Source organism: Microbacterium hatanonis (assembly GCF_008017415.1).
GTDB lineage: Bacteria > Actinomycetota > Actinomycetes > Actinomycetales > Microbacteriaceae > Microbacterium > Microbacterium hatanonis.
On record NZ_VRSV01000001.1, the window covers coordinates 1,693,419 to 2,139,879 of the forward strand.

The following is a 446,461-nucleotide window of genomic DNA, read 5'->3' on the forward strand; positions in this document are numbered from 1 at the left end:
TGCGCTTCTGCGCCGAGCTCAACAGCCACATCGCGACCGCGTTGGCGAGGAGTCCGATGACGGCGACGATGAGCATGAGCCCGCCGGTCACTTCGGCGTCGGCGGGTTTGAGGAGGCGTCGCACACCCTCGACCGCGACCCAGACCGCCAGCACGATGAGGATCACTCCGTTGACGAGGGCTCCCGCCACCTCCGCGCGCTGATAGCCGAAGGTTCGACGATCGTTGGCCGGGCGTGCCGCCACGGCGCTGGCGATCAGCGCGATGACGAGGGCCGCGGCATCCGTGAACATGTGCACGGCGTCGGCCAGCAGCGCGAGCGAGCCCGACAGGACGGCGCCGACGATCTGCACGACCATGACGATCGCGGTGATCGACAGCGACAGCGCGAGGAGTCGCCGATTGCTGGCGCCTCGGAGGCCGCCGCTCGGGCTCGCGTGATCGTGCATGCTCCCAGGCTAGGGCCGGCGCACCCCGGTCAGGCGGACTTCGGCGCTGTCGGGAACGATCCTGATTCTCAGTCCGGCACGACCGCCGCGGCGGCCTGTGCGTGGTGCTGGCCGCCCGTCTCGGGAAGGCTGATGCCCGCGTGGCCTCGGCGGGCCTGGATGCGTCGCTCGGCGTGCAGCGCCGGATACGTCCCGAGCAGCACGACCATCGGCGTGAGAAGGCGCACGTCGTGGATGCCGTGGAGACGGTAGGTGCGCTCGAATCGCTCGACGTAGAAGCGGAAATCGCGCGGGCTGTCGTCGAGACGGCGGGCCGACATGCCGGCGACCATCGCCGAGACGTACCCGACCTTGAAGCCGTTCTTCACGAGGTGCACCGAGAGGTCGAGGTCCTCGTGCATGAGGTCGTCGCGGTCGGCGCACACGTCGTCGCGAACGCCCAGCCACGCCTTCTTGGTCAACGCCATGTTGCTGCCGAAGAGGAAGACGTATTCGCCGGCGAGCTTCACCTGCAGGCGGCGGAACGCGTCGTCAGCCTGATGCCCGAACCCGCGCAGCGGCATGTCGTAGTACTCGACCGAGCCGGAGGCGGCGTCGAAGTCACCGGTGGCGAAGGCCCCCTTCACCTGCTCCACCCAGTCGGCCGCGAGGGCGGAGTCGGCGTCGATCCGTCCGATCACGTCACCGGTGGCCGCGTCGAACCCGGCATTGCGGGTGGGCGTGATCCCCTGCTCGGCGTCCTGACGGACGAGCCGGATGTTCGCCTCGGGGAACGCGACGCTCATCGCCTCCACGATGTCGGCCGTGCGGTCGGTGGAGCGGTTGTCGACGACGACGATCTCCTCGGCGGCGACCGTCTGCTCGATCGCGGCGAGCAGACAGTGCCGGATCGTCTCCTCCTCGTTGTAGGCGGGGATGACGATCGAGACGGTGGGGGTCGCAGCCATGTTCAGACCGTAGCGGAAACGCTCGGGTGCGGCACCGGCCCGCCGAGACGACAGCCACTCGCCGAGGCGACATCTCCTTCACGCCGGGATGATGTCGACTCGGCGAGAAGACGTCGATTCGACGCCGGTATCAGAGCGCAGCGAGCAGGGGCGCCAGCGCTTCGAACGCGCGGGCGCGGTGCGAGGCCGCGTTCTTCTCGGCCGCGCTCCACTCGCCCACCGTGCGCTCGGCGGCGGGGTCCTGGCCGTCGGGCACGAAGATCGGGTCGTATCCGAATCCGCCGTCTCCGGATGCTTCGGATGCCAGCCGTCCCGGCCACACGCCCTCCACCACGTGCTCGGGGCCGTTAGGCACGACGAGCGCGATCGTGGAGACGAACTGCGCGGTGCGGTGGGGATCGGCCACGTCGGAGAGCTGATCGAGCAGCAGGCGCAGGTTCGCCCCGGCGTCTTTGGCGTGCCCCGCCCAATACGCCGAGAACACGCCGGGCGAACCGCCCAGCACATCGACGCTCACCCCGGAGTCGTCTGCGAGGGCTGGAAGACCGGTGTGCGCTGCGGCCGCGCGAGCCTTGATGAGCGCGTTGGCGGCGAACGTGACCCCGTCCTCGACCGGCTCGGGGCCGTCGTAGCCCACGACCTCGAGGTCAGGTCGCACCCGCGCGACGATCCCGGCGAACTCCTCCACCTTGTGCGGGTTGTGCGTCGCGAGCACGACCCGGCGCACCTGCCCCTCAGCGCTCAAGGGACGTCTCCAAGGCGGCCGTCTGGATGTCGCGCAGGTCGCCGCATCCGTTCACTCCCAGCTCGAGCAGACGGTCGAGCTCGGCCTTGTCGAACGGAGCGCCCTCGGCCGTGCCCTGCACCTCGACGAACAGGCCACGACCGGTGACGACGACGTTCATGTCGGTCTCGGCACGCACGTCCTCGACGTAGGCGAGGTCGAGCATGGGCGTCTGGTCGACGATCCCCACCGAGATGGCCGAGACCGAGTCGAACAGCACCTCCGAGCGCTGCGCGATGAACTTCTTGCGGCGTCCCCACTCGATCGCGTCGGCCAGCGCGACGTATGCCCCCGTGATCGCGGCGGTGCGGGTGCCGCCGTCGGCCTGCAGCACGTCGCAGTCGATGACGATCGTGTTCTCGCCGAGCGCCTTGGTGTCTACGACGGCACGGAGCGCCCGACCGATCAGGCGGGAGATCTCGTGCGTGCGTCCGCCGATCTTGCCCTTGATGCTCTCGCGGTCGTTGCGCGAATTGGTCGCGCGGGGCAGCATCGCATACTCGGCCGTCACCCAGCCCTTGCCCTTGCCGGTGAGCCAGCGCGGCACGCCGTTCGTGAACGACGCGGTGCACAGCACGCGGGTGTTGCCGAAACTGATGAGCGCGGAACCCTCGGCGTGGGCCGACCAGCCGCGCTCGATCGTGACCGGACGGAGCTGGTCGAGAGCGCGCCCGTCGGCGCGGGTGGTGTCGGTCATTCGGTTCTCCTCAGGATAGGAATGTCACGCTGTCCGGCATGGTCGGTGGATGCGGCGACTCAGCGTCGCGGCAGGTCGCCGGTTGACGATGTCGACGGCGAACGGTGGTCACGGGAAGCCTTTCCGGACATGATGACCGGGATCGTTCCCGTCTGCACGAGCTGCACCTCGGTGACCTCGCGTCCCATGAGGCGATGGGCGAGATCGAGGAACTCGTCGGCGGATGCGCCGGTGGCCTCGTACACGTGGGTGGGTGTCGAATCGGGACCGGCGAGGAGATCGCGGCTCACGAGCTGCCGGTACACGTCCTTCGCCGTCTCGGTATCGCTGGAGACCAGGCTGACGTCGGGACCCATGACGTAGGAGATCGCGCCCTCGAGGAACGGGTAGTGCGTGCAGCCGAGAACGAGGGTGTCGACGCCGGCGTGGCGCAGCGGCGCCAGGTACCCCTCCGCCGTGGCGAGCACCTCGGGCGACTGGGTCACCCCCGCCTCGACGAACTCCACGAACCTCGGGCACGCCTCGGCGAAGACCGTCAGGCGTTCGTTCACCTCCAGCATGTCCTGGTACGCGCCCGACCCGATCGTGCCGGCGGTGCCGATCACTCCGATACGGCCGTTGCGGGTCGTGGACATCGCGGTGCGCACGGCCGGTCCGATGACCTCCACGACCGGCACGTCGTACCGCTCGCGGGCGTCGCGCAGCATCGCCGCCGAGGCGGTGTTGCACGCGATGACCAGCATCTTCACGCCCTGGTCGACGAGCGTGTCGAGCACCTCGAGCGAATAGCGCCTCACGTCGGCGATGGGCTTCGGCCCGTAGGGCGAACGCGCCGTGTCGCCAATGTAGCGGATCGACTCGCGCGGCAGCTGCGCCGAGATCGCCCGGGCGACGGTGAGACCGCCCACTCCGGAGTCGAAGATCCCGATCGGTGCGTCGTCCACGGGAACCCAGCCTACCCGTCGACTCCGGCGCCCCGTCGGCGCGCGGGTATGGTGGCCGGATGAGCGCTCGTACGGCCCTGCACACCGACCGCTACGAGCTCACGATGCTCGACGCCGCACTTCGCGACGGCACCGCCGATCGGCGCTGCGTCTTCGAGGTCTTCGCCCGCCGGCTCTCCGGGGGACGACGGTTCGGCGTCGTCGCCGGAACGGGGCGTCTGCTGTCGCTGCTGCGCGACTTCCGCTTCGGCGACGAGGAACTGCGCTTCCTGAGGGACGAGAGGGTCGTGGGAGCCAGCACCCTCGACTATCTCGCCGACTATCGATTTACCGGCACCATCAGCGGCTACCGGGAGGGCGAGCTCTACTTCCCAGGCTCGCCGATCCTCGAGATCGAGGGCACCTTCGCGGAGGCCGTGCTGCTGGAGACCCTCGCGCTGTCGGTGCTGAACCACGATTCCGCGGTCGCCACCGCCGCCGCGCGCATGAGCATCGCCGCCGGTGACCGCCCGCTCGCTGAGATGGGCTCCCGACGCGCGGGCGAGCAGTCGGCCCTCGCCGCGGCCCGCGCGGCGTACATCGCAGGGTTCGGCGCGACCAGCAACCTCGCGGCGGGGCTTCGGTGGGGAATCCCGACGATGGGCACGGCAGCGCATTCCTGGACCCTGCTGCACGACACCGAGGAAGAGGCGTTCCGCTCCCAGGTCGCCGCCCTCGGCCCCGGCACGACTCTGCTCGTCGACACCTACGACATCCCCACCGGCGTCGAGACCGCCGTCCGCGTGGCCGGCCCCGACCTCGGGGGCGTGCGCATCGACTCCGGAGACCTGCCCACGGTCGCCGCGCAGGTGCGGGAACTCCTCGACGACCTCGGAGCGACGAAGACCCGGATCACGGTGACCAGCGATCTCGACGAGTTCGCCATCGCCGCGCTCGCGGCCTCCCCCGTCGACGCGTACGGGGTGGGAACGTCGGTCGTGACCGGCTCGGGTACACCGACCGCCGGCATGGTCTACAAACTCGTCGCGCGGCAGGACTCCGACGGCGGGTGGGTGTCGGTGGCGAAGCGCTCGGCCGACAAGGCGAGCGCGGGTGGCCGCAAGGCCGCCTTCCGCACTCTCGACGACGGCGCTGCGACGAGCGAGCTGATCGTCGTCTCCGACGGGTTCGAGAAGATCGCGGATGCTGCGTCGCATCCCTCCGCTCGTGGACTGCACGTGCCCCTGGTGGTCGGCGGGGAGATCGACGAGGCGGCGGAGGGACCGGCCGGAGTCGCCACCGCCCGCGCACATCACCTGCGCGTGCGCGAAGAGCTACCGGTGCGCGGTCTGGCGCTCAGCCGTTCAGAGCCGGCGATCCCGACCGTCTTCGCCGAGGCCGGCTGACGCTACTTCGTCAGGTTCTCGTAGATCTCTTTGCAGGTCGGGCAGACGGGGAACTTCTCGGGATCGCGTCCCGGGGTCCACTTCTTGCCGCAGAGCGCACGCACCGGCTTACCGGTGATCGCCGACTCGAGGATCTTGTCCTTCTTGACGTAGTGCGAGAACCGCTCGTGATCGCCGGGCTCGATGCTCTCCTCGCGGATGAGCTCCTCGAGTTCACGGTCGAGGGTCGCCAGACCCCCCTGGTCAGGACTGTCGAGAGGCGTGCTCATAGAGTGCCAGTGTAGTCGGGAGGTCCCTCCCCGGGGCCTGTCACGTCGACTCCGCGAACTCCATCAGTCGACTGCCCCGTCGCTGGAACACGGCCGCTCCGACCGTCACCCCGAGAACGAGCACCACCACACCCGCACCGATGCCCGCCCACATCGACGGCACCGCGAAGGAGACGTCGCGGGTGAGCGCGAGCCAGCCCCACCACAGGGCGGGACCGGCGGCCAGGATCGAACCGAGCAGCACGAGGCCCTGCGCCATCGCCCCCGATCCGGCGCGCTGCGGCTGCTGGAACGGGCTGTCCCCTGGCCGGGACACGGCGTACGGGGCCAGGGCGGAGGTGATGCTCGACAGGCCGAGCCCCGCGAGGAAGAGCGCCGCGCACACCCCGACCATCGCGGGAAGCAGCGCCCACCGACCGTGGAGGGCGACGGCGACGGGTATCGCGATGGCGAGGATCGGAACGCCCACGAAGAGCATCGGCACGAGACGGCCGATGCGGTCGGACGATCCGCGGACCGCGCTGGCGAGATGCATCCACACGGCGGTCGAGTCGTACGCCAGGTCGTTGTGCGGGAGCCACCCGAAGAAGAGCGCCATGATCGGCACCGGAACGAGCACCGCGATCTCGAAGGGCACGCCTGCGACGACGAGCGGCACGACCGCGAGCACCGCGGCGACCGGGACGACGACGATATTGACCAGGTACCGGCGGTCGCGCAGCCAATAGACCAGGCTTCGGGCCGCGATCGCTCCTCCGGGCGTTCCCGGTGCGACGGCGAACCAGCCGAGGCCGCCGCGCTCGCGGACCGCCACGGGGCGCTCCGTGGTGGTGAGGGCGCGGGTCACCAGCGCCACCCATGCGGCGGCGAGAGCGACGAGGGTGGCCAGCATCACCACGGCGCCCCAGACGACGGCCGCCGGTTGCGACGCGGACGGCAGCGCCCACGCGGCACCCACCGGGGTGAATCCGAGAACGGCGACGGCCTCGCTCAGCTGCGGCGGTACCTGCCCGCGCCACTCGAGTGACGCCAGGAAGACACCGACCGGTACCACGACGACCAGGATGCCGACGAGGAACATGCCCGACAGCTCGCGCGACCGGCGCTCGCGAAGCACGAGCGCGGCCACGGCCATGCTCACACGCGCGGCGAGCACGCACGTCACGACGCCGGCGACGGCCGAGACGACGGCGACGAACGACGACGCTCCCTGCGCGGTCCACGCGGCCGCCGCGCACATCGACAGCGCGATGAGCACGAGACTGGGCACGCTGATGAGGCCGGCCAGGGCGAGTACCGCCGCCAGCGGGCGAGGAGCGAGACCGAGCACCGCGAACCGGCGCGGGTCGAGCGGGTCGGCCGCACCGGTCACGAGCGGCGCGACGAAGAAACCGAGGGTCACCGCGGAGCCGGCGAAGACGAGCACGGCCGCGATCGCCGTCTCGGACGCATCGGCGAGGCTGAGCACCGCCAACGCCCCCACGACCGTCGCGACGACGAGCAGGACGAGGCCGATGCTCACCCGGATGGCGTGCCGACGGTCGCCCCGGAGGGCGCCGATCATCGTGGCGATCCTCAGTCGGAGAACGTGTGCAACCACTCCAGGCCTTCCATGTCGCCCAGGCCACCAGCGAGTTCGAGGAACCGCTGCTCGAGAGTCGACTCGCCGCGGACCTCCTCGACCGTTCCCTCGGCGAGCACCTGGCCGGAGACGATGACCGCCACCCCGGAGCAGACCCGTTCGACGAGCTCCATGCCGTGGCTGGAGAGGATCACCGTGCCGCCGTGAGAGACGTAGGTGGCGAGGATGTCGAGGATGACCGCGCTCGAGACCGGGTCGACGGCCTCGAAGGGCTCGTCGAGCACCAGGAGGCGAGGCGAATGGATCATCGCGCCGGCGAGCATCACCTTCTTCGTCATACCCGCCGAGTAGTCGGAGACCGACCGACCGAGCGCACTCGTGAGGTCGAACGCCCGCGCGAGATCGGTCGTGCGCGACTCCACGACGGCCGACGGAAGGCCTCGGAGCACTCCGTAGTAGTACAGCAGCTGACGGCCGGTGAGGCGGTCGAAGGTGCGCAGCCGATCGGGAAGAACGCCCATCAGCTTCTTCGTCGCCGCACTCTTCCGAGACACGTCGATGCCGCCGATCGTGATGGTGCCGGCGTCGGGGCGCAGAAGACCGGCGATCATCGAGAGGGTCGTCGTCTTGCCGGCACCGTTCGGACCGACCAGCCCGTAGAACGAGCCCGCGGGAACCGTCAGATCGATGCCGTCGACGGCACGCGTGTCGCCGAAGACCTTGGTCACGCCGCGCAGCTGGAGTGCGGGGACCGCGGGCTCCGCGTCCGAGACGAGGGCGTCGTCGGGCTCGGTCACGATCGCGGCGGGGGCGAGAGCCGTCCCATCGTCGTCCGCGACGGCGGCCTCGTCGGCGAGATCGTCGGATGCGTCGGTGGCCGAGGGCTCGGGAGCCGCCTCGGTCTCGACGACCGAATCCTCCGGCGAGCTGGGCGCGGGAACCAGCTCGGCGATGGGCTCGACCTCGGGGCCGGCGAGTTCGGGCTCCGCGCTCGCGACACTTTCAGCCGTGTCGTCCGCGTCGACGGGCTCGGACGTGACGCCCGGCTCCGGCGCGGAATCGGCCTCGATGGGCTCGGCATCGACGACAGGCTCGGGCTCGACATCGTCGCCGACGGACTCGACCTCGACGACAGGCTCAGGCTCGGCGTCCACGACCGCCACGGGCACGGCGACGGGCTCAGGGTCGACCTCGACCTCGACAACAGGCTCAGGCTCATCGTCCACGACCGCCACGGACTCCGCGACAGGCTCAGGCTCAGGCTCGACCTCGGCCACGGGCTCTGCATCGACGACAGGCTCGGCGGGTTCCTCGGCGGACTCGGCCGGCTCCTTCTCGACCGCCGGCGCAACGCTCGGCTCGGTGTCGGTGGCGACGGCCGGCTCCGCATCGACGACCTCGGAGCGATCCGATTCGATCGTGGTCGCGAAGGTGTCGTCGACGGGTGGCGACGTCTTGGAGGACCTCGGACCCGCGGCCGCCGTCAGGTCTGCCGGCAGCGGTGGGACGGGGGGCAGCGGCGGCTTCGGCGGCACGACGATGTCGGTGGGCAGAGGCGGCGGCGGACCGGGATCGACCGGAGTCGCCGGCGGCTTCAGGGTCGCGCGCTGAGGCTTCGACGCCGGCGTGCGCCGCGGCGTCTTCGCCTTGTTCGCCGACGAGCTCCGCGCGGGTCGCGGCGACGTGGGCTTGGCCCGCGGGGCGCGCGGTTTGGGGGCCGCGACCGGTTGATCGTCGCGACCGTCGACGCTCTGGTCTCCGGCCTCTTCGGCCGGTGACTCGAACGGGTTCGGCAGCGATGCTGTCATCGGTCCAAACTACCAAGGGTCGGGGCCGCCTCCTGCCGCGAATGTCATGGGTGTCCGGTACTCATGCGCAACCCCCCAGCCTCTTTACGGGCCGCATTCGTAGGATCGTGCAGGTGAGCGACAAGGTGCATCGAATCCACTCGCTGCCCGGTGACGCGCCCTGGGACGGCGGCCTTCCCCCGGTCGGTTCCCCGGAGCATCCCCGAACCATCCGCGCGCTCGACCGTGTGCTGGCGATCCAGCGCCCCGTCGTGCTGGCGCATCTGCGCAGCATCCGTCTGCGCCACCCCGAGGCGTCGACCCTCGGGATCGTGCGCATCCTCGAGCGTCGTTATCTCGCCGCCGTCACGACGGGCGGAGCCGCGGTCGGCGCGACCGCGGTCGTGCCCGGCATCGGCACCGGCGTGACCCTCGCCCTCAGCGGCGTGGAGACGCTCGGATTCCTCGAATCGACGGCGCTCTTCGCGCAATCGATCGCCGAGGTGCACGGAGTCGCCGTCGAAGACCCCGAGCGCGCTCGCGCGCTCGTGCTCACCCTGATGCTGGGCCGCGAAGGTGTCGACCTGCTCGCCCAGTTGGCCGGACAGGCGTCCGGTCGAGGCCCCGATCGCTCGGGGTACTGGGGGCAGATGATCACGAAGACGCTCCCCCGCGCGGCCATCGGTCCACTCGTCGATCGTCTCAAGACGACGTTCGTGCACCAGTTCGCGGCCCGTGGCGGGGCATCGTTCCTCGGCAAGGCCCTCCCGTTCGGCGTGGGGGCGGTCGTCGGCGGCGCGGGCAACCACATCCTCGGACGGCGCGTGCTCGTCGGTTCACGGCGGGCGTTCGGTCCTCCCCCGGTCACCGTCCCCGCCGACATCGAGCCCAGGCCGGGCGCGAAGCGGGTCGAGCACTCGGCAGCCAGCGGCGTGGCACGGGTGGGCGGCGCCATCGCGGGGGCTGCGGGAAGCACCGCCCGCGGAATCGGATCGGTCGGTCGGCGAGCGGTCCCCCGCCGGAAGCGCAAAGAGATTGAATCGACGACCTCGGCGAAGGCCGACACCGCCGTCGACACTGCTGCATCACCGGAGAACACCGACGAAAGGTAGCCCCGCCCCATGGACAGCACCCTGCAGTCCCTGACCGACTGGATGCCCGCGCAACGGTGGTACGCCTCGAAAGGCCGCACTCCGAGCCTTCGTCTCGTCGCCGAGTGGGACGTCGCGAGCGAGCCCGATGCGCGCGTCCGCGTGCTCCTCGTCGCAGACGACGCACCCGAGACCCCCGTCCTCTACCAAGTGCCTGTCGTCGTTCGCTCGACCCGACCCGAGAAGGGGGTCGTGGGCGATCTCCCCGACGGCTCGGTGCTGGTCGACGGTGCGACCGACGCGGCGTACGCGGCCTGGCTGTACCGCTCGGTGACCGCCGGTGGTCGCGTGAGCGGCGTCGACGGCCCCCTCGACAGCCACCCCGCGGCGCGCCGACCGCACACCGATCCGACCGCCTCGGCGTCGGTGCTCGGAGCCGAGCAATCGAACACCTCGCTGATCTTCCGTCCCGACGGCGACGGGAGCGCGGTCATCTGCAAGCTGTTCCGTCAGGTGCACCCCGGCCTCAACCCCGATATCGAATTGCAGACCGCTCTCGCCGACAACGGTTCGTCGTCGGTTCCTCGGGCCATCGGGTCGCTCGAGGGCGCCTGGCGCGATCCGGGCAACCCCGAGCACGTCGTGACCGGATCGCTCGCGTTCGCGCAGGAGTTCCTCGACGACGTCGAAGACGCGTGGCGCGTCGCGCTGACCGCCGCGCAGGACGACGACGACTTCGCCGACCGCGCCACGGCGCTGGGAGCGGCCGTCGCCGATGTGCACCTGACCCTGTCGCGCATCCTCCCGACACACGAGGCCGACGCCTCCGATCGACGGCGCGTCGCGGCAGTCTGGGAAGACGGGCTCGCCACGGCGGTCGCCGAGATTCCCGCGATGGCACCGTTCGCCGCGCCCATCCGCGAGGTGTACGCAGCGGCGCAATCCGCGCCGTGGCCCCTGTTCCAGCGCGTGCACGGCGATCTGCACCTGGGGCAGGTACTCGAGGTGCAGGGTCGCGGCTGGGTGCTGCTCGACTTCGAGGGCGAGCCGCTGCGTCCGATCGCGGCTCGGCGCATGCCCGACCTCGCGGTGCGGGACGTCGCCGGGATGCTGCGGTCGTTCGACTACGTCGCCGGCTCCGTCGAACGACTCGGGGTCGACGACGCGGTGGCACGGAGGTGGGCGACGACGGCGGTCACCGCGTTCGAGCGCGGCTACGCAGCGGCGGGCGGCCCCTCGGCAGACGAGCGGCTCCTGCGCGCGTTCGAGCTCGACAAGGCCGTCTACGAAGCCGTCTACGAAGTGCGCAACCGCCCGGACTGGCTGTCGATCCCCCTCTCGGCGATCGAACGGCTCACCCGCGACGCGGCTTCCTGACCGCACGAGGAAGGCCGCCCCGCATAGAGCGGGGCGGCCTTCTTCGTGTGTTGGCTCAGGAGCCGAACGAACCGAGCGTCACGTTCGCGGTGCGGGTCTGACCGTCGCGGACGTAGGTCACGGTCGCGTCGCTGCCTGCGGCCACGGCGCGTACCTGCGCGGTGAGGTCGACGGAGTTCGTGATCGGGAGGTCGTTGAACGCGGTGACGATGTCGCCCGAGCGGAGCCCTGCGGCCGCCGCGGGGCCGCCGTCCGTGACGCTCGCCACGTAGGCGCCCTCGATCGTCGAGTTCGCCACGGTCGATGTCGATTGCACCGAGGCGCCGAGCAGACCGTGCGTCGCCGAGCCGTTCTCGATGATCTCGTTCGCGACGCGCTCAGCGACCGACGACGGGATCGAGAAGCCGACCCCGATCGAACCGGCCTGGCCGCTGCCGGTCGAGCTGCCCGCCGAGGCGATGGCTACGTTGATGCCGATGAGTCGGCCCTGGTCGTCGACGAGCGCGCCCCCGGAGTTCCCGGGGTTGATCGCCGCATCCGTCTGGATGACGGCGATCTTGATCGTCTCGGTCGACTGCGTCGAGCCCTGCCCGCCCTGACCGAAGTCGAACTGGAAGGGGCTCTCGCCGGTGCCGCCCTCGCTGGGCTGGTCGTCCTCGGGAGCTGCCGACGATGCGACCTCGATCGAACGGTTCAGAGCGCTCACGATGCCCGTCGTGACCGTGTTCGACAGTCCCAGCGGGGCGCCGACCGCGACCGTCTCGTCGCCCACGTTCAGATCGCTCGAATCGCCGAACTCGATCGGCGTGAGGCCCGAGGCATCCGTCAGTTTGATGACGGCGAGGTCGTACGTGGGGTCGGTACCGACGACCGTGGCGTCGTAGACGCGTCCATCCGACGTCGTCGCGCGGATCGTCGCGTCGCCCGTCGCCCCGTCGAGGGTGACCACGTGGGTGTTGGTGACGACGTAGCCGTCCGCGCTAAGGACGACGCCGGAACCGGTGCCGCCGCTGCTGCCGCCTGTGGCGCTGATCGTCACGACGCTCGGCACGACCTTCGCGGCGATGCCGGTCGTCTGGTTCACGTTCTCGGTGTCGTTGACCGTGACCGTCCCGGCCCCGGCGACCGGGGTCGCATCGGATCCGCCCCAGAGACTGAGGCCGGCGTAGGTGCCACCGAGGCCGGCGGCGCCGCCGACGAGTGCGGCGGCGACGATGAGGCCGGCGACCTTGCCCGCGTTCGACTTCTTGCGCGGAGCCGTCTCGGGGGCGCCGTGCAGCGGCAGGGTGGGCTGGGTCTGCTGCGGCGGGATCCCGAAGCCCTGGCCGACCGGCTGACCGGCGTAGCCCTCACGGGACGGCACGCCGTATGCCGGCTGCTGGGGAGCACCGCCATAGGGGGCCTGCGGGTGGGGCGGCTGCGGCGGGCGCTGGCCCGACCACGCCGGAGCCGCGGGCGTCGCCGATGCGGGCGCCGAAGCCGGAGTCGTCGGAACCGGCGGCACGGTGCGCGCGGGGGTGTCTGCCGGAGCGGTCGTCGCGCCGGTCTGCGGCGCAGGCGTCGCGTCGGAGGAAGTGTGCGGCGCGGGCGTCGCGGCGTTCTCGTCGGGGCGGTCGCCCTGTGTCTCACTCATGGTTGCTCCTTCTGCCAAGCGACTTTCAGCTTGGGGCGAGTTGCTGTGCGTTTCATATGGTGCGGATGGGCTCTGTCTATGCGACTAGCGTGAGCAGGATGCGAGAGATTCCCGGGGCCTGGCAGCGGACCGCAGATGGGGCCGGACTCCGTGCCGCGGACGGCACGATCGGTACCACCATCTTCGCCGAGATGAGCGGGCTTGCGGCCGGAACGGGCGCGATCAACCTCGGTCAGGGCTTTCCCGACGAGGACGGACCGGCCGTGGTGCTGGACGCGGCGATGCGGGCGATCGCCGACGGCGTGAACCAGTACGCCCCGGGGCGAGGGTTTCCTGATCTGCTCGCCGCGATCGCCGAGCACCAGCATCGCTTCTACGGTCTGCGCCTCGACCCCGAGCGCGACATCGTCGCCACCGCCGGCGCGACCGAGGCTCTGGCGGCCACCCTCCTCGCCCTCCTCGACGGACCGGACGACGAGGTCGTCGTCTTCGAGCCCTATTACGACGCCTATGCGGCAGCGGTCGCCCTCGCCGGGGCGCGCCTGGTGCCGGTGCCGCTGCGATGGCCCGACTTCCAGCCCGATCTCGACAGGCTGGCCGCCGCCGTGACCGACCGAACGCGCGTCATCCTCGTCAACGACCCCCACAACCCCACCGGGGCCGTCTTCACCCCGGACGTGCGCCGGCGCATCGTCGAGCTGGCGGAGCAGCACGACGCGATCATCGTCACCGATGAGGTGTACGAGCACCTCGTCTTCGACGCGCCGCACGTGCCCATCGCCACTCTCCCGGGCGCATGGGAGCGCACGGTCTCGATCTCCTCCGCGGGCAAGACGTTCTCCGTCACGGGATGGAAGATCGGATGGGTCTCGGGTCCGGCGCCGCTGATATCGGCCATCCTCACCGTGAAGCAGTATCTGACCTACGTCAACGGCAGCCCGTTCCAGCCGGCCGTGGCCACCGGACTCCGGCTGCCCGACGCGTTCTTCCAGGGCATCGCGACAGCACTCCGCGAGAAGCGCGACATCCTCGGCCGCGGATTGAGCGCCGCGGGCTTCGACGTCTCGACGCCCAGCGGCACGTACTTCACCGTCGCCGACGCCGCTCCCCTCGGGGCGACGGATGCGGCGGACTTCTGTCGCGCCCTCCCCGAGCGCGCGGGCGTCGTGGGCATCCCGCTCACGGCCTTCGCGAGCCCGGAGAACCGGGCCGAGTACGCCACGCTGGTGCGCTTCGCGGCGTGCAAGCGCGTCGACGTCCTCGACGAAGCATCCCGTCGGCTGTCGCTCCTCGGCGTCTGATCAGCCGGCGACGACGCGGAAGCGCCGCAGCTCGAGAGCCGGGTTCACCCGGCGCACCCGGGCGACCGCGTCGACGTCCAGGTGCGCGACAGCGACATCCGTCGTCGTCCCGACCTCGGCGATCGCCACGCCCTGCGGATCCACCACGAGGGAGTGCCCCACCCCGAGGGGCGGCGGGTGATCGGATGCTGCGACGAAGACCGTGTTCTCGATCGCGCGCGCCTGCAGCAACGTGCGCCAGTGGTGCTCCTTGAGCGGCCCCCGCACCCATTCGGCAGCCACGAGGACGACATCGACGCCCTCGTCGACGATGGTGCGGGCGACCTCCGGGAACCGGAGGTCGTAGCAGGTCATCAGACCGAAGCGCAGTCCGTCGACCTCGAAGGTCTGGGGGGTGCCGATCTCGCCGGGCTCGACCCAGTCCGACTCGCGCTGCCCGAACGCGTCGTACAGGTGAAGCTTCCGGTAGACCGCGACCGGACCGTCGGCACCCACCGCGACGACGGTGTTGCGCACACGTCTGTGGTCCGTGCTCTTCTCGAGCAGGCCCGCCACCACCACGACGCCCGAGGCGGCGGCGAGGCGGGTCAGGGCGGCCACGAACGGACCGTCGACCTCCTCGGCGTTCGCGGCGAGGGACTCGTCGAAGGGGTCGACGAAGTAGCTGGAGTATTCGGGGAACAGCACGACCCGCGCGCCGCGCGACGCGGCGCGCTCGGTCAGCTCGACGATGACCTCGAGGTTCGCGTCCACCGACGCCGCGGGCGCGAACTGCGCCACCGCGACACCGACCGATCGGTCGCTCATTCCGGGTTCCTCCCCCACCGGCGGATCGCCGTCGGCACTATGACCCACAGTACGAGGATCACCGTCCCGAGCGCGATTCCCGCGATCCACGACGCGACCTCGCCGACGATCACATCGAAGACGAACGCGACGACTCCCGTGAGGAGCAGACTCACGGCGGCGAGCGCGGCGATGAGCGAGACATGACCGAAGTAGACGACCTCCGGCTTCACGCGCCGACGGAAGACGATCCGGTGGAGCGCGACGGGTGCGAGCGCGATGACGGCGCTGAGGGCGGCGAGCGACACCAGCACGAGGTACAGCGCGCGCTGACCTGCGCCGAGGTCGGCGAACACCGGCTGGAAGGCGAGGGCGAGAAGGAAACCGGTCAGGATCTGCGTGCCCGTCTGGAGCACGCGAAGCTCTTGGAGCACCTCTATCCACCGGCGATCCGCGCGCTCTTCCACGGTCTCGTCACGACCGTCATCACCCACGGGAGGCCCGGAATCGCGGCGATCGCTCACCCGCCGATCCTTGCGCGTCATCTCTCTCGAAGCAACGCACTCGCACCTCGATGTGCACCCGGCCGAATCCCGTGCTAGGCTAACTTCTTGTGCCGCGGGGTGGAGCAGTTCGGTAGCTCGCTGGGCTCATAACCCAGAGGTCGCAGGTTCAAATCCTGTCCCCGCAACAAAGAAGAACAGATCAGAAGCCGTTTCCGGAGAAATCCGGAAGCGGCTTCTGGCATTTCGCGGTCGTGTTTCTCCGCCCGTTCGGGGCGCCCTTCTTCTTTCGGGGCGCGCAATCCCACGCCCCGATTCGAGGAACGCGCCCCGAGCCGGGGCACGTCGCAGCGGCGGTGGGCGCACCCCGCGTGGTGGCGTGGAACCTCCGCGCGCTGCTGCACGAGAAGACGCGGATGCTTCCCCGCGGGCGCATCGCCTACTTCTGATCCGCGGGCCTCAGCTGGGGTCTACGGCCTCGCCCAGCTCGGTCATGAAACTCGAGATCACCGCGAGCTCGTCGTCGGAGTACCGGGCCGTGACCCCTCTCATCGCCCCGAGATGGGCGCCGAAGTGCCGGGAGAATTCGCGGCGCGACGCCTCCGTGAGAACGACGATGCGCGCGCGGCGGTCATGCGGGTGCGGTCGTCTCTCGATGTGCCCCAGCGCAGACAGCCGATCGAGGAGCTTGGTCGTCGATGCCGTCGAGATGCGCAGGTGGCGGGCCAGATCATGAGGGCTCACCGACTGCCCGCGCTGTTCGCGGACGATCAGCATGCGCAGCGCCGCGAGGTCGCTGGCATTCATGTCCATGTCGTCCTTCATGCCCCCGTGCATACGATCGAGAGCATCGCTGAGTGCGCGCACCGCGCGGAGTGCTTCGCGCACACTCTCATCGGTCGGCGTACGCTCGGAGACCCGGTCGGTCACTGTGGACACTCTCCTCGTACCGCTTGTATGCTCGAATGAAGTCGCTAGCTAATCTAGCAAAATGGAGGCACGGTGAGCGAGACCGAATACGTCGTGCTGGTAGACGACGACGGCCAGCCGATCGGGACGGCGCCGAAGAGCACTGTCCACGGGACCGACACCGCTCTCCACCTTGCATTCTCCTGCCATGTCGTCAACGACGCAGGACAGGTACTCGTCTCCCGCCGCGCTCTCGGCAAGAAGACCTGGCCCGGCGTATGGACGAACTCGTTCTGCGGGCACCCCCAGCCGGGCGAAGCGATCGTCGACGCCGTGCATCGTCGCGCGGCGTTCGAGCTGGGCATCACCATCGACGACGTCGAGCTCGCCCTGCCCGATTTCCGGTACCGAGCCATCGACGCCTCCGGGATCGTCGAATACGAGATCTGCCCGGTCTACACCGCGTTCACCGCGGTGGAACCGCGACCCCACCCCGACGAGGTCGTCGACACCCGATGGGTCGACCCCCTCGATCTCGCCTCATCGCTCATCGCCACACCCTGGGCGTTCAGCCCCTGGCTCGTCCTCCAGGCCGAGCAGCTCCCCCTCCTCGCCCACCAGATAGATAGTCTCCGAGCCCCGTGATCACCCTGCCCCACGCCCCCCTCGCCCGAGCCGGCATAGACGCCGCCATCGACGCGAGCCTGCGACGACTGCGCGAACGAGCCGCTGCCGTCGATCCCGTCGTCGATGCCCTGGCCGCGGCGATCGAACGCGCCACCAGCGGAGGCAAGCGCTTCCGACCGGCCCTCGTCGTCGCCGCGTTCGAGACCCTCGGGGGCACTGCCGACGAGACCCCCGCCCTCTTCCCCGTCGCCGCTGCGTTCGAGCTGCTGCATACGGCGTTCGTCGTTCACGATGACGTGATCGACCACGACACCCACCGTCGCGGTGCGCTGAACATCGCCGGCGAATTCCGGGCACGCGGGACCATCCGAGGGGCGGATGCGGCGGGTGCCGCGCTCCTCGGCGACGCGGCCGGGATCCTCGCCGGCGATCTGCTGCTCCACGAGGCGATGCGCGCGGTCGCTCTCGCCGATCTCGACGCGACCGCCCGTGCCGACCTGTTCGAGCTGATGGACGAGGCCGTGCTGGTGTCCACCGCCGGCGAGCTGGCCGACGTGGAGAACTCCGTCACCCAGGGCGAGCTGCTCGACGCCGACGACATCCTCCTCGCCACGGCGAATAAGACGGCGGTGTACTCGTTCTCCGCACCGCTCGAGGCCGGCGCCGTGCTCGCCGGCGCCCCGACCGAGTCTCGAAGGGCGTTGCGACGCTTCGGCGAGAAACTCGGTCTCGGCTACCAGCTGGTCGACGACCTCATCGGGGCATTCGGCTCGGCCGCGGTCGCAGGACGTCGCGAGGGCGGTGACCTCCACGAGGCCAAGCAGACGCCGCTGATCGCACTCGCCCGTCAGAGCGAGAACTGGCCGGAGGTCGCCGACGCCCTCTCCGAGGCGCACACCGGTCCGGTGGCGATCCGTGCGGCCCAACGCGCCCTGGCGGCATCCGGCGCACGAGCGCGGATGGAATCGCTGGTCGCCGAGACCCTCGATTCGGCGCGCGCGACGGTCGACGCATCCCTCCTCCCCGACGCGACCAGGGCCATGCTGTTCGAGCTCGCCGACGCCGTGCAGGATCGCATCCCGTGAGCCATGCCCCGACCGGCCTCGCGCTGTACGACCGCACGGCCGACGACGCTGCCGCGGCCGTCATCTCCCGATATTCGACATCGTTCGCGCTCGCTTGTCGTCTGCTCGGCCCGCGCGTGCGTCCGCACGTACGCAACATCTACGCGCTCGTGCGCGTCGCGGACGAGATCGTCGACGGGCCCGCCGCAGACGCGGGTCTGAGCCGCGACGATCAGCGCAGCGTGCTCGACGCCCTCGAGCGGGACACCCTCTCTGCGATCGGATCGGGCTTCAGCGCCAACCTCGTGGTGCACGCCTTCGCGCGGTCGGCTCGCGCCGGCGAGATCACCGCCGCCCTCGTCGAGCCGTTCTTCTCATCGATGCGCACCGACCTCGACGTCGTCGAGCACGACGAGGCCTCGCATGCCGCATACGTGTTCGGGTCGGCCGAGGTGGTGGGTCTCATGTGCCTGCAGGTCTTCGTGAACGCGGATGCGGTGCCGAAGGGCCGCCCCGACGAGGAGCTCGTCGACGGCGCCCGGCGTCTGGGGCGCGCCTTCCAGGACGTGAACTTCCTCCGCGACCTCGACGACGACGCCGGCCGCCTCGGTCGCGACTACCTCAACGGGGCCGCCGACACGGTTCGACGGGTCGACGTGCTCGACGGGATCGACGCCGATCTCGCTGCCGCCGCCGCGGTCATCCCCCGTCTGCCGGCCGACGTGCGGGGAGCGGTCTGGACGGCGCATCACCTGTTCGCCGAACTGTCGCGCAGACTGCGTGCCACCTCACCCGGGGCCCCGCGCGTGCGCGTGCCCGACACCGCGAAGGCGACCATCGCCCTGCGCGCCATGATGAAAGCTCGAGAGGCCTCCCGATGACCCGCAAGACCGTGATCGTGGGCGGCGGTATCGCCGGGCTGGCGACGGCCGCGCTCCTCGCCGAGGAGGGCGACGACGTCGTACTGCTCGAGGCGCGCGCCGAACTCGGCGGTCGTGCCGGATCGTGGTCGAGCGACGGTTTCCGGTTCGACACCGGGCCCAGCTGGTACCTGATGCCTGAGGTGTTCGACCACTTCTTCCACCTGCTCGGCACATCGGCCGAGAAGGAGCTCGATCTGGTGCGCCTCGACCCGGCGTACCGCATCTACAGCGGCGACGACGCACCCGTCGACGTCGTGTCCGGGCGCGAGGCGTCGACCGCGCTGTTCGAGTCGATCGAGCCCGGTGCGGGCGGCAGACTCGACGCCTACCTCGACTCCGCTGCCGACGCGTACGAGCTCGCCGTCTCGCGCTTCCTCTACGACCCGTATACGACGACGGAGGGGCTCCGCGACCCGGCGCTCCTCAAGCGACTGCCGACGCTGCTGCCGCTGCTCGCGCGCACCCTCTCGTCGCACATCGAGAAGCGCTTCACCGACCGTCGTCTCCGCCAGATCCTCGGTTATCCCGCGGTCTTCCTCGGCGGCTCGCCCTATGCCGTGCCGAGCCTGTACCACCTCATGAGCCACCTCGACCTCGACGACGGCGTGCTCTACCCGCGCGGCGGATTCGTCGAGGTCATCGCCGCCATCGAGCGCCTCGCACGAGCCCGCGGCGTGCGGGTGGAGACCGACGCTGAGGTGTCGCGCATCGTCACGGAGGGCGGCGAGGTCACCGGCGTCGAGCTCGAAGACGGCCGCTTCATCGCGGCCGACCATGTCGTGTCCACCGCCGACCTGCACCACACCGAGACGAAGCTCCTCGCCGAGAAGGAGCGCACCTACCCCGAGAAGTGGTGGGACAAGCGCGTCCCCAGCTTCGGGGCTCTCCTCGTGCTCCTGGGCGTGCGGGGCGAACTCCCCCAGCTCGCGCACCACACCCTGGTGTTCACCGAGGACTGGCGATCGAACTTCGAGGCGATCTTCGGCAAGGACACCCGCATTCCCGACCCGGCCTCGCTCTACGTCTGCCGCCCCAGCGCGACGGACACGGGTGTGGCCCCGGAGGGGTTCGAGAATCTGTTCGTGCTCGTGCCCGTCCCCTCCGACCCCTCGCTGGGGCACGGGGGCGTCGACGGTGACGGCGACGCCCTCATCGAGGCGGCCGCCGACCAGGTCATCGCGCAGATCGCCGAGACCTGCGGCATCCCCGACCTCGCCGAGCGCATCGTGGTGCGGCGCACCATCTCGCCCGGCGACTTCGAAGCCGACCTGCACACCTGGCGCGGCAACGCTCTCGGCCTCGCGCACACGCTGAACCAGAGCGCCATGTTCCGCCCGAAGAACGCCTCCCGTCGCGTGGCGGGGCTGTCGTACGCCGGCGGATCAGCGCTGCCCGGGATCGGCCTGCCGATGTGCCTCATCTCGGCCGAACTCGTGGTCAAGCGCCTCCGTGGCGACTCCTCGCCCGGGCCGCTGCCCGAACCTGCCCGCTCGGCGGTGTGACCGCGTGCCAGGGCTGTACCTCCTCGCGATCCTGCTCTCGTTCGGCGGCATCGCCGCGATCGACGCGCGCTGGCGACTCGTGGTGCGCGATGCGCCGATCCGCACCGCGATCACCGTCGTCGTCGGCACGCTCTTCTTCGTCGTATGGGATCTCGTGGGCATCGCCACCGGCGTCTTCGTCAAGGGAGACAGCCCGCTGCTGATCGGTGTCGAGCTTGCTCCGCACCTCCCGCTCGAGGAGCCCGTCTTCCTCGCCTTCCTCTGTTACCTCGCGCTGGTCGCCTGGGCGGCGGCGGAACGGATGCTGCGCCGCCGGCGCGCGCGGACGGAGCACTCGTGACGTATCCGCTGATGATCCTGCCGTTCGTCGCACTCACGATCGTGGTCACGGGAGTAAGCGCTGTGCGTCCCGGATTCGGCCGGCGTATCGCCGCATCCGCCCTCGGCGCGGTCGTGCTCGTCGTATTGACAGCCATCTTCGACAACGTCATGATCGCCCTCGACCTGTTCACCTATCCCCCCGAGCACCTCAGCGGGCTCCGCATCGGGCTCGCCCCGCTGGAGGACTTCTCCTACCCCGTGTGCGCGGCCTTCCTGATCCCCGCCGTGTTCGCCCTCATCTCCCGCCGGAAGGACTCCGCGTGACCTCCCCCGCCCTCACCCCCGCGCGGGTGGTGCGCGAGCTGTTCGTCTCCTCGCGTCCGGTCAGCTGGATCAACACCGCCTATCCGTTCGCCGCCGCATACCTGCTGGCCGTTCGGGAGATCGATCTCACCCTCGCGATCGGCACGCTCTTCTTCCTCGTGCCGTACAACCTCGCGATGTACGGCGTGAACGACGTCTTCGACTACGAGTCGGATCTGCGCAACCCGCGCAAGGGCGGTGCCCACGGAGCGGTGCTCGATCGACGAATGCATCGCATCACGCTGTGGGCGGCGGCGCTGTCTTGCCTGCCGTTCGTCGTGTACCTCGTCGCCGTCGGATCCCCGCTGTCGTGGCTCGTGCTCGCCGCGAGCCTCTTCTTCGTCGTCTTCTACTCGGCGCCGCCTCTGCGCCTCAAGGAGCGGCCGTTCGCCGACTCGGTGACCAGCAGCATCCACTTCTTCTCCCCCGCCGTCTACGGCCTCGTCCTCGCGGGCGCGACGTGGACCTGGCAACTCGCGGCCATCATCGTCGCCTTCGCCCTGTGGGGCATCGCCTCCCATGCGTTCGGCGCCGTGCAGGACGTCGTGGCCGACCGCGCGGCCGACATCTCCTCGATCGCGACGTCTCGCGGCGCGCGGTGGACCGTGCGCTTCGCGATCGGATGCTACGCGGCCTCCGGCGTCGTGATGCTCGCCTCGGCGTGGCCCGGTCCTCTCGCGGCCCTGCTCGTCGTTCCCTACCTCGTGGTCGTCTGGCCGTTCCGCAGCGTCACCGACGACACCGCGGAAACGGCCACGCGCGGCTGGCGGCGCTTCCTCTGGGTGAACCAGCTCGCCGGCTTCGGCGCGACGCTGCTGCTCATCTGGTGGGCCCTCCTCCCGGCCTGACCCTCCGCCCGCCGCACCCGCCGCGCCCGCCGCACCCACCGCGCCCGCCGCACCCACCGCGCCCGCCGCATGCACCGCGCCCGCCGCATGCACCGCGCCCGCCGCGCCCGCCGCGCCCGCCGCGCCCGCGAGACTCCATCGTGGCTGCGAGACTGCCCGCGTCGCCCGCAGTCTAGTAGCCCGGATGAAGTCTCGCGGTCGTGAGGGGTACGGGGGCCCGGGGGTACGAACGACGAAGGCCCCGCCCCCGATCGCATCGGGGGCGGGGCCTTCTCGAGGATCAGCCCTGGTCGCCGAGCTCGATCAGGCGCTCGACGGCTGCCGTCAGCCGCTCGTCGGCCTCGCCGAACGCGGTCAGGTCACCGGCGCGCAGCGCGGTGTCGCGGTCGAGCATGGCCTGCTGGGCCTGCTGGAGGGCCGTCTGGTAATCGGACGACGGGGTCGTGGGCGTCGTCGGCTCGGGCGACGACGTCTCGCCCGGGCTCGGCGTCGGCGACGGCGTCGCTTCGCCCTCGGGCGTGGTCGGCGTCACTTCCTCGTCGCCGGTGTCGGCGCCGGAGTCGCCGCCGAAGAGTACGTCGAGCGCTTCGCTCAGCGTGTCTTCGAACGCGATCTGATCACCGAACGCCACCAGCACACGACGCAGCTGCGGCAGCTGCGTTCCCGCCGACGACTGCACGAACACGGGCTGCACGTAGAGCAGACCGCCGCCCACGGGGAGCGTCAGCAGGTTTCCGCTGAGCACCTCGGACTGTCCCTGCGACAGGATGTTGATCTGCGACGAGACCGCCGTGTCGGAGTTGAACGTGTTCTGCACCTGACCGGGTCCGGGCACCGTGGTGGCCGAATCGATCTCCAGGAGCCGCAGCTTGCCGTAGTCGTCGGACTTCACTCCCGCCTGGTTGCCGGCGTTGGCGTCGACGGCGAGATAGCCCGTCAGCACGTTGCGCGCGTTGCCCTGCGAGGCCGGGATGAAGCTCGAGAACATCGAGAACGTCGGCTCCTCCTGACCGGGCATCTGCATCGTCAGGTAGTACGGCGGCTGGAACCGGGTCTCGTTCTGCGGGTCGTCGGGCGTCGCCCAACGGTTGTCCTGCTGGTAGAACGAGCCGGCGTCGTCGACGTGGTAGATCCCGAGCTTCTCGCGCTGCACCTTGAACAGATCCGTCGGGTAGCGCACGTGGCTCATCAGGTCGGCCGACATCTCCGAGATGGGCTGCACCGTGGTGGGGTAGACCTTCTGCCATGCCTGCAGGAGCGGGTCTTCCTCGTCCCAGGCGTACAGGGTCACGGAGCCGTCGTAGGCGTCGACGGTGGCCTTGACCGAGTTGCGGATGTAATTGATGTTGTCGAGCGCGAAGCGCGGCTGCGTGTTGTTCGTGTCGGCGATGGCCTGCGACAGGCTGACGCTGCTCGAGTACGGGTAGCTCGCGCTGGTCGTGTACGCGTCGACGACCCACTTGATGCGACCGTCGACCACCGTGGGGTACGGGTCGCTGTCGAGGGTCAGGTAGGGCGCCACCTTGCTGATGCGCTCGAGCGGGCTGCGGTCGTACAGGATCTGCGAGTCGGCGTTCACCGAGTCGGAGAAGAGGATCTGCTCCGACTGGAACTTGAGGGCGTAGATGAGGCGGCTGAAGACGCTGCCGACGCTCGGGCCGCCGTCGCCGTCGAACGTCGTCCGCGTGACGTTGCCGCTCTCGGCGCCGATGGGGTAATCGAGCTCGACGGGGTCGGTGTCGGCCGGCGCGCCGACGATCGAGTACTCGGGCGACTGCTCGCCGAAGTAGACGCGGGGCTGGAAGTCCTCCTGGTCGCTGAGGAACCCGGTGGCCGGGATGCCCTGCTCGAGGAAGACGGGGTCGCCGTCGGTCGTGCGCTCGTTACCGGCGAGGGCGACCATTCCGTAGCCGTGCGTGTAGACGGTCGTCGTGTTCTGCCACGAGGCCGCCTCGCCGAGCTGAGTCATGTCGAGCTCGCGGACGCCGACGACGGTGTCCTGCATCTGACCGTCGATCTCGTACCGGTCGACGTCGAGCACACCGGGGAACTGGTAGTAGGCGCGGTACTGCTCGAGCTGACGGACGGTCGGACCGATGATCGCGGGGTCCATGATGCGGATCTGCGCGGTGGTCGCCGCATCCTCGCGCAGCTGCCCGGCCTCGGCGGTCGTCTCGGTCTGGAAGTTCTGCTTCTCGAGACCGTCGATGCCGTACGCCTGCTTGGTCATGTCGATGTTGCGCTGGTAGTACTGGCTCTCCAGCGCGAGCTGGTTGGGGCGCACCTGCACGGTGTTGATGACCCACGGCACGGCAACGCCGATGACGAGGCCCGAGACGACGAGCAGCGCGGTGGCGATGAGGGGGAACCGCCAGCGACCGATCACGGCCGTGACGAAGAACAGGACGGCCACGAGCACGGCGATGATGGCGAGGATCGTCTGCCCGGGGATGACGATCTGGCTGCCGACGTAACCCGGGCCGGTGATGCGATCGTTCGCCTCGATGAGGCTGCGGTAGCGGTCGAGCCAGAGGCTGGCCGCCTGCACGAGGAGGTAGAGGCCCGCGAGGACGGCGAGCTGGATGCGCGCGGCCTTGGAGATCCGCAGCTCGCGCTGACCCACGCGCACCGAGCCGTAGAGATAGGACACGACGGCGGTGACGAGGAGGCAGATGAGGATGACGGCCGAGGCGAAGCCGAGCGCCGCGCCGTAGAAGGGCATCGCGAAGAGGTAGAAGCCGGTGTCGAGACCGAACTGCGGGTCGGTGACGGTGGTGGCGACGCCGTTGAACCACAGCCAGGTGATCTCCCACTGGGACGACGCCGCGAAGCCCGCGAAGAAGCCGAAGAAGACCGGGATCCCCCACATGGCGAGACGACGCAGCGGCTCGACGACCTCCTGGTAGCGGTCGAGCTGCGAGCTGAGACGCGCGTACACCGGTCGCAGCCGGTACGCGAGCTGGATCGCGACCCACACCGGAACCGCCATCGCGAGGAAGCCGACGACGAACATCACGACCCGGCCGAGCCATTGCGTGGTGAGCACACCGAGGAACCCGAGCTGGTCGAACCACAGCCAATCGGCGTAGAGGTTCGCGAAGACGAAGAACCCCACCACCAGGGCGGCGATGATCGCCAGCGAGATGGCGATGATTCGGCGGGAACGATTCGGCGTGGCCTGGTTCGGCGTCGAGGTCGTGGTCACGTTCCCAGTCTAGGCGCGTGGTTCTGGGGGAATGCCGTGACCCTTCAGGTCAGACGCTCAGGATGCTGCGCACGTGGCGAGCGCGTCGAGGTCGCCGCCGTCGCGGATCGCGTCGAGCACCGCGAGGGAGTCATCGAGCGTGGCGACGGAGAACACCCGGAGACCGTCGGGCACGTGACCGACGACCTCGTTGCAGTTGGATTCCGGGGCGAGGAAGTACTGGGCCCCGGCGTCCTTGGCGCCGTACAGCTTCTGTCGGATGCCGCCGATGGCGCCCACGACGCCGTTCGCATCGATCGTGCCCGTACCGGCGACCTGCTGCCCGCCGTTGAGCTCGCCCGGGGTGAGCACGTCGATGATCCCCAGCGCGAACATCATGCCCGCGCTCGGGCCGCCGACGTTGTTCAGCTGCAGGTCGACGTCGATCGGGAAGTCGAAGTCGGTCATGAGCTGGATGCCGACGATCCAGCGCTGCTCGCCGTTGACGTCCTCCTGGCGCGGGGTGATCTCCACGGCCTGCTCCTGACCCGAGCGCTCGATCGTCATCGCGACGGGGTCACCGGCCCCGGCGGCGATGCGGTCCGACACGTCGGTCAGCTGCGAGGCCGGTTCGCCGTCGACGGTGAGGATGAGGTCGCCGTTCTCGAGCAGTCCCTCGGCCGCGGAGCCGGGCGAGACCGAATACACCGACGGGTGCGTCTCCACGTCGTAGCCGAGCTCGCTCAGCGCGGCTGCGGTGGCCTCCTTCTGCGAGTCGACCATCAGCCGCACGCTGTCCTCGTTGCGCTGTTCGGTGGTCTGGCCCGCCGGGAAGATGCTGTCGATGGGGACGACCGCGCGCGACGGATCGAACCACGCTGCGGCGAGTTCGTACCAGGAGGGCGTGCGCTCCCGGTTTCCGACCACCTGCACGGTGAGGAGGTCGAGCGAGCCCGCCGTCGGGTAGGTCTCGGCGTCGTCGACGGAGATGAGCGGCACGTCCTCCCTGTCGGCGTTCTGCGCGGTGCCGAGGGTGTTGTAGACCGGCCCCTTCTGCTGGATGACGTATGCCGTGGGCAGGAAGCTGATCACCAGCAGCACGATGAGCGCGACGCACACCGCCCACGCCCCCGCCGTCGTCCGACGACCCCACCTCTGGCGCGGGGCAGGCTCGACCGTCGTGTTCTCGTCGAACAGCGTCACAGGGACCTACCTTGCCTGGTCGTTCGCGACCGGCGTACAGGGCGATGGCCGTGCCGGGGAGTGCGATGAATCCGTGCGACTAGCGTAGATCGCACGCACATCCCCCGGCTGAAAGGCGGCTGAAGTGGCAGACGACGACCGGAACCCCGAGGAGGAGTTCCAGGAGCTCTTGCGGCGGCTGCTCTCGGGCGACACCGGAGCTATCGACCCCGAGCAGCTCTCCCGGCTCTCGGGCATGCAGATCGACCCCGCGATGATGCAGCAGATGATGCAGCAGCTGCAGGGGGCGTTCGCCGGCTCCGACGACGGCATCTCGTGGGACCTCGCCAAGCGGCAGGCCCTGCACATCGCGAATCAGAGCGACCTCGGCGTCACCACGGGCGAACGCCGCGACCTCGATCAGGCCTTCTCGCTCGCCGCGCTGTGGCTCGGCGAGGCGACGACGATCGCCGATCTGCCGAACCCGGGGCGCACGATCACGCGCGGCGCCTGGGTGGAGGCGACCTTGCCGGTGTGGCAGGAGCTCGCCGAGCCGGTGGCCACCAGCATCGCCGATGCCCTCACGGCGGCGCTCAGCGAACAGGCGCCCGACGACATGCAGAGCATGATCGCCGACGCCGGCCGTCTCATGCGTGCCGTCGGCGGCTCGCTGTTCGCGACGCAGCTCGGCCAGGTGGTCGGGCGCCTGGCGACCGAGGTCGTCAGCGGCGGCGATGTCGGCATCCCGGTCATGCCGGCCGGAGACGCGGCGATCCTGCCGCAGAACTTCGCCGATTTCGGACGGGACCTCGAGATCCCCGACGACCAGCTGGCGCTGTACCTCGCGACGCGCGAGCTCGCCCACGCTCGACTGTTCCGTCACGCGAAGTGGCTGCGCCTGCACGTCATCGCCCAGGTGCGCGACTTCGCACACGGCATCCACGTCGACACCAGCGCCCTGGAAGACCTCGCATCGCGCTTCGATCCGTCCGAGCCCGACGAGCTGCGGCGCGCGCTCGAGACCGGGGCGCTCCTCCCCGAACGCTCCGAGGCCCAGACGGCGGCTCTCGTGCGACTCGAGAATCTCCTCGCGACGATCGAGGGCTGGGTCGACGTCGTCACCGACGACGCCACTGCCCGGCTCCCCTCCGCGGGCAGGATCGCCGAGGCCGTCCGTCGCCGCCGTGCGGTCGGCGGGCCGGCCGAAGAGGCGTTGAAGTCGCTCGTCGGGCTCGAGCTGCGTCCGCGCCGCATGCGCGAGGCCGCCGCGATGTGGCGGGCGGTGACGGATGCTGCGGGCGTGGCCGGACGCGATGCGCTCTGGGACTACCCCGACCTCATGCCCACCGCCGAAGACATCGACGACCCGGCGGCGCTCGTCGCCCGCCTGCAGGCCACTGCCCGGGGCGAGCTCCCCGCCCAGGACGCGATGGACGACGCGCTCGCTCAGCTGCTCGCCGAGGAGACGGATCGCACCGACGGCACCCCCACGCCGTCGGAGGACGACGACGGCGCCGCGCCGGACGACCACCCGGAGGGCCCCCGGCCCGTCTGAGACGGTCCGTCCCGAGCTCTCCTCCCCAGCCCAGATCCACGGCGCCGACCCGCGGACGCCTGTGGAGAGCGCGGGTGCCTGCGGCGGCGGGCACGGGACAATCGGGCCATGCTCCGCATCGACCCGGCCCACCCCCCGCTCTGGCGGAGCGCGACCTGCCTGCAGTTCGGCGTCGATGACGCGGCGAGGCTCGACGAGCCGGAGCCGTGGGAGGAGCTCCTCGTCGACCAGCTCACGCGGGGCTCGTCGCCCGCGGAGGTGCACGCCTTCCTGCGCTCCCACGACGTCGACGAGCAGCGCGCCGACGCGTTCTTCTCGGAGCTGCAGCCCGTGCTGCGCGACGACCCGCCGCCGGCCCCCGTGGTCGTTGAGGCGAGCGAAGACGTGCCGTCGAACGACGTCGACCGGATCGTGGCGGCGATGCGACGGGCAGGGGCCGCCGTCGAGCGTCGGCACTGGGCAGGTGTCGCCACCCCCGGGGTGACGCGTCAGACGACCGTCGTGCTGCTCGCCACGCACCTCGTCGAGCCGCGCCGGGCCTCAGGTCTGATGCGCGACGACGTCCGCCATCTGCCGCTCGTGCTCGACGGAGCCGGCGCGCTCGTGGGCCCCGTCGTCGAACCCGGCCTCACCGCCTGTCTCGCCTGCGGCGACGCTCACGCACGAGACGCCGACGCCGCATGGCCGCTCGTCGCCTCGCAGCTGGTCGCCCGGCGCGCCCCGGTCGCCGGATCCGTGCTCGCCTCGGAGGCCGCGCGCGTCGCCGTGCACCTGATCACCGAGCCGGACTCCGGCCCCGTCCGCTCGTCGGTGCGCCTGCGCGTCGATTCCCCCCACCGGCGGTGGCGGCAGCATCCGCCGCACGCAGCGTGCGGGTGCCGATCTCTTGAAGGAATCTCGACGGAGATCGCTCGGATCGCCCCGACGACCGCGACCAGCTCACGGACAGAGTTCGCGCGGCCCGCGTGATGCCGACGTAGGCCAGCCGGCGCTCCTCGTCGACCGCCTCGAACGTGCTCGCGTACGAGATCGGCAGGAACCCCTCGCTCACGCCGACGAGGTGGACGTGGTCCCACTCGAGGCCCTTGGCCGCGTGCAGGGTGGACAGCGTGACCGTGCGTGTGGCCGGTTCGTGCTGATCCTTCGCCCGTGCGATCAGCTGGTCGGTGAAGTCGCGCAGCGTCGTCTCCGCCGGCGCCTCCTCGGCGAGGCGCAGCAGGGCGGCCCGGGCCTCCCACGCGTCTCGGAGCGCCCCTCCCGCGGGCGGCGCCTCATCGGTGAGACCCAGCGAACGCAGCACGTCGCGCACGGTGGCGACGAACCCGGTCTCGAGCGGGGCGACCGAGGCCGCACGCAGCGCCATGACGGCTTGCCGCACCTCCGACTGGTCGAAGAAGCGCTTGCCACCGAGCACGGTGGATGCCACGCCGGCCGAGGAGAGCGCGGCGATGAGGGCGGCCGACTGGGCATGGGCGCGGTAGAGGACGGCGATCGACGCCGGGTCGACACCCGAGGCGATCGCGGTCGATACCGATCGCGCGACGCCCGCCGCCTCGGCAGCGTCGTCGTCGAACGCGCGGACGACCGGCGTCGGTCCGTCGGCGTCCTGGGCGGCGTGCAGGTGCAGCGAGCCGGGCCGGTCGCGCATGAGCTCGTTCGCCACCGCCAGGATCGGCTCGGACGAGCGGTAGTTCGTCTCGAGCCTCACCACACGGGCGTCCTCATGCCGACGGGGGAAGTCGAGGAGGAACGAGGCGTCGGCGCCGGTGAAGGAGTAGATGGTCTGACTGGCGTCGCCGACCACGCAGAGATCGTGCCTCTCCCCCACCCAGAGCTCGAGGAGGTGGTGCTGGAGGGGCGAGACGTCCTGGAACTCGTCCACCGTGAAATGCCGATACTGCTCGCGGACGGCGGCCGCGACCCGCGGCTCGGCCTCGATCATCCCCGCGCAGGCGAGGAGCACGTCTTCGAAGTCCATCTGACGGCGCTCGTCCTTGAGCTTCTCGTATGCCCGTTGCAGGTCGACGACCCGCTCCAGGCTCAGCCGTCCGATACCGTCCGGACGCGCCGCGGCGTAGGCGTCGATCGAGCGCATGGTGACCTTGCGCCACTCGATCTGGCCCGCGACGTCGCGCAGGGTCGCGGTGTCGAGGTTCATCCCGATGCCGTCCGCCGCGTGAGCGAGCATCTTGACCTTGTTGTCGATGATCGACGGTGCCGAGTCGCCCGCGAGCGTCGGCCAGAAGTAGTTCACCTGCGCGAGCGCGCTCGCGTGGAACGTCCGCGCCGACACCCCCTCGACCCCGAGCGCCCGCAGGCGCCCGCGCATCTCCCCGGCCGCCTTCGCGGTGAACGTCACCGCCATGACCCGGCCCGGTGAATAGGCTCCGGTGTCGACGCCGTGCGCGATGCGATGCGTGATCACGCGCGTCTTGCCCGTGCCCGCACCCGCCAGGACGCAGAGAGGACCGCGGAGCACGGATGCTGCGTCCCGCTGCCGCTCGTCGAGACCGTCGAGAGCGCTTCCGCTCATCGTGCCTCGGCCAGCCACTCGAGAATCAGTCGGTGGGCGATCGACGCCGGCCCCGGAAGCCGCAGCTCGCTCTCCCCGGCGAGGCCGGCGGCGATCTCGGCGCGGGTGAACCATCGCACGTCGAGGATCTCCTCGCCGTCGGCCTGGGCGTCGGTGGGCACCGTGGCCGTGGCGCGGAATCCCAGCATCAGCGATCGCGGGTACGGCCACCCCTGCGAGCCGCGGTACTCCACATCGGCGACGACGACGCCGGCCTCTTCGCCGACCTCTCGGGCGACGGCGTCCTCCAGCGATTCGCCCGCCTCGGCGAACCCGGCGAAGCACGAGTATCGGTTGTCGTCCCAGAGAGCGTTCGAACCGAGGAGCAGCAGATCCGGATCGTCGACCCGCGTGACGGCGACGATGACGGCCGGGTCGGTGCGCGGGAAGTGCTGACGACCGCAGGACGGGCACTTCCTCGACCAGCCGGCGTCCCGTTCGTCGGTGCGAGCGCCGCACGCGGGGCAGAACGGCGAATCGATGAGCCATCGGGCGAGCGAGACCGCCGTCACCAGGAGCGAGGCCTCGCCCGCCGGAAGCGACCCGGCGATCGTGCGCAACGCGCCCCACGAGCCCGAGACGGGGGCCGGAGCTGATGCACCGAAGGCGGCCAGCAGCACCGCTGATCCGTCGGCGGCGCGTCCGAGGAAGGCCCACTCGGCATCGACGGGCACGGCATCGACGGCGAGCAGTTCGAGCCGTCCGTCCGCGGTCAGCGGAGCCGCGTCGCCGTGGACGACGAGCACCCGCGTGGCGGGGTCGCCGCGGAGATCGTCGAGGAGTCCGGTGACGGTTCGTTCCTCGGCTCGTCGGTCGACGACGAGGTCGCTCGGATCCGAAGCGGGTGGCGTAGCTGGCGCCGTCATCGATGACCTCTTCCAAGGGCGTGGCGCGGGGGTTCGGAGGCGAGCCCGGCCTACCCTGGGCCCATGGCTCGCTCCCCTCTCACTCTAGCCGCGTCGGTCACGGCCGCCCTTCCCGGGGCAGGAGTGGTGGGCGTCGGTCTGCTCACCGAAAACGGCGCGGGTCGCTTCGATTCGGCCGTCGCCCGGCTCGACGACGGCCGCGAAGTGGTGGTGCGCACTCCCGCCGATGACGATTCGGCGAGCGATCTCGCCGCGGAGTCGCGCGCCCTGCACGCCCTCACCCCCGGCGTCCGCGCCCTCCTGCCGTTCCGCGTTCCCGAGGTGCTCGGCGAGGCCGGCTCCGGAGCCGCCCGCGTTCTCGTCGTCGACCGCCTCCACGGGTATCGCGTCGACCCCGCGCACCTGCCCAAGGGTTCCGGGTTCGCGACCGCCATCGGCAGCGCTCTCGCCGCCGTCCACGCACTGCCGCCCTCGATCGTGCGCACCGACGGCCTCCCCGTCCGCACTCCCGACCAGGTGCGCGACGATGTCTCGCGCCTCCTCGATCGTGCGGAGGCCACGCGCAGCGTCCCCGGCGTCCTCATCGAACGCTGGCGTCGCGCCGTCGACTCCGACGACCTGTGGCGGTTCGAGTCGGCCGTCGTGCTCGGCGGGGCGACCTCCGCATCGTTCCTGCTCTCCGAGGACGACACGGCGACGGTCACCGGCCTGCTCGACTGGGGCGGTCTGAGCGTCGGCGATCCGGCGACCGATCTGCGCTGGCTCGCGTCGGCCCCGACCGCGGCCGACGACGTCTACGCGGGCTACATCGCCGATGCATCGAGGGCGCCCGACGCCCTGCTGCGCGAGAGAGCCCGCATGTACGCCGAGCTCGAGTTCGTGAAGTGGCTGGTCCATGGTCACGACAACGGGCGCCCCGAAGTCGTGGCAGATGCGGTGGCCCTGCTTGAGTCGCTCGCCGACGGCGTGCGCGGCGACGAGATCGTGCCGGAAGCGAGCCCCGACGTGGATGCTGCGCTGTCGTACGCGCATCTGATCCCCGAGTCCGCCCCGACCGCGGTCGACACGTCGATGCAGACCGACGCCTACGACCCGCAGATGATGTCGCTGTTCCTCGCAGCCGAGCACGACCGGCAGACAGCCGCGTCCGCTCCCGACTTCGGCCTCGACGGGCTCCGCGAGCCCGAGGAGCAGTCGACGGCGCCGATCGACATGGAGGGCTGGTCGTCACTGCGTGAGACCGACGCCGCCGAACGAGAGACGCAGGAGGAGTCCGCGCCCGCCGGTGCGTCCGCGCGGGTCGACGACGCCGTGAACGACGACGAGGATCTTCGGGATGAGGCGCAGCGGGCGACGCGCGCAGCGCTGCGGCGATGGGGCGCCGGGGGCGACGACGCTCGAGTCGGTCAGGGCAGCTGAGTCCGCCCGCCGGCCGTGTCACGGGCGCGGCGCCATCGCGCGACGAGTTCTGCTTCGTGCCAGACGCGGTCCGACCGGATGACGAGGTCGTCCGCGACGTAGTACAGCGCGACGTCGATGTCTTCCAGGGGCACGCCGTGCTTCTTGTGGTAGGCCAGCCGGTATAGCGCGAGCTGCAGCATCCGCTCGTCCTTCTCTGCTGCGGAGATCGGCGCGCGACCGGTCTTCCAGTCGACGATCTCGAGGCGTCCGCCTCGGTCGTCACGGCGGAACACGGCGTCGAGCTTGCAGATCATGACGTGCTGCTCGCCGTCGCCCGTCGACATCGCGAAGTCGATCTCGGTCTCCACTTCGAGCGGGGCGAGAGCGGCCCACTCCGACCTCTCGAAGACCTCCTTCAAGCGGGCGAGGTCTGCGGCGTCCGAGGCGGATGCCTCCGACGCGTCGTCGTCGTCGATCTCCCACAGCGCGTCGTCGACCGACCCGGCGGTGCCCGCACGACCCGATCGCTGTTCCACCCACGCGTGGAACAGCGTGCCCAGGCGCGTCTGGCGGAAGGGGCGCTCGGGCAGCGGGCGGGTGACCGCGGACACGGTGGCGCGGTAGTCGGTGACGTAGTCCTTGAATCGGGAGGCGGGGATGCGGGCCGGTGGGCGCACCGGCGCTCCCCTGCGCCTCGTCTCCCACTCGGCGAGAAGGCGCGCCAGGGTGTCGTCGGGCACGGGATCGTGGTCGGCCGCTGCGCGCACCGCCTCCGCCGCGGTGAGCACCGCCTCCCGCCGCGCCCCGAGCGGGTCGAGGGGCCACTGGACGATCCGACCGCCCCTGTCGAGGTAAGGGTTGTCGTCGGGCGCCGACTCCTCGATCGGCGCAGCGCCGAGGGCGTCGAGCATCTCGACGAGATAGCGGCTGGGCGTGCGGGGCTCCTTCTGACCGGCCCAGTGCGCGCCGGTGAGCAGCAGCTCCGACCGGGCTCGAGTGACCGCGACGTAGGCAAGGCGTCTCTCCTCGCGCTCCTGGTGCGCGCGATCGGCCTCACGGAGTCGCTCGATCGCGTCGGGCAGATCGGCGTCGTCGTCGTCGAACGACCAGTCCAACCGAGGGAGCGCATCGCGATCGCCCCGCAGCGGGTACGGCAGAACCCCGAAACCGAGCCAGCCGTTGACCGTGCGAGGTGCCTTGGGCAGCTCTTTGTCGACGAGGCGCACCACCGCGACGGCGTCCCACTCGAGCCCCTTCGAGCCGTGAACGGTGAGCAGCTGCACGACGCCCGGCTCGGGGGGCTCGGGGCGCGGCATGAGTTCGTCGGTCTCCTCGGCGTGATCGAGCCACGCGAGGAGACTGGCGACCGAGCCGCGATCGTCGGCGAGGAGGAAGGCGCGCACCTCGTCGAGGAAGGTGCGAAGGCGCGCGCTGGCCACGCGAGCGGGGCCTCGAGCCTCGTTGGCGGCCAGTTCGATGTCGAGACGCAGCTCGATCTCGATCAGGCGCAGGAGGTCGGGTATGGGCTGGCCGACCGCACGCCGGAGACGCTCGAACATCTCGCCCGCGTCGCGCAGGCGCCGCCGCCCCTCGGGCGTGATGTCGCGCAGGAATCCATGATCGTCGTTGGACCGACGCACGAACTCGAGCGCGTCGATGATCGACAGCTGCTCGTCGGCACCCGCCGATGCGCGCACGCGCGCCGCGAGCTCGGCCGGGAGCGGATCGAGCGCCGCGTCACGTCGCGAGAGGGTGTCGGCCAAGGCGTGGAGGGAGGCGAGATCGGCCACGCCGACGGCGAACCGCGGGCCGGCGAGCAGTCGGATCAACGACGAGCCCTGGGCGGGGTCGTGGACGACCCGCAGCGCGGAGACGACGTCGACGACCTCCGGCGTGGACAGGAGTCCGCCGAGACCGAGGATGCGATTGGGCACGCCGGCCGCGTCGAGGGCGTCGGCGAAGAGCTGCATGTGACGCTTCGTGCGGAACAGCACCGCGCCGGAGTGGGGGTGCGGGGCACCGGATGCCGCGTGGGCGGCGCGGACGCCGACGAACCACTCGGCGACCTCCCGCGCTTCCTCCTCCGCCGACGCCGCGAACACCCGCGACACGCGACCGGTCGCCGCCCCCGGACGCGGTGCGAGCTCTTCGACGTCGGCACCGACGGCCGCGGAGAGGAGCGCGTTGGCCGCGGTGAGGATCGCCCTGTCGTTGCGCCAACTGATCATGAGGCGGAACCGGTCGCACTCCCCCGTCGACGAGAAGGCGCCGGCGAACGCGACGAGGTTGTCGGCCGACGCACCACGCCATCCGTAGATCGATTGATGCGGGTCGCCGACCGCCATCACGGCCGTATCGCGGAAGATCGCGGCCAGCAGCCGCGTCTGGAGCACCGACGTGTCCTGGTACTCGTCGAGCAGCACGACACGGTACTGCGCGCGCAACGCCTCACCGACATCGGGGGCGCGCTCCACGATCGTGAGGGCGTCCGCCACCTGGTCGGCGAAGTCGAGCGTGTCGTCCGCGCGTTTGCGTCGCGCGTACTCGCGCACGAGCTCGGCGAGCACGGGAAGACCCGTCATACTGCGCCGCGCCTTGTCGACGCGGTCCTGATCGACCTTCCTGCGGCAGGTCACGGTCGACAGGCGCGCGTCCCAGGAATTCGCGAACGCGATGAGGTCGTCGAGGTCGACCCGGTTGTCGAGCACGTCGCCCGAAAGACGATGGACGGCGTCCACCACGGTGGAGAACGCCTCCTCCCTCTCGGCGAGCCGCTCGTCGTCGGAGGCGATGACCACGCGTCGAGCGAGCAGCCACGACCCCGACTGGCTGAGGAGAGCCGAATCCGGGTCGCGCCCGATCCGCGCCCCGTGCTCCCGGACGAGTGCGTCGGCGAACGCGTTGTAGGTGGCGACGCGCGGACGGAACGCGAGCTCCTCCCCGTCGACGGAGCGGACGCTGCGGCCGGGGACCAGATCGTCGGCGACCCGATCGAGGAGCGCGGCGAAGGCGGCGTCGCGCACCCGCGGTGGGGAGGCCGCATGCGTCTCCCAGAATCCCGGGAGCGTGCCGTCCGAGACGAGCTGGTCGAGATGGGGCAGGAGATCGCGACGGGCGTACTCGCGAACGACGGCCAGTCGGCGACCGATGCGCTCAGCGAGCTCGCCCGCCGCCTTGCGCGTGAAGGTGAGCCCGAGCACCTCGTCGGGGGCGACGTGACCGTTGGCCACGAGCCACACGACGCGACCGGCCATGGTCTCGGTCTTGCCGCTGCCCGCGCCGGCGACCACGAGCGCCGGGCTGGCCGGCGCCTCGATGACGGCTCGCTGATCGGCGGTCGGCGGAGGAAGCCCGAGGGCGCGGGCGATCGTCTCGGCGGAGAGGGTCAAGACGACGACACCGCCTTAACCGTGTGCAGCGCGCAGACGCCGAACCGGGAGGTGGCGCAGTGCGCGTCGATGGGGGCATCGAACCTGTCGGCCGCCATCAGCCGCGCGGTCTCGACGATGCTGCCGAGGAACTCGGCGCGCTCGGCGGCGGCCATCGGCGCCTGACGCGCCAGGCGGTAATGGGGCTCCTTGGTCGTCGTCCGCGAGAGCACGATCAACCGTGCTCCGGCGTTCGTCTGCGGATGGGCGCCCGGGACGAGCCCCTCGAGGAAGGCCAGCTGATATGCGGCGAGCTGCGGATCGTCGGCGACCTTGTCATCGCTGACCCGGGCCTCGGAGCGTCCGGTCTTCAGATCGACGATCAGCACGTTCTCGTCGACTCCGTCGCGTACTGGCACCTTCTCGCCTCGACCCGCCGGATAGACCTCGACTCGGTCGATCGATCCGGTGAGCAGGGCGAAGCGGCCCTCGGGGTGCCGTGCGTCGGGGTCGACCGCCACGACCCGCGGCACACCGTCGGCTGTCGCGTCGAGGTCGACGGCGAGACGGAAGCGCGCCTCGGCTCCGATCGTGCGACCGCCTTCGGCGTGGAATGTCCGCAGGTAGGAGTGCAGGCGATCGGCGAGGAGATGCGCCCAGGTGTGCTCCTTGCGCGACAACCAGGGCGCCTCGAAGTCGAGCTCGCCCCACCGCTCGTCGACGATCCGGCGGATCTCGTCGAGGTCGCCCGAGGGCACCTCCTCCATCGCGGCGTGGAGGATGACGCCGGCACCTGCCGACCAGGTGCGCGTCTCGCCGCCGAGCGCACGCACCGCCCAATCGACCTGGCAATCCGCGAACGTCGTCATCTTCGAGGGAGAGATCGGCACCGGAGCGCGGTCGGGGTCGCGCAGTGGCCCGTCGGATGACGGCGGCGCCACTCCGAACCACTGCTCGGGCGCGGCGCCGGCGACCCCCGCGCGCGCGAGGACGACGAGCTGGGAAGCGGCGTGCGCGCGGGCTCCGACCGACGAGGAGGCGGTCAGCGTCCGGCGGTACTGCGACACCAGGCCGCGGAGGGTGAGGGGGTGTCCGGCGTCGACCTCGTCGAGCACCGGCGGCTCGGGCTCGGGCAGCAGCTCGAACAACGGACTCGGGCCGAGGTCGTCGTCGTCGACCGCGGTGACCACGAGGTGTCGTCGGGCGCGCGACAGCGCACGGGCGAACAGCCGCAGCTCGTCGTGCAGCGCCGCCCGCCGACGATCCAGCACCGCGGGGGCGGCCGGGGAGGCGAGCCCCTGCCGCCATGCCTCGACCTCGTCGCCGAGGCGCCAGGCATCGAGGATGCCGCCGCGAAGGCGGAGGTTCGGCCACACGCCGTCCTGGACGCCGGCGACGACGACCGCGTCGAACTCCGTACCGAGCGCCGTCGCCGGCGTGAGCACGGTCACGGTCGCCGCGCGGTCGGGAGAGGCGAGGATGTCTTCGGGCACGTCGCTGTCGAGGATCCGTCGGATGAAGTCCGATGTCTTCGCGTCGGGATCGCGCTCGAGGAATCGCTTCGCGGCGTCGAACAACGCCACCAGGGCATCGAGCGCCTGCCCCGTCTCCGCGGCCAGGACACCGCCGCCCACCGCCGTGTCGTGCCAGGAGCGCGCCAACGGGCGACCCGAGCCGTCGCGGGCGCGATCCCACGCCACCCAGAGCAGCTCGTGGACGGTGGCACCCCGCTCCGCGTCGGAGGCGATGCGCCCCAGCGTCGTAGCGAGACGCTCTGCGGCGCGAGCCTCGGGCGAGTCGATCAGAGCGAGCTCGAGGGGGTGCGCCAGGGCGTCGGCGAGCAGGTGCCGGGCCGCCCGGGTTCCTCCGTCGGCGAGCTCCGCGTGGCGCAGTCGCCCGCGCAGGCGTCGCAGCCCCACGGCGTCGAGACCCCCGAACGGCGAGACGAGCACACCGGCGAGAGCATCGGGATCGCGATCGGCGGGATCGACGAGTGCGATCCGCACGAGTTCGAGCAGGTCGCGCACGACCTGCTCTCGTCCGAGCGGGCGCTGAACGCCGGCGGCCCGCGTGGGCACCTCGCGTGCCGCGAGCTCGGTCTCGAGCGTGGCCACCTGACGGGTGTCGTGCGCGATCACGGCGATCCTCGACCACGGGATCTCGTCGAGCAGGTGCCACTCGCGAACGATGCGGGCGACCGCGTCGATCTCCTCGAAGGGAGAACCCGCGACGATGGCGCGCACCGACCGGTCGTCGGGGTCGAGGTCTCCCGGGGGCCGCCGGTGGTCGATGCGTCCCGCCGCACCGATGGACTGCGTCACGACGCGTGCGAGTCGCGTCAGTGCCGGCGCGGCCCGGTGCGGCGCGTCGAGCACGAACGCCGTGCCCAGCAGCGCGCAGAGGTCGGCGAAGAGCGCAGGACTCGACCCGCGGAAGGCACCGGACGCGATGTCGGGATCGCCGAAGGCGACGACCGCGACGCCGCGTGCGCGCAGTGCAGCGACGACGTCGAGACCGCCTCGGGTGAGCTCCTGGCCGTCGTCGATGAGCACAGCCCGCAAGCGGCCGGCCGCCCCGAGCTGACGTTCGCCTTCGGCGCCCAGCGGGGTGCGGTGCAGCACAGCGGCGGCCTCGCGCAACAGGTCGGCCGCATCGCGCGCACGGGTGTGCATCTGGTCGACCGCATCCCGGTACTCCCGGAGGAAGGATGCTGCGGCCGCCCAGCCGGCGTCGGCCCGATCCGCCGCGAGTCCGGCCAGTTCGGCCGCATCGAGGTCGAGTTCGGTGCAGGCGGCGATGAACTGACGCAGCTCTCCCCGGAACTCGCGCGAGCCCCTCACCTCGGCGCCGATCGTGGCCGGCCAGGGCACGACCGCCTCGCACGTTCCCTCGTCGGCGATGTCGCCGGCCAGGAGATCGGCGAGGATGCGGTCGTGATCGCTCGCCGCGAGAAGCTGCGGCGGCTGCCCGCCGGCCCGCACCTCTGCGGCCCGCACGACCTGGTAGGCGAACGACGCCATCGAGCGGGCGAGAGCCCCCGACGACGCCCGGTCGACGACGATCGAGAGGCGATCCCGGAGCGCCGTGGCGGTCTGCCGCGACGGCGTGAGCACGAGGACGTCGTCGACCGACACCCCGGCGTCGACCAGCGCGTGCAACCGCGCCACGAGGGTCTCGGTCTTGCCCGTTCCCGGGGCGCCCAGCACGACACCGGAGGATGCCACCGGCAGCCCGACGACCGCGCGCTGCACCTCGTCGAGCGTGATGCGCGACGACGACGCATCCGCTGATCCCATGCCCACCACGCTAACCGGCACGACCGACACCGCGGCGACGGACGTCGTTCGCCGAGAGCGTTCGGGGAACGGCCGGAGGGATACGCGCCCTGTCGTAGAGTTTTGGTGCGCCCGGGGCAGACCCGGGCCGGAAAGGGCACCACCGTGGAGATCCGCATCGGCATCGCGAACACCGGCCGTGAGCTCAGCTTCGAAACCTCCGAGGCATCGGACGCCGTGAAGAAGTCCGTCGCCGACGCCCTCGACGCCAAGGCGTCGCACCTGAACTTCACCGACGTGAAGGGCAACAGCTACCTCGTGCCCACCGCGACCCTCGCCTACATCGAGTTCGGCACCGAAGAGTCGCGCCGCGTCGGCTTCGTCGCCTGAGTCCGGCGCCATGCAGATCGCGCTCGCTCTGCTGATCGCCGTGGTGATCGGCGTCGCCCTGCACTTCGCGCTCCCCCACCGTCAGAAGCGCGGGGTGGTGGTCGCCCCGGCGATCGCCGCCGTCGCGGGTGTCGTGACGTGGGCTGCCCTCACCTGGGCCGGCGTCGGCATCGACAACCCCTGGATCTGGCTGTCGGCGATCGTCGTACCGGCCGTCGTCACGGCACCCGTCGTGCTCGCACTCGGCGCCGCCCGGGTGCGCGGAGACGAGCGCGAACGCCAGCGCCTCGGTCTGGTCTGACCCGACGTCAGGCCGCGAGGCCGGTGGCGTCCATGCGCCGCGAATGAGCGGCCATCAGCTCGGTGAAGACCGGCTCGACCCTCTCCTCGTCGGCAGCGACGAGCGTCGTCGGCCGAAGTGCCGCGCGTGCCACGAGAAGAGTGTCGCCGACGAGTCGTCGGCCCCACATCGCCAGGAGGGAACGCCACTCCTCGTCGCTGTCGATCGTGGCCGCGATGATCTCGACGATGGCCTGGCGGTCGTCGTCGGCCCGGAGGATGCGTGCGACGCGACGGCCGGTGTCGCCGTAGCTCGCCGACAGGGCCAGGTAGAAGTCGTCGAGCATGCCGGCCGTGATGTGCACCGAGACCATGGTCTCCTGGGGCCGGACACCGTGCGTCGCGCGGCGGAACGCGTCGAGCGATTCGCGGAACGGCAGCATGAGGGCCGTCGGATCGTCGCCCCGCTCCCGGATGAGGGAGACGAGCGCCTCGTGCTTCGTGAGTGCCGCACCCGCGGCGCGGGAGAGCGCCTCCTTCTGCGCGAGCTCGGGCGTCGAGGCGATCAGCTCGCTCAGTGTCTCGAAGAAGCCGAGCTGCAGGTACGCCGCCTGGCCGAGGAAGGTATCGACCTCCGGCGCCAGCTCGGCGAAATCGACCCGCACGGCGTCGCCGAAATCGCCGCGCGACCTCAGAGTGAGGGTGCGACCGGCAGGGCGACCACGACGACGCAACCACTCGAACACGTACGAAAGCCTAAGCCCGCCGCCGGTCCGCCCCGCCGAGGTACGCCCCTTTCAGCTGCATCCGAGCCGCTCCGGTATCGTTGAGGGGTCCCGGCGTCGGATCGGGACCCCCGCGCCTGCGGCTGAGTGAAGGCGTGGACCGATCACTCTAGGCGGCTCTCTTCCGCCGGACAGGCTCATATCGTGACGACCTTCGCCGAGCTCGGCGTAGACCAGGACATCGTCGACGTGCTCGCGTCGAAAGGCATCGTCGATGCCTTCCCCATCCAGGAGCAGACCATCCCCCTCGGCCTTCCCGGCCAGGACATCATCGGACAGGCCAAGACCGGTACGGGCAAGACCTTCGGCTTCGGCATCCCCGTGGTGCAGCGCCTCGGCCCGAACCCCGAGCCCGGGGTGAAGGCGCTCATCGTCGTCCCCACGCGCGAACTCGCGGTGCAGGTCTACGAAGACATGGACATGCTCACGTCGGGCCGGTCCACCAGCGTCGTCGCGATCTACGGCGGCAAGGCCTACGAGGGCCAGATCGACCAGCTGAAAGCCGGCGCGCAGATCGTCGTCGGCACACCGGGTCGTCTGATCGACCTCAACAACCAGCGCCTTCTCGACCTGTCGAGCGCCGTCGAGGTCGTGCTCGACGAGGCCGACAAGATGCTCGACCTCGGCTTCCTCGCCGACATCGAGAAGATCTTCACGAAGGTCGCGCCGGTGCGCCACACGCAGCTCTTCTCCGCGACGATGCCGGGGCCGATCGTCGCCCTCGCCCGCCGGTTCATGTCGAACCCCATACACATCCGCGCCACCGACCCCGACGAGGGCCTGACGCAGGCGAACATCCAGCACCTCGTCTACCGCGCGCACTCGCTCGACAAGGACGAGGTCATCGCCCGCATCCTGCAGGCCGACGAACGCGGCAAGACCGTCATCTTCACGCGCACCAAGCGCGCCGCGCAGCGCCTCTCCGACGAGCTGGGCGACCGGGGCTTCAACACCGCCTCCGTGCACGGCGACATGAGCCAGGAGGCCCGCGAGCGATCGATGGCCGCTTTCAAGGCCGGCAAGAAGGACGTGCTGATCGCCACCGACGTCGCGGCTCGCGGCATCGACGTCGACGACGTGACCCACGTCATCAACCACACGATCCCCGACGACGAGAAGACCTACCTGCACCGCGCCGGGCGCACCGGCCGCGCCGGCAAGACGGGCATCGCCGTCACGTTCGTCGACTGGGACGACCTCCACAAGTGGGCGCTCATCAACCGTGCGCTCGACTTCGGACAGCCCGAGCCCACCGAGACCTACTCGTCGAGCCCCCACCTGTTCACCGACCTGAACATCCCCGAGGGCACCAAGGGCCGTCTCACCACGGCGCCCCGCGCCCAGGCGGCGGAGACATCGAAGCCGCGCTCCGACTCCGGCTCGGCGGAGAACGGCGGCCGTCGTCGCCGCTCGCGTCCGGAGCAGTCCGCGCGCGAACCCCAGCCGATCGCCGAGCACGGCGGCGCGACGGTCGCCGCGCCCGAGGGCGCCGGCACGCACGACGGCGGCGGATCCGAGCACCACGACGGCAACGCCGCACCGCGTCGCCGGCGTCGTCGTCGCGGCGGAGCCCGTACGGGCGGCGGCGCACCCGCAGCCTGACCCGCCGCGTCCGCCGGGCGCAGCATCCGAATCTCCCGAAGGGGCGTCCGACGACCGGACGCCCCTTCGTCGTGGGGCGGAGTCAGGGGTAGACGGGCGCCGTACCGCTCGCGAGGGCGATGATCTTCGCGACCTCGGCGTCGGTGGTCGTGTTCTCACCGGGCTGATTCGGCTTGCCGAGACCGTGGTAGTCGCTCGAGCCGGTGACGATGAGGCCGCGGTCGTCGGCGATGCGCCGGAGCGTCCGGATGCCGGGAGCGAGGTTCTCGCGGTGGCCCAGCTCGAAGCCGGCGAGGCCCGCGTCGAGCATGCGGTCGAGCAGTCGCGACGGGAGGAGCCCCGCGCGACCTGCGGGATGCGCGATGATCGGCACTCCCCCGGCCCCCACCACGAGCGAGACCGCCGTGACCGGATCCGGCGCGTACAACGCCACGTAGTAGTCGCCCGCCGGACTCAGGATGCCCGCGAACGCCTCGGCGCGGTCGTGCACGAGCCCGCGTGCGACGAGGGCGTCGGCGATGTGCGGGCGACCGACGGTGGCCCCGTCGGAGGTCTGGGCGACGATGTCGTCCCACACCAGGTCGTAGTCCCGTGAGATGCGGTCGGCCATCACCCGCGCGCGGTCGAGCCTCGATGACCGGATGCGATCGGTCATCGCGCGCAGCGACGCCTCGTCGGGATCGAAGAGGTAGGCCAGGAGGTGGACGCTTCGCCATTCGTGTCGAGCGGACAGTTCCATGCCGGGGAGGAACGTCATGCCGAGGGAGGTCGCCGCCTCGGCGGCCTCCGCCCACCCCGACGTCGTGTCGTGGTCGGTCAGCGCCGCGGTCCGCAGCCCGTGGCGGTGGGCGGCCGCCATGACGAGCGCCGGAGCCTCGGTGCCGTCGGAGCACGCGGAATGGAGGTGCAGGTCGCTCGGACCCTCGAACCTGCTCACCGACTCCACTCCCCCGAGGGTAGCCGCATCCGCCGATCTCCCAGACTGCTGTCTTAGAGTCACGGGGTGCGTCGCGTCTTGGGGGTCCTCATCGCGCTGCTCTGCACAGGCGGGGCGGCGGTGCTCACCTGGCCCCAGTTGTTCAAGCTCGAGCGCACCTTCCCGATCGCGCAGATCGTGTCGTTCCGGGGGCCTCTGGCTGCCGCGTTCGCGGCCCTCGCGATCCTCGCGCTGATCTTTGCGCTGGCGCGCCCGATCCGTGCCCTCGCGCTCACGCTGGCGGCCGTCTCGCTCGTCGCGGCGGGAGCGAACGCCGGCATCCTGGTCTCCCGCGGCATCGGCACCGACACGCTGCCCGACAAGACCGACACGAGCCTGCGTGTGATGACGTGGAACACGGCGGGCTCGGCAACGGCTCCCGAGACGATCGCGCAGATCGCCGTCGCGATGAACGCCGACATCATCACGCTCCCCGAGACGACGATCGACACCGGCGAGAAGGTGGCGGTCGACATGGGCGATCTCGGCCGGCCCATGTGGGCGCACCACGCCGAGTACGGCGAGTACGGCATCGACGGATGGGACGCCACCTCCACGACCGTGCTCATCAGCCCCGAGCTGGGCGATTACTCCGTCATCGAGTCGTCGCAGGACGGCTCGAGCAACACTTCCACCGTCCCGAGCGCCGTCGCCATGCCGACCTCCGGCGACGGTCCGATCGTGGTGGCCGCGCACGCGGTGGCACCCCGGCAGTCGTACATGCAGCAATGGCGCGACGACCTGCAGTGGCTCGCCGACCAGTGCGCCGCCGACAACGTCATCCTCGCGGGCGACTTCAACGCCACGCTCGATCACATGGCGGGGCTCGGCGTCGACGGTGGGGCTCTCGGTCGATGCCACGACGCCGCCGCCGACACCGGCAACGGCGGAGTCGGCACCTGGACGACGGAGTTCCCCGCACTCTTCGGCGCCCCGATCGACCACGTCCTCGTCTCGCCGAAATGGCGTGTCACGGGTTCCGCGGTGCTGAAGTCCCTCGACTCCTCGGGCAGCGACCATCGTCCGCTCGTCGTCCAGCTCGAGCCCGCCGAGGGATGATCCGCCCTCCCGGTGAGACACTGGGAGTATGAGCGACGCAGGCCAGAACGAGACGACGACGGCGACCGATGACGCACCGGTCGAGACCACGACGAATCGGCGGCAGCCCTTCCCGCAGGGGTTCCTCGACTCGATCGCCGAAGGCTGGGCGACGCGCCCCGACAGCGTCCCCGAGCCCCGCGAGCAGGCCGCCTGGGCGGCCCGCCGCAGGGATGCCGTGTCACGCGCGTTCCCGGGCAAGCGGCTCGTCATCCCGGCCGGCGGTCTGAAGCAGCGCAGCAACGACACCGACTACCCGTTCCGACCCCACTCCGCGTTCGCCCATCTCACGGGGTGGGAGACAGAGTCCGAGCCCGACTCCGTGCTCGTCTTCGAGCCGCGCGACGGTGGCCACGAGGTCGTGCTCTACTTCCGTGAACGCGCCGACCGCACGACCCCGGAGTTCTACGCGGACGCCGCGATCGGCGAGTTCTGGATCGGCCCCCGCCCCTCGCTCGCCGGGGTGTCCGCCGACCTCGGCCTCGCGACCGCGCACCTCGACACGCTCGAGCACGGCGACGACGACGTCATCCTCGGCGACGACGACGATCTGGCACGGGTCGTCTCCGAGCTGCGGCTCGTCAAGGACGACTGGGAGATCTCGCAGATGCGCCTCGCCGTCGACGTCACCGCGAAGGGGTTCGACGACATCGTCTCCGACCTCCCCCGCATCGTCGCGCATCCCCGCGGCGAGCGGATCATCGAGGGCGTGTTCCACCAGCGCGCGCGCAGCGACGGCAACACCGAGGGCTACGACACCATCGCCGCATCCGGACCGCACGCCTGCTACCTCCACTGGACGCGCAACGACGGCGCGGTGGTACCCGGCGACCTGCTGCTCGTCGACGCCGGCGTCGAGGTGGACAGCCTCTACACCGCCGACATCACGCGCACCATCCCCGTCGACGGCACGTTCTCGCCCGTTCAGCGGAAGATCTACGAGACGGTGCGCGAGGCCGCCGATGCGGCGTTCGCCGCCGCGAAGCCCGGCGTGAAGTTCCGCTCCGTCCACGAAGCGGCCATGAAGGTCATCGCTGCGCGCGTGGCCGAGTGGGGTCTCCTGCCGGTGACGGCCGCTGAAGCGCTCGACCCCCAGCGCGGCGGTCAGCACCGTCGCTACATGGTGCACGGCACGAGCCATCACCTCGGTATCGACGTGCACGACTGCGCCCAGGCCCGTCGCGACATGTACTACGACGGCGAGCTGGAACCCGGCATGGTGTTCACGATCGAGCCGGGACTCTACTTCCAGGTCGACGACCTCACCGTCCCCGAGGAGTACCGGGGCATCGGCGTGCGGATCGAGGACGACATCCTCATGACCGTGGACGGCCCCGAGAACCTCTCTGCGGGAATCCCCCGCACCGCCGACGAGGTCGAGGAATGGGTGGCCCGCCTCTCGACGCGCTGAGCGTCAGCCCGCTCGCATCGCCTCGACGACGATCGGGGCGAGGTCGGCGCCGACCTCGTCGGCGGGGCGCTTGCGGCCCTTGATCTCGAACGAGTGGCCGCCGCCTTCGACCCACAGCAGTCTCGCGTCCCGGCAGGAGGCCACCGCCGCCTCGAGCTAATCGTGCGGGTCGACGAACGGGTCGTTCGTGCCCTCGATGAAGACCTGCCGCTGCTCGATGTCGGGGAGATGCGCGGTCCGCGCCTTCGACGGGTCGCCGGGCGGGTGCAGCGGGTAGCCGAGATAGATGAGTCCCGCCGGGGCGATCGTTCCATCGGCCGCCGCCATGGAGGCCATCCGACCGCCGTACGACTTGCCGGCCGCCCACACGGGCCCGGGGGCAGCGGCGTCCTCCAGCCAGGCGAAGACCGCCCCCCAGGTGGCGATCGCATGGCCGGCAGGCCCCGGCATCCGGCGTCCGGCTTCGACGTAGGGGAAGTTGAAGCGGAGCGTCGCGATGCCGGCATCGACGAGCGATCGCGCGAGTCCTTCGAGGAACGGATGCCGGTGACCGGCCCCCGCGCCGTGTGCGACGGCGATAGTCGCCCACGCGCCCTCGGGCCGCTCCCAGACCGTCGAGACGGTCGCCGGGCCGGCCGGGAGGTCGACGGTCAGCGGCCGCTCGCTCACGCGGGAGGTTCGATCCGCTCCGGCGAGGGCGCACCCTGAGAGGGGGCGGCCGGCGGCAGACGCTCGCCGTAGCGGGGCGGCTCTTCAGGCTGGGGCGCCACGGGCGTCGGCGCCGGATCGCTCGCCGCCGACGTGTCGGCGGCGGGCGCCGAACCCGGCCCGACGATCTGCCGCGCGCGGTGAAGGCTCGACGCCGTCACGCACACCTCGTAGCGATCGGCGACGACCTGCATGACCGAGGCGAAATCGCGACGACGACGCACGATGGAGTAGGTGATGAGGCTCAGCAGCATGCCGATGGCCACGCCCACGAACATGACGCCCAGGAACGCGCCGATCTGCACCGTGGGCTCGCCGAGCACGAAGATGAACGAGAACAGCAGACCGAGCAGGACGCCGTTCACGGCACCCGAGCGCGCCGCCGTCGCGTAGCCGAGCCGGCCGGTCACGCGCTCGATGGAGCGAAGACCCTTGCCGACGATCGCGATGTCGCGCGCGGGGACGTCGGCGGCGATCAGCGCCGAGACCGCTTTCTGCGCTCCCTCGTACGTGGGGAAGGACGCCACCTGCTCCCCGACTTCTTCGCGACCGGAGGGGACGCGTCCGCCGAGCATGCTCATGCGTTCATTCTCTCACGCAGCGGCGCGCACCCGATCGGCTGAGGTCGCGGGCTACTCTGGAGGAGTGAGCACGCAACGAGTCTTCGTCGCTCGCCTCGCGGGCTGCACGGTATTCGATCCTGCCGGTGACCGGCTCGGCAAGGTCCGCGACGTGGTGGTGATCTACCGGTCGGCCGACCCGCCCAGGGTCGTCGGCCTCGTCGTCGAGATCCCCGGCCGACGACACGTGTTCGTCTCGATCGGGCGCGTGACCTCCATCGCCACGGGCCAGGTCATCACGACCGGACTCATCAACGTCCGTCGCTTCCAGCAGCGCGGCGGCGAGGTGCGGGTGATGGCCGAGCTCCTCGGCCGGCGCGTCTTCCTCGTCGACGGCTCGGGCGACGCGGTCATCGAAGACGTGGCGATCGAGCGCAATCGACTGGGCGACTGGGACGTCGGACAGCTCTTCCTCCGCCGCCCCAAGACGAGCGCCTCGCCGTTCGCGCGCGGCGCGACGACGTTCGCGTCGTGGTCGGAAGTGCGCGAGCAGCAGGTGCCGGGCGAGTCCCAGTCGGCGGAGCAGCTCGTTGCGACCTACGCCGACCTCAAACCCGCCGACCTCGCGAACACGCTGCTCGACCTCCCCGGCGACCGCCTCATCGAGGTCGCCGAGGAGCTCCCCGACAACCGTCTCGCCGACGCCCTCGAAGAGATGCCCGAAGAGGAGCAGGTGCACATCCTCGAGCAGCTCGGAGACGAGCGCGCCGCCGACATCCTCGACGCGATGGAGCCGGACGACGCCGCCGACCTCCTCGGCCAGCTCCCCGAGGGCCGTCTCGAGCAGCTCCTCGACCTCATGGAGCCCGAGGAGGCCGACGACGTCCGGGCCCTCCTGAAGTACAGCCCCGACACGGCCGGCGGTCTCATGACTCCCGAGCCGATCGTGCTGTCCGCCGACGCCACGATCGCGGAGGCCCTCGCGCTCATCCGCAGGCACGAGCTGCATCCCGCCCTCGCCGCATCCGTGTTCGTCACGCTCCCCCCCTACGAGACCCCCACCGGACGGCTCCTGGGCACGGTGCACTTCCAGCGGATGCTGCGCTACCCCCCGCACGAGCGACTCGGCGCGATCATCGACGACACCGTCTCGGCCGTGCCCGCGACAGCGTCGGCGGCCGAGGTCGCCCGCCTCCTCGCGAGCTACAACCTCGTGTCGCTCCCCGTGGTCGATCAGGCCCACCGGCTCGTCGGCGCGGTGAGCGTCGACGACGTGCTCGACTACCTTCTGCCCGACGATTGGCGCTCGCACGACAGCGATGATCCGAAGTCGTCGGCCCCCGTCCGGCCGCTCTCGACCACAAGTATTCCGACCGTGCCCCCGAGGAGGCGATGATGGCCCGCGAGAAGCGTCGCACCGCTCTCGATGCCCCTCGCGCCCGCGGCGGCAAGCTCGGCCGCACCCCGCAGCCGTCGCGCGACCGTTTCGGCAAGTTCTCCGAGGCGTTCGCCCGGGCGATGGGCACCTCGGGGTTCTTGATCGGAATGACGGTCTTCGTGGTCGTCTGGCTGACGTGGAACTCCACCGCTCCCGTGGAGTGGCAGTTCGACCCGGTCGCGACGAACTTCACCCTGCTCACGCTGATCCTCTCGCTCCAGGCCTCCTACGCCGCGCCCCTCATCCTGCTCGCGCAGAACCGACAGGACGACCGCGACCGGGTGCAGATCGAGCAGGACCGCCAGCGAGCCGAGCGCAACCTCGAGAACACCGAGTACCTCGCTCGCGAGGTCGTGGCGCTGCGTATGGCGGTGCGCGAATCGACCGACGAGGTCGTCACCCGCGAGGTGCTGCGCGCCGAGCTCAAGAGCCTGCTGAAGAAGCTCGATCGACGCGACGACCGCGAGTCGACCGCCACGTGACCGACGCCGCACTAACCGACGCGGTGCGTTCGGCCGTCGCCGGCGTCGTCGACCCCGAACTGCGCCGCCCCCTGGGCGAGCTCGACATGCTGCGCGAGATCCGCGTGGAGGGCGGCCTCGCTCGCGTGGGCATCGCGCTGACGATCGTGGGCTGCCCGGCCGCCGACAGGATCGAGCGCGAGGTTCGAGCCGCCGCGGCGGGAGTCGACGGCATCGGGTCGGTCGACGTCGAGCTCGGTGTGATGAGCCCGGACGAGCGTAGGGCGCTGACCGAGAAGCTCCGGAACGGCAGACCCGCACGCCAGATGCCGTTCGGCCCCGACTCGCTGACGCGTGTGATCGCCGTCACGAGCGGCAAGGGCGGTGTCGGCAAGTCGACGATGACGGCGAACCTGGCCGTGGCGCTGGCCCGCCGCGGGCTGCGCGTGGGGCTCATCGACGCCGACGTGCACGGATTCTCGATCCCCGCCCTGCTCGGACTCGTCGACGACGACGGCCTGCCCCCGGCACCGACCCGCATCGACGACCTCATGCTGCCGCCGGTGGCGTACGACGTGAAGGTCATCTCTATCGGCATGTTCCTCCGCCGTCCCGGCGAGGACGCCGCCGGCGCCGTGGCATGGCGAGGGCCCATGCTTCACCGCACGGTGCAGCAGTTCCTGACCGACGTCTTCTTCGGCGACCTCGACGTCCTCCTCCTCGACATGCCGCCCGGAACCGGCGACGTCGCGATCTCCGTCGGACAGCTCCTCCCCCACGCCGAGGTGCTCGTGGTCACCACGCCCCAGTCGGCAGCATCCGACGTCGCCGTCCGCAGCGGGCTCGTCGCCCGCCAGACCGGGCAGCGGATCATCGGCGTCGTCGAGACCATGTCGGCGATGACCCTCCCCGACGGCAGCACGCTCGACCTGTTCGGCGCCGGGGGCGGCTCGGAAGTCGCGAAAGCGCTCTCGGCGGCGGGCGACGCCGTCCCCCTGCTCGGCACGGTGCCGTTGAGCCCGGCGCTGCGAACGGGCGGCGACGCCGGAGTCCCCGTGGTCGTCGCCGACCCCGCCGACCCCGCTGCTCGCGCCATCGTCGCCGTGGCCGCGACGCTCGCCGGCCAGGGTCGAGGCCTCGCCGGTCGCAGCCTGCCGTTCACTCCCCGCTGACCGGGCGACCGGTCGGAGCCCGGTAGCCTGACGCCATCCGAGGGAAGGATGCCGCGTGGCAGATAACGACGTCGTCGACACCGTTCACGGACCGGTTCGGGGTACCTCCGACGGGTCGGTCCGGAGCTTCCGGGGTATCCGGTTCGCCGCTCCTCCCGTCGGAGACCTGCGGTGGCGTGCGCCCGAGCTCCCCGAGGCGTGGACGGAACCCGCGGATGCGACCGCGTTCGGCCCGATGCCCGTCCAGCCCGCGAACCAGATCATCGTGTTCCCCGACGGGGTCTCGCAGAGCGAGGACTGCCTCTTCCTCAACGTCTGGACCCCGGAGTCGGCGCGCCCCGGAGACGATCTCCCGGTGATGGCCTGGGTGCACGGCGGCGCGTACATGTTCGGCGGCACCGCGCAGCCGATGTTCGACGGACGATCGTTCGCCCACACCGGCGAAGTCGTCGTCGTGACCCTCGCGTACCGGGTCGGCGCGCTCGGCTTCCTCGACCTCTCGCGCCTGCTGCCCGACGCCGACCCGAACCCGGCGCTGCGCGACGTGCTCGCGGGGCTGCGATGGGTGCAGGAGAACATCCGCGCCTTCGGCGGCGACCCCGACAGGGTCACGCTGTTCGGCGAATCGGCCGGCGGCGGAATCGTCACGACACTGCTCGCGGTGCCGGAGGCGAGTGGCCTCTTCGCCCGCGCCATCGCCGAGAGCTCCCCCGCGACGTCCGTGTACGGGCAGGACCGTTCCGAGCACGTCGCCCGCACCCTGTTGCACGACCTGGGGATCGACGCATCCGACACCGGCATGCTCCGGGGCCTCGCCGCGGATCGGATCACCTCGGCGGGCATGGACATCTTCTCCCGCATCCCGCACGACGACCCGGGCACCCTCGCGTTCGCCCCCGTCGTCGACGGCCACCTGGTCCCCGAGCACCCGCCGGCCGTCTTCGCCCGCGGCGGCTCACTGCCGGTCCCGCTCATCATCGGCACCAATCGCGACGAGGCCACGTTGTTCACGCGCATGAAGTCGCCGCTGATGCCGGTCAGCACCGAAGCGCTCGCCGTCATGACGGCCGATCTCCGCGCCGAGCGTCCGGATCTGGACGTGCCCGCCGATGCCGAGATCGCCGGCGCCTACAGCGGCCTGCGGGCTCCCGCCCGCGGACCGGCGATCTCGCGCGACCTCGGATTCCGGATGCCGACCGTCTGGGTCGCCGAGGGGCACAGCCGGGTCGCGCCGACCTACCTCTACCGGTTCGACTGGACGACACCGCTCCTGCGCCTCCTCGGCATCGGTGCCTCCCACGGCACCGAGCTCCCCTACGTCTGGGGAAACCTCGCCACGTCGCGCAAGGACATCACCTTCCGACTCGGCGGACTCCGCACCGGCCGGGCCGTGTCGACCCGCATGCAGTCGAGATGGATCGGGTTCGCCGTCGACGGCGAACCCTCGGCCGACGACGACAGCGCGCCGTGGCCGCCGTACACCGTGCCCGAGCGCCGTTCGCTCGTCATCGACAGGACGGATGCCGCGGTCGCAGACCTCGATGCCGAGGGTCTGAGCGTCTGGGGCACGACCCCGTTGGCGTTCCCGTGAGAGACGGCGTCGCGCCGGAGACGCGGAGGGGCCGATCATGAGTGCCCTCGAGCGTGTGTCCACCGTGTCGGCCGCTGACGTGAGCGGGCTCCGCGACCGACTCCGGAACACGCGATGGGCACCCCGGTGGCCTGTCGACGGGTGGGCTGCCGGAACCGACGAGGCCGAGCTCCGCCGTCTGGTCGCCTACTGGGCGGACGGCTACGACTGGGAGGCGCGCGAGCGGGAGATCAACGATCTGCCGTGGGCGGAGGTCCTGCTCGACGGGGTGCCGCTGCGCTACCTGCGCTTCGACGCCGAGACGGCCGGCGCACTCCCCGTGATCCTCACGAACGGATGGCCGAGCACGGCGGTCGAACTCGTCGAGCTGGCGCGGCACCTCTCCACCCCGTCCGAGCACGGCGGTGACGCGGCGGACGCGCTCACCGTCATCGTGCCGGCCCTCCCGGGGTTCCCGTTCTCACCGCAGCGCCCTTCCCACGAGGATCAGACCCATGAGCTCTGGCATCGGCTGATGCACGACGCTCTGGGCTTCGATCGGTACGCCGCGCACGGCGGCGACCTCGGGGCAGGCATCACGTCGCGACTCGCGCACGCCCACCCCGAATCGGTCGTGGGGATACACCTCCTCGCGGTCGCGTCGCCGCTCTCCATCGCGTCGGACACCCTCTCCGCCGCCGAGCGGGCGTATGTCTCGTCCGCGGAGCGCTGGCACGACGAGGAGGGCGGCTACGAGCACGAGCAGCAGACACGACCGCTCAGCCTCGCACCGGCCCTCTCGGACTCCCCGGCGGGGCTGCTGGGGTGGATCGTGGAGAAGTACCGGGCGTGGAGCGATTGCGGTGGCGACCTGTCATCGAGGTTCAGCGACGACTTCCTCCTGACCCAGGCGTCGCTCTACTGGTTCTCGAACGCGATCTCGACCTCGTTCCGGCCGTACTGGGAGTTCGCCACCGGGCGCACGGCGCGCGTGGGGCCCGTGGTCGTCCCCACCGCCGTCGCGGTCTTCCCGTTCGACCTGACGCAGCCTCCGCGCGAGTGGGCCCAACGCACCTACGACGTGGTGCGGTACACCCGCATGCCGCGGGGCGGGCACTTCGCACCGCACGAGGAGCCCGCGCTCCTGGCCGACGACCTCCGGGAGTTCCTCAGACCGCTGCGGTGAGCATGTCGGTCAGGTGGCCTCGGAGTCGAACGGCGGTCTGACGTCGGGAGAGAAGGCTCCGCGGGTGGGTTCCGTTCCCGCCGCGGCCATCGTGGCCGCGACGCTCGCGGCCTGGACGCTCGCGACCGGCGCGTCGTCGAGCAGAGCCTCGCGGATGATGCGTCGCGGGTCGTACTGACGGGGGTCGAGCTTGCGCCAGTCGACGTCGTCGAACTCGGAGCCCATCTCGTCGCGAACCCGCGATCGGGCGCCCTGGAGCATCTCTTTCGCGCGGGTCGTCAGACGCGCGAGCCCCTCGGCGTAGCGAGGCAGTCTTTCGGGTCCGATGAGGAGCGCGGCGATCACCCCGATCAGCAGCAGCTTCTCGATGGTGAGCCCGAAGAACATGGGTCTCAGCGTACTCGTCGCGCCTACGCGTGCGCTGTGCCTCGCCCACGTAATCTGTGCGAGGAGGTCGAGATGAGCGGTAGCGAAGCGAACCAGCGATTCGTGTCGGAGGCGACGGTGGAGCCCGAGCACATCGCGAGGGCGCGCGCGCATGCCCTCGAACTCGGAGCACAGCCCGTGAGCGCGCCGGTGGGCGCTCAGATGGCGGTCATCGCCGCAGCATCCCGCGCCCGGAGCATCATCGAGGTCGGCACCGGTGGAGGCGTGTCCGGGCTCTGGCTCCTGCGCGGCGCACCCGGTGCGACCCTCACCACGATCGACAGCGAGCCCGAGCACCTCGGTGCCGCCCGCCAGGCGTTCGCCGACGCGAAGATCCCCGCCGCCCGCGCCCGCTTCATCACCGGTCGGGCCTCCGACGTCCTTCCCCGCATGAACGAGGCGTCGTACGACATCGTGCTGATCGACGCCGATCCCGAGGGCGTCATCGAGTACGTCGAGCACGGTCTCCGACTCGTGCGCGCGGGAGGCACCGTGCTGGTCCCCCGGGTGCTCGCCGGCGGCGCCGTCTCCGATCCGGTGCGCCGCGATCCTCAGACCGCGGCGTACCGCTCCCTGATCCAGGAGACGCAGGCGTCCCCCGCCGTCATCGGCGCCCTGTCGATCACGGGCGAGGGCCTGCTGCAGCTCACGACGCTCCCCGAGACCCCGTGAGAACGGCGATGGCGACCGCTCCGAAGAGCGATCGCCATCGTGAAGGACGAGACGTCAGGCGCTGACGACCCCGCTGAGCACGTCGTAGAGCTCCTTGGCTTCTGCATCGTTGACGGAGACGACCAGGCGCCCGCCGCCCTCGAGCGGAACACGCACGATGATGAGGCGCCCCTCCTTCACGGCCTCCATCGGCCCGTCCCCGGTTCTCGGCTTCATGGCTGCCATCGTGGCTCCTTTTCGTCGTTAGGTCTGCATAAGTAGTTTATCGTGAGCGAACGCAACATAACGGCGGCCTCAGGGGATCTGCCAATAGGTGTTGCCCAGGGCGTACATGTTGTATATCCACCACCACTGGCCCAGCAAGGCGACCGCGAGCACGCTCAGACGCCAGACGGGCGATTTCGGAACGGCGAGAGCGCCCCACAGTGGCGACAGCGGCACCAGCAGCCGGAAGATGCTCGACTGCGGGAAGAACACCGCGAGAAGGTACAGCAGGTAGCTGGCCGACCAGAGGCGCACCTCGACACCGAGCCTGCGCACCTGGGGCAGAAGGAGCAGCGCCGCGGCGAGTCCGACGACCAGGAGGACGAGCGCGACGTACCCGGCGATCTCGCCGAGACCCCAGGTGCGGAACCAGAAGGCCGACGCCTGCACGAAACCGTCGAACGGCACGAAATGGGGCGTCGTCTCGCCGAGCCAGTTGCGGCGCCACGCGAGCTCGGTCGCCAGGTACGCACCGGAGTCCCCCGTGACCACGGCGGCGATCAGCTGCCAGGAGAAGCCCACAGCGGTCGCCAGGGCCCCGAGCGCGACGATGTGGACGATCTCGCGAGCCGGCAGCGTCTCGCGACGGCGGCGGAACCAGCGCCACACGCCGTACAACCCGAGCAGCAGGGCGAACGCGAGGATGCCCGGGCGGGTGTATCCCATCAGCGGGATCAACAGGTACAGCCATCCGTAGCGGCGCTCCCGCAGGCACCACAGCGCCGCGAAGAGGAAGAAGAGGAACAGCGACTCCGCGTAGCCCACCTGGAACAGCGCGGCCAGCGGACCCGAGGCGAAGAACACCACGGCCCACATCGCCGCCGCGCGGTCGAGCCGCGGCCTCATCAGGGCGTACAGAGCGACGGATGCGCCGTATCCGGCCGTCACGGAGATGACGAGGGCTCCGGCACCCCACGAGCCCAGCAGCCCGCCGAGCCCCGCCGATGCGTACGCGTACAGGGGCATGAACGCCCACGAGTTCTCGGCTACCGCTCCGCCATCGGTCAGCGGCAGCTGTGCCGGATACCCGTTGACCGCCGTGAACCAGTACCACGTGGCATCCCAGCCGACGACGAAGTCGCCCAGCCCGGCGCCGTCGCCGAAACGGGAGCCCTGCACCGAGAGGTGGGCGGCGAGCAGCAGGAAGACAGTCGTCACGACGCGCGCGAGCACGTAGATGATGCCGATCCGCGCGGCGACCGGGATGCGCGTCCAACCGCGCCCGGCGCGTGTCAGGACTGCGTCAGCCACGCCCGGAGTCCGCGCTCGACATCGTCGATCTGGCGCAGCGGCACGCGCTCCTCGTCGTGGTGGGCAAGGCTCGGGTCGCCGGGCCCGAAGTTCACCGCGGGCATTCCCATCGCCGAGAACCGGGCGACGTCGGTCCAGCCGTACTTCGGGCGCGGTTCCGCACCGACCGCGCGGACGAACTCCTGGGCGAGCGCCGCGTCGAGGCCCGGGCGGGCTCCCTCGGCGAGGTCGATGACCTCGACGTCGAAACCGGCGAACACCTCTCGGACGTGCTGCGAGGCCTGCTCACCGTCGAGACTGGGAGCGAAACGGTAGTTGACCTCGACCTCGCAGGCATCGGGGATGACGTTGCCGGCGACACCGCCGGCGATGCGGACGGCGTTGAGTCCCTCGCGGTAGACGAGGCCCTCGACCTCGACGTCGCGGGGGCGGTACTCGGCGAGGCGCGCGAGGATGGGTGCCGCGCGGTGGATGGCGTTGTCGCCCACCCACGCCCGCGCGCTGTGCGCCCGCGTGCCGCTGGTGCGCACGATCGCTCGCAAGTTTCCGTTGCATCCGCCCTCTACCTGGCCGTTCGACGGCTCGCCGAGAATGGCGAAGTCACCCGCGAACAGGTCGGGGCGCGTACGGGCGAGGCGCGTGAGTCCGTTGAGGTCGGCTGCGACCTCCTCGTGGTCGTACCACATCCAGGTGATGTCGACGCGAGGATCGGTCAGCTCGACCGCGAGCTTCAGCTGCACGGCCACGCCGGCTTTCATGTCGACGGTGCCGCGCCCCCAGAGGTGCGGCTCGCCGTCGATGTCGACATCGCGGGTGGGTAGGTTCGCGTTGATCGGCACCGTGTCGATGTGCCCCGCGATCACGACGCGCTTCGCACGCCCGAGGTTCGTGCGGGCCACGATGGTGTCTCCGTCGCGGTACACCTCGAGGTGCGCGAGGTCTGCGACGGCGGCCGCGATCGCGTCGGCGAGCGCTCCCTCGTCGTCGGAGACGCTGGGGATGTCGCAGATGGTGCGGGTGAGATCGACCGCGGACGATGACAGGTCGAGAACCGGCATGGCCCGATTCTACCGACCGCGCGCACTGCCTCCCGCCCGGAGGACGGCCCGCCTCGGCGGGACCAGTACCGTGGAAGCATGAGCGACGACCGTTGGGTATGGGGATTCGGCCTTTCGACTGTGAGCGAGAGCGGCACGGTCCTCGACGCGTGGTTCCCCGAACCCGCGCTCGGGCGACTGCCGCTGGGGCTCGACCCGGCGATCCCGCCAGCGACGCTCGACCAGCTCGCCGTCGCCGACCCCCGGCGCGCCGTCTCCACCGAGGTCATCGCGATCGAGGTCGACCTGGATGCGGCGCCCACCTCGACGGCGGACGCCTACCTGCGCCTGCACGCTCTCTCCCACCGGCTCGCCATGCCCAACGAGGTCGATCTGACGGGCATCTTCGGACACCTGCCCAACGTCGCGTGGACCAATGCGGGTCCGATGCATCCCGACGACGCCACGCGTCTGCGCCCGTTCCTCCTGCGCGAGGGCATCCAGGTGCAGAGCCTCGACAAATTCCCCCGCCTGCTCGACTACGTCACGCCGGCGGGCGTCCGCATCGCCGATGCCTCGCGCGTGCGCCTGGGCGCCTACCTCTCCCCTGGCACGACCGTCATGCACGAGGGCTTCGTCAACTTCAACGCGGGCACCCTGGGCGCCTCGATGGTCGAGGGCCGCATCTCGCAGGGCGTCGTCGTCGGCGACGGCAGCGACATCGGGGGCGGGGCGTCGATCATGGGCACCCTCTCGGGCGGCGGATCGCACCGCGTGTCGATCGGCGCGCGCACGCTCCTCGGCGCGAACGCGGGCATCGGCATCTCGCTCGGCGACGACTGCATCGTCGAGGCGGGCCTCTACGTCACCGCCGGATCGAAGATCGTGCTGGCCGATCAGCCGACGAATGCCGATGGCGCGCGCCCGACCGCGAAGGGCTCCGACCTGTCCGGCCGCGATGGGCTGCTGTTCCGGCGCAACTCGCTCACCGGGTCGATCGAAGCATCCGTCCGCTCGGGCGTCGGCGTCACCCTCAACGAGGCCCTGCACGCGTAGCGGAGGCCCGCAAGAACGACGAAACCCGTTCCTCTCGGCGAGACCCCGACATTCTGCGGGGGTTTCGCTGCGAGGAACGGGTTTCGTCGTCGGACGGCCGAGCGAGCTCAGGCGCCGGGATAGTCGCGCTCGGGCGCTCCCGTGTAGAGCTGCTGCGGGCGACCGATCTTGGTCTGCGGGTCGTGCTGCATCTCGCGCCAGTGCGCCAGCCATCCGGGCAGTCGGCCGATCGCGAACAGCACGGTGAACATGCGCGTCGGGAAGCCCATCGCCTTGTAGATCACGCCGGTGTAGAAGTCGACGTTCGGGTACAGACGGCGCTCCTTGAAGTAATCGTCGTGAAGGGCGATCTCCTCGAGCTCCTTCGCGAGATCGAGGAGCGGATCGCTCACGCCGAGTGCCTGCAGCACCTCGTCGGCGGACTCCTTCACCAGCTTGGCGCGCGGGTCGTAGTTCTTGTAGACCCGGTGCCCGAAGCCCATGAGCTTCACGCCGTCTTCCTTGTTCTTCACACGCTCGACGAAGCGCTCGACGCTCTCGCCGGAGTCGCGGATGCGGCCGAGCATCGCCAGCACCGCCTCGTTGGCGCCGCCGTGCAGCGGCCCGTACAGGGCGTTGATGCCGGCCGAGATCGACGAGAACTGGTTCGCACCCGTCGATCCGACCAGGCGCACGGTCGACGTCGACGCGTTCTGCTCGTGGTCTTCGTGGAGGATCAGCAGTCGCTCGAGTGCGCGGGACATCACCGGGTTGACCTCGTAGTGCTCGGAGTGGACTCCGAAGTTCAGCTTGAGGAAGTTGTCGACGAAGCCGAGCGAGTTGTCGGGGTACAGGAATGCCTGACCGACGCTCTTCTTGTGCGCGTACGCCGCGATGACGGGCAGCTTCGCCAGCATCCGCACGGTGTTGAGTTCGACGTGCTCGGGGTTGTGCGGGTCGGACTCCCCCTCGTAGTACGTCGAGAGCGCCGCGGTGGCTGCCGAGAGCACCGACATGGGGTGCGCGGTGTGGGGAAGCGCCGAGAAGAAGCGCTTGAGGTCTTCGTGGAGAAGGGTGTGGCGACGAATGCGCTCGTCGAAGGCGGCCAGCTCGTCGGCGGTCGGCAGTTCGCCGTAGATCAGCAGCCACGCGACCTCGAGATAGGTGCTGTTCTGAGCCAGCTGGCCGATCGGGTAGCCGCGGTATCGCAGGATGCCCTGGTCGCCGTCGATGAAGGTGATCTCCGACTTCGTCGACGCCGTGTTGACGAACCCGTAGTCGAGGGTCGTGTGACCCGTCTGCCGGGTGAAGGTCGAGATGTCGACGCTCGGGGCGCCGTCGGTTCCTCGGATGACCGGGAATTCAGCAGTGGTGCCGCCGACGGTGACGGTGGCCTTGTCGTCCTGCGCTGCCGCGTCGCTCATGGCGCCTCCTCGCGAAATCAGATCGGTTCTTACAGCCTATAAGTCGTCGGCGGGTACGGCGGACACCGCCAAAGGATGGACCAGTCTGATGGAGGTCGCGTCCAAAACGGCGGCTCTACGCGGACCGCAACCGCTCGGCCGCTGTGCGGATGCGTTCGTCGGTCGCGGTGAGCGACAGACGGACGTGCTGCGGGAAATGCGACCCGTAGAAGTGGCCGGGGCCGGCCAGGATGCCGAGGTCGGCGAGTCTGCCCAGGCTCTCCCAGGCATCGCGACCCTCCGTCGCCCAGAGGTAGAGACCCGCCTCGCTGCGGTCGATGCGGAAGCCCGCGGCCTCGACCGCCGGCTTCAGCACGGCCCGGCGCGCGGCGTATCGGGCCTTCTGGGCGCGAACGTGCGCATCGTCGCCGAGGGCCGTGACCATCGCTGCTTGGACCGGCGCCGGTGGCATGAGGCCGAGATGCTTGCGACCCGTGAGGAGCCTCGCCACGATCGTCGGATCGCCGGCGAGGAAAGCCGCGCGGTATCCCGCGAGATTCGACTGCTTGCTGAGCGAGTAGACCGAGATCACGCCGGCGAGGTCGTCGCCGACGACCCGGGGATCGAGGATGCTGGGCACGGCGGCATCCGCCCACTCCCCCTCCCATCCCAGTTCGGCATAGCACTCGTCGGAGGCGAGCACCGCGCCCAGCTCGCGCGCACGCGACACAGCCCGGCGGAGGTGGTCGACCCCCAGCACGCGTCCGTCGGGATTGCCCGGCGAATTGATCCAGACGAGCTTCGTCCCGGTCGGCCACTCGGCGGGATCGTCGGCTGCGACCGGGGTCGCCCCCACGAGACGGGCGCCGACCTCATAGGTGGGGTAGGCCGCCCGCGGATGCACGACGGTGTCCCCTTCACCCAGGCCGAGCAGGAGGGGCAGCAGTGCCACCAGCTCCTTGGACCCGACCGTCGGGAGCACGTGTTCGGGCGTGAGACCCGCGACCCCGCGACGGCGTGCATACCACTGAGCGATCGCCTCCCGCAGGAGCGGTGTTCCCGCGGTCTGCGGATACGCGTGCGCGTCGGTCGCGGCTTTCAGCGCGTCGGCGACCACGTCGGGCGTGGGGTCGACCGGGGAACCGATCGAGAGATCGACGATGCCCCCCGGGTGACGACGGGCCGTCTCGGCGTACGGAGCGACGGCATCCCAGGGGTAGTCGGCGAGATCGGCGACGCCCATCCGCCTACTCGCCCTGGGGAGGGAGAACCGAGATGACCGGGTGATCCTTCGCGATCACGCCGACCTTGGCGGCTCCGCCGGGCGACCCGATGTCGTCGAAGAACTCGACGTTGGCCTTGTAGTAGTCCGACCACTCTTCGGGCAGGTCGTCTTCGTAGTAGATGGCCTCGACGGGGCAGACCGGCTCACACGCACCGCAGTCGACGCACTCGTCGGGGTGGATGTAGAGCGACCGTTCACCCTCGTAGATGCAGTCGACCGGACATTCGTCGATGCAGGCGCGGTCTTTGACATCCACGCACGGAAGAGCGATCACATACGTCACTCGTCCAGTTTACGGGGCGCGGGGAGGCGTGAGGTGTCGGGCCACGCGAACACCAGCGCGACGATGATCGGCACGACGAACGTCCACGTGAGCGGAATCCACTCCGTGTCGGGGGTCGGAGCCGCCACGATCACCGATCCGCCCGGGCCGGTGCCCGAGAACACGACCATCGCGAGGATCGCGCCGAGGCCCCCGGCCAGGGTCGTCCACCGGTCGCCGACCAGCAGGCGCAGGGCGACGAAGAGCGCGGTCGTGCCGACGGTGGCCAGCACCAGCCCCACCGGGAGCACGCCGATCGTGAAGGCCTGCGCGACGGTCGCCGCCGTGCCGTACACGACACCGATCACCGCCGCGATGAGCCAGGTCAGCAGGCGGGATACCGTGGTCGTCACCGCGTCAGTGTATCCGCGCGATCTCGGCGCCCCTCTCAGCTCGCCCAACCCCACAGACGCAGCAGCGCGGCCACCGCTGCCGCAGCGGCCACGACGACGAGGAACGGCGCGCGGACGGCGAGGAGCCCGCCGGCCACCAGCACGGCCGGGAGGCGGGCGTCGACGACGATCGCCTGCCCGACCCCGAGGGTCTGCACGGCGACCAGGGCGGCGAGCAGCGCCACCGTGAGCAGATCGGCGACCCGCGCGGGGCGCGGCGCTTCGAGCCAGTGACCCGGCACCGCGTAGCCGACGGCCTTCACGGCGACGCAGATGACCGAAGCGAGCAGCACGGCGTTCCAGAGACTCACGGCAGGCCCTTCCGTTCGGCGGTGTCGAGCGGCTCGGATGCTTCTCCCCCGCGCCGGTCGGATTCACCGAGCAGGTTGAACCACCCGACCGCCAGTGCGACGATCGCCGCGACGATCACGGGCACTCCCGGCATGAGGCCCGGCGTGAGAAGCACGGCGACAACGGCGGCTGCTGCTCCGACGGCGATCGCCTGGCGCCCTCTCAGGCGCGGCCAGAGCAGGGCGAGGAAGGCAGCGGCGGCCGCAGCATCCAGGCCGTACTGTCTCGGATCCCCCAAGACGTCGCCCAGCAGCGCTCCCACGAGGGTGGAGATGTTCCAGCCGACGTAGATCGCGATACCGGTGACCCAGAACCCGACGGCGCGCGCCCGGGTCGTCGTCTGCGCGAGCGAGACCGCGGTCGACTCGTCGATGGTGAAGGGGGTCGCCGCCGCTCGGCGCCAGAAGCCGCGTCCGACCACGGGCGACATGCGCATCGCGTAGGCGGCGTTTCGCACGCCCAGCAGCGCGGACGACGCGATCGCCGCGGGAGCCGCGGCGGGTCCTCCCGCGCCGATGACGCCGACGAAGGCGAACTGCGACCCGCCGGTGAACATGAACAGGCTCAGGACGCAGGTCTGCCAGACGTCCAGGCCGGAGGCGACGGAGAGCGCGCCGAATGAGATGCCGTAGGCGCTCGTCGCGAAGGCCACCGCGAGACCCTGACGTGCCGCCCGCCGCGACAGAGGGTCTCGCGGCCCGCCTGTTCGTCGGAATGAACGCATGACTGACAGTGTGAACGCCCGGGAACTGCTAGTCAAGCTGAACGATCGTTTGACATACTGAACGCATGACGACTCTGGGCCCCCGCATCGCTCACACCCTGCGCCGTGAACGCGAGGCCGCCGGAGTCTCGGTGTCGGAGCTGGCGCGGCGCGCCGGCGTATCCAAGGCCACCGTGTCTCAGCTGGAGGGTGGCTCGGGCAACCCGAGCGTGGAGACGCTCTGGGCCCTCGCCGACGCGCTCGGGGTGCCGTTCGCCGTGTTCGTCGATCAGGAGACGGGTACGCCGACGCTGGTGCGTGCCGCCGAGGCGCCCGGCGTGCCCTCGTCCGCCGCGCCGTACCTCGCCTCGCTGCTGTCCGCGAGTCCTCCGAACGCGCGTCGGGACATCTACCTGATCCGGGCCGAGCCGGGCGAACCACGACTGTCGAAGCCGCACCAGCGCGGAACCACCGAGCACGTGGTGCTGATCGGTGGGCAGGCACGCGTGGGTCCGTCCGATGCCGCCGTCGTGCTCGAACCCGGGGACTACGTGTCGTACACGGGAGACGCCGCTCACGTGTTCGAGGCGCTGCTGCCGGGCACCAGTGCGGTCATGGTGTCGGAACTGCGCTGACACGACGAAGGCCCCCGGACGGATCCGGGGGCCTTCGTCAGCGGTGCGGGGGTATCAGACCCCGGCGTCCTGGCGCTTGCGCTGCGAGGCGGTGCGGCCGCGCACGTTCGCATCGAGCTCGACCTTGCGGATGCGGACCGCCTCCGGGGTCACCTCGACGCATTCGTCGTCGCGGGCGAACTCGAGGCTCTCCTCCAGCGTCAGCAGTCGGGGCGGGGTCATCGACTCGAAGGTGTCGGAGCTCGCGGCACGCATGTTCGTGAGCTTCTTCTCCTTCGTGATGTTGACGTCCATGTCGTCGGCGCGCGAGTTCTCGCCGACGACCATGCCCTCGTAGACCTCCTGGGTCGGCTGCACGAAGAACGACATGCGCTCCTGCAGGGCGATCATCGCGAAGGGGGTCACCACGCCGGAGCGGTCGGCGACGATCGAACCGTTCTGACGGGTCGAGATCGCACCGGCCCACGGCTCGTAGCCGTGCGAGATCGCGTTGGCGATGCCGGTGCCGCGCGTGGTGGTGAGGAACTCGGTGCGGAAGCCGATGAGACCGCGCGAGGGGACGACGAACTCCATGCGCACCCAGCCGGTGCCGTGGTTCGTCATGCCCTCCATGCGGCCCTTGCGGCCGGCGAGCAGCTGCGTGATGGCGCCGAGGTACTCCTCGGGTGCGTCGATCGTCAGGTGCTCGAACGGCTCGTACGTCTTGCCGTCGACCTTCTTCGTGACCACCTGGGGCTTGCCGACGGTGAGCTCGAAGCCCTCACGACGCATGTTCTCGACGAGGATCGCGAGGGCGAGTTCGCCGCGACCCTGCACCTCCCAGGCATCCGGGCGTCCGATGTCGACGACCTTGATCGATACGTTGCCGATGAGCTCGCGGTCGAGGCGGTCCTTCACCATGCGGGCGGTGAGCTTGTGGCCCTTCACCTTGCCCATCAGCGGCGAGGTGTTCGTGCCGATCGTCATCGAGATGGCCGGATCGTCGACGTGGATCTGCGCCAGCGGACGCACGTCGTCGGGGTCGGCGATCGTCTCACCGATCGTGATGTCTTCGAAGCCGGCGATGGCGACGATGTCGCCGGGGCCGGCCGACTCGGCGGGGTAGCGCTCGAGAGCGCGGGTCTTCAACAGCTCGGTGATGCGCGCGTTGCTCGTCGAGCCGTCGGCGCGCACCCAGGCCACCGTCTGGCCCTTCTTGAGCGTTCCGTTGAAGACGCGCAGAAGCGCGAGGCGGCCGAGGAACGGCGAGGAGTCGAGGTTGGTGACCCACGCCTGGAGCGGCGCCTCGTCGTCGTAAGCCGGGGCGGGGACGTGCTCGAGGATGGCGCCGAAGAGCGGCTCGAGGTCGTCGTTGTCGGGCAGCGCGCCGTTGTCGGGGCGGTTGCGCGAGGCGGCGCCGGCGCGGCCGGACGCATAGACGACGGGAACGTCGAGCAGGGCGTCGACGTCGAGGTCGGGCACGTCGTCCTGCAGGTCGGAGGCGAGACCCAGCAGCAGGTCGTGGGCCTCTTCCTCCACCTCGGCGATGCGGGCGTCGGGCCGGTCGGTCTTGTTGACCAGGAGGATGACGGGGAGCTTCGCCTCGAGCGCCTTGCGCAGCACGAAGCGGGTCTGCGGGAGGGGCCCCTCCGACGCGTCGACGAGCAGCACGACACCGTCGACCATCGACAGGCCGCGCTCGACCTCGCCGCCGAAGTCGGCGTGGCCGGGGGTGTCGATCACGTTGATGGTGATGGGCTCTTCGGTGTGGGCACCGTTGTACGTGATCGTCGTGTTCTTCGCGAGGATCGTGATGCCCTTCTCGCGCTCGAGATCGTTCGAGTCCATGGCGCGTTCTTCCATGTGCTCGTGCGAGCCGAACGAGCCCGTCTGGCGCAGCATCGCATCCACGAGCGTCGTCTTGCCGTGGTCGACGTGCGCGACGATCGCGACGTTGCGCAAATCGGAACGGAGGGCGTGCGCCATGAATAATCCTTGCGGTTCGGGGAGGGCGCCCGGAATCGGGCCCCTCTAGTCTATCCGGCCCGACAGGGCAAGCGGGCACGACCGTTTCCGACCCCCGGGCGGAGGCCCGGAGGTCGCGCCTCGTCAGAGGGTCAGGATGCGTCGTTCCCGGCCTGGAGGAGCTTGTGGCGCAGAGCGCGGCGGGCCGCCTGCACCTCGGGGTCGGGCACGGGGATGGCGGCGATGAGGCGCTGCGTGTACGCCTCCTTCGGAGCACGGAGGATCTCGTCTCGGGTGCCCTGCTCGGCGATCTTGCCGTTGTGGAGCACGACGATGCGGTCCGCCATCGCGTCGACGACCGCGAGGTCGTGACTGATGAAGAGGCATGCGAACCGGTACTCGCGCTGCAGCTCGACGAGGAGTTCGAGCACGCGCGCCTGGACGGAGACGTCCAGTGCGCTGGTGGGCTCGTCGGCCACGAGCAGTCGGGGCTTGAGCGCGAGCGCGCGGGCGATGCCGACGCGCTGCTTCTGACCGCCCGACAGCTCGTGCGGGTAGCGGTTGCGGTAGCTGCGGGGCAGGCGCACCTCGTCGAGCAGCGTCTCCACGCGACGGCTGAGTTCCGCGCCCTTCGCCTCGCCGGAGAGCAGGAGCGGCTCGCCGATGCTCTCGCCGATCGGCAGGCGCGGGTTCAACGACGACGACGGGTCCTGGAACACGATGCCGACCCGGCGGCGCAGCGAACCGATGAGCTTGCGCCCACCGGCGCTGATGTCGACGCCGTCGACCACGAGCTTCCCGTCGGCGATGGGCTGCAGTCCGATGGCGGCCCGTCCGATGGTCGATTTGCCCGAGCCCGACTCGCCGACGAGGCCGAGGATCTCGCCCTCCGCGATCGCGAGCGAGACCTCGTCGACGGCGCGGAAGGCCGCGACCCTCCCCCTCTTGCCGTACTCGATGGAGACACGGTCCAGCGACAGCACGGGTTCGACGATGATCGGAGCCGCCGCAGCATCCGCCACGACCTGCGCGTCGACGCCGTGTGCCGATTCCTCGACGACCTGGGCGAGCGCTTCGACGACGTCGACGGTGTCGTCGGTGCCCGAGCCCTCTCCGAGGCGGGGAACCGCCGCGAGGAGCTCCTTGGTGTACGGGTCTCGCGGCTCGCGCAGCACCTGGGCGACGGGGCCCTGCTCGACGACCTCGCCGTCCTTCATCACGACGATCCAGTCGGCGAGGTCGGCGACCACTCCCATGTCGTGCGTGATGAGGAGGATCGCCGAGTCGAGGCGGTCGCGGAGGTCGCGCAGCAGGTCGAGGATCTCGGCCTGCACGGTGACGTCGAGGGCGGTGGTCGGCTCGTCGGCGATGAGCAGGGCCGGGTCGAGGCTGATCGCCTGGGCGATCATGGCGCGCTGGCGCTGACCGCCCGAGAGCTGATGCGGGTACGAGGCGAATGCCTTCGCCGGATCGGGGAGTCCGACGAGGCCGAGCAGCTCCATCGCGCGCTCACGCGCCTCCGACGGGCTCTTCGACGTGTGGGCGCGGATGGCCTCGATGATCTGGAAGCCCACCGTCAGCACGGGGTTGAGCGCCGTCATGGGCTCCTGGAAGATCGCGGCGACCTGCGGGCCGCGCAGCTGTCGCAGCTGACGGGAGGACAGACCGGTGATCTCCCGCCCGTTGAGAGTGATGCTGCCGCGGACGCGGCTGTTGCGCGGCAGCAGATCGAGGATCGCCATCGAGCTCGCGCTCTTGCCCGACCCCGACTCGCCGACGACGGCCACGACCTGACCGCGATCGATCCGGTAGTTCAGGTTCTTCGCAGCGGGAACCCACACGTCGTCGACCGCGAAGTCGACGCTCACGTCGGTCATCTCCAGGGCGGGGGTTTTCGGCTGGACGGGGGTGCTCATGATGAGATCCTTCCCGCCGTCGTCCGAGAGGACGCGACGATCGTGGATGGGAGAATGGCCGCATGGCCGAAACCGTGTTCCGCTCGACGTTCAACAGGGTGCTGAGCTACGTGGCGTGGGCGCTGCTGGCGGTGGCGATCGTGATCACCCTGGTGACCCCCGGCGGTCTCGCGATCGCACCGGCGGTCGCGCTCGGGTGCGCCGGTGGCGCCGCGCTGATCTGGGCCCTGCTGTGGGCTCCGTACCTCGGTGTCGACGACGGTGGCGTGACCGTGGTGAACGTCTTCACGCGGTACCGCGTTCCCTGGGAGGCGCTGATCCACCTCGACACGCAGTACGCACTGACGCTGCACACCCCGAATCGTCGCGTGCGCGCGACCGCGGCGCCCGCGCCCGGTTCGCTCTCGTCGCTCCGCGCCGCGCGCAGTCAGCGCCGAAGGGGCGGCGACACGGCGGGCGTGCGCCCCGGCGACCTTCCCGGCACCGACTCGGGAGACGCGGCCGACCTGGTGCTCACCCGTTGGCATGACCGCCGGGATCGCGGTCTCATCGAGACCGGGCTGGCCGAAGGCATCGCCGTCCGCCCGCACCCGCGCGTGAGCGCCGTCGCGGCCGTCGCGCTGGGCATTCTCGCCCTCGCCGGCGCGGCGCTGCTCGTCTGAGAGCACGGCACGCATCACGACGATGCCTTTTCCTTCGTCCGTCGCAGCGAGAACCGCTTCTGGCGCGGGTCGAACGCGTCGCGCAGACCGTCGCCGACGAAGTTGATCAGCAGGGCGAGCAGCACGATGAACGTGGCCGGCCACCAGAACAGCCAGGGGCGCGTCTGGAACGCCGACTGGTTGTCGGAGATGATCAGACCCAGCGAGACCTCGGGCGGGCGCACACCCAGACCGAGGTAGCTCAGCGCCGTCTCGAGCAGGATCGCGGATGCGGCGAGCAGGGTCGCCGCAACGATCACGACGCCGATCGCATTCGGCAGGATGTGCTTGAAGATGATGCGGAAGTCGCTTGCCCCCGCGACCCGGGCCGCCTCGACGAACTCGCGCTCACGCAATGACAGGAACTCGGCGCGCACGAGACGTGCGATGACCATCCAGGACACCATGGCGAGGAAGAAGGCCAGCGGCAGCACGCCGAGGCCGCCGGTGGTGCGTCCGACGACGGCGCCGATCACGAGCACCGGGATGACGATGAACACGTCCGTGATGCGCATCAGGATCGAGTCGAGAAGGCCCCGGTAGTACCCGGCGAGGGCGCCGATCACCGTGCCGACGACCGTTCCCACGATGCCGATCACGAACATCACCAGGATCGAGTTCTGGATGCCGCGCATCGTCATGGCGAAGTAGTCGATGCCGATGCGGTCCTGACCGAAGGGGTGCTCCCCCAGCGCGAGCCCCGCTCCGCCCAGCCACTCGGGGACGAGCGAGAGGGAGGGCGCGCCGCCGTCGATCTGGGGATTCAGAGTCGAGAAGTCGTACTTCCACCACCCGGGGATCGGGCCGAGACCCACCGCCGAGACCGAGAAGGCGGCGATCAGCACGAAAAGGATGCCGGAGACAACCGCCACGCGGTTGGCGAGGAATCGGCGGAGGATCAGCCTCCCCTGGCTGACGCCGACGGTGTCGTCGTCGGTCGTCACGACTGCGCCGGCTTCGGGCTGCGCCGGTTCGGGCATCATCTGGGTCATCGCGTGGCCTCCCCGCAGAAGCGGACGTCGGAGATCATGCCGCCACCCGCACGCGCGGGTCGAGCGCGGCGTAGGCGAGGTCGGCAAGGAAGTTGAACAGGATCGCGGTGACCGCGATGATCAGGAAGTACCCCATCACGGGGTTGACGTCGGTGCGCAGGATCGACGAGACGAACAGCTGCCCCATCCCGCTGATCGCGAAGACGCGCTCGGTGATGACGGCACCGCCGAGGAGTGCTCCGATGTCGGTCGCGATGAGCGTCACGATCGGGATCAGCATGTTGCGGAGGGCGTGACGCATCACGACCGTCCGCTCGCCGAGTCCCTTGGCCCGCGCGGTGCGGATGTAGTCCTGGTTCATGACCTCGAGGAGGCCCGAGCGTGCGTACCGCGTGTAACCGGCGAACGAGATGAGCAGCAGGGCGATCGTCGGCAGCAGCAGGTGCGTGAACGAGTCGATGCCCGACAGCCATACGTCTCCGGTGAAGCCCGGGGTGCTCGCACCGACGGTCGCGATCGGACGACCACCGATGCGCGGCGAGTTGACGTACGCCGGCCACGACTGCATGAAGCGGTCGAGCACGACGAGCGATGACGTCACGAACGCCACGATCGCGCCGATCCGAGCGGCCTGACCCCGGTCGTTGCCGCCCAGGAGGAGACCCGTCACGATGCCGACCACGAGGGCGGCGATGCCCAGGATGATCAGCGTGCCGAGCGACGAGATGTCGAAGAGTCCCTGCAGCGCGAAGTAGCTGATGTAGGCGATCGCGCCGTTGATACCGGCCACGATGAGCGCCCGACGGTTCTCGAGACCGGCGATCAGGGCCGTGGTGAGCACCACGGTGCCGGCGATGAGGATGAAGAGCCCGACGGGTCCGAAACCGGGGTTGCGGAACCAGTCGGCCAGGTCGAAGTAGATCAGGAGCGCCGCGGTCGCCGCACCCGAGATGGCGGCCACGATGAGTCGGCGCCGGACGTTGCCGCCGATCATGGCCTGCCAGACGACCGCGCTGATCACCGTGATCAGGATGATCGCGAGGGGCGGGATCGACGTAGCCGAGACGAGGAAGTCGTTGAACCCGATCGCCATGAACTCCTTCAGGAGCACCGCGATGAGGAACGACGGCAGCGAGTACAGGAAGAAGCTGACCAGCGTCACGCCGAAGTCGAAGCCGCTGTACTGACGGAGGGCGGTGACGATGCCGACCGCGACGCCGAGGACGATGGCCACGACGAAGGCGACCGTGACGAGCTGGAGGGTCGAGACCATCGCAGCGGGGAGGATCGCCGTGACGGGGGCGTTGGAGATCGTGGTCCCGAGGTCGCACGTGCCGACGAACGGGATGAGGCACTGGGCCGCGCCGCCGAGCCACAGGAAGTATCGCAGGACGGGCGGGACGTCCAGGTCGAGCTGAGCGATACGCGCGGCAATGAGCTGATCCCGGTTGGGATCGTTGCTGCCCTGCAGATCCTCCAGCGGGTTGCCGGAGTTCGCGGACAGCACGTACATGATGAACGACGCCGCCAGCAGGACGAGGATGGAGACGGCGATGCGCCTGAGGACGAATCCGACCATCGCGGGGAACTTCCTTCGGTCGAGAGAGTGCGCATCGCAAGTGCGATCACGACAGGATAACGGTTGCCTGGAACGGGCAAGGCGAGGCGCCGGAGCCTTTACGACTCCGGCGCCTCGCTGTAATGCGGTTCAGCCGGTGGTCACCGGGCGGCTATCAGCCGGCCAGCGTCCATTCCTGGGCGTTCCACACGATGCCCGTCTGGCCACCGAAGTAGTCGATGCCCGTGACGGTGCCGTTGTCGGCGAACAGACCCGGCAGCTGGAAGAGCGGCAGACCGTAGAAGTCCTCGGCGGTCTTCGCGTCGATCTGGATCTTGAGCTGCTGCAGGGCGTCGTTGTCGACCGTGACCTGGCTCTCGTCGACGAGGGTGTCGACGTCGGCGTTGGTGTAGAGGTTGTAGTTACCGCCACCGTTGGTCTTGAAGATCTGCGGGAGCGCGGCGTTGCCGGCACCCGGCGAGATCCAACCGAAGATCGACGCGTCGTAGCTGCCGGAGCCCAGGAGCGAGCTCCAGTCGGGCGATCCGGCGTCCTCGATCACGAAGCCCGCCTGCTGCGCCGACTGCTGGATGGCGCGGAAGCTGTCGACACGGTTCGGGTTGTTGGTGTTGTAGAGGATCCGCACCGTCGGCGTCGCGCCGTTGAGCAGCGCCTTGGCGCCCTCGATGTCGGGCTCGGTGAACGCGTCGTAGCCGCTCGCCGCGACGGCGTCGGTGTAGTCGGCGTCGGTCGGCAGGAAGATCTGCGAGTTGAGCACCTCGGCGTCGGGGTTGACCGGCGTGATGATCGAGTCGAGGATCTGCTGGCGCGGAACCGTCTTGAGGAAGGCCTCGCGCACGTTCGCATCGGCGAAGACGCCGCCGAAGGTCAGGTCGAGGTGGTCGTAGGCGACCTGGTTGCCCGCGTGCACGGTGGCGTTGTTCGCCTCGAGCGCGGTCAGCGTGTCGGCGGACGCCTGCGGCTGGATCGCGTTGACCTCGCCGTTCTGAAGGGCCGTGACCTGCGCGTTCGGGTCACCGATGAAGCGGATGATCAGCTGGTCGTACGCGGGCGACATGGTGCCCTTGTACTCGGGGTTCTTCTCCAGCGTGATGCTCGACTCCGGCTGGAAGTCGGTCACGATGAACGGTCCGCTACCGACGAGGAGGCTCTCGTCGCTCGGCATGGTCGTCACGTCGTAGCCGGTGTTCCAGAAGTCGGCGGCGGCCTTCAGGGTTGCATTCGGGGCAACGGGAGCGGCCGGGTCGCCCTTGGGGGTGTCGTTGAGCGTCGTGATGAGCTCCTCGAGCGACACGCCCGCCTTATCGGCGAGCACGTGAGCCGGCTTGCCGATGGGGTTGACGAGCTGGTAGTCCACGAACGGCGTTCCATACGTGATCGTCATCGACATGTTGTCGTCGCCGATCTCAGGGAAGTCCGTGGTGTCCAGGCCCGCGGTGCTGCCGGCGAGCGTGAAGTACTGCGTTCCGCCGTTGGTGACGTCGCCGGTGGCCGGGTCGATCTCGGCGTCGTTGTAGTAGCCCGAGTTGATGGCCCAGTTCACGAGCATGTCGTCGGCGGTGATGGGCTCGCCGTCCGACCAGGTCAGACCCTCGTTGAGGGTGTACTTGACCGTCAGCGGGTCTTCGGAGACCGTCTCGACGGTGCCGAAGTCGTCGTTCGACAGGATGCTGAAGTCCTTGTCGAGACGGAGGAAACCGCCGAGGCCGAGTCCGCCAGACACGCCGGTGAGGTAGCCCACCATGCCGTTGGTGTCGAGGTTGGCGTCGGGGGTGTCGCCGTTGAACGAGGTGAAGGCGTTCGTGGTGGCGACCGTGATGGTGCCGCCGCTCTCCGCCGGGGTCTCTTCCGCGGGCGCGGTGGTGCAACCGGCGAGGGCGAGCGCGGAAACCGCGACTCCCGCTCCGGCCACGAGGGCGCGCTTGCGCCACGTGTTTTCTGACACATTTCCTCCTGTGCAAGGGGTGAGCGCGTCCACGCCGAATCGGGGTGCCTCGGCGGGACACAGATAGGGAAACGATAAGTAAACGATCAGCCTTGGTCAAAACTATCGGCGCAAACGTTACATACCCTTAACTCGCGGTTCGTCTGATGTAGCAATCTGACAAAGACGCGCCGCTCTGGGGTCACTCGACCGGCTGCCAGCTCCAGAATTCGCTGGGAGCGGCCCAGAGCGAGCTCGTGTACGCGACACCGCTCACCTTCGCCGAGTGCGCCACGACACCGGATGCTTCGACCAGCGGCATGCCGTAGAGATCGTCGAAGAGCGCCCGGTCGACGTCCTGCCCGACCTCGATCACGTGCTCGGGATCAGTGCTCTGGCGCATCTCGAGGAGGGCGCGGACCGCGTCCACTCCCCCGGCCCCGCCGGTCACGCGCTGGCGGGCCGTCTCGTAGAGCGAGTCGCTGACGTCGGCGGAGACCAGCTCCGCATCCGCCTGGTCGTCGTCGCCCGCGGGGCGGACATCGATGCCCACGGCCTCGGCCATCCGGGCGATCTCCGCGAAGAGGTGTGCGGCGACCGTGTCGGTCGGTTCATAGCGGATGCGCACCTGCGGCTCGTCCCCGTCGAGCAGGGAGGTCGCCCGGTTGACGTCCGGCCCGTCGCCGGGCGAACCGTTGTCGGCGATCAGGTCGCGGTACGCCGAACCCGACGCGGCCGAGGAGATGAACGAGCGCAGGGGCGCCGCATCCGGATTCACCCCGCCGACCGAATCCTCCACGAGCTGCTTCCTGTCGAGGGAGAGCATCAGCGCCTCGCGCGTCGTGTCGTCCATGCGGTCGGCCTCGTCGACGAAGATCAGGCTGAGGGTGCGCGGGCGCGCCCCGGTCAGCACCTCGGCTCCGGCGGACTGAAGGCGTCCGATCGTCGCCTCCGAGACGTTCCCGAGGTTTGCCACGTCGACCTCGCCCGCTTGAACCGCGTCGAGCTGCGACTGCTCGTCCGGGAAGAAACGCACCGTGAGGCGATCGATGGCCGGATAGTTGGCGCCCTCGTAGACGGGGTTGCGGACGAGCTCGAGGCGGTCGCTCTGCAGCGACTCCACCATGTAAGGACCGTTGGAGACCGCACCCGACAGGTCGGGGGCGGCTGGGTCGACGTCGAAGCCCGTCGACCAGGCGCGCCCTGCGGCGAGAAGAACGGCGTTCGGCTCGGCGGGCGCCTCGGGGTCGCCCTTCGGCGCCTCGCGGATCACGCGCAGGATGTCGCCGGCGGAGACGCCCGCCTTCTCGGCGACGACGTGGAGCGGTCGATCGAGCAGCCACTGACGGTTCCAGTCGGCGAACGGGTCGTCGTAGGTGACCGTCATGGTGCGCTTGCGCGTATCGATCTCGGCGCGCTCCGTGTCGCTGTTGAGCGACTCCGTGTTCGCCGTGTCGAAGTAGCGGGTGCCGCTGACGACGTCGCCCTGCTCGTCGTAGGCGGCGTCGTCGAACCATCCGGTGTTGACGGCCCAGCCGAACAGGAGGTCCTCCATGGTGACGAGGGTGCCGTCCGACCACTTGCGCCCCTCGTGGAGCGAGTAGACCACGGTCAGCGGATCGTCGGAGATCTTCTCGACCTCGCCGAACCCGGTGTTGCCGGTGACCTGGAGGTCGTCGCCGATATAGGCGAACGACTCGTGGAGGTACTGCGAGACGGCGAGGTTCGCGTGGGTAGCTCCCTGCGACGTCTCGGGGTTGAAGCTGGTGAACTGGCCCACGACCCCGACCGTCGCCGTCGTGGGCGGCGGCGTCGGCTCCGGTTCGGTCGGCGGCGCGGCGGCGGTGCAACCGCTCAGCAGCGCCACCACGGCGACGGCGGCGACCGCTGCCCGCACGATGTTCTTCGGCTTTCGTCCCGAACCCATAAAGCTTGTCGACCTCCTGCGTGAAAAACCTTGAGAATCGTCGCACATCGCGCTGTGGCACCCTGGGAGGATGCCCACGGATGCCCCGCTCACGGGACCCACCCCGATCACCCCGGCAGCGCGGACGCGCTGGATCTGGGAGGTCTCACTGGTCCTGGCGATCAGCGTCGGGCAGTCGGCGCTGTACTCGGTGCTCTCGCTCATCCGTGCGTCGCTGCGGACGACCCCCATCGGGCAGCAGCAGACGCAGCTGAATCCTGCGCAGGACACCGAGGCGCTGTGGGACGCGTTCTACCGCCTGCTCTCCGTCGGGTTCGCCCTCGCGACGGTCGCGCTGGTCGTCTACCTCCTCTGGGAGCCGGGCACGAACGCGCTGCGGCGGATCGGACTCGACTTCACGCGCTTCGGCGGCGACCTCGGCCGCGGTGTCGCCCTCGCGGCGATCATCGGCATCCCCGGTCTCGGGCTCTACGCCCTGGCGCGAGTGACGGGCTTCAACGTCGCCGTGGTGGCGTCGCCGATCGACTCCGCCTGGTGGGCCGTGCCCCTCCTCGTGCTCTCGGCGATGCGCGCCGGCCTCACCGAGGAGGTCATCTTCATCGCCTACCTCTTCGACCGGCTGCGTCGCATCGGCTGGTCGTGGTGGACGATCATCCTCTCCACGGCCGCGCTCCGCGGCGCGTACCACGCGTATCAGGGCCTCGGAGCGGTGCTCGGCAACTTCGTCATGGGCGTCGTCTTCGGCTGGTGCTACAAGCGCTGGGGCCGCGTGATGCCCCTCGTCATCGCCCACACCCTGCTCGACGTCGTCGCCTTCGTGGGCTACCCCCTGGCGGCGTCCCTCTGGCCCGGCGTCTTCGCCCCCGCATCCTGACCGCGAGACTTCATCCCCTATACGAGACAGCAACCCTCGCGCGCAGTCTCGTATACGGGTTGAAGTCTCGGGGTCGGCGGGCGGGCGGGCGGGTGGCGGGCGCCCGCGCCTGCACAGGGCGCGAAGAGGCGGCGGCGATCCACAGCATTCGGAGATCGCCGCCGACGACCGGGCAGAGGGCGAGAGCCTTCCCTCATGAACGAGCCCGACGTCGCCCGGAGTCCCATCGCCCTCATCCCCACCGCAGAAGTCCGCGACGCGTCACGGGGCGTGCGATCGGGGGAACTGACGCGCGTGTTCCGTGGCGTGTACGCACTCACCGACGAATGGAACGCCCTCGCTCCGTGGGATCGTTACGCGGCGCGCGTGCACGCGGCCGCTCTACGGCATCCCGACAGCGTGTTCTGTCTCGAATCGGCCAGCGTGCTCCACGGCCTGCCGGTGTTCGGTGATCCCGGCACCGTCCATGTCCTTCGGGACGACTCGTCGACGTCGCGGGTGTCGGGAGGCGTGCTGGTCCACACCACGTCGGAGCACCGATCGATGGACACCGCAGGTGGGATGCTGCGTACCACCGTCCGCGACACGGTGATCGATCTCGCCCGCTCGCGGCACAACGCCGTGGCTCTCGCCGTCGGCGACGCGGCGCTGCGGCAGGACACCAGGATCGCAACGGCCTCCCTCGTCGGAGAGAACGAATCGCGCGCCTCGTCGCGCGGACGACTCCGCGCGCGGTGGGTCTTGGACCGCGTGTCACCATCGGCGGAGTCTCCGCTCGAATCCGTCGACAGAGCCGTGCTCGAATGGCTGGGTTTCCCTCGACCCGACCTCCAGGTCCGGCTCGGGGACGAAGCATCCGCGGGCGATCGTGTCGATAAGTGGTGGCCCGAGATGCGGATCGCCGGCGAGGGCGACGGCGACCTCAAGTACGACGGTCGATTCGGCGAGCACAATACCGTCATGCGCGAGCGCCATGCCCGCGACGCCCGGCTCTTCGAACGCGGTGCTCGAGCGGTCGTGCACTGGGGATGGGCGGAGGCGATCGCCGCCACACCCCTGCGCGCCATGCTCCTCTCCGCCGGTCTGCCGCTGGTCGGCCCCGAAGACACCGCCCAGCTGTTCTCGCTCCGACGCGCTCTCCAGCCCTCGCCCCGGCGGCGAGACTTCACCCCGGCGACGAAACTGCAGCGCTACGCCGCTGTCTCGTCGCCAGGTTGAAGTCTCGCGGTCACACCCTCTCTCGCGGCCTCAGGCGAAGGCCTCCGGCGGCGGGCAGGCGCAGACCAGGTTGCGATCGCCGTAGGCCTGGTCGATCCGGCGCACGGGCGGCCAGTACTTCGTGCGGACGAGCGACCGCACCGGGTACACCGCGCGTTCGCGGGAGTACGGATGCTGCCACGGGCCCGAGATCGTCGACTCGGCGGTGTGCGGGGCGTTCACGAGCGGGTTGTCGGCGGCGGGCCACTCCCCCTCGGCGACGGCGACGGCCTCGGCCTTGATCGCGATCATGGCCTCGACGAAGCGCTCGAGCTCGGCGAGGTCCTCCGACTCGGTCGGCTCGATCATCAGCGTGCCCGCGACGGGGAACGACATCGTCGGCGCGTGGAAGCCGTAGTCGATCAGACGCTTGGCGACGTCGTCGACCGTGATGCCGGTCTCCTCGCGGAGCGGCCGCAGATCGAGGATGCACTCGTGCGCGACCAGACCGTCGGCGCCGGTGTACAGCACCGGGTAGTGCCCGCGGAGCCGCGCGGCGAGGTAGTTCGCCGACAGCACGGCGGCACCCGTCGCCTCCCTCAGCCCGGCGGCACCCATCATGCGCACGTACGCCCACGAGATCGGGAGGACCCCCGCGGAGCCGTGGGCGGCCGCCGATACCGGTCCGCCCTCGACGCCGTACGTAGCGCGGCGCTGGGAGAACGGGTGCGACGGGAGGTAGGGCGCCAGGTGCGCCTTGGCCGCCACGGGTCCGACCCCCGGCCCCCCGCCGCCGTGCGGGATGGCGAACGTCTTGTGCAGATTCAGGTGCGACACGTCGCCGCCCAGGTCGCCGAACCGCGCGTATCCGAGGAGGGCGTTGAGATTCGCCCCGTCGACGTACACCTGACCCCCGGCGTCGTGCACCGCCTGCGCGATCTCGAGCACGTCGTGCTCGTACACGCCGTGGGTCGACGGGTACGTGATCATCAGCGCCGCGAGCTCGGCAGCATGGAGCGCGATCTTCGCCCGCAGGTCGTCGAGATCGACGTTGCCGGCCTCGTCGCACGCGACGACGACCACCCGCATGCCCGCCAGCACCGCCGACGCGGCGTTCGTGCCGTGCGCCGACGACGGGATGAGGCACACCGTGCGCCCCTCGTCGCCGTTCGCCCGGTGGAAGCCGCGGATCGCGAGGAGGCCCGCGAGCTCGCCCTGCGACCCGGCGTTGGGCTGCAGCGACACCGCGTCGTACCCGGTCATCTCGGCCAGCCACGTCTCGAGCTGCTCGATCATCGTGAGGTAGCCGTGCACGTCGGCCTCGGGCGCGAAGGGGTGCACGCGCGAGAACTCCGGCCACGACACCGCGGCCATCTCGCTCGCCGCATTGAGCTTCATCGTGCACGACCCGAGGGGGATCATGCCGCGGTCCAGCGCGTAATCGCGGTCGGCGAGCTGCTTGAGGTATCGCATCATGGCGGTCTCGCTGCGGTGGCTCGAGAACACCGCGTGCGTCAGGAACTCGTCGACCCGCCACAGCCCTTCGTTCAGTCCGCGCAGCGGCAGGGCGTCGTCGAGCGAGAGCTGTTCGGAACGCGGCAGTCCGAAGGCCTCCGCCACCGCCGCGAGATCGCGCGCCGTGGTGGTCTCGTCGACCGAGATGCCGACCGTGGCGTCGTCGACCCACAGCAGCTGGTAGCCGAGCGCGCGGGCGCGCTCGATCACGCGCCCGGCCGGACCGGGGGTGGTCACGCGGATCGTGTCGAAGAACGAATCGGATGCTGTCGACAGCCCGAACGCGCGCAGCTCGGCCGACAGCGCATCGGCCTTGCGTGCCACGTCCGTCGCGATCGCCCGGAGCCCGTCGGCACCGTGGTACACGGCGTACATCGCGGCCATGACCGCCAGCAGCACCTGGGCGGTGCAGATATTCGACGTCGCCTTCTCTCGGCGGATGTGCTGCTCGCGGGTCTGCAGCGACAGGCGGTAGGCGGGGTTGCCCGCGGCATCCTGCGAGACGCCCACCAGGCGCCCGGGCAGTTGACGTTCGAGACCGGCGCGAACGGCCATGTAACCCGCGTGGGGACCACCGAACCCGAGCGGCACGCCGAAGCGCTGAGTGGTGCCCACGGCGACGTCGGCTCCGAGCGATCCCGGCGAGCGCAGCAGCGTCAGCGCCAGGAGGTCGGCCGCCACGACGGCGAGCCCGCCGCGTTCCTGCACCGCACCGATGGCCGGGGTCGGATCCCAGACCCGGCCGGACGCCCCCGGGTACTGGACGAACACCCCGAAGGCGTCGGGAACGGCGCGGTCGGCCTGACCGCCCGCCGCCTCCCAGACCCGGAAGTCGACCACGACGATCTCCACACCGACGGCCGCGGCGCGGTGCTCGAGCACGGCCTTCGTCTGGGGAAGCGCGTCGATGTCGACGAGGAACACGTCGCTCTTCGACTTCGACGCACGACGAGCCAGCAGCATCCCCTCGACGGCGGCGGTGGCTTCGTCGAGCATCGAGGCGTTCGCCGTGGCGAGGCCGGTGAGGTCGCTCACCATCGTCTGGAAGTTGATCAGCGCCTCCAGCCGGCCCTGCGAGATCTCGGGCTGGTACGGCGTGTACGCGGTGTACCAGGAGGGGTTCTCCAGCACGTTCCGCGCGATCACCGACGGGGTGACGGTGTCGTAGTAACCGAGGCCGATCATCGGGCGCGCGGGCCGGTTGTCGCCCGCGAGTTCCCGCAGCTCGTCGAGGGTCTCGGCCTCGCTCGCGGCCTCGGGGATCGAGGTGGTCTCGCGGCGACGCACGTGGATCGACGCCGGGACGGCCGCCTGCACGAGGGCGTCGACCGACTCGTAGCCGAGCGTGTCGAGCATGCGGCGCTGGGCGGCGGCGTCGGTTCCGATGTGCCGGTCGACGAAGGGCGTGGTCACGCCGCGCCTCCCGTGAGTGCGACGTACGCCGCGCGGTCGAGCAGGTCGGCCGACGCCGAGGAGTCGACGCGGATCTTCAGCAGCCATCCGTCGCCGAACGGATCGCTGTTGACGAGCGACGGGTCGTCGACGACGGCGTCGTTGATCTCGACGACCTCACCGGAGAGCGGCGCGTAGAGCTCCCCGACCGACTTCGTCGACTCGATCTCGCCGCAGACCTCCGCGGCTGCGACGACTGAGCCGACGGCGGGGAGGTCGACGAAGACCACGTCGCCGAGCTTGTCGGCGGCGAAGTCGGTGATGCCGACGGTGGCGACGGCGTCGTCCGACGCGATCCACTCGTGCTCGGCGGTGTAGGACAGGGCGTCGAGATCGGTCATTTCTTCCTCCGGTAGAACGGCAGAGCGGTCACGGTTGCGGGGATGCGCGTGCCGCGCACATCGATGGCGAGTTCGGTTCCGAGGGAGCTCGACTCGGGCGAGACGAAGGCGAGGGCGATCGGATGCTGCAGGGTCGGGCTCAGCGCACCGCTGGTGACCTCGCCGACCCGGGCGTCTCCGTCGTACACGGCGTAGCCCGCGCGCCCCGCGCGCTTGCCGCCCGAGACGAGACCGACGAGCACGGGCCGATCCGCGGTATCGGCGGCGAGTCCGCCTTTGCCGACGAAGTCGTCCTTGTCGAGCGCGACGGCGCGAGCGAGTCCCGCCTGGGCGGGAACGACGGTGCGCGAGAGCTCGTGGCCGTAGAGCGGCATACCCGCCTCGAGACGCAGCGTGTCGCGCGCCGCGAGGCCGGCGGGCACGAGCCCGAACGTTTCGCCGGCTGTCAGCAGGGCGTCCCAGAGGGCGACGGCCACCCGGTTCGGCACCAGCAGCTCGAAGCCGTCCTCTCCGGTGTACCCGGTGCGCGCGACGAAGAGGGAGGCGCCCGCGAAGGTGCCGCCGGTCCAGGCGTAGTACCCCAGGTCGGCGAGCGCGGTTCCGGTGATGTCGATCCCCGCCGTCGCTTCGACGATGTCGCGGGCCCGCGGCCCCTGGACGGCCAGGAGCGCGGTCTGGTCGCTGACGTCTTCGACGCGGGGCAGCTCGCCTCCGAGCACGCTCGCGAAGTCCCCCTCGACGGGGCCGTCGAGGAAGGCGTGCACGCGCGCCCAGGCGGCGAGCGCCGCGTCCAGCGCCCCCGCGACGGCTGCACGATTGCCCGCGTTGGCGATCACGAGGAAGTACTCCTCCGCCGTGCGATACACGATGACGTCGTCGACGATGCCGCCGTCGTCGGCGAGCACGAACGAGTACTTCGCCTTGCCGACGGGCATGGCCGAGACGCGACCGGCGAGCGCGTAGTCGAGGAAGTCGGCGGCGCGGCCGTCGTGCACCCAGAACTCGGCCATGTGCGAGATGTCGAAGAGTCCGGCGGCCTCGCGAACGGCGTGGTGCTCCGCGAGGTCGGAGGCGTAGCGCACCGGCATGAGCCACCCGCCGAAGTCGGTGAAGGCGGCGCCGAGCGACTCATGTCGCTCGCGAAGCGAGGTGTAGCGGGGTTCTGACATCGAGTTCTCCCGGTGGTCGGGTGCCACCTCCCGGTGGCGGGAACTCCCCCTCTGTCATGGGCCTGAGAGTTTCAGCTCGGCATCGAAGAGCGGATGCTGCGCCTTTCACCGTCGGCGGACGCCGAGCACCGCTCGGCATCGCTTTCCAGAGTGGCCCGATCGGCGCGGTACGCGTACCTGAGAGATTGGCGGGGAGGCTTGCTCCTTCGGTGCCCGGCTGGATTCTGCCGAGGCTCTCCCGCAACGATCATGGGGCCGTATGGACTTGTCGCGATCAGCATAGCGCTCGGGGCTCGCGACACCAGGTCAGGCGGTGCAGGCCCCGGAGGCGACCGGGGTGTCGAACTCGCCCAGACGCGCGATCACGGGGTCGAGTTCGACCGGGGTCATGGCGTATCCCACGTCGTCGTCGCTGTCGGAGCGCGCGAAGACGACGCCGGCCACCTCGCCCGACGGAGTGAGGAGCGGCCCGCCCGAGTTGCCGGGACGCACGATGGCCGACAGGGCGTAGATGTCACGGGGCGCCGAGCTCGAATCGTAGATGTCGGGAACGCTCGGCGTACCGACCGAGACGACCTGCGCATTGCCCGAGGTGAACGGACCCCCGTGCGGGTAGCCCTGAACCACCGCGGCCGAACCGACCGGAAGGGTGTCGGCGATCGCGAGGGGCGTCGCATCCAGTCCGTCCACCGCGATGACGGCCAGGTCGTCCACGGGGTCGAAGTAGACGATGCGTCCGTCCTGCGCCGGTCGCCCCGGGAGTTCGACCACGGGCTGCTCGACCCCGGCGACCACGTGGGCGTTCGTCACGATGCGGTCGGGGGCCACGGCGAATCCGGTGCCGGTGGCCGTGATGCCGCACGCGTAGGCGACGCCGGTGATCTTCGCGACCGACTGGGCTGCGGCGGTGAGTGCGGGGTCGTCGAGCGATACCGCGGGGGCGGCCGGAACGAGCGCCGGTTCGAGCAGCTCGCCCAACCGGGGAAGGCCGTCGCCGAACACCGAACCGCGCAGCTGGGCGAGGGTGGCCCGCACGGGGGCCGGTGTGACGTTGTCGATGGTCCGCAGAACGGTCGACGACGCGAGCGCGCTGGAGATGACGGGGGTTCCCGTGGAGACCAGCGCTCCACCGAGGAACGAGATCGCGAGCGCGGCCCCGACGAAGCTGGCGAGTCCGCCGAGGATCCGTTCCGGCACGCGCAGCTTGATGCGGTCGACGCCTCGTCGCAGCGACCGCCCGATGGCCGAGCCAGCGGCCGCACCGAGGAGCAGCAGACCGATGCCGACCGAGATGACCGTCACGAGACGCCACGACGGGTCGGAGACCCACGACCCGGCGAGCGGCATCAGCCAGTAGGCGACCGCCGCGCCGAGCGCGATGCCCGCGAACAGCCCGACGCTGGCGAGCAGGCCGCGGCGCAGTCCGACGATCGCCGATACGACGAGCAGCACGATGAGAACGACATCGACGACGAGCACGGGTACCTCCTCCGCACAGCGTAGGGGTGGTGGCTGAGCGGGTCCTGGTTTGTGCTTCGAGTCGCTGTGACTATAAGATCGTCGCGAGGTAATGGTCACCATGACACAAAGCACGTCTCCCGAACCCGCTCGCGTCGCCGTCTCGACGGTGATCTTCAGCCTGCGGCGCACCGACGACTCCGCGCCGGCCGAGCTCATGCTGCCTCTCGTCCGCCGTACCCGCGACCCGTTCGACGGCCTGTGGGCGCTGCCCGGTGGATGGCTCGATCCCGCCGAAGAGCTGGAAGACGCAGCATCCCGCACCCTCGCCGAGACCACCGGGCTCTCGGCCAGCTATCTCGAGCAGCTCTACGCGTTCGGCGGGGTCGACCGCTCCCCCGCTCGCGTCGTCTCTATCGTCTACTGGGCACTGCTGCGCGCCGACGAGGTCGACGCCCAGGTCGCCGCGCACGCAGCCCAGGGCGACGCCCCGGAGAACGTCGAGTGGTTCGATGCCGCGTCGCTCCCCCGCCTCGCCTTCGATCACAACGAGATCGTCGAGTACGCGCTCTGGCGCCTGCGCTCCAAGGTCGGCTACAGCCGGATCGCACACGGGCTGCTGCCCCCGGAGTTCACGCTGGCGGAGCTGCGCGAGGTCTACGAGTCGATCCTCGGCCGCCGACTCGACCCCGCCAACTTCCGCCGCCAGGTCGAAGGGTCCGGCACCCTCTTCCCCACCGACCGCTTCCGCACCGGAAGCCACCGCCCCGCCCGCCTGTACCGCTACGACCCCGACGTCGAGCTCGCCGAGCGCGGTCCGTTGACCGCACGCCACTGATGGGAGCCCCCATGACCGCGACACCCCTCACCCTCGACCTTCGCCGCGGCGACGGCCCCCCGCTCGACCCGTCGGTCGACCACGAGATCCAGGCGATCGTGGCCGGCGAGTCGCTCAACTCCACGTGCACCACCGACCTCGCCGCGGGCCCGTGGAACTTCGACACCCGCCCCGGATACGGTCCCGGTTCGTCGATGGGCGACGTGATCCCGACGGGGTCGCCACGACAGGGCGAGCTGCCGCAGGAGTATCGCGACGCCTCCGACGAGGAGCTCGACGCCCGCGTGCGCGCCGCGAAAGCGACCCTCGGCGACCGTGCCGTGGTGCTGGGGCACTTCTATCAGCGTGAAGAGGTCGTGCGTCACGCCGACTACGTGGGCGATTCGTTCCAGCTCGCCAACGCGGCCAAGGCCCACCCCGAGGCGGAGGCCATCGTCTTCTGCGGCGTGCACTTCATGGCCGAGACCGCCGATCTCCTCTCCCGCCCCGAGCAGGCGGTGATCCTGCCCAACCTCGCCGCCGGATGCTCGATGGCCGACATGGCCGACATCGACCAGGTCGAAGAGTGCTGGGAGCAGCTCGAAGACGTCTTCGGCGACCTCGAGGCGGTGGACGCCGACGGGCGCGTGCCGGTGATCCCCGTCACCTACATGAACTCCTCCGCCGCCATCAAGGGCTTCGTCGGACGCCACGGCGGCATCGTCTGCACGTCGTCGAACGCCCGGACGGTGCTCGAGTGGGCGTTCGCCCGCGGGCGCCGGGTGCTCTTCTTCCCCGACCAGCACCTCGGCCGCAACACGGCCAAGGCGATGGGCGTACCGCTCGAGCAGATGCCCATGTGGAACCCCCGCCGCCCCCTCGGCGGCAACGACGACGCGACCCTCCTCGACAGCCGCGTGATCCTGTGGCACGGCTTCTGCTCGGTGCACCGGCGCTTCTCGGTCGAACAGATCGACAAGGCGCGCGCCGAGCACCCGGGTGTCCGTGTGATCGTGCACCCCGAGTGCCCGATGGACGTGGTGGATGCGGCGGACGAGGCCGGATCCACCGACTACATCCAGAAGGCCATCGCCGCCGCGACCGAGCCCACGACGTTCGCGATCGGCACCGAGGTGAACCTCGTGCAGCGTCTCGCCGCGCAGTACCCGCAGCACGAGATCTTCTGCCTCGACCCCGTCGTCTGCCCGTGCTCGACGATGTACCGCATCCACCCCGGCTACCTCGCCTGGGTGCTCGAGGCGCTCGTCGCCGGAGAGGTGCTGAACCGCATCACCGTCCCCGCGTCGGTGTCGGAGCCCGCGACCGTCGCCCTGGAACGGATGCTGGCGGCCAAGCCGTGAGCGAGCTCTCGGGCCAGGGCGTGTCCCACCCGTCGGTGGTGGTCGTCGGATCGGGCATCGCCGGGCTGACCGCGGCCCTGCATGCGCTCGAGGCGGGCTGCCGTGTCACCGTCGTCACCAAGGGCTCGTTGAGCGAATCGAACACGCGGTACGCCCAGGGCGGCATCGCCGCGGTCTGGACGCCGACCGACAGCGTCGACGACCACGCGCACGACACTCTCGTCGCCGGCGCCGGCCTGAACGACGAGACCGCGGTGCGCACGCTCGTCACCGAGGGCCCCGCTCGTGTCGAGGAACTCATCGCCCGCGGAGTGGCCTTCGACCGCGACGCCGACGGCACGGTGAGCGCCGGGCTCGAGGCCGCCCATTCCGCCGCTCGCGTGCTGCACGCCGGCGGCGACGCCACCGGCGCGGCCATCGAGGCGGCCCTCGTCGCACGGATCCGCGAGAGCGGGGCCGCGATCGTCGCGCACGCGCTCGTCGTCGACCTCGCCCTCGATCGCGGCCGTGTCGTCGGCGTCGTGGTCCTCCACGGCGGCGAGCGCCGCACGATCGCCGCCGACGCGGTCGTGCTCGCCACCGGCGGCGCCGGACAGCTGTACGCCCACACGACCAACCCGACGGTCGCCACCGGCGACGGGGTCGCCCTCGCCCTCCGCGCCGGAGCGGCCGTCGCCGACCTCGAGTTCGTCCAGTTCCACCCGACCGTCCTGCCGGGGCGCGCGGGATTCTCCGCAGACGCCGCCGCGCCGTTCCTCATCTCCGAGGCCGTGCGCGGCGAGGGCGCGGTGCTCCGCGACATGACGGGCCGCCGGTTCGCCTTCGACGCGCACCCCGACGGCGAGCTGGCCCCGCGCGACGTGGTCGCGCGGGCGATCGACCGCGCGATGGCGACCCAGGGCGGCGCGCCGGTCGTGCTCGACGCCACCGCGCTCGGGGCCGAGTTCCTCGCACGTCGCTTCCCGACCATCGACCGCACCGTCCGCGAGCGCGGCTACGACTGGTCTCGCGAACCCATCCCCGTCACCCCCGCCGCGCACTACCTGATGGGCGGCGTCGTGACCGACCTCGACGGCCGCACGACCGTTCCCGGCCTGTACGCGGCGGGCGAGGTCGCGCGCACCGGAGTGCACGGCGCCAACCGACTCGCGTCGAACTCGCTCCTCGAGGGCGCGGTGTTCGGTGCGCGGGTGGGCGACGTGGTCGCCGCCGACGCCGCATCCGGTGGCTGGCCGGTCCCCGCTGCGCTTCCCGCCTCGCTCCTCGAGCCCCCCATCACCGCTCCCGCCGAGCCGTTCTCCCGCGTCGCGCTGCAGCGGCTGCTGTGGGCGCATGCTGCGCTCACCCGCACCGCCGACGGCCTCGGCCACGCCGCATCCGTGCTCGCCGCCTGGTGCGCCGAGCCGCGTGCGGCTCGCACGGTCGCCGATCACGAGGACGCCCACCTGCTGCTCGTCGCCGCGCACGTCGTCGACGCCGCTCGCCGCCGCCCCTTGTCGGTCGGGGCCCACCACCGCGCCGACGGCACGACGCCGGACACGCTGCGCCCCGCCGCCGCGTCGCACGCTCCCCTGCAACGGGTTCTCGAAGGGACCAACGCATGATGAACCGCGCCCACATCGACCGCGTGGTCGCCGCAGCCCTCGATGAGGACGCCCCCTGGGGCGACGTCACCAGCGAGAGCCTCATTCCCGAGACGGCGACGGCGCGGGCCGAGCTCGTCGCGCGGGAGAGCGGAGTCTTCAGCGGCGGCGAGGTCTTCGCCGCCGCGTTCCGACTGACCGACGACCGTATCTCCGTCGAGCTGCTCGTCGACGACGGTGCCGCTTTCGCGCCCGGTGACGTGCTCGCCCGGGTGACAGGACCCGCCCGCGGCGTGCTGACCGCCGAACGGATCGGGCTCAACTTCACCCAGCGCATGTCGGGGATCGCGACCCTGACCGCCGCCTATGTCGCCGAGGTCGCCCACACCGGCGCGCGGATCGTCGACACCCGCAAGACGACCCCCGGGCTCCGTGCGTTCGAACGGCACGCGGTGCGCAGCGGCGGCGGTCACAACCACCGCTTCTCGCTCTCCGACGCGGTCATGGCGAAGGACAATCACCTCGCCGTCCTCACCGCGACGGGGCTCTCGGTCACCGCCGCACTGCAGGGTGCCATCGCCCGCCTCCCCCACACCACGCACGTCGAGGTCGAGGTCGACCGACTCGACCAGATCGACGCGGTGCTCGCCGCGGGGATCGGGACGATCATGCTCGACAACTTCTCGCTCGACGACCTGCGCGCCGGCGTCGAGCGGGTCGCCGGCCGTGCCACGGTCGAAGCATCCGGCGGAGTGAACCTCGAGACGGTGCGGGCGATCGCCGAGACCGGCGTCGACGTCATCTCGGTTGGCGCCCTCACCCACTCCGCGCGCGCTCTCGACCTCGGACTCGACATCGCCATCGACGCGGACTGACCCGTGCGGTATCTCGACAACGCCGCGACCACCCCGGTGCGCGCCGAGGTGCTCGAGGCGATGATGCCGTTCCTCACCCGCTGGTTCGGCAACCCGTCGAGCCACCACACGGTGGGCGAGGCCGCGGCATCCGCCCTCGACGACGCGCGTTCGCGGGTCGCTGCGGTGCTCGGCATGCGCCGAGGCGACGTCGTCTTCACCTCCGGCGGCACGGAGGCGAACAACCTCGCCGTCAAAGGGATCGCCGTCGCGGCGCAGGCGAACCGGGGCGCGCGGCGCGTCGTCACGACGCCGATCGAGCACGAGTCGATCCTGCAGTCGGCCGACTACCTCCGGCGCATCCACGGGTTCGACATCGACGTGCTCCCCGTCGACGCCACCGGCCGTGTCGACGCGGCAGATCTCGCCGCCGCGATCGGCGACGACACCGCGATTGTGTCGATCGGCTACGCGAACAACGAGATCGGCACGATCCAGGATGCGGCGGCCCTCGGCGCTGCGACGCGTGCGCGCGGGGTGCCGCTGCACCTCGACGCCGTGCAGGCGGCCGGGTGGTTGCCGTTGCGCGACCTCGGGGCCGATGCCCTCACTCTCGCCGGCCACAAGCTCGGCGCGCCGAAGGGTACGGGCGTGCTGGCCGTGCGCGGACGCATCCCGCTCGAGCCGCTCCTGCACGGCGGCGGTCAGGAGCGCGGCCGCCGGTCGGGCACCGAGGACGTGGCCGGTGCGGTCGGGATCGCCACCGCCCTCGAGCTCGCCGAGGCCGAGCACGCGGAGTCCGCGGCCCGGGTGGGCGCGCTCCGCGACGCCTTCGTCGCCCGCGTGCTCGCGACGGTGCCCCGCGCCGCCCTCACCGGCCATCCTGCGCTGCGCCTCCCGGGGACGGCGAGCTTCGTCTTCCCCGGCACCAGCGGCGAGGCGATCCTGCTCGAACTCGAGAGGCGCGGGGTCGTCTCCTCCAGCGGGTCGGCGTGCGCGGCCGGCAGCGATGATCCGTCGCACGTGCTGACCGCGCTCGGCCTCGACGCCGACGTCGCCCGCACGGCCGTGCGGTTCACGTTCCCGCACGATCTGAGCACGCCCCCCGACGACGTCGCCGACGCCCTCGCCGCATCCGTCGCCGCCGTAGGATCGGCCGGGTGAGCACTCCCGCGGTCACGATCGTCGTCCCGGGCTACGACGTGGCCGAGTACGCCGCCGACGCGCTCGACTCGCTCCGCGCACAGACCCGCCGCGACTGGACGGCCGTGCTCGTCGACGACGCGTCCACCGACGGCACCGGCGAGATCTTCGCCGATGCCGCCGCATCCGACCCGCGCTTCCGCGTGGTGACCCACGTGCACCAGCGCGGTCTCGGCGCCGCGCGCAACGCCGGGCTCGACCTCGCCGACACCCCCTATCTCGGCTTCCTCGACGCCGACGACCTGCTGACACCCGACGCGCTCGAGACGCTCCTCGGCACGCTCGACGCCTCCGGAAGCGACTTCGCCGTGGGCGCGTACGTGCGGCTCCGCCCCGACGCCGACGGGCACTACCGGCCCGGGGTCGTCCAGCCCTGGGTGGCGGCGGCGACCGACCCCGCGCGCGTCGGTACGACGCTCGAGGCGCACCCCGCAGCATCCGGCAACATCGTGGCGTGGTCGAAGGTCAGCCGCACCGACTTCTGGCATCGCACCGCACTCCGCTTCCCGGAGGGCCGCCTGTACGAAGACCAGGTCGTCGCGCAGCTGATGTACACCCGGGCCCGCGCCTTCGACGTCGTGCCCGACGTGGTCGTGCACTGGCGTCAGCGCGCCGACGGGTCGTCGATCACGCAGCGCACGGCCCGCCTCGACGTGCTGACCGACTACCTCGAGGCGCTGCGGGCCGGCATCGGCATCCTGGATGCCGCGGGGCACACCTCCGCCGTCGCGGAGCGCGTGCGCCTCGTGCGTGCGATGGACCTCCCCCCGCTGCTCGAGATCGCCCGCAGCCACCCCGACGACGCCTACCGCCGTGCGGTGGAGGAGTTCGAGCGCGACCTCGCCGCGCTCTGACAGGACTCGATCGGGGCCTTCCTGCGCGATGTAAGCCCTGGTCGCGGCACCTCGGCGATCCCCCTGCCGCCGGAGATGGCACGGCAGTCCGACCTCCACGTCAGCGTTCCCCGCGGAGCACGCGCGCCACGCGGCTCCGGCAGGATCGGCCACCGCGACAGGGACCAGTGGCGCAGAGACATCGCGCTGCGCCGTCACCTGGAGGCGCTGGGATGGACCGTGCTGCAGGTTACCCAGCGGGATCTTCAGGACCCCACCGGGTTCCTGTCCGACCTGTCCGCCGCCCTCTCGCGCTGAGGTGCCGCAACTCGGGGTCACCCTGCCGGGTAAGGCCCCGAGTTGCGGCACCTCACGCGCTCAGCCGAGCGCCGTGAGGGTCAGCGTGCCGCGGTAGGTGCCGTCGGCGATCTCGACCGGCAGCTTGAACAGCAGGTCGGCGCCCAGCCGCGCCGAACCCGCTGCGTGCCCGGCGTCGGCCGAGCCGAGCGTGGCCGAGACGCCCAGTCCGGTACCGCCGTCGAGCGCGGGCGCCACGGCCGTCCCCGCACGCGCACCGGCGCCGGACTCCACGATCTTCGGGGTCCAGCCGAGGTGCTCGGCTCCGAACGTGCCGGCGGTGCCGGCGAAGTCGGTCACCTGACCCGACAGCGACCATGCTCCAGCCGAGCGACGGGTATCGGTCACGCGGATCGGATGGATCTCACCTGTCGCCTGGAAGTACCCCGGGCCCTGCACGGCCTCGCCCAGATCGACGGGGTCGTTCGATCCGTCGATGCTCCAGACGAACTCGCCCTCCGCGATCTGCGGCACCGCGACCTGCACCTGCTGGGAGGCCTGCAGAGGGCCGGAAGCAACCGCTTCGTCCACCGCTCGGAGCACAGGGCGCCCCTTGTCGGCGTCGAACGCCCACACCTGTGAGAAGTCCCATCCGATGGCCTCGTACGTCGAGGCGGAGGCCAGCTCCTCCGCGGTGCGGTCGGCGCCGTTGCGGTTCCCCGCGGTGCCGCCGGTCACGGCAGCACCGTTGACACGGGCCGTCGCGAGCGACAGGTTGTCGCTGTAGGTGGGTACGCCGTTCTCGCGAGCGACGATGCGGGCCCGCGGAGCGTTGGCCGTAGTGACCTCTCCGCTGACGACGACGTTGCCGCGCACCTGCGTGCCCGAGTAGCCGTAGCCGCTGAGGATGCCGCCGTTCTGCACCTCGGCGCGCACGTCGGCGCCGACGACGTAGTTCTTCGTCAGCACGCCCGTGGCGGAGTTCCAGGCGACCAGGCCGCCGGTCTCCCAGTTCGACACGACCTTCGCGTCGACGGTGTAGCTCGAGCGCACCTCGCCGGTGTTCTCGGCGGCGATCGGCGCGGTACGCCACCCGCCCGTGACCTCGGCACCGCGGACGAAGACCTCGTCGATCAAGCCGGCGTTGGCGACCGCGACAACGGCGACGCGTGTCGTCTGCACGTAGGGCGCCGGCACCGTCGAGACCGGATCGACGAAGCCCAGCCGGCGGATCACGCCCGAGTTGTTGAGGATGAACGCCTTCGACGCGCTGCCCTCGACCTCGAGCCCGACGATCTTGTGCCCGTTGCCCTCGATCGTGCCGAGGAAGGACGGCACCGGGGTCCAGGGCTTCGTCAGGGTGATGTCGGCGGTGAGGGTGAAGGTGGCCATCGGATGCTGCGCGATGAGCGCGAGGTCGGCCTCGTCGTCGATCGTGTAACCGTTGGTCCCGCCCTCGCCGAGCGGGTTGTCGATCGCCTGGGTCGTGATGCGGGCGAGGAAGCCTCCGCCGTTGCGTACCGCTGCGGTGAGCGTCGAGGCGCTGTCGACCTGCGACACCGTGCGGCTCATCGCGGCGGACGCACTCTTGTCGGCGTAGACGTCGGCGTTGTACCTCGTGCCCGCGGGAAGGAAGTCGAGCGGGATCGAGATCTGGCCGGCAGCGTCCGCCCCCGCCGTCACGGCGATCCAGAACTCCCCGTCCGAGGTCTCACGCACGACCGCGGTGGTGGCACCGATCGCGCTCTGCGGCAGCATCCGGCTCTGCTTCCATGTCGTGGGCAGGTTCGCGATGACATCGCCGACCAGGTCGTGGTACTGCCCGCCGGGGGCGAGGTGGTCGGGGCGCTCGGAGAGCTGCAGGTACGGCATCGAGTAGACGACCGTCGACGCGAGCTGGTGCGCCCAGGTGACGTTGCCGCCCGATCCCGACAGCAGGAAGGGCGTGTAGTCGGCGGTACCGGCGACCAGGCGCGTGAACGGCGCCAAGGTCTGCTGGTTCGCGCTGTAGCCCGACTGGAGGCCCTTGATCGCTTCGCGTCCGAGCTCGTTCGGGTAGGTGCGGTTCAGACCGGTCGGCTCGAGCGGGTTGTGGTAGATCACCATGAGCTGGCGGGCCGCGGAGTCGCGGGCGAAGTCGCGGAAGAAGTTGACCTTGGTCTCGGTCTCCTCGTTCGTGTGGTCGACCTTGGTGCCGGCGATCCCCGTCGCGCGCACGAGGTCGAGATAGGCCTCGCGCAGGTCGGGGTTCTGCAGGCTGACCTGCGGGTAGGGGCTCGCCGAGTCGTACACGACGCCGCCGGTGAACGTGCTGTCGACGCCCGCTGCCTTGTCGTAATCGGTCCAGAGCCACACCGACACAGGGAACTCCTTCGCCCTCCCGCGCTCGACGAGGGCCGCGATGTTCGCGAAGCGCTGTGCCGTGGTCGAGCCCCACGAGGAGTGCGTGAGGTTGCCCTCGATGAGGATGCCGGGGATCCGGGCCTCGGATGCCGCGTCCAGGAGCGCCCGCATTCCGGCGACGCTCTGGTCGTTGGTCGTCAGTGTCGACCAGGCGTTCGTGCCCGGCTCGATCCAGCTCGTGTCGCCGCCCGGGAACACGGTCGTGTCGATCGGGGGGTTCACGGCGGTCACGATGTCGGAGTTGGTGAAGTCGGTCAGGTTGTCGGCGATCGTGATGACACGGAACGGCGAGTGCGGGCTCTCGGCCTTGACGGTGAACGTGCCCTGCCCGTTGTCGGTCGCCCAGTAGTAGGTCGAGATGACGCCGCCCCGGGTGGTCTTCAACGCGATCGCGGGCCAGTCGAGGATGTTCGCCTCGGTGATGTTCGCGAAGTGCCCGTCGGGGGTCTCCACCGTGGGCAGCACCGTGATGTCGCGGTCGCCCGCGGCGTCGAAGCTCGACCGGGAGAAGCTGTTCTGCAGGTCGTCGATCGTGCTCGCCGTCACCGCCTGGTAGGTCAGGGTCGACGCCGGGTCGAACGAGAACGCGGTGTCTTCGCGCGAGACGACCGTACCGACCAGCGACGGGTCGAGCACGTAGCGGACGGCCACGCCGGTGTCGAACGCGCGCACCTCGACGGAGACGAGCGACCCGTCGCCCTTCCGCAGCGGGATCACGCTGGTGTTCCGGTGGTCGCGGCCGGTGTCGTTCAGGCCCATCAACGGGTACGACTCATCGGTCGTCGAGGTGGTGGCGGTGCCCAGAGAGACCCCCTGACCCCAGTCGACACCGTCGACGACGAGGCCGAGGGCGGAGTCGCGGACGATCGTGCGACCGTCTTGCGTGACGGAGTAGGTGAGGTCTCCCGCGGCGTCGGTGCGCAGGGTCGCCACGGTCGCGCCGTCCGGGCTGGTCACGGCGGACGACGACGTCAGGTCGGTGACCGTCGGGGTCGGGGTCGAAATGGGCGTGGAAGTGGGTGTCGAGACGACGGGGGCCGCCTTCTCGGCGACTGCTCCGAGATGCGGGCGCAGCGTCGCCGCATCCATCCGCCAGATCGACCCGAAGTCCCAGCCGACCGCCTCGAACGTCGACTGCTGGGTCAGCTCGGCAGAGGTCTTCGACAGGCCCTGGCGATCGGCCGCGGTGCCCGTGACGGTGCCGCCCGCCGTGCCCGTGGTCAGACGGATCGAGTCGAGCGCGAGGTTGTCGGCATAGGTCGCGCCGCGGCTTCCGACACTGGTGTTGTTCTGACCGTTGATGCGACCGATGTTGTTCGCGGACTGACCCGACCCCTGGGTGACCGAACCGTCGAGGGCGACCGCACCGCGGATCGTGGCCGTGCTGTAGCTGTACCCGGCGATCATGCCGATGTTGCGCGTGGCGGTGGAGACCGTGCCGCTGACGTAGACGTTCATGATCTTCTCGGCGCCGGCATTGTCGTTGCGTGCGGTGATGCCGCCCGCCTCCCAGCCCGAGACGACCGACCCGCGGAAGTAGCTGTTCTGGATGATGCCGCCACCCATGTTGTCGGCGACGAGGCCGCCGGTGCGCCACCCGCCGTCCACCGAACCGAGCGCGTAGACCTGGTCGATGAGCCCGTAGTTGTGAGCGGCGACCGTCGCCTTCTTCGTGGCGGTCGTCTGCGACTCGGCCGCGCTGGTTCCCGTGATCGAGACCTGGCTGAAGCCGATCCGTTCGACCGTGCCGCGCTGCGCGTTGATGAGAGCCGCGGTCTTGTTGACGCCGTTGGACGCCTGGTAAGCCGCCGACGTCGAGTAGTCGATCGAGAGTCCGAAGACCGTGTGCCCGGCACCGTCGAGCACGCCGGCGAAGCTGTTGATCATCGGAACCGGAGCGGAGAGCGCGATGTCGGCGCCGAGCTCGTAGTGCGCGGCGGCGGCGGCTGTTCCGGCCGTGTCGGCGTTGACGTTCTGGATGAAGGTCGAGAACTCTGCCGCGTCGTCGATGACATAGGGGGCCTCGGCGGTTCCGGAGCCCTCGAGAGCGGATGCGGCGCCCCCGGCGAACGTCGCGACGAGTACGCCGGCGGCGACCACCGCAGCGGTGACACCTCCGCCGAGGAGGAGAGGAAGCCGGCGCTTCGGGGCGGCGAACAGAAGAGGCATGGTTCTCCCTGGCTGGCGGGCGTGCGCGCGCGGCGCGTCCGCGGGGACGATGGGTTCGGGTACCGTCACCGTCCCGCGGCCCGAAGAACGCGGGATGTGCACGACGGTGAACGAGACATCGCGCGCGGACGAACACTCCGCGTGCCCTCTCGCGCTGAGGTGCCGCGACTCGGGATCACCGCGCGGCGTGAGACCCCGATTCGCGGCACCTCACGCGCTCGGCTCAGCCGGCCGTCTGCTCCTCGGTCAGCACGCGGGTGGCTGCCAGCTGCTCGGCTGCGAGGCTGGCGTACAGGCCGCCCGCGGCGAGGAGCTGCGAGTGGGTGCCCGATTCCACGATCCGTCCGTCGTCGACCACGTGGATCACGTCGGCGCCGATCACCGTCGACAGGCGGTGGGCGACGGTGAGCGTCGTGCGACCACGGGCCGCCGCATCCAGCGCCTCTTGAACGATGCGCTCCGAGACGGTGTCGAGCGCGCTCGTGGCCTCGTCGAGGAGGAGCACCGGCGGATCCTTCAGCAGCACGCGCGCGATCGCGATGCGCTGCTTCTCTCCGCCCGACAGCCGGTAGCCGCGCTCCCCGACCACCGTGTCGTACCCCTTCTCGAACCCGGCGATCACGTGGTGGATGTTCGCCGACCGACAGGCGGCCTCGAGCTCGGCATCGGTCGCGTCGGGCCGGGCGTAGCGGAGGTTCTCGCGGATCGTCGAATGGAAGAGGTAGGTCTCCTGCGACACGATCCCGATCTGGTCGATCACCGACTCGGCGCGCAGGTCGCGCACGTCGGCGCCGGCGAACACCACCGCGCCCCCGGTCGCCTCGTACATGCGCGGTGCGAGGTAGAGGATCGTCGTCTTCCCCGCCCCCGACGGGCCTACGAACGCGACGTGGCGCCCGGGCTCGGCCACGAACGATACCCCGTCGAGCGTGGGACGCGCGGACTCCGCGGCGTCGGGGTAGCGGAACTGCACGTCGCGGAACTCGAGCCGCCCCAGCGGCCCCGCGGCCTGCGTCACATCGATCGCGTCGGGCTTGTCGGTGATCGCGGGAACCAGGTCGAGGTACTCGAAGATGCGCGCGAACAACGCCGCCGACGTCTGGAGGTCGAGGGCCACGCGCATGAGTCCCATCAGCGGCATGAGAAGTCGCGCCTGCACGGTGGTGAAGGCGACGATCGTTCCCGCCGTGACCGTCCCGCCGTCGCCACCCGTGACGAGGAACCCCGCCACTAGGTAGATCACGGCGGGCACGCTCGCCATCAGCACCTGCACCACGGCGAAGAATCCCTGGCCGCTCATCGCACGGCGCACCTGCAGACGCACCTGGTTGGTGTTCTCGTTGGCGAACCGCCCCGACTCGGCGCGCTGCCGGTTGAACGACTTCGACAGCAGGATGCCCGAGACGCTGAGCGTCTCCTGCGTGATGGAGGTGAGCTCCGACAGCGACTCCTGGGTCTCGCCCGCGATGCGCGCCCGCACCTGGCCGACCCGGCGCTGCACCAGCACAAGGATCGGCATCATCACCACGGCGATGAGGGTCAGCCGCCAGTCGATGAGCACCATCGCCACGAGCGAGGCGACGACGGTGACGGTGTTGCCCAGGATGCTGGTGACCGTGTTCGTGAGTACGCCGGAGACGCCGCCGACGTCGTTCTGGAGCCGTGACTGGATGACCCCGGTCTTGGTGCGGGTGAAGAAGCCGAGCTCCATCGCCTGCAGGTGGTCGAAGAGCCGCAGGCGCAGGTCTCCTGTCACCGCGTTGCCCACGGTGGCGGTGAGCCAGGTCTGACCGACGCCGAGCGCCGCCGACAGGAGGAAGAACGCGATCATCAGCACCACGAGCCGCACGAGCACCGGGATGTCCGGCGGCCCTCCGGCGACCGGGAACAGCCCGTCGTCGAAGATGCGCTGCACGAGAAGCGGCGGCACGACCGCCACGGCGGCACCGAGGACGACCAGGAGCGCGGTGATCGCGATGCGCCACCGGTAGGGACGGAAGAGCGCGACCACCCGCCTGCCGAGATTCGCCACCCGCGGGGCGTCGGCGTTGCGCTTGCGCTGCGCCTCGATGTCGACGCCGCGGAATCCGACGCCGCCTGCCATGCTCATGCCGGTCAGCCTACGTCCGCCCGTCGACACGGGGGGCGGGATGCTGCGGACGCTGGAGATTGTTCGCCATCGAGGGAATTTCGTGTCGGGGGTCCGCGTTACCGTGTTCGTGCCACCCGGTCCGGTGGCGACCAGCGCCCCGATTGCACGATGAGGAGCCACCTATGGCCGCCCCCGCCACCGACAGCATCCGACAGCCCCAGTCCGTCACGTCCGCATCGGGCGTCTCCCCCGAGCAGAGCCGGGTGATCTGGCTTCTCCTGGTCGCCGCGTTCGTGGCGATCCTCAACGAGACGACGATGGGCGTCGCGATCCCCGCGCTCATCGAAGACCTCGGCATCACGGCCGTCGCCGCGCAGTGGCTGACGACCGCGTTCATGCTGACCATGGCCGTGATCATCCCCATCAGCGGCTTCCTCCTGCGTCGGTTCAGCACGCGGCAGATGTTCATCGCCGCGATGTCCCTCTTCTCCGCGGGAACGCTCGTCGCCTTCCTCTCGGTCGGCTTCCCCATGCTGCTCGCCGCCCGTGTCATCCAGGCCTCGGGTACGGCCATCATGATGCCGTTGCTGATGACCACCCTCATGACGGTCGTGCCTCCGCACCTGCGCGGCCGCATGATGGGCCGGGTCAGCATCGTCATCTCTCTCGCGCCCGCGATCGGCCCGACCGTGTCGGGCTTCATCGTCGACACCATCGGCTGGCACTGGAACTTCGGACTCGTGCTCCCCATCGCCCTCGTCTCGCTCGCCATCGGCGCGAAGTGGATCCGCAACATCTCCGAGACCGAGCACAACCGCATCGACGTGCTCTCGGTGATCCTCTCCGCGATCGGCTTCGGCGGGGTCGTCTTCGGCCTGAGCCAGCTCGGCGGCCACGGTGAGGCGGATGCGGCGAGCGAACCCTCTTCTCCGCTGCTGCTCATCGTCGCCCTCGTCGGTGGCGCCGTCGCGCTCGTGCTCTTCGGCTGGCGGCAGCTGCGCCTCCAGCGCACCGACGACGCGCTGCTCGACCTGCGAGTGTTCCGGGTGCGCAACTTCTCGCTCGCCGTCGCCCAGCTCGGCGTCATGTCGCTCGCCTTCTTCGGCACGATCACGCTCCTCCCGCTCTACCTGCAGCAGGGGCTCGGACTCAATGCCGCCGAGAGCGGGTTGGTGCTTCTCCCGGGTGCGCTCGCGATGGGTCTCGCAGGTCCCGTCATCGGCCGCATCTACGACCGCCGCGGCACGAAGGTGCTGCTCGTTCCCGGCGCCGTCCTGGTGAGCGCGATGCTCTGGGCCTACGCCCTGCTCGCCACGACCACGACGCCGATCTGGCTGATCGTCGTCATGCAGACGCTGCTCTCGCTGGGCCTGGCTCTCTCCTTCACCCCGCTGATCACCGCCTCGCTCGGGTCGCTGCAGCCTCGTCAGTACTCGTACGGATCCGCCATCGTCAACACGCTCCAGCAGGTCGCGGGCGCGGCGGGCATCTCGATCCTCATCACGACCATGGCCTCCGTCATGGGTGCGTCGACCGAGACCGCCGCGGCCGCCGAGGCGGCGGGCGCGCGAGGCGCATTCCTCGTCGCCGCGATCATCTCGCTGCCGCTCCTCGTCGGTGCGTTCCTCGTCAAGAAGCCGGCCGACGCCCCCGCGGAACTGCCGCTCGCACACTGACGGCCCTCAGCGCCCTCGGGCTCGGTAGCCTGGCCTCGTGCAGACTACCGAGCCCGATCTCGTGCAGCAGCCCGTGCTCACCGACGCCCAATGGGAGCGGCTGACGTCCTACGGCGCGCCCGAAGACGTCGAGGTCGGCGAATACGCCTTTCGCTCCGGTGATCGCGCGTACGATCTCATCCTGGTCGACACCGCGCAGATCGATGTCGTACGTGATTCGCTGTGGTGGATCGGTGAGACGATCATTGCCTCGATGGGGGCGCGCACGTTCGTCGGCGAGCTGGGACTCCTCAACCACCAGGGAGCGTTCCTCTCCGCCCGGGTGACGCAGGCGGGCCGCATCCTGCGGGTCTCGGGCCCGTCGCTGCGGAAGCTCATGAGCGAGGACGACGAGCTCTGCGACATGTTGCTGCGCACCCTCTGGTACCGGCGCGAGTCGCTGCGCAAGGGCCCCGCCGCCCTCACGCTCAAGCTCGTCGGCGTCGAATCGTCGTCGGAGTTCCTCGCGCTCCGCCGCTTCGCCGAGCGCCTCGATCTCGTGCACTCCGCGGTCGAGGTCGACCTCGCCGACGAGACGTCGATGGCGAAGCACAAGTACTCCGAGGGCGACCTGCCCCTCGCCTACATCCAGGGCGAGCCTCTGCTGCGGGCGACGCCGGGCCTCGTCGCCGACAGGCTCGGCCTGAGCTACCAGGGCGAGGCGGACGAGATCGTCGACCTCGTCGTCATCGGCGGCGGACCCGCCGGTCTCGCGGCCGCCATCTACGGGGCCTCCGAGGGACTCAGCACCGTGCTGCTCGACTCCGTCGCGCCCGGAGGGCAGGCGGCGGCGACCTCCCGCATCGAGAACTTCCTCGGCTTCCCGTTCGGCGTGAGCGGCCGCGACCTCATCGGTCAGGCCTCGCTCCAGGCGCTGAAGTTCGGCGTCCGCGTGTACGCGCCGTGCGAGGCCGTCGACCTGCGCCCCGTCGACGAGGGCCTCGACATCACCCTCAGCGACGGGCGGATCGTGCACGCCCGCTCGGCGATCGTGACGTCGGGGGCCGCCTACCGCCGCCTCCCGCTGGATCGCTGGGACGACTTCGAGGGTGCCGGCATCTACTACGCCGCCACCCAGCTCGAGCTGCGCCACGTCACCGACGCGCCCGTCATCGTGGTCGGCGGGGCGAACTCGGCCGGCCAGGCCGCGCTCTTCCTGGCCTCGGGAGGGTGCCCGGTGCGTCTGGTGGTGCGAGGCCGAGACCTCAGGTCCCGCATGTCGACCTACCTCGTCGACCGGCTGCTCGAGGATGCACGGATCGACGTCGTGACGAGTGCGAACGTCACCGCACTCGACGGCGAGAGGCAGCTCGAGCGCGTGCGCATCGACGCCCTGGGCGAGGTCGACGCGCGAGGGCTGTTCTGCTTCATCGGCGCCGAGCCCGCCACGACGTGGCTCTCCTGTCTCGACCGCGACGGCGACGGGTTCCTGCGCACCGGCACCGACATCGCCGTGATGGACGTGGACTCGCCGTGGCGACGGCTCGGGCGGGAGCCGCTGCCGTTCGAGACGTCGATCCCGCGCGTGTTCGCCGCGGGCGACGTGCGCCGCGGGTCGATGAAGCGCGTGGCCGCGGCCGTGGGCGAGGGGTCGAGCGCCGTCGCGTCGGTGCACCGGGCGCTGGCCTCCTGACCCTCACTCCGGAAGGGGCACTCCCCCGGTCTGACAGGTCGGGCAGTACTGCGCCGCGCCTGTGGAGCCGGGCACATCATGCACGCTGCCTCCGCACACGGGGCAGGGCTCGCCGGTTCGCCCGTGCACGCGCATCGCGTCGACCTTCGCCGCTTTCTGCCGGGAGGGAACGATGCCGCGACGGGCCTCGGCCGCCTCGCGCAGCACGTCGACGACCGCACCGAAGAGCCGGTCTCGATCGTCGTCGCTCAGATCCACCGCGTGCGCGACGGGCGACAGCTTCGCGACGTGCAGGATCTCGTCGGAGTAGGCGCCCCCGATGCCGGCGATCGACTCCTGCTCCTGCAGCAGGGCGCGGATCTGTTGCGCCGCGAGCCGAGGGCCACATCGAACTGGGCGCGGGAGTAGGCGGGATCGAGGGGATCCGGACCGAGCTTGGCGATCGAGGCGACGTCGCGCACGTCGTCGACGACCGAGAGCCCGAGCGACAGGAACGACCCCGCGTCGGTGACCGTGAGGGACGATCCGCTGTCGAACTCCACACGCGCGAGGACCGGCGCATCCATCTGCTCGTCGAGGAGTGCCCACCCCGCGCGGCCGAAGCTGATCACCAGCCCGGCGCCGTCGGTGGCGATCTCCAAATGCTTGCCGAAGCGCCGCACTCCTGACACGGTCGCCCCGATCAGCTCGTCGAGCGGCCGGGCACGGGTCTTCAGCGCGCGGAACTCCTCGAGGTCGACGCCGACGATCCGCTGCGCGACGAGGTGCTGGTCGAGGAACTCGGCGAGCGCCTGCACTTCCGGTGACTCGGGCATGACAGCATCCTCCTCCTCCACCGCACCGGTGGGGCCCTTCGACAAGCCCGGGGACCGATTCCGCCGGCGCGCACGACAGAGCCCCGGTCGCCGAGCTCGTCGAAGCGACCAGGGCTGTGCCGGCACGGTCAGTGCGTGGGCGAACCGCCCGTGACCGCGATGGTCTCTCCGATGACGTAGCTCGACTCCTGCGAGGCGAGGAAGACGAACGGCGGTGCGAGCTCGACGGGCTGACCGGCACGGCCGATCGGCGTCTCCTCGCCGAACGCCTCGATCTTCTCGTTCGGCACGAAGGCGGGCTGCAGCGGCGTCCAGATCGGGCCCGGTGCGACGCCGTTCACACGGATGCCGCGCTCGATCAGCTGCTGGGCCATCGCGCGCGTCCAGTTCGCGATGCCGGCCTTCGACACGGCGTACTCGGCGAGCGACGGAGACGGGACGAAGCCCTGGATGCTGGACGTCGTGATAATCGACGCTCCGGGCTTGAGGTGCGGCGACGCCGCCTTCGTCAGCCAGAAGAGCGGGTAGATGTTGGCCTTCAGTACGTGGTCGAGGGTCTTCGTCTCGAAGTCGTCGATGCTGTCGACGGTCGGCATCGTGCCGGCGTTGATCACGAGGATGTCGAGACCGCCGAGCTCGGCGACCGTCTTCTCGACGATCTCCTTGTCGACGCTCTCGTCCTGCAGATCGCCGGGGAGCAGCACGGCCTTGCGGCCTTCCTTCTCGATGAGGGCGGCGACCTCTTCGGCCTGCTCCTGCTCCTCGGGGAGGTAGCTGAGAGCGACGTCTGCGCCCTCACGGGCGTAGGCGATGGCCACCGCTCGGCCGATGCCGGAGTCGGCGCCGGTGATCAGGGCCTTCCGGCCCGGGAGGCGGTTGTTCCCGATGTAGCTGGTCTCACCGTGGTCGGGAGCCGGATCCATCTTGCGGATGTCGCCGGGGCCGGTCTGCTGCTGCGGGGGGAACGGCGGCCGGGGGAACTGGGTATTGGGGTCTTGGGGCGTGTACATGTTGTCGGCCATGCCGTCACGCTAAAACGAGCGACCGCCGCCGCTCCCGGGGGTTGCGGCGGCGGTCGAAGCCGTCTATGCGGGCGCGGTTCAGCGCTTGCGCGGCGTGCGGTTCTCGGCGCTGACCATCCACGCGAGCTGCTCGAGGCGCTCGAGGATCGAGTGGAGGATATCGGCGCTCGTGGGGTCTTCGTCGTCGACGTCGTCGTGCACCTCGCGCACGGTCGACGTGGCCGACTCGAGTCGCTCGGTCACCAGGTCGACGACCTCGCTCGTGTCGACCTCGCCCTGCGGGAACTCCGGCAGGGTGGTGGTCTCGGCGATCGTGTCGCTGCGTCCGTCGGGAAGGGCGTGCAGAGCACGCATGCGCTCAGCGACGGTGTCGCTGAATTCGCGAGCTGCCTCGATGACCTCGTCGAGCTGGAGGTGGGTGTCGCGGAAGTTCTTGCCGACGACGTTCCAGTGTGCCTGCTTGCCCTGGATCGAGAGCTCGATCAGGTCGACGAGAACCCGCTGCAGGTTCTCGCTGAGCTTCGCCGACGCGGTGAAGCCGCTCTCGGCGTTCTCGGTCGCGGTGAGGCCCGCGCCGCTTCCGCCCTTCGCGGGGCGACGACGGTTACGGGGGGCTGTCTTCGAGTCGGTTGCCATGATGTCTCCTGACGGTCGCAACGGGTATGTGATCGACGCTAGACCCGCTCTCCGGCGACGCCACGGGGGTTGTCGATGCATCCGTTCGTTGTTAGTACGGAGCGGTTAGTCGGGGCCGAGGGTTCGCGCAAGCCCGTGCTCCCGGCATCGGGCTGTTCCTACGGTGGGAGTCGTGCCCGATACCCCTGCCTCCGCCGACCCTCTCAGCTCCTACGCACCGATCGGCGACGGGCGCACGGTGGCCCTGGTCGGGATGCGCGGACAGATCGACTGGATGCCGCTGCCGAACCTGGATTCGCATCCGGTATTCGCCCGTTTGCTCGACGCCGAGACCGGTGGCGCGATCGATCTGCACCCCTCGGGCGACTACGAGGTGAAACGCCGCTACATCCCGCGGACGAACGTGCTCGAGACGACGTTCACCACCGCGACCGGGAAGGCGCGGCTCACCGACGCGATGGTGACCGGGGTCGCCGGGCGGCTGCCGTGGGCGGAGCTCGCCCGCCGCGTCGACGGCATCGAGGGCGAGGTCCACTTCGAGTGGGTCATCCGCCCCGGCACGCAGCTGCAGACCGCATCACCGTGGATCGAAGACATCGACGGGGCGTGCGTGATGCGGGTCGGCGAGATCTCGTTCGCGATCGTGGGGAAGAACCACGGCCGGGACGATCCCGACCCCGGCTCGGCGTCGGCTCCCCGCATCCAGGGGCGCTTCACGACGACCCCCGACTCCCGGCATCTCATCGTGCTGGCCGCGACCGACGACGAGCCGTTGCACCTTCCCGACCCCGACAACGTCGACCGCGGCATAGACCGCACGATCGAGGGCTGGCGGGCGTGGTCGAAGGAGTTCTCCTACGAGGGACCCTGGGCCCGCGACGTGCAGCGCAGCGCGCTCGCGCTCAAACTGCTCGTGTATTCGCCGACCGGGTCGATGGCGGCGGCGGCGACCACGTCGCTGCCTGAGAACCCGCGCGGCGGCAAGAACTGGGACTACCGGTTCGCGTGGGTGCGCGACCTCGCCTACGCCTCTCACGCCCTCATCCTGTTCGGTCTGCGCGAAGAGACCCATGCCGCCATCTCTTGGCTGCTGCGGACGATCCGCGAGAACGGCCCCGATCTGCACGTGATGTACACCCTCCGCGGCGGCACCGGCACCGAGGTGCAGACCTTCGATGTCGAGGGGTGGCGCGGCATCGGACCGGTCGTCACGGGCAATCCGGCCCAGGGCCAGTTGCAGCTCGGCGTCTACGGCGACCTCTTCGCGATCTGCCGGACGTACGTCGATGCGGGCAACGTGCTCGACGTGGCGACCGGTCGCATGCTCGCAGACACCGCGGACCGCGTCTGCGATCTGTGGCGCAATCCCGACTCGGGGATGTGGGAGCTGCCCGAGATCCGTCACTACACCTCGTCGAAGATGGGATGCTGGCAGGCCCTGAACGACGCGGTGGCCCTCGCCGAAGCGGGGCAGATCCCGGGGAGCGCGTCACGGTGGGCGTCGGAGCGCGAACGTGTGCGGCAGTGGATCGAGGAGAACGGCTGGTCGGAGGAAGCCCAGGCCTACGTCATGTACCCCGGATCGACCGATCTCGACGCCTCCGTCCTGCTGCACGGCCCCAGCGGCTACGACCGCGGCGAGCGCATGTCGTCGACGATCGACGCGATCACCCGCGACCTCGGTGCCGGCAACCTGCTGTACCGGTACACCGGCGTCGACCAGGAGGAGCACACCTTCGTCGCCTGCGCGTTCTGGCGGGCCGCGACCCTGGCGTGCGTCGGACGCCACGACGAGGCCATCGCGGCCATGGACGACCTGGTGACGCGCGGCAACGATGTCGGCGTCTACGCCGAGATGATCGACGCGTCCGACGGCGAGTCATGGGGCAACCTGCCCCAGGCGCTCAGTCACCTGGCGCTCGTCACCGCGGCCCTGACGATCCGCGACCTGGCGCCGACGAAGAGGCTCGAGGGGCACTGACCTCGAGCCTCCCCGGCACGTGTCAGCGCAGGTCCACCCGGATGATGCGTTCGTTGCTGTTGTTCGGAACGCTGTCCTTGTCACCGGTGTTCGTCGTGGTCAGCCACAGGTCGCCGCCGGGCGCCGGCTCGACCGTGCGCAGCCGTCCGAAGGTGCCGACGAAGTACTGCTGCACGTTGACCAGGCTCGAACCGGAGATCTCGGCGCGGTAGAGCCGCTGACCGCGGCCGCACGCGACGAAGAGCGCTGAGCCGACGATGGTCAGCCCGCTGCACGAGCCGTCTGCGGTGGAATAGGTGCGCTTGGGTGCGATCAGCCCGGCTGCGCCGCATCCGGATCCCGACGTGCCCTCGCACTGCGGCCACCCGTAGTTGCCGCCCTTCACGACCAGGTTGGTCTCATCCATGACGGAGTTGCCGAACTCCTGCTGCCAGAGCCTGCCCTGACTGTCGAACGCGAGACCCTGCGGGTTGCGGTGGCCGTAGCTCCAGACATAGGAGCCGAACGGGTTGTCGCTCGGGACGTCGCCCTCGCGGGTCATCCGCAGGATCTTGCCGTTCAGTGCCCCCGTACCCGTGAGGGCCTGAGCGTAATTGCCGTTCTGCGCATCGCCGGTCGCGACGTAGAGCATGCCGTCGGGTCCGAACCGCAGCCGTCCGCCGTTGTGGTACTTGTTGCGCAGGATCCCCGACAGCAGCACATCCGTCGTCGTGGTGTCGAGCGCACCGGCGGTGTACCGGATGCGCACGACCCTGTTGTCGCTCGCCGTGGTGTGCATGATGTAGAGCCACGGGTCGGTGGAGAAATCCGACGCGATCGCGAGCCCCATCGACCCGCCCTCGCCGTCGGTGCTCGTGGCGTTCGGAACGCGGCCGACCACGGTCTTGGTGCCGGTCGCCGGATCGAACCGGACGATCTCGTGCGCGTCGCGCCGAGAATAGAGCACTGATCCGTCGGGGAGGTTGACGAGTCCCCACGGGATGTCGGGGTCGGTCGCGACGACGGTCGTGCCGCAGATCGGAGTGCTGCACGCCGCCGCCGTGGTCACCGAGGCTGCGGCGCTCGCGGCGGAGGAGTTGCCCGCCGCATCCTTCGCGACCACCGTGTAGCTGTAGGTGCGTCCGGCCTGCAGCCCGCTGTCGGTGAACGCCCGCACCGAACCCGCGACCGAGCCGACCACGGCGCCGTCGCGCCGCACGTCGTACCCCGAGACGGCGATGTTGTCGCTCGACGCGGTCCACGCCACCTGCACGGAGGTGCCGGACGCCGTGGCGGTCACCCCGGTCGGAACGCTCGGGGCGGCCGTATCGGTGGTGCAGCGCGGCGGGGTGACGACGAGCGATGCGCTCGCCTGCGAGACGTTGCCCGCGGCATCCCTGGCGTTCACGTACCATCCCCAGGCGACGCCCTCGACGACGTCGAGCGTGGTCTGGCGCACCGTTCCGGCGACCGTCTTCACGAGCTGACCGTCGTGATAGAGGTCGTAGGCCGTCACCCCGACGTTGTCGGTCGACGCACCCCAGGTGAGCGTGACGTTCTTGCACGTGAGATTCGAGCTCGCGGGGGTCCCCGGTGCGGACGGCGGCGAAGTGTCGGTCGCGGCGCCCACGCGCCACTGCTGTCGCGGCGTGCCCTGGCACGTCCGCAGCAGCACAGTCGATCCCGCGGTCGTCCCCGAGGCGTCGAGGCAGAGACCGGATGCTTCGTGCACCAGCGTTCCGCCGGCACCGGCGTTCCACTGCTGCGAGGCCGAGCCGCCGCACGAGGCGATGCTCGGCTGCCCGCCGACGCGGGCGGCCGTCCCCCTCGCGTCGAGGCAGCGTGCGTCGTCGTACGCACGCAACTCGCCGGCGCCCGTGAGGTTCCAACGTTGGTTCGACGCGTTGCCGCACGTCCAGATGACGATCGGGGTGCCGGCGGTGCGGGAGGCGCCCTTGACGTCGAGGCAGAGCCCCGACTGGACGCCCGTGACGGGCACCCCGGTGGCGGCGACCGCGGTGGGGGCCGCGACCAGCGCGGACAGGACGATCGCGGCGGCGGCTATGGCCGCGCCCCAGCGCATGCGGATCGAAGACATTCCAACTCCTCATCGGTGAAACGGGAGGGATGTGTTCGGGCGCGCAACCCCGGGGGCTCCGAAGATACAGTCCGGGCCACTCCACGACAATGCGGACGGGCAGACACCAGTAGTCGGGCATCCTCGAACCAGCACGTCTGCAGCATCCGCTCCCCCACGACCACGATCGAAGGCACCCTCGATGAACGCTGAACCGAAGCTCTTCCGCCGACTGGATTCGGTGCTCGTGGAGAGCATCTTCTGGGATGAGCGCTACGACGAGGTCTCGTGGGTCGACATCACGACCGGCACCTTCCATCGGGCGCGACTCGATGGTGCGGTCGACGGGTCGGGCGACCGCGTGGTCGAGCTCCCCGCGCCGATGAGCGCGGTGCAGCCCGCGCAGGGGGGCGGGTTCGTCGCGGCGTTGAAGAATCGCATCGTGTCGCTCGACTCGGAGGGCGCGATCACCGGCACGATCGCCGAGGTCGAGCACGCACACGCCGGCATCCGCTTCAACGAGGGCAAGGTCGACCCCTTCGGGCGGTTCATCGTCGGCGGCATGGACGTCACCTCCGGAGACCCCGATGCGGCGCTCTACGCGTTCGCCGCCGGTGAGCTCCCCGAGGTGCTGAGGGGCGGCTTCGGCGTCGCCAACGGCTTCGAGTGGACCCCCGACGGTCGGGAGATGTACGTCACCGACACGTCGACGAAGACCGTCTACCGCGCGCCGTACGGACCGGGGCGCGGAGAGCTCGGCGAGCTCGAGCCGTACCTGCGCGGCTTCGACTCCGACGGCCTCGTGCGCGACGTCGACGGATGCTTCTGGAACGCCGTCTACGGCGGGGGCGAGGTTCTGCGCTGGAGCCCGGAAGGCGAGGTGACCGCCCGTCTGGCCGTGCCCGCGCCGAACGTCACGTCGGTGGCGCTCGGAGGTCGGGAGCGGCGGACTCTCTTCATCGGTTCGGCGCGCGAGAACCTCACGGAGGACGATCTCGGTGCGGCCCCGCTCAGCGGATCGATCTTCACGGTCGACGTCGACACGGCCGGACGCGCCGTGGGCGTTTTCGGCGAGATGTCGCCCGTCGACTGACGTCTGTCGCCGTTCTCACGGGTCCACTAAGGTCGCACTCGAAGCCGCCGTTTCGGCGGACCAGACCCCTGATCAGGAGATGCGACATGGCAGATCTCATCGTTATCGCGTTCGACAAGGAGAGCGAGGCCGAGGCGGCCTACGCGAAGGTGCAGGAGCTGCAGGACGACCTGATCGTCCAGCTCGTGGGCCTCGCCCTCGTGAAGGTCGACGAAGAAGGCAAGACGAAGGTCGAATACCCGGGTTCGGGAGCGCGCATCGGTGCGGGCGCCGCCGGCGGAGCGCTCTTCGGCACCCTCATCGGCATCCTGTTCTTCGTGCCGCTCGCGGGTCTCGTCTTCGGAGGGCTCTTCGGCGGACTGTTCGCCGGGCTCGACAAGACCGGTCTCGACGCGCAGTTCCGCGATCGCGTGAAGTCCACCGTGTCGGAGGGCAAGTCGGCGATCGTGATCTACGCCACGAAGCTCACCGAGGACAAGTTCGCCGCGGCCCTCGCCCCGTTCAACGGCAAGGTCGTCCAGACGTCGCTGTCGGAGGACGTGGAGCGCGAGCTGATCCACGACCTGAACAACGGCCAGTAGGCCCCGCCGCCCGTCCTCACGGTAGGAGAAGGGCCCGGTGAAGGACGATCCGACCGCGATCGTCCTACGCCGGGCCCTTCTCCTACCTACAGCGCAGGCATCCGGGGTCAGACGTACGCGAGGAGCACGCCTCCCGCAGCTCCGACGAGCACGACGATCCACGGTACGACCCGCCACGACACGAGCAGCGCGAAGCAGACGAGGGCGAGCGCGAACGACCCGCCGTCGACGACTCCCGACACGAAGACCGGGTCGTACAGTGCAGCCGCGAGGATGCCGACGACGGCGGCGCTCGCGCCGCGCAGGAGGGCACCGGCCCACGCGCGGGCGCGCAGTGCGTTCCAGAACGGCATGACGCCGACCAGCAGCAGGAATCCGGGGAGGAAGATCGCCACCAGCGCGACCACGCCGCCGGCGACACCCCCGGGACCGACGTCCGAGAGGGCCCCGAGGTATCCCGCGAAGGTGAAGAGCGGGCCGGGCATCGCCTGGGCGAGGCCGTAGCCGGCGACGAACTGATCGGGCGCGACCCACCCGGTCGAGACCACGCCCGCGTCGAGGAGCGGCAGCACGACGTGGCCGCCGCCGAAGACGAGCGCTCCGGCACGGAAGAACGCGTCGAAGAGCGACACGGCCCCGCTTCCCGTCAGCGCCGCCACGATCGGCGACCCGATCAGCAGCGCGACGAGCGCTGCGAGGCAGACCCACCCGGCCGTCCGCGACACCGGGAACCGCAGCATCCCGGCCCCCGGCTCCGACCCCGCGCGGCAGAGCCACAGGCCGGCGAGCGCTCCGACCACGATCGCGAGCACCTGCCCGCCCGCACCGTACAGCAGCACCGCGATGACCGCGGCGACGACGGCGATCGCGGCGCGCTGCCGGTCGGGAGTCAGGGTCTTCGCCATGCCCCACACCGCCTGCGCGACGATGGCGACCGCGACGATCTTCAACCCGTCGACGAGCCCGCCTCCGAGGGTGCCGCCGAGCAGGCCCGCCCCGTAGGCGGCGGCGATCATCAGCACGGCCGAGGGAAGCGTGAAGGCGACGAAGGCGGCGAGCGCACCCGCGACCCCGGCACGCAGCATCCCGAGCGCGAACCCGACCTGGCTCGATGCCGGACCGGGGAGGAACTGGCAGAGCGCCACGAGATCGGCGTAGCGCTCGTCGTCGAGCCAGCGCCGGCGCGTCACGATCTCGTCGCGGAAGTAGCCCAGGTGGGCGATAGGCCCGCCGAACGAGGTCAGCCCGAGCTTGGCGAAGACGCCGAACACCTCGGCGACCGAGCCCGACCGCGACACGGCTCAGGCGTGCGGTGCAGCCGGCACGAGCGAGGCGATGAGCGTCTCCACGCGCGTGCGGATCTCGTCGCGGATGGGGCGAACGGCCTCGATGCCCTGACCGGCGGGGTCGTCGAGCTCCCAGTCCTCGTAACGCTTGCCGGGGAAGATCGGGCACGCGTCGCCGCAGCCCATGGTGATCACGACGTCGGATTCGCGCACGGCGTCGACGGTGAGCACCTTCGGGGCGTTGCCCGCGATGTCGATCCCCTCCTCGGCCATGGCCTCGATCGCGATCGGATTGATCTCGTCTTTCGGGGCGGAACCGGCCGAGCGCACGTCGACCCGGTCACCGGCGAGGGCCTGCAGGTAGCCCGCGGCCATCTGGGAACGGCCGGCGTTGTGCACGCACACGAAGAGCACGGTGGGGGTAGTCACCCCACCAGTATGACGGGCGGCTATCAGCCGGCGGGGCAACCGGCAATGCCGGACACCGAGAGTTCACCCGTGCTTAGGCTCACGACATGGACGATGTCGATGTGACCCTCGGCCTCGAGGGCTCATCGGATCTCGCGGCGACGATCTCGCGGTCGGCGCGCGCGGTCGACCGCTTCGGCCTCGACGTCGGCGCGACCCTCGCGTGGGTGAGGTCGGTGGGAGCCGACGTCGCGTCGGCGCCGCACGCCGCGGGCTGGGAGTCGCTGGCCGCCACGGCGGCGGTCGACGTCGCGGGAGCGCGGATGCTGGAGCCCCACGTCGATGCGCTGCAGATCCTCGAGCAGGCCGCCCGTGTCGACGCCGTGAGCGCTGAGGCGGCTGCGGGCCCGGACGCGACGTGGGGGGTCTTCGCCGCCGAGGGGAAGGACGTCTCGGTGCGAGCCCGGGAGCGCGAGGGGCGGTGGATCCTCTCGGGGACGAAACCGTGGTGCTCCCTGGCGACGCACCTGAGCCACGCCCTCGTGACGGCCTGGACGGCACCGGACGAGCGTCGGCTCTTCGCCGTCGACCTCCGCTCGCCCGGCGTGCACCCGCACGCGGGCCCCTGGGTCTCACGGGGCCTCGCGCAGGTCGTGAGCGCGCCCGTCGACTTCGACGACGCGGTCGCGACGCCGATCGGCGACGACGGCTGGTACCTCCGACGACCCGGGTTCGCCTGGGGCGGCATCGGAGTGGCCGCCGTCTGGTGGGGCGCCTCCCTCCCCGTGGTCGGCGCCCTGGCGCGCGCGGCAGCGCGCGAGGGAGCCGACCAACTCGCCGCGGCCTACGCCGGGGAGGCGGATGCCGCGTCGTGGGCGGCCCGCGCGGTGCTCGCCGACGCGGCCGGACGCGCCGCCCGCGGGATCGACGCGCCGGCGGTGCTCGCCCACCGCGTCCGCGCCACCGTCGCCGAGACCGCGGAACGCATCGCCTCCCTCGCGGAGCAGGCGCTCGGACCCGGCCCGCTCACGACCGACGAACCGTTCGCGCGCCGGATCGCCGACCTGCGCATCTACCTGCGACAGCATCACGGTCGGCGCGACCTGGCCGGACTCGGCCGGAAGGTCAGCTCATCGTGAGCGCCGGCTTCGACCATCGCGACCCCGGGACGCTCGAGCAGACATGGGCGGATGCTGCGCCCTGGCGCGCCGCTCCCCCGCTGCACCTCGACGTGGACGCTGTCGTCGTCCTCGCCGCGCACCCCGATGACGAAACGCTCGGCGCTGGCGGCCTGGTCGCACGGTGCCACGCCGTGGGTGTCCCGGTCACGGTGGTCATCGTCACCGACGGCGGCGCGTCGCATCCGCTTCTCGGAGATGATCGCGACCTCCGTCGCGAGCGCCGGCGCGAGGCGGTCGACGCCGTCGCCGATCTCGCCCCGTCGGCGGGGCTCGTGTTCCTCGGGTTCGACGACGGGCGCGTCGACGAGCAGCGGGCGGAGATCGCGGCGCGCGTGAACGCCGTGCTGGCGGGCGTGGCCGACCGCCCCGTGCTCGTAGCCGCCCCCTGGTGGGGCGACGGCCATCGCGATCACCGAGTGCTCGGCGAGATCGCCCTCGAGCTGGGTGCGCCCTCCGTCGAGGTCGTGGGCTATCCGATCTGGCTCTGGCACTGGGCGACGCCCGACGCCGTCGAGACGTCCGGCTGGCAGGTGCTGCAGCTGACGGATGCGGAACGGGCCGCGAAATCGGGGGCCATCGCCCGTCACCGCACGCAGGTCGAACCGCTGTCGCCGCTTCCCGGCGGCGAGGCGATCGTGCACGACGGTATGCGCGCGCACTTCCTCCGCGCCGAGGAGGTGTACATCGCCGCCCCGATCACGGCCGGAGCCAGCGCCGACATCGCCGCGTTCGACGACTTCTTCCGCCGGCACGACGATCCCTGGGGGTTCGAGACGCGCTGGTACGAAGCGCGTAAGCGCGCGGTGCTGCTGGCGGCGCTCCCCCGCGCATCGTTCGCGACCGCGCTCGAACTCGGGTGCGCGAACGGCGTTCTGACCGCCGAGCTCGCGGGCCGGTGCGACGACCTCCTCGCCGTCGATGCCTCGGAGCCCGCGGTGCGCGCCGCGTCGGACCGCACCCGAGACCTCGCGAATGTGCGCGTCGAGCAGCGCGTACTGCCCGGCGCGTGGCCCGCCGGCCGATTCGACCTCGTCGTGCTGTCGGAGCTCGCGTACTACCTGGGCGCCGATGACCGAGACCTTCTGGCACGAAGCATCCGCGGGTCGCTCACCGACGACGCCGTGGTCGTCGCGTGTCACTGGCGCCGTCGTATCGACGACGCGGCGACGATCGGAGACCGCGTGCACCTCGAGCTGTCGCGTTCGCTCGGCCTGCACCGTATCGCGCGCCACGAGGAGGCGGACTTCGTGCTCGAGGTCTACGCGACCGCACCGGGGTCGGTCGCCGAGCGGGAAGGACTGGCGTGACGCCCGGCCACGACATCGCCGCGATCGCCGTGATCATCCCGGCGCACGACGAGGAGGAGCTGCTCGACGCGTGCTTGCGCGCGGTCGCCGCCGCCGTCCGGTCGGTGCGCCGCCTGCCCGTCGCCGTCTTCCTCGTGCTCGACGCGTGCACCGACCTGTCGGCAGTGATCGCCGGAGGGCACGACGTCACCACCGTCGTGATCGAGGAGGGGAAGGTCGGCGCGGCCCGCGCCGCGGGTGCCGCGGCGGCGAGCGCCTTCTTCTCCGATGTCGCGCCCGAACGCGTGTGGACGGCGCACACCGACGCCGATTCCGTCGTACCGCCGCATTGGCTGTCGCACCAGCTCGACCTCGCTGCGGCCGGTGCCGACGTCGTCGTCGGAACCGTCCACCCCGACCTGCGGGATCTCGACGACCGCCAGCGTCGCGCGTGGCTCTCGACCTACGAGATCGGCGTCGCCAACGGCGCCGTGCACGGCGCCAACCTCGGCATCCGCTCGTCGACGCTTGCCGCCGCAGGCGGCTTCGCGCCCGTGCCCGAGCACGAGGACGTCATGATCGTGGATCGAGCACGCCTCCTCGGCGCGAAGATCGTCGCCTCGGCACAGGCGAACGTCATCACCAGCGGGAGATCGGAGGGACGGACGCCCGGCGGATACGCGAGATACCTCCGTGAAGACCTCGTCCCTCTCGCCGCATCCGCCGACGGCTGACGCGGATGTGTCAAGGGCGTGCGCGCCGGGGGCCCCGGGCGTAACGTTCGAGACCTCATACCCCGAGGAGGCGGCCATGACCGACCACAAGCACCCCGAAGACGCAGCCAAGCGCGAGACGACCGACGAGGGCGAATACACCGACGTCGAGACGACCGAAGGCCGCGACACGCACAAAGACGACGTGACCCCCGGCGAGTACACCGACACCGACCTCGGCGACGCGACGAGCCGCTAGAACACGGCCCGCGCCCTCAGCCGAAGATGCCCGAGACGATCTCCGACAGCAGGGCGCGGCCGTTGCGGTTGACGGTGGCGTAATAGATCCAGACGTCGTCGCGCGCGACGATCGCCTCCTCCGTGTCGCTGCCGTCTCCCGGCAGCAGGCAGTACTGCGCGCCGAAGTCCTCCGCCGCTTGGCACGTGTATCCCTCCGACGCGAGGCCGGGAAGCGCGGCGGTAACGTTCGCGGCGGGCGCGGTGCTGATGAGCAGCAGCACCCCCGCCCCTTCACCGACGATCCAGTCGCAGCCGAGAGCGAGCGTCGCCCCCTCGGGCGCGGGCCGGGTGAATCCCTCGCCGTTGCTCTGCAACGTCATATCGCCGACCGTCTCGGCGCGCGTGGACGCGGTCCCGAGCTGGGTGCAGTCGGTGGGCAGCGTCTCGGGCGCAGTCGTGGGGGTCGGCGTGGGTGTGGGAGTGGGAGTGGGCGTCGGTGTCGGTGAGGCTGACGTCGCCGACGGCGAGGTCGTGGGGCTTCCGCTCGGGTCGGCGCCGCTGGCGCACCCGGCGAGGATCAGGGCGGTCGCCGCGACGGCGACGCTGAGGGCGATGACGCGACGACGGATCATGCGGCCACTCTAGGGGTGCGACCGGGTGCGGCGTTAGCCTCGAATCCGCGACCCGGGAGCCCGCCATGACGCCGAAGATCGACCTCAAGACCGAGATCGACGCCTACCGTGCCCCGCGCGACCGTTTCCGCATCGTCGATGTGCCCGATCTGACCTACCTCATGATCGACGGGAGCGGCGACCCGAACACCTCCCCCGTGTTCGCATCCGCGGTCGCCGCGCTCTACCCGCTCGCTTACGCGCTGAAGTTCGCCAGCAAACGCGAACTCGACCGCGACTACGTCGTCATGCCGCTCGAGGGACTGTGGTGGGCCGACGACATGGATGCTTTCACCACCTCCCGCGACAAATCCCGATGGGACTGGACGCTTCTCATGGTGGTGCCGCCGTGGATCGACGACGACGCGGTGGCGCGCGCACGCGACGCGGTCGGCCGGAGATCCCCGCCGGAGCGCCTGGACGAGGTGCGGCTCGAGTCGCTCTGCGAGCGGCGCTGCGTGCAGACCCTCCACGTGGGATCCTTCGATTCCGAAGGTCCGCTGCTGCAACGGATGCACGAGGAGTTCCTTCCCGCCCACGGTCTCCGACTCGCCGGCCGGCATCACGAGATCTACCTGTCCGATGCCCGCCGGGTCGCGCCCGGGAAACGGCGGACGATCCTGCGCCAGCCCGTGAGGTGACGGCGGCGGCGCCACGTCGGCGGTCGCCCTCGATTGACGTCGTGTCATAGGCGACGGATAGATTGGAGGTGGCCGGCATACCGCCGCGTCGACTATCGACGCACGACGGAAGAGACCCCATGGAAATCGCAGGAATCGGCATTCTGGTTCTGATCGCAGTCGGGGTGGCCTTCGTCGCCCTGATCCTCATCGCCCTCCTGGTCCGCGCGTGGTACCGCGTGGCGAAGGCCGACGAGGCCCTCGTCATCGTCGGTAAGCGTCAGCGCAGCACCGACGGCGTGACGTCGTCGCGCATCACGGTCATCACCGGTGGCGGCGCGATCGTCAACCCGCTCACCCAGCGCGCCGAGATGATCTCGCTGCGCGCGCGCCAGATCAAGATGGAGCCCACCGCGCAGTCGTCGACCGGTGTCACGGTCAACGTCAGCGGCGTAGCCCTGGTGAAGATCGGCTCCGACCCGGAGTCGGTGCGCCGGGCGGCCGAGCGCTTCGCCTCCCAGGACAAGGCCATCGAGCAGTTCACCACCGAGCAGCTCGAGGGCGCGCTGCGCGGCGTGGTCGCCACGCTGACGGTCGAAGAGCTCATGCGCGATCGGCAGCGTCTGTCGGACCAGATCGCCGAGGGCATCAAGCAAGACCTGTCGTCGCAGGGTCTGATCCTCGACTCGTTCCAGATCCAGGGCATCACCGACCTCAACGGCTACATCGCGGCCCTCGGTGCGACCGAGGTCGAGCGCGTGAAGCGCGAGGCCGAGGTCGCCCGCATCAACGCCGTGCGCGAGATCCGGGCCCGCCAGATCGCGACCGACGAGGCGAACCTCATCGAGCAGACCGCGCTCGACAAGAACAACGCCGCCGCCAAGGCGGAGGTCGGCCGTGCGAACGCCGAGGCCGAGCAGGCCGAGGCCCTCGCCCGTGCCGAACGGCAGCAGGCGGTGCTCGTCCAGGAGGCGCAGAACACCCAGGCACGCCTCGAGTCCGAGGTCAGCCGCGTCGCCGACGCCGACCTCTACCAGCGCAAGCAGGAGGCCGACGCCGAGGCCTACGCCCAGGTCAAGGCGGCCGAGGCCCGCGCGCAGATCGCGGCGCAGGAGGCGACGGCCGTGCGCCTGAAGGCGGAAGCCGACGCCGACGCCCTCCGTCTGACCGGTGAGGCTCGAGCCGCGGCGATCAGCGCCGAGGCCGAGGCGCTCTCACTGAACCAGCAGGCGCTCCTCGCGCAGCGGGCGCTCGAGACGCTCGTGCCGATGATGACCGAGTTCGCCAAGGGCTACGACAAGGTCGGCTCGATCACCGTGCTCGGCGGCGAAGGCGCCAGCGGGCACCTCGCGACCGAGTCGGCGACGGGGCTCCGCGCGTCGTTCGACGCGGTCCGTGCCGCGACCGGCATCGATCTCACCGCCATCATCCAGGGCCGAGCGGTGGGCGAGGCGTTCGCCGATGCATCCGCCCGTCGTCCGGGCGAAGCGCCGCAAGCGGCGACGGCGCCGGCCGAGGCCTGAGAGCAGCGAGGCCCGGAAGTCGGGCAACCCTCACTGCCCAGGAGGGGGCGTCCTTTGAGAAGGGGCAGTGAGGGTTGTCCAACTCGGAATACTCTAGTGTCTTGTCCCCCATATGGGGGACACGGCTGGCTGTGAGATTCGTTAGCGCGACTCTCCGGCCGCCGCCCGCTCGGCGTCCAGCGCCGCCGACCAGCCCTGCGCTGCATCCGTACCGTCGAATCCACCCCTCGCGAGACGGAACCCGACGTCGTCCTGGCCGTTGCGAGGATGCCCTCCGCGTCGCGTCGAGGCCCGCACCGTCCAGGCATCGTCGGCGAACCCACCGCCTCTGAACACCCGGTACTCGCCGTAACGAGCGGGATCGAGCAGGTCCCAGCACCACTCCCACGCGTTGCCCAGCGTGTCGAAGAGCCCGTTGAGGTTCGGATGCTTCGCCCCTACGTCTTGCGGAGACGTCACACCATCCGCACTCGTCCACGCGACCTCGCGCAGCGGGCCGTACTGCGAGCCCGTCGAACCCGCGCGGCAGGCGAACTCCCATTCGGCCTCCGTCGGCAACCGGAATCCGTCGGAATCGACATGCCAGGTGACATCTTCGCCGTCGAACGAATAGGCGGGATCGAGACCCTCCCACTCGGACGCGGCATTGCAGAACCTGATCGCGCGCAACCAGCTCACCCCCGTCGCGGGCCGACGCGGGTCGGGCGAAGGGGCGCTGATGATCTCGGAGAGCTGCTCCTGGGTGACGGGATAGACGCCCATCTCGAACGGTTCGAGTTCCACCGTCCACCGTCGCTCGAGGCGGGCGCCGTACAGGACGACCGCGCCTCCCCCGATCCGCGCCATCTCGATGTCCGCCACCTCGGCAGTCTGTCACGGGGCCGGCGGGTCGGGGCGGGGCGGTCGCCAGGCTAGATTCGAGAGGTGAGCCGTCTCAAGTCCCTCGTGCGGTTCGTCGCCGCCGCAGAAGAGCTGCACTTCCCGCGTGCCGCGGAATCGCTCGGCATCTCGCTCCCCGCGCTCTACTCGGCGATCCAGAAGCTCGAGAACGAGATCGGACACCCGCTGTTCACCCGGGCGGGCGGGAAGACCACGCTCACGCCCGCCGGCGAGCTGTTCCTCGATGAAGCACGCCGCCAGATCGCGGAGACCCCCGTGTCGTCGGGCAACACGCCCGCCCCCGCGGGCGGGAAGGCGAAGGCCTCGAAGGGAACGGGGCGTGCCCCGGTGGTCAAGGGGCAGCCGAAGCCGTTCAAGAAGCGCCAGGGGCGCTGACGAGGTCAGCCCCCGATGACCCGCGGCCTCACGCCTCGGTGACCCGACCGGCGTCGACGCGCCAGTGCCGGTCCGTCTGCACCGCGTCGAGCATGCGCCTGTCGTGCGTGACCAGCAGCAGGGTTCCCTCGTACGACTCCAGTGCCTGCTCGAGCTGCTCGATCGCCGGCAGGTCGAGATGGTTCGTCGGCTCGTCGAGCACCAGCACGTTCACACCGCGAGCCTGCAGCAGCGCCAGCCCCGCTCGCGTGCGCTCGCCCGGCGACAGCTCGTCGACCGGGCGGTTCACATGGTCGGCCTTCAGCCCGAACTTCGCCAGAAGCGTGCGGACGTCGGCCGAGCCCATGTCGGGCACGAACGCCTCGAACGCCGTGGCGAGAGGCTCGGCCCCGGCGAGGAGCGACCGTGCCTGGTCGATCTCCCCGATGCGCACGTTCGCGCCGAGGCTCGCCGTTCCGTCGGTGGGCTCCTGACGTCCGAGCAGCGCCCTGAGCAGCGTCGACTTACCGGCGCCGTTGGGCCCCGTGATGCCGATCCGCTCCCCCGCGTTGACCTGCAGCGACACCGGACCGAGCGTGAACGAGCCCTGTGTGAACACGGCGGAACCCAGCGTCGACACCACCGAGCTCGAACGCGGCGCCGCACCGATCGTGAACTCGAGCTGCCATTCCTTCCGCGGCTCCTCGACCTCATCGAGGCGGGCGATGCGACTCTCCATCTGGCGCACCTTCTGCGCCTGCTTCTCGCTGGATTCCGTCGCGGCCTTCCGCCGGATCTTGTCGTTGTCGGGCGCCTTCTTCATCGCGTTGCGCACGCCCTGACTCGACCACTCGCGCTGGGTGCGCGCGCGAGCGACCAGGTCGGCCTTCTTGTCGGCGAACTCGTCGTACTTCTCGCGCGCGTGACGGCGCACCGTCGCGCGCTCCTCGAGGTAGGCGTCGTAGCCGCCTCCGAACACGCGGTTCGACCCCTGCGCGAGGTCGAGTTCGAGCACCCGTGTGACGCACCGCGCGAGGAACTCGCGGTCGTGACTCACGAGCGCCACGCCGCCCCGCAGCCCGCGCACGAACGCCTCGAGCCGCTCCAGTCCATCGAGGTCGAGATCATTCGTGGGCTCGTCGAGCAGCGCGATGTCGAAGCGCGACAGCAGCAGGGCCGCGAGTCCGACCCGGGCCGCCTGCCCGCCCGACAGCGACGTCATCTCGGTCTCGCTCGCGAGATCGAGGCCGAGGTCGGCGAGCACGGCCGGGATCCGCTCGTCCAGGTCGGCCGCGCCGCTCGCCAGCCACCGCTCCAGCGCCGCCGAGTAGACGTCGGCCGGGTCGGCACCGTCGGCGGGCGACGGATCGGCGAGCGCGGCGGCCGCAGCATCCATCTCCGCCGTCGCCCGCGTGCACCCGGTGCGGCGTCCGACGTACTGTGCGACGGTCTCGCCGGGGATGCGTTCGTGCTCCTGCGGCAGCCAACCGACGAAGGCGTCGGTCGGCGCGAGCGTGATGGTGCCGGCCTGCGGTTCGTCCACTCCGGCGAGCAGGCGCAGCAGTGTGGACTTGCCCGCGCCGTTCGCGCCGACCACTCCCACCACGTCGCCGGGCGCGATCGTGAGGTCGAGCGAGTCGAAGAGCGTGCGGTGGCCGTGGCCGCCGGCCACACCGCGAGCCACGAGTGTCGCGGTCATCTTGTGTCCTGTCGTCTGAGTCGGAGGGGCGGGTCAATCCCAGCCGAGGTAGTCCTCGATCTCGGCGCCGATCTCGCCCGGGTGCGTGATCACGGCGAGGTAGCCGCCGCCATCGATGCTCGCGAGGCTCGCCCGCGTCGGGGCCGTCGCGCGCAGCTTCTCCGCGGTCTCGGGAAGGTCGATGCGGTCGTGCGTGCCCTGGATGATGTTCACCGGGATGCGGTCGGCGAGCGGCTCCCACTCCTCGGCGGGGGTCGCCGCCCGTGCGGCCGCCTGCAGTGCGCGCGCATCGTCGTCGCGCAGGCGCGAGAAGACGTTCCACGCGAAGCCCGCGTCGACCGCGTCGCCCGCGAGAACGCGAATGGCGTCGCCCGCCTCGTTTGCCGTCGCTGCGGCGAAGGCGGAATCGAGAGCGGCGGATGCTTCGGCCGAGACGGGCCCGGATCCCTCCACGCCGAGCAGCACGAGACCCTCGACGCGGTCGGCGTGGTCGCGGGCGATGACGCGGGCGAGCGTGCTGCCGAAGCCGTGGCCGCCGATCCAGGCCTGACCGATGCCCAGGTGGTCGAGCACGTCGACGACGTCCTGGCCAAGGTCGTGGAGAGTGACCGACGCGGTGTCGGCCGGCTGCGCACGAACCCCGATGCGAAGGATGCGGAAGCCCTCCTCTTCGAGCACGTGAGCGAGCGTGCCGAGCGAGGCGATGCTGAGACCCTGACCGGGCAGGAGCACGAGCAGGTGCCCTTCGCCCTCGTCGACGAAGGGGATGGAACGGCCGTCGGGTTCGAAGGTCTGCGGGGCGCTGATCGTCATGCTTCTATTCTCCCCGACGGCCGGGGGCGGTTACGGACGCCGGGCACCGGGTCTGCTCCCCCCTTGCGACCAGAACGCAGGATGGATGCTGCGCTGCCCCGTCCGGCGCCCGAGAACATGCGGATCTTGCCACCGCGGCGCACCTTTCGTCCTGAGTTGTGGCCGGGCGGGTGAGAGCACCCGCCCGGCGGCGCCGTTCCCGGCCCGGCGGACAGTACGGTTGCGGTGTGATCACCAACGACCCGCTGCCCGACAGGCCCGCACCCGACAACCCCTCGGGCAAGCTCGTCCTCCTCCGCCACGGCGAGACCGAGTGGTCCAAGAGCGGCAAGCACACCGGGCTCACCGACATCCCCCTCACCCCTCGCGGTGAGGACCTCGCCCGCGGCGCGGGGAGGCTGGTGTCCGGGTACGACTTCTCGCTCGTCCTCACTTCGCCGCTCGAACGCGCGCGACGCACGGCCGAGCTCGCCGGCCTCCAGCCCGAGGTCGATCCGCTGCTCGTCGAGTGGGACTACGGCGGGTACGAGGGCCGCACGACCCGTGAGATCCGCGAAGAGCTCGGCTACAACTGGAGCGCCTTCACCCACGGCGTGATCCGCGGCGAGACACCGGGCGAGACCGTGGAGGAGGTCGCCGGTCGCGCGTCACGCGTGCTGACGCGGGTGCTGCCGGCGATGGTCGAGGGAGATGTCGCACTCGTCGCGCACGGCCACTTCCTCCGCATCCTGACCGCCGTTTTCCTGCGCATGGCACCGCGTTTCGGAGCGCAGATCACTCTGGATGCCGGGTCGGTGTCGGTTCTGAGCTTCTACCGCGAGCAGCCCGCCATCATGTCGTGGAACTACGGACTCGAACTGCCCCTGGAGCCCTCGGAGTCCTGACCTCCGCCCCGCCGCCCGGCCCTCACCGGTGGCGGGGAACGCCCTTGAGGATGCGATCCACGGCGTTCTTCGGCCCGTGGACGGCCACACCCACGAGGTCGAGGTCGACACCGGCGGATTCCGCGACGACCTCACGGTTCGCCGCGTCGTGGGTCGTCCCGAACATCCGCCGGTCGTAGACCGACACCCGCAGCCCACGCGCGACGGCTCTCGCCCTCACGCCCTGCAACACGTCCCCGTCCCCTTCCATAACGATCACGGGCTGCCCGAAGATCGCCAGATACTCGGTGCCATCCGCATCGAGATACGGTTCTCCGAGCAGGTCGGCATCAGCGGCCACGCCGCTCGCGAGGAACGCGGCCACGTTGACGCTCTGCCATGGCTCGAGATCGTCGCGGAGGATCAGGGCGATGCGGGTGGGAAAACGCACGGGTTCGTCGGTCATGTCTCCACGATCCGACAACGGGGTGGACCGCGTCTTGTACGTTTCTCGCATGGCGGAGCGCACACAGATGCACGCGTGGCGATCCGACGTGCCCGGGGTGAGGGAAGTCCTCCACGCCCGCATGACGACCCACGCCTATCCGTTGCACGCCCACGCGGACTGGGCGCTCATGCTGGTCGACGAGGGGGCGGTGGTCTACACCCTGGGCGGCCGATCGCATATCGCCGACAACACCGCGGCGACGCTGCTTCCCCCGGGGGTGGCTCACGACGGACAGGCTGCTCCCGGCGCGGCCGGCTTCGTCAAGCGCGTGGCGTATCTCGATGACTCGTGGGTCTCGCGGTCCGGAATCGGTGCCATCGTCGACCGACCCACTCGGGCCGATCTCCTCACCGGCACACGGCGCGCCCACCGGGCGTTGGCCACCCCGGGCGAAGGGCTCGCCGCGGAGCAGGCCCTGATCGAACTCTCGGATGCTGTGGCCTCACGCGCCGACGACACCGATCGGTCGCTTCGCGACCATCGCCTTGCCCGCAGTCTCCGCGACCTTCTCGAGTCACGACTTCCCGGCTCCGTGTCGCTCGCAGAGGCCGGCCAGCTGCTGAGCAGCCATCCGAGTCACCTCTCGAGGTCGTTCGCGGCGGCCTTCGGCCTGCCGCCCCATCGCTACGTCACCGGAAGACGTGTCGACCTCGCACGCCAACTCTTCATCAGCGGACACCGCCCCTCGAGCGCAGCGGCTGAGGCGGGATTCCACGACCAAGCACACCTCACGAGGCACTTTCTGAAAGTCCTGGGCGTCACTCCTGCCCGGTTCCGTTCGTCCCTCGCGCGCTGACCTACGGCACGGCCTGTGCTGGGGAACGCGCAGCACCGTGACCGCCGCTCGCCCCAGCGTCAGCAGGCAGACGGCGATGATCGCCCGAAGCTACATACCCGGTTGGCATCAGACCGTCCGGCTCGCGCTGCGCGGGCCTCAGGGTCGTCTCGGCGAATGCCACCACGAATGCACGCGCGACGTGAAGTCGAGCGCAGACAAGAGTGATTCCGGAGAGAGCCCATAGTCGCGTCGGAGCTTCTCCGTCAGCGACCGGCTCAGTTCTTCCGAGGTCATGCCGCTCGATAGCCAGACGCGCATCGGGTTCACCAGGTCGTCGTACTCTTCGTCGTCGTCGGGCCGGTTGTTCTCATCCTCGTACACCCCGAGTACGTCCCAGGTGTAGAAGATGTCGGCCAGCGCGAGAGACGTCGCATCGAACCGGTCGCGGAGGCGTGGGCGCATCGTTGCTCCTTCGTCGCACCGACCGCCCGGTCAGTTGTTGAAGCGGAACTCCACGACGTCGCCGTCCTGCATGACGTAGTCCTTGCCCTCGAGACGGGCCTTGCCCTTCGCGCGGGCCTCGGCGACGGAGCCGAGCTCGAGGAGGTCGGCGAACGAGATGACCTCGGCCTTGATGAAGCCCTTCTCGAAGTCGGTGTGGATGACACCGGCCGCCTGCGGGGCCTTCGAGCCCTGCGGGATCGTCCACGCGCGCGCTTCTTTCGGGCCCGCCGTCAGGTAGGTCTGCAGTCCGAGGGTGGCGAAGCCGATGCGGGCGAGCTGGTCGAGGCCCGATTCGTCCTGGCCGGTCGAGGCGAGCAGTTCGGCTGCGTCCTCGGGGTCGAGGTCGATCAGTTCCGACTCGATCTTCGCGTCGAGGAAGACGGCCTGGGCCGGAGCGACGAGGGCTGCGAGCTCGGCCTTGCGCGCAGCATCCGTCAGCACCGCCTCGTCGACGTTGAAGACGAAGATGAAGGGCTTGGCGGTCAAGAGACCCAGTTCGCGGATCGGCGCGAGATCGATCGTCGTGGCGGAGAGCACCTCACCGCGCTGAAGCGCATCGCGCGCGGCCGTGGCGGATTCGAGCACGACGGGGTCGAGCTTCTTGCCGCGAACCTCCTTCTCGTACCGGGTGATGGCCTTCTCGAGCGTCTGGAGGTCGGCGAGCTGCAGCTCGGCGTTGATCGTCTCCATGTCGTTCTGCGGGTTGACCGCTCCGTCGACGTGCACGACGTCGCCGTCGGCGAACCCGCGCACGACCTGGGCGATCGCGTCGGCCTCACGGATGTTCGCGAGGAACTGGTTGCCCAGCCCCTCCCCCTCGCTCGCACCGCGCACGATCCCGGCGATGTCGACGAACGACACGGCGGCGGGCACGGTGCGCTCGCTCGAGAAGACCTCGGCGAGCTGGTCGAGCCGCGGGTCGGGGAGGTTCACCACGCCGACGTTCGGCTCGATCGTGGCGAACGGATAGTTCGCCGCGAGAACCGTGCTCTTCGTCAGAGCGTTGAACAGGGTGGACTTGCCCACATTGGGCAGTCCGACGATCGCGATGGTAAGAGCCACGGGCACCAAGTCTAGGCGCGCGGATGCTGCACCCCTCGCCCCGTGCGTCGCGAGCGGCTCGTCAGGGCCGCCGGAAGCGGAACGCCTCCGTCGTATACGGAAGGTCGACCACCGCGTCGTCCGTCGCGCCGATGTCATCGAACAGCTCGCCGAGTTGCGCGGTCATCCGGGCGCGCGTGGCGTCGTCGACCGTCGCCGAGTAGCTGCGCGAACGCGCCATGGCGAACAGCGTCTCGCGCGTCATGGGTCGGCTCCAGGTCCATCGGCGATGCTCGTACCCGCCGAAGGGCGGGCCGACGGGCGGCGTGCCCTGAGCGAGCATCAGCTCGGCGTTGCTCGGCGTCATCACCTCGGTCATGCGGCGCACCCAGTCGACGTTCTCGTCGCGGAGGTTCCACACCAGCCCGAGCACTCCGCCCGGCCCCAGAACGCGTGCGACCTCGGTCGAGGCAGCCTCTGGGTCGACCCAGTGCCACGCCTGCGCGACGAGGACGGCGTCGAGCGAGCCATCGGGCAGCGGAAGCTCCTCGGCCGTGCCGACGTGGGTGGGCACGCCGGGCACGTGGGCGCGCAGCGTGTCGAGCATCCGGGCGTCGGGGTCGACCGCGACGACCTCCGCGCCCGCCTCCACCGCCACACGGGTGAGCTTGCCCGTGCCCGCACCGACGTCGGCCACCCGCGGCGTGTGTCCGGGCCGGCGGACGGGGTCCAGCATCCACTCGACCGCCTCGAGCGGGTAGTCGGGGCGACCGGCCTCGTAGGCGGCGGCTTCGGCCCCGAACGATCTCGACATCTCCGTGCGATCGGCCATGCATCGACCCTACGACCGACACAACCCCTGCAGAACGGACGGCCCGGGCCGCATGTCGCCCGCCGAACCACCGCTCCCGTGAAAGGCTGCGGCGTTCCGCCGGAGTTGTGTCGGCAGCGGCGCGCCTCCCCCGGGTGCCCACTCCGGCATCGGACGCTGGATGCGTGCCCCTGGACTTCACCGCGATCGACTTCGAGACGGCGAACTCCAGCAGTGCGTCCGCATGCTCCGTGGGACTCACCCGAGTGCGCGACGGAAAGGTCGTCGCGACCGCAGGGTGGCTGATCAAGCCCCCGCCGGGCCACGACGAGTTCCTCGACTTCCACATCGGCATCCACGGCATCCGTCCGGAGCACTGCGCCGATGCCCTCGGCTGGTCCGACCAGCTCACCCGGCTGGCCGCGTTCGCCGGGGCCGACGTGCTCGTCGCGCACAACGCCGGTTTCGACATGGCCGTCCTGCGCCGGGCGTGCGAGGCGACGGGCGACGAGTGCCCGCCCTACCGCTACCTCTGCAGCCTGCAGCTGGCGCGCAAGACGTACGAGCTCCCGTCGTACCGGCTGCCGTTCGTCGCCGCGGAGGCGGGCTTCAGCGAGTTCGACCATCACGATGCCGTCGCCGACTCGCTCGCCTGCGCGCACATCATCATCGATGCGGCGCGGCGTGCCGGCGTGAACGACATCGCCGATCTCGCGCAGTCCGCGGGCGTGCGCCTGGGCCGGATCGCCGTCACCGAGCCACCCGTTTCGGCGCTCGCCGCCGTGGCGTGACGCGATGTCGGAGGGCTGCGGCATCCTGACGACATGGACGCACCTGTTCTCCTCCTGACTCTGGTCGCATGCGTCGCCCTCGGCCTCGCCGCCGGGTTCGTCGTCGGCACCAGCCGGGCGAACGCGCGTTCGGTGCGCGATCAGGCGGATGCTGCGGCCCGGCTCGCCGCGGCCGAAGCGGCCAGGGTCGGCGTGCAGGCGCAGCTCGACCACCAGCAGCTGCTCTACCGCGAACTCGCGGGCCAGGCACGCGCCGACCAGGCCGCGCGCGAGGAACGCGAGCGCCGCGAGCAGACGGTGCTTCGGGCGCTCGCACCCGTGCGCGACTCTCTCGAGACGATGCAGCGCAAGGTCGAAGACCTCGAGCGCGAGCGCGGGGTGCAGTTCGGATCGCTGAGCGAGCAGCTGCGGCGCTCGCACGAATCCGACGAGGCATTGCGCTCGACCACCGAGGCGCTCGCGTCGGCCATGCGCTCGAGCAGCACCCGCGGCGTGTGGGGCGAGACCCAGCTCCGCCGCGTCGTCGAGGCGGCGGGCCTCATGCGATACGTCGACTTCGACACGCAGGCGACGATCTCGACGGTCGCCGGCACGGGGCGCCCCGACATGATCGTGCGGCTTCCCGGCGACAAGACGCTCGCGATCGATGCGAAGGTGCCGTTCGACGCCTACCTCGAAGCGAGCGCGATCCCCTTCACCGCCCAGGGAGAGGAAGCCGCGCGACGCGAGTCGTTGCTCGACCGCCACGCCCGGGCCGTGCGGGCGCACGTCGACGCCCTCGCGAAGAAGAGCTACTGGTCGGGCCTCGAGTCGAGTCCCGAGTTCGTGGTGTGCTTCATCCCGAGCGAGTCTCTCCTGTCGGCGGCGCTCGAGCACGATCCGGCGCTGCTCGACTACGCCTTCGGCAAGCGGGTCGCGCTGGCGTCGCCGGTGAACCTCTGGGCCGTACTCAAGACCGTGGCCTACACGTGGACGCAGCAGGACGTCTCACAGGAGGCACGGCAGCTGTTCGCGCTCGGCACCGAGCTGTACGAGCGCATCGGCACCCTCGCCGGGCATGCCGACGACCTCCGCCGCGCCATCGAGCGCACGGTCGACTCGTACAACAAGTTCGCGGGGTCGCTCGAGAGCCGTGTGCTCGTCAGTGCGCGCAAATTCCCCGGTATCGACGACACGCGGCTCGAAGCGGCCTCGACCCCTCCTGTGATCGACCGCAGCACGCGTCGGTGGACCGCACCGGAGCTGCTCGACGGCCTCGACGACGCGCCACCGTCGGCCATCGCCGACCTCGGCAACGTTCGCGAGCGGCTCTAGCGAGCGCTCATCGCGCGATCGATCAGCCCGCGCCGCCCGGCACGAAGCTCAGCAGCGAGATGACGGCGCCGGAGACGATCACGAACGCGCCGATCATCCACCAGACGCTGGGCTCGTGGCCCTCTTCTCGACGCACACGGAACAGCACGTCGGGGCGACGCGCGGGGTCGATCGGAGCGGCGACGGCCGCGGCTGCGGCGGCGTGCGCCACGGCGTCGGCGACGACCGCCTGGGCGCCGGTCTGCGGTGCGGACTGGCTCGACTGAGCGGACATGTCCACTCCCCTCACGTCTGTGATCACGGAAGCATCGCCGTTGACACCGAGGTCAATTTTGCCACGCATCACCTGAACGAGTCGTCACGACTCGGTCACGACGGCGGGTCCGCGCGTCACTTCCGCGCGCGGGCGGTCACCAGCGAAGGATCACAGCCACTTCGACGTGAGGTGTTCCGAGGAGATCCACCGGAGGGTTCCCGACGCTCCGCGCAGCACCACGCTCTCCGTATAGAGGAAGTCGCCCTCGCGCCGCACGCCTCCGACGAGCTGCCCGTCGGTGACACCGGTGGCCACGAAGATCGTGTTCTTCCCCCGCACGAGGTCATCGGCCTCGTACACGTAGTCGTCGAACTTCAAGCCGGCGTCGGCACCCTTCTGACGCTCGACGTCGTCGCGCGGACGCAGTCGACCTTGGATGTGCCCGCCGAGGGCTTTGATCGCGCACGCCGTCACGATGCCCTCCGGGCTCCCCCCGATCCCGACGCACATGTCGGTGCGTGCGTTGTGACGAGCCGCGTTGATGCCGCCCGCGACGTCGCCGTCGCTCATCAGCCGTGTTCCGGCTCCGGCCTCGCGGATCTCCTGGATCAGCTGCTCGTGACGCGGGCGGTTCAGCACCGACACCACCATCTCTTCGACGGGCTTGCCGAGCGCCTTCGACAGGAGTCGGATGTTCTCGCCGATCGGCAGTCGGATGTCGACGACGCCGACGCCCTCCGGACCGGTGACGAGCTTGTCCATGTAGAACACCGTCGAGGCGTCGAGCATGCTGCCGGCATCGGAGACGGCGATGACCGAGAGCGCGTTCTGGCGACCGGCGGCGGTGAGGGTCGTCCCGTCGATCGGGTCGACGGCGACGTCGCACTGCGGTCCACGGCCGCTGCCGACCTTCTCGCCGTTGTAGAGCATGGGGGCGTTGTCCTTCTCGCCCTCGCCGATCACGATCGTGCCGTCGAAATCGACGGTCGTGAAGAACGCCCGCATGGCGTCGACGGCGGCGCCGTCAGCGGCTTCCTTGTCGCCGCGACCGACGAACGGAACGGCGCGGATCGCGGCCGCCTCCGTCGCCCGAACGAGCTCGAGTGCGAGGTTGCGGTCGGGATGCAGCGGGCTCATGTCCGCGGTAAGGCTCACCATGCGGTCAGCCTACGCGGCGCGATCACGCCGATCCGCGGATTTCAGGCGAACAGAACCCGAAGGAATCGCGATTCTTAACCGCACAGCATCCGGCGTCGATCTGTTCGTCTCGAAGACCTCCCGGTGCGCTCCGGCCCGCTTCGGTAGGCTGAGCGAAGACCCCTGTCTAACCCAAGGAGCACGACTATGCCCGTCGCCACACCCGAGCAGTACGCCGACATGCTGGACCGCGCCAAGGCCGGCGGCTTCGCGTACCCGGCCATCAACGTGTCGAGCTCGCAGACCATCAACTCTGTTCTCCAGGGCCTCACCGAGGCAGGCTCCGACGGCATCCTCCAGGTGACCACCGGCGGTGCCGACTACTTCGCCGGGCAGAGCGTCAAGGCTCGCGCCACCGGAGCGCTCGCATTCGCGAAGTTCGCGACCGAGGTCGCCAAGAACTACCCCATCACGGTCGCGCTCCACACCGACCACTGCCCGAAAGACGCCCTTCCCGGCTTCGTGCTCCCCCTCATCGAGGCGTCCGAAGAAGAGGTGCGCGCGGGCCGCAACCCGATCTTCCAGTCCCACATGTGGGATGGCTCGGCCGTGCCCCTCGACGAGAACATCCAGATCGCGAAAGACCTGCTCCCGCGCCTGAAGAACATCAACGCCATCCTCGAGATCGAGGTCGGGGTCGTCGGCGGTGAAGAAGACGGCGTTCAGCACGAGGGCTCGAACGAGGCTCTGTACACGACCGTCGCCGACGTGACCAAGGCCGTCGAGGCCCTCGGTCTCGGCGACCAGGGCCGCTACATCTCGGCCCTGACCTTCGGCAACGTGCACGGCGTGTACAAGCCCGGCGGCGTGAAGCTGCGTCCTGAGCTGCTCGGCGAGATCCAGGCCGGCATCGCGGAGCGGTTCGGCACCGGCCCGAAGCCCCTCGACCTCGTCTTCCACGGCGGCAGCGGCTCGACCGACGAAGAGATCGCCCTGGCGGTGGCGAACGGTGTCATCAAGATGAACATCGACACCGACACGCAGTACGCCTTCACGCGCTCGATCGCGGGCTACATGTTCTCGAACTACGAGGGCGTGCTGAAGCTCGACGGCGAGGTCGGCAACAAGAAGCTGTACGACCCGCGCGCGTGGGGCAAGGTCGCGGAGTCGGCCATGGCCGTCCGCGTCGTCGAGGCGACCAAGCAGCTCGGCTCGCACGGCAAGTCCCTCGCCGCCTGATCCGACCCGCAGCATCCGCGAGACCCGTTCTCCGCGGCGAGACCCCGACACTCTGCGGGTTTCCGTCGCGAGGGACGGGTCTCGCGGTCGTTTCGCTCAGGCGCCGCGGTAGCCGTCGAGAAGGGCCGGTGCGCCATCCGGTGCCGCGACGACGACGATCTCGTCACCGGCACGGATGCTGCCCGCCCGCCGCACGCGGAGGTACGGCCCCAGCCGGCGCTCGGCGTCGAAGCGCTTCACCCACCCGCGCGCGGCGCTGCCGCCCACCCACCGGGCGAACGTCGCGCACGGCGTGCGCGGCATCGTCACCTCCACCTCGAGCCGGTCGCCGATGCGCCAGATCTCGCCGATGCGTGCCGCGTTGACGTCCAGACCCTCGACGCGCAGGTTCTCACCGAACCACCCGGGCGGCAGTGCCCTGCCCAGTTCGCCCTCCCAGAACTCGGCGTCCTCCTGCGCGTAGGCGTAGAGCGCCTTGTCATGACCGCCGTGGTGCTTCCGGCTCGCCTGCACGTCGCCGCGCACGCCGAACGGCCCGACCTTAACCGCACCCTCGAGCGGGCGCTTGTCGATCGCGGTCACGCCGAGCGACCCCGAATCGGGACGCAGCTGGTGCACGGCGCAGACGGCGAGGAGTCGGGGCATCGCACGATCCTACGACCCGATGAGGGTCGCCTAGTGGTCGGCCTCGTACCGCATGAGCACACGCTCCCCGGTGATCGTCCGGATCTCCACTGCGCCGATGTCGCCGACGCCCAGGTCGGTGCCGGCGCTCAGCTGCGTGGTCGATCCGGGCTCCGCCCGCCAGGTCGACAGGGTCGTCGAGGCGCCGTCCGCATCGACGACCGCGAGCGCGTACGGCCACCCGCCTTCGGGCGCGTCGAGTACTTCGCCGCTGTACCGGCAGACCAGGTCGATCTTGGTTCCCCAGGCGGCGTCCGTGAGTCGGACGGATGCTTCCAGAGGAGCGTTCGCGAGGTCTTCCAAGGCGTAGACGGTTCCTTGCTGCGATGCGTTCTCGATCGTCAAGGGAACCGCGACAGCCGCGACGACGAGCGCTGCGGCAGCGACGCTCGCGCCCACCCACCAGTCGCGCCGTCGTCGAGCGCGACGACCCGCGATCGAAACGAGCTGCGCGCGTCGCGCAGCATCCGGCTGCTCGTCGTGCTCTGTCATCGGCGGTGCGGCGACCCGCGACAGCAGACCGACGGTGGGGGCGATCTCGCCGACGGCGCGCGTGCATTCGGCGCACTCGGCCAGGTGGTCTTCGTACTCGCGTCGATCGGACGCCGAGAGAGCACCCAGCACGTAGGCGGCGTCCCATTCTGCGAAGTGCGCGTGATCGGGATTCATCGCGTCACTCCCTTCTCCTGCAGGGCGAGCTTCAGCGCTCGCAATCCATAGTGCAGCCGCGACTTGACGGTGCCCTCGGGGATCCCGAGGGCGGCCGCGCACTGGGCGACGCTGCGGCCGCCGTAGTAGGCGGTCACGATCACGGCTCGATGATCGGCGCTGAGTCCCGCGAGGGCCTCCTCGATCAGCAGCGCGTCGAAGAGGGCGTCGGTGTCGTCCGAGGTGGCGCGGTCGGGGATGTCCGCGACCGGGTTCTCATGGCGTCGCCGAGCGCTCCGCGCCTCGTCGACGACGAGGTTGCGGGCGACCGTGATCATCCACGAGCGGAGTGCTGCGGGGTCGTCGGCCATGATGCGGGGCGTCCGCCACGCGCGCAGGAGAGTCTCCTGCACGATGTCGTCGGCACCCGCACGATCGCCCGTGAGCGACACCACATACCGCCATACCGGCGCCGCGTGCGCGTCATACAGCGCCGCGAGCTGTTCCGCCTCGTCTGCACGCATCGGCCCCTCCTTCTCAGAACACGAGACGGAGGCGTCGGAGGTTCAGCTTCCCGACGTCGCGACCTGATTGAACAGTTCGCTGAAGGCGGGGTCGTTGAGGATCGGGACCGTGATGAAGATCGACACCGCGATGCTGACGACGAGCGCTCCGGCCACGGGGATCCAGAACGCGATGCGGCCGCGACGCAGCTGACGCCACGTGAGGGCGGCCGTCAGCAGCCACCCGACGATCATCGTGATCCCGGCGACGGTTCCCCAGAGCTGCCCTTGCGCGACATTCGTGAAGGCCTGGTCGACGCCGAACAGACCCAGGATCGTGTTGGCGTACTGCTCGAACGAGAACAGCTGCACCGAGGTGGCGATGACGTTGACGAGCCCGTAGGCGAGGAGACCCAACGTGACGATCCGGTCCGCGAGGCGCCACCCGGTGAGGGGGCGCGAGAGCGCGGACGTCGACGGTGCCGACGGTGTGCGCCGCGTCTGCTCAGCGAGGGTCGCCGGGGGCGCGGAGCTCACGGGCGCAGGATTCGCGGGAGCGTCGAGAGCTTGACCTGCGAGCAGCGCATCGGTGGCGTCGGGCTGGCGGATGCGCGCCCGCTGCTCCTCCGGCGAGGCGTACTCGCCGTACTGCGGACGGGGACGATCATCCGATGCCGAGGTGCTCACGCGCGGCTCCGCCCACCGAGGGCCCGGTCGTCGGACCGCAGTTCCTTCGGGAGCGAGAACAGCAGGTCTTCCTCCGCGGTCTTGACCTCTTCGACGTCGCGGTAGCCGGCACCGGCGAGTTCGGCGATGACCTCCTCGACGAGCACCTCGGGCACCGAGGCGCCGCTGGTGACGCCGACGGTCTCGACGCCGTCGAGCCATTCCTGCTTCACCTCGTCGATGTAGTCGACGCGGTAGGCGGCCTTGGCCCCGTACTCGAGCGCGACCTCGACGAGACGAACGCTGTTGGAGGAGTTCGCCGAGCCCACGACGATCACGAGGTCGGCGTCCTGCGCGACCTTCTTGATCGCGACCTGACGGTTCTGGGTGGCGTAGCAGATGTCGTCCGAGGGCGGATCCTGCAGCTGCGGGAAACGCAGGCGCAGGCGCCGCACGGTCTCCATCGCCTCGTCGACCGAGAGGGTGGTCTGCGAGAGCCACACGACCTTCGACGGGTCGCGCACCTCGACGGTGTCCGCCTCGTCGGGAGAGTTCACGATCGTCACCCGGTCGGGCGCGTGCCCCGCCGTACCCTCGACCTCCTCGTGGCCCTCGTGGCCGATCAGCAGGATCTCGAAGTCGTCACGGGCGAAGCGCACGGCCTCGCGGTGCACCTTCGTGACGAGAGGACACGTGGCATCAATCGCCTGGAGCTGACGCTCCGCGGCCGCATTGACGACCGCCGGAGAGACGCCGTGGGCGCTGAAGACGAGGTGGGAGCCCGGCGGAACCTCGTCGACCTCTTCGACGAAGATCGCGCCGCGGGCCTCGAGCTCGCGGACGACGTGGATGTTGTGCACGATCTGCTTGCGCACGTAGACGGGTGCACCGAAGCGGTCGAGCGCCTTCTCTACCGCGACGACCGCGCGGTCGACTCCGGCGCAGTACCCGCGGGGGGCCGCCAGCAGCACCTTCTTGTGTCCGGGCACCGGGATATCCTGGAGCCGTCCTCGACGCCCCGGTATGCGGGGCAGGGGCAGCTTGACGACAGGAGTGCTCACCCCTCGATTCTACGGGGGTACCCCTGGACGACGGCCGATACCCGGCCGACCCCGACAACCCGACGAACCCGGAGCACATGACGACGTTCCATCCCGAGGCCGTTCCGGGACAACCGCCTCCGCCCGACTCCGTGCCCCCGCGCGATTCCACTGCGCAGGCCCCGACCTCGGTCGCGCGGCTCAACGACACGATCCGAGGGTTCGTCGAGAAGTGGGGATCGGTCTGGGTCGAGGGCGAGATCACGTCGTGGAACCAACGCGGCGGCAACGTCTTCGGGCGCATGAAAGACCTCGCGACCGACGCCACCATCTCGTTCCGCATCTGGTCGAGCACTCTGCAGCGGCTCCCCCGCGACCTCAAGGTCGGCGACCACATCATCGCGTGCGTGAAGCCCGACTACTTCCCCCGCACGGGAGACTTCAGCTTCTCGGTCTCCGCGATGCGCCACGTCGGTCTCGGCGACCAGCTCGAGAAGCTCGAGCAGCTGCGACTCGCGCTGCGCAAAGAGGGCCTGTTCGATCCGTCGCGCAAGAAGCCGCTGCCGTTCCTCCCCCGGCACATCGGTCTCATCACCGGTGAGAACTCCGACGCCGAGAAAGACGTGCACCGCAACGCCGAGCTGCGATGGCCGCACGTGCTGATCCGCACGAAGCACGCCGCCGTGCAGGGCGACCGGTGCGTGCCCGAGACCATCGCGGCCCTCAAGGCGCTCGACGCCGACCCCGAGATCGACGTGATCATCATCGCCCGCGGCGGCGGCGACCCCCAGACGCTGCTCGGATTCAGCGACGAACGGATGCTGCGCGCGGTGGCCGCCGCATCCACCCCCGTCGTCAGCGCCATCGGTCACGAGAACGACCACCCGCTCCTCGACGACGTCGCCGACCTCCGCGCCTCGACCCCCACCGACGCGGCGAAGCGGGTCGTGCCCGACGTCTCGGAGCAGCGGGCCCTGGTGGCGCAGCTGCGCGCGCGGCTGGCCTCCCGCCTCTCGCAGCGCGTCGGCCACGACATCGCGCAGCTCGACCAGCTGCGCTCGCGTCCGGTGCTGCGCACCCCTGAGACGACGCTCACCGCGCGCGCTCAGGAGATCTGGATGCGGGCGAGCCGGGGCCGCGACCTCGTCGAACGCGACGTCTCGCTGCGCGAGCGACGGACGATGGAACTCCGCGCGTCGCTGCGCGCCCTCTCGCCCGTAGCCACCCTCGCCCGTGGCTATGCGATCGCCCACATCGGCGACGGCGTGATCGTGCGCGACGCCGCGCAGGCGCCCGCGGGCACCGCGATGACGATCACCGTCGCGCGCGGATCGGTGGCGGCGCGCTCGGACGGCGAAGTCGAGGAGTCTTCGACCGGAGCCTGAGCCGTCGGAGCCCCGCCCTAGAATGGAACCCATGACCGCGTCGCCCTCGGAACCCGCCGCCGACGTCGCGACGCTCTCCTTCGAGCAGGCCCGCGACGAGCTCGTGCGCGTCGTCGCCGAACTCGAGCAGGGCGCGCCGACGCTCGAGCACTCGCTGGCGCTCTGGGAGCGCGGCGAATCTCTGGCCGCCCGGTGCGAGGAGTGGCTGCTCGGAGCCAAGCGGCGGCTCGACGCCGCCCGCGGCGACGTCTCGACCGACGCACGCGCGGAGGCATGATGGCCCGCGTCGTCGCAGAGCTCGGCCGACCCGAGACCGCCGAAGAGACCGCGGCGCGTAAAGCCGAGTTCTCGCGCCGCTACCGGTCCAGCAAGACGTTCCCCAGCCTCTTGGCGGCCATCCTCGCCACCCTCGCGATCATGTTCGTCGTGGTGCTCGGGGTTCCCCGCGGCACGCCCGCCGAGGCTCCCCCCATCGACGTCACCGCCGAGTCGTCCGCCCTCGCCGCCGACCTCGGACGCCCGGTGATCGACCCCGCCGTGCCCGACGACTGGCGCGTCAACGCGGCGCGCATCGAGGGCGGCAGCGTCGACGCCTGGACCATCTCATACGCCCCCAAGGCCGAGCGCGGCTTCTTGAACATCGCGCAGGGATTCGGTGCGAGCGAATCATGGCCCGCCGAGATGCTGCGGGGTGCGACGACATCGGCGACCGTGACGATCGACGGCATCGAGTGGGCGGAGTACTCCATCTCCGACGCCGCAGGCGCCGGCAACATCTCCTACGCGCTCGCCACAACGGCCGGCGACGACCGTGTGCTCGTCTACGGCACGGCCGCACCCGACATCGCGAAGGCGGCCGCCTCGGCCGTCACCGCCGACATCCGAGAACTCCGAGAGGCAACCCCGTGACAACGACTCGACTCACTCCGCGCCAGGTCTGGGACGAGATGCGACTCGGCAACGAGCGCTTCGTCGCCGGCGAGCCGCAGCACCCGCGACAGGACGTCGAGCGCCGCCACGACCTCGCAGCGGGCCAGACCCCGCGTGCAGCGCTCTTCGGATGCGCCGACTCCCGGCTGGCCGCGGAGATCATCTTCGACGAGGGACTCGGCGATCTGTTCGTCGTGCGCAATGCCGGCCAGGTCATCTCCGACTCGGTCATCGGCAGTCTCGAATATGCCGTCGCCGTGCTCGACGTCAAGCTCATCGTCGTCCTGCGGCACGACGCATGCGGTGCGGTGAGCGCCGCCATCGACAGCACCGGCCTCGACGCCCCCGACCTTCCCGCCGGGATCTGGAAGCAGATCGCACCCATCGTGCCCGCGGTCCGACGTGTGCTGCGCGCGAGCGAGGGCCCCGCAGACCCCGAGCTGGTGGGTCGCGAGCACCTCCGCGACACCGTCGCCGAGCTGCTCCACTCGTCGGAGCTCATCAGCGAAGCCATCGCCGAAGGACGCGTCGCGATCGTCGGCGCCAATTACCGCCTCGATGAAGGCCAGGTCGAGCCCGACGTGATCGTGGGCGACGCCGGCGATTCGCACCCCTGAACAACCCCGCACATCGGCAACTGGAGGACGACGACGTGACCGACACCGAGTACCGCATCGAACACGACACCATGGGCGAGGTGCGCGTTCCGAAGAACGCGCTCTACGCCGCGCAGACGCAGCGCGCGGTCGAGAACTTCCCCATCTCGGGTTCGGGTCTCGAAACCACCCAGATCGCGGCCCTCGCCCGCATCAAGAAGGCCGCCGCGCTCGCGAACAAAGAGCTGGGCACGCTGGATGCGGCGGTCGCCGACGCCATCGCCGGTGCGGCCGACGACGTCATCACCGGGCAGTACGACGCGCACTTCCCCGTCGACACCTACCAGACCGGCAGCGGCACCTCGTCGAACATGAACATGAACGAGGTGCTCGCGACCCTCGCGACCCAGCGTCTCGGGTCGCCGGTGCACCCCAACGACCATGTCAACGCGTCGCAGTCGTCGAACGACGTCTTTCCGACGTCGGTGCACATCGCCGTCACCCAGGCCCTGATCGACGACCTGATCCCCGCGCTCGACCACCTCGCCGTCGCCCTCGAGGCCAAGGCAGACGAGTGGAAGTCGGTCGTGAAGTCGGGCCGCACCCACCTCATGGACGCCACTCCCGTGACCCTCGGACAGGAGTTCGGCGGCTACGCCCGCCAGATGCGCCTCGGCATCGAGCGCGTGCAGGCCGTCCTCCCCCGCGTGGGTGAGGTGCCGCTCGGCGGCACGGCGGTCGGTACGGGCATCAACACCCCGCTCGGCTTCCCGCAGAAGGTCATCGAGCTCCTCGCCGCCGAGACCGAGCTGCCGATCACCGAGGCGAAGGACCACTTCGAGGCGCAGGCCAACCGCGACGGCCTCGTCGAGGCATCCGGTGCGCTGCGCACCATCGCCGTATCGCTCACGAAGATCAACAACGACATCCGGTGGATGGGCTCCGGACCCAACACCGGCCTCGGTGAGCTGCACATCCCCGATCTGCAGCCCGGGTCGTCGATCATGCCGGGCAAGGTGAACCCGGTGGTTCCCGAGGCCGTGCTCATGGTGTCGGCGCGAGTGATCGGCAACGACGCGACGGTCGCATGGGCCGGAGCATCCGGCTCGTTCGAACTGAACGTCGCCATCCCCGTCATGGGCACCGCCCTGCTCGAGTCGATCCGACTGCTGTCGAACGCGATGCGCGTGCTCGCCGACAAGACGATCGACGGACTCCAGGCCAACGTCGACCGCGCCGCCGCCTACGCGGGCATGTCGCCCTCCATCGTGACGCCGCTGAACAAGCTCATCGGCTACGAGGCGGCCGCGAAGATCGCGAAGCACTCGGTCGCGAAGGGCATCACGGTCCGTGAGGCCGTCATCGACCTCGGCTACGTGGAGCGCGGCGAACTCACCGAGGCGCAGCTCGACGAGAAGCTCGACCTGCTCTCGATGACCCACCCCGGCTGAACCCGCACCTCCGTCTACCGCCGTCGCCCTCCGGGGCGGCGGCGGTTTCGCGTGTCCGCAGCATCCGTCCACACCGCGCCCCGAGCCGCCCGCCGCGCCAGCCCCTCAGCACGGGACTGCGCCAGTTTCCGGCGAATGACCCTACCGATCGGTGGCGTCAGTCGCAGGAATGCGCCACATTCCTGAGGAGGGTAGGAGCGATCGGCGGTGCGGAGGCGGTCACTCCCAGCGGTAGCCGGCTCCGCGCACCGTCGTGATGCGGTCGTGGCCGAACTTGCCGCGCAGGTACCGCACGTAGACGTCGACGATGTTCGAGCCGGGATCGAAGTCCATTCCCCAGACGCGACTGAGCAGCTGCTCGCGGCTGAGCACCTGGCCGGGGTGGCGGAGGAACTGCTCGGCGAGGGCGAACTCGCGCGCGCTGAGATCGACCTCGCGCCCCGAGACGGTGGCCCGGCGCGTCAGCACGTCGAGGCTCACATCGAGGTGCGACACGGCGATCGTCGCGGTCGCAACGTTCTCGCGCAAGCGCGACCGCACCCGTGCGAGCAGTTCGTCGAACTTGAAGGGCTTGGCGATGTAGTCGCTGGCTCCGGCGTCGAGTCCGTCGACCGTGTCGCTCGTGCTGGATCGCGCGGTGAGCATGATCACCGGCAACGTCGAGCCCTGTCCGCGGAGGTGGCGGAGCACCTCGAACCCGTCCATGGTGGGCAGCCCGATGTCGAGGAGCATGAGATCGACCTCGCCCGACATGGCGCGTTCGAGAGCCTCCTCGCCGTCTTCGACGACGGCGGTCTGATACCCCGCCGACTCCAGTCCGCGGGCGACGAAGGCCGAGATGCGGCTCTCGTCTTCGACGATGAGGATACGAGTCATCCGGCGGCCTCTCGCTGGAGCACGACGTCACCGGCGCGCACGGGGGCCGGGAACCCGGCGGGTGCCGTGTTCCGTCCCAGGGGAAGATGGATGGTGAAGATCGCCCCGCCGCCGGGCGTTTCGGTGACGGCGCAATGCCCGTCGTGCCCCTTCGCGATCGCGTCGACGATCGCCAGTCCGAGCCCGGAGCCGCCGACGGTGCGCTTGCCGAGAGCGCGGTCGAATCTGCGGAAGATGCGGTGACGCGTAGCCGGCGGGATCCCCGGTCCGTGGTCGCGCACCCACAGCAGCGCGCCGCGATCGTCGACGGAGCTGCCGATCTCGACCGGCGACCCTTCGGGCGTGTACTTGGAGGCGTTGTCGGCGAGCTGCAACCACGCCTGCAGGAGCCGGTCGTAGTCGCCCTCGACGCGCCCGCGCCCGCGCTGCTCGACCGACCAGGGGTGCCCGGGGATGACGGCGACGAGTTCTCCGACCCGGGCGGTGAGAGCGTCGACGTCGACGACGCCCATCGAGAACCCGCCCCCCTCGACCGCGGCGAGCAGGTCGATGTCGTCGACGAGACGGGTCATGCGGTCGAGCTCGGAGATGCCGATCTCGCGCGCGTTCGCGACGTCGTCCGGATCCGAGGCATCCATCATCTCGAGGTGGCCCCGCACGATCGTGATCGGCGTCTTGAGCTCATGCCGCACGTCGTCGAGCAGCTGCCGCTGCACATCGACCGACCCCTCGAGACGGTCGAGCATCGAGTTCATCGTGCGGCCGAGATCCGAGATCTCGTCGGTGCCGTCGGTGGCGATGCGCGCGCCGAGGTCGGAGATGGTGATGGAGTCCGCCGTCTCGCGGAGCCGGCGGATCGGCAGGAGCAGCCGACCCGTCACGAACCATCCCACGGTGCCGATGGCGAAGAGCACGACGGCGGCCGCGATCGCGTACGTGCCGACTCCCAGGAGCACGAGCTCGATGCGCGCGCCGAACGAGACCGCGCTCACGATCTCGGCGTCGCCGACCGACACGACGACGTACCGGTACATCCCGTCGTCGCCGACCGCGGTGCCGAGCCCCTCGGGCGCACCGATCACCTGATCCATGAACGCTGCATCTGCGGCCAGATCCAGACCCGACGAGGGCGATGCCGTCGCCACCACGACGCCGTCCGACAGCAGCAGTGCGCCCTCGGTCGGGCCGCCGACCGTGTCGACGACGATCTCTTCGGCCGCGTCGACACCCGAGACGTTCGTGAACGCGCTGGCGAATGCCTCCAGCTGATGGTCGATGGCTGTGACGACATGATCGCGCTGCGCCCAGAAGGTGACTCCGCCGACCACGATGAGGCCGACGCACGCGACGGCGAGGACGGCCCCGAGAATCCGCGCGCGCGCCGAGAACAATCTCGGCATGCGACTCATCCTCCGATTATCGCGCTGTTCGAAGGACCGGGACCGCACGGATCATCGCTCGCCATCGTCCCCCTGCACAGAGAGAGCCCCCGGCGCTGGGGGACGCCGGGGGCTATGGGAGAGTCGGAGATCTTTGGGGGAAAATCCGATCACGTCAGTCGCGTTACCCGAATCGCGATGACTCCTTCTCCGTGGCGGACCCGATGGGCCCGTACCTCTATGGGGGAATCCGCCGGTGGGCGGTAGAGAGGTTTCCCTCGCTGTTGTCCATCCTGATCTCGACGCGTGAGAACCCGAGGAACCCGAGGTGAGAGTCCTCTCATGTTCGACAGGTGTCGCCATGAATCAGGAGGGGCGGGATGCTGCAGCACCCCGCCCCTCTCACGACGCGCTTCAGCGCGGGAAACTCCTCAGGAGAGCTCCCCCGCTTCGAGGAGCTCGGTGACGAGAGCCGCGATCGCCGAGCGCTCGGAGCGCGTCAGCGTGACGTGGCCGAAGAGTGCGTGCCCCTTGAGGGTCTCGATGACCGAGGCGACACCGTCGTGACGGCCCACGCGCAGGTTGTCGCGCTGACCCACGTCGTGGGTGAGGACGACGCGCGAGTTCTGTCCGATGCGGCTGAGCACGGTCAGCAGCACGTTGCGCTCCAGCGACTGCGCCTCGTCGACGATCACGAACGCGTCGTGGAGCGAGCGCCCGCGGATGTGCGTGAGGGGAAGCACCTCGAGAAGGCCCCGGGCGACGACCTCCTCCACCACGTTGGGCGAGACGACCGAGCCCAGCGTGTCGAAGATGGCCTGACCCCAGGGGTTCATCTTCTCCTGAGCGTCGCCCGGGAGGTAGCCCAGCTCCTGGCCGCCGACGGCGAAGAGCGGCCGGAAGACGATGATCTTCCGCTGCTCCTGCCGCTCGAGCACCGCCTCGAGCGCGGCGCAGAGGGCGAGAGCCGACTTACCGGTACCCGCCCGCCCGCCGAGCGAGACGATGCCGACCTCGGGGTCGGTCAGCAGGTCGATCGCGATCCGCTGCTCGGCCGACCGGCCGTGCAGTCCGAACACGTCGCGGTCGCCGCGGACGAGCTTGTAGCTCCCGTCTCCGGTCACCCGCCCCAGGGCCGAACCCCGCTCGGAGTGGATGATCAGACCCGTGTTGACCGGGAGACCGACGACGTCGTCGCTGACGGCGACCTCGCTCTCGTAGAGGTCGCTGATGTCGTCGCCGGAGACATCGATCGTCGCGATGCCCGTCCAGCCCGAGTCGACGGCCTGCTCGGCGAGGTACTCCTCCGCCGAGAGACCGAGCGAGGCGGCCTTGACCCGCATCGGGAGATCCTTCGACACGACGGTGACCTCGCTGCCGTCCTGCGCGAGATGCATCGCCACGGCGAGGATGCGGCTGTCGTTGTCGCCGAGGCGCATACCCGAGGGCAGCACCGAGGGATCGGTGTTGTTCAGCTCGACGCGGAAGGTTCCCCCCGTGCCGACCTGAACCGGGAAGTCGAGGCGTCCGTGCTCGATCCGCAGCTCGTCGAGGTGACGAAGAGCCTGGCGGGCGAAGTATCCGATCTCCGGGTCGTGGCGCTTTCCCTCGAGCTCGGTCACGACCACCACCGGGATCACGACGGAATGCTCGGCGAAGCGGAAGATGGCGCGCGGATCGCTGAGGAGAACGGAGGTATCGAGCACGTACGTGCGGAGGTCCTGCTCCGTCGTCGTGTCTTCCGCGATGTTCTCCCGACGCTGCTTCTGAGGTGCTCGTGCGCTCACAACCCACTCCCGACCCGGGACACTTTCCCGGAAAGCGAAGAGTCGACCAGGGGTCACGAGTCGCGATCCAGAAGGCCGACTCGACCGGGCGCCTTGCCCGATGCGATCAAGCTACGACGGAACGCACCCAGCGCGAAGCGACACGCCCCTCCGTTCGCGTTACGAGTAGGTGAACTTCCTCACCACACGCGCGACGCCGCGAAAGCGGCCATGGCGTCATCGAGCTGGCGCACCGTGTCAGGACTGGTCCCGGCGTGCACGGCGATCCGGATTCCGCCCGAGCGGACGGTGACGGCCAGACCGTGGTTCGACAGCGCGGCGGCCAACGGTGCGGCATCCCGGGCGTCGGGGGCGAGCGAGATGATGCCCGCACGGTGCGCGGGATCGCGGGGAGTGGTCACGGGAACGCCGTACTGCTCGGCCAGGGCGAAGACCTCGGCGGCGCGCTCGGCGACACGCGCGCCGATCGCAGCGACGCCGACGTCGCGGATGTCGGTCACCGCCGTCTCGAGGCGACCCGCGGCCAGCGAATCGAACGCGCTGACCGTGAAGGCGCGGGCCTGGTGAACCGGCGGCGGCACCTCGTCGAGCGGGAGTCCCTCCGCCTCGGTTCCCGTGAACCCCGAGAGCACGGGATCGAGCCGGTCGAGCGCGCGCTCTCCGAACCAGGAGTAGCCCGTCCCCCGACCCGCACGCAGCCACTTGTAGCCGTTCCCGCACACGACATCGGCGGCAGCGAAGTCGGCCTCGACCACGCCGAACCCCTGGATGGCATCGACGATGAGCAGCCGGTCCCCGATCACGTCGCGGATGGCCCCGAGGTCGGCGAGGTAACCGGTGCGGAAGTCCACGAGACTCACCGCCACCGCCGTCACGTCGTCGGTGAGCGCGTCGCGCACGACCTCCGGAGTCACGAATCCGGCGGGCGGCAGCATCCACGACACCTGCGCACCCCCGAGGGCCGCCGAACGCGCCGCGGCGACCGTGAGACTCGGGAACTCGGCCGACGAGAGCAGCAGTGTGCCGCGGAGGGCGTAGACCGCCTGCATGAGGCCGTGGGCGGTCGACGGCTGGAGCACGACCTGGTCGGCCGGTGCGCCCAGCAGCTCGGCGACGGCGGCGGCGGCCTCGGCGACGTGATCGACCACGAGGTCGATGCTCGACCGCCGACCCGACGCGAGCAGCTCGGCGTCGGCGTTCGTCTCCGCCACCACGGACGGGGCCAGCGGGCCGAAGGACGCCCAGTCGAGATACCCCGTCTCGTCGCCGAAGGAGTGCGCGTAGGTATCGAGGTCGGTCACAACCGGCTATTCTCCCACTCCGCTCGCCGTTCCGCTCGCCAGCGACCGCGAGACCCGCTCCGCACGCCGACACCGTGACATCGTGCGCGGGTCTGGACGTGCCGCTGCGGTCTCGCGGGTGATCAGCCGCCGTAGCGGCGGTCGCGCTTGGCGAAGTCTCGGACGGCCCGCAGGAAGTCGACCTCGCGCAGGTCGGGGCCGAGCGCCTCGACGAAGTAGAACTCGCTGTGGGCGCTCTGCCAGAGCAGGAAGTCGCTGAGCCGCTGCTCCCCCGACGTGCGGATGACGAGGTCGGGGTCGGGGAGCCCGCCGGTGTACAGGTGCTCGCCGATCTGCTCGGGCGTGAGGCTCGCCGCCAGTTGCTCGAGCGACCCGCCCTCGCTGTCGTGCTGGGCGATGATGCTGCGCACGGCGTCGACGATCTCGCTGCGTCCGCCGTAGCCGACCGCCAGATTCACATGGAGACCGGTGTGGGCACGGGTGCGGTTCTCCGACTCGGCGAGCACCCGCGCGAGCTCCGGCGGCAGGTTAGCGGCGCGGCCCACGTGCTGCACACGCCAATTCGGTTCGCGGGAGACCTCGTCGGCGAGCTCGGCGATGATCTCCAGGAGATCGGCGAGCTCACGCGAGTCGCGCTTGACGAGGTTGTCGTTCGAGAGCAGGTACAGCGAGACGACACCGACCCCGAGGTCGTCGCACCAGCGCAGGAACTCGCGCATCTTCGCGGCGCCCGCACGGTGGCCGTGGGCGGCCGAATCGAACCCGAGCTGCCGAGCCCATCGGCGGTTGCCGTCGATCATCATCGCGACGTGGTGGGGCACCACATCCGGCGTCAATCGACGGCGGAGTCGGTTGATGTAGAGGCGGTACAGAGGGCCCCTGCCCCCGTTGATCCCGTTCTCCGTCACGCCCCTACGCTACCCCCGACCTGTGCAGTGCATGCGGAACCGCACAGCGTGCGCCCGGCGGCATACACCCGGACGTAGGCTCGTTGCGTGACCCGCCCCGCCTCCTCCCGTGCGGCCGAAGACGACGGCCCCGACATGCCGCAGCTGCCCCTCATCGAGGCGGCGGCGGTCGGTGCGCAGGACGAGATGAAGCCCACGTGGCGCGGATGGATCCACGCCGGAACGTTCCCCGTCGCGATCGCCGCCGGCATCGTGCTCATCGCCGTGGCGCAGGGGGCTCCCGCGAAGTGGGCGTCGGTCGTCTTCATGGCCACCTCGCTGCTGCTGTTCGGCAACTCGGCGCTCTACCACCGCTTCCACTGGAAGCCCAGGACCCGCGCGATCCTCAAGCGGATCGACCACGCGAACATCCTGCTGCTGATCGCGGGCACCTACACGCCGTTGTCGGTGCTCGCCCTCCCCACCGACAAGGCGATCATCCTGCTGTCGATCGTCTGGGGCGGCGCGATCCTGGGCATCTTCTTCCGCGTGTTCTGGCTGAACGCCCCGAGGTGGCTCTACGTCGCCCTGTACCTCGCCCTCGGCTGGGCGGCAGTGATGTACATGGGCGATCTGTTCGCCGCGAACGTCGCCATGATGGTGCTGGTCGTCGTGGGCGGCGTGCTCTACTCGGGCGGTGCGGTGATCTACGCGCTCAAGCGTCCGAACCCGTGGCCCGGCCACTTCGGCTTCCACGAGATCTTCCACGTCTGCACGGTCCTGGCGTTCCTCTGCCACTGGACCGCGTCCCTGCTGATCGTGCTGCACCCCGCGTTCCACGCGGGATGATCTTCAGCGCCGGAAACGATCGTCGCGCGGATCGATGTCCTGGTCGTCGACGTCGGATGCTTCCTCCGCCGCCCTCGCCTGCGCCTCCGCAGCATCCAGGTCTTCGTTGACCTCGGCGCGATACCGTCCGCGACGGATGCGGCGCAGCATGTCCCAGACGAGCAGGAACACCGCGACGGCGATGAATGCGATGGCAGCGAACCCCCAGGGGCCGGGGGTGACGAGCTCGGCCGGGGGCGCGCTGGGCTCGGGGGTCACTGCGGCGAGAAGAATCGCGGCGTACATCACACATCCTCGTTCTGCGCGGTAGCGCTTAACCTGGAGTTCCAGCCTAGTTCCGACCCGAGGTAGCGATGACCCAGCAGATGCTCGACGAACGATACGGCCGGCGACGCTCCACCGGACGTCGCGTGATCGGCTGGACCATCATCGGAGCCGTCGCGGTCGGGCTCATCGGCTGGGTCGGGTGGGGCACCGTGGCGCGGTCGATCGACGAGATCGACGATGACCTCACCGCCTTCGAGGTCGTCGACGCCCACACCGTCTCTGTGACGTTCCAGATCACCTCTCCCCCGGGTCGCGGGGTCACCTGCGTGCTGGAGGCGCAGGACGAGGAGCACGGGATCGTGGGCTGGCGGGTCGTCGAATACCCCGCGGTCGATACGCACGCACGGGCCTTTTCGGAGGAGATCCCGACGGTCGCCCTGGCGACCAATGGTTTGGTCAACAGCTGCTGGGTCACGTAAACTCAGGACCCACATTCGATCGACGCCCTGGCCGATGCCGGGGCGTTTCGAATTGAGGGCGTCGATGTCGGCGCTCCACGACGACCAAGGAGACCGACCGTGTCCAGCGACGCCCCGGTGACGTTCCTCACCCAGGATGCCTACGACCGCCTCGCCAACGAGCTCGAATACCTGTCGACGACCGGCCGCGAGGAGATCGCGAAGCGCATCGAGTCGGCTCGCGAAGAGGGCGACCTCAAGGAGAACGGCGGTTACCACGCCGCGAAGGACGAGCAGGGCAAGCAGGAAGCACGCATCCGCACTCTGAAGGCGCTGCTGAAGGACGCCACCGTCGGCGAAGCTCCCCAGAGCCACGGCGTGGTCGAGTCGGGAACGATCGTCACCGCCATCGTCGCGGGAGGCGAAGAGCGATTCCTCCTGGGCAACCGCGAGATCGCCGTCGATTCCGAACTCGACGTGTACAGCGAGGCCTCTCCGCTCGGAGCGGCGATCCTCGGCCAGAGCGAGGGCGCCAAGGTGTCGTACACCGCGCCCAACGGCCGGGAGATCCCGGTCGAGGTCGTCAAGGTCGAGACCTACTCCGGCGAGTAGCCTTCGGGGTCAGTCGCGCGAGACCGTGGCGGTGAATCCCGCCTCTTCGAGCGTGCTGATCACGAGACCGCGGTGGTCTTCGCCCCGGGTCTCGACGCTCAGCTGCAGCACCACCTCGCTGATCTGCATGCCCTGACCGTGACGGGTGTGCATCACCTCGACCACGTTCGCTCCGACCTGGGCGAGCAGCTCCGACACCCTCGCGAGCTGACCCGGGCGGTCGGGCAACGGAATGCGCAGGGTCATGTAGCGACCGGATGCTGCGAGCCCGTGCGCGACGACCCGCTGAAGCAGCAGCGGATCGATGTTGCCGCCCGACAGGATCGACACGGTCGGACCGGAGGCGGCGACCTTGCCCGCCAGGATCGCGGCGACCCCGACCGCGCCGGCCGGCTCGACCACCTGCTTCGCGCGCTCTAACAGCACGAGCAGCGCACGGGCGATGTCGTCCTCGGTCACCGTGACCACGTCGTCGAGATGCCTGCTGATGAGAGCGAACGGCAGGTCGCCGGGGCGGGCGACCGCGATGCCGTCGGCGATCGTCGGGCGGGTCTCCACCTGGAGCGGGCGCCCGGCGGCGAGCGACGACGGGTAGGCCGCGGAGTTCTCTGCCTGCACACCGATGACCCGCACGGTGCGGCCTTCGGCGGCGGCGCGCGCCTTGACAGCGGCAGCGACTCCGGCTGCGAGTCCTCCCCCGCCGATGCCGACGATGACGGTCTCGAGATCGGGGAGGTCTTCCATCAGTTCGAGCCCGAGCGTTCCCTGGCCGACGACGATGTCGCGGTGGTCGAAGGGGTGGATGAGCACCGCACCGGTCGCCTCGGCGAACTCGGCCGCGAGGCGCAGCGGCGTCTCGACCGTGTCTCCCTCGAGGATCACCTCGGCGCCGTACCCGCGCGTGGCGAGCAGCTTGGGCAACGGCACGCCGAGCGGCATGAAGATCGTGGCCGGGATGCCCAGCTGCTGTGCGGCGAGGGCGACGCCCTGAGCGTGGTTGCCCGCCGAGGCGGCGACGACGCCGCGCGCACGCTCTTCCGCCGTGAGACGCGAGAGCCGGTAGGTGGCCCCGCGGATCTTGAACGAACCGGTGCGCTGCAGGTTCTCGAGCTTGAGGTGCACCGGCACCTCCAGGAGGTCGCTGAGGTGCTGCGACTGGTCGAGCGGAGTGCGTGTGATGATGCCGCGAAGGGAGGCGGCCGCGTCTTCGAACTCGGCCAGGGTGGGATCGGTCATGCCTTTTTTCTCTCTTTGCGGGGCACGGTGCTCCAGATCAGATCTCCCGTGAGGGGCTGCTCACCGACGGTGGTCCACGCCCGCGACGACAGGTAGACCGCGACGACGTTGACGAACGCCGCGAGGGGAACCGCGAACAGCGCCCCCGGGATGCCGCCGACCATCGCTCCGCCCGCGACGACCAGCACGACGGCGAGCGGGTGCACCTTCACCGCCGAGCCCATCAGGATCGGCTGCAGGATGTGGCTCTCGATCTGCTGGACGAGCAGCACGAAGATGAGCATCCACAGCGCGATCCACGGCCCGTTGTAGACGAGGGCGATGAACACGGCCACGGCACCCGTGAGGACGGCGCCGACGAACGGGATGAAGGCGCCAAGGAATACGAGCACACCGATGGGGATGGCCAGCGGCACGCCGAGGAAGAAGGCGCTGATGCCGATGCCGACCGCGTCGATCGTGGCGACGAGCAGCTGGGTGCGGGCGTAGGTGACGACGGTGCGCCAGCCCGCGCGTCCGGCGCCGTCGACGGCGGGTCGGGCGTCCTTCGGGAACAGGCGCGTCGTCCACTGCCAGATGCGGCCGCCGTCGGCGAGGATGCACAGGAGGATGAAGATCGTCAGGAGGAGTCCGGTGACCACGTGCCCGACGGTGCTGCCCACGGCGAGCGCCCCGGTCCAGAGCACCTGAGCCTGCTGCTGGGCGAAATCGATCGCCTGCGCGAGCCCGTCGTCGATCTGGGCCGCCGTCAAGTGCAGCGGTCCGTCGATGAGGAACTGCCGGAACTGCTCGGCCGACGCGACGGTGCGCTCCTGGACGGAGCGGAAGTCGCGGGTGATCTGCCACACGGCGACCCAGAACAGTCCGCCCACGATCGCGATCGTGCCGATGACCGTCACGACGATGGCGAGCCACCGGGGCCACCGGTGCCTCAACATGAACGTGAAAGCGGGCCAGGTCAGGGCCGTGATGAGGATCGCGATCAGCAGCGGGATGACGAGGAGCTTCAGCTGGATGACCAGCCAGATGACGACGCCGATCGCGGCGGCGAGCACCAGCAGTCGCCATGCGTAGGAGGTCGCGATGCGCAGCGCGTTCGGCACGGCGCTCGGTGCGTCGATCGTGACCGTGCGCCGACGCAGCGCGTCGAGGAACGAACCGCGGGATTCGGGGGCGGGATCGCTCATCCACTCAGTCTAGGCTCGGGGCATTCCGCGGCGGGCATGGCCGCAGCGGTGTCGGTGGCCGTCGTTAGGCTGGCGCGGTGAGAGAGACCCTCGGCCGAGCCGAAGCACGTCGCATCGCCCTCGCCGCCCAGGGCTTCGCGAGGCCCCGTCCCGCGACGGTCGGTACGCGACAGCTCAACGGCGCCCTCGCACGCATGGCGACCCTGCAGATCGATTCGGTCAACGTCTTCGCCCGTTCGCACTACATGCCGCTGTTCTCCCGGCTGGGCGCATACGACACCGCTCTGCTCGATCGTCTGCTGTTCTCGCGCAGACCTCCCTACGTGGAGTTCTGGGCGCACGTCGCGGCATTCATCCCCGCCGAGGACTGGGCCCTGTTCCGCTTCCGGATGGACGACCACCGCGCCAAGTACGCCGAGAAGGCCGACGCGTGGATGGCGACGCATTCCGAGATCGTCGAGTGGGTGCGGACCGAGCTCGCCTCCCGCGGTCCCCTGCGCCCGGCCCAGATCGAACACGATGCGGCGGGCGGCCAGCGCGGTCCGTGGTGGGGCTGGAACGACGTCAAGCTCGCTCTCGAGTACCTCTGGCTGATCGGCGACGTCGCCATTGCGGGGCGACGTGGATTCGAGCGCCGCTACGCCCTCGCCGACCAGGTGATCCCCGCCCCCGTTCTCGCGTCGCCCGTGGCGCGCCCCGACGCCATCCGGGAGTTGGTGCGACGCGCGGCGCGCGCGTACGGCGTGGCGACAGCATCCGACCTCGCGGACTACTGGCGTATCCGAGACCGCAGAGCCGTTCTCACCGCGCTCGACGAACTCACCGAGCAGGGCGAGCTGCGCCGTGTCTCGGTCGAGGGGTGGGAGGTCGGCGGGCGCCCCGCGAAGGCCTGGCTGCACCGCGACGCGGTGCTGCCCCGCCGCCTGACCGGAGCGGCGATCCTCACCCCGTTCGACCCGCTCGTGTGGTTCCGCGATCGCGCTGAGCGCCTCTTCGACTTCGAGTACCGCATCGAGATCTACACGCCGTCCCCCCAGCGCCGGTTCGGCTACTACTCCCTGCCCGTGCTCGTCGGCGACGACATCGTCGGCCGCGTCGACCTCAAGGCCGATCGCGCCTCGGGCACTCTTCTCGTGCAGTCAGCCTGGTGGGAGCACCGGCGACCGGCCGATGCCGCCGACCGTATCGCCGCCGAGATCCGTCTGGCCGCCGCCTGGCAGGGGCTCGAACGGGTGTCGGTCTCGCGGTGGGGCGACGCCGTCGACGACCTCGCTGGCGCCCTTCCCGGTGCGGCACGACACGACCGCCCGACGACCCCCGAGGCCGTCGCGCTCGCCCCGGAAGAACCGGTGCTCTGACGCGTCAGAACTGGACGCGCGGCGGCTCGGAGATCGCAGCGCCGTCGACGACCTCGAAGAACTCGCGCTCGGAGAACCCGAGGCGGCGGGCGAAGAGGTTGTTCGGGAAGACCTTGACCTTGGTGTTCAGTTCGCGAACGCCGCCGTTGTAGAACCGGCGCGAGGCCTGGATCTTGTCCTCCGTGTCGACGATCGACTGCTGGAGGTGCAGGAAGTTCTGGCTCGCCTGCAACTGGGGATACGCCTCGGCGACGGCGAAGATCGACTTGAGGGCCTGCTGCATGTGCCCCTCCGCGACACCGGCCTCGGCCGGTCCGGTCGCGGACAGGGTCTCGGCGCGCGCCCGCGTCACGTTCTCGAACACGGCCTTCTCATGGGCCGCGTAACCCTTCACCGCCTCGATGAGGTTCGGCAGCAGATCGGCTCGACGCTTGAGCTGCACGGTGATGTCGCTCCACGCCTCATCGACGCGGACGTTGAGCTGGACCAGCGAGTTGTAGGTCGCCCAGAGGTAGATTCCGCCGATGGCCACGAGGGCGACGACGGCTAAGACGGGGATGAGCCATTCCCACATTGCCGGGTTCTCCGTTCGACGATTTTCCTCATACTAGCCGCGGCGGTCGGCGCAGAAGACTCGCGGCCGAGCCTCTCAGGGGTTACTCACCGAGCACGCGTGCCAGATAGGGATTGACGAAGAGCCGATCCGGATCGAACCGATCCCGCACCGAGAGGAAGTCGTCGAATCGCGGGTAGAGCGCTCGGAGTTCGTCGGCGCGCAGCGAGTGCTCCTTGCCCCAGTGCGGTCGTCCCGCGAAACCGCGCATGATCCCTTCGACCGCCTCGAAGTACTCGGTCGGGTCCTCTCGCCAGTACCGGTGCACGGCGATGTAGCCGCTCTCCCTGCCCGACGCCGTCGACAGCCACAGGTCGTCGGCGGCCGCGACGCGCACCTCCACGGGGAAGGAGATGCGCCACCCGCGCTCGGTCACGAGATCGCGCACCGCAGCGAACGCCGCCGGCAGGTCGGCCAGGGCGACCGCGTACTCCATCTCGCGGAACCGCACGGTCCGCGACTGCGTGAAGACGCGGTGCGAACGATCCGCGTAGGTGCGATTGCCCATCAGCGCGCTGGCGACGCGCGCGACCGGGGGCACCGTCGCGGGCACCACCGTGCCCACCGCGCACGTCGCCCGGTACACCCCGTTCGCGAGGAGCGACTCGTCCACCCATCGCCGCACCGGCGGGATCGGACGGGTGGGACTCCCCTCCGGCAGCCGCAGGTTCTCTTTCGTCACGGCGTCGTCGGTATGGGGGAACCAGTAGAACTCGAAGTGATCGGCCGCGCCGACGCGGTCGTCGAGAGCGCCCGTGACGGCGGTGAGCGACTCGAGGCGTTCGGTGGCGTCGAGCACGAAGGCGGGCACGCACTGGAGAGTCACGTCGACGAGGATGCCGAGTGCACCCAACCCCACCGCCACAGCCGGGAGCAGCTCGGAGTTGCTCTCCTCATCGACACGGAGCAGCTCGCCGTCGGCGGTGACGAGGGTCGCACCGACCACCTGTGTCGAGATGCCGCCGAAGCGCAGACCCGTGCCGTGGGTGCCGGTCGAGATCGCGCCGGCGACCGTCTGCCGATCGATGTCGCCGAGGTTCGGCATCGCCAGTCCGTACGGCGCCAGAATGGCGGGGATCTCCCACAGGCGCGTCCCCGCACGGAGGCGGACGCGTCCGCGATCGCGGTCGACGTCGATGAGGCCTCGCAGGTCGCGCAGGTCGAGCATAATGCCCGCCGCGACGGCGATGCCCGAGAAGCTGTGCCCCGCGCCGACGGCCTTCACCGTGAGGGAACGGGCGGATGCAGCGGCTACGGCACGGCGGACCGCACCCTCGTCGACGGGGAACTCGATGCGATGGGGCCGAACCTTCTGCGAGCGCCCCCAGTTGCGCCAGACACCACCCGGACGGGTCATAGGAATGTCTTCCCCTCGCCGCGGTAGGTGAGCGCCTCGCCCTCGATGCGGTCGTCCTCCACGAGCAGGTAGCGGTCGACCCGCTCGGCGAGCTCGCCGCTCTTCGCGTGGCGGAACCAGACGCGATCTCCGATCCGCAGGCCGCGTGCGGCGACACCGCGCAGAGGGGTCTGCACCTCCCCCGCCCCTTCGCGCGAGAACATGGCCAGCCCAGCGGGCCACACCGGCAGGGGCTGTCGCGACGCCAACGGCGGCCCCGATGCGATCCACCCGCCTCCCAGGACCGTCACGATGTCGGGGCGGGGCTTGCGCACGACCTCGAGCGCGAACGCCGCAGCCGCCGCCGGCTGGAATGCGCGGTATCCGTCGAAGAGGTGGCCTCCGAGCAGACCGCTTCCGGCGGTGAGCTCGGTGACCGACGAGTCGGCGGCCGTCCCCTCCAGCGATCCCGTTCCCCCGCCGTTGACGAACTCGAGCGGCACGACGTCGCGGACACCCGCGACGATCGCTCCGCGGCGTTCGAGCAGCTCGGCAGACGAGCGACGCTGCATCCAGCGGATCACAGGGTCGCCGATCCCCGTGTCGTCTCCCTGCCCGGCGATCTGCGCCTCGTACATCATCAGTCCGACGAGATCGAAGCCGGGCCGGTCGACGATGCGGCGGGCGAGGGCGACGACCTCCGCCGGCTCGTGCACGGGCGATCGGTGGACGCCGATGTGTCCGAGAACGGCCGACCGCCAGGAAGCGTCCGCGTCGATCGCGATTCTGATGCGTGCCCGCGCGCCCGGTGCGGCGACGGCGTCGACGAGATCCAGCTGAGCCGGATCGTCGATCATCAGCGTGATGCGCGCCGCAGCCTCGTCATCGGCTGCCAGCCGGGACAGGGCCTCCCTGTCGACCGTCGGGTAGCCGAGGACGATGTCGTCGTGATCGGCCGCGAGCCACAGCGCCTCCGGCAGCGTGTAGGCGAGGATGCCGCGGTACCCCGGTAGCGAGAGCACCGCGTCGAGCACCGAACGCACCCTGACCGACTTGCTCGCGACGCGCACCGGCACGCCGCTCGCGCGCACGAGCAGGTCCGCCGCGTTGTACCGGAGCCCGGGCAGGTGGATGGTCGCCAGCGGGCCGCTCACCGCGGAGACGGCCCTGCCGAGTTCCGGCCAGAGGTCCGAGTCCGGCGGACGCGCCGCCGGGCGGGAGATCAGATCGATCGACACCGTATACGGCTCCTTCCGCGTGAGAGCTCAACCGAGAACCATCGACCGCGAGCCGCGGCGGTCACGACGCCGCCGGGAGCGAGAAGGTGAACGCAGCGCCGATCCCCTTCTCCCCGCGGGCGGAGACCGCTCCGCCGTGGAGCGCGACGATCCTCGCAACCGATGCGAGCCCGAGCCCGGTGCCGGGGAACTCCTCGGCGCTGTGGAGGCGTGTGAGGGGCCGGAAGACGCTGTCGGGCTCGGGGGCGTCGAATCCGACGCCGTTGTCGCTCACCTCCAGCGTGTGGAACGCTCCGTCCGATCCGAGGGAGCGCAGTCGGATCGCTGCCTCGTCGCTCGTGGAGGTGTACTTCACCGCGTTGTCGAAGAGGTTGCTCAGCAGCAGGTGCACCAGAGCGGGATCCGCGGCGACCCGGATGGCCGGTTCGATCTCGATGGTGGCGTTCCGGGCACGGCCCTGCACTCGGAGGTCCGCCGCGATCCCTTCCGCGACCGCGCTCAGATCGAGCGGCTCGATGTGCAGCGGTTCGGTCGAGAGACGGTAGATCGACAGCATCCGGTCGATCTGATCCGACATGCGCTGGCCGGCGCCGAGCGCGGAGTGGGCGTAGGCCGCGGCGCTGGTGACGTCGGTCGCCGTGCCGTCGGCGACGAGCTCGGAGAAGCCCATCATCGCGCCGAGGGGTCCGCGCAGGTCATGCACCAGCGAGTGCATGGCGGCATCGAGCTCGTCGGCCCGCGCGGCCTCCTGATCGCGTTCGGCGCTGCGTCGGGCGATGGCCCCGCGCAGCTCGAGGTTCTCGAGAGCCACCGCAGTGCTGTTCGCGAGCACCTCCAGGTGGCGCACCACCTCGGGCTCGGGAACGTGGGATTCGGCCCAGTACGCGCCGAGGGCCCCGATCGGATCGGACGAGCGGATGGGCGCCATGCACAGGCTGGAGACGAAGGTCGGGCGGTAGGCATCGTGGGGAACACGGTCGTCGTCGTAGATGTCGGCGATGACGACCGTCTGCCGGTGCAGCATCGACCAACCGCTGACGCAGGCGGTCAGCGGGAACCTGCTGCCCTTCCACAGCGGCGTGATCGCGTTCTCGTCGGCGTAGAAGCACTGGTCGTCCTCGCGGAGGACGAACGTCGCTCCGTCGGCACCGGTGAGGGCGCGCACGGCCGCGGCGACGATCTCGGTCACCTGCGCGGGACTCGTCGCGGTCGACAATCGGTCGACCGTCTCGGTGAGAACGAGCGTTCTCGCACTGGTCGTCGGTTCTGTCACGGTCATGGTTGCCCCCAAAGCAACTCTGATGCGCCTGAATGCACAGACTAGCGGACGGGGCCCGTCGCCAGACGGTCGCCCGCACGTCTCTCCCCGCCGGAGCCGTCCGCGCCGTACCCTGGTGCGGGGCGCGCATGCATCGCGCCGACGGACCGAAAGGACCCTCATGGCCGTTTTCTCCCGAGGCTTCGGGGCTCGCAGGCGCGAGTCCGACCCGAAGCTCCCTCCCGGCCAGTATCTGACCGAGGACTTCCCCGTGCTCTCCGCCGGGCCGACGCCGCGGATCGACACCGCGGACTGGAGCTTCAGCATCCAGACCGAGAAGAACACGACGACCACCTGGTCATGGGACCAGCTGCACGATCTGCCGATCGAAGAGGTCGCCACCGACATCCACTGCGTGACCCGCTGGTCCAAGCTCGGCACCTCCTGGCGAGGCGTCTCGCTCGACACGCTCTTCGCGGGAGTCGACACCGACTTCGCCTACGCGATGGCGCACTCCTACGGCGGGTACACCACGAACATCGCCATGGCCGACCTGCTCGGCGGCAAGGCGTGGGTGGCTTTCGAGTTCGGCGGGGAACCGCTCGACCCCGAGCACGGTGGGCCGGCGCGGCTGCTCGTGCCGCACCTCTACTTCTGGAAGAGCGCGAAGTGGGTACGTGGTCTGACCATGCAGAAGCACGACGATCCGGGCTTCTGGGAGCAGAACGGGTACAACCTGCACGGCGACCCCTGGACCGAGGAACGCTATTGGTGACCGTCGGCGGCTGGTTGCCGGCCACTCTTGCCGCGATCGAGCCCTCGACCCCGAGCGCGCGCGTGCTGCGACTCGACGTTCCGGGATGGGCGGGGAACCTGCCCGGGCAGCACCTGGATCTGCGATTGACGGCGGAGGACGGCTACCAGGCCGTCCGGTCGTACTCGATCGCCTCCTTCGGCCCCGGTGAGCAGGTCGAGCTGGGCGTCGACGAGGTCCCCGACGGCGAGGTGTCGCCCTACCTCGTGCTCGATGCGCGCCCCGGCGACGCCGTCGAGGTGAAGGGGCCCCTCGGCGCGTACTTCGTCTGGCGCGATGACGATCCCTCCCCCGTGCAGCTCATCGCCGGCGGATCGGGGATCGTTCCGCTGATCGCGATGGCGCGCGCACGCGCCCTGTCCGACTCCGCAGCGCCGTTCCGCCTGATGTACTCGGTGCGCCGCCCCGACGATGCCATGTATCGCGACGAGATCGACGCGCTCGGCGACGATGTCGACGTCACGTGGGCGTACACGCGCGAGGCACCGGCCGGGTGGGCGCGGCCCGCGGGTCGCGTGAGCCAAGACCTGTTGCGGGATGCGGCGTGGTCGCCCGCGCAGTCGCCGGCGGTGTTCGTGTGCGGCCCGACCGGCTTCGTCGAGACGGTCGCGACGGCGCTGGTCGCCCTCGGCCACGACCCTGCGCGCGTGCGCACCGAGCGATTCGGAGGATAGCGATGGTCAAGGTGAAACCGGGCGACACGGTCGAGAGCGTGATCGTCGACGGCAATGCGGTCGCGGGCCTGCTGTCGGACGCCCTCCAGTCCGATGCGACGCTGCTGCGACTCACGTGCGGAACGTGCGGGGATCAGAGCGTGCTCGCCGAAGCGCTCGTCGAACTCGACGAGGCGGGCGCGATCGTGCGGTGCCGTTCGTGCACTCACACGATGCTGACGCTGCTGCGTCGCCCGGAGGGCGTCACGCTGCGCATCGGGACGTTCGAGATCGCGTTCCCCGGCGCGGCCGGGTGACCGCGCAGCTCACCGCTCGGACGTGCCCCCGCTGGGACTCGAACCCAGACTGAAGCGATTTTAAGTCGCCTGCCTCTGCCATTGGGCTACGGGGGCCGGTGTCGACACCGCGACGTCGCCGACACCACCACCGTAGTGCCGGCACAGAACGAGCCGGGCACCCTGCGGGTGCACCGGCTCGCTCGACGACGCGGGTGGGTCAGCCGGCGGCGGCGACCTTCTCGGGCTCGGCCTTCTCGGCGGCCGGCTTCGACTCCTCCACCGCCGCGGGCTGCGGGGGCTTCGGACGAGCGGCGAACTCCTCGAACACGGCGCGCGGAGTCTGGACGGCCTCGAGGCTGACGATGTCGCGACCGAGGAAGAAGTTGTTGACCCATCCCCAGACCACGCGGATCTTGCGCTCCCACGAGGGCATCGCCAGGCCGTGGTAGCCGCGGTGGGCGAACCACGCGAGAAGACCCTTGAGCGCGATGTTGCCCGACTGGAAGACGCCGTTGTAGAGACCGAGGCCGGCGACGGCTCCCATGTTCTTGTGGAAGTAGTTCTTCGGCTCTTCGCCGCGGATGACCGCGAGCACGTTCTTCGCGAGGAGCTTGCCCTGGCGGACGGCGTGCTGGGCGTTCGGCACGCAGAAGCCGCCGACACCGCCGCCGGAGAGGTCGGGGACGGCCGAGACGTCGCCGGCTGCCCAGGCACCCTCGACGATCTCGTCATCGGTGCCGACGCGCAGGTCGGGGCGGGTGCGGATGCGGCCGCGCTCCTCGACGGGCAGGTCGCCGCCGCGGACGACGGTCGGGTTGGCCATGACGCCGGCGGTCCACACGATGAGGTCGGTGGGGATCGTCTCACCCGTCGAGAGCTGCACGATGCCGTCGACAGCGCTCTGCAGCTGCGTGTCGAGGTGCACGAACGCGCCGCGCTTGGCGAGGTCTTTCAGCACCCACTCGCTCGTCTTGAGAGACACCTCGGGCATGATGCGCCCCATCGCCTCGATGAGGTGGAAATGGGTCTCGTCGAACGACAGCTGCGGGTAGTCCTTGAGCAGCGCGGAGGCCAGCGAGCGCAGCTCGGCGAACACCTCGATGCCGGCGAAACCTCCGCCGACCACGACGACGGTCAGCAGCCGCTCGCGCTCGGGCCCGGCGGGGAGCACCGAGGCACGGTCGAAGTTCGACATGAGGCGGTCGCGGACGGCGACGGCTTCTTCGATGGTCTTGAGCCCGATCGCGTTGTCGGCGATGCCCGGGATCGGGAAAGTGCGCGAGACGGCTCCGGCCGTCACGACGATCTGGTCGTACTCCTGCAGCCACGGCTCGCCCTCGGCGGGCGTGATCGTGGCCACCTTGTTCGCGTGGTCGATCTTGGTGACCTTGGCGGTGACGACCGTCGTGCGCTTCAGGTGACGACGCAGGGCGACGACGGCGTGGCGCGGTTCGATGGCGCCGGCCGCGACCTCGGGGAGGAACGGCTGGTACGTCATGTACGGCAGCGGGTCGACGATCGTGACATCGGCTTCGCCGCGGCGGGACCGCTTCTCGAAGTGCCACGCGGTGTAGAACCCTGCGTATCCGCCACCGACGATGAGGATCCTGGGAACGGTGTTGGTCACGGTGGAAGAACTCCTAGATGATGGTGCGGCTTGGCCCGCGAGATGCGCGCGCCGATCTGATGCGCCGGACAGCAGCGGTGAAGCCGAGCGAGATCATTATAGCCGCGAGCGTGCCGGCCACGAGCGGTACCGTCCCGTACAGCAGGGTGTCGCCGGTCGGGACGAACGGCGAAGCCTCCGCGGTCCGCTCCTCGGCATCGGGGAGCGGGGGCACCTCCACCGGGGCCGGCGTGATCTCGGGCGCGGGCGCGGCGTCGGCCCGGCGGTAGAGACGGATCCACTCCTCCAGCGTCAGACCGAGCGGGCTCTCGTCGACGGTCGCGACCTGCGCGTTGACCGCCGCGGACGCGTTCACGAGGCCGTACCCGTAGAGGGGATCGGGCAGCTCGGCGATCCCGGGCACGGGGCTGGCGGTCTTGATGAGTCGGTTGATGACGTTGTCGGCGTCGAGCTCGGGGTGCGCCGAGCGGATGAGGGCGGCGATGCCCGCGACGAGGGGCGCGGCCCCGCTGGTGCCGTCCCACCACACGAGCTGGCCGCTCGGCGAGACACCGAGGAGACGCTCGCTGGGAGCCGAGACCCCGATGGTGATGCCCTGAGTGGATGCTTCCTGACTCGCAACACCCGACGGATCGACGCCCCCGACGGTCAGCACACCGGGGATCGTGGCGGGTGCGCCGACGCGGTTGGTTCCGCTCCCCCTGTTGCCCGCCGCCACGATGACGACCACGTCGTTCTCGAACGCGTACTGGAACGCCTCGTCCCAGGTCTCATCCCAGTCGAGGGTGTTCGTGGTGAAAGAGAGGTTGATCACGTCGGCGCCGTTGTCGACCGACCAGTGGATGGCGTCCGCGATCTGCTGGATGAACGACACCGAGGAGGTGCCGCCGAACCCGACGGAGACCGACAGGAGTTCGGCCTCGGGTGCGACGCCGATCATCCCCCGCCCGTCACCGGTGCCGCGCGCGCCCGCGAGGGAGGCCACCCAGCTGCCGTGCGCCCGGTCGGTGCCGCCCACGGGGGTGCGCCCGTCGGGCGTGCCCACACCGGAGACGTCGGTGCCTCCGGCGACGGCGCCGGCGAACTCCACCGGGCCCGACGCGATGCCCGTGTCGATGATCGCGATACGCGTACCGGCGCCGCGGGTGGTGTTCCACGCCTCGCGGATGCCGTACTGGTCGAGCCAGTACTCCGCCGCCCTCACGCCGTCGGCGGGATCGTCGGCGACGGGCGGAGCAGGCGTCGCCGCCCCGACCAGCGTGCCCGCCACGACCACCGCGAGGGCAGCCGCGGCGAAGCGCTTCATGCCGCCGCTCCCGGGCTCACGCAGACGCACTGCTCGGGCGACCAGGTGGAGCGTTCGAGGGCGCGGTCGCCGATGGGATTCACCCCCGGGCCGGCGGCGAGCGCGTGGCCCGCCAGGGCGTGGAGGCATTTGACCCGCGTCGGCATCCCGCCGGCGGACACACCGGCGATCTCCTCGGGCTCGCCGTACTGCGCACGGTCGTGGAGGTACGCCTCGTGCGCACGGACGTAGGCATCGCGCTCGAGGTCGTCCTCGGCGAGCTCGTCGGTGAACTCGCGCATCACGTGATCCGCCTCGAGCGTCGACATGGCCGCCGTCGCGGCCGGGTGCGTGAGGTAGTAGAACGTCGGGAACGGGGATCCGTCGTCGAGACGCGGGAGGGTCGCGACGACGGTCGGGTTGCCGCAGACGCAACGGGCGGCGATGCCGACCACGCCGCGCGCGGGGCGCCCGAGCTGCTCGCGGAGCACGTCGAGCTCAGCGTCGGTGACCGGCGGGTAGGGCGGCGTACTCATCGCCCCCAGGGTACCGTGCGGCGCGCCCCTCACGCGGATCGGTGACGCCGACCGGCGATGTCAGGGAGCGGGAACGGCCGTCTGCGCGAGACCCGCCGTCGTGACCGAGCGCACGAGCTGCGCCATCCAGTCGGTGCGCGTCTGCTCGACGTCCTCGCTCACCGGCGCCTCGTCCTGCGGGAGGGCGGACGAGGGAAGGTCGTCATCGACGAGATAGACGACCTCGCCCGGCTTGACGTAGTACAGCCGCTCACGGGCCTGCGTCGTGATGTAGGCGGGATCGGTCCACCGCTCGCGCTGCGCTTCGAGGTCGTCCACTTCGGACTGGCTGAGCGAGACAGCATCCTGGAGCCCCGCGATCTGCTGGCGCTGATCGACATAGGTTCCGACCGTCGGGACGAGGGTGAACACCGCGAGTACCACCAGCCCGAGCATGATGACCATGAAGCCGGAGAAGCGGATGCCGCCGAGCCACGCGCGCACGTCGACGCGGGGGTCGCCCTGGCCGGACGTGCGAGAGGGAGGAACCCGATCGCTCATGGTTCCTCCCTCTCGTCGTGCGTGTTGCTGCGTGTCAGCCCTTGAAGCGCGGGAAGGCGCCGCGGCCGGCGAACACACCGGCGTCGCCCAGCTCCTCCTCGATGCGCAGAAGCTGATTGTATTTCGCGACGCGCTCGCTGCGGGCGGGCGCGCCGGTCTTGATCTGACCCGCGTTCACCGCGACGGCGAGGTCGGCGATGGTGGTGTCCTCGGTCTCGCCCGAGCGGTGCGAGAGCATCGAACGGTAGCCGTTCTGCGTCGCCAGCGAGATCGCGTCGAGCGTCTCGGAGAGCGTGCCGATCTGGTTGACCTTCACCAGGAGGGCGTTCGCGACGCCCAGGTCGATGCCGCGCTGGAGGCGCTCCGGGTTCGTGACGAAGAGGTCGTCGCCGACGAGCTGCACCTGGGTGCCCAGCTTGTCGGTGAGGAGCTTCCACGCGTCCCAGTCGTCCTCGGCCAGCGCGTCTTCGATCGTGACGATCGGGTAGTTCGCGGCGAGGTCGGCGAAGTAGTCGGTCAGCTTCTCGGCCGACCACGACTTGCCCTCGACGGTGTAGACACCGTCGGCGAAGAACTCGGTCGCGGCGACGTCGAGGCCCACGGCGATGTCGGTGCCGGGGGTGAACCCGGCCTTCTCGATCGCGCCCATGAGGAAGTCGAGGCCCTCGCGGTTGCTGGGCAGGTCGGGGGCGAAGCCGCCCTCGTCGCCGAGGCCCGTGGCGAACCCGGCGGCCTTCAGCTGGCCCTTGAGCACGTGGTAGACCTCGGTGCCCCAGCGCAGCGACTCGGAGAAGGACTCCGCGCCGATCGGAGCGAGGAAGTACTCCTGGAAGTCGATGCCGTTGTCGGCGTGCGAGCCGCCGTTGATGACGTTGAACAGCGGCACGGGGAGGACGTGCGCGTTGGGTCCGCCGAGGTAGCGGAACAGCGGCAGATCGGCGCTGTCGGCGGCGGCCTTCGCGACGGCGAGGCTGACGCCGAGGATGGCGTTGGCGCCGCAGCGCGACTTGTTCTCGGTTCCATCGGTCTCGATGAGGATCTCGTCGACGATGCGCTGCTCGCTGGCTTCGACGCCCTCGAGCGCGGGGCCGAGCTCGTCGACGACCGCGGCGACGGCCTTGAGAACGCCCTTGCCGCCGTAGCGGCTCTTGTCTCCGTCGCGGAGTTCGTACGCCTCGAAGGCGCCGGTGGATGCGCCGGACGGAACGGCCGCGCGCTGGACGATGCCGTCGTCGAGCAACACCTCCACCTCGACGGTCGGGTTTCCGCGCGAATCCAGAATCTCGCGCGCGTTGACAGCCTCGATAAGTGCCACGGAGGACTCCCTGTGTGATCTCGGGGTGTGAGGTGGTGCGGAGCGTCGTCGGTCCTCGTCGAGTCTAGTGATGCGAGCGGCTCTCCACGGGGCGGGTCAGGATGCGGCGTCCGTCACGAGAGCGATGGCGACGCCGTCCCAGCCCTTGCGGTCGAGGGTCTGCAGTGCGGTGGCGTCGAATCGCGGATCGTCGCCCAGCATCGCCAAGCCCGCACGGGTGCCGACGACCCGCGGGTCGATCGTGTCGGGATCGGCGACGTCGCCGCTCCGGCCGATGTTGTCGACGACCACGACCGTTCCGGGGCGCCCGAGTCGGGCCGCCCAATCGAGGTAGATCGTGTTCGACTCCTTGTCGGCGTCGATGAAGACGAGATCGAAAGGCTCGCCGCCCGCGAGGGTAGGGAGAACGTCGGCCGCGCGACCCTCGATCACCTCGACCCTGCCGCGCTCCCCCGCCCGTTCGAGATTCGCGCGGGCCACGGCGGCGTTCGCCGGCTCCGCCTCGATCGTGACGACACGCCCGTCGGGTGGAAGGCCGCGCGCGAGCCAGATCGTCGAATACGCACCGAGGGTGCCGATCTCCAGCACCCGCCGCGCACCGCTCATGCGTGCGAGCAGGTGGAGCAGCTTGCCGTTGACCGGCGCCACCTCGATCGAGGGCAGGCCCGCGGCATCCTGGTCGGCCACCGCCGCCTCGAGGGCGGGGTCGTGTCCGACCAGGGTCTCGGAGAGATAGGCGTCGACCGCGCGATACGCGTCGCTGGTGGGCTCGACCATGCCGACAGCCTCTCCTGCCGCCTGGGGCCGGTCAAGCCACCGGTTGCGCGACGGATGGAGCGGGCGGATGCTGCGAGGTCAGGCGCGATGCGCCAGAGCCTGGAGCGCGACGGGGAGGAGCGCCTCAGCCGTGCGCCGGTATCCCAGGGCGCTCGGGTGGAAGCGGTCGAGGCTGAACATCTCGTCGGGCTCCGACAGGAACATGGGTCCGACCGTCCGGCGGAGGGAGAACACCTCCGCGCCCGCGGCGGTCGCCGCCTCCGCCTGCTCGTCGGCGAGTTGGCGCGAGAGCCGGGAGGCGAGACTCCGCAGCGGCTGGGGCACGGCCCGCAACGACCGCAGGTCGGGACAGGTCGCGACGACCACCGCCGCGCCGCGCTCCCGCAGCCGACCGACCGCGTCGGTGAGGTGCCCGGTCGCCACGGAGACGGGGACGCGGTGGGTGACGTCGTTGCCGCCGACAACGATGACCGCGAGATCGGCGACGTAGTCGGGGGGCAGTGCGTCGAGCTGCCCCGCCAACGCGGACGACTCGGAACCGACGACCGCCGCCGTCCTCAACCGCACCGGGCGGTGCGAGCGGCGCGCGAGCCCCTTCGCGAGACGCGCTCCGAGGGTGTCCTTCCGCCGTTCGGCCCCGAGGCCTGCCGCGATCGAGTCGCCGAGCAGCAGGAGCTCGACCGGTGCGCCCTCGAGCGAGCGCCGCCACACCCGGTCGGAGTCGGGCGCCAGCTCGCCGAGCGGCTTGCCGATGCGTCTGCGCGCCACGGCCGCCTGGCGTCGCAGCACCTCGCGGACCACGACCGCCGTCACCCCCACGCCGGCGACGGACGACGTCACGGTGACGGCCAGGCGAGTGGATCGACCCATGCGTCGATTGGACACCCGGCGGGTGAACGGCGTCTGACGTCCGCGTATCCGGCGGCTACCGCCCGCTGGACGCGCCCTGCCCGATCACGGGGTGCTCGTCTCCCACCGGGATACCGGTGTCTCGCACCAGATAGATCCACGGGAAGGCCCGGCACCCGATCTGCCATCCGTCCTCGGTCTCGGACGCGACCGACGCGCGCCAGAGGATGCGCCGGTGCTCCCACTGCGTATCGGTGCGGACCACGCGGTGAGCGAGCATGCCGGCCTCGACGGTGTGCCACCCCGCTCGTCCCGCGAGCGCGAGCTCGGCCATCTCGTCGAAGGCCGTCACGGGGCTGATCCACCGCTCGTCGTCGTCGGCGGCGGACGGCTTGTCGAGCGCCCCGAACCGCTGCTGGGCAGCCTGCCGGGTCATGCCGAGCTCGCTGCCGATGAGAGCCCAGCTCGCCCCTCCCGCCCGCGCGGCCGCGACGGATCGCTGGAGCAGCGCGCGGATCTCGCCCTCGGCGCGCGCGCTGGCGGCGATGAGCGCGAGGTGATCGTGCACGCCCAGTTCCTCGCGGGCGTCGATCTCGGCGGCGGCGACGATGGCGCGCGCCACGACGTCCGAAAGGTCGGTCATTCGCCCTCGCCCGAGCTGGGGATCCAGACGGCGGCCGACCCCGCACGCCGCAGCCCGTTCGCATATCCCCACAAGTACGCGCCGACCACCGCGAGAGCGACGCCGGCGCCCTGTCCGGCACCGCCCCAGAACCCGCTCCAGTCCAGCACCGTGCCGGCCAGGAGGAGCAGCGCTCCGAGCACGACGAGCGATGCGGAGAAGGCGGTCAGGAAGGCGTTGCGGCTTCGAACGGTCGAGGTGGTCATGATGTCAATCTAACGTTGACAGCAGGCAGCGTCAACGCTTTCTTGACATCAGGCCAGCGGCTTCACCTCGATGTCGGCCGGAGCCGAGCCCGCCGCGACGAACGCGAAACCGGTGTAGCCGTCGGCGACAGCGCGTTCGAGCAGCGGCTTGAGGTTCTTCGGGCGCTGCTCGAGCCGCACGCGGGCGCCGCCCGCGACCAGGTCGGCCTTCACCGCGACCAGCTCGGCGACCGTGACGTCGCGGTCATGCACGAGCACGATCGCGCGGTCCACAGCATCCGCCTCGCCCTCGAGCAGGTCGACGATGCGCTCGAAGCCGATCGAGAAGCCGACGGCCGGCACATCCTGGCCGAGGAAGCGCCCGATCATCCCGTCGTACCGACCGCCGCCGCCGAGCGAGTAGCCGACGCTCGGGTGGGCGAGCTCGAAGATCGTGCCGGTGTAGTAGCCCATGCCGCGCACGAGGAACGGATCGAAGACGACGGGGATGCCGGACTCCCCCGGCCGCGCGGCGGCGACCGCGTCGCCGATCCCCGTCAAGTGCGCGACGATCTCATCGGGCACGCCGTCGGGGAGCGCGCCGCGGATCTGCTGCTCGCCGAACGGCACGTCCGCACTCGAGGGTCTGCGGAGGAACGCGCCGAACGCCTCGACCGCCTCGGTCGCGGCCCCGCGGTCGGCCAGTTCGCGCACCACGCCGTCGGCCCCGATCTTGTCGAGCTTGTCGATCGTGATGAGCACGCGGGGGCGTTCGTCTTCGGCGAACCCGAAGCTCGACAGCATCCAATCGAGAACCCGGCGGTCGTTCACCCGGACGACGCCGCCCTCGAGGCCGAGAGCGTCGAGGGTGTCGAGCGTCGCAGCGATGAGTTCCGACTCAGCGCGCGCGGTGGCGTCGCCGATGATGTCGATGTCGCACTGCACGAACTGGCGGTAGCGCCCCTTCTGCGGCCGTTCGGCGCGCCAGACGGGGGCGATCTGGATCGCGCGGAACACGCCGGGCAGTTCGCCCCGGTGGCTCGCGTAGAAACGCGCGAGCGGCACGGTGAGGTCGTAGCGGAGCCCGAGGTCGGTGAGGGCGGCCGGGTCGTCCGCGGCGGCACGGATGGCGTCGGCGTCGAGGCCGCGGGCCAGCACGTTGAAGGCGAGCTTCTCGTTGTCGCCGCCGATGCCCGCGTGCAGGCGCGAGTACTCCTCCATGACCGGTGTCTCGATCTCGTCGAAGCCGTGCGCGCGGTAGCGGGCACGGATGACGGCGAGCACGCGCTCGCGACGGGCCTTCTCGGCGGGGAGGAAGTCGCGCATGCCGCGCGGCGGGTTCACGGTTGCCACCGCGCCATTCTTCCAGGTCGCCGCGCGGCATCCCGCCGCGGTCGATCACCGAGAGTCCACAACACCCGGAGGCAGTGCCGGGCGCGTCCGGGTGTCGTGGACTCTCGGGGCGTCACGCGGGAGGCTCGGCCGCGCGGACGTCGGCCCGCAGCATCCGCAGACGCTCCCGGAGCGCCCGCTCGGCGTCCCACCCGTGGCCGCGCGCCTCCGCGACCAGCGCGAGGAGCGCGTCGCCGAGCCCGGCCTCCGTCCGCGCCGGCGCAACGGCGGGTGGCGCCTCGACGCCGACCTGCGCGGCGCGGCCGAGCATCTTCTGCGCGAGCGCGAGCGACGGCATGTGCTCCGACACGCCGTCGAGCACGCTCGTGCGGGTGCGCTTCTCCGCGGCCTTGGCCGCGTTCCAGTGCACGAGCACCTCCTCGGGCGTCGTCGCGACCTCGCCGGCGAACACGTGCGGGTGACGGCGCACCATCTTCTCGGTCAGCACCCGTGCGACGTCGTCGATGTCGAACGGGTCGTCCTCGTCGCGAGAGGCGATCTCGGCGTGGAACAGCACCTGCCAGAGCAGGTCTCCGAGCTCCTCGCGGAGGTCGTCGCGGCTGCCCGCCTCGACCGCGTCGATCACCTCGGCGCTCTCCTCGACGAGGTACGGCACGAGAGCGCGGTGGTCGATCTGCTGCGACCACACGCACCGGTCGCGGACGGCGCGCATCGTGTCGGCGGCCGCGCGAAGCGGATCCGTCGACGGCACGGGGAGCTGGTCGGGTGCGCTCATGAGGTCTCCTGCAGACGACGGATGCTGCGGTGCGCACGCGCGCGCCACGACACGAGTATCGCCGCAGCGACGAGCGATACGGCCGATCCGGCGAGAACCCCGAGGGTCGCCTGGTCGCGCAGCAGCGGCGCCGCCGAGAAGGCGAGCTCCGACAGCAGCAGCGAGACGGTGAACCCGATGCCTCCGAGCGCGCCGGCGGCGAGGAGGTCACCGATCGCGAGCGGCGGCGTCTCGCCGCGCGCCACGCGCTGCGCGATCCACCCGAACAGCGTGATCCCGATGATCTTCCCCACCGGGAGGGCCACGAGGACGCCCCAGAACCCCGGCGAGAGCTCGGTCGGCGAGACCGACGGGATCACGACGAGCGCTGCCGCGAACGCGAACAGGGGCAGCACGACCGCGTTGACCCACGGTTCGATCACGTGCCGGACGACGAGCGCCGGCTTCTGCACCATCGCGAGTCCGAGCGCGACACCGGCGATCGTCGCGTGCACGCCCGACAGGTAGACCGCGACCCAGGCGGCGATCGCGACGACCACGAGGGCGATGAAGACGGGGACGCGAGCTTTCGTGCCCAGGAATCGGCTGAGCACGGCGAAGACCACGACGAGCAGGGCGCCGGCGATGAGCAGACCGATGTTGACGTCGGTCGTGAACAGCACGGCGATGAAGACGATCCCCACGACGTCGTCGAGGATCGCGAGGGCCAGGAGGAAGATCCGCACCCCCGACGGGAGTCCGCGGCCGAACACGGCCAGCACGCCGAGTGCGAAGGCGATGTCGGTGGCCGTCGGGATGGGCCAGCCCCGCGCCGCATCGGAGCCACCGGCGATCACCGCGAAGATGACGATCGGCACGATGACCCCGCCCGCGGCGGCGATCGCCGGCTGGATCGCCTTGCGGGGAGTGTCGAGCTGCCCCGCGGTGAGTTCGTACTTCAGCTCGACCGCGACGACGAAGAAGAATATGGCGAGCAGCCCGTCGGCGATCCAGTGCTGGATCGACAGCTCGAACACCCCGGGGATGCCGAGGTAGGTGCCCATGAGCGCCTGCGTCGCCGTGCCGAGGGGCGAATTGGCGATGACGAGGCCGAGAGCGGCAGCGCACAGCAGCACGACGGCGGGAAATCGGGCGGAGCGGAGAAGGTTCACGAGGGGTCCGTTCGACGAACGTGTTCCACCGCGGCACTCCCGCGGTGAGCCGACCAGACTTCCCGGCACTCCATCGTCCAGCCTATCGAGCGCCGCCGTGTCACATCGCCGTCATCCGGCGGCGCTAGCGTGGAGGGATGCGCGAATTGACCCACACGGAGGCCATCGACCTGGTCGGCCGCTTCGAAGCCGCCGAGGAGCTGCCCGAGCAGATGCGTTCCGACGTGCGACTGCTCGGCTCACTGCTCGGGCGCGTGCTGCGCGAGAGCGGCTCCCCCGGTCTCTACGAAGACGTCGAACGCCTCCGCACCGCGACGATCCACGCCTACACCGATGAGACCCCCGAGGCCTTCGCGCGTGCGGCGGCCATCGCCGACGGGTTCACCGTCGAGCGCGCCGACGAGGTCGCCCGCGCGTTCACGGCCTACTTCCATCTCGTGAACCTCGCGGAGGAGCACCAGCGCGTGCGCGCGCTCCGCGAGCGAGACGGGCGACCGGGGCGCTCCGCGACCGACTCGATCGCCGGCGCGTACGCGCAGCTGTCATCCGAGGTCGGCGAAGAGGCGGCGCTGACCCGTCTGCAGTCGCTGCGGTTCCACCCGGTCTTCACCGCGCACCCGACCGAAGCGCGTCGCCGCGCGGTGTCGAGCAGCATCCGCCGCCTCGCGGAGTTCATCGACGAGCGCGACGCGGCGATCCGCGATGGTGCCGACTCGGCACGCATCGAGCCGAAGATGATCGAGGAGATCGACACCCTGTGGCGCACTGCGCCGCTGCGCGCCGAGAAGCCGTCGCCCACCGACGAGGTCCGCGCCGTCATGGCGATCTTCGACGAGACCCTCTACACGGCCGTGCCCGACGTCTACCGGCGCATCGACGAGGCGATCCAGGGAGCGGATGCGGGATCCCGCCCGCCGATCGTGCGCCCCTTCGTCCGCGTGGGATCGTGGGTCGGCGGCGACCGCGACGGCAACCCCTTCGTGACCGCGAAGGTCACGCGCAAGGCGGCGGGCATCGCGAGCGAACACGTCCTCCTCGGACTCGAGCGCACGGCGCAGCGCATCGGCCGCGGTCTGACGCTCGACGCGACGACGACCCCGCCGAGCGACGCACTGCTGGCACTGTGGCGACGCCTCCGAGCCGCCGACGAGGACGCCGCCACCGAGATCGCCAAGCGCTCGCCCAACGAGCCGCACCGCCGCATCCTGCTCGTCGTCGCCCGCAAGATCGCCGCGACCCGCACCCGTGATGCCGACCTGGCCTATCGCGACCCGGAGCACCTCCTCGCCGACCTCCGCACCGTGCAGGAGTCGCTCGTGGCGGCCGGTGCACCGCGCCAGGCGTACGGGCAGTTGCAGCACATGATCTGGCAGGTGGAGACCTACGGCTTCCACCTCGCCGAGCTCGAGGTGCGCCAGCACTCGGCCGTGCATCGCGCCGTGCTCGCCGAACTCGAGGGCGGCGGTTCGCGCAGCGAGCAGACCGAGGAGGTGCTCGAGGTCTTCCGCGCCATCGCGTTCGTGCAGGAGCGCTTCGGTCCGCGCGCCGCGGGACGTTACATCGTGTCGTTCACGCAATCGGCCGCAGACCTCGCGAACGTGCACAAGCTGGCCCGTCACGCCATGGGCGACGGCGCGACCCTCCCCGTCCTCGACGTCATCCCGCTGTTCGAGACCTTCGCCGACTTGCAGGCCGCCCCCGCCATCCTCGCCGAGGTCGTCCATCACCCCGAGTTCGAGGCGCGGCTGGATGCGACCGACCGCCGCCTCGAGGTCATGCTCGGCTACTCCGACTCGTCGAAGGACGTCGGCCCGGTGGCGGCGAATCTCGCCCTCTACGAGGCGCAGGCGAAGATCGCGGCCTGGGCCGACGAGAGCCGCATCGAGCTGACGCTGTTCCACGGCCGCGGCGGAGCGCTCGGCCGCGGCGGAGGGCCCGCGAACTCGGCCATCCTCGCCCAGCCGCCGCACTCGGTCGACGGCCGCTTCAAGCTCACCGAGCAGGGCGAGGTCATCTTCGCGCGCTACGGCGACCCCGCCATCGCCATGCGGCACATCGACCAGGTCGCCGCCGCCGTGCTCATGGCCTCGGCACCGTCCAACGAGGACCGCAACCGCGACGCGGCCGAGCGCTACGCCGACGTCGCCGCGGCCATGGACGAAGCGTCCCGCGCCCGCTTCTTCGAGCTGGTCAAGGCGCCCGGCTTCGCGCCCTGGTTCGCGACCGTCACCCCGATGGAGGAGCTCGGCAACCTCGCTCTCGGCTCGCGCCCCGCGCGCCGAGGGCTCTCGGTCGAGTCACTCGAAGACCTGCGGGCCATCCCGTGGGTGTTCGCGTGGACGCAGGCACGCATCAACCTCGCCGGCTGGTTCGGGCTGGGTACGGCGCTCGAGGCCGTCGGCGACGAGCACCGGCTGCGGCAGGCGTACGCCGACTGGCCCCTGTTCCGCACCCTCGTCGACAACGTGGCGATGAGCCTCGCGAAGGCCGACGCGCGCATCGCCCGCCGCTACCTCGACCTCGGCGATCGCGACGACCTCGCCGAGCTCGTCATGGGCGAGATGCTGCTGACGCGTTCGTGGGTGATCCGGGTCACGGCCGGCAAGGAGCTGCTCGACAACAAGCCCGTGCTCCAGCGCGCGGTGAAGATGCGCAGCCCCTACGTCGACGCCCTCTCCCTCCTGCAGCTGCGGGCGCTGCGCTCGCTGCGCTCGGGCGACGAGGCGACGCCCAGCGATCCGGAGCAGGAGCGCCTGCTGCTCCTCTCGGTCAGCGGCGTCGCGGCCGGCCTCCAGAACACCGGCTGAGCGCGCAGCATCCGCTCGAGGGTGCCCGTTTCCGCCGACCGTGCCCGATTCTTCGCGCACTTTCGGCGGAAACGGGCACTTTCGGCGTGGGGGTGCGTCAGGCGGGGGCGTCGTCGGCGTGACGCGCGAGCGACCGGCCGTAACGCTCGGTCAGCTGCACCATGAGGTCGGGCGTCTCGCGATCGAGCCCGAAGACGTACCCCGGGAAGTCGAGCTCGCGCTGCGCCGCCCAGATCTCCTCGTGCCGATCGGGCGGCAGGATCTGCACCGGGTCGCCGACCGCCACCCACGAGATCGGCACCACCGTCTCGGGCGGCAGCTCGGTGCGCAGGTGCACGATCGCGTTGATCCGCACCTCGCTGCGGGTGCCGATGCGCGCCCCGTTGAACACGCGGGTACCGGTGGCGAGGAACACCTCGTCTTCGACGGTCGCGCCCGACAACGACGCCATCGGCCCGATCAGCACGTGATCGCCGATGTGCACCGGATTCGTCGCGGTCGCGCGGATCACCGCGTTCTCCATGACGATCACGTGGGCGCCGAGGGTGATCGGGCCTCCCTCGGCGGTGATCACGGCGCCGTGCAGCACCTGGCAGAGCGGGCCGATCTCGACATCGCCGCTGAGCACGGCGCTCGGCGCGACCACGGCCGAGGGATGGATGCGGGGCGTTCGCCCCAGGTGCACGTACTCCATGGTGTCCTCCGCCCGTTATGAGGCCGAGGCTACACGGCGGGCCGCGCGCCGCATCTGCCCCACGGTGCCCGTTCCGCCGAACGTGCCCGGGATCTCGGGCACTCCTGGTGCGAACGGGCACGTTCGGCGTGGGACAGGTTCAGGCCGGTGCGGGTTGCGGCTCGGCGGGCGTGGTGACGGGCTCGGGGAAGAGCGCGTCGAGCAGCTGGGCGACCCAGGCGATGAGCGCCGCGTCGTGCGTGTCGGTCGGGAGCGGCACGACCATCGCGTCACCGCCGGAGACGAGCTTCGCCTTCGGGTAGAGCCGCTGCAGACGCACTTTCTTCGAGTCCTCGAGGTGCGCGGGCGCGATGCGCAGGTTCGGACCCATCGCGACGACGTCCTCGAGCCCGACGCGCGCGGCACGGCGGCGCAGACGCGCGACGGCGATCAGCCCGTCGACCTCGGCCGGGGGCTCGCCGTAGCGGTCGCGCATCTCGTCGATGACGAGGTCGATCGCGTCGTCCTTGGCGGTGGCGGATGCTGCGGCCGAGAGCTTCTGGTATGCCTCGAGCCGCAGGCGCTCGCTGTCGATGTACGACTCGGGAAGGCGGGCGTCGACCGGCAGCTCCAGCCGCAGCTCGGCCGGCCCCTCGGTGTCTTCACCGCGGAAGGTCGCCACGGCCTCGCCGACCATGCGCAGGTACAGGTCGAAGCCGACACCGGCGATGTGCCCCGCCTGCTCGCCGCCGAGGAGGTTTCCGGCACCACGGAGTTCGAGGTCCTTGAGCGCGACCTGCATGCCGCTGCCGAGGTCGTTGTTGACCGCGATCGTCTCGAGACGGTCGGCGGCGGTCTCCGACAGCGGTTTCTGGTCGTCATAGAGGAAATAGGCGTACGCGCGCTCGCGGGCGCGGCCGACGCGGCCGCGCAGCTGGTGCAGCTGGGAGAGGCCGTACTTGTCGGCGCGATCGATGATGATCGTGTTCGCGTTGGCGATGTCGAGACCGGTCTCGATGATCGTCGTCGATACGAGCACGTCGGCGCGACGCTCCCAGAAGTCGTCGACGACCTGCTCGAGGGCGTGCTCGCCCATCTGGCCGTGGGCGACGGCGATGCGCGCCTCGGGAACGAGCTCGGCGAGCTCTGCGGCGACCTTGTTGATCGACTGCACCCGGTTGTGCACGTAGAACACCTGCCCCTCGCGGAGGAGCTCCCGGCGGATGGCGGCGGCGATCTGCTTCGGGTTGCGGGCGCCGACGTACGACAGGATCGGGTGCCTGTCTTCCGGCGGGGTCTGCAGCGTCGACATCTCGCGGATGCCGGTGACCGCCATCTCGAGCGTGCGAGGGATGGGTGTCGCGCTCATGGCGAGGATGTCGACGTTCGTCTTCATCTTCTTCAGCGCGTCCTTGTGCTCGACGCCGAACCGCTGCTCCTCGTCGATGATCATCAGCCCGAGGTCTTTGAACTGCACCTTCTCGGTGAGGATGCGGTGCGTTCCGATGACCATGTCGATCGTGCCGTCGGTGATGCCCGCGAGTACCTCGCGGGCCTCCTTGTCGGTCTGGAACCGTGAGAGAGCGCGCACCTTCACCGGGAACCCGGCGAACCGTTCGGCGAACGTCTCGGTGTGCTGCTTGACCAAGAGGGTCGTAGGAACGAGCATCGCGACCTGCTTGCCGTCCTGGATGGCCTTGAACGCCGCGCGCACGGCGACCTCCGTCTTGCCGAAGCCGACGTCGCCCGAGAGGAGGCGATCCATCGGGATCGGCTTCTCCATGTCGGCCTTGATCTCGTCGATCGTCTGCAGCTGATCAGGGGTCTCGGCGAACGGGAACGCCTCTTCGAGCTCGCGCTGCCACGGGGTGTCGGGCCCGAAGGCGTGCCCCTTGGCTGCCATCCGCGCCGAATAGAGCTTCACCAGCTCCACGGCGATGTCGCGCACCGCCTTGCGCGCGCGTCCCTTCGCCTGCGCCCAGTCGCTACCGCCCATCTTCGACAGGGTCGGCGCCTCTCCCCCGACGTAGCGGGAGAGCAGGTCGAGCTGGTCGGTCGGCACGTAGAGCTTGTCGCCGGGGTAGCCGCGCTTGGACGGCGCGTACTCGAGCACGAGGTAGTCGCGGATGCTCTTGACGGCATTCCGGCCGCCGCTGGAGACCTCGCGCTGCTGGAGCTCGACGAACTTGCCGATGCCGTGCGTGGAGTGCACCACGAAGTCGCCGGTCTTCAGCTGCAGCGGATCGACGACGTTGCGCCGCTTGGAGGCGAGCTTCTTGACCGTGCGCGAGTCGTTGGCGACGGCGCGCCCGTAGAACTCCGCCTCGGTGAGCACCGCGAACCGCGACACGGGCATCTCGAATCCGCGCTCGAGCTCGGCGCAGAGCAGGAGAGCCACGCCCGGGGCGGGCGCCTGGATCAGTGCCTCGTCGCGCCGGGCGGCGATGCCGCGTTCGGCCAGCACGTCACGGGCTCGGTCGACCAGACCGGGGCCGGAGGCCACGACGACCACCCGCCAGCCGTCCGTCAACAACTGCCCGACGTGCTCGGTCGCGCCGTCGATGTTGCCCTGGAAGGAGGGCACGCCCTGCCCCCGCACGCGCAGCGAGCCGTCTGCCGCGAGACCGTCGTACTCCGTGCCTTCGAAGTCGGACGTCGCGTCCGAGGCCCCCGAGTCGAACGACGAGAGCGACCACCACACGCCCTCGCGCTCGCGGGCCGCGTCGCGCAGGGTGCCGAGGGAGAGGAAGTCCCCCGCCCCCAGGCTGATCGGCGTCTCCGCGCCGGCGGTCGCGGCCGACCACGCGGCGTCGAGGAACTCGCGGTTCGTGTCGGCGAGGGTGGTGGCCCGGGCAAACGATCGCTCGGGATCGACGAGGGCCACGGCCGCACCCATCGGCAGGTACTCGACGAGGGGCACGACGCGGTCGAGCAGCGCCGGTGTGAGGGATTCCATCCCCTCCACGGGAATGCCCTCGGCCATCTTCTCGAGGATCGACCGGAGGGCGGGCAGCTCGTCGCGCAGCTCGGCGGCGCGCGCCCGCACCTCGGCGGTGAGCAGCAGCTCACGGCTCGGAACGAGGGAGACGGAGGGGACGTCGCCGGGCAGCGACCGCTGGTCGGCCACCGAGAACGCGCGGATCTGGTCGACCTCGTCGCCGAAGAACTCGACCCGCAAGGGGTGGTCGGCGATGGGCGGGAAGACATCGAGGATGCCGCCGCGGACGGCGAACTCGCCACGGCGCGACACCATGTCGACACGGAGGTAGGCGCGCTCGACGAGCTGGCGCGTGACCGACTCGAGGTCGTAGTCGCGCCCGCCGACGGTGAGGTCGATCGGTGCGACGTCGGCGAGTCCCGACGCGAGGGGCTGCAGGGCGCTGCGGATGGACGCCGTGACGATCAGGGGGGTCTCGCCGTCCCACGACGCGATGCGCCGCAGCGCATCGAGACGACGACCGACGGTCTCGGGGCTCGGGCTCAACCGCTCGTGGGGCAGCGTCTCCCATGCCGGGAAGTGCAACACCTGGGCACCCGGGATGAGCGCCTCGAGGGCGGGGCCGAGCGAGTCGGCACGGCGCCCGGTGGGAGCGACGACCAGCAGTGCCGGGGGCTTCCCGGCCGCGCGTCGCCGCTCGAGGAGCCCGGCGAGGGCCGGGGCGTGCAGCCCCTCCACCAACGAGAGGTCGGCATCGACCACCGCAGCGGCCATCGCCTCCCGGAACGATTCATCCTGCTCAAGGGCGCGCACGATCCCGGGAACTGTCACCGGAGAAGCATACGCGCCCCCACCCCCACCGGGCTTCGCCGCCGCATCCGTCGGCTGATGGGGCGGGATCCTACCGGCGAGACCGTCTGTGACGCGAGACGTCGCCTCGCCCTGGCCCGTCGCCGCCCATGACCCTAGACTGACGGGTTCCACAGCCCCCGCGGCTGGACCCCGCTCGCCAACGCCAGGAGTAGCCATGAGCAGCATCCCTCCCGCCCCCGAGCCCCAGGGCTCGCAGCCCGCGTACCAGCCCCCGACGCCGGGCGACTCCGCGCCGCCGCCCGCTGCGCCGCAGTATCCGGCGGGCTCCTACCCCGCTCCGCCGGTGGAGCAGCCCACCGCCAAGACGAAGGGCCCGGGCACACTCGGTGTGGTCGCCTTCCTCGTCTCGCTCGTCGCCATCATCGCGGGCTCGATCCTGGGGTACGTCGCCGGGTCGACCCTCGGCGCCCTCGCCCAGTACGGCACGGTGTCCAGCGACGGCACCTACGTGCTCGACTCGCTGCCCGCCGCCGCCGAGTCCGTGGCCGCCACCGGTGGCGTCCTCACCTTCGTCACCTTCGCGGTCTTCGGCGTCCTCGCCCTGTGGGGCTTCGTGCAGGGCATCGTCGCCGCGGTGAAGAACCGCGGGCGCGGCTGGGCGATCGCAGCCATCATCCTCGCCGTGATCGGCGGCATCTTCGTCTTCATCGCCTTCACGGTCGGTGCCGGCGTGGGCGCGGCTCCCTACGTCGCCTGACGCACACCGCACGACGAAGGCCCCGTCTCCTCCGGGAGGCGGGGCCTTCGTCGTGCGGTGCGGGTGAGCCCGTGGGCTCAGGCGCGCGGGGCGTGGAACCGCTGCTGAGCCGCGACGAGCCCCTCGGCGACGAGCTGCTCGACCGCGTCGGCCGCATCGCCCACCAGGATCGGCAGGGTCTTGCGCTCGGTCGAGCCGAACGGATCCAGCACCCAATCCGCCGCATCCTGCCGCCCCGGCGGCCTGCCGATGCCGACGCGCACGCGCGGGAACTCGGGAGTGTCGAGCGCCTTCGCGACGTCGCGGACGCCGTTGTGCCCGCCGTGCCCTCCGCCGGTCTTCAGCTTGATCGTGTCGAACGGGATGTCGAGCTCGTCGTGCACGACGATGACGTGCTCCGGCTCGACACCGTAGAACTTCGCCAGCGACGAGACGGGTCCGCCGGAGACGTTCATGAAGCTGTCGGGCTTGGCGAGCACGAGCTTCGCGCCTCCGGGGCGCAGCCAGGTCTCGACGACCCGCGCGTGCGACTTGTGTGCGCGGAACGTCTCGCTGCGCCGGGCCGCGAGCTCATCGACGACGAGCTGCCCGATGTTGTGCCGGGTCGTCTCGTACCGGGGTCCGGGGTTGCCGAGTCCGACCACCAGCCACGTGTCTGCCATGCCCTCATCCTCCAACGAACGGGTGCCTGGAAACGAAACGAGGGGGCGCACCGGGCGCCCCCTCGTCTCTGCGATCCGCCTCGCCCCGTCGTCACGCTCCGCGACGGGGACGGGTGAGGATTGCTCTTACTCGGATGCTTCTTCGTCGGCCGACTCGAGCGCCTGTGCGGCGGAGACGGCGGCGTCGATCTCGGCGATCTCCTCTTCGGCGGCGAGAGTCGCGGCCGGAACGGAGACGGCGATGATGAGCGCCTCGGGGTCGCCGGCGAGGACGGCGCCGCGGGGAAGCTTCAGGTCGGCCGCGGTGATGTGCGTGCCGTCCTCGAGGCCCTCGACGCTGACCTCGAGGTTCTGCGGGATGTGGGTGGCCTCGACCTCGAGCGACACGGTGTTGCCCTCGAGGTTCGCGATGGTGCCGGGGGCCGGCTCGCCGACGACGCTGATCGGGACGTCGACCGAGACCTTCTCGCCCTTCTTGACCACGAGCAGGTCGATGTGCTCGATGATCTGACGCACGGGGTCCTTCTGCACGTCCTTGACCAGCGCGAGCTCGGGCGTGCCGGCGATGTCGAGCTCGAGCAGCGCGTTGGCGCGGCGGATGAGCAGCGAGACCTGGTGGCCCGGCAGCGAGACGTGCTTGGGGTCGGTGCCGTGACCGTAGATGACGGCGGGGATCTTGCCCTCGGCGCGCAGGCGACGGGCGAAGCCCTTGCCGAAGTTCTCGCGCAGCTCGGCGCTGACCTTGTTGTCTTCCGACATGGTTGTTCTCCTCGTGGGCGTGCGGCCCGCAGTTCACGGGTACTGCCCAGTGCTTGTGGTCTGGGGTTGGATTCGACTCGAACGCGAGCGCGTGAGGAAAGCCGTGAGCCTGCTTCACTGCGTCGATCACGGATGCTGCGATCACCCTCACGGGCGACGTGGGCATCCCTCGCCGAAGTTCAAGGACAGAGTCTACCAGCGGCGCCGGTACGATGAAGACGCACCCGATCCCCTCCGGAGGACCCCTTGGACCTGGACGCTCACTTCTTCTCCCACGTCATGCTGTGGATCGTCGGCGGCATCGCCGCGGTCGGCGGAGCGGGCCTCATCGCGGCGCTGTTCTCGATGGGACGACAGGGCTACCGCAAGCCCTGACCGATCAGGGTCGCTCGCGCAGCTCGACGGGCAGCGACGGCGCGAGCCGCCGCAGGCTCGCGAACGTGGGAACGAGCTGGTCGTAGAGCGCGCCGAACACCGGCTGCAGCTGTCGGTAGACGGATGCTGCGGTCGGATCGGGACGCACGTGGTCGACGACCGGGATGAGGTCGGCGGCGACGTCGATGGAGTCGATCAGTCCGAGCGCCTCCATCCCCAACAGGGCCGCTCCGAAGCTCGAGCCCTCCTGCCCCTCCGCGAAGTCCACGCGGATGTCGAGCGCCGCGGCGAGCACGTCGCGCCAGAGGTCGCTCTTCATCACTCCCCCGGTGGCGCGCACCTGGGTGATCTCGAGCCCGGCGGCCCGCATCGACTGCAGGACGAGCGCGAGCTGCAGGCAGACCCCTTCGAGGGCCGCGCGGATGAGGTGCTCGCGGGTGTGCGCCCGCGACAGCCCGATGTAGGCGCCCTTGGGCAGCGCACTCCAGTGCGGGGCGCGCTCGCTGAGCAGGTAGGGCAGCATGATGAGCCCTCCCGAACCGGGCTGGGCACGGGCGGCGAGCTCCAGCAGCTCCGCCTCCTCGCCCGATGCGATCTCGGGAGCGAGGAGGGTACGCACCCAGTCGAGGGTCGCGCCGCCGTTGTTGATCGCCCCGCCGACCACCCAGCGGTCCTCGGTGAGCGCGTAGCAGAACACGCCGCCCTGAGGATCGACCGCGGGCTTGTCGACCCCGACGCGGAGGGCTCCGCTCGTACCGATCGAGCAGGCCGCGACTCCCGGGCCGACCGCCCCGACGCCCAGGTTGGCCAGGGGTCCGTCGCCGGCGCCGACGACCACCGCGGTGTCGGCGGGGAGGCGCATCGCCTCGCTCGCCTCCTCGGTGAGGCCCCGCAGCACATGACGGGTGGGGACGAGCTCGGGGAGCTGCTCGACCGAGATACCGGCGATAGACAGGGCCTCGTCGTCCCACGCGAGCGTGTGGATGTTCATGAGGCCGCTGGCGGAGGCGAGCGAATGGTCGACGACGAGCGCACCGCACATGCGCACGAGCAGCCAGTCCTTGATGCCCACCCAGAAGGCCGCCTCCTCGTGGAGCTTCGGCTCGACCTCGCGGAACCAGACCAGCTTGGGCAGCGGCGACATGGGGTGCAGCGGAGTACCCGTCCGCCGGTGCAGGGCGAGACCGCCCGGCTGGGCCCGCAGACGCTCGGCGTGCACCCCGGCGCGCGTGTCGCCCCAGGTGACGACGGGCGTCAGCGGCCGATACGCCGCGTCGAGGGCGAGGAGGCTGTGCATCGCCGAGGAGAACGAGATGCCCGCGATCCGGTGGGCGCCCGTCACCGCGACGACGTCGCGCACGGCGGCGTAGGCGGCCTCGAGGATGGCCTCCGGGTCCTGCACCGCGTACCCGGGGTGAGGGGTGTCGAGGGCGTACCCGTGCGACGCGGTCGCCACTTGTGTGCCGTCGACCGCGAAGGCCACGGCCTTGGTGCTCGTCGTTCCGAGGTCGAGCCCGATGACCAGGTCCGCAGCATCCGTCATGGTCAGATCCTTCCAGGTCAGCGGACGGCGGCGAGCTCGACGACGACCTTGCCGCTCGCCGTGGAGTCCTTGGCGATCTCGAACGCCCGCACGGCCTCGTCGACCGGGAGCACGTGGGTGATGACCGCCTCGATCTCCGGATGCTGCGTCAGCAGTCGCACGGCGTCATCGATCTCGTCGTGGAACCGGAAGACCCCGACGAGCGACACCTCCTTCGAGATGAGGGGTGCGATGTTCAGCGGCTTGGCCTCGTTCGGCACCATCCCCACCTGCACCACCGTGCCGCGTCGCCGGACGGCGGCGAGCGCGGCCGAGATCGCCGGGGCGGCGCCCGAGCACTCGAAGACGACATCGAAGGCCTCGTCGGGGAGCGACTGCTCGCCGATGCGCACCACGGCGTCCGCTCCGAGGCCGGTGGCCCGCAGGAGCGGCTCGACGAGGACGTCGGACACCGTGACGTGCTCGGCGCCGCGCGCGCGGGCAGCGGCGGCGGTGAGCAGTCCGATCGGTCCGGCGCCCGACACCAGCACCCGGGCGCCCGTGATGTCGCCGACACGCGTGATCGCGTGCAGGGCGACGGCGAGCGGCTCCGCGAGCACGGCGCGGCGCACCGGGAGATCGGCGGGGAGCACGCGCACCATGTCCGCCTCGACGACGAGCAGCTCGCTCATCGCGCCCTGCGTGTGCGGACGCGTCGACGCGCTGCCGAGATAGGAGCCCCCCGGCCAGAGATGGGGCTCGTCCTCGGTCCCCCGCGTCGGCGTCCCGAACCGCGCCGGATGCACCGTGACGGGGGTTCCCGGAGCCAGCTCGCCGCGGGGATCGAGATCGACGCGGCCCGACAGCTCGTGGCCGGGGACGAGCGGCTCCTCCACGACGAACGCGCCGTTGGCGCCCTCGAAGTAGTAGTGCAGGTCGGAGCCGCAGATCCCGACGAAGTCGACCCGGATGCGCACCTGGCCCACTGCCGGCTCCGGCTCGGGAACGTCGGTGACGTCGAGGTCGAGCTTGCCGTTGATGACGACCGATCTCATGGTCGATCCTTTCGTGACGGGAACGAGGGGTGATCAGACGACGGAGGTCATGCCGCCGTCGACGAAGATGTTCTGCCCGCTGACGAAGTCGCTCGCCGACGATGCGAGATAGAGGAGTGTGCCCGCCAGCTCTTCGGGGCGCCCCCAGCGCTGAGCCGGGGTGCGCTGCTCGACCCACGCCGAGAACTCCGCGTCGGCGACGAGCGCGGAGTTCATCTCCGTCGCGAAGTACCCCGGTGAGAGCGTGTTGACCTGGATGTTGTGCCGTGCGAGGTCGGCCGCCATTCCCCGGCTGAGCTGCGCGACCCCGCCCTTGCTCGCCGAGTAGGGCGCGATCGTCTGACGGGCCAGCATCGACTGCACCGACGCGATGTTGACGATCTTGCCCGACCCCCGCTCGATCATGGCCGGCGCGACGAAGCGCGACACGTAGAAGACGCTCGAGAGGTTCGACGCGATCACGGCGTCCCAGTCCGCGACGGGGAACTCCGCGAACGGCGCGCGCCGCTGGACGCCCGCGTTGTTGACGAGGATGTCGGGGACGCCGTGCGCGGCGATGAGATCGCCCATCGCCCGCTCGACCTCCGCAGCATCCGTCACGTCGAACGTCACCGTCACCGGTCGTCGACCGCTCCGCGCCGCGAGCAGGTCGGCGGACTCCGCGAGCGCCGACGCGTCGCGCCCGTGGAGCACGAGGTCGGCGCCCGCATCCGCCAGCGCGAGCGCGAGGGATCGCCCGAGGCCCCGGGACGAGCCCGTGACGAGGGCCGATCTGCCGGTGAGGTCGAACATCGCGTTCATCTCTCGGGGTGCCTTTCGGTCAGAACAGCTGGGCGACGAGGTAGACGACGAGCACGAGGACGAAGCCGATGATCGACTCCAGCCCCTGCTGGACCGTCCAGGTCTTGAGCGTGGTCTTCACGTCCATGCCCATGAGGCGGCCAACGAGCCAGAAGCCGGAGTCGTTGACGTGTCCGGCGAAGACCGAGCCCGCCGCGGCGGCGAGAGTGATCGCCGCGACCTCGAGGGGGTTGAAGCCGCCGCTGATCACCGCGGGGGCGACGAGGCCGGCGGAGGTGACCAGAGCGACGGTCGCAGAACCCTGCGCGAGGCGGAGCACCACCGCGATGATGTACGCGGCGAAGATGACGGGAAGGCCGAGGTCGGAGAGCGTCCCCGACAGCGCATCGCCGATGCCCGACGCGCGCAGGACGCCGCCGAACATTCCGCCCGCACCGGTGATGAGGATGACCGAGCAGATCGGGCCGAGCGAACGCTCGACGATCTTCTCCAGCGCGCTTCCGCCGACGCCGCGGGCGCGGCCCAGGACGACGAGGGCCACGAGCACCGAGATCAGCAGGGCGACGGGGCTGGTTCCGATGAGCGTCAGGAACTGCACCCAGAGCGCGGTCGGATCGACGACGCCGATCGAGCCGAGGGCGTCGAGCCCGGTGTTCAGGAAGATGAGCAGCATGGGGACGGCGATGATGCCGATCACCGTGCCCGCCTTCGGCGGGTTGACCGCCTGCACGTCGTCTTCCGGACGGCCGAACAGGGCCAGGACGGGCATCGGGATGCGCTTGTTCACGCGCTTGGCCCAGAGGTATCCGGAGATGTACCAGGTCGGGAACGCGACGAGCATGCCGACGAGCAGAACGACGCCGAGGTTGGCTTCGAAGTACTCCGTCGCCGTGACCGGGCCCGGGTGCGGAGGCAGGAAGACGTGCATGACCGAGAACGCCGCCGCGGAGGAGATCCCGTACAGCAGCAGGTTGTTGCCGCCGACGCGGCGTGCGACGGCGAAGACCACCGGGAGCATCACGATCAGGCCGGCGTCGAAGAACATCGGGAACCCGATGATCAGCGAAGCGATGCCGAGGGCGAAGGCTGCGCGCTTCTCTCCGAAGACGTCGACCATCTTCTCCGCGAGCACCCGGGCGCCGCCGCTGGATTCGACGAGACTGCCGAGCATTGCGCCGAGCCCCACGAGCAGGGCCACCGACCCGAGCGTGCCTCCGAACCCGCTGACCAGCACTCCCGAGATCTCACCGGTGGGGATGCCGGTGGCGAGCGCGGTCAGGAGCGACACCAGCACCAGCACGAGGAACGCGTGCAGCTTGACGACGATGACCAGGAACAGGATGACCGCGATCGCCGCTGCGGCTATGCCGAGCAGCGGGAGCGCTCCGAGTGTCTGAGTCCACTCTTCCATGGGGATTCTCCGTTGAATTCGAGGGTGACCGGCCCATGGCTGACGCCGCGCGACCGGGGCTGACTAGGGTGGGGACCGCCTCGACGGAGCGCTTCCCCGAAGCCACCGTCAGGTTGCCACAAAGATAGTACTTTTACAAACGGAGGCCTGATGAGCGGGATGCGCGAAGGCTCGCACAGCCGCGTCGTGCAAGAACTCGGGCGCCGGATCGCCGGTCTCACGCTGCCCGCGGGCACGGTGCTGACCCTCGCCGGCCTCGAGGAGGAGTTCGGCACGTCGCGCACCGTGGTGCGCGAGGCGATCCGCGTGCTGGAGACGCACGGACTGGTCCGCTCCCGTCGGCGCGTGGGAATCACCGTGCAGCCGCGCACCGAGTGGGACAGCCTCAACGCCTCGGTCATCCAGTGGACGCTCGACGGCCCCCGCCGCAGGGACCAGCTGATCGAGCTCATGGATCTGCGCGAAGCCGTCGAACCGGTCGCGGCGAGGCTCGCCGCTCAGCGCGCCACCGCCGAGCAGCGGGCCGAGCTCCTGCGTTCGGCGACCGCCCTCAGCGACCTCGGGGCCGCGGGCCTGGGCGATTCGGACGAGTACCTCGCGGCCGACATCGCGTACCACTCGCTCCTGCTCACGGCCAGCGGCAACGCTCTCCTGGCCCAGATGGCCGGTCCGGTGACCGAGATCCTCCGGGGCCGCACCTCCTACGGGCTCACGCCCTCCGACCCGCGACCCGGCACGCTCGAAGCCCATGTCGCGACCGCCGCGGCCGTCGTGGCCGGCGACGTCGACGTGGCGGAGCGGGAGGCCCGACACCATCTGGCGCTCGTCGCCGACGAGGTCAGCGCGCTGCAGCAGCCCCCGACAGCGGCCCCCGGTTCGATCCCGATAGCCTGAGGGGGTTCCGAGACTTCAAGGAGTTCGCGTGTCCTCTGACCCCACGTCCGCACAGAAGCACCTCTCACCGGATCAGGCCGACGGCCCCGATTCGGCGCCCGACCACGAATCGGCCCCCGGTTCGGAGAACGTCGAGCGTCCCGTCGGCGAGGCCGGCGTCGATGCCCCCGCCACCGGCGGACAGGCCAACATCGGTGTCGTCGGACTCGCGGTGATGGGCTCGAACCTCGCGCGCAACCTCGCCAGCCGCGAGGGCAACACGGTCGCGGTGTACAACCGCAGCTCCGACAAGACCGAGCACCTCGTGCAGGCGCACCCCGAGGCCGGTTTCGCGCCCGCCTTCTCGTACGAGGAGTTCGCCGCGAACCTGCAGAAGCCCCGCGCCGCGATCATCATGGTCAAGGCCGGCCGTCCCACCGACGCCGTCATCGACGAGCTGGTGCGCGTCTTCGAGCCGGGCGACATCATCGTCGACGGCGGCAACGCGCTGTTCACCGACACCATCCGCCGCGAGAAGGCCGTCCGCGAGACGGGGATCAACTTCGTCGGCATGGGCGTCTCCGGCGGTGAGGAGGGTGCTCTCCTCGGACCCTCGATCATGCCCGGCGGCTCGGACGAGTCGTGGGTCACCCTGGGCCCGATCCTGAAGTCGATCGCCGCGATCGCCGAGGGCGAGCCCTGCGTCACCCACGTCGGCCACGACGGCGCCGGCCACTTCGTGAAGATGGTGCACAACGGCATCGAGTACGCCGACATGCAGCTGATCGCCGAGGCGTACGACCTCATCCGTCGCGGCACCGGCAAGTCGCCCGCCGAGATCGCCGACATCTTCGCCGAATGGAACCGCGGCGAGCTCGAGTCGTACCTCATCGAGATCACCGCCGAGGTGCTCCGCCAGACGGATGCGGCGACCGGACGCCCGCTCGTGGACGTGATCGTCGACCAGGCCGGCGCGAAGGGCACGGGAGCGTGGACGGTGCAGACCGCCCTGTCGCTCGGCGTGCCCGTCTCGGGCATCGCCGAGGCGACCTTCGCCCGCTCGCTGTCGTCGCACGCCGAGCAGCGCGAGATCTCGGGCGGTCTGCCCGGCCCGTCGGCCGAGGGCGACTTCGCGGTCGACGACGCCGACGAGTTCATCGAGAAGATCCGTCTCGCTCTGTGGGCGTCGAAGATCGTCGCCTACTCCCAGGGGTTCGACGAGATCCGTGCGGGCGCCGCCGAGTACGGCTGGAAGATCGATCTCGGAGCCATCGCCGGCATCTGGCGGGGCGGCTGCATCATCCGCGCCCAGTTCCTCAACCGCATCACCGAGGCCTACGCCGAGACGCCCGACCTCGCGGTGCTGCTGACGGCGCCGTACTTCGTCGAAGCGCTCGAGCGCAGCCAGTCCGCCTGGCGCGACGTCGTCGCGACGTCGGCCCGCGTCGGCATTCCGGCTCCCGCGTTCTCGTCGTCGCTGGCGTACTACGACGGCCTCCGCGCCGAGCGTCTTCCCGCCGCTCTCATCCAGGGTCAGCGTGACTTCTTCGGTGCGCACACGTACAAGCGCATCGACAAGCCGGGCACCTTCCACACGCTGTGGTCGGGCGACCGCAGCGAGATCGAGGCCGAGGACACGCACTGACGTCGGGCCGCCCCGCGCGAACGCCCGAACCGCGAGACGTCACCCCGTATACGAGACTGCGGCCGTACGCCGCTGTCTCGTGCCGGGGATGACGTCTCGCGGTCTCTGCGTCACCGGCGCGTGATGTCGGTGACCTTCCCGCGATCGAGGCGCAGGCGTCGACGGGCGCGCGCGGCCACCGCGGAGTCGTGGGTCACGACGATGAGCGTGAGCCCGGCCGCGTTGAGCCCCTCGAGCACCGCGAGGATCTCGTCGCGCATCCGCTCGTCGAGGTTGCCCGTCGGCTCGTCGGCCAGCAGCACGCGCGGCCGCTTGGCAACGGCGCGCGCGATCGCGACGCGCTGCTGCTGGCCTCCCGACAGCTCGCCCGGCCGGTGGTCGGCCCGATCGGCGAGACCGACCTGTTCGAGAGCCTCCGCAACGCGGGTCGCGCGCTCGTCTCGGCCGAGGCCGAGCGGCTCGAGGCCCATGTCGACGTTCTCCGCGGCCGTGAGTGTCGGGATGAGGTTGAACCCCTGGAAGACGAAGCCGATCTCGGCGGCACGCAGGCGCCCGATCTCGGCGTTCGATGCGGCGGCGACGTCGACCTGGCCGAGCCGCACCGATCCGGCCGTGGGACGGTCGAGCGCGCCGAGCAGCTGGAGCAGCGTCGACTTCCCGCCGCCCGTCGGGCCCTGGATGGTGACGAAGTCTCCCTGTTCGATCTCGAGATCGACTCCCGCGAGCGCGTTGACGACCCGCTCGCGCTGCCGGTAGGTGCGGGTGACCCCCGCGAGGCGGTAGATCGGCGAGCGCTCGTCGATGCCGGACGGGGTGGTCGAGGTGTCTGCGATGGTCATGCTCTCTTCTCCGATTGAGGTGTCGAACGGACGGTCGGGTCTCACGCGACCGACCGCAGTGCTTCTGCGGGGCTGAGGCGCGCGGCGCGCCAGCCGCCGAACGCCCCGGCGACGAGCCCGCCTCCGACCGCGAGGCCGACCGCGGCCACGATGATCCACGGGGTCAGCGGAGCGTTGAGCACGACGTCGGCGACCTGCGCCGTGGCCTGCCCGAAGGGTCCGCCGCCGCCCGCGCCCATCCCGCCCGGGCCGCCGCCGGGGGCGCCCGTCGTCGTCTCGGGGGCGGACGAGATGGTCGGCGAGATGACGTTGATCACGGCGATGCCCGCCAGACCGATGACGAGTCCCGCCACGCCGCCGATGAGTCCCTGCACGAGCGACTCCCCCGCGACCTGTCCGACCACGCGTCCGTTCGACCAGCCGATCGCCTTGAGGGTGCCGAACTCGCGAGTGCGACGCGAGACGCCCGAGATCGTGAAGAGCACGGCGAGCACGAGGGCGACGAGGAGGACCAGCACCGACAGCCAGGTGCCGAGGCTCGACACGAGCGAGGAGGCGCTGGAGAGAGATCCCGACACCGTCGAGGCGAGCTCGGACTGCGAGCTGACCGTCGCATCGGGGAGCGCGGACTGGATCTCGGTCTGGACCGTGCCGATGCCGTCGGCGGATGCCGCCTGCACGTAGACGGTCGAGACGACGTCGTCCACCCCGGCGAGCGTCTGCGCCACATCGAGCGGCAGGTAGACGTTCGCCGCCGTGTCGGCGTCGGACGACGTCGACGAGACCAGCCCGACGATCTCCATCGCGGTGCCGCCGACGTCGATCGTGTCGCCGACGGCGAGCTCGTTCGTCGCGGCGTAGCTGCTGTCGACCACGGCGACGTTCGCGCCGGCGTCCGAAGCATCCAGGCCTCGTCCGTCGGTGACGGTCACCGACGACAGCGGGCCGACCCCGGATGCGGCGGGGTCGATGCCGAGCACCGTGAACGACTGGATGTCGAAGGCGCTTCCCCCGGCGCCGTCCGCGCCGCCCGCGGGCGGCTGACCGGGCGTTGCGCCCTCGCCCATCTGCGACATGTCGGGCATCTCGCCCGAGAAGGTGGTGTTGGTGAGCGACAGGGCGCCGGATGCGGCGGCCACGCCGTCGAGCGAGGCCACCGTGTCGACGGCGGAGGCGTCGAGCGTGCCGCGCATCATGTCGGTCATCAGGCGCGACTGGCTGAGGCTCGTGGTGCCGTCTTCGGTCTGGCCTTCGCCCTGACCGAAGTCGAAGCGCGAGCCCCCGCCCTGTCCGGGCTCCACCGAGGCCCCCGTGACGGTGAGGTCGGTGCCGACGCCGTAGACCGAGGCGAGCGCCTGGGTCTGCGCATCGCGCACACCGGCAGAGAGCGAATTGACGACGATGACGAGGGCGATCGCGATCGCGAGCCCCGCGGCGACGATGATCGTGTGCTTCTTGCGCCCGGCGAGTTCGCGGCGCAGGTACGTCCAGTACATGTGTCTCCTTCCGGCGCCCGGATGCCGCCGTCGTCCCGACCGTAGGGAGCGCGCTCATGCGTCGCGTGTGGCGGACTTCAGAGAAGCCGATGAAACGGAATTCACAGCGCAGCCATAACATTCGCCATAGGAAGCACATAGGTGGGCGAGCACAATGAGTGCATGACCGCGACCGTCGCCTCCCCCGCCCTCACCCGCCCTGACGGCTCTGCTCTCCGCGTGCTCGTCGTCGACGACGAGCAGATGCTCACCGACCTCCTGTCGATGGCTCTGCGGATGGAGGGCTGGGACGTGCAGACAGCGGCCTCCGGCCTCCAGGCGCTGCAGGCCGCACGCGACTTCGTACCCGACGCCATGGTGCTCGACGTGATGATGCCCGACCTCGACGGCATGGCCGTGCTGCAGCGCCTGCGCCACTCGGGCAACGACGTGCCGGTGCTCTTCCTCACCGCGAAGGACGCCGTCTCCGACCGCGTGGCGGGTCTGACCGCCGGCGGTGACGACTACGTCACGAAGCCGTTCAGCCTCGAGGAGGTCGTCGCGCGCCTGCGCGGACTGATGCGACGAGCGGGCACGGCGTTCGCCGGGGGCGGCGAGCCGATCCTCCATGTGGGCGACCTCTCGCTGAACGAGGACAGCCACGAGGTCTCTCGTGCGGGGACGTCGATCGAACTGACCGCGACCGAGTTCGAGCTGCTGCGCTACCTCATGCGCAATCAGCGTCGCGTCGTGTCGAAGGCGCAGATCCTCGACCGCGTGTGGAACTACGACTTCGGCGGCCGTTCGAGCGTCGTGGAGCTCTACATCTCCTACCTCCGCAAGAAGATCGACTCGGGTCGCGAGCCGCTGATCCACACCGTGCGCGGAGTCGGCTACATGATCAAAGCACCGCAGTGACGGCCGACACCGCCCAACAGATCTCGACGACCAAACGCGGGCACGTCTACAGCCTGCAGGCGCGTCTCATGGCAGCGATCATCGGCATGGTCGCGATCATCCTGGCGATCATCGCTCTGGGCACGAGCGCGATCCTCAGCAACGTGCTGCAGGAGAACCTGCAGACGAAGGTGCAGTCGCAGGTGCAGGAGCTGCGGTTCGGCCCTCAGAACACGGCCAGCGCGGTGCTCACCGCCGGGTTCTTCGAGCCCGGCACGGTGCTGGTCGTATCGAACTTCGCGGGGGTCACCGGCGCGTACGTCGACGGCGACGCCGTTCGCGAGCTCGACTCCGACCAGATCAACGATGTCGTCAACGCGCTCATGGGTGCGCCGGCGTCGGAGGTCATCGACCTGCCCGGGCTCGGCGAGTACCGGGTGGCCGGCACGGGATCGGCCGTGCTCGGACTGCCGCTGACCGACGTGACCTCGACGATCGCCCAGATCCTCACCACGATCGCCCTCGTCACCGCCGGCGGTCTCGTGCTCCTCGGGTCGATCATCGCGATCGTCATCCGGGCGGGTCTGAAGCCGCTCCGTGCGGTCGCCGAGACCGCGCAGCGCGTCGCGGCGGTGCGCATGGACCAGGGCGAGGTGTCGATCACCGCCCGCGTGCCCGACGAGCAGGCCGACGAGCGCACCGAGATCGGGCAGGTGGGATCGGCGCTGAACACGCTGCTCGACCACGTGGACGCGTCACTCTCGGCCCGTCAGCAGAACGAAGAGCTCATGCGACGTTTCGTCGCCGATGCCAGCCACGAGCTGCGCACCCCGCTCGCGTCGATCCGCGGCTACTCCGAACTGTCGCTGCGCGACCGCACGCTGAGCGACACGTCGCACGAGGCGCTCTCACGTATCCAGGCGCAGTCGCTGCGTATGACCACTCTCGTCGAAGACCTGCTGCTCCTCGCCCGCCTCGACGAGGGGCAGGAGCTCGTCTACGGAACCGTCGACCTCACCCAGCTCGCCCTCGAAGCGGTCGGCGACGCCCGGCCCGCCGGTCCCGGCCACAGGTGGGAGATCGACGTGCCCGACGAGCCCGTCCATCTCGCCGGCGACACGTCGCGCCTGCACCAGGTGGTCGCCAACCTCCTCGCCAACGCCCGCACCCACACGTCCGAAGGCACGACCGTCACCGTCTCGGTCCGCCGCGACGGCGGCGAGGCGGTGCTGCGCGTGCACGACGACGGACCCGGCGTCGACCCTGCGGTCGCCGACGAGCTGTTCGAGCGGTTCTCCCGCGCCGACCGTTCGCGGGCCCGCAAGACCGGCGGCACCGGACTCGGGCTGTCGATCGCCCGTGCCATCGTCGAGGCTCACGCGGGCACGATCTCGGTCAGCAGCGATCCCGGCGACACCACCTTCGAGGTGCGCCTGCCCGCGAAGCCGTCCGACCCGGCCTGACGCGCAGCATCCGCCCCGCGAGCACACGATCTACGCCCGAGCACACGCTCTACGCCCGGCACCACCCCGTGCTCACGAACCCAACCCGTGTGCTCGCGCACGAACGCGGCGCCGTGGGGGCGGATGCTGCGGGGTCAGTAGCCCGCGAAGGCGTCGGTGGTCAGCGACCGAGCGCGGCCCAACGCCGGCGCGAGGTCGGCGATCAGCGCGGGCGGACCCGAGATGTACGCGTGACGGCCCTCGATGTCGGGAACGGCGCGGATGAGACCGTCGGCGTCGAGGCGCGTGCTGCGGCCGGCCCACGTCCAGCGCGGGGGCAGATCGGTCGGCTCGTCGCGCGTGAAGACCACCACGGGGATGCCCGCGGCGACGATGTCGTCGCGGAACGCCAGTTCATCGGCCGACGACGCGACGTACACGAGCAGGATGTCGCGGTCCTGATCGGTGGCGACGAGGTGCCGCAGCTGCGACACGAAGGGCGTCACGCCGATTCCCGCGGCGACCAGCAGCACCGGCGAGGAGGACTTGACGGGAAGCAGGAAGTCGCCCCACACGCCCGTGACGGCCAGCGGCGAGCCGGGCTCCACCTCTGCGAGGGCACGCTTGAAGCTGCTCTTCGATCCCTCCTTGAACGCGATCCTCACCATCGGCAGATCCTCGGGAGCCGAGGCGATCGAGAACTCGCGCCGCGTTCCACGCGCATCGGGATGCGTGTGGGGGACGTCGAGCTCGAGATACTGGCCGGGGCGGAAAGCGAACGGGCGCTTCGCCTGGAACGTGAGCTCGCGAACCGTGGGCGTCAGCTCGCGGCGGCGCTCGAGCGTCAGACGCACCGCCGCGCGGAGTGCGAAGAAGAACGCCAGCAGGTTGCCGATGAGGAGCGCGCGCTCCTGGCCCAACGTGACGGTGCCGATACCGAGGTCGAGCGGGATGGGCCACCCGGCGAACACGCCGACCACGACCGCGACGGTGTACTGCTGCCACCGGCGCGGCGGCATGGTCAGCGGCTCCGACAGCATGAACGCGCCGAGGAAGAGGAACGGCGACGAGAAGGCGACCTGCGTCAGCAGCACACCCGGGTCGATCGTCTCGCCGATCGCCTGGTACTGCGACGACGTGCGCAGGAAGGCGACCGCCGTCGCCACGATCCAGAATCCGACCACCATGCGCAGCTTCTCAGTCCGCCAGAGGATCGCGATCCCCAGGACGACGACGGGCGCGGCGAGCACGGGGGTGCCCACCCACCATGACGATGCGCCCAGGTCGGGGGCGAACACGCTGACGAACGTCAGCACCGTGGCGCCGACGGCCGCGGGATTGAAGATGTGACGACCTCGCCAGACGAGCACGTACTTCGAGAGGGATGCGGCGACCGCGGCGAGCACGATGCCCAGGATCGCGATCGGTTCGAGCGTCGGGCGCAGGACGAACAGCAGGATCGCCGCGGTGATGAACGACGATTCGAATCGCCGCGGAAGGCGCAGCACGCTCTGGGCGGCGAGGTCGGTGCCCGCGCACGCGAGGGCGAGCACGACCGCCGTGACGAGGATCTCGAACGGCCCGGGGCCGACGAGGTCGAAGAACGACAGCACGAACGACAGCGCTGCCAGCACGGCGAGCGACATCATCACGAGTCGGTACATCGAGACGCGTCCGAGGACGGCGAGCACGCGGGAGGAACCCGCGACGAAGGTGGCGATCACGTGAACAACTCTGCCTCACTGCCCGGCGACCACTCCACGCGGCCGTCCGTGCGCATTCGAACCCAGTGGGCTCCCCAGGAAGCGGCGAGCTCGGGCCCGCCGTCGAAGAACAACGCCGTCGCCAGCGCGTCGGCGTGCATGGCGTCGGGGGCTATCGCCCACGTCGCCGCATAGGTCCGCACGGGGGCACCCGTCCGCGCGTCGAGCACGTGGTGCAGCCCCTCGCCCCAGGCGCGGCGGGTGACGGCCGAGGCGCAGAGCGCCGCATCCGCCACCGTCACCACGCCGATGACACGGCGCGGATCGTACGGATGCTCCAGCCCGATCCGCTGCGGGGTCCCGCGTACGGCGAGATCGCCGCCGCCGTCGACGACGAAACCGCCGTCGACGCCGCGCGAGACGACACCGGTCACGAGGTCGACGAGCCGCCCTTTGCCCAGCGCACCGACGTCGATCGTCGCGGGTGCGGTCACGGCGAGGGTGCGTGCATCCCACCGCACGATGTCGCGCCACTTCTCGGGTGCCGCGATCGGATCGCCCTGCGCGACGAGCGAGTAGCGCGCGTCGTAGCCCAGGCGGGCGAGCGAGTCGCCCAGGAGCGGGTTCACCGCTCCTCGCGTGGCCGTGTCGAGCTCGGCGTAGACATCGAGCATCGCGGCGGCATCGGGAGGAACGGGAGCCGAGCCTCCCCCGCCGGCCAGCCGAGCGACGACCGAGTCGTCGCGGAAGCGCGACCAGTCGCGGTCGAACGCGTCGATCACGGTCTCGACGTCACGGCGGATACCGTGGCCGAGGGGCGCGTCGGTCTCGATCGACCAGACCGTGCCGATCGCCTCGAACGACCACACCGCTCGGGTGGGAGTCGTGGTGCTCATGGCGCCGGTCAGGCGGCGGCTTCCGACTTGATCGTCTGCAGGGCCTTGTTGAATCCGCCGCTGGTCAGCGACGAGCCTGCGACACGACTGACCGAGACGTCGTCGACCAGCTGACCCACGACCTCGTCCGAGATGCCGCCGATGAACTGGGACTGGTACCGCTGCGACTCGGCGGCCTGCGGGTCGCCGGTCACCTCGACGGCGGTGACGACGTCGCTCTCGAGCGTGATCGTCACCTCGATGGTCTCGACGGACTCCGGGGTCGAGTACGAGCCCTCGGCCGTGTAGGTCCCGTCGGTGTAAGCGCTCCCTACGACCGAACCGGTGTCGGTGCCGCTGTCGGTCGTCGCCGAGGACGACGGGGCCGTCGTCGCGGGCGTCGTCTCTCCGGCGTCAGCGGCGGGCGTCGTGGTGCCGGCGCAGCCGGCGAGGGCGACCATGCCGAGTACGCCGACGAGGGCGGCTCCGGCGCGGACGGGGCGGGGTACGGCGGTGGTGCGGATCATGGGGGGTCCTCCTTCTGCAGTGCCTCGCGATCCTGCTGCTCTGTCGAGCAGGATCGCCACTCAGGTGACACGAGACCATCAGCGTGGCGGTTCACCCTGTGTGCGCACTATGGAAGGGCTACGCCTCGCCGCCGAACATGCTGGTGACCGAGCCGTCTTCGAACACCTCGCGCACGGCGCGCGCCAGCAGAGGGGCGATGGGCAGCACGATGAGCGAGGGGAACCGCTTCTCCTCGGGGATCGGCACGGTGTCGGTGACGACGACCTGGTCGATGGCCGGATGCTGCAGCCGCTCCCGAGCCGGGTCGCTGAAGATCGCGTGGGTCGCCGCCACGATGACCTTGCGGGCACCGGCATCCTTGAGCGCCTGCGCCGCCTTCGCGATCGTGCCGCCGGTGTCGATCATGTCGTCGACGAGGAGGCAGGTGCGGCCGTCGACCTCGCCGACGATCTCGCGCACGGTGACCTGGTTGGCGACCTTCGGGTCGCGGCGCTTGTGGATGATCGCGAGCGGAGCGTTGAGGCTGTCCGACCAGGTGTCGGCGACGCGCACGCGGCCCATGTCGGGAGACACGACGGTCAGCGTCTCGCGGTCTTCGGGGCTCAGGTTCGCCTGGAAGTGCTCCAGGAGCACGGGCTTGGCGAAGAGGTGGTCGACCGGGCCGTCGAAGAACCCTTGGATCTGGGCGGCGTGGAGGTCGACGCTCATCACTCGGTCGGCGCCGGCCGTCTTCAGCAGGTCGGCGACGAGGCGGGCACTGATCGGCTCGCGGCCGCGGCCCTTCTTGTCCTGACGCGAGTACGGGAAGTACGGGGCGACGACCGTGATGCGCTTGGCCGACGCGCGCTTGAGCGCGTCGAGCATGATCAGCAGCTCCATCAGCCACTCGTTGACCGGGGGGCCGAACGACTGGATCACGAACACGTCGCACCCGCGGATCGAGACCTCGAAACGGGTGTAGATCTCACCCGAGGCGAACGTGCGGTGCTCGGTCGGCGCGAGCTCGGTGCCGAGATGGTGGGCGACCTGGTGCGCGAGATCGGGGTGCGAACGACCCGTCGCGACCACGAGCCGCTTCTTGGTCTTGGCGACCAGGCCCGGGGCGATGTCGTTCTCGCGGTCGAGGTCTACGGTCTTCTTCTTACGAGCCATCGCCGGCTTCCTGTGCAGACCGGGCGCGTGCCGCGGCGGCTGCCGCTCCGGTGCCCGATCGGTTCTTGTCGACCCACCCCTCGATGTTGCGCTGGGGGGCCACGCTGAGTGCCAGGGCGCCGGGAGGAACGTCCTTGCGGACGACGGCTCCCGCGCCGGTCTTCGCGCCGTCTCCGATCCTAACGGGCGCGACGAAGACGTTGTGCGAGCCGGTGTGCACCTCGTCGCCGATCTCGGTGCGGTGCTTGGTGACGTCGTCGTAGTTCGCGGTGATCGCCCCGGCTCCGAGGTTGACCCGCTCGCCGATGGTGGTGTCGCCGATGTACGACAGGTGCGGCACCTTGCTGCCCTCGCCGATCGTGGAGTTCTTCGTCTCGACGAACGTGCCGATCTTGCCCTTGGCCCCGAGCACCGTGTTGGGGCGGAGGTAGGCGAACGGCCCCACGGTCGCCTTCGCGCCGATCACGGCGAGCGTGGCGTCGGTGCGGGTGACCGTCGCATCCTCCCCCACCTCGCAGTCCACGAGGCTCGTGTCGGGACCGATCAGCGCGCCCCGACCCACGGCGGTGGAACGGAGGATGTGGGTGTTCGGCAGCACGGTGACGTCGGGCGCGAGCGTGGCGGTGACATCGATCCAGGTCGTCGCGGGGTCGAGGATCGTGACGCCTTCGAGCTGCCAGTGCCGCACCGTGCGCGCGTTCAGGATGCGCGCCGCCTCCGAGAGCTGCACGCGGTCGTTCACCCCGAGCGCGGTCGAGGCGTCGGGGGCGTCGGCGGCGGCCACCGTGTGGCGGGAGTCGCGGAGCAACCGCACGACGTCGGTCAGGTACCGCTCCCCCTGGGCGTTCGCGGTGCCGACCAGCTCGAGGTGGGTGCGCAGCGACGGCGCCTGGAAGACGTAGACCCCGACGTTGATCTCGGTGACGGATGCTTCGTCGGCCGTCGCATCCTTCTGCTCCACGATGCGCTCGACGCCGCCGCCGGCTCCGCGGATGATGCGGCCGTAACCGGTGGGATCGTCCAGCCGTGCGCTCAGCAGGGTCGCCGCCGCATGCTGTGCGCGGTGGGTGTCGAGGAGGTCGGAGAGCGTCGACGACTCCAGCAGCGGCACGTCGGCGCTGAGGACGAGCACATCGCCGTCGAAGTCGCCGAGTTCGGCCAGGGCGACCTGCACCGCGCGCCCGGTCCCGGGGATCTCGTCCTGGTCGACGATGACGACCCCGGGAGCGAGACCGAGCACCGTGTCGGCGACGAGATCGCGCTCGTGGCGCACTACGACGATGACGCGCGTGGGGTTCAACGCCCCGGCGGTGTCGAGCACGTGCCCGACGAGCGGACGACCGCCCACCGCGTGCAGCACCTTCGGCAGGGTGGATCGCATACGCGTTCCTTGGCCCGCGGCCAGGATCACGATGGCGAGTTCGCTCGTTTCGTTCATGCTCCGCCGCCAGGATTCGAACCTAGACCTAACAGCTCCAAAGGCTGTCGTGCTGCCATTACACCACGGCGGACCGCGCCCGCCCCGGTGGGATCGACGCCGGACAAGTCTGCCATGCGGACGCCGACCATAATGGTGCGATGACCCAGCACAGCGACGAGGTGGACCGCATCGTCGACGCCTGGGTGCGTCAGCGCCCCGACCTCGACTTCTCGCCACTCGAGGTCCTCTCCCGGGTGGACCGGCTCTCGCGCCACCTCGACCGCGCCCGCAAAGAGGCGTTCCGCCGCAGCGACCTCGAGTCGTGGGAGTGGGACGTGCTGTCGGCGCTGCGCCGGGCCGGCGAACCGTTCCAGCTGAGCCCCAAGCAGCTGCTGCAGCAGACGCTCGTCTCCAGCGGCACCATGACGAACCGCATCGACCGCCTGGTGGGGCGGCGGCTCGTGCGGCGGGAGTCGGATCCCGGCGACGGACGCAGCATCCTCGTCACCCTCACCGCCGACGGGCGTACGCGCGTGGACGCGGCGATCACCCGCCTCGTCGACGCCGAGGCGGTGCTGCTCGGCGCGCTCTCCCGTGGCGACCGAGACCGGCTCGCGGGACTGCTGCGAAAGCTCAGCCTCGGCTTCGACTCCTGACGTCGGGCCTCAGCCGAGCGCCTCGCTCAGTTCCATCCAGCGCCCCTCGAGCTCGTCACGTTCGGCCTCGAGCGCGGTGATTCTCTTCATCTCCGCGCCGAGACCCTCGTAATCGGACGGATCCCACTCGACGAGCGCGGTGCGGGCCGAGCTCACCTGGCCGTCGAGCTTGACGATCTTCCGCTCGATCGCGGAGACCTCTTTCTGCGCCGCGCGGAGGTCTCCTCCGGACAGGGCGGACGTCGAGGTCGCGGTGTTGCCACCGCCTGACGTCGGAGCCGCGCCCTCTCCCTTCGCGCGCAGCCGCAGGTACTCGTCGACGCCACCCGGGAGGTGCCGGAGCTTGCCGCCGAGGATCGCGTACTGCTGGTCGGTGACCCGCTCGAGGAAGTACCGATCGTGCGAGACCACCAGCAGGGTGCCCGGCCACGAGTCGAGGAGATCCTCCATCGCCGCGAGCATGTCGGTGTCGAGGTCGTTCGTGGGCTCGTCGAGGATCAGCACGTTCGGCTGATCGAGCAGGATCAGCAGCAGCTGCAGGCGCCGCTTCTGCCCGCCCGAGAGGTCCTTCACCGGGGTGGAGAGCTGCGCGCTGGAGAAACCGAGCTGCTCGAGCAGCTGTCCGGGTGAGAGCTCCTGCGCTTTCGAGCCGGTGCCGAACGTGTACGACGTGCGCAGCCGGGAGATCACCACGCGCACGGGGTCGTTGAGGTGCTGCTCGAGCTCGTCGAGGCGCTGCGTCAGCGTCGCGACATGCACGGTCTTGCCGCGCTTGACGCGGCCTTCGGTGGGCTGGATCGATCCGTCCACGAGGCCGAGGAGAGTCGACTTGCCGGCGCCGTTGACGCCCAGGATGCCGGTGCGCTCCCCCGGGGCGATCAGCCACGTGACGTCGTCGAAGACCTGGCGCGCCTGCCCTGAGCCCGTCGCGGGGTAGCTCACGGCCACGTCGATCAGGTCGACGACGTCTTTGCCCAGTCGTGACGTCGCCAGCGACTGCAGCGCGATGCGATCACGGATCTCGGGCACATCCGCGATGAGTTCGTTCGCCGCGTCGATGCGGAACTTGGGCTTGGTCGAGCGCGCGGGCGCGCCGCGGCGCAGCCACGCGAGTTCTTTCTTGGCGAGGTTCTGACGACGCGCCTCGATCGTCGCCGACTGCCGATCGCGTTCCACGCGCTGCAGGATGTAGGCCGCGTATCCGCCCTCGAAGGCATCGACGATGCGGTCGTGCACCTCCCACGTCACGGTGCTCACCTCGTCGAGGAACCACCGGTCGTGCGTCACGACCAGAAGGGCTCCCGAATTCGCCGCCCACCGGCGCTTCACGTGTGCGGCGAGCCAGGTGATCGCCTCGACGTCGAGGTGGTTCGTCGGCTCGTCGAGGAAGAGGATGTCCCAGTCGCCCGAGAGCAGCCGCGCGAGCGCGACTCGGCGGCGCTGACCGCCCGAGAGCGTTCCGATGCTCGCCTCCCAGGGGACGTCGGAGAGGAGGCCGGCGATCACGTCGCGCGTGCGCGCGTCGCCCGCCCACTCGTGCTCTGCGCGTCCGTCGACGACCGCGTTCGAGACGGTGTCGTCATCGTCGAGCTCATCGGCCTGGTGCAGCACGCCCACCGTGACGCCGCTGCGGACCGTGACGCGTCCGGAGTCGGGCTGACGCAGGCCCGCCAGCATTCCCAGAAGGCTGGACTTGCCGTCGCCGTTGCGGCCGACGATGCCGATGCGGTCGCCCTCCGACACCCCCAGGGTCACGGAGTCGAAGACGACTTTGGTCGGGTATTCGAGATGCAGGGACTCGGCCCCGAGAAGATGCGCCATATTGCCTCCAGGCTACGGGGTCGCGGGTGTGCAGACGGTGTGCGCGGGTGGCGGCGTGGTAACGGTGCGGGCTGCGCGGGGTCACGGACCGCGACACCGCTCCGCCCGTTCCACCCACCTTTGCCCGAATCAACATCTTGCGGCGGCATGGGAGTGAGGATTCCAGCGCGAACGTGTGGATCGGATGCTGCGGGGCAGACAGCGAACGCGACGAGGGCCGCCCGGCTGATGCCGGACGGCCCTCGGGAGACGGATGCTGGTCAGGCCAGGCCGTTCTCCTGCAGCCAGTCGGCCGCGATGTCGCTCGCCGAACGCTGGTCGACGGTGTTCTGCACGTTCAGCGTGACGAGACCCTCGGGGGTCAGCGCCGCGCTGATCTTGTTGATGACGTCGGCCGCGTCGGCGGGGAAGTCGGCGCTCACGACGGGGACGATGTTCGACGCGAGGAAGAGACCCTCGGGGTCTTCCAGCACGACGAGGTCGTCGGTCTCGATGCGCGGGTCGGCCGTGTAGACGTTCGCGATGTTGACGGTGCCGGCGAGGAGATCCTCGACCGTGGTGTCACCGGTCGGCGTGAACGAGACGTCGACGCCGTAGGTGTCCTTCAGGCCGGTGGGACCGTAGGGACGCTCGGCCAGCTCGGCGTTGCCGCCGAGCGTCAGAGGAACCGTCACGTTCGCCAGATCGGCGATCGTGGTGAGGTCGTACTCCTCGGCGAAAGCAGCCGTGACCGTGTAGGAGTCCTGGTCGGTCGCCGCCGACTGGTCGAGCACCTTCAGGCCCTCGGGCAGCGCGTCGGGGAGCGCTGCGTAGACCTCGTCGGACGTGCGCGCGGTCGTGGCGTCGTCGAAGTACTGCAGCAGGTTGCCGGAGTACTCGGGGAACAGGTTGACCGAGCCGTCTTCGAGCAGCGGGATGTACGCGTCGCGCTGGCCGATGCTGAACTGGGTCGTGACCTCGAAGCCGGCGGCCTCGAGTGCCTGGGCGTAGATCTCGGCGATGATCTCGTTCGAGGGGTAGGCCTGCGAGCCGACGACGATGGGACCGTCGGATCCGCCGTCGCCCGCGGACGCGCCGGAATCAAGCGGGCTGCTGGACGAGCAGCCGGCCAGGGCGAGGAGCGCCGCCGCGCCGACGGCTGTGCCGACGAGGCCCTTTCGAGTTCGTGCTGTGAACATGTGATTTCTCTTTTCCTTGGTGGGGTTTCGTGTTCCCGGGGCGTCTAACGGGCGGCGTCGGCCGTCGTGACGCTCACCGGACGTCCGGTCGCGGTGCGCGAGGTCTTCTTCCGGCCCTCCGAGCCGGCCGCGACCGCGCCGGCGCGGATGCCGCGCGGGACGACGAGGTGCTGCACGATGGCGAAGAGCGCATCGAGCACCAGCGCGAGTACGGCGACGAGGATGGCGCCGCCGATGATCACGTCGAGCTGACGCAACTGCAGACCGCTGATGATGTACTGCCCGAGTCCGCCCAGACCGATGTAGGCGGCGATCGCCACGGTGGCGACCACCTGCAGCGTTCCGGCGCGGAGGCCCCCGACCAGGAGGGGCAGTCCGAGCGGCACTTCGATGCGCCAGAGGATCTGCCACTCGGTCATCCCCATCGCACGCCCGGCGTCGATCACCCGGCGATCGATGGCCTCGAGACCCGTGTAGGCGCCCGCGAGGATCGACGGGATGGCCAGGATGACGAACGTGATCACCGCAGCCTCGGGCTTGCGCAGCACGCCGAGGAGCAGCACGAGGAGGATCAGCAGGCCGAACGAGGGAATGGCTCGTGCCGCACCCGAGATCGCGACCGCGACCTCGCGACCGCGGCCGGTGTGACCGATGGCCCAGCCGACGGGCACCGCGATGAGCGCGGCGATGACGACCGAGACGAAGGTGTAGGCCAGCTGCTGGAAGAGGGCGAGCTGCAGCGGGAGGTCGCCCGACAGACGGTCGGGCGAGAAGATCCACGCGAAGGCGTCGATGAAGAGGTTCACGCCGTCGCCTCCGCCCCGATCGGAGCGCGTCGCACGCGGCGGACCGCCGTCGCCCGCGTCCACGGCATGAGCAGTCGACCGGCCACGACGAGGACGAAGTCGACGAGCAGCGCGAGCAGCACGACCACGACGACGCCGGCCAGCACCTCCGGGATGATCCGGCGCTGCAGACCGTTCGTGAAGAGATAGCCGAGGTTGATGACGCCGACGAGGATGCCCACCGTCGCGAGCGAGATGGTGCTCGCGGCGGCGACGCGCAGACCGGCAAGGATCACCGGCCCTGCCAGCGGGAAGTCGACGGCCCAGAACCGGCGGAACGTGCCGTAGCCGATGGCGGTCGACGCCTGACGCACGCCGGGGTCGACGGAGTCGAGGCCGTCGGCGACGGAGCGCACCAGGATCGCGACCGCGTAGATCGCCAGCGCGACGATGAGGTTGGTCTCGCTGACGATGCTGTAGCCGAGCACGGACGGCAGCAGGATCAGGAGCGCGAGCGACGGGATCGTGTAGAGCAGACCCGTGATCGTGATGACACCGCTGCGCACGAGACGGTAGCGCCATGCCACCCACCCGAGCGGCACGGAGATGATGAACCCGATCACCAGCGGGATGACGCTCTGACGCAGATGGTCGAGCGTGAGACCGCCGATGAGACCGAGGTTGTCGAGAACCCAGCTCACCCGGTGGGTCCGTCCACGAGCGCTCCCTGCGTGCGTCCTTCGCCGTCGACGAGGAACGAACCGTTCGCCGTCTTCTCGATGTGGAGGGCCCGCTTGCCGCGCTTTGTTCCGACGAAGCTGGCGACGAAGTCGTTGGCCGGGTTCTGGATGATCTCGGTGGGGGTTCCGAGCTGGGCGACCTTGGCACCCTTCTCGAGGATGACGACCTGGTCGCCCAGCAGGAACGCCTCGTCGATGTCGTGCGTCACGAAGACGATCGTCTTGCCGATGTCGCGCTGCAGACGGAGCAGCTCCTCCTGGAGCTCGGCCCGCACGATCGGATCGACGGCCCCGAACGGCTCGTCCATGAGCAGGATGTTGGGATCGGCCGCGAGACCGCGAGCCACTCCGACGCGCTGCTGCTGACCGCCGGAGAGCTGACTCGGGTAGCGGTCGGCCATGCCGGGCTCGAGACCCACCGTCTCCATCAGCTCGAGCGCTCGGGTACGGGCCGCGCGACGACTCTTCCCCTGCAGCACGGGCACCGTGGCGATGTTGTCGGCGACGGTGAAGTGCGGCAGCAGACCCGAATTCTGCATGACGTACCCGATGCTCCGGCGCAACTCGACCGGCGAGCGCCGGGCGATGTCGTCGCCGTCGATCGAGATCGTGCCCCCGGTCGGCTCGACCATGCGGTTGATCATGCGCAGCAGGGTGGTCTTGCCGCATCCCGATGACCCGACGAAGACGGTGGTCTGACGGGACGGCAGCACGAGGTCGAACTCCCCCACGGCACGCGTGCCATCGGGGAATACCTTCGAGACGTTCGTGAACTCGATCATGTCGACCGCCTCAGTCCTGGACCGATACCTTCCGGTCGAAAGCCACGAAACCCGCGAAGTCTCCGCCGGCCTTCTCCACCGCCCCGGGCAGCAGGTCGGGGTACGACCACGCCCCGTCGGTGAGCTCGGCGCCCTCGAGCGCGATGCTCCAGTACTGCGCCGCGCCCTTCCAGGGGCACGTGTAGGGGGTGGGAGTCTTCGTCAGCGCGCCCTCGCGGATGCTGGAGGGCGGGAAGTACCAGTTGCCTTCGATCGAGATCAGGTCTTCGCGATCCGCCTCAGCGATCACGACACCGTCGAGCACAGCCTTCATGAGTCCTCCTCGGGGCTCCGCGGGGCGTGGATGCCCGCGCGATTCCGCCACGGTACCCGAGGCTACCGACGCCGGGGTCGGTCGGGACCGAGATTGCCGCGTATGACGCCGACGTGTTATGCGTTCGCGTCAGACGACACGCGCGCCGGAGACGGGGCCGTGCACGTGGAGCGCGGAGAAGCCTGCGGCACTGAGGGTGATCTGCAGATCGAGCGCGGCTGCGTCGTCGGCCGCGAGGAACGCCAGGGTCGGGCCCGAACCCGACACGATGCCGGCCAGCGCCCCGGCCTTCTCCCCCGTCTCCAGGGCCGCGCCGAGATCGGGACGGAGGAGCAGCGCCGGAGCCTGCAGATCGTTGCGGAGCGCGGCGGCGAGCATCCCCGGGTCTCCCTGTCGCAGCGCGTGCAGCACGTCGGGGTCGACGCGCGGCTGCCTGGGCGCGGGACCGATGTCGACGAGGTGCCGCGCGCGGTGGGCGTCCAGCTCGCCGTAGACGACGGGGGTCGACATCCCCTCGTCGCTGACGACCAGAACCCAGTCGAACCGTCCGCGCGCGAGTGCGGGGCTCAGCTCGTCCCCGCGGCCCGTCCCGACGGCGGTGCCTCCGAGGAGGGCGAACGGCACGTCCGCCCCGAGCCGCGCGGCGAGCCGGGCGAGCTCGGCGGTGGACAGCCCGGTGCCCCAGAGCGCGTCGCACGCGACGAGGGCGGCCGCAGCATCCGCCGATCCGCCTCCCATGCCGCCGGCGACCGGGACCGACTTGCGGATCTCGAGGTGCACACCACGATCGACCCCGGTGGCCCCGGCGAGAAGTCTCGCGGCCCGGACCGCGAGATTGCGGTCGTCGACCGGCACGTCGCCGATCGCGACGCTCCCCGAGACGTGGGCCGTGATCTCGTCGGCATCGCTGGCCCAGAGGTCTTCGTACAGCGAGACGGCCTGGTAGGCCGTGGCCACGTCGTGGTACCCATCGTCCTGCACGTCGCCGACCTCGAGGAAGACGTTGATCTTTCCCGGCGCGCGCACGTGCACGCGCTCGGACGACGACGCGAGTGTCACTGCTTCGCCGAATCCGCCCACGGATCGGCGCCGACGACGTCGGAGATGGCGTCGATGCGCTCGAGCTCCTCGGAGTCGAACGCCGGACCGTGGAGAGCGGCGATGTTGTCGTCGAGCTGCTCGACGCGTGAGGCGCCGATGAGGGCCGAGGCGACCACCGGGTCGCGCAGCACCCACTGGATCGCCATCTGGGCGAGCGTCTGCCCGCGCTCCTTCGCGATGAGGTTCAGGCTCCGAAGGGCCGAGACCGTGCGATGCGGAAGCGCCGCCTCCGGCAGCGACGACCGCTTCTGGGCGCGGTTCGCCCGCCCGTCGCCGAGGTACTTGTCGGTCAGCAGTCCCTGCGCGAGCGGGGTGAACGCGATGGCGCCCATCTGCTCCTGACGCAGGACGCCGGTCAGGCCGTCCTCCACCCACCGGTTCACGATGGAGTACGACGGCTGGTGGATCACGAGGGGCGTACCCATCGAACGTGCGACGGCGGCGGCCACGGCCGTACGCTCGGCGCTGTAGGACGAGATGCCGACGTACAGGGCCTTCCCGTCGCGTACGAGGGTGTCGAGCGCCCCGATGGTCTCCTCGATCGGGGTGACCGGGTCGACCCGGTGAGAGTAGAACACGTCGACGTAGTCGAGCCCCATACGCTTCAGCGAGGCGTCGGCGCTGGCGATCAGGTACTTGCGCGAGCCGTAGTTCCCGTACGGCCCGGGCCACATGTCGTACCCCGCCTTGGACGAGATGATCAGCTCGTCACGGTAGGGCGCGAGGTCTTCGCGCATCATGCGGCCGAAGTTCGTCTCTGCCGAGCCGTATGGCGGTCCGTAGTTGTTGGCGAGGTCGAAGTGCGTGATGCCCCGGTCGAACGCGTGACGCAGAAGCGCGCGCTGCTGGTCGAACGGGATGTTGTCGCCGAAGTTCCACCACAGCCCGAGGGAGATGGGGGGCAGGTACAGGCCGCTGGTTCCGACCTGGCGGTACTCGACTCCCGAGTACCGTTCGGCCCGGGCGGCGTACGGGCGGTGCAGGTCTCGAACTTCGGCGCCGAAACGGTCGGAATCACTCACTCTTCGACCCTAGCGCGCGACCCCGCCCGCAAAGGAAGCCCCTATGAAATGCGGGCGCAACACGGTGTGTTTACCTTTAGTACACCTTCGCGCTCGCGAAGCGCGCCGCACACCTGCCCTTCAAGGAGCCTCGTTGCCCCGAATCACACCGCTGCCGGCTGAGACCGATCCGCTTCGCCGCATCCTCTCGCGGGACGACGTCCGTCTCTCCGACGGCATCCTGCACCTCGTCGGAGACGACACCGCTCCGGCCGAGGCGCGCGACGCCGACCTGCTCTACATCGCCGCGGCGCTCGAGTCGGCGTCGATCGACATCATCCTCGTGCGCGACACGAACCGCCGCCCGAAGATCGTCGTGGATCTGGCGGATGCTGCGGCCGCGCTCTCCGCCCTGCGCCTGGCCGCAGCGGACGAACCGCTCTACTTCAAGACGTCGGGCGAAGACCCCACGCCCGTGCACACCGCGACGCTCGCGACCGACGCCGTCTCGGCGATGGCCGTGTTCCGACCCCGCACCTCGGTCGACGGCGCGTTCCGCTACGGTTCCGCCCTGGCGCCGCACCTCGAGTTCTGGCGCTTCGGCGACACGCTGGTCGAGGCCCCGCGCCCGAACGCCCTCACCCGGCGCGTGATGGCCGCGTCCGACCTGTCCTTCGTCGAGGTAGAACGCCACGGTCGACGGTGGCGCACGGTGGAGGGCATGTTCGAGCCCCACGCGAACGAGTTCACCGAAGACGTCGACATGGTCTTCTCATGGGTGGACGGCACCGACTCGGAGTTCCAGCGCCAGCGCGCCGCCCGCATGCAGGGGTACGTGGTCGGCGACGGCGACGACGCACCCGCGCGGTACCGCCAGATCGACGAGCTCCGCTACGCCCTGCGCAGCGTGCACATGTACGCACCGTGGGTCCGACGGATCTTCATCGCGACCGACTCTCCGCGACCGGCGTGGCTCGACGACCACCCGAACGTGACGATCGTGCGCAGCGAGGAGTTCTTCGCCGACCCGTCGACTCTTCCCACCCACAACTCGCATGCGGTCGAGGCGCAGCTGCACCGCATCGAGGGTCTCGCCGAGCACTTCCTCTACAGCAACGACGACATGTTCTTCGGTCGCCCCGTCTCACCCGAGCTGTTCTTCAGCGGATCGGGCGTCAGCCGATTCGTCGAGAGCGGCATCCGCATCGGCGGCGGCGCGTCCGCGCCGGAGCGCTCGGGCCACGACAACGCGCTGCGCGTGAACCGGGCGCTGCTCCGGGAGCGCTTCGGGCGCGTGATCACCCACGACCTCGAGCACAGCGCCGTCCCGATGCGCCGCTCGATCGCCGCCGAACTCGAGCGCACCTTCGCCGACGACTACGCGCGCACCGCGGGCAGCCGATTCCGCTCGGCCACCGACGTCTCGGTGACGAACAGCCTGTACCACTACTACTCGCTGTTCACCGGACGGGCGGTCGTGACGACCGAGCCGCGGGTGCGCTACATCCAGACCACGAAGCTCGATTCGCTGCGCAGGATGGAGCGTCTGATCGAGCGGCGCGACACCGACATGTTCTGCCTCAACGACGGCAGCGAGCCGGAGATCCCCGAAGAGATGCGGGTCAAGGCGCTGCGTTCGTGCCTCGAGCGCTACTTCCCGGTGCGCGCACCGTGGGAGCGCGCCGAAGCGGTCTCCGCCGAACTCAGCGGATCGCCGTCATCGGAGCCGTCGGCGGCGACGATGGTGTGAGCGCGCGAGCCGCGGGCGTCTCGATGCCCGCGGCACGCAGCCGCGCGAGCGACTCCGCGGCATCCACGAACTGCAGCGGGGCCGCGGTGTCGAGCGGGACGACCGAGTGCACCACCGTGTCGTCGTAGACGTGGATGAGGTTGAAGCCCTGTGCGCCGTCGTGGGGCCGCGTTCCCCCGACCGGCACGGTGAGGTCCTGCGTGTAACAGGTGGCCGAGGCGACCGACACCGGGATGCCCGCGAACGTCGCGAACGTCGAGTAGTGCAGGTGGCCGCCGATGATCGCGCGCACATCGCTGCCGCGCAGCACATCGGCGAGGCGCCGCTGCTCGCGCAGCTCGACGGACGCCGCGAGCTCGAGCACGCTCGGAACGGGCGGGTGGTGCAGGGCGAGGATCGTGCCCAGGGGCGCGGGGGTCGACAGCTCGTCGGCGAGCCAGCGCAGCTGGGCGTCGGTCACCTCGCCGTGATGGTGGCCCGGAACGGTGGTGTCGAGCGTGATCACGCGCAGGCCGTCGAGTTCGTCGACCCGGTCTACGGGCGCGTCGCCGGCGGCGTCGCCCGGCAGGAGGCGCGCGCGGAAGGCCGCGCGATCGTCGTGGTTGCCCATGACCCAGATGACGCGCGCGTCGAGCGACGCGGCGAGCGGCTCGACCAGGGCGGCGATCCGGTCGTAGGCGTCGTCCTCGCCGTGATCGGCGAGATCGCCGGTGAAGATCAGCGCGTCGGGCTGCACGCCCGAGGCGGAGATCGCGGCGAGCGCACGGGTGAGGTAGGCCTCGGAATCGACGCTGTCGTACAGCGGGGCGCCGTGCGCGCGCAGGTGGGTGTCACTCAGGTGGAGCAGTACCCGCTCGGGTTTGGGGTACTCCGCATACCGCATGTGTCTCCTCGTGCCGTGGAGCCGGAGTTCCGGCTGCCGGGCGATCATCGTGGCAGAACGAGGGAAATGTTACAGACATGTTTCGTGAACGTCCGGTGGACACGTCATGAAACGCTGATGCGGGCGATGCGGAGGTAGTCCTCGACGCCGAGCTCCTCACCGCGAGCCGTCGGTGCGACGCCGGCGCTCTGGAGCAGGGCGGATGCTTCGGCGGCCGTCGTGCCGACGACGCCCGCGAGGGCCTGCCGCAGCATCTTGCGTCGCTGCTGGAACGCCGCATCCACGATCGCGAAGGTGCGTCGGCGTTCCTCCTCCGTGCCACGCGGCTCGGAGTCGAGGATGAAGGCGACGAGCACGGAGTCCACGTTGGGCACCGGCCAGAACACCTGCCGGGAGACGTTGCCGGCGAGTCGCCACGACCCGTACCAGGCGGCCTTCACGCTGGGCGCGCCGTAGATCTTGGAGCCGGGCCCCGCGGCCATCCGCTCCCCCACCTCGGCCTGCACCATGACGACCCCGCGCTGCAGGGCCGGGAACGTCTCGAGGAAGTGCAGGAGGACGGGCACCGACACGTTGTAGGGCAGGTTGGCCACCAGCACCTCGGGATCGCCCGGCAGCTCGGTCACCCTCAGAGCGTCGGCATCGACGACGGTCAACGCGCCGGAGGGCACGCCGTGCGCGGCGGCCGTCTCGGCGAGACGGGCGGCGAGGCGGTGGTCGATCTCGACCGCCGTCACCGTCGCGCCGGTCTCGAGGATGGCGAGGGTGAGCGAACCGAGCCCCGGACCGATCTCGACGACGCGGTCGCTCGCGGTGACGCCGGCGACCTGCACGATCCGGCGGACGCTGTTCGCGTCGACGACGAAGTTCTGCCCGAGCTTCTTCGTCGGCGTGACATCGAGTTCCGCCGCCAGCCGACGGATCTCGGTCGCCCCGAGCAGGGTTACAGGCATCCTTTTACCCTACGACCTCGCGCGCAAGCCTTCGTCTTGTCCCACGGCGAGGAGTACGGTGACGGCCATGACATCAACCGGCACCATTCCCGCGAACGCGTTCTCGATGAAGAGCCCGTTCGGTCGACGCGCAGCCGCCCTCTCGATCGCGGCCGCCGTCGGCGGGTTCCTCTTCGGGTTCGACTCCTCGGTGATCAACGGTGCGGTCGACTCGATCCAGGAGAACTTCGCCCTGGGCGAGTTCCTCAAGGGGTTCGTGGTCGCCATCGCGCTGCTCGGCTGCGCGCTCGGCGCCATCATCGCCGGGAACCTCTCCGACCGGTGGGGCCGCCTGCGCGTGATGAAGCTCGGCGCGATCATGTTCCTCGTCTCCTCGGTCGGATCGGCGCTCACCTTCAGCGTGCCCGACCTGATCCTCTGGCGCGTCATCGGCGGCATCGGCATCGGCATCGCGTCGGTGGTCGCCCCGGCCTACATCGCCGAGATCGCGCCACGACAGATCCGCGGGGCGCTCGCCTCCCTGCAGCAGCTGGCGATCACCCTCGGCATCTTCGCCGCGCTGCTGAGCGACGCCGTGCTCGCCACGTCCGCGGGAGGCGCGTCGGAGCAGCTGTGGTGGGGTCTGGCGGCCTGGCGCTGGATGTTCCTCATCGGCGTCGTCCCCGCGGCCGTATACGGCGCCCTCGCGTTCGTGATGCCCGAGTCGCCCCGGTACCTCCTGACCAAGAACCGCGCCGACGAGGCCCGCGCGATCTTCGCCCGGCTCGTGCCGCCCGCCGACCTCGAGAAGTCGGTCAACGAGATCTCCCAGGCCATCGAGACCGACCGCAAGAACGCGAACGCGTCGCTGCGCGGCCCCGTGCTGGGCCTGCAGGGCATCGTCTGGACCGGCATCATCCTGTCGGTGTTCCAGCAGTTCGTCGGCATCAACGTGATCTTCTACTACTCCACGACCCTCTGGCAGGCGGTCGGATTCCAGGAGAGCGATTCGCTGCTGATCAGTGTGATCACCTCGGTGACGAACGTCGTCGTCACCCTCGTCGCGATCTTCCTCGTCGATCGGGTGGGCAGGAAGCCCATCCTGCTGACCGGGTCCACCCTGATGGCCGTCTCGCTCGGCACGATGGCCCTCGCCTTCGCCTTCGCCGAGACCGTCGACGGAGCCGTGAGCCTGCCGGGCGCGTGGGGTCCGATCGCCCTGGTCGCGGCGAACCTCTTCGTGGTCGGCTTCGGCGCCTCCTGGGGCCCGCTGGTCTGGGTGCTCCTCGGCGAGATCTTCCCCAGCCGCATCCGCGGCAAGGCGCTCGGCGTCGCCGCGGCCGCCCAGTGGGTCGCCAACTTCCTCATCACGGTGTCGTTCCCCGTGATGTCCGAGTGGTCGCTGCCCGTGACGTACGGGATGTACGCGCTGTTCGCCGCGCTGTCGTTCGTCTACGTGGCGATCAAGATCCCCGAGACGAAGGGGATGGCGCTCGAGCAGTCCGAGACGCTCTTCACCGACAGCACCGCGAAGAAGAAGGCCGCCGCCGCGAAGCGCTGAACCTCGCACCACCTGCGGCAGGATGGACATCGTGCCGAGGTTCCGTCGCTGAAGAGCGGCCCGACCGAGCCCGGCACAGGCAGGATGGACGCATGACCAGGTTCGTCGTGGTTCCCCAGTGGCAGGGTTCGTCGTCGTCGCGCGCGATGCAGCTCGTCGACGGGGCGGACGCCATCGCCGGCGATCTGCCGCGCAGCGCCACGACACGGCTCGACATCCCGCTCGAAGCGGGCGATGCGCTCGGCACGGGCGTGCACCGACTGAGCGCCCTGCACCGGGTCCGCGCCCAGGTCGAGGAGGCGATCGGCGGCACCGACGAGACGGTGGTCGTCGTCGGCGGAGACTGCGGGGTCGCCCTCGGAGCGGTCGCCGCCGTCGCGGGCGAAGACCTCGCCGTGGTCTGGCTCGACGCGCACGCCGACGCGCACAACCCCGAGACGTCGGCGTCGGGCGCCTTCCACGGAATGGTCCTCCGCAGCATCCTGGGCGACGGCCCCGACGGGATGACCGTCCAGGCGGGCGTCATCACGCCCTCCCGGGTCGTGCTCGCCGGCGCGCGGTCGCTCGACCTCGAGGAGGAGCTGTACGTCGCGGGATCGGAGATCCGGATGCTGGCGCCCTCCGATCTGTCGAACCACGAGGCCCTCGCCGACGCGGTCGAAGCCACCGGCGCCGCCCGCGTGTACATCCACGTCGACCTCGACGTGCTGGACCCCGCGGAGATCACCGGCGTCGGGCTCGCGGAGCCGTTCGGTGTGAGCACCGCCGACCTCGTGGGCTCGATCCGAGCGTTGCGGGCGCGGCTGCCCCTCGCCGGGGCATCCCTCACCGAGTTCTCGCCGTCCTCTCCGGACGCCGCCGTCGACGATCTCGGTACGATCCTGCGCATCGTCGGAGCGCTCGCGTGAGCCCGGTCCCCCGTCCGCCCGACGGCTGGGAGCAGCGCGCTCAGCGCGCCGTTCAGCGCGGTCGCCGGCTCGATCGGTGGATCCCGTCGTTCCTGCTCGACTCCCCCGTCAGCCGACTGGGCTATCTCTACGGCACCGCCACGGGGTGGATCTGGGGGACGATCTGGAGCACGGGTCGCGTCGAACGCCACGGCGATCTGCTGGTGTTCCGCGGGATGCCCGCCTGGACGTTCGGGCGGGGCGGCGTCTGCGTGGGCGGGTGCTTCCTCACCGGTTCCGCGCGGGTGACCCCCGCGATGCTGCGCCACGAGGCCGTGCACCAGCGGCAGTGGCGGCGCTACGGCATGCTGATGCCGTTCCTCTACGCCCTCGCCGGGCGCGATCCGCTGCGCAACCGCTTCGAGATCGAGGCCGGTCTGGTCGACGGCAATTACGTGCCCCGCGACGCCTGACGCGCACCCGTCGGCGGTGATACCCCCGATTCGGCTGACACACCACGCCGGGCGGTGCGTCTCAGCCGAATGACGGGTCTCAGCTTGCGACGCGCGGGGCGTCAGCGAGCGGTGGCGAGCCCGAAGCGCTCGGGAGTGTGGATCGACGCGGCATCGACGTCGTAGGCCGAGGTCAGCTCGTCGACGATGTCGGCCGTGCCCAGGTATCCGCCGAGCAGGAAGACCCGCGTGTGGGCGGCGGCCTCGGCCTCGCAGAGCATCTCGCCGGCCCATCCCGTGACGGCGCGCGTCAGCGCCTCGCCGGGAGCGCACGAACGGGCGGTGCCCGGTGCGCCGGCACGGCGCGAGCGGTCGAGCCAGGTGACCGTCATGCGGGCGGGGGCCCGGAGGGGACCGATCCACGACTCGTCGGGCACCTCGATGAACACGCGGCCCGTCGAGCAGATCGGCAGCGTCACCAGGAGCGTCTCGAGGTCGACCAGCGACGACTCGTCGGCCGTGATGAGGTGCTGCACGCGCGTGTGACGCGACGACCGGCAGACGGTCTCGTTGTGCTCGTTCTGGGTGATCATGACCCTCCCACTATACGCGAGGGAAGGGTTGCCTCACCTTATGCCGGGCGAACGATCAGGATGCGGCGCAGTTCGGCGATCTCGTCGTCGCCGAGCCCCTGGGCCCGCAGGTAGTCGCTCGGAGACCCGTACTCGCGCTCGAGCCGGGTTAGCAGGTCGCGCATGACGGGTGCCGGCGACCGGGTCGCGAGCTCCTCGAGATGGCGGGCTTCCGGATGCATCGCCCGCAGACGGGCGACGACCTGCGTGTTGCGCGACGCGGGCAGCAGGGTCTCGGTGCGGGCGTAGTCGTCGACCACGGCGTCGAGGTCGACACCGGCGGCGGCGAGGGTGAGGGCGACGGTCACCCCGGTGCGATCCTTGCCGACCGTGCAGTGGACGAGCACGGGCTGGTCCACGAGGACGCTGCGCACCACCTCGACCACGCGGTCGGCCGAGTCCTCGATGAGGCTGTCGTACAACTCGCCCAGGCTCGGGTCGTTGCGGAAGAAGGAGGCGACCGAGCCGAGGAAGAGCGGCACGCGCTGGGTCGTGAGGTCGAGTCCGTCGACCCGGCTCGGCGAGCGCGTCACTTCTTCGTCGTCGCGCAGATCGAGGATGCGTCGCAGTCCGAGACCGCGCAGCGATTCAGCCCCCGCGGCGTCGACGTCGGCGAGGTTCCCCGACCGGTAGAGCACTCCGCTGCGGGTGAGGCCGCCCTCGGCCGGCAGACCTCCGACGTCGCGGAAGTTCATCACGCCCGAGACGAGCGTCGGGGGCACGTCGCTCATGCCCGGGCCTCGCGCGCCGGCACGGCGTAACGACCGGCGATCGCGACGCGGTTGAAGGCGTTGATCGCCACGAGGATCCAGCTCAGCCCGACGTACTCCTTCTCGCTCAGGATGCCTCCGACGTGGTCGTAGACCTCGTCGGGGATGCCGTCCTCGGAGATGAACGTGAACGCCTCGGCCAGTTCGAGGGCGGCACGCTCGCGGTCGGAGAAGACCCCGGAATCGCGCCACACGGCGACCTGTGCGATCTCGTCGACCGTGACGCCCGCCGCGACGGCGCGGTCGACGTGGACGCGTACGCAGAAAGAGCACCCGTTGAGCTGCGACGCGTGGATCTGCACCAGCTCGCGCAGACGCGGCTCGATGCCCGAGTCCGACGCCACCGAGCCGACGGTCTTCGAGAACGCCTCCAGCGCGCGATAGGCGTCGGGAGCCGATCGCGACAGGTGGACACGCGCTTCTTCCGTCATGCGACCAGCCTAGGCGCGCAGCGCGCGGGTGTCCGGGCAGAATAGCCGCGTGACCGACTTCGACGAGTTCTCGTTCCTGTCCGACCAGGCCGCCGACGCCGGGTTGACCGTACCGATCCCCCGGGGCGAGCGTCTCAGCCTCACCCTCCCGGACGGTCGGACGCTCAGCGCACTGCGCTACGGCGACTCCGCCCCCGAGGTCACCTTCCTCCACGGCGCGGGGCTCAACGCGCACACGTGGGACACGACGGTCCTGGCGCTCGGCCGCCCCGCACTGGCGATCGACCTGGCCGGTCACGGCGATTCATCGTGGCGCGATGACGCGGCATACACGCCGCGCAACCTCGCGGCCGACGTCGTCGCCGCCCTGTCGGCCTGGACGGACGCCCCGCAGCTCCTGGTCGGTCAATCGCTCGGAGGCCTCACGGCGGCCCCGGTCGCCGCATCCGCCCCCGACGCCGTCTCGCGTCTTCTCATCGTCGACATCACCCCGGGGGTCGACCCCGACGCCGGCCCTACTCAGGTGCGCGCCTTCTTCGCCGGCCCGACCGACTGGGCGTCGCGCGACGAGCTCGTCGACCGTGCACTCGCCTTCGGCCTGGGCGGCGGCTCGCGCGAGAAGGCAGCGCGAGGCGTGTTCCTCAACTCCCGCGTGCGCGCCGACGGGCGGGTCGAATGGAAGCACCATTTCGCTCACCTCGCCGCAGCCGCCGCGAACGACACCGGAAGCGCTCCGGCGCGCGACGACGCCGTGACGGCGCTGCTGTCGGGCGCGGGCTGGGACGACCTCGCCGCCGTACGGTGCCCGATCACGCTCATCCGCGGCGAGCGGGGATACGTCACCGAGGCGGATGCCGCGGAGTTCGCGCGTCGCCTGCCCCTGGCGAGCGTCGTCACCTTCGACTCCGGGCACAACGTCCAGGAGGACGCACCGGTCGAGCTGGCACGGGCGATCGCCGGCCTGCTCTGAGTCGCTGCGCACCGGCCTGTGACGTTCCGCGTCACGGTCGCCTCACGCACCCGCGCGGAACCCTAGGCTGGTAGGCACACCGAGATCGCCTGCCCGCGGCGTCCGACAGCATCGATGACGCCGCCTCCTGGGGAAAGGACCCGCCCGCACATGCCCCGCCGCGCCACCCTCGCCACCGCCGCCCTCTTCGTCACGGGGGCCCTGATCCTCGCGGGCTGCTCCAGCTCGCCGTCCCCGGCACCGACATCTGTCGGCGCCCCCGACCCCGACGCGACCCTCACGATCGCCGCGACGCTCGAGCCGTCGAACCTCGACATCCGCCACACCTCCGGTGCGGCCCTCGACCAGGCGCTCATCGACAACGTCTACGAGGGGATCGTCTCCCGCGATCAGGACAATAACGTCGTCCCGAAGCTCGCGAGCGCCTACGAGGTCTCCGACGACGGACTGACCTACACGTTCACCCTGCAGGACGGCGTGACCTTCCACGACGGCAGCGCCCTCACCGCCGACGACGTCGTCACCTCGCTCACCACGGCGAAGGACGACCCGACCGTCCAGGGCAACTCCGCCCTCGCGGGCGTGACCTCGATCACCTCCCCCGACGCCGCGACCGTCGTGGTGACGCTCGCCGAGCCGAACAGCGACTTCCTCTTCTCCCTCACCGGGCGTGCCGGTCTCGTCGTCCGAGCCGGTGACACCACCGACCTGCAGACCAAGGCGAACGGCACCGGCCCCTTCACCGTCTCCCAGTGGGCGCAGGGGCAGAGCCTGACCCTCGACCGGGCGGACGCCTACTGGGGCGAGCAGGCGGGCGTCGCCGAGGTCGTCATCGACTACATCCCCGACCGCACGGCCGCGGCCAACGCCGCCCTCGCGGACGAGGTCGACGTCACCCTCGAGCTCGACCCCGAGTTCCGCTCCCAGATCGAGGACAGCGGCCTCTTCACGATCGAGACCGGGCAGACCACCGACAAGGGCACGCTGGCGTTCAACAACGCCGCTCCCCCGCTGAACGACCCGAAGGTGCGCGAAGCGCTCCGCCTCGCGATCGATCACGACGGACTCGTCGAGGCCATCGGCGGCGTCGGCTCGCCGCTCTACGGCCCGATCCCCGAGCTCGACCCGGGCTACGAGGACCTGTCCGACCTCGTCCCGTTCGACCCCGAGCGCGCGAAGGAACTCCTGACGGAGGCCGGCCAGGAGGATCTCGAACTGACGCTCACGATCCCGAACATCTACGACGCGACCATTCCGACCTACCTCGTGTCGGCGTTCAACGACATCGGTGTGACGCTCACGGTCGAATCGGTCGAGTTCTCCGTCTGGCTGCAGGACGTCTACACGAACAAGGACTACGAACTCAGCTTCGTCCGTCACGTCGAGGCCCGCGACTTCTCGAACTGGACCGATCCCGACTACTACTTCGGGTACGACAACCCCGAGGTGCAGTCGCTCTACGCCGAGGCCGTCGCATCGGTGGACGAGGAAGAGGCCGACACCCTCCTCGCCGAGGCCGCGCGGATCGTGTCGGAGGACGACGCGGCCGACTGGCTCTTCGTGGCCACCCCGCTGGCTGCGGTGAGCACGCAGGTCGCCGACTTCCCGAAGAACTCGTTGAACGTGCGGCTTCCGTTGGCCGGCGTCACGGTCTCGTCCGAGTGATGTCGCCGAAGAACTGACGGTGTCGTCGCAGTGATGCGCTACGCGGTGACGAGGATGGTCCTGCTCCTGGCAGGCCTCCTCGTCGCCAGCGTGCTCATCTTCCTGACGCTCCGCGTTCTCCCCGGCGACGTCGCGGCGGTGATCGGCGGTACCACGTCGTCGCCCGAACAGGTCGCAGCCATCCGCGAGGGCCTGGGACTCGACCGCCCGCTCGCGACGCAGTACACCGACTGGATCGGCGGACTCCTCCGCGGCGACCTCGGCACCTCGTTGCTGACCGGCGCCCCGGTCGCCGACGAACTCGCGTCGAAGGCGCAGGTCACCGTGCCGCTGGGCGTGCTGTCGCTGCTGATCGCCCTGGCCTTCAGCATCCCGCTCGGCGTCGCCGCGGCGCTGCGCCGCGGCCGTGCAGACGGCACCGCGCTGAGCGTGGCGGCGCAGTCCCTCGCGGCCGTGCCCGTGGTCTGGGCGGGCCTCATGCTCGTCGTGGTGTTCGCGGTCTGGCTCGGCTGGCTGCCCGCGCAGGGCTTCCCCCGCAACGGCTGGGCCGACCCCGACGCGGCGATCCGTTCGCTGATCCTCCCGGCTCTCACGATCGGCGTGGTGGAGGGGGCGATGCTGATGCGCTTCGTCCGCAGCGCCACGCTGCAGGCGATCGACCAGGACTACGTGCGCACGGCCGCCGCGAAAGGACTCACCCGCACCCGGGCACTCATACGCCACGGGCTCCCCAACGTCGCGCTGTCGGTCATCACCGTCCTCGGTCTGCAGGTCGCCGGAATCGTGGTCGGCGCCGTCATCATCGAGCAGCTGTTCTCCCTTCCGGGCATCGGACGGATGCTGGTCACCGACGTCGGTCAGCGGGACCTCCCGAAAGTGCAGAGCGAGCTGCTCGCGCTGACCGGCTTCGTGCTCGTCATCGGGTTCGTCGTCGATCTCGTGCAGCGGCTGATCGACCCTCGACAGCGGGAGGCGGTATGAGCACGACGAGACCCGCCGCGCGCCGTGCCTGGCTCGGCCGCCTCTGGGCGCTCGGCACCGGGCGATTCGGCCTCGTCGTCGTGGCCGTGGTCGTCGCCACGGCGATCGTCGCCGTCTTCTGGACCCCCTTCCCTCCGCAGCAGGTCGACATCGCCGCCCGTTGGTCGTCTCCCGGTTGGCCGCACCTGCTCGGCACCGACGACACCGGGCGCGACATCCTGAGCCTGCTGATGGCCGGCGCGCGCACCACGCTGATGGTCTCCATCGGGGCGGGCGTCGTCGCGACCCTGCTGGGCATCGCGTTGGCCGCGCTGGGCGCCCTGACGACCCGATGGGTGCGCGAGACGGTGGCCGTGCTGATCGACATCCTCGTCGCCTTCCCCGTGCTGATCATCGCGATGATGATCACCGCCGTCTGGGGCGGCTCCCTCGGTGTGGTGATCTGGGCCGTCGGCATCGGGTTCGGGGTCAACATCGCCCGCGTCACGCGCGCGGAGCTGCGCCGGGTGCTCCACAGCGAGTTCGTACTGGCCGGTCGCGCCAGCGGCCTCTCCCCGGCGCAGAACCTCTGGCGGCACCTGCTCCCGAACGTGGCGCCCGTCTTCATCGTGCAGCTGTCGTGGGCGATGGCGGTCGCCGTCCTCGCCGAGGCCGGGCTGTCGTACCTCGGGTTCGGCGCACCGCTCACCGAGCCGTCGTGGGGCGTGCTGCTCGAGCAGCTGCAGCGGTACGTGTCGGTCTACCCGTTGACCGTGGTGTGGCCGGGACTTGCGATCACCGTGACCGTGCTCGGCCTCAACCTCCTCGGCGACGGGCTGCGCGAGGCCACCGATCCGACGCTGTCGCGGCGCACCGCCGCATCCCGCGTGCACGTCCCGGAGGTGGTCTCGTGACTCTCGAGGTGCGCGACCTCACGGTCGAGATCGGCGGCCGTCGGGCTGTCGACGGAGTGTCGTTCGACGTTCCCGACGGCGGTCGCCTCGGGCTGATCGGGGAGTCGGGGTCGGGAAAGTCGCTGACCGCGCTCGCGATCCTCGGGCTCCTGCCCGACGGGGCGACGGCTGCCGGGAGCATCCGCTGGGACGGTCGCGAGATCCTGGGGCTCCCCGACCGCGAACTGGCCCGGCTCCGAGGCGATGAGATCGGCGTCGTGTTCCAGGAACCGCAGACCGCGCTCAATCCCATCCGCACGGTGGGCCGGCAGATCGGCGAGTCGCTCCGCATCCACGAAGGGCTCTCCCGCGCCGACGCCCGGCGGCGGGCGATCGACGAAGCGGAGAGAGTTGCCCTCCCCGACCCCGCGACGATCGTGACCCGCTACCCGCACCAGCTCTCGGGCGGCCAGCGCCAGCGCGTCGCGATCGCCATGGCCCTGGCCTGCCGGCCGCGGCTGCTCATCGCCGACGAACCCACCACGGCTCTCGACGTGACGATCCAGGCGGGCATCCTCTCCCTCCTCGCAGACCTCGTCCGCGATGCGGGCATGTCGCTCGTGTTCATCACGCACGACCTGGCGGTACTCGCGCAGGTCGCCACGACAGCGGTGGTCCTCGAGCACGGGCGCGTCGTCGAAGCGGGTGAGGTGTCGCAGCTGCTCGAGGCGCCGGCGTCACCCGTCACCCGCGGCCTCGTCCGCGACGCGCGTGCGACGCTCTGGCGCCCGGAGGGCCGGTCATGAGCGAGATCCTGCTGCGCGCTCGCGGACTCACGCGCCGCTACACGGCACCGCGTCGCACCCTGTTCGCGCCGCGGGTCGTCACGACGGCTCTCGACGCGGTCGACCTCGACGTGACGGCGGGATCGGCCGTCGGCGTCATCGGTGAATCGGGGTCGGGCAAGTCCACTCTCGTGCGGCTGCTCCTGGCCCTCGACACCCCCACCGACGGAACGGTCGAACTGGACGGCCGTGAGGTGGACGCCCGGCAGAGCGCGCGGTCGCTCCACTGGCTGCGACGACAGACGGGCATCGTCTTCCAGGACCCCTACGCCTCGCTCGATCCGCGCATGAGCGTCGGGCGGATCGTCGGCGAGCCGCTGTGGGCGCTGGACGTCGCGGGCGACAGACGTGCTCGCGTCCGCGAGGTGCTCGAGCAGGTCGGCCTCGAAGCGGGCATGGCCGACCGCTTCCCCCACGAGTTCTCCGGCGGTCAGCGTCAGCGCATCGCCATCGCCCGGGCCATCGTGCACCGGCCGACCCTGCTCGTCGGCGACGAGCCGCTGTCGGCGCTCGACGTCACCGTGCGCGCTCAGATCCTGCGGCTCCTCGCCGAGCTGCGCGCCGACGCGGGGCTCACCCTCCTGCTGGTCTCCCACGACCTCGGCGTCGTGCAGAACCTGTGCGACGAGGTCGTCGTGATGAAGGATGCACGCATCGTCGAGCGAGGACGCACCGAATCGGTGCTGCAGCATCCGACCTCCGCGTACACGCGGTCGCTGCTCGACGCGATCCCGACGCTCCCCCAGCCGTAATCTTCGCGAAACCGAGGTGTCGGAACCGACGGTTAGTGTTCGGACATGTCCCCCGCGATCATCCCCCCGTTCTTGCTCGATCGGCTCGCCGAAACCGATCATCCCCGCTTCGCCCGCGCTGCGGCAGCCGCACGGGCGACCCTCGCGGTCGGGCGTCCCGACCGTCCCGTGCGCGCGCGTCTGCGACTGTCGATCGACGAATCCGGAACCCTGGTCGCCGAGGCCGCCCCGGGTCCTGACCGCGTCGTGTTCGATGCCGGCAACACCGAGCGGCTTCCGGGAGCGATCGTGCGGTCCGAAGACGATCCGGCCACCGGCGACGCGGCAGCCGACGAAGCCTTCGACGGCCTCGGCGCCACCTTCGACTTCTTCTGGGACGCTTTCTCGAGAGACGGGATCGACGCCAGCGGCGGCGCCCTGCTGGCGACGGTGCACTTCGGCGAGGACTACGACAACGCGTTCTGGAACGGCGAGCGCATGGTCTTCGGCGACGGCGACGGCGAGGTGTTCACCGGCTTCACACGGTCGTTGAGCGTCATCGCGCACGAGCTCGCGCACGGGGTGACCGAGGCGGAGGGCGGCCTGGAGTACCAGGGGCAGTCGGGGGCGATCAACGAATCGCTGTCCGACGTGTTCGGCGTGCTGGCCGAGCAGCACCATCTCGGTCAGACCGCCGACAGGGCGACCTGGCTCGTCGGCCAGGGCATCTTCAGCGACGAGGTGCAGGGTGACGCCCTGCGTTCGCTGAAAGAGCCCGGCACGGCCTACGACGACGACGTGCTCGGCAGAGACCCGCAGCCCGGCCACATGCGCGACTACGTCGAGACGACCGACGACAACGGCGGGGTGCACATCAACTCGGGCATCCCGAACAAGGCGTTCTATCTCACGGCGACCGCTCTCGGCGGGCGCGCCTGGGAGCGCGCGGGACTGGTGTGGTACCGCACTCTCACGGGCGGCGCGCTGTCGTCGACCGCCGACTTCTCCGAGTTCGCACGAGCGACGATCGCGACGGCGACGGCGGAGTACGGTGAGGAGTCGGAGGAGGTCGCCGCCGTCCGGGCCGGGTGGACCGGGGTCGGCGTCATCGAGGATGCAGCGAGCGACTGAGCCGACGAGAGTGGTCGTCACCGTCGTGCGATCCGGCGGGATCGCCGGGCTGCGGCGGGAGTGGCGGGCAGAGCCGGCGCCCGACGCGGTCGATCGGTGGACCGCGCTGATCGACGGGTGCCCGTGGGACGACCCGCCTGCCGCGGAGCCCGGGGCCGATCGGTACCAGTGGAGCATCCGCGCGCGCCGAGACGACTCCCCTGTGCGCGAGGCACGCATCGGCGATGGCCACCTCGCCGGGCCATGGCGCACGCTCGTCGACGAGGTGCGCGCCGAGTCCCGCCCCCGTCGCCCCGATCGCGCGCGCTGAGGTCTCGCGTCAGCCGAAGAGGCGCTTCTTCTTCACCTTCGGCACGCTCAGCTGCAGGTAGACCACGCCCAGCCATCGACCGAACTTGAAACCGACCCGGCCCATCCGGCCGACCTCGACGAACCCGAGCTTCTGGTGCAGGGCGATCGACGCCTCGGCTCCCCGGTCGCTGATGGCCGCAACGATCTCGCGGATCCCGGCTTCCTGCGCGGCGGCGATGACGGCCTCCATCAGCGCACGCCCGAGCCCCTTGCCCGCGGCCGCCTGCCCGAGGTAGATCGAGTTCTCGACCGTGTAGCGATAGGCGGACTTGCTCTTCCACGGCTGCAGCAGCGCGTATCCGAGGATCTGGCCCGACGGCGACTGCGCGACCAGGAACGGCATGCCGAGCTTCTGGAGGTAGGCGTACTTCTCACGCCACTGCGCGAGGGTCCAGCGCTTCTCGTCGAACGTGACCATCGAGTTCGTCACGTAGTAGTTGTAGATCTCGCGGATGTCGGGGATGTCGCTCTCGCGCACCGGCCGGATCTCGTAGGTGAAGGGGCGTTCCGGCTCGGGCGCGCGGCGCAGATGCCAGGGAAGACGCCGACGGCTCTTGTCGTATTCGTCTTCCAGCATGACCGTCATTTTATGCTGTCTTACGGCTTCGCCCGGCCTCGCTCGGCCTAGCGGGCTGCGCGTCGTGCTCGGCGGTGACGCATGCCCGAGACGTCGGCCTGCGGCCGTCGTCTCCCGCCAGTCCCGATGCCAGCGTCTCCGCCGAGCACGACGCTCCGCCCGCAGCATCCCGTCCCGGCGGTGCCGCAACACCCGAGACGTCGCGGCAGTTCAGGCGGGCAGGCGCCAGTCCACCGGCGTCGCTCCCTGCCGCTCGAGCAGCGCGTTCGCCGTCGAGAAGGGCTTCGATCCGAAGAACCCGCGCCGCGCCGACAGCGGGGAGGGATGGGCGGAGGCGACGATCGGCGTATCCCCGAGCAGAGGACGGAGGTTCGCCGCATCCTTCCCCCACAGGATCGCCACCAGCGGCGCATCGCGCTCCACGAGGCTGCGGATCGCGAGCTCGGTCACCTTCTCCCATCCCCAGCCCCGGTGCGAACCCGCATCGCCGGGGGCGACGGTCAGCACGCGGTTGAGCAGCATGACTCCCTGGTCGCTCCACGCCGAGAGGTCGCCGTGCGGCGCGGGCGGGATGCCGAGATCGGACTCGAGCTCCGCGTAGATGTTCGACAGGCTCCGAGGGATGGGGCGGACGTGCCGGTCGACGGCGAACGAGAGCCCGATGGGGTTGCCCGGTGTCGGATACGGGTCCTGCCCGACGATCAGCACCTTCACGTCGGCACGCGGCCTTGCGAAGGCGCGCAGCACGTTCTCGCCCGCGGGCAGGTAGGAGCGACCCGCGGCCACCTCGCCTCGGAGCCGGTCGCCGAGCGCGGCGATGTCGTCGGCGACGGGTTCGAGCGCGGCGGCCCACCCGTCGTCGAGGAGGCCGGCCGCCGACAGCTCGGGCAGCGTCATCGCCACGGGGTCAGGCCTCGTCCTCTTCGATGACCGTCCCCTGCGCCGACCACGGGAAGTCGATCCACAGCGACGTCTCCTTCCAGGAGTAGTCGGGCTGGATGATCGTCGTCGGCTTCGTGTAGATGACGACCGAGCGCATGTCGGCACCGCGCTCGCGCAACATCTTCACCGCGAGGGCGAGCGTCCGGCCGCTGTCGGCGACGTCGTCGACGAGCAGCACTTTGCGGCCGCCGAGATACTCGGTGTCGAGTGCCGGGCGCAGCACCTCGGGGGCGTCGAGCACGGTTCCGATGCCGGTGTAGAACTCGACGTTCAGCGCTCCGCAGTTCTTGACCCCCAGCCCGTATGCGATGGATCCCGCCGGCAGCAGACCGCCGCGGGCGATCGCCACCACGACCTCGGGAACGAATCCGTCGGCGAGGATCTCGCGGGCCAGGTCTCGGGACGCGGCGCCGAACCCGTCCCACGTCAGTGTCTCGCGCTCATCACTCATGGCCATGGGGTCCTCCTCGGGGACGGTTCGCTCCAGCCTAGGCATCCGGCCCGCCGTGCCCGTATCCCGCCCGGTGCCCGGTGTACTCTCGCCCCATGTCACGCGCCTCGTCCGCCGCTGAACGCCTGCGCGGGTCCTCGTTCGGCATCACCGCCGGGCTCATCGGCTGGTTCGTCGTCGTCGAGATCACCAGCGGCATCCTGCAGGGCTACTACGTGCCCCTGCTCAGCGACATCGTGGTGCATCTCGGGGTGACCGACGCCGACGTCAACTGGTTCGAGGCGGCGCAGCTGCTGCTCTCGGCACTCGTGCTGCCGATCCTCGCCAAGCTCGGCGACATGTACGGGCACAAGAAGGTGCTGCTCGCGTCGGCGATCCTCACGGCCGGCGCGAGCTGGTGGCTCGTCTTCGCCGATTCGTTCACGACGTTCCTCATCGCGTGGGCGCTGCAGGGCTTCTACGTGGTGTGGCTCCCTCTCGAGATCGCCCTCGTGTTCGAGCGCGGGCGCCGTCAGGCTCGGGGCGTATCGCAGACGCGACGCGCGGCCGGTCTGCTCGTCGTGGGCCTTCAGGCCGGCGCGATCCTCGGCGCCCTCGCCGCCGGGCGCCTCTTCGCGGCGACGAGCGAGAACCTGCAGCTGACGCTCATGGTGCCGGCGGTGGCGGTCACGCTCGTCTGCGTGGTGATCTGGCTGGGTGTGCCCGAGTCCGAACCGGTGCCCGGGCGGCGCCTGGACATCGGTGGTTTCGTGCTCCTGGCTTTCGCGCTGCTGCTCATCACCGGAGCACTGTCGTTCCTCCGGGTGCCCGACGGGCCGGGTGCGGGCGTGGTCATCGCCCTGCTGGTCGCCGGCCTTGCAGCACTGGCCGCCTTCGTCTGGTACGAGCTGCGTCAGAGCGATCCGGCCGTCGACATCCGCGTGCTCGCGCGTCCCGAGATGTGGCCGGTGCAGGCGACCGCGTTCCTCGTCGGCATCAGCCTGCTCGGCGCGCAGGGCCCTCTCGCCACGTACGCCGGCACCGATTCGTCGCTCGGATACGGCCTCGGACTCGACGCCACCGACCGCTCCAACGTGATCGGCGTCTACCTCGTGTCGCTCATCGTCGGTGCCGTCCTCTTCGCGGTGTTCTCGCGCCGGGGCAACCCCCGCCTCATCCTCATCGGCGCCTCGGCGCTCGTCGGCATCGGCTACGCGCTCTTCGTCCCCTTCCACGTCGAGCTGTGGCAGGTGCTGGCGAACCTGTCGGTCGCGGGCATCGGCTCGGGGGCGCTCGTGGCGGCTCTGCCCGCCGCTGCCGCGGCTGCCGCGCCGCGCGGCCAGACCGGCATCGCGTCCGCGCTGACGAACACCACCAAGACGATCGGCGGCACGTTCGCCTCCGCCGTCTTCGGCGTGGTGCTCGCGGCGGGCGTCGGAGCCGCGGTCGCGAGCACCGCCGCGCCGCTCGTCGGCTACATGACCGTCTGGACCGTCTGCGCGGTCGGCGGATTCCTCGCCGCGGCGCTTCTCTTCTTCGTCCCGAAGGTCGCGTTCAGCGACGCCGACGCTGCGGACACGGCCGCCGGGCAGACGCGGGTGATCTAGTCCTGACGCACGCGCAGCGGTCCGCGGGCGAGCGCGTGCTGCGCGGACTGCGCGACCGGACGCAGCGTGACCAGATCGAGGTTGACGTGACCCGGCGCCTCGAGCGCGTAGGCGATCACATCGGCGACGTCCTCGCCGGTGAGCGGGTTCTCGACGTCCTCGTAGACGCGGTCGGCGGCGTTCTGGTCGCCGCGCAGACGATTGAGCGAGAACTCCTCGGTGGCGACCATGCCCGGCGCGATCTCGATGACGCGCAGCGGCTCGCCGTTCAGCTCGAGCCGCAGTGCGTGCACGAGCATCGCTTCCGCGGCCTTCGCCGCGTTGTAGCCCGCACCGCCCGGATAGGCGGTCTGCGCGGCGGTGGAGGTCACGAAGACCGTGTCGGCGTGCCCGTCGGATGCTGCGGCGTCGCGCAGCAGCGGAAGCAGGGCGGCGACGAGCCGCTGGGTCGAGACGACGTTGGCCTCGAACATCCACTGCCAGTCCGCCGGGTCGCCGTGCTCGACGAGGTCGGTCCCCCGGGCGCCGCCCGCCACCTGCACCAGCGCATGCACCGGTCCGGTCTCGGCGAGCCATCCGGCGAGGGCGTCGATGTCCTCGCCGCGCGTGAGGTCGGCCGCGTAGGCCACGATGCCGGTCTCGGCCTCGAGCGCCTCAAGACGCTCGGCCCGCCGGGCTACCCCCACCACGTCCCATCCCCGGGAGCGCAGCATCCGAGCCGTCGCCTCACCGATTCCGGAACTTGCACCCGTCACCACAACACGTCGCGTCATTAGAGCAACGCTACCCGCGCCCGGCTCCCCCGACGGCTGTTACGCCGCGTGTCCGCAGCGGTGGCCCCTCCGATGCGGCGTCCGTAGTCTCGCAGCAGGTCACCGCACCCGCCTGACCGAATCCGACTGCAGGAGCCCGATCATGTCCGCACCCGAGAACTGGCGATTCGAGACCAAGCAGATCCACTCGGGCGCCCAGCCCGACCCAGTGACAAAGGCGCGGGCCACTCCGATCTACCAGACGACCTCCTACGTCTTCGACAACGCCGACCACGCCGCGAACCTCTTCTCGCTGGCCGAGTTCGGCAACATCTACACGCGCATCCAGAACCCGACCCAGGCGGTCGTGGAGGAGCGCGTGGCGGCTCTGGAGGGCGGCACGGGTGCGCTCCTGGTCGCCAGCGGCCAGGCGGCCGAGACCTTCGCCGTGCTGAACATCGCCGAGGCCGGCGACCACATCGTGTCGTCGTCGTCGATCTACGGCGGCACCTACAACCTCTTCAAGTACACGCTGAAGAAGCTCGGCATCGACGTGACGTTCGTGGAGAACCAGGACGACGCCGAGGAATGGCGCGCCGCGGTGCGCCCGAACACGAAGCTGTTCTTCGCCGAGACCATCGGCAACCCCAAGATCAACGTGCTCGACATCCGTACGGTCGCCGACGTCGCGCACGCTGCGGGCGTGCCGCTGATCGTCGACAACACGATCGCGACCCCCTACCTCATCCGCCCGTTCGAGCACGGCGCCGACATCGTCGTGCACTCCGCGACGAAGTTCCTCGGCGGCCACGGCACGGTCATCGGCGGCGTCATCGTCGACGGCGGCTCGTTCAAGTGGTCGGACAACGTCGAGCGCTTCCCCGGCCTCACCGAGCCCGACCCCTCGTACCACGGCGCGAGCTACACCGCGGCGGTCGGTGACGGTCTCGCCTACGTCATCAAGGCCCGCGTGCAGCTGCTGCGCGACCTCGGTGCGGCGATCTCGCCGCAGAGCGCGTGGCTGCTCATCCAAGGCATCGAGACGCTGTCGCTGCGCATCGAGCGTCACGTGCAGAACGCCCAGGAGATCGCCGAGTGGCTCGAGGGCCAGCCCGACGTCGCCACGGTCAACTACTCGGGCCTTCCCACCTCCCCCTGGTACGCCGCCGCCAACACTTACGCCCCGAAGGGTGTCGGCGCGGTGCTGTCGTTCGAACTCAAGGGAGGCGTCGACGCGGGCCGGGAGTTCGTGAACTCCCTGACGCTGTTCAGCCACCTCGCGAACATCGGCGACGTGCGCTCCCTGGTGATCCACCCCGCCTCGACCACGCACTCGCAGCTCACGCCCGAGCAGCAGCTCACCACCGGCGTCACGCCGGGCCTCGTGCGGCTGTCGCTCGGACTCGAGAACATCGACGACCTCAAGGCCGACCTCTCGCAGGCCCTCGCTGCGGCGCGCCGCAGCGTGGATGCCGCGCGCGTCTGACCCGCAGCATCCGGATGCCCCGGCGCCCCGCAGGCGCCGGGGCATCCGTCTTTCCTCCCGGACGATCGGCAGCCCGCGCTCGTGCTGCCCATCGGTGCCGTCGCGGTGGATGAACGAACCGCGCCGGCACAGGACGGCAGCGCGGCCGATGGAGCATTCGCGATCGGGTGTCCGCGGGATCAGGCCCGCACCTTCGGTCGGAGGTGCCCGAGTCCCCCGTCGATGCCGAGCACCTGGCCCGTGATCCAGTCGTTCGCCGGGTCGAGGAGGAACTGCACTCCGCGCGCGACATCGTCCGGGTCGCCGAGGCGGCCGAGCGCGTGCATCGACTCCGAGACCTTGCGGGATCCTTCGCTGGCTGTGAGCGCAGAAGTCAGCGGCGTCCGGGTCAAGCCGGGCGCGACCGCGTTGATGCGGAGTCCCTGCGACGCATAGCTCGCCGCCGACGAGAGCATCAGCCCGATGACGCCGGCCTTCGCCGCCGCGATCGCATCGTGGTTCGGCAGTCCCGCCATCGCGGCCGCGGAGGAGACCAGCACGACCGCGCCGCCGGACCGCAGCTGCCGGCCGGCCGCACGGACGGTCGCGAACGCGGTCGTCAACGACGCGGCGATGATGCCGTCGTACTGTTCGCGGGATGTGAGGTGAGCGGGCTTGAGCAGCATGGATCCCGCGAAGCACGCGACACCGTCCAGGCGTCCGGCCTCGGCGAAAGCCCGCTCGACGGCCTCGAAGTCGGTCGCGTCGAGCACGATGTCGGGATCGCCGTTCCCGGCCTCGCGAGCCGTCGTCACCACCTCGTGACCCGCCGAGCGCAGCAGCTCGCACGTCGCCGCGCCGATACCGCTGGATGCGGCGATGATCAGATATCGCGCCATGGAGTACCTCCTCCGTCATTCTCTCCTCGTCCGGGCCGTTCGGGGAGAGTCGGTGCGATCGCGTCCACCCCGATCGTCCGTGTAACAGTTCGCGGGCGCACGGGTCGGACGGCCTAGCCTGGAAGGGCGCGAAAGGTAGTGCTCATGGACTGGCAGACGTCGGAGGATACGGTGCCGTCGGCACCGATCACGGAGGCCGACGCGCGCCTGCTCCTCGGCCGACCGCCGACGACGGGCGCCTGGCGCGACGGCGACCCGGTCGGCGACCGGCGGTTCGCGAGCTTCACCGGATTCCGCACCGAGGGAGGCGAGGAGCTCCCCTCCTGGCGCCTGTCGTACGAGACGTGGGGCGAGCTCTCCCCCGCCCGCGACAACGCCGTGCTGGTGCTCCACGCTCTCACCGGTGACAGCCATCTGCGAGGACCTGCCGGCCCCGGGCACCCCACGGCCGGTTGGTGGGAAGACCTCGTCGGCCCCGGCGCGCCCATCGACACCGACCGGTGGTTCGTCGTGGCCCCGAACATGCTCGGCGGCTGCCAGGGGTCGACGGGCCCGGCGAGCGTGGCACCCGACGGCTACGAATGGGCGGCTCGCTTCCCGTACCTGACCATCCGCGACCAGGTGAGCGCGCAGGCGCGCCTCGCCGACGCGCTCGGCATCGACGTATGGGCCGGGGTCATCGGCGGCTCGATGGGAGGCATGCACGCGCTCGAGTGGGCGATCGGCCACCCCGCGCGCGTCGAGCGTGCGGCCATCCTGTCGGCGCCCCCGGTGACCACCGCCGACCAGATCGCGCTCAACTCGGTGCAGCTGGAGGCCATCCGCATCGACCCGCGGTTCGCGGGCGGGGAGTACTACGACGCGGGCGACGGCGACGGTCCCCACCGCGGCCTCGCGCTCGCCCGCAGGATGGCGCTGCTGAACTACCGCAGTCCCACCGAGCTGAACCAGCGCTTCCAGCGTTCGTGGCAGTCGGGGGTCAGCCCGCTCGGTCGTGGGGGGAGGTTCGCGGTGGCGTCGTACCTCGATTTCCACGGCAACAAGTTCACGCGCCGCTTCGACGCGAACAGCTACCTGACGCTCGTCGACGCCATGAACTCGCACGACGTCGGGCGCGACCGCGACGGTATCGAAGACGCCCTGAAGCGGGTGACCGCGACCACCCTCGTGCTCGGGATCGACAGCGATCGCCTGTTCCCCATCGACGGACAGCACCGCATCGCCCGCAGCATCCCGAACACCCTCGACGGGCGCGAAGCGGTGACCATCTCGAGCGACTTCGGCCACGACGGCTTCCTCATCGAGACCGACGAGGTCGGCCTGCACCTGCGGCGCCTGTTCGCCGTCTAGACCGCGACGGGCTCCACCGCTCGCGCCTTCTCGACGCGGAAGCTCCAGACCGCGACGAGCAGCCCGCCGATCGCCAACACCGCGCCGACCCACGCGGGCGCGGCGAACCCGAGGCCGAGCGCGATCACGACGCCGCCCAGGAACGCACCGAGACTGTTGCCGATGTTCAGCGCCGAGTGGTTGAGCGCGGCGGCGATCGACTGGTTGTCCCCCGCGACGTCCATGAGCCGGGTCTGTATCGCCGGGCTCAGCGCCGACCCGACGAAGCTGACCGCGAAGGCGAAGAGGGCGAGGGTCACGACCCACCCGGCCGTGAGGGCGAGCAGGGCCGAGGCCGCCGCCATCGCGACCAGCCCGATGAGCAGCCACTTCTTCAGGTTCACGTCGGCGAGATGTCCGCCGACGATGTTGCCGATCGTCATGCCGACGCCCACGACGACGAGCACGATCGACACCGCCCACTCGGGCGATCCGGCGAGCTCCGTCACCATGGGCGCGATGTAGCTGTACATCGCGAAGAATCCCCCGAAGCCGACCGCTCCGATGCCGAGTGCGAACCAGACCTGACCGACCCGGAACACCTTCAGCTCGTCGCGCAGTCGGCGACCGGGATCGCCGGGGTGCTCGGGCACGAACAGCACGATCGCGAGGGTCGCGAGGGCGAACACGCCGCCGACGACGAGGAACGCGAGCCGCCACCCGAAGTTCTGACCGAGCAGGGTTCCCAGCGGGACGCCGACCACGTTCGCAACCGTCAGACCGGTGAGGACGAACGCGACGCCCTTCGCGCGGTTGCCGGGGCCGAGCACGTCGGCGGCGACGAGGGCTCCGATGCCGAAGTAGGCGCCGTGCGGGAGCCCGGCGAGGAGTCGGGATGCGGCGACCAGCTCGTACGTCGGAGCGATCACCGTCAGCAGGTTGAACACCGTCAGTGCGAGCGCCAGCACGATCATCACGCGATGCCGCGGGAAGCGGGCGACGGAGCCGGCGATCGTCGGGGCCCCGATGACGACGCCGAGGGCGTAGAGCGAGATGAGCCAGCCGGCCTGCGCGATCGCGTCGTCGGGGTTCGCGGCCCAGGCGGTGGGAAGCAGCTCCGACGCGACGTTGGGGAGCAGCCCCATCATCACGAACTCGGTCATGCCGATGCCGAAGCTGCCGATGGCGAGCGAGAGGAGCGCCCGCATCGCCGCCCCCCTCGAGAGGATCGAGGAGGTCATTCCTCGATGGTAGACCCGCCCGCGTCGGTCTGACGAATCGATTCGATAGCGTTCTCGAGCCGCTCGATCTTCCCGTCGATCTCGCCCGTGCGTCCGGGGCGGATGTCGGCCTTCAGCACGAGCGACACGCGCGAGCCGAAGGGCATCACGGCCTCGGTCGCGCGGCGCACGACGTCGAACACCTCGTCCCACTCCCCCTCGATCTCGGTGAACATCGACGTGGTGCGGTTCGGCAGGCCCGACGCGCGGACGACCTCGACCGCGGCGGCGACGGCGTCGTGCACCGAGCCGTCGGCGTTGCCGGATCCGGACGGGGCGACGGAGAAGGCGATGAGCATGGGGTCAGCCTTTCACGGCGGCGGGCCGCCGGAAACGAAGGGATGCTGCGTGGGCGCGCGTGCGCACCCGGGCGAGCCGGTAGACGGTCCAGGCGAACAGCACCACGAGGAGGACGTTGCGGAGGTTCACCAGGAGCACGGCGCCGATCTGCGCGACGAGCAGTCCGTCGTAGGCGAGCGGGTACACGCCCTGCGTGAGTCCGGCGATGGCGAGCATGAGGATCGCGGGCTTGGCCCAGTGAGCACGATCGATGACGAGCCCGACGATCACGGGCGTCACGAGCCACACGATGTACTGGGGCGACCCGACCTTGTTGAACACGATGAACCCGAGCACGAGACCCAGGGTGAGCGCCGGGAAGACCGCCGCGAAACTCGCGCCCCGGATCGATTTGACCGCCCCGATCACGAACACCGAACCCATCGCCAGCAGCATGAGGGGGGTCATCGCGGCGATGACCGCGTCGACGTTCGGGCCGGTCACCTGGAAGGTCAGGATGTTCGGCTCGTAGTAGACGCTCGCCCCCTCGACGCCCAGCGAGGCCAAGAGCATGTAGAAGCCGCTGACCGGGGCCTCGATCTGCAGGCCCCGGTTGGTCTGCTCCGTCACGAACGCGAACGCGTACGACCCGCCCCCGGCGAGGAACACGACCGCCAGCGTGACGGCCGAGACGACGAGAGCCCCGCCGATGACGGTGAAGCGCCGTCGCAGCGTCACGACGGCGGCGGCCAGCACGGCGGCCGGCCACACCTTGATCCACGTCGCCACGGCGAGCAGGATCGCCCCGAGCCAGGGGCGACCGACGAGCCACAGCGATCCGGCGAGGGCGAGCGGCACGGTGACCCCGTCGAGCCGGTACATTCCGACCGGGCCGAGGAGGAGGATCGCCGCGAGCCAGAACCACGCGCCGGTGACACGCCCGCGCGAGCGCGCCGTGCCCACCAGCATCCGGAACACCACCGCATCGATGAGCGTGACGAAGACCGCCCAGCCGGCGGTGTACGTCAGGAACCCGAAGGCCCAGGCGAGCACCAGGGGCACGAGGGCGAGCTGCGGGTAGACCCACGGCTCGGTGATGCCGACGATGCCACCGCCCGTCAGCGCACGTGCCGACCAGGGTTCGTAGACGAGGTAGACGTCACCCATCGGTCCGCTCGGCAGGATGTACCCGGCCACGGCGACAGCCGCATGGACCACCACGAAGGCGATCCACAACACACCCCGCCTCGACACGGCGTCCATCCTAAGCGCGACCGCCTGAGCGCCCGCACCGCGCGACGCGCGACGACTCCTCAGCGCCCGCGGCGGGCGAGCACCGCGGCGACGGCGCCGGGGAGCTCCGTCGTGATGTCGAGGGCGGTGATCGGTCCGCCCGCCGCGCCGTGCCGTCCCGCCGCGGACGTCGCCGCCCGGCCGTGCAGCCACGCACCCGTGGCGGCGAGCGCACCCAGGCTCTCCGCGTCGGCCAGCGGCTCGACGGCGGCCGACGCCACGACAGCGCCGATGATCCCGCCGAGCACGTCGCCCGTTCCGGCGGTCGCGAGCCACGGAGTGCCGGCCGTCACCCGCGCCGTCCATCCGCCGGGAGTGGCGACGATCGTGCGCGCACCCTTCAGCAGCACCGTCGCCCCCAGCGTGCGCGCCGTCTCGAGCGCCGCTCGCTGCCGCCCGGTGTCGTCGGCGTCACCTCCGACCGGCGGGAGTCCGATGCTCTCGCGGAGGCGGTCGTGCTCGCGTCCGTGCGGGGTGACGATGCGGGGCGCGGAGCCGACGCCGGCGAGATCGAGAGCGCCCGCGTCGACGACGACGGGGACATCGGAGGCGAGGATGCGGCGCAGCGCCGCGTCTTCCGCCTCCGGCCGGTCTGCGGCATCCGTGCCCGACCCGATGAGCCATGCCTGCACGCGACCGTCGGCCGTCACGGTTTCGGGCCGACGGGCGAGGATGAGATCCTGCGCGCGCTCGGGGCCGAGGTAGCGCACCATGCCCAGGCCCGTGCGCCACGCGGCCTCCACGCCGAGCACGGCGGCCCCGGGGTAGCGGGTCGAGCCGGTTCGGACACCGAGCACCCCACGGGAATACTTGTCGTCCGTCGCCGTTGGCACCCGGAGGACGCCCGATGTTCGCTCCGCGGTCCACTCGGCGGCCGTGGCATCGATCGCGGCTTCGAGCCCCTCACCAGACATGGCCCACACCCTACGCGCCGGAGGCACCATGAGCATCCTCTTCTCCCCCCTCACGATCGGTGCGACGACGTTCCGCAACCGGCTGTGGGTGGCCCCCATGTGCCAGTACAGCGCCACCGACGGCATGCCCGGCGAATGGCACCACATGCACCTCGCACAGTTCGCCTCCGGCGGCGCGGGCCTGGTCGTCTCCGAAGCCGCCGCCGTGTCGCCGGAGGGGCGCATCTCGCCCGAGGACGTCGGCATCTGGAACGACGCCCAGCAGGCGGCCTGGGCCCCGATCGCCTCCGCGATCCGCTCCCGCGGGGCCGTCGCCGGCATCCAGCTCGCCCACGCCGGACGCAAGGCCTCGACATGGTCGCCGTTCTCCGGCGAGCGAGGAACCGTGCCCTCCGACCGGGGCGGTTGGCAGACCGTCGCGCCATCGGCGGTCGCCTTCGAGGGATACGCGACTCCCGCAGAGCTCGATCACACCGGGATCGACCACGTGGTGGCGAACTTCGCCTCCGCCGCGCGCCGCGCGGCAGCCGCCGGCTTCACGGTGCTCGAGATCCACGCCGCGCACGGATACCTGCTCCACCAGTTCCTCTCGCCGCTGTCGAACCTGCGCACCGACGAGTACGGCGGGTCGTTCGAGAACCGCACCCGGCTGCTGCGCCGTGTGGTCACGGCGGTGAAGGATGCCGCGCCCGGCGCGCTCGTCGCTGTGCGGTTCTCCGCGACCGACTGGGCGGACGGCGGATGGGACGTCGACGACACCGTGCGCGCGGCCGCACTCGTGCAGGACCTCGGCGCGGAGCTCATCGACGTCTCCAGCGGCGGGCTCGTCGCCCACCAGCAGATCACCACCGGACCGGGCTACCAGGTCCCCTTCGCTGCGGCCGTGCGTGCCGGGGTCGACATCGCCGTGAACGCCGTCGGCATGATCGACACGGGCGCGCTCGCCGAAGAGGTGCTCGCGCATGGTGACGCCGACGCGATCATGTCGGCGCGCGAGTGGCTCCGCGACCCGCACTTCGCCCTCCGCGCCGCCGGCGAGCTGGGCGCCGACGTCTCGTGGCCCCCGCAGTACGAGCGCGCCCGCCGTCGCTGAGGCCCCCGCAGCATCCGGCCATCGCCCCCGTCCGCTTCTCCACCGGCAGGAATGTGGCGCATTCCGGCGACTGACCCCATCAATTCCTAGGGTCAGTCGCCGGAAGGTGTGGCGATCGCGGGGATCTCTCCCTCGCACGACGCGTCAGCGCCGACGAGCAGTGGCGTCCTGCACCTCGCCGACGAGCTCTTCGATGATGTCCTCGAGGAACAGCACCGCGGTCGTCTCACCCGATTCGTTGCGCACCTGCGCGAGGTGACGGCCGGCGCGCCGCATGAGCGCGAGGGCGTCCTCGAGGTCGGTCGACTCCATCACGGGCACCATGTGGTGGATCCGCTTCGACGGCAGCGGACGAGCGACGTCGGTCACGGCGCCCTCCACCTCGGCGGCACGGAGCACGTCCTTCAGATGCACGTAGCCGACGGGCATGTTCTCGGCATCCACGATCACGTAGCGCGAGTACCCGTGCTTCGCGACGGCCCGCTCGATCTCGTCGGGCGTCGTCGTCTCGGGGAGGGTCACCAGGTCGGCCAGCGGCACCGCCACGTCGCGACTCTTCTTGTCGGTGAACTCCACGACGGCCGCCACTGTGCCGGCCAGGTCGTCGAGCACGCCCTCTCGACGCGACTGGTTCACGATCGTCGCGACCTCGTCGAGGGTGAAGGTGGATGCTGCCTCGTCCTTCGGCTCGACACGGAACAGGCGCAGCACGTGGTTGGCGATCCAGTTCAGCGTGACGATGATCGGTCGGAAGACCTTCGAGACGGCCACGAGCGGCGGGGCGAGCATCAGCACGGCCCGGTCGGGCAACGAGAACGCGAGGTTCTTCGGCACCATCTCGCCGAACACGACGTGCAGGTACGACACGATCAGCAGCGCGACGATGAAGGCGGTCACGTCGACCGCGACCTCTCCCATGCCGGTGAGGCCCAGAGGTTCGGCCAGCAGGTGGTGGATGGCCGGCTCGGACACGTTCAGGATCAGCAGCGAGCAGATCGTGATGCCCAGCTGGCAGGTCGCGAGCATGAGCGTGGCGTGCTCCATCGCCCACAGCGCGGTCTTGGCGGCGCGCGATCCGCGCTCCGCCAGCGGCTCGATCTGCGAGCGCCGGGCCGAGATGACGGCGAACTCGGCGCCGACGAAGAAGGCGTTGGCGACCAGGAGGACGACGAGCCAGGCGATTCCTGCCCAATCGTTCATCGTTGGTCACCCCCCTTCGCCGCGCGCACCAGGTCGCCGACGTTCTCCTCCACGGGACTCGGGGTGAACGCCACGCGGTCGATGCGACGGCCGTCCATCCGGATGACGGTGAGGGTGCCGTCCTCGACGGGCACGCTGTCGCCGACGACCGGGATGCGTTCGAGCTCGGCCATCATGTATCCCCCGACGGTGTCGTAGACGTCGCCCTCGGGAACGCGGACGCCCGCGCGGTCGAGCACCTCATCGGGCCGCAGATCGCCCGGGATGTTGATCGACCCACCGGTGCGGACCACTCCGGCACGCGAGCGGTCGTGCTCGTCGAGCACCTCGCCCACGATCTCCTCGACGAGGTCTTCGAGGGTCACGACGCCGGCGGTGCCGCCGTACTCGTCGACGACGACGGCCATCTGGTAGCCCCGGGCGCGGAGTTCGGCCACGAGAGCGTCGAGGTGCACCGTCTCGGGAACACGCAGCGGCTCTGTGGCCAGCGCAGCAGCGGGGACGTCGGCCCGGCGGTCGCGCGGAACGCCGATCGCGGCCTTCAGGTGCACGATGCCGACGATGTCGTCCATCGAGTCCTGGTAGACGGGGAACCGGCTGTGCCCCGTGCGGCGGGCGAGCTGCACCACGTCGTCGGCGGAATCGTCGGCCGACAGGGCGTGCACGCTCGGACGCGGCGTCATCACGTCGGCGGCGCTCAGGCGCGCGAACGTGAGGCTGCGGTCGAGGAGCGACGCGGTGTCCTCCTCGAGCATCCCCGCGCTCGCCGAACGGCGGACGAGGCTCGAGAGCTCCTCGGCCGTGCGGGCGCCCGAGAGCTCTTCCTTCGGCTCGACGCCCATCGCGCGGAGGATGCCGTTCGCGCTGCCGTTGAGCACCACGATCGCGGGGCGGAAGACGGCGGTGAACGCGACCTGGAAGGGAATGACGAGCTTCGCCGTCTGCCGCGGGATCGCGAGGGCGAAGTTCTTCGGCACCAGCTCGCCGAGGATCATCGACAGGATCGTCGCGACCGACACACCGAGGATCGCCGAGAAGGGCGTGACGAATCCGTCAGCCCAGCCCCACGAGGTGAAGATCGGGCGGATGAGACTCGAGATCGCCGGCTCCATCGTGTAACCGGTCAGCAGCGTCGTCAGCGTGATGCCCAGCTGCGCGCTGGAGAGATGCGTCGAGGTGATGCGCAGCGCCGCGATCGTCAGCGACAGTCGCGACTCACCAGCATCCTGTCGCTTCTCGAGATCGGCGCGATCCAGATTGACCAGCGCGAACTCGCTCGCAACGAACAGACCCGTTCCGACCGTGAGCAGAAGCCCCACGCCCAGCATGACGAATTCCATCACGCACCACCTCCGCCCAGGGCGGAGAGAGGACAGTGGGGCAAGGATCTACAACTGGGAGGGTCGTCCATCGTCCCGCCATTCTATCCCGAGCATTCACCGCCCGGAGGGTGCTCGCGCGATCTCTCCCGGGCTGGAATGTGGCGCATTCCGCCGAATGACACCACAGGTTCGTACGGGCATTCACCGGGAAGTGGCGCAGTCGCGCACGGAGCCCCACCGCAGGCTCTCCTCCACAGGCGTGGGCTCGACGCGGCCTGTCCTCACCATCCCTGTATCCGACGAGCGGATGCTGCGGCTCGACCATGCTCGGCGAATGACCTGGATGGATCGTCCGCCCATCTCCACCGTCTTCCGACGACGAGAGCACGCGGAGGTGAACGAGCACAGACTCCGCCGAATCGTGGAGCGCGGCGAGGCCGTGCGGATCGCCCCCGGCTCGTACGTGTGGAGAAACACCTGGGACGCGGTCGACCCCCTGCAGAGGCACGCACAGCGGGTCTGGGAAGCGGCCGCACGCCTGCAACCCGGCGCGATCTTCGTACGTCACGCCGCGGCTGCCCTCTGGTCGATCGACACGCTCGGCGCGTGGCCGGGCCGCGTCGACGTCGCCGTCGACGACTCCGGCGGTGGCCGCTCGACCGGTCTCATCGTGAGGCATTCGCGCCGCGTCCCGGTCGACGGCATCGTCGCGTGGGGCGACCACTTCGTGACGACGCCCGCTCAGACGGTCATCGATATCGCAGCATCCCAGCCTTTCACCGTGGGGGTCGCCTCGGTCGACCAGGCGCTCTGGGAGCGCCGGATCGGCGGGGCGCTCGCGACCGCCGACGAGCTGTGGAACGCGGTCCACTCATTCGTCGGGCGCGGCAACGTGCGTGTCAATCGTGTCGCGCAGTTCGCCGATGCCCGGTCGGCGAACGTGCGGGAATCGCAGAGCCGGGTCCTCATCCACGCCCTGGGTTTCCCCGCCCCCGAGCTGCAGCAGCGCTTCGACCTACCCGGCGGAGGGGTCGCCTACTCCGACTTCTGGTGGCCGAAGTGGCGCGTGATCGGCGAGCTCGACGGCCTGACGAAGTACCTCGACGAACGGATGCGGGCAAGCCGCTCGCCGGCGCAGGTGCTCTCCGAGGAGAAAGACCGCGAGGACGAACTGCGACGACTCGTCCACCGCGTGGCGAGGTGGCGTGTCAGCGCCCTCGACTCCCCCGGCACCCTCTGGGACATCCTTACCGCTGCCGGCCTGCCCACCTCGGTGCGTCGTCCCGGCTAAGAGAGCGACTGCGACAGCATCCTGCTTCTGACTGTACGAATTGCTGGTGTCAGTTGCAGGAATGCGCCACATTCCGACACTCGCGCTGAGCAGCGCGAGCACGGCGCGGCGGGCGTCACCAGGAGACGGGGAGCGCTTTGCCCTCCTCGTAGCCGGCCGCCGACTGCAGACCCACGCGGGCTCGATCGCGGAACTCCGGCACGGTGGCCGCACCGGCGTAGGTGAAGGAGGAGCGCACGCCCGAGGTGATCATGTCGAGCAGGTCCTCGAGGCCCGGACGCAGCGGGTCGAGGTAGATGCGCGACGACGAGATGCCCTCCGCGAAGAGCTCCTTGCGTGCCAGCTCGTACGGGTCGAGGCGCCCGAACCGCTCGTGCACGGCCTTCGTCGAGGCCATGCCCCACGACTCCTTGTAGATGCGCCCCTCGGCGTCGGTGAGCAGTTCGCCGGGCGCTTCGATGGTGCCCGCGAACCAGGAGCCGATCATGACGGATGCTGCTCCCGCCGCGAGTGCGAGAGCGACATCGCGCGGATAGCGCACTCCCCCGTCGGCCCAGACGTGCGCGCCGCGCGCGCGAGCGGCCTCGGCGGTCTCGAGTACGGCGGAGAACTGCGGACGCCCCACGGCGGTCATCATGCGCGTGGTGCACATCGCCCCCGGTCCGACGCCCACCTTGAGGATCGTCGCGCCGGCATCGACGAGGTCGTCCACGCCGTCGGCGGTGACGATGTTCCCCGCGACGATCGGCAGTCCGAGGTCGAGCGACGCCACCTCGCGCAGGGCGCGCAGCATCCCCTCCTGGTGCCCGTGGGCGGTGTCGAGCACGAGGACGTCGACGCCGGCTGCCGCGAGAGCGCGCGCCTTGGCGGCGGCGTCGCCGTTGATGCCGACCGCGGCGGCGACGATCAACCGCCCGGAGGCATCGACGGCCGGCGCGTAGAGCGTGGAGCGCAGAGCGCTGCGCCGGGACAGCGTTCCGACGAGATATCCGTGCTCGAGCACGCAGACCGTGTCGGCGTCCGCGGCCACGATGAGGTCGAAGGCGTGCCGTGCGGTCTCGACGTCGTGAGCGTCGATCGCCGGCGGGCGCCCGCGCACGAGGTCGCCCAATCGGGCGTCGGGCAGGGCCGTGCCGAGCCGGGTGGCCGAGACGGTGCCCACGACGTCGTCGATGTGCACCCGATCGGCGCTCTCCGCGACGACGATCCCGTGGCCCTCCGTCGGAGGCAGGAGGCGTGCGGCGTCGGAGACCGTCGCGTCGGGCGGGAGGACGAGAGCGCTGTCCCACCGCACCGGTTGGGCCTTCACCCACCGGATGGCCGCGTCGAGATCCTGCAGCGGGAGGTCCTGCGGCAGCACTCCGAGCCCGCCTCTGCGGGCGAGGGTGGCGGCGAGTCGCCGACCGGTGACGGAGTTCATGTTCGCCGAGACCAGCGGGATGCGCGCTCCGGTCCCGTCGCCCGGTGAGAGGTCGACGTCGAGCCGGCTCGTGACCGCCGACCGGCGCGGAACGAGGAACACGTCGGAATAGGTCAGATCGACCTCGGGCCGCTCTCCGTAGAACTCCATGCCTCCTACGCTACGCGCGGGTCGGCCGGCGTGCGCGAGGCCCGGCGACGAGGAGACCCCTCCGTCAACTGGGCTACGCTTGTGGGGCGGCGTGCAACAGGCAGCATCGGCGCGCCGCCTCCATCTTCATCGAGGAAAGCAGGCGATCGACCGTGTCGAGCCAGGTGACGGGCGTCGGTACTTCGAACGAGGGCGAATTCGGCGCCAATGAATGGCTTGTCGACGAGCTCTACGAACAGTTCAAGTCCGACCGGAATTCCGTAGACAAGGCCTGGTGGCCGGTTCTCGAGGCCTACCACCCTGTCGTCGACGAGACGAACGCGACGGGAGCAGCGCCCTCCGAGCCGAAGCCCGTGACCGCTCCGATCCCGGTGATCGGCGCTCCGCCGGTCGCACGCACCACGGCCAAGCCCGCCAAGCCGCAGCCGATCCCCGCGCAGGCGCCGAAGGCAGCGCCCGTCGAGGCGAAGCCCCAGGTGGAGCCGGAGGCCGACAAGGTCACGCCGCTGCGGGGCATGCCGAAGACCCTCGCCGCCAACATGGACGAGTCGCTGACCGTCCCGACGGCGACCAGCGTCCGCACCGTCCCGGCCAAGCTGATGATCGACAACCGCATCGTCATCAACAACCACATGGCGCGCACGCGCGGCGGCAAGGTCAGCTTCACGCACCTCATCGGCTGGGCCCTCGTCCAGGCGCTCAAGGAGTTTCCGAGCCAGAACGTGTTCTACGCGGAGGTCGACGGCAAGCCCTCGGTCGTCGCGCCGGCCCACGTCAACCTCGGCATCGCGATCGACCTCCCGAAGCCCGACGGCACGCGCGCACTGCTCGTTCCGAGCATCAAGCGAGCCGACACGCTGACGTTCGACGAGTTCCTGTCCTCCTACGAAGACCTCGTCAAGCGCGCGCGCAACAACAAGCTCACCGCGGCCGACTTCCAGGGCACGACCCTCTCGCTGACCAACCCCGGCGGCATCGGCACCGTGCACTCGGTGCCTCGCCTCATGAAGGGGCAGGGATGCATCATCGGCGCGGGCGCTCTCGAGTACCCCGCCGAGTTCCAGGGTTCGAGCGACACGATCCTCAACGAGCTGGCCGTCGGCAAGACGATCACGCTCACCAGCACCTACGACCACCGGGTCATCCAGGGCGCCGGCTCCGGCGAGTTCCTCAAGCGTGTGCACGAGCTGCTCACGGGTGAGCGCGGCTTCTACGACGACCTGTTCGCGGCGCTGCGCATCCCGTACTCCCCCATCCGCTGGGGCAAGGACATCCACGTCGACCTGTCCGAGCGCATCGACAAGGCAGCGCGGGTCCACGAGCTCATCAACGCGTTCCGCGTGCGCGGCCACCTCATGGCCGACATCGATCCGCTCGAGTACGTGCAGCGCACCCACCCCGACCTCGAGATCGAGTCGCACGGTCTGACCTTCTGGGACCTCGACCGCGAGTTCGTGACGGCCGGCTTCGGCGGCAAGCGCGTCATGAAGCTCCGCGACGTGCTCGGCGTGCTCCGCGACTCGTACTGCCGCACGATCGGCCTCGAGTACATGCACATCCAGGATCCCGTGCAGCGCAAGTGGTTCCAGAACAACGTCGAGGTCAAGTACACCAAGCCCGGCCACGACGAGCAGCTGCGCATCCTCTCCAAGCTCAACGAGGCCGAGGCGTTCGAGACGTTCCTGCAGACGAAGTTCGTCGGACAGAAGCGCTTCAGCCTCGAGGGCGGCGAGTCGCTCATCCCCCTCCTCGACGAGATCCTCAGGGGCGCAGCATCCGCCGGACTCGACGGAGCAGCCATCGGCATGGCCCACCGCGGGCGCCTCAACGTACTGACCAACATCGCCGGCAAGACCTACGGTCAGGTGTTCCGCGAGTTCGAGGGCTCGGTCGCCCTCGGCAACGAGCGCGGCTCGGGCGACGTGAAGTACCACCTCGGCACCGAGGGCACCTTCGCGACCGAGACCGGTACGGAGCTGCCGGTCTACCTCGCCGCCAACCCGTCGCACCTCGAGACCGTCGACGGCGTGCTCGAGGGCATCGTCCGCGCCAAGCAGGACCGCAAGCCCATCGGGAGCTTCTCCTGGCTGCCCGTCCTCGTCCACGGCGATGCCGCGTTCGCCGGACAGGGCGTCGTCGTCGAGACGCTGCAGATGTCGCTCCTGCGCGGCTTCCGCACCGGCGGAACGATCCACGTCGTGGTCAACAACCAGGTCGGCTTCACCACGCAGCCCTCCGACGCACGGTCGTCGGTCTACGCCACCGACGTGGCGAAGACCATCCAGGCGCCGATCTTCCACGTGAACGGCGATGACCCCGAGGCCGTCGTCCGCGTCGCGCAGCTCGCGTTCATGTACCGCGAAGAGTTCCACCGCGACGTCGTGATCGACCTCGTCTGCTACCGCCGCCGCGGTCACAACGAGGGCGACGACCCCTCGATGACCCAGCCCCTGATGACGAACCTCATCGAGGCGAAGCGCTCGGTGCGCCGCCTGTACACGGAGTCGCTCATCGGTCGTGGCGACATCACGCAGGAGGAGTACGAGCAGGCCAAGGCCGACTTCCAGGGTCGACTCGAGGTCGCCTTCGCCGAGACGCATGCCGCCGAGACCGGGGCGCTGCCCATCGCAGACCCGGATGCTTCGGACGAGCCCGTGGCGGGCGAGCCCGAGACGACCGGCGTGTCGACCGAGGTCGTCCAGTCGATCGGCGACGCCTTCGTCAACAAGCCCGAGGGCTTCACCGTCCACACGAAGCTCCAGCAGCTGCTCGACAAGCGCCTCGAGATGAGCCGCAGCGGCAACATCGACTGGGGCTTCGGCGAGCTGCTGGCGTTCGGCTCGCTGCTCCTGGAGGGCACGTCCGTGCGCCTCGAGGGCCAGGACTCGCGCCGCGGCACCTTCGTGCAGCGCCACTCGGTGCTCCACGACCGCGCCAACGGGCAGGAGTGGATCCCGCTGTCGAACCTCAGCCAGAACCAGGGACGGTTCTGGGTCTACGACTCGCTGCTGAGCGAGTACGCGGCCATGGCGTTCGAATACGGCTACTCCGTCGAACGGGCCGACGCGCTCGTCCTCTGGGAGGCGCAGTTCGGCGACTTCGGCAACGGTGCGCAGTCGGTCATCGACGAGTTCATCTCGTCGGCCGACCAGAAGTGGGGCCAGCAGTCGAGCGTCGTTCTTCTCCTCCCCCACGGGTACGAAGGCCAGGGACCCGACCACTCGTCGGCGCGCATCGAGCGGTACCTGCAGCTCTGCGCACAGGACAACATGACCGTGGCGCGTCCGTCGACTCCCGCGTCGTACTTCCACCTGCTGCGTCGTCAGGCCTACCAGCGCCCGCGTCGTCCGCTCGTGGTGTTCACGCCGAAGGCCATGCTGCGTCTGCGCGGTGCGACCAGCCCGGTGGAGGACTTCACCAGTGGCAAGTTCGAGCCCGTTCTCGACGACGACCGCGGGATCGACGCCGCGAAGGTCACGCGCGTTCTGCTCCACGCGGGCAAGATCCACTGGGACCTCCGCGGCGAGCTCGAGAAGAACCCGCGCCCCGAGATCGCCCTTGTGCGCCTCGAGCAGTTCTACCCGTCGCCGATCGCCGAGCTGAACACCGTGCTCGACCGCTACCCGAACGCCGAACTGGTGTGGGTGCAGGACGAACCCGAGAACCAGGGCGCGTGGCCGTTCATCGCGCTCGAGCTGGTCAAGCACCTGCACGGTCGTACGATCCGCCGCATCTCGCGCGCCGCAGCCGCGTCTCCCGCGACCGGTTCGCCGAAGGTGCATGCTCGCGAGTCCGCCGCGATCCTCGCTCAGGCCGTCGCGCCGTAAGCGCACGCGAAGAAGGCCCCGCACGGTTCGCCGTGCGGGGCCTTCTTCATCGTGCGGCAGGACTCTCGGCCGCGCACATCGGCGCGCAGCACCGCGCACGGTGCTCGGCGAGCGGCCTGCGCGTCGGAGAGGTCAGCGGGAGGTCTGCGCGGCGGAAAGGCGCGCGAGGACGAGGTCGCGCAGGTCTTCGGGCGCGGACTCCTTGCACGCGCGAGCCACCACCTCGGTGAGTGTGCGCGCGACGAGAGCCTCGTCCTGACAGCCGGGGCACCCCTCGAGGTGCTGCTCGATGTCGTCGTGCGAGGTCTTGCAGACCTCGTGACGGAGGTACTCCTCCAGGTCGCGTCGGGCCTTGTCGCAGCCGCAGTCGCTCATTTCTCTACTCCCGACGCGGCGGTGAAGCCGCGCTCCTTCGCATAGCCGGCCAGCAGCTCACGGAGCATACGCCTGCCTCGGTGCAGGCGACTCATGACCGTGCCGATCGGAGTCTTCATGATGTCGGCGATCTCCTGGTAGGCGAAGCCCTCGACGTCGGCGAGGTACACCGCCAAACGGAAATCTTCGGGAATCGACTGGAGGGCGTCCTTCACGACGGATGCGGGCATCCGGTCGATAGCCTCCGCCTCGGCCGAGCGTGAGCTCGTCGCCGTGGTCGATTCGGCTCCCCCGAGTTGCCAATCCTCGAGGTCGTCGATGGTGCCCTGGTAGGGCTCGCGCTGCTTCTTGCGATACGTGTTGATGTAGGTGTTCGTCAGGATGCGGTAGAGCCACGCCTTGAGGTTGGTCCCCTGCGTGAACGACGACCACGACGAGAACGCCTTGACGAAGGTCTCCTGCACGAGGTCGGCCGCGTCGGCCGGATTCCGCGTCATACGCATGCCAGCCGCGTACAGCTGATCCATGAAGGGGAGCGCCTGCTCCTCGAACTGCGCGCGCGTTTCCGCTGCCGCGTCGACCTCGTCGTTCATCACCGGCCAGTCTATGTCGGGCCACGACGCTTCCATCGGCACGGTCGCCTGCGACGATCGTACGTACTCACGTTCCAAGATTGCGGGCATCAGGCTCCTTTCGCCTTCAGTAGAGTTGAAACCGATGACCGCCGACGGCTATTCCCCGACCACCACGAACGCGACAGCTCCCCGTGGGGAGTGGGCCGCGCCCGTGTCCGAGGGCGCCGTCCGCGCGTCGCTGTCGGTGCCCGGTTCGAAGTCGCTCACGAACCGCGAGCTCATCCTCGCGGCGATCGCCGACGGACCGGGGATGCTGCATTCGCCGCTCCACTCCGACGACTCCGCCCGCATGATCGACGCCCTGCGCGCGCTCGGCGTCGGGATCGAGGCGGTTCCCAACTCCGGGTCGTTCGGCCCCGACCTCATGGTCACCCCTGTCGCCCCTTTCCGCGGCGGCACCGAGATCGATTGCGGCCAGGCCGGCACCGTCATGCGGTTCGTCGCCGGACTCGCCGGGCTCGCCGGGGGCGAGGTCGTCCTCACCGCTCACGAGAGCGCGCTGCACCGTCCGATGGGCGCGATGATCACGGCCCTGCGCGAAGTGGGCGTCGACATCGACGACGGCGGTCGATGGGCGCTCCCCTTCGCCGTTCGCGGCCACGGACACGTCCGCGGCGGCGAGGTCGAGATCGATGCGAGCGCGTCCAGCCAGTTCGTCTCGGGCCTGCTACTCGCCGCGCCGCGCTTCGATGTGGGCCTGCGGCTGCGTCACGTCGGCGCCAAGCTCCCCAGCATCCCCCACATCGACATGACGATCGAGGCGCTCGGCCACCGCGGCATCCACGTCGAGCAGCCCGCGCCGGGCGAGTGGCTCGTGCCGGCCGGACCGGTGCGTGCGAAAGACGTGACCATCGAGCCCGACCTCTCTAACGCGGCTCCGTTCCTCGCCGCAGCGATGCTCACCGGCGGCAGCGTCTCCGTAGCCGGATGGCCGCTGCACTCGACACAGCCCGGCGCCCTGCTCACCGACATCCTGACCGAGATGGGCGGGCGCGCCTCGCGGCGCGGCGGCAGCCTGACCGTGACGGCGGGCGAGTCGGTCGTCGGGGTCGATCTCGATCTCTCGGCGGCGGGCGAGCTCGCCCCCACCCTGTTCGGTCTCGCCGCGTTCGCCGACGCTCCCACCACGCTCTACGGCATCGGACACATCCGAGGTCACGAGACCGACCGCATCGCCGCCCTGGTGGGCAACCTCCGCGCACTCGGCGGCGAGGCCGAAGAGCTCGAGGACGGCATCCGGATCGTTCCCCGCCCGCTCACCGGCGGCGTGTGGCGTGCACACCACGACCACCGCCTCGCGACGACCGGCGCCCTCATCGGGCTGCGCGTGCCCGGCGTGGTCGTCGACGACATCGGCACGACCGCCAAGACCATGCCCCAGTTCGCGCACCTGTGGCAGCGGATGCTCGACGGGTCGTCGACGCATGCGGGATCCTGACCCCGTGACGGCACCATGAGCTGGATCGACGACTCCGACGACGACGAGCCGGAGTTCGACGAGTCCGACTTCCGCGCCCGTCCCAACCCTCGCGCCAACCGTCCGCGGACGAAGCGGCGTCCGGCGCACGCCGACGCGACCGTCGCGCGCGTGCTGGGAGTGGATCGCGGCCGGTACACCGTGCTCGTCGACGAGAACACCCCGGAGGAGCGACGCGTGACCACCACGCGGGCGCGCGAGCTCCGTCGCGAGCGGATCGTCACCGGCGATCTCGCCCGTGTCGTCGGCGACACGTCAGCCGACGAGGGAACGCTCGCGCGAATCGTCGGCCTGGAGCCGCGGACCTCGCTCCTGCGACGCAGCGCCGACGACACCGATCAGGTCGAGCGCATCATCGTCGCCAACGCCGACCAGATGCTCATCGTGGTGGCCGCGGCCGACCCCGAGCCGCGCGAGCGTCTCGTCGACCGCTACCTCGTGGCAGCGCTCGACGCCGGGGTACGCCCCCTTCTCGTCGTCACGAAGACCGATCTCGCCGATCCGGCGCGCTTCCTCTCGCACTTCGACGGCCTCGATCTCGAGGTGTTCACGAGCGGGCGCGACGAGATGCCGCTGGAGCGCATCGGCGCCGCCCTGATCGATCACTCGACGGTCTTCGTCGGGCACTCCGGCGTGGGGAAGTCCACGCTCGTCAACGCCCTCACCGGCTCGGACCGAGCGACCGGGCACGTGAACGAGGTCACCGGCCGCGGCCGGCACACCTCGTCGTCGACCGTGTCACTGCGCTACCGCGACGAGGCCGGCACGGGCTGGGTCATCGATACGCCGGGGGTCCGTTCGTTCGGGCTGGGGCACGTCGATCCCGCCAACATCCTGGGCGCCTTCACCGAGCTGGCCCTGGTCGCCGAGGACTGCCCGCGCGGATGCACGCATCTTCCCGATGCGCCCGACTGCGCGATCGTGGAGGCCGTGAGCGAGGGCCGGCTGGGTCCGGAGGGCCCCGCGCGATTGGATTCCCTGCAGCGGCTGTTGGCCACCTTCGCCGGATCGTAGGCTGGTCGGGTGACCCATCTCGAACCCGGCTCCGTTGCTCCCGATTTCACCCTCCTCGACCAGGACGAGCGACCGGTATCGCTCTCGGACTTCCGCGGCCGTCGCGTCATCCTGTACTTCTACCCTGCCGCCATGACCCCGGGGTGCACGACGCAGGCCTGCGATTTCCGAGACAGCATGGGATCGCTGCAGGGCGCCGGGTACACCGTGCTCGGAATCTCGCGCGACGAACCCGCCAAGCTGCGTGAGTTCCGCGAGAACGACGCGATCACCTTCCCCCTGCTCAGCGACCCCGACCACGCCGTGCACGAGGCGTACGGGGCGTGGGGTGAGAAGCAGAACTACGGCAAGACGATCACCGGCGTGCTGCGGTCGACGTTCGTGCTCGACGAGGACGGCGTCCTCGTCGAAGCCCTGTACAACGTGAAGGCCACCGGGCACGTCGCACGTCTGCGCAAGACCCTCGGTGTCGACGCCGCCTGACGGACGGCGCCTTCTCACACGTCGTCGGGGCGTTCCGGCGCGGCCCGCCTGACGGCCGCGACGAGGAGCACGAGCCCGATCGCGCCCGGAGCGGCGATCGCGAGGGCCGTGAGCGGATCCGCCCCGATCCCCGTGAGCGCACCCAGCGCGACCGCGAGGATGAGGATCTGTACGACGATCCCTCCCGAGCGTCCCCACGACTGGTCGCGCGCCGTGGCGACGGCGAACGCGCCCAGGGCGCCCGCCGCGACCACGGTGAGCACGATCAGCGCGAGAGCCGTGGTCAGGAAGACGGTGTCGCCCTCGACGAGCGCGGCGATCTGCCACACCACGAGCGCGAGCGCTCCCGCAGCTTCCAGGGCCAGCACGGCTGCAGCGAGAACGCGCACGGGCACGATGCGTCCTTTCGGGAACCGGATGCAAGCGGTAACTCCCTGGAAACCTGCCGGTTACCTCTTGATCGTCCGGGAGCGCTGTGGGAGCATGGTCGAAGCCGTGTGCTCCCACAGCGAAGTGGGGCGGGCCTTCTGCCCGCATCTCCCACCAGGGTACCCGACACCCGAATACGGGATCCGAACCCATCCGACTTACGTCACAAGGAGCACCACCATGGATTGGCGCGACAAATCCGCCTGCCTCACCGTCGACCCCGAGCTGTTCTTCCCCGTGGGGAACACCGGACCGGCCGTCGACCAGATCGAGAAGGCGAAGTCCGTCTGCGCCCGGTGCACCGTCACCGAGGTGTGCCTGCAGTACGCGCTCGAGTCCGGTCAGGACTCCGGTGTCTGGGGCGGCCTGTCGGAAGACGAGCGTCGCGCGCTGAAGCGACGCGCCGCACGCGCCCGCCGCGCTTCCTGAGCACCCACGACCTGCGTCACGCGAGCGTCACCGGGCCACGACACCGCCCGTGAGGCGACTCGCGTGGTGACGAACCGCGCACTGAGCGGGGAGCTTCTTCGGATGCTCCCCGCTCAGGCGCGAGAGCGGTCGATGTAGCGCATCGGGATGTCGATCGTCACCTCGGTGCCGCTGCCGACCAGGGTGTGCCAGTCGATCGTGCCGCCCAGTTCGCCCTGGATCAGGGTGCGGACGATCTGCGTTCCGAGGCCCTGGCCGACGTGCCCCTCCGGCATGCCCACACCGGAGTCGCGGACCCGGACCTCGAGCCTCTCGTCGGAACGCTCGGCGGTGATCTCCACCTCGCCCTCGCGTCCGGCGAGTCCGTGCTCGACCGCGTTGGTGACGAGCTCGGTGAGAGCGAGCGCGAGCGGCGTGGCGTACTCGCTGGGCAGTGTTCCGAAGCGCCCCGTGGAGCGCGTGCGTGCGCGGGTGTTCGGGGCCGCGGCGACCTCGGCCACCAGCTTGAGCACGCGGTCGAACACGTCGTCGAAATCGACGTTCTGCGCGAGACCCTCCGACAGCGTGTCGTGCACCACGGCGATCGCCGACACGCGTCGCATGGCCTGGCTGAGAGCGTCGCGGGCCTCGTCGGAATGGGTGCGACGCGCCTGGATGCGCAACAGGGAGGCGACGGTCTGCAGGTTGTTCTTGACCCGGTGATGGATCTCCCGGATCGTCGCATCCTTCGTGATGAGCTCCTGCTCCTGATGCCTGATCTCGGTCACATCACGGCACAGCACGATCGCGCCGATGCGCACGCCGTGATCACGGAGCGGGATCGTACGCAGCGACACCTGCACGCCTCGGGCCTCGATATCGGCCCGCCACGGCGCGCGCCCGGTCACGACCACGGGCAGCGATTCGTCGACCTCGCGGTCTGCCGGCAGGATGCGCGTGGTGACGTCGACGAGGGCCTCGCCCTCGAGCTCGTCGTCGAAACCCATGCGATTGAACGCCGAGAGGGCGTTCGGGCTCGCGAAGGTGGTGATCCCGTCGACGTCGAGCCGGATGAGGCCGTCGGAGGCGCGCGGCGCGCCGCGACGAGGCGCGGTCGGAGCGGCGAGATCGGGGAACTCCCCCGATGCGACCATGCCGAAGACGTCGTCGGCGCAGTCGTTGAAGGTGATCTGCTGACGCGAAGGGATGCGCGCTTCGCCCAGGTTCGTGTGACGCGTGAGAACGCCGACCGTGACCGCGGCCTTGCCGGCCTGGTTCGACGTGCGGACGATCGGCACGGCGCGTACACGCGTCGGCGTCTCTTCGAACCAGTCGGGCGACGCCGAATCCACGATGCGCCCGCTCTGGAACGCCTCGAGCACCTGCGTGCGCCACTGCGGACGCACGCGGTCGCCGACGATGTCGCGGTAGAACAGGGTCGCGGCGCCTCCCGGGCGGGTGTGCGCGACGGCGACGAACGAGTCGTCGGCAGTCGGCACCCAGATCACGATGTCGGCGAACGCGAGGTCTGCGAGCAGCTGCCCGTCCCCGGCGAGACGATGGAGCCACTCGACGTCCGGTTCCGTGAATCGGCCCTGGGCATAGACGAGGTCGCTGAGCGTGGACACCCCCCTAGCGTACGGGGAGCCTCCCCCGTCCACCGACGCTCACGCCGTACGCGTCACGCGTCGCCCGACCGTGCCTCGGCGCATCCGCGGAGCCGCGGGGGCGGCCACGCCCGGAGCGACCGCCTCGCCGACGACACGACGCACGGCAGCGGAGAGCGGTGAGCGCGGTGACGTCTCCGCGACCGGTCGAGCCGCCAGCACCGCCGCGTCGACGGAGCGGGGGTCGAGGGGGACGAACCAGACGTCCTCGATCCCCGCGAAGCGCTCGAGCGTGCGGCGTACCTGCCCACGGGCGTCCATGCCGAGCGTGCCCGGGCGCATTCTGTTCGCGACGACCACGACGCGTGTCGCCCCCACGGCGGCCCGCAACTCGGCGTGGGCGCGGAGGAAGCGCGAGACGCCCACGGGGTCGGCCGACAGCACGGCGACGATCGTGTCGGCCTCCTGCAGCGCGCCGAGCGTCGCCGCGTTTCGTCGCGGTCCGTCGAGGTCGCTGACGATCTCCTCGTCGGTCTCGAGCGAGGCCGCGACGTCGACCACCACGTGGTCGGCCCAGCGCCGGCAGGCCCGCAGCGCTCCCGTCACTCGGCCGTGCGTCAGCTCGGGCCACCTCCCGGGCCGGTTGATGCCCGTCAGCACGTCGATGAGCCCCGCGCCGGCCCCGATGGGCACGCTGATCCGGCGGAGCTCGTCATCGTCGAGCTCGGCGAGGTCGACCTGACGGCACGCGGCGGCGAACCCCGGCCCCTCGTCGGCGAGTCCCAGCATCACCGCGAGCGCGGGTGCGTGCGTGTCGGCGTCGACCAACGCGACCCTCGCGGCGCTGCGTCGCAGCTCGGCCGCGAGCTCGACGGCGAGGGTCGATCGGCCGGGCGAGCCGTGGGGCCCCCACACGGCGATCACCCCGTTCCCCCTCGCGGGCGGGGTCGGAGCCGCGGCGAACGTCGCCGCGGCATGGGCGAGGGCGTCGGCGATCACCCACCCCTCGACGTCGAGCGGGAGGGGTCTGGCCAGTCCGAGCAGCTCCGCATCCCGCGCGGCGGACGGATCGTCACCGAGGACGACGACCGCGAACCCTCGCCGACGGCATTCCTCCACGAGAGTTCGCGACAGACCCCGGGGAGACGACTGGGCCACCACGACGTCGGCCCCGTCGGGGAGGACGTCTCGCGGCGTGCGCGCCGCAGCATCCGATTCGACCACAGCGACCACGGTGAGGCCCTCACCGCGGAGCTCCGACGCGAGGCGGGCGCCCCGGGGCGCGTCGACCGCGACGACGACGGTCATCGCGTCGCTCCGACGATCGGGACCACCGAGAGGACCGAGCCGTCGGACTGCGCCTGCAGGACCGTCGCGACGTCGGCTCGCGCGATCACCAGTTCGAGCGTCGCCGTGGGGCGCCCGACCATCGCATCATCGCGCGCGACGCCGGCCACCGTGGCGTCGGCGATGAGCACGCGCGGTGTCTCGAAGGTCTCCCGATCGCGCGGGGGCGCGTGCCAGACCTCGACACGCGTACCCACTTCGATCGCCTCGGAGACCTCGGTCGTCGAGCGGACCACGACGCTGGTCGTCCGCGCACCGCCGGCATCGCCGACGGCGCCGACCGGCACGAGCTCTCCCTCCCCGATCGTCCTCGTGGCCACGAGTGCGTCCTCCAGCGCCGAGGCCGAGAGGTAGGAATGCCGCGCCTGGCCGAGAGCGACGTCGACGACCCGGAGATCGGAGGGGGCAACCGCCTCCCCCGGCACGATCGTGCGCGTCGCAGCGTAGACCGGTTCGGTCTGCCGCGCCGCGGCCACCACGAGCCAGACACCGCAGGTGGAGAGCGCGATGACGACGATGCCGGTCAGGAATCGGGCATCGGCCCAGAACGTGCGAGGTCGTCGGCGAGGAGAGTCGATGGCCGTCATGGCGACCATCGTGCACCGAAGCTCGCCGCCCCGGCGGGGATTATCCACAGCGGCGCGGGTCACCGCTGGGTCGCCATGGCGACGCTCATAATGAAGACATGCCAGATGTCCCCCCGACCGGCGCGCGCATGCTCGCGCCGTCGCAGGTGGCCGAGCTTCTCGACCTGACCGTCGAGGAGGTCATCGCGCTCGTCCACGACGGTCGCCTTCGCGGCGCCCGCGTCGGCACGCCCGCCCGCTGGCGGATCGAGGAGGACAGCGTCGGAGGATATCTCGACGATCAGGCCGAGGAAGCGCGGCGGATCGCGCTCTGGCGCCAGTCGAACGCCGCCAGCTTCCCCGAACTGTGGGGTCGGGGAAGCGTGCGCAATCCCGACTGACCGGATCCCGCCGCTCACACCGCGACCGGTGCATCGATCCCGATCCAGGCGACCGATGCGAACGGGATGATCCGATATGCGGAGACGTCCGCGCGGCGGCGCGGCGACCCCGGATCGTGCAGCGCGAGATCGAGGTGGTCGGCCCCCGCTCGATCGATCGTCCCCGCGAACACGCGCGCGGAGGTGGCGTGGATGCTGACCGCCGCCCGGCGGCGGACGAGATCCCGCACCGCGAATCCGAACGTGGCCCGCCGCGAGACGGGCGTCTTCGCGGCCGCGCCGACGGGGCGCGCGGTGCGCAGCAGCTCGGCGTGCGGCATCCGCATCGCCGTCACCGAGGCCAGCGGCACGAGCGCGGCGCCCGCACGGGTGCGCCAGGGAGACACGAGCAGCCAGTCCGCCCCGAGGGCGGTCACGGGGGCATCGAGCATCGTGCCGTCGACGAGTTCCAGGGTCGCGGAGGCATCGGCGCCGACCATCGCGGCAAGACGTTCGTGGAGAGTCAGCCGGGACAGCCGCAGGCGCTCCGCCTCGCTGTCGAGAGCGGCGCGCTCGGCCTCCCACTCCGACTCCAGTTGATCTTCGATGTCCTCGAAGAAGCGGTCCCATCGCATGACGCCGACGTTAGGGCAGCGGTGGGGCGCGTCCGATCTCTTATCCACAACGAGAGAAAGTTCGGCAACCGTAGGAGATGTTGTGCTGTACTGAGCGGAAAGTTCACCGCTGGACTCAACGACTCCCCCCGGTCGAGATAGGCGCACTGATGGCACCGATGTCTACGGGCACTGCCCGCGCATTCCCCCTCACGGTCCGTTCGCTGGAGATCGACGAGTACTTCGCACCCCAGCCCACCGGCTCCAGCGACCTCCCCGCCCCCGGGCCCCTGCTGCGCAACCTGACCCTCGGCGTGCTCGAGGTGCTGGCCGGCGTCCGTGAGATCGAGCAGCTGTCGCGCTGGCTCACCGAAGACGCCTATCGCAGCCTCATGACGCGCGCGAACCTCGCCACACGAGCCCGCAGCGCGCGAGGCGTGCCTGCCGCGCGACCGGTGCATCGGATCCTGTCCGTGCGCGAATGCGTCCCCGCCGACGGTGTCGTCGAGTCCGTCGTGATCGTCGCGGGCCCGGCGCGCACCCGCGCCGTGGCCATCCGACTGGAGGGAATGGATCGACGCTGGAGGGCGACGTCGCTCGCCCTCCTGTGACGCTACGGGCGATACGACGACAGGAAGTTGCCGAGCCGCTCGATCGCGTCGGTCAGCACCCGTGCCTCCGGCAGCGTCACGATGCGGACGTGATCGGGCGTCGGCCAGTTGAACCCCGTGCCCTGCACGAGCAGCACGTGCTCGGCGATGAGGAAGTCGTGGACGAACTTCCCGTCGTCCGGGATCTCGTAGACCTCCGGATCGAAGCGCGGGAAGGCGTAGAGCGCGCCCTGCGGCATCACGCAGGAGACACCGGGGATCGCCTCGAGGCCCTGCCACGCCGCATCCCGCTGTTCATGCAGCCGACCCGTGGGGGCGATGAGCGCGTCGATCGATTGCACCCCCGAGAGTGCCGCTTGGACGGCGTACTGCGCCGGGACATTCGGGCACAGTCGGGTCGAGGCGAGGAGGGTGATCCCCTCGATGAACCCCTTGGCGTGGTCCTTCGGTCCGGTGATGACGAGCCAGCCCGAGCGGAATCCCGCCACACGGTAGGTCTTCGACAGCCCGTTGAACGTGAGGCACAGCAGGTCGGGGGCGACCGTCGCGAGCGGGATGTGCTGCGCGTCGTCGAAGAGGATGCGGTCGTAGATCTCGTCGGCGAGGAGCAGCAGCGAGTGCTCGCGCGCGAGGGCCGCGATCCCCTCGAGCACCTCGCGCGAGTAGACCGCCCCCGTCGGGTTGTTCGGGTTAATGATGACGATCGCCTTGGTGCGCGGGGTGATCTTCGACCGGATGTCGTCGAGATCGGGCTGCCAGCCGTCGAGCTCGTCGCAGAGGTAGTGCACCGGCGTACCGCCGCCGAGGCTCGTCATCGCCGTCCAGAGCGGGTAGTCGGGCGCCGGGATGAGCACCTCGTCGCCCTCGTCGAGCAGCGCCTGCATGACCATCGTGATCAGCTCGGACACACCGTTGCCGAGGTACACGTCGTCGGGGTCGAACAGCGGGAAGCCGGGCACCTGCTCGTACCGCGAGACGACGGCGCGGCGCGCCGACATGATGCCCTTGCTGTCGCTGTACCCGTGCGCGTGCGGCACGGCGTCGATCATGTCGCGCACGATCTGGAAGGGGGCCTCGAAACCGAACACGGCAGGGTTGCCGGTGTTCAGCTTCAGGATGCGGTGCCCCTCGCTCTCGAGCCGATCGGCCTCGACGAGAGCCGAACCACGGATCTCGTAGAGGACGTCTTTCAGCTTCGACGACTGGTCGAGCGAGCGTGGCGAGGTCATCCAGTCAGAATAAACCCGCCCCGAACCGGCCAATGCTCATCGCGTGGACCGGTCCGGGGCCGCGGTCACTTCTTCTTCGGAGCGGCCCGTCGCTCGGCACGGTTCTGCGGGGCAGCCGCCGGGGCGCCCTGGCCGCCGTCGGTCCGCTGGCCGAAGGCGCCACGGGGCGCTTCGGCTGCGGGCGCTGCGGCCGGAACGGATGCGGCGGCCGCGGCCTGACGCACGCGGTTCGTCGCCGCCTGCTGCACCTGACCGCGATCGTTGCGCACCTCGACCTCGCCGGCGTCGTTCGCGGCGGAGTACTCCAGTCGCTGACCCTCGACGGGCGGCGCGGCGAGACCCTTCGCCTCGACCTCGGCCTCGTCGCCTTCGGCGCGACGCACCTCGACCTCGAGGTTGTAGAGGTAGCCGACCGACTCCTCCTTGATCTGCCCCATCATCGACTGGAACATCTGGTACCCCTCGCGCTGGTACTCGATGAGCGGGTCGCGCTGTGCCATCGCGCGCAGACCGATGCCGTCCTTGAGGTAGTCCATCTCGTAGAGGTGGTCGCGCCAACGGCGGTCGAGCACCTGGAGGACGACGCGACGCTCGAGCTCGCGCATGGCGGGAGCGCCCAGGGTCTCTTCGCGGTTCTTGTACGCGATCATCGCGTCGGAGAGGATCTCTCGCTTGAGGCCGGCCGCCGTCACGCGGCCCTTGTTGCCGGCTTCCGCGACGACCTCGTCGATGGTGACCGAGACGGGGTACATCGTCTTCAGCTCCGTCCAGAGCGCGTCGAAGTCCCAGCTCTCGGTGTGGCCGCTGCCGGTGTGGTCGTCGATCACCGTGCTGATGGCGTCTTCGATGAAGTGCTCGACCCGCCCGGCGATGTCGTCGCCGTGCAGCATCTGCCGCCGGTCGGCGTAGATCGCCTCGCGCTGGCGGTTGAGGACGTCGTCGTACTTCAGCACGTTCTTGCGCACCTCGGCGTTGCGCGCCTCGACCTGGGTCTGAGCACTGCGGATGGCGCGCGAGACCATGGTCGATTCGATCGCGACGTCGTCGGGGAAGTTCGTGCGGGCGAGGATCGCCTCCGCCGCACCCGACTGGAACAGACGCATGAGGTCGTCGGTCAGGGAGAGGTAGAAGCGGCTCTCACCGGGGTCGCCCTGACGGCCGGAGCGACCGCGCAGCTGGTTGTCGATGCGACGCGACTCGTGCCGCTCGGTGCCGAGCACGTACAGACCGCCGGCCTCGACGACCTTCGCGGCCTCCTCCGACACGACGTCCTTCGTGCCCTTATAGACCGTGTCCCACTCCGACTCGTACGCCTCGGGGGTCTCGACGGGGTCGAGGCCCTTGGCCTTCATCTCCTGCACGGCGAGGAACTCGGCGTTGCCTCCGAGCATGATGTCGGTACCGCGGCCGGCCATGTTCGTGGCCACCGTGACCGCGCCGAGACGGCCGGCGCGGGCGACGATCTCGGCCTCGCGCGCGTGGTTCTTGGCGTTGAGCACCTCGTGCTTGATGCCCTTCTTCGCCAGCAGCCGCGAGAGGTACTCGCTCTTCTCGACGCTGGTGGTTCCGACGAGCACCGGCTGGCCGGTCTCGTGGCGCTCCGCGATGTCTTCGACCACCTGGGCGAACTTGGCCGTCTCGTTCTTGTAGACGAGGTCGGACTGGTCCTTGCGGACCATCGGCTTGTTCGTCGGGATCGGCACGACGCCGAGCTTGTAGGTCGACATGAACTCGGCGGCCTCGGTCTCGGCCGTACCGGTCATGCCCGCGAGCTTGTCGTAGAGCCGGAAGTAGTTCTGCAGCGTCACCGTCGCCAGGGTCTGGTTCTCGGCCTTGACCGGCACGTTCTCCTTGGCCTCGATGGCCTGGTGGATGCCCTCGTTGTACCGACGACCCACGAGGATGCGGCCGGTGTGCTCGTCGACGATCATGACCTCGTCGTTCATCACGACGTAGTCGCTGTCGCGCTTGAACAGTGCGAGCGCCTTGATCGAGTTGTTGAGGAAGGAGATCAGCGGTGTGTTGGCCGACTCGTAGAGGTTGTCGATGCCGAGGTAGTCCTCGACCTTCTCGATGCCGGGCTCGAGCACGCCGATGGTGCGCTTCTTCTCGTCGACCTCGTAGTCGACGCCGACCTCGAGGGTGCGGGAGATCTTCGCGAATTCGGCGAACCACCGGTTGGCCTCGCCCGACGAGGGGCCGGAGATGATCAGCGGGGTGCGCGCCTCGTCGATGAGGATCGAGTCGACCTCGTCGACGATCGCGAAGAAGTGCTCGCGCTGCACGAGGTCTTCCTTGCGCCACGCCATGTTGTCGCGGAGGTAGTCGAAGCCGAACTCGTTGTTGGTTCCGTATGTGATGTCGGCCGCGTACTGCTCGCGGCGCACCTGCGGCGTCTGACCGGCGACGATGACACCCGTGGTCATTCCCAGCGCGCGATAGACGCGGCCCATGAGCTCGGACTGGTAGCTCGCCAGGAAGTCGTTGACCGTGATGACGTGGACGCCCTTGCCGGCGATCGCGTTGAGGTAGACCGCGAACGTCGCCGTCAGGGTCTTGCCCTCACCGGTCTTCATCTCGGCGATGTTGCCGAGGTGCAGGGCGGCGCCGCCCATGATCTGCACGTCGTAGGGACGCTGACCGAGGGTGCGCTTGGCTGCCTCGCGGATCGCGGCGAACGCCTCGGGCATGAGCTGGTCGAGGGTCTCGCCCGCTTCGTGACGCGAGCGCAGTTCCGCGGTCTCGCCGCGGAGTTCGTCGTCGGTCAGCTGCGCGTAGTCGTCTTCGAGTGCGTTGACCGCTTTGACAACCTGCTGGAGCCGGCGGAGGATGCGCCCCTCTCCGGCGCGGAGCAGTTTCTCGAGAGGATTGGCCACGGAGGATCTCCATCTGTCGGGTGCGGCGCGAAGGCCCGCCTGCGAACAGGCATATGTCGCCCATGTTATCCGTTCGTGACCTCCGAGGAACCCGGGTGGGCAAGCCCACTGCGCGCCCACGGCGAACAGTCGGCTTCGACACCGCACCGGGATCGTAGGATCGGAACATGGCCGGGTTCTGGGGAAAACGCAAGCGCGAAGAGCAGGATGCGGCGGATGCCGACCTGATGCGGCGGGCCGAGATGGCCATCGTCGCGGCCGACGAGCGCGTGCGTCTGACCACGGATGAGCTCGACTTCGCGGTCGCCGAACTCGGCGAGTCCGCCACCGCGGACCTGCGCAACGCCCTCGACTCGGTGAAGACCCACCTGAGCGAGGCGTTCCACCTCCACCAGCTCAACCACGACGAGATCCCCGACACCCCGGAGGAGCTCCGCACGCGCAACGCCCGCATCATCCAGCTCTCGGAGTGGGCCGAGGATCTTCTCGAAGAGCGCACCACGGTGCTGCAGGGCGCGATCGAGAAGGTGCGTCGTGCGCCCGAGGTGCTCGAACGCGTGCGCGCCGACCGCGAACGCCTCTCACTCCGCGTGCCTGCCGCCCGAGATGCCGTGCAGCGGCTCGCCACCCGCTACAGCCCCGCCGCACTGCAGCAGATCTCGGGGAACCCCGAGGAGATCGAGCAGCTGCTGAGCTTCGCCGGCCACACCGCCGACGTGTCCGAGCGCCGTCGCGAGGCCGGCCAGCGCGAGCAGGCAGGGGTCGCCCTCGAGGCGGCGACGGAGTCGATCCGCCGCGCTGAGTCGCTGCTCGACGCGATCGACTCGTACGAGATCGAGGCCCTTCGCGCCGAGTCGACGCTCGCCGCGGTCGTGGAGGACTCGCGCGGAGACCTCGTCGACGCCCGGAGCGGACCGCAGACCCCGGCCGTGCGCGAAGCGATGGTCGCCCTCGAGAAGGCCCTGGCCGAGCTTCCGGCCGGCGGCGTGCGCGACGACCCGTTCGGCGCGCTCTCGCGACTGCGTCAGGCGAACACCGAGCTCGACACCGCCCGCGAGCGCGCCTCGCGGCCGGTCATCCCCCAGACCCACGTGTCGCACGCCGTCGACGACGCCGATCGGCAGCTCACGGTGGCCCGCAGCATCATCTCCGGCCACCGCGGCTGGATCGGAGCCGACGCACGCACGCGGTTCGCCGAGGCCGAGCGACTCCGCTCGGAGATCCCCCTGGGACCGATCGAAGAAGAGGCGCGCGAGCGCACGATCGCCCAGGCCCGACGGGTCGCCGCCCTCGCGTCGGAGGCCCTCCAGCTCGCGCAGAACGACATCGACTCCTCCCGCCCGAACGACTGGGGCGGCGATGGATGGGGCGGAGGCCGCGGAGGCGGGCGCGGCGGCGGCATGGGCGGCGGCAACATGGTCGGCGGCATGCTCGGCGGCCTCGTCATCGGGTCGCTTCTCGGCGACATGTTCGACGGCTGACCGACCCCGCAGCATCCGCTCTTCGCCACAACGAACCGCGAGACTTCATCCCCGCTTCGAGACTGCCTGCGTCGCGTGCAGTCTCGTGCGTGGGATGAAGTCTCGCGGTCTTCGTCAGAAGGACGTCACGACGCGGCGCGCGCCTCGGGGGCGGCCTGCGTCTCGAGGGAGATCACGCCGTAGTCCCAGCCCTTGCGGCGGTAGACCACGCTCGGGTGATCGGAGCGGGCGTCGACGAAGAGGAAGAAGTCGTGCCCGACGAGTTCCATCCGGTCGACGGCCTCCTCGACGGTCATCCACTCGGCGTCGAACTGCTTCGTTCGGATGACGACCGGCGTGTAGTCGGCCTCGTCGTCCGCCTGCACGATGGGCACCTCGCCCGTCGCGACGGCGTGCAGCAGCTCGGCGGAGGCGGGCTCGATGTCGATGCCCGCGAGCGATCCGCTCTCCTTCTCGAACTTCGCACCCCGGGGGTGGTTGCGCGCGTCGACGCGCTTGTCCTTGGCCCGACGCAACTGCTCGGCCATCTTGTCGACGGCGAGGTCGAGAGCGGTGAACTTGTCACCGTCCGTCGCTTCGGCCCGGACGACCGGACCCTTGCCGCCGAGGGTGAGCTCGACGGTCTCGTCTTCCATCCGCCCGTTGTGATAGGCGCGATGGGTGACTTTCACCTCGAGTCCCTGCGCGCGGGGCGCGAGGGTTTCGATGCGTGAGGCCTTCTCTTCGACGACTGTTCGGAATCGTTCCGTGATCCCTACTCCCACGCCGACGATGTTGGTGTCCATCCGTGACCTCCTTGTTCCGGGTTCGCCCAATCGGCTTGTTCGGTGCCAAGGGCGAACGGTCCGTCGCCTTGCTAGTCCCCCCACCGTAGTCGCGACGACCGGGCCTGTCACGCCCGAACCGCGGATGCGGCGAACCTCATCGGATTCGCCTATCGAAGGCTCGGACGACGTCTCGGCGTCGCCGCGGCCGTCGCCGCCCCGACCACATCGGCTCCTGCCGCGCGCAGGGCCCGCACGGCCTCCCCCAGGGTCGCGCCGGTCGTCACGACGTCGTCCACGACGATGACGCGGCGCCCCGCGACACCGCGCGCGACCAGACTGCGCTCGACGTTCGCGCGGCGGTCGTCGATGCCGAGCGCACGCTGGTCGACCGTGGCCCGCGCGATGCGCAGCGCCCTGTGGACCGGAACCCCCGCTCGGCGCAGCAGCAGCTCGGGCACCCGGTATCCGCGTCGTCGCATCGACGCGGTCGAGGTCGGCACCGGGACGAATGCGGCGCCCGCGGGGAGGGCGGCGAGCGCCGCGCCGAGACCCGCGCCGAGCGGGCGCGCGAGCGTCGTGCGCCCCTCCTCCTTGAGCGTCCGCATGACGCGGGCCACGACGCCCTCGAAGCGCATACCGCTCCAGACCGGCACGCCGTCGACGACCCGGGAATGGGGCTCGGGCTCGAGGGCGCCGAGGCACTCGGCGCACAGGGCCACGTCTTCGGCCCCGCATCCCGCGCACTCGACGGGGAGGATGAAGGCGAGCGCGTCGGCGAGCGCGCGTCGGACGACGAACGAGTGCATCGCGCCATCGTCGCGCGTCGGGTGCCCGATCGGGTGCGGGAGCGGTCGCGGGAGAACGGATGCGTGCGCGCACCCGCCTGGGGAGGAGCCGACTACTCCGGCGAGCCCTGCTGAACGCCGAGGACGGCGATGTCGCCGGCGGCTTCCTCCCAGTTGGCGCCGCGCTGGATGAGCAGTGCTCCATCGGAGGTCCGCAGTCGAACGCTGGAGTTGCCGCCCGAGATGCCCACGGCACCGGACGTCACCGCATTCGACGAGCCTCGCCCGCCCACCGGCTGCAGCAGCACCGTCGCCCCCTGCTCCGAGGTCAGGAGCACCCCCACGCTGACGTCGTCGAGCCACGCGAGATCGAGCCCCACCGACGACGTGGTGGCGAGCACCTGCGGTTCGCCGACGGCGACGGGCACCCCGCCTTCACGCGTGATGGCGGCTACCCACAGCTCGGTGCGGTCGCCGGTGCGCACGAGGGCCGCGAGCCGCGTTCCGTCGCGCGAGACCTGGAAGGCCGAGAGCTCGACGGCGGCCGTCCAGAGCGAGGCCGACACCGCCACGGGCTCGCCCTCCAGCGGGTAGACCGTGAACGCGTCGGGGTCGCTCGTCGACGCCGACCATACCGCTGACTGCGTGTCGACCGACGGAACGACGAGGTCGACGGTGCTGCCGTCGAGAACCTCGTACGTGCCGTTCGCGAAGGCGCGGAGGATCGCGCCGTCCGTGTTCTGCACGGCGGCGCTGCCACGGTCGGCGGCGAGGCCGACGGATGCGGCGTCGATCTCGCGCACCGCGCCGGAGATGCCCGGGACGGCTTCCACCGTGTTCGAGCTGAGGAACCCGAACTCTCCCCCGGCGATCTCGACGAGCGGGTTGGAGTTCACGCGGGTGGAGCGGACCGCGACCGCCTCCGCCGTGACGGGCGTCGTACCGACGGTCATCTGCACCTCGGCGACGCCCACCGACTCGAGGCTCTTCTCGAGCTGGGTCTGCATGCGGTCGAGGGTGCGATCGTCGAGCGCGAGAACGGCCGGGGTGAACTCCACCTGGGCGGTGGTACCGCCGTCTTCGAGCGGAACGGCGCTGCTGGCCAGCGTCACGTTGTCGGGGAACGCGTTCGCGATGCCGCGCGACAGCCACTCGCTGGGCGGCCCGTCGACGAGGGCCTGGGCGACCCTCGCCGCGATGAGGGTGTTGGGGAACCACCGCACATCGGGCACGAGGTAGGTGTAGGTGGGGTCGAAGTACATGATCGACGCCGACCGGAAGACGCTCGGGAAGACCTCTTGGTACAGCACGATGCCGTCCGGCGCGCGGTCGATGCGCCATCCCTCGTCTGTCTGCACGAGGTGGAAGGACAGGGAGAGGGGCCTGCCGTCGGCCGGAGTGTACTCCCCCGTCTCCGAGACGAACGCCTCCGCGGTCACGCGCTGGGTGACCTCGACGGAGTCGGAACCCTGAGACGGCGTCGGAGACGGTGAGGAGGGCGCAGCAGCCCGCTCGCTCAGTCGGTCGATCGTCACCGATTTCGGCTGCCACTGCGGTGCGAAATCGGTCGTGAGGTACTCGCGAGCGGTCTGCCAGTCGTTCTGCGCGCCCACTCCGGCACGCAGGAACCCGTCGACGATCTGCTGAGGCGACGCGCCGGCCTGCGGCGGATCGGGCACGAGGTCGAACGGCGGCGAGTCGTCGGCCTCGCGCGGAAGGAGTCCGGGCTGCACCGGCCCCGAGGTCGGCAGTCCCGTGCAGCCTGCCAGGAGCAGCAGCATCCCCACCGCGAGCGCGGCGATGACGCGCCTCACGAGGCACCGTCCGAGACGTGGATGGGCTGGGTGAGCCCCAGGGCGCCGAACGGGGCGACCTCGCCCTCGCGCGGGGCGAGCGGGATCGGCGAGCCCTCCACGCGGGAACCGTCGCGCGGCAGCGTCAGCACGAAGTGGGATCCCCTGCCCGGCTCCGACCACACCGCAAGGGTGCCGCCGTGCAGGCGCGCGTCGCCCAGCGCGATCGAGAGTCCGAGACCGGTGCCGCCGATCGTGCGCTTACGGGAGGGGTCGGCGCGCCAGAACCGGTCGAAGACGCGCTCGGCGTCGGCCGGCAGCATCCCCATACCGTAATCGAGCACGCCGAGCGCGACGGTTCGCTGATCGCTGTCCACGGTGATCACGATCGGCCGCCCTTCACCGTGCTCGATGGCGTTGCCGAGCAGGTTGCGCACGATGCGCCGGATGCGACGCGGGTCCATGTCGACCGGCGAGTAACCGCCGGGCGCCACGAGCCGGACGTCCGATCCGTGCTGCTGGGCCAGCTGCGACATCGAGGCGATGACGTCTTCGGCGAGGTGGGCCAGGCTCGTGGGCTCGAGTTCGAGCTGCACCGAACCGGCGTCGTACCGGCTGATCTCGAGCAGGTCGGTGAGCAGCGTCTCGAAGCGCTGCACCTGCGCGTGGAGCAGCTCGGCGGCGCGTGCCGTCGCGGGGTCGAAGTCGTCGCGGCGGTCGTTGAGCATGTCGGCTGCGAGACGGATCGTCGTCAGCGGAGTGCGCAACTCGTGCGAGACGTCGGAGACGAACCGCTGCTGCACGAGCGAGAGGTCGGCGAGCTCCTTGATCTGCGACTGGATGCTGTCGGCCATCGCGTTGAACGAACGCCCGAGGGTGGCGAGCTCGTCGTCGCCCCGCACGTCCAGTCGCACCCCGAGGTCGCCCGACGCGAGCTTCGCGCTCGTGTCGGCGGCCTCGCCGATGGGAGTCGTCACCGAGCGCAGCACGTACCAGGCGATACCGCCGATGAGGATGAGCAGCACGATCCCGACCATCCACAGCACGAACTGCACGAAGGAGAGGGTCTGCGCGGGACTGGCGAAGTCGTAGGCGAGGTAGAGCTCGTAGGGGCCGACGTCGGGGATCTCCAGCTGCTGGCCGACGACGATGCCGGGCACCGTGCCGCCGCCCGACGTCGGGAGGGCCACCGACTGCCACCATTGCGAGCCGCTGTCACCGTTCTGCACCTGCTCGCGGAGTCCGGGCGACAGGATGCTCTCGTCGAACCCCCGAGAGGTCTGATTCTGGGGCGCGAGGGGCGAGATGTCGGTGCCGATGCGGTAGAACGCGAACACGTCGCTCGAGGCCTGCTGCAGAAGGGGCTGCTGGATGCTGGTCAGCAGGTTCTGCCTCGTCACCGCGCTCTCACCGGTGTCCACCGTCGACTCGAGGGTCTTCTGCGCCGCGATGGTCGCATTCTGGGAGCTCTCGAGCACCTGGTTCAGCCGCGACTGGAAGAGGTCGTTCTGGATCGCGAGGGCCATGCCGACGCACGCCACGAGGATGGCGAGGGCCGTCAGACCCACCGTGAGCAGCACCGTGCGGAACCGCAGCGAACGTCGCCACAGGGTTGCGAGTCGGGTCGGCCACGACCGCCAGTCGCGGATCACGCGCACCGTCGAGGTGACGACCGGGCCGGTCATCAGGGCCTCACACGACCGCCCCGGCGCGATATCCGACGCCGCGCACGGTGGTGACGATGCGCGGGTTGTCGGGGTCGTTCTCGACCTTCGCGCGGAGGCGCTGCACATGGACGTTCACCAGGCGGGTGTCGGCCTTGTAGTGGTATCCCCACACCTGCTCCAGGAGCATCTCGCGGGAGAACACCTGCTGGGGCTTCGACGCCAGCGCGACGAGCAGCTCGAATTCGAGCGGGGTCAGTCCGATCGGCGAATCACCCCGACGCACCTCGTGCGCCGCGACGTCGACGGTGAGATCTCCGATGCGGAGGGTCTCGCTGCTCGGCTGGCCCGTCGGGCGCAGACGCGTACGGATGCGCGCGACGAGCTCCTTCGGATTGAAGGGCTTCATGATGTAGTCGTCGGCGCCCGACTCCAGCCCCTTCACCACGTCGGCGGTGTCGGTGCGGGCGGTCAGCATGATGATGGGCACGCCCGATTCCGCACGCACGCGGGTGCAGATCTCGATGCCGTCCATACCGGGAAGCATGAGGTCGAGCAGAATGAGGTCGGGCCGCTCTCGGCGCCAGGCGTCGACGGCCTGCGCTCCGTCCGCGCAGAAGGCCGTCTCGAATCCCTCGGTGCTCAGCACGATGCCGATCATCTCGGCGAGTGCGGTGTCGTCGTCGACCACCAGGATCCGTGAAGTCATATGCGCTTCGCCCTCCCGCGTCCGGCCCAGGCGCCATGGGCCCGCGCAACAGCCTCCCCGTGCGCTCCCCACAGAGTAGTCGACGTGTCGGAGAGGTCGCCGCATCCGCCGCGCGGCGTATGACACGATGGGACGACCGCCGCAGCACGAGGAGGCACCGACCGTGACCACGTATCCGGCCTGGAGCCCTGCCCCGAGACCGGGCATCGTCCCGCTGCATCCCTTCGGATTCGGCACGATCCTCGGCCGTTCCTTCGTGGCCCTCCGACAGAACCCGAAGGTGCTCCTGGGCTTCGCACTGTGCGTGCAGGTCGTCTCCTACATCGTGCTCATCGTCGCGACGGGCGGAGTGGCCTTCGCATCGTTCTCGCGTCTGGAGACGCTGCAATCGGGGACCGACGACTACGACGCCGTGATGATCGGATCGATCGCCGCCACGGGCATCACCGGCTTCGTGCTCGGACTCGCCACCGCCGCCCTCGGCGTCATCGTCCAGGGCGTCGTGGTGAGCGAGGTCGCCTCGGCCGTCGTGGCCGAGAAGCCCACTCTCGGCGAGGTCTGGCGGCGGGTGAAACCGGTCGCATGGCGCCTCATCGGCTATACCTTCCTCGTGACGCTGGCGGCCCTGATCGCCATCGCCGTCATCGGCGGACTGCTGTTCGCGATCGGCGTCGCCGTGCTCCCCCTTGCGATCCTGGGCGGCATCCTCGCCGTCCTCGGAGCGATACCGCTGTCGCTGTGGCTCACCACCAAGCTCCTGCTGGTGCCGGCGATCATCATCCTCGAGCACGCGGGCATCCGCACGGCCATCGTCCGCTCGTGGCGGCTCACCCGTCGGCGGTTCTGGCCGACCCTCGGCGTCGTGGTGATCATCTCGTTCACCTTCGGCGCGATCGCCCAGCTCGTCAGCATCCCGACCTCCTTCATCTCGCTCGGGTTCACCACCGCGCTCACGCCCACCGGCGATCCCGAGCCGGGCGCGATCATCGGGTACATCGCATCCACCCTGCTGACGCAGGTGCTGACCCTCTTCGTGCAGTGCGTGGCCGTCATCGTGCAGTCCACCGCGACCGCCCTGATCTACGTCGACTGCCGCATGCGGCACGAGGGACTCGACCTCGACCTGCAGTCCTACGTCGAGCGGAGGGACGCCGGAGGCACGGGACTGCCGGATCCCTACCGCGAGAACGTCGGGCGCACCGTCGGCCCCCGACCTCCGCAGTACCCGTACCCCCCGCAGGGGTACGGGCCGCCGCAGGGGTACGGGCCGCCGCAGGGGTACGCTCCGCCGCAGGGGTACGCCAGCCCACCTGCACAACCGCGGCCGACCGAGGACGCGCCTCCCGCTCCCCCGGCCCCGACGGCTCCCGCCGACCCCTCGCCGACCCGCTGGTCCGCGCCGGGCGACGGATCGTGACAGCCCCCGCGATCCTGACCCACGTGCTCGCCGCGGCCCCTCTCACGCCCGACCGCGACGACGCGCGCGAGTGGGCCGAGCGCGAGCTCTCCGACCCGCGATACGCCGCAGCCGAGCCCAACCTCCTCGATCGCGCCGCGCGCGCGGTGGTCGAGTTCATCGGCGGCCTGTTCAACGGCCAGCTCTCGGGCGACTGGGGGCCGGTGGCCGCGATCATCGTCGCCGTGATCGTCGCGGTGCTCCTCGTGGCAGCACTCCTCATCTGGGGCCGGCCGCGGCGCACCGCCCGCCTGCCCGCCGCGACGACGCCGCTGTTCGGAGACGCGGATGAGCGGACGGCGGCCGACCTGCGTCGCGACGCGGCCGCCGCCGCATCGGCCGGCGCGTGGAACGACGCCATCGTGCTGCGCTTCCGCGCGCTCGCTCGCGGGCTCGCCGAACGCACCCTCGTCGAGGTGTCCGCCGGCACCACCGTGCACGGTTTCGCGCGCAGGACCGCGCGGGTCTTCCCCGCCGAGTCCCACCGGATGGATGCGGCGGCCGCCGCATTCGACGACGTGCGGTACCTGCGGCGCCCCGGCAGCGAGGCCGCCTACCTCGCGATCAGCGCCCTCGACGACGATCTCGCCCGCGCGCGTCCGGCCCTGGCGGGAGTGTCGTGACGCACACGACCGAGACCGCCCGCGTCGCCGCGCGACCGAACCGCCTCCGACGCGCACTCCTCGGGTGGGCGGCCATCGTCGCGGCGGCCGTGGCCCTCGCCCTGGTCGGCACGGTGCTGGCCGGCGACGGGTGGGCCGAGCGCGACGCCCTCGATCCGGAATCCGCCGGTCCGGCGGGAACCCGCGCGCTGGCCCGCCTCCTCGTCGACCAGGGCATCGACGTGCGCGTCACCCGCGATCGCGCCTCGGCGCTGGCCGAGCTCGACGGCGGGGCCACGCTCGTTCTGCCCGACGCCCCTGCGCTCTCGGACGAGGCCATCACCGAGCTCGCGTCGGCGGCCGACGAGGTCGTCATGCTCGAACCTCGCAGCAGAACGCTCCGCCTGCTCCTCCCCGGCGCGCAGCTGGCGGGATCGGCCGGCACCGACGAACTCGCCCCCGCGTGCGACCTCGCCGTGGCGGAACGCGCGGGAGGCGTCGTCGGCGGCTCGCTCATGACCCCGGGCGACGGCGTCACCGGCTGCTACCCGTCCGGCGACGGATTCGCCCTGCTCGTCGGCGAGACGGGGCCGACGACGGTCACGTCACTGGACGGTCGGGCGATGTTCGCCAACGACGTGCTCGCCGAGGCCGGCAACGCCGCCCTGGCCCTCGGGATCGTCGGAGCCCACCCCCGCGTCGTCTGGTACGTGCCCTCGCTCGCCGACTCCGACGTGTCCACCGCCGCACCCACACTCGGCGAGCTGACGCCCCGGTGGGTCACACCGGCACTGGTACTGCTCCTCCTCGCAGCCGTCGCTGCAGGATTCTGGCGCGGGCGCCGCTTCGGTCCGCTGGTGGTCGAGAACCTGCCCGTGATGGTGCGGGCCTCGGAGACGACCGCCGGACGCGCTCGACTGTACGCGCGCGCACACGATCCGGGGCACGCCCTCGACCAGCTGCGACTCGGTGCGCTCGAACGCCTCGCGCGCACGCTGGGCCTCGCCGTCACCGCGCGTCCTGACACCGTCGTCGACGCTGTCGCCGCACGCCTCGGCAGCGACCGCGCGTCAGTGCGCAGCATCCTCATCGACACCATCCCCCGTAGCGACAGCGACCTCGTCGAGTCGGCAGCACGTCTGCGCGACCTCGAGGCGCGCGTGCACGCCGCCGTTCGACCCGAAAGGAACACCCGATGAGCCACGAAGAGACGGTCGGATCCGACGACGCAGCCCTCCGCGAGGGGATGCACCGCGTCCGGCTCGAGGTGGGCAAGGCCGTCGTGGGGCAGGACGGCACCGTGACGGGACTTCTGATCGCCCTGCTGGCAGGCGGCCACGTGCTGCTGGAGGGCGTGCCGGGCGTGGCCAAGACGCTGCTCGTCCGCTCGTTCAGCCGCGCACTCGGGCTCGACACGAAGCGCATCCAGTTCACCCCCGACCTCATGCCCGGCGACGTGTCGGGGTCGCTCGTCTACGACGCACGCACCGGCGAGTTCGAGTTCCGCGCCGGGCCGGTGTTCACGAACGTCGTGCTGGCCGACGAGATCAACCGCACCCCGCCGAAGACGCAGGCCGCGCTCCTGGAGGCCATGGAGGAGCGGCAGGTCTCCACCGACGGGATCACGCGCGCTCTCCCCGAGCCGTTCCTCGTCGCCGCGACCCAGAACCCGGTCGAGCACGAGGGCACGTACACCCTTCCCGAGGCGCAGCTCGATCGCTTCCTGCTGAAGCTGGTGGTGGGGGTGCCCGACCGCGATGCGGAGGTCGCCGTGCTCCGCCGTCACGCCAACGGCTTCGACCCGCGCGAGCTCGGCGAGGCCGGCGTGCAGGCGGCCGTCACCGCGGCGGAGATCCTCGCCGCTCGCCACGCCGCCGCATCCGTCGCCGTCTCCGACGACGTGCTCGCGTACGTCGTCGACCTCGCGCGGGCGACCCGCGAGAGCCCGTCCGTCGAGCTGGGGGTGAGCCCTCGCGCGTCGACGGGCCTCCTCGCGACGGCGAAGGCGTGGGCGTGGCTCGGCGGTTACCCCGCCATCACCCCCGACCACGTGCAGACGATGATCGTGCCGACGTGGCGCCACCGCATCCGTCTGCGCCCCGAGGCGGAGATCGAGGGAGTCTCGGTCGACGCGATCCTCTCCTCCGTCGTCCAGCAGACCCGCGTCCCCATCTGATCGCGCCCATGTTCGTCACCGGTCGTCTCGCTCTTCTCCTCGCCGTCGGCGTCGTGCCCGTCGTGGTGCTCTCTCTCGGAGGGGTGAGCCCGTGGGCCGCCGCCGGCGTGTGGGTGCTGCTCGCTCTCGGCGCGATGGGAGCGGATGCTGCGGTCGCGGCCGATCCGCGTCGCGTGTCGGTGGAACGTCGGATCGCCGCACGCGTGCTGCGCGACGAACCGCTCGCCACCGAGCTGCTTCTGACGAACGCCGGCGACCGGCGACTGCGCGGTCGGGTGCGCGATGCGTGGCAGCCGACGGCCGGCGCGTCGGCCGTTCGCCCCGCCGTCGACCTCCCACCGGGCGAACGCCGGTCGGTGCCGATCGCGCTCCGGCCGCGGCGACGCGGCGAGCTCGGCACCGACGGAGTGGTCGTGCGCTCGAGCGGACCGCTCGGTCTCGCGGGTCGGCAGGCGTGGATCGACGCCCCCGGCCGCGTTCGTGTGCTCCCGCCTTTCACGTCGCGGCGACACCTCCCCTCACGCCTCGCACGCCTGCGCGAACTCGACGGCAACACGAGCGTGCAGGTGCGCGGCCAGGGAACCGAGTTCGACTCCCTGCGCGAGTACGTCCGCGGCGACGACGTGCGTGCGATCGATTGGCGCGCCACCGCCCGCGCGGGCACGACGATGCTGCGCACGTGGCGTCCCGAACGCGACCGCCACATCGTGATCGTCATCGACTCCGGCCGCACGGCCGCCGCCCGCGTCGGAGACGGCGTGCGCCTGGACGCCGCGATGGAGTCGGCCCTGCTGCTCGCGGCCCTCGCGGTGCGCGCGGGCGACCACGTCCACCTGCTGCTGTTCGACCGTACGGTGCGGGGGCGCGTGACCCGCCTCGACGGCCCGGCGCTCCTGCCGGCGATGGTCGACGCCATGGCACCGGTCGAGCCGCAGCTCATCGACACCGACTGGGATGCCGCGTTCGCACAGGTGCGCCGGCTCACCGGTCGGCCGTCGCTCGTCGTGCTGCTCACCGCGCACGACGAGCCGCTCGCCGCCCGCGGGTTCCTCGCCACCCTGTCGGGGCTCACCGACCGCACCCGCGTGCTCGTGGCCACCGCGACCGACGCCGATGCGTCGGACCCGATCTTCGACGACGCCTCCGACGTCTACACCGCCGCCGCTCTGGAGCGCGCACGACGCGATGCCGGGCGCGTCGCGGGCGCCGTCCGCCGCGCCGGAGGCGAGGCGCTCGTCGCCGACGCCGAGGCTCTGCCGCCCCTCGTCGCCGACCGATATCTGGCGCTGAAGGCGGCCGGGCGTCTCTGATCCCTCCCTGGGGAGATTCCGCAAGAGGCGAATGCATACGCCCTCCGTCATACGGAGCGGATTAGGGTTGCAAGGATGTGGCCGCGAGCTCGCGCACACGCAGTGCCCTGCCCCGTCGACCGCCGTCACTACCGGAGATCTCTTGCACGGAAACGCCACGACCCGATTCGATGATGTCGCGCTCATCTCGGTCGCCAGCCAGTTACCCGGACGGGTCACCTCGTCCGACGACATCGAGCGCCGACTCGCCTCGGCCCTGTCCCGGATGCACCTGAAGCCCGGGCTCCTGCGTCGCGTCGCCGGCGTGCTCGAACGGCGCAACTGGGCAGAGGGCGAATCCGCCGACACCTCGACCGTCATCGCCGCCAAACGGGCGCTCGCCGAAGCGGGCGTCGACCCCGGCGAGGTCGGGCTGATCATCAACACCTCGGTCACCCGGAAGCATCTCGAGCCCTCGGTCGCGGTGCGCCTGCACCACGAGCTGGGCCTGCCGAGCTCGGCCGTCAACTTCGACGTCGCCAATGCCTGCCTGGGCTTCATCAACGGGATGAGCCTGGCGGCGGGCATGATCCAGTCGGGTCAGGTGCGCTACGCCCTGATCGTCAACGGCGAGGACGCCGACGACGTGCAGGTGAACACGGTGGCGCGGCTGCTCGGCAGCGACATCGACCGCGATTCCTTCATGAGCGAGTTCGCCACCCTGACGCTCGGCTCGGGATCGGCCGCGGCCGTGCTCGGGCGCGCGAGCGAGCACCCGGAGGGGCACCGCATCCTCGGCGGCGTCACGCGCGCCGCGACCCAGTTCCACGAACTGTGCGTCGGCAGCGTCGACGGGATGTTCACCGACGCGAAGGCGCTGCTCAAGGGCGGCATGGAGCTGGTCATGTCGGCGTGGAAAGAGGCTCGGACCGACTGGTCCTGGTCGGACATGGACCGCTACATCACCCACCAGGTGTCCGCGGTGCACACGAACGCGATCGTCAAGGCGATCGGCCTCGACCGCAAGCGCGTCCCGGTAACGTACCCGCATCTCGGCAACGTCGGCCCCGCCTCCATCCCCATCACCCTCGACGCCGAGAAGGCGACGTTGCGCTCCGGCGACCGGGTACTGCTCATGGGAGTGGGATCGGGCCTGAACACCGGAATGCTCGAGCTGGCCTGGTGAGTCGGGAGACCGGTCTCGCCGCGACCCTCCCTCCGGAGGGACTGCCGGGTCTGAACGCCGATCTCTCCCGTGTCGTCGCCGTGCCGGGATTCGGCATCGATTCCGGCCGCTCCCCGCGGTGGCACGTGCTCGACACCGGCGACGAACTGCGCCGCCTCGGTGCGGAGCCGCTCGGCACGATCGTCGCCGTGCACGGAAATCCCACGTGGTCGTACCTCTGGCGCGACCTGCTCGCCGCCTCGGTGCGCCAGGCGGCGGACGGCGGCGACGCCTGGCGCGTCATCGCGGTCGACCAGTTGGAGATGGGGTACTCCGAGCGCACCCCGCGATCCCGCGGGCTCGCGCAGCGCATCGGCGATCTCGGCGCGCTCGTGCGCTCCCTCGCCCCCGAGGGGCCGATCGTCACCCTGGGGCACGACTGGGGCGGCCCGATCTCGCTCGGGTGGGCGGTCGAGAACCCGACGAGACTCGCCGGCGCGATCGTGCTCAACACCGCCGTGCACCACCCGTCGGAGGAGCGCATCCCGTTCCCGCTCCGTGTGGCCGGAGCCCGAGGCGTGCTCGGTGCCGCCACCACCGTCACCACGGCGTTCCTCGATACGACGCTGTCCCTCGCCGAGCCGAAGCTCGACCCGGCCGTCTCGTCCGCCTACCGTTCGCCCTACGCGACCACCGCGCGGCGCCGAGGGATCGGCGAATTCGTCGCCGACATCCCCGCGACCCCCGACCATCGCAGCACTGCCGCGCTCGAGCGGGTCTCGGGCGGGTTGAGCGGGATCGGCGTGCCCGCCCTGCTGCTGCGCGGCCCGAAGGATCCGGTGTTCCTCGAGAAGCACCTCGAGGATCTGACGCGGCGGATGCCGTGGGCCGACGTTCATCGGTTCGAACGCGCCGGCCACCTGCTCGTCGAAGAACGGCCGTACGCCGAGACGGTGCTCGCCTGGCTCTCCGACCGTGTCGCTCCGACCATCGGCTCGAGCGGCGGCACGTCCGGCGCCGCACCGGTCGCCGCATCCGTCCCTTCCAACGACTCGACCCCTCTCTGGGATCGCCTCTTCGCGCGCCGCGACGACGACGGCACCGCCGTCATCGACATGACCGCCGGCAGCGACGGCTCGGCGCTGCGCGTCAGCTGGCGTCAGCTGGCCGACCGCGTCGAGCAGCTCGCCGCCGGGTTCCATCGCATGGGCGTGCGCCGGGGCGATCGCGTCTCCCTGCTCGTGCAGCCGGGGCCGACGCTCACGGCCGTGCTGTACGCCTGCCTCCGCATCGGCGCGGTCGTGGTCGTCGCCGATCGCGGCCTCGGAATCCGGGGCCTCTCCCGCGCCGTCCGCGGCGCGAGCCCCCGGTTCGTGGTGGGCGAGGCGGCCGGTCTCGCCGCCGCGCGCGCCCTCGGCTGGTCGGGAACGCGCATCTCGGCCGCCCGGCTTCCGTCGGCCACGGCACGGCTGCTCGGGGTCTCGCAGAGCCTCGCCGACGTCGCCGCCCGCGGCGCCTCGGGTGTGCTCCCCGAGCCCCCCGCGGCGAGCGACGACGCCGCGGTGCTCTTCACGTCCGGCTCGACCGGACCGGCGAAGGGCGTCGTGTACACGCACGGACAGCTCTCGGCCCTCCGCGACGCGCTCGGCGATCACTTCGACGTCGATGAGGACTCCGGTCTCGTGACGGGCTTCGCACCCTTCGCACTTCTCGGGCCGGCGCTGGGCACCCGCTCCGCCACGCCCGAGATGGACGTCTCCGCACCTCGCACGCTCACCGCCACCGCGGTCGCCCGAGCCGTGCGGGAGTCGGCGGCGAAGATCGTCTTCCTCTCCCCCGCCGCGGTGACGAACGTCGTCGCCACGTCCGGCGGGCTCGACGACGCCGACCGCGCGGCCCTCGCCGAGGTGCGCACATTCCTCTCCACGGGCGCCCCCGTGCGCATCGAACTGCTCCGGGCCGCGCAGCGGCTCATGCCGAACGCGGTCGCGCACACGCCCTACGGCATGACCGAGTGCCTCCTGGTCACCGACATCACCCTTCCCGACGTCGAGGATGCCGCCGCATCCGGACAGCAGGGCGTCTGCGTCGGAGCCCCGATCGGGTCGGGTCGCGTGCGGATCATCCCGCTCGACGGGGTCGGCCGGGCGTCCGGCGCTCTCACGACCGAACCCGGGGTCACGGGCGAGGTCGTCATCTCGGCACCACATCTCAAGCGCGGCTACCACCGCCTCTGGGCGACCGACCGCGAGGCCACCCGCGACGTCGCATCCGACCCCTCCGCCCGGTGGCACCGCACCGGCGACGTCGGGCACCTCGATGACAAGAGAAGGCTCTGGATCGAGGGGCGGATGCCGCACGTCATCGCGACGAGCGACGGACCCGTCACCCCGGTCGGCGCCGAGCAGAGCATCGAGCGCGTGGGCGGCGTCGCACGAGCTGCGGTCGTCGGCGTCGGGCCCGAGGGGCTCCGTCAGTGCGTCGCCGTGATCGAGACCACCGAGGGCGCCCGGCGGGCAGCCCTCGCCGATCCCGAGCTGACCACCGCGATCCGCGAGAGCACCGATCTGCCCATCGCGGCCGTCCTGCAGGTGCGGGCGCTTCCGACCGACATCCGCCACAACTCCAAGATCGACCGCTCGCGCCTCTCGGCGTGGGCCGAGGGCGTGCTGTCGGGCCGCACGCCGAGCGCGCCGTGATCGTCCTCGCCACCGGTACGTCCGGTTTCCTCGGGCGCGCGGTCGCCGCCGCCCTCGTCGAGGCGGGCCACGAGGTGCGTACGCTGCAGCGTCGGCCCTCCGGAGTGCCGGGCGTCACCGACGTGCTCGGGTCGGTCACCGATGCCGGCGTCGTCGACGACGCCGCGCGGGGCGTCGACGCCATCGTGCACCTCGCAGCGAAGGTCTCGCTCGCCGGCGCCCCCGCCGAGTTCCGCGCGGTGAACGTCGACGGCACACGGATGCTGCTCGACGCCGCTGAGATGCACGGCGTCGCCCGGTTCGTCTACGTCTCCTCCCCCTCCGTCGCGCACGCGGGGAGCGCCCTCGCGGGGGTCGGGGCGGAGACCGCCGACCCGGTGGGCGCGCGCGGCGAGTACGCCCGGACGAAGGCCGAGGCCGAGATCCTCGCGCTCTCGCGCAATAGCGACGGTCTCGCCGTGGTCGCCGTGCGGCCTCACCTGGTGTGGGGGCCGGGCGACACTCAGCTCGTCGAGCGCATCATCGACCGTGCGAGGCGCGGGCGCCTGCCGCTGCTCAACGGCGGCACGGCGCTCATCGATTCGACGTACGTCGACAACGCGGCATCCGGCATCGTCGCCGCTCTCCACCGCGCGCCCGACGTCGGCGGTCGGGCCTACGTGCTGACGAACGGCGAGCCGCGCCCGGTCGGCGATCTGCTGGCGGGCATGTGCCGTGCCGCGGGCGTGCCCGTTCCACGGATCAGTGTGCCCGCGCCCCTCGCCCGCGCCGCGGGCGGGTTGATCGAGCGCGTGTGGGCCGTGCGCCCGGGCTCGGACGAACCGCCCATGACCCGGTTCCTCGCGGAGCAGCTCTCCACCGCGCACTGGTTCGAGCAGCAGAGCATCCGTCACGACCTCGGCTGGTCTCCCGCGGTGTCCCTGGATGCGGGCCTCGCCCGCCTCGCCGCCCACTACGCCCGCTGAGCGCGCCCTCACCGGAGACAGCGACGCGGCCCGCCCCCGGAGGGACGAGCCGCGTCGCGGTGAGCCTCAGACCAGGTCGAAGCGGTCGAGCTCGGTGACCTTGCGCCAGGCGGCGACGAAGTCGGCGACGAACGTCTCACGGGCGTCGTCCGAGGCGTAGACCTCGGCCAGGGCGCGCAGCTCGGAGTTCGAGCCGAACACCAGGTCGGCGCGGGTGCCGATCCAGGTCGCCTCGCCGGTGGCGTCGTCGTGCGCCTGGAACGCGTGCGAGCCGGGGTCGAGCGGCTTCCACGTCGTGCCGAGTTCGAGCAGGTTCACGAAGAAGTCGTTCGTGAGCGCGCCCGGCGTCTGGGTGAGCACGCCGAACGACGAGCCGTCCCAGGTGGCGCCGATCGCGCGGAGTCCGCCGACGAGCACCGTCGTCTCGGGCGCGGTCAGCGTGAGCTGGGCGGCCTTGTCGATCAGGTGGTACTCGGCCGGGAGCGACGCCGAACGGCTCTGGTAGTTGCGGAAGCCGTCGGCGACGGGCTCCAGCCACTCGAACGACTTCTCGTCGGTCTGCTCGGGAGTCGCGTCGACGCGTCCGGCGCGGAAGGGCACCTCGACCTCGACGCCGGCGGCGCGGGCCGCCTGCTCGACCCCGGCGTTGCCCGCCAGCACGATGAGGTCGGCGATCGAGACGCGCTTGCCTCCGGTCTGCGCCGCATCGAACCCGCTCTTCACGTTCTCGAGCACTTCGAGCACGGTCGCGAGCTGGGCGGGGTTGTTGACCTCCCAGTCCTTCTGGGGAGCCAGACGGATGCGGGCACCGTTGACACCGCCGCGCTTGTCACCGCCGCGGAACGTGGATGCTGCGGCCCACGCGGTCGACACGAGCTGAGCGGGCGTGAGATCCGACTCGAGGATGCGGCGCTTGAGCTCCGCAGCATCCGTCGCGTCGATCGGCTCGGACTCGGCAGCCGGAAGCGGATCCTGCCAGATGAGGTCTTCGGCGGGCACCTCGGGGCCGAGGTAGCGCACCTTCGGACCGAGATCGCGGTGCGTGAGCTTGAACCAGGCACGGGCGAACGCATCAGCGAACTGGTCGGGGTTCTCGAAGAACCGGCGCGAGATCTCGCCGTACGACGGGTCGAAACGCAGCGCGAGGTCGGTCGTCAGCATGCGCGGTTCGCGGCGCGACGAGGGGTCGTGGGCCAGCGGCACGAGGTCGGAACCCGCGCCGTCCTTCGGGCGCCACTGCCAGGCGCCCGCGGGGCTCTTGAACAGCTCCCACTCGTACGAGAAGAGGATGTGGAAGAACTCGTTGTCCCAGCGCGTCGGGTGGTAGGTCCAGGTGACCTCGAGCCCGCTCGTGATCTGGTCGTCGCCCTTGCCGGTTCCGTGGTTGTTCTTCCAGCCGAGCCCCTGCTGCTCGATACCCGCGGCCTCGACATCGCCCTCGAGGTTCGAGTCGGGCGCCGCGCCGTGCGTCTTGCCGAAGGTGTGCCCACCGGCGATCAGCGCGACGGTCTCCTCGTCGTTCATGGCCATCCGGCCGAACGTCTCGCGGATGTCGTGAGCGGCGGCGATCGGGTCGGGGTTGCCTCCCGGGCCCTCGGGATTCACGTAGATGAGGCCGAGGTGGGTCGCCGCGAGCGGCTTCTCGAGGTTCTTCGCCTCGCGTCCGCCGGGGAAGCGCTTCTCGTCGCCGAGCCACTCGGTCTCCGAGCCCCAGTAGACGTTCTCAGGCTCCCAGACGTCCTTGCGTCCGCCGGCGTAGCCGAAGGTCTGGAAGCCCATCGACTCGAGCGCGACGTTGCCCGCGAGGATGAAGAGGTCGGCCCACGAGAGGCTCTGCCCGTACTTCTTCTTCAGGGGCCAGAGGATACGGCGGCCTTTGTCGAGGCCGACGTTGTCGGGCCAGCTGTTGAGCGGTGCGAAACGCTGCTGTCCGCTGCCTGCACCGCCGCGGCCGTCCCACACCCGGTAGGTGCCGGCGCTGTGCCAGGCGAGGCGGATCATGAGCGGGCCGTAGTGGCCGAAGTCGGCGGGCCACCAGGGCTGCGAGGTCGTCAGCACCTCGAGGATCTCGGCCTTCACCGCGGCGAGGTCGAGACCCTGGAACGCGGCCGCGTAGTCGAACTCCACGCCGAGCGGGTTGCGCTCGGCCGGGTTGAACGCGAGGAGGTCGATGTTGAGCTTGTTCGGCCACCACGTGTGGTTCGGGTCTCCCGCGGTGGGACGGGGAAGGTCTTCGTGCAGCACGGGGCAGCTCGCGCCGGCGGCGGGCGACTCCTCGCCGGTGGTCGTGGTCGATTCGGTCTCCTCGTCGGTGACGACGGGGGTTTCGCTGTCGGTCATTCGGTTCCTTCCGCGGGGTGGGTGGGGGCAGAGGTCGAGTCGATGGGGGCGGATGCTGCGGCGTCGCTGCAGGGTCGGCACAGACCCCAGAACGTCACCTCCGCTGAGAACACGGTGAAGCCGTGGGTGTCGGCCGGCACGAGGCAGGGCGCCGCCCCGACCGTGCAGTCGACGTCCTCGATGCGTCCGCAGGATGCGCACACGAGGTGATGGTGGTTGTCGTCGACCCGCAGTTCGAAGAGCCCGGGGTGACCTGCGGGCTCGATCCGCCGGACCAGGCCCGCCGCCGTGAGGTCGCCGAGCGCGTTGTAGACCGACTGCAGGCTGGTGTGAGCGAGCGCGGGGCGCACCCGCTCGAAGACGTCGTCGGCCCGCGCGTGGGGCAGGTCCCTCAGTGCGTCGAAGACCGCGACCCGCGTGCCCGTGACGCGGAGACCGGATCGACGGAGCATGCCCTCGGTATCGGAGGTCGCAGGAAGATCGGTCACGACTCCAACGTACGGCTTCTTTTTGAGTTGCTCAAAAAGAGCAGGTCACCGGGCGTGTCAGCCGGCGACGAGGCGCGGCGTGCCCGCCTCGTACTCGGTGAGATCGCCCGACTCGCCCTCCTCTGCGGCGCGGCGCCCGACCACGAGCATGTAGACGAGGAACACCGCCAGTGCTCCGGCGCCGATCGTGAGCTTGATCTGCCACGGCCACGTCTGCGGGGTGACGAACCCCTCGACCAGACCCGAGAGCGCCAGCACGAACACCAGCCCCACCGCGATCGTGCCGAGCGAGCGGCCGGCGGCGGCGAGCGCCTCCCCGCGAGAACGGCGCCCGGGAGCGATCCACGCCCAGAAGATGCCAAGGCCCGCGGCCGCGGCGACGAAGATCGCCGTGAGCTCGAGCAGCCCGTGCGGGAGGATGAACTGGAAGAAGATGTCGCCTCGGCCGAACGCGAACATGATGGCGGCGGCCTGGCCCACGCCCACGGCGTTCTGCATGACCACCATGACGGGCCAGAAGCCGGTGATGCCGAAGACCACGCACTGGGCGGCGATCCAGGCGTTGTTCGTCCAGACCGTGCCGGCGAACACCGCCGCGGGGTTCTCGGTGTAATAGCCGGTGAACTGGTCGTCGGCGTAGGCCTGCAGATCAACCTGCTCCCCCAGTGAGGCGAGGGCGGCAGCATCCGACGAGATCCATGAACCGACGAGGCTCGCCACCACGAGGAAGGCCACCGCCACGGCCAGGGTCGACCACCGCACGCGGTACAGCGCCGCCGGCAGCTGCCGCGCGAAGAAGCGCGGAACCTGGCGCAGTACGTTCTCGCGCGCACCGGTCAGTCGCAGCCGGGTGCGGGCGAGCAGGGTCGAGACGTGGTCGCCCTGCGGTGTTCGACCGGCCGAGGTCTTGATGTCGGCGAGATCGGCGGATGCTGCGCGGTAGCGCGTGACGAGCTCGTCGACGTCGGGGCCGCTCAGACGCCGGCGTCTGCCGAGTTCGTCCAGGCGCGCCCATTCCTCGCGTCGTGCGGCGGTGAGGGCATCGAGGTCCACTGGTTAACTGTATCCATGACGCAGGCGCACGCCCCGGTACGGATCCCTCAGGAGGAGACCCTCACCGGCGAGGCGGTCGCCCTCGACGTGCAGCCCGTGGGTTTCTTCCTCCGCGGTGTCGGGCTCCTGATCGACGTGCTCGTCTCGATCGCGGTGCTCGTGCTGTTCGCGCTGGCCGCCTTCGCCCTGATCGACGCCGGGGCGCTGAGCGCGGAGGTGCTGCCGATCGTCGTGATCGTCGTGCTGGTGCTCGTCGCCGTCGTGCTGCCGACGACCGTGGAGACGCTCACCCGCGGGCGGAGCCTGGGGAAGCTCGCCGTGGGCGGGCGGATCGTGCGCGCAGACGGCGGGGCGACGGGATTCCGCCACGCGCTGCTGCGCGCTCTGGCGGGAGTGCTCGAGATCTGGCTGACCTTCGGGTCGGTCGCCGCCCTCGTGGGTGCCTTCACCCCGCGCGCGCAGCGGCTGGGCGACCTGCTGGCCGGCACCTCTTCTGAGCGCACGCGCACGAAGCGCCTTCCGCCGCCCGCTCCCGGGGTTCCCGATGTTCTCGTCGACTGGGCGAGGACGGCGGATGTCGACCGGCTTCCCGATCGGCTGTCGTCGCGCATCGCGCAGTTCGTGCGACAGGCGTCCGATCTGCAGCCCGCGCCGCGCGCTCGACTCGCCGCGTCACTCGCCGACGAGGTGCGGCCGCACGTCGCCCCCATCCCGCAGGTCGACGCCGAGACGCTGCTAAGAGGGGTCGCGGCCGTGCGGCGCGACCGGGAGTGGCGCGCGCTGAACCGGCAGAACCAGCGGGTGGACGCGCTCCTCGCGGGCACCGGCGATTCGCTGCGCTGAATCGTCGGGGGGCGTCAGACCTGGAGGGTCTCGTGTCGAACGACGATCCACCCGCGGGGAACGGAGAGGCGCTCGGTGTGGATCGCGCAGAGGTCGTGCGCGTGCGGGTCGTCGGCGCGCCCCAGGGGCCCGATCGCGGCCATCTGGTCGCCGTAGTCGTACGTCAGCGTCGACACGGCCTCACGGGCGCACGCCACCTTGGAACACAGTCTCTCGCGCATTGTCCCGAGCGTAGTGCGGGCCTCCCCCACGCCCGCGACGCCACCCCGCTGACCGCCGAACGCCTGGCCGCCGCCGCGTAGGATGGGCCGCATGGCGTGGCGACGGGTTCGAGAGACCGCGGCGCCGCGCCCGTCCCGCCACGGGCGCCACGGGCGCGAGAATCGCAGCCCGGTGGTGCGGCCCCCGCTCCCCCCGCTCGATACCCGTGCGGAGCGCTTCGAGCTCGCCGTGGGCACAGCTGCGGAGTTCCTCCGATCGGCGTGGGACGAATTGCGCGACGTCTCGTTCGAGATCGGCATCATGCCGCCGCTCGTCGAGAACGCCGGCATCCCCCGCTGGCGGGTACTGCGCGAGGAGAAGCGCATCATCCTCTTCCGTGTGCCGATCGAGCGGCTCAGTCACCTGCACCGCGACGACGAGATGCACCGCCGGATGGTGATCGAGGGCTGCGTCTTCCGCGCCGCCGCCGAATACCTCGACCGCGACCCGTGGGACCTCGGTCCCGAGCGCTTCCGCTTCTTCTGAGTCTCGCCCGCTGTCGGTCGAATCGGCCCGAAGCGGTGCGCGCGAGCGCTCACACGCACCGATCTCGACCGATGTCACCGATGCCGGCGGGCGCGTCGGCTCAGGGGTAGACGGTCAGCGGCGGCGCCGCAGCATCCGATGCCCAGACGACGAACGATGCGATCGCGCTCTCCGACGAGAAGTCGACGCCGGCGTGCACCGGCGCGGAGGGCTCGAGCCGGTAGACGCTGCCGGGTGAGACGGGGGCGGCGGTCGACTCGCCCGCCGCGACGGAGAGCGTGGTGGAGCCGCCGGCCGTCGTGTCGACCAGGGTGACGGTCGCGGCGTCGGTTCCCGCGTTCGCAATCGTCAGGGTCGCGTCGGGTCCGTCGGGCACCGCGAAGACGCTCGCGGTGGAGATCTCGGGTGCCGACGTGTACCAGGCGAAGTCGTCGCCCTCGCCGAAGCCCGTTGCCTCGAACGTGCCGGCGACGACGGGCACGGATGCGTCGACCGTGACCGTGTAGCGACCGGGCTCGAGATCGTCGTAGGCCAGCGAGGAGGGCAGTCCCGCCGTCAACGGCACGGTCGACGTTCGCGGCTCGGCAGAGCCGTCGACAGACTCGATCGTGACCGTCGCCTGCGCATCGCCCACCGGTGCCAGCAGGCGCACGATCGTCGCCGAATTCGCACCGTCGGGCTCGGACACCACCGATACGCCCGGCATCACTTGACGGGGCGCGGCAGCGGCGAGCGCGCCGACCTGGTCGACACCCCCGGGCGTCAGCGCGCGGGCCAGGCTCGCCTGGAGCGACGCGCGCACCGGCGCGCCGCTCGCGGTGACACGCACCACCGGGCTCTCCTCGCCGAGGAGGAGTCCGGCCAACGGGATCACGACCTGCGACCCGGCGGCGACGACACGGTTGCTGCCACCGGGTGGCAGCTGCGGACCGTCGACGCCGTACACGGTGAGCTGCACCGTCGCGGCGACGTCGCCCGGGTTCGACACGACGATGAGATCGTTCGAACCGGTGGTGGTCGCTCCCCCCACGAGCCACGACTCCAGCAGCGGCGTCGCGCACGACGAGGCGGCGAACCCGGCGAGGTCGGCATCGGCGAGCGACGCCGAACCCGACGCCGCGAGCTCGGCCCGGACTCCGCCGGAGGGATCGGCCGAGAGCGCGACGGGTTGGGCTCCCGCGGGCCCCGCGACGGTCTTCGGCTCCGCGGCGGTGGTCGACGGACCTGACACCACCGACTGCCCCGCAGCGATGCTGATCGCGCCGGAGTCTTCGATGGTGCGGCCGAGAGCGAGGATCGGGCCGTCGCAGACGACCGTCGCGGCCGAGGGCGCCGGTGTCGCCGATACGCTGACCGGTTCGGCGGAGAGGGTGGGCCAAGGAGCGGCGATCCCGGCCCCGACCGCGACGACGGCGGCCGCGGCGATGCCCGTGCCCACCACGAGTCGTGCGCTCGTGGTGGCCCAGCGGCGTGCTCGTGAATCGGTCATCGGGTCTCCCCGGGAGTCGGTCCGACGATGCGCGGCGATCGGCGCGCCGTTCCTCGGCTGGCGGTCGTGGGAATGGCGAGGAGCAGCGCGATGACGACGACACCGATCTGGATGCCGGCGATCAGGAGCGCGGTATCCCGTGTCATGCGCGAGGGTTCGGCGCGGGGCTCCACCGCCTCGGTCACCCGCCAGAGCGTGCCGCGAGAGGTGTCGCCGACGGTGTCGAGCCCGCCGAGCTGGTCGAGCGCGGTCGACGCCGACAGCTGCAGCGCCGCTGCCGCATCAGCGGTGGACGTGTCGCCCGGAGTCAGCAGCACGAACGCGATCCCGCGCTCCGCGAGTTGGGAGACGGCGTCGCCCGCCGAGGACGTGACGAGGCTCGCGGCGAGATCGGCCACCTCCCGATCCGACGGGTCGACGGAGTCGCGCGTCGCGATCACGGTGCTCTGGCCGCCCAGGGTCTCGCTGCCGCCCCACACCACGCGCACATGGAGCCCGGTGTCGTCGGGGTCGAGCACGAGCGTGCCCAGCCGCGCGTCGTCGCGGCCCTCGGCGGCGACGTAGGCCGGAAGGGTCGAGGCGGGGCCGTTGGTGAGCGCCAGTTCGTTGCGGAACGACAGCGTGAGCATCGGAACGGCCGCGACCGCCAGCGCCGCGAGAGCGAGCACCGCGGCGATCGGCCGGATCACGCGCATGCGGTTGACCACACCCGCATCGAGGGTGACCATGGCGGCGCCGATCGCGCCGAGCCACGCCAGGCTGAGAGCCGCACCGGGCCAGATCGCGACGGCGGTGGCATCGGCGAACGACACCGCCACGCCGACGGCGGCGAACGCCGTCGCCAACCCCGTACCGGCGATGACGAGCAGCCCCGCGCCGCTGACCCACCGCGGGGTCAGGACCGCGAGGAGCGCGAGCACGGCGATCGGGGCGGCCAGGAGCAGCACCCACCACGTCGGGACGCCCGAGAGGAACGACGACCATCCGCCCGGGTCGGAGAGGGGGAACCCTGTCGCGAGGAAGAAGCGTCCGACCGCGTCGGCCGCGACGGTGGCGCCCGCATAGGGCACGCCCGGATCCGCCAGCAGTGCCCACGGGTTGCCCGCACGCACCTGATGCCAGACCAGGGGCGCGAAAGCGATGACCGAGGGCACGAAGAGCCACACGATCTGCCCGAGCCCGCGACCGCGTTTGACGAGGGCGGCGAGGAGCAGCGTCGCCGACCACAGCAGCACGAAGGCCGGAGCCAGCGACGGCGAGCACGCGATCACGGCGACCAGGAGAAGGGATGCTGCGCCCGCTGCAGCCCACGAACGGTGCGCGACGCTCGCGGTGTAGAAGAGCCACGGGAGGAGCAGATGCACGAGCACTCCCGCTGCGCGGCCCTCGGAGAGCGCCGCGAGGAACGTCGGGGCGAGCGCCCATGCGACGGAGGCGGTGAGCCGGAGCATGGAGCGCTCGGTGACGCGGGTGCTCGCGAACCACGCGCCGAGGACGGCGAGGGGCAGCGCCGCGAGCCAGAGGAGCACCATCGCGCGCGCGGGTTCGAAGGGCCACAGAGTGCCGAGGAGCGCGATGACGGCCGAGAACGGGTCGGCCGGCCCGACCTCCGCGAGTCCGATCGAGCGCTGCCCGAAGCCGGCATCGGCCCAGAGGCGGGCGACGATGTCCTGCATCGGAGCGAGCGCGCCGCCCCCGAGGGCCGGCCACGCCAGCAGCGCGGGGAACGCGGCGACCGACACGAGGATCGCGCCGAGCACCACCCAGGCCGCGCCGCCGGTGAAGAAGCGGAGGTCGGAGCGCACGGGCGCGGTCGGCTCCGCGTCGCCGTCCAGGCGCAGCCGCAGCTGGGTGCGGCTCACGCGGAGCGCGGCCAGACGCGGCCAGCCGACGCGGCGCACCGCCCGGATCCGGCCGCGCGCGCGAGCGACGTGATCGAGGCGCACCAGAACGCGCAGCGTCGCGAGCCACTCCGGCCAGACGCGCCCCGGCTCTTTCGAGACCAGGTGCATGATCGTGCGCCAGATCGCGAGGGGAAGCAGCGACAGCCAGTGCAGCGGCACCGCGAACCCCGGGGCGTAGCTCAGGCGACGGTGGAGTTCGGCCGTGCGCACCGCGAACGCCCGGCGACCGGCTCGGTGACCGACGGGGAGGGATGCGACGCCGTCTCCGGCGACGGCGACCCGCGCGCCGGGGACGACGGTGACGAGGTCACCGGCCAGCCGCGCGCGGACCCCGAGGTCGAGACCCTCGTCGGCGCCCGCCAGCGCGGGGTCGAGTCCGCCCAGCGCGCGCCAGTTCTCGCGACGCACGAGCACACCGCGGATATCGGAACCGAGCACGTCCGCCGCGGCGTCGTGCTGGCCCTGGTCGAGTTCGTCGGCGGCGAGCTCGACGGCCCGACCGAGGCCGCTCATGCTCACGCCGAGCGAGACGATCTCGGTGCGGTCCTCCCAGCGGACGAGCTTGGGCGCCACCATCGCGAGAGAGGGTGCGAGTTCGAGCGCACCCGCCAACCGCGTCAGCGCCTGGGGCTCGGGCGCGGTGTCCTGCGCGAGCAACCACACGGCGTCGCCGGTGAGCCGCGGTGTCGCGAGGGCGGTCGCCGCGGCGAAGCCCGTCGAGTGCGGGGCGGTGATGACGCCCTCGGCACCGGATGCGGCGGCGATCTCGGTCAGCGCGGCATCGCCACCGCAGAGCACGATGGTGAGCGCATCGACCGGTTGGGTCTGCGCCCGGAGGGCGTCGATCGTGCGCTTCAGGTGCGGCGCAGCGGGCGTACGTCCCTCGGGACGCACGACGAGGATGGCATGGACTCGCGCGGGCATGGCGCGATCAGCCTAAGCGGGGCAGCGATCGGGACGAGCCGCACGCGCCGAAGCCGACGGGATCGACGATCAGCTGGCGCGACGCTTGAGCTTGCGTCGTTCGCGCTCGCTGAGACCGCCCCAGATGCCGAAGCGCTCGTCGTTCTGCAGTGCGTACTCGAGGCATTCGGTGCGGACGTCGCAGGTGGTGCATACGCGCTTGGCGTCGCGGGTCGAGCCGCCCTTTTCGGGGAAGAACGCTTCGGGGTCGGTCTGCGAGCAGAGCGCATCGGTCTGCCAGGCGAGGGCGTTGTCTTCGACGTCGGCCTCGCGGCGAACACCGGGGACGCCGAGCTGCACCGGATCGACGAACCAGTTCTCGGGTGCACCGGAACGGTAATCTGACGCCATTTCGTCCCCTTCGCGATCCACCGCGTGTCGGTCACGCGCTCATAATTACACCGGTGTTATTCGCGGAAATCAAGTCGCGGATACTAAAGCCTCAATCGCGCATTGAACCTTTACACGGATTCATCGGCGTGTCGCGGGGTGAAATCAGGCGGTCAGTCGTCGCCGGGCATGGCGATGAAGAGCTCGCCTGAGCCCGCGACGACGAGCGGAGCCTCGTCGGCCGTCGCGAGGATCGCCTGCCCCGGTGTGAGCTCGATGCCCTCCCCCGACGCGCCCGTCACGCGCACGGTGCCGTGCGTCGCGAGGGCGATGGCCGTGCCGCGCAGCGCCACCGTGGCCGATGCGCCGCCGACCTCGACGTGCAGCAGCGCGAAGTCGGGCACGCCCGCGTCGAAGAGCTCCACCCCGGGCTCCAGCTCGACGGGCGCGAGCCTCGGCGGCGGGGAGGGCGCAGCATCCACCAGCGAGAGCAATTCGTCGACGTCGATGTGCTTCGGGGTCAGCCCGCCCCGCAGCACGTTGTCGCTCGCGGCCATGAGCTCGACCCCCAGCCCGGCGACGTACGCGTGCAGGACGCCAGCGGGCACGAACACGGCCTCCCCCGGCCGCAGCGACACGAGATTCATCAGCAGCGCGACGACCACCCCGGGGTCGCCGGGGTACGCCTCGGCGAGTCGGGCGGCGAGCGCCAGCTCGTCGGCGAACTCGTCCGACGACGCCGACGCGGCGGCGCCGATGATGCGATGGACGTCGGTTCGCGCGTCTCCCCCGAGCAGCCAGCCGATCGTCGAGCGGAGGGCCTCCTGCGCATCCGTTCCGTCGAGATGCGCGCGCAGCGGCGCCGCGTCGGCTCCGAGGCCGTCGAACAGGCGTCGTGTCGCTCGGATGTCGCGCAGACCCGCCAGGGCGACGAACGGGTCGCTCAGCGCGACGATGACCTCGGGCTTGTGGTTGTCGTCGCGGTAGTTCCGCTCACCCGCGTCTCGCGGCACCCCGGCGGCCTCCTCACGGGCGAACCCGGCCTCGGCCTGCGCCTTCGACGGGTGCACCTGGATCGACAGAGGCGCACCGGCCGCGAGGAGTTTGAGCAGGAACGGCAGCTTCGCCGGAACGTCGTCGGCGGCCGCCTGCGCCGGGAGCCAGTCGTCGAGCGTCCGGCCGGTGCCGTCGTGCACCTCGGAGGGAGAGCCGGGATGATCGCCGAACCACACCTCGGCCTCGGGCCGGCCGCTCGGCGCACGCCCCTCCAGCCCCGCGATGAGGGTGGTGGAGCCCCAGGCGTAGTCGCGCGGGGTGTTCGAGATCCGGGTCAGCACGCTCCCATCGTAGGGGCGGGGCGGCGGACGCCCTCGCCTCCCGGAACGGGAGTGCTGCTATCCGATCGGGATGCCGGGGATCGACGCGAGGGCGTCGCGCATCGCGGGTGTCAGGGTCGCCGCGTATGACGCCGAGAGGTGACTCTGGTCCAGGTACACCGCCACGTTGCCGATGACCGCCTGGCACGTCTCCTCGGGGCAGAGGAAGTCGAGGAGGTCCACGGCGTGGACGCGGTCCCGAGACCCGAGCTCCGCCGCAGGATTGATCTCGGCCGAGACGTCGGCCCGAGGGCGAGTGCATTCGGCGGCCTCTCGCCCGTTGTCCTCGACGCAGCGATACATGTTGGTCTCGTACCGAGGATTGTCTCGGATGAGGAGGACGTCGGATCCGGATGCCACGATCTGATCCACCCGCTCCTCGATGCCGAGCGGCAGCCGCTCGTCCGGCGACTCGGCGACGGCGCGGCTTCCGATCAGGACCACCAGGTCTGCCGGGAAGTCCTCGGCATAGGACGCGGCCTCCCGTTCCCAGTCCTCGCATTCCGCGTCGACCTGGGCGGCCTCGCCCGGGGCGAAGAAGCACCCGCCTTTGAGGAGCGCGACGACGTTCCAGCCCTCCTCCTGCATGATCGGCAGCAGCGTGCCCGACCACTGCTGCGCGTGGGAGTCTCCGATGACGAGAGCGGTCCGCGCGGCGCCGTCCGCGCTGAGGGTCTCGAGGCAGGTCGCGGCCAGCGAACCATCACGCGGCACCCTGTCCCCCGTGCACCGCGAGTCGAAGTCCACCCAGTCCGTATCGACCGCGGTGCCGCCCGGAACGATGTCGGCGTCGGCGATCACATTGGCGGCGTTCCGTGGCAGCAGGACGGCCGCGCCGGGGTTCGCCTGCGGGTCGGCCATGGCGGACCGGATGCGGTCGGCGGTCTGCCACCCCGTGAGCGGCACGAGCACGATGAGCAGCCACCCGATGGTGATGCCGGCACTCCTGCGCAGGGACGAGGCCGACGCCTTCTCGGCCCGACGCTCCACCAGGCGATTCAGGGCCATCGCCAGCGCCAGCGAGACGGCGACGACCACGAGCCCGCCGACGAATGAGACCGACGCCGAATCGGTGATGACGAGATAGGCCACCAGAACGGGCCAGTGGACGAGATACAGGCTGTAGGCGATGGTCCCCAGCCGGACCATCCAGGTCGAACCGAGGAACCGCACGGGAGCGCTCGTCGTCTCGGCCTGCCCCGCCAGGATCAGGAAGGCCGCGCTCAGCGTCGGCCAGAGCGCGGCGGCGCCCGGGAACCCCGACTCGACGTCGAGGACGATCCCGCACAGCAGCACGCCGGCGATACCGACCCATGCCAGGATCGCGCCGAAGCGGGCGCCGATGCGCAGCGACGGCGCGATGATCGCGAGCAACGACCCGAGTGCGAACTCCCAGAGTCGCGACCACGTGTCGAAGTACGCCAGCTGCTGGTCCGCAGCGGTGTAGACGATGGAGCGGACGAGGGATGCGGCGAAGACCGCGGCGAACACGATCAGCAGCACGCGTCGCGGGTTGAGGCCCAGACGTCGGGCCACCCACAGACCGCCCGCGATGATCACCGGCCAAAGAAGGAAGACCTGGCCCTGGACGGAGAGCGACCAGAAGTGCAGGAGCGGCGAGGGGAAGGTCTCGGTGCGGGCGTAGTAGTCGACGGACTCCGCCGACAACTGCCAGTTCTGCGCGTAGAAGAGCGACGCGAAGGACTGCGACCAGATCGTGTTCCACGACGACGTGGGGAACACCGCCGCGGCGAGGAGGAGCACGCCGAGCACGGTGACGGCGGCAGCAGGGATCAAGCGGGCGAACCTGCGCAACCAGAACCGACCCAGATACGGAGCGGTAACGCTGTCGGCGCGACGGAGGAACGACGAGGTGAGGAAGTACGCCGAGACCATCAGGAAGACGTCGACGCCGCCCGAGACCCGCCCGACCCACACGTGGTAGATGACCACCAGGGCGATCGCGAACGCGCGCAGGCCGTCGATGTCGGCTCGGCGCTCCGCGGACCGCGACACGATCCTCGTCGCACGCCGGAGCCCGGGGAACGCACCCGAAGCAGAGGTCGCCCGACTCATCCTGGCCACAGCGAGGTGATGGGGAGACGACCGCACATCCATCTAGCGTAAGGTCGCTGCCGCACTACCCTGGAAGGCACGATGGCGATCTCGACGAAGCATCCCGCGTCCGCTCCCCCGGAGGCGCCGGCGCGCGAGACGACCGGCCACCTGCTGTTGCGCGGATGGTGCGCCTTCGTCATCGTCTCCGCCCTCATCGGGTCGGGCTGGGTGTTCGCCCTCGGTCCCCTCGGCACGGGTGTGCTCGTGGCGGCGACGGTCGTCGTCACGATCGTGCTGTGGGTGACGATCCGCCCCCCGCTCCAGTGGCGCCGGCTCCCGTGGGTCGCGCTCGCCTTCCTGATGTGGGCCGCGGTGCCGATGATCTGGAGCCCCCGGCCTGCCGAGGCGGCAGTCGTGTGGACGCTGCTGGCCGCCGCAGCGGTGCACGCGGTGTTCATCGCGGCGGCGCTCACCTGGCGCGATGTCGTCCGAACGATCGCGTCGGCGCTGAAGTGGCTGATCGGCCTCTCCATCGTCTTCGAACTCGCGGTCGGCGTCTTCGTGGGCGGGCCGCTCCTCCCGGGCTTCGTCGTCGCCTCGGCCGATTCCGACCCTGCGACGTTCTGGTCCAGCGGCGACTTCTTCGGCGCCAGCCCCCTCGAAGGTCTCGTCGGCGACCCCGGCGTGCTCGGAGCGCTCATGGTGCTCGCCATGATCGTCTTCGTGATCCGCTTCGCGGCCGGGGCCCCGCGGCGCGTCGTCCTGCTCGCCTGGATCGTCGTCGCGGCATTCATCCTGATCCGCTCGGGATCGACCGTGTCCCTCCTCGCGCTGGCGGGGGTCACCCTCGTGCTCACGACCGTTCTGCTCATGCGCACCGCCACCCACCCCGGCGAGCGCACACGGTACTACCTCCTGTACGCCACGGCGGGCCTCGCCGGCGGCGCCGTCGTCTGGATCGCTTTCGGCGCGGAGCTCTCCCGCGCCGAAGGCGCGTGGGCCCAGGTCTTCGCGCACCTCGGGCCTGTCGGGGTGGTCCTCCTCGCTCTCACCCTTCTCGCCTTCATCTGGCGCGCCTGGTTCTTCGCGATCGACCGCCCCCGCTTCGATCTGCGCGCCGACCGCCCCTACTCGCCCCTCTCCCTCCTCCCCACACTCCTCGCGGCGCTCCTCCTCGTGGAGGGCGTCGCCGAACCCGGTGTGCTCCTGCTGTGGGGATGGATGCTGCTCGTGCTCCTCGGCGCGAAGATCAAGCAGGCTCCGCTGATCGGGGTCGGACCCGCCGAGCAGAGCATGGCGATCGAGCGCGGGGAGGCGCCCGGCCAGGTCTCCTGAGGTTGTCTCGGATAGGATCGACCACGATATGAACGCCTCCTCCCGCCCGCCCGCGCCAGAGTCCGAAGCGTTCGATCCGGCTTCCGTGACGATCGCGATCGTCACCTACAACCGCTCGCACCTGCTCACCCGGCTCCTCGAGAGCATCGGACGCATGGACCCCAAGCCGGGTCACGTCGTCGTCATCGACAATGCGTCCACCGACGACACGACCGAGATCGTCGAGGCTCTCCGCGAGCAGCTCGGCACGGAGCTCGTCTATCGCCGGCTCGACACCAACACCGGCGGGTCAGGCGGGTTCAGCGAAGGCATGCGCGTCGCCTACGAGCTGGGATCCGAGTGGATGTGGCTCATGGACGACGACGTCGAGGTCATCTCCGACGGCCTCGCCCGCATGGGCAAGTGGACGCCCCGCTTCCGCAGCATCCAGGGCCGGCGTTACGACTACGACGGGAGCGCCTTCTACTGGCAGTACCGCGTCGCCGAGTCGATGGCGATCCCGATCCCGTTCGCACCCGCCGCCTTCGACGCATCCGGGTACAAGGAGATGAACTCGGGATGCTTCGAGGGGATGTTCATCCATCGCGACATCGTCCAGCGGATCGGTCTGCCCGACCCCCGGTTCTTCATCTACTGGGACGACCAGATGTACGGCTGGCTGGCCTCGCGGATCACGACCTCCGTGATCGTCGACGACTTCGTGCTGCGCCGCACGCGTGAGATCAAGCAGCACGACTTCGGTGTGCGCCATATGAACGCGTCGAGCAACGCCTACCGTTACTACATCATGCGCAACCGCGCCTATCTGAAGCAGTACTACCGAGCGAACGGGGCCTACAAACCCCTGCCGTTCGCCGTCGGCACCGCACTCACGCTCGCCAAGGAGCTCATCCGTCTGGTGCTCGTCGAGCGAACGATCCGCGGCACGAGCCATCTGGTGAGGGGTCTGCGCGACGGGCGCAAGATCGCGGGCGATCGATCATGGCGGCCGATGCCTCCCCTGGCGGACGCCGTCGAGTCTGCCGTCTGATCGACCGTCAGGTGCCCGGCGCGCGATCCACGGCGCTCTCGAACCGGTCGGCCAGCATGCGCGAGTATCGCCGACTCACGTGGTCGGCGTCGTAGTACACCGGTTCGCCGCCGATCACGGCGAAGCACGACTGGTCGTCGCAGAACGCATCCGTGAGGTCGATCAGACGAACCTCCGGCCTGGCCGCCTTCTCGACGGCGAGCGGGAGCGGGTCGCCCGGAGGCAGGGCCACCGCACGGGGCCGAGCGCATTCGAGCGGATGCTGGGGGTTGAGCAGCACGCAATCGGGATCGCGGACGTCGCCGTTGAGCGGAGGATCGACGATGGCGAACACGCGTGAGCCCGCATCGGCCCAGGCGTCCCAATCGGCGACCAGGCCCTCGGCGAAACGCTCCTGGGCGAGTTCGGGTGGGAGATCCCCCTCCAGCAGCTCGAAGCGGCCGGCCATGGACGTGAAGACCAGATCGGGGCGGGTCTCCACCACCGCCGCCGACACGTCCCTCGACCAGGCGCGGCACACCGCGACCTCCGGCGGCCCCCAGAGCGTTCGGAACCCGGCGAAGGGGACGTCGGCGGGTGGGCAGCCGCCGAAGTGGCTGATCGTCAGACGCCATCCTCGCCGTTCCGCGATGTCGAGCAGCGGGCCCTGCCACTGCTCGGCGTGCGAATCGCCGACGAGCCACACGTCGGTGGGATCGCTCGTCCCCCGGGAGAAGTCGCAGTGCGTCGTCGTCGTGCGATCGCCGTAGATCATCCGGTCGACGGGCCGACAGACCTCGGGGGCCCACCAGTAGACATGGGCGCCGGTGATGACGGCCGACTCCGGGGGTCCGAACGCATCGGGGCAGGACGCCGCATCCGCGATCGCCGCGGGTCCTACGCACGCTCCCGCCCGGAGCGGGCCGTCGGGCAGATCGTACGAGCTCTGCTGAGCGTAGGCGGCGTGCATCGAGCCCGCAGCCCCGAGGATCACGACCATCCCCACCGCCATCCCGGCGAAGGCCCGGCGGGTCGACGTCGACCACCACCGCCACCGCTGGGCGGGTCTTTCCACGAGACGATGCGTCAGCCACGCGAGCGCCAGCGAGGCGACGAGCACGGCGATCTTCGACACCGTCGAGAGGGGTCCCGCGAGCACGAACGGCGCCACGACGATGAGGGGCCAGTGCCAGAGGTACAGCGAGTACGAGACGTCTCCCACCCACTGGACGGGCCTCGCCGCCGTGACCGCGGAGTGGACGAGCCGATCGTGGCCCGTCCCCGCCACGATCACGGCAACGGTCGAGAGCACGGGGAGGAGTGCCGTCCACCCCGGGAACGGCGTCTCGGGCCCGAAGAGGAAGACCGAGAGCACGATCCCGGCGAACCCCAGGAGCGACAGCAGATCGGCGGCCCTTCGCGGCAGCCGGATGCGCGAAGCCAAGACCGCGACCAGGCCGCCGAGCGCGAACTCCCACATCCTCGTGAAGGTGACGAAGTAGGCCGCGTTCGGCGCCAGCTGGGTGTAGACGACGCTCGCCGCGAAGGACGCCACCCCGATGACGGCGATCAGCACCAGCGCCCGGCGGCGGCGGTCGTCCGCGCGGCGAACACCCCACCCGGCGAGCGCGAGCAGCAGCACGGGCCAGACGACGTAGAACTGCTCCTCGACCGACAGCGACCAGTAGTGCTGAACCGCACTGGCCGCCTCATTCGCGGCGGAGTAGTCGACGGAGAAGCCCGTGAGCACCCAGTTCTCGACATAGAGCGCCGCCGCGGCGATCTCGGCCGCGTTGCGTTCCCACCGCGGATACGGCAGGAAGACGTACACGAGCGCGCCGGCCGCGGCGAGCACGAGCAGGGCCGCCGGCAGCAGTCGGCGGACGCGGCGGGCATAGAACCGGCCGAGGCGCACGCGCCCGGTGCGGTCGATCTCCGCGAGAAGATGGCCGGTGATGAGGAAACCCGAGATCACGAAGAAGACATCGACACCGACGTAACCGCCGGTGAAGCGCAGCGGCCAGAGGTGGTTGAGCACGACCGCCGCGATGGCGAGGGCACGGAGCGACTGGATGTCGGTGCGGAACGTCCGGGTGCGCTCGGCGGGCTCGTTCGACGGTGCCTGGACGGCCGGTGTCGCCATGCTCGATCCCTCTGCTCCGAAGGCGGCGTTCCGCCTCGGAAGAGGCTAGCCTGCCGCGGCTCGCGGCCGCCGCAGGCGCCCGCGTCTCACTTCTTGGTGGTCGTCACATCTCCCGCGAAGATCGACCGCCACTGCTCGGGGGACGTGATCTTCGGCGCCTCTCGACCGTAGGCCTCGGCGAGCCGAGCCCAGCGACGTGCCAACCGCATGTTCAGGCGCACGCTGTCGAAGAGGAATCGTCGCATCGCGGAACGGTCGCGCTGGTACCAGGCCACACCCACGCCGTCGGGCGAGGTGACCAGGGCCGAGTCGATGTCGGCGAACCGCCACCAGGTGATGTCAGGGGCGGCGATGACGCGCTCCGGGTTGCGGTGGCTGCCCTCGGACTCGCGGATGAAGAGCTGCCTCACCGCCACCCGCAGGGCGAGGACCACCGCTGCGACCGGGTTGGTCGGGCGGCGGACGGCGCCCAGCATGACCCGTGACGAACGCCGCACAGGTGGCAGGGTCGAGAAGTCCTCGACGACGGTCGCATCCACGAAATCCGCGCGGAGTCGTCGCGCGTCGCCCTGCTTGGTCGCCAGCCAACCCGGCAGCGCCTCCGGGCCCGCGAACGCGTCGCGCAGAGCCTGATGACGCAGCCGCACGGTCGAGTACTGCAGCATGAACAGGAGCTTGACGTCGCCGAGGAACGAATGCAGCGGCAAGTACCCGCCGCGCGGCACCGGCGAGCGCAGCAGGCCGGTGATGACGCGGTTGCGGTGGATGAAGTACTCCTCCCACGTCCTCGTCGGATCCTTGTCGTGCCAAGCCATGTGCCAGACCGCGACGCCGGGAAGACACACCGTCGGGTAGCCGCTCTGCGCCGCCCTGAGGGAGTATTCGATGTCGTCGAACTTCAGGAACACGGGCAAGGAAAGACCGATGTCGCGCAGGATGTGCGTCGGGATCAGACACATCCACCAGCCGTTGAAGTCGGCCGCGAGACGACGGTGGAGCTCGGGTGTCTCGCGAAGCGTGTCCTCGGCGAAGTCGTGGTCGTATTCGCTCTCGCCCGATGCGGACATCCACGATTTACGGGTGTCCCACACCTCTCCCTGGGTATAGAGGACGGACCGCTCGTCGAGATGGAGCATCCCCCCTCCCACGATCGTCGGCACCGTCGCGAAATCGGCGAAGCGCACCGCCCTCATGATCGCCTCGGGCTCGGAGATGGCGTCGTCGTCGAGGAGGAGGACGTAATCGCTGCGACCCTCCGTCAGCGTCTCGAGCATGGCTCGCGAGAACCCGCCGGACCCGCCCAGGTTGGCCTGCCGCAGCACGGTCAGGTGCTCGCCGAGCTGCTCTGCGGCCTCGCGGAAACGAGGCTGGTCCTCGACGAGATCGGTCCCCTGATCGATGACGTACACGGTGTCGAGAACGCCCGCGATGTCGGTGTCGGCACCGATCGTGAGGAGCTGATTGAGGCAGTACGAGGGGCGGTTGTACGTCGTGATGCCGACCGAGACCGTGCCGGGTGCCTTCGCCTCGGGGGCCGCCACCTGCCACTCGGCGCTCTCGAGAGTGGCCTCGGACTGCGCACACGCGATGTCGAACCAGTAGTTCCCGCCATCGACGAACGAGAGCACCGGGAGATCGAACGCCACGGTCTCGTCGTCGAACTGCTGCGACGCGACCGCGGAGGCTCGACCGCGCGCGCTCGACTTGTATACGGAGAGGAGTCCCTGACCGCGCAACGTCACGACCAGCCGCACGGACCGGACGCTCGTCCATCGCTGCCAGTAGCTCGCGGGGAACGCGTTGAAGTAGGTACTGAGCGAGATCCGACGGTGGGCGTACACCGTGATGGACCGTCGGCCGTTGATCTCGTAATCGGCGCCGGGCTGCGACCCATCGCCCGCGCCCGTGTCGACGTACAGAGCCGAGACCTCCGCAACGCCCTCCGTGGGGAAGACGATCCGGTTCACGGTCACGAAATCGTCGGTCGTGTTCATCGAGGTGCCCTCCGTCATGACGCCAGCGTGTTGTTCCACAGCGACAGGGCCGCGCCGATGGCCATGTGCATGTCGAGGTACTGGTACGTGCCCAGCCGCCCTCCGAAATGCACGCCGCTCTCGCCCTTGGCGAGCTCGCGGTATGCGAGCAGGCCGGTGCGATCGGCGGGGGTGTTGACCGGGTAGTAGGGCTCGTCCTCGCGTGTCGCGAATCGGGAGAACTCCCGCATGATGACCGTCTTGTCGGAGGGGTACCGGTCGGCACGCTCGGGGTGGAAGTGCTTGAACTCGTGGATGCGCGTGTAGGGGACGTCTGCATCGGCGTAGTTCATGACGCTCGTGCCCTGGAAGTCGGCGATCGGCAGAACTTCCTGCTCGAAGTCGAGCGTGCGCCAGCTCAGCTCCCCCTCTGCGAAGTCGAAGTACCGGTCGACGGGGCCCGTGTACACGATCGGGAGCTGGCCGACGGTCGCCCGCTTGTTCAACGGCTGCGACTCGTCGAAGAAATCGGTGTGCAGCTTGACGTCGATGTTCGGGTGGTCGGCCATGCGCTCCAGCCACGCGGTGTATCCGTCGACGGGGAGACCCTCCCACGTGTCGTTGAAGTACCTGTTGTCGTAGGTGTATCGCACAGGAAGACGGGAGATCACCTCGGCGGGCAGATTGGTCGGGTCGGTCTGCCACTGCTTCGCCGTGTAGTCACGGATGAAGGCCTCATACAGCGGGCGGCCGATGAGACCGATGCCCCGTTCCTCGAGGTTCGCCGCATCCTTCGGGTCGAACTCTCCGGCGAGCTCCTGCACCAGCGCACGCGCCTCGGCCGGGGTGTACGCCGCCTGGAAGAACTGGTTGATCGTTCCCAGGTTGATCGGAAGCGGGAACACGACACCCTTGTGGTTCGTGTAGACGCGGTGCACGTAGTTCGTGAACTGGGTGAACCGGTTCACGTACTCCCACACGGTCGGGTTCGACGTGTGGAAGAGGTGGGCGCCGTAGCGGTGCACCTCGATCCCGGTGGTCGGTTCGGCTTCGGAGTACGCGTTCCCGCCGACATGGTGCCGGCGGTCGATCACGGTCACCTTTCGACCGGATGCCGCCGCCCGCTCCGCGATCGTGAGACCGAAGAAGCCGGAGCCGACGACGAGAAGATCAGGATTCACAGTCACGTCCTTTGCGTTGGCAAATCGCCCTCAAGTCTAGACGGCCGCCCCGCCGCGCATTTTCAGCTATGGCGCTGTCGCACGGCCGCGGCGATGGCGAGGAACGCCCGGGTGTTCGACGCGTATGTCACCGAGCGGAGCCTCGCAGCCGCGGCGTCGACGCGGGACTGGGACGCGTCCAGATCGTCCAGCACATGTTCGGCGAGCGAGGCCAGGGCCTCACCGTCGCCCGGTGGGGCGTAGAGCGCCTCATCACCCATCGATGCCCGGACGCCACCGATGTCGGTGGACACCACGGCGGCTCCGCTTAGCGTCGCCTCCGCCGGCGGGAGGTGCCACCCCTCTGCATCGCTCCCGCACAGGTAGACGGATGCAGACCTATAGAGCTCGCGCAGCACCTCGGGCGACGGGTCGGACACGTACTCCACCCCCGGAGCGAGCGGACGCGGCGGGACAGGATCGATCCCGAAGGCGACCACCCGCACATCCGGGCGGCGGGCACGGACGGCGCCGAGCGCTTCCGCGACGACATCGGGCCGTTTGTACCCGTGAGGAGAGAGCAGCGACATCACCATCGGGCGGCGCTCCGCGAGCGGAGCGCCGGTCGGGAACGAATCGACGTCGAGCGCATTCGTCAGCAGGACGCTGGAGAGTCCCGCCCGCGAACACAGGTCTGCGAGCCAGGGGGCGATGACTATCCGCTCGTCAGCGCGCGCCCAGGCGCGACGGATCACATCCTCCGGGGCCGCCCAGGTCTCGAAGTGCTGGATGAGGGCGAGAGACGTCGCGCCCGCACGCCGGGCGACGTGAGCGACGTACGCCGTGGTCTGCACCGCGGTCGCCACGACGACAGACCGCCGGCCCAGCTTCGGACGCGGTCGGGCAGCGGTGACCTTCACCTGCACGCGCTCGTCGAAGTGGTACCACGGGATGGAGGTGGTCGCGCGCCCCATCAGCCGCCGTCGCCACAGACCCGCCGCAAGTATCCCGGCACGGAACAGCGAGAGCCTTCCATTCTCGAACGCGTTGAAGAACGGGCTGTGCCAGACCGTCACACCGACGCCCTGGCTGACGAGCGCGTCCGCGTACTCGTAGACCACCTTGTACCCGCCGATAGGGGTCGGGGCCGGAGCAGGCAGCAGGAAGTGGACGTCCGAGACAGGCTCGTCGGCGCTCATCGCGCCGCCGCCCCGGAAGCGAGCGGCTCGGCCAATCCGGTCCGTCGCGAGTACCAGACGCAGCACAGCAGTGTGAACACCTCGCTGAGGGCGAGGCCTGCGGCGACTCCGACCGGACCGAAAGCTATCCCGCCGATGAGCATCCCCGACAGGCCCAGGATCGCACTCGCCGTCGTGACCCAGAGAACCGAGCCCTCCCGCCGTGCCGGGAGCAGCACGTTGCGTATCAACGGCGTGGAGGTGGAGATCGCGATGTACGACACTCCGAGCCAGAAGAGCATCGCGGGGTCGGCTGCGAGCTCCTCCCCGAAGATGAGCTGACTCGCGGGGACTCCGAGGAAGACGAGGAAGGCGAACCCCACCAGCCCGAGGGCGAGCATGATCCCGATGGACGCGAGGTTGCGCGCGCGACGATGATCCCCGCGCGCCTCGAGCGCCCACCCCTGCAAGGCGTTCCCCATGGCGACCACACCGAGGAGACCGTAGCGATAGATGCGGTCGCTCGATCCGTACGATGCGGAAGCGGCGGGCGACGACGTGGCCGCGACGATGGGCACCGGCGCGTTCGAGTAGAGATTGCCGACGACCTCGACACCCCAGGCGGAGCGCAGTCCCTGGATATCCGACCGGACTCGGCGCCATCCCACCCACCGCGGGAACACCCGACGAAGGTGGACGAGGTGGAACGCGAGAACCCCCGCGACCGCCGCCACGATCATGGCGACGCCGTACCAGACCACGTCACCCGTCCACAGCAGCAGGCCGATGGCTATCGCCGTCGCGATCGCCCGGGGCACGATCTCGAACCACACGATGATCGAGATGGACGACACACCGACCGCGTACCAGCTCACACCGAACCCGCCCAGCGCCCCGGCGATCGCGAACGTCACGGCGACGCCGACCGTCGCACCGGGAGCGAGGAGCGCGCCGATGATGGCCGCACCCACGGCCACGGCCGCGATGATGGGCAGTCGCGCGTAGAACGACCGACCGTAGAGCTCGTGGCGGGCTTCAGAGGATGTCTCCACGGCGACCATGGGCGTGCCCAGCGCGTTCCACCCGACGTAGCCGACCGCGGCGGCGTATGTGCCGACGGCTTGGCCGACGTTGAACGCGACCCATCCGTCCTCACCGCTGGCGCGTCCCACGATCGGGATGGCCACGAAGGGCAGGATGGCCGAGATGAAAGGAAGTGTGGAGAATCCGGCAAGACGTCGGATGAGAGTGGCCACCCGAAGAGACTAGTTGACCTCTATTCGAGAACCCGCGGCGGCGCCTCTCGGAGTCCGTCGATGTGTGTCCGTTATCCTTCCCTGCGGGCTCGGTGCCGATATGCGCCGAGTTCGAGCCCCCCGGGCCCCGCGCGCTGAGCGAAAGACATATGAATGACCTGGATCGATCTCGCCGTCGCCGGCGCCCTCACCGCGGCCGTGGTCGTCCTCCCGGGGATCGTGCTCGCCCTCGTGATGGGACTGCGCGGGCTCGCCTCCTGGGCTGCTGCCTTCCCGTTCGGAGTCACCGTCATCAGCACGGCGTCCGTGGCCGCCCCGCTCATCGGTCTGGCCTGGTCGCCGCTGCCCGTCGTCCTCGTGACGGTCGTCTTCGCCGCCGTGATCGTGGGCGTCCGGCTCGCCGCGAATCGGGGGTGGCGGTTGCGCGCGCCCCAACCGGTGGAGCGGGGCAGGTGGGTCATCGCCGCGGTGGTGGCCGCGGGGATCGTGGTCGCTGCGCAGGTCGTCGTCGTCATCGGGGCGCCCGACAACATCTCCCAGACGTTCGACAACATCTTCCATCTGAATGCCGTGCGATACGCACTGGACAACGGGAACGCGTCGCCGTTGTTCGTGGGATCGATGACCAGTACGAGCGGTGGCATGTGGTTCTACCCCACCGCATGGCACGCAACGGCCGCTCTGGTCGTCCAGGCGACCGGCGCATCGATCCCGGTCGCCGCCAACGCGATGGCGCTCGTGTTCTCCGCGCTCGCGTGGCCGGCGGGGGCGATGTGGCTGACGTCCGAGCTCTTCGGGCGTGGGCGCGGAACCGCGATCGGCGCGGGGTTGGCGATCATCGGGTCGGCGTCGTTCCCGTTGCTGATGATCGATTACGGCGTGCTCTACCCGCTCCACATGGGGCTCGCCGTTCTTCCTGCCGCCCTCGCGCTCGCGCTGCGCGCGCTGCGGATCACCTCTCCCGGGGGTCTGCCCGCGGCACTGGCCGTGGTCGGCACCCTTGGGACGCTGCCTGGCCTGGCCGTCGCACACCCCGGTGCTCTCGTCGCGTGGATCGTCTTCGTCTCGGTGGGAATCGTGTTCACCGCGGTTCGCGCCTGGAAGGGTTCGCGCTCGCGAGGTCAGCGTGCCCTCGTCGTGGTTTTCGTCGCTGCCTACGCGATCGTCGCCGCCGCCGTCTGGTGGGTCCTGCGCCCGCCGGCCGCGGCTCGGACATGGCAGCCCGAGATGACCGTCGCCCAGGCGATGGGAGAGGTGTCGTTCGCATCTCCCTACCGCGCCCCGCTCGCACTGCTCGTCGCCGTTCTCATGATCGCGGGAGTCGTCTGGGCCGTGCGGTCGCGCCGTCGCGCTCCCCTCTACGCCGTTGTCGCGCTGCTCGCCGTCGGCGGCCTGTACGTGGTGGTCGCTGCGCTCCCCTACTTCGAGATTCGAGACGTACTGACGGGCAGCTGGTACAACAACCTCCCCCGCGTCGCGGCGATCCTTCCGACCGCGGTGGTCCCTCTCGCCGGTGCGGGCGCCCTGTTCCTGTCGGCCGGCGTGCGAGGGGCGGCTCGACGGATGCGACTGCGCGGCCCTCTTCAGGCGATCGCGACTGCGGGCGTCCTGCTCATCGCCGTCGTCGCCGCGCTCCTGCCGATGCGGACGCCCATTGATACAGCGCAGGCGAACTACACGTTGGACGCCGACTCCCCCCTGGTCTCGGCCGACGAGATGGCCCTCATGCGGCGACTCGACGACGAGGTCGAGCCGGACGCGGTGATCGCCGGGAGCCCGTGGACGGGTGCCGGGCTGGCCTACGCCATCAGCGGGCGAGAGGTTCTCCAACCCCACACCCTCATGGACATCACGAGCGAGATGACCGCCATCAACGACGGCCTCGATCGCGCGGCGCCGGGCGGTACGGTGTGCCGGGCGGTCGACGACACCAGGGTTCGATACGTCCTCGACTTCGGCACCCGGGAGGTCCACGGAGGCAATCACCCCTATCCCGGATTCAGCCGACTCGCCGCCTCGAAGGCTGTCGAACTCGTCGACGAGGAGGGCGACGCACGCCTCTACCGCATCGTCGGTTGCGCACGATGAGCGACGACCCCGTCGTCGTCGACATCATGCTCCCCTTCTGGGGACCACCCGAGCTCCTGTTCGAGGCGGTGCGGAGCGTTCTCGATCAGAGCGATCCGGGATGGCGTCTGACCGTCATCGATGACGCCTACCCGAGCGAGTCGGTGCCCCAGTTCTTCGCCGATCTCGATGACGAACGAGTGCGCTATCTGCGAAACGACAGCAACGTCGGCATCATGGAGAACTTCCGTCGCTGCGCCGAGCTCGCCTCCGCGGAATACACCACCATCTTGGGCTCCGACGACCGTCTGCTCCCCGACTACGTCCGGTTGCTCCGGACCTTCGTCGCGCGGTTCCCCGACGTCGACATCTTCGCCCCCGCGGTCGTCGTGATCGACGAGAACGGCGATCCCCACCGCCCGCTGGCCGATCGCGTCAAAGGGCTTCTGACACCGCCGCCCGCGGCGGGACCCGTTCGCCTCGAGGGCGAGGCCCTCGTGGCAAGCCTCGTTCGCGGCAACTGGCTCTACTGGCCCTCGCTGGCCATCCGCACCGCGCGGCTGAAGCAGATCCCGTTTCGGCTCGACCTGCCGATCATCCTCGACCTGGCCTTCATCCTCGACGTCGCCTTCGATGGCGGCGCTGTGATGTACATGAACGGTGAGCCGTCGTTCGAGTACCGACGGCACGAGTCGAGCCTGTCCCAGACGGCGATCTCCGACGGCGTCCGGTTCCGCGACGAAGCTCGATTCCACCGGGAGGTCAGCCTCCGTGCGCGCACACGCGGATGGCGGAGAGCGGCGCGGTGGGCGGCACTGCGCCCGTCATCGCGACTCCACTCCGCCGCCGCGCTGCCGGGTGCCGTGCGGTCACGCGACTCCGCCGCTTCTTCTGCAGCGGCGAGGAACGTCTTCGGACGGTGAGCTAGGCCTTGCTCCGCGGCCGACGGCGGATGCGGCGGACGGCCTCGATCGAGCACCGTACGAGCATGACCCGGGCACGGAGAACCGCCCGCACTCCTCGCGGACGCGAAGGCGACGCATTCGCCTCGTGCAGTCGCCGTTGCACCGAGGGCGAGTGCACGTGCTCGAGAGTGGCCGACGCGTTCGCGACCGTTGCGATCCACAGATCGTGCGACTCGGTGAGGAACGTCGGGAACGGCAGCACCGTCGAGAGGAATTCTCGACGCACCGCCATCGCGCAGCCGAAGTATGGGGCGATCCCCGCCCAGATGGTCAGCTGACGCCGGATTCGATCGGACGGACGGGATCGCCCCAGCCGCCACGGGCGCCTCGTCAGAGGGTGCGGAAGAGGTGCGCCGTCGCCCAACAGGACGAGGTCGGATGCGGCGACCTCAGCCGAGTCCACGGCAGCGCACAGCAGGTCACGCCGTCCGGGGATCCAGACGTCGTCTTGATCGGAGAGCAGGATCACCTCGCGTGACGCCAGCGACAGAGCGTGCTCGAAGGTCGCCACGTATCCCCGATTCGCCTTCTGCCTGATCAGGCGCACTCGTGGATCGTCGAACGCTTCGATGAGGGCGACACTGTCGTCCGTGCTCGCGTCATCGACGATCACGATCTCGTCATCGGAACGGAGCTCGACGAGAATGGAGTCCAGCTGCGGCGTGAGCCACCGCGCGCCGTTGTACACCGCCATGCAGACCGAGACGCTCGGGCCCGTCGGCGCAGGAGTGGTGGCCACTGTGAGTCCTCCGGTCGAATGCGCGATGAACGGCGCATCCCGTGCACCGCGCCCGCGCCATCTAGACTATCCACAGCGCCGAAGGGCGCCGGCATGCAACTCAATCGGGAGGACGATCGATGCTCCGTCCCACACCGGGCGCCATCGTCATGGCCGCCTACGAGCCCGACCCGGAGCTCTTCCGTCGGCAGATCCGATCCATCGCGGCCCAGACGGTCACGGATTTCATCTGCGTGATCTCTCCTGACAGCGACCCCGCACCGATCCGCGCCCTCCTGTCCGAAGCCGCGCCGGGCGACGAGCGATTCACCGTCATCGACACGGGCGGCGAGCGGCTCGGCTTCTATCTGAACTTCGAACGCGGCCTGCTGTCCGTGCCGCCCCAGGCCGAGTGGGTCGCACTCGCCGACCAGGACGACTGGTGGTACCCCGAGAAGCTCGAGACGCTGCTCCCTCACCTCACGACCCACGGAATGGTCTCCGGTCAGGCTCGCCTCGTCGAATACCCGTCGGGCGCCGTCCTCGGTCAGACCGATCGGCGTAACGGCACTCTCGAGCGACTCATGCTCAGCAATCAGTTCACCGGTTCGCTCAGTGTGCTCCGCCGCGAACTGCTGGAACTCGCCCTCCCCTTCCCGCGGCTGAGCACGAGGGCAGCAGCGCACGATCACTGGCTGGCCGTCTGCGCCGCAGCGACATCAGGCACACACATCACGAGCGACGTCGTGCAGGATTACGTCCAGCATTCCGCGAACGTGTTCGGCGATCCGACCTCCATGCCCTCACGCCCCAGCCTCATCCAGTCGTGGCGGAATGCTCGAAAGATGAGCCGCGGCGCGGAGGGCGATGACGGCGTTCTCGCGGTCGTGCGCACCACGTACAACGTCTACGTGGGCTGGCGTCAGGCGATGACGTCCACGCTTGCGCAACGACGGGACGACGACGCGTCACTGAACGTCCTAGAACGGAGCTTCGGGTCGCGACGACGCCTGCGGGCTCTCCTTCCCAACCTCCGTGTCGCAGTACGAGACGGTTATGTCCCCCGCGGGTTCGCTGTGCAGTATCTGGCGAGCTGGATGTGCGGGACGATCACTCCGCGGCGCCGTCGCGGCTGACCTCGACACCGCTCCATCGCACACCCTCGGCCACTGTCGCGAGCCGGTCCGGCAGACGACCCATGGTGCCCCGGAAGCCCGCGGACAGACCCCGTGCGACGATCTGCGCGAGTGCCCGGCGCGGCCGAGCCCCGAGAACCGAGACGACGAAGTAGGCGAGATCTACGCCTGCATCAGTGAGCACTCGCACCGGAGCCCGCCGCACATACGACCGACTGAATACGACACGGTTGCGGGCCCGGTAGAAATACCGGAAAGGGGTGCTGACCGACGTCGTGATGTGGAGGCCCGGAGCCAAGCTCAACCGGACCGTGCGTCCGAGCGAGTGCGGCATCGACACACCCCGCGCTGCGAGAACCTCCCAGCCGCGGGTCAGCGCCCGCATCTCGAACTCCGTGTCGACGAGGTCGATGAAGTAGTCGTCACGAAGAGTCCCGAGCGCACTCCACGCTTCGCGCGGAACGAGCATCCCCGACTGGATGACCTTCCTCGCCCGACACAGGCCCGGCGCGATATCCGCTCCGCGCGACTGTGCCGTGTCCGCGAAGAACTCCGGAACGATCGCGGCGACCGATGACGACGATTCTCGCGCCCTGGAGAGGGCGTCGCTCATCCGCCCGACGAAGTCCGTCGGTGGCGCGGAGTCCTGGTCGAACGTGAAGACGGCGGCGGCACCCGACGACAGCGCACGCTCGACGCCGACGTTCAAGGCGTGCGCTATGCCTCGGTTCTCCGCATGACGAACGACATCGGCACCGGCGACCGCCGCAGCCTCGTACACGGCGTCCGATCGGGGCCCGCTTCCGTCGTCGACCACCACGACGTCGCAATCACGGGCGAGCAGAGCGACGAGGTCGGCGAGAGCCGCCGGGGGCCGGAAGGACGCGATGACGGCCGATGGTCTCGTGGAATCGTCGGTCATCACCGATCGGAGCCGTCAGCGGGATCGGTCGGGGCAGCGGAGCCTGCGTCGACGGACCCCTGCAGCCGCTCCACGCCCTCGCGGAGCACCGCGACCTCCTCTGCCAGACGGCGGATCTCCTCCTCCGCCTGCGACTGCTCCCACGAGAGGTGCAGCGCAACGCCGAGCAGCAGAAGGATCGCCAGCGTGAAAAGGAGGTTCGCTGGCAACTGGAAGCCGAGCGATACGGTCGCCCACATGAGCAGCTGGGGAAAGATCCCGAGGATGAGCACGGCCGCGCCGATGATCAGCCACAGGACGGCGTACTTCTCGCGCAGCTGACGTCGCAGCAGCATGGTGACGACGGCGACGACGAGTGCGACGGCGAGCAGAATCGCCCCGAGAACCATCATGCGCGCGCTCCCGGGCTCGTCGGTCCCGTCGGTCGTCGCATGATCGCAAGCATCAGGGCGAAGACTGATCGGAGAAGGTAGATCGTCGATCCGAGTGCGCCCTGACTGGGACGTCCGCCTTGTCGCGGTCTCATCGCCACCGGCACCTGCGTCACAGTGAGGCCGACGTGCGCTGCCGCCACGAGGCTGTCGATGGTGTCTCCGAGGTACTCCGCCGGGTAGTAGCGGACGTACTGATCGATGGCGTGCCGATTCGCGGCTCGGAAGCCGCTCGTGACGTCTGTGAGACGGGTCTTCGCGACACGCGACAAGATGGAGGCGAGAAAGACCATCGCCCATCGTCGAGGCCCCCGCGCCGAGAACTCTCCGACTTCGGCGAAACGCGCTCCGATGGAGATGTCGGCGCGATCGAGGCCTTCGAGCACGGAGACGATGTCTCGGGGGTTGTGCTGGCCGTCCGCGTCCACCTGGATCGCACGGGCGAAGCCGTGCCGCTGGGCGAAGACATATCCCGCTCGCATCGCTCCCCCGACTCCGAGGTTGAACGGCAGAACCAGGACACGCGCTCCCGCCGCCTTCGCCACTGCGGCTGTAGCGTCGGTGGATCCGTCGTCGACGACGAGCACGTGCGCCGCCGGGAGTTCGCTGCGTATCTCTCGAACCGTGTTGCCGACGTTCCCCTCTTCGTTCCAGGCCGGGACGATGATCAGAAGATCGGCGAGCGACGAGGGCATGCTCTCATTCTAGGCGGGCGGTACGCGTCGACCCGGTCAGCGGGGCATCGCCGGACCGAACGTGTACGAGGCGCGGAAGGATTCCGGCAGCCGTTCCACGACGGGCCAGCGCGGGCTGGCGAGGCGCGTGAGCGTCTCGACGTCCGGAACCAGTCTGAGCGTTCCACCGGTGACGTAGAAGATGTCGGGATCACCGAACTGCACGAATGATCCGTCGGTCAGGTACGGGGCTCCCGAAGGGACGCGCGCGATCGACGCCGCCGACCACGACAGGAAGACCAGCGGCCGCCCGGCGTTGAGTCGCTGGAGCGTCTGCTGGTCCCGCACGTGTCGGAGCGTCCCGTCCGAGTAGACGAGAACGGGGTCCGCAGCCGGGTTCTTGACGAAGAACGGAGTGCTGACCGCATTGCCCCTGCGGGGAAGGACGGCGCAGATCGATTCCGGGAGAGCCGGCGCCGCAGCGGATGGCACCGCACCGTTGACGGGGACGATGCCCGTTCCCGCGACCGCGAACACGGAGCCGCCGCAGGTGAGAACAGGGCTGAGGGTCACGTTCGATTTCGTGAAGCCGCTCAGGGTGCCGTCGGCGTAGATCCGATACCGGGTCACGCCCGCGTCGCGCGCGGTGTCGAACGAATCGACGTAGACCAGATCCGCCGCCGTTCCCGTGAGGTAGACGTTGGGCGTGGACTGCTCTTTCGCGAGGATCCCCGAGGCGAGAACCGGACGCCCGAGCGGAATGCCGGCCGCAGAGGCGGCCTTCATCGTCGCCACGTAGGTCGGACGTGAGCCGGTGAGCTCGGCCCACGCCCAATCGTCGACGACATAGCGCTTCTGGTTGTCCCGCCAGACGTAGTAGTCGACCGATCCCTCGGCCTTGAAGTAGTCGCCGACAGCGTCCCCGGTGCGGTAGGCATCGATGTGCGAGGGAGACAGGTTGACGTAGTCGCCGAACGCATACCCGAATCGGGCGATGAGGTCACCACTGGAGAACCAGTGCTTCGTGCCGTCGCTCTCGAGGAGGTACAGCGCACCGTTGCGAGCATCGTGAACGTAGCGCGAGGCATCCCTGCCTGCCGGCAGCGAGGTCAGATAGGTATCGGGAACTGTGGACACTGTGGGCAACGCCGACATCAGCACCCGCAGCGTGGCCTCATCCGGGATGTAGTGCTTGACACCCTCGGTCACGAAGTACATCGCCGGCGACGAAGCAGACTTCACGATCGGGGCGTACCGCGTCTGAAGGCTGCCGAACCAGTCTGAGAAGTAGTTGTAGAAGTTGCGGTTGCCGTAACTCGAGCACCCGTCGCCCTCGCCGTATCCTGCACGAAGCGCTGCCGCGTTGGGCTGATACGGCGTGTAGTAGTAGAGGTTCGCCGTGGCCTGGTTCTCGATGTAGACCGGCGAAGAACCGCAGGACTGATTCGGGTTGAACTGCACGTTCCACGTCTTGCCCGGTGTGTACCAGTTGAAGTACGTGCTCTGCCCGTACAGCTTGAACTGTCGAGCGGCGCCGTACACCTGGTTGTAGAACCCGTAGTACCTCGTGTCGCATGCGGCCGTGTCCGGGCACCCCTGCCCCATCGCGATCGTGTACCGCCAGTCCGACGGCCACGTATGTGTGACGAGTCCCTGCTCCTTCTGGAGCGTCGCCAGGATCACCTGCGGGTTGATACCGCACGCGGCGGCCACCTTCTGGATGATGCGCGCCGCCGACTCCGCAGTCGCACCGTCGTATCGGCCGCAGTAAGCGTCGGCCGCACGGGTGACGGTGTCCTGGCGGAAGTCCTTCAAGCAGGTGTAACCGGACTGACAGTTCGGCACGCGGGTGCGCAGGAACGCGTCGATCTGCGCCTCCGACATCGTCGTGGAGTCGTAGAAGACCGCGTTCGAGATGATGTTCCCGGGACGGAACTGCGAGAGATCGGCGGCGGACAGCACCTGACGAGAGGAAACGGCGGACTGCGTCCCCGCAGCGGCGACGGAGGACTGCACCTCCACAGCGGCGACAGCGACGTTCGGTGTCGCACCGATCAGCGCGAGCGCCGCGGCGAACGCCAGGAACAACCGGAGCGGACGCGAGCGCGCTGTGTTAGATCTCACCGGCATATTCTTGCGGACAACCCTGGTGCGACCACGGCGATACGGGTTCGACACGCCAGAGTCGGCGACCCCGGTGTGGCACGATTGACGGGTGAAGGGCATAATTCTCGCCGGTGGTTCTGGCACGCGCTTGCATCCGATCACGCTGGGTGTGTCGAAGCAGTTGATCCCGGTGTACGACAAGCCGATGGTGTACTACCCGTTGTCGACGTTGATGTTGGCGGGTATCCGGGACATCCTGGTGATCACGACGCCGCATGATGCGGAGCACTTCGAGCGTCTTCTGGGTGACGGGTCGAAGTTCGGGATCAATCTGTCGTTCGCGGCGCAGCCGTCGCCGGATGGGTTGGCGCAGGCGTTCACGATCGGTGCGGATCACATCGGTGATGACAAGGTCGCGCTCGTGCTGGGTGACAACCTGTTGTACGGGCCTGGTCTGGGGTCGCAGTTGTCCCGGTACGCGGATGTCGACGGGGGTGCGGTGTTCGCGTATTACGTCGCGGAGCCGTCGGCGTACGGGGTGGTGGAGTTCGATGCGGCGGGGCGGGCGGTGTCTCTGGAGGAGAAGCCTGCGGAGCCGAAGAGCAATTACGCGGTCCCGGGTCTGTACTTCTATGACAACGATGTGATCGAGATCGCCCGGAACCTGTCTCCGTCGCCGCGGGGCGAGTACGAGATCACCGATGTGAACCGTGCGTATCTGGAGGCGGGGAAGCTGCAGGTCGAGGTCCTCCCCCGCGGTACGGCGTGGCTGGATACCGGCACGTTCGATCAGATGATGGACGCCGGCGAGTACGTGCGCACCATGGAGCGGCGCACCGGGATGCGGATCGGGGTGCCCGAGGAAGTCGCGTGGCGGCAGGGGTTCCTCTCCGACGCGGAGCTGGAAGAACGTGCGGGCAAGCTCGTGAAGTCGGGGTACGGGACGTACCTGTTGGATCTGTTGAAGCGGGGGAAGTAGCGCATGGCACGTTTGTTGGTCACTGGTGGCGCCGGATTCATCGGATCGAACTTCGTCCACCACGTCGTGCAGCACACCGACCATGTGGTGACCGTGCTGGACAAGCTCACCTACGCCGGCAACGAGTCCTCCCTCGCGGGCCTCCCCGAGGACCGGGTCCGTCTCGTGAAGGGCGACATCGCCGACGCCGACCTCGTCGACACCCTGTTCGCGGACGCCGACGCGGTCGTCCATTACGCCGCGGAGTCGCACAACGACAACTCCCTCAACGACCCGCGCCCGTTCCTGGACACCAACATCGTCGGCACGTACACGCTGCTCGAAGCCGCCCGCAAGCACGGCACCCGGTTCCACCACATCTCCACCGACGAGGTCTACGGCGACCTGGAGCTCGACGACCCGGCACGGTTCACCGAGAACACCCCCTACAACCCGTCCTCGCCGTACTCCTCGACGAAGGCCGGCAGCGACCTCCTCGTCCGCGCCTGGGTGCGGTCCTTCGGTGTGCAGGCGACCATCTCGAACTGCTCCAACAACTACGGCCCCTACCAGCACGTGGAGAAGTTCATCCCCCGCCAGATCACCAACGTGATCCGCGGCATCCGTCCCAAGCTCTACGGTGCCGGCGAGAACGTCCGCGACTGGATCCACGCCGACGACCACTCCTCCGCCGTCCTCACCATCCTCGACAACGGGAAGATCGGCGAGACCTATCTCATCGGCGCCGACGGCGAGAAGGACAACAAGACCGTCGTCGAACTCATCCTCACCCTCATGGGGGAAGAACCCGACGCCTACGACCACGTCACCGACCGACCCGGCCACGACATGCGTTACGCCATCGACTCCACCAAACTCCGCACCGAACTCGGCTGGACACCCCAGTACCGCGACTTCGACGCGGGCCTGGCCGCCACCATCGACTGGTACAAAGCCAACGAACCCTGGTGGGCACCCGCCAAAGACGGCGTCGAAGCCTTCTACGCCTCGAAAGGCCAGTAACCCCGATGACCGAGTACGCCAAGCCGCTCTCCGTCACCGAAACCCCGATTCCCGGACTGGTCGTCTTCGATCTGCCCGTCCACGGCGACGCGCGCGGATGGTTCAAGGAGAACTGGCAGCGGGAGAAGATGACCGCCCTCGGGCTGCCGGACTTCGGACCGGTGCAGAACAACATCTCCTTCAACGACGCGGCCGGGACCACGCGCGGCATCCACGCGGAACCGTGGGACAAGTGGGTGTCCGTCGCGACAGGACGGATCTTCGGTGCCTGGGTCGACCTCCGTGAGGGAGAGACATTCGGGGCTGTCTACACGACCGAGCTCGACCCCTCGAAGGCGATCTTCGTCCCCCGTGGCGTCGGCAACAGCTACCAGACCCTGGACGAGAACACCGCCTACACCTACCTCGTCAACGACCACTGGTCCCCCACCGCTTCCTACACCTTCCTCAACCTCGCCGACGAGACCGCCGCGATAACCTGGCCCATCCCACTGGACCAGGTCGAGATCAGCGACAAAGACAAGGCACACCCTCGCTTGCAGGACGTGACCCCGATGCCCCCGGCGAAGATCCTCGTCACCGGGTCGAACGGGCAACTCGGCAAGGCCCTTCGCGATGCGCTCGGCGACGCGCCCCACGTCGAATACACCACCCGCGACACCCTCGACCTGACGGATCCCGAACTCGGCACGGCCCGACGGTGGCGAGATTACGACACCATCATCAACGCCGCGGCCTACACCGCCGTCGATAAAGCCGAGACCCCCGAGGGGCGCGCCGCAGCGTGGGCGGCGAACGTGACCGCCGTGACGGGCCTCGCTACGATCGCCGCCCAGAACGGCATCACCCTGGTCCACGTCTCGAGCGACTACGTGTTCGACGGAACGAAAGACGGCGCCTACGGCGAGAGCGACCCCGTGTCACCGCTCGGCGTCTACGGACAGACGAAGGCCGCCGGCGACGCCGCGGTGGCCACCGTTCCCCGCCACTACATCGTCCGCACCAGCTGGGTCATCGGCGACGGCAACAACTTCGTCCGCACGATGGCCTCCCTCGCCGAACGCGGGATCGACCCCGCCGTCGTCGACGACCAATACGGCCGGCTCACGTTCACGCCGACCATCGCCGACGCCATCCGACACCTCCTCGACACCCGCGCGCCCTACGGCACGTACAACGTCACCAACACCGGCGAGCCCACCACGTGGTACGACATCGCGCGCGACGTCTACCGACTCACCGGACACGACCCCGACCGCGTCACCCCCGTCGACACCGCCGCCTACTTCGAGAACGCCGCAGGACCCGTCTCCCCGCGTCCGCGCAACAGCACCCTCGACCTCGCCCGCATCACAGCGACGGGCTTCACACCCGACGACGCGCGCGAGCTGACCGCGGGGTGGTTGAGCAGCCCCGCCTGACCCGCGCGGCCTGCTGTGGTGCGAGCGCACAGCCGATCGCGATTACAGTAGATGACCGCGCGCCCGAGCGCCGTGAAAGAAGACCCATGTCCGATCAGTCCTCATTTGTCGCTCCCGGCAGAAGCGTCGGGCTGGCAGACGTCTTCCGCCGTCGATATCTTCTGTCGTTGATCGTCCGCAAGGAGATCGGCATCCGCTACCGCGGATCCGTGCTCGGGTGGATGTGGTCGTACGTCAAACCGCTCGTGCAGTTCGTCGTGTTCTACCTCGCCATCGGCGTCTTCCTCGGGATGAACGGGCGCGTGGAGTACTTCCCGCTCTATCTGCTCGCGGGCATCACCGTGGTCACGTTCTTCAGCGAGGCCTTCACCAACGGCACCCGTTCGCTGGTCGACAACGCGGCGCTCATCAAGAAGATCTACCTCCCCCGAGAGATGTTCCCTGTCGCGAGTGTCTTGGTCGCGGCCGTCAACATCCTGCCGCAGATCCTCGTCGTCACGGTCATCGCTGTCTTCTTCGGCTGGGCACCATCGGCGCTGCACATCGCAGCCCTCCTGCTCGGCCTGGTCATCGTGGCCATGCTGGCCACCGGGCTCGGCCTGCTGTTCGGGGCTGTGAACGTCACGTTCCGCGACGCGCAGAGCTTCGTGGAGATCATCACCATGTGCGCGGTGTGGGCCTCGCCCGTGATGTACCAGTGGGAGATGGTGCAGCAGAAGGTTCCGGACTGGCTGTTCGTCCTCTATCGGATGAACCCGATCACGGCGGCGGTCGAGCTGTTCCACTTCGGCATCTGGTTCCCCCTGGAGCCCGTGGATGGACAGTTGATTCCCGACATGTGGCTCTTCGCGGGGATCGGCACGGTCCTCTCCCTCGCTTTTCTCGTGATCGGTCAGCTGGTGTTCCGGCGGTTGGAGGGACGTTTTGCACAGGATCTCTGAGGCTGTGACGACATCGAACAACCGCATCGTGGTGGACGGCGTGCACAAGGAGTTCAAACTCCGTCACACGCACTCCATCAAGGAGACCTTCGTCGCGGCGGTCCGCCGGAAGCCGTTGACCACAAAATTCCACGCTCTGGACGGGATCTCCTTCGAGGTGGGACAGGGCGAATCGATCGCCCTCCTGGGATACAACGGCTCGGGCAAGTCGACCATGTTGAAGCTGATCTCCGGGGTCCTTCTACCCGACACCGGGCGCGTGCTCACCCGAGGGCGCGTTGCGGGGCTCATAGAGGTCGGGGCGGGCTTCCACCCGGACCTCTCCGGCCGCGAGAACATCTTCCTCAATGCCGCGATCCTGGGCATGAGCAAGAAGGAGACGGAAGAGCGCTACGACGATATCGTCGCGTTCAGCGAGATCGAGCAGTTCATCGACACCGAGGTGAAGCACTACTCGTCGGGGATGTTCCTGAGGCTGGCGTTCTCCGTCGCGATCCACACCGAGGTCGACATCCTCCTCATCGACGAGATCCTCTCGGTCGGAGACGAGCCCTTCCAGCAGAAGTGCCTGGCGCGGATCCGTGAGCTGCACGCGAAAGGGAAGACCCTCGTCGTCGTCAGTCACGACCTCGACATGGTCTCCGATCTCTGCGAACGCGGCATCCTTCTGAAGGACGGCAAGGTCAGGTACGACGGCGCGAGCAAGGACGCCGTCGCTCTGATGCGCAACTGATCCTCGGACGCCGATCAGAGGTCGGCGTGGAGCGCCCACACGCGCTCGGCCGATTCGCGCCATGAGAAGGCCTGCGCCCGATCGCGGGACAGCACCCGCAGCCGGTCGGCCGCATCACCGGCGGCCCGCACCAGCGCCGCACCGAGCTCTTCCTGCCAGACGAGGATCCCGGCGTCCACGAGCACCTCGCGGTGCACGGGTGAATCCGCCGCGACGACGGGTACGCCCAACGCGAGCGCCTCGACGACGCGCCAGGGCCAGTCCGACCGCATCGACGGCGCGAGCAGCACGCTCGCACCTCCCAGGACGGCCGCGCGGTCCCAGGTCTCGAGCGCACCGCGAACGTGCACGCGCGAGGCCGCGAGCCCAGCGGCTGACGCGAGATCCGCCACGGCCGGCTCCTCGCCCTCGGGGCAGTCGAGCACGACGACGTCAGCGGTCTCGCCCGACTCGACGACGGCGCGGAACGCGTGCGCGAGTCCGTCCGATTCCACGGCACCGCCGGCGACGGCGATGAATGAGGAGGGCAGGTCGAGGGCGCGCAGGCGCCCGACGTGATCGTTGGGCACCCGGAACCCCACGGGTGCGGCGCCGGAGATGACGCGCACCCGCCGGCCGAAACGGCCGAGCTCGCCGAGCCTCGAGGCGAGCGCATGAGTGGGGACGACGATCGCATCCGCGTGCTTCTCGGCGCGCTTGAGCATCGCCTTGTACCAGACGACCTCGGTGCGCGAGAGGGTGTCGGGCGCCTCCCAGGCGCGGAGATCCCAGACGGTGGCCACGAGCTGGTGCGTGTCGTTGACCCGGTCGTGCCGCACGAGTGGCGCGAGCAGCGTCGGCGAGTGGATCATGCCCTTTCCGACGCCCGGGGCGATGCCGAGCTGCCACGACGCGGCGAGCTCGCGGCGGGCGAGGCCGAGCCGGTGCACGTCGGCGAGACCCGCAGCATCCGCGTCGTCGAGCCCCGGAGACGGCACGATCCCCTCGACGACGCATCCCGACGGCGCGGTCTCGGCCAGGGCGCGGACGAGTTCTCGCGACGCCTCGGCGAGCGCCGGGGCTGTCGGAGCGACGAGCTGGTCGAGGACGACGCGCAGCGCAACCGTCACTCGGTCGGCTCCGGGGTCGGTGGATGCAGCGTGCTGTCGACGAGCTGCTGGATGTACGCGACGTCGGGCGAGTCCTGAACGATCTGGTGCGCCTCGGGCGTGAGCTCGATCGTCGTGACCGGCTGCTCCTTCGCCTTCAGAGCGAGGTCGACCAGAGTGGGGAGCAGCCCCTGCGGCAGGTCGGTCTGCACGAGGTTCGTGCCGGCGGTCGCGACGCTCTGGAAGCGGGTGAGCACGGTCTCGGGGGTGAACTGAGCGAGGATCGCTTCCTGCAGCTGGCGCTGGCGCAGCATCCGGTCCCAGTCGCTCGTCGTGTACCGCGAACGGGCGTACCACTGGGCCGTGTCGCCGTCCATGTGCTGCGGACCGGCCTCGATCCACCCGATGGCCCAGTCTTCGGCGGGCTCGCCCGTGTACTGCGGCCCGCCGCCCTTGGGCAGGCGCTGTGCGACGTCGATGTCGACCCCGCCGAGCGCGTCGATCATGGCGGCGAAGCCGTGCATGTCGATGAAGACGTAGTACGGGATGGTGATGCCGAGGAGCCCTTCGGCTGCGTCCTTGGTCGCTTCGACACCGGGCTCTGAGCCGTTGGCGACGGCGTCGGGGTAGAGGGCGTTGCCGTCGCGGCACACCTCGACCTCGGTGCGCAGCTGGTTGATGCCGCTCCCCCACCCGCAGGTGGCACTGGACTTGCCCTCGTGCACGTCGGGGTAGAGGTCTTGCATCGGTCCTGGCGCGAACGGGAAGTGCCCGAGGTCGCGCGGGATGCCGGTGATGGTCGTCGCGCCGGTCTCGGCGTTGACCGAGACGACCGAGATGCTGTCGAAGCGCATGGAATCGCGCCCCTCGCCGCTGTCCGCGCCGAGGAGAAGGATGTTGTAGTAGCCGTCCGACGGTGGGACGACCGCGGCCGAGGAGCCGAAGATCGCTCCGAGAGCCTCGCGGGTCGAACCGGCGACCTGCGCGCCGTACGCCGCCGTGGTCGACGACGCGGCGACGAGGATGATCGCGAGGGCGGGGATCCCGATGCGCGAGAGCGTCTTGACCCGCACGAGCCGCACGAGCCGCAGCGTGTCGACGGTGAGCACGATCCAGAGCACGGCGTAGGCGATGAAGAGCCCCTGCACGATGAGGAGGGGGATCGGGCGCAGGAGCGACAGCGGAGCGGGGAGCCAGGCCCCCGAGGCGATGCTGAAAGTGCCGGAGGGCCAGAGCAGCGCTCCGAGGCCCGCGAAGACGACGAGCAGCCACATGAAGACCGTGGCGCCGAGTCCGAAGCGTCCGAGCTTGCGGCTTCCGGCGAGCACCTGGGCCGAGCCGGGCAGCAGGAAGTTGAGCGCGACCAGCCACCAGCCGCGTTTCGTCATCATGCCGGCGGAGGTGACGTCGGGATTGCGGATCGGACGCGACTCGACGACGCTCTTGCGCACCGGGCGCTGGAGCGGCGGGCTGGCCACGCTCACAACGACTCCTTCAGCCGGCGGTTCTTCTCCTCGACCTGCGCCTCGAGGTCCCGGGCGAAGGTTTCCACGCGGTCGGCGATCGCGGCGTCTCCGGCACCGAGGATGCGGGCCGCGAGGAGTCCGGCGTTCTTGGCGCCGTTGATCGAGACGGTCGCGACCGGGATGCCCGCGGGCATCTGCACGATGCTCAGCAGCGAGTCCAGGCCGTCGAGCGTCGCGAGCTGCACGGGGACGCCGATGACGGGGAGAGCCGTGACGGAGGCGAGCATGCCCGGGAGATGCGCCGCACCGCCGGCCCCGGCGATGATCACGCGGAGACCGCGCTCCCGCGCCTCGCGGCCGTACCTGAGGAGCTTGTCGGGCGTGCGGTGGGCCGAGACGACCTCCACCTCGTGCGCGATCCCGAAGTCGGTGAGGGCCTGCGAAGCATCCGCCATCACCCTCCAATCGGAATCGGAGCCCATGACGACGCCGACCACGGGCGCGTCGGAAGAATGCAGCGGTCGGGTCACGCCCATAAGGCTAGGACGCATCGCTGGAAGATCACCGCAACGCGCGGCAGTCGGGAGCGACTCGGATGCCGCGCACCCCCGCCGACCCTTCGACCGGGCTCGCGCACCGGGGCGCGTCGTCGGTCATGTCGGCCTGTCCTGGCCGCCTCGACGCGCGGTCAGGCTCCCAGAGTCGCCAGGATGTCTTCGACGTACCCGTCGAGAGGGTGGTTCAGCCACGAGGTCGCCACCCAGACATTGCCTCGAAGAGCGTGCGTCTCGCCGCGGACATAGGGGACGTCGTCCAGGCTCACCCCGCGCTGTTCGATGCTGCAGACCGTACCGCCGCCCTGGTCGCCGCAGCCGAACCCGCCCTCCGCGAGCTCCGTCTCGATCGCCGCGGCCTGCGCCGCGTCGACGACCGTGACGTTCGTCGTGATACCGACGCTGCCGGGCGCCCCCCACGAGCAGCGGAGGGTGGGCAGGGTTTCGAGGTCGCCCAGCAGCGCCGCGTTCTGCGTCGCCAGCATCGTGACGGCCGGATCGTTCAGAGGCAGGCCTTCCTGCTCCAGCGACGATAGCATCGCCGGCGAATAGATCTGCGCGCAGTCGTCGGGCAGGGCGATGCCGGCAGTCGTCTCGGAGGCCTCGGGCGTGGGCGACGGGTCGGCTGCGGCCGACGATGTCGGCGTCGCCGAGGTGGGAGCCTCCGACGGGGTGGTCGCCGACTCGGCGACGCATCCGGAGAGCACGACGGCGAGCAGCAGGGTGGTCACGCCGATCGTCGAACGGCTGCGGAACATGGCGCCTCCTGGGGTCGTGCTCGACAGTAGTCGACCGCTCGGACCGGCCCGCGTCGACGCTCCGACCGACCCGCCGCCGGTGGCCGAGCTGTGGCAGGCGTCCGAGGTGATCACCGGCTCGCCTGCCTAGACTTCTCGACGATGGACACCCGCGTCGCGCCCCTGGATCGGGCCTTCGTCGACGTCGGCGGCCGACGAGTCGAGGTCTTCGACGCGGGCTCGTCGCCGGTCGGCACCGCGGTCGTGGTGCTGCTCACCGGGGCGGGCGACACCGCCCGCTCGTGGCTGCCTCTCCAGACGGTGCTCGCGCGCACGGTGCGCGTGATCTCCTACGAGCGCTCGGGGATCGGAGAGAGCTCACCCGGCTCCCCCCGCACGATCGACGGCCTCGTCGCCGAGCTCGAGGGCGTCATCGCCGCGCTCGCACCCGCTGCCCGGGTGCTGCTGGTCGGCCACTCGTTCGGCGCGCTCATCGCACGCGTGTACGCCGCACGGCACCCCGATCGAGCCGCCGGCCTCGTCATGCTCGACGCGACGCCCGACCGGCTCGCCTCCGACCCGGTGCGCCGCCGGGGCTACCGTCTCTACGCCGAGAGCATCGCCACGTCACGTCGGGTGCTGCCCGCTCCCCTGTTCGCCCGCCTGGTGCGGCGCAACGCGCTGCCGCTGTACCCCGGACGCGGGCCGTTCCTCGCAGCGCTCACGCCCCGGGCACGCGACGAGTGGCACCGCGCCGTGACCGCCCTCTTCCTCGGTGACGCGGTCGAGGAGATGCGGGCGGTGCTCCCCGGAACCGTCGCGGCGGCAGCCGAACTGGGCGACGCGATGCACGGCGACCTGCCGGTGGCGCTGCTGACGAGCGGCACCTACGGCCGCGGGTGGATCACGATGCACGATGCGGTCGCGCTGCGCTACCCGAATGCGACGCACCGCCTTTCGGGCGACCGTTTCCACAACGTGCACATGCGTCATTTCGAGCGGATCGCCGAGACGGTGCGCGCGATGCTCGATGCCGCGTCGGACGAGCCGCGCGCCCGGTGAGGGCTCAGACTGGGAGCCCACCCCTCGAGGAGATTCCGATGCCATTGCCCGACGCCCTGCTCGACCTGCTGCGCCAGCCGAGCCCCTGCTTCCTGTCCACGATCATGCCCGACGGGTCGCCCCAGGTGACCGAGACGTGGGTCGACACCGACGGCGACCACGTCGTGATCAACACGGTCGTCGGCTTCGTGAAAGTGCGCAACGTCGAGCGCGACCCGCGTGTGGCGGTCGCCATCCAGGATCCGTCGAACCCGTTCCGCTACATCCAGGTGCGCGGCAGGGTCGTCGGCATGACGACCGAGGGCGCGGTCGAGAGCATCGAGGCGCTCTCGCAGAAGTACACCGGCCGGCCCTACCCCTGGTACGGCGGACGCGACCAGCAGCGCATCATCCTCACCATCGCGGCCGACAGCATCAGCGGCCAGGGATAGCGGAGCGGGATCAGTCGAGGAAGACAGAGGCTGCGGCGCGGGCCTCGTAGACGACGTCGTCGAGATCTTCGCCGGCCACGGTGACGTGCCCCACCTTGCGACCGGGCCGCGGGGCCTTGCCGTAGGTGTGGATCTTCGCCGCGGGGTGCGACGCCATCGCCGCGTCGAAGCGATCGTCGAGCCCGCCCTGCGCGGGGCCGCCGAGGATGTTGACCATCACGGTCCACGGGCGGGTGGCCTCGGTCGCTCCGAACGGCAGATCGAGCACGGCGCGCAGATGCTGCTCGAACTGGCTCGTCACGGCGCCGTCCTGGGTCCAGTGGCCGCTGTTGTGCGGGCGCATGGCGAGCTCGTTGACGAGGATGCGGCCGTCGACGGTCTCGAACAGCTCGACCGCCAGCATCCCGGTGACCCCGATCCCCTCGGCGATCGCCATCCCGATGTCCTCCGCCGCGAGCGCCAGACGTTCGCTCGCCCGCGGCGCCGGGGCGACGACCTCCACGCAGACGCCGTCGCGCTGGACCGTCTCGACGAGCGGGAAGGCCCGCATGCCGCCGGACGGGCGACGCGCGATCTGCTGGGCGAGCTCGCGCGAGAAGTCGACGAGCTCCTCCACGAGCAGCTCGCCGCCGCGGGCGTCCTCGGCGAGCGCGGCGAACCAGTCCGCAGCCTCGGTGGCGGCCGAGACGACGCGCACACCCTTGCCGTCGTATCCGCCGCGAGGGGTCTTCACGACCGCACGCCCGCCGTGGGCGTCGATGAAGTCCTGCAGCTGGGCGGCGTCGGACACGGCGGCCCAGTCGGGCTGCGGCATGCCGAGCTCGGTCATCCGCGCCCGCAGCACCAGCTTGTCCTGGGCGACGGCGAGGGCGTCGGGGCCGGGGTGCACGGCGACGCCGGCGGCGACCAGCGCCGCGAGCACCTCCTGCGGGACGTGCTCGTGGTCGAACGTGATGACGTCGACGTCGCGGGCGAACGCGAGCACCGTCTCGGCGTCGCGGTAATCGCCGACCGCCGTGGCCGCGAGACCCGCGGCCATCCCGGTCTCCTCGGCCAGCACGCGCAGCTCGATCCCGAGTTCGACCGCGGGCGCGATCATCATCCGCGCCAACTGGCCACCGCCGACCACACCCACACGCAGTGTCATGCCACTCCCTCGTTCGAGTCCGTCGCTCCCATCTTCGCGCACTCGCGCTCGATGGTCAGGAGGGCAGCGGCGGCGGGGTCAGGCTCTGGGAGTCGCGGTGGGCGAGGATCTGGTTGACCTCGACCTGGTCGACCAGCACTTCGTAGACGAGGGCGACGTTCGCGATGCGCCGCAGACGCACGGGCGCGTCCACGCCGTTCGACAGCACGAGGGTGCCCCCGCCGCCGATGCGCTGGAGGATTCCGCGCTTGAGTTGCACCGTGTATCCGCGAACATGGGACAGCTCTGCGCGGCGACGGCCGAACGGGCCCGATCGGGCGATCACGCGACGCGTGGTGATCGTGTAGCGCTGCGCCCACCAGCTGACGAACGGCAGCACGACGAGGAGAAGCACGACGGCGCCGGCGGCGCTCAGCAGCATCCAGTCGGCGAACGGCTCGCGCAGGTTGTCGTAGAAGTACCCGACCGCGCCGGCGACCGCGATGAGGACGACGGCCGACCAGAACAGCCGGGTCGCGCGCGGGCGGAGGCGCGCCACCCGCAGCTCGGGCGTCGGCGCTCCGGGCGCCGGCGTCAGCGGGCGCCCCCCGAGGGTCGTCGGCTGGGTCACGCACTCATTGTCACCCGCCCCGCCGACGTCGGGGTGATCCCACGCGGCACGCCGGTCAACGAGACGGCGGACGGCTCAGCGCACGTGCTGCACGTCGCCGGCCGCGACCGGCGTCTCCACACCGTCGACGACCACGACGAGGCGCCCGTCGGGGTCGATGCGCTGCGCACGACCCTCCAGCGCCCTGTCGTCGGGCAGCGACACGACGACATCGCGGCCGAGCGTCGCGCACAGGCTCTCGACCTCCCCCAGAACGTTCGCCGCGGCGGCGTCACCGCCGAGTGTGATGAGCGCCTGGAGCTGCTCGTCGAGCGCGCGCAGGAAGTCGGCCAGCAGCCGGTCGTCGTCGCACTCCGCTCCGACCGCGGCGAACGAGGTCGCCGTAGAGACGGGGAGGTCGGCCCGGGTCATACGGGTGTTGACTCCGGCTCCGACGACGACCGCGTCCATCGTGCCGGGGAGGGCTTCGGCGAGGATGCCGCAGATCTTCGCGCCGTCGACGAGCACGTCATTCGGCCACTTCAGCTGGGTCGTGTTGCCCGTGCCCTTCAACTGCGCGGCCACCGCGCGGGTCATCGCCGCCCCCGCGATGAGCGGGATCCACCCGCGCGAAGCGGCGGGAAGCCCCTCGACCCGCACGAGCACCGAGACGGCGAGGGCCGTGCCCGGCGGCGCGGTCCAGGTGCGTCCGAGCCGCCCGCGTCCGGCGCGCTGGTCGGTCGTCACGAGCGCGGCCAGGTGCGGCCAGCCCTCGGGGTCGGCGGATGCGGCGGCGACCGCGTCGGCGTTGGTCGAATCGGTGGTCGCGACCACCTGCAGGCGCGGACTGACGGCGGCGGCGAGCGGGTAGCCCTCGGCGGGGATCGGCATGGCCACACCCTACGCGGGCCCGCACCGCGCAGCATCCGATGTTGACAGCCCGGCCCGCCTCAGCCGCTCGACCCGAATCGGTGAAATCGGCCGGAGTCGGTGCGCGTCGACGTGAACACGCACCGAATCGGGCCGATTTCACCGCGGACACGGAAGAAGGGACGCGTCCTCCCCAGGCGGTCTGCGGCGGGATCTCTCCCCATTCGCCCTCTTTGCATCCGCGGGCCGCGAGCACGCGGCAACGGTGGGCGGATGGGTTCGAGCACGAGATCTCTGCGGCACCTCGTCGTCGCGCGCGGTTACGTCCATCTGGCGGAGGTCCGCGAGGCCGGGTGGCGACCCGACGCCATCCGCGCGGCCGTCACGAGGGAAGGGCTGGTGCGAGCGGGCCGCGACTGGGTGCTGCTTCCCAGCGCACCCCCGGAACTGCTGCTCGCCGCCCGAACCGGCTGCGCGGTCACCTGCGTCTCGGCGGCATCGCTGCGCACGCTCTGGCGCGCCGACGACGACCGCGCCGTCCATCTGGCGGTGCCCAGAGGAGCGCGCAGCTCGCCGGCCGGCGCACACGGACATTGGGGCGCCGGCGTCGTTCCGCGGCCCCGGCGTCTTCTCGTCGACGCGGTCGAGAACATGCTCGCCGCCGTGGCGACCTGTCGTCCTCACGAACAAGCCCTCGCGATCTGGGAATCGGCGGCGCGCGCCCGCCTCATCACCGTCGAGGGCATCGGGGCGATCGACTGGCGCGGCGAGCGGGCTCGCGCCCTCCGCGACGAGACCACCGCTCTGTCGCACTCGGGCCTCGAGACCTTCTTCGTCTCGCGGATGCGGCGGCGAGGCGTCGAGGTTCGACAGCAGGTCAAGATCGACGGCCATCACGTCGACGGCCTCATCGGCGCCCGGCTCATCGTGCAGATCGACGGCTTCGCCCACCACTCCGATCCGCGACAACGTCGATCCGACATCGCCCACGACCGCCGGCTGCGGTTGCTCGGATACACCGTGCTGCGTTTCGATTACCGCGAGATCGTCGACGATTGGACCCGGGTGGAGGCCACCGTCCTGGCCGCCATGGCGCAGAATCTTCACCTCGCGCGATGACCCGCCCCCTATCCGAATCGGTGCGTTCGGCGCGTTTCGGTGACCGCGAGGGGGTAGTCGCACCGAATCGCGCCGAATTCACCGACATGCGCAGGGCGACAGGGGATCCGGCGAGTCGTTGTGCCGACCCTCCAAGGCCGAGAGGGAGCCCGCCGCTAGTGTGGAACGCGTGACAGAGCAGCCCGACCACGCGACCACCGCCGGCAAGATCGCCGACCTCCGCACGAGGTACCAGGAGGCGGTCGTCGATGCCGAGGCCGCCGCCCAGGCCAAGCAGCACGCGAAGGGCAAGTTCACCGCCCGCGAACGCATCGCCCTGCTGGTCGATCCGGGCTCGTTCGTCGAACTCGACGAGTACGTCCGCCACCGCACGACGGCCTTCGGCATGGACAAGTCGCGACCCTACGGCGACTCCGTCGTCACCGGCACGGGAACGATCCACGGCCGCACGGTCGCCGTCTACGCGCAGGACTTCTCCACCTTCGGCGGCTCGCTCGGCGAGGCGGCCGGCGACAAGATCATCAAGGTGATGGAGCTCGCGCTGCGCAGCGGCATCCCCATCATCGGCATCCTCGACTCCGGCGGCGCCCGCATCCAGGAGGGCGTGGTCGCCCTCGGCAAGTACGGCGAGATCTTCCGCCTGAACACCGCGGCCTCGGGTGTCATCCCCCAGATCTCGCTCATCATGGGCCCCGCGGCGGGCGGCGCGGTCTACTCCCCCGCCCTCACCGACTTCGTGATCATGGTCGACAAGACGAGCCAGATGTTCGTCACCGGACCCGACGTCATCAAGACCGTGACCGGCGAGGACGTCGGCATGGAGGAGCTCGGCGGCGCCTACACGCACAACACCCGCTCCGGCGTCGCGCACTACCTGGCCGAGGACGAGGACGACGCGATCGACTACGCGCGCACGCTGCTCGGGTTCCTCCCCGACAACAACATGGCCGAGACGCCCGTGTTCGACACCGGTTTCGAATTCGAGACCACGGATGCTGACCGGTCGCTCAACAGCGTCATCCCCGACTCCCCCAACCAGCCCTACGACATCAACACCGTGATCGGTCGCCTGATGGACGACGGCGAGTTCCTCGAGGTGCAGCCGCTGTTCGCCCCGAACATCGTGATCGGGTTCGGTCGCGTCGAGGGGCGCACGGTCGGCATCATCGCGAATCAGCCGTCGCAGATGGCCGGCACGCTCAACATCGAAGCCGGCGAGAAGGCCAGCCGCTTCGTGAGGTTCTGCGATGCGTTCTCGGTGCCGATCGTCACCCTCGTCGACGTGCCCGGCTACCTGCCCGGCACCGACCAGGAGTGGACCGGCGTCATCCGCCGCGGCGCGAAGCTGCTCTACGCGTACGCCGAGGCCACCGTGCCCCTGGTGACCGTCATCCTTCGCAAGGCCTACGGCGGCGCATACATCGTCATGGGCTCGAAGCAGCTCGGCGCCGACATCAACCTCGCGTGGCCGACCGCCGAGATCGCCGTCATGGGCGGGCAGGGCGCTGTGAACATCCTCTACCGCGGCGAGATCAAGCGCGCCGAGGAGGCTGGCGAAGACGTCGCGGCCGTGCGGGCGCGTCTCGCGAGCGAGTACACCTACAACGTCGCCTCCCCGTTCCTGGCCGCCGAGCGCGGCGAGCTCGACGGCATCATCGAACCCGCCCAGACGCGCGTGTCGATCGCGAAGGCCCTCCGCGCCCTCCGCAACAAGCGTGCGACCCAGCCGGCCAAGAAGCACGGGAACATCCCCCTGTGAGCGACAGCACGGCGGCCGATGATGCGACGCCTCCCGACATCCGGGTGCGGCGCGGAAACCCGACCGACGAAGAACTCGCCGCGCTGATCGCGGTCGTCGGCGGCGCCTACCTCGCGGAGGCCGCGGAAACAGCTGTCGTGCCCCCCACCCGTTCGCGGTGGGAGCTCTCGGCTCGCGCCCTGCGTCGCCCCCTCGACCGCGATCGCGGTTGGGGCGGATTCAGCGACTGAACGGGCGACAGGCTAACCGTTTGTCCCCCGAAATACCTACAGACGCGGGTGTTCGGGTCGCAGATACTGAATGAGCTGGAACGCATTACGCGTTCGGCCGACCTGCTCTTTAGAGCCAGGCTCGGTCCCGCGGGCGGTTTTCGGGTAACCGCTCGCTCGGCGAGGGGCGGGCGGCTTCGCCGCCCCTCGCCTTCTCTTTCTTCTCTTCCACCGTCCTGGACCCCTCCCCTACCGGGACGGTGGAGGAGAAGACTTCGGTGCGCGTCAGGGTCTGCGGATCTCGCGCCAGAGGTCGACGCTGTCCTCGTCGGACAGGCTCTCCCCGTCGCCGGAACGCCCGACGACGGTGATGGCGATCTGCGCGTGCGGCGAGGTGCGGATGATCAGACGGGTGGATGCGGCGTCGCGCAGCGTGTCGGCGAGCTCGGCGCGGACGATCGCCAGCGCGGCGTCGTCCAGGTCTTCGAGACCGCCCTCGTCGAACATCGTCACCGCGGAGCCGCGGCGACGCGCAGCCTCCAGTTCGGCCCGCACCGCGTCGTCGAGGAGACGGCGGCCACGGAGTTCGTCGCGCAGGCGCCCCTCGGCCAGTCGCGCATCGACGCGCTCCTCCGGCCGGAGGTTGCCACCGGTCTCGATCGTGCGGCCCAGCACGGGACCGGCGGCCTGGAGGGCACGCTGCACCTGCACTCGGCGCTCGCGCTGGCGCCCCACCTGCGAGGCCTGCCAGGCGGAGGCCGCCTGCTGCAGGCTCGCGAGCTGCTCGGTGTCTCGGGCGGCGCGATCGAGGGCGTACATGAGCAATTGCGCGGCAGCGACCCACACGATCGAGCCGGGCAGGCCGAGGCTGAGAGCGGCGAGCGGGCCGAGCCACAGGACGGCCGACACCGACATCAGTCCGACGCCGATCCAGGCCGTCACGGGGCGCCGGCGCACCATGACCACCGTCATCAGCGCACCGATGCCGCCGATGAACCAGGTGGCGAACGGAAGACTGCGCGATTCGACCGGCACTGCAAAGAGGATCGCGTTGGGGACGACGACCGCCGCGACCAGAGAGAGCAGGGCGAGCCACAGCGGGAGGGTGGCGCGGGGAACGGCGCCGGTCGCCGCGGCGCCCGGGCGGTAGCCCCAGAAGATCACCGTCCACGTGACGACGAGATAGAGCGTCAGGGCGAGGTAGGTCAGCCAGGGCTCGTGAACGGCACCGGTGAAGAGCAGTCCGCGCGCGGCGAGATAGGCCGTGAAGGCCACTCCGATGACGGAGACGATTCCGCGGACGGTCACCAGCGATCACCGCTTTCCCAGTGGAGGGTGACGGTCGTGCCGTTCGCCCCCGATTCGATCTCGGTGCGACCGCCGACAGCGGTCACACGTGCCTGGATCGACCCGCGGATGCCCAGGCGGTCGTCGGGGATGCGGTCGATGTCGAACCCGCCGCCCGCGTCGCGCACCCGCACGGTGACTCCGCCCGGCTCCGCGCGCCCGCGCAGCTCCACTCCGAGCCCGGCGGCGTCGGCATGCTGCACGGCGTTGGCGACGGCCTGCATCGCGGCGAGCACCAGCGCGCGCGCCACGCGCCCCGGCACGCGGGGCGTCTCGTCGTCGAGCCGCCGGAGGACCGCGGTCTCGACGCCCATCTCCCGCGCGGCCGACTCGATCTCGTCGGCGAGGTGCGCAGCATCCACCGGCTCGTCGCTGCCCTCCCACGCGTCCTTCTCCGCGTTGGCGAGACGCGTCAGTGCCTCTCGCGCCATGCTGACGGCGAGCGTGCGCTCACGCGGCGTGCCGGCGCGTTCGGCGGCGAGAAGGGCGCCGAGCACGCTGTCGTGCATGAGCGCCGCGACGGCGACGCGCTCGCGCTCGGTGGCGGCCGCCGCTGCCGCCGCCGCGTAGCTCGCGACAGCACGCGCCCGCGTCTCGTCGACGTTCGCGGCGACCGAGCGGTACGTCCAGCCCAGCACCACGAGAACACTGCCGAGGATGATCGCGAACGACACGTCGAGGCCGACGGGCACGAAGAACGCCTCGTCGAAGTCGCCCTGCACGAGGCGGGTGAGACCGAACAGCAACGGCGCCGCGATCGTGACGGCGATCTGGAGGGCGAGCGGGAGGGCGACGACGGTCGCGGCGGTGGCCACCGTCAGCAGATAGAAGGTCCAGGGCTCTTCGGTCGGCGAGGGCTGCGACCCCACCGTCGCGATCGGCCAGAGCGCCAGGGCGCCCAGGTAGACGACGACGAAGACGCCCGCGAAGACCCGGGCGAATCGGCCCATCAGGCACGCCACGATCATCGCGGCGAGGGGCAGGAAGACGGCCGCGACCAGCGGCGTGTGCCAGCCCTCGCGCTCGTCGCCCGGGCCCAGGGCCGCAACGAAGGCCTGCAGCGCGAAAACGAAGCTGCCCGCGCCGATCAGCAGTTCGCTGACGCGCTCGATGCGGGTGCGGGTGAAGGATCCGTATCCCTCCGCGGTCTCACGAGTGTGAGGGATGCGCCCCCACGCCTCGTTGAGCACCGACCTGCCCGCTTCAGCCATGGCGTTCTCCGTCGGACGGACCGATGATGCCGTCCTCCATGGCGCGCAACCGCAGGTCGATCTTCGTCGGAGCCGGTCTCCCGACCTCGACGTACTTGACTCTGACCCGCGTGATGTTCTCCTTCGCCGTGGAGTACGCCACCCCCAGCCGATCGGCCACGACCTTGAGCGGAAGCCCGGCCGCGTACAGCCGCAACACCTCGCGCTCGCGCACGGACAACTGAGCGTCGGCGAACTCGCGGTCGCCCTCGACGGCGCTCGCCCACTCGACGTTGTTCAGCAGCTCGCCACGGGCCACCGTGAGGATGGCGCCGATCACCTCGTGGATCGGCGACGCCTTGCTCACGATCCCGGCGGCACCCCACGACAACGCCTCGCGCACGGCCGCGGGCCGGTCGGCGACGCTGTGGATCAGCACGCTCGATCCGTCACCCACGAGACGCTGCACGTTCTCGGCGACCGTCGTGCCGTCGCCCAGCGTGAGGTCGAGCACGACGACGTCGGCCGGCGACTCGTCGGCGGCCAGCCGCCACTGCAGGTACTCGGTCACGTTGCTTCCCGAGAAGACGACCGCGGTCGATTCTTCGCCGGCGCAGGCGGCCTCAAGTCCGAGTCGCACCGACTCGTGATCGTCGATCAGCGCGACTCGCGTCATGTCGACATCGTATCCGTGTCGCGCTCCAGCACCGCGAGCGCCTCGACATGATGGGAGTTCGGGAACAGGTCGACGGCGCGCACCCCGCGGCGGGCGGAGTACCCGAGGTCGGCGAACGTGCGGAGGTCACGGGCGAGCGCGACCGGGTCGCAGGCGACGTAGGCGACGACCGCGGGCGACAGCGCCGCGATGCCCCGCACGACCTCGCGGCCGGCCCCGGCGCGCGGCGGGTCGAGGAGCACCACGCCCTGCGAGAGCCGCTCGCGCTCGCGGGGGGATGCTTCGGCCGCGAGCTTCGCGACGAAACGGTCGACGCGCGCGGTCTCGGCGCGGGCTCCGACCCACTCCGCGAGATTCTCACCGGCATGCTCGGTGGCGCGGGCGTCCGACTCCACCGACGTCACCCGGGTCGTCGGGCCTCCGAGGTCGCCGAGCGTCGCGGCGAAGAGCCCGACCCCGCCGTAGAGGTCGAGGTGCCAGGCGTCGGGATCGATCCGACCGAGCTCCTCGCTCACCATGCGGGTGAGCGTGTGCGCGGCCAGGCGGTGCACCTGCCAGAACCCCCGGTCGTCGACGCGGAACTCGCGCTCCCCGACACGCTCGACGACGACCTCCGGCATGCCCGGTGCGCGGCGCTCGGAGTCGGGTCGGGCGAGCACGCGGACGCGTCCGTCCGCCGGCTGCACCAGGTCGATGCGACCCGGGGCTCCCGAGCGCAGGCCCAGGGCGGCGCGTTCGACGGCGGCGGTCGCGAGCGGGAGGTCGTCGACCTCGACCACCGTGTTGCTGCGCGGGGCGTACGGGCCGACGCGGCCCTCGTCGTCGACGTGCAGGCTGACGCGGGTGCGCCACCCGGTGCCGTCGGCGGTCTCGGCCGGGAGGGTGCCGGACGACGGCTCCTCCATCGCGACCGGGAAGTCGGTGAACCGCCCGATGCGCTGCAGTGCGTCGGCGAAGACGTCGAGCTTCAGCTGCCGCTGACGGGCGAGCGCGACGTGTCCGAAGTCGGCGCCGCCGGCGCGGCGCTCCGGGGCGACGGAGATGTCGGCCGCGCCCCAGACGTGCGGGCGACGGTCGGGCGACGCATCCAGGATCTCGAGGGCCTCGGCCCGCCAGAACGACGACTTCGATGTGTCGGTCAGCCGCGCGCGCACCCGCTCGCCGGGGATGGCGTCGGGGACGAACACGACCCGACCTTCGTGTCTGGCCACGAACACGCCGCCGTGAGCGACACCCGTGACGTCGAGGTCGACGAGATCTCCTGATTGCATCCCCCGAGCTTTTCACGTCGCGACCGCCGCGGCGACCGCGACGCGACGCGGGATCGGCCCGGTACCGTCGAGGCATGCGCGTCTGCCTCGCCTCCACGTCCCCGGCCCGACTGATGCTCCTTCGTCAAGCGGGGATCGAACCCCTGACCATGGCTCCGGATGTCGATGAAGAGGTGGCCGTCGCCCAGGTCGAAGCAGCCGAGGGACGCCGCCTGCCCGCGCCCGAGCACGTTCTTCTGCTCGCACGCCGCAAGGCCGCCGACGTCGCCGAGAGGCTCGACCCCGCATTCGACGGCATCGTCATCGGCGGTGACTCGATGTTCGCGCTCGGCGACGAGATCCTGGGGAAGCCCTACACCGCCGACAACGCGATCTCCCGCTGGAATCGGATGCGGGGCGCCACCGGCGTGCTGCACTCGGGCCACAGCGTGCTCCGCGTCGTGCCCGGCGAAGAGCCTCGCGAAGCATTCGCGGTCGCCGAAGCATCCGTGACCTTCTCCGCCGACATCACCGACGACGAGGTGGCCGCCTACGTCGCGACCGGCGAACCGCTGCATGTCGCCGGGGCCTTCACCGTCGACAGCCTGGGCGGTGCGTTCATCGATCGGATCGACGGCGACCCCTCCACCGTGGTCGGGATGTCGCTGTCGACACTGCGCGTGCTGGTGCGCCGTCTCGACGTGGAATGGACCGCTCTCTGGAATCGGTGAGAGACACCCGACACGTTTGACTCATTTTCTTGTGGAGTGGCGCTAAAGGCGCGCCCCGCTCCGTCGATAGGCTGACTCTTATGCCGAAGATCGCCAAGGTGCTCATCGCGAACCGCGGCGAGATCGCCGTTCGTGTCATCCGCGCGGCGCGCGACTCGGGCAAAGCGTCCGTCGCCGTCTACGCCGACCAAGACCGAGACGCCCTCCACGCGCGTCTCGCCGACGAGGCCTATGCCCTCGAGGGCGCGACCAGCGCCGAGACCTACCTCTCGATCGAGAAGATCCTCTCCATCGCCCGACGCTCCGGTGCCGACGCCGTGCATCCCGGCTACGGCTTCCTCGCCGAGAACGCCGACTTCGCCCGCGCCGTGATCGGCGCAGGACTCGTGTGGATCGGCCCCTCGCCCGACGCCATCGAAGCGCTCGGCGACAAGGTCACCGCGCGCCACGTCGCGGAGAAGGTCGGCGCGCCGCTGGCTCCGGGCACTCCCGGCCCCGTGGCCGACGCCTCCGAGGTCGTCGCCTTCGCCGACGTGCACGGACTCCCGATCGCCATCAAGGCCGCATACGGCGGCGGCGGGCGCGGCCTGAAGGTCGCGCGCACCGCCGAAGAGATCCCCGAGATGTTCGACTCGGCCACCCGCGAGGCGATCACCGCGTTCGGTCGCGGCGAGTGCTTCGTCGAGAAGTACCTCGACAAGCCGCGCCACGTCGAGACGCAGTGCCTGGCGGATGCCGCGGGCAACGTCGTCGTCGTCTCCACGCGCGACTGCTCGCTGCAGCGGCGTCACCAGAAGCTCGTCGAGGAGGCGCCCGCGCCGTTCCTCACCCCGGAGCAGAACGACATCCTCTACACCGCGTCGAAGGCGATCCTCCGCGAGGTCGGATACGTGGGGGCGGGGACGTGCGAGTTCCTCATCGGTGCCGACGGCACGATCTCGTTCCTCGAGGTCAACACCCGCCTGCAGGTCGAGCACCCGGTCTCCGAGGAGATCACGGGCATCGACCTCGTGCGCGAGCAGTTCCGCCTCGCCGAGGGCGGAGTGCTCGACTACGACGACCCGGTGCCGACCGGCCACTCGATCGAGTTCCGCATCAACGGCGAAGACCCGGGCCGGGGCTTCCTCCCCCAGCCGGGCCCCATCCACGTCTTCAAGACGTTCGGCGGCCCGGGCATCCGCCTCGATTCGGGCGTCACCGCCGGCGACAGCGTCAGCGGCGCGTTCGACTCGCTGCTCGGCAAGATCATCGTCACCGGTCGTGACCGCGACGAGGCCCTCGAGCGCGCGCGCCGCGCACTCGACGAGTTCGAGGTCGCGGGCCTGCCGACGGTGCTGCCCTTCCACCGCAAGGTCGTGCGAGAGCCCGCGTTCACGGCCGAGGACGGCCGGTTCGGGGTCTTCACCCGCTGGATCGAGACCGAGTTCGTCAACGACATCCCGGCGTGGGACGGCGAGCTCGACGCTCCCGCCGCAGCCCCCGCGCGGCACACGGTGGTCGTCGAGGTCGGCGGCAAGCGCCTCGAGGTGAACCTCCCCGACCGCGTCGCCGCAGCTCCGGCCGGCCGCCCGGTGGCGACCGCTCCGTCGCGGCGCGCGCACGCAGCATCCGGCATCTCGGGCGCGACCGGCGACACGGTCAAGTCGCCCATGCAGGCCACGATCGTGAAGATCGCCGTCGAGGAGGGGCAGCAGGTCGTCAAGGGCGACCTCGTCGTCGTGCTCGAGGCGATGAAGATGGAGCAGCCCATCCAGGCCCACAAGGACGGCGTCGTCGGCTCGATCGACGCCACCCCCGGCACCACCGTCTCCGCCGGCCACGCTCTCCTGACGATCGCGTAGCCCGTCCGGCGCGGTTCGGCCTGCGTGGTCGGGCGCATGAGATCAGCCCGCGAGATCAGGAATGTGGCGCATTCCTGCAACTGACCACACCGATCTGTGCAGTCATTCGCCGGAAACTGGCGCACTTACGGGCACGGCCCGGGGCGGGCGGATGTTGCGGGACGGGCGGATGCTGCGCAACCGGCGGATGCTGCGGGTCGGGCGGATGCTGCGCAACCGGCGGATGCTGCGGGTCGGGCGGATGCTGCGCAACCGGCGGATGCTGCGGGTCGGGCGGATGCTGCGGCCTACGCCGGTCGACCTACGCCGGTAGGCCTGCGCGATCAGGCCCACGAGATCGGGCCCGCGTGATCAGGAATGTGGCGCATTCCTGCAACTGACCACACCGATCTGTGCAGTCATTCGCCGGGAACTGGCGCAGTCACGGGCACGGCCCGGAGCGGGCGGATGCTGCGGGTCGGGCGGATGCTGCGAGCCGGGCGGATGCGGCGAGCCGACCGCCGAGTCAGGTGTCGAGGTCGTTGCGGTCGACGACGTGCATCGCACGGGTCGCGTCGGTGATGCTCGCCGACAGCGACGGGTAAACGGCGAAGACGCGGGAGACCTGGTCGATCGTGAGGCGCCGTTCGACCGCGATCGCGATGGGGTAGATGAGCTCCGACGCGCGAGGGCCGACGATGACGCCGCCGATGACGGTGCCGCTCCCCTGCCGCGCGATGATCTTGACGAAGCCGTCTTTGATGCCCTGCATCTTCGCGCGCGGGTTCGCCGAGAGGGGGAGCTTGCGCACGACCCCGTCGATGCGTCCGTCGGCGATGTCCTGCTCCGACCAGCCGACGGTGGCGATCTCGGGCGCGGTGAAGATGTTCGCCGAGATGCGGCGGCGCTCGAGCGGGATGACCACGTCGCCGAGCGCGTGGAAGATCGCCGTGCGGCCCTGCATGGAGGCGACCGATGCCAGCGGCACGAACGTGGTGCAGTCGCCGGCGGCGTAGATGTTGGGCACGGAGGTGCGCGCGACGCGGTTCACGCGGATGTTGCCCGACGAGGTCAGCTGCACGCCGGCCTCCTCGAGTCCGATGCCGGCGGTGTTGGGGATCGAGCCGACCGCCATGAGGCAGTGGCTGCCCTCGACCGTCCGCCCGTCGGCGAGGGTCACGACGACGCCGTCGCCGGTGTTGACCACGCTCTCGGCGCGAGCCTTTGACAGCAGCGTCATGCCGCCGCGCTCGAAGACCTTCTCGAGCACCGCCGCGGCGTCGGAGTCCTCGCCGGGGAGCACCTGATCGCGGCTGGAGACGAGCGTGACCTTCGACCCGAGGTTCATGTAGGCCGAGGCGAACTCGGCGCCCGTGACGCCGGAGCCGACGACGATGAGGTGCTTCGGCAGCGAGCGCATGCCGTAGAGCTGGGTCCAGGTGAGGATGCGGTCGCCGTCGGGCTTGGCGGAGGGGAGTTCACGCGGCGACGAACCGACTGAGACGAGCAGGGTGTCCGCCTCCACGCGGTCGAAGTCGGTGCCGCCCGGTTCGGTGGCGATCACGACGGCGGAGTCGCCCTCGAGCCGCCCGTGTCCGGAGACGATGCGCACACCCGCCTCGACGAGCGAGGCGCGCATGTCGTCGGACTGCTGACGGGCGAGGGAGAGCAGCCGCGTGTTCACGGCGGCGAGGTTGATGGCGACCTCGGGCTGCAGCGGCTTGCCGTCGCCGCCCTTCGCGAACAGCTGCACGCCCAGGGCGCTCGCGCCCTTGATCGCGACCGCGGCATCGGCCGTCGCGATGAGGGTCTTCGACGGCACGACGTCGGTCATGACCGCGGCGCCGCCGACGCTCGCGCGCTCGACGAGGGTCACCTCGGCTCCGAGCTGGGCGGCGGCGAGCGCCGCTTCGTAACCGCCGGGGCCACCGCCGATGATGGCGACGCGCTGGGTTCGCTCGAAGCTGAGGGAGGACATGTACTCCATTCTGTCGCGCGTCGCGTGTGGCGACGAAACGCGGCGATTCCTAGAGTGGGCTCATGTCCTCATCTGCCGAGAACCCTCTCGATGACCCCACGGCCGATCCGTTCGAGATCGCCGCCACCGCCGCCGCCGACATCGTGCGCCTGACCGGCGTCGAGCGCCACGACATCGCCGTCACTCTGGGGAGCGGGTGGGGGCGCGCCGCCGAGCTCATCGGCGAGACCGTCGCGTCGTTCCCCGCGACGGAGGTCACCGGGTTCAGCGCGCCGGCACTCGCCGGGCACGCCGGCACGCTGCGGAGCGTGCGCACCCCCGCGGGAAAGCACGTGCTCGTCATCGGGGCCCGCACGCACTTCTACGAGAACCACGGCGTTCGCCGCGTCGTGCACAGCGTGCGCACGGCCGCAGCATCCGGTGCCTCCACCATGATCCTCACCAACGGCGCCGGAGGCATCCGCGAGACGTGGACGCCCGGACAGCCGGTGCTGATCAGCGACCACATCAACCTCACCGCCGCCTCACCTCTCGAGGGCGCGACCTTCGTCGACCTCACCGACCTGTACTCCTCACGACTGCGCGACCTCGCCCGCACGATCGACCCGAGTCTCGACGAGGGCGTCTACTGCCAGTTCCGCGGCCCCCACTACGAGACGCCCGCCGAGGTGCAGATGGCGAAGACCATCGGCGGGCACATCGTCGGCATGTCGACGGCGCTCGAGGCGATCGCGGCCCGCCAGGCGGGCATGGAGATCCTCGGCTTCTCGCTCATCACGAACCTCGCCGCCGGCATCCAGACCACGCCGTTGAGCCACGCCGAGGTGCTCGAGGCCGGCCGCGACGCCGAGCCCGTGATCTCCGCCCTGCTCGCCCGGGTCATCGAGGCGCTGTGAGCGCCGACGGGGCGACCCTCACCGACGACCTGCTGGAGGCAGCCCGCGCCTGGTTGGCGCAGGACCCCGACGGACAGACCCGCGACGAGCTGCGCGCGCTGATCAGTCGCACCGAGGAGGCGGATGCTGCGGCGGCGGCCGAGCTCGCGAACCGCTTCTCGCAGCGCCTGGCGTTCGGCACCGCGGGATTGCGCGGCGCGCTGGGCGCAGGACCCAACCGCATGAACCGCGTGCTGGTGGCTCAGGCCGCCGCGGGACTCGCGGCGTTCCTGCGGGAGCGCGCGGACGACGGCGACGCGCCGTCGGTCGTCATCGGCTACGACGGTCGTCGCAACTCCGACGTGTTCGCGCGCGACTCGGCCGAGATCTTCGCCGGCGCCGGGCTGCACGCGATCCTCCTGCCGCGGATGCTCCCCACCCCCGTGCTCGCCTTCGCCGTGCGCCACCTCGGCGCGTCGGCGGGCGTCATGGTCACCGCCAGCCACAATCCGCCCGACGACAACGGCTACAAGGTCTACCTCGGCGGCGACGACGACGGCGCGCAGATCGTCTCGCCCAGCGACTCGTCGATCGCGGCGCACATCCAGCGCATCGCCGACACGACCGAGCTCGGAGAACTCCCCCGCTCCGTCGGGTACTCGAACGCCGACGAGTCGCTCGTGGAGGCCTACGTCGCGGCGACCGCGGCCGTCTCCCCCGCGCCCGCCGGCGCAGACGGACTCCGCTGGGTCTACACCGCGATGCACGGCGTCGGGTGGGAGACCCTCTCGCGCATCGTCGAGTCGGCCGGCTACCCGGCGCCGATCCCGGTCGAGGCCCAGCTGCATCCCGACGGCGCGTTCCCCACGGTGGCGTTCCCCAACCCCGAGGAACCCGGCGCCCTCGACCTCGCGTACGAGACCGCGCGTGAGAGCTCTGCCGACCTGATCATCGCCAACGACCCCGACGCCGACCGCCTGGCGGTGGCGATCCCGGATGCTTCGGCAAACGGCGGCTGGCGGATGCTCAGCGGCAACGACGTCGGGCTGCTGCTCGGCTGGCGCGCGGCGCGCGCGGCCGTGGACGAGCACGGCGTGCCGCGCGACCCGTCGGCGTCGCTCGCCTGCTCGCTCGTCTCGTCGCCCGGGCTCGGGCGCATCGCGGAGCACTACGGACTCGGCTTCCACGAGACGTTGACGGGCTTCAAATGGATCTCGCGCGCCCCGGGTCTCGTCTACGGGTACGAGGAGGCCCTCGGGTACCTCGTCAACCCCGGCACGGTGCGCGACAAGGACGGCATCTCCGCGGCGATCGCAATGCTCGGTCTCGTCGGTCAGGCACGCGAGGACGGTCGGACCATCGCCGACGTGCTCGCCGAGTTCCGCGAGACCTTCGGCGCCTTCGCAAGCGACCAGATCTCCATCCGCGTCGACGACGTGGCCGAGATCGCCGCCATGATGGCGGCGTTGCGCGACGACCTGCCGCAGACGGTCGGCGGGGTCGCCGCATCCCAGGTCGACGACCTGCGTGACGGGCTCGGCGACCTGCCGCCCGGAGACGTGCTGCGTTTCTCGCTCGAAGACGGCTCCCGCCTCATCGTGCGCCCGAGCGGCACCGAGCCGAAGCTGAAGCTCTACCTCGACGTGCGCGCGGCGACCGAGAAGAAGGCGCGCAAACGCCTGGCGGAACTCGCCGCGGGCGCCCGCGAGATGCTCGACGCCGTGCGCTGACGCTCGAGCCCCGCGCCGACGCTCCGCGCCGGGTCGGGGCGCACATCTCCGGGTTCGGGGCGCGGATTTCGGGTCGGGGCGGGGAATCCCGCGCCCCGATGCGAGTTCTGCGCCCCGAACGGGGCTTCCTCCCCAGGCGACCGGGAACGGCGAGTATCCACCGGAGCGGCGGGATCAGGCTGCGGGGCGGCGCACCACGCTGAGACTCGGGGGCATGGTCTCGCCGTTCGCCGTCCCCTTGCTCCGCCGGGGCGACCTCCAGACCAGGGCAGCGGCCCTGCGGCAGGTCGCTCACCCCTCGCCCGGCACGTACCTGACCGATCGCGCCGAGGAGTTCCGCGAGACCGCGCGCGAAGTCGTCCAGCGCTCCGCCGACGGCCGGGCACGGGCGCACCGCATCCTCGCGTTCGCCGACGGCCGGGCGCAGTTGCCCGGTGGGGCTCCTTCGGGATCACCCCGCCGCGTGAGGCGGATGCTGCGGCCCGGGCGTCGCGCCGGCGAGCCCTAGGCTCGTCGCATGGATCTGGTCGAACCCCTCACGCTCGAGAACGCCTACGTCCGGCTGGAGCCGCTCGAGGCCCGCCACGCCGGCGACCTCGCGGTCGCAGCATCCGGTCTCGAGCACGCCTGGTACACGAGCGTGCCGTTGCCGGACGCCGTTCCCGCGGAGATCACCGCTCGGCTCGCGATGCGCGACAGCGGCTCGATGAACCCGTGGGCGGTGGTGCTCCCCGACGGTACGGCGGTCGGCATGACCACATTCTGCAACATCGATCAGGCGAACCGGCACGTCGAGATCGGCTACACCTGGCTGTCGCCTCGCGTGCAGCGCAGCGCGGTCAACAGCGCGGCCAAGCTGCTCCTCCTCGGGCACGCTTTCGGGGAGTGCGAGGCCATCGCGGTGGAGTTCCGCACCCACTGGCACAATAGGCAGTCCCGCGCGGCGATCGAGCGCCTCGGCGCGCGCCAGGACGGCGTTCTGCGCAACCACCGCGTGGATGCCGACGGCATCCTCCGCGACACGGTCGTGTACTCGATCCTGCCGGGCGAGTGGCCGGGTGTCCGTCGCGGCCTGGAGGCGCGCCTCGCGCGCTGACCCTTTCGGGGCGCGATCTTCTCCTCGGGGCGCGGGATTGCACGCCCCGACCCGAGAACCGCGCCCCGAACCCGGAGAAACCCGCCCCGAACCCGAGGGCCGGGGCGGCGGACGTCAGCCGTCGATGACGGCGACCAGCTCGTCGAGGAATGCCGCGAAGTCGGTGCCGCGTCGCACGATCCGCTGCACGCTGTCGCGCTCGCTGAACACCTCGACGAACTGCTCGAAGACGGTCTGGAACGCCTCGCGGTCGGTCTCGCTGAACGCGACGAGCGCCACCACCTGCACGCGCCCCTCACCCCAGGGGATCGAGGGATCGGCGATGCCGATCGCGATCCGCGTGCGCGAGGCGGTCATGCCCATCGCGTGCGGCACGGCGAGCGCGTCGGTGAACGCGGTCGACGACAGCGCCTCGCGCTCGATCGCGCGCTCGACGTAGTCGTCGTCGATGACGGACTGCGCCACGAGCATCGACCCGAGCTCGCGGATCACCCCCGACTCCCCCTCGCCCGCGTCGATGCCGCGGACGAACGCGGTGGGGTCGAAGTACCGCTCGAGCTCGGTGCGCAGCCGCGCCAGCCGGCGCCCGCGCCGGATGCGGCCGGCCGCCGCCTGCACGCGCTCCACGTCGCTGTCGGTGAGGAACGGCTGGATGCGCACGATGCGGTCGCTCGGGCGTGCCGGGTCGATCGTCGAGAGCACGAGGTCGGTGTCGATCGACTCCCAGTCGGGATCGACGCGGGTCTCGACGCCGACGACCTCGATGGCCTGGCCCAGCGAGCGGTCGACGCTCGAGCGCAGCAGCTCGTGCAGCTCGTAGTAGCCGGGGCACACGATGGTCGCCGTGAGCAGCTGGTCCGCTCGCCTGCTGCGCTCGAGGCGCCCGCCGACGTGCATCGCGATGTAGGCGATCTCGTCGTCCTGGATGGGGATGCCGAGACTCTGCTGCAAGCCGCTGGCGATGTAGACCGCGACGTCGAAGATCATCGGGTACGTCGACTTCAGCGAGCGCGTCAGGGGGTTCCGCGACCACGCCTGCTCCTTCGCGCGGTGCAGGAGGTTCTGCACGTGCAGGGCGAGGCGGAGGATGAAGTCCTCGTGCGCGATGTCGACGAGGAAGTCGGCGGCCGCCTGCTCGACGACGGCACGGACGGATGCTTCGACCTCGGGATCGAGTCGCGCTCGCGCATCGTCGGCGGAGGGAGCACCGGGGGCGACGACCCGGGTGAGCACGAGTGTGGCGAGGTGCTCGCGGTCGCCCGTTCCCAGCTGCACGCCGAGGTGGCGGAGAGTGAGGCGGTCGAGGAGGCCCGCGACCTCGGAGTGGGCGGCGGAGCTGTCGGTCGACGCGCGCTCGAGGGCACGGTCGCGGGTGATCCGATCTGCGGCGATCGCGATGTGCATCACGACGTCGCCGATCCCGAACTCGTTGACGAAGTAGCCCATCCCGCCCAGCTCCCCGACGAGCTCGGACTTGAACGGTCCGAACGCGCGGGCACCCACCGACCCCTCACCGAGGGTGCGGCGGAGCGCGGCGAGGTCGAACAGCCCCGCATCCATCTCGTCGTGGGCGAGCTTGCTCAGGAGCCGCCGCTGCGCCATCTCGGTGCCGCGCAAGCGCGCGGTCGACGCGGAACGCTCCAGGGTCAGCTCGGTGCCGCCGAGGAGTCCGCGCACCCGGGCGAGGTCGGCGTCGAGAGTGGCGGTGCTGACGTGAAGCGAATCCGCCGTCTCGAACACGTCGATGCCGTCGGGCGAATCCAGGAGCGACCGCACGAGGGTGTGGAGACGGTCGCGGGGGGTGCCCGCCTCGGGCGCACTGCCGGCGCGCTGGGCCGCCGCAGCATCCGCCCCCGCCCGGTAGCCCGAGGGACCCGACTCGATCGCGGTCCCGTCCGGAACGCGGGCGTTGACGGCGTTGACGTACGACCGGATGCTGCGGGGCGTCACGCCCAGGGAGTCGGCGAGCGTCGCTGCCGTCTCCCACTCGCCGTTCCGGGTCAGCAGGGCGAGCAGGCGATCCTGCCTCGCTCGTGTCACGTCGTCCTCCACGTCCGCCGTCGTGTCGCGGAAGCCTTCCCAGTCAATCACGCGCCGACCCCTCGGGCGGCGGCCCACCAGCGTTCATTCCGGGGGGTGGGAAACGAACCTGGTTGTCGTCTCCCAGCCTTCTCACAAGAATGGGCGAGAAGGAGGCGGATCGATGAGGATCCTCGTGGTCTGTGGTGCGGGTGCGTCGAGCACCTTCGTCGCGCAACGCGTGCGGCACGCCGCTCATGACCGCGGCCTTTCCTACACCGCGTTCGCCGGTACCGACAGATCGCTCCCGATCGATCTGGACGCCGCGGACATGGTGCTGGTCGGACCCCACTTGGCCGACTCGCTCGAGAGGATCGAGAGGGATGCCGCGGCCCGTGGCGTCGTGGTGGTCCTCCTCCCGGACGACGTCTTCACCGACCTGTCCGGCACGCGGACCCTCGACCTGGTCGAGCAGGCCGTGCACAACTCCCCGGCACGCGACACCGACCCCCTCGACGCCTGAGAAAGGACCACCCATGCCCCAGATCACCCGGACGGTGCGGATCGGCTCGTCCCACGGGCTGCACGCCCGCCCCGCGAAGCTGTTCGCCCAGGCGGCGAAGGACTCCGGCATCCCCGTCACCATCGCGAAGGACGCGGGGGCGCCGGTGAACGCCGCCAGCATCCTCGGGGTGATCGCCCTCGGGCTCGACCAGGGCGACTACGTCACCCTCTCCGCCGACGGCGCCAACGCCGAGGCGACGGTCGACGCCCTCGCCGAACTCCTGACCACCGACCACGACGCAGCATGACGGGAACCGAGACCATGACGGAACTTCGCGGAGTCGGAATCGGCCTGGGGGTCGCCCAGGGACCGGTCGCACGGATGGCGGAGCCCCTCCCCGCTCCGAAGGACGCCCCCAGCGAAAGGAGCGTCGACGAGGAATCGTCACGCGTCCGCGAGGCGGTCGCCGCCGTCGCACGCGAGCTCGAGGAGCGCGGCAACACCGCGGGCGGCGCCGCCCGCGACGTGCTCGAGGCCCAGGCCATGATGGCCGAGGACCCGACGCTCGAAGCCGAGGTCGACACCCGCCTGCAGGCCGGGAAGACCGGCGAGTGGGCCGTCTACGATGCGTTCGCGTCGTTCCGCGAGCAGCTCACCGCCCTCGGCGGCTATCTGGGCGAGCGCGCCGCCGACCTCGACGACGTCGCCCAGCGCGTCATCGCCCGACTCCGGGGCGTCGCCGCCCCCGGCATCCCCGACCCCGGTCACCCGTTCGTGCTGGTCGCCACAGACCTCGCCCCCGCCGACACCGCACTGCTCGACCTCGACAAGGTGCTCGCGCTCATCACGACCGAGGGCGGTCCCACGTCGCACACGGCGATCCTCGCCCGCGAGAAGTCGATCGTCGCCGTCGTCGGCGCCGCGCACGCTGCGAGCCTCACCGAGGGCGAGACGGTGATCGTGGATGCTGCCGCCAACCTCGTCGTGACCTCCCCGTCCGACGACGAGCTCGCCCGCGCCCTGACCCGCGCCGCCGATCGTGCGGCCGCAGCATCCGCCCCCATCACCCCGGGCGCGCTCGCCGACGGCACCGCGGTGCCGCTGCTGGCGAACCTCGGCAAGCCCGGCGGCGCCTCCGAGGCGGTCGAGCTGGGCGCCGAAGGCGTCGGCCTGTTCCGCACGGAGTTCCTCTTCCTCAGCTCGAGCTCGGCCCCCACCGTCGAGGAGCAGCGCACGGCCTACACCGAACTGCTGGCCGCCTTCCCCGGCAAGAAGGTCGTCGTGCGCGTGCTCGACGCCGGTGCCGACAAACCCCTGCCGTTCCTCAACGACGCGCACGAGGAGAACCCGGCACTCGGCCTCCGAGGCCTCCGCGCCCTCCGCGCCAGCGAAGACATCCTGCGCGAGCAGCTCACCGCGCTCGCAGAGGCGGATGCGGCGACGCGACGCTCCCCGGAGGGGCCGGCCGATCTGTGGGTCATGGCGCCCATGGTCTCGACCGTCGAGGAGACCGAGTACTTCGTCTCTCTGGCGAAGGACTACGGACTGAAGACCGCGGGCGTGATGGTCGAGGTGCCCTCATCGGCGCTCCTGGCCGACCGCATCTTCCGCCACGCCGACTTCGCCTCCATCGGCACGAACGACCTCACGCAGTACACGCTCGCCGCCGACCGCCTGCTCGGCTCGGTGGCATCGTTCCAGGATCCGTGGCACCCCGCGGTGCTCCGCCTGGTGCGCGAGGTGGGAGCGGCGGGAGCGGCGTCGGGCAAGCCCGTCGGCATCTGCGGCGAGGCGGCGGCCGACCCGCTTCTGGCCGTGGTGCTCGTCGGTCTCGGCGCGACCACGCTCTCCATGGCGCCGACGGCCCTGGCCGACGTGCGCGCCACCCTCCTCACCCACACTCTCGACGATGCCCGACGCATCGCCGAGGCAGCACTGGCCGCCGATGGCGCGGCCACCGCACGCGAGGCGGCGACAGCGGCCGCCTCTTCACAGAAAGCAGCAGAACAATGACAACGACGTCGAAAGACGTGACGAGCACCACCGGCGGCGCACGCGTCGCGGTGCAGCGCTTCGGCACGTTCCTCTCGGGCATGATCATGCCCCTCATCCCCGCGCTCATCGCCTGGGGCATCTTCACGGCCTTCTTCATCGAGAAGGGCTGGACGCCCAACGACCAGCTCGCCACGATCGTCGGCCCGTTCATCCACTACCTGCTGCCGGTCCTCATCGCCTACCTCGGCGGCCACCTGGTCTACGCCGTGCGCGGCGGCGTCGTGGGTGCGATCGCCACGTTCGGCGTCATCGCGGGCTCGGACTACCTCATCGCCCAGGTCAACCTGACCCTTCCCGCCGACAACCAGCTCGGCGAGATCAACATGTTCATCGGCGCGATGATCATGGCCCCGCTCGCCGCGTGGACGATGAAGCAGCTCGACAAGCTCTGGGACGGCAAGATCAAGGCCGGCTTCGAGATGCTCGTCAACATGTTCTCGGCCGGCATCTGGGGCTTCGTGATGGCGATCGTCGGGTTCTACCCGCTGGCGTTCCTCATCAACGGCCTCATGAACGTGCTCAGCACCGCGGTGAACTTCCTCGTCGACACGGGACTCCTGCCGCTGACGAGCATCCTGATCGAGCCGGCGAAGGTGCTCTTCCTCAACAACGCCATCAACCACGGCGTGCTGACTCCGCTCGGCATCCAGCAGGCGGCCGACAGCGACACCGGCGGGTCGATCCTGTTCCTGCTCGAGGCCAACCCCGGCCCCGGCGTCGGCCTGCTGCTCGCCTTCACGTTCTTCGGGCTCGGTGCGGCGCGTGCGTCCGCTCCGGGTGCGGCGATCATCCAGTTCTTCGGCGGCATCCACGAGGTGTACTTCCCGTACGCGCTCATGAAGCCGACCCTCATCCTCGCCCTCATCGGCGGCGGTATGACGGGCGTCACGACCAACCTGCTGCTGGGCGGCCAGCTGCGCGCTCCCGCGGCTCCGGGCAGCATCCTCGCGGTGCTGGCTCAGGTGGCCGACAACCGGTACTTCGCGGTGATCCTCTCCGTGGTGCTGTCGGCCGCGGTGACGTTCCTCATCTCGGCGATCATCCTGCGGGCCTCGCGCAAGCGGGATCTGCTCGCCGAGGGCGACGCCTTCTCCGCCGCCATCTCGAAGACGTCGGCGAACAAGGGCAAGTCGTCCGCCGCTCTCGACGCACTCCGGGCTTCGGACGGCCGCGACCGCGAAGCCGTGCGCGAGGCCGAGGAAGCCGTCGACCGCCTCGAGACCGAGGAGGAGACCGGTGGGGCTCTCAGCGGCGGCATCGTCGCCACGAAGCAGATCCAGAACGTGGTCTTCGCCTGCGACGCCGGTATGGGCTCCTCTGCGATGGGCGCGAGCGTGCTGCGCAACAAGTTCAAGAAGGCCGGCCTCACCGACGTCACGGTGACCAACAAGGCCATCGCGAACCTCGACCCGTCGGCGGACCTCGTCATCACGCAGGCCCAGCTCACCGACCGCGCGCGCAAGCAGACGCCCGGATCGATCCACGTGTCGGTCGACAACTTCATGAACTCGCCGAAGTACGACGAGGTCGTGGAGCTCGTGCGCGACCAGCACGACGACAAGTAAGACACAGCACACCTACGAGGCCGGGCGCGCGAAGCCCCGGCCTCGTAGGCTTTGACCCACGGATGCTTCGGCACCCGACCCCTCGAAACGAAAGGCGAACGACATGCCACGCGACGTTCTCAGCATCGGCCAGGTCCGCATCCACAGCGGCGGCGCGACCCGTGAAGAGGCGATGAAGGAGGCCGCCGACATCCTCGAATCGGCCGGCGCCGTGACGTCGAAGTACTTCGACGCGATGCAGCAGCGCGAGGAGACCGTCTCGACCTACATGGGCAACGAGCTCGCCATCCCCCACGGCACGAACGAGACGAAGGACGCGATCCTCGAGTCCGCGCTCTCGGTGGTCCGCTACGACGGCGGGGTCGACTGGGGCGGAGAGCCGGTGACCTTCGTCATCGGCATCGCCGGCAAGGGCGACGAGCACCTCGAGATCCTCTCGCAGATCGCGATCCTCTTCTCCGACGAGGACGAGGTCGCCCGCCTGAAGCAGGCCGACGCCCCCGAGGCGCTCTACCAGGCCCTCGCCGCGGTCAACGACGCATGAAGGCCGTCCATTTCGGCGCCGGCAACATCGGGCGGGGCTTCGTCGGGGTGCTCCTGCACCAGGGCGGCTACGACCTCGTGTTCTCCGACGTCGCAGCGTCTCTCGTCGATGCGATCAACGACGCATCCGAGTACACGGTGCACGAGGTCGGCGAGGGCGGGGTCGACACCGTCGTCACCGGTTTCCGGGCGATCAACAGCGCGACCGACGCTCCCGCGCTCGTGGATGAGATCGCGGGCGCGAACGTCGTCACGACGGCCGTCGGACCGACGATCCTGAAGTTCGTCGCGCCGCACATCGTGGCGGGCCTCGGGCTGCGCGACCCCGCGTCGCCGCCGCTGCAGATCATGGCGTGCGAGAACGCGATCGGCGCGACCGACACCCTCCGCGAAGAGATGGCGAACGCCGCCGGAGACGCGTGGGATGCCGTCTCGGCCCGGGCCGTCTTCGCCAACACGGCCGTCGACCGCATCGTTCCGGCCCAGGCACCGGGCGAAGGCATCGACGTCACGGTCGAGCCGTTCTTCGAGTGGGCCATCGAACGCGGACCGTTCGGCGAGGACCCGCCGCAGATCCCGGGCGCGCACTTCGTCGACGACCTGACGCCGTACATCGAGCGCAAGCTCTTCACGGTCAACACCGGCCACGCCACCACCGCGTACTTCGGTGCCGAAGCGGGAATCGAGCGCATCTCCGACGCACTGGCCGATCCCGGCATCGCCGAGAAGGTCGAGAGCGCCCTGCGCGAGACGTCGGAGCTGCTCATCGTGAAGCACGAGCTCGACGCCGCGACGCAGCACGAGTACCGCGCGACCATCCTGCAGCGGTTCCGAAACCCCGCGCTCCCCGACACCGTGTGGCGTGTCGGTCGGCAACCGCTGCGCAAGCTCTCGCGGCACGAGCGCTTCGTCGGCCCCGCCGCCGAAGCCGTCGACCGGGGCCTCCCCGTCGACGCCCTCGTCGCCGCGATCGGCGCCGCCCTGCGGTTCTCCGATCAGGAGGACGCCCAGGCCGTCGATCTCCAGCGGATGCTGCGCGAGCAGTCGGCCGCGGAGTTCACCGCCTCGGTGACGGGCCTCGACGCGCAGCATCCGCTCTTCGCCCGTATCGAGGCGCAGGTCGCCGCGCGGCAGGCGGAGCTGGCAGCCTGACGTGACCGATCCGCTCGACGCGACGCCGGCCGGGGATGCTCCCCCGCGCCGGCGTCGCCGGTTCCGCGCGCTGCGCTGGACCCTCGGCATCATCGGCGGCCTCGTCGTCGCGCTGATCATCGGCGTCCTCGTCTGGAGCCAGGTCGGCGTCATGGGCGCCGAGGCCGGTCCGCTCGACGCGGTCAGGAGCGATCCCGCGATCTCGGTCGCCGACGACGGCGCGGGCATCGTGCTCGCCCCGGCCGACGGCGGCAGCGACGTCGGGCTCGTCTTCATTCCCGGCGCGAAGGTCGACCCGTGGGCGTACGCGGCGAAGCTCTCGCGCCTGGTCGCCGACGACGGCGTGACGGTCGTCATCACGCGGCCGTGGCTGAATCTCGCCTTCTTCGACCCGCGCCCGCTCGACACGTTCACCTCGCTCGCGCCCGACGTCGAGGCGTGGGCGGTCGGTGGGCACTCGCTCGGAGGCGTCCGGGCGTGCCAGCTCGCCCCCGACGCCGACGCGCTCGTGCTGTTCGCGTCGTACTGCGCGAACGACCTCACCGGATCCGGTCTTCCCGTACTGAGCCTCGCGGGCTCCGACGACGGCCTGTCGACGCCGCAGAAGATCGCCGACGCGAAAGGCGAGCTGCCCGCCGGCGCGGAATTCGTCGAGATCGCCGGCGCCTCGCACGCATCCTTCGGCGACTACGGCCCGCAGGCCGGCGACGGCACCCCGACGATCTCGGACGCCGACATGACCGCGGCTCTGACCGACGCGATCGCCCCGTTCCTCGCCGCGCTCCCCTGAGCCCGCCTCTCCCCCCGACCGTGTCCCGATCCCGCCGGGAAAGAGTGCTTCGTTCCCGGCGGGATCGGGACATCAACCCCGCGACGGCGACCACCCGGCGCGCAGCAACGCCTCCCGCACGAGGAAGACAGCCGGTTTGCCGCCATCGCGCAGGTGGTGCCGCAGCACTCGCACCACATCCCAACCCGCGCGGCGTATGGCCGGCCAGCGATCGGAGTCTCGTTCGAACTGCCGGACGTCGAAGGCATGCTGCCGGCCGTCGTACTCCGTCCCGACGCGCCACCGCGGATAGGCCAGATCGAGCCGCGCCACGAACCGGCCGCTCGTGTCCCGCAGCACCCAGTTGAGCTCGGGCTCCGGCAGACCGGCTCGCGCCAGCACCAGGCGCAGCCGGGACTTCTCGGACGACTCCGAACCCGCACGGATGGCATCGAGCGCGGCGCGCAACCGCTCCGCGCCCACCCCGCCCATCGCCGCTGCCTCGCAGCGCAGCTCCTCGAGCGTGGCGCAGCGGCCGCGCCCGACGAGATAGTCACCCGCCGCCACGAGATCGTCGAGGCTCCATGATGCGCCGGCCTGCCGCCAGGCCCTGGCGGGCGACTCGACGGGGAGTCCCCCGATGAGATGCACCGCCGCATCCCGGTGCTGGAGCCGGTGGCCGATCACCCCCTTCACCCGCGGCTCGCGCTGCGGACGGTGGGCGCTGACGTGCACCTCACTACCGGAGCGGCCCGAGGGCATCGGCGCACCCCAGAGGGCGAGGGCCGTGCCGTGGCTGAAGAACTGCCAGGGCGCGATCCGTGCGGCGAACTGCTGACACTGCCGAAGAAGTCCGTACGAGCCAGCGTCCTTATGGTCGCGCACGCCCGGAAAGGGGATGGTGAGATCGCGGGCGTCGAGCCGTCCGGCGCGCACGCCGGCCCGCTGGGCGTCATGGATGGAGAACGGTCCTGCACGAAGTTCGGCGGGCAGATCGGCGGGAGGGCGCATCGCCCGATCCTGGCCGCCACATCACCGTCCGCGACTCCGTCGGCACTCTTCTGTCCAGAACCCCCGCCGCCCGTCCCCCTGTGGAGGACGAGCGATGTCCCCATCCCGCCGGGAAAAGAGCCCGCATTCCTGGCCGGATGGGGACATCGGCGCCGAGGTCAGGCGCAGACGTCAGGCCCCGAAGCCGGCGGCGATGAGCTCGATGAGCTCCTCGCGCTCCTCGACGGGCAGGAAGGCGCCCGCGGCGGCGTTGAGCTGGAACGCCTCGAGGTCGCCGAGGTCGTAGCCGAAGGCGTCGACGAGCAGCGAGAGCTCGCGCGTGAGGCTCGTGCGGCTCATCGTGCGGTTGTCGACGTTCACCGTGACCGAGAAACCGAGCTGGTAGAGCAGATCGAACGGGTGGTCCTCGATCGCGGTGCCCCACGCTTCGATCGCACCGGTCTGCAGGTTCGACGAGGGCGACAGCTCCAGCGTGATCTCGCGGTCGCGCACCCACCGGGCGAGATCGCCGAACTGCACCATCACCTCTTCGCCCGAGCGCTCGATGACGTTGAGGTCGGAGGCGAGACGCACACCGTGGCCGAGACGCAGCGCACGGCCGTCGAGCAGGGCGGAACGGATGCTGTCGAGCCCGGCCGCCTCTCCGGCGTGCACCGTCGTCGGGAAGAACTCTCGCGCGAGGTAGTCGAACGCGTCACGGTGCAGCGCCGGGAGGTATCCGTCTTCGGGACCGGCGATGTCGAACCCGACCACTCCGCGTCCTCGCCACGACACGGCCAGCTCGGCGAGCTCGCGCACGCGCTCGGTCTGGCGCATGCCCGAGATCAGCTGACCGACGCGGATGTCGCGGCCCGCTGCCTCCGCGGCATCCTCACCCTCTTCGATGCCCTCCTGCACGGCGTCGACGACGTCGTCGAGGGACAGACCACCGGCGAGGTGCTGCTCGGGCGCCCAGCGCACCTCGCCGTAGATCACGCCGTCGGCGGCGAGGTCCTCGACGAACTCCCGTGCGACGCGCGTGAGGTTCTCGCGCGTCTGCATGACGCCGATCGTGAGGTCGAACGTCTTGAGGTACTCCACGAGCGACCCCGAGTCCCCCTTCTCGGCGAACCAGTCGGCGAGGTCGTCACCGTCGTCGACGGGGAGGTCGACACCCGCCGCATCGGCGAGCTCGACGATGGTGTCGGGGCGTACCCCTCCGTCGAGGTGGTCGTGCAACGACACCTTGGGCAGGCCGCGGAGCGACATCCCCTCGAGGCGGGCGTCTCCGTGCTGATCGATCGACATGGCTTCCTCCTGTGCGCGGGTTCGGTCAGGCCGTGATGCGCTCACGGACCAGTGGCAGCACGTCGACCGCCGAGTCGGCGATCTCCCATGCTCCCGCGACGGCCTCGAGAGCGCGGCCGAACCGCTTCTCATCATCGGCCGACAGGGTGAACAGCGGTTGACCAGCCGTCACCCGATCGCCGGGCTTGACGTGCAGGTCGATGCCTGCGGCGTGGATGACGGGGTCGACGGCGCGGGCACGACCGGCACCCAGCCGCCAGGCGCCGACGCCGAACGGCAGCGCGTCGACGCGCTGCACGATGCCGGCCCGCTCGGCCGTGACGACGTGCGTCTCGCGCGGCGTGGGAAGCGCCGCATCCGGATCGCCGTCCTGCGCGACGATCATCGCGCGCCAGGCGTCCATGGCGCGGCCGTCGGCCAGGGCCGCCTCGACGTCGGCGTCCGGCTGTCCGGCGAGGGCGAGCATCTCGCGGGCGAGCGCGAGCGTGAGCTCGACGACGTCGGCCGGTCCGCCGCCGGCGAGCACCTCGACCGATTCGCGCACCTCGTTGGCGTTGCCGATCGCGAGGCCCAGGGGCGTGTTCATGTCGGTGAGGAGCGCGGTGGTCGACACGCCCGAGTCGGTGCCCAGCGCGACCATGGTGCGAGCGAGCTCGCGCGCGCGATCGATGTCCTGCATGAAGGCGCCGGAGCCGAACTTCACATCGAGCACGAGCGCATCGGTGCCCTCGGCGATCTTCTTCGACATGATGCTCGACGCGATCAGCGGGATCGCCTCGACCGTCCCCGTGACGTCGCGCAACGCGTAGAGCTTCTTGTCGGCCGGGGCGAGACCCGAACCGGCCGCGCAGATGACGGCTCCGACGTCGCGGAGCTGCGCGAGCATCTCGTCGTTCGACAGGGCCGCACGCCAGCCAGGGATCGACTCGAGCTTGTCGAGCGTGCCGCCGGTGTGGCCGAGTCCGCGACCCGACAGCTGCGGCACGGCGACGCCGAACGCGGCGACCAACGGTGCCAGCGGGAGGGTGATCTTGTCGCCCACTCCCCCGGTCGAGTGCTTGTCGACGGTGGGCTTGCCGAGGGAGGAGAACTCCATGCGCTCGCCCGAGGCGATCATGGCGTCGGTCATCACCCGGATCTCGTCGCGCGACATGCCGTTCAGGAGCACCGCCATGGCGAACGCCGACATCTGCGCGTCGGAGACGTAGCCCTTCGTGTAGTGCTCGATCATCCAGCGCAGCGCCGGCTCGGGCACGGCCTGGCCGTCGCGCTTCGCGCGGATGATGTCGACGGCGTCGTGCGGATGCACCTCGGACTGCGCGCTCATCGGGCCGCCTCCTCGAGGTCGCGCGGGCCGAAGGCGTCGGGCAGCACCTCGTCGATCGTGCGGATCCCCGACACGGTCTCGAGAAGCATGCCCGGGATGGCGTGCTCGAAGAGCAGCTGCCGGCACCGGCCGCACGGCATGAGCGTGCGGCCGTCGCCGTCGACGCACACGAACGCCACCAGCTGGCCGCCGCCAGAGCGGTGCAGCTCGCTCACGAGCCCGCACTCGGCGCACAGGGTCACGCCGTAGGAGGCGTTCTCGACGTTGCACCCCGACACGATGCGCCCGTCGCTGACGAGGGCCGCAGCCCCCACCTTGAAGCGGGAGTACGGTGCGTACGCGTGGTGCATGGCCTCGGTGGCCACGGTGCGCAGCTCGTCCCAGTCGATGTCGGTCATCTGTCCTTCTCGTCGTGAATCGGATGCTTGGGCAGGGCGTCAGCCCTTGATGTACGGCTTGCCCGCGGCCGCAGGTCCCCGGACGCGGCCCGCCAGGCCCACCACCGCGAAGATGGTCACCAGGTAGGGCAGCATCGCCAGGAAGTCTCCGGGGATCGGCGACCCGAGGTTGCCGAGCAGGGTCTGGAGGTTGGTGGCGAACCCGAACAGGAGCGCCGCCAGCGTGGCGCGCACCGGGTCCCACCCGCCGAAGATCACCGCGGCGAGGGCGATGAAGCCGAGGCCGTTGGTCATCTCCTTGTCGAAGCTGCCGACGGCGCCGAGGGTGAAGTACGCACCGCCGATGCCCGCGATGCCGCCGGCGAGCAGCAGGTTCCAGAAGCGGGTCGGGTTGACCTTGATGCCGACGGTGTCGGCGGCCTGCGGGTGCTCGCCGACGGCGCGAAGGCGCAGACCCCAGCGCGTCTTGTAGAGCCCCCACGCCACCGCGGGAACCGCGATGTACATGAGGTAGACGATGAGCGTCTGGTTGAACAGCACGGGCCCGAGCACCGGGATCTCGCTGAGGCCGGGGATGGCCCAGCGCGGGAAGCGCGGGGGGCTGTTGAGGGTGGCGCCGTTGGGCACCATGATCGCTCCGTGCAGGAAGCTCGTGAGACCCGTGATGAGCACGTTGAGCACGACGCCGACGATCACCTGGTCGACGAGATAGCGGATGGCGAAGAGACCGAGGACGGCTCCGACGAGGGCTCCGGCGAAGATGGCCGCGACGAGGCCGAGCACGTAGCTGCCCGTGATCGTGCCGACCAGCGCGCTCGTGAAGGCCGCGAGGAGGAACTGGGCCTCGATCGCGACGTTGACCACGCCCACCCGCTCGCCGATGACGCCGCCGAGCGCTCCGAAGACCAGCGGCACGGACAGCGAGATCGCACCGAAGAGCAGACCGGTGACGGGGACGAGGCCGTCCGCCGCCGACCAGGTGAGGAATCCGAACACGCCGACCAGCGCGACGAGGATGGCGAGCCACAGCCCCGGGCGTCGGTAGCGCAGCGTCGACCAGACCGAGTACGCGGTGGCGAGGGCGAGGAGGATCGCGCACACCAGCACCGTCGGCCAGGTGGGCACGAGGATGTCGGGTGCGGTCCACGACGACGCTCGGTCGGCGAGGCGGTACGTGCTGACGCCCGTGCGTCCGGCGGGAAGGGCGAGCAGCAGCAGGAGGATCGTCGCCACGCCGAACGTGATCGACCCCTTCCAGCTGCGCTGGCGCGACATCTCGAGTCCGAGGTCGACGGGGACGTTGTCCTTGACCGTGGCGGCGCTCATGCCGACACCGCCTTCCGTGCGGCGCGGCGCGTTCGCCGGGTGGGCGTCGCGGGGTCTTTCGGGAGGAAGAAGATCGTCCGCACCAGCGGTGGAGCCGCGATGAACAGCACGATCAGCGCCTGCACGACGAGCACGATGTCGACCGGGATGTTCTCCGCGATCTGCATCGTGAAGCTGCCCGCCTTGAGGGCGCCGAAGAGGATGCCCGCGGCGAAGACGCCCCACGCCCGGCTGCGGCCGAGCAGCGCCACGGTGATGGCGTCGAAGCCGATGCCGGCGTCGATGCCGTTGCCGAAGCCGCTCGTGATCGTGCCCGAGATCTGGTTCACACCGGCGAGACCGGCCAGCGCACCGGCGAGGGCCATCGCGTAGATGAGGATGCGCCCGACCTTCACGCCCGACGCGCGCGCCGCATGCGGGTTCTCGCCGACGGCACGCATCCGGAAACCGAGCGAGGACCGCTCGATCAGCCACCAGACGAAGACCGTGGCCACGATCGCGACGAGGAACCCCCAGTTGACCGTGAGCGGCGCGGGGAAGATCGCGGGGAACTGCGCCGACACGGGCGTCGCCTGGGAGATCGGCTGCGATCCGCCCGGCCGCATCAGCAGACCCGGCGTCGAGAGCAACCACGACACGAAGTAGAACGCGACGAAGTTGAGCATGATCGTGAGGATCACCTCGTGCGCGCCGGTACGGGCTTTGAGCACGCCGACGATGCCGCCCCACACGGCCCCTCCGGCGAGGCCGGCGAGGATCGTGAGCGGGAGGTGGATCCACAGCGGCGCCTCGACCGAGAAGGCCACGAAGGCGGCCGTCGCGGCACCGATGAGCAGCTGACCGCGGCCACCGATGTTGAACAGACCGACGCGGAACGCGAGTCCGACGCCGAGGCCGGCGGCGATCAGGGGCGTCGCGAAGTTCAGCGTGTCGGTGAGCGGCTTGATCGCCCGGAGGAAGTCGGGAGCATCGTAGTTGTAGATCGCGCCGCGGAAGAGCGCGGAGTAGGTGCCTGCGAAGGCGTCCCACACCGCGCCGAGCATGTCGCCCGGGCGGGCGAAGAAGTAGCCGGCCGTGCGGATCACGTTCTGATCGGTCAGGGCGACGAGCAGACCGCCGATCAGCATCGACAGCACGATGGCCAGCACCGTGGTGACGACGTTGCCGCGCAGGAGGTCTGCGACGAAGGCGTTCTGCCGCGGCGCCGGAGGCGAGGACGGCGTCTGGCCCGCCAGCGGACCGGTGGCCGCGGGAAGCTCGGAGGAGGTGTCGGTCATGCGTTGATCCCCTCGATCGATTCGCCCGCCATCATGAGACCGAGGGTCTCCCGTGACGCGTCACCGGGCACGATGCCGACGATGCGCCCGCGGTACATGACCGCGATCCGGTCGGCCAGCGCCGACACCTCGTCGAGCTCGGTCGAGACGACGATGACGGGCACCCCGGAGTCGCGGGTCTCGACGATGCGCTTGTGCACGAACTCGATCGATCCGACATCGATGCCGCGGGTCGGCTGGGAGGCGACGAACAGCTTGAGCGGACGACTGAGCTCCCGCGCGAGCACCACTTTCTGCTGGTTGCCGCCGGAGAGACGCCCCACGGCGGTCTGAGGACTCTGCGTGCGGATGTCGAACTCGTTGATCTTCTCGCGGGCGAAGTCGGCGAGGGACGATCGGCGCAGGGTGGCGGCCCGGAAGAACGGGGCCTCGCCCGACCTGTTGAGCACGAGATTCTCGGCCACGCTGAACTCGCCGACGAGGCCCTCGACCTTGCGGTCCTCGGGGACGAACCCGACGCCGGCATCGATGATCTGCTTGACGCTGCGACCGTTCAGGTTTTCGCCGTCGAGGAGGATCGATCCTGAGACCTTCGCCTGCAGCCCGATGAGCGCCTCGGTGAGCTCGGTCTGCCCGTTGCCCTGCACCCCGGCGATCGCGAGCACCTCGCCCGGCTGCACGGCGAAGCTGACGTCGTTGACGACCAGATGGCCGGTCTCGTCGGTGACGCTGAGTCCCTCGACGACCAGCCCGCCGGGTCGCAGGTGCGGGGCTTCCCGGCTCACCGTGAGCTCGACCGCGCGACCGACCATGAGCGACGCGAGCTCGGCGTTCGTGGCGGTCGGCTCGGCCTCGGCGACGACCTTGCCGAGCCTGATGACCGTGATGGTGTCCGCGACCTCGCGAACCTCGCGGAGCTTGTGGGTGATGAAGACGATGGACGTGCCGTCGTCGCGGAGCTGACGCATGATGCCCATCAGCTCGTCGGTCTCCTGCGGGGTGAGCACGGCGGTCGGCTCATCGAAGACGAGCACCTTCGCGTCGCGCGAGAGCGCCTTGATGATCTCGACCCGCTGCTGGACGCCGACGGGGAGGTCGCCGACGATCGCGTCGGGGTCGATGGCGAACCCGAACCGAGCCGCGACCTCGCGCACATGGGCGCGCGCCGCGGGGAGATCGAGCGCGCCGCCGAAGCGGGTCGACTCGTGCCCCAGCATGACGTTCTCGGCGACCGAGAACACGGGCACGAGCATGAAGTGCTGGTGCACCATGCCGATACCGGCTTGCATGGCATCGCCCGGACCCCGGAACTGCTGGACGACTCCGTCGAGCAGGATCTCGCCCTCGTCGGCCGTGTACAGGCCGTAGAGGACGTTCATCAGGGTGGACTTGCCGGCGCCGTTCTCTCCCAGGAGAGCGTGGATCTCTCCGGGGCGGACGACGAGGTCGATGTGGTCGTTCGCGACCAGATCGCCGAATCTTTTTGTGATCCCGCGCAGTTCGAGCGTCATGACGTCAATCTAATCGAGAGGACGGGGCGGCAGGAGGCCGGCGGCCCGATCGAAAGGACGGGGACGGCAGGAGGCCGGCGGCCCGATCGAGGGGGAAGTGGGTGGCACGAAGCCGGGCACGACCACGGCCAGCCGGATCACCGGCTGGCCGTGGTCGTAGCGAGATCAGCCCTGGGCGGGCGACGACACCGATTCGGCGTCGATCGTGCCGTCGATGATCCCCTGACGGATCGTCTCCAGCTCGTCGGCGAGGCCGAGCGCGACCTCGTTCTCGAAGTCGTGGAAGCTCGAGATGCCCACGCCGTCGTTCTCCAGCACGCCGACGAACGGAGTGGTGTCGAACCCGCCGGCGGCGGCTTCCATCGCGGCTTCGTAGACGGCGACGTCCATGCCCTTGAGGATCGAGACGAGCAGCAGGTCGGCGACCGTCGGGTCGGTCTCGTAGACGTCCGCGTCGACGCCGAGCAGCGCAATGTTGCCGCCCGAGTCACGGATGGCCTGCGCGGCCGACTGGTAGATCGGGCCACCGACGGGCAGCAGCACGTCGACGTCCTGGTCGATGATGCCCTGAGCGAGCTGCTTGGCGACGTCGTTCGCGGCGAAGGCGTTGGTGAACTGGCCCTCCTGCGTGGCCGAGTCCCAACCGACGACCTGCACGTCGGTGCCCTTCTCGGAGTTGTAGTACTCGACGCCGCTCTGGAAGCCGTCCATGAAGATCGTCACCGGCGGGATCTTCGCTCCGCCGAAGGTGCCGACCTTGCCGGTCTGCGTGTACGAGGCGGCGGTGTAGCCGCCGAGGAATGCGGCCTGAGCGGTGTCGAACAGCAGCGGCTTGATGTTCGGCGCGTCGGTGGTGCCGTCGAAGTCGTTGTCGGCGGCGTCGTCGATGATCGCGAACTCGACGTCGGGGTTGGCGAGAGCCGCCTCCACCGTCGGGGCGCTCAGGTTGAAGCCGACCGACACGATGAACGTGCAGTTCGCCGCGACGAGTCCGTCGAGGTTGGAGGCGTAGTCGGAGGCCGAGGCGGACTCCGTGCTGGTGACCTCGACGCCCAGCTCATCGGCGGCGCGGTTGAGCCCCTCGAAGCCGAGCTGGTTGAACGACTTGTCGTCGAATCCGCCCTCGTCCGAGACCATGCAGGGCTTGAACCCGTCGACCACCGTCGCGGCGCTGCCGCTCTCGGCGGGTGCGGCGGCGTCCGGCGCGGATCCACAGGCGGTCAGCAGCGCGAGGGTACCGACCATCGCGAGACCGCTGAGAACGGCCTTCTTCGTCGTCTTCACAAAGTCCTCCAGAACGGGGGTGCGACCTCCGGGTTCGGAGATCGATGCAGTCACATTACATATTGTGACGCTCCGCTCCACGGCCCGAACGGGGGCCGAGGGCCAATGGTTACAAAGACGCAACAGAGGGGACACGGATGCTGCGCCCGGGCCGCCGATCGCGGTGAGGTCCGCAGCATCCGCCCGTCAGAGCACGTCGTTGCGCCCGGTGAGTTTCAGTGCGTCGACGACGCCCTTGACGCGCTGCGCGTTGTCGCTGGTCGTGACCAGGAGCGCGTCGGGGGTGTCGACCACCACGATGTCGTGAACGCCGATCAGGCTGATCACGCGACTGGTCTGCGAGACGACGATGCCGCTCGAGGAGTCGGCGAGCACACGGGCGGTGCTGCCGAGGATCGCGAGCTCGCCCTTCCCGCCGTGGGAGTTGAGCTTCGCGAGGCTGGCGAAGTCCCCCACGTCGTCCCAGTCGAAGTGACCGGGGATCACGGCGAGACGCCCCTTGTCGGCGGCCGGCTCGGCCACGGCGTAGTCGATCGCGATCTTCTTGATCGTCGGCCACACCCGATCGACGACGGGCCCGCGGCGGTCGCGATCGTCCCAGGCCTCGGCGAGCTCCATGAGACCGGCGTGCAGCTCGGGTTCGTTGGCCTCGATCTCGGCGAGGAGCACGTCGGCCCGCGTGATGAACATGCCCGCGTTCCAGAGGTAGGCGCGGTCGGCGAAGTAGGCCTGCGCGGTCGCGAGGTCGGGCTTCTCGACGAAGCGCTCGACGAGCGCGGCCTCGGGGGCGCCCTCGACGTCGAGCTCATCGGCCTTCTTGATGTACCCGAATCCGATCGACGCCTCGCTCGGCTGGATGCCGATGGTGCAGATGTATCCCTCCCGGGCGACCGCGACGGCCTGCTGCACGGCGAACGCGAACGTGTTCGTCCCTCGGATCACGTGGTCGGCGGCGAAGGAACCGATCACGACGTCGGGCTCGCGGCGCACGAGGATCGCGGCGGCCAGACCGATGGCGGCCGCCGAGTCGCGCGGCTCGGACTCGAGGATGACGTTCTTGTCGGCGATGCCCGGCAGCTCGCGTTCCACCGCGGCACGGTGCGCGCGCCCGGTGACCACGGCGATGCGGTCACGCCCCGTGAGCGGCTCGAGGCGGTCCCAGGTGTCGCGGAGCAGGGTCTGACCCGACCCCGTCAGGTCATGGAGGAACTTCGGCGCCTCGGCGCGCGAGAGAGGCCACAGCCGGCTGCCGATCCCCCCGGCGGGGATCACGGCGTAGAAGTCGTCGAGGGGGTGAGAAGCCATGCCGCCAGGGTAGTGGCGCGAAGGGGCTCCGCCCGTCGCGGCCGGGTGACCGGCATGTAAACGATTCTCTCGATATCGAGATAGTTAGGAGGGCCTTAGGGGCGGACCTATGAGGCGCCGAATAGAATTGCGAAGCGCTCGCGCGCCGTCCGGGCTGCCCCGTGCGGGGGCATCGAATCGCCCCGAAACCGTGTTCGATCAGGGAGGACGACCGTGTCAGCACCTGCACGCGTCACACCGTCGATATCCGAGACCACCTCGAAAGTCCCTCGCGGCACCCTCTACCGGGGTAACGAGGGAATGTGGTCGTGGGTGCTCCATCGCATCACCGGCATCGCGATCTTCTTCTTCCTCCTGGTGCACATCCTCGACACCGCGCTGATCCGCGTGTCGCCCGAGGCGTACGACGCCGTGATCGGCACGTACAAGAACCCGATCATGGGTCTCGGTGAGGTCGCCCTCGTCGGTGCGATCGCGTATCACGCCTACAACGGGCTGCGCATCATCCTCGTCGACTTCTGGGGATGGGCCACCCGCCACCAGCGTCAGCTCTGGTGGGGCGTGCTCGGTCTCTGGGTCGTCACGATGCTCGGTTTCACGCCGCGCCACCTCATCAACGTCTTCTCGAACATGGGAGTCGGACACTGATGACCACCGCAGACCTCGCGGCACCGCGCACCCCCTACGTCCGCAAGAAGGGCGTCAACCTCGAGAAGTGGGGCTGGCTCTACATGCGCGCCTCCGGCGTGCTGCTGATCATCCTGATCTTCGGCCACCTGTTCTCGAACCTCCTGACCAACGACGGCATCCACCAGATCGACTTCGCCTTCGTCGCCGGCAAGCTCGCCTCGCCGTTCTGGCAGTGGTGGGACGTCGCGATGCTCTGGCTCGCCCTCATCCACGGCGCGAACGGCATGCGCACGATCGTGAACGACTACGTCGCGACGCCGCTCATCCGCCGCATCCTGGTGTGGTCGCTCTGGACCTCGGCGGCATTCCTGATCCTCCTCGGCACGCTCGTCGTCTTCACGTTCGACCCGTGCATCGGGGTCAACGAGGCCAGCGTCCTCTGGGAAACCTGCACCGGCGCCTGATCCGCACCTCCCCTCGCCCGCACTTCACCGACAGCAGAGGCATCTCCCCGTGAGCACCCAGACCAGCTCGGACTCCGTCGTCAAAGACGGAGTGCACTACCACCAGTTCGACATCGTGATCGTGGGCGCCGGCGGCGCCGGCATGCGCGCGGCGATCGAGGCCGGCCCCGGTGCCAAGACCGCGGTGATCTCGAAGCTCTACCCCACCCGGTCGCACACCGGCGCGGCGCAGGGCGGCATGGCGGCGGCGCTCGCCAACGTCGAAGAGGACTCGTGGGAGTGGCACACGTTCGACACCGTCAAGGGCGGCGACTACCTCGTCGACCAGGACGCCGCCGAGATCCTCGCGAAAGAAGCGATCGACGCGGTCATCGACCTCGAGAACATGGGCCTGCCGTTCAACCGCACGCCCGAGGGCAAGATCGATCAGCGCCGGTTCGGCGGGCACACCGCCGACCACGGCAAGACGCCCGTGCGCCGCGCCTGCTACGCGGCCGACCGCACCGGCCACATGATCCTCCAGACGCTGTTCCAGAACTGCGTGCGCCTGGGCATCAACTTCTTCAACGAGTTCTACGTGCTCGACCTCGTGACCGTGGTCGACGATGCGGGTGCGACCCAAGTCGCCGGCGTCGTGGCCTACGAGCTCTCCACCGGCGAGCTGCACGTGTTCCAGTCGAAGGCCGTCATCTTCGCCACCGGCGGCTTCGGCAAGATCTACAAGACGACCTCCAACGCGCACACCCTCACGGGCGACGGCGTCGGCATCATCTGGCGCAAGGGCCTGCCGCTGGAGGACATGGAGTTCTTCCAGTTCCACCCGACCGGCCTCGCCGGCCTCGGCATCCTCCTCACGGAGGGAGCCCGAGGCGAGGGCGCGATCCTCCGCAACGCCTCCGGCGAGCGGTTCATGGAGCGCTACGCCCCCACGATCAAAGACCTCGCGCCCCGCGACATCGTCGCGCGCTGCATGGTGCAGGAGGTCGCGGAGGGTCGCGGCGCCGGCCCGCACCGCGACTACGTGCTGCTGGACTGCACCCACCTCGGCGCCGAGGTGCTCGAGACCAAGCTGCCCGACATCACCGAGTTCGCCCGCACGTACCTGGGCGTCGACCCGGTCGTCGAGCCGGTGCCGGTCATGCCGACGGCGCACTACGCGATGGGCGGCATCCCCACGAACAACAACGCCGAGGTGCTGAGCAACAACACCACGGTCGTCCCCGGTCTCTACGCCGCCGGCGAGTGCGCCTGCGTGTCGGTGCACGGTTCGAACCGCCTCGGCACCAACTCGCTGCTCGACATCAACGTGTTCGGCAAGCGCGCCGGCCGCAACGCGGTGGAGTACGTCAAGACCGCCGAGTTCGTCCCCCTCCCCGAAGACCCGTCCAAGGAGGTGCGCGAGCTCATGGAGCGACTGCGCGCCAACCCCGGTACCGAGCGGATCTCGGTGCTGCGCAAGACGCTGCAGGACGAGATGGACAAGGGCGCCCAGGTGTTCCGCACCGAGGAGTCGCTCACGCGCATGCTGACGGTGATCGAAGATCTGCGCACCCGCTTCAACAACATCCACGTCGACGACAAGGGCAAGCGCTTCAACACCGACCTGCTCGAAGCCGTCGAACTCGGGTTCCTCCTCGACCTCGCCGAGGTCGTCGTCTACGCCGCGCTCAACCGCAAGGAGAGCCGCGGCGGCCACATGCGCGACGACTATCCGACGCGCGATGACGAGAACTACATGAAGCACACCATGGCCTATCTGACGGGCGACCCCCACTCGTCGTTCGCCTCCGACCACATCGAGCTCGACTGGAAGCCGGTGGTCTTCACGAAGAACGAGGCAGGCGAGTTGCGTTACCCGCCCCTGGAGAGGAAGTACTGACCATGGCATCGACAGTCATCGACACGACGGACGCCACGGCGGAGGCCTCGGAGACCACGGCCGACACCGGCATCCAGTCGTTCATCGTCACCTTCAACGTGCGCCGGTTCGACCCGGAGTCCGACACCGAGCCGCGCTGGGTCGACTACGACGTCGAGCTCTACCCCACCGACCGGGTGCTCGACGCGCTGCACAAGATCAAGTGGGAGGTCGACGGCTCCCTCGCCTTCCGCCGCTCCTGCGCCCACGGCATCTGCGGCTCCGACGCGATGCGCATCAACGGACGCAACCGCCTGGCCTGCAAGACGCTGATCAAGGATCTCGACATCTCGCAGCCGATCTACGTCGAGGCGATCAAGGGTCTTCCCCTCGAGAAGGACCTCATCGTCGACATGGAGCCGTTCTTCGCCTCCTACCGCGACGTGCAGCCGTTCCTGATCTCCAAGACCAAGGCCGAGCCCGGCAAGGAGCGCGTCCAGTCGATCGTCGACCGCGAGGTCTTCGACGACACCACCAAGTGCATCCTCTGCGCCGCGTGCACCTCGTCGTGCCCGGTCTTCTGGACCGACGGCCAGTACTTCGGGCCCGCGGCGATCGTGAACGCGCACCGTTTCATCTTCGACTCGCGCGACGACGCGGCAGACGTGCGCCTCGACATCCTCAACGACAAGGAAGGCGTCTGGCGTTGCCGCACGACCTTCAACTGCTCCGAGGCATGCCCCCGCGGCATCGAGGTCACGAAGGCCATCGCCGAGGTCAAGCAGGCGGTTCTGCGCGGCGGTCGCTGACGTCCGCTCCCTGAGGGGAACGGCCGCGCGCTAGCCTGTGCGCGTGGACGAGCGGATGCGGCGACCGGCGGGTGCCGCCATCGGCGCGGCCTATGCGGCGCAGGGTCTCGGCTACGCGGCCGTCGTCACATCACTCCCTTCCCTGAAGGATCAGGTGCGCATCGACGACACCGCCGTGTCGCTGATCGTGCTCGGCGTCTGTGTGGCGGCCGCGCTCGGGTCGGTTCTCGCCGACCTCATCGCCGTTCGCGCCGGTAGCCGCGCGGCGCTGGTGACGGGCCTCCTCCTGCAGGCCGCCGCTCTGCCGCTCATCGCCCTCGTCACGCCCCTCCCTCCGTTCCTCGCGGCCTTCGCCGTCTACGGTCTGGGGCTTGGGTGCGTCGACGCGGCCTCCGCGATGCAGGGCGTCGCGCTCCAGCGCGCGAGAGGGCGCGCCGTGCTCGGCCGGCTCTTCGCGGTCTACACGGCGGCGGCGATCGTCGGCGCGCTGCTCGTCGCCGGTGCGGCCGCCTCCGCGTCGTCGGCGGTGCCGCTCCTGGTCGCATCCGCGGTCGCGGTCGGGGTGGCGGTGGCGGGAGTCCGCTCGTTCTCGACGGAGCGGACCGTGGCCGCAGCATCCGGCTCGTCGCGGCTTCCTCGACGGGGCATCTGGGTCTTCGGCTCGGTCATCCTCGCGGCCTTCGCCCTCGACTCGGCCGTCAGCACCTGGAGCACCGTCTACCTCGCCGACACCCTGACCACGACCGCGGTGATCGCACCGCTCGGCTATGCCGCCTATCAGGGCGCCGTGCTCGTCACACGACTGGCGACCGACGCCCTCGTCACGCGACTGGGCCGGAGGGCGCTGGCCGTGCTGTCGGCGTTGGTCGCGATCACGGGATGCGTCGTGGTCGCCGCGATCCCCCTGCCGGCGGCGGCGGTCGTCGGGTTCGCCCTCGCGGGCGTGGCGACGGGCGTGCTCGTGCCGGTCGCCTTCGCCGCCGCCGGCGACCTCGACCCCGCGCGCACCGACGAGGTGATCGCGCGGGTCAACCTCTTCAACTACGCGGGCGCCGTGCTCGGGGCCGTGGGCGTCGGCCTGATCGGCGACGCGACCGGGCTCGGGGTCGCGTTCCTGCTCCCGGGCCTCGCGCTCATCACCGTCCTGGTCGTCAGACGGCGCTTCGCCTCGCGGCGCTCGGTAGTCTGATGCGGTGGCAGACTCCAACGCGTCCGGGGAGCGCCTGCAAGCCCTGCGCGAGCGACTGGACGAGCCGATCGAGAAGGCGACCGAACTGACGAGGAAGACCCTCGCCTGGTTCCCGATCCGCGTCTGGCGCCATTTCCTGCAGCACAACGGATTCCTGCTCGCGGCCGGGATCAGCTACCAGTCGCTCTTCGCGATCTTCGGCGTCATCTATCTCTCGTTCGCCCTCGCGGGTCTCTGGCTCGGCGGCAGCAAGGAATCGGTGCAGGCGCTCATCGACCTGATCAACCGCTACATCCCGCAGATCATCAGCGAGAACGGGCTCGTCAAGCCCGAGCAGGTCGAAGCGGTCGCCGCCGGCAGCACCGGCCTGCTCACCGTCACCGGCATCGTCGCGGGTGTCGTGGTCATCTGGACCGCCATCGGGTTCATCACCTACGCGCGCCGCGCCGTGCGCGACACCTTCGGTCTGCCGTTCGACCGGCGCAGCTATGTGCTGCTGAAGGCCCGCGACTTCCTCGCCGCCGTGCTGTTCGGGGTGGCGCTGATCGTCGGTGCGGGGCTGGGGCTCGTCGCCACCGGCGCGATCGAGCTGCTCTTCTCGCTGCTCGGCTGGGACAGCCAGTCGGTCTGGGTGCGCGTTCTGAGCCGTGTGCTCGCGTTCGTCGTGGCGTTCTGGGTCAACACCTTCGCCCTGGCGGCGATGTTCCGGTTCCTCACCGGCGCTTCTCTGTCGTGGCGGCGCATCTGGTCGGGGTCGCTCCTCGGTGGCGGCGCGATGGTCGCTCTGCAGATCGCCGCGGGCTTCCTCTTCGTCTACTCCCCCACCAACCCCCTCCTGGCGACGTTCGCGATCTTCATCGGGTTCTTGCTCTGGTTCCGTCTGAACGGGATCGTGATCCTCGTCGCCGGCGCCTGGATCGCCGTGGGCGCCGAGGACCGCGGCATGTCGCTGATGTCGGAGGACGAGCGGGCGGCCGCCGAGCACGCCGCGCTCGTGACCGCCGCGCAGGTGCGCCTGCGCGACGCCGAGCAGGAGCTCGGCGACGCGCCCTGGTACGCACACTGGTGGGCCGCGCGCGAGGTCAACCGACTCCGCGACGAGCTCACCGACGCCGAAGCATCCGCCCCTCCCCGAGCCTCGAGCACCTTCCTGGATTGACCCGCGTCGCCCCCTCCGCCCCCTCCCGCACCGGATTATGGCGCATTCCTGTTTCGTGCAGGAATGTGGCGCATTCCTGCGAACGACGGCATCGATTCGTACCGTCATGTGCAGCGAGGTGTGGCAGTCGCCGCGGCCGTGTCGGGGCCCGAGGTTAAGCTTGCGGTCGTGTCTCGCAGCGTTCGCATCGTCTCCATGAATGTCAACGGCATCCGTGCCGCCGTCCGCAACGGAATGAACGATTGGCTCGCCGAAGCCGATGCCGACATCCTCGCGATCCAAGAGGTGCGCGCCACGGCCGACGACCTGCGCACGGCTCTCCCCGGGTGGGAGATCGTCAACGACGAGGCTCTCGCGAAGGGCCGCGCCGGCGTCGCGATCGCCAGTCGGCTGGCCCCCGTCGACGTGCGCACATCGCTCAGTGCCGATCCCGTCGACTCCGCCGGCCGCTGGATCGAAGGCGACTTCGACATCGACGGCGAGACCGTGACCGTCGTGAGCGCCTACGTGCACAGCGGAGAGGTCGGCACCCCGAAGCAGGAGGCGAAGTGGGGCTTCCTCGACGCCATGGAGAAGCGGATGCCCCAGCTCGCCGCCGAGCGTCCGCTGGCGCTGATCATGGGCGACCTCAACGTCGGTCACCGCGAGCTCGACATCCGCAACTGGAAGGGCAACGTCAAGAAGGCCGGCTTCCTCCCGCGTGAGCGCGGCTACTTCGACCGCTTCCTCGGCGAGGCCGGAGCGACCGTGACGGGCGTCGACGGCAGCGTCGGCACCGGACTCGGCTGGATCGACATCGGCCGCCGCCACGCCGGCGAGGTCGATGGTCCGTACACGTGGTGGTCGAGCCGCGGCAAGGCCTTCGACACCGACACCGGCTGGCGCATCGACTACCACCTCGCCACCCCCGCCCTCGCCGAGCGCGTCACCGACTACCGCATCGGCCGGGCACCCTCGTGGGACACGCGCTGGAGCGACCACGCCCCCGTGGTGGCGGACTACACCCTCGGCCTCTGACCCACCCCGCGCCGTGGTGACGCGGCGACCGACGCCGCATCCGATCAACCCGTTCGTGACCGACTCCACCCCTCCGTGCAGCCGCGGGGTGCGGATTCGCGCGTCGCAGTGTGGGGCGGATGCTGCGCCGGGGCCACGGAGCGGCGGAGCGGTGCGAGGGTGCGCGACGCCGGCATCGGGACGGGCGGGGAGCCGCCCACGGCAGGCGGGCGACTCCGGGCATGCGTCGGGCACGCTCGCTGCGTGCAGCCGCGGGACGGGCGCGGGCTGACGCAGCATCCGCCCGCTCTAGGATTGGGCGGTGACCAAACCGCGTTTGTACTCCGGCATGCAGCCCTCGGCCGATTCGCTCCAGATCGGCAACTACATCGGGGCGCTCATGCAGTGGCGGGATCTGCAGGACTCGTACGACGCGTACTTCTCCGTCGTCGACCTCCACGCGCTCACCCAGCCGAACGACCCGGCCGAGCTGCGCGCGAAGACCCGCCGCACCGCCGCCCAGTACATCGCGGCGGGGATCGAGCCGTCGCGTTCGACGCTGTACGTGCAGTCGCACGTGTCGGCGCACTCCGAGCTCGCCTGGGCGCTGTCGACCATCACCGGTTTCGGCGAGGCCGGTCGCATGACGCAGTTCAAAGACAAGTCGGCTCGCTACGGCGCTGACGCGACCAACGTCGGACTCTTCACCTACCCCGTGCTGATGGCCGCCGACATCCTGCTGTACCAGACCGATGTCGTGCCCGTCGGCGACGACCAGAAGCAGCACATCGAGCTCACGCGCGACCTGGCCGAGCGGTTCAACTCGCGCTACGGGCAGACCTTCACCGTGCCGACGCCGGTGATCCAGCGCGACACGGCCCGCATCTACGACCTGCAGAACCCGACGGCGAAGATGTCGAAGTCGGCGGAGTCCGACGCCGGCGTGCTGTGGCTGCTCGACGAGCCGGCCAAGAGCGCGAAGAAGATCATGAGGGCCGTCACCGACAGCGAGGGCGTCGTGCGGTTCGACCGCGAGGCGAAGCCCGGGGTGTCGAACCTGCTCGTGATCTACGCGGCCCTGAGCGGACGACAGATCGCCTCGATCGAGGACGAGTACGCCGGACGCGGCTACGGCGACTTCAAGAAGGGCCTGGCCGAGGTCGTCGTCTCGGAGTTCGAGCCGGTGCGCGAGCGCGCGCTCGCGCTGCTCGACGACACTGCCGAGCTTGACCGGGTGCTCGCGGAGAACGCCGGGCGCGCAGCATCCGTCGCCAACCGCACCCTGAGCGATGTCTACGACCGCATGGGCCTGCTGCGCCGCGTCTGACCCCCGGGCCGTGCTGGTGAGGCCCGCCTCGCCGCCACAACTCAGGATGATTCGCGCGACCACGTGACCGCGCCGCGAATTTGCCCGGTGCGCGCGCCGCTCGGATGCAACGAGCCTGAATTACGGTTGCGCGGGCGTGGACGAGCGCGTGGACGGTCGGTCACCGCGGGCGGGTTGCGAGAGCGCGCTTAACCGCGGCCAGGACGAGCTCGGGCTCGTCAATGATCATCTTGGCGGTCGGTCTCAGCGTCGTGTATCCGCGAGCCGCGAGCAGGATGTCACGGCGACGATCCCGCTCTTGACTCTCCCAACCGGTGTGGAACCCCCGACTGTCACACTCGATGACGAGCCAGCCGTCGACCAACAGATCGACACGCCCTATGCCCTCGAACGCCACCTGGACCTTTACCTCGCAGCCGAGACCCCGCAGCATCAGCCGCATGATCGTCTCCGGCCCCGACTCGGATCGCGGGTCGAGCAGCGCGAATAAAACGCGGTACTTCGCGGGGAGCGCGTGGAACATGTCGGCGACCTCGTCCATGCGCACCAAGCCCTGATGCAGGGCACTATCGAGCGTGGCGAGGGCGGCACGCGGTGCCTGGCAGAGCACGGAGTGAGCCAGCGCGTCGAGGATCGATACGCACGCCGACTTTCCGGGCGGATTGATGAGGGGAAGCCAGTGCAGTCGTACACCTCGCCTCGTCCGCGAGGAGAGAGCGCGCCGTCGGTCGTGCGGTGAACGCATGCGCGAGGCGTTGCGTGGAAGGTGGACATGCAACGCCCGGTGGCGCAGGACGAAGACCGACAGCATCGACAAGAGGGACAGACACGTGAGCCGCCCGCCCACACGAACGGCACGGATGACGGCTTCGGCCGTGTCGCCGGGAAGGTAGTGGTCACGACGCGCCCGCACCAGGTGTCCCATAGCGAGGGCAGCGTCGATGTCGGCGCGACGGAATCCGTCACGGATGAGGTCGGCACGGTGAAGGAACTCGACGTTCATCACGCGACGATCGCGTGCATACACGACCCCGTGGGCGCGCGGCGCACGTCAGTGGACGAAAGGGCGCTCGACGGCTGCTGTGGAGGAACGCACCTCGCACGGATTCAGGCTGAACGAGGCCGCCCGCCTCCGCACCCGCGAAACCGCTGGGTTCGAGAGGCCCTCGGCAATTCTCATCCTGAGTTCGGGCAGAAGCCGAGAGCGCAGGGGGCGTGCGAGCGGGCGGGCCCAGGGTCGGCGGTGCGTGGGAGGATGGGCGCATGCCGGAGATGCCGGAAGTCCAGGGCCTCGTCGATTTCCTCCGCGGGCGCGTGGTCGGGGTGGAAGTGACGCGGGCGACCGTCAGTGCGATCTCGGCGCTGAAGACCTACGACCCGCCCATCACGGCACTGGTCGGTGCACACGTGACCGGGGTCGAGCGGCACGGCAAGTTCGTCGACATCGCGACCGACAACGGTGCGCACCTCGTCTTCCACCTCGCCAAGGCCGGGTGGCTGCGGTGGTACGAGACGCTTCCGTCGACCGTGGTGCGCCCCGGAAAGACGCCGATCGCGCTGCGCGTCGGGCTCGCCGACGGGTCGGGCTTCGACCTGACCGAGGCGGGCACCAAGAAGTCGCTCGCGGTGCACGTCGTGGGCGATCCCGCCGACGTGCCGGGTATCGCCCGGCTCGGCCCCGATCCGCTCGACCCGGGCTTCGACCGCGACACGTTCGCCGGCCTGCTGGCCGATCGTCGCACGCAGATCAAGGGCGTGCTGCGCGACCAGTCGATCATCGCGGGAGTGGGCAATGCCTACTCCGACGAGATCCTGCACGTCGCGAAGATGTCGCCCTACGCTCTCGCGGCGGGTCTGAGCGTCGATGAGATCGACCGCCTCTACGCCGCGCTGCGCGACACGCTGGCCGAGGCCGTCACCGCGGCGAGCGGCAAGCCCCCGGCGGAGTTGAAAGACGCGAAACGACGGGGCATGCGGGTGCACGGCCGTCGCGGTGAGGCCTGCCCGGTGTGCGGCGGCGAGGTCAAGAGCGTGTTCTTCGCCGACAATTCGTTGGAGTACTGCCCGGTCTGCCAGACCGGGGGGAAGATCCTCGCCGATCGCCGGTTGTCGCGCCTGTTGAAATGACCCCGCACGACGGGGAATGAAACGTCGAGACCGGCGTTGACTAGAATCGCACCCAACACACACGTGCTCCGGGGTCGGTGAGAATCCGAACCGGCGGTGACAGTCCGCGAACTCGCGGTATCCGACAGGATGCTTCGGGTTGATCCGGTGGAACTCCGGAACCGACGGTGATGCGACGAGCGATCGTCGTCAGTCCGGATGGGAGGAGGCACGCACGGTACGCCGTGCCGTTGCGTCTTGACCCCCGGGGATTCACCGGAAGGACAGGACCGATGGCCACCACCGCCGAGCTCGAGGCCATGCGGCACGCGCTGCGTCTCGCCCGGCGCGGTCCGCGCGGTGTGAACCCCCAGGTGGGATCCGTGATCCTCTCGCCCGCCGGCGACGTCCTCGCCGAGGGGTGGCACCGGGGCGCCGGCACCGCTCACGCCGAGGTCGACGCCCTGTCGAAGCTCGAACCGGGTGCCGCCCGCGGCGCGACCGCCGTGGTGACCCTCGAGCCCTGCAACCACACCGGGCGCACCGGACCCTGCGCCGTCGCTCTCATCGAGGCCGGCGTCGCACGGGTCGTCTACGCGATCGCCGACCCCAACGCGGCCGCCGCCGGCGGGGCGGAGCGCCTGCGTGCCGCCGGAGTCGAGGTCGAGGGCGCTGTTCTCGTCGACGACGCGATGGACCTCCTACGGGGCTGGATCGACGTGCAGCGCCTCCGCCGTCCCCGTGTCACCGTCAAGTGGGCGCAGAGCCTCGACGGCCGTGCGGCGGCCGCCGACGGCACGAGCCAGTGGATCACCGGGCCGGAGGCACGGGCCGACGTGCACCGACGCCGCGCCGAGGCCGACGCCATCGTCGTCGGCACCGGCACGCTCCTCGCCGACGACCCGGCGCTGACGGCGCGCAGATCCGACGGCTCGCTGTACGACACCCAGCCGCGACCCGTGGTCATCGGCTCGGCCGAGGTGCCGACGGATGCGGCGGTCCGCCGTCATCCGATCGATCCCCTGTTCTTCCCCACACGCGACCTCGACACCGTGCTCGCCGACCTGCGCGAGCGCGGAGTGCAGCGCGTCTTCGTCGAGGGCGGCCCGACTCTCGCCAGCGCGTTCGTCCGCGCCGGTCTCGCCGACGAGATGCTCGTGTACGTCGCCCCCGTCCTGCTCGGCGGCGACCGGCTCGCCCTGGGAGACATCGGCGTCTCCACGATCGCCGACGCGCACCGGCTGCGCGCGGCATCCGTCACCCCTCTCGGCGACGACCTCCTGGTCGTCGCGCACCCCGCCGTCGAAGGAGACCTCTGATGTTCACCGGAATCGTCGAAGAGATCGGCACGGTCACGGCCGTCGAACCCTCGGGCGACGGCGTGCGACTCACGGTGCAGGCTCCCGTGGCCGTCTCCGACGCCACCCACGGCGACTCGATCGCCGTGAGCGGGGTGTGCCTCACGGTCGTCGAGCAGGGGGCCGACTGGTTCACCGCCGACGTCATGAAGCAGACGCTCGACATGTCGACCCTCGCGGGCGTCTCCCCCGGTCGCCCCGTGAACCTCGAGCGCGCCACCGCCGCGCACGGCCGCCTCGGCGGCCACATCGTGCAGGGCCACATTGACGGCACCGGCGAGGTGCGCGAGGTGCGACCGGGCGAACAGTGGCGCGTGGTGCGCGTCGGCATCCCCGCCGCTCTGGCGCCTCTCGTCGTCGACAAGGGCTCGATCGCCATCGACGGCATCTCCCTGACGGTGAGCGCCGTCAGCGCCGCCGACGAATCCGCACCGTGGCTGGAGGTCTCCCTCATCCCCGAGACCCTCGAGGCCACCACGCTCGGGGCCGCGAAGGTCGGAGACCCCGTCAACCTCGAGACCGACATCCTCGCGCGCCACGTGCAGCGGCTCTTCAGTTTCTCTTCCGGGGCGAGCGGGGCCGGTTCCTCGCCCGCGCCCGACGCGACACCTCCCGCATCCACGACCGAAGGAGGCTCACGATGAGCCTTGCCACCATCCCCGAGGCACTCGACGCGCTCCGCGCCGGTCGCCCGATCATCGTCTCGGACGACGAGAACCGAGAGAACGAGGGCGACGTCGTCCTCTCCGCCGAGCGGGCGACCGCCGAGTGGATCGCCTGGACCGTGCGGTGGTCGAGCGGCTTCATCTGCGCGCCGATGCCCGCCGAGTGGGCCGACCGCCTCGACCTCCCCCCGATGGTGGAGGTCAACCAGGACGCCCGGGGCACCGCGTACACCGTGAGCGTCGACGCCGCCACGAACGTGACGACAGGCATCAGCGCGGCCGACCGTGCCCGCACGCTCAACGTGCTGGCCGACCCCGAGTCCGTTCCGACGAGCGTGCACCGCCCGGGCCACATCCTCCCGCTCCGCGCGGTCGACGGCGGGGTTCGCGAGCGCAGCGGGCACACCGAGGCGGCCGTGGAGCTCATGCAGCTGGCCGGGCTCTCGCCCGTCGGCGCCATCGCCGAGATCGTCGCCGAGGACGGCAGCATGATGCGCCTGCCGGGCCTGCTCGAGCTCGGCGAGCGCGACGGCATCCCGGTCATCACGATCGAGCAGCTCATCGCGCACCTCGACCAGATCGCGCCCGCTCCGGCGGCACCCGCCGACCGTCACAAGCGTCGGGTGAGCCTGCGCGCCGAGGCCCAGGTCCCCACTTCGCACGGGGAGTTCCGCTTCCTCGCGTACAAGGACCGCGTCACCGGCACCGACCACATCGCGGTCGTCTCCGGCGACCTGTCCAGCGAAGCGCCGCTCGTGCGCGTGCACTCGGAGTGCCTCACCGGTGAGGCCTTCGGCTCGCTCAAGTGCGAGTGCGGCCCGCAGCTCGACGCCGCGCTCGACGCCATCGACAAGGAGGGCGGGGTCGTCGTCTACATGCGAGGGCACGAGGGCCGCGGGATCGGGCTCATCAACAAGCTCCGCGCGTACAGCCTGCAGGAGCGCGGACTCGACACCGTCGACGCGAACCTGGCTCTCGGACTCCCCGCCGATGCGCGCGACTACGCCGCGGCGGCCGGGATCCTCGCCGACCTGGGCATCGAGCGCGTGCGCCTGCTGACCAACAACACCGACAAGGTCTCGCAGCTGCGCCACCTCGGGCTCGAGATCGTCGAGCAGGTGCCGCTCCTCGTGGGAGTCGGACCCAACAACCACCAGTACCTGTCGACCAAGCGCGACCGGATGGGACACATCATCGCCGAGCAAGACCTCAGCGATGCCCTCGAGCAGATGAAGGAAGGGGCCGGTTCATGAGCGGCAAGGGAGCACCGATCACGGGAGACCTGCGTGGAGAGGGGCTGTCGATCGTCGTGATCGCCGGCACCTGGCACGACGCGATCACCGACGGACTGATCGCGGGGGCCGAGCGCACGCTCGAGGCGGCGGGAGCAGACTGGCGCCTCGTGCGGGTCCCCGGCTCGTTCGAGCTTCCCGTCGCGGCGAAGGCGGCCTTCGAGGCCGGCGCCGACGCGGTCGTGGCCCTGGGCGTGATCATCCGCGGCGGCACCCCCCACTTCGAGTACGTGTCGTCGGCGGCGACCGACGGGCTCACCCGGGTCGCGATCGACGCGGGGCGCCCGGTCGGCTTCGGCGTGCTGACCCTCGACGACGAGCAGCAGGGCATCGATCGGGCAGGTCTCCCGGGCTCGAAAGAGGACAAGGGAGCGGAAGCGGCGGATGCTGCGGTGCGCACCGCGCTCGTACTGCGCGCGCTGCGCGCGGCCTGACGGCGCCACAGGGCCCGGGGGCGGCATAGGATCGTTCACCGTGTGTCGGCGACCAGGCCGCCGCACTCGGTGACCCGGCGTCGAGCCCCGGCGCAGACCCCGCGCCCACGGCCGCCCACCGCGACGCATCGCAGAACGTGCGTCTCCCCGCGTTGATCGACAGGCCCTCTCTTGACCTCCCCCGCATCCTCCACTTCCCCCACCCGCGCGGCGTCCAAGCCCGCGAACCCCCGCTCGCGCGTCATCACCGCGAGCCTCGTCGGAACGACGATCGAGTTCTACGACTTCTACGTCTACGCGACGGCGGCCGTACTCGTCTTCCCGATCCTGTTCTTCCCCACCGGCAACGACACGACGGCGCTCCTGCTGTCGTTCAGCGTGTTCGGCGCCGCGATGATCGCGCGTCCGATCGGCGCCATCGTCTTCGGACACTTCGGCGATCGGTTCGGCCGCAAGGCGACCCTCGTCGCGTCGCTGCTGACGATGGGCGTCGCGACGTTCCTCATCGGGTGCCTCCCCACGTTCAACGAGATCGGCGTGTGGGCGGCCGTGCTCCTGCTCGTCATGCGTCTCGCCCAGGGCTTCGCGCTCGGCGGCGAGTGGTCGGGCGCGGCACTGGTCGCCACCGAGAACGCCCCCAAGGGCAAGCGCGCCTGGTACGGCACGTTCCCCCAGCTCGGCGCGCCGATCGGCTTCATCATCGCCAACAGCGTGTTCCTGCTGATCAACTTCGCCCTCCCGCACCCGGGCGGCGCCGGCCAGCGTTCGGCCGACTTCCTCGCGTGGGGCTGGCGCGTGCCGTTCCTCTTCTCGGCCGTGATGGTCATCATCGGTCTCTGGGTGCGCCTCAAGCTCGTCGAGTCGGAGTCGTTCACCAAGGCCGAGGCCAAGGGCACGATCCGCAAGTTCCCCCTCGCTGTCGTCGTGCGCCATCACTGGAAGGCGCTCATCCTCGGCACGTTCATCATGCTGGCGACCTACGTGCTCTTCTACCTGATGACCAACTTCACGCTGTCGTACGGCACGAAGGCGGCGAGCCTCGAGACCGCGGCCGCCGCCGCGCAGACCGCGGCCGCGAACGGGGGCGCGCCCTACGACGCAACGGCGTTCGCCGCGCAGTTCTACCCCGGACTGGGCTTCGGCTACACCGACTTCGTCATCATGCAGATCATCGGTGTGGTCTTCTTCGGGATCTTCACGCTGCTCTCCGGTCCGATCGCCGATTCCATCGGACGCCGACGGCTGCTGCTGTGGGTCACGGGTGCGATCATCGCCTTCGGCCTCACGTTCTCGATCTTCCTGCTGCCGCAGGCCGATCCGAAGTTCACCGGTGCGCTCACGCAGGCGTTCCTCGTTCTCGGGTTCATGCTCATGGGTGCGACCTTCGGTCCGATGGGCGCGCTCCTCCCCGAGCTCTTCCCGACCAACGTGCGGTACTCGGGATCGGCGATCTCGTACAACGTGTCGTCGATCCTCGGCGCCGCCCTCGCGCCGATCGTCGCGCTGTGGCTCTGGCAGCTGGGCGACGGCAACCCGTGGCTCGTCGGCATCTACCTCTCGGCGATGGGCGTGCTGACCTTCGTCGCACTGCTGCTGTCGAAGGAGACGAAAGACATCGACTACGACGAGAACCTCGGACTCGGCGCCACCGGCTCCCTTTAGGAGCACCTCGGAAGCGGATGCTACGCGGGCGCCTCGCCCCGCAGCATCCGCCTTCTGCGTGCCTCGGCACGCGACGTCGGGGCGGGAGCCCCGAGTCGGCCGTCGTGGATCTCGATCACCCGATCGGCGATCGCCGCCAGCTCGGGATCGTGCGTGGTGACGACGGCGGCCATGTCGTCACGGTGCACCCGGTCGGCGATCAGCTCCATCACGGTGCGCGCGCTGGCGCTGTCGAGCTGGGCGGTCGGCTCGTCGGCGAGCAGCACTCGCGGGCGGTGCACGAGGGCGCGCGCGATCGCCACCCGCTGCTGCTGTCCGCCCGAGAGCTGGTCGGGGCGCTGGCGGGCGTGCGGGGTCAGCCCCACGGCCTCGAGCGCTTCGGCCACCCGCGCCTCCCGCTCGGCGATGGGCGTGCGTGCGATCCGCAGCGGGAGCTCGACGTTCTCCGCCGCGGTCAGCATCTCGACGAGCGCGAAGTCCTGGGCGATGACCCCCACGACCTCCGCGCGGAGGCGGGCGAGGTCTCCCTCGGAGGCCCGCGTGACCTCGACGTCGTCGATCCACGCCGTGCCGGCACCGGGCGCATCGATGCCCGCGAGCAGGGACAGCAGCGTGGTCTTGCCCGATCCCGACGGGCCGCGCACCACGACGACCTCACCGGCGCGGACCTCGAGGTCGACCCCGTCCACCGCGACGGTGCGCAGCGCTCCGTCGCCGAACACCCGGACGAGCCCCTCGGCACGGACCACCGGACGCATCACGGCGCATCTCCTTCCGGCCGGTCGCCGGCGTGGATCTCGATGTGCCGCTCGCGGAATCCCAGCCGCACCCGGTCGCGCATACCGAGACGCGTGAGCTGCTCCTGAGGCAGCTGCAGGCGACCCGCGCGGTCGAGGACGGCGAACTCCTCGGAGATCCCGCGCTCCACTCCCCCCTCGTCGATGCGCGTCGACCGCAGCACCTCCGTGGACGTGCGTCCGTCGCGGATCTGCACGGTGCGGCGCACGTGATCGGCCACGTCGGGATCGTGGGTGACGATGAGCACCGTCACCCCGCTCTCGGCGTTCACCGAGCGCAGAGCCTCGAGCACCTGGGCCGAGCTGTGCTCGTCGAGCTCCCCGGTCGGCTCGTCGGCGAAGAGTACCTGGGGTGCGTTGACGAGCCCCACCGCGATGGCCGCGCGCTGCCGCTCGCCTCCCGTGACCTGCGAGGGGGCGCGATCGGCGATCCCGGCGATGTCGAGCAGCTGCACCACGTCGCGCACCGCCTGGGCGCGACGTCGTCGGCCGCCGCCGGTGAGGGAGGCAGCCAGCTCGACGTTCTCGAGGATCGACAGGCCCTCGACGAAGTTGCGGGTGGTCTGCTGCCAGACGAAGCCCGCCGTCTCGCGTCGGTACCGCGCGCGCTCCGCCGCGTTCATCGACATCAGGTCGTGGTCGCCGACCCACACCCGCCCGGCGCTGGCGACGTCGAGCGCCGAGAGTATCCCGAGGAGCGTGGACTTGCCCGACCCCGACGCCCCAACGATGGCGGTGAGCTCGCCCCGTTCGACCCGCAGGTTCAGTCCCTGCAGCGCCTGCACCTCGACGCTCGCGCTGCGGTAGATCCGGACGACGTCGGCGCACTCGATGAGGGGTGGATGCTGCGTGTTCATGCTGCTCCGTTTCGATCGGGGGCGCGACGAGCGCGCCGGAGTCCGGGGAGGGCGGCGAGCAGTCCCGCCGCGGTGAGGAAGACCGCGCCGCCGGCGGCCACGACGACGATGGCGGCCACGGGGAAGGCCGAGCCGCGGGCGGTTCCGATGACACCGGCGATACCGGCCACGTCGGTCGCCGCCGCCACCAGCGACGCGACGGCGATCCCGATCACCGCCCCCACGAACGATCCCGCCAGCACGACCGGCACGACCTGCCAGAGCACGGGGAGAGCCGCCCCCCGCGGTGGGAGTCCGAGGAGACGCAGCACCGCGCGCAGGCGCTCCCGCTCGGGTCGGACGGCGACCACCGCGACGACGAGGGCCAGCGCGGCGAGGACGAGTGGCAGCACCGCCCCCGCCCAGAGCACGCCCGCGAGCACGACGGCCGATGGCCGTGCGGCAGTATCCGCCCGCACCTCGTCGGCGACCGACACCGTGGCGCCCTCGCCGACGACCGCACGCAGGGCGGACGGCGTGTCCGCGGGGGCATCGGCGGTCCAGTCGCACAGGACCCAGACAGGACCCGAGAGCGCGACACCGGTGAGGGTCCGTTCGTCGACGAGCACCCAGCGACCCTCGGCGGGCACCGGGAGGTTCGCCGTCACGACGCGCGCGTCGACCGGGATGTCGCGGGCGATCTCGAGCGTTCCGCCGACTCCGACGGCGAGCTCTGCACCGACCGCGATCTCGCCCGGCTCCAGTACGGGGAGGTCGGGACGGATGGCGTGGAGCGCGGCGGTGTCGGTCACGAGCACGTCGGCGGATCGAGACCGGCCGTCGTCGGTCAGTCCGATGCCCGTCGCGACCCTCACCTCGACGGCGGCAGCGACCCCGGGCACGGCCCGGATGCGCTCGATCGGGGGGAGGGCGCCGGAGGCCGAGACGACCCTCGCGTCGGCGCCCACCGCGTCGCCCGCGGCGGTCGTGAACGACTCGGACAGCGCCTGCCCCACGATCAGCGAGGAGACGCACGCCGACAGCGCGACGACGATCGCGACGAGCGGCGCCACCGCCGCAGGGCGCCGGGCGGCCCACGCCCGCGCGACACCCGCACCGGCCGACGCCCTGCTGCGACCCACGCGCTCGAGGGCCCGGAGACCGAACGGCAGCGCCCGTGCCGCGAGCACCCCCGCCGCGATCGCGGTCCAGGCGGGCGCGGATACCAGGAAGGGGTCGGCGCCGGCGTCCGAGGGTGCGAAGCCGCGCACCGTGAGGAGGACGGCCGCGCCGACGCCCAGGCCGACGATGAGGAGGTCACCGCCGATACGGACGGGTCGCCGCCACGCCGGGGGCGGCGGGGCGGCGAGAAGAGCGCCCCACGCGATGGTCGCGAGGGCCGCGACGGCGGCGATCCCGACGTCGCCGGCCGCGACCGGTCCGCGGAGGGCGACGATCGCGACACCCGCGCCGACGACCGCGCCCGGCACCGCGGCGAACGCCGTCTCGATCGCCGCGTCCCGGACGGCTCGACCGCTCCCCGCACCACGGGCGGCCATCAGGGCTCGACCGACCGCTCGACGATCCGCGAAGCCCCGCAGGGCACCTCCGACCGCCACGACGATCGCGCCGAGCACACCGGCGGCCAGCAGCCATGCCAGCGCCGACGTGTTCGCCGACGTCGTGACGACACGGTCGAGGATCGGTGGCAGCCGCGAGTTCACGCTGAGCGGCTGTCCGCTGGGGAGGATGGCGCCGGTACTCATCGCCAGCCGGGTCGCCGAGGCGAGCTCGCCGATGTCCGACGCCTCGAGGCCGGAGGACGTCACCGGGTACCACGCCGTGAGCTGCGCACCGAAGACGAACCCGTCGAGCGCGTCGAGACTGGCGGGGTCGATCAGGGCACCGATGCCCAGCACGGCGGTGCCGCTCTGCAGGCGTTCCTCCGTGACGTCGTCGAAGACCTCGCGGTGCCGGAGCGCAACCGCATCACCGGGTGCCGGCTCCACGATCGCGGCCACGACCATCTCGAGTCCTCCGGAACTCAGCCGGTCGCCCACGGTGACGCCCACGCGGGTCGCGGCCGAGTCCGCGATTGCGATCTGCAGCGGCCCGTCGCCCGTCCACGTCGCCGGGGCGGCGCCCTCCAGCGGGCGGGCGTTCGACAGCGCGTCTGCGTCGACGCCGAGCCGCACCTGGACGGGATCGTCGCCGCCGGCCGCCCGCTGATCGAGCAGCACCTCCTTCAGCACGATGTTCGTCGACGCATCGCCCACCGCCCCGGCGAGCGGTTCTCGCAGGAGCGCGGGGAATTCCTGCGCGGCCTGCGCGAGAGATCCATCGAGCCGGGCGCCCCCGTCGGGCTCGGCCCACTCCCCGCTGAGCGTGATCTCCGACGCGGACGAACGGGCCGGGTCGAGGGCCGCGGCGAACTGATCGTCGAACGATGCCGTGAGTGCCCGCGGCAGGCCGACGGCCCCGGCGACCAGGGTGGCGATCAGCACAGCGATGAGGACGAGAGGTGCAGCGTGCGGTGCGATGCGCCGACGCAGAAGTCGCGCGGAGACGAACCGCGTCATGAGCGCGACCCCGGTCGAGGTGCGCGCGGCTCACGCCACACGACGATCGCGAGCACCAGCGCGAGGGCGGCCACGAAGGCTGCCGCCGATGCTCCCCCTGCGACGGCGTCGACCACCGGAGGGGCGAGGCCGAGGGATTCGCTGGGCGCTGCGCCCCGGGCGAGCGAGGGGACGAGCAGAGCGAGCACGACGACGCCCGCGAGCATCCCGACGACCAGCCCCACCGCGACGACCGCGACGCGCTCCGCGCCGCGAGCCGCCCTCCGCAGACGCGGGCCGAGTCCGATCAGTCGCAGCGCGTCGGCCTCCGCGGCATCGGCATCTCGCCCGGCGAGCGAGACGGCGGCCGTTCCCAGCAGCGCCAGGAGTGCGGCGGCCCCGGCCCCCCACCACATCGCCAGCGGAGCGGCGGCGAGGATGTCGCGTGCCGGATCGACGGCCGTCCCGTCGACGCGCACTCCCTCGGGCACGATGCTCCGCAGCGCCGCGGCCGTCGACGCCGGCGCACCCGCGGACCCGACCCAGGCCACCGATGGCGAAGGGGTGTCGTCGTTCCAGGCGAGAGCGCCGAGGATCGGCGCCCACGCGTCGATCATCACGGCGACGGCGCTGTCGGCGCCCGGGATCGCGGGTGTCACGGCGGCGACCTCGACGGCGGTCGTATCGAGGCCCCACAGCGTCAGCGAGAAGCGTTCGCCGAGCGACAGCCCCGTCGCGTCGAGGAACGCCGTCGTGACCACCACGGGCAGCGGGTCGGCGTCGGTGCCCGCCAGGAAGCGCACGAAGGGCGCCCCGTCGAGGATCGCCGCCTCGAGCCCGGAATCCCGCCCCGTATCGAGCGGGTACGGCTCGGAGAACGGGCTGGCGACCAACCATCCCGCGGGATCGAGCCGTTCCCCGTTCGCATTCACCTCGACCGCGACGGTGGGCGCACCCCGCTCGTCCGCCGGGGGCGTCGACGCGACGTCGATGGCCACCAGCCGCCACTCGGTCGCACCGGGGGGCGCGGCGAGCGTGACCGTTCCTCCGCCGACATCGTCCGTGCCCCCGACGCGGACGACGACCCCGTCGGCGTTCCCGAAGACGACGGACACGGTCGTCCCGGGCGTCGCACCGGATCCCGAGAGTGAGAGTTCGACGGCGGCACCGGCCGCGACGGCCCACCCCGGAAGAACCTCCGGGGCGATCACCTCTGCCCACCGTCGTCGTTCCTCCGCGGGGGCCTCGGCGAGTTCCGCCACCGCCGGGGCGGTCACCGCGAGGACCGACACCGATTGCGCGGCGAGCGACTGCCCGGTCGTGCGGATGGGCGCGACCCTCGACACCTCCTCGAGCGACCCGGCCGCCGCCAGCACCTCCGCGTCGAGGTCGCCGCTGCCCGCATCCATCCGAACCTCGGTCCCCCACCGAGCAGCGGCCACCGCGTCGTACCGCGCGGTCCACGACGCGCCGTAGCCCGCGACGACGACCAGCTGGCCCACGGCGAGCGCGCACAGCAGTAACGGGGTGATCGACACGGCTCCTCGGCGGAACGCGCCGCGCAGCCACACCGCCGAGAACCACGTCACCCGCCGCCCGACGACGCGGTCCACCGGCGAGCCCAGCTGCGACACCAGCAGGATCGCGACGATCGACACCGCGGCGAGCGAGGCGGCCGGCGCGAGGAGGATCGCGGGGTTGGTGCGTGCCGCATCGGTGGACAGCGGCGATGTGCCGAAGAGCAGCAGCTGCCACGACGTGAAGCCGGCGAGCGCCACGAGCAGAGAGACCGCGACGACGCGCAGTGCCCGCCGCGAACGGGGACTCTCGGCGGTATCGGGCCGCTCGAGCCTGCGCACCCCGGCGAACGCGTGACCCGCGATGAGCGCCAGCGCCACCGGCACGACAGCGGTCGCCCCGGCCGCCACCGCCCATCCGGCAGCATCGAGAGGGAGACGACCGGCGACCGCAGCGCCCGTCACCGCGCCGACGGCGGCGCCGAGCACGACGGCCACCGCGCTCGGCAGCGTCGCATCGCCGATGAGGCGTCGCAGGCGCGCTCCCCGCGACCACAGGAGCGCCGAACGCCGCGCACCACGGATCGCCAGCAGACGCGCGATCTCGTTGACCGCGACGAACGCGACCGTGGCGGCGGCCGCCAGGGCGATCGGCGCAGCGCCCCGCAGGGCGTCGGACTGGCGCGTGACCGTCAGAGCCGTCGGCACGAGGCTCCCCGAGAAGGCGACCTGCGAGGCGTCGACGCCGGCGTCGACGAGCGCCGGGCGCATGCGCCGCCAGGCGGCGGGCACCGCCTCGAGATCGGCAGCGGTGACGACGTCGGCGCGAGGAGCGATCGTCCACCGCGCGAAGCCCGCGTCGGGCTCGGTGCGGGACACGTCGAGGACGACCCCGGCGCCGTCCGCGCCGAGGGACGAATCGATCGCGCTGCGCACCGCAGCATCCTGCGCCCCGGCCGGGTCGTCGACCGGCAACTCGATCGTCAGCGTGACGTCGACGGTGCCGCCGGCGGCCACCGTCGCCCGCGCGAGGTCGTCGACCGCGGCGCTCACCTGCAGGGGCAGCAGCACAGCGAGGAACGCGGCGACCGCGATGACCGCTCCCGCCGCCGCCTCCAGCGCGCGGCGCGGGAGAAGCGAAGCGAAGTGCACGAATTCCCCGTCGACTCGATGACTCTCCGCACGATAGACCTCCGCGCAGCGGCGCGCGACCCGACAGGCCGCGCGTACGAAGTACGGTCGAAGGGATACACCCGACGACGATCGAACGAGGTACCGGCATGTCCACCCCCGTACGCGCACGCCGCGGCCGCCGCACTCCCGACGACGGTCCCCGCGCGAGCTTCCGTCAGCTGCTGCCGTTCCTCTTCGAGCACAAGAGGGTGCTGGTGGTCGTCGCGGTTCTGAGCGTCATCGGCGCGGGCACGACCCTCGCCCAGCCGCTGCTCGTGGGCCAGGTCATCGAGCTCGTGCAGAACGGCGAGACGCTGGGTGCGCTGGTATGGGCGATCGTCGCGCTCGTGATCGTGTCGTCGGTCATCTCCGGTTACCAGCACTACCTTCTGCAGCGAACCGGCACCGCCGTGGTCTACTCCAGCCGCCGAAAGCTCATCGCCCGCATCCTCCACCTGCCGATCAGCGAGTTCGACGCCCGTCGCACGGGCGACCTCGTCTCGCGGGTGGGAACCGACACGACGCTCCTGTACGCCGTTCTCACGCAGGGACTCGCCGACAGCGTCGGCAACGCCCTCATCTTCGTCGGAGCGATCATCGCGATGGCGATCATCGACCCGGTGCTGCTGCTGCTCATCGTGGTCGTGATCGGCGTGTCGATCGCGGGCGTCAGCGTCTTGTCGGGTCGCATCCGCAAAGCCACCACGACGCAGCAGGAGAAGGTCGGGGAGCTCGCCTCGAGCGTGGAGCGTGCCGTCGGGTCGATCCGCACGGTGCGCGCCTCGGGGGCGACCGAGCGCGAGGAGTCCTCGATCTCGGCGACCGCGGGCGAGGCCTACGGCATCGGCGTGCGCATCGCGAAGGTCTCGGCCCTCGTCGTGCCGATCGCCGGCGTCGCGCTCCAGGTCTCGCTCCTCGTCGTTCTCGGCGTGGGCGGCTACCGCGTCGCCGACGGGGCGATCACGATCGCCTCGCTGGTGACGTTCGTGATGTTCCTGTTCTTCCTCGTCGGTCCGCTCGGCAGCTTCTTCGGCGCGATCACGTCGGTGAATCAGGCCCTCGGCGCGCTCGGGCGCATCCAGGAGGTCATCGATCTGCCCGTCGAGTCACAGGACGACGCGGCGATCGCGGCGCGGGTGACGGCGGATGCTGCGAGCGCCCCGACCGACTCCGACGCCGCGATCGAGTTCCGCGACGTGCACTTCGCCTACCCGGAGAACGTGGTGGCCGCTCGCCGCAAAGCCGAGACCGAGGCTCTCGCGGCCCTGGAGACGGCCCACCTCGCCACCGCCGCGATCGACCTGCCCGCCGGAGACCCCGACGCGCCTCACGCACTCGACGGCGAGGTGCTGCGCGGAGTGTCGTTCACCGTGCCGCGCGGCGCGCGCGTCGCCCTCGTCGGCCCGTCCGGTGCGGGCAAGAGCACGACCCTCTCCCTCATCGAGCGCTTCTACGACCCGACGGCGGGGGCGATCCTCCTCGACGGAACCGACGTGCGCGCCCTCGACCGTGCCGAGCTGCGGAGCCGTCTCGGCTACGTCGAGCAGGACGCCCCGACCCTCGCCGGAACCATCGCCGAGAACCTGCGGCTGGCCTCCCCCGAAGCATCCGACTCCGACATCGAGCGCGTGCTGCACGCGGTCAACCTCGGCGACGTGCTCGATCGCAATCCGCTCGGCGTCGACGCACCCGTCGGAGAGGCCGGCGTCATGCTCTCGGGCGGCGAGCGCCAACGCCTCGCCATCGCACGCGCACTGCTGGCGGCTCCCCCGATCCTGCTGCTCGACGAATCGACGTCGTCGCTCGATGGGCTCAACGAGCAGCGCATGCGCGACGCGATCGACGCGGTGGCTGCCGGGCGCACCCTCATCGTCATCGCCCACCGCCTGTCGACGGTCGTCGACAGCGACCTGATCGTCGTGCTCGAGAACGGGCGCGTCATCGGTCAGGGCACCCACTCCGAGCTCGTGGAGTCCACCCCGCTCTACCGTGACCTCGCCCGCCACCAGCTGCTCGTCTGACGCCGCGGCCGCACCGCTCCCCTCCGCCGCGGCGAACGAGCCTGAGTTCGTGCACCGGGCACCCGGCGCCGCGCACCGGGCGGGCGTCCGGGCGCCGCGGGCAGGGCGCGAAGCGCGGTGCCCCGGCGCCCGATTGCCGCGCGGGAGTCAGACCTGCGCGGCGCGGAGGCGGTAGCGCAGCGCCGACAGCTCCGACGTGAGCGCCGCGGGGATGCGTCCGCCGAACGTCGCGAAGAACTCCTCGGTCAGATCCGCCTCGTCGAGCCACGACCGGGGGTCGATCTCGAAAAGCTGCTCGAGGTCGGCCTCGGGCACGTCGATGCCGTCGAGGTTGAGGTCGGAGAGCCGCGGCATGCGGCCGATGGGCGTGGTCACGGCGGGGACCTTGCCGTCGATCCGCCGGATGATCCAATCGATCACGCGCGCGTTCTCGCCGAAGCCGGGCCACAGGAAGCGGCCGTCGGCGCCCTTGCGGAACCAGTTGACCTGGAAGATGCGCGGCGCGTGGTCGAACCGCAGGCTCTGTCCGACCCGCAACCAGTGGGCGAAGTAGTCGGCCATGTTGTACCCGCAGAACGGCAGCATAGCGAACGGGTCGCGGCGCAGCTCGCCGACGGTGCCCTCGGCGGCGGCGGTCTTCTCCGACGAGACCGTCGAGCCGAGGAACACGCCGTGCGCCCAATCGGTCGCCTCGAGCACGAGCGGCACGTTGGTCGCGCGGCGTCCGCCGAAGATGATCGCATCGAGCGGGACGCCCTCGGGGGTCTCCCAGTCGTCGGCGATCTGCGGGCACTGAGCGGCGGGCACGGTGAAGCGCGAGTTCGGGTGCGCGGCGGGGCGCCCCGAGTCGGGCGTCCACGGTTCGCCGCGCCAATCGGTGAGGTGCGGCGGAGCCTCGTCGGTCAGCCCCTCCCACCAGACGTCGCCGTCCGGGCGCAGCGCGACGTTCGTGAAGATCGTGTTGCCCCAGAGGGTCTCGACCGCCGTGACGTTCGTCGATTCACCCGTGCCCGGGGCGACTCCGAAGAAGCCGGCCTCGGGGTTGATCGCCCACATCCGACCGTCGGCGCCCTTGCGGATCCACGCGATGTCGTCGCCGAGGGTCTCGACCCGCCAGCCGGGGATCGTCGGGCGGAGCATCGCCAGGTTCGTCTTGCCGCACGCCGACGGGAACGCCGCGGCGAGGTGGTAGGCGCGCCCCGACGGATCGATGACACGGATCAGCAGCATGTGCTCGGCGAGCCAGCCCTCGTCGCGCCCGATGACGGAGGCGATCCGCAGGGCGAAGCACTTCTTCGCCAGGATCGCGTTGCCGCCGTACCCCGAGCCGAACGACCAGACCTCGAGGGTGTCGGGGAAGTGCACGATGTACTTCTCGTCGTTGCACGGCCACGCCGCATCCGCCTGCCCGGGGGCGAGCGGCGCACCGACCGAGTGCACGGTGCGCACCCAGGGCGCGCCGTTCTCGATCTCGCGCAGCACGGGTGTTCCGACGCGGGTCATGATGCCGATCGACGCGACGGCGTAGGCGCTGTCGGTCAGCTGCACGCCGATGTGCGAGAGCGGACCTCCGACGGCACCCATCGAGAACGGCACGACGTAGAGCGTGCGCCCGCGCATCGATCCGGCGAACAGCGACGTGAGCGTGCCGCGGATCTCGTCGGGCGCGACCCAGTTGTTCGTGGGGCCGGCGTCGTCCTCGTTCTCGGAGGCGATGAACGTGCGCGCTTCGACCCGGGCGACGTCGCCGGGGTGCGTGCGGGCGAGGTACGACCCCGGCCGCCATTCCGGATTGAGCTTGATGAGCTTGCCCTCGGCGACGAGCTCGCGCATCAGGGCGTCGTGCTCGGCAGCGCTGCCGTCGACCCAGTGCACGCGATCGGGCTTCGTGAGCGCGACGACCTCGTCGACCCAGAGGCGCAGCGCGATGAGACCCGGCGACGTCGACGGGGGCGGCGACCCGCCGGCGGGCACGGCCGCGGGCGCCGTCGACGGGCGGAAGGTGAGGGTGTCGGCGATGGCCATGCGAGCTCCTTCGAACAGAACGGGGTTCCTCCTCAGATTGACCGGCCTGTCCGCGTCTTTCGATGAAAAGTCTCGATAAGAATCACCGTTCTTTCGCTAGGATCAAACAATGACGTCTCCCGCCTTCGAGCTGACGACCCTCGGGCACCGCATCCGTCACCACCGCCTCGCGCGCGGGCTCACCCTCGACGAGCTCGGCGCCCAGGTCGGGGTGGCGGGCAGCCAGCTGAGCCTCATCGAGAACGGCAAGCGCGAGCCCAAGCTCTCGCTCCTCCAGGAGATCGCCCGCGCGACCTCGACGCCCATCTCCGAGCTGCTCTCCGCCGAGCCCCCGAACCGACGGGCGGCGCTGGAGATCGAGCTCGACCGCGCACAGGCCAGTCCGGTGTTCCGGCAGCTCGGCCTGCCCCCGGTGAAGGTCACGAAGGGGATGTCGGACGACACGATCGAGACCGTGCTCGGACTCCACCACGAACTGCAGCGCCGCGAACGCGAGGCCATCGCCACCCCCGAGGAGGCGCGCCGCGCGAACACCGAACTGCGCCTGCGGATGCGCGACGTCGACAACTACCTGCCCGACGTCGAGAAGCTCGCCGAGAAGCAGCTCAAGAGCGCCGGGCACGTCTCCGGCGCTCTCACCCACCGCACGGTCAGCATCATGGCCGAGCAGCTCGGGTTCGAACTGCTCTACGTCGACGACCTGCCCTACTCGGCGCGTTCGGTCACCGACCTCGAGAACGGGCGCATCTACCTTCCTCCGGCATCCATCCCGGGCGGGCACGGCCTGCGGTCGATGGCCCTGCAGGCGATGGCGCACCGGCTGCTCGGCCACCGGCCGCCCACCGACTACGCCGACTTCCTGCAGCAGCGGTTGGAGATCAATTACTACGCGGCGTGCTGCCTCATGCCCGAGGGCAACTCGGTGGCCTTCCTGCACCAGGCGAAGAAGGATCGCGACCTCGCGGTGGAAGACTTCCGCGACGCCTTCGGGGTCACTCACGAAGCCGCCGGCATGCGGATGACGAACCTGCTGACCCGCCACCTCGGGATCAAGCTGCACTTCCTGCGGGCCGACGGCTCGGGGGCGATCTCGCGCGTCTACGAGAACGACGGCCTCCCCCTCCCCGCCGACGTCACCGGTGCCGTCGAAGGCCAGCGCGTGTGCCGTCGCTGGTCGGCGCGCACGGCATTCGCCGAGAAGAACCGCACCACCGAGCACTACCAGTACACCGATACCCCCGCCGGCACGTTCTGGTGCTCCACGCAGACGGGCACGACCTCCGACGGCGACTTCTCGATCACGGTCGGCGTTCCCTTCGACGACGCGCGGTGGTTCCGCGGTCGTGAGACGCAGACGCGCGCGGTGTCGCGGTGCCCCGACGAGTCGTGCTGCCGCAGGCCGCCGGCCGAGTCGGCGAGCCGCTGGACGGGCAAGGCCTGGCCGAGCGCCCGCGTTCACCGCCACATGTTCTCTCCGCTCCCCCGCGGCGACTTCCCCGGCGTCGACGACACCGAGGTCTTCGCCTTCCTCGATCGCCACGCCTGAGCCGCCCCACCGCCGCGCGGCCTAGGGTCGAGGTATGCAAGCCCTCGAGATCGTCGACTGGCGCCGCCGCGTCTTCGCCCTCTACACCGAAGTGCGCGATCACCCCGACCTCGCCGCAGCCCACGACCTGTGGCGGCGCGGTCGCGACGAGCTGTTCGCGCAGCATCCGGCTTCGCCCCTGCTCGACGACGACCGCGACGCCTTCACCGGCCTGCGCGTGTTGCCCTACGACCCCGAGTGGCGGTTCACCTGCCGGATCGAGCCCATCGACCCGCATCGCATGGAGGTCGAGACCGGCACCGACGGCACCGTGCCGTTCGATCGCATCGGGCGCGTCGACGTCCCCGGCGTGGGCGGGCTCGACGTGTGGCGCCTCGCGTCGTACGGGGGCGGCGTGTTCGTGCCCGTCAAGGACGCCCTCAGCCGCGTACCCGGCGGCACCTACGGCGGCGGGCGGTACCTCATCGACACGATCAAGGGCGCCGACCTCGGCGGTTCACCCGACTCGCTCGTGCTCGACTTCAACTTCGCCTACAACCCGTCGTGCGCCTACGACCCGATGTGGGCCTGCCCCCTGGCGCAGGTCGGCAACACGGTCGACGTCGAGATCCCCGTCGGCGAGCGCTACGGAAGCGCGCGCTGAGCTCGCTCAGCCCGTGACGAACGCGGCGTAGCGCGCGAGCGCGGCCCCGACCTCGGAGTCGTCCGCCGCTCCCGCCACGAGGAGCTCCGGAATCGGCTCGTCGCTGTGACGGCCGACCGCGAGGGAGTGCGTCCACACGCCGACCACCTCCCCGCCGGCGACGAGGGTCGCGCGCACCATGCCGTTCTTGGCCGGACCCACGAGGGTGGCGATCTCCGGTGCGCAGGTCGCCGTGCGGTCGGCGTACGAGAGGTAGAACTCGTCGAACGGCGGCAGCGCGAGCACGTCGGGAGCCGCGGGCGAGCGCCGGGGCGCAGGCCCGGCGGCGACGTACTGCGGCTCGGGGTCGTCGGCGACGACCGAGAGACGATCGGATGCGGCGTCGGCCGCGCCACGCGCGAGGCCGAGCGGGAGTCCGCTCCACCAGGCGAAATCGCGGACGCCCGCGGGGCCGTGCGAGGCGATGTAGCGCACGAACATCTCCGCGGCCGGGTCGCGCGGCGGCGCAGCATCCGCGATCCAGTCCTCGGCGAGCACGATGTACTGCTCACGCCCGGGACCTCCCTGCCGCGGGGCGACGGGGCCGAGCACGAGCACGCCCCGCAGCGCGAGCGTCTGCAGCACGTGGATGCCCCGCTGGCCCTCGGGATCGACGCCGCCGGTGGCGAGCACCGACGTGAACTCCGCGCGGGTGAGCCGGTCGCCCCCGGCCAGGGCCGCGCGGACGAGCGCCTCCGATCGCGCGAAGTCCCCGTCGTCCAGACCGAGCTGGCGGTGGCGGCCGGCGGCGAGCGCGAGCTGGCGCTCGGAGGTGAGGGCGAGGAGCCAGGAGAGGTCGGCGGCCGGGGCGATGTGCAGGGTGCCGCGCATCGTCCACGCCCGGATGAGGGCACCCCGCGCGAACGCCGCGTCGACGGACGAGATCGGCGGCGTGCCCCGGGTGCGCAGCGCCAGCGCCCATCGTCCGGCGCCGAAGTCCTGCGCCTGGACGGCGAGCATGTGGGCCGCGGCCGCGGTCAGGGTCGCGGCGGGCGAGACCAGCCGATGCGAGCGCAGCCGGCGGTCGAGGAGCGAGGCGCGGTTCACGGTGACATCCTCGCGCACGCCGCCCGCCCGGCTCGGATCGGATGCTGCGGCCCGAGCCGACGCGGGTGTGGCACGCTGTGCGCATGAGACGTGACGTGACCAGCAAGATCGTGCTCGATGTGACCGGACAGGCCGACCTGGTGTTCGCCGTGGCGGTCTCGTCGCACTACGCCCCCACGACGGAGGAGTTCACCGCCTCGATCGACGGACGCCGGCTCGACCCGTCCGTCGTCGACGACGCGCACGGCACGCGCCTGCACCGACTGAGCGCCCCTCCCGGCCGCCTGGAGGTGCGCTATCGCGCGACCGTCGACGAGGGAGAGGTCGCCACCGCGACCGAGACCGACCTGCTCGTCTACACCCGCCCGAGCCGCTACGCCGAGTCCGACCGGTTGCTGCCGACGGCGGTGGCCGAGTTCGCGGGCATCACCGACCCGGTCGACCTGCTCGCCGCCGTGTCGTCGTGGGTGGGTACCGAGCTCGCCTATGTGCCCGGGTCGAGCCTGCCGACCGATGGGGCCGTGCGCACCCTGCTGGACCGCCGCGGTGTCTGCCGCGACTACGCCCACCTGTGCGTCGCGCTGCTGCGCGCGCTGAACGTACCCGCTCGTCTCGCGGCCGTGTACGCCCCCGGGCTGCACCCGATGGACTTCCACGCGGTGGCCGAGGCGTGGGTCGACGGCGCGTGGCGGATCGTGGACGCGACGACCCTGGCGCCGCGTCAGACGCTCGTGCGCATCGCGACCGGGCGCGATGCCGCCGACACCGCGTTCCTCACGATCGTGTCGGGCTTCGCGAACCTCGTCGAGATGGAGGTCACCGCGACGGCGGAGTCGCTCCCCCTCGACGACATCACCGAGCTGGTGCAGCTCGCCTGACGCGGTTCGCGTCACCACCGTCGGAGGATCGCACCGCGGTCGGAGGATTCTGCCCGCGTCCTCCGACGCCGGTGCGATTCTCCGACGTGCGTCGCCGCCGGGTCACGCGGTCGCGCGCTCCGCGGCCTCGACGACGTTCGTCATGAGGAGTGCCACCGTCATGGGGCCGACCCCGCCGGGGTTGGGCGAGAGGTAACCGGCCACGCCGGCGACACCGGGGTGCACGTCGCCGTAGACGCGGTTCTTGCCCGTCTCGGGGTCGGTCTCGCGGGTGACGCCGACGTCGAGAACGGCCGCTCCGGGCTTCACGTGCTCGGGGAGCACGATGTGCTTCACCCCGGCGGCGGCGACGATCACGTCGGCCTGCCGCAGGTGATGACCGAGGTCGGTCGTGCCAGTGTGGGTGAGCGTCACGGTCGCGTTGTATTCGCGGCGGGTCAGCAGCAGCCCGATCGAGCGGCCGATCGTGACACCGCGACCCACGACGACGACCTCCTTGCCCGTGAGGTCGTATCCGTTGCGCACCAGAAGTTCGAGGACACCGCGGGGTGTGCAGGGCAGCGGCGTGGTGATCGGCGCGTTGACGTTGAGCACGAGCCGTCCGAGGTTTGTCGGGTGCAGGCCGTCGGCGTCCTTCGCGGGATCGATCCGCTCGAGGATCGCATCGGTGTCGATGTGCTTCGGGAGGGGCAGCTGCACGATGTAGCCGTGGCACGTCGGATCGGCGTTGAGCTCGTCGATCGTCGCCTCGACCTCGGCCTGGGTCGCCTCGGCGGGCAGCTCGACCTGGATGGAGTTCATGCCGATCGCCTCGGACTCCCGGTGCTTCATGCCCACGTACAGCTGCGAGGCCGGATCGGCTCCGACCAGCACCGTGGCGATGCCCGGCGTGATGCCCTTCGCGCGAAGGGCGTCCACGCGCTCGCGCAGCTCCGCCTTGATCTCGGCTGCCGCCGCCTTGCCATCGAGCTTCTGCGCGGTCATGTGTTCTCCTCGTGTCGTCGTCGACGGTCGAGAGCCCGGCTCCCGCAGATCACTATGCCCGTAGGTATAGGTCCACGGCAACCGGGCTTCCGAACCTCTCGGTCTTTACTGAGTCAGACCCGGGTACAGCGGGAAGGCTGCGGTGAGGGCGGCGACGCGGGCGCGCAGCGCCTCGACATCGGCGTTCGGCAGCAGCGCGAGGGCGATGATGTCGGCGACCTCGGTGAACTCCGCGTCGCCGAAGCCGCGCGTCGCGAGGGCCGGGGTGCCGATGCGCAGACCCGATGTCACCATCGGCGGGCGGGGGTCGTTCGGCACGGCGTTGCGGTTGACCGTGATGTGGATCTCGTGCAGCAGGTCTTCGGCCTGCTTGCCGTCGATCGCGGCCTCGCGCAGGTCGACGAGCACGAGGTGCACGTCGGTGCCGCCCGATCGCACCGCGATACCGGCGGCGGCGACGTCGTCACGCGTGAGGCGCTCGGCGACGATGGCCGCGCCGCGCACCGTGCGCTCCTGGCGCTCGCGGAACGCCGGGGAGGCGGCGAGCTTGAACGCCGTGGCCTTGGCCGCGATCACGTGCATCAGGGGGCCGCCCTGCTGGCCGGGGAACACGGCGGTGTCGATCTTCTTCGCCAGCGCGGCGTCGTTCGTGAGGATGAAGCCCGAACGCGGGCCGCCGATCGTCTTGTGCACGGTGGAAGACACGACGTCGGCGTGCGGCACGGGGCTGGGGTGCAGGCCCGCCGCGACGAGACCGGCGAAGTGCGCCATGTCGACCCACAAGAGGGCACCGACCTCGTCGGCGATCTCGCGGAACCGGGCGAAGTCGAGCTGACGGGGGTAGGCCGACCAGCCGGCGATGATGACCTTCGGCTTGTGCTCGATCGCCAGTCGGCGCACCTCGTCCATGTCGATGAGCGAGCTGTCGGGATCTACGCCGTAGGCGACGATGTTGTAGAGCCGACCCGAGAAGTTGATCTTCATGCCGTGCGTGAGGTGGCCGCCCTGGTCGAGGGAGAGACCGAGCAGCGTGTCGCCGGGGCGGGCGATGGCGTGCAGCACGGCGGCGTTGGCGGTAGCGCCCGAGTGCGGCTGGACGTTCGCGAACTGCGCACCGAACAGGCTTTTCGCCCGCTCGATCGCGAGTTCTTCGGCGACGTCGACCTCCTCGCAGCCGCCGTAGTAGCGGCGACCGGGGTAGCCCTCGGCGTACTTGTTGGTGAGCACCGAGCCCTGCGACTGCAGCACCGAGACGGGCACGAAGTTCTCGGACGCGATCATCTCGAGGTAGCCGCGCTGACGCTCGAGCTCGCGCTCGAGCACCTGGGCGATCTCGGGATCGACCTCGGAGAGGGGGGCGTTGAATGACGGGTCGGACACGGGCGGACTCCTCGATCGTCGGGTGGATACTGCGGTTGCAGTCGGCCCGCGGAGCGCGCCGACGAACATCCACATCGGCCCAGGCGAGCGGTCGAATGCCATCGTGCAGAAGGCGAAAACAGTGTCGCTCCCCGGTGGTCCTCCACCTTGAACGCCAGTCGCGACAGGTCAGATCATACCGGATGCTGCCGCCCGTGCCCCGCGCGCGGAGACCTCCCCGAGCAGGCCGGCGTGCCCGCTTCTCGATCCTCCGCGCAGCTCGCCCTCCGCCCCGCGGCGAGACGGATCGTAGACTGGTCGCATGCCCGAAACCCCGAACGTCCGCGCCGAAGCGCCCCTCCAGCCGGGGATGCGACCGCGGCCCTCGGTCGCCGAGATCGGCGCCTTCCTCTGCGGCTTGTTCGCGTTCGCGACCCTCGCACTCTGGGGCTTCCTGGCATGGCCGCTCCCCTGGAACATCGTCTTCGGCATCGCCGCGCCGGTCGCGGCCATCCTCGTGTGGGCCCTGTTCGTCTCCCCGCGCGCGGTGTTGGCCGTGCACCCGTTCGTGCGGGCGATCGTCGAGCTGCTCGTGTACGCGGCAGCGACCGTCGCCTGGTGGAACATGGGCCAGGTGTGGGTCGGCATCGTCTTCGCGATCGTCGCCATCACCTGCGGCCTGTTCGCCGGCCGTCGACGACTCGCATGAGCGCCGACGTCGTCGGGCTGCTCCGCGACGCCCTCGGTGACCGCGTCGACACCTCGGCCGAGGCGCTCGACGCCGCGCGCGCCGACAAGTCGGGCCACGCCGCCCCCGAGCGGCCGCTCGCGGTAGTGCACGCCGAGTCGGTCGCCGACGTGCAGCGCGTGCTGCGGATCGCCTCCGCGACCTCGACCCCCGTGGTCACCCGCGGCGCGGGCACCGGTCTCGCCGGCGGCGCCAATGCCGGCGGCGGCGAGATCGCCCTGTCGGTGCGACGCATGAACCGCATCCTCGAGGTGCGCCCCGACGATCTGCTCGCCGTGGTCGAGCCCGGCATCCTCAACGCCGAGCTCAACGACGCCCTCGCCCTCCAGGGTCTGTGGTGGGCCCCCGATCCCGCGAGCCGGGCCATCTCCACCGTCGGCGGCAATATCGCCACCGGCGCCGGCGGGCTCCTGTGCGCGAAGTACGGCGTGGTCCGCGACGCCGTACTCGGGCTCGACATCGTGCTCGCCGACGGGCGCCTCCTGACGCTCGGACACCGCAGCGTCAAGGGTGTGACGGGCCTCGATCTCACCTCGCTCGTGATCGGGTCCGAGGGAATCCTCGGGGTCGTGGTCGCGGCCACTCTGAAGCTCCGTCGCCTGGTGGAGGGCGAGGTCGTCACGATCGCGGCCACCTTCCCCGACGTCCGCACCGCGGCCGCAGCATCCGCCGCCGTCACCGCCTCGGGCGCGCAGCCCGCGATCATGGAGCTGATGGATGCGGCGTGCCTCGCCGCCGTGCACGCGCTCCTCGGTCTCGACGCGCCCGCGCCCGGTGTGGCGCAGCTGACCCTCCAGACCGACGGCCCCGCCGCCGCCATGGAGGCGTCGAGGATCAGCGAGGTGCTGGGGGCCGCCGGTGGCACCGTGCGCGTCGCCGCCGACCGCGAAGAGGGCGAACGGCTGCTGACGATCCGTCGCTCGATGCATCCCGCGATGGAGACGCTGGGAACCGCCCTGATCGAAGACGTCTCGGTGCCGCGCAGCGCCCTCCCGGCGATGTTCGACGAGATCGCCCGCATCGAGCGCGAGTTCGGCATCGTCATCCCCACCGTCGCCCACGCCGGCGACGGCAACCTGCACCCGAACTTCGTCTTCGACGGACCCGAGGTGCCCGACCACATCTGGGCCGCGGCCGACGCCCTGTTCCACGCCGCCCTCGACCTCGGCGGAACGCTCACCGGCGAGCACGGCATCGGGGTTCTCAAGCGCCGATGGCTCGCCGACGAGCTGGGCGCCGACCAGTGGGAGCTCCAGCGACAGGTCGCGCGCGCCTTCGATCCCGCCGGGATCCTCAACCCCGGCAAGGTCTTCGAGACGGCCGCACGATGAGCGCCGAAGTGCACGTGAGCGCCGCCGTCGTGCTCGATCACGAAGGACGCGCGCTGCTGGTCCGCAAACGCGGCACGCACACGTTCATGCAGCCCGGAGGCAAGCCCGAGCCCGACGAGACCCCCGCCGAGACGCTCGCGCGCGAACTCTTCGAGGAGGTCGGGTTGAGCGTCGACGCGGCCTCGCTCGAACCGCTCGGGCAGTTCCGGGCGGATGCGGCGAACGAGCCCGGATTCACCGTCGTGGCGCATGCGTTCCGGGTGCGCGAACCGGTCGCGGCGTCGGACGTGACGATCGGCGCCGAGATCGAGGAGCTGCGCTGGTTCGGCGAGGCCGAGGCATCCGTTCTGCCGCTCGCTCCGCTCAGCCACGTGCTCCTCCCCCTCGTCTGGGGCGCGTCCCGCGGGTGAATCCGATGCACTTCGTTGTGCCACCGTGATATGGAACACCCCCGGAGGTGTGACCCACCGGATTACCATGGAGTGATCAAACGGGGGGTGACCGACATGACCGATCTCGTCACGAGACCGGATGCCGACGCAGACGACCGCGACGGCGCGACCGTCGACGGCGGCAGCGACGGTTCCGCCCCCACGGTCGCGTGGGCTCCCGCCGAGCCCGGCCGCCCGAAGAAGAAGCGCACCGCGCTGTGGATCGGCCTGCCGGTCGGCGCGACGCTCACCGCGCTCATCGCCGCCTCCCTCGTTCTCATCGCCCCCGGCGCCTCCGTCGCGGGCGTGCCGGTCGGCGGGCTCACGGCCGGAGGTGCGGCCGACGCGATCTCGGCCCGCCTGGCCGAGACCACGGTCGTGCTCGACAGCCCCGACGGCACCTTCGAGATCACGGGCGCCGACCTCGGCGCGAGCGTCGATGCGAAGGCGCTCGCCGACGCCGCGTTCGCCGAGAACCCGATGTGGAACCCGTCGACGTGGTACCCGGGCAGCAGCGATGCCGCGGTCACGATCGACCAGGCGACCGCCACGGCCGCGCTCCAGAGCGCCGCCCCCGACCTCTACGTCGCCCCCGTCGACGCCGCCGTGACCTTCGACGCCGCATCGGCCAGCTACGTGACCATTCCCGCGGTCGCCGGCGAGGGCGTCGACCTGGCTACCGTTCAGGCCGCCCTGCAGACGGCCTTCGACAGCGGGCAGACCTCCACCACCGTCGATGCCGCCCCCGTCGCCGTCGAGGCGCTCGCCACGACCGACGAGGCCGATGCCGCCGTCGCCGCGCTCAACAGCGTGCTCGAGACGGTCGGCTTCTACGTCGGCCAGGAGCGCACCGTGCCCGTCGATCGCACCGTCGCCGCGTCGTGGCTCACGGTGTCGTCCGACGGCGGCGATTTCACCTACACCGCAGACCCCGCGCTGATCCAGGCGAGCGTCGACGCACTCCCCGCAGCCGTGAACCGCGACGCCGTCAACGCGAACGTCATCACCGACTCCTCCGGCGGCGTGCTGCTCGAGCAGGTCGCCGGCGTCACCGGTCGCGCCCTCGAGTCGACCGACGGCATCGCCTCCGCGTTCGCGAGCCAGCTCGCCGAGGGCAACGGCGTGTTCCCGCTGACGGTGGCCGAGACGCCGTTCGCGACGACCGCCACCGAGCGCCGCCTCGAGGTCAACCTGAGCACGCAGATGACCTACCTCTACGAGAACGACCAGGTGCTCTACGCCTGGGCATCGTCGACCGGACTCCCGAGCAGCCCGACGACACCGGGCTCGTTCCGCATCGGGTGGAAGACCCCCCTGCAAGACATGGGCTGCTTCCCCGGCGCGACGTACTGCACCGAGAACGTGCCGTGGGTGGCCTACTTCAACGGCGATGAGGCCTTCCACGGCGCCTACTGGCACAACAACTTCGGCAACGTCATGAGCCACGGCTGCGTGAACCTGCCGGTCGCCTCGGCGAAGTTCCTCTACGACTGGGCGCCCAAAGGCACCGAGGTCTGGGTCCACTACTGAGTTCGACGAAAAGGGGCGGATGCTGCGAAGCATCCGCCCCTTTTCGTATAGCCGGGCTCCAACGCGCGGTCTCCGGTCGCAAGCGACGGCGCGGGTACGACGAAGGGCGGATGCTTCGCAGCATCCGCCCTTCGCAGGAGAGGCCTCAGACGCGGTCGATGATGCCGTTCAGCGTCGTCGACGGGCGCATGACGGCCTCGACCCGTGCGGGGTCGGGTCGGTAGTAGCCGCCGATCTCGGCGGGCGTGCCCTGCACCGCCGCGAGCTCGTCGACGATGGTCTTCTCGTTTGCAGCGAGGGCCTCGGCGACCGGGGCGAAGACCGCGGCCAGCTCGGCGTCCGTGGTCTGCGCCGCGAGCTCCTGCGCCCAGTAGAGCGCGAGGTAGAAGTGGCTGCCGCGGTTGTCGATCGCACCGATGCTGCGTCCGGGCGACCTGTCGTTCTCGAGGAACGTGCCGGTCGCCGCGTCGAGCGTATCGGCGAGGATCTTCGCGCGCGCGTTGCCCGCACGGTCGGCGAGGTGCTCGAGCGACGCCGCGAGGGCGAAGAACTCGCCCAGCGAGTCCCACCGCAGGAAACCCTCCGCGACGAGCTGCTGCACGTGCTTCGGCGCCGAGCCTCCGGCGCCGGTCTCGAACAGACCGCCGCCCGCGAGGAGGGGCACGATCGAGAGCATCTTGGCGCTCGTGCCGACCTCGAGGATCGGGAACAGGTCGGTGAGGTAATCGCGCAGAACGTTGCCGGTCACCGAGATGGTGTCTTCACCGCGTCGGATGCGCTCCAGCGAGTAGGTCGTCGCCGCTTCGGGCGCGAGGATCTCGATCGTGAGGCCCTCGGTGTCGTGGTCGGCGAGGTAGGTGCGCACCTTCTCGATGAGCTTCGCGTCGTGCGCACGGGTCTCGTCGAGCCAGAACACCGCGGGGGTGTCACTGGCCCGCGCGCGGCTGACGGCGAGCTTGACCCAGTCGCGGATCGGGATGTCCTTAGTCTGCGTCGCGCGCCAGATGTCGCCCTGCTCGACCGCGTGCTCGATGAGCACATCGCCGGCCGAGTTGGTGATCTGCACGACGCCGGGAGCGGCGATCTCGAACGTCTTGTCGTGGCTGCCGTACTCCTCGGCCGCCTGCGCCATGAGGCCGACGTTGGGCACGGTGCCGATCGTCGCCGGATCGAGCGGGCCGTTCGCGATGACGTCGTCGATGGTCGCCTGGTAGACGCCCGCGTACGAGGAGTCGGGGATGACGGCGAGCGTGTCGTCTTCGCCGCCGTCGACGCCCCAGAGCTTGCCGCCGTTTCGGACGAGCGCCGGCATCGACGCGTCGACGATGACATCGGAGGGCACGTGCAGGTTCGTGATGCCCTTGTCGGAGTTCACGTACGACAGGCGGGGTCCCGATGCGAGGTCGGCGGTGATCGCCGCGGCGATCTCGTCGCCCCCCTCGATCGACGGCAGGCCCGAGAGGATCGCACCGAGGCCGTCGTTCGCGGTGAGCCCGGCGGCGGCGATGGCGTCGCCGTAGCGGTCGAACACGTCGGCGAAGTAGGCCTTCACGACGTGGCCGAAGATGATGGGGTCGCTGACCTTCATCATCGTCGCCTTGAGGTGCACGGAGTAGAGCACGTCGTCGGCCTTGGCCGTCGCGAGGGTCTCGGCGAGGAACGCATCGAGCGCCGTGGCCGAGAGGAACGTCGCGTCGACGATCTCGCCGGGCAGCACCTTCAGCCCGTCTCGGAGCGTCGTGACGGTGCCGTCCGAGGCGACGTGGCGGATGTCGAGCACGTCGTCGCCGGGAATGACGACCGACTTCTCGTTCGAGCGGAAGTCGTCGTGCCCGAGGGTGGCGACACGGGTCTTCGACCCCTCGGCGAACGGCTTGTTGCGGTGCGGGTGCTTGCGGGCGTAGTTCTTCACCGACAGCGGTGCACGGCGGTCGCTGTTGCCCTCGCGGAGCACCGGGTTCACCGCGGAGCCCTTGATGCGGTCGTAACGGGCGCGGGCGTCCTTCTGCTCCGTCGTCGTGGGCTCGTCGGGGTAGTCGGGCACGTCGAAGCCCTGCGACTGCAGTTCGGCGATGGTGGCCTTGAGCTGCGGGATCGAGGCGGAGATGTTCGGGAGCTTGATGATGTTCGCCTCGGGCAGCGTCGCGAGACCGCCGAGCTCGGCCAGGGCGTCGCCGACCTGCTGCTCGGGGCTCAACCGCTCGGGGAACGCCGCGAGCACGCGTCCGGAGAGCGAGATGTCGCGGGTCTCGACGTCGACGTCGGCGTGCCGCGCGATCGCCTGCACGATCGGCAGGAACGATGCGGTCGCGAGCGCCGGGGCCTCGTCGGTGTGGGTGTAGATGATGGTGGAGTCAGGCACGTGTCGTCTCTCCGTCAGGCGTCGATGTCACCCGTCGATATCCAGCGTCGGGGTCGCGAATCAGCCTAACGCAACCGCGAAAATATCTTGATGTCGAGATAGTTGACGCGGGGCGTCAACTCGTTTCCCGTGGCGCGCTCTTCCCGGCTAGCCTGTCGTCATGGCAGACCTGCGACTCGTCGAACTGTCGGCCGCCACGATCGTGGCCGTCAACACGCTGTCTCTCAAGCCCGGGCAGGAGCAGTTCCTCGCTCCGCTCAGCTACGGAATCGCCGCCACCGTGGTGAACCCGCAGACCTCGTGGCAGCGCGTCGTGCTCGACGGCGACGAAGTCGTGGGTTTCGTCAGCGCGAACTTCGACCCCGAAGCATCCGTGGAGCACTTCCGTTCCGTGCTCTGGCGGATCAACGTCGACGCCGACGATCAGGGCCGCGGTATCGGCCGCTTCGCCGTCGAACGCCTGCTCGACGAGGCCCGCTCGCGCGGCCTGGAGCACGTCGACGTGATCTACGAATCGGGCGAAGAGGGCCCGGAGGCGTTCTTCCAGCGCGTCGGCTTCACCCCCGTCGGCGAGACCGAGTACGGCGAGATCATCGCCGAAGTCCGCCTCTGACCCACATTCCCGCAGCACCGCCGTCGGAGGGTCGCACCTCCGTCGGAGCATTCGAGGCGCAGCATCCGACCCGGGTGCGATTCTCCGACGCCGCCGCGAAGCGGATGACGCCGGGTCAGCCGGCGTCGAGCGCGTAGCGGTTGGCGACCGCGGCCACGTCATCGACGTAGACGTCGAGGTGGTTGTAGCTGAACACGGCCGCCCGCCATCCCTCGGTGGTCGTCATCGAGCCGGAATGGCAGAGGTAGCGCGCCGCGGCCAGCGCCGCGTCGTCGATCTGATTCGGATCGGCCGCGCCGTCGCCGTTCGCGTCGGCGCCCCAGCGCGCCCAGGTGTCGGGGATGAACTGCATCGGACCGACGGCGCGGTCCCAGACGGCGTCGCCGTCCCACGCCCCGCCGTCGGTGTCACGGATGGCGGCGTTGCCGTTGCCGTCGAGCTGCGGGCCGCGGATGGCCGGCGACGGGTAGCCGTCGTCTCCCAGTGCCGCTCCGCCGTGACGGCCGTGATCGGTCTCGATCGCGCCGATGCCCGCGAGAGTGTTCCACCCGATGCCGCATCCCGGTTGCTCGGCGTCGACGACGAGATCGGCGAGGGCGTACGCCTCCAGCGCCCGCCGCGGGATGCCGACGGCGGCCGCGACGCGGGCGCTCCACGCCGCATCCACCCTCACCGCGGGGGCATTCGTCTGCGGCTGGTCGGCGAACGACGCCTGGTCGCCGACCTGACCCGACACCTCGACCGCGGGGGCCGGCGAGTCGACGCGCGGGGCGTCGGCACGCGTCGACCCGGCGTTCACGGTGGCAAGCCAACCCCCGGCGACGACCAGGAGCACGACGCCGGTGATCAGCGCGAACCACGTGAAGCCAGACCCACGCGCCGGGATCTCGTCGTTCGGTGTCACGGGTGGTCTTCGCAGGTCGGGAGAGGGAAGAGGATGCTGCGCACCATAGCAGGGCGGAATGACCCGCACCCGAACGGCGGCCGCTATCGTGTGCACATGAACTCGCGGGTGGCAGCGATCCTGTTCCGGCTCTCCTTCGCCGTGCTCTCGCTCTCGGCGGTGGCCTGGCAGTTCTTCGCGGGGACCGTCGCGAGCGGCCACAGCATCCTGAACTTCTTCTGCTACTTCACCAACCTTTCGAACATCCTCATCTCGATCGTGTTCATCGCGAGCGCGGTGCGGCTGATCCGACGACGCGCCGACCCGTCGGAGACGCTCGTATCGATCCGCGGGGGCGCCGTCGTGTACATCGTCTTCGTCGGCATCGTGTTCAACACGATCCTCGCCGCCGGAGACATCGGCGCGATCTTCCCCTGGGTGAACGTGGTCGTGCACATGATCGTGCCGGTCGCCGGTCTCGTCGACTGGATCATCTGGTCACCGCGCCGCAGGCTCCCCTTCCGGGTGACCCTGTGGTGGATGGTGTGGCCGGTCGTGTACTCGATCTTCTCGCTGGTGCGCGGCGCGATCTCGGGCTTCTACCCGTACCCCTTCTACAACCCGGCCGTCTCGGGCGGGTACGGCGGAGTGGCCCTCTGGTGCGTCGGGCTCGTCGTCGGCTTCTTCGTGCTGGCCGTGGCCGTCTGGGCGATCGGCAACGCCCGGCACGCGCGCGCCATGACGGCGCGCGCGTAGCCGGACGTCAGACGAGAGACTCTCGCCACGACGCGTGCAGCTGGGCGAACTTGCCCGTACCCGCGATCAGCGCCTCCGGGGTGTCGTCCTCGATGATGCGGCCGTACTCCATCACGAGAACCCGATCCGCGATCGCGACCGTCGAGAGGCGGTGGGCGATGATGATGGCGGTGCGGTCGGCGAGCAGCGTCTGCAGGGCGTCCTGGATGAGGCGCTCGCTCGGCATGTCGAGCGACGCCGTCGCCTCGTCGAGGATCAGCACCGCCGGGTCGGCGAGGAACGCTCGAGCGAACGAGATCAGCTGGCGCTGACCGGCCGACACGCGCCCGCCGCGCTTGTTCACGTCGGTGTCGTACCCGTCGGGGAGAGCGCGGATGAACTCGTCCGCTCCCACCGCTCGCGCCGCCGACCGGATCTCGTCGAGCGTCGCGTCGGGCTTGCCGAGCGCGATGTTGTCGGCAACGGTGCCGCTGAACAGATAGGCCTCCTGCGTGACCATGACGATCGCGCGGCGGAGGTCTTTCGGATGCAGCTGACGGAGGTCGACGCCGTCGAGGGTGATCGCACCCGACGTCGGGTCGTAGAACCGCGACACGAGCTTCGCGAGCGTCGACTTCCCGGCACCCGTCGTACCGACGAGAGCGATCGTCTGCCCGGCGGGGAGATCGAGCGTGAAGTCGGGCAGGATGACGCGGTCGTCGGAGTACCCGAATTCGACGCCGTCGAAGCGGATGTGGCCGCGGGCCTTCCGGAGGTCGACGGGGTCGGTGGGGTCGGGGACGGTGAGCTCCTCCTCGAGGACTCCCGATACCTTCTCGAGCGCCGCCGTCGCCGACTGGTAGGAGTTGACGAAGAACGCCACCTCGCTCAGCGGCGAGAAGAAGTTGCGGACGTACAGCACCGCACCCAGCAGCGTTCCGACCGCGAAGGTGCCGTCGACGACGCGCAGGCCGCCCCACAGCAGCACCAGGGCGACCGAGACGGCGGCCACGGCCATGAGACCGGGCTCCAGGATGCCGAAGAGGCGGATCGAGCGCATGTTCACGTCGCGGTACTGGTCGGACAGGTCGCCGAAGCCCTCGTCGTTGCGGGGCTCCTTGCGGAACGCCTTCACCGCGCGGATGCCGGTCATCGTCTCGACGAACTTCACGATCACCTGGGCGCTGATCACGCGCGACTCGCGGTACACGCCCTGCGAGCGCAGGTAGAACCAGCGCATCAGGAAGTACAGCGGCATGCCCATGACCACCACGACGATGCCCGACTGCCAGTCGAGCAGCAGCAGCGCGATGAGCGTGAACCCGCCGTACAGCACGCCCGAGACGAGCTCGTTCAGGCCGCCGTCCAGCAGTTCGCGGATCGTGTCGAGGTCGCTCGTCTGCCGCGAGATGATGCGGCCGGAGGTGTACGACTCGTGGAACTCGAGGCTCAGCCGTTGCGTGTGCAGGAAGATGCGCTTGCGCAGGTCGAGCATGACGGCCTGGGTCAAGCGCGCCGCGACGATCGAGTACCAGCCGATGAGGGCGGCACCGCCGAAGCCCGCGACGAGGTACACCGAGACCACGCCGATGGTGGGCATCCAGTCGGCCTGCTCGAGGGCCGCGGGCAGGGCGTTGTCGATCCCCCACGCGATGAGCGCGGGGCCGGCGACGCGCAGCGCCGTCGAGATCACGAGCACGACGGCGGCCAGCAGCACCTGCCAGCGCACCGGGCGCACGAGCGAACCCAGAAGACGGAGGGAACGGCGGCGGATGCTGCGGCTCTCCGCCTTCGTGTAGTCGGAGCGGTCTTCGCCCGCGGTTCCTGAGACGGTCGTGGCGCTCATCGGATCACCTCGATCTCCCGGGTGTTCGTATCGCGGACGGCCGCCTCGACCTCGAGGCTCGAGATCACGTGGCGGTAGTGCTCGTTGCCGCGCAGCAGCTCGGTGTGCGTGCCGATGGCGGTGACACGGCCCTGTTCGAGCAGCGCGACGCGGTCGGCCAGCAGCACGGTCGACGGGCGGTGCGCGACCACGAGCGCCGTCGTGTCGGCGAGGACCGCGCGCAGTGCCTCCTCGACCAGCGCCTCGGTGTCGACGTCGAGGGCGGAGAGGGGGTCGTCGAGCACGAGGACGGCGGGCTTGGCCGCCACCGCGCGAGCCAGCGCGAGGCGCTGACGCTGGCCGCCCGACAGGCTGAGCCCCTCCTCGCCGATGACGGTGTCGAGTCCGTTCGGCAGTTCGTGCACGAAGCCGGCCTGCGCGACGGCGAGCGCCTCGGTGATCGCCGCCTCCGCCTCCGGCGACCCGGGCTCGAGGTCTTCGCGACCGAGCAGCACGTTCTCGCGCACGGTGGCCGAGAAGAGCGTGGCATCCTCGAAGGCCATGCCGATGTGGCGTCGCAGGTCGCTGAGGGTGAGGTCTCGCACGTCGATGCCGTCGAGCGTCACCCGCCCTCCGGTCACGTCGTAGAGGCGGGCCGGGAGGGTGGTCAACGTCGTCTTTCCCGACCCGGTCAGCCCCACCAGCGCCATCGTCTCTCCGGGGCGCAGGGCGAGGTCGATGCCGTCGAGCAGATCGCGCTCGCTCTCGGCAGCATCCTGATACCGGAACCGGGCGCCTTCGAACACGAGTGCTCCGCGCACCTCGTTCAGCGCGACCGGGTTCTCGGGGTCGACGATCGTGTTCTCCTCGTCGAAGACCTCGAAGATGCGGTCGGTCGCCGTGCGCGCGTCGAGAAGGAACGAGAAGAGGAAGCCGATCGACTCGGTGGGCCAGCGCAGGATCGCCGCCATCGCGAAGAACGCGAAGAGCTGCGCGACGTCGAGCTGTCCCATCGAGGTGAGCACGATGCCCGCGCCCAGGCAGAGCGCGAGCGCGATGTCGGGAAGCAGCACGAGCCAGAACATGATGAGCCCGACCGACTTCGCCTTGCGCAGCTCGGTGACCCGGAGGCTCTCCGCCTGGCGGGTGAACTTGCCGAGCAGGTGCCCGCCGCGCCCGAACGCCTTGAGCACCCGGATGCCGTGGACGCTCTCCTCGACGGCGGTCGCGAGGTCGCCGGCCTGGTCCTGGCTCTGGCGGGTCAGCATGCCGTACTGCTTCTCGAAGAGGTAGCCCGCGATCCACAGCGGCGCCGAGCAGACGACGTAGACGGTGCCGAGCACCCAGTGCCAGCTGAACAGCAGCACCGACCCCGCGAGGATCGTGAGCATGTTCACCACGAGCAGCACGAGGCCGAAGGCGAACCAGCGGCGCACGAGGCTGATGTCCTGCATCATGCGGCTCAGCAGCTGTCCCGACTGCCAGCGGTCGTGGAAGGCGACCGGCAGGCGCTGCAGACGCTTGTAGAACTCGGTGCGGATCACGTACTCGACCTGGGTCGAGGGCGCCAGCACGAACCAGCGGCGAGCCCACGTCATGAGCGCTTCGAGCAGGCCGAGCGCGAGCACCGCGGCGGCGCCCCAGGCGATGAGGCCGGGGTCGCCCGAGGCGATGGGACCGCCGACGACCGCCTCGAGCACGAGCGGAATGCCGAGCGCGAGGAGGCTCGCGACGAGGGCGCTGACACCGCCGAGGATGAGGCGGCCCTTGACGGGACGCACGAACGGCAGCAGCCGCGCGAGCGATCGCGCGGTGGACAGTTCGGAGGCAGGTGTAACGGGGGTCATGATCCTCGGTGGAGCGGCGCCGTCGACGAACGGCAGGATTTCAGGGGACTCACAGCCGCAACGCTCGAGCGGGAGGAGTTATGCCCGACTCGCGGGCAGCCCTCCAGGATACAGACGTTCGCAGCGCCGCCTCAACCCCGGGCGCGCGGCGCCGTCTCGCGGTCGAGCAGACGCCGCTTCACCTCGAGCCCCCAGGCGAATCCGCCGAGCGAGCCGTCGGTGCGGAGCACCCGGTGGCACGGGACGAACAGTGCCGGGGCGTTGCGGGCGCAGATGGATGCTGCGGCACGCACGGCGCGGGGCTGTCCGAGCGCCGCGGCGAATCCGGTGTAGGTGAGCGGCTCGCCCGGAGCGATCCGCCGCAGCGCCGCCCAGCCGGCGAGCTGCAGAGCGGTGCCGGTCTGCGCGACGGCGACATCGTCGATGGCGGCGACATCGCCGTCGTAGTACGCCCGCGCGGCGTCCGCAGCATCCGTCCGCCCCTCGCTGACGCCGGACGGGCGTGCCGACGGGGCCAGGCGCCCGAGGACGGTCTCGACATCGGTCGTCCAGCCCGACGAGAGCACGCGCCCCTCGGCGTCGGCGAGGATCGTGAAGGGGCCGTCGGGGGTCTCGATCGTCTCGATCGTGGCGGTGGTCATGACTTCTCCTCCGGAGGAAGGGGCGCGGCGCGCCAGGACTGGGTGACGGGTGCGGCGTACCAGAGGTGCGCCATCAGATAGCTGCGCCACGGTGCGGCGCGCACGGCCCATGCGGTGAGTCCGGCGGCGTCGGCGGGGATCCCAGCGGCGGCCGCACCCGCCCGCGCGGCGATGTCGCCGGGGAGCAGCACGTCGGGATCGCCGAGCACCCGCATGCGCACGTAGTCGGCGGTCCACGGACCGATGCCCCGCAGCGCCAGCAGCCGTTCGCGCTGCTCGGCGGCGTCGTCGCCGGCGCCGAGATCCAGCGAGCCGTCGGCCAGGGCCGCGGCCGTCTCGACGATGGCGCGGATACGTGCCGCAGGACCCCGCAGCACGTCGTGACCCCGCTCGGCGATCGCCGTCATGGTCGGGAACAGCACGGTCGCACCCTCGTCGCCCTCCACTCGCTCGCCGAGGGCGTCGGCGAGCCGGGTCATGGCGGTGCGGGCGGCGGCGACGCTGATCTGCTGGCCGATCATCGCGCGGATCAGCATCTCGTGAGCGTCGACGCATCCGGGCACGCGCACGCCCGGGATGCGCGCGACGAGGGGCGCGACAAGAGGATGCTGCGACAGCGCCGAGTCGACGGCGATCGGATCGGCGTCGAGGTCGAACAGGCGCCGGACGCGGGTGATGAGGGTCGCGAGGTCGGACAGTTGCGACAGACGCGCCCGCATCCGCACCCGCCCCTCGACATCGAGCGCGACCGAGAACCAGGCGGGGCCACCGTCGAGCAGGAGGGTTCTCGCGAACGAGGTGGCCGAAGCATCCTCCACTCCCCCGATGGCGTGAGCGGCCATCCAGCCGAACAGGCCGGCGGAGTCGAGCGGGCCGCGATGCGGCAGCACGAGGTCGATCTGCCCCGGAGTGGTCTCGTGCGAACGGCGGCGAGCGCGGAGCTGCGTGGGCGGCATGCCGAAGACCTCGCCGACGGTCTCGTTGAACTGTCGCACGCTCGAGAACCCCGCCGAGAATGCGACGTCGGCGGCGGGCAGGTCGGTGCCGACGAGCAGCATGCGCGCCGTGTGCGCGCGGTGCGCGCGACTCAGCGCGAGAGGACCGGCGCCGAGCTCGGCCGCGAGCAGGCGGGTCAGGTGGCGCGGGGAGTATCCGAGGCGGCGGGCGAGCCCCGGCACGCCCTCGCGGTCGACGACCCCGTCGGCGATGAGGCGCATCGCCCGAGCCGTCACGTCGCCGCGGAGGTTCCATTCGGGCGAGCCGGGCGCGGCCTCCGGCAGACACCGCTTGCACGCCCGGTAGCCCGCCTCGTGGGCGGCCGCCGAGGTGGCGTAGAACGAGACGTTCTGCTCCTTCGGGGTGCGCGCCGGGCAGCTCGGCCGGCAGTAGATGCCGGTGGAGCTGACCGCCGTCACGAACTGCCCATCGAAGCGCGTGTCACGCGACTGGATCACGCGATACCGCTCGGCGAAGCTCATGCCCGTGGTGCTCATGCCCCCAGCCTGCCATCGCCCGCCGACACCGGCTGGCGGTTTTCGGACACGGCCGTGGCGGCCGGAGCACTGACAGTCCAAGACACCCGGACGGCCTGGGCGGCGCGTCCGGGTGTCTTGGACTCTCGAGTGGGAGCGGGTCAGCGCTCCGCGATCGCGAAGCCGCCCGGGGGCAGGACGATCGAGGTCTGCTTCGACACCGAGCGCTCGCGCATGAGCTCACCGCGATCGTTGTATACGCGCACGGTGGTCGCCCCGTCGCCGCCGATCTTCGCCGACTGCGGCACCTGCGCCGCGGAGTGCACGAGCTCCGTGCGACCGCCCGCGCCGTCGAGCGTCATACGGGAGATGACCGGCCGGACGAGCAGCGCATCGAGGGTCAGCGATCCCGATTGCACGTCGACGCTCACCTCGGTGCGCTTCCCGAGGGCCGACAGCGGCAGCGAGTGCGGCAGCAGAGCACCCGGGGTGGGAGAGATGCCCTGTGCCGGGCCCGTGTCGCGCAGCAGTCCGAGCAGTCCCCCCGCACGCCAGAGCGACGCACTTGATGCGCCGGGCTGGGCGAACAGCACCGGCTCGACCCAACGCCGCGACGTGGCCGCACCGGTCTCGGACGCAGCGCCGATGTCGAAGGTCGCCTGCTGCCCCCTCGTCAGGGTGAGGGCGCCGCCCGACCAGCTCGACTCTCCCGTCCACGACTCGGGGGTCGTGATCGTGCCCGTCGTCGACGACGCATCCTCGGCCTCGACGACCTCCAGCCCGTCACGGGCGGTGATCGAGGTCACCGACGTTGCGCGGGCGGCGACCTCGGGGTGCGCGTCGAGCGCGAGCGCGGTGAGGAGCCCGTGGATGGCCGACTCGGCACCGCTGTTGCGGTTGACGGTGCCGTCGGGCTGCAGTCCGTCGTAGGTCACACCGGTCGCGGGGTCGTACATCTGGGCGCCGGCGTGATTGCCCCCGAAGAACCAGGCCGCCTGGATCGCGGCGAGCGAGGCGAACCCTGCCGAGCCCGTCGCATCCGCCACCGCCAGGAGCGACTGCACGCGCGAGTCGGCGCCGTACGCGATCTGCACGCGATCGGTAGGCGTCGGGTACCAGCCGTTGTCGGGACCGCCGGCCGTGAGCAGCGTCGGGGTGAACACCGCCGCGTCCGCGACGGCGGGGGCCGCGATCGACGGGTCGCCGAGGGCGACGGATGCTGCGGCGAGCGCCGCCGGCATCTGCGACCCCCACGCGTGCCACATCGCCGGAGACTCCGCCCAGGGCAGAATCGCACGGTAGGGCCAGCTCTGCGTGGTGCCGGACGCCATCGCGCCGATCCCCTCGGCGAGCTGGCGCAGCGCAGTAGCGGCCCGGGTGTCGTCGGGTCGCGCCTCGACGCGGGCTGCGAGTCCGAGTGCCGCCTCGGCCGACGCATCCGCCCCGTCCACGATGAGCCACGCGGGAACGCGCACGCCGTCGGACTGGTTCCACTGTCCGTACCGCGACAGCGAGTCCCGCTCGACTGCGCCGAGCGAGAGGTTCAGACGCTCCTCGAGGAAGCTCGCGAAGGCCGGATCGGCATCGGCGAACGCGGCGTAGCCCTCGCCGAGGGCCCACACCGTGCGCGCGGTCCAGTAGCTTGGTCCGGAGTCGGACGGGTCGGGCAGCTCGACCGGCTCGGCCGAGGGGTTGAGCGTGCCGTCCGGCTGCATCCAGAGCACGACGTTGCCGGCCGACGGACCGTCGGTGGTCTGCAGGTAGGCGACGGAGCGGAGCAGCTGGTACGCCTTCTCGCGGCTCGCGGCGTCGCCCGTCTGGGTCCAGTGACGGATGTAGACGACGGCGGCGCGGGCGATGTCGTCGGCGTTGTAGGCGCCCTGCCCCCAGTAGCCGGTGGCGGGATCGAGCGGACCCCCGCCCACCCGCTCGAACGTGCCGCCGTCACGGGCGTCGGCGTAGGTCCACGGGAGCACCAGATCGGGCTCCTCCGCGAGCCGGTAGGTCGTGTGACCGGCGACCTCGGCGGGCGGCGTCGCCTCGTCGAGGAGGAAGTCGAGGTGCGCGAGGTTCGTCAGCGGCTCTGCGGCCGCCGCCGCCGGTGGGGTGGATGCTGCGCCCGGCGCCACGACGGACGCCGTGGCCGGAGCCGCGAAGGGGATGGTGAGGGCGAACGCGACCACGGCCGTGAGGGCCGTTCTCCGCGCACGTCGTTGTGCGAGCGAAACCATGGGGGTGTTTCCTTTCCGGGGGGATATGACGGGCCCCCTTCCGCCGCAGCTCAGGATGAGCGGGGGACGGATGCGGGTGTCCCGCGGATTTCCGCGGTGACCGCACCGCGCCCCCCCGCATGCATCCTGAGTTACGGCGTGAGGGTGCGGGAAGACGGCGGACGGGAGGTGGGGCGAGGGAGTGGGGGTTCCGGTCAGTCGGTGCGCTCCAGGAGGGCCACCCCGATCTTCGAGTCGGCCATGCCGTAGAAGACGAAGTGGCGGCCGTCGATCTGCTCGATCGCGGTGGGGAACACGACGTTGGGCACGATGCCGCTGCGCTCGTCGTCGGTCTCGGGCGCGAGGAGGGGCTCGGACGTGCGGGCGATGACCCGGCTCGGGTCGTCCGCGTCGAGGATCAGCGCGCCGGCCGCGTAGTTCACCTTCTGCTGCTGGGCGAAGGCGCCGGCCAGCACTCCGGTGACGCCGTGGTGGATGACGAGCCAGCCCTCGGGGATGCGCAGCGGCGGCGGACCGCCGCCGATCTTGAGCTCCTCGAACGCGAACTCCGGGCCCGCGACGAAGCGATGCTGCTCCCACAGGGTGAGGTTGCCCAGGTCTTCCCGCACGGCCGCGAGCGGCACGTAGCTGATCCAGATCGACTGTCGCGGATCGTCGACCCCCGCGGGGAGCCGCACGCCCTGCCCCGGCTTGGTCTCCCCCAGATCCCACATGGGGCGGTGCAGCACCGCGATCGACTCGGTGCCGTCGGGCGCCGTGACGGGTTCGGGGAAGAACACCGTGTCCTTGTTGTGGAAGAGGTTCAGGTCCATGTCGAGGTCTTCCTGGTACCGGAAGAGCGCGGGTCCGAGCCGCCGCCAGGTGCGCAGGTCGCTCGAGACGGCGACGGCCGTCCGGGGACCGAGCGGGCCGTAGGCGACGTACGTCATGACGTGCACGCCGAGCACCTCGATCCAGGTCGTGCGAGGGTCTTCGGTGCCGGCGTTGCCGACCCCGCGCTCCCAGCCGCGGTCGGGCTCGAGCACGATCCCCTCGCGCTCGACGCCGACGGGCACGCCGTCCTCGATCACGACGCGGGCGATGCCGACCCGCGAGACGTTGCCCTCCGCGACGAGCCTCGGCAGCAGGTAGAGCTCGCCGTCGGGACCACGGCCGGATGCGGGATTGAGCACCCCCTCGGCCTCGAGCGGGTCGCCCGGCGCGGGCGTCATCACGACGCCCGCCCTCGTCAACCGGTAGGGCACCTCGAGGCGCTGGGTGGTGGGGGTATCCGTGGGCATGGTCATCCTTTCACTCCGGATCCGATGTCGTTCGATGTGAAGTAGCGCTGGAACACGATGAACAGGGTCACCGCGGGGACGGCGAGCACGACGGCGCCGGCCGTCATCGCACCGAAGGGGTTGCTGGTGGATGCTGCGACGTTGGAGATGAAGTTCGCCAACGACACCGCGAGAGGCTGGAGCGCCGCATCCTTCGTGATGAGGAAGGGCCACAGGAACTCGTTCCACGGTCCGATGAAGGTGAGCAGCGCCGCCGTCAGGAGCGCGGGCCGCACCAGCGGGAGGGCGACGCTCCACAGCACGCGGAACTCCCCCGCGCCGTCGATGCGTGCCGCGTCGAACATCTCCTTGGGCACCTGCAGGAAGTACTGGCGGAAGATGATGACGGCGGCCGAGTTGATGAAGAACGGCAGGATCATGCCCAGGTGCGTGTCGGCGAGACCGTAGTCGCGCGCGATCAGCACGTAGAGCGGGATCATCAGCAGCTGGAACGGCACGACCTGCACGAGGAGCGCGAGGGCGAAGGTGAACCCCCTCCCGCGCCAGCGCAGGACGGCGAGCGCGTAGCCGGCGAGCACGCCGAACACGAGCGTGCCGAGGATGACACCGCCGGTGAAGATGCCCGAGTTGATCAGGCCGACGCCGAGGTTGATCCGGTCGTTGATCGCCACGTAGTTCTCGCCGGTGAGGTTCGCCGGGTTGGGGAAGGCTCCCGCGAGCGAGGGGTCGGAGTCGGCCTGCAGCGACGCGACGATCATGTAATAGAACGGGAAGAGGAACGCCAGCGCCCCGATCGACAGGACGAGGTACAGGGCGACTTTGCTGCCCAGTGCGCGTTTCATGACTCCTCCCTTCCGACGAAGCGCCGTTGGAGCGCCGCGATGATCAGCACGAAGATGATGAGGATCACGCCGATGGCCGCGGCGACGTCGGGGTTCTGCTGCTCGATGCCCTTCTGGTACATGAGGAGCACGGGTGAGGCGGATGCGCCGTTCGGCCCGCCCCCGCCGGTGAGCAGGTAGGGCTCGGTGAACAGGTTCGCCCCGGTGATGGTCGCCAGGAGCAGCACGAGCACCGTCGCCGGCCGCACCCCCGGAACGGTGACGGTGAAGAACTGGCGCAGACGTCCGCCGCCGTCGACGGAGACCGATTCGTAGAGCTCCTTCGGAACATTCTGGAGCGCCGCGAGGAACAGCAGGATGTAGAACCCCAGGCCCTTCCAGGTGACGAAGATCGCGATCGTCGGCATCGCCAGCGCCGAGTTCACCAGCCACGACGGCGACGGCGCCAGCGGACCGAGCACGGCGTTGACGAGTCCCTGGTTGGAGAAGAGGAACAGCCACACCGCGACCACGGCGACCGACGCGCTGACGTACGGCACGTAGAAGGCCACGCGGAAGAACGTGCGTGCGTGCACGACGCGATCCAGCGCCGTGGCGAGGAGCAGCGACAGCACGAGCGTGAGGGGCACGTTGATGAGGAGGAAGATCCCGACGTTGCCGAACGACTGCCACACCGCGGGGTCGCTCAGGGCGGTGACGTAGTTCGCGAACCCGACGAACGGCCGATCGACCTGCGCGCCGGGTGCGGCGAAGAAGTAGTCCTGGAACGACATCCAGATCGCGAAGATCACCGGGTAGGCGAAGACGACCGCGATGAAGATGATGTACGGCGCCGAGAACAGGATCCCCAGGGGCTGCTTGCCGAGGAGGCGCCCCCGCTTCCTCCTCGCCGGCGACTCCGCGTCGACGGCGCCGGGCGCGCCGGCCCGGCCGCGCCGCCCGGAACCGGTCCCCGAGCCTGTCGAGGGGTCCGGTTCCGGGCGGCCGGCCCGGCCGGGAACGATGGCGGTCATGTCAGTTGCCCGCCACGAGACCGTTGATCTGCTCGGCCGCGTCCGAGAGGAAGGCGTCGACGCCCTCCTCACCGAAGATGACCGACTTCGAGTACCCGTCGCGGAAGGTCTGCCAGACCTCCACGGAGTTCGACACGTTCGGCACCTCGACGGTACGCGCGGCCTGGTCGCCGAAGAGCTGGTAGGCGGGGTTCGCGGCGAAGTAGTCGGCATAGGTGTCGGTGAGGTCCTGGCGCAGCGGCATCTGACCGGTCGCCTCGAGCCATGCGCCGTCCTGCTCCTCACTGGTGGCGAACTTCAGCACGTCCCACGCGGTGCCCTTGTTGTCGCAGGCCGTGAACAGACCGACGTTCTTGGCGTCGCTGAACGTCCAGGTGTCGGCGGCATCCGTGCCGTTCTCGGTCGGCACGGGCACGGCTCCCCAGTTCACGTCGTCGCCGTAGACCTGAACGGCCCACGGGCCCACGATCGCCATCGCGGCGTAGGCGTCGGCGAAGGCGTCGCCCTGATACTGCTCGTTGCCCGCCAGCTGCTCGGAGTAGATCGTCGCCCAGAAGTCGGCGACGGCCTGTCCGCTGTCGTCGTCGAAGGTCGACTGGCCGTCTTCGACGAGCTGCGTGCCGCCGGTCTGCGCCGCATAGAGCGGGTAGAAGTCGAACCACGACTGGAAGAACTCGCTCGTCGGGGCGGGGTTGATGGCGAACGGCGCGACGCCGGATTCCTTGATGGTGCGGGCCGTCGCGAGGAAGTCGTCGTAGGTGGACAGCTGCGGGTTCTCGGGGTCGAGCCCGGCCGCGGCGAACAGGTCCTTGTTGTAGAAGATCATCACCGGGTTCGACTTCCACGGCAGCTGGTAGAAGCCCCCGTCGTCCGAGCGGTACTGCTCGGCGAGCTCTCCGCTGCGTGCCGTGATGTAGTCGTCGCCGTCGGGGAAGTCCGACAGGTTGACGAGGCCGCCCTGGCGTTCGAACCCGGGGACGGCGGCCGGGGAGGTGTTGAAGATCAGGCACGGCGCGTTCCCCGCGGTGATCGCGGCGCTGATGACCTCTTCGCTCGACGACCCGGCGGGGATCTCCTGCGCGGTGACCTGCTCGTCGGGGTGGTCGGCGTTCCAGGCGTCGACCATCTGCTCGCCCCAGGAGATCTCGGCGGCGTTGTTGGAGTACCAGATCGTGATGGGGCCGCGAGCGTCGGTGTCGCCGCCGCCCCCGCCTCCGCCGCTGCAGGCAGTGAGGGCCAGGATTCCGGTCGCCGCAGCGACCGTGCTGAGGATGCGTCGTTGCATGTCATTCTCCTTCGTGGGTGGCGACCGCAGCCGCCGGTGGGGTGCTCGTCGATGAGCGGATCGTGAGGGTCGGATCGGGAAGCGAGAGGTGTCGGGGCGGTTCGCCGTCGATCGCCCCCAGGAGGGTGCGGGCGGCGAACGCCCCCCACCCGCGGGCATCGGTGGTGACCGTCGTGAGAGCGGGATGCACGTGGCGGCCGATCTCGGTGTCGTCGAACCCGGTGATCGACAGGTCGCGGGGCACGCTGAGTCCGCGTCGCTGAGCCACTCCGAGGCCGGCGACGGCCATGGGGTCGTTGGAGTAGACGATCGCGGTCGGGGCCGTCGCAGCATCCAGCAGCTCCTGCGTCGCGCGGGCGCCCTCCGCCGCGCTGAAGTCGGTCACGACGACCCTCCCGCGCAGTCCGGCGCGCGCGGTGGCGTCGTCGAAGGCTGCGCGACGACGGGTTCCGTGCAGCATCGTCTCGGGTCCGGCGACGTGCGCGATCTCGCGGTGCCCGAGAGCGACGAGGTGCTCGACGGCGAGGCGGATGCCCGCGCCGTCGTCGACGGATACCGAGGAGAAGGGGCTCGGTGCGTCGGGGAAGCCCAGGGTGACCGCGACGAGTCCGAGGCTGTGGACGAGCTCGACGCGCGGGTCGTCCGCGCGGAGGTCGGTGAGGATGACTCCGTCGACGCGACGGTCGAGCGCGAGCCCGCGGTAGGTCTCGGCCTCCTGCCGGCCGGGGGTGGCGACCGCCATCACGAGCACCTGTCCGGAGACCGAGAAGACGTCTTCGAGCCCCGCGATGAGCGAGGGGAAGAACGGATCGGCCGCGATGACGTCGGGGCTGCGGCCGATGACCAGCCCGCACGCGAAGGCGCGGCCCACGCTCAGGGAACGGGCGCGGATGCTGGGGGTCCACCCCATCTCGGAGGCGACGGCGAGGATGCGCTCGCGCGTGTCCGGAGAGACGCCGGGCCGGTCGTTGAGGGCGAACGAGACGAGCCCCTTGCTGACGCCGGCCCGCTTGGCGACGTCGGCGATGGTCGGGCGGTCCGCCTGGCTCATACGCTGCACTCCCTCGTGTGGCGCGACGCCGAAACGTCTCGTTCGTCGTCGAATGCTCCTATCTAAACCGGTTCAGGTCATTTTCGTAACCCCCCTGTCGAACGCGTCGCGCAAGCCCCGCCCTCCCCCGCTCCTGCGGCGGTAGCGTGTCGCCATGAGCGCGCGCGAATACGACGTCATCGTCATCGGAGCTGGTCCTGTCGGAGAGAACGTCGCCGATCGGGCCGTGCAGAGGGGCCTCTCGGCCGTCATCGTCGAGTCCGAGCTCGTGGGCGGCGAGTGCTCCTACTGGGCGTGCATGCCGTCGAAGGCCCTGCTGCGCAGCGGCGCGGCTCTGCGAGCGGCGCAGGCCGTCGACGGCGCGAAGCAGGCCGTCACGGGCGACCTCGATGTCGCCGCCGTCCTGCGCCGACGCGACTCGATGACCCATGACTGGAACGACTCGAGCCAGGTCGAATGGCTGCAGGGTGCGGGCATCGATCTGGTTCGCGGGTACGGAGCTCTGACCGGCGAGAAGACCGTGCGGGTCACCGCCGACGACGGCTCCACGACAGACCTCGTCGCCCGGCACGCTGTCGCCGTGTGCACCGGATCCGCCGCCCTCCTCCCCGATATCCCGGGGCTCGCCGACGTCGCGCCGTGGACCAGCCGGGAGGCCACGAGCGCCCAGAAGATCCCCGCGTCGCTGGCGATCCTCGGCGGTGGCGTGGTCGGCGCCGAGATGGCGACCGCTTATGCGAGCCTGGGCAGTGCGGTCACTCTCGTGGCGCGCTCAGGGCTGCTCGCGAACAACGAACCGTTCGCCGGAGAGCTCGTCGCCGCATCCCTCACCGACCTCGGTGTCACGGTGAAGACGGGACTGGACGCCGTCTCCGCCCGTCGCACCGACGCGGGCCTCGTCGCCGTCGAGCTGTCGAACGGCACCACCGTCGAAGCCGAAGAGGTGCTGGTCGCGACCGGGCGGGTCCCCCGCACCGGTGGACTCGGTCTCGAGACGGTCGGACTCGAGCCCGACTCCTGGCTCGAGGTCGACGACACGCTGCTCGTGCGCGGGACGGATTGGCTCTACGCGGTGGGCGACGTGAACCACCGGGCGCTCCTCACCCACCAGGGCAAGTACCAGGCACGCGCCGCCGGCGACGTCATCGCCGCGCGCGCCCAAGGCACGCCGGTCGACGACGCCCCCTGGGGCACCCACGTCGCAACGGCTGATCACGACGCCGTACCGCAGGTGACCTTCACCGACCCCGAGGTCGCCTCGGTCGGATTCACCGCGGCCTCCGCCGAGAAGGCGGGCCGCCGCATCCGCGTTCTCGACTACGACCTGTCGTGGATCGCCGGGGCCAGCGAGCAGTCGGACTCGTACAAGGGGCAGGCTCGCGCGATCGTCGACGAGGACCGCGGCACGATCATCGGTGCGACCTTCGTCGGCCCCGACGTCGCCGAGCTCGTGCACTCGGCGACCATCGCGATCGTCGGCGAGGTGCCGCTCACGCGCCTCTGGCACGCCGTGCCGTCGTACCCGACCGTCAGCGAGGTCTGGCTGCGCCTGCTCGAGACCTACGGCCGCCCCTGACACCCGCTCTCCGCCCCCCGAACGACCGCGAGACTTCATCCCGGCTACGAGACGTCGACCGACGGTTGACGTCTCGTGCCCAGGATGAAGTCTCGCGGTCTGCGCGAGGCGCGGCCGCGCGTCAGTGGAAGAAGTGGCGCTCGCCCGTGAAGAACATCGTCACGCCGGCGGCGCGGGCCGCGTCGATGACCTCCTCGTCGCGCACCGAACCCCCCGGCTGCACGATCGCCGACACCCCGGCGTCGAGCAGCACCTGGGGGCCGTCGGCGAAGGGGAAGAAGGCGTCGGATGCTGCGACCGAGCCCGCGGCGCGGTCACCGGCGCGCTCGACGGCCAGACGGCACGAGTCGACGCGGTTGACCTGACCCATGCCGATCCCGACCGTGGCCGATCCCTTGGCGAGCACGATGGCGTTGGACTTCACCGCGCGGCACGACTTCCACGCGAAGATCAGGTTCTGCATCTCGGCCTCGCCGGGCTGCTCACCCGACACGAGCTGCCAGTCCTTCGCGACCGACTCGATGTCGTCGGGGAAGCGGTCGGCGTCCTGCAGCAGGAGTCCGCCCGAGACCAGGCGCACGTCGAGGCGCTCCTGCTCCCAGTCGGTCGGCAGGCACAGCACGCGCAGGTTCTGCTTGAGCTTGAAGACCTCGAGAGCCTCGGGCTCGAAGTCGGGCGCGATGATCACCTCGGTGAAGATGTCGCGCAGGTTCTCGGCCATCTTCAGCGTCACGGTGCGGTTCGCCGCGATGACGCCGCCGAAGGCCGACACGGGGTCGCATTCGTGGGCACGCAGGTGGGCGCTGGCGATCTCGTCGAGCGCGTTGGGCGCGGCCACGGCGATGCCGCAGGGGTTCGCGTGCTTGATGATCGCGACGGCGGGCTTGACCATGTCGAACGCGGCGCGCAGCGCTGCATCCGCGTCGACGTAGTTGTTGTACGACATGCTCTTGCCCTGCAGCTGTCGCGCCTGGGCGATGCCGTGACCGCCGGCTCGGGAGTAGATCGCCGCACGCTGGTGCGAGTTCTCCCCGTAGCGGAGGGTCTCGAGACGCTCGGCCGCGATCGTCAGGTGCGCCGGCAGCTCGTCGGCGGAGGAGAGCGTGTCGTCGGCGAACCACGTCGAGACGGCGGTGTCGTACGCGGCCGTGTGCGCGAAGGCGCGCGCGGCCAGCTCCCGACGCTGCGCGAGGGTCGTGCCGCCGGCGCCGAGCGCATCGATGATCGTGGGGTACGACTCGGGCGAGACGACGATGGCGACGTTGGCGTGGTTCTTCGCCGCCGCGCGCACCATCGCCGGACCCCCGATGTCGATCTGCTCGACGACGTCGTCGCCCTCGGCTCCCGAGGCGACCGTCTCGACGAACGGGTAGAGGTTCACCACGACGAGCTCGAACGGCGAGATGCCCAGCTCGTCGAGCTGGCGCTCATGGCTCTCCAGGCGGAGATCGGCGAGCAGCCCCGCGTGGACGCCCGGGTGCAGTGTCTTCACGCGACCGTCGAGCGACTCGGGGAAGCCGGTCACCGCCGATACGTCGGTGACGGCGTGGCCGGCCTCGCGGATGGTCGCCGCGGTCGAGCCCGTCGAGACGATCTCGACGCCGGCGGCGGCGAGGGCCTCCGCGAGGCGCAGCAGGTCGGTCTTATCGCTGACCGAGACGAGCGCGCGGCGGACTGCCACGACGTCGCGGTCGCGGTAGAGGGAGGGGTCGTGCCGAGGTCCGGCCATGGGGACTCCTAGGGTGTGTCGAGGGCGGATGCTTCGTCTCGCCGAGCAGCGATCGGCGACGGGACGGTCGAGGAGAGGTCGAGATCGCCGGTCGCGATGCGGCGGACGACGTCGATGAGGAGCCGGCGCTCGACGGGCTTGATGCGGTCGTGGAGACGATGCTCGTCGTCTCCGGCCAGCACGGCGACGCGCTCCTGGGCGAGGATCGGTCCGGTGTCGACGCCGCTGTCCACGATGTGCACGGTCGCACCGGTCTCCGTGGCGCCGGCGGCGAGGGCGTCGCGCACGCCGTGCGCGCCGGGGAACTCGGGCAGGTAGGCCGGGTGGGTGTTGATGAGCCGCGGCGACCAGGCGTCGACGACCGCCGGCGGCAGCACGCGCATCAGGCCGCTGAGCACGACGAGGTCGGGGTTCCAGACGGCGAGCTGTTCGGTGAGCTCGCTCCCCCATTCGGCGCGCGAGTCGAACTGCTCGTACGCGACGAGGAACGTGGGGATGCCGAAGGCCTCGGCGTGCGCGAATCCCTCGGCCTCGCGGTCGGCCCCGACGACGATGACCCGCGCCGGGAAATCAGCGGATGCGGCGGCCTCGAGCAGGGCCCGGAGGTTCGACCCGGTGCCCGAGATGAGGACCGCGACCGTGAACACCCGGTCAGTCTACCGACGGGCGCCGCGGCCGCTCGTCGCCGTCCGACGCGCCCCCGCGCTCGAAGCCGGGGATCGGCTCGGTGGCGTCGGAGTCGACGGACACGGGACGGGGGTCTGCGCGGTCGCCCACGATCGTCGGCTCCGCCGATTCGGTCGGCGGTGCCTGCCACGTGTCGGTCGTCGGGACGGGACGCTCGGGGTGGGAGAACGGTCGCTCTGCTGCCAGACGGCGCCAGGTGTCGAGACCGGGGTCGGGCAGCGCAGGACGAGCGGGCACGACGGATGCGGCGACCTCGCGGCGCTCGTCGTCGCTCGCACGCCGCGGCAGGAGCAGAAGGATCGCGGCGCCCACGAGCACCTCGACTCCGACGGTGAACGCGAGAGCACCGGCGTCGGGTCCGATCCGCGCGAGTCGCCCGGGCCCGATCGATCCCGACCCGAGGACGGCCAGGAGCGCGGCGAGGGCACCCGTGACGACCGCCACCGAGACCGCGAGCACGAGGCGGAACAGCAGACCGCCGTCGTGGTCGCGCGCCGCGTGGGGCATCGCGGCGAGGCGGGAGCGCAGCATCCATCCGGTCAGCACCCCGACGGACACCGGGAGCAGGGCGAGGAGCAGCAGCCACGTCGTCGACGACTCGGGGACGACCCCGAGCACCGGGATGCCGGGCAGCACCCCCAGCTGAGTGCCCGCGGGCGAGACGGCGGTGCCTTCGCCGAGCGCGAAGCCGGGGCCCGCGACGAACGAGAGCGCCCACACGATCAGCGTCGGCAGGTACGCGAGTTGCGCGAGGGCGAGCACGATCACTCCGGCGGCGTCGACGTGCGCGGCCTCGAACAGGGCGACGATCTCGCCGCCGCGCAGCAGTACGGCGGCGCCCGCGATCGCCGCCGCGACGCCGATCAGCCCCGTGACGGAGATGGCGGTGCCTCGCACGAGGAGACCCGGCAGCGCTCCCCAGGTGCCGTGCTCGATCCGAGACCGCAGCCGTGCGATCGATCCGTGCTCGTCGAGGCGCCACGACTCGACGAATGCGCCGAGCACGGCCGGGAGCCCGAAGACGAGGGCCGGGAAGAGCACCGCCTGCCACAGTTCGACGGTGGCGAGAGCGTTGGCGGTCGTCAGCGCGACGACGGCGGCGATGGCCGTGAAGACCACGACCCCCGTCACCGCCCCGGTCGCGGGGGCACCGGCCTGAGCCGCGCGGCGACCGGATCGGGCGGCGAACAGCGCCGTGAAGACGGCGAGGGCGAGCGGCGCGAGCGAGAGGGTGAACGACGCCGCCGTCGGGTCGATACCGGCGATGTTCAGGTACTCCGCCGGCAGAGTGAGATCGAGCGGCACGAGGTGCCCGAGCTGCCAGATCGCCCCGCTCGCGGGCCAGAGCGTCGCCCAATCGGCGCCGGAACCGAAACCGACGACCCACAGGAGGGTCAGCGGTGCGAGCACGACGGCGACGCCGCCCGCTGCCGCGATGACGGCGTCGAGGGCGGCGAGGAGAACGACGAGGAGGCGATGCATGCGCGAACGACCCTACCCGCGGGTGCGGCGCGTCCCGCGACGGGACACGCGCAGGCTCAGCGGCCGCTGCGCCAGGCGCCCGACGCAGGCGCCTGTCCGCCGAACAGCTGCGCGACGGTCACGAGGCTGAAGCCCCGGTCGCGCAGCCCGTCGTAGATCGCTCCGGCGGTGCGGGCGGTGTTCGGCTGGATGTCGTGCTGCAGCACGATCGATCCCGGCCGGGGCTGCTCGACGGCGCGATCGATCAGCACGTCGTCGGAGATTCCCTGCCAGTCCAACGTGTCGACATCCCAGAGGATCGCGGGAAGACCCGCCGCCGCAACGATCTCGGAGGTGTACTCGCCGTAGGGCGGACGGAACATCGTGATCCGCTCCCCCGTCTGCTTCTCGATCGCCCCGGTGGCGTCGCGGATCTGGCGAAGCGCCGCGTCGAGCGGGATGTCGGGAAGGTGCGGGTGGTTCCACGTGTGGTTCTCGGCGAGATGACCCTCCGCGACCATTCGACGCAGCACGTCGCCGTAGCGCGAGGCCTTGTCGCCCATCGTGAAGAACGTCGCGGCCGCACGGCGCGAGGCGAGCTCGTCGAGGATGCCAGGAGTGAAGTCGCTGGGTCCGTCGTCGTAGGTGAGCGCCACGCACGGAAAGAGGTCGCAGTCGACCGGGGTGCGCCCGGCGGGCGGCGCGGCGGGATTCTCGAAAGCGGCGCCCGCCTGCCCGGCCGCGACGAGCGTCGCACCCAGCGGTGTGACCAGGGTCGCCGCGGTCTGCGCGGGCACCTCGATCACGAGGGGCGACCCGGTCGGCGGCACATCGAGTGCCACGAGCTCGGGAGCGGTGAAACCGGGCGCGATCGTGATGACGAGCGACCCGCCCGCACCGGGGACGGTCGTCTCGAGCGAAGGGGCGAACCTCGCCAGACTCGACTCGTCGGCGGGCGCGACCGTGGCCAGGCTGAGCGCGCCTGCCTCGCGACGCAACAGCTCCACGATCTCGCCGTGGAGGCGGGCGGATGCTTCCGGATTCCAGAGTTCCGCGGCGGAGCCGACCGTGCCGGTGGTGACGTCGGCGTAGACGATGGTCGTCTCGTCCGATGCCACGCCGCTCGCGTCACCGGCGACGACCCTCACCCGCTCGCCGAGGATCGGTCCGGTCGCGGCGACGATGTCGCACGCGACGGCGACCCCGGTGCCGCCCACCGGTCCGAGGGCGGGATCGGCCAGGATCTCGGCGCCGGCCTTCAGGGTCGCTCCGCGCACGCACCCGCGTTCGCCGAGTCCGGCGCCGAGGGGGAACACTTCGGGAGCATAGGCTCTCCCGACCGCGGCGGCACGACCCTGGACGGCGTCGCGGACCATGCCGACGACCCGATCGTCGAACGCCCCGGAGCCGGGAAGCAGCGAGAACCGGGCCTGGAGACCGACGGTGTCGTTGCGGAGGCGTTCGCCGCTGAGTGCGCCGACGGTCGCGGGGTCGATGGGTTCGGGGGCTGTCGAAATGCGGATGTCGTGCTCCTCCCATCCGGGTGGGGTCCATTGCGGATCGCTCGCGACGGCGCACCCGCTCAGCAGGAGCGCGCTCACCGTGACGAGCGCGACCGAACGGCATCGCCTCACGATCCCACCCGCACACTCTCGATCAGGTCGGCGATGACCGGCCGGTAGGGAGCGAGCTCTTCCCGCGTTCCCGTGGCGACGATCCTCATGCTCGGTTCGGCCGCGCCCCGTCCCACCGCGAGAACGAGCGCGTCGTCGGTCTGCGCGTGGGCGGCGTCGAGGCCCGAGGCGAGCCGCTCGACGACCGCGTCGTCCCCACCCGACGCGTCGTCGGAGGCGACCGTCGGCTGCGCGGCGTCGGGCGAGATGGTGAAGGTCACGGCCAGCCCGCCGTCGGGCGAGCGCAGGACGAGCTCGCTCTCGCTTCCCCATGCCCGCTGCGACGCCCAGCCGGCGGGCACGACGACCGTCGCGCGTGCGCCCGCGTCGATGACCGTCTGCGGGTGCGCCTCGTCGAACACCTCGGTGAAGAGGTTGGGAAGAACGCGGGGGGCCAGGTATGCCCCGAGCGACAGCGCGGCGGCGACGACGAGGAGACCCGCACCGATGCCGACCGCCACCGACCGTGCACGTCGCGCCCGCTGTGCGGTCATGCCGAGTCCCCCGATCCGCCGCTCCAACCCGTGGAGCAGGGAAATTCTAGGGTTCGCCGATCTCCGATCGGTGCAGCGACGCCCGTCTGCGCGTCACCCGCGAGACCGGCGGATCAGTCGGTGACGGGCTCGAGCACGAACAGCGCGATCCGGCGATCGGTCTTCGCCTGGTACGCGTCGTAGTCGGGCCACACCGCGGTGGCCCGTGCCCACCACTCGGCGTACTCGTCGCCCTCGGCCTCGTGCGCGAGGTAGTCGCGGGTCACGGCGCCGTCCTGGAGCTCGACGTGCGCGTTCTTGACGAGGTTCCAGTACCAGGCGGGAGCCTTCGGAGCACCTCCCTGCGAGGCGACGACCGCGTAGCGGCCGTCGTGCTCGACGCGCATGAGGGCGGTCTTGCGCAGCGCTCCCGACTTCGCGCCCACGGTCGTCAGCACGATGATCGGCACACCGCGCAGCTCGGCGGCTTCGGCACCCCCGGTGGCTTCGAAGGTCTCGGCCTGGTTGCGGGCCCACTCGGACGTGCTGGGCAGATACTCCCCGGAAAGCGGCATGCTCCCCACCCTATGCCGCGACGCAGAAAGGGCGGATGCTGCGACCACGGCGCCTGCGCGCCGGTGTCGAAGCATCCGCCCCCTCTGGTGCGGCCTTACAGTGCGGCGATGATCTCGCGCATGAGCGTCGCGGTCTCGCTGGGCGTCTTGCCGACCTTGACCCCGGCGGCCTCGAGGGCCTCCTTCTTGGCCTGCGCGGTGCCCGCCGAGCCCGAGACGATGGCGCCGGCGTGACCCATGGTCTTGCCCTCGGGCGCGGTGAAACCGGCGACGTAGCCGACGACCGGCTTGGTGACGTTGGCCTTGATGAAGTCGGCTGCGCGCTCTTCGGCGTCGCCGCCGATCTCGCCGATCATGACGATGGCCTTGGTCTCGGGGTCGGCCTCGAACGCGGCGAGCGCGTCGATGTGCGTCGTGCCGATGATCGGGTCGCCGCCGATGCCGATGGCGGTCGAGAAGCCGAGGTCGCGCAGCTCGAACATCATCTGGTAGGTCAGCGTGCCCGACTTCGAGACGAGGCCGATCGGGCCCTTGCCCGTGATGTTGGCGGGGGTGATCCCGACGAGCGCCTCACCGGGCGTGATGATGCCCGGGCAGTTCGGACCGATGATGCGCGTGGTCTCGCCCTTCGACTTGGCGTAGGCCCATGCCTCGGCGCTGTCGCCGACGGGGACGCCCTCGGTGATGACGACGAGCAGCGGGATCTCGGCATCGATGGCCTCGATCATGGCGTCCTTCGTGAACGCCGGCGGCACGAACGCGATCGACACGTCGGCGCCCGTGGCCGCGATCGCCTCCGCGACCGAGGCGAACACGGGGAGCTCGACGTCGTTGCCGTCCTTGTCCTGGTGCGTGACGACGGTGCCCGCCTTGCGGGCGTTGACGCCGCCGACGACCTGGGTGCCGGCCTTCAGCATGAGGGCGGTGTGCTTGGTGCCCTCGCCGCCCGTGATGCCCTGGACGATGACCTTGGAATCCTTGTTGAGGTAGATCGACATTCTTTATGTCCTTCGAATCGGTCGCTGAGCTTGTCGAAGCGTCGGGTCAGGCGTTCGCCAGCTCGGCGGCCTTGTCGGCGCCCTCGTCCATACCGGCGGCGAGGGTCACGAGCGGGTGGTTGGCGGCGGCGAGGATCGCGCGACCCTCTTCGACCTGGTTGCCGTCGAGGCGCACGACGAGCGGCTTGGAGGCGGTGTCGCCGAGGATCTCGAGCGCCTTCACGATGCCGTCTGCGACCGCGACGCACGAGGTGATGCCGCCGAAGACGTTGACGAACACGCTCTTGACCTGCTCGTCGCCGAGGATGACGTCGAGCCCGGCGGCCATGATCGTCGCCGAGGCTCCGCCGCCGATGTCGAGGAAGTTCGCGGGCTTGACGCCGCCGTGCTTCTCACCGGCGTACGCCACGACGTCGAGGGTGGACATGACCAGCCCCGCGCCGTTGCCGATGATGCCGACCTGGCCGTCGAGCTTGACGTAGTTCAGGTCGTGGGCCTTGGCCTTGGCCTCGAGCGGGTCGGCGGCGTCCTTGTCCTCGAGCTCTTCGTGCTCGGGGTGGCGGAAGCCGGCGTTCTCGTCGAGCGAGACCTTGCCGTCGAGGGCGATGACGTCGCCCTCCTCCGAGAGGATCAGCGGGTTCACCTCGACCAGCGTGGCGTCTTCTCCGGTGTAGACGGCGTAGAGCTTGACGAAGACGTCGGCGACCTTCGGGGCGAGCTCATCGTCGAAACCGCCGGCCTTGGCGATCTCGAGCGCCTTCTCGGGGGTGATCCCCTCGATCGGGTCGACCTCGATGCGCGCGAGCGCCTCGGGCTTCTCGACCGCGAGCTGCTCGATCTCCATGCCGCCTTCGACGCTGGCGAGGCTCAGGTACGAGCGGTTCGCGCGGTCGAGCAGCACCGAGAAGTAGAACTCCTGGGCGATACGGGCGCCGGCGGCGACCATCACGCGCTTGACGACGTGGCCCTTGATGTCGAGACCGAGGATGGCCTGCGCCGCCTCGAAAGCCTCGTCGGGGGTCTTGGCGACCTTGACGCCGCCGGCCTTTCCGCGGCCGCCGGTCTTGACCTGCGCCTTGACGACGACGACGCCGCCCAGCTTCTCAGCCGCGGCTCTCACTTCTTCGGGGGTATCGGCGATGATGCCGGCAAGCACCGGCACCTCGTACTTTTCGAACAGATCGCGTGCCTGGTACTCGTACAGATCCACGGAGAATCCTTCGCTGGACGATGGGACGGGGGAGCCGGAAACATCTTGATGTCGAGATATATCGACCAGTCCCCCACCCTACTATCCCGACCTTGGAGGCCCGAATCCGCGGGTCCGCCCGAGCGCGGGCGGCGCAGGCGCCTCCGGTCCCGCGACGCAGTTCGGGCTGCGTCGCGGGACGGACGGAGCGGTACTCCACCCGTCAGGATTCCAGACCGCGGCCGCCCTGCCCAGAGCACGACGACTGCCTTGGCGTGACGTTGCGCGAACCTTGCGGCGGTGTTGAGGATCGGATGCTGCGCCCCGCCCGACGCGTCAGACCGACGTGGGCCGCGCCCCGTCGTCCAGGCGACGCAGGTCGGCGACGGCGGGCCCCTCGATGCGCGTGCCATCCGGGGCGAACCGGGAGGCGTGCAGCGGGCAGTCCCACGTGCATTCGAGATCGTTCCACGAGAGCACACCGCCGAGATGGGGGCAGACGGCGTCGACGGCTCGGGTGACTCCACCGGTCGTCGCGATCCCGACGGGCTTACCGGAGCGCTGGGCGACGATCCCCTCGCCGTCCCCCGGACGCGGCACGGGCACCGCGGTCGATTCGGCATCGACCCAGCCTCGGACGGCCTCCCGGGCCACCGACGCGTTCTCGACCGCGCCCTGAGCGAGATCGGCCGGCACCGTCATCCGCGTGCCGATCACCGTCATCCAGTGCGGGCGATCGCGGAGCTTCTCGCCGCGGAGCTCCGACACGAGGCGCATCGCCGCCGCCGGTCCGTTCGTCAGCCCCCACTTCGCGTACCCCGTCGCGAAGCTCACGCGCCCGAGCGAGCGCGGAAGGGTGCCGACGAACGGCACGAGGTTGTGCGAGCGGTAGTCCTGCGCCGACCACCGGTGGGTCTCCTCCGCGACCGGGAGGTGCCGCCGGGCCCAGGCGACGAGCTCCTCGACGAGGGCGAGCGCCGAGTCCTCGCGGCCGACGGGGTGCCCCGCTCCGCCGACGATCAGCTGCGGAGCATCGACGGGTCCGTCCCCCTGCCGCACGACGCGGATCGAGCGGGTCGGATCGTCGGTGGAGAGGTACATGCCGTCGAAGGCATCCCCGTCGAGGGCGAACGAGACGCACGACGATCGCAGCCCGCTCGTCTTGGCGAAGTAGAGCCCGCGGTCCATGATCGGCGTCGCCGTCGCGAGCACCACGCGATGCGCCGAGAGGTCCCCCGCATCGGTGTGCACCGTCGGTGTGCCGACCACACTCACCCTTCGCACCGGGGTGCGCGTATGGAGGCGACCGCCCTCCGCGACGAAAGCCGCGGCGAGCGCGCGGGCGAAGCGTGCGGGGTCCAGAGCGAGCTGATCGTCGAGCGCGATCGCCCGCGCGATCGGGAACGGCACCTGCGCCATCTCGTCGACGCCCACGACGCGCGTCTCGACTCCGGCCTCGGTGGCGGCCGCGTGCTCATCCTCGACCGCGCTCACCCCGCCCGCATCCTGCGCATAGGTGTAGGCCGTGCGCCGCGTCGAGGGGACGCCGAGCTCGCTCGCCGTATCGGCCACCCATTCCGCGCCGCGGCGGTTGGCCTCCGCATAGGCGCGCACGAGTCGAGCGGGATGATGCCGCCGCAGTTCGGAGAGGGTCGTTCCCTGGAGGAGCGAGACCTTGCCGGTATTCGACCCCGTGGCGAGTTCGGCGACGTCGCCCCTCTCGACGACGGCGACGTCGAATCCCGACCGCACGAGCATGAGAGCCGTCGACAGCCCCGTGATCCCCGCCCCCACCACGACGACGTCGTGCGAGGCGCCGGCGTCGAACGTCGTGCCGGTGGCGGGCTCCAGCCCGTGCTTCCACAGAGAGGTCATGGGCGTCAGTCAACGCCCGGCGGTGACCGGGCGCAGGCGGCTTGACACGACACCTCGACGAGGTGGTGACAACCCGCCCGCATCGGGCGCTCGACCGTCTAGCGTGGTTCGCATGAGCGACGCTGCTACTTCACACCTCCCCGGCGAGGCCGTCTCGCGCTACGACCTCACCGGTCGACGCGGCACCGACTACTACGCGGTCTTCGCCGACGTGGCCGATGCCGACCTCGACGCGTGGAAGAACGCGCAGACGCTCATCGACGAGGTCGGGGCGCGCATGCAGGGGGCCTGGGATGCCGCGGAGTTCCCCATCGACCTCCTCCCCCGCATGGGCGAGCTCGGGTTGTTCGCCGACGGCATCGACGACCCCGATCTGCCCGCGTCGTCGCCCCTCGCGGCGGGCCTGGTGAACATGGAGGTCTCGCGCGGCGACGGCTCGCTCGGCACGATCGTGGCCGTGCAGGGCGGACTCGCCCTGCGCACCCTCGCGCTCTACGGCTCGCCGGAGCAGCGCGAGCGATGGCTGCAGCCGCTCTTCCGCGGAGACGTGCTCGGGGCCTTCGCGCTCACCGAACCCGACCACGGGTCGGACTCCGTCTCGCTCGAGACGGTCGCACGCCGCGACGGCGACGAATGGGTGCTGCGCGGCACGAAGAAGTGGATCGGCAACGGAGCCTCGGGCGGCGTCACCTTCGTGTGGGCGCGCGTCGACGACCCCGACGCCGCCGAGCACGGCTCGGTGCGATGCTTCCTCGTCGAGCAGTCGCTCCCCGGGTACACCGGCACCGTCATCCCCGGCAAGGCGTCGCTGCGAGCGATCCACCAGGCGCACATCGCTCTCGACGACGTGCGGCTGCCACTGAGCGCGGTACTGCCCGGCACGAAGAGCTTCAAGGATGCCTCAACCGTGCTCTTCGCCACTCGTTCGGGAGTCGCCTGGTCGGCGCTCGGTCACGCGACCGCCTGCTACGAGGCCGCCCTGTCGTACGCGACCCAGCGCGTGCAGTTCGGCAAGCCCCTGGCGAAGTTCCAGCTCATCCAGGAACGTCTGACGCAGATGCTCGACGACCTCACCGGCATGCAGCTGTTCTGTCGACGGCTGGCCGACCTCGAAGCATCCGGGGGACTTCGTCCCACGCAGGCGTCCCTGGCGAAGTACCACAACACCCGCGCCGCCCGTCGGGTCGCGTCGACGGCGCGCGACCTGCTCGGCGGCAATGGCATCCTGCTCGAGAACGGCGTGATGCAGCACATGGCCGACATCGAGGCGATCCACACCTACGAGGGCACGGAGAGCGTGCAGGCGCTGCTGCTCGGTCGCGACATCACGGGAATGAGCGCGTTCGTATAGCGCACCATCGCAACCCCGGGTGCGCACGGGAGCGACCGGCTACCTTCGGAGCATGAGCCTGTTCCGTCGCGCGTCCGTGCACAAGGATGCCGTGGCATCCGCCATCGAGCACACAGAAGACACCCCGCCCCGTTCGCTGTGGGCCGATGGCTTCGGACGACTCGCCCTGCGCGGGGTGCAGATCATCGTGCTCGTCATCGTCGTCGCCGGTCTCATCTGGGGCATCCAGCAGGTGACGCTGGTCGTGATCCCGCTCATCCTCGCGCTGATCTTCGCCTCGGCGTTCGGTCCGTTCACGATGTGGATGCGGCGCAAGGGCGTGCCGTCGCTGATCGCGACCCTGCTCACCCTGCTCGCCGTCGTCGCGGTGCTGACGGGGCTGGGCTGGCTGGTCGTCCGCGCCGTCATCGACCAGTGGGACGACCTCTACTCGCAGGCGCAGGACGGCTTCTCGCAGGCGCTCGACTGGTACCACACGCTGCCGTTCGCCATCTCTCCCGAGCAGATCGACAGCGCGATGTCGGCGATCACCGACTTCGTCACGAGCGCGCAGTTCGGCACGGGGGCACTGGCGGGCGTCAGCGCGATCGCCTCCTTCGTCACCGGTTTCGTGCTGCTGATCGTGATCCTCTTCTTCTTCCTCAAGGACGGACCCCGGATGTGGGAGTTCGTGCTGCGCCCCTTCCGCGGCGCCCACTACGACCGTGCACGCCGCGTCGGCGACAAGACGGTCACGGTCCTCGGCTCCTACGTGCGCGGCACCGCCTCTGTCGCGGCGGTCGACGCCATCGGCATCTTCATCGGCCTCCTCATCCTCCAGGTGCCGCTGGCGCTCCCCCTCGCGGTGCTGGTGTTCCTCCTCGCCTTCATCCCGATCGTGGGCGCGGTCTCCGCCGGCGTGCTGGCAGCGCTCGTCGCTCTCGTGGCGAACGGGCCGGTCAACGCGCTCTTCGTCGTCGGGGTTGTGGTACTCGTCAACCAGCTCGAGGGGAACTTCCTCCAGCCGGTGCTGATGGGCCGCTCGATGAAGCTGCACTCGTTCGTCGTGCTCGTCGTGCTCGCCGGCGGTACCGCGATCGGCGGAATCCTCGGAACTCTGCTCGCCGTACCGCTGACCGCGGTCGCCTGGGGCATCGTGTCGGTCTGGAACGGCGAGGACGAACCGGCCGAGTGGGCACGGCGCAAGAAGCGCCGGTCTCCCGTCCCGCTCTCAGGCGGCGAGGGGTGAGGTCGTGCCGTACGACATCCCGGCGCCCATGCTGGCGAAGTCCGTGCCCCAGGTGCCCGAACAGGCCAAGGTCGACGGCGGTCTGAGCTACGAGCCCAAGTGGGACGGGTTCCGCGCCCTGGTGTCGTGGGACGGCGCCGACGTAGAGATCGGCAGCCGCGGCGCGAAGCCCCTCACCCGGTACTTCCCAGAGCTGGTGGAGGCCTTCACCCGTCTTCTTCCGGAGCCCTGCCTCATCGACGGCGAGATCGTCGTGGCACGGGGCGAACCGGGTGCGCAGCGCCTCGATTGGGAGTCGCTGTCGCAGCGCATCCACCCCGCCGCGTCCCGCGTGGCGATGCTCGCCGAGGAGACGCCGGCGATGTTCATCGCGTTCGATCTGCTCGCGCGCGGCGCGCGCGACCTGCGGAACGAGCCGTTCTCGGTGCGTCGCGCCGAGCTCGTCGATCTGCTCGTCGGGCTCCCCCACCCGGTGCACGTGACACGCACGTCGGACGACCCCGATGTCGCGCGACGCTGGCTCGCGGAATTCGAGGGCGCGGGGCTCGACGGCGTCGTCGCGAAGCCGCTCGCGCAGCCCTACGCCCCGAACAAGCGCACGATGTTCAAGATCAAGCACGCGCGCACCGCGGACGTCGTCGCTCTCGGGTACCGCATCCACAAGTCCGGCCAGGGCGTCGGGTCGCTCCTCGTCGGGCTCTACACCGCCGAGGGCACTCTCATGGGGGTGGGCGGTGTGGCCGCGTGGAGCAACGAGCGACGGCTCTCACTCATCGACGAGCTCGCCCCGTACGTCGAGCGCGACGACGCGGGAGACGCTGTCACCGGAGAGACCGACCGGTCGCGCTTCTCGGCGTCGAAGGACGTGTCGTTCGTGAGGCTACGGCCCGAACGGGTGCTGGAGGTCAGGTACGACCAGCTCGAGGGATACCGCTTCCGTCACACGGTGCAGTTCGAACGGTGGCGCGACGACCGCGAAGCACGGTCGTGCACCTACGAGCAGCTCGAGACGGTCTCGGCTTACGACCTGGGCGACGTGCTCGACTGACGCGAACGCGCCGCGCCTCGGATCGTGAGGCCGACCGCGGTGACCGCGCCGCCGGCGACCAGGAGCCAGAACACTCCCTCGCCGCCGGTCGCGGGCAGCTGACCCGACGCGCCGTTGCCCGACGAGCCGTTGCCCGGCCCGGTCGTCGAGCTCGACGACGGCTGCGGCCACGGGGTCGGATCGATCGTCGCCGTGGGCGACGGGGTCGGGGTCGCGGTGCGCTCGGGGATCTCGACGACGAGGGTCATCGAGTCACCGTCGGCGGGCTGGGCGAAAGCCGCGCCCGCCGGCAGCAGGAGAGCGCCCGCGACCACTGCTCCCGCGACGATGCCGACCGTTCTGCGTCCGTTCGACGTTCGCACCCTGATTCTCCGATTCCCGGCCGCCCTTGGCCGTTCGACGCTGTCGGCGTTTTGTCGCCTCTCCCCACGATATCGTGATCGACCCGCGACATGCGACATCGGATCCACCCATCGCGGCGTCGCCGGTCCCACGCCGGGCGCGCACCGGGATTGCTCAGGACGCATCGGGCTTGCGGGCGCGGGAGGGCTGCACGCGGGGCGGCTCCCCCGGCATCTTGGGGAACTCGGGCGGAAACGGCAGCTCGCCGAGGCCGGCGGCCAGATCGCGCTCCCACCACTCCAGCAGCACCCCGATCCGGCCACGCCGATCGAGGATCCCCCGCCAGGGGTCGCCGACGTCGGCCAATCGCTGCGGGACGGTCCGCACGGTGAAGGCGTGCGGATCCACGTCGTCGAGCTCGTCCCACGTCACCGGCGTGGAGACCGTGGCCGTCGGGAGCGCGCGCGGAGAGTAGGCGCCGGCCATGGTGCGATCGCGGTTCGCCTGGTTGAAGTCGACGAAGATCCGCTCTCCGCGCTCCTCCTTCCACCAGTTGGTCGTCACCCGATCGGGCATTCGCCGCTCGAGCTCGCGCGCCGCCGCGATCACCGCGTGCCGCACGTCGAGGAACTCGTGGGTCGGTTCGATCGGGCAGAACACGTGCAGTCCGCGGTTGCCGCTGGTCTTGATCCACGGTTCGAGCCCGGCGTCATGGAGCACCTCGCGCAGTCCATGGGCAGCCACGACGGCCTCGGCGAACCCGGTGCCGGGCTGGGGGTCGAGGTCGATGCGCAGTTCGACCGGTCTGTCGGTGTCGTCGGCGAGCGACGCCCACGGATGGAAGACGACCGTGTTCATCTGCGCGGCCCACACCGCCGAGGCGATCTCGGTGAGGACGAGTTGCGGATGCGTGCGTCCGCTGTTGTAGGTGACGGTCACCGCTTCGACGTAGTCGGGCGCGCCCTTCGGCGGGTTCTTCGAGAAGAAGCTCTCGCCCTCGACGCCGTCGGGGAACCTCTCCAACGACACCGGCCGGTTGCCGTTCGCCGCGAGGAACGGCTCCGCCACGGCGACGAAGTACTCCGCGAGCTCGCGCTTGGTGATCCCCGCCTCCGGCCAGAGCACGCGGTCGGGGCTGGACAGCCCCACCTCCCGGTCGCCATCGGGGCCTGGAACGGTGAGGGTGATGCGCGCAGACGCCATCCTCCGACACTAGGGCGGGGCGCAGCATCCGTCACCCCTGCGGGCGTCGGACGAGTCGGCTACGAGGAGGCGTCGGCGAGGAGGGCGGTCAGCTCTGCGCGGGGCACGCGGATCCACGGACCGCCCGGGTCGACGATCACGCCGGTGAGTCCGGTATCGGCGGCGAGGGCTTTGCCGAGCTGATCGGCCGTCACCGGCAGGGCCTGGTCGCCGCGACCGAGGCTGAGCACTTCGAGCGGGTGGGAGAACACCTCGAGGTAGCGGTCGCCGTCGGCCGTGCGCGATTCGGCGATGCCGACGGGCCCGCCCTCCTCGGTGCGCCGGACGGCGATCCACAGGGGCGCTTCGGTCAGCGCGGCGGCGATCGCGGGCGCCGTCTCGTCGGTGCGAGGGCTGGCGAGGAGGGTCTTGATCGTCAGCGCGGCGTGCGCCTCGTCGACTGCCCGCTGAAGGAGAGGCTTCGGAAGCACGGCGCGGGCGGAACCCGAAGACGGATCGATGACGATGCCCTCGTAGGGTCCGTCGAGCACGTGGCGCAGCACCGTGAGAACCGGTTGCGCCATCGCGGAGGTGTCGGTGTCGCCGTCGGCCGTGACGCTTGCCTGGAGAGCGGTTCCGGAGCTGTAGACGAGGACGTGCTGCTTCTCACCGCGCCGGGTCACCGCGAGCGGAAGACCGCGGCCCTCTGCGAGCAGCACCCTCGCGTCGCCCTTGACCCGCAGATAGAGGTGCCCCTGGAGCAGCTGCCGCGCGACGTTCATGAGCGTGGTCGGCGTGGGCGGGTCGGGCAGCGCGGCCAGAGCATCGCGCAGGAGCACGTTGTCGTACACGCCCGGGAGCGACTCGTTCGGCGCGGGGGCCTCGGCGGGCACCGTGCGGGCCTGGGGTCGCGGGTCGGGGGCAGGAGCGGGCGGCTGGGATGCGCCCACACCCTGGAACGTGGACAGCGAGATGCCGACCGATGCCGCGGGATCGCTCGCCGGCTCGACCGGCGGGGCCACGGCGTCGGCGACGCCCCCTTCGTCGGGGACCTCGGGGGCGGCCGGACGGTCGGAGTTCTTTCGACGCGAGAAGAGAGCCATCCGTTTCAGCCTAACCCGAGGCTCCGTCGACGCACGGTGCGGGCCGCACGGTTGCGCCCGTGACGGCCTCGCTTCCTCGCGACGACGCGACCGGCGGTAGCATGTACACATGCGTATGCGAGCCCCGGTCGGCGAGCACGCGATGTCGGAACCCCACGCTTTACTGGGCGGAGAGGTCGTGCCCACCTCACCCAGCGATGACGGACGTCGAATGGCGAGAGGGGAGCCCCGATGAGCGACGACGAGGTTCGGCGCAGACCCGAGAGCCGCGGCTCGTCCTGCCCCTTCGACTGGTGCACGACGCGACACGGCCAGACGACGCACGAGGCCGACGAAGACCACCGCAGCGGCGGGCGCTCGCTCACCCTGACACTGCGCGACGAACGCGACGGCGCCGCGATATCGACCGCGGAGGTCGAGGTCGGCCTCCTCCGCCGGCGCAGCGACACCCGCACCTGGCTGGTGATCGAGGACGGTCGCGACATCCGGGTGCACATCACCGCGGAGAGCGTCCACGACCTTCTGGATGCCGTGCTGGCCGATCCCGCCGTGGCGGACGAACTCGGCATTCCCACCGGGGACGGCGAGCGCTAGATCTTCGCGATCGGGGCGATCTTGATGAGGAGCTTCTTGGCGCCGACCGTGTCGAACCTCACGTGCGCGACGCGCTTCGCGCCCTCGCCCGTCACGGCGTCGACGCGGCCCTCGCCGAAGTCGTCGTGCCGGATGCGGTCACCCGATGCGAGCACGAGGTCGCCGTTGTCGCGAACCTTCGCGGGGATGCGATTGGGGAACTTGTCGATCGCCGTCGACTTCGGCGCCAGATCGTCGCCGTAGCGCTTCGAGCCCCAGCTGCCGGAGTCGGAGCCGCCCGATGGACGGGCGTTGAGAGCGCGGGAGCGAGAGCCGCCGCGCGAGTTCACATCACCGGGCGATTGGCGCCAGTCGATGAGCTCCGACGGAACCTCCTGCAGGAACCGGCTGGGCATGGCCACCGTGACCTCGCCGAACTGTGCGCGGGTCATCGCCAGTGAGAGGTAGAGGCGCTTGCGGGCACGCGTGATGCCGACGTAGAACAGCCGACGTTCTTCCGCCGGCCCCCCGGGCTCGTTCGCCGAGATGCGGTGCGGGATGAGGTCTTCTTCTACGCCGGTGAGGAAGACCGCGTCGAACTCGAGGCCCTTCGCCGTGTGGAGGGTCATGAGCGACACCGACCCCGATGCATCGTCGAGGTCGTCGGCGTCGGCGACCAGCGCCACCTCGCTGAGGAAGTCGATGACCGTTCCCTCGGGGTTGTTGCGCGCGAATTCGCGTGTCACGGCGACGAGCTCGTCGAGGTTCTCGAGGCGGGCTTCGTCTTGCGGGTCGCGACTGCGCCGCAGTGCGTCGAAGTAGCCCGACTTGTTGAGCAGCAGGGTCAGCCCCTCGGCGACGGCCGTGGGGGGCGCGAGCTCGCCCGTGGAGGGCAGCATGATCGCCGTCGCCTCCGCGAGGATGGCGTCGAGCTGCGCGATAGCCGCCTGCAGCTTGGGTCCGACGCCCAGAGCGGAGGAGTTCGCGAGAGCGTCGCGGAAGGTGATCTGCTGGTCGGCCGCGTACCGCGCGATCGACGTCTCCGTCACGTCGCCGATGCCGCGCCGCGGACGATTCAGGATGCGGCGGAGCGCCATCTCGTCGGCGGGGTTCGCCACCGCGACCAGGTAGGCGAGGGCGTCCTTGATCTCGGCGCGCTCGTAGAACTTCGTGCCGCCCATGATCTTGTAGGGCACCGCCGAGCGGATGAAGATCTCCTCCAGCGCACGGGACTGCGAGTTCGTGCGGTAGAACACGGCCATCTGCGAGTAGTCGACACCCGTCTTGTGCAGCGACTCGATCTCGTCGGCGACGAACTGGGCTTCGTCGTGCTGCGAGTACCCGGTGAAGCCGATGATCGGTTCACCGGCGCCCACGTCGGTCCAGAGGCGCTTCTCTTTGCGGTCGAAGTTGTTGCTGATGACGGCGTTCGCCGCCGACAGGATGTTCTGCGTCGAGCGGTAGTTCTGCTCGAGGAGCACGACCTTCGCACCGGGATAGTCGCGTTCGAACTCGGTGATGTTGCGGATGTCGGCGCCGCGGAACGCGTAGATCGACTGATCGGAGTCACCGACCACCGTGAGCGACGCGGCATCTTCGCCGACGGGCTCCGGCTCGAAGATCATCATGCCGCCGCTCGAGGCGACCGGCGCAGCATCCGACCCGATCGGCCGGGTCAGTTCGTGGATGAGTGCGTACTGCGCGTGGTTGGTGTCTTGGTACTCGTCGACGAGGATGTGCCGGAAACGCCGACGGTACTGGTCGGCCACGTGCGGGAACGCACGGAAGAGGTAGACCGTCTGCCCGATGAGATCGTCGAAGTCGAAGGCGTTGGCCTTCTGCAGCTCACGCTGGTACGCGCCGAAGATCTCGACGAAGACCCGCTCGACGGGGTCGCTCATGTTCGCCTGGCGCGCGTACGACTCTGCGTCGGCGAGCTCGTTCTTGAGCTTCGAGATGCGGCTCTGCGTGCCCGCCGGCGTCAGGCCGAACGCGTCGCCCTCGTGCTCTTTGACGAGCCGCTTGATGAGCGCGCGGGAGTCGCCGGAGTCGTAGATCGTGAACGACTTCGTGAACCCGAACTGCTGGGCCTCGCGGCGGAGGATGCGCACGCACGCGGAGTGGAACGTGGAGATCCACATGCCCTCGGCGCGGTCGCCGATCAGCGAGCGCACCCGCTCGCGCATCTCGCCCGCGGCCTTGTTGGTGAACGTGATGGCGAGGATCTGGCTCGGCCAGGCCTCACGGCTGCGCAGCAGCGACGCGATGCGGCGGGTCAGGACGCTCGTCTTGCCCGAACCCGCACCGGCCACGATCAGCAGCGCGGGGCCGCGATACGTGACGGCCTCGAGCTGTGGCGGGTTGAGTCCGGCGAGCAGGTCGTCGTCGGAGCGCGAGGCGTGATCGGCCTTGTCGAAGCGCCCGGTGACGCTGCCGACGATGAGGGGCGTGGATGCGTCGGTCATGTCCCGTCAAGTGTAGGCGCGGGCTCCGACACCCGCCTCGTCAGTCGAGCAGCTGCGACGCCGTCCGCACCCTGCGGAGCGCGCGGTCGAGTTGCCCCCGCCGCGTGTCCGCACGCTCGATCGCCGAGGCGATCAGCCGGTCGTAACCCTCCGTCGCCTCCCCCGCCCTCCCGGCGCGCACCCTCGCACGCTCGAAGCGTGCGGCCAGCGCGACCGCGTCGCGGTGATCGCCCAGCACGTCGTGCAGGCGCGAGCCGGCTTTGGCCATCGACGCCGCCGCGTCGGCGAGCGCCACGGGTCCGGCCTCACCGATGGCCTCGGCGGCGTAGCGCAGGCGCCGCCCCTCCTTGCGCACGTCGTGCAGGCGGTCCATCGACCCGTCCCGTCGCTTCGCGGCCTTCCGCACGCGTCGCACTTCGCGTCGCAGCACCGCCGTGAGAGCCTGGGTCGCCTCGGCGCCGGCCCCGACGAGCGGCGGATCGGCCGCGAACGCGTGCAGCTCCCGCATCCGCCCCTTCGCACGCGGCTGCTCGCTCAGCACCACCAGGCGGGCGTGGAGCCGGGCGTAGTCGGCCAGCGGCTCGTCGACGAGCCGGCGTCTCATGGCGTCGTCGTCGATGTCGGCGTCGGCCAGAGCCGTGGCGGCTTCGGCGGCCAGAACCTCCGCGTCGCGGACGGTGCCGAGCTGGCTTCCCCACTCGCGCAGCTGCACACGCAGACGTGCCGAACGCGGGTCGTCGAGGTGGTCGCGGAGCAGCGACAGGATGCTGCGCAGCCGCCGCACCCGTGTGCGGAGGGCGTGCACGCCGTCGGGTTCATCGGCGAGAGCCGCCGCCTCGGCGTCGAGGACGGCACCCGCCGCTCCGTGGATCATCGAACGGGCCACGTCGCCCAGGGACTCGTGCGGTGGAACCATCCGCACACCCTATTGCCGGCTCCCGCGCGCTCCCGGGGAGCGACGCCCGCACATGTGACGACTCAGGGGGAAATCATCGGTCACAGACCTCGACCCGGGTGCGAGCGGCGTTCTAACGTGGAACCGTCATCGCGGCGATCCGGGCGGTCCCGGGCATCGGTTCATACCCGATTGCGTGGCGGGTTCGACTCCCGCCGTCGCGTCCACTCCTGCTCTCGGCGCAGCATCCGTTCCCGGCGTAGGACATGGCGGGAGCGTAGGACGCCTCGGCGCGAATCGTCCTACGTCGGCGCCATCTCCTACGTCCGCGACCGGGCCGGGCGGTCTGCCCCAGCGTTTCGCCGCCCGAGTGAGAACCCTGGGCTGCCGGTCACCCCGCAGGGGTCTCCCCGACTGCGAATTCGCGATGCGCGGTCGCGACCGCCTCGAGGAACTCCGCGATCACGCCCTGTTGCTGCGGCGTGAACGAAGCACCGACCTCCTCGACACGGCGCTCGAGGGGCGACAACTCCGTCGAGACGAGCTCGCGGGCGGCGTCCGTGGGGACCAAACGAAAACGGCGCCCGTCGACCTCGTCGCGGCGCCGCTCCATCCGTCCGGATCGGACCAGTCGATCGATGATCTCGGTCGCGGAGGATCGGGTCACCCCGAGGCGAACGCTGAGCTCGGCCGGCCCGATCGGAGCGGCCGCGAGCACGATGTGCTCGATCGCCGCGGCATCGGTGGTCGAGAGTTCCATCCGTCGGGCGGTGGCGAAACCGGCCTGCACTGTCGCGTCGTGCAACTCCCGGAGGAGCGACGCGAAAGCGGATCGCTGAGCGTCCGCGGAATGCATGTAGTTAATATACAGCTTTGCTAGTAGTTAGATTTCCGAACTAGTTTCGACTCCCACCCGCCGCGACTGTTGCCGACTGTGACGCACCGAATCCCGCCGTGACGCGAGTGCTGGCTAGCGTGACCCGAAGCACCTGGAGAGTTCCACATCCGGACCCCTGCGACGTTCTCAGCAAAAGAGGCCCCCATGAAGCTTTTCCGTCCCGCGCTCGTCAGCGCACTCACCGCCGTCGTCCTCGTCTCCACTGCGGCGTGCAGCGGCGGTTCGACCGCGACGTCGGGCGATGCCGCCGACGGCGCCGAGAAGACCAGCATCAAGATCGGCTTCAACCCCGGCCCGTACCTCGACATGTTCCAGGGCGGCATCCTCCCGATCCTCGAGTCCGAGGGCTACTCGGTCGAGACCGTCGACTTCACCGACGGCATCGTGGTGAACGTGGCCGTCTCGCAGGGCGAGATCGACGCGAACATCATGCAGCATCCGGTCTACCTCGACTTCGTGAACGCCCAGGAGGGCATCACGAACGCCCCGCTCGTGCAGGTGCCCACCCCGCGGATGGGTCTGTTCGGTGGAAAGAAGTCGTCGCTCGACGACGTGGCCGACGGTTCGACCGTGACCGTGCCGAACTCGCCGTCGAACATGTACCGCGGGCTCCTCATCCTGCGTGACGCGGGCTGGATCGACTTCGACGACGTCGACGATCCCAACACGGCCGACCTGTCGATCATCACGTCGAACCCCTACAACCTGAACATCACGCCCATCGAGAACGCGCAGCAGGTTCCGGCGCTGCAGGACGTCGACTACGCGACGATCCAGGGCAACTTCATCGTCTCGGGCGGCCTCGACTACGGCGAGGCCCTCGCCGTGGAGGATCAGCCCGTCTTCTTCTCGAACGTGGTCGCCGTGCGCGAAGACGACGTCGACTCCGACTGGGCGCAGGCGATCAAGGCGGCCTACGAGTCGCCCGAGTTCATCGACTACATCACGTCCGACCCGCAGTACGACGGCTACCAGCTGCCGTCCTGGTTCGAGTGAGTTCTCCCGACGAAGGGCGCATCGTCTTCGAGAACGTCACGAAGACGTTCGGAGCGAAGGATGCGGCGACCGCCGCCCTGCGCGACGTGTCGCTCGAGGTGTCGCCCGGATCGATCTTCGGAGTCATCGGGTACAGCGGTGCCGGAAAATCCACGCTGATCCGAACGGTGAACGGCCTCGAGCAGCCCACGAGCGGGCGCGTGATGGTCGAGGGCGTCGACATGGGCGCGCTGCGCGGGCGCGCCCTGCGCACCGCCCAGCGCCGCACGGGCATGATCTTCCAGCAGTTCAACCTGCTCGAGACCGTGCGCGTGCGAGACAACGTCGCCCTCCCCCTGCGGCTCGACGGGGTCGCGCCCGCGGCCGCCCGCGCCCGCGCCGAGGAGGTGCTCGACTTCGTCGGCCTCGGCGCGAAGGCGGGGAGCTTCGCCTCAGAGCTCTCCGGCGGTCAGAAGCAGCGGGTCGGCATCGCGCGCGCCCTCGTGCGCAACCCCCGCATCCTCCTCTCCGACGAGGCGACGAGCGCGCTCGACCCCACCACGACCGTGCAGATCATCGAGCTGCTGCGCAGTATCAACCGCGAGTACGGCACGACGATCCTCGTCGTCACCCACGAGATGGACGTGATCAAGGACCTCGCCGACGAGGTCGCCGTCATGGCGGACGGCGCGGTCGTCGAGCACGGGTCGGTGCTCGACGTGTTCGTGCATCCTCGCGCGTCGATCACCCGCGACTTCGTCACGACCGTCGTGCCGCAGGGCCTTCCCGACCGCGTCGTCGCCCACGTGGGCGGCGACAACCTCTGGCGTCTGCTGCTGCTCGACGAGCAGGTCGCCGAACCGCTCGTGTCGCACATGATCACCGACCTCGGCGTCACGGTGAACATGCTCCACGCCGATATGACCGAGGTGGGCACGCACACGATCGGTCAGATGATCGTGAAGGTCGACGGCCCACCCGATCGGGTGCAGTCCGCGCGCGCCTACCTCACGTCCCGAGTCGTCAGCCTCGAGGAGGTCGTGGCATGAACGGCGATCGCTGGACCCTCATCACCCCCGACATCTTCCTGAAGGCGATCGGCGAGACGCTGCAGATGCTGGGGTTCGCCCTCGTCTTCGGCTCGATCCTCGGTGTCGCCATCGGTACTTTCCTCGCGCTCACGAGACCCGGCGGCATCCTGCAGAACCGGCCGGTGAACATCGTGCTGGGCGTCTTCGTGAACATCGCCCGCTCACTGCCGTTCATCGTGCTGCTCGTCGCGATCCTCCCCTTCACCCGTCTTCTCGTCGGCACGAGCATCGGGGTGTGGGCCGCGATCGTGCCACTGACGGTCATGATCGCGCCCTACATCGGGCGCCTGGTCGAGAACTCGTTGCTCGAGGTGCCGCAGGGCGTCATCGAGGCCGCGCGCTCGATGGGCGCCTCGCCGTGGCAGATCTTCCGACGCTTCCTCCTCCCCGAAGCGCGCAGCTCACTCATCCTGGCGATCACGATCGCCACGGTCGGACTCATCGACGCCACGGCGATGGCGGGTACGGTCGGAGCCGGCGGTATCGGAGACCTGGCGCTGTCGTACGGGTACCAGCGGTACGACGGGTTCGCGATGGTGCTCACGTGCGTCACGCTCATCGTGCTGGTGCAGGGCATTCAGATGACGGGCTCCGCGATCGCTCGTCGGTACCGGCGGCGGTGACGGTGGTCGACTTCTCTGCCGCGCAGCGGGTGCGCGCACTGCCCCCGAACTTCTGGGGCGCCATGGATCGCGAGATCGCGCGCCTGCGGTCGGAGCCCGGCCCGCCGGTGATCGATGTGTCGAAGGGCAACCCCGATCTCCCGACGCCGGAGCACATCGTGGCCGCCATGCAGCGCGCCGTCGCCGACCCCGTGAACCACCGCTACCCGTCGTCGATCGGGCGGCCCGGGGTGCGTCGGGCAGTCGCGAAACGGTATCGCGACGACCACGGCGTCGAGATCGACCCCGACGCGCAGGTCGCGATCTTCCACGGCTCGCACGAGGCCATCATGGCCTCGATCATCGCCCTCGCCGATCCGGGCACGAACGTCGTGCTGCCCGACCCCGGCTACCCGCTGTATCTCTCCGCCGCCGACCTCGCCGAGGCGTCCGTCGTCTCGCTGCCCCTCGACGCGCCGTCGTTCCAGCCGCGGTTCGAGGCACTCGACGCCGTGCGCGAGGCGAGCGTGCTCGTGTTGAACTACCCGAACAATCCGACCGGGGCTCTCGCGACTCCCGAGACGATGGAGGGGGCACTCGCGTTCGCGCGTCGGACGGGGGCGGCGTTCGTCCACGACTTCGCCTACTCGTCCCTCGGCTTCGCCGGCCGCCGTCCGCTCTCGGCCCTGGAGTTCGATCGCGGGCTCGACGTCACCGTAGAGCTCCAGACGCTGTCCAAGACGTACAGCATGGCCGGGTGGCGGTTCGGCTTCGCCGCGGGCAACACCTCCGTCATCGACGCGATGGCGCGCTACCAGGCGCACGCGTTCAGCACGATGTTCGGCGCCACGCAGGTCGCGGCCACGGCCGCCCTCGACGGCGACCAGAGCGCCGCCGCCGACCTCGTCGGCGTCTACCAACGGCGTCGCGACCTCGTGGTCGCGGGACTGCGCGCCGCCGGGTGGGAGGTCTTCGAGCCCGAGGGCACCTTCTTCGTCTGGGTGCGGGTACCCGGTGGGGCGGATGCTGCGGACTTCGCCCGCAGGCTCCGGGAGGAGCAGCGCGTGGCGGTCGCGCCCGGCGACGGCTTCGGCGAGCGCGGACGCGGCTTCTTCCGCATCGGACTCGTCCACGATGACGCGACGCTGGCCGAGTTGGTCGAGCGCCTCACGGCGTTCGGCGCGGTCAGAGCTTCCGCCCGGGGTTGAGGATCCCCCTCGGGTCGAACACGCTCTTGACGGCTCGTTGCAGTTCGCGGATCCGCGGCGGCACTTCGCCGTCCACCGCATGGAGCTTCACGGAGCCGATGCCGTGCTCGCCGGCGACCGTCCCCCCGAGTCGCTGAGCCAACACGAGGAGCTCGTGCTCGGCCTCGCGCGCCCGCGCGGTCTCGTCGGCATCGCCCGGGTCGAACACGACCGTCGGATGCAGATTGCCGTCGCCCACGTGCCCGGCGAGGCTGATCTCCACTCCGAGGCGCAGCCGCAGCTCCACCACGGCGTCGGCGAGCACGGGCAGCTGCGACCGGGGCACCGCGAGGTCGCCGTGCGTCGCACCGCCTCGAACGGCGACGAGAGCCGGGCTCAGCGCGCGACGGGCGGCGAAGAGATGATCGAGCTGCTCCGGATCATCGGCGCGCGTCGCGGCCTGTGCGCCGTGCGCGAGGAACGCGGCTTCGAAGCCGTCGAGATCTTCGGCGCTGCCGATCACTTCGTCTGTGACGGCCAGCAGCCACGCCTGCGCACTGTCGGGGATGCCGAGTTCGGGACGAACGAGACGGATGCCGCGCAACGCCACCTCGTCGAGGAACTCGAGCGTCGACGGCAACCGGGAGCCCGACGCGATGACGTTCGCCGCTGCGAAGGCCGAGGCCGCGTCGCGGAAGATCGCCGACACGCCCCTGCTCGGGCCCGGCGCGGGGCGCAGCGCGAGGGTCGCCTCCGTGATCACGCCGAGCGTTCCCTCCGACCCCACGAAGAGACTCGTGAGGTCGAGACCGGCGACGCCCTTGACGGTCTCGGCCCGGGTGCGCACGATCTCTCCGTCGGCGAGCACCGCTTCGAGGCTGCGCACCGCGTCGCGGGTCACCCCGTACTTGACGCACCGCATGCCGCCCGCGTTGGTGGCGATCGTGCCGCCGATCGAGGCCCACTCGGCCGAGGCGGGGTCGGGCGGGTAGAAGAGCCCCACCGCCGCTGCCGCGCGCTGCAGGTCGGCGACGACGACTCCCGGCTGTACGACGGCGATGCGGTCGACCGGGTCGATCCGCACGATGCGGTCGAGCGCGCCGAGATCGAGGAGCACGGCACCGTCGATCGCCGCCGCTGCTCCGACGAGGCCCGACCGCGCACCCTGCGGGACGACGGGCACGCCCGCGTCGTTCGCAGCGCGGAGAACGGCGGAGACCTCGCGTGTCGAGCGCGGTCGTACCAGCACCGCGGCAACCGGCGCCGTCGTGCGCGACGCGTCGAACGCATGCTCCGCCACGACCGGCGGGTCGTCGATCACCGCCCCGTCGGAGAGGAGGTCACGGAGCGTCTTGACGAAAGCGGTGGCCACCGCTCCACCGTACGGATGCCCGGGGCACTGCGTCGCGCCGTACGTCACCGCCCGACACACGCGTCGGCCCATCGACGCCTTCCCCGTGTCGGCGGCCTGGCGTACCGTGCGGGGTATCGGAAGGAGCGCTCATGACGAACGACCGCATCTACCCCGAGGGAGTGCCCTGCTGGGTCGACCTCGCGCAGCCCGACACCACGGCAGCACGCGCCTTCTACGGCGGCCTGTTCGGTTGGGAGTTCACCGAGGCGATGCCGCCGGGCGCCCCCGGCTCCTACCTCATCGCGACGCTGGACGGGAAGGATGCGGCGGCCCTCACTCCCGGCGACGGCACCGACGGCTGGATGAGCTACATCGCCTGCGGCGATGCCGACGCCGCCGCGGCTTCGGTCGAGGAGGCGGGCGGCAGCATCCTCTCCGCGCCCGAAGACGCTGGGCCCGGCGGGCGCAGCGCGACGTGCGCCGACCCGCAGGGCGCGGTCTTCCGGCTCTGGCAGGCCCGACGGCGACTCGGCGCGCAGATCGTGAACGTGCCGGGAGCGTGGAACTTCAGCGACCTCCACACCCCCGAGCCGACGGCCGCTCTGCGGTTCTATGGCGAGGTGTTCGGGTGGGCCGTCGACGAGACACTCGGCGCCGGCATGATCCGTGTGCCCGGGTACGGTGACCACCTCGCCGCGACGGTCGACCCCGGCATCCACGAACGCCAGGAGTTCGCTCCGGAGGGCTTCGCCGACGTCGTCGCAGGCCTCACGCGCGCGGACGACGCGCGGTGGTGGATCCGCTTCACCGTCGATGATCGTGACGACGCCGCCGCGCGTGCGGAGTCGCTCGGCGGTGTGATCCGCTCGTCGGCGCAGACCGACTGGACCCGCGAGGCCGTCATCGAAGACCCGCAGGGTGCGCGGTTCATCGTGAGTCAGCTGGTCGTCCCCGACTGACCCCCGCGGAAGAAGGTAGCCGCGAGGTCGGTGTGGTCGGCGAAGACACCGTCGGGCTCGGCATCACGGATCACCGTCCACTCCGCCTCGTATCGCCCGAACGCGCCGTCGCCCCCCTCCGCCCGGAACTCCGGCAGGAGGAACGCGTTCTCGGGGCGGCAGGTCCACGTGAAGACGCGCAGTCCTCGATCGTGCGCATCCGCGGCGACGCGGCTGGGCCCCGTCGCGCGGCCTGCTGCATCGGGCGCCAGGATCATGCGCTTGTCGACGCTGATCCCGTCGAACCGGCCCCCGAGCGCGTCCAACCCGGCGGGCGCCGCCGTCTGCGCGTACGTCGGCGCGTCCGCGCCGAGAGCGTCGACGAGGTCGTACGGACGACCGTCGGCGGCCAGCAGATAGATGTACTCCGCGACGAGACCCCGGTCGCGGAGGGCCGTCAGCACGGTCGACTCGAACGACTCGACCACGAGCGGAACGTCGTCGCCGATGCCGTGGAGTTCGTCGAATACCAGACGGTCGAGCCGGTACCCGAGTCGACCGAGAGCGGTCGCGTGCTTGATCTCGACGACCAGTCCGACCGGTCTCCCCCGCTCCAGGCCGGCGCGACGCACGAGGTCGACGAGGTCGCTCAGCCGCAGCATCGGCTCGGGGTCGTCGTAGGCCGCGCTCCCGGGGCGCAACGCCGGCAGCCGCTCGCGGCACCGGAGGGTGTCGAGCTCCGCCCACGTGAAGTCCTCGGCGAACCAGCCGGTGAGCATCTCCCCGTCGATCTCCTTGGTCGTCCGACGCGACGCGAAGGCCGCATGCTGCGATACGTCGGTCGTGGCCCCGATCTCGCGGTCGTGCCGCACCACGAGCACGCCGTCGCGCGACACGACGACGTCGGGCTCGACCGCGTCGGCCCCCATCGCGATCGCCAGCTCGTACGACGATGCGGTGTGCTCGGGGCGGTAGCCCGGGGCGCCCCGGTGCCCGATGACGAGGGGTGCGATCACGCCTTCACGTTAGTGGCCGACCCGCTCATGGTGTCCTCACAGCAGCACCCCGCGACTCCGGGGAGGGCGTCGGCTAGTGTTGATCTACAGCACGGTGCTGTAGATCAACCCCGATTTTGGAGTGTGAGAGCAGTGGCCCTCAACAACCCGGCCTTCAACAACCCGGCGTTCCAGGACCCGCGCGCCGTTCAGACCTACCCCGGTGGCTCGCAGGCTGCGCGCCTGGGCAACGGTCAGACGCAGTATGCGCCGCCCCCCGCCGCCACCAACGCCGAGCTCGAGGGCAAGTTCGCCGCGCCCTCGGCCGGTGCCCAGCAGACCGACCGGATGACGTACGAGGACACCGTCTACAAGACGATCGCCCTCTTCGCGGTCATGCTCGTCGTCGCCGTCGGCGGATGGATCTGGACGATGTCCAGTGTCACGCCGACCAACCCCGAGCCCAACGTCGCCCCGTGGCTCATCGGCGCCCTCGGCGGCTTCGTGCTCGCCATGGTCAACATCTTCAAGAAGCAGCCCTCGGCTCCGCTGATCATGGCGTACGCCGCCTTCCAGGGTCTGTTCGTCGGCGGCATCTCGGCGTACTTCGAGTTCATGATGCCGGGCATCGTCGTCCAGGCGACCCTCGCGACCGTGTCGGTCGTGGGCGTCACGCTGGCTCTCTTCGCCAGCGGCAAGATCCGTGCGTCGAAGCGGGCCACGAAGATCTTCATGATCGCGATGATCGGCTACCTGGTCTTCAGCCTGCTGAACGTCGGCCTCATGCTCTTCGGTGTACTGCCCGCCGACCAGATGTTCGGTCTGCGCTCCGCGACCATCGCGGGCATTCCGATCGGCCTCATCCTCGGTGTGCTCGTGGTCATCATGGCCGCCTACTCGCTGGTGCTGGACTTCGACCAGATCCAGCAGGGTGTGCGCAACGGCGCCCCGCGCAAGCTCGCGTGGAAGGCTGCTTTCGGCATCATGGTCACGGTCATCTGGCTCTACGTCGAGATCCTGCGCATGATCGCGATCATCCGCGGCAGCAACTAGTCACCGCTCGCACGAAGGGGTCGTCCGTTCCGGACGGCCCCTTCGTCGTTCCCGCCCGCGCCCGGTTCCGCTCCCCCTACCCGGAATGTGGCGCATTCCTGCAACTGACCACACCGATTCGTACGGTCGATCGACGGATGCTGTGGCAGTCGGCGCCCCGTCGGCGGGCACCCGCCGACCGGGGCGATGGGGCGGCGGCGCAAGGCCTGGTCGCAGCATCCTCGACCCGACTAGCCTCGCGCCATGACCCCGTCGAAGACACCCGCCGAGACCCTCGAGATCGCCGGGCACGAGGTGCGCGTGACGAGCCCCGACCGCGTCGTCTTCCCGCAGGCTGCGCTGACGAAGCTCGACATCGTGCGCTACTACGTCGCCGTTGCCGACGGGGCGCTGCGAGGAGCGGGCGGGCGCCCCATGGTGCTCAAGCGCTTCGTGAAGGGCATCGACGAGGAGGCGTTCTTCCAGAAGCGGGTGCCCGAGAAGCACCCCGACTTCATCGACACCGCCACCCTCCACTACGCGCGGGGGACCTCCGCCGAAGAGACCGTGGTGAGAGATGCCGCCGGGCTCGCATGGGTCGCCAATCTCGGATGCCTCGACCTCAACCCGCATCCGGTGCGCGCCGAAGACCTCGACCATCCCGATGAGCTGCGGGTGGATCTCGACCCCATGCCGGGCGTCGAGTGGGCGCAGATCGTGGATGTCGCGATGATCGCCCGCGAGGTGCTCGACGATCACGGTCTCGTCGGCTGGCCCAAGACGAGCGGGTCGCGGGGCCTGCACATCCTCGTGCGCATCGCGCCCGAGTGGGATTTCGCCGCGGTGCGGCTCGCGGCCGAGACTCTGGCCCGCGAGGTCGAGAACCGTGCGCCCGGCCTTGCGACCGCGCGGTGGTGGAAGGAGGAGCGCGGCGAGAGCGTCTTCGTCGACTTCAACCAGAACGCGAAGGACCGCACGGTGGCGTCGGCGTACAGCATCCGTCCGCTCCCCGACGCGCGCGTGTCGACCCCGCTCGCCTGGGACGAAGTGCGCGCACGCCGACCGGAGGAGTTCACCGTCGCGACCGTGCTCGAGCGCTTCGCGGCCATCGGAGACCCGCACCGCGGTATCGACGAGGCCGCCGGGCGTCTCGACGGCCTGCTGCGGCTCGCCGACGAGCTGGGCCCCGCCGAGAAGCCGCCGACGGCCTCGGACGGCACGGGGCGGCGCGCCTCCACCATGCCCCTGATCGAGGTCGCACGCACGAAGACGAAGCCGGAAGCCCTCGAGGCCCTCGAGACGTGGAAGACGACGCACGAGCGGCCGGCAGCGATGCTGCACCCCGCAGACGTGATGATCGACGGCATGCGCGGGTCGAGTTCCCTCTGGTACCGCGTGCGCGTCAACCTGCAGCACGTGCCCGAGGCGGAGCGCCCGCCGCAGGAGCCGCTCCTCGCCGACTACGACCCTCCCCACGGCCCCTCCACGCAACGCTGACCCGGCGCACGGAGCCCAGGCGCCACCTCCGCGGGCGCGCGGTCAGCCGCGCCGCGCGGGACGCCGGACGGCCTGCTCCACCACCGCGGCGAAGGCGTCCATCGTTCGTTCGGGGGTGAACCGGGCTGCGGCGACAACGGCCTCGGCCGACAGCCGTTCCCGCAGCGCGTCATCGCCGAGCACGTCCGCCAGCGCGGCCGAGAGTGCGGCGACGTCGCCATCGGGCACGAGCACTCCCCCGCCGTCGCGCAGCATGTCGCGCGGGCCGTAGCGGATGTCGAACACCACCGCAGGAGTGCCGTGCGACAGCGCCTCGGCGAGAGCGAGGCCCTGGCCCTCGAAAGCTGAGGTGGAGAGGTAGACGGATGCGGCGTCGAGCACGCCGGCGACGTTCTCCGTCGCGCCGCGCAGCACGACGCGCTCCCCGGCCCCGAGATCGTCGATGAGCGCCTGAAGCGCCCCGCGCTCTGCCCCGTCGCCGTAGATGTCGAGCGTCGCCCCCGGCACGGCCGCGTCGACGAATCCTCGGATCGCGAGATCCACGCGCTTCCCGGGCGCGAGCCGGCCCACGACGACCACGCGGCCGGGCTCGCGTGCCGCGATCGGAACAACGGATGCGGGGGCCACCACCGCGTGCGGGACGACCGCGTGCACGCCCGAAGGTCCGAAACGCGAGACGACGTCACCGCGCTGCGATGGGGTCGGCCACAGCACGGCGTCGAACCGGTCGGCGATCGAGAACCACCGAGACCACAGCGGGTTGAGGGGCGCGTCGGCGGTGAACGGCGGCTCGAGGTGGGTCGTGTGCACGGTGTGCAGCAGACGCACGGCGGGTGCGTCCCACCCGCTGAGCAGCTCGCCGAGCTGACGGGATTCGCAGATCACGACCACCGGGCGCTCGATCCGCGCGCGCAGATCCTCGACCACTCGGTCGAGCCAGGAGCGGTAGAGCGCTCCGAAACCGGCGAGGATGCCGACGGGCGATCCGTCCGCGTCGTGCACGATGATCGGTGCCGCCGTCAGGTGCCAGTCGGGGTCGCCCGCGATCACCGGCAGCGACACGACCGCGCGGCCCGCAGCATCCCCCACCTCCCGGTAGGAGAGCGAGGGGTCGACATCACCTGGCGTAGCGGCCTCGCGCAGCCACCGCGCGGCCCCGCCCCGCGGGTCCGCTGCTTCGTCGAAGAGGTTGCGCAGCCGCTCGGGGACGTCGAGCATGCCACGACGGACGAACTCGGACCGGTGCTGGGCGTGGGCCTCCGGGGTGCCGGGGTCGACCGTCAGCAGGACGGTCTCGGCACCGGCTTCGCTCATCTGCCGGGCCCGCGCGAGTGTGGCTACCGTGTACCCGCCGTCGAGTCCGGGAATGAGCCGGCTCGACAACACGAGGTACCACGCGTCGGGGAATCCTGTCACGGGCGCGCTCGTCCTATCCGGAACACGGGGAACCCCGGAGCGATCTCGGCGAGCTTCTCATCGGAGGAACCGGCGTCCACACCCTCGAAGAAGCGACCGACCTCCCACGCCCAGGCCTTCAGGTAGGCGCGCAGGATCGGGGGCTTGTCGGCGTCGGACACCTCGACGGCGGCGAACGCCTCGACTCGGCGTCCGGCGCGGAGTTCGCCCTCGCCCGAGACCCGGAGGTTGCGCACCCACTGCGCGTTGCCGCGCGGGGCCACGAGGTAGCGTTCACCACCGACCCGGAGCGGGTTGACCGGCGTCGTGCGCCACTCGCCGCTCGATCGCCCGCGCACGGCGAGCACTCGGCTGCCGGCGAGCGGGAGCCCGATCCGCGTGAGGAACCCCACGACGCGGTTGAACCCCTCGTCCATCGCCGTGGGCCGCACGAATCTCTCGCTCATCCCCTCATCCTTCTCTGTTCACGAGAATTCAGCATCATGGCGAGACCGCCGAACCGCGCACGGATCGCGGCTGAAGGCGCAACGAGCCAGCGCCCTCCCACTCGACTCAGCGCGAGACGCGCACGACCGCGCGAGTCACTCCCATTCGATCGTCCCCGGCGGCTTCGACGTCACGTCGAGCACGACACGGTTGACGTCGCGCACCTCGTTGGTGATGCGGTTGCTGATCTTCGACAGCACGTCGTAGGGCAGACGCGTCCAGTCAGCCGTCATCGCGTCCTCGCTCGAGACGGGGCGCAGCACGATCGGATGCCCGTAGGTGCGACCGTCGCCCTGCACGCCGACGGATCGCACGTCGGCGAGCAGCACGACGGGGCACTGCCAGATCTCGTTGTCGAGGCCGGCCTTGGTCAGCTCTGCGCGCGCGATCGCGTCGGCGTCACGCAGAATCTCGAGGCGGTCAGCGGTGACCTCACCGACGATCCGGATGCCGAGGCCGGGCCCCGGAAACGGCTGGCGACCGACGATCGCCTCGGGGAGGCCGAGTTCGCGTCCGATCGCGCGCACCTCGTCCTTGAAGAGGGTGCGCAACGGCTCGACGAGCTCGAACTGGAGGTCTTCGGGAAGGCCTCCGACGTTGTGATGGCTCTTGATGTTCGCGGTGCCCGTACCGCCGCCGGACTCGACGACGTCGGGGTAGAGCGTTCCCTGCACCAGGAAGCGGATCGGCTCGCCGTCGGCGGCGGCCTCGGCGACGAGGTCGCGCTCGGCGGCCTCGAACGACCGGATGAATTCGCGCCCGATGATCTTGCGCTTCTGTTCGGGGTCGCTCACGCCGGCCAGCGCCTCGAGGAACTGCTCACGCGCGTCGACGGTGATCAGGCGAACGCCGGTCGAGGCGACGTAGTCGTTCTCGACCTGCTCGCGCTCACCCTTTCGCAGCAGCCCGTGGTCGACGAAGATCGCGGTGAGCTGATCGCCGACGGCCTTGTGCACGAGCGCGGTCGAGACGGCGGAGTCGACTCCGCCGGAGAGCGCGGAGATCACGCGTGCCGAGCCGATCTGCTCGCGGATCCGGTCGACCTGCTCGGCGATGACGTTGCCGCTGTTCCAGTCGGCGGCCAGGCCCGCAGCCTTGTGGAGGAAGTTCTCGATCACGCGCTGACCGTGGTCGGAGTGCTTCACCTCGGGGTGCCACTGCACGCCGTACATCCGGCGGGCGTCGTTCGCGAAGGCGGCGACCGGGGTCGCGGCGGTGCGTGCCAGCACGTCGAACCCCTCGGGGGCGCGTGAGACCTGGTCGCCGTGGCTCATCCAGACGTTCTGCTCGGCGGGCTGGCCGTCGAGCAGCGTGCCCTCGGTGACGATCGTCGCATCGGTCGCGCCGTATTCGCGCAGGCCGGTGTTCGCGACCTCGCCGCCGAGCGCCTTCGCCATGACCTGGAAGCCGTAGCAGATGCCGAGCGTGGGTACGTCGAGGTCGAACACCCCGGAGTCGAGCGAGGGAGCACCCGGCTCGTACACCGACGAGGGGCCGCCGGAGAGGATTATGCCGACGGGGCTCTTGGCGGCGATCTCTTCGGCCGTGGCCGTGTGAGGGACGATCTCGCTGTAGACGCCGGCCTCGCGGACGCGGCGCGCGATCAGCTGCGCGTACTGCGCGCCGAAGTCGACGACGAGGACGGGACGTTGAGAGGTCTCGGTCTGTTCGGTCAACGGGTGCCTTCCGGGGCGGGAACGGATGCTTCGGCCGCCTCGCGTTCTGCGAGGTAGGTGGTGACCTTCCGGGCCGTGACGGCCTCGAGGAAGAAGGAGAGGAGCGGCACGACGCCGCCGAGCGCGAGGAAGATGAAGCGCGGGAAGGGCCAGCGCATGAGGCTCCAGATGCGGAAGCACGAGAACAGGTAGACGACGTAGAACCAGCCGTGCGCGACGAGGATCGCGAGGGAGATGTTGACGCCGTCACCGGTGGAGATGATCTCGCACCCGTTGCCGCCGGGCAGGAACAGCGAGAACCACTCGCAGGCCGGGCCGGGTATCGCCTGGGCGAAGTAGAGGAACCCGCGCGTCCCGCCGGCGAAGAGCTCGACGTGCAGCGGGGTGTACTTGAGGATCATCTCGGTCAGGAGCAGCAGCAGGCCGACACCGGTGATGACCGAGCAGATCTGGTAGAACTTCAAGGCTCCGCGGATCGCAGGAAACGATGCGAGTTTCGGGGCTCGAGGCATGGGCTCCATTCTAGACGGCGGCGAAAAGACGAACCGCCCTCCCCCACGAGGGGAGAGGGCGGTCGGTCGATGTCGAACGATCAGCTCTTCGGCAGCGTCACCTGGATGAGACCGGTGGGGTAGCGGTCGCGCGCCGAGACGTAGAGCAGGTCGCGGTCGGCATCGATCGAGACGCCGTAGACCTTGTTGCCGTAGGTGTGCGCCGAGAGCCTCTTGACCTCGCTCAGGTCGGACGCGGCGAACACGGTCGCCCCCGACTGCTCGAACGTGGTGCTCTGATTGCCGACCACCACCAGGCCACCGTCCACCGCGATCGAGCGATAGTCGGCGTTCGCGACGCTCCGGCGCTTCTGCAGCACCAGGTCGCCGCCGTCGTAGACGCGGATGCCCTCGGTCGACCCGCTCGCGTCGCTGTTGCTGATGTAGAGCAGATCGCCGGCCGCGTCGTAGGCGACACCGTGGGTGCGCCAGGCTCCCCCGTCGGCGACGCCGGCCACCGTCTGCATCAGCTCGCCCGTCTTCGCGTCGGCGACGTCGAAGCCGGCACCGCGCGTTCCGCCGTACACGAGCCCGCGCTGGAGGTCGACGTCCATGCCGCGGACCCCGCCGGAGAAGGCGAACGGACCGCGGACGACTGCGCCCGTGTCTGCGTCGAGCACGACCCAGTTGCTGCCGTAGGCGACGTAGAGCACCTCGTTCGCGGCGTCGTAGGCGATGTCGCGCAGTCCGTCCCCGGTGAGCCCTTCGGGCACGGTGATGGTGCGCTTCACGACATCGGCGACGGGGTCGACGACGTGGATGCGGGCGGGGCGCATCTCGTTCGCGACGAAGAGATCGCCCGTCGCGGGGTCGACCGCCGTGCCGACCGGGAGGATCTGCGGCTCCTCGCCCTCGGTCGGAATGGCGGTGAGTCCGCGCGCGATCCACGGCTCGACCGGCACCTCGGGCTCGGGCAGTGCCGCAGGAAGCGTCACCCGCACCAGGCCCGCGGGATACCGATCGCGCGCCGAGACGTACAGCCGGTGCGTCTTCGTGTCGATCGAGACCCCGTAGACCTTATTGCCGTAACGGTGCTCCTCGAGACGCTCGACCAGGCCGAGCCCGTCAGCGTGGTAGATCGAGACCCCGGAGTCGTCGAAGGTCATGCTCTGGTGTCCGACGACGACGGTGGCGGTCGCGGAGTCGACCGCGATCGAACGGAAGTCGGCTCCCGCGATGTCGAGCGTGTCGACCAGCGAGTAGTCGGCGCCGCTGTAGACCCGGATCCCCTGCGTGGATCCGGCGGTGTCGCTGTTGCTGACGTAGATGAGATCGTTCACCGCGTCGTACGCGACACCGTGGGTGCGCCAGGCGCCTCCGTCGGCCGGTGCCTCGACCGCACGGATGAGCGCGCCCGTCGTGGCATCGCGCACGTCGAACCCGCTGCCGCGCAGGCCGCCGAAGACCCGCCCGCCCGCGAAATCGACGTCCATCCCGCGGACCCCTCCGGAGGAGAAGGCGAACGGGCCGGCGACCTTCGCGCCGGTCTGCGCGTCCATGACCACCCAGTTGTCACCGAAGGCCACCGTGAGGTGCCCTGTCGCGGCGTCGAAGGCGATGTCGCGCAGGCCGTCCTGCGCCGGGTCGGTCGTCGGTGCCGACAGGGTGCGCACGATGGTGTCGGTCTTCGGATCGACGACGTGCACACGGGCGGGCCGCTGCTCGTCGGCGAGGTAGACCAGGCCGGTCGCGGGGTCGACCGCCGAGCCGACGGGGCGGATCTCGGTCGCGCCCTCCGCCGTCGCGGTCGGGATCGCGGTCAGCGCAGTCGCCGTCCACGGGTCCTCGGTGGGCACCTCGGGCTCCGTGGGCTCCTCGGGTTCGGTCGGCTCTTCGGGCTCGGTCGGCTCTCCGTCGCCGGTACGGATGCTGACGGTCACCGCCTTCGGCTCCACTTCCTCGCCCGGAGGGTTGAGGCGGAAGTCGCGGTTGGCGACGAAGACCCGCTGGTCCTCCTCGTCCACGACGATGCCGTAGCCGTCCTTGCCGAACGCGGGCCCCGCCTTGTCGGCGAGCTGCGCGCCCGTCTCGAGCGCGTGCACCGAGAAGCCGCCGCTGTCGGCCGACGTGCCCGTGTACCCGACGTAGAGCAGACCTCGCTCGCTGTCGATGTCGACCTGACGCGCTCCGGGGCGCACCTCCTTCTCCCAGAGGAGTCGGAAACCGTCGCTCGCGGCGAACGCCTGCAGGTCGGGGGTGCCGACGACACCCTGGAACTTCGTGGTGACGATCGTGCCCGTTTCGGGATCGGCGGCGACGTAGTACGCGTCCTTCGTACCGTTGATCACGCCGAGCGACTCGCCGGTCGAGGCCCGGAAGACCTCCACGCCGCGCGCGGGAACGGCCACGTAGACGTAGTCGTTCGCCGGGTCGA

Annotated in this window: 401 protein-coding genes, 4 tRNA genes, 1 pseudogene and 4 riboswitches (1 of these 410 running past the window's edge); of the genes and pseudogenes, 175 read left to right on the top strand and 231 right to left on the bottom strand. The window is 70.4% G+C overall.

The window, feature by feature from the left end:
* The 5 genes from FVP77_RS08240 to murI form a co-directional block, all read right to left on the bottom strand.
* A protein-coding gene (locus tag FVP77_RS08240; protein WP_147894036.1) for a cation diffusion facilitator family transporter crosses the window boundary here: on the bottom strand, window positions 1-448 show its 5' portion. The gene continues 476 nt to the left of window position 1, outside the view; only the first 448 of its 924 coding nucleotides appear in the window; it begins with the start codon at window positions 446-448; the stop codon falls past the left edge of the window.
* A 68-nt stretch (window positions 449-516) separates the two neighbouring features.
* Entirely contained in the window at window positions 517-1,395 is an 879-nt protein-coding gene (locus FVP77_RS08245; protein ID WP_147894037.1) for a glycosyltransferase family 2 protein, read from the bottom strand.
* Between the two features lie 130 nt (window positions 1,396-1,525).
* Window positions 1,526-2,122 (bottom strand): RdgB/HAM1 family non-canonical purine NTP pyrophosphatase, encoded by a 597-nt coding sequence (gene rdgB, locus FVP77_RS08250; RefSeq protein WP_147894497.1) that lies wholly within the window; start codon window positions 2,120-2,122, stop codon window positions 1,526-1,528.
* A gap of 7 nt (window positions 2,123-2,129) precedes the next feature.
* Window positions 2,130-2,876: a ribonuclease PH gene (gene rph / locus FVP77_RS08255; protein WP_147894038.1), complete on the bottom strand. Its 747-nt coding sequence runs from the start codon at window positions 2,874-2,876 to the stop codon at window positions 2,130-2,132.
* A 59-nt stretch (window positions 2,877-2,935) separates the two neighbouring features.
* Window positions 2,936-3,820 carry a glutamate racemase gene (gene murI / locus FVP77_RS08260; RefSeq protein WP_147894039.1) on the bottom strand — a complete coding sequence of 295 codons (885 nt, stop codon included), beginning with the start codon at window positions 3,818-3,820 and terminating at the stop codon, window positions 2,936-2,938.
* A 59-nt stretch (window positions 3,821-3,879) separates the two neighbouring features.
* On the opposite strand from murI, the gene FVP77_RS08265 reads away from it, so the two are divergent.
* Window positions 3,880-5,205 (top strand): nicotinate phosphoribosyltransferase, encoded by a 1,326-nt coding sequence (locus FVP77_RS08265; RefSeq protein WP_147894040.1) that lies wholly within the window; start codon window positions 3,880-3,882, stop codon window positions 5,203-5,205.
* A 2-nt stretch (window positions 5,206-5,207) separates the two neighbouring features.
* On the opposite strand, the gene FVP77_RS08270 is transcribed toward FVP77_RS08265, so the two are convergent.
* Genes FVP77_RS08270 through FVP77_RS17210 form a run of 3 tightly spaced genes read right to left on the bottom strand, consistent with a single transcriptional unit; the run spans window position 5,208 to window position 8,864 of the window.
* Complete coding sequence (locus FVP77_RS08270; protein ID WP_147894041.1) at window positions 5,208-5,474, bottom strand: DUF3039 domain-containing protein; 267 nt, start codon at window positions 5,472-5,474, stop codon at window positions 5,208-5,210.
* A gap of 40 nt (window positions 5,475-5,514) precedes the next feature.
* Window positions 5,515-7,038, bottom strand: a complete 1,524-nt coding sequence (locus FVP77_RS08275) for a hypothetical protein (RefSeq protein ID WP_246134019.1) — start codon at window positions 7,036-7,038, stop codon at window positions 5,515-5,517.
* A gap of 11 nt (window positions 7,039-7,049) precedes the next feature.
* Window positions 7,050-8,864: an ABC transporter ATP-binding protein gene (locus FVP77_RS17210; protein ID WP_147894043.1), complete on the bottom strand. Its 1,815-nt coding sequence runs from the start codon at window positions 8,862-8,864 to the stop codon at window positions 7,050-7,052.
* Window positions 8,865-8,977: 113 nt separating this feature from the next.
* Here FVP77_RS17210 and FVP77_RS08285 point away from each other — a divergent pair, with 113 nt between their 5' ends.
* Together FVP77_RS08285 and FVP77_RS08290 are read left to right on the top strand one after the other, a co-directional pair.
* The gene (locus FVP77_RS08285) at window positions 8,978-9,955 is read left to right on the top strand and encodes a hypothetical protein (protein WP_147894044.1); all 978 of its coding nucleotides are present in this window, start codon (window positions 8,978-8,980) and stop codon (window positions 9,953-9,955) included.
* A gap of 9 nt (window positions 9,956-9,964) precedes the next feature.
* Window positions 9,965-11,311, top strand: coding sequence for a maltokinase N-terminal cap-like domain-containing protein (locus FVP77_RS08290; RefSeq protein ID WP_147894045.1), 1,347 nt, complete (start codon window positions 9,965-9,967; stop codon window positions 11,309-11,311).
* 55 nt (window positions 11,312-11,366) lie between these two features.
* Here the strand turns inward: FVP77_RS08290 and FVP77_RS08295 are convergent, their stop codons facing one another.
* Entirely contained in the window at window positions 11,367-12,944 is a 1,578-nt protein-coding gene (locus FVP77_RS08295) for a S1C family serine protease (protein WP_147894046.1), read from the bottom strand.
* A gap of 98 nt (window positions 12,945-13,042) precedes the next feature.
* Here FVP77_RS08295 and FVP77_RS08300 point away from each other — a divergent pair, with 98 nt between their 5' ends.
* A complete protein-coding gene (locus tag FVP77_RS08300) occupies window positions 13,043-14,245 on the top strand; it encodes an aminotransferase class I/II-fold pyridoxal phosphate-dependent enzyme (RefSeq protein WP_147894047.1) in 1,203 nt (400 codons plus the stop codon).
* Here the strand turns inward: FVP77_RS08300 and FVP77_RS08305 are convergent, their stop codons facing one another.
* Entirely contained in the window at window positions 14,246-15,052 is an 807-nt protein-coding gene (locus tag FVP77_RS08305; protein WP_147894048.1) for a carbon-nitrogen hydrolase family protein, read from the bottom strand.
* A complete protein-coding gene (locus FVP77_RS08310; RefSeq protein WP_147894049.1) occupies window positions 15,049-15,576 on the bottom strand; it encodes a DUF6328 family protein in 528 nt (175 codons plus the stop codon). The genes FVP77_RS08305 and FVP77_RS08310 overlap by 4 nt, the downstream gene beginning before the upstream one ends.
* Window positions 15,577-15,648: 72 nt before the next feature.
* Here FVP77_RS08310 and FVP77_RS08315 point away from each other — a divergent pair.
* Window positions 15,649-15,722 (top strand) — tRNA-Met (locus FVP77_RS08315).
* Window positions 15,723-15,993: 271 nt separating this feature from the next.
* Here the strand turns inward: FVP77_RS08315 and FVP77_RS08320 are convergent.
* Entirely contained in the window at window positions 15,994-16,359 is a 366-nt protein-coding gene (locus FVP77_RS08320) for a MarR family winged helix-turn-helix transcriptional regulator (protein ID WP_246134021.1), read from the bottom strand.
* A 177-nt stretch (window positions 16,360-16,536) separates the two neighbouring features.
* On the opposite strand from FVP77_RS08320, the gene idi reads away from it, so the two are divergent.
* From idi to FVP77_RS08355, 7 genes are read left to right on the top strand one after another with little or no spacing between them, the layout of a single operon-like run.
* Window positions 16,537-17,088: an isopentenyl-diphosphate Delta-isomerase gene (gene idi / locus FVP77_RS08325; protein WP_147894050.1), complete on the top strand. Its 552-nt coding sequence runs from the start codon at window positions 16,537-16,539 to the stop codon at window positions 17,086-17,088.
* Window positions 17,085-18,155 (top strand): polyprenyl synthetase family protein, encoded by a 1,071-nt coding sequence (locus FVP77_RS08330; protein WP_246134022.1) that lies wholly within the window; start codon window positions 17,085-17,087, stop codon window positions 18,153-18,155. Before idi ends, FVP77_RS08330 begins: the two co-directional genes overlap by 4 nt.
* On the top strand, window positions 18,152-19,015 hold the full coding sequence (locus tag FVP77_RS08335; protein WP_147894051.1) for a phytoene/squalene synthase family protein: 864 nt from the start codon (window positions 18,152-18,154) through the stop codon (window positions 19,013-19,015). Before FVP77_RS08330 ends, FVP77_RS08335 begins: the two co-directional genes overlap by 4 nt.
* On the top strand, window positions 19,012-20,559 hold the full coding sequence (gene crtI / locus FVP77_RS08340) for a phytoene desaturase family protein (protein ID WP_147894052.1): 1,548 nt from the start codon (window positions 19,012-19,014) through the stop codon (window positions 20,557-20,559). Before FVP77_RS08335 ends, crtI begins: the two co-directional genes overlap by 4 nt.
* Window positions 20,560-20,563: 4 nt before the next feature.
* A complete protein-coding gene (locus tag FVP77_RS08345; protein ID WP_147894053.1) occupies window positions 20,564-20,899 on the top strand; it encodes a lycopene cyclase domain-containing protein in 336 nt (111 codons plus the stop codon).
* The gene (locus FVP77_RS08350) at window positions 20,896-21,204 is read left to right on the top strand and encodes a lycopene cyclase domain-containing protein (protein WP_147894054.1); all 309 of its coding nucleotides are present in this window, start codon (window positions 20,896-20,898) and stop codon (window positions 21,202-21,204) included. Before FVP77_RS08345 ends, FVP77_RS08350 begins: the two co-directional genes overlap by 4 nt.
* Window positions 21,201-22,091 (top strand): prenyltransferase, encoded by an 891-nt coding sequence (locus FVP77_RS08355; protein WP_147894055.1) that lies wholly within the window; start codon window positions 21,201-21,203, stop codon window positions 22,089-22,091. Before FVP77_RS08350 ends, FVP77_RS08355 begins: the two co-directional genes overlap by 4 nt.
* 280 nt (window positions 22,092-22,371) lie before the next feature.
* Here the strand turns inward: FVP77_RS08355 and FVP77_RS08360 are convergent, their stop codons facing one another.
* The gene (locus FVP77_RS08360) at window positions 22,372-25,296 is read right to left on the bottom strand and encodes a UPF0182 family membrane protein (protein ID WP_147894056.1); all 2,925 of its coding nucleotides are present in this window, start codon (window positions 25,294-25,296) and stop codon (window positions 22,372-22,374) included.
* 57 nt (window positions 25,297-25,353) lie between these two features.
* Window positions 25,354-26,478 carry a YlbL family protein gene (locus FVP77_RS08365; RefSeq protein WP_147894057.1) on the bottom strand — a complete coding sequence of 375 codons (1,125 nt, stop codon included), beginning with the start codon at window positions 26,476-26,478 and terminating at the stop codon, window positions 25,354-25,356.
* Between the two features lie 124 nt (window positions 26,479-26,602).
* On the opposite strand from FVP77_RS08365, the gene FVP77_RS08370 reads away from it, so the two are divergent.
* Window positions 26,603-28,012 (top strand): zinc-dependent metalloprotease, encoded by a 1,410-nt coding sequence (locus tag FVP77_RS08370; RefSeq protein ID WP_147894058.1) that lies wholly within the window; start codon window positions 26,603-26,605, stop codon window positions 28,010-28,012.
* A gap of 775 nt (window positions 28,013-28,787) precedes the next feature.
* Here FVP77_RS08370 and FVP77_RS08375 read toward each other — a convergent pair.
* Window positions 28,788-30,545 (bottom strand): ATP-dependent helicase, encoded by a 1,758-nt coding sequence (locus FVP77_RS08375; RefSeq protein ID WP_147894059.1) that lies wholly within the window; start codon window positions 30,543-30,545, stop codon window positions 28,788-28,790.
* On the bottom strand, window positions 30,542-31,450 hold the full coding sequence (gene nudC, locus FVP77_RS08380; protein ID WP_147894060.1) for an NAD(+) diphosphatase: 909 nt from the start codon (window positions 31,448-31,450) through the stop codon (window positions 30,542-30,544). The genes FVP77_RS08375 and nudC overlap by 4 nt, the downstream gene beginning before the upstream one ends.
* A 63-nt stretch (window positions 31,451-31,513) precedes the next feature.
* Between nudC and FVP77_RS08385 the strand changes: the two genes are divergently transcribed.
* A complete protein-coding gene (locus tag FVP77_RS08385; RefSeq protein ID WP_147894061.1) occupies window positions 31,514-32,869 on the top strand; it encodes a phosphotransferase in 1,356 nt (451 codons plus the stop codon).
* Here the strand turns inward: FVP77_RS08385 and FVP77_RS08390 are convergent.
* Both FVP77_RS08390 and FVP77_RS08395 read right to left on the bottom strand, forming a co-directional pair.
* Window positions 32,857-36,240 carry an ATP-dependent DNA helicase gene (locus tag FVP77_RS08390; RefSeq protein ID WP_147894062.1) on the bottom strand — a complete coding sequence of 1,128 codons (3,384 nt, stop codon included), beginning with the start codon at window positions 36,238-36,240 and terminating at the stop codon, window positions 32,857-32,859. The genes FVP77_RS08385 and FVP77_RS08390 overlap by 13 nt on opposite strands.
* Window positions 36,237-39,515, bottom strand: a complete 3,279-nt coding sequence (locus tag FVP77_RS08395) for an ATP-dependent DNA helicase (protein WP_147894063.1) — start codon at window positions 39,513-39,515, stop codon at window positions 36,237-36,239. The genes FVP77_RS08390 and FVP77_RS08395 overlap by 4 nt, the downstream gene beginning before the upstream one ends.
* Before the next feature lie 144 nt (window positions 39,516-39,659).
* Here FVP77_RS08395 and FVP77_RS08400 point away from each other — a divergent pair, with 144 nt between their 5' ends.
* Window positions 39,660-39,884: a DUF3107 domain-containing protein gene (locus tag FVP77_RS08400; protein WP_116646245.1), complete on the top strand. Its 225-nt coding sequence runs from the start codon at window positions 39,660-39,662 to the stop codon at window positions 39,882-39,884.
* A gap of 10 nt (window positions 39,885-39,894) precedes the next feature.
* On the top strand, window positions 39,895-40,185 hold the full coding sequence (locus tag FVP77_RS08405; RefSeq protein WP_147894064.1) for a hypothetical protein: 291 nt from the start codon (window positions 39,895-39,897) through the stop codon (window positions 40,183-40,185).
* Between the two features lie 7 nt (window positions 40,186-40,192).
* Here the strand turns inward: FVP77_RS08405 and FVP77_RS08410 are convergent, their stop codons facing one another.
* Entirely contained in the window at window positions 40,193-40,909 is a 717-nt protein-coding gene (locus tag FVP77_RS08410; protein WP_147894065.1) for a ferritin-like fold-containing protein, read from the bottom strand.
* 183 nt (window positions 40,910-41,092) lie between these two features.
* Between FVP77_RS08410 and FVP77_RS08415 the strand changes: the two genes are divergently transcribed.
* A complete protein-coding gene (locus FVP77_RS08415; RefSeq protein ID WP_147894066.1) occupies window positions 41,093-42,550 on the top strand; it encodes a DEAD/DEAH box helicase in 1,458 nt (485 codons plus the stop codon).
* Window positions 42,551-42,632: 82 nt separating this feature from the next.
* Here the strand turns inward: FVP77_RS08415 and FVP77_RS08420 are convergent, their stop codons facing one another.
* The gene (locus FVP77_RS08420; protein WP_147894067.1) at window positions 42,633-43,496 is read right to left on the bottom strand and encodes a PHP domain-containing protein; all 864 of its coding nucleotides are present in this window, start codon (window positions 43,494-43,496) and stop codon (window positions 42,633-42,635) included.
* 57 nt (window positions 43,497-43,553) lie between these two features.
* On the opposite strand from FVP77_RS08420, the gene FVP77_RS08425 reads away from it, so the two are divergent.
* Both FVP77_RS08425 and FVP77_RS08430 read left to right on the top strand, forming a co-directional pair.
* Window positions 43,554-44,585 carry an endonuclease/exonuclease/phosphatase family protein gene (locus FVP77_RS08425; protein WP_147894068.1) on the top strand — a complete coding sequence of 344 codons (1,032 nt, stop codon included), beginning with the start codon at window positions 43,554-43,556 and terminating at the stop codon, window positions 44,583-44,585.
* Between the two features lie 28 nt (window positions 44,586-44,613).
* Window positions 44,614-46,035, top strand: coding sequence for an aminopeptidase P family protein (locus FVP77_RS08430; protein WP_147894069.1), 1,422 nt, complete (start codon window positions 44,614-44,616; stop codon window positions 46,033-46,035).
* Between the two features lie 3 nt (window positions 46,036-46,038).
* Here FVP77_RS08430 and FVP77_RS17240 read toward each other — a convergent pair whose 3' ends face one another.
* Genes FVP77_RS17240 through FVP77_RS08440 form a run of 3 tightly spaced genes read right to left on the bottom strand, consistent with a single transcriptional unit; the run spans window position 46,039 to window position 47,324 of the window.
* The gene (locus FVP77_RS17240; RefSeq protein ID WP_425463126.1) at window positions 46,039-46,179 is read right to left on the bottom strand and encodes a hypothetical protein; all 141 of its coding nucleotides are present in this window, start codon (window positions 46,177-46,179) and stop codon (window positions 46,039-46,041) included.
* 12 nt (window positions 46,180-46,191) lie between these two features.
* Window positions 46,192-46,704 carry an alpha/beta hydrolase family protein gene (locus FVP77_RS08435; RefSeq protein ID WP_425463127.1) on the bottom strand — a complete coding sequence of 171 codons (513 nt, stop codon included), beginning with the start codon at window positions 46,702-46,704 and terminating at the stop codon, window positions 46,192-46,194.
* Complete coding sequence (locus FVP77_RS08440; RefSeq protein WP_147894070.1) at window positions 46,701-47,324, bottom strand: YflT domain-containing protein; 624 nt, start codon at window positions 47,322-47,324, stop codon at window positions 46,701-46,703. Before FVP77_RS08440 ends, FVP77_RS08435 begins: the two co-directional genes overlap by 4 nt.
* Window positions 47,325-47,388: 64 nt before the next feature.
* On the opposite strand from FVP77_RS08440, the gene FVP77_RS08445 reads away from it, so the two are divergent.
* The 5 genes from FVP77_RS08445 to FVP77_RS08465 are packed head-to-tail and all read left to right on the top strand — an operon-like array spanning window position 47,389 to window position 53,130.
* Window positions 47,389-48,699, top strand: a complete 1,311-nt coding sequence (locus tag FVP77_RS08445; RefSeq protein WP_147894071.1) for a magnesium transporter MgtE N-terminal domain-containing protein — start codon at window positions 47,389-47,391, stop codon at window positions 48,697-48,699.
* Window positions 48,699-49,223 carry a DUF1003 domain-containing protein gene (locus FVP77_RS08450; protein WP_147894072.1) on the top strand — a complete coding sequence of 175 codons (525 nt, stop codon included), beginning with the start codon at window positions 48,699-48,701 and terminating at the stop codon, window positions 49,221-49,223. Before FVP77_RS08445 ends, FVP77_RS08450 begins: the two co-directional genes overlap by 1 nt.
* Entirely contained in the window at window positions 49,220-50,374 is a 1,155-nt protein-coding gene (locus FVP77_RS08455) for an Mrp/NBP35 family ATP-binding protein (protein WP_147894073.1), read from the top strand. Before FVP77_RS08450 ends, FVP77_RS08455 begins: the two co-directional genes overlap by 4 nt.
* A 55-nt stretch (window positions 50,375-50,429) precedes the next feature.
* The gene (locus FVP77_RS08460) at window positions 50,430-51,965 is read left to right on the top strand and encodes a carboxylesterase/lipase family protein (RefSeq protein WP_147894074.1); all 1,536 of its coding nucleotides are present in this window, start codon (window positions 50,430-50,432) and stop codon (window positions 51,963-51,965) included.
* A gap of 37 nt (window positions 51,966-52,002) precedes the next feature.
* Window positions 52,003-53,130: an epoxide hydrolase family protein gene (locus tag FVP77_RS08465; protein ID WP_147894075.1), complete on the top strand. Its 1,128-nt coding sequence runs from the start codon at window positions 52,003-52,005 to the stop codon at window positions 53,128-53,130.
* A 9-nt stretch (window positions 53,131-53,139) separates the two neighbouring features.
* Here the strand turns inward: FVP77_RS08465 and FVP77_RS08470 are convergent, their stop codons facing one another.
* Window positions 53,140-53,517: a twin-arginine translocase TatA/TatE family subunit gene (locus tag FVP77_RS08470; protein ID WP_246134023.1), complete on the bottom strand. Its 378-nt coding sequence runs from the start codon at window positions 53,515-53,517 to the stop codon at window positions 53,140-53,142.
* Window positions 53,518-53,589: 72 nt separating this feature from the next.
* On the opposite strand from FVP77_RS08470, the gene FVP77_RS08475 reads away from it, so the two are divergent.
* Complete coding sequence (locus FVP77_RS08475) at window positions 53,590-54,228, top strand: O-methyltransferase (RefSeq protein ID WP_116646232.1); 639 nt, start codon at window positions 53,590-53,592, stop codon at window positions 54,226-54,228.
* A gap of 54 nt (window positions 54,229-54,282) precedes the next feature.
* On the opposite strand, the gene FVP77_RS08480 is transcribed toward FVP77_RS08475, so the two are convergent.
* From FVP77_RS08480 to dapE, 3 genes are all read right to left on the bottom strand, one after another.
* Window positions 54,283-54,453 (bottom strand): DUF3117 domain-containing protein, encoded by a 171-nt coding sequence (locus FVP77_RS08480; protein WP_116646231.1) that lies wholly within the window; start codon window positions 54,451-54,453, stop codon window positions 54,283-54,285.
* A 69-nt stretch (window positions 54,454-54,522) separates the two neighbouring features.
* Complete coding sequence (locus FVP77_RS08485) at window positions 54,523-55,743, bottom strand: hypothetical protein (RefSeq protein WP_147894076.1); 1,221 nt, start codon at window positions 55,741-55,743, stop codon at window positions 54,523-54,525.
* Complete coding sequence (dapE, locus tag FVP77_RS08490; RefSeq protein ID WP_147894077.1) at window positions 55,725-56,801, bottom strand: succinyl-diaminopimelate desuccinylase; 1,077 nt, start codon at window positions 56,799-56,801, stop codon at window positions 55,725-55,727. Before dapE ends, FVP77_RS08485 begins: the two co-directional genes overlap by 19 nt.
* Window positions 56,802-56,879: 78 nt before the next feature.
* Between dapE and dapD the strand changes: the two genes are divergently transcribed.
* Window positions 56,880-57,836, top strand: coding sequence for a 2,3,4,5-tetrahydropyridine-2,6-dicarboxylate N-succinyltransferase (gene dapD, locus FVP77_RS08495; protein WP_147894078.1), 957 nt, complete (start codon window positions 56,880-56,882; stop codon window positions 57,834-57,836).
* A 107-nt stretch (window positions 57,837-57,943) separates the two neighbouring features.
* Here dapD and FVP77_RS08500 read toward each other — a convergent pair whose 3' ends face one another.
* From FVP77_RS08500 to FVP77_RS08525, 6 genes are all read right to left on the bottom strand, one after another.
* The gene (locus FVP77_RS08500) at window positions 57,944-59,239 is read right to left on the bottom strand and encodes a citrate synthase (protein ID WP_147894079.1); all 1,296 of its coding nucleotides are present in this window, start codon (window positions 59,237-59,239) and stop codon (window positions 57,944-57,946) included.
* A 115-nt stretch (window positions 59,240-59,354) separates the two neighbouring features.
* Complete coding sequence (gene dapC / locus FVP77_RS08505; RefSeq protein ID WP_147894080.1) at window positions 59,355-60,461, bottom strand: succinyldiaminopimelate transaminase; 1,107 nt, start codon at window positions 60,459-60,461, stop codon at window positions 59,355-59,357.
* Between the two features lie 4 nt (window positions 60,462-60,465).
* Window positions 60,466-60,786 carry a ferredoxin gene (gene fdxA, locus FVP77_RS08510; protein WP_116646225.1) on the bottom strand — a complete coding sequence of 107 codons (321 nt, stop codon included), beginning with the start codon at window positions 60,784-60,786 and terminating at the stop codon, window positions 60,466-60,468.
* Entirely contained in the window at window positions 60,783-61,178 is a 396-nt protein-coding gene (locus FVP77_RS08515) for a DUF6113 family protein (protein WP_147894081.1), read from the bottom strand. Before FVP77_RS08515 ends, fdxA begins: the two co-directional genes overlap by 4 nt.
* Window positions 61,179-61,213: 35 nt before the next feature.
* Window positions 61,214-61,528: an AzlD domain-containing protein gene (locus FVP77_RS08520; RefSeq protein ID WP_147894082.1), complete on the bottom strand. Its 315-nt coding sequence runs from the start codon at window positions 61,526-61,528 to the stop codon at window positions 61,214-61,216.
* Window positions 61,525-62,292 (bottom strand): AzlC family ABC transporter permease, encoded by a 768-nt coding sequence (locus FVP77_RS08525; protein ID WP_147894083.1) that lies wholly within the window; start codon window positions 62,290-62,292, stop codon window positions 61,525-61,527. Before FVP77_RS08525 ends, FVP77_RS08520 begins: the two co-directional genes overlap by 4 nt.
* A gap of 65 nt (window positions 62,293-62,357) precedes the next feature.
* Between FVP77_RS08525 and FVP77_RS08530 the strand changes: the two genes are divergently transcribed.
* Window positions 62,358-62,906: an XRE family transcriptional regulator gene (locus FVP77_RS08530; protein WP_147894084.1), complete on the top strand. Its 549-nt coding sequence runs from the start codon at window positions 62,358-62,360 to the stop codon at window positions 62,904-62,906.
* 54 nt (window positions 62,907-62,960) lie between these two features.
* On the opposite strand, the gene typA is transcribed toward FVP77_RS08530, so the two are convergent.
* On the bottom strand, window positions 62,961-64,871 hold the full coding sequence (gene typA, locus FVP77_RS08535; RefSeq protein ID WP_147894085.1) for a translational GTPase TypA: 1,911 nt from the start codon (window positions 64,869-64,871) through the stop codon (window positions 62,961-62,963).
* A gap of 131 nt (window positions 64,872-65,002) precedes the next feature.
* Window positions 65,003-66,766 carry a dipeptide ABC transporter ATP-binding protein gene (locus tag FVP77_RS08540; RefSeq protein ID WP_147894086.1) on the bottom strand — a complete coding sequence of 588 codons (1,764 nt, stop codon included), beginning with the start codon at window positions 66,764-66,766 and terminating at the stop codon, window positions 65,003-65,005.
* A gap of 62 nt (window positions 66,767-66,828) precedes the next feature.
* Here FVP77_RS08540 and FVP77_RS08545 point away from each other — a divergent pair, with 62 nt between their 5' ends.
* Entirely contained in the window at window positions 66,829-67,428 is a 600-nt protein-coding gene (locus FVP77_RS08545; protein ID WP_147894087.1) for a PH domain-containing protein, read from the top strand.
* A 14-nt stretch (window positions 67,429-67,442) separates the two neighbouring features.
* Here the strand turns inward: FVP77_RS08545 and FVP77_RS08550 are convergent, their stop codons facing one another.
* From FVP77_RS08550 to FVP77_RS08565, 4 genes are all read right to left on the bottom strand, one after another.
* The gene (locus FVP77_RS08550) at window positions 67,443-68,459 is read right to left on the bottom strand and encodes an ABC transporter permease (RefSeq protein ID WP_147894088.1); all 1,017 of its coding nucleotides are present in this window, start codon (window positions 68,457-68,459) and stop codon (window positions 67,443-67,445) included.
* 34 nt (window positions 68,460-68,493) lie between these two features.
* Window positions 68,494-70,038: an ABC transporter permease gene (locus FVP77_RS08555; RefSeq protein WP_147894089.1), complete on the bottom strand. Its 1,545-nt coding sequence runs from the start codon at window positions 70,036-70,038 to the stop codon at window positions 68,494-68,496.
* A gap of 154 nt (window positions 70,039-70,192) precedes the next feature.
* Window positions 70,193-71,983, bottom strand: coding sequence for an ABC transporter family substrate-binding protein (locus FVP77_RS08560; protein WP_147894090.1), 1,791 nt, complete (start codon window positions 71,981-71,983; stop codon window positions 70,193-70,195).
* Between the two features lie 181 nt (window positions 71,984-72,164).
* On the bottom strand, window positions 72,165-73,889 hold the full coding sequence (locus FVP77_RS08565; RefSeq protein WP_187266854.1) for an ABC transporter substrate-binding protein: 1,725 nt from the start codon (window positions 73,887-73,889) through the stop codon (window positions 72,165-72,167).
* A 70-nt stretch (window positions 73,890-73,959) separates the two neighbouring features.
* Between FVP77_RS08565 and FVP77_RS08570 the strand changes: the two genes are divergently transcribed.
* Together FVP77_RS08570 and FVP77_RS08575 are read left to right on the top strand one after the other, a co-directional pair.
* Window positions 73,960-74,763 (top strand): CPBP family intramembrane glutamic endopeptidase, encoded by an 804-nt coding sequence (locus FVP77_RS08570; protein ID WP_147894092.1) that lies wholly within the window; start codon window positions 73,960-73,962, stop codon window positions 74,761-74,763.
* Between the two features lie 195 nt (window positions 74,764-74,958).
* Window positions 74,959-75,981 carry a protein-tyrosine phosphatase family protein gene (locus tag FVP77_RS08575; RefSeq protein WP_147894093.1) on the top strand — a complete coding sequence of 341 codons (1,023 nt, stop codon included), beginning with the start codon at window positions 74,959-74,961 and terminating at the stop codon, window positions 75,979-75,981.
* A gap of 30 nt (window positions 75,982-76,011) precedes the next feature.
* Here the strand turns inward: FVP77_RS08575 and gcvP are convergent, their stop codons facing one another.
* The 4 genes from gcvP to FVP77_RS08595 form a co-directional block, all read right to left on the bottom strand.
* Window positions 76,012-78,831, bottom strand: coding sequence for an aminomethyl-transferring glycine dehydrogenase (gene gcvP / locus FVP77_RS08580; protein WP_246134065.1), 2,820 nt, complete (start codon window positions 78,829-78,831; stop codon window positions 76,012-76,014).
* Window positions 78,832-78,884: 53 nt separating this feature from the next.
* Window positions 78,885-79,268, bottom strand: a complete 384-nt coding sequence (gene gcvH, locus FVP77_RS08585; RefSeq protein ID WP_147894095.1) for a glycine cleavage system protein GcvH — start codon at window positions 79,266-79,268, stop codon at window positions 78,885-78,887.
* Window positions 79,265-80,437: a glycine cleavage system aminomethyltransferase GcvT gene (locus tag FVP77_RS08590; RefSeq protein ID WP_147894096.1), complete on the bottom strand. Its 1,173-nt coding sequence runs from the start codon at window positions 80,435-80,437 to the stop codon at window positions 79,265-79,267. Before FVP77_RS08590 ends, gcvH begins: the two co-directional genes overlap by 4 nt.
* Window positions 80,438-80,478: 41 nt before the next feature.
* Window positions 80,479-80,592: riboswitch (glycine riboswitch) on the bottom strand.
* A riboswitch (glycine riboswitch) is annotated at window positions 80,593-80,688 on the bottom strand.
* A gap of 55 nt (window positions 80,689-80,743) precedes the next feature.
* Window positions 80,744-81,916 carry a MarP family serine protease gene (locus FVP77_RS08595; protein WP_147894097.1) on the bottom strand — a complete coding sequence of 391 codons (1,173 nt, stop codon included), beginning with the start codon at window positions 81,914-81,916 and terminating at the stop codon, window positions 80,744-80,746.
* 100 nt (window positions 81,917-82,016) lie between these two features.
* Between FVP77_RS08595 and FVP77_RS08600 the strand changes: the two genes are divergently transcribed.
* The 6 genes from FVP77_RS08600 to FVP77_RS08625 are packed head-to-tail and all read left to right on the top strand — an operon-like array spanning window position 82,017 to window position 88,567.
* The gene (locus FVP77_RS08600; RefSeq protein WP_147894098.1) at window positions 82,017-82,733 is read left to right on the top strand and encodes an NUDIX hydrolase; all 717 of its coding nucleotides are present in this window, start codon (window positions 82,017-82,019) and stop codon (window positions 82,731-82,733) included.
* Window positions 82,734-82,744: 11 nt separating this feature from the next.
* Window positions 82,745-84,073, top strand: a complete 1,329-nt coding sequence (nadA, locus tag FVP77_RS08605) for a quinolinate synthase NadA (protein WP_147894099.1) — start codon at window positions 82,745-82,747, stop codon at window positions 84,071-84,073.
* Window positions 84,070-85,677 carry an L-aspartate oxidase gene (nadB, locus tag FVP77_RS08610; protein ID WP_246134024.1) on the top strand — a complete coding sequence of 536 codons (1,608 nt, stop codon included), beginning with the start codon at window positions 84,070-84,072 and terminating at the stop codon, window positions 85,675-85,677. The genes nadA and nadB overlap by 4 nt, the downstream gene beginning before the upstream one ends.
* Complete coding sequence (gene nadC / locus FVP77_RS08615) at window positions 85,674-86,531, top strand: carboxylating nicotinate-nucleotide diphosphorylase (RefSeq protein WP_147894100.1); 858 nt, start codon at window positions 85,674-85,676, stop codon at window positions 86,529-86,531. The genes nadB and nadC overlap by 4 nt, the downstream gene beginning before the upstream one ends.
* Window positions 86,532-86,534: 3 nt before the next feature.
* The gene (locus FVP77_RS08620; RefSeq protein ID WP_147894101.1) at window positions 86,535-87,674 is read left to right on the top strand and encodes a cysteine desulfurase family protein; all 1,140 of its coding nucleotides are present in this window, start codon (window positions 86,535-86,537) and stop codon (window positions 87,672-87,674) included.
* Complete coding sequence (locus FVP77_RS08625) at window positions 87,671-88,567, top strand: glycosyltransferase family 2 protein (RefSeq protein WP_147894102.1); 897 nt, start codon at window positions 87,671-87,673, stop codon at window positions 88,565-88,567. Before FVP77_RS08620 ends, FVP77_RS08625 begins: the two co-directional genes overlap by 4 nt.
* A gap of 357 nt (window positions 88,568-88,924) precedes the next feature.
* Here FVP77_RS08625 and FVP77_RS08635 read toward each other — a convergent pair whose 3' ends face one another.
* Both FVP77_RS08635 and FVP77_RS08640 read right to left on the bottom strand, forming a co-directional pair.
* Window positions 88,925-93,415, bottom strand: a complete 4,491-nt coding sequence (locus FVP77_RS08635; protein WP_147894104.1) for a glycoside hydrolase family 97 protein — start codon at window positions 93,413-93,415, stop codon at window positions 88,925-88,927.
* A 223-nt stretch (window positions 93,416-93,638) separates the two neighbouring features.
* The gene (locus tag FVP77_RS08640; protein ID WP_425463133.1) at window positions 93,639-95,519 is read right to left on the bottom strand and encodes an ABC transporter ATP-binding protein; all 1,881 of its coding nucleotides are present in this window, start codon (window positions 95,517-95,519) and stop codon (window positions 93,639-93,641) included.
* Window positions 95,520-95,689: 170 nt separating this feature from the next.
* Between FVP77_RS08640 and FVP77_RS08645 the strand changes: the two genes are divergently transcribed.
* Window positions 95,690-97,183, top strand: a complete 1,494-nt coding sequence (locus FVP77_RS08645) for a DHA2 family efflux MFS transporter permease subunit (RefSeq protein ID WP_147894106.1) — start codon at window positions 95,690-95,692, stop codon at window positions 97,181-97,183.
* Window positions 97,184-97,220: 37 nt separating this feature from the next.
* Entirely contained in the window at window positions 97,221-98,855 is a 1,635-nt protein-coding gene (locus FVP77_RS08650; RefSeq protein WP_147894107.1) for a cyclic nucleotide-binding domain-containing thioredoxin-disulfide reductase, read from the top strand.
* Between the two features lie 3 nt (window positions 98,856-98,858).
* Here the strand turns inward: FVP77_RS08650 and FVP77_RS17050 are convergent, their stop codons facing one another.
* From FVP77_RS17050 to FVP77_RS08665, 4 genes are all read right to left on the bottom strand, one after another.
* Window positions 98,859-99,215 (bottom strand): Fpg/Nei family DNA glycosylase, encoded by a 357-nt coding sequence (locus FVP77_RS17050; RefSeq protein ID WP_246134066.1) that lies wholly within the window; start codon window positions 99,213-99,215, stop codon window positions 98,859-98,861.
* Entirely contained in the window at window positions 99,104-99,670 is a 567-nt protein-coding gene (locus tag FVP77_RS08655) for a DNA-formamidopyrimidine glycosylase family protein (RefSeq protein ID WP_246134025.1), read from the bottom strand. Before FVP77_RS08655 ends, FVP77_RS17050 begins: the two co-directional genes overlap by 112 nt.
* A gap of 128 nt (window positions 99,671-99,798) precedes the next feature.
* Complete coding sequence (locus tag FVP77_RS08660; protein ID WP_281290316.1) at window positions 99,799-100,692, bottom strand: SDR family oxidoreductase; 894 nt, start codon at window positions 100,690-100,692, stop codon at window positions 99,799-99,801.
* A 78-nt stretch (window positions 100,693-100,770) separates the two neighbouring features.
* Window positions 100,771-101,328 (bottom strand): Dps family protein, encoded by a 558-nt coding sequence (locus FVP77_RS08665; RefSeq protein WP_147894108.1) that lies wholly within the window; start codon window positions 101,326-101,328, stop codon window positions 100,771-100,773.
* 172 nt (window positions 101,329-101,500) lie between these two features.
* Here FVP77_RS08665 and FVP77_RS08670 point away from each other — a divergent pair, with 172 nt between their 5' ends.
* Window positions 101,501-103,309, top strand: coding sequence for a glycoside hydrolase family 15 protein (locus FVP77_RS08670; protein WP_246134026.1), 1,809 nt, complete (start codon window positions 101,501-101,503; stop codon window positions 103,307-103,309).
* Between the two features lie 22 nt (window positions 103,310-103,331).
* Here FVP77_RS08670 and FVP77_RS08675 read toward each other — a convergent pair whose 3' ends face one another.
* Entirely contained in the window at window positions 103,332-105,386 is a 2,055-nt protein-coding gene (locus FVP77_RS08675; protein WP_147894109.1) for a PQQ-dependent sugar dehydrogenase, read from the bottom strand.
* Between the two features lie 181 nt (window positions 105,387-105,567).
* On the opposite strand from FVP77_RS08675, the gene FVP77_RS08680 reads away from it, so the two are divergent.
* Together FVP77_RS08680 and FVP77_RS08685 are read left to right on the top strand one after the other, a co-directional pair.
* Complete coding sequence (locus FVP77_RS08680) at window positions 105,568-106,458, top strand: SMP-30/gluconolactonase/LRE family protein (RefSeq protein ID WP_147894110.1); 891 nt, start codon at window positions 105,568-105,570, stop codon at window positions 106,456-106,458.
* Between the two features lie 86 nt (window positions 106,459-106,544).
* Window positions 106,545-107,039, top strand: a complete 495-nt coding sequence (locus FVP77_RS08685; protein ID WP_147894111.1) for a DUF1269 domain-containing protein — start codon at window positions 106,545-106,547, stop codon at window positions 107,037-107,039.
* A 107-nt stretch (window positions 107,040-107,146) separates the two neighbouring features.
* Here FVP77_RS08685 and chrA read toward each other — a convergent pair whose 3' ends face one another.
* On the bottom strand, window positions 107,147-108,337 hold the full coding sequence (gene chrA, locus FVP77_RS08690; RefSeq protein WP_147894112.1) for a chromate efflux transporter: 1,191 nt from the start codon (window positions 108,335-108,337) through the stop codon (window positions 107,147-107,149).
* A gap of 3 nt (window positions 108,338-108,340) precedes the next feature.
* Window positions 108,341-108,754, bottom strand: coding sequence for an arsenate reductase ArsC (locus FVP77_RS08695; RefSeq protein ID WP_147894113.1), 414 nt, complete (start codon window positions 108,752-108,754; stop codon window positions 108,341-108,343).
* An 86-nt stretch (window positions 108,755-108,840) separates the two neighbouring features.
* Between FVP77_RS08695 and FVP77_RS08700 the strand changes: the two genes are divergently transcribed.
* The 4 genes from FVP77_RS08700 to FVP77_RS16810 all read left to right on the top strand — a co-directional run bounded on the left by FVP77_RS08700 (window position 108,841) and on the right by FVP77_RS16810 (window position 112,172).
* Window positions 108,841-109,872 carry an acyl-CoA dehydrogenase family protein gene (locus tag FVP77_RS08700; RefSeq protein ID WP_147894114.1) on the top strand — a complete coding sequence of 344 codons (1,032 nt, stop codon included), beginning with the start codon at window positions 108,841-108,843 and terminating at the stop codon, window positions 109,870-109,872.
* Window positions 109,869-111,221 carry a PIG-L family deacetylase gene (locus tag FVP77_RS08705; RefSeq protein ID WP_187266855.1) on the top strand — a complete coding sequence of 451 codons (1,353 nt, stop codon included), beginning with the start codon at window positions 109,869-109,871 and terminating at the stop codon, window positions 111,219-111,221. Before FVP77_RS08700 ends, FVP77_RS08705 begins: the two co-directional genes overlap by 4 nt.
* Window positions 111,218-111,934, top strand: coding sequence for a glycosyltransferase (locus FVP77_RS08710; protein ID WP_246134027.1), 717 nt, complete (start codon window positions 111,218-111,220; stop codon window positions 111,932-111,934). The genes FVP77_RS08705 and FVP77_RS08710 overlap by 4 nt, the downstream gene beginning before the upstream one ends.
* A 76-nt stretch (window positions 111,935-112,010) precedes the next feature.
* On the top strand, window positions 112,011-112,172 hold the full coding sequence (locus FVP77_RS16810) for a hypothetical protein (RefSeq protein ID WP_187266856.1): 162 nt from the start codon (window positions 112,011-112,013) through the stop codon (window positions 112,170-112,172).
* Between the two features lie 16 nt (window positions 112,173-112,188).
* On the opposite strand, the gene FVP77_RS16815 is transcribed toward FVP77_RS16810, so the two are convergent.
* Window positions 112,189-112,785, bottom strand: a complete 597-nt coding sequence (locus tag FVP77_RS16815; protein WP_187266857.1) for a hypothetical protein — start codon at window positions 112,783-112,785, stop codon at window positions 112,189-112,191.
* A 65-nt stretch (window positions 112,786-112,850) separates the two neighbouring features.
* On the opposite strand from FVP77_RS16815, the gene FVP77_RS08720 reads away from it, so the two are divergent.
* Both FVP77_RS08720 and FVP77_RS08725 read left to right on the top strand, forming a co-directional pair.
* Window positions 112,851-113,465, top strand: coding sequence for a GyrI-like domain-containing protein (locus tag FVP77_RS08720; RefSeq protein WP_147894116.1), 615 nt, complete (start codon window positions 112,851-112,853; stop codon window positions 113,463-113,465).
* A 119-nt stretch (window positions 113,466-113,584) separates the two neighbouring features.
* Window positions 113,585-114,967 (top strand): SPFH domain-containing protein, encoded by a 1,383-nt coding sequence (locus FVP77_RS08725; protein WP_147894117.1) that lies wholly within the window; start codon window positions 113,585-113,587, stop codon window positions 114,965-114,967.
* A 141-nt stretch (window positions 114,968-115,108) separates the two neighbouring features.
* Here the strand turns inward: FVP77_RS08725 and FVP77_RS08730 are convergent, their stop codons facing one another.
* Window positions 115,109-115,828, bottom strand: a complete 720-nt coding sequence (locus FVP77_RS08730) for a formylglycine-generating enzyme family protein (protein ID WP_147894118.1) — start codon at window positions 115,826-115,828, stop codon at window positions 115,109-115,111.
* Window positions 115,829-115,891: 63 nt separating this feature from the next.
* Here FVP77_RS08730 and FVP77_RS08735 point away from each other — a divergent pair, with 63 nt between their 5' ends.
* Window positions 115,892-116,242: a LysR family transcriptional regulator gene (locus FVP77_RS08735; RefSeq protein ID WP_147894119.1), complete on the top strand. Its 351-nt coding sequence runs from the start codon at window positions 115,892-115,894 to the stop codon at window positions 116,240-116,242.
* Window positions 116,243-116,270: 28 nt separating this feature from the next.
* Here the strand turns inward: FVP77_RS08735 and FVP77_RS08740 are convergent, their stop codons facing one another.
* Window positions 116,271-117,920, bottom strand: coding sequence for an ABC-F family ATP-binding cassette domain-containing protein (locus FVP77_RS08740; RefSeq protein ID WP_147894120.1), 1,650 nt, complete (start codon window positions 117,918-117,920; stop codon window positions 116,271-116,273).
* 33 nt (window positions 117,921-117,953) lie between these two features.
* Entirely contained in the window at window positions 117,954-118,733 is a 780-nt protein-coding gene (locus FVP77_RS08745) for an alpha/beta fold hydrolase (protein WP_147894121.1), read from the bottom strand.
* A gap of 230 nt (window positions 118,734-118,963) precedes the next feature.
* Between FVP77_RS08745 and FVP77_RS08750 the strand changes: the two genes are divergently transcribed.
* On the top strand, window positions 118,964-119,617 hold the full coding sequence (locus tag FVP77_RS08750) for a histidine phosphatase family protein (RefSeq protein WP_147894504.1): 654 nt from the start codon (window positions 118,964-118,966) through the stop codon (window positions 119,615-119,617).
* 22 nt (window positions 119,618-119,639) lie between these two features.
* On the opposite strand, the gene FVP77_RS08755 is transcribed toward FVP77_RS08750, so the two are convergent.
* Complete coding sequence (locus tag FVP77_RS08755) at window positions 119,640-120,062, bottom strand: DUF2000 domain-containing protein (RefSeq protein ID WP_147894122.1); 423 nt, start codon at window positions 120,060-120,062, stop codon at window positions 119,640-119,642.
* A 49-nt stretch (window positions 120,063-120,111) separates the two neighbouring features.
* On the opposite strand from FVP77_RS08755, the gene FVP77_RS08760 reads away from it, so the two are divergent.
* On the top strand, window positions 120,112-120,900 hold the full coding sequence (locus FVP77_RS08760; RefSeq protein WP_246134028.1) for an AraC family transcriptional regulator: 789 nt from the start codon (window positions 120,112-120,114) through the stop codon (window positions 120,898-120,900).
* Between the two features lie 138 nt (window positions 120,901-121,038).
* Here FVP77_RS08760 and FVP77_RS08765 read toward each other — a convergent pair whose 3' ends face one another.
* The 3 genes from FVP77_RS08765 to FVP77_RS08775 form a co-directional block, all read right to left on the bottom strand.
* The gene (locus FVP77_RS08765) at window positions 121,039-121,344 is read right to left on the bottom strand and encodes a hypothetical protein (protein WP_147894123.1); all 306 of its coding nucleotides are present in this window, start codon (window positions 121,342-121,344) and stop codon (window positions 121,039-121,041) included.
* Between the two features lie 30 nt (window positions 121,345-121,374).
* Window positions 121,375-122,448, bottom strand: a complete 1,074-nt coding sequence (ychF, locus tag FVP77_RS08770; RefSeq protein WP_147894124.1) for a redox-regulated ATPase YchF — start codon at window positions 122,446-122,448, stop codon at window positions 121,375-121,377.
* Between the two features lie 61 nt (window positions 122,449-122,509).
* A complete protein-coding gene (locus FVP77_RS08775; protein WP_147894125.1) occupies window positions 122,510-123,259 on the bottom strand; it encodes a class I SAM-dependent methyltransferase in 750 nt (249 codons plus the stop codon).
* A gap of 164 nt (window positions 123,260-123,423) precedes the next feature.
* Between FVP77_RS08775 and FVP77_RS08780 the strand changes: the two genes are divergently transcribed.
* Window positions 123,424-124,029 carry an exonuclease domain-containing protein gene (locus tag FVP77_RS08780; RefSeq protein WP_147894126.1) on the top strand — a complete coding sequence of 202 codons (606 nt, stop codon included), beginning with the start codon at window positions 123,424-123,426 and terminating at the stop codon, window positions 124,027-124,029.
* 33 nt (window positions 124,030-124,062) lie between these two features.
* Window positions 124,063-125,343: a DNA recombination protein RmuC gene (locus FVP77_RS08785; RefSeq protein ID WP_147894127.1), complete on the top strand. Its 1,281-nt coding sequence runs from the start codon at window positions 124,063-124,065 to the stop codon at window positions 125,341-125,343.
* Window positions 125,344-125,365: 22 nt separating this feature from the next.
* Here FVP77_RS08785 and FVP77_RS08790 read toward each other — a convergent pair whose 3' ends face one another.
* Complete coding sequence (locus FVP77_RS08790; protein ID WP_116646774.1) at window positions 125,366-125,617, bottom strand: UDP-N-acetylmuramyl pentapeptide phosphotransferase; 252 nt, start codon at window positions 125,615-125,617, stop codon at window positions 125,366-125,368.
* A 150-nt stretch (window positions 125,618-125,767) separates the two neighbouring features.
* Window positions 125,768-126,757, bottom strand: coding sequence for a class II fructose-bisphosphatase (gene glpX, locus FVP77_RS08795; RefSeq protein WP_147894128.1), 990 nt, complete (start codon window positions 126,755-126,757; stop codon window positions 125,768-125,770).
* Window positions 126,758-126,943: 186 nt separating this feature from the next.
* Between glpX and fbaA the strand changes: the two genes are divergently transcribed.
* Window positions 126,944-127,975 (top strand): class II fructose-bisphosphate aldolase, encoded by a 1,032-nt coding sequence (fbaA, locus tag FVP77_RS08800; RefSeq protein ID WP_147894129.1) that lies wholly within the window; start codon window positions 126,944-126,946, stop codon window positions 127,973-127,975.
* A gap of 96 nt (window positions 127,976-128,071) precedes the next feature.
* Here the strand turns inward: fbaA and FVP77_RS08805 are convergent, their stop codons facing one another.
* Genes FVP77_RS08805 through FVP77_RS08825 form a run of 5 tightly spaced genes read right to left on the bottom strand, consistent with a single transcriptional unit; the run spans window position 128,072 to window position 131,537 of the window.
* On the bottom strand, window positions 128,072-128,620 hold the full coding sequence (locus FVP77_RS08805; RefSeq protein ID WP_147894130.1) for an MOSC domain-containing protein: 549 nt from the start codon (window positions 128,618-128,620) through the stop codon (window positions 128,072-128,074).
* A 30-nt stretch (window positions 128,621-128,650) separates the two neighbouring features.
* The gene (locus FVP77_RS08810; RefSeq protein ID WP_147894131.1) at window positions 128,651-129,328 is read right to left on the bottom strand and encodes an anti-sigma factor family protein; all 678 of its coding nucleotides are present in this window, start codon (window positions 129,326-129,328) and stop codon (window positions 128,651-128,653) included.
* Complete coding sequence (locus FVP77_RS08815) at window positions 129,325-129,831, bottom strand: sigma-70 family RNA polymerase sigma factor (RefSeq protein WP_147894132.1); 507 nt, start codon at window positions 129,829-129,831, stop codon at window positions 129,325-129,327. The genes FVP77_RS08810 and FVP77_RS08815 overlap by 4 nt, the downstream gene beginning before the upstream one ends.
* A 42-nt stretch (window positions 129,832-129,873) precedes the next feature.
* Entirely contained in the window at window positions 129,874-130,497 is a 624-nt protein-coding gene (locus tag FVP77_RS08820; RefSeq protein WP_147894133.1) for a DUF6264 family protein, read from the bottom strand.
* Window positions 130,494-131,537, bottom strand: a complete 1,044-nt coding sequence (locus FVP77_RS08825) for a 4-hydroxy-3-methylbut-2-enyl diphosphate reductase (RefSeq protein ID WP_187266858.1) — start codon at window positions 131,535-131,537, stop codon at window positions 130,494-130,496. Before FVP77_RS08825 ends, FVP77_RS08820 begins: the two co-directional genes overlap by 4 nt.
* A 77-nt stretch (window positions 131,538-131,614) precedes the next feature.
* Between FVP77_RS08825 and xseA the strand changes: the two genes are divergently transcribed.
* Genes xseA through FVP77_RS08850 form a run of 5 tightly spaced genes read left to right on the top strand, consistent with a single transcriptional unit; the run spans window position 131,615 to window position 135,878 of the window.
* Entirely contained in the window at window positions 131,615-132,901 is a 1,287-nt protein-coding gene (gene xseA, locus FVP77_RS08830) for an exodeoxyribonuclease VII large subunit (protein WP_147894134.1), read from the top strand.
* A gap of 31 nt (window positions 132,902-132,932) precedes the next feature.
* Window positions 132,933-133,178 carry an exodeoxyribonuclease VII small subunit gene (locus FVP77_RS08835; RefSeq protein WP_147894135.1) on the top strand — a complete coding sequence of 82 codons (246 nt, stop codon included), beginning with the start codon at window positions 132,933-132,935 and terminating at the stop codon, window positions 133,176-133,178.
* On the top strand, window positions 133,175-133,810 hold the full coding sequence (locus FVP77_RS08840; RefSeq protein ID WP_246134029.1) for a DUF4245 family protein: 636 nt from the start codon (window positions 133,175-133,177) through the stop codon (window positions 133,808-133,810). The genes FVP77_RS08835 and FVP77_RS08840 overlap by 4 nt, the downstream gene beginning before the upstream one ends.
* Window positions 133,811-133,848: 38 nt before the next feature.
* Window positions 133,849-134,448: a carbonic anhydrase gene (locus FVP77_RS08845; protein ID WP_147894508.1), complete on the top strand. Its 600-nt coding sequence runs from the start codon at window positions 133,849-133,851 to the stop codon at window positions 134,446-134,448.
* Between the two features lie 35 nt (window positions 134,449-134,483).
* On the top strand, window positions 134,484-135,878 hold the full coding sequence (locus tag FVP77_RS08850) for a class II fumarate hydratase (RefSeq protein ID WP_147894136.1): 1,395 nt from the start codon (window positions 134,484-134,486) through the stop codon (window positions 135,876-135,878).
* A gap of 219 nt (window positions 135,879-136,097) precedes the next feature.
* On the opposite strand, the gene FVP77_RS08855 is transcribed toward FVP77_RS08850, so the two are convergent.
* The 5 genes from FVP77_RS08855 to FVP77_RS08875 all read right to left on the bottom strand — a co-directional run bounded on the left by FVP77_RS08855 (window position 136,098) and on the right by FVP77_RS08875 (window position 142,129).
* A complete protein-coding gene (locus FVP77_RS08855; protein ID WP_147894137.1) occupies window positions 136,098-136,754 on the bottom strand; it encodes a response regulator transcription factor in 657 nt (218 codons plus the stop codon).
* Window positions 136,751-138,154 carry a sensor histidine kinase gene (locus tag FVP77_RS08860; RefSeq protein WP_246134030.1) on the bottom strand — a complete coding sequence of 468 codons (1,404 nt, stop codon included), beginning with the start codon at window positions 138,152-138,154 and terminating at the stop codon, window positions 136,751-136,753. The genes FVP77_RS08855 and FVP77_RS08860 overlap by 4 nt, the downstream gene beginning before the upstream one ends.
* Window positions 138,155-138,564: 410 nt before the next feature.
* The gene (gene phoH2, locus FVP77_RS08865) at window positions 138,565-139,920 is read right to left on the bottom strand and encodes an RNA 5'-3' helicase PhoH2 (RefSeq protein ID WP_147894139.1); all 1,356 of its coding nucleotides are present in this window, start codon (window positions 139,918-139,920) and stop codon (window positions 138,565-138,567) included.
* 179 nt (window positions 139,921-140,099) lie between these two features.
* Complete coding sequence (locus FVP77_RS08870; protein ID WP_147894140.1) at window positions 140,100-141,221, bottom strand: aminotransferase class V-fold PLP-dependent enzyme; 1,122 nt, start codon at window positions 141,219-141,221, stop codon at window positions 140,100-140,102.
* Between the two features lie 122 nt (window positions 141,222-141,343).
* Entirely contained in the window at window positions 141,344-142,129 is a 786-nt protein-coding gene (locus tag FVP77_RS08875) for an isoprenyl transferase (protein ID WP_147894141.1), read from the bottom strand.
* A gap of 135 nt (window positions 142,130-142,264) precedes the next feature.
* Here FVP77_RS08875 and trhA point away from each other — a divergent pair, with 135 nt between their 5' ends.
* Complete coding sequence (gene trhA, locus FVP77_RS08880; RefSeq protein ID WP_147894509.1) at window positions 142,265-142,957, top strand: PAQR family membrane homeostasis protein TrhA; 693 nt, start codon at window positions 142,265-142,267, stop codon at window positions 142,955-142,957.
* 3 nt (window positions 142,958-142,960) lie between these two features.
* Here the strand turns inward: trhA and FVP77_RS08885 are convergent, their stop codons facing one another.
* Window positions 142,961-143,242, bottom strand: coding sequence for a hypothetical protein (locus FVP77_RS08885; RefSeq protein WP_121149061.1), 282 nt, complete (start codon window positions 143,240-143,242; stop codon window positions 142,961-142,963).
* Between the two features lie 68 nt (window positions 143,243-143,310).
* On the opposite strand from FVP77_RS08885, the gene FVP77_RS08890 reads away from it, so the two are divergent.
* Window positions 143,311-143,703 (top strand): DUF4307 domain-containing protein, encoded by a 393-nt coding sequence (locus FVP77_RS08890; protein WP_147894142.1) that lies wholly within the window; start codon window positions 143,311-143,313, stop codon window positions 143,701-143,703.
* 99 nt (window positions 143,704-143,802) lie between these two features.
* Window positions 143,803-144,294: a transcription elongation factor GreA gene (gene greA / locus FVP77_RS08895; RefSeq protein WP_147894143.1), complete on the top strand. Its 492-nt coding sequence runs from the start codon at window positions 143,803-143,805 to the stop codon at window positions 144,292-144,294.
* A gap of 9 nt (window positions 144,295-144,303) precedes the next feature.
* Here greA and ilvA read toward each other — a convergent pair whose 3' ends face one another.
* Both ilvA and FVP77_RS08905 read right to left on the bottom strand, forming a co-directional pair.
* On the bottom strand, window positions 144,304-145,530 hold the full coding sequence (gene ilvA / locus FVP77_RS08900; RefSeq protein ID WP_147894144.1) for a threonine ammonia-lyase: 1,227 nt from the start codon (window positions 145,528-145,530) through the stop codon (window positions 144,304-144,306).
* A complete protein-coding gene (locus FVP77_RS08905; RefSeq protein ID WP_147894145.1) occupies window positions 145,527-146,717 on the bottom strand; it encodes an AI-2E family transporter in 1,191 nt (396 codons plus the stop codon). Before FVP77_RS08905 ends, ilvA begins: the two co-directional genes overlap by 4 nt.
* Window positions 146,718-146,794: 77 nt before the next feature.
* Between FVP77_RS08905 and FVP77_RS08910 the strand changes: the two genes are divergently transcribed.
* Entirely contained in the window at window positions 146,795-148,075 is a 1,281-nt protein-coding gene (locus FVP77_RS08910; RefSeq protein WP_147894146.1) for a winged helix-turn-helix domain-containing protein, read from the top strand.
* A gap of 4 nt (window positions 148,076-148,079) precedes the next feature.
* Here the strand turns inward: FVP77_RS08910 and FVP77_RS08915 are convergent, their stop codons facing one another.
* From FVP77_RS08915 to FVP77_RS08930, 4 genes are all read right to left on the bottom strand, one after another.
* Window positions 148,080-148,649: a LemA family protein gene (locus FVP77_RS08915; RefSeq protein WP_116646158.1), complete on the bottom strand. Its 570-nt coding sequence runs from the start codon at window positions 148,647-148,649 to the stop codon at window positions 148,080-148,082.
* 82 nt (window positions 148,650-148,731) lie between these two features.
* Window positions 148,732-150,045: a D-arabinono-1,4-lactone oxidase gene (locus tag FVP77_RS08920; protein WP_147894147.1), complete on the bottom strand. Its 1,314-nt coding sequence runs from the start codon at window positions 150,043-150,045 to the stop codon at window positions 148,732-148,734.
* On the bottom strand, window positions 150,042-151,262 hold the full coding sequence (locus FVP77_RS08925; protein WP_147894148.1) for an alanine racemase: 1,221 nt from the start codon (window positions 151,260-151,262) through the stop codon (window positions 150,042-150,044). The genes FVP77_RS08920 and FVP77_RS08925 overlap by 4 nt, the downstream gene beginning before the upstream one ends.
* Window positions 151,263-151,323: 61 nt before the next feature.
* Window positions 151,324-152,541: a sensor histidine kinase gene (locus FVP77_RS08930; RefSeq protein WP_147894149.1), complete on the bottom strand. Its 1,218-nt coding sequence runs from the start codon at window positions 152,539-152,541 to the stop codon at window positions 151,324-151,326.
* A 160-nt stretch (window positions 152,542-152,701) separates the two neighbouring features.
* Between FVP77_RS08930 and FVP77_RS08935 the strand changes: the two genes are divergently transcribed.
* The 3 genes from FVP77_RS08935 to FVP77_RS08945 are packed head-to-tail and all read left to right on the top strand — an operon-like array spanning window position 152,702 to window position 154,304.
* Complete coding sequence (locus FVP77_RS08935; protein ID WP_121149052.1) at window positions 152,702-153,295, top strand: molybdopterin-dependent oxidoreductase; 594 nt, start codon at window positions 152,702-152,704, stop codon at window positions 153,293-153,295.
* On the top strand, window positions 153,292-154,008 hold the full coding sequence (locus FVP77_RS08940; protein ID WP_147894150.1) for a ferredoxin reductase: 717 nt from the start codon (window positions 153,292-153,294) through the stop codon (window positions 154,006-154,008). Before FVP77_RS08935 ends, FVP77_RS08940 begins: the two co-directional genes overlap by 4 nt.
* A 2-nt stretch (window positions 154,009-154,010) precedes the next feature.
* Window positions 154,011-154,304, top strand: a complete 294-nt coding sequence (locus FVP77_RS08945; RefSeq protein WP_147894151.1) for a DUF6510 family protein — start codon at window positions 154,011-154,013, stop codon at window positions 154,302-154,304.
* Window positions 154,305-154,327: 23 nt separating this feature from the next.
* Here FVP77_RS08945 and FVP77_RS08950 read toward each other — a convergent pair.
* From FVP77_RS08950 to FVP77_RS09010, 13 genes are all read right to left on the bottom strand, one after another.
* Window positions 154,328-154,400: transfer RNA gene (locus FVP77_RS08950), tRNA-Leu, on the bottom strand.
* Window positions 154,401-154,503: 103 nt separating this feature from the next.
* Complete coding sequence (locus tag FVP77_RS08955; protein ID WP_147894152.1) at window positions 154,504-155,913, bottom strand: NAD(P)/FAD-dependent oxidoreductase; 1,410 nt, start codon at window positions 155,911-155,913, stop codon at window positions 154,504-154,506.
* Window positions 155,914-155,926: 13 nt separating this feature from the next.
* Complete coding sequence (locus FVP77_RS08960) at window positions 155,927-157,219, bottom strand: S8 family serine peptidase (protein ID WP_147894153.1); 1,293 nt, start codon at window positions 157,217-157,219, stop codon at window positions 155,927-155,929.
* Entirely contained in the window at window positions 157,216-157,734 is a 519-nt protein-coding gene (locus tag FVP77_RS08965; RefSeq protein ID WP_147894154.1) for a DUF501 domain-containing protein, read from the bottom strand. The genes FVP77_RS08960 and FVP77_RS08965 overlap by 4 nt, the downstream gene beginning before the upstream one ends.
* A 60-nt stretch (window positions 157,735-157,794) precedes the next feature.
* On the bottom strand, window positions 157,795-158,274 hold the full coding sequence (locus FVP77_RS08970; RefSeq protein ID WP_147894155.1) for an FtsB family cell division protein: 480 nt from the start codon (window positions 158,272-158,274) through the stop codon (window positions 157,795-157,797).
* A gap of 34 nt (window positions 158,275-158,308) precedes the next feature.
* On the bottom strand, window positions 158,309-159,589 hold the full coding sequence (eno, locus tag FVP77_RS08975) for a phosphopyruvate hydratase (protein ID WP_147894156.1): 1,281 nt from the start codon (window positions 159,587-159,589) through the stop codon (window positions 158,309-158,311).
* A gap of 96 nt (window positions 159,590-159,685) precedes the next feature.
* On the bottom strand, window positions 159,686-160,366 hold the full coding sequence (locus FVP77_RS08980) for an O-methyltransferase (RefSeq protein WP_147894157.1): 681 nt from the start codon (window positions 160,364-160,366) through the stop codon (window positions 159,686-159,688).
* Window positions 160,367-160,444: 78 nt separating this feature from the next.
* Window positions 160,445-161,236, bottom strand: a complete 792-nt coding sequence (locus tag FVP77_RS08985; RefSeq protein ID WP_147894158.1) for an SGNH/GDSL hydrolase family protein — start codon at window positions 161,234-161,236, stop codon at window positions 160,445-160,447.
* Window positions 161,237-161,291: 55 nt separating this feature from the next.
* A complete protein-coding gene (locus FVP77_RS08990; protein WP_147894159.1) occupies window positions 161,292-161,858 on the bottom strand; it encodes a hypothetical protein in 567 nt (188 codons plus the stop codon).
* The gene (locus tag FVP77_RS08995) at window positions 161,855-162,103 is read right to left on the bottom strand and encodes a hypothetical protein (RefSeq protein ID WP_147894160.1); all 249 of its coding nucleotides are present in this window, start codon (window positions 162,101-162,103) and stop codon (window positions 161,855-161,857) included. The genes FVP77_RS08990 and FVP77_RS08995 overlap by 4 nt, the downstream gene beginning before the upstream one ends.
* 48 nt (window positions 162,104-162,151) lie before the next feature.
* Window positions 162,152-163,408, bottom strand: coding sequence for a histidine--tRNA ligase (hisS, locus tag FVP77_RS09000; protein ID WP_222707720.1), 1,257 nt, complete (start codon window positions 163,406-163,408; stop codon window positions 162,152-162,154).
* 139 nt (window positions 163,409-163,547) lie between these two features.
* On the bottom strand, window positions 163,548-164,210 hold the full coding sequence (locus FVP77_RS09005) for a nucleoside triphosphate pyrophosphohydrolase (RefSeq protein WP_147894162.1): 663 nt from the start codon (window positions 164,208-164,210) through the stop codon (window positions 163,548-163,550).
* Window positions 164,207-165,361, bottom strand: a complete 1,155-nt coding sequence (locus FVP77_RS09010; protein WP_147894163.1) for a Na+/H+ antiporter NhaA — start codon at window positions 165,359-165,361, stop codon at window positions 164,207-164,209. The genes FVP77_RS09005 and FVP77_RS09010 overlap by 4 nt, the downstream gene beginning before the upstream one ends.
* A gap of 137 nt (window positions 165,362-165,498) precedes the next feature.
* Here FVP77_RS09010 and FVP77_RS09015 point away from each other — a divergent pair, with 137 nt between their 5' ends.
* Entirely contained in the window at window positions 165,499-168,168 is a 2,670-nt protein-coding gene (locus FVP77_RS09015) for a phosphoenolpyruvate carboxylase (protein WP_147894164.1), read from the top strand.
* Window positions 168,169-168,265: 97 nt separating this feature from the next.
* Here the strand turns inward: FVP77_RS09015 and FVP77_RS09020 are convergent, their stop codons facing one another.
* Window positions 168,266-168,862 carry a gamma carbonic anhydrase family protein gene (locus FVP77_RS09020; protein ID WP_147894165.1) on the bottom strand — a complete coding sequence of 199 codons (597 nt, stop codon included), beginning with the start codon at window positions 168,860-168,862 and terminating at the stop codon, window positions 168,266-168,268.
* Between the two features lie 139 nt (window positions 168,863-169,001).
* Window positions 169,002-172,553 (bottom strand): transcription-repair coupling factor, encoded by a 3,552-nt coding sequence (gene mfd / locus FVP77_RS09025; protein WP_147894510.1) that lies wholly within the window; start codon window positions 172,551-172,553, stop codon window positions 169,002-169,004.
* Window positions 172,554-172,806: 253 nt separating this feature from the next.
* Here mfd and FVP77_RS09030 point away from each other — a divergent pair, with 253 nt between their 5' ends.
* Window positions 172,807-173,349: a hypothetical protein gene (locus FVP77_RS09030; RefSeq protein WP_147894166.1), complete on the top strand. Its 543-nt coding sequence runs from the start codon at window positions 172,807-172,809 to the stop codon at window positions 173,347-173,349.
* Between the two features lie 77 nt (window positions 173,350-173,426).
* On the opposite strand, the gene pth is transcribed toward FVP77_RS09030, so the two are convergent.
* Window positions 173,427-174,011 (bottom strand): aminoacyl-tRNA hydrolase, encoded by a 585-nt coding sequence (pth, locus tag FVP77_RS09035; RefSeq protein ID WP_147894167.1) that lies wholly within the window; start codon window positions 174,009-174,011, stop codon window positions 173,427-173,429.
* A gap of 126 nt (window positions 174,012-174,137) precedes the next feature.
* Complete coding sequence (locus FVP77_RS09040; protein WP_147894168.1) at window positions 174,138-174,770, bottom strand: 50S ribosomal protein L25/general stress protein Ctc; 633 nt, start codon at window positions 174,768-174,770, stop codon at window positions 174,138-174,140.
* A 246-nt stretch (window positions 174,771-175,016) separates the two neighbouring features.
* Between FVP77_RS09040 and FVP77_RS17170 the strand changes: the two genes are divergently transcribed.
* Window positions 175,017-175,145, top strand: coding sequence for a hypothetical protein (locus FVP77_RS17170; protein WP_281290317.1), 129 nt, complete (start codon window positions 175,017-175,019; stop codon window positions 175,143-175,145).
* Between the two features lie 4 nt (window positions 175,146-175,149).
* Here FVP77_RS17170 and FVP77_RS09045 read toward each other — a convergent pair whose 3' ends face one another.
* Genes FVP77_RS09045 through FVP77_RS09060 form a run of 4 tightly spaced genes read right to left on the bottom strand, consistent with a single transcriptional unit; the run spans window position 175,150 to window position 179,934 of the window.
* A complete protein-coding gene (locus FVP77_RS09045) occupies window positions 175,150-176,688 on the bottom strand; it encodes a gluconokinase (protein ID WP_147894169.1) in 1,539 nt (512 codons plus the stop codon).
* Between the two features lie 17 nt (window positions 176,689-176,705).
* Window positions 176,706-177,722, bottom strand: coding sequence for a zinc-binding dehydrogenase (locus FVP77_RS09050; protein ID WP_147894170.1), 1,017 nt, complete (start codon window positions 177,720-177,722; stop codon window positions 176,706-176,708).
* Between the two features lie 33 nt (window positions 177,723-177,755).
* Window positions 177,756-178,523: an SDR family oxidoreductase gene (locus tag FVP77_RS09055; RefSeq protein WP_147894171.1), complete on the bottom strand. Its 768-nt coding sequence runs from the start codon at window positions 178,521-178,523 to the stop codon at window positions 177,756-177,758.
* A 19-nt stretch (window positions 178,524-178,542) separates the two neighbouring features.
* Window positions 178,543-179,934, bottom strand: coding sequence for a GntP family permease (locus FVP77_RS09060; RefSeq protein WP_147894172.1), 1,392 nt, complete (start codon window positions 179,932-179,934; stop codon window positions 178,543-178,545).
* A 150-nt stretch (window positions 179,935-180,084) separates the two neighbouring features.
* Between FVP77_RS09060 and FVP77_RS09065 the strand changes: the two genes are divergently transcribed.
* A complete protein-coding gene (locus tag FVP77_RS09065) occupies window positions 180,085-180,828 on the top strand; it encodes a FadR/GntR family transcriptional regulator (protein ID WP_246134031.1) in 744 nt (247 codons plus the stop codon).
* Between the two features lie 28 nt (window positions 180,829-180,856).
* Window positions 180,857-182,452, top strand: a complete 1,596-nt coding sequence (gndA, locus tag FVP77_RS09070; RefSeq protein ID WP_147894173.1) for an NADP-dependent phosphogluconate dehydrogenase — start codon at window positions 180,857-180,859, stop codon at window positions 182,450-182,452.
* A gap of 110 nt (window positions 182,453-182,562) precedes the next feature.
* Here gndA and FVP77_RS09075 read toward each other — a convergent pair whose 3' ends face one another.
* Together FVP77_RS09075 and FVP77_RS09080 are read right to left on the bottom strand one after the other, a co-directional pair.
* A complete protein-coding gene (locus FVP77_RS09075) occupies window positions 182,563-183,291 on the bottom strand; it encodes an ABC transporter ATP-binding protein (RefSeq protein WP_187266860.1) in 729 nt (242 codons plus the stop codon).
* Window positions 183,292-183,332: 41 nt separating this feature from the next.
* Window positions 183,333-184,787, bottom strand: coding sequence for an ABC transporter permease (locus FVP77_RS09080; protein WP_147894174.1), 1,455 nt, complete (start codon window positions 184,785-184,787; stop codon window positions 183,333-183,335).
* A gap of 162 nt (window positions 184,788-184,949) precedes the next feature.
* Here FVP77_RS09080 and FVP77_RS09085 point away from each other — a divergent pair, with 162 nt between their 5' ends.
* The gene (locus tag FVP77_RS09085) at window positions 184,950-185,684 is read left to right on the top strand and encodes a response regulator transcription factor (RefSeq protein WP_147894175.1); all 735 of its coding nucleotides are present in this window, start codon (window positions 184,950-184,952) and stop codon (window positions 185,682-185,684) included.
* A gap of 68 nt (window positions 185,685-185,752) precedes the next feature.
* Window positions 185,753-187,126 (top strand): sensor histidine kinase, encoded by a 1,374-nt coding sequence (locus FVP77_RS09090; RefSeq protein ID WP_425463134.1) that lies wholly within the window; start codon window positions 185,753-185,755, stop codon window positions 187,124-187,126.
* Between the two features lie 134 nt (window positions 187,127-187,260).
* Here FVP77_RS09090 and FVP77_RS09095 read toward each other — a convergent pair whose 3' ends face one another.
* The 6 genes from FVP77_RS09095 to FVP77_RS09120 form a co-directional block, all read right to left on the bottom strand.
* A complete protein-coding gene (locus tag FVP77_RS09095) occupies window positions 187,261-188,829 on the bottom strand; it encodes an FAD-dependent oxidoreductase (protein WP_246134032.1) in 1,569 nt (522 codons plus the stop codon).
* Entirely contained in the window at window positions 188,826-189,704 is an 879-nt protein-coding gene (locus FVP77_RS09100) for an FAD:protein FMN transferase (RefSeq protein WP_147894176.1), read from the bottom strand. Before FVP77_RS09100 ends, FVP77_RS09095 begins: the two co-directional genes overlap by 4 nt.
* An 8-nt stretch (window positions 189,705-189,712) precedes the next feature.
* Window positions 189,713-190,210: a hypothetical protein gene (locus FVP77_RS09105; RefSeq protein WP_147894177.1), complete on the bottom strand. Its 498-nt coding sequence runs from the start codon at window positions 190,208-190,210 to the stop codon at window positions 189,713-189,715.
* Between the two features lie 118 nt (window positions 190,211-190,328).
* On the bottom strand, window positions 190,329-191,363 hold the full coding sequence (locus tag FVP77_RS09110; RefSeq protein ID WP_147894178.1) for a ribose-phosphate diphosphokinase: 1,035 nt from the start codon (window positions 191,361-191,363) through the stop codon (window positions 190,329-190,331).
* Window positions 191,353-192,801, bottom strand: coding sequence for a bifunctional UDP-N-acetylglucosamine diphosphorylase/glucosamine-1-phosphate N-acetyltransferase GlmU (gene glmU / locus FVP77_RS09115; protein ID WP_147894179.1), 1,449 nt, complete (start codon window positions 192,799-192,801; stop codon window positions 191,353-191,355). Before glmU ends, FVP77_RS09110 begins: the two co-directional genes overlap by 11 nt.
* 1 nt (window position 192,802) lies before the next feature.
* Window positions 192,803-192,874 (bottom strand) — tRNA-Gln (locus tag FVP77_RS09120).
* Window positions 192,875-192,941: 67 nt separating this feature from the next.
* On the opposite strand from FVP77_RS09120, the gene FVP77_RS09125 reads away from it, so the two are divergent.
* Window positions 192,942-193,439 carry a MarR family winged helix-turn-helix transcriptional regulator gene (locus FVP77_RS09125; protein ID WP_116646127.1) on the top strand — a complete coding sequence of 166 codons (498 nt, stop codon included), beginning with the start codon at window positions 192,942-192,944 and terminating at the stop codon, window positions 193,437-193,439.
* A gap of 9 nt (window positions 193,440-193,448) precedes the next feature.
* Here the strand turns inward: FVP77_RS09125 and FVP77_RS09130 are convergent, their stop codons facing one another.
* From FVP77_RS09130 to FVP77_RS09165, 8 genes are all read right to left on the bottom strand, one after another.
* Window positions 193,449-195,260 (bottom strand): ABC-F family ATP-binding cassette domain-containing protein, encoded by a 1,812-nt coding sequence (locus FVP77_RS09130; RefSeq protein WP_147894180.1) that lies wholly within the window; start codon window positions 195,258-195,260, stop codon window positions 193,449-193,451.
* 260 nt (window positions 195,261-195,520) lie between these two features.
* On the bottom strand, window positions 195,521-196,438 hold the full coding sequence (locus FVP77_RS09135) for an ABC transporter substrate-binding protein (RefSeq protein WP_147894181.1): 918 nt from the start codon (window positions 196,436-196,438) through the stop codon (window positions 195,521-195,523).
* A 44-nt stretch (window positions 196,439-196,482) separates the two neighbouring features.
* Window positions 196,483-197,244, bottom strand: a complete 762-nt coding sequence (locus FVP77_RS09140; RefSeq protein WP_147894182.1) for an ABC transporter permease — start codon at window positions 197,242-197,244, stop codon at window positions 196,483-196,485.
* Window positions 197,241-197,924: an ABC transporter permease gene (locus FVP77_RS09145; RefSeq protein ID WP_147894183.1), complete on the bottom strand. Its 684-nt coding sequence runs from the start codon at window positions 197,922-197,924 to the stop codon at window positions 197,241-197,243. The genes FVP77_RS09140 and FVP77_RS09145 overlap by 4 nt, the downstream gene beginning before the upstream one ends.
* Window positions 197,921-198,745 carry an ABC transporter ATP-binding protein gene (locus FVP77_RS09150; RefSeq protein WP_147894184.1) on the bottom strand — a complete coding sequence of 275 codons (825 nt, stop codon included), beginning with the start codon at window positions 198,743-198,745 and terminating at the stop codon, window positions 197,921-197,923. The genes FVP77_RS09145 and FVP77_RS09150 overlap by 4 nt, the downstream gene beginning before the upstream one ends.
* A 10-nt stretch (window positions 198,746-198,755) precedes the next feature.
* Window positions 198,756-199,058, bottom strand: coding sequence for a DUF427 domain-containing protein (locus FVP77_RS09155; protein WP_147894185.1), 303 nt, complete (start codon window positions 199,056-199,058; stop codon window positions 198,756-198,758).
* Between the two features lie 129 nt (window positions 199,059-199,187).
* Window positions 199,188-200,117: a 4-(cytidine 5'-diphospho)-2-C-methyl-D-erythritol kinase gene (locus tag FVP77_RS09160; protein ID WP_147894515.1), complete on the bottom strand. Its 930-nt coding sequence runs from the start codon at window positions 200,115-200,117 to the stop codon at window positions 199,188-199,190.
* Complete coding sequence (locus FVP77_RS09165) at window positions 200,114-201,181, bottom strand: aldo/keto reductase (protein WP_147894186.1); 1,068 nt, start codon at window positions 201,179-201,181, stop codon at window positions 200,114-200,116. The genes FVP77_RS09160 and FVP77_RS09165 overlap by 4 nt, the downstream gene beginning before the upstream one ends.
* A 133-nt stretch (window positions 201,182-201,314) precedes the next feature.
* On the opposite strand from FVP77_RS09165, the gene FVP77_RS09170 reads away from it, so the two are divergent.
* Window positions 201,315-202,910: a stealth conserved region 3 domain-containing protein gene (locus FVP77_RS09170; protein ID WP_147894187.1), complete on the top strand. Its 1,596-nt coding sequence runs from the start codon at window positions 201,315-201,317 to the stop codon at window positions 202,908-202,910.
* Here the strand turns inward: FVP77_RS09170 and FVP77_RS09175 are convergent.
* Both FVP77_RS09175 and rsmA read right to left on the bottom strand, forming a co-directional pair.
* Window positions 202,864-203,793 (bottom strand): phosphodiesterase, encoded by a 930-nt coding sequence (locus FVP77_RS09175; RefSeq protein WP_147894188.1) that lies wholly within the window; start codon window positions 203,791-203,793, stop codon window positions 202,864-202,866. The genes FVP77_RS09170 and FVP77_RS09175 overlap by 47 nt on opposite strands.
* A 104-nt stretch (window positions 203,794-203,897) precedes the next feature.
* The gene (gene rsmA / locus FVP77_RS09180; RefSeq protein ID WP_147894189.1) at window positions 203,898-204,746 is read right to left on the bottom strand and encodes a 16S rRNA (adenine(1518)-N(6)/adenine(1519)-N(6))-dimethyltransferase RsmA; all 849 of its coding nucleotides are present in this window, start codon (window positions 204,744-204,746) and stop codon (window positions 203,898-203,900) included.
* A gap of 67 nt (window positions 204,747-204,813) precedes the next feature.
* Here rsmA and FVP77_RS09185 point away from each other — a divergent pair, with 67 nt between their 5' ends.
* The 3 genes from FVP77_RS09185 (at window position 204,814) to FVP77_RS09195 (ending at window position 207,646) form a co-directional block, all read left to right on the top strand.
* On the top strand, window positions 204,814-206,286 hold the full coding sequence (locus tag FVP77_RS09185) for a sugar porter family MFS transporter (protein ID WP_147894190.1): 1,473 nt from the start codon (window positions 204,814-204,816) through the stop codon (window positions 206,284-206,286).
* A 92-nt stretch (window positions 206,287-206,378) separates the two neighbouring features.
* Window positions 206,379-207,194 (top strand): arginase family protein, encoded by an 816-nt coding sequence (locus FVP77_RS09190; protein WP_147894191.1) that lies wholly within the window; start codon window positions 206,379-206,381, stop codon window positions 207,192-207,194.
* The gene (locus tag FVP77_RS09195; RefSeq protein WP_147894192.1) at window positions 207,191-207,646 is read left to right on the top strand and encodes a Fe-S oxidoreductase; all 456 of its coding nucleotides are present in this window, start codon (window positions 207,191-207,193) and stop codon (window positions 207,644-207,646) included. The genes FVP77_RS09190 and FVP77_RS09195 overlap by 4 nt, the downstream gene beginning before the upstream one ends.
* Window positions 207,647-207,747: 101 nt before the next feature.
* Here FVP77_RS09195 and FVP77_RS09200 read toward each other — a convergent pair whose 3' ends face one another.
* From FVP77_RS09200 to FVP77_RS09210, 3 genes are read right to left on the bottom strand one after another with little or no spacing between them, the layout of a single operon-like run.
* On the bottom strand, window positions 207,748-208,218 hold the full coding sequence (locus tag FVP77_RS09200) for an SIP domain-containing protein (RefSeq protein ID WP_147894193.1): 471 nt from the start codon (window positions 208,216-208,218) through the stop codon (window positions 207,748-207,750).
* A 38-nt stretch (window positions 208,219-208,256) separates the two neighbouring features.
* Window positions 208,257-208,988: a tyrosine-protein phosphatase gene (locus tag FVP77_RS09205; protein WP_147894194.1), complete on the bottom strand. Its 732-nt coding sequence runs from the start codon at window positions 208,986-208,988 to the stop codon at window positions 208,257-208,259.
* On the bottom strand, window positions 208,985-209,458 hold the full coding sequence (locus FVP77_RS09210) for a carboxymuconolactone decarboxylase family protein (RefSeq protein ID WP_147894195.1): 474 nt from the start codon (window positions 209,456-209,458) through the stop codon (window positions 208,985-208,987). Before FVP77_RS09210 ends, FVP77_RS09205 begins: the two co-directional genes overlap by 4 nt.
* Before the next feature lie 49 nt (window positions 209,459-209,507).
* Here FVP77_RS09210 and FVP77_RS09215 point away from each other — a divergent pair, with 49 nt between their 5' ends.
* The 8 genes from FVP77_RS09215 (at window position 209,508) to FVP77_RS09250 (ending at window position 216,963) form a co-directional block, all read left to right on the top strand.
* A complete protein-coding gene (locus FVP77_RS09215) occupies window positions 209,508-210,428 on the top strand; it encodes an alpha/beta fold hydrolase (RefSeq protein ID WP_147894196.1) in 921 nt (306 codons plus the stop codon).
* Window positions 210,429-210,578: 150 nt separating this feature from the next.
* Window positions 210,579-212,093, top strand: a complete 1,515-nt coding sequence (locus FVP77_RS09220) for an ABC transporter substrate-binding protein (RefSeq protein ID WP_147894197.1) — start codon at window positions 210,579-210,581, stop codon at window positions 212,091-212,093.
* A gap of 30 nt (window positions 212,094-212,123) precedes the next feature.
* Window positions 212,124-213,074, top strand: coding sequence for an ABC transporter permease (locus FVP77_RS09225; protein ID WP_147894198.1), 951 nt, complete (start codon window positions 212,124-212,126; stop codon window positions 213,072-213,074).
* Window positions 213,071-213,967, top strand: coding sequence for an ABC transporter permease (locus tag FVP77_RS09230; RefSeq protein ID WP_147894199.1), 897 nt, complete (start codon window positions 213,071-213,073; stop codon window positions 213,965-213,967). The genes FVP77_RS09225 and FVP77_RS09230 overlap by 4 nt, the downstream gene beginning before the upstream one ends.
* On the top strand, window positions 213,964-214,752 hold the full coding sequence (locus FVP77_RS09235; RefSeq protein ID WP_147894200.1) for an ATP-binding cassette domain-containing protein: 789 nt from the start codon (window positions 213,964-213,966) through the stop codon (window positions 214,750-214,752). Before FVP77_RS09230 ends, FVP77_RS09235 begins: the two co-directional genes overlap by 4 nt.
* Window positions 214,749-215,543, top strand: a complete 795-nt coding sequence (locus FVP77_RS09240) for an ABC transporter ATP-binding protein (protein ID WP_147894201.1) — start codon at window positions 214,749-214,751, stop codon at window positions 215,541-215,543. The genes FVP77_RS09235 and FVP77_RS09240 overlap by 4 nt, the downstream gene beginning before the upstream one ends.
* Window positions 215,544-215,588: 45 nt before the next feature.
* The gene (locus tag FVP77_RS09245) at window positions 215,589-216,653 is read left to right on the top strand and encodes a M4 family metallopeptidase (protein WP_147894202.1); all 1,065 of its coding nucleotides are present in this window, start codon (window positions 215,589-215,591) and stop codon (window positions 216,651-216,653) included.
* A 10-nt stretch (window positions 216,654-216,663) separates the two neighbouring features.
* Complete coding sequence (locus tag FVP77_RS09250) at window positions 216,664-216,963, top strand: protealysin inhibitor emfourin (protein WP_246134033.1); 300 nt, start codon at window positions 216,664-216,666, stop codon at window positions 216,961-216,963.
* 9 nt (window positions 216,964-216,972) lie between these two features.
* Here FVP77_RS09250 and FVP77_RS09255 read toward each other — a convergent pair whose 3' ends face one another.
* The 3 genes from FVP77_RS09255 to FVP77_RS09265 form a co-directional block, all read right to left on the bottom strand.
* Window positions 216,973-217,581 (bottom strand): GNAT family N-acetyltransferase, encoded by a 609-nt coding sequence (locus FVP77_RS09255; RefSeq protein WP_147894204.1) that lies wholly within the window; start codon window positions 217,579-217,581, stop codon window positions 216,973-216,975.
* A 210-nt stretch (window positions 217,582-217,791) separates the two neighbouring features.
* A complete protein-coding gene (locus tag FVP77_RS09260) occupies window positions 217,792-218,484 on the bottom strand; it encodes a uracil-DNA glycosylase (RefSeq protein ID WP_187266862.1) in 693 nt (230 codons plus the stop codon).
* A gap of 4 nt (window positions 218,485-218,488) precedes the next feature.
* Entirely contained in the window at window positions 218,489-218,974 is a 486-nt protein-coding gene (locus FVP77_RS09265; protein ID WP_147894517.1) for a phosphoribosyltransferase, read from the bottom strand.
* Window positions 218,975-219,069: 95 nt separating this feature from the next.
* Here FVP77_RS09265 and FVP77_RS09270 point away from each other — a divergent pair, with 95 nt between their 5' ends.
* Window positions 219,070-220,560 (top strand): MFS transporter, encoded by a 1,491-nt coding sequence (locus tag FVP77_RS09270; protein WP_187266863.1) that lies wholly within the window; start codon window positions 219,070-219,072, stop codon window positions 220,558-220,560.
* Here the strand turns inward: FVP77_RS09270 and FVP77_RS09275 are convergent.
* On the bottom strand, window positions 220,557-221,333 hold the full coding sequence (locus FVP77_RS09275; protein WP_187266864.1) for an SDR family oxidoreductase: 777 nt from the start codon (window positions 221,331-221,333) through the stop codon (window positions 220,557-220,559). The two genes, FVP77_RS09270 and FVP77_RS09275, sit on opposite strands and share 4 nt — an antisense overlap.
* Before the next feature lie 142 nt (window positions 221,334-221,475).
* Here FVP77_RS09275 and FVP77_RS09280 point away from each other — a divergent pair, with 142 nt between their 5' ends.
* A complete protein-coding gene (locus FVP77_RS09280) occupies window positions 221,476-222,798 on the top strand; it encodes a bifunctional o-acetylhomoserine/o-acetylserine sulfhydrylase (protein WP_147894205.1) in 1,323 nt (440 codons plus the stop codon).
* 179 nt (window positions 222,799-222,977) lie between these two features.
* Here FVP77_RS09280 and FVP77_RS09285 read toward each other — a convergent pair whose 3' ends face one another.
* Window positions 222,978-223,676 (bottom strand): SDR family NAD(P)-dependent oxidoreductase, encoded by a 699-nt coding sequence (locus FVP77_RS09285; protein WP_147894206.1) that lies wholly within the window; start codon window positions 223,674-223,676, stop codon window positions 222,978-222,980.
* 144 nt (window positions 223,677-223,820) lie between these two features.
* On the opposite strand from FVP77_RS09285, the gene metX reads away from it, so the two are divergent.
* Window positions 223,821-225,026, top strand: a complete 1,206-nt coding sequence (gene metX / locus FVP77_RS09290; protein WP_147894207.1) for a homoserine O-acetyltransferase MetX — start codon at window positions 223,821-223,823, stop codon at window positions 225,024-225,026.
* Here metX and FVP77_RS09295 read toward each other — a convergent pair.
* Genes FVP77_RS09295 through FVP77_RS09310 form a run of 4 tightly spaced genes read right to left on the bottom strand, consistent with a single transcriptional unit; the run spans window position 225,023 to window position 228,771 of the window.
* Complete coding sequence (locus FVP77_RS09295; protein ID WP_147894208.1) at window positions 225,023-226,246, bottom strand: MFS transporter; 1,224 nt, start codon at window positions 226,244-226,246, stop codon at window positions 225,023-225,025. The genes metX and FVP77_RS09295 overlap by 4 nt on opposite strands.
* Complete coding sequence (locus FVP77_RS09300; RefSeq protein ID WP_147894209.1) at window positions 226,243-226,584, bottom strand: thiamine-binding protein; 342 nt, start codon at window positions 226,582-226,584, stop codon at window positions 226,243-226,245. Before FVP77_RS09300 ends, FVP77_RS09295 begins: the two co-directional genes overlap by 4 nt.
* Window positions 226,585-226,588: 4 nt before the next feature.
* Entirely contained in the window at window positions 226,589-227,818 is a 1,230-nt protein-coding gene (locus FVP77_RS09305) for a DUF2029 domain-containing protein (RefSeq protein WP_187266865.1), read from the bottom strand.
* Between the two features lie 59 nt (window positions 227,819-227,877).
* The gene (locus FVP77_RS09310) at window positions 227,878-228,771 is read right to left on the bottom strand and encodes an ADP-dependent NAD(P)H-hydrate dehydratase (RefSeq protein WP_147894211.1); all 894 of its coding nucleotides are present in this window, start codon (window positions 228,769-228,771) and stop codon (window positions 227,878-227,880) included.
* Between the two features lie 28 nt (window positions 228,772-228,799).
* Between FVP77_RS09310 and FVP77_RS09315 the strand changes: the two genes are divergently transcribed.
* Window positions 228,800-229,864, top strand: coding sequence for an NADH:flavin oxidoreductase/NADH oxidase (locus FVP77_RS09315; protein WP_147894212.1), 1,065 nt, complete (start codon window positions 228,800-228,802; stop codon window positions 229,862-229,864).
* A 144-nt stretch (window positions 229,865-230,008) separates the two neighbouring features.
* Here the strand turns inward: FVP77_RS09315 and FVP77_RS09320 are convergent, their stop codons facing one another.
* Window positions 230,009-231,064, bottom strand: coding sequence for a hemolysin family protein (locus FVP77_RS09320; protein ID WP_147894213.1), 1,056 nt, complete (start codon window positions 231,062-231,064; stop codon window positions 230,009-230,011).
* Window positions 231,061-232,404, bottom strand: coding sequence for a hemolysin family protein (locus tag FVP77_RS09325; RefSeq protein WP_147894520.1), 1,344 nt, complete (start codon window positions 232,402-232,404; stop codon window positions 231,061-231,063). Before FVP77_RS09325 ends, FVP77_RS09320 begins: the two co-directional genes overlap by 4 nt.
* A gap of 325 nt (window positions 232,405-232,729) precedes the next feature.
* On the opposite strand from FVP77_RS09325, the gene FVP77_RS09330 reads away from it, so the two are divergent.
* Window positions 232,730-233,677 (top strand): hypothetical protein, encoded by a 948-nt coding sequence (locus FVP77_RS09330; RefSeq protein ID WP_147894214.1) that lies wholly within the window; start codon window positions 232,730-232,732, stop codon window positions 233,675-233,677.
* A 115-nt stretch (window positions 233,678-233,792) separates the two neighbouring features.
* Here the strand turns inward: FVP77_RS09330 and guaB1 are convergent, their stop codons facing one another.
* Window positions 233,793-235,247, bottom strand: coding sequence for a GMP reductase (gene guaB1, locus FVP77_RS09335; RefSeq protein WP_147894215.1), 1,455 nt, complete (start codon window positions 235,245-235,247; stop codon window positions 233,793-233,795).
* A 152-nt stretch (window positions 235,248-235,399) separates the two neighbouring features.
* Here guaB1 and FVP77_RS09340 point away from each other — a divergent pair, with 152 nt between their 5' ends.
* Complete coding sequence (locus FVP77_RS09340; protein ID WP_147894216.1) at window positions 235,400-239,074, top strand: multifunctional oxoglutarate decarboxylase/oxoglutarate dehydrogenase thiamine pyrophosphate-binding subunit/dihydrolipoyllysine-residue succinyltransferase subunit; 3,675 nt, start codon at window positions 235,400-235,402, stop codon at window positions 239,072-239,074.
* A gap of 132 nt (window positions 239,075-239,206) precedes the next feature.
* Here the strand turns inward: FVP77_RS09340 and FVP77_RS09345 are convergent, their stop codons facing one another.
* Together FVP77_RS09345 and FVP77_RS09350 are read right to left on the bottom strand one after the other, a co-directional pair.
* The gene (locus FVP77_RS09345) at window positions 239,207-239,449 is read right to left on the bottom strand and encodes a zf-HC2 domain-containing protein (RefSeq protein WP_147894217.1); all 243 of its coding nucleotides are present in this window, start codon (window positions 239,447-239,449) and stop codon (window positions 239,207-239,209) included.
* Entirely contained in the window at window positions 239,446-240,132 is a 687-nt protein-coding gene (locus FVP77_RS09350; protein ID WP_425463128.1) for a sigma-70 family RNA polymerase sigma factor, read from the bottom strand. The genes FVP77_RS09345 and FVP77_RS09350 overlap by 4 nt, the downstream gene beginning before the upstream one ends.
* Before the next feature lie 34 nt (window positions 240,133-240,166).
* On the opposite strand from FVP77_RS09350, the gene aroA reads away from it, so the two are divergent.
* Genes aroA through bcp form a run of 3 tightly spaced genes read left to right on the top strand, consistent with a single transcriptional unit; the run spans window position 240,167 to window position 243,058 of the window.
* Entirely contained in the window at window positions 240,167-241,522 is a 1,356-nt protein-coding gene (gene aroA / locus FVP77_RS09355) for a 3-phosphoshikimate 1-carboxyvinyltransferase (RefSeq protein ID WP_147894218.1), read from the top strand.
* Between the two features lie 15 nt (window positions 241,523-241,537).
* Window positions 241,538-242,575 (top strand): ribosome small subunit-dependent GTPase A, encoded by a 1,038-nt coding sequence (gene rsgA / locus FVP77_RS09360; RefSeq protein ID WP_147894219.1) that lies wholly within the window; start codon window positions 241,538-241,540, stop codon window positions 242,573-242,575.
* Window positions 242,576-242,584: 9 nt separating this feature from the next.
* A complete protein-coding gene (gene bcp, locus FVP77_RS09365; protein WP_147894220.1) occupies window positions 242,585-243,058 on the top strand; it encodes a thioredoxin-dependent thiol peroxidase in 474 nt (157 codons plus the stop codon).
* 14 nt (window positions 243,059-243,072) lie between these two features.
* On the opposite strand, the gene FVP77_RS09370 is transcribed toward bcp, so the two are convergent.
* On the bottom strand, window positions 243,073-243,453 hold the full coding sequence (locus FVP77_RS09370) for a histidine kinase (RefSeq protein ID WP_147894221.1): 381 nt from the start codon (window positions 243,451-243,453) through the stop codon (window positions 243,073-243,075).
* Window positions 243,454-243,667: 214 nt separating this feature from the next.
* On the opposite strand from FVP77_RS09370, the gene FVP77_RS09375 reads away from it, so the two are divergent.
* A complete protein-coding gene (locus tag FVP77_RS09375) occupies window positions 243,668-243,916 on the top strand; it encodes a WhiB family transcriptional regulator (protein ID WP_116646083.1) in 249 nt (82 codons plus the stop codon).
* Between the two features lie 113 nt (window positions 243,917-244,029).
* Here FVP77_RS09375 and FVP77_RS09380 read toward each other — a convergent pair whose 3' ends face one another.
* From FVP77_RS09380 to FVP77_RS09390, 3 genes are read right to left on the bottom strand one after another with little or no spacing between them, the layout of a single operon-like run.
* The gene (locus FVP77_RS09380; protein WP_147894222.1) at window positions 244,030-245,523 is read right to left on the bottom strand and encodes a sensor histidine kinase; all 1,494 of its coding nucleotides are present in this window, start codon (window positions 245,521-245,523) and stop codon (window positions 244,030-244,032) included.
* 39 nt (window positions 245,524-245,562) lie between these two features.
* Window positions 245,563-246,810, bottom strand: coding sequence for a CpaE/TadZ family protein (locus FVP77_RS09385; protein ID WP_147894223.1), 1,248 nt, complete (start codon window positions 246,808-246,810; stop codon window positions 245,563-245,565).
* Window positions 246,807-247,436 (bottom strand): CpaB family protein, encoded by a 630-nt coding sequence (locus FVP77_RS09390; RefSeq protein ID WP_147894224.1) that lies wholly within the window; start codon window positions 247,434-247,436, stop codon window positions 246,807-246,809. The genes FVP77_RS09385 and FVP77_RS09390 overlap by 4 nt, the downstream gene beginning before the upstream one ends.
* A gap of 98 nt (window positions 247,437-247,534) precedes the next feature.
* Between FVP77_RS09390 and FVP77_RS09395 the strand changes: the two genes are divergently transcribed.
* On the top strand, window positions 247,535-247,816 hold the full coding sequence (locus FVP77_RS09395; protein ID WP_187266866.1) for an excisionase family DNA-binding protein: 282 nt from the start codon (window positions 247,535-247,537) through the stop codon (window positions 247,814-247,816).
* A gap of 14 nt (window positions 247,817-247,830) precedes the next feature.
* Here the strand turns inward: FVP77_RS09395 and FVP77_RS09400 are convergent, their stop codons facing one another.
* The gene (locus FVP77_RS09400) at window positions 247,831-248,430 is read right to left on the bottom strand and encodes a hypothetical protein (protein ID WP_147894225.1); all 600 of its coding nucleotides are present in this window, start codon (window positions 248,428-248,430) and stop codon (window positions 247,831-247,833) included.
* Window positions 248,431-248,579: 149 nt separating this feature from the next.
* Between FVP77_RS09400 and FVP77_RS09405 the strand changes: the two genes are divergently transcribed.
* Entirely contained in the window at window positions 248,580-249,020 is a 441-nt protein-coding gene (locus FVP77_RS09405) for an Rv3235 family protein (protein WP_222707704.1), read from the top strand.
* 2 nt (window positions 249,021-249,022) lie between these two features.
* On the opposite strand, the gene FVP77_RS09410 is transcribed toward FVP77_RS09405, so the two are convergent.
* Window positions 249,023-250,249, bottom strand: coding sequence for a pyridoxal phosphate-dependent aminotransferase (locus tag FVP77_RS09410; protein WP_147894226.1), 1,227 nt, complete (start codon window positions 250,247-250,249; stop codon window positions 249,023-249,025).
* A gap of 65 nt (window positions 250,250-250,314) precedes the next feature.
* Complete coding sequence (gene secA, locus FVP77_RS09415; protein WP_147894227.1) at window positions 250,315-253,125, bottom strand: preprotein translocase subunit SecA; 2,811 nt, start codon at window positions 253,123-253,125, stop codon at window positions 250,315-250,317.
* 167 nt (window positions 253,126-253,292) lie between these two features.
* Here secA and FVP77_RS09420 point away from each other — a divergent pair, with 167 nt between their 5' ends.
* A complete protein-coding gene (locus FVP77_RS09420) occupies window positions 253,293-254,606 on the top strand; it encodes a hypothetical protein (RefSeq protein WP_147894228.1) in 1,314 nt (437 codons plus the stop codon).
* Between the two features lie 125 nt (window positions 254,607-254,731).
* Here FVP77_RS09420 and hpf read toward each other — a convergent pair whose 3' ends face one another.
* From hpf to mtrA, 5 genes are all read right to left on the bottom strand, one after another.
* Window positions 254,732-255,391 carry a ribosome hibernation-promoting factor, HPF/YfiA family gene (gene hpf / locus FVP77_RS09425; RefSeq protein WP_147894229.1) on the bottom strand — a complete coding sequence of 220 codons (660 nt, stop codon included), beginning with the start codon at window positions 255,389-255,391 and terminating at the stop codon, window positions 254,732-254,734.
* 149 nt (window positions 255,392-255,540) lie between these two features.
* A complete protein-coding gene (locus FVP77_RS09430) occupies window positions 255,541-256,179 on the bottom strand; it encodes a ComF family protein (RefSeq protein ID WP_147894230.1) in 639 nt (212 codons plus the stop codon).
* A 92-nt stretch (window positions 256,180-256,271) separates the two neighbouring features.
* A complete protein-coding gene (locus tag FVP77_RS09435) occupies window positions 256,272-257,972 on the bottom strand; it encodes an LpqB family beta-propeller domain-containing protein (protein WP_147894231.1) in 1,701 nt (566 codons plus the stop codon).
* The gene (mtrB, locus tag FVP77_RS09440) at window positions 257,969-259,636 is read right to left on the bottom strand and encodes an MtrAB system histidine kinase MtrB (protein WP_147894232.1); all 1,668 of its coding nucleotides are present in this window, start codon (window positions 259,634-259,636) and stop codon (window positions 257,969-257,971) included. Before mtrB ends, FVP77_RS09435 begins: the two co-directional genes overlap by 4 nt.
* A gap of 7 nt (window positions 259,637-259,643) precedes the next feature.
* The gene (gene mtrA, locus FVP77_RS09445; protein ID WP_147894233.1) at window positions 259,644-260,324 is read right to left on the bottom strand and encodes an MtrAB system response regulator MtrA; all 681 of its coding nucleotides are present in this window, start codon (window positions 260,322-260,324) and stop codon (window positions 259,644-259,646) included.
* A 163-nt stretch (window positions 260,325-260,487) separates the two neighbouring features.
* Between mtrA and FVP77_RS09450 the strand changes: the two genes are divergently transcribed.
* The 8 genes from FVP77_RS09450 to FVP77_RS09485 all read left to right on the top strand — a co-directional run bounded on the left by FVP77_RS09450 (window position 260,488) and on the right by FVP77_RS09485 (window position 270,676).
* Entirely contained in the window at window positions 260,488-261,741 is a 1,254-nt protein-coding gene (locus FVP77_RS09450; protein WP_187266867.1) for a DUF7847 domain-containing protein, read from the top strand.
* On the top strand, window positions 261,738-262,403 hold the full coding sequence (locus tag FVP77_RS09455) for a DUF4129 domain-containing protein (protein WP_147894235.1): 666 nt from the start codon (window positions 261,738-261,740) through the stop codon (window positions 262,401-262,403). The genes FVP77_RS09450 and FVP77_RS09455 overlap by 4 nt, the downstream gene beginning before the upstream one ends.
* A complete protein-coding gene (locus FVP77_RS09460; protein WP_246134034.1) occupies window positions 262,400-263,581 on the top strand; it encodes a DUF4350 domain-containing protein in 1,182 nt (393 codons plus the stop codon). Before FVP77_RS09455 ends, FVP77_RS09460 begins: the two co-directional genes overlap by 4 nt.
* Window positions 263,578-264,558, top strand: coding sequence for an AAA family ATPase (locus FVP77_RS09465; RefSeq protein ID WP_147894236.1), 981 nt, complete (start codon window positions 263,578-263,580; stop codon window positions 264,556-264,558). The genes FVP77_RS09460 and FVP77_RS09465 overlap by 4 nt, the downstream gene beginning before the upstream one ends.
* A gap of 8 nt (window positions 264,559-264,566) precedes the next feature.
* Entirely contained in the window at window positions 264,567-265,868 is a 1,302-nt protein-coding gene (locus FVP77_RS09470; protein ID WP_147894237.1) for a DUF58 domain-containing protein, read from the top strand.
* A gap of 142 nt (window positions 265,869-266,010) precedes the next feature.
* The gene (locus FVP77_RS09475) at window positions 266,011-267,033 is read left to right on the top strand and encodes a 3-oxoacyl-ACP synthase III (protein WP_246134035.1); all 1,023 of its coding nucleotides are present in this window, start codon (window positions 266,011-266,013) and stop codon (window positions 267,031-267,033) included.
* The gene (locus FVP77_RS09480) at window positions 267,030-269,711 is read left to right on the top strand and encodes an alpha/beta fold hydrolase (RefSeq protein ID WP_147894239.1); all 2,682 of its coding nucleotides are present in this window, start codon (window positions 267,030-267,032) and stop codon (window positions 269,709-269,711) included. Before FVP77_RS09475 ends, FVP77_RS09480 begins: the two co-directional genes overlap by 4 nt.
* Entirely contained in the window at window positions 269,708-270,676 is a 969-nt protein-coding gene (locus FVP77_RS09485) for an NAD-dependent epimerase/dehydratase family protein (protein ID WP_147894240.1), read from the top strand. The genes FVP77_RS09480 and FVP77_RS09485 overlap by 4 nt, the downstream gene beginning before the upstream one ends.
* Before the next feature lie 66 nt (window positions 270,677-270,742).
* Here FVP77_RS09485 and katG read toward each other — a convergent pair whose 3' ends face one another.
* From katG to FVP77_RS09500, 3 genes are read right to left on the bottom strand one after another with little or no spacing between them, the layout of a single operon-like run.
* Window positions 270,743-273,016 (bottom strand): catalase/peroxidase HPI, encoded by a 2,274-nt coding sequence (katG, locus tag FVP77_RS09490; protein ID WP_147894241.1) that lies wholly within the window; start codon window positions 273,014-273,016, stop codon window positions 270,743-270,745.
* Window positions 273,013-273,504, bottom strand: a complete 492-nt coding sequence (locus tag FVP77_RS09495; protein ID WP_425463129.1) for a Fur family transcriptional regulator — start codon at window positions 273,502-273,504, stop codon at window positions 273,013-273,015. The genes katG and FVP77_RS09495 overlap by 4 nt, the downstream gene beginning before the upstream one ends.
* 57 nt (window positions 273,505-273,561) lie before the next feature.
* Window positions 273,562-274,557, bottom strand: coding sequence for a stage II sporulation protein M (locus FVP77_RS09500; protein WP_147894242.1), 996 nt, complete (start codon window positions 274,555-274,557; stop codon window positions 273,562-273,564).
* 15 nt (window positions 274,558-274,572) lie between these two features.
* On the opposite strand from FVP77_RS09500, the gene FVP77_RS09505 reads away from it, so the two are divergent.
* Window positions 274,573-275,400: an RDD family protein gene (locus FVP77_RS09505; RefSeq protein WP_147894243.1), complete on the top strand. Its 828-nt coding sequence runs from the start codon at window positions 274,573-274,575 to the stop codon at window positions 275,398-275,400.
* A gap of 14 nt (window positions 275,401-275,414) precedes the next feature.
* On the opposite strand, the gene FVP77_RS09510 is transcribed toward FVP77_RS09505, so the two are convergent.
* On the bottom strand, window positions 275,415-275,621 hold the full coding sequence (locus FVP77_RS09510) for a DUF3499 family protein (RefSeq protein ID WP_116646754.1): 207 nt from the start codon (window positions 275,619-275,621) through the stop codon (window positions 275,415-275,417).
* Between the two features lie 91 nt (window positions 275,622-275,712).
* Between FVP77_RS09510 and FVP77_RS09515 the strand changes: the two genes are divergently transcribed.
* A complete protein-coding gene (locus FVP77_RS09515; protein WP_187266868.1) occupies window positions 275,713-276,147 on the top strand; it encodes a hypothetical protein in 435 nt (144 codons plus the stop codon).
* A gap of 100 nt (window positions 276,148-276,247) precedes the next feature.
* On the opposite strand, the gene FVP77_RS09520 is transcribed toward FVP77_RS09515, so the two are convergent.
* The 5 genes from FVP77_RS09520 to FVP77_RS09540 all read right to left on the bottom strand — a co-directional run bounded on the left by FVP77_RS09520 (window position 276,248) and on the right by FVP77_RS09540 (window position 284,225).
* Entirely contained in the window at window positions 276,248-277,636 is a 1,389-nt protein-coding gene (locus FVP77_RS09520) for a DUF5719 family protein (RefSeq protein WP_147894244.1), read from the bottom strand.
* A complete protein-coding gene (locus FVP77_RS09525) occupies window positions 277,633-280,464 on the bottom strand; it encodes a glycosyltransferase (protein WP_147894245.1) in 2,832 nt (943 codons plus the stop codon). Before FVP77_RS09525 ends, FVP77_RS09520 begins: the two co-directional genes overlap by 4 nt.
* Before the next feature lie 69 nt (window positions 280,465-280,533).
* The gene (locus tag FVP77_RS09530; RefSeq protein WP_116646056.1) at window positions 280,534-280,854 is read right to left on the bottom strand and encodes a WhiB family transcriptional regulator; all 321 of its coding nucleotides are present in this window, start codon (window positions 280,852-280,854) and stop codon (window positions 280,534-280,536) included.
* A gap of 152 nt (window positions 280,855-281,006) precedes the next feature.
* Window positions 281,007-282,170: a mannose-6-phosphate isomerase, class I gene (gene manA, locus FVP77_RS09535; protein WP_147894246.1), complete on the bottom strand. Its 1,164-nt coding sequence runs from the start codon at window positions 282,168-282,170 to the stop codon at window positions 281,007-281,009.
* Window positions 282,171-282,227: 57 nt separating this feature from the next.
* Entirely contained in the window at window positions 282,228-284,225 is a 1,998-nt protein-coding gene (locus FVP77_RS09540; protein WP_187266869.1) for an acyltransferase family protein, read from the bottom strand.
* A 141-nt stretch (window positions 284,226-284,366) separates the two neighbouring features.
* On the opposite strand from FVP77_RS09540, the gene FVP77_RS09545 reads away from it, so the two are divergent.
* Window positions 284,367-285,602 carry an O-antigen ligase family protein gene (locus FVP77_RS09545; RefSeq protein ID WP_147894248.1) on the top strand — a complete coding sequence of 412 codons (1,236 nt, stop codon included), beginning with the start codon at window positions 284,367-284,369 and terminating at the stop codon, window positions 285,600-285,602.
* Window positions 285,603-285,630: 28 nt separating this feature from the next.
* A complete protein-coding gene (locus FVP77_RS09550; RefSeq protein ID WP_147894249.1) occupies window positions 285,631-286,632 on the top strand; it encodes a glycosyltransferase family 2 protein in 1,002 nt (333 codons plus the stop codon).
* A 7-nt stretch (window positions 286,633-286,639) separates the two neighbouring features.
* On the opposite strand, the gene FVP77_RS09555 is transcribed toward FVP77_RS09550, so the two are convergent.
* From FVP77_RS09555 to FVP77_RS16825, 5 genes are all read right to left on the bottom strand, one after another.
* Window positions 286,640-288,754 (bottom strand): acyltransferase family protein, encoded by a 2,115-nt coding sequence (locus tag FVP77_RS09555; protein ID WP_147894250.1) that lies wholly within the window; start codon window positions 288,752-288,754, stop codon window positions 286,640-286,642.
* Between the two features lie 86 nt (window positions 288,755-288,840).
* On the bottom strand, window positions 288,841-290,766 hold the full coding sequence (locus tag FVP77_RS09560) for a glycosyltransferase (RefSeq protein ID WP_147894251.1): 1,926 nt from the start codon (window positions 290,764-290,766) through the stop codon (window positions 288,841-288,843).
* Window positions 290,763-291,908: a UDP-galactopyranose mutase gene (glf, locus tag FVP77_RS09565; RefSeq protein ID WP_147894252.1), complete on the bottom strand. Its 1,146-nt coding sequence runs from the start codon at window positions 291,906-291,908 to the stop codon at window positions 290,763-290,765. Before glf ends, FVP77_RS09560 begins: the two co-directional genes overlap by 4 nt.
* A gap of 62 nt (window positions 291,909-291,970) precedes the next feature.
* Window positions 291,971-293,086, bottom strand: a complete 1,116-nt coding sequence (locus tag FVP77_RS16820) for a glycosyltransferase family 4 protein (RefSeq protein WP_187266870.1) — start codon at window positions 293,084-293,086, stop codon at window positions 291,971-291,973.
* Window positions 293,083-294,321 carry a lipopolysaccharide biosynthesis protein gene (locus tag FVP77_RS16825; protein ID WP_187266871.1) on the bottom strand — a complete coding sequence of 413 codons (1,239 nt, stop codon included), beginning with the start codon at window positions 294,319-294,321 and terminating at the stop codon, window positions 293,083-293,085. Before FVP77_RS16825 ends, FVP77_RS16820 begins: the two co-directional genes overlap by 4 nt.
* Window positions 294,322-294,474: 153 nt before the next feature.
* Between FVP77_RS16825 and FVP77_RS09575 the strand changes: the two genes are divergently transcribed.
* Complete coding sequence (locus FVP77_RS09575; RefSeq protein ID WP_147894253.1) at window positions 294,475-296,409, top strand: DUF6541 family protein; 1,935 nt, start codon at window positions 294,475-294,477, stop codon at window positions 296,407-296,409.
* On the top strand, window positions 296,406-297,311 hold the full coding sequence (locus FVP77_RS09580) for a glycosyltransferase (RefSeq protein WP_147894254.1): 906 nt from the start codon (window positions 296,406-296,408) through the stop codon (window positions 297,309-297,311). Before FVP77_RS09575 ends, FVP77_RS09580 begins: the two co-directional genes overlap by 4 nt.
* A gap of 1 nt (window position 297,312) precedes the next feature.
* Here the strand turns inward: FVP77_RS09580 and FVP77_RS09585 are convergent, their stop codons facing one another.
* The gene (locus FVP77_RS09585; RefSeq protein ID WP_246134036.1) at window positions 297,313-298,092 is read right to left on the bottom strand and encodes a glycosyltransferase; all 780 of its coding nucleotides are present in this window, start codon (window positions 298,090-298,092) and stop codon (window positions 297,313-297,315) included.
* A 119-nt stretch (window positions 298,093-298,211) separates the two neighbouring features.
* On the opposite strand from FVP77_RS09585, the gene FVP77_RS09590 reads away from it, so the two are divergent.
* A complete protein-coding gene (locus FVP77_RS09590; RefSeq protein ID WP_147894255.1) occupies window positions 298,212-299,207 on the top strand; it encodes a glycosyltransferase in 996 nt (331 codons plus the stop codon).
* On the opposite strand, the gene FVP77_RS09595 is transcribed toward FVP77_RS09590, so the two are convergent.
* The 4 genes from FVP77_RS09595 to FVP77_RS09610 are packed head-to-tail and all read right to left on the bottom strand — an operon-like array spanning window position 299,182 to window position 303,358.
* Entirely contained in the window at window positions 299,182-300,129 is a 948-nt protein-coding gene (locus FVP77_RS09595) for a glycosyltransferase (RefSeq protein WP_147894256.1), read from the bottom strand. The two genes, FVP77_RS09590 and FVP77_RS09595, sit on opposite strands and share 26 nt — an antisense overlap.
* Window positions 300,129-300,521: a DUF2304 domain-containing protein gene (locus FVP77_RS09600; RefSeq protein ID WP_147894257.1), complete on the bottom strand. Its 393-nt coding sequence runs from the start codon at window positions 300,519-300,521 to the stop codon at window positions 300,129-300,131. Before FVP77_RS09600 ends, FVP77_RS09595 begins: the two co-directional genes overlap by 1 nt.
* On the bottom strand, window positions 300,518-301,255 hold the full coding sequence (locus FVP77_RS09605) for a glycosyltransferase family 2 protein (RefSeq protein WP_147894258.1): 738 nt from the start codon (window positions 301,253-301,255) through the stop codon (window positions 300,518-300,520). Before FVP77_RS09605 ends, FVP77_RS09600 begins: the two co-directional genes overlap by 4 nt.
* Window positions 301,256-301,291: 36 nt before the next feature.
* Window positions 301,292-303,358 (bottom strand): hypothetical protein, encoded by a 2,067-nt coding sequence (locus tag FVP77_RS09610; protein WP_147894259.1) that lies wholly within the window; start codon window positions 303,356-303,358, stop codon window positions 301,292-301,294.
* Between the two features lie 91 nt (window positions 303,359-303,449).
* On the opposite strand from FVP77_RS09610, the gene rfbA reads away from it, so the two are divergent.
* From rfbA to FVP77_RS09635, 5 genes are all read left to right on the top strand, one after another.
* Entirely contained in the window at window positions 303,450-304,319 is an 870-nt protein-coding gene (rfbA, locus tag FVP77_RS09615; RefSeq protein WP_147894260.1) for a glucose-1-phosphate thymidylyltransferase RfbA, read from the top strand.
* A 3-nt stretch (window positions 304,320-304,322) separates the two neighbouring features.
* Window positions 304,323-305,321 (top strand): dTDP-glucose 4,6-dehydratase, encoded by a 999-nt coding sequence (rfbB, locus tag FVP77_RS09620; RefSeq protein ID WP_147894261.1) that lies wholly within the window; start codon window positions 304,323-304,325, stop codon window positions 305,319-305,321.
* 5 nt (window positions 305,322-305,326) lie between these two features.
* Complete coding sequence (locus FVP77_RS09625) at window positions 305,327-306,742, top strand: sugar nucleotide-binding protein (protein WP_147894262.1); 1,416 nt, start codon at window positions 305,327-305,329, stop codon at window positions 306,740-306,742.
* Window positions 306,743-306,828: 86 nt separating this feature from the next.
* Complete coding sequence (locus tag FVP77_RS09630; RefSeq protein WP_147894263.1) at window positions 306,829-307,683, top strand: ABC transporter permease; 855 nt, start codon at window positions 306,829-306,831, stop codon at window positions 307,681-307,683.
* A gap of 4 nt (window positions 307,684-307,687) precedes the next feature.
* Entirely contained in the window at window positions 307,688-308,416 is a 729-nt protein-coding gene (locus FVP77_RS09635; RefSeq protein WP_246134037.1) for an ABC transporter ATP-binding protein, read from the top strand.
* Window positions 308,417-308,430: 14 nt separating this feature from the next.
* Here the strand turns inward: FVP77_RS09635 and FVP77_RS09640 are convergent, their stop codons facing one another.
* From FVP77_RS09640 to FVP77_RS09655, 4 genes are all read right to left on the bottom strand, one after another.
* On the bottom strand, window positions 308,431-309,525 hold the full coding sequence (locus FVP77_RS09640; RefSeq protein WP_147894264.1) for a glycosyltransferase: 1,095 nt from the start codon (window positions 309,523-309,525) through the stop codon (window positions 308,431-308,433).
* Window positions 309,522-310,988 (bottom strand): LCP family glycopolymer transferase, encoded by a 1,467-nt coding sequence (locus tag FVP77_RS09645; protein ID WP_147894265.1) that lies wholly within the window; start codon window positions 310,986-310,988, stop codon window positions 309,522-309,524. Before FVP77_RS09645 ends, FVP77_RS09640 begins: the two co-directional genes overlap by 4 nt.
* Window positions 310,985-311,452, bottom strand: a complete 468-nt coding sequence (gene purE / locus FVP77_RS09650) for a 5-(carboxyamino)imidazole ribonucleotide mutase (protein ID WP_147894530.1) — start codon at window positions 311,450-311,452, stop codon at window positions 310,985-310,987. The genes FVP77_RS09645 and purE overlap by 4 nt, the downstream gene beginning before the upstream one ends.
* A 206-nt stretch (window positions 311,453-311,658) precedes the next feature.
* Window positions 311,659-312,282 (bottom strand): hypothetical protein, encoded by a 624-nt coding sequence (locus FVP77_RS09655; protein ID WP_147894266.1) that lies wholly within the window; start codon window positions 312,280-312,282, stop codon window positions 311,659-311,661.
* On the opposite strand from FVP77_RS09655, the gene FVP77_RS17175 reads away from it, so the two are divergent.
* Genes FVP77_RS17175 through FVP77_RS09665 form a run of 3 tightly spaced genes read left to right on the top strand, consistent with a single transcriptional unit; the run spans window position 312,281 to window position 313,754 of the window.
* On the top strand, window positions 312,281-312,412 hold the full coding sequence (locus FVP77_RS17175) for a hypothetical protein (RefSeq protein WP_281290319.1): 132 nt from the start codon (window positions 312,281-312,283) through the stop codon (window positions 312,410-312,412). The genes FVP77_RS09655 and FVP77_RS17175 overlap by 2 nt on opposite strands.
* 11 nt (window positions 312,413-312,423) lie before the next feature.
* Window positions 312,424-313,323 carry an alpha/beta fold hydrolase gene (locus FVP77_RS09660; protein ID WP_147894267.1) on the top strand — a complete coding sequence of 300 codons (900 nt, stop codon included), beginning with the start codon at window positions 312,424-312,426 and terminating at the stop codon, window positions 313,321-313,323.
* Between the two features lie 38 nt (window positions 313,324-313,361).
* Window positions 313,362-313,754, top strand: a complete 393-nt coding sequence (locus FVP77_RS09665; protein WP_147894268.1) for a TIGR03618 family F420-dependent PPOX class oxidoreductase — start codon at window positions 313,362-313,364, stop codon at window positions 313,752-313,754.
* A 10-nt stretch (window positions 313,755-313,764) separates the two neighbouring features.
* Here the strand turns inward: FVP77_RS09665 and FVP77_RS09670 are convergent, their stop codons facing one another.
* The 3 genes from FVP77_RS09670 to FVP77_RS09680 form a co-directional block, all read right to left on the bottom strand.
* Window positions 313,765-314,901: a 5-(carboxyamino)imidazole ribonucleotide synthase gene (locus FVP77_RS09670; protein WP_147894269.1), complete on the bottom strand. Its 1,137-nt coding sequence runs from the start codon at window positions 314,899-314,901 to the stop codon at window positions 313,765-313,767.
* Window positions 314,902-314,956: 55 nt separating this feature from the next.
* Window positions 314,957-315,511, bottom strand: a complete 555-nt coding sequence (locus tag FVP77_RS09675) for a PH domain-containing protein (protein WP_147894270.1) — start codon at window positions 315,509-315,511, stop codon at window positions 314,957-314,959.
* A gap of 75 nt (window positions 315,512-315,586) precedes the next feature.
* Window positions 315,587-316,381 (bottom strand): biotin--[acetyl-CoA-carboxylase] ligase, encoded by a 795-nt coding sequence (locus tag FVP77_RS09680; RefSeq protein ID WP_147894271.1) that lies wholly within the window; start codon window positions 316,379-316,381, stop codon window positions 315,587-315,589.
* A gap of 252 nt (window positions 316,382-316,633) precedes the next feature.
* Between FVP77_RS09680 and FVP77_RS09685 the strand changes: the two genes are divergently transcribed.
* The 3 genes from FVP77_RS09685 (at window position 316,634) to FVP77_RS09695 (ending at window position 319,468) form a co-directional block, all read left to right on the top strand.
* Window positions 316,634-317,479, top strand: a complete 846-nt coding sequence (locus FVP77_RS09685) for an endonuclease domain-containing protein (protein ID WP_147894272.1) — start codon at window positions 316,634-316,636, stop codon at window positions 317,477-317,479.
* A gap of 169 nt (window positions 317,480-317,648) precedes the next feature.
* The gene (locus FVP77_RS09690) at window positions 317,649-319,238 is read left to right on the top strand and encodes an acyl-CoA carboxylase subunit beta (protein ID WP_425463130.1); all 1,590 of its coding nucleotides are present in this window, start codon (window positions 317,649-317,651) and stop codon (window positions 319,236-319,238) included.
* Complete coding sequence (locus FVP77_RS09695; RefSeq protein ID WP_147894274.1) at window positions 319,235-319,468, top strand: acyl-CoA carboxylase subunit epsilon; 234 nt, start codon at window positions 319,235-319,237, stop codon at window positions 319,466-319,468. Before FVP77_RS09690 ends, FVP77_RS09695 begins: the two co-directional genes overlap by 4 nt.
* A 264-nt stretch (window positions 319,469-319,732) precedes the next feature.
* On the opposite strand, the gene FVP77_RS09700 is transcribed toward FVP77_RS09695, so the two are convergent.
* Genes FVP77_RS09700 through FVP77_RS09715 form a run of 4 tightly spaced genes read right to left on the bottom strand, consistent with a single transcriptional unit; the run spans window position 319,733 to window position 323,931 of the window.
* Window positions 319,733-320,755, bottom strand: a complete 1,023-nt coding sequence (locus FVP77_RS09700; RefSeq protein ID WP_342779741.1) for a hypothetical protein — start codon at window positions 320,753-320,755, stop codon at window positions 319,733-319,735.
* Entirely contained in the window at window positions 320,752-322,005 is a 1,254-nt protein-coding gene (locus FVP77_RS09705; protein ID WP_147894276.1) for a sensor histidine kinase, read from the bottom strand. The genes FVP77_RS09700 and FVP77_RS09705 overlap by 4 nt, the downstream gene beginning before the upstream one ends.
* On the bottom strand, window positions 321,998-322,660 hold the full coding sequence (locus FVP77_RS09710) for a response regulator transcription factor (RefSeq protein ID WP_147894277.1): 663 nt from the start codon (window positions 322,658-322,660) through the stop codon (window positions 321,998-322,000). The genes FVP77_RS09705 and FVP77_RS09710 overlap by 8 nt, the downstream gene beginning before the upstream one ends.
* On the bottom strand, window positions 322,657-323,931 hold the full coding sequence (locus FVP77_RS09715) for a class I SAM-dependent RNA methyltransferase (protein WP_147894278.1): 1,275 nt from the start codon (window positions 323,929-323,931) through the stop codon (window positions 322,657-322,659). Before FVP77_RS09715 ends, FVP77_RS09710 begins: the two co-directional genes overlap by 4 nt.
* Window positions 323,932-324,005: 74 nt before the next feature.
* Between FVP77_RS09715 and FVP77_RS09720 the strand changes: the two genes are divergently transcribed.
* The 3 genes from FVP77_RS09720 to FVP77_RS09730 all read left to right on the top strand — a co-directional run bounded on the left by FVP77_RS09720 (window position 324,006) and on the right by FVP77_RS09730 (window position 326,833).
* Window positions 324,006-324,641 carry a Maf family protein gene (locus tag FVP77_RS09720; protein WP_147894279.1) on the top strand — a complete coding sequence of 212 codons (636 nt, stop codon included), beginning with the start codon at window positions 324,006-324,008 and terminating at the stop codon, window positions 324,639-324,641.
* A gap of 80 nt (window positions 324,642-324,721) precedes the next feature.
* Window positions 324,722-326,482, top strand: coding sequence for an acetyl/propionyl/methylcrotonyl-CoA carboxylase subunit alpha (locus tag FVP77_RS09725; RefSeq protein ID WP_147894280.1), 1,761 nt, complete (start codon window positions 324,722-324,724; stop codon window positions 326,480-326,482).
* A 96-nt stretch (window positions 326,483-326,578) separates the two neighbouring features.
* Complete coding sequence (locus FVP77_RS09730; RefSeq protein ID WP_147894281.1) at window positions 326,579-326,833, top strand: hypothetical protein; 255 nt, start codon at window positions 326,579-326,581, stop codon at window positions 326,831-326,833.
* Between the two features lie 154 nt (window positions 326,834-326,987).
* On the opposite strand, the gene FVP77_RS09735 is transcribed toward FVP77_RS09730, so the two are convergent.
* Window positions 326,988-328,448 (bottom strand): NAD(P)H-quinone dehydrogenase, encoded by a 1,461-nt coding sequence (locus FVP77_RS09735; protein WP_147894282.1) that lies wholly within the window; start codon window positions 328,446-328,448, stop codon window positions 326,988-326,990.
* A 53-nt stretch (window positions 328,449-328,501) separates the two neighbouring features.
* Between FVP77_RS09735 and FVP77_RS09740 the strand changes: the two genes are divergently transcribed.
* The 4 genes from FVP77_RS09740 to FVP77_RS09755 all read left to right on the top strand — a co-directional run bounded on the left by FVP77_RS09740 (window position 328,502) and on the right by FVP77_RS09755 (window position 332,140).
* A complete protein-coding gene (locus FVP77_RS09740) occupies window positions 328,502-329,335 on the top strand; it encodes a purine-nucleoside phosphorylase (RefSeq protein WP_147894283.1) in 834 nt (277 codons plus the stop codon).
* Window positions 329,332-331,044, top strand: a complete 1,713-nt coding sequence (locus tag FVP77_RS09745; RefSeq protein ID WP_147894284.1) for a phospho-sugar mutase — start codon at window positions 329,332-329,334, stop codon at window positions 331,042-331,044. The genes FVP77_RS09740 and FVP77_RS09745 overlap by 4 nt, the downstream gene beginning before the upstream one ends.
* A 214-nt stretch (window positions 331,045-331,258) precedes the next feature.
* Window positions 331,259-331,552, top strand: coding sequence for a hypothetical protein (locus FVP77_RS09750; protein WP_147894285.1), 294 nt, complete (start codon window positions 331,259-331,261; stop codon window positions 331,550-331,552).
* Window positions 331,553-331,561: 9 nt separating this feature from the next.
* Window positions 331,562-332,140 (top strand): GNAT family N-acetyltransferase, encoded by a 579-nt coding sequence (locus tag FVP77_RS09755; RefSeq protein WP_147894286.1) that lies wholly within the window; start codon window positions 331,562-331,564, stop codon window positions 332,138-332,140.
* 114 nt (window positions 332,141-332,254) lie between these two features.
* Here FVP77_RS09755 and FVP77_RS09760 read toward each other — a convergent pair whose 3' ends face one another.
* Window positions 332,255-334,180, bottom strand: coding sequence for a BglG family transcription antiterminator (locus FVP77_RS09760; protein WP_147894531.1), 1,926 nt, complete (start codon window positions 334,178-334,180; stop codon window positions 332,255-332,257).
* Window positions 334,181-334,343: 163 nt separating this feature from the next.
* Between FVP77_RS09760 and FVP77_RS09765 the strand changes: the two genes are divergently transcribed.
* The 7 genes from FVP77_RS09765 (at window position 334,344) to FVP77_RS09795 (ending at window position 340,769) form a co-directional block, all read left to right on the top strand.
* On the top strand, window positions 334,344-334,682 hold the full coding sequence (locus FVP77_RS09765) for a PTS sugar transporter subunit IIB (RefSeq protein ID WP_147894287.1): 339 nt from the start codon (window positions 334,344-334,346) through the stop codon (window positions 334,680-334,682).
* Window positions 334,683-334,695: 13 nt separating this feature from the next.
* Window positions 334,696-334,971 carry an HPr family phosphocarrier protein gene (locus FVP77_RS09770; protein WP_147894288.1) on the top strand — a complete coding sequence of 92 codons (276 nt, stop codon included), beginning with the start codon at window positions 334,696-334,698 and terminating at the stop codon, window positions 334,969-334,971.
* Window positions 334,972-334,985: 14 nt separating this feature from the next.
* A complete protein-coding gene (gene ptsP / locus FVP77_RS09775; RefSeq protein ID WP_147894532.1) occupies window positions 334,986-336,677 on the top strand; it encodes a phosphoenolpyruvate--protein phosphotransferase in 1,692 nt (563 codons plus the stop codon).
* Window positions 336,674-338,284: a PTS mannitol transporter subunit IIBC gene (locus tag FVP77_RS09780; RefSeq protein ID WP_187266872.1), complete on the top strand. Its 1,611-nt coding sequence runs from the start codon at window positions 336,674-336,676 to the stop codon at window positions 338,282-338,284. Before ptsP ends, FVP77_RS09780 begins: the two co-directional genes overlap by 4 nt.
* A 103-nt stretch (window positions 338,285-338,387) precedes the next feature.
* Entirely contained in the window at window positions 338,388-338,828 is a 441-nt protein-coding gene (locus tag FVP77_RS09785) for a PTS mannitol transporter subunit IIA (RefSeq protein WP_147894289.1), read from the top strand.
* Window positions 338,825-339,979: a mannitol-1-phosphate 5-dehydrogenase gene (locus FVP77_RS09790; RefSeq protein ID WP_147894290.1), complete on the top strand. Its 1,155-nt coding sequence runs from the start codon at window positions 338,825-338,827 to the stop codon at window positions 339,977-339,979. The genes FVP77_RS09785 and FVP77_RS09790 overlap by 4 nt, the downstream gene beginning before the upstream one ends.
* A gap of 1 nt (window position 339,980) precedes the next feature.
* Entirely contained in the window at window positions 339,981-340,769 is a 789-nt protein-coding gene (locus tag FVP77_RS09795; RefSeq protein ID WP_425463131.1) for an alpha/beta hydrolase, read from the top strand.
* Window positions 340,770-340,841: 72 nt separating this feature from the next.
* Here the strand turns inward: FVP77_RS09795 and FVP77_RS09800 are convergent, their stop codons facing one another.
* The 9 genes from FVP77_RS09800 to FVP77_RS09840 form a co-directional block, all read right to left on the bottom strand.
* Window positions 340,842-341,759, bottom strand: coding sequence for a hypothetical protein (locus FVP77_RS09800; protein ID WP_147894291.1), 918 nt, complete (start codon window positions 341,757-341,759; stop codon window positions 340,842-340,844).
* A gap of 171 nt (window positions 341,760-341,930) precedes the next feature.
* Window positions 341,931-343,046: an adenosine deaminase gene (locus FVP77_RS09805; RefSeq protein ID WP_147894292.1), complete on the bottom strand. Its 1,116-nt coding sequence runs from the start codon at window positions 343,044-343,046 to the stop codon at window positions 341,931-341,933.
* A 25-nt stretch (window positions 343,047-343,071) separates the two neighbouring features.
* Entirely contained in the window at window positions 343,072-344,373 is a 1,302-nt protein-coding gene (locus tag FVP77_RS09810; RefSeq protein ID WP_147894293.1) for a thymidine phosphorylase, read from the bottom strand.
* Window positions 344,370-344,771 carry a cytidine deaminase gene (locus tag FVP77_RS09815; protein ID WP_147894294.1) on the bottom strand — a complete coding sequence of 134 codons (402 nt, stop codon included), beginning with the start codon at window positions 344,769-344,771 and terminating at the stop codon, window positions 344,370-344,372. Before FVP77_RS09815 ends, FVP77_RS09810 begins: the two co-directional genes overlap by 4 nt.
* Before the next feature lie 39 nt (window positions 344,772-344,810).
* Window positions 344,811-346,097 (bottom strand): ABC transporter permease, encoded by a 1,287-nt coding sequence (locus FVP77_RS09820; protein ID WP_147894295.1) that lies wholly within the window; start codon window positions 346,095-346,097, stop codon window positions 344,811-344,813.
* Window positions 346,094-347,374 carry an ABC transporter permease gene (locus tag FVP77_RS09825; protein ID WP_147894296.1) on the bottom strand — a complete coding sequence of 427 codons (1,281 nt, stop codon included), beginning with the start codon at window positions 347,372-347,374 and terminating at the stop codon, window positions 346,094-346,096. Before FVP77_RS09825 ends, FVP77_RS09820 begins: the two co-directional genes overlap by 4 nt.
* Window positions 347,371-348,885, bottom strand: a complete 1,515-nt coding sequence (locus tag FVP77_RS09830; protein WP_147894297.1) for an ABC transporter ATP-binding protein — start codon at window positions 348,883-348,885, stop codon at window positions 347,371-347,373. Before FVP77_RS09830 ends, FVP77_RS09825 begins: the two co-directional genes overlap by 4 nt.
* 165 nt (window positions 348,886-349,050) lie before the next feature.
* The gene (locus tag FVP77_RS09835) at window positions 349,051-350,130 is read right to left on the bottom strand and encodes a BMP family lipoprotein (protein WP_147894535.1); all 1,080 of its coding nucleotides are present in this window, start codon (window positions 350,128-350,130) and stop codon (window positions 349,051-349,053) included.
* A 225-nt stretch (window positions 350,131-350,355) separates the two neighbouring features.
* The gene (locus FVP77_RS09840; RefSeq protein WP_147894298.1) at window positions 350,356-351,474 is read right to left on the bottom strand and encodes a mannose-1-phosphate guanylyltransferase; all 1,119 of its coding nucleotides are present in this window, start codon (window positions 351,472-351,474) and stop codon (window positions 350,356-350,358) included.
* Window positions 351,475-351,687: 213 nt separating this feature from the next.
* On the opposite strand from FVP77_RS09840, the gene sdhC reads away from it, so the two are divergent.
* From sdhC to trpS, 8 genes are all read left to right on the top strand, one after another.
* The gene (gene sdhC, locus FVP77_RS09845) at window positions 351,688-352,122 is read left to right on the top strand and encodes a succinate dehydrogenase, cytochrome b556 subunit (RefSeq protein ID WP_147894299.1); all 435 of its coding nucleotides are present in this window, start codon (window positions 351,688-351,690) and stop codon (window positions 352,120-352,122) included.
* Window positions 352,122-352,568, top strand: coding sequence for a succinate dehydrogenase hydrophobic membrane anchor subunit (locus tag FVP77_RS09850; protein WP_147894300.1), 447 nt, complete (start codon window positions 352,122-352,124; stop codon window positions 352,566-352,568). The genes sdhC and FVP77_RS09850 overlap by 1 nt, the downstream gene beginning before the upstream one ends.
* 49 nt (window positions 352,569-352,617) lie before the next feature.
* Window positions 352,618-354,447 carry a succinate dehydrogenase flavoprotein subunit gene (gene sdhA / locus FVP77_RS09855; protein WP_147894301.1) on the top strand — a complete coding sequence of 610 codons (1,830 nt, stop codon included), beginning with the start codon at window positions 352,618-352,620 and terminating at the stop codon, window positions 354,445-354,447.
* Between the two features lie 2 nt (window positions 354,448-354,449).
* Complete coding sequence (locus tag FVP77_RS09860) at window positions 354,450-355,235, top strand: succinate dehydrogenase iron-sulfur subunit (protein ID WP_187266873.1); 786 nt, start codon at window positions 354,450-354,452, stop codon at window positions 355,233-355,235.
* A gap of 43 nt (window positions 355,236-355,278) precedes the next feature.
* Entirely contained in the window at window positions 355,279-356,424 is a 1,146-nt protein-coding gene (locus FVP77_RS09865) for an MFS transporter (RefSeq protein WP_246134038.1), read from the top strand.
* A 4-nt stretch (window positions 356,425-356,428) separates the two neighbouring features.
* Window positions 356,429-357,583 (top strand): YihY/virulence factor BrkB family protein, encoded by a 1,155-nt coding sequence (locus FVP77_RS09870; protein WP_147894302.1) that lies wholly within the window; start codon window positions 356,429-356,431, stop codon window positions 357,581-357,583.
* A 168-nt stretch (window positions 357,584-357,751) separates the two neighbouring features.
* Entirely contained in the window at window positions 357,752-358,600 is an 849-nt protein-coding gene (locus FVP77_RS09875; protein WP_187266874.1) for an exodeoxyribonuclease III, read from the top strand.
* 301 nt (window positions 358,601-358,901) lie between these two features.
* Entirely contained in the window at window positions 358,902-359,906 is a 1,005-nt protein-coding gene (gene trpS, locus FVP77_RS09880; RefSeq protein ID WP_147894304.1) for a tryptophan--tRNA ligase, read from the top strand.
* Window positions 359,907-360,066: 160 nt separating this feature from the next.
* Here the strand turns inward: trpS and FVP77_RS09885 are convergent, their stop codons facing one another.
* Window positions 360,067-360,909 carry an endonuclease domain-containing protein gene (locus FVP77_RS09885; RefSeq protein WP_187266875.1) on the bottom strand — a complete coding sequence of 281 codons (843 nt, stop codon included), beginning with the start codon at window positions 360,907-360,909 and terminating at the stop codon, window positions 360,067-360,069.
* A 260-nt stretch (window positions 360,910-361,169) separates the two neighbouring features.
* Here FVP77_RS09885 and FVP77_RS09890 point away from each other — a divergent pair, with 260 nt between their 5' ends.
* From FVP77_RS09890 to FVP77_RS09915, 6 genes are all read left to right on the top strand, one after another.
* Window positions 361,170-362,033, top strand: coding sequence for an Fpg/Nei family DNA glycosylase (locus FVP77_RS09890; RefSeq protein ID WP_147894305.1), 864 nt, complete (start codon window positions 361,170-361,172; stop codon window positions 362,031-362,033).
* Between the two features lie 60 nt (window positions 362,034-362,093).
* Window positions 362,094-362,248, top strand: a riboswitch (FMN riboswitch).
* Between the two features lie 57 nt (window positions 362,249-362,305).
* Window positions 362,306-363,331: a bifunctional diaminohydroxyphosphoribosylaminopyrimidine deaminase/5-amino-6-(5-phosphoribosylamino)uracil reductase RibD gene (gene ribD / locus FVP77_RS09895; protein WP_147894306.1), complete on the top strand. Its 1,026-nt coding sequence runs from the start codon at window positions 362,306-362,308 to the stop codon at window positions 363,329-363,331.
* Window positions 363,331-364,014, top strand: a complete 684-nt coding sequence (locus FVP77_RS09900; RefSeq protein WP_147894307.1) for a riboflavin synthase — start codon at window positions 363,331-363,333, stop codon at window positions 364,012-364,014. The genes ribD and FVP77_RS09900 overlap by 1 nt, the downstream gene beginning before the upstream one ends.
* Window positions 364,011-365,288 (top strand): GTP cyclohydrolase II, encoded by a 1,278-nt coding sequence (gene ribA / locus FVP77_RS09905; protein WP_147894308.1) that lies wholly within the window; start codon window positions 364,011-364,013, stop codon window positions 365,286-365,288. The genes FVP77_RS09900 and ribA overlap by 4 nt, the downstream gene beginning before the upstream one ends.
* Window positions 365,285-365,761 (top strand): 6,7-dimethyl-8-ribityllumazine synthase, encoded by a 477-nt coding sequence (gene ribH, locus FVP77_RS09910; protein ID WP_147894309.1) that lies wholly within the window; start codon window positions 365,285-365,287, stop codon window positions 365,759-365,761. Before ribA ends, ribH begins: the two co-directional genes overlap by 4 nt.
* A gap of 171 nt (window positions 365,762-365,932) precedes the next feature.
* Window positions 365,933-367,423, top strand: a complete 1,491-nt coding sequence (locus FVP77_RS09915; RefSeq protein WP_147894310.1) for an MFS transporter — start codon at window positions 365,933-365,935, stop codon at window positions 367,421-367,423.
* Window positions 367,424-367,443: 20 nt separating this feature from the next.
* Here FVP77_RS09915 and FVP77_RS09920 read toward each other — a convergent pair whose 3' ends face one another.
* From FVP77_RS09920 to FVP77_RS09935, 4 genes are read right to left on the bottom strand one after another with little or no spacing between them, the layout of a single operon-like run.
* Window positions 367,444-368,181 (bottom strand): ABC transporter ATP-binding protein, encoded by a 738-nt coding sequence (locus FVP77_RS09920; RefSeq protein WP_147894538.1) that lies wholly within the window; start codon window positions 368,179-368,181, stop codon window positions 367,444-367,446.
* On the bottom strand, window positions 368,181-369,077 hold the full coding sequence (locus tag FVP77_RS09925; RefSeq protein ID WP_147894311.1) for an ABC transporter ATP-binding protein: 897 nt from the start codon (window positions 369,075-369,077) through the stop codon (window positions 368,181-368,183). Before FVP77_RS09925 ends, FVP77_RS09920 begins: the two co-directional genes overlap by 1 nt.
* Entirely contained in the window at window positions 369,074-371,635 is a 2,562-nt protein-coding gene (locus FVP77_RS09930) for an FtsX-like permease family protein (RefSeq protein WP_147894312.1), read from the bottom strand. The genes FVP77_RS09925 and FVP77_RS09930 overlap by 4 nt, the downstream gene beginning before the upstream one ends.
* Window positions 371,632-374,283 carry a hypothetical protein gene (locus tag FVP77_RS09935; RefSeq protein WP_147894313.1) on the bottom strand — a complete coding sequence of 884 codons (2,652 nt, stop codon included), beginning with the start codon at window positions 374,281-374,283 and terminating at the stop codon, window positions 371,632-371,634. The genes FVP77_RS09930 and FVP77_RS09935 overlap by 4 nt, the downstream gene beginning before the upstream one ends.
* 128 nt (window positions 374,284-374,411) lie before the next feature.
* Here FVP77_RS09935 and FVP77_RS09940 point away from each other — a divergent pair, with 128 nt between their 5' ends.
* Entirely contained in the window at window positions 374,412-376,325 is a 1,914-nt protein-coding gene (locus FVP77_RS09940; RefSeq protein ID WP_147894314.1) for an ABC transporter ATP-binding protein, read from the top strand.
* A 147-nt stretch (window positions 376,326-376,472) separates the two neighbouring features.
* On the opposite strand, the gene FVP77_RS09945 is transcribed toward FVP77_RS09940, so the two are convergent.
* Window positions 376,473-378,350 (bottom strand): phosphoenolpyruvate carboxykinase (GTP), encoded by a 1,878-nt coding sequence (locus FVP77_RS09945; protein ID WP_147894315.1) that lies wholly within the window; start codon window positions 378,348-378,350, stop codon window positions 376,473-376,475.
* A gap of 109 nt (window positions 378,351-378,459) precedes the next feature.
* Between FVP77_RS09945 and FVP77_RS09950 the strand changes: the two genes are divergently transcribed.
* Together FVP77_RS09950 and FVP77_RS09955 are read left to right on the top strand one after the other, a co-directional pair.
* Complete coding sequence (locus tag FVP77_RS09950; protein WP_147894316.1) at window positions 378,460-379,896, top strand: XRE family transcriptional regulator; 1,437 nt, start codon at window positions 378,460-378,462, stop codon at window positions 379,894-379,896.
* Between the two features lie 34 nt (window positions 379,897-379,930).
* Window positions 379,931-380,539, top strand: coding sequence for a DUF1684 domain-containing protein (locus tag FVP77_RS09955; protein WP_147894317.1), 609 nt, complete (start codon window positions 379,931-379,933; stop codon window positions 380,537-380,539).
* 6 nt (window positions 380,540-380,545) lie between these two features.
* Here the strand turns inward: FVP77_RS09955 and FVP77_RS09960 are convergent, their stop codons facing one another.
* A complete protein-coding gene (locus tag FVP77_RS09960) occupies window positions 380,546-381,625 on the bottom strand; it encodes a winged helix DNA-binding domain-containing protein (protein WP_147894318.1) in 1,080 nt (359 codons plus the stop codon).
* A gap of 83 nt (window positions 381,626-381,708) precedes the next feature.
* Here FVP77_RS09960 and FVP77_RS09965 point away from each other — a divergent pair, with 83 nt between their 5' ends.
* Window positions 381,709-382,503: a transglutaminase-like domain-containing protein gene (locus tag FVP77_RS09965; RefSeq protein ID WP_147894319.1), complete on the top strand. Its 795-nt coding sequence runs from the start codon at window positions 381,709-381,711 to the stop codon at window positions 382,501-382,503.
* Window positions 382,504-382,605: 102 nt separating this feature from the next.
* On the opposite strand, the gene FVP77_RS09970 is transcribed toward FVP77_RS09965, so the two are convergent.
* Together FVP77_RS09970 and glyA are read right to left on the bottom strand one after the other, a co-directional pair.
* Window positions 382,606-383,487: a bifunctional methylenetetrahydrofolate dehydrogenase/methenyltetrahydrofolate cyclohydrolase gene (locus FVP77_RS09970; RefSeq protein ID WP_147894320.1), complete on the bottom strand. Its 882-nt coding sequence runs from the start codon at window positions 383,485-383,487 to the stop codon at window positions 382,606-382,608.
* Between the two features lie 105 nt (window positions 383,488-383,592).
* Window positions 383,593-384,867, bottom strand: a complete 1,275-nt coding sequence (gene glyA / locus FVP77_RS09975) for a serine hydroxymethyltransferase (RefSeq protein ID WP_147894321.1) — start codon at window positions 384,865-384,867, stop codon at window positions 383,593-383,595.
* Window positions 384,868-384,937: 70 nt separating this feature from the next.
* A riboswitch (ZMP/ZTP riboswitch) is annotated at window positions 384,938-385,039 on the bottom strand.
* Between the two features lie 129 nt (window positions 385,040-385,168).
* Here glyA and FVP77_RS09980 point away from each other — a divergent pair.
* From FVP77_RS09980 to FVP77_RS09995, 4 genes are all read left to right on the top strand, one after another.
* On the top strand, window positions 385,169-385,555 hold the full coding sequence (locus tag FVP77_RS09980; RefSeq protein WP_147894322.1) for a YrdB family protein: 387 nt from the start codon (window positions 385,169-385,171) through the stop codon (window positions 385,553-385,555).
* Window positions 385,552-386,925: an FAD-binding oxidoreductase gene (locus FVP77_RS09985; RefSeq protein WP_147894323.1), complete on the top strand. Its 1,374-nt coding sequence runs from the start codon at window positions 385,552-385,554 to the stop codon at window positions 386,923-386,925. Before FVP77_RS09980 ends, FVP77_RS09985 begins: the two co-directional genes overlap by 4 nt.
* The gene (locus FVP77_RS09990; protein ID WP_147894324.1) at window positions 386,922-387,335 is read left to right on the top strand and encodes an NUDIX hydrolase; all 414 of its coding nucleotides are present in this window, start codon (window positions 386,922-386,924) and stop codon (window positions 387,333-387,335) included. Before FVP77_RS09985 ends, FVP77_RS09990 begins: the two co-directional genes overlap by 4 nt.
* A 96-nt stretch (window positions 387,336-387,431) precedes the next feature.
* The gene (locus FVP77_RS09995; RefSeq protein WP_147894325.1) at window positions 387,432-388,886 is read left to right on the top strand and encodes a L,D-transpeptidase family protein; all 1,455 of its coding nucleotides are present in this window, start codon (window positions 387,432-387,434) and stop codon (window positions 388,884-388,886) included.
* Between the two features lie 145 nt (window positions 388,887-389,031).
* Here the strand turns inward: FVP77_RS09995 and FVP77_RS10000 are convergent, their stop codons facing one another.
* A complete protein-coding gene (locus tag FVP77_RS10000) occupies window positions 389,032-391,248 on the bottom strand; it encodes an NADP-dependent isocitrate dehydrogenase (RefSeq protein WP_147894326.1) in 2,217 nt (738 codons plus the stop codon).
* 160 nt (window positions 391,249-391,408) lie between these two features.
* On the opposite strand from FVP77_RS10000, the gene FVP77_RS10005 reads away from it, so the two are divergent.
* Entirely contained in the window at window positions 391,409-391,861 is a 453-nt protein-coding gene (locus FVP77_RS10005) for a GNAT family N-acetyltransferase (RefSeq protein ID WP_147894327.1), read from the top strand.
* 115 nt (window positions 391,862-391,976) lie between these two features.
* On the opposite strand, the gene FVP77_RS10010 is transcribed toward FVP77_RS10005, so the two are convergent.
* Window positions 391,977-392,765: a lytic transglycosylase domain-containing protein gene (locus tag FVP77_RS10010; protein WP_147894328.1), complete on the bottom strand. Its 789-nt coding sequence runs from the start codon at window positions 392,763-392,765 to the stop codon at window positions 391,977-391,979.
* A 96-nt stretch (window positions 392,766-392,861) separates the two neighbouring features.
* Between FVP77_RS10010 and FVP77_RS10015 the strand changes: the two genes are divergently transcribed.
* Window positions 392,862-393,500 carry a Pr6Pr family membrane protein gene (locus FVP77_RS10015; RefSeq protein ID WP_147894329.1) on the top strand — a complete coding sequence of 213 codons (639 nt, stop codon included), beginning with the start codon at window positions 392,862-392,864 and terminating at the stop codon, window positions 393,498-393,500.
* Window positions 393,501-393,507: 7 nt separating this feature from the next.
* On the opposite strand, the gene FVP77_RS10020 is transcribed toward FVP77_RS10015, so the two are convergent.
* The 10 genes from FVP77_RS10020 to FVP77_RS10065 form a co-directional block, all read right to left on the bottom strand.
* Window positions 393,508-395,325 (bottom strand): ABC transporter ATP-binding protein, encoded by a 1,818-nt coding sequence (locus FVP77_RS10020; protein ID WP_147894330.1) that lies wholly within the window; start codon window positions 395,323-395,325, stop codon window positions 393,508-393,510.
* Window positions 395,322-397,151 (bottom strand): ABC transporter ATP-binding protein, encoded by a 1,830-nt coding sequence (locus FVP77_RS10025; protein WP_147894331.1) that lies wholly within the window; start codon window positions 397,149-397,151, stop codon window positions 395,322-395,324. Before FVP77_RS10025 ends, FVP77_RS10020 begins: the two co-directional genes overlap by 4 nt.
* A 131-nt stretch (window positions 397,152-397,282) precedes the next feature.
* Complete coding sequence (locus FVP77_RS10030; RefSeq protein WP_147894332.1) at window positions 397,283-397,792, bottom strand: methylated-DNA--[protein]-cysteine S-methyltransferase; 510 nt, start codon at window positions 397,790-397,792, stop codon at window positions 397,283-397,285.
* Window positions 397,789-399,285 (bottom strand): DNA-3-methyladenine glycosylase 2 family protein, encoded by a 1,497-nt coding sequence (locus FVP77_RS10035; RefSeq protein WP_147894333.1) that lies wholly within the window; start codon window positions 399,283-399,285, stop codon window positions 397,789-397,791. Before FVP77_RS10035 ends, FVP77_RS10030 begins: the two co-directional genes overlap by 4 nt.
* A 140-nt stretch (window positions 399,286-399,425) precedes the next feature.
* Window positions 399,426-401,495: a hypothetical protein gene (locus FVP77_RS10040; protein WP_147894334.1), complete on the bottom strand. Its 2,070-nt coding sequence runs from the start codon at window positions 401,493-401,495 to the stop codon at window positions 399,426-399,428.
* A 194-nt stretch (window positions 401,496-401,689) separates the two neighbouring features.
* Window positions 401,690-402,775 (bottom strand): glycoside hydrolase family 130 protein, encoded by a 1,086-nt coding sequence (locus FVP77_RS10045; protein WP_147894335.1) that lies wholly within the window; start codon window positions 402,773-402,775, stop codon window positions 401,690-401,692.
* Window positions 402,776-402,777: 2 nt separating this feature from the next.
* A complete protein-coding gene (locus tag FVP77_RS10050; RefSeq protein WP_147894336.1) occupies window positions 402,778-403,617 on the bottom strand; it encodes a carbohydrate ABC transporter permease in 840 nt (279 codons plus the stop codon).
* Window positions 403,614-404,630 (bottom strand): carbohydrate ABC transporter permease, encoded by a 1,017-nt coding sequence (locus FVP77_RS10055; protein ID WP_147894337.1) that lies wholly within the window; start codon window positions 404,628-404,630, stop codon window positions 403,614-403,616. The genes FVP77_RS10050 and FVP77_RS10055 overlap by 4 nt, the downstream gene beginning before the upstream one ends.
* A gap of 1 nt (window position 404,631) precedes the next feature.
* The gene (locus FVP77_RS10060) at window positions 404,632-405,915 is read right to left on the bottom strand and encodes an extracellular solute-binding protein (RefSeq protein ID WP_147894338.1); all 1,284 of its coding nucleotides are present in this window, start codon (window positions 405,913-405,915) and stop codon (window positions 404,632-404,634) included.
* Between the two features lies 1 nt (window position 405,916).
* Window positions 405,917-406,966: a LacI family DNA-binding transcriptional regulator gene (locus FVP77_RS10065; protein WP_147894339.1), complete on the bottom strand. Its 1,050-nt coding sequence runs from the start codon at window positions 406,964-406,966 to the stop codon at window positions 405,917-405,919.
* A 154-nt stretch (window positions 406,967-407,120) separates the two neighbouring features.
* On the opposite strand from FVP77_RS10065, the gene FVP77_RS10070 reads away from it, so the two are divergent.
* Window positions 407,121-408,542 (top strand): dihydrolipoyl dehydrogenase family protein, encoded by a 1,422-nt coding sequence (locus FVP77_RS10070; protein ID WP_147894340.1) that lies wholly within the window; start codon window positions 407,121-407,123, stop codon window positions 408,540-408,542.
* A 121-nt stretch (window positions 408,543-408,663) separates the two neighbouring features.
* Here FVP77_RS10070 and purH read toward each other — a convergent pair whose 3' ends face one another.
* The 9 genes from purH to FVP77_RS10115 all read right to left on the bottom strand — a co-directional run bounded on the left by purH (window position 408,664) and on the right by FVP77_RS10115 (window position 419,202).
* Window positions 408,664-410,271, bottom strand: coding sequence for a bifunctional phosphoribosylaminoimidazolecarboxamide formyltransferase/IMP cyclohydrolase (gene purH, locus FVP77_RS10075; RefSeq protein ID WP_147894341.1), 1,608 nt, complete (start codon window positions 410,269-410,271; stop codon window positions 408,664-408,666).
* A gap of 8 nt (window positions 410,272-410,279) precedes the next feature.
* Window positions 410,280-410,918 (bottom strand): phosphoribosylglycinamide formyltransferase, encoded by a 639-nt coding sequence (purN, locus tag FVP77_RS10080; RefSeq protein WP_147894342.1) that lies wholly within the window; start codon window positions 410,916-410,918, stop codon window positions 410,280-410,282.
* Between the two features lie 4 nt (window positions 410,919-410,922).
* A complete protein-coding gene (locus FVP77_RS10085) occupies window positions 410,923-412,440 on the bottom strand; it encodes a cell division protein PerM (protein WP_187266876.1) in 1,518 nt (505 codons plus the stop codon).
* A 56-nt stretch (window positions 412,441-412,496) separates the two neighbouring features.
* Window positions 412,497-414,053: a polysaccharide deacetylase family protein gene (locus FVP77_RS10090; protein WP_147894343.1), complete on the bottom strand. Its 1,557-nt coding sequence runs from the start codon at window positions 414,051-414,053 to the stop codon at window positions 412,497-412,499.
* Window positions 414,050-414,586, bottom strand: a complete 537-nt coding sequence (locus tag FVP77_RS10095) for a hypothetical protein (protein WP_147894344.1) — start codon at window positions 414,584-414,586, stop codon at window positions 414,050-414,052. The genes FVP77_RS10090 and FVP77_RS10095 overlap by 4 nt, the downstream gene beginning before the upstream one ends.
* Window positions 414,587-414,699: 113 nt before the next feature.
* Window positions 414,700-415,140, bottom strand: a complete 441-nt coding sequence (locus tag FVP77_RS10100) for a nitroreductase family deazaflavin-dependent oxidoreductase (protein ID WP_147894345.1) — start codon at window positions 415,138-415,140, stop codon at window positions 414,700-414,702.
* 95 nt (window positions 415,141-415,235) lie between these two features.
* On the bottom strand, window positions 415,236-416,138 hold the full coding sequence (gene sucD, locus FVP77_RS10105) for a succinate--CoA ligase subunit alpha (RefSeq protein ID WP_147894346.1): 903 nt from the start codon (window positions 416,136-416,138) through the stop codon (window positions 415,236-415,238).
* A 46-nt stretch (window positions 416,139-416,184) separates the two neighbouring features.
* The gene (gene sucC / locus FVP77_RS10110; RefSeq protein ID WP_116645954.1) at window positions 416,185-417,348 is read right to left on the bottom strand and encodes an ADP-forming succinate--CoA ligase subunit beta; all 1,164 of its coding nucleotides are present in this window, start codon (window positions 417,346-417,348) and stop codon (window positions 416,185-416,187) included.
* Between the two features lie 315 nt (window positions 417,349-417,663).
* Window positions 417,664-419,202 (bottom strand): FAD-dependent oxidoreductase, encoded by a 1,539-nt coding sequence (locus FVP77_RS10115; protein ID WP_147894347.1) that lies wholly within the window; start codon window positions 419,200-419,202, stop codon window positions 417,664-417,666.
* Window positions 419,203-419,314: 112 nt separating this feature from the next.
* Here FVP77_RS10115 and FVP77_RS10120 point away from each other — a divergent pair, with 112 nt between their 5' ends.
* Genes FVP77_RS10120 through FVP77_RS10130 form a run of 3 tightly spaced genes read left to right on the top strand, consistent with a single transcriptional unit; the run spans window position 419,315 to window position 422,829 of the window.
* Window positions 419,315-420,553 (top strand): acyl-CoA dehydrogenase family protein, encoded by a 1,239-nt coding sequence (locus FVP77_RS10120; RefSeq protein ID WP_147894348.1) that lies wholly within the window; start codon window positions 419,315-419,317, stop codon window positions 420,551-420,553.
* Window positions 420,554-420,605: 52 nt separating this feature from the next.
* Window positions 420,606-421,781, top strand: a complete 1,176-nt coding sequence (locus FVP77_RS10125; protein ID WP_147894349.1) for an AI-2E family transporter — start codon at window positions 420,606-420,608, stop codon at window positions 421,779-421,781.
* 4 nt (window positions 421,782-421,785) lie between these two features.
* Window positions 421,786-422,829, top strand: a complete 1,044-nt coding sequence (locus FVP77_RS10130) for an ATP-dependent DNA ligase (RefSeq protein WP_246134039.1) — start codon at window positions 421,786-421,788, stop codon at window positions 422,827-422,829.
* On the opposite strand, the gene FVP77_RS10135 is transcribed toward FVP77_RS10130, so the two are convergent.
* From FVP77_RS10135 to FVP77_RS10145, 3 genes are all read right to left on the bottom strand, one after another.
* On the bottom strand, window positions 422,802-423,191 hold the full coding sequence (locus FVP77_RS10135) for an LPXTG cell wall anchor domain-containing protein (protein ID WP_187266877.1): 390 nt from the start codon (window positions 423,189-423,191) through the stop codon (window positions 422,802-422,804). The two genes, FVP77_RS10130 and FVP77_RS10135, sit on opposite strands and share 28 nt — an antisense overlap.
* Window positions 423,192-423,345: 154 nt before the next feature.
* Window positions 423,346-424,374 carry a non-homologous end-joining DNA ligase gene (gene ligD / locus FVP77_RS10140; protein WP_147894351.1) on the bottom strand — a complete coding sequence of 343 codons (1,029 nt, stop codon included), beginning with the start codon at window positions 424,372-424,374 and terminating at the stop codon, window positions 423,346-423,348.
* A gap of 59 nt (window positions 424,375-424,433) precedes the next feature.
* The gene (locus tag FVP77_RS10145) at window positions 424,434-425,456 is read right to left on the bottom strand and encodes an SseB family protein (RefSeq protein WP_147894352.1); all 1,023 of its coding nucleotides are present in this window, start codon (window positions 425,454-425,456) and stop codon (window positions 424,434-424,436) included.
* A 231-nt stretch (window positions 425,457-425,687) separates the two neighbouring features.
* On the opposite strand from FVP77_RS10145, the gene FVP77_RS10150 reads away from it, so the two are divergent.
* On the top strand, window positions 425,688-426,050 hold the full coding sequence (locus FVP77_RS10150) for a hypothetical protein (RefSeq protein WP_147894353.1): 363 nt from the start codon (window positions 425,688-425,690) through the stop codon (window positions 426,048-426,050).
* Here FVP77_RS10150 and FVP77_RS10155 read toward each other — a convergent pair.
* Together FVP77_RS10155 and FVP77_RS10160 are read right to left on the bottom strand one after the other, a co-directional pair.
* Entirely contained in the window at window positions 426,047-428,494 is a 2,448-nt protein-coding gene (locus tag FVP77_RS10155; RefSeq protein WP_147894354.1) for an ATP-dependent helicase, read from the bottom strand. The genes FVP77_RS10150 and FVP77_RS10155 overlap by 4 nt on opposite strands.
* 40 nt (window positions 428,495-428,534) lie before the next feature.
* The gene (locus FVP77_RS10160) at window positions 428,535-429,410 is read right to left on the bottom strand and encodes a CHAD domain-containing protein (RefSeq protein ID WP_147894355.1); all 876 of its coding nucleotides are present in this window, start codon (window positions 429,408-429,410) and stop codon (window positions 428,535-428,537) included.
* A 130-nt stretch (window positions 429,411-429,540) separates the two neighbouring features.
* Here FVP77_RS10160 and FVP77_RS10165 point away from each other — a divergent pair.
* A tRNA-Met gene (locus FVP77_RS10165) sits at window positions 429,541-429,616 on the top strand.
* A 164-nt stretch (window positions 429,617-429,780) separates the two neighbouring features.
* On the opposite strand, the gene FVP77_RS10170 is transcribed toward FVP77_RS10165, so the two are convergent.
* Entirely contained in the window at window positions 429,781-430,245 is a 465-nt protein-coding gene (locus tag FVP77_RS10170; protein WP_147894356.1) for a MarR family winged helix-turn-helix transcriptional regulator, read from the bottom strand.
* 186 nt (window positions 430,246-430,431) lie between these two features.
* On the opposite strand from FVP77_RS10170, the gene FVP77_RS10175 reads away from it, so the two are divergent.
* Genes FVP77_RS10175 through FVP77_RS10190 form a run of 4 tightly spaced genes read left to right on the top strand, consistent with a single transcriptional unit; the run spans window position 430,432 to window position 434,163 of the window.
* Window positions 430,432-431,283, top strand: a complete 852-nt coding sequence (locus tag FVP77_RS10175; RefSeq protein WP_147894357.1) for a MetQ/NlpA family ABC transporter substrate-binding protein — start codon at window positions 430,432-430,434, stop codon at window positions 431,281-431,283.
* Window positions 431,280-432,311, top strand: a complete 1,032-nt coding sequence (locus FVP77_RS10180) for a methionine ABC transporter ATP-binding protein (RefSeq protein WP_222707705.1) — start codon at window positions 431,280-431,282, stop codon at window positions 432,309-432,311. The genes FVP77_RS10175 and FVP77_RS10180 overlap by 4 nt, the downstream gene beginning before the upstream one ends.
* The gene (locus FVP77_RS10185) at window positions 432,308-432,976 is read left to right on the top strand and encodes a methionine ABC transporter permease (protein ID WP_147894358.1); all 669 of its coding nucleotides are present in this window, start codon (window positions 432,308-432,310) and stop codon (window positions 432,974-432,976) included. Before FVP77_RS10180 ends, FVP77_RS10185 begins: the two co-directional genes overlap by 4 nt.
* 2 nt (window positions 432,977-432,978) lie before the next feature.
* Complete coding sequence (locus FVP77_RS10190; RefSeq protein WP_147894359.1) at window positions 432,979-434,163, top strand: pyridoxal phosphate-dependent aminotransferase; 1,185 nt, start codon at window positions 432,979-432,981, stop codon at window positions 434,161-434,163.
* On the opposite strand, the gene FVP77_RS10195 is transcribed toward FVP77_RS10190, so the two are convergent.
* Complete coding sequence (locus tag FVP77_RS10195) at window positions 434,141-435,514, bottom strand: FAD-binding oxidoreductase (protein ID WP_222707706.1); 1,374 nt, start codon at window positions 435,512-435,514, stop codon at window positions 434,141-434,143. The genes FVP77_RS10190 and FVP77_RS10195 overlap by 23 nt on opposite strands.
* A 131-nt stretch (window positions 435,515-435,645) precedes the next feature.
* On the opposite strand from FVP77_RS10195, the gene FVP77_RS10200 reads away from it, so the two are divergent.
* A complete protein-coding gene (locus FVP77_RS10200) occupies window positions 435,646-436,455 on the top strand; it encodes a VOC family protein (protein WP_147894361.1) in 810 nt (269 codons plus the stop codon).
* Here FVP77_RS10200 and FVP77_RS10205 read toward each other — a convergent pair.
* Entirely contained in the window at window positions 436,434-437,450 is a 1,017-nt protein-coding gene (locus FVP77_RS10205) for a glycerophosphodiester phosphodiesterase family protein (protein WP_147894362.1), read from the bottom strand. The genes FVP77_RS10200 and FVP77_RS10205 overlap by 22 nt on opposite strands.
* A gap of 132 nt (window positions 437,451-437,582) precedes the next feature.
* Between FVP77_RS10205 and FVP77_RS10210 the strand changes: the two genes are divergently transcribed.
* Window positions 437,583-438,482, top strand: coding sequence for a Bax inhibitor-1/YccA family protein (locus FVP77_RS10210; RefSeq protein ID WP_222707707.1), 900 nt, complete (start codon window positions 437,583-437,585; stop codon window positions 438,480-438,482).
* A 243-nt stretch (window positions 438,483-438,725) separates the two neighbouring features.
* The gene (gene ligD, locus FVP77_RS10215; protein WP_147894363.1) at window positions 438,726-439,958 is read left to right on the top strand and encodes a non-homologous end-joining DNA ligase; all 1,233 of its coding nucleotides are present in this window, start codon (window positions 438,726-438,728) and stop codon (window positions 439,956-439,958) included.
* 42 nt (window positions 439,959-440,000) lie between these two features.
* On the opposite strand, the gene FVP77_RS10220 is transcribed toward ligD (FVP77_RS10215), so the two are convergent.
* The 5 genes and pseudogenes from FVP77_RS10220 to FVP77_RS16830 form a co-directional block, all read right to left on the bottom strand.
* Entirely contained in the window at window positions 440,001-441,374 is a 1,374-nt protein-coding gene (locus FVP77_RS10220) for a glycosyltransferase (protein WP_147894364.1), read from the bottom strand.
* Complete coding sequence (locus FVP77_RS10225) at window positions 441,371-441,820, bottom strand: nitroreductase/quinone reductase family protein (RefSeq protein WP_147894365.1); 450 nt, start codon at window positions 441,818-441,820, stop codon at window positions 441,371-441,373. The genes FVP77_RS10220 and FVP77_RS10225 overlap by 4 nt, the downstream gene beginning before the upstream one ends.
* Window positions 441,821-441,955: 135 nt before the next feature.
* Window positions 441,956-443,536, bottom strand: coding sequence for a glutamine-hydrolyzing GMP synthase (gene guaA / locus FVP77_RS10230; protein WP_147894366.1), 1,581 nt, complete (start codon window positions 443,534-443,536; stop codon window positions 441,956-441,958).
* A complete protein-coding gene (locus tag FVP77_RS10235; RefSeq protein ID WP_147894367.1) occupies window positions 443,533-444,048 on the bottom strand; it encodes a DUF3817 domain-containing protein in 516 nt (171 codons plus the stop codon). The genes guaA and FVP77_RS10235 overlap by 4 nt, the downstream gene beginning before the upstream one ends.
* An 80-nt stretch (window positions 444,049-444,128) precedes the next feature.
* Window positions 444,129-446,461, bottom strand: a pseudogene (locus tag FVP77_RS16830) (hypothetical protein); the annotation flags it as partial.

Coding starts and splice junctions, on each gene's coding strand:
- FVP77_RS08980 (WP_147894157.1), bottom strand. CDS start 160,366: ATGGTCGAGCCCACCAGCGACGCGTATCGCGCGGTCGACGCCTATCTC.
- FVP77_RS08570 (WP_147894092.1), top strand. CDS start 73,960: ATGCCCACGGATGCCCCGCTCACGGGACCCACCCCGATCACCCCGGCA.
- FVP77_RS08890 (WP_147894142.1), top strand. CDS start 143,311: ATGACCCAGCAGATGCTCGACGAACGATACGGCCGGCGACGCTCCACC.
- FVP77_RS08245 (WP_147894037.1), bottom strand. CDS start 1,395: ATGGCTGCGACCCCCACCGTCTCGATCGTCATCCCCGCCTACAACGAG.
- FVP77_RS09230 (WP_147894199.1), top strand. CDS start 213,071: ATGAGCACGACGAGACCCGCCGCGCGCCGTGCCTGGCTCGGCCGCCTC.
- FVP77_RS08395 (WP_147894063.1), bottom strand. CDS start 39,515: ATGGGATCAGCGGATGCGTCGTCGTCGCGCATCACGCTCGACGAGGTG.
- FVP77_RS08835 (WP_147894135.1), top strand. CDS start 132,933: ATGACCGCGTCGCCCTCGGAACCCGCCGCCGACGTCGCGACGCTCTCC.
- hisS (WP_222707720.1), bottom strand. CDS start 163,408: ATGCGCGACTTCCTCCCCGCCGAGAAGGCCCGTCGCGAGCGCGTGCTC.
- FVP77_RS09525 (WP_147894245.1), bottom strand. CDS start 280,464: ATGCCCGCGCGAGTCCATGCCATCCTCGTCGTGCGTCCCGAGGGACGT.
- FVP77_RS09080 (WP_147894174.1), bottom strand. CDS start 184,787: ATGTACTGGACGTACCTGCGCCGCGAACTCGCCGGGCGCAAGAAGCAC.
- FVP77_RS09200 (WP_147894193.1), bottom strand. CDS start 208,218: ATGATCACCCAGAACGAGCACAACGAGACCGTCTGCCGGTCGTCGCGT.
- nudC (WP_147894060.1), bottom strand. CDS start 31,450: ATGACGGCGCCAGCTACGCCACCCGCTTCGGATCCGAGCGACCTCGTC.
- FVP77_RS08600 (WP_147894098.1), top strand. CDS start 82,017: ATGACACAAAGCACGTCTCCCGAACCCGCTCGCGTCGCCGTCTCGACG.
- FVP77_RS09785 (WP_147894289.1), top strand. CDS start 338,388: ATGCCACGCGACGTTCTCAGCATCGGCCAGGTCCGCATCCACAGCGGC.
- FVP77_RS09750 (WP_147894285.1), top strand. CDS start 331,259: ATGGTCTCGCCGTTCGCCGTCCCCTTGCTCCGCCGGGGCGACCTCCAG.
- FVP77_RS08440 (WP_147894070.1), bottom strand. CDS start 47,324: ATGAGCATGCTCGGCGGACGCGTCCCCTCCGGTCGCGAAGAAGTCGGG.
- gcvP (WP_246134065.1), bottom strand. CDS start 78,831: ATGCTCGACACGCTCGGCTACGAGTCGGTCGACGCCCTCGTGCAGGCG.
- FVP77_RS09325 (WP_147894520.1), bottom strand. CDS start 232,404: ATGGAATTCGTCATGCTGGGCGTGGGGCTTCTGCTCACGGTCGGAACG.
- FVP77_RS09580 (WP_147894254.1), top strand. CDS start 296,406: ATGAGCGACGACCCCGTCGTCGTCGACATCATGCTCCCCTTCTGGGGA.
- FVP77_RS09720 (WP_147894279.1), top strand. CDS start 324,006: ATGCGCGTCTGCCTCGCCTCCACGTCCCCGGCCCGACTGATGCTCCTT.
- FVP77_RS08720 (WP_147894116.1), top strand. CDS start 112,851: ATGACGCCGAAGATCGACCTCAAGACCGAGATCGACGCCTACCGTGCC.
- FVP77_RS08295 (WP_147894046.1), bottom strand. CDS start 12,944: ATGAGTGAGACACAGGGCGACCGCCCCGACGAGAACGCCGCGACGCCC.
- FVP77_RS08645 (WP_147894106.1), top strand. CDS start 95,690: ATGGCCGCCCCCGCCACCGACAGCATCCGACAGCCCCAGTCCGTCACG.
- FVP77_RS10055 (WP_147894337.1), bottom strand. CDS start 404,630: ATGACCGCCATCGTTCCCGGCCGGGCCGGCCGCCCGGAACCGGACCCC.
- FVP77_RS09175 (WP_147894188.1), bottom strand. CDS start 203,793: ATGCGGTATGCGGAGTACCCCAAACCCGAGCGGGTACTGCTCCACCTG.
- FVP77_RS09310 (WP_147894211.1), bottom strand. CDS start 228,771: ATGTCTGGTGAGGGGCTCGAAGCCGCGATCGATGCCACGGCCGCCGAG.
- FVP77_RS08945 (WP_147894151.1), top strand. CDS start 154,011: ATGGTCAAGGTGAAACCGGGCGACACGGTCGAGAGCGTGATCGTCGAC.
- FVP77_RS08775 (WP_147894125.1), bottom strand. CDS start 123,259: ATGGCCGATCGCACGGAGATGTCGAGATCGTTCGGGGCCGAAGCCGCC.
- aroA (WP_147894218.1), top strand. CDS start 240,167: ATGACCGCCGACGGCTATTCCCCGACCACCACGAACGCGACAGCTCCC.
- FVP77_RS09685 (WP_147894272.1), top strand. CDS start 316,634: ATGGGTTCGAGCACGAGATCTCTGCGGCACCTCGTCGTCGCGCGCGGT.
- FVP77_RS17210 (WP_147894043.1), bottom strand. CDS start 8,864: ATGACAGCATCGCTGCCGAACCCGTTCGAGTCACCGGCCGAAGAGGCC.
- FVP77_RS09055 (WP_147894171.1), bottom strand. CDS start 178,523: ATGAACGCGATGTTCGACCTCACCGGCAGATCGGCCCTCGTCACGGGC.
- FVP77_RS08480 (WP_116646231.1), bottom strand. CDS start 54,453: ATGGCAGCCATGAAGCCGAGAACCGGGGACGGGCCGATGGAGGCCGTG.
- FVP77_RS09780 (WP_187266872.1), top strand. CDS start 336,674: ATGACAACGACGTCGAAAGACGTGACGAGCACCACCGGCGGCGCACGC.
- FVP77_RS09470 (WP_147894237.1), top strand. CDS start 264,567: ATGTTCGTCACCGGTCGTCTCGCTCTTCTCCTCGCCGTCGGCGTCGTG.
- FVP77_RS09100 (WP_147894176.1), bottom strand. CDS start 189,704: ATGAGCACCACGACTCCCACCCGAGCGGTGTGGTCGTTCGAGGCGATC.
- crtI (WP_147894052.1), top strand. CDS start 19,012: ATGACCCGCAAGACCGTGATCGTGGGCGGCGGTATCGCCGGGCTGGCG.
- FVP77_RS09510 (WP_116646754.1), bottom strand. CDS start 275,621: ATGCGCGAGAGACTGTGTTCCAAGGTGGCGTGCGCCCGTGAGGCCGTG.
- FVP77_RS09995 (WP_147894325.1), top strand. CDS start 387,432: ATGACCGATCTCGTCACGAGACCGGATGCCGACGCAGACGACCGCGAC.
- FVP77_RS08785 (WP_147894127.1), top strand. CDS start 124,063: ATGGACGCACCTGTTCTCCTCCTGACTCTGGTCGCATGCGTCGCCCTC.
- FVP77_RS10170 (WP_147894356.1), bottom strand. CDS start 430,245: ATGCATTCCGCGGACGCTCAGCGATCCGCTTTCGCGTCGCTCCTCCGG.
- FVP77_RS08290 (WP_147894045.1), top strand. CDS start 9,965: ATGGACAGCACCCTGCAGTCCCTGACCGACTGGATGCCCGCGCAACGG.
- FVP77_RS08310 (WP_147894049.1), bottom strand. CDS start 15,576: ATGACGCGCAAGGATCGGCGGGTGAGCGATCGCCGCGATTCCGGGCCT.
- FVP77_RS09135 (WP_147894181.1), bottom strand. CDS start 196,438: ATGTTCACAGCACGAACTCGAAAGGGCCTCGTCGGCACAGCCGTCGGC.
- nadA (WP_147894099.1), top strand. CDS start 82,745: ATGACCGCGACACCCCTCACCCTCGACCTTCGCCGCGGCGACGGCCCC.
- ilvA (WP_147894144.1), bottom strand. CDS start 145,530: ATGACCGATCCCACCCTGGCCGAGTTCGAAGACGCGGCCGCCTCCCTT.
- FVP77_RS08655 (WP_246134025.1), bottom strand. CDS start 99,670: ATGCCCGAGTCACCGGAAGTGCAGGCGCTCGCCGAGTTCCTCGACCAG.
- FVP77_RS08760 (WP_246134028.1), top strand. CDS start 120,112: ATGGCGGAGCGCACACAGATGCACGCGTGGCGATCCGACGTGCCCGGG.
- metX (WP_147894207.1), top strand. CDS start 223,821: ATGGACTGGCAGACGTCGGAGGATACGGTGCCGTCGGCACCGATCACG.
- hpf (WP_147894229.1), bottom strand. CDS start 255,391: ATGGACACCAACATCGTCGGCGTGGGAGTAGGGATCACGGAACGATTC.
- FVP77_RS08960 (WP_147894153.1), bottom strand. CDS start 157,219: ATGAAGCGCTTCGCCGCGGCTGCCCTCGCGGTGGTCGTGGCGGGCACG.
- FVP77_RS08430 (WP_147894069.1), top strand. CDS start 44,614: ATGAGCGACGCAGGCCAGAACGAGACGACGACGGCGACCGATGACGCA.
- ribH (WP_147894309.1), top strand. CDS start 365,285: ATGAGCGGCAAGGGAGCACCGATCACGGGAGACCTGCGTGGAGAGGGG.
- FVP77_RS09270 (WP_187266863.1), top strand. CDS start 219,070: ATGTCACGCGCCTCGTCCGCCGCTGAACGCCTGCGCGGGTCCTCGTTC.
- FVP77_RS09320 (WP_147894213.1), bottom strand. CDS start 231,064: ATGAACGATTGGGCAGGAATCGCCTGGCTCGTCGTCCTCCTGGTCGCC.
- FVP77_RS09770 (WP_147894288.1), top strand. CDS start 334,696: ATGCCCCAGATCACCCGGACGGTGCGGATCGGCTCGTCCCACGGGCTG.
- FVP77_RS09430 (WP_147894230.1), bottom strand. CDS start 256,179: ATGCACTCGTTCGTCGTCCGACGCGCGCTCGCCGACGCGCTCGCCTTC.
- FVP77_RS09945 (WP_147894315.1), bottom strand. CDS start 378,350: ATGGCCATCGCCGACACCCTCACCTTCCGCCCGTCGACGGCGCCCGCG.
- FVP77_RS08660 (WP_281290316.1), bottom strand. CDS start 100,692: ATGGCCGACAACATGTACACGCCCCAAGACCCCAATACCCAGTTCCCC.
- FVP77_RS09765 (WP_147894287.1), top strand. CDS start 334,344: ATGAGGATCCTCGTGGTCTGTGGTGCGGGTGCGTCGAGCACCTTCGTC.
- FVP77_RS08635 (WP_147894104.1), bottom strand. CDS start 93,415: ATGCCTCTTCTGTTCGCCGCCCCGAAGCGCCGGCTTCCTCTCCTCCTC.
- FVP77_RS08375 (WP_147894059.1), bottom strand. CDS start 30,545: ATGAGCGGAAGCGCTCTCGACGGTCTCGACGAGCGGCAGCGGGACGCA.
- FVP77_RS08970 (WP_147894155.1), bottom strand. CDS start 158,274: ATGAGCGATCGGGTTCCTCCCTCTCGCACGTCCGGCCAGGGCGACCCC.
- purE (WP_147894530.1), bottom strand. CDS start 311,452: ATGGGCTCCGATTCCGATTGGAGGGTGATGGCGGATGCTTCGCAGGCC.
- FVP77_RS08860 (WP_246134030.1), bottom strand. CDS start 138,154: ATGCCGAGATTGTTCTCGGCGCGCGCGCGGATTCTCGGGGCCGTCCTC.
- FVP77_RS09655 (WP_147894266.1), bottom strand. CDS start 312,282: ATGTTCCGCAGCCGTTCGACGATCGGCGTGACCACCCTGCTGCTCGCC.
- FVP77_RS08465 (WP_147894075.1), top strand. CDS start 52,003: ATGAGTGCCCTCGAGCGTGTGTCCACCGTGTCGGCCGCTGACGTGAGC.
- FVP77_RS08590 (WP_147894096.1), bottom strand. CDS start 80,437: ATGTCAGAACCCCGCTACACCTCGCTTCGCGAGCGACATGAGTCGCTC.
- FVP77_RS08550 (WP_147894088.1), bottom strand. CDS start 68,459: ATGACCCAGATGATGCCCGAACCGGCGCAGCCCGAAGCCGGCGCAGTC.
- ligD (WP_147894363.1), top strand. CDS start 438,726: ATGACCCCGTCGAAGACACCCGCCGAGACCCTCGAGATCGCCGGGCAC.
- FVP77_RS10185 (WP_147894358.1), top strand. CDS start 432,308: ATGAACGGCGATCGCTGGACCCTCATCACCCCCGACATCTTCCTGAAG.
- rph (WP_147894038.1), bottom strand. CDS start 2,876: ATGACCGACACCACCCGCGCCGACGGGCGCGCTCTCGACCAGCTCCGT.
- FVP77_RS08810 (WP_147894131.1), bottom strand. CDS start 129,328: ATGAATCCCGATCACGCGCACTTCGCAGAATGGGACGCCGCCTACGTG.
- FVP77_RS10085 (WP_187266876.1), bottom strand. CDS start 412,440: ATGCATCGCCTCCTCGTCGTTCTCCTCGCCGCCCTCGACGCCGTCATC.
- FVP77_RS08275 (WP_246134019.1), bottom strand. CDS start 7,038: ATGATCGGCGCCCTCCGGGGCGACCGTCGGCACGCCATCCGGGTGAGC.
- FVP77_RS10070 (WP_147894340.1), top strand. CDS start 407,121: ATGAGCGCGCGCGAATACGACGTCATCGTCATCGGAGCTGGTCCTGTC.
- FVP77_RS08915 (WP_116646158.1), bottom strand. CDS start 148,649: ATGTGGGAATGGCTCATCCCCGTCTTAGCCGTCGTCGCCCTCGTGGCC.
- dapD (WP_147894078.1), top strand. CDS start 56,880: ATGAGCGACGACCGTTGGGTATGGGGATTCGGCCTTTCGACTGTGAGC.
- FVP77_RS09985 (WP_147894323.1), top strand. CDS start 385,552: ATGAGCGCCGACGTCGTCGGGCTGCTCCGCGACGCCCTCGGTGACCGC.
- FVP77_RS08740 (WP_147894120.1), bottom strand. CDS start 117,920: ATGACCGCGACACTCGTGGCTCGCGGTGTGGCCGGCGGCCACGGCCAC.
- FVP77_RS10065 (WP_147894339.1), bottom strand. CDS start 406,966: ATGAGCCAGGCGGACCGCCCGACCATCGCCGACGTCGCCAAGCGGGCC.
- FVP77_RS09075 (WP_187266860.1), bottom strand. CDS start 183,291: ATGACCATCGCAGACACCTCGACCACCCCGTCCGGCATCGACGAGCGC.
- FVP77_RS09315 (WP_147894212.1), top strand. CDS start 228,800: ATGAGCATCCTCTTCTCCCCCCTCACGATCGGTGCGACGACGTTCCGC.
- FVP77_RS10005 (WP_147894327.1), top strand. CDS start 391,409: ATGGCAGACCTGCGACTCGTCGAACTGTCGGCCGCCACGATCGTGGCC.
- FVP77_RS09725 (WP_147894280.1), top strand. CDS start 324,722: ATGCCGAAGATCGCCAAGGTGCTCATCGCGAACCGCGGCGAGATCGCC.
- FVP77_RS08920 (WP_147894147.1), bottom strand. CDS start 150,045: ATGACCCGTCCGGGTGGTGTCTGGCGCAACTGGGGGCGCTCGCAGAAG.
- FVP77_RS09505 (WP_147894243.1), top strand. CDS start 274,573: ATGACGCAGGCGCACGCCCCGGTACGGATCCCTCAGGAGGAGACCCTC.
- FVP77_RS09265 (WP_147894517.1), bottom strand. CDS start 218,974: ATGAGTGATGAGCGCGAGACACTGACGTGGGACGGGTTCGGCGCCGCG.
- FVP77_RS09395 (WP_187266866.1), top strand. CDS start 247,535: ATGCCAGATGTCCCCCCGACCGGCGCGCGCATGCTCGCGCCGTCGCAG.
- FVP77_RS08990 (WP_147894159.1), bottom strand. CDS start 161,858: ATGACCGACCTTTCGGACGTCGTGGCGCGCGCCATCGTCGCCGCCGCC.
- FVP77_RS08450 (WP_147894072.1), top strand. CDS start 48,699: ATGGCCCGCGAGAAGCGTCGCACCGCTCTCGATGCCCCTCGCGCCCGC.
- FVP77_RS09930 (WP_147894312.1), bottom strand. CDS start 371,635: ATGACGCGGTTCGTCTCCGCGCGACTTCTGCGTCGGCGCATCGCACCG.
- FVP77_RS09555 (WP_147894250.1), bottom strand. CDS start 288,754: ATGGCGACACCGGCCGTCCAGGCACCGTCGAACGAGCCCGCCGAGCGC.
- FVP77_RS09375 (WP_116646083.1), top strand. CDS start 243,668: ATGGATTGGCGCGACAAATCCGCCTGCCTCACCGTCGACCCCGAGCTG.
- FVP77_RS09545 (WP_147894248.1), top strand. CDS start 284,367: ATGGCGATCTCGACGAAGCATCCCGCGTCCGCTCCCCCGGAGGCGCCG.
- FVP77_RS09630 (WP_147894263.1), top strand. CDS start 306,829: ATGTCCGATCAGTCCTCATTTGTCGCTCCCGGCAGAAGCGTCGGGCTG.
- FVP77_RS09030 (WP_147894166.1), top strand. CDS start 172,807: ATGAGCAGCATCCCTCCCGCCCCCGAGCCCCAGGGCTCGCAGCCCGCG.
- FVP77_RS09280 (WP_147894205.1), top strand. CDS start 221,476: ATGTCCGCACCCGAGAACTGGCGATTCGAGACCAAGCAGATCCACTCG.
- FVP77_RS09300 (WP_147894209.1), bottom strand. CDS start 226,584: ATGCTCATCGCCTTCTCCGTCGCCCCGTCCGGATCCGGCAACGCCGAC.
- FVP77_RS09715 (WP_147894278.1), bottom strand. CDS start 323,931: ATGCAATCAGGAGATCTCGTCGACCTCGACGTCACGGGTGTCGCTCAC.
- FVP77_RS09205 (WP_147894194.1), bottom strand. CDS start 208,988: ATGAGCGACGTGCCCCCGACGCTCGTCTCGGGCGTGATGAACTTCCGC.
- FVP77_RS09045 (WP_147894169.1), bottom strand. CDS start 176,688: ATGACGGATGCTGCGGACCTGGTCATCGGGCTCGACCTCGGAACGACG.
- FVP77_RS09185 (WP_147894190.1), top strand. CDS start 204,814: ATGACATCAACCGGCACCATTCCCGCGAACGCGTTCTCGATGAAGAGC.
- FVP77_RS09150 (WP_147894184.1), bottom strand. CDS start 198,745: ATGATCGAGTTCACGAACGTCTCGAAGGTATTCCCCGATGGCACGCGT.
- FVP77_RS09625 (WP_147894262.1), top strand. CDS start 305,327: ATGACCGAGTACGCCAAGCCGCTCTCCGTCACCGAAACCCCGATTCCC.
- FVP77_RS09110 (WP_147894178.1), bottom strand. CDS start 191,363: ATGGCTCGTAAGAAGAAGACCGTAGACCTCGACCGCGAGAACGACATC.
- FVP77_RS09595 (WP_147894256.1), bottom strand. CDS start 300,129: ATGACCGACGATTCCACGAGACCATCGGCCGTCATCGCGTCCTTCCGG.
- FVP77_RS08320 (WP_246134021.1), bottom strand. CDS start 16,359: ATGAAGGACGACATGGACATGAATGCCAGCGACCTCGCGGCGCTGCGC.
- FVP77_RS09835 (WP_147894535.1), bottom strand. CDS start 350,130: ATGGTCGGTACCCTCGCGCTGCTGACCGCCTGTGGATCCGCGCCGGAC.
- FVP77_RS17175 (WP_281290319.1), top strand. CDS start 312,281: ATGGCGCCTCCTGGGGTCGTGCTCGACAGTAGTCGACCGCTCGGACCG.
- FVP77_RS09105 (WP_147894177.1), bottom strand. CDS start 190,210: ATGATCCGCACCACCGCCGTACCCCGCCCCGTCCGCGCCGGAGCCGCC.
- mtrA (WP_147894233.1), bottom strand. CDS start 260,324: ATGACTTCACGGATCCTGGTGGTCGACGACGACACCGCACTCGCCGAG.
- FVP77_RS09345 (WP_147894217.1), bottom strand. CDS start 239,449: ATGAGCGACTGCGGCTGCGACAAGGCCCGACGCGACCTGGAGGAGTAC.
- FVP77_RS09790 (WP_147894290.1), top strand. CDS start 338,825: ATGAAGGCCGTCCATTTCGGCGCCGGCAACATCGGGCGGGGCTTCGTC.
- FVP77_RS08525 (WP_147894083.1), bottom strand. CDS start 62,292: ATGCGTTCATTCCGACGAACAGGCGGGCCGCGAGACCCTCTGTCGCGG.
- FVP77_RS10025 (WP_147894331.1), bottom strand. CDS start 397,151: ATGACCCCCGTTACACCTGCCTCCGAACTGTCCACCGCGCGATCGCTC.
- FVP77_RS09590 (WP_147894255.1), top strand. CDS start 298,212: ATGCTCCGTCCCACACCGGGCGCCATCGTCATGGCCGCCTACGAGCCC.
- FVP77_RS08470 (WP_246134023.1), bottom strand. CDS start 53,517: ATGTTCTTCGGGCTCACCATCGAGAAGCTGCTGCTGATCGGGGTGATC.
- FVP77_RS09040 (WP_147894168.1), bottom strand. CDS start 174,770: ATGTCGGAAGACAACAAGGTCAGCGCCGAGCTGCGCGAGAACTTCGGC.
- FVP77_RS08965 (WP_147894154.1), bottom strand. CDS start 157,734: ATGAGTACGCCGCCCTACCCGCCGGTCACCGACGCTGAGCTCGACGTG.
- FVP77_RS10200 (WP_147894361.1), top strand. CDS start 435,646: ATGACGAACGACCGCATCTACCCCGAGGGAGTGCCCTGCTGGGTCGAC.
- FVP77_RS09400 (WP_147894225.1), bottom strand. CDS start 248,430: ATGCGATGGGACCGCTTCTTCGAGGACATCGAAGATCAACTGGAGTCG.
- FVP77_RS09970 (WP_147894320.1), bottom strand. CDS start 383,487: ATGACCGCGCAGAAGCTCGATGGCAAGGCGGCGGCAGCCGAGATCAAG.
- FVP77_RS09755 (WP_147894286.1), top strand. CDS start 331,562: ATGGATCTGGTCGAACCCCTCACGCTCGAGAACGCCTACGTCCGGCTG.
- FVP77_RS09285 (WP_147894206.1), bottom strand. CDS start 223,676: ATGGCGCGATATCTGATCATCGCCGCATCCAGCGGTATCGGCGCGGCG.
- guaB1 (WP_147894215.1), bottom strand. CDS start 235,247: ATGGAGTTCTACGGAGAGCGGCCCGAGGTCGATCTGACCTATTCCGAC.
- FVP77_RS08805 (WP_147894130.1), bottom strand. CDS start 128,620: ATGCCCCGACTCCTCGCCGTCTGCGCCGTGCACCAGCTGCGTCCCGAT.
- FVP77_RS09275 (WP_187266864.1), bottom strand. CDS start 221,333: ATGACGCGACGTGTTGTGGTGACGGGTGCAAGTTCCGGAATCGGTGAG.
- FVP77_RS09020 (WP_147894165.1), bottom strand. CDS start 168,862: ATGGAGTACGTGCACCTGGGGCGAACGCCCCGCATCCATCCCTCGGCC.
- FVP77_RS09550 (WP_147894249.1), top strand. CDS start 285,631: ATGAACGCCTCCTCCCGCCCGCCCGCGCCAGAGTCCGAAGCGTTCGAT.
- ptsP (WP_147894532.1), top strand. CDS start 334,986: ATGACGGAACTTCGCGGAGTCGGAATCGGCCTGGGGGTCGCCCAGGGA.
- FVP77_RS09465 (WP_147894236.1), top strand. CDS start 263,578: ATGAGCCACGAAGAGACGGTCGGATCCGACGACGCAGCCCTCCGCGAG.
- FVP77_RS09330 (WP_147894214.1), top strand. CDS start 232,730: ATGGATCGTCCGCCCATCTCCACCGTCTTCCGACGACGAGAGCACGCG.
- FVP77_RS09520 (WP_147894244.1), bottom strand. CDS start 277,636: ATGACCGATTCACGAGCACGCCGCTGGGCCACCACGAGCGCACGACTC.
- FVP77_RS08405 (WP_147894064.1), top strand. CDS start 39,895: ATGCAGATCGCGCTCGCTCTGCTGATCGCCGTGGTGATCGGCGTCGCC.
- FVP77_RS10160 (WP_147894355.1), bottom strand. CDS start 429,410: ATGGTTCCACCGCACGAGTCCCTGGGCGACGTGGCCCGTTCGATGATC.
- FVP77_RS09955 (WP_147894317.1), top strand. CDS start 379,931: ATGCAAGCCCTCGAGATCGTCGACTGGCGCCGCCGCGTCTTCGCCCTC.
- FVP77_RS09670 (WP_147894269.1), bottom strand. CDS start 314,901: ATGACACTGCGTGTGGGTGTGGTCGGCGGTGGCCAGTTGGCGCGGATG.
- FVP77_RS09295 (WP_147894208.1), bottom strand. CDS start 226,246: ATGACCTCCTCGATCCTCTCGAGGGGGGCGGCGATGCGGGCGCTCCTC.
- FVP77_RS09050 (WP_147894170.1), bottom strand. CDS start 177,722: ATGAGATCGGTCGTCATCAACGGCAAGCTCGACCTCGACGTCACCGAC.
- FVP77_RS09530 (WP_116646056.1), bottom strand. CDS start 280,854: ATGGCGTCAGATTACCGTTCCGGTGCACCCGAGAACTGGTTCGTCGAT.
- xseA (WP_147894134.1), top strand. CDS start 131,615: ATGACGACGTTCCATCCCGAGGCCGTTCCGGGACAACCGCCTCCGCCC.
- FVP77_RS10050 (WP_147894336.1), bottom strand. CDS start 403,617: ATGAAACGCGCACTGGGCAGCAAAGTCGCCCTGTACCTCGTCCTGTCG.
- FVP77_RS09605 (WP_147894258.1), bottom strand. CDS start 301,255: ATGCCCTCGTCGCTCGCCGATCTTCTGATCATCGTCCCGGCCTGGAAC.
- trhA (WP_147894509.1), top strand. CDS start 142,265: ATGCCGCAGCTGCCCCTCATCGAGGCGGCGGCGGTCGGTGCGCAGGAC.
- FVP77_RS09735 (WP_147894282.1), bottom strand. CDS start 328,448: ATGGAGTACATGTCCTCCCTCAGCTTCGAGCGAACCCAGCGCGTCGCC.
- FVP77_RS09825 (WP_147894296.1), bottom strand. CDS start 347,374: ATGACCGACACCTCCTCCGAGCTTCCCGCGGCCACCGGTCCGCTGGCG.
- FVP77_RS09815 (WP_147894294.1), bottom strand. CDS start 344,771: ATGACCGACATCGACTGGGACGAGCTGCGCACCGTGGCCACCGAGGCC.
- FVP77_RS10145 (WP_147894352.1), bottom strand. CDS start 425,456: ATGGCTCTCTTCTCGCGTCGAAAGAACTCCGACCGTCCGGCCGCCCCC.
- FVP77_RS10095 (WP_147894344.1), bottom strand. CDS start 414,586: ATGACCGCACAGCGGGCGCGACGTGCACGGTCGGTGGCGGTCGGCATC.
- FVP77_RS08815 (WP_147894132.1), bottom strand. CDS start 129,831: ATGCGTGCAGACGAGGCGGAACAGCTCGCGGCGCTGTATGACGCGCAC.
- FVP77_RS09390 (WP_147894224.1), bottom strand. CDS start 247,436: ATGACGGCCATCGACTCTCCTCGCCGACGACCTCGCACGTTCTGGGCC.
- FVP77_RS08845 (WP_147894508.1), top strand. CDS start 133,849: ATGCGACTCGGCAACGAGCGCTTCGTCGCCGGCGAGCCGCAGCACCCG.
- rsmA (WP_147894189.1), bottom strand. CDS start 204,746: ATGCCTGTAACCCTGCTCGGGGCGACCGAGATCCGTCGGCTGGCGGCG.
- FVP77_RS09900 (WP_147894307.1), top strand. CDS start 363,331: ATGTTCACCGGAATCGTCGAAGAGATCGGCACGGTCACGGCCGTCGAA.
- FVP77_RS08555 (WP_147894089.1), bottom strand. CDS start 70,038: ATGGTCGGATTCGTCCTCAGGCGCATCGCCGTCTCCATCCTCGTCCTG.
- FVP77_RS08300 (WP_147894047.1), top strand. CDS start 13,043: ATGCGAGAGATTCCCGGGGCCTGGCAGCGGACCGCAGATGGGGCCGGA.
- FVP77_RS09240 (WP_147894201.1), top strand. CDS start 214,749: ATGAGCGAGATCCTGCTGCGCGCTCGCGGACTCACGCGCCGCTACACG.
- FVP77_RS09130 (WP_147894180.1), bottom strand. CDS start 195,260: ATGGCGCATCTTCTCGGGGCCGAGTCCCTGCATCTCGAATACCCGACC.
- FVP77_RS09090 (WP_425463134.1), top strand. CDS start 185,753: ATGGCAGCGATCATCGGCATGGTCGCGATCATCCTGGCGATCATCGCT.
- FVP77_RS10155 (WP_147894354.1), bottom strand. CDS start 428,494: ATGACCGACGCATCCACGCCCCTCATCGTCGGCAGCGTCACCGGGCGC.
- ribA (WP_147894308.1), top strand. CDS start 364,011: ATGAGCCTTGCCACCATCCCCGAGGCACTCGACGCGCTCCGCGCCGGT.
- FVP77_RS08530 (WP_147894084.1), top strand. CDS start 62,358: ATGACGACTCTGGGCCCCCGCATCGCTCACACCCTGCGCCGTGAACGC.
- rsgA (WP_147894219.1), top strand. CDS start 241,538: ATGAGCTGGATCGACGACTCCGACGACGACGAGCCGGAGTTCGACGAG.
- FVP77_RS09890 (WP_147894305.1), top strand. CDS start 361,170: ATGCCGGAGATGCCGGAAGTCCAGGGCCTCGTCGATTTCCTCCGCGGG.
- FVP77_RS08935 (WP_121149052.1), top strand. CDS start 152,702: ATGGCCGTTTTCTCCCGAGGCTTCGGGGCTCGCAGGCGCGAGTCCGAC.
- FVP77_RS09830 (WP_147894297.1), bottom strand. CDS start 348,885: ATGACGCTCGAACTGCGCGGGATCACAAAAAGATTCGGCGATCTGGTC.
- FVP77_RS09155 (WP_147894185.1), bottom strand. CDS start 199,058: ATGAAGGCTGTGCTCGACGGTGTCGTGATCGCTGAGGCGGATCGCGAA.
- FVP77_RS09405 (WP_222707704.1), top strand. CDS start 248,580: ATGGCACCGATGTCTACGGGCACTGCCCGCGCATTCCCCCTCACGGTC.
- FVP77_RS10175 (WP_147894357.1), top strand. CDS start 430,432: ATGAAGCTTTTCCGTCCCGCGCTCGTCAGCGCACTCACCGCCGTCGTC.
- FVP77_RS09560 (WP_147894251.1), bottom strand. CDS start 290,766: ATGACGGAGGGCACCTCGATGAACACGACCGACGATTTCGTGACCGTG.
- FVP77_RS09060 (WP_147894172.1), bottom strand. CDS start 179,934: ATGGAAGAGTGGACTCAGACACTCGGAGCGCTCCCGCTGCTCGGCATA.
- FVP77_RS09220 (WP_147894197.1), top strand. CDS start 210,579: ATGCCCCGCCGCGCCACCCTCGCCACCGCCGCCCTCTTCGTCACGGGG.
- FVP77_RS08545 (WP_147894087.1), top strand. CDS start 66,829: ATGGCCGAAACCGTGTTCCGCTCGACGTTCAACAGGGTGCTGAGCTAC.
- FVP77_RS08765 (WP_147894123.1), bottom strand. CDS start 121,344: ATGCGCCCACGCCTCCGCGACCGGTTCGATGCGACGTCTCTCGCGCTG.
- FVP77_RS16820 (WP_187266870.1), bottom strand. CDS start 293,086: ATGAGCGCCGACGAGCCTGTCTCGGACGTCCACTTCCTGCTGCCTGCT.
- FVP77_RS10225 (WP_147894365.1), bottom strand. CDS start 441,820: ATGAGCGAGAGATTCGTGCGGCCCACGGCGATGGACGAGGGGTTCAAC.
- FVP77_RS08700 (WP_147894114.1), top strand. CDS start 108,841: ATGGACGATGTCGATGTGACCCTCGGCCTCGAGGGCTCATCGGATCTC.
- FVP77_RS09800 (WP_147894291.1), bottom strand. CDS start 341,759: ATGCGCCCTCCCGCCGATCTGCCCGCCGAACTTCGTGCAGGACCGTTC.
- FVP77_RS09965 (WP_147894319.1), top strand. CDS start 381,709: ATGAGACGTGACGTGACCAGCAAGATCGTGCTCGATGTGACCGGACAG.
- katG (WP_147894241.1), bottom strand. CDS start 273,016: ATGACCGACAGCGAAACCCCCGTCGTCACCGACGAGGAGACCGAATCG.
- FVP77_RS09990 (WP_147894324.1), top strand. CDS start 386,922: ATGAGCGCCGAAGTGCACGTGAGCGCCGCCGTCGTGCTCGATCACGAA.
- FVP77_RS08305 (WP_147894048.1), bottom strand. CDS start 15,052: ATGAGCGACCGATCGGTCGGTGTCGCGGTGGCGCAGTTCGCGCCCGCG.
- FVP77_RS10035 (WP_147894333.1), bottom strand. CDS start 399,285: ATGAGCACCACGGGCATGAGCTTCGCCGAGCGGTATCGCGTGATCCAG.
- FVP77_RS10235 (WP_147894367.1), bottom strand. CDS start 444,048: ATGCCTCGAGCCCCGAAACTCGCATCGTTTCCTGCGATCCGCGGAGCC.
- nadC (WP_147894100.1), top strand. CDS start 85,674: ATGATGAACCGCGCCCACATCGACCGCGTGGTCGCCGCAGCCCTCGAT.
- FVP77_RS09065 (WP_246134031.1), top strand. CDS start 180,085: ATGAGCGGGATGCGCGAAGGCTCGCACAGCCGCGTCGTGCAAGAACTC.
- FVP77_RS10015 (WP_147894329.1), top strand. CDS start 392,862: ATGAACTCGCGGGTGGCAGCGATCCTGTTCCGGCTCTCCTTCGCCGTG.
- purH (WP_147894341.1), bottom strand. CDS start 410,271: ATGGCCGGACCTCGGCACGACCCCTCCCTCTACCGCGACCGCGACGTC.
- pth (WP_147894167.1), bottom strand. CDS start 174,011: ATGGCAGACACGTGGCTGGTGGTCGGACTCGGCAACCCCGGACCCCGG.
- FVP77_RS08755 (WP_147894122.1), bottom strand. CDS start 120,062: ATGACCGACGAACCCGTGCGTTTTCCCACCCGCATCGCCCTGATCCTC.
- FVP77_RS09350 (WP_425463128.1), bottom strand. CDS start 240,132: ATGCCCGCAATCTTGGAACGTGAGTACGTACGATCGTCGCAGGCGACC.
- dapE (WP_147894077.1), bottom strand. CDS start 56,801: ATGCCGGTTCTCGACCTGTCATCGTCCGCGGTCGATCTCACCCGCACC.
- FVP77_RS08985 (WP_147894158.1), bottom strand. CDS start 161,236: ATGGGTCGATCCACTCGCCTGGCCGTCACCGTGACGTCGTCCGTCGCC.
- FVP77_RS08790 (WP_116646774.1), bottom strand. CDS start 125,617: ATGTCCGCTCAGTCGAGCCAGTCCGCACCGCAGACCGGCGCCCAGGCG.
- FVP77_RS09710 (WP_147894277.1), bottom strand. CDS start 322,660: ATGACGCGAGTCGCGCTGATCGACGATCACGAGTCGGTGCGACTCGGA.
- FVP77_RS10120 (WP_147894348.1), top strand. CDS start 419,315: ATGAGCGACGCTGCTACTTCACACCTCCCCGGCGAGGCCGTCTCGCGC.
- FVP77_RS08540 (WP_147894086.1), bottom strand. CDS start 66,766: ATGAGCACCCCCGTCCAGCCGAAAACCCCCGCCCTGGAGATGACCGAC.
- FVP77_RS10020 (WP_147894330.1), bottom strand. CDS start 395,325: ATGAGCGCCACGACCGTCTCAGGAACCGCGGGCGAAGACCGCTCCGAC.
- FVP77_RS16810 (WP_187266856.1), top strand. CDS start 112,011: ATGACCGACCACAAGCACCCCGAAGACGCAGCCAAGCGCGAGACGACC.
- FVP77_RS09925 (WP_147894311.1), bottom strand. CDS start 369,077: ATGAACACGCAGCATCCACCCCTCATCGAGTGCGCCGACGTCGTCCGG.
- FVP77_RS08930 (WP_147894149.1), bottom strand. CDS start 152,541: ATGACCGTGACAGAACCGACGACCAGTGCGAGAACGCTCGTTCTCACC.
- FVP77_RS10115 (WP_147894347.1), bottom strand. CDS start 419,202: ATGACCTCTCTGTGGAAGCACGGGCTGGAGCCCGCCACCGGCACGACG.
- FVP77_RS09125 (WP_116646127.1), top strand. CDS start 192,942: ATGACCCAGCACAGCGACGAGGTGGACCGCATCGTCGACGCCTGGGTG.
- FVP77_RS09920 (WP_147894538.1), bottom strand. CDS start 368,181: ATGCGTCCGGTGGTCCGTGCCGAGGGGCTCGTCCGGGTGTTCGGCGAC.
- FVP77_RS09385 (WP_147894223.1), bottom strand. CDS start 246,810: ATGACCGTCGTCGTCGCGGTCGACGCGCCCCGGGGCGCCCGCCTCGCG.
- FVP77_RS08270 (WP_147894041.1), bottom strand. CDS start 5,474: ATGAGCACGCCTCTCGACAGTCCTGACCAGGGGGGTCTGGCGACCCTC.
- ligD (WP_147894351.1), bottom strand. CDS start 424,374: ATGGCGTCTGCGCGCATCACCCTCACCGTTCCAGGCCCCGATGGCGAC.
- glpX (WP_147894128.1), bottom strand. CDS start 126,757: ATGGTGAGCCTTACCGCGGACATGAGCCCGCTGCATCCCGACCGCAAC.
- fbaA (WP_147894129.1), top strand. CDS start 126,944: ATGCCCGTCGCCACACCCGAGCAGTACGCCGACATGCTGGACCGCGCC.
- FVP77_RS08685 (WP_147894111.1), top strand. CDS start 106,545: ATGGCAGATCTCATCGTTATCGCGTTCGACAAGGAGAGCGAGGCCGAG.
- FVP77_RS08675 (WP_147894109.1), bottom strand. CDS start 105,386: ATGTCTTCGATCCGCATGCGCTGGGGCGCGGCCATAGCCGCCGCCGCG.
- FVP77_RS09680 (WP_147894271.1), bottom strand. CDS start 316,381: ATGCCGATCCCCGCCGAGGGCTACCCGCTCGCCGCCGCCGTCAGTCCG.
- FVP77_RS10040 (WP_147894334.1), bottom strand. CDS start 401,495: ATGGTTTCGCTCGCACAACGACGTGCGCGGAGAACGGCCCTCACGGCC.
- FVP77_RS09210 (WP_147894195.1), bottom strand. CDS start 209,458: ATGACGGAAGAAGCGCGTGTCCACCTGTCGCGATCGGCTCCCGACGCC.
- FVP77_RS09085 (WP_147894175.1), top strand. CDS start 184,950: ATGACCGCGACCGTCGCCTCCCCCGCCCTCACCCGCCCTGACGGCTCT.
- FVP77_RS09005 (WP_147894162.1), bottom strand. CDS start 164,210: ATGAGCGCACCCGACCAGCTCCCCGTGCCGTCGACGGATCCGCTTCGC.
- FVP77_RS08640 (WP_425463133.1), bottom strand. CDS start 95,519: ATGGCAGGCGGCGTCGGATTCCGCGGCGTCGACATCGAGGCGCAGCGC.
- FVP77_RS08265 (WP_147894040.1), top strand. CDS start 3,880: ATGAGCGCTCGTACGGCCCTGCACACCGACCGCTACGAGCTCACGATG.
- sucD (WP_147894346.1), bottom strand. CDS start 416,138: ATGTCGATCTACCTCAACAAGGATTCCAAGGTCATCGTCCAGGGCATC.
- FVP77_RS08565 (WP_187266854.1), bottom strand. CDS start 73,889: ATGGGTTCGGGACGAAAGCCGAAGAACATCGTGCGGGCAGCGGTCGCC.
- FVP77_RS08575 (WP_147894093.1), top strand. CDS start 74,959: ATGAACGAGCCCGACGTCGCCCGGAGTCCCATCGCCCTCATCCCCACC.
- FVP77_RS09850 (WP_147894300.1), top strand. CDS start 352,122: ATGACCACCGCAGACCTCGCGGCACCGCGCACCCCCTACGTCCGCAAG.
- FVP77_RS09980 (WP_147894322.1), top strand. CDS start 385,169: ATGCCCGAAACCCCGAACGTCCGCGCCGAAGCGCCCCTCCAGCCGGGG.
- FVP77_RS10100 (WP_147894345.1), bottom strand. CDS start 415,140: ATGCCGCTTTCCGGGGAGTATCTGCCCAGCACGTCCGAGTGGGCCCGC.
- FVP77_RS08680 (WP_147894110.1), top strand. CDS start 105,568: ATGAACGCTGAACCGAAGCTCTTCCGCCGACTGGATTCGGTGCTCGTG.
- FVP77_RS09840 (WP_147894298.1), bottom strand. CDS start 351,474: ATGGCTTCTCACCCCCTCGACGACTTCTACGCCGTGATCCCCGCCGGG.
- FVP77_RS09015 (WP_147894164.1), top strand. CDS start 165,499: ATGCGCGAATTGACCCACACGGAGGCCATCGACCTGGTCGGCCGCTTC.
- gcvH (WP_147894095.1), bottom strand. CDS start 79,268: ATGACCGATCTCGACGCCCTGTCCTACACCGCCGAGCACGAGTGGATC.
- FVP77_RS09940 (WP_147894314.1), top strand. CDS start 374,412: ATGTCCACCCCCGTACGCGCACGCCGCGGCCGCCGCACTCCCGACGAC.
- FVP77_RS10060 (WP_147894338.1), bottom strand. CDS start 405,915: ATGCAACGACGCATCCTCAGCACGGTCGCTGCGGCGACCGGAATCCTG.
- FVP77_RS16815 (WP_187266857.1), bottom strand. CDS start 112,785: ATGATCCGTCGTCGCGTCATCGCCCTCAGCGTCGCCGTCGCGGCGACC.
- FVP77_RS09420 (WP_147894228.1), top strand. CDS start 253,293: ATGGCCGGGTTCTGGGGAAAACGCAAGCGCGAAGAGCAGGATGCGGCG.
- rfbB (WP_147894261.1), top strand. CDS start 304,323: ATGGCACGTTTGTTGGTCACTGGTGGCGCCGGATTCATCGGATCGAAC.
- ribD (WP_147894306.1), top strand. CDS start 362,306: ATGGCCACCACCGCCGAGCTCGAGGCCATGCGGCACGCGCTGCGTCTC.
- FVP77_RS08885 (WP_121149061.1), bottom strand. CDS start 143,242: ATGTACGCCGCGATTCTTCTCGCCGCAGTGACCCCCGAGCCCAGCGCG.
- dapC (WP_147894080.1), bottom strand. CDS start 60,461: ATGGGCGTCGCCGATCTCGCCGACTACCCCTGGGATGCCGTCGCTCCG.
- FVP77_RS09805 (WP_147894292.1), bottom strand. CDS start 343,046: ATGTCGATCGATCAGCACGGAGACGCCCGCCTCGAGGGGATGTCGCTC.
- FVP77_RS08840 (WP_246134029.1), top strand. CDS start 133,175: ATGATGGCCCGCGTCGTCGCAGAGCTCGGCCGACCCGAGACCGCCGAA.
- FVP77_RS09665 (WP_147894268.1), top strand. CDS start 313,362: ATGCCATTGCCCGACGCCCTGCTCGACCTGCTGCGCCAGCCGAGCCCC.
- FVP77_RS08665 (WP_147894108.1), bottom strand. CDS start 101,328: ATGGCAACCGACTCGAAGACAGCCCCCCGTAACCGTCGTCGCCCCGCG.
- FVP77_RS09255 (WP_147894204.1), bottom strand. CDS start 217,581: ATGCTGGAAGACGAATACGACAAGAGCCGTCGGCGTCTTCCCTGGCAT.
- FVP77_RS10030 (WP_147894332.1), bottom strand. CDS start 397,792: ATGACCACCGCCACGATCGAGACGATCGAGACCCCCGACGGCCCCTTC.
- FVP77_RS09885 (WP_187266875.1), bottom strand. CDS start 360,909: ATGAACGTCGAGTTCCTTCACCGTGCCGACCTCATCCGTGACGGATTC.
- FVP77_RS08475 (WP_116646232.1), top strand. CDS start 53,590: ATGAGCGGTAGCGAAGCGAACCAGCGATTCGTGTCGGAGGCGACGGTG.
- FVP77_RS09410 (WP_147894226.1), bottom strand. CDS start 250,249: ATGACCTCGCCACGCTCGCTCGACCAGTCGTCGAAGCTGAAAGACGTC.
- FVP77_RS10150 (WP_147894353.1), top strand. CDS start 425,688: ATGAGCGACGACGAGGTTCGGCGCAGACCCGAGAGCCGCGGCTCGTCC.
- FVP77_RS08500 (WP_147894079.1), bottom strand. CDS start 59,239: ATGAGCGACGCGGCAGCGCAGGACGACAAGGCCACCGTCACCGTCGGC.
- FVP77_RS08385 (WP_147894061.1), top strand. CDS start 31,514: ATGGCTCGCTCCCCTCTCACTCTAGCCGCGTCGGTCACGGCCGCCCTT.
- FVP77_RS09810 (WP_147894293.1), bottom strand. CDS start 344,373: ATGAGCGCGCAGTCCGAGGTGCATCCGCACGACGCCGTCGACATCATC.
- FVP77_RS09860 (WP_187266873.1), top strand. CDS start 354,450: ATGGCATCGACAGTCATCGACACGACGGACGCCACGGCGGAGGCCTCG.
- FVP77_RS09740 (WP_147894283.1), top strand. CDS start 328,502: ATGTCCTCATCTGCCGAGAACCCTCTCGATGACCCCACGGCCGATCCG.
- FVP77_RS08995 (WP_147894160.1), bottom strand. CDS start 162,103: ATGACCACCTCGACCGTTCGAAGCCGCAACGCCTTCCTGACCGCCTTC.
- FVP77_RS10045 (WP_147894335.1), bottom strand. CDS start 402,775: ATGCCCACGGATACCCCCACCACCCAGCGCCTCGAGGTGCCCTACCGG.
- FVP77_RS09575 (WP_147894253.1), top strand. CDS start 294,475: ATGACCTGGATCGATCTCGCCGTCGCCGGCGCCCTCACCGCGGCCGTG.
- FVP77_RS08745 (WP_147894121.1), bottom strand. CDS start 118,733: ATGACGATCAGCGCCCCGCAGACCTTCGAACCCGACGGCCGTTCCATC.
- FVP77_RS09820 (WP_147894295.1), bottom strand. CDS start 346,097: ATGAGCGCCGCCACGGTCAAGGACAACGTCCCCGTCGACCTCGGACTC.
- FVP77_RS08905 (WP_147894145.1), bottom strand. CDS start 146,717: ATGAGCGATCCCGCCCCCGAATCCCGCGGTTCGTTCCTCGACGCGCTG.
- FVP77_RS09950 (WP_147894316.1), top strand. CDS start 378,460: ATGACGTCTCCCGCCTTCGAGCTGACGACCCTCGGGCACCGCATCCGT.
- mtrB (WP_147894232.1), bottom strand. CDS start 259,636: ATGACCGGCCCGGTCGTCACCTCGACGGTGCGCGTGATCCGCGACTGG.
- FVP77_RS08855 (WP_147894137.1), bottom strand. CDS start 136,754: ATGACTCGTATCCTCATCGTCGAAGACGAGAGCCGCATCTCGGCCTTC.
- FVP77_RS09600 (WP_147894257.1), bottom strand. CDS start 300,521: ATGATGGTTCTCGGGGCGATTCTGCTCGCCGTCGCACTCGTCGTCGCC.
- FVP77_RS09515 (WP_187266868.1), top strand. CDS start 275,713: ATGGCGTGGCGACGGGTTCGAGAGACCGCGGCGCCGCGCCCGTCCCGC.
- FVP77_RS10125 (WP_147894349.1), top strand. CDS start 420,606: ATGAGCCTGTTCCGTCGCGCGTCCGTGCACAAGGATGCCGTGGCATCC.
- FVP77_RS09705 (WP_147894276.1), bottom strand. CDS start 322,005: ATGGCTGAAGCGGGCAGGTCGGTGCTCAACGAGGCGTGGGGGCGCATC.
- glmU (WP_147894179.1), bottom strand. CDS start 192,801: ATGAACGAAACGAGCGAACTCGCCATCGTGATCCTGGCCGCGGGCCAA.
- mfd (WP_147894510.1), bottom strand. CDS start 172,553: ATGGCCGCTGCGGTGGTCGATGCCGACCTCTCGTTGGTGGAGGGGCTG.
- typA (WP_147894085.1), bottom strand. CDS start 64,871: ATGGCGCACGCCCTCCGTTCCGATTTGCGCAACGTCGCGATCGTCGCG.
- FVP77_RS09245 (WP_147894202.1), top strand. CDS start 215,589: ATGTCCCCCGCGATCATCCCCCCGTTCTTGCTCGATCGGCTCGCCGAA.
- FVP77_RS08725 (WP_147894117.1), top strand. CDS start 113,585: ATGGAAATCGCAGGAATCGGCATTCTGGTTCTGATCGCAGTCGGGGTG.
- FVP77_RS09660 (WP_147894267.1), top strand. CDS start 312,424: ATGGACACCCGCGTCGCGCCCCTGGATCGGGCCTTCGTCGACGTCGGC.
- FVP77_RS09190 (WP_147894191.1), top strand. CDS start 206,379: ATGACCAGGTTCGTCGTGGTTCCCCAGTGGCAGGGTTCGTCGTCGTCG.